Below are 458,628 nucleotides of genomic sequence, written 5' to 3'. Positions count from 1 at the left end.
CCAGACGCGCGCGCACGGAACCGATAACCACCGGGCTGACGATCTCGAGGTGCGACGGGTTAAACGCCAGCGCCAGGTGAACCAGACCGCCTTCGGTTTCGATATCTGACGAGAAGCCCATGTGGTACTTCACGTCACCGGTACCGAGGTGTTCTTTATGTTTGCCTGCGAATTCGTCGAACAGGTCCTGCGGTTTTTTACCCAGCACGTTGACCAGTACGTTCAGACGACCACGGTGCGCCATGCCCAGCACCACTTCACGGGTGCCGCTCTTGCCTGCGTGACGAATCAGCTCTTTCAGCATCGGCACCAGGGCGTCACCGCCTTCCAGCGAGAAGCGTTTTGCGCCCGGGAACTTCGCGCCCAGATAGCGCTCAAGGCCTTCTGCTGCGGTCAGTTCGCTGAGGAAGCGTTTTTTCTCGTCAGCCGAGAAGGTCGCGTGGCCCGCTACGGATTCGATACGCTGCTGGATCCAGCGCTTCTCTTCGGTAGAGGTAATGTGCATGTATTCCGCGCCGATGGAGCCGCAGTAGGTTTGCTTGAGCGCGTCAATCAGATCGCCCAGCTTCATCGTGTCTTTGCCGATGGCAAAGGAACCTACGTTAAAGCTTTCCTGGAAATCGGCCTCGGTCAGATCGTGATACGCCGGATCGAGATCGGCCACACGGTCTTGTTTCCACAGTCCCAGCGGATCGAGATTCGCATGCTGGTGACCACGGAAGCGATAAGCGTTGATAAGCTGCAGGACTTTAACCTGCTTCGCATTGGTGTCAGGGTCGGAAATCGCAGAAGAGTAACGTGAGGCATCCTTCGCCAGACGACGGAAATAATCACGTGTTTTGGAATGGAATTGATCCGGTTTGACCCCTGTACCAGGCAACTGCTGGAACATGGAACGCCAGTTTGCGTCCACTGAGTCAGGATCGGTTAAGAAGTCTTCATAGAGCTGTTCTATCCAGCTCTGGTTGGCACCAGAGAGGTAAGAAGAGTCCAGCCAGGCTTTCATTGCGCCGTTCTGCATCGTGATCCCTTAAGCATTTTTATGCTTACTTTCGCCGTAGAAACTACCACGCACACCACGTGTACGTGCCGGGGTTCACCTGCGAGCTCTTTTCATTTGGCCCGCGAAGGAACCTTTAGAAACTGTCTGGACTTCAGGGTAGTACAGGGCAGTTTTTAAAGGTTTCTGCATTTTGCCCGGTGGCGCTACGCTTACCGGGCCTACAGTTTTGTAGGCCGGATAAGCGCAGCACCATCCGGCAACGTTACTTACGCGCTGCGCTGCAGCAGCATCGACTTAATATGGCCGATGGCGCGCGTCGGGTTCAGCCCCTTCGGACACACACTGACGCAGTTCATGATGCTATGGCAGCGGAATACGCTGAAAGCGTCACTCAGTCCTTCCAGACGGCTGTCGGTTTCGGTGTCGCGGCTATCGATCAGGAAGCGATAGGCAGCCAGCAGACCGGCCGGGCCGATAAACTTGTCCGGGTTCCACCAGAACGACGGGCAGGACGTAGAACAGCATGCGCAGAGAATACACTCGTACAGACCATCGAGTTTTTCACGCTGCTCAGGAGACTGTAAGTGCTCACGAGCCGGTGGATTTTGCCCATTATTCAATAAGTAAGGCTTAATCTTCTCATATTGTGCATAGAATTGCCCCATGTCTACCACCAAATCACGCACGACCGGCAGGCCTGGAAGAGGACGGATAACAATTTTCTGACCAGGACGCTGCAACGCTGAAATTGGCGTGATGCAGGCCAGGCCATTTTTGCCGTTCATGTTCACACCGTCAGAACCACACACCCCTTCACGGCAGGAGCGACGGAACGACAGGGTTGGATCTTTTTCTTTCAGCTGGATTAAGGCATCCAGCAGCATCATGTCGCGACCTTCTTCCGCTTCCAGGGTGTAGTCCTGCATGCGCGGAGCGTCATCAACATCCGGGTTATAACGATAAACTGAGAATTCGAGTTTCATTATCCTGTCTCCGCATTAGTAAGTACGAATCTTCGGCGGGAACGCCGGACGCAGTTTCGGTTCCATGTTGACGCTACGACGCGTCATGGTTTCCGACTCTGGCAGATACAGGGAATGGCACAGCCAGTTTTCGTCATCACGCTCCGGGAAGTCGAAGCGGCTATGGGCGCCACGGCTTTCGGTACGGAAGTTTGCCGACATCGCGGTCGCGAACGCGGTTTCCATCAGGTTATCCAGCTCAAGGCACTCAACGCGCTGGGTGTTGAACTCGCTGGAGGTGTCGTCCAGACGGGCATTTTTCAGACGCTCGCGGATCGCTTTCAGCTGCTCAAGACCTTTGGCCATCGCGTCGCCTTCGCGGAATACCGAGAAGTTGTGCTGCATGCACTCCTGCAACGCTTTACGGATTTCCACCGGATCTTCGCCGTTACGGTTGCCGTTCCAGCGGTTGAGGCGCTCAAGAGAGGCATCAATTTCGTCGTCGGTCGCGTCACGCAGCGCGCCCTGCTCGGCAATGGATTCCTGCAGATGCAGACCCACCGCACGACCAAACACCACCAGGTCCAGCAGCGAGTTGCCGCCCAGACGGTTTGCGCCGTGTACGGATACGCAGGCAATTTCGCCCACCGCGAACAGGCCAGGAATAACCACGTCTTCGCCCTGCTCGTTCACGGTCAGCGCCTGACCGGTCACTTTGGTCGGAATACCGCCCATCATGTAGTGGCAGGTTGGGATAACCGGAATCGGCTCTTTCACCGGATCGACGTGCGCGAAGGTGCGGGACAGTTCCAGGATGCCCGGCAGACGGGACTCCAGCACTTCTTTACCCAGGTGGTCGAGCTTCAGCTTGGCGTGTGGACCCCAAGGGCCGTCACAGCCGCGGCCTTCACGGATTTCGATCATGATGGAACGCGCCACCACGTCACGACCCGCCAGGTCTTTCGCATTCGGGGCATAACGCTCCATGAAGCGCTCGCCGTGTTTATTCAGCAGGTAGCCACCTTCACCACGGCAGCCTTCCGTCACCAGAACGCCCGCACCGGCGATACCGGTTGGGTGGAACTGCCACATCTCCATATCCTGCACCGGCACGCCCGCGCGGATAGCCATACCGACACCGTCACCGGTGTTGATGTGGGCGTTGGTGGTGGACTGGTAAATACGGCCTGCACCGCCAGTCGCCAGCACGGTTGCACGGGCTTTGAAGTAGACCACTTCACCGGTTTCGATGCACAGTGCGGTACAACCAACGATGGCGCCATCGGCGTTTTTCACCAGATCCAGCGCATACCATTCGGAGAAGATGGTGGTGTGGTTTTTCAGGTTCTGCTGATACAGGGTGTGCAGCAGCGCGTGACCGGTACGGTCAGCCGCCGCCGCGGTGCGTGCCGCCTGCTCGCCGCCGAAGTTTTTCGACTGGCCGCCAAACGGACGCTGATAGATGGTGCCATTTTCCAGACGGGAGAACGGCAGACCCATGTGGTCCAGCTCCAGAATCGCTTCCGGGCCTGTTTTACACATATATTCGATGGCATCCTGGTCGCCGATGTAATCGGAACCTTTTACCGTGTCATACATGTGCCATTCCCAGTTATCTTCATGGGAGTTACCCAGCGCAACGGTAATACCGCCCTGCGCAGACACAGTATGGGAACGGGTTGGGAAGACTTTAGAGAGCAGCGCACAGCTCTGGCCACTCTGGGAAATTTGCAGTGCGGCACGCATACCTGCGCCACCGGCACCAATCACAACAGCATCAAATTCTCTGACTGGCAGTTTCATTACACACCCCACACCACAACGAATCCATAAATAACGTAAACCACCAGTGCAACCACAATGGCCAGCTGCAGTGGAAGGCGAATCGCCAGCGGTTTAACGTAATCGGTCAACACCTGCCACATGCCAATCCAGGCATGAATAAGGATGGAGAAAAGGGCCAGCAGGGTGAACACTTTGGTGAAGGCGGATCCAAAGAACCCACTCCAGATTTCCCACGTCAGCGTGCCGCTGGTCGCGAAGAAACCGATCATATAGATGATGTAGAGGGTGAGAACGATGGCGGTAGCACGGACCAGAATGAAGTCATGTACGCCGTTGCGTCCTAATGCGGAGGCGTTGCTTACCATACGAGAACTCCTGCGAGAAGTGAAAGCACGACTGTAATCACAAATGAAATGTTAGCGGAGCGTTTCCCGGCTTCGAAGGTCTCTTCCAGGTAGCCAAAGTCCATCAGCATATGGCGAACACCCACCACAACGTGGTACGCCAGTGCGGTCAGAATGCCCCACATGATGAATTTCACGAAGAAGCTGTTCATGATGGCAGAGGCCTGGAGGAATCCTTCAGGGGAAGAGAGGCTGGTGCCCAGTAACCACAGCAGAATACCGACCGCCACAAACGTAATCACACCAGAAACACGGTGCAGAATGGACGCTATTGCTGTTACGGGGAACCGGATCGTTTTGAGATCCAGATTGACAGGTCTTTGTTTTTTCACATTTCTTATCATGAATAACGCCCACATGCTGTTCTTATTGTTTCCTTCCTCCGGACTGCGATGCGGGTCAGACAGCGTTCCTTTTCTATAACTGCGCGTCATGCAAAACAGTGCTTCCAGATGCTTAAACGACACATTACAACGCTGGGTGGCTCGGGATTGCAGGGTGTTCCGGAGACCTGGCGGCAGTATAGGCCGTTCACAAAATCATTACAATTAACCTACATACAGTTTGTCGGGTTTTCTCTGGAACAGTGATCAGGGTCACGATAACAACATCTTTTTAATTTTTAATCATCTGATTTGACAAATGTTAAACAATATTGTTACAAACGTCATCAGAAAAGGCATATAATGCGCAAAAGTTATGAGGTCTCTCTTTCACCTGACAAATAGTTATGTAACAGTGTGATGGTATTGACCGAAGTTATCAGGACAGTTATTAGTGATATACAGGTTTGAATAATTCGGACTGCAAAAACGCTGATTTGCTGTTGTTTCACTGATATTTCATTCGTTTACCTGCAAGGCGCCATAGCTCTGTACCCTGGTTTGTCCTCGTGAGCTGAGCGGTAAGCCAAATAACAATCTGGTAACGGTGATTAACAGCTGAAAGCAAATCCGGTAAAGCGCAGTCTTAAGCATAAGGCGCTAAGGAGACCGTAAATGGCTGATACAAAGGCAACGCTCACCCTAAATGGTGACACTGCTATTGAACTGGATGTGCTAAAAGGCACGCTCGGTCAGGATGTTATTGATATCCGTACGCTGGGTTCCAAAGGGGTATTCACCTTTGACCCTGGATTTACCTCTACCGCATCTTGCGAATCCAAAATCACCTTTATCGACGGTGACGAAGGTATCCTGCTCCATCGCGGCTTCCCTATCGATCAGTTAGCCACCGAATCCAACTATCTGGAAGTGTGCTACATCCTGCTGAACGGCGAAAAACCGACGCAGGCCCAGTTCGATGAATTTAAAACCACCGTGACCCGTCACACCATGATCCATGAGCAGATTACCCGTCTGTTCCATGCGTTCCGTCGTGACTCTCACCCAATGGCGGTGATGTGCGGTATTACCGGTGCGCTGGCAGCGTTCTACCACGACTCCCTTGACGTGAATAACCCACGTCACCGTGAAATCGCCGCTTACCGTCTGCTGTCCAAAATGCCTACCATGGCGGCGATGTGTTACAAATACTCCATCGGCCAGCCGTTTGTGTATCCGCGTAACGACCTCTCCTACGCGGGCAACTTCCTGCGCATGATGTTCTCCACGCCGTGCGAAGAGTACGAAGTGAACCCGGTTCTGGAACGCGCGATGGACCGTATTCTGATCCTGCATGCTGACCACGAACAGAACGCCTCGACCTCAACCGTTCGTACCGCAGGCTCTTCAGGCGCGAACCCGTTCGCCTGTATCGCTGCGGGCATTGCCTCCCTGTGGGGACCGGCGCACGGCGGCGCGAACGAAGCGGCGCTGAAGATGCTGGAAGAGATCAGCACCGTTGAGCACATTCCTGAGTTCGTGCGTCGCGCGAAAGACAAGAATGACTCCTTCCGCCTGATGGGCTTCGGTCACCGTGTTTACAAAAACTATGACCCGCGCGCCACCGTGATGCGTGAAACCTGCCACGAAGTGCTGAAAGAGCTGGGTACCAAAGATGACCTGCTGGAAGTGGCGATGGAGCTGGAACACATCGCGCTGAACGACCCGTACTTCATCGAGAAGAAACTCTACCCGAACGTCGATTTCTACTCTGGCATTATTCTGAAAGCGATGGGCATTCCGTCTTCCATGTTCACCGTGATCTTCGCCATGGCGCGTACCGTAGGCTGGATTGCGCACTGGAACGAAATGCACAGCGAAGGCATGAAGATCGCCCGTCCTCGTCAGCTGTATACCGGCTACGAGCAGCGTGATTTTAAGTCTGACCTGAAGCGCTAAAAGTTAAGCCCGGTGGCGCTACCGCTTACAGGGCCTACAAATGCGAAACATAGGCCGGGTAAGGCGTAGCCGCCACCCGGCTTTTTTATTTTTGACAATGTGGACACCAGTAAAAGGGTCTCGAAGAGAGCATAATCCTGTCGATAATCCCGCCGCACCGCTCGCACTTCTTCCCCGCCCGATGAAACACCTTGAACCGGAACAGCGCCCCGTGGTGCTTGTTTTCATCTACGATGCCACGCGTGTTGTACGACAGCCGCGGGATGTCCAGCAGCGCGTGGGACAGCGCCTCCAGCTGTTCATCGCTCAGCTGAGAAGCTTTGTGCTGCGGTGCCAGCCCGACTTCCCAGAGGATCTCCACCCGCAGGTAGTTGCCAAGCCCGGCGAGAAAGGCCTGGTCAAGGAACAGGCCGGAAAACTGCCGGTTGCGGAATGTGGGCGATAGCAGCCGGGCCTTCACATCGCTCGCCGTCAGGCGCATATCCAGCACGTCCGGCCCGACCCGCTGTAAGAACGGGTGCGTGAGCAACTGCTCAGGCGTTAACATTTCGATATCAGAGGCGCTATAGAGCAGGATCGCCTTATCCGCCGTTTGCAGCCTGACGCGCAGCACGCGGGTCGTTTGCGGCTGTTCACCCGCCTCCACCACGCGCCACACGCCGTAAAGCTGGTTATGGCTATATAACGTCAGGTTATGGGAAAAGTGCGTGAGCAACGCTTTGCCGCGCGTTTCAATATGCGTTACCGACTGCCCCACCAGCTGTGATTCAAACGGTTTCAGTTGAGGAAAAGCAAACCAGACCTCCGTCAGCGGTTTGCCCTTTATCGCCGCCTCGAGGCTATCCGCCGCGCGGCGGATCTCCGGGCCTTCTGGCATTTTTCTGTCCTTTTATCATTAATCTGCGCTGACAAGAATGCCCTCTTCAGCGAACGCGGCCCGCAGGCGGCGCGCGAACTGGAGCGCATGCTCGCCATCGCCGTGTAAACATACCGTATCCGCCTGAACGTGCGCCGTTGTGCCATCCACGGCGGTCACTCGCCCGTAGCGCACCATCTCCAGCGTCTGCGCCAGCGCTTTCGCTTCATCGGTAATCAGCGCACCGGCTTGCGTGCGCGGAACCAGACTGCCGTCCGGCATGTATCCCCGATCGGCAAACACCTCCTGCCGCGTGGTCAGCCCCAGCCGTTCTCCGGCACGAATAAGCTCACTGCCCGCCAGGCCGACCAGAATCAGCTGCGGATTACAGTCCCGCACCGCACGGGCAATCGCCGCCGCCAGCACCGGGTCTTTTGCCGCCTGGTTATAGAGCATACCGTGCGGCTTCACGTGACGCAGTACGCCCTTCCCGGCGCGAACCATCGCCTCCAGCGCGCCAGTCTGGTAGAGCACCTGCGCGTAGACCGTCTCAGGCGGCAGGTCCATCGCGGTGCGGCCAAAGTTCTCCCGGTCAGGGAAGCTCGGGTGAGCGCCAATCGCCACGCCATTTTTGATGGCATGACGCACGCTCTCCAGCATGGTTTGCGCATCGCCCGCGTGAAAGCCGCAGGCAATATTGACCGAAGAGACCAGCGTCATTAGCGCCGCGTCGGCGCTGCCGCCCTCGCCCAGATCGGCGTTTAAATCAATCTTTACCATCGAGCCTCCACGCCAGCTGTTCGAGATAGCGCTGCTGATCCTGCCGCGCCTTTAGCGCTTCCTCCAGCGAACACTGCACGAAGTGAATCGGCTGACCGAGGGGAATTTGCGCCAGATGGTAGCGATCGGCTTCAATAATGCAGGCAATTCGCGGATAGCCCCCCGTCGTCTGCGCGTCGTTCATTAAGACGATCGGTTGCCCGTTGCCTGGAACCTGAATCACGCCGGGCAACAAACCGTGGGAGAGCAGTTCCCGGTCGGTGGTCCGGATCAGCGGCTGCCCCTGCAGACGATAGCCCATTCGGTTACTCTGCGGACTAAGCTTCCACGGCGCGCGCCAGAAAGACTCTTTTGAGGCCTCGTCGAACTCATGATATTCCGGCCCCGGTAAGGCGCGGATCTGGTTTCCCCAGAGAAGTTGTTTCACCCCCTGAGCCGTCGAGAAGTGACGCGAAGAGGGCTTAATCGCCAGGCGATCGCCGTCGCGCAACAGACGTCCTTCGTGACCGCCTATCCCGGCTTTCTGATCGGTACTGGATGAGCCCAGCACCTCAGGCACATCAATGCCGCCAGCCACCGCGAGATAGCTACGCACGCCGTGCAGAGGACGTTTTAAGGTCAGACGCTGCCCGGCTTTCGCCCGCAGACGCCAGCCGGTCCACACCGCTTTGCCGTCCAGCGTGGCATCACAGCCGGCGCCGGTGAGCGCGAACCAGGTCTCCTGACCAAACTCAATGACACACTGGCCGAGCGTAATTTCGAGCGCCGCCGTGCTGCCGGGGTTGCCCACCAGCAAGTTAGCGATTTCCAGCGCAGGACGGTCCAGCGCGCCACAATAGCTCACGCCGGACTGGCGCATGCCAAAGCGCCCGGCATCCTGTACGGAGGTGTACAGCCCGGCGCGAATAAGCGTTAACATACCCCCTCCTTCTGCGGGATAAAGCGAAGGGTGTCGCCCGGGCGCAGGAGTATTGGCGACGCCAGCGCGGGGTCAAATAACGGGGTGGCGGTATGCCCAATAAGCTGCCAACCACCGGGCGAAGCCAGCGGATATACGCCGGTCTGCTCGCCACCAATCGCGACCGTCCCCGCCGGTACGCTCAGGCGCGGTTCAGCGCGGCGCGGCGTATGCAGCCGGGGAGATAATCCCCCCAGATACGGGAATCCGGGCTGGAATCCCAGGAACCAGACGACGTAATCCACCGAACTGTGCAGCTCAACCACCTGCTTTTCGGTGAGCCCGCAATGGTCTGCGACCACACCAAGATCCGGTCCTCCCGTACCGCCATAAACGACCGGGATCTCAATGGCACGCGATTCCGGCTCCAGCGCCTCGCTCTCTTCCCACCAGCGCTGTAAACGCTCGATGGCATCCAGCGCCAGCGTATGCGGACTACGCAGCACCACCGTGATGTTATTCATCCCCGGAATGGCTTCAACCACGTCCGGCAGATCGACCAGACGCTGGGTTAGCCGCCAGATACGCTTTTGCGTGGCAAGGGTCACCGGCGGCTCGAGCTCCAGAACCACTGCCGTTTCTCCCAGAAGATAACAACGCGCTCGCTGCACTCAGGCACCTCTCATCAGGCCGGATTAGGGATATCAATAAAGGTTACATCCAGATCGGTATTTTCCGTCAGCCACTCGCTGAGGGCCCGAATGCCGCCGCGCTCGGTGGCATGATGACCGGCCGCGTAGAAATGCAGCCCCTGTTCACGCGCCGAGTGAATGGTCTGCTCGGAAACCTCGCCGGTGATAAAGGCATCAACACCGAAGCGCGCGGCGCTGTCGATAAAGCCCTGCCCGCCCCCGGTGCACCAGGCAACGCGTTTTACCAGGTCCGCGCCCGTATCGCCGCACCACAGCGGGCGACGCCCCAGGCGCGCTTCAATCCACGAGGCCAGCTCCAGTCCGGGAACCGGCATCGCCAGCTCGCCCCACGGCACCAGCGGCTCGATTTCGCCCATTACGGTAATCCCCAACAGCTGCGCAAGCTGAACGTTGTTGCCCAGTTCCGGGTGTGCGTCCAGCGGCAGGTGGTAACCGTACAGGTTGATGTCATTTGCCAGCAACGTTTTCAGGCGGTTGCGCTTCATGCCGCGAATAATCGGTGATTCGTTTTTCCAGAAGTAGCCGTGATGGACAATCACCGCATCGGCTTCCTGACGGACAGCCTCGTCCAGCAGCGCCTGGCTTGCCGTGACGCCGGTGATAATTTTCTGCACCGTTTCGCGCCCTTCTACCTGCAGGCCATTTGGGCCGTAGTCGCTAAAGGAGGCGGTATTGAGTTTTTCGTTAATCAGGCGTTCCAGTTCACTGTTTTTCATCTTTATGCTCTCAAACTTTTCGGGCGGCTTCGTACGCCGCCAGCGTGGCGGTGCGCGCCTGTTTATGGTCAACAATCGGGCGGGGATAATCGAGCTTTACGCCCTGTTTATCCGCCCATGTCCACGGGTCGTGGATCGCTTTCGCAGGAACGTTCCTGAGCGCGGGCAACCAGCGGCGGATAAAGTCGCCGTTGGCATCAAATTTTTGCCCCTGGGTAGTCGGATTAAAAATCCTGAAATAGGGAGCCGCATCGGTGCCGGTAGAGGCCGCCCACTGCCAGCCGCCGTTATTCGCAGCGAGATCGCCGTCGATCAGCTGAGAGATAAAATAGCGCTCTCCGATACGCCAGTCGATAAGCAGATCCTTCACCAGAAAGCTGGCGGTAATCATTCGCAGGCGGTTGTGCATCCACCCGGTTTCATTTAGCTGGCGCATGGCGGCATCAACAATCGGAAAGCCTGTCTCCCCTTTTTTCCAGGCCTGTAAAAGTGCCTCATCATGCTGCCATTTTACGTTGTCGGTCCAGGGAATGAACGGACGATGCTTACAGAGATCGGGATGATACGTCATCAGATGGCGATAGAATTCACGCCAGATGAGTTCGTTCAGCCACACCGAACCCGCCCCACCGTCCATCGCCTGCGGCTGCTCGGCCAGAAGACGATGTAAACACTGGCGAGGAGAGAGTACGCCCAGCGCCAGGCTTGCCGATAAGCGGCTTGTCCCTTCAATCGCCGGGAAATCCCTGCGCGCGTCGTACTCTCCCGCGCCCTGTTTGCAAAACTGGCGCAGCTTCGCAATTGCTGCCTTCTCGTTTGCGGGGAACAGAAGCTCATCGAATGCCTGTTGGGGATAGTTAAACGTTAATTCTGGCAGCGTGGTTATAGCTTCCCCTCTGGCTGCGGGTGCGGGTACGCACTCCGGCAGCGCCTCTTTCAGACGCTTAACAAAAGCATTTTTAAACGGTGTGAACACTTTATACATTTCATGGCCGCCGGTCATGACGCTGCCCGGTGCCAGCATTACGCTGTCATCAAATCCTTCACAAACCACCTCGCCCAGAATGTTCTCCAGTTGGCGATCCCGCAGCCGTTCGTTCAGCTCGTACTGGTAGTTGTAAAAAAGATGCGTGACGCCGTTCTGCTGACATACCTCCCGCAACATCTTAAGCTGCGCGGCAAAGTCACTGACCTCTTTGTAGATCAGGGGGATACCTTTTTCAGCCAGTGAGTGTTGCAGATCGTTCAGATGCGATTTGAGGTAAGCCGCCTGCCGCGGGGCCATATCATGCTGCTGCCACTGTTCGGGCGTAGCGATAAACAGCGCCAGCACGCTGGCGTCATCGGAACGGCAGGCTGCCGCGAGTGCGAAGTTGTCATGTACGCGCAGGTCCGCGCGAAACCAAACCAGATGGGTGGGCATAAAACTCCAGGCAAATATCCATTATGTCCGTAAGGGCATGCCGTAAAAGGAAAAAGCATGCATTGAACTACTTTGCCATGAAGTGTAGACGGGATGAAATAAAAAAGGCCGCCCAAGGCGGCCTTACAGACTGATGACAAGGTGCATGCTGTGCATTTCGCCCGGCGGCGCTACGCTTGCAAGGGCCTACAATGAAACATGCAATGCATTGATCTCTTTGCCCTGTGTAGGCCGGGTAAGCGCAGCGTCACCCGGCAAGAAAGACGGCTATTATGTGCCTGTAAACCCTGACGAGGGGCTATCGCTCCCTCGGCGTTTTTTTCTGGGTGTCGTCTTAGTATCAGTAAAAATCGCAGGTCGCTTTCTCGGCCTGATCCATCCACACCGGCTTCTCGCTGGTTTTCGCCCAGACGCGGTGCAGATAGCTATAAAAACGTGCACGATCTTTCCAGAACAGCATCACCGGCAGAGCCAGTACGCCAGCCACTACGGCGAAAGCGCGGCGCATGAACACGATATGAGCCGGAAACTCTTTATAAAGATCCATATTTTTCTCCCCTATAGTTGGCCGGAAACGTCATCCGGAAAATTCAAAATCTGTGACCTGGCTAAAATAATATCGCTTTGTTTGTAATTTTACTACTCATCCGACCACTTATTTTCGTCCGTTTAGCCAAAATTTACATTCACGCCGTAATTAAGTTACAAAAAAGTTAACGATTTACTTATCAATAGTTAAATTGTGGGCTTTGCCATTTTTATACTTTTTTTACACCCGCCCTTCTCATTTTTGCGAAATCTTTGCGCCATAAATCCTACCGTTAGCACAACAACAAAAGTCACCCGGAGGTGGATTGTGAGTGCAGGTCTTATTGCCGGCATCGTGCTGGTGTTCCTGTTATTGGGTTATCTGGTTTATGCCCTGATTAATGCGGAGGCATTCTGATGGCTGCTCAGGCGTTTTTGCTTATTGCCAGTTTCTTAGTGGTGTTGTTCGTCCTGGCAAGGCCACTGGGCTCGGGGCTGGCACGGCTGATCAATAACGTTCCCCTGCCCGGCACGGGAAGCGTTGAAAAAGGGATCTGGCGCGTACTGGGTGTGGACGATCGGGAGATGAACTGGCGTGACTATCTGATCGCTATTCTGCTGCTGAATATCGTTGGCCTCATCGCGCTTTTTGCCATGCTGATGTTGCAGGGTGTCCTGCCTTTGAATCCGCAGCAGTTACCGGGCCTGTCCTGGCATCTGGCGCTAAACACGGCGGTCAGTTTTGTCACCAACACCAACTGGCAGTCCTATGCCGGTGAAACCACGCTCAGCTACTTCAGCCAGATGGTCGGGTTAACCGTGCAGAACTTCCTCTCTGCCGCCAGCGGTATTGCGGTGATCTTCGCGCTAACGCGGGCGTTTGCGCGCCAGAAAGTGAGCACGCTGGGTAACGCGTGGGTGGATCTGACGCGCATTACGCTGTGGATCCTGCTGCCGATTGCGCTGCTGATCGCGCTGTTCTTCATTCAGCAGGGCACCCTGCAAAACCTGCTGCCTTACGCACCTTATACCTCGCTGGAAGGCGCAAAACAGCTCCTGCCGATGGGGCCAGTGGCGTCGCAGGAAGCCATCAAAATGCTCGGAACGAACGGTGGCGGCTTCTTCAATGCCAACTCCTCGCACCCGTTCGAAAACCCGACCGCCCTGACCAATTTTGTGCAGATGCTGGCGATTTTCCTGATCCCCGCCGCGCTCTGCTTTGCCTTTGGCGACGTGGTCAACGATCGCCGTCAGGGGCGTACCCTGCTCTGGACCATGTCGCTTATTTTCGTGGTCTGTGTTGCGCTGGTGATGTGGGCCGAATGGCAGGGTAATCCGCACTTCCTCTCACTGGGTGCAGATAGCGCAATCAACATGGAAGGTAAAGAGAGCCGCTTTGGCATTCTCGCCAGCAGCCTCTATGCAGACGTCACCACGGCAGCGTCGTGCGGGGCCGTCAATGCCATGCATGATTCCTTTACGGCGCTGGGCGGCATGATCCCAATGTGGCTGATGCAGATTGGTGAGGTGGTGTTTGGCGGCGTGGGCTCCGGTCTTTACGGCATGCTGCTGTTCGTGCTGCTGGCGGTGTTTATTGCCGGTCTGATGATTGGCCGCACCCCGGAGTATCTGGGTAAAAAGATCGACGTTCGCGAGATGAAATTAACCGCGCTGGCAATTCTGGTCACCCCGGCCCTCGTGCTGCTCGGCACCGCGCTGGCGCTGATGACCGAGGCTGGACGCAGCGGCATCTTTAACCCTGGCATTCACGGTTTTAGCGAAGTGCTGTATGCCGTCTCCTCTGCCGCCAACAACAACGGCAGCGCCTTTGCAGGCCTAAGCGCCAACTCTCCATTCTGGAACTGTCTGCTGGCGTTCTGCATGTTTGTGGGTCGCTTCGGGATCATTGTGCCGGTTATGGCGATAGCCGGATCGCTGGTGAACAAAAAAATCCAACCGACCACTACCGGGACATTACCGACCCACGGCGCGCTGTTTATTGGCCTGCTGACGGGCACCGTGTTGCTGGTCGGCGCCCTGACCTTTATCCCCGCCCTCGCGTTAGGCCCGGTCGCGGAATACCTCTCTTTACGCTGATTTTGCGGAGAAATTGTCATGAGTCGTAAACAACTGGCCCTGTTCGAACCGTCATTAGTTCGCCAGGCGCTCATGGATGCGGTGAAAAAGCTGAGCCCGCGCGTGCAGTGGCACAACCCGGTGATGTTTATAGTCTGGGCGGGAAGCGTCCTGACCACCGCCCTGGCGATTGCCATGGGAACAGGCCATATGCCGGGAAATGCGATGTTTACCGGCGCCATCAGCCTGTGGCTGTGGTTTACCGTGCTGTTCGCCAACTTTGCGGAAGCGCTGGCGGAAGGCCGGAGTAAAGCCCAGGCCAACAGCCTGAAAGGGGTGAAAAAGACCGCCTTCGCACGCAAGCTACGTGAACCGAAGTACGGTGCCCAGATGGACCACGTTCCGGCAGATGAACTGCGTAAAGGCGATGTGGTGCTGGTGGAAGCCGGTGACATCATCCCTTGCGACGGCGAAGTTATTGAAGGGGGCGCATCGGTGGATGAGAGCGCTATTACCGGCGAATCCGCGCCGGTGATCCGTGAGTCCGGCGGCGATTTCGCCTCCGTGACGGGCGGGACGCGCATTCTCTCCGACTGGCTGGTGATACAGTGCAGCGTTAACCCGGGTGAAACCTTCCTCGACCGGATGATCGCCATGGTGGAAGGCGCACAGCGTCGTAAAACGCCAAACGAGATTGCCCTGACCATCCTGCTGGTGGCCCTGACCATCGTCTTCCTGCTGGCAACCGCGACGCTGTGGCCGTTCTCTGCCTATGGCGGTACCGCGGTCACCGTCACGGTGCTGGTGGCGCTGCTGGTTTGTCTGATCCCCACCACCATCGGCGGCCTGCTGTCGGCCATCGGCGTGGCCGGCATGAGCCGTATGCTCGGTGCCAACGTCATCGCCACCAGCGGGCGTGCGGTGGAAGCCGCCGGTGACGTGGATGTCTTGCTGCTGGATAAAACCGGGACCATTACCCTCGGCAACCGTCAGGCGTCGGATTTCTTACCCGCCCCGGGCGTGGATGAAAAAACGCTGGCGGATGCCGCGCAGCTCTCATCCCTTGCCGATGAAACCCCGGAAGGCCGCAGTATCGTGATCCTCGCCAAGCAGCGCTTTAACCTGCGCCAGCGCGACGTTCAGAGCCTGCACGCCACCTTCGTGCCCTTCACGGCGCAAACCCGCATGAGCGGCATTAACATTCAGGATCGCATGATCCGTAAAGGCTCGGTTGACGCGATTCGCCGCCACATTGAGGCCAACAACGGTCATTTCCCGCCGGAAGTGGACAGCCTGGTCGAAAGCGTGGCCCGTCAGGGGGCGACGCCGCTGGTGGTGGCCGAAGGCGCGCGCGTGCTCGGGGTCATTGCCCTGAAGGACATCGTCAAAGGCGGCATCAAAGAGCGCTTTGCCCAGCTGCGTAAAATGGGGATCAAAACGGTGATGATCACCGGGGATAACCGTCTTACCGCCGCGGCGATTGCTGCCGAAGCGGGCGTGGATGATTTCCTTTCCGAAGCCACACCGGAAGCCAAGCTGGCACTGATTCGTCAGTATCAGGCGGAAGGCCGTCTGGTGGCGATGACCGGCGACGGGACCAACGATGCTCCTGCCCTCGCGCAGGCCGACGTGGCGGTGGCGATGAACTCCGGTACCCAGGCCGCAAAAGAGGCAGGCAACATGGTCGACCTCGACTCTAACCCGACCAAGCTGATTGAAGTGGTGCACATCGGCAAGCAGATGCTGATGACGCGCGGTTCGCTGACCACGTTCAGTATCGCCAACGACGTGGCGAAGTATTTCGCCATCATTCCGGCCGCGTTTGCTGCGACCTATCCGCAATTAAACGCCCTGAACGTGATGCACCTGCACTCTCCGGCCTCGGCGATTCTGAGCGCAGTCATCTTTAACGCCCTGATTATTGTCTTCCTGATCCCGCTGGCGCTGAAGGGCGTGAGCTATAAGCCGCTCACGGCGGCCGCCATGCTGCGCCGTAACCTGTGGATTTACGGCCTGGGCGGGCTGGTGGTGCCCTTCGTCGGTATCAAGGTTATCGACCTGCTGTTGACCCTGTTCGGCCAGGTTTAAAAGGTGAATCAAATGACCATGTTACGCCCCGCTATACTTCTGTTCATACTGCTGTCTCTCATTACCGGCGGGCTGTACCCGCTGGTGACCACCGCGCTGGGCCAGTGGTGGTTTAAGGATCAGGCCAACGGCTCGCTGATACTGCAAAACGGTGAAAACCGCGGCTCTCGCCTGATTGGTCAGAACTTTACGGATGCTCGCTACTTCCAGGGACGCCCTTCCGCCACTGCCGAAAGCCCGTATAATCCGATGGCATCCGGCGGCAGCAACCTGGCGGGCAGCAACCCCGAGCTGGACAAAGCCGTCGCTGAGCGCGTGGCAGCCCTGCGCGCCGCGAATCCGCAGGCCAGCCGTGACGTTCCCGTGGAGCTGGTAACCGCCTCGGCCAGCGGACTAGACTACAGCCTGACGCCAGCAGCCGTGGCATGGCAGATCCCGCGCGTCGCCGCTGCCCGTCAGCTGACCGTCGAACAGGTGAGCAGGCTTGTGGCAGAGCACACGCAAAAGCCGCTGGTCAGCTTCATCGGCATGCCCGTGGTAAATATTGTTGAGCTGAATCTGGCGCTGGACGCGCTAAGGAAAAACTAAATGACCGACGAGCCCATGCGCCCGGATCCGGACAGGCTGCTCGAACAAACAGCTGAGGCCCATCGCGGCAAACTGAAAATTTTCTTCGGCGCCTGCGCGGGCGTCGGGAAAACCTTCGCCATGCTGACGGAAGCCCAGCGGCTTCGGGCGCAGGGGCTCGATATTCTGATCGGCGTGGTTGAAACCCACGGACGTAAAGAGACGGCATCGCTGCTGAAGGGGCTGGCTACCCAGCCGCCCCGCCGCATCAGCCACCGCGGTCGGTTAGTCACCGAATTCGATCTCGATGCCGCCCTCGCCCGCCGCCCCGCGCTTATCCTGATGGACGAGCTGGCGCACAGCAATGCGCCAGGCTCGCGCCACCCCAAACGCTGGCAGGACGTTGAAGAATTACTTGAAGCCGGTATCGATGTGTTCACCACGGTTAACGTTCAGCATCTGGAAAGCCTGAACGACGTGGTCAGCGGCGTGACCGGCATTCAGGTACGCGAGACGGTGCCCGATCCCTTCTTCGATTCCGCCGATGAGGTGGTGCTGGTCGACCTGCCGCCCGATGATTTACGCCAGCGCCTGCATGAAGGCAAGGTTTATATTGCCGGCCAGGCAGAGCGCGCCATCGAACATTTCTTCCGTAAAGGCAACCTGATTGCCCTGCGCGAGCTGGCCCTGCGCCGAACCGCCGACCGGGTGGACGATCAGATGCGCGCCTGGCGCGATTTACAGGGACAGGAACGCGTCTGGCACACGCGGGACGCCATCCTGCTGTGCGTGGGCCACGGCAGCGGCAATGAAAAGCTTGTCCGCACCGCCGCGCGCCTGGCGGCCAAATTTGGCAGCGTCTGGCATGCGGTGTATGTCGAAACGCCGCAGCTGCACGCGCTGCCCGAAAACCAGCGCCGCGCGATCCTGAGTTCGCTGCGCCTGGCGCAGGAGCTGGGCGCGGAAACCGCCACCCTTTCCGATCCGCAGGAAGATAAAGCCATTCTGCGCTACGCGCGCGAGCATAACCTGGGGAAAATCGTCATTGGCCGTCGTCAGCATCGGCGCTGGTTTAGCCGAGAATCCTTTGCCGACAAGCTGGCCCGTCGCGCGCCGGATCTGGATCTGGTGATCGTGGCGCTGGACGACAAACCTACCCCCTTACCCAATCGCGCGCCGGACAGCCGTACCTTCAGCGATAAATGGCGCATTCAGCTTCGCGGCTGTCTTGTCGCCGTCGTGCTCTGCGCCCTGATTACCGTGATTGCCAGCCAGTGGCTGATCGCGTTTGATGCCGCCAACCTGGTGATGATCTACCTTTTAGGCGTGGTGGTGGTGGCGCTCTTCTACGGGCGCTGGCCGTCGGTCCTGGCGACGGTGATCAACGTCATCAGCTTCGATCTGTTCTTTATTGCCCCCCGCGGGACGCTGGCCGTCTCGGACGTACAGTACATCCTCACCTTTGCCGTCATGCTCACCGTCGGGCTGGTGATCGGCAATCTGACGGCGGGCGTGCGCTATCAGGCGCGCATCGCCCGCTATCGCGAACAGCGCACGCGCCATCTCTATGAGATGTCGAAATCGCTGGCGGTGGGCCGCACGCCGCTGGATATCGTGCAGACCAGCGAGCAGTTTATCCGCTCGACGTTTCATGCCAGCAACCTGATTTTACTCCCGGACGAACACGGCAAGCTGCGCCCGCTGACCTCCGCCACAGGCATGACGCCCTGGGACGAAGCCATCGCGCGCTGGAGCTTTGACAAAGGCTTACCGGCGGGCGCAGGGACCGACACCCTCCCCGGCGTGCCCTACCAAATTCTGCCCCTGCGCAGCGCCGATAAAAATCAGGGGCTGGTCATCGTGGAGCCTTCCAACCTGCGCCAGCTGATGATCCCCGAACAGCAGCGTTTACTGGAGACGTTTACGCTGCTGGTTGCCAGCGCGCTGGAACGACTGGCCCTCACCGCCAGCGAGGAACAGGCTCGGCTGGCAAGCGAGCGTGAAAGCATTCGTAACTCGCTGCTGGCGGCGCTGTCTCACGATCTGCGTACCCCGCTCACCGTCCTGTTCGGTCAGTCAGAAATTCTGACGCTGGACCTGGCGGCGGAAGGCTCGAAGCATGCACTTCAGGCCAGCGAGATCCGCCAGCACGTGCTGAATACCACACGCCTGGTGAATAACCTGCTCGACATGGCGCGTATCCAGTCGGGCGGATTTAACCTCAAAAAAGAGTGGCTCACGCTGGAAGAGGTGGTGGGCAGCGCGCTGAAAATGCTCGAACCCGGCCTGGGCGGGCGACATATTGCGCTGAACATGCCCGAGCCCCTGACCTTAATTCATGTTGATGGTCCGCTGTTTGAACGGGTGCTGATCAACCTGTTGGAAAATGCCGCCAAATATGCGGGCGCCAGCGCGCAGATTGGGGTGGATGCGACGGTGGACGACGGCGCGCTTCGCCTTAACGTCTGGGATACCGGCCCGGGCATTCCTGCCGGGCAGGAGTTGGCTATTTTCGAGAAATTCGCGCGCGGCAATAAGGAGTCGGCCATTCCGGGCGTGGGGCTGGGGCTGGCCATTTGCCAGGCGATCATTGACGTGCATGGCGGCTCCATTTCCGCGGAGAATCGTCCGGAAGGCGGTGCGCGTTTTTGTGTTACACTTCCTCTGGAAACCCCGCCAGAACTTAATGAATTACCAGAGGATTTGTGATCAACGTTCTGATTGTTGAAGATGAGATCGCCATTAGCCGTTTTCTGCGCGCTGCGCTGGAAGGAGACGGTCTGCGCGTCCATGATGCAGGTACGCTTCAGCGGGGGTTAATTGAAGCCGCCACCCGCAAGCCGGACCTGGTGATCCTCGATCTGGGTCTCCCGGACGGTGACGGCATCGATTTTATTCGTGAAGTCCGTCAGTGGAGCCAGATGCCGATCCTCGTGCTCTCCGCCCGTACTGAAGAGACGGATAAAATCGCCGCGCTGGATGCCGGGGCGGATGACTACCTGATTAAACCGTTTGGCATCGGCGAGCTACAGGCTCGCCTGCGCGTGGCGCTGCGTCGCCACAGCGCCACCACGCCTGCCGATCCAACCTACACGTTTGGGGATATCCGGGTTGACCTGGCCGCGCGGCGCATTGTGCGCGGCGAAGAGGAAATTCACCTCACGCCCATCGAATTTCGCCTGCTCGCCGTGCTGCTCAACAATCACGGCAAGGTTCTCACCCAGCGCCAGCTGTTAAGTCAGGTGTGGGGGCCCAACGCCGTGGAACATAGTCACTATTTACGCATATATATGGGGCACCTTCGTCAGAAACTCGAAGTCGACCCCGCTCGCCCTCGCCATTTATTAACTGAAACCGGTATCGGTTATCGGTTTATGCTCTGAATAACTATTCAGTTTATTTTTAAATAGAATCAAAACCCCTCAGAAAATATTTCATAAATAATCCACTCGATATTTTTTTGGTTATTTATGTCCATTTAAAACATTTGCAATACACCCTGTTAACCCGATATCAACAAATCAGAATTTTGATCTGCGATATTCATCAAAAACGACTATTTATTTCTAAAATGATCGGTTAACGGTGATCTCCTTCACAGTTAATCGCGTTTTCCTGGATAAAATGACCATGCTTTCAATTACTGAAAGGAAAATAAATAATGGAAAACAACAATCGTTTAATGCCCCATATAAGGCGGACAACACATATCATGATGTTTGCCCACCGAAACTGCTTTGACTTTCATCTCTTTAATGCCCGGTAGTCCTTCGACTTCTGGCGCATTCGCTTACAGGTTACCCTGAAACCTCTTATTTTACAGGCCATTGCCTGTGAACGCTTGCGCTCATTCATTTTGATTCAGACCCATCCGCACCGGGCGGACTGAATTTCAATCATCAAAAAAGCAATGTACTGATTTTAATCAGCGGCCACCCTTTGCTTTTTTTCCGGAAAATTATCGATTTCTTTTTTGCAAGAAATCGAGGGACGCTTATTACCTAAAATAAAGAGAGAAAGATGAAAAGTTTAAAAATCGCAGCCAGCCGCGCCTGTCCTGATTGCTTTACCACCCAGCGTGAACTGGTGGATGTCCGGGCCTCGGATTATATCGACGTTGCCGCTATTGTGCTGGCGGTCAGTGATATTACCGATGGCATACTGGAAGAAATAGAAGCCACCGGATTTGACATTCCTGTTTTTGTCGCGACGCATAAAGAAGAATTCATTCCGGCAGATTATTTATCGCGCATTCATGGCGTATTTGAGTATTCAGACACCAGCTACGACTTTTATGGACGACAGCTGGAAGCGGCTGCCCTGAAGTATGAAACCCAGCTGCGCCCGCCGTTTTTCCGCGCCCTGGTCGACTACGTGAATCAAGGCAACAGCGCGTTTGACTGCCCGGGGCATCAGGGCGGCCAGTTCTTCCGCCGCCATCCTGCCGGCAATCAGTTCGTTGATTTCTTTGGCGAGACGCTTTTCCGCGCCGATCTGTGCAACGCCGACGTGGCAATGGGCGATCTGCTGATCCACGAAGGCGCGCCGTGCATCGCACAGCAGCATGCGGCGAAGGTCTTTAATGCCGATAAGACCTACTTCGTGCTCAACGGCACCTCGTCATCCAACAAAGTGGTGCTAAACGCCCTGCTCACCCCGGGCGACCTGGTGCTGTTCGACCGTAATAACCACAAATCCAACCATCACGGTGCCCTCCTTCAGGCAGGCGCAACGCCGGTCTATCTGGAAACCGCGCGCAACCCGTACGGCTTTATCGGCGGCATTGACGCCCACTGTTTTGAGGAAAGCTATCTTCGCGAGCTGGTGGCTGAAGTCGCACCCGGCCGTGCACGCGATGCGCGTCCGTTCCGTCTGGCGGTGATCCAGCTGGGCACCTACGATGGCACCATCTACAACGCTCGCCAGGTGGTGGATAAGATTGGGCACCTGTGTGATTACATCCTGTTTGACTCGGCCTGGGTGGGTTACGAACAGTTCATTCCGATGATGGCCGACTGCTCGCCGCTGCTGCTGGAGCTGAACGAAAACGACCCAGGGATTTTGGTTACCCAGTCCGTGCATAAACAGCAGGCCGGCTTCTCCCAGACCTCGCAAATTCACAAGAAAGACAGCCACATCAAAGGTCAGCAGCGCTATGTCCCGCATAAGCGGCTGAATAATGCCTTTATGATGCACGCCTCCACCAGCCCGTTCTATCCGCTGTTTGCCGCGCTGGACATCAACGCCCGTATGCATGAAGGCCAGAGTGGCCGCAACATGTGGATGGACTGCGTGGTGAACGGTATTGAGGCGCGAAAACTAATCCTGGAGAACTGCCAGTATCTGCGACCGTTCGTGCCGGAGACGGTGGATGGCCGTCCGTGGGAAAGCTGGGACACGGCGGAGATTGCGACCGATCTGCGCTTCTTCCACTTCGTACCGGGTGAAAACTGGCACGCTTTTGAAGGCTACGCCGAGCATCAGTATTTTATCGACCCGTGCAAGCTCCTGCTGACCACGCCGGGCATTAACGCCCGCACCGGGGAGTATGACGACTTCGGCGTGCCTGCCACCATCCTCGCCAACTTCCTGCGTGAAAACGGCATCGTGCCGGAGAAATGCGATCTCAACTCGATCCTGTTCCTGCTCACGCCTGCGGAAGATATGGGCAAGCTGCAGCAGCTGGTGGCGCAGCTGGTGCGTTTCGAAAAACTGCTCGAGAGCGATGCTCCATTAAAAGAGGTGCTGCCTTCCATCTGCAGACAACATCCGGAACGTTACGCGGATTACACCCTGCGCCAGATCTGCCAGGAGATGCATGACCTGTACGCCCGTCACAATGTCAAACAGCTGCAGAAAGAGATGTTCCGCAAGTCTCACTTCCCGCGCGTGATGATGAACCCGCAGGACGCGAACTACGCCTATCTGCGCGGAGAAGTGGAACTGGTCTCCCTGCGCGACGCGGAAGGCCGCATCGCCGCGGAAGGCGCCCTCCCTTATCCACCGGGGGTATTGTGCGTGGTTCCAGGGGAGGTCTGGGGCGGCTCCGTGCTGCGCTACTTCGCCGCGCTGGAAGAAGGCATCAACCTGCTGCCGGGCTTCGCGCCGGAGCTGCAGGGTGTGTACGTCGAAGAGTGCGAGGGCCGCAAACAGGTTCGCTGTAACATCATCAAACAACCCGCCGCTCAGCCCGCGCTGCTGAAAGGAGAGAAATTATGAGTAAGTCCAATAAGATGGGCGTGGTGCAGCTGACCATCCTCACCATGGTGAACATGATGGGTTCAGGGATCATTATGCTGCCCACCAAGCTTGCCGAAGTAGGAACCATTTCAATTATCTCCTGGCTGGTGACCGCCGTCGGCTCGATGGCGCTGGCGTGGGCGTTTGCCAAGTGCGGGATGTTCAGCCGCAAGTCAGGCGGCATGGGGGGCTACGCCGAGTATGCCTTTGGCAAGTCGGGCAACTTTATGGCCAACTATACCTACGGGGTGTCACTGCTGATCGCCAACGTGGCGATTGCCATCTCCGCCGTGGGCTACGGTACAGAGCTGTTTGGCGCGACGCTTAGCCCGGTACAGATTGGCCTGGCCACCATCGGCGTGCTGTGGATCTGCACCGTAGCTAACTTTGGCGGGGCGCGTATCACCGGACAGCTCTCCAGCATCACCGTCTGGGGCGTGATTATTCCGGTTGTCGGCCTGTGCATCATCGGCTGGTTCTGGTTCAGCCCGACCCTGTACGCCAACTCCTGGAACCCGCACCATGTGCCGTTCTTCAGCGCAGTCGGCTCTTCTATCGCCATGACGCTCTGGGCCTTCCTGGGCCTGGAATCCGCCTGCGCGAACGCAGAAGTGGTTGATAACCCTGAAAAGAACGTGCCGATTGCGGTCCTCGGCGGTACGCTGGGCGCGGCGGTGATCTATATCGTCTCAACGAACGTCATTGCGGGCATCGTTCCGAACATGGATCTGGCCAACTCCACGGCGCCGTTCGGACTGGCCTTCGCGCAGATGTTCACGCCGGAAGTCGGGAAAGTGATTATGGGTCTGATGGTCATGTCATGCTGCGGTTCACTGCTTGGCTGGCAGTTCACCATCGCGCAGGTGTTTAAATCCTCGGCTGATGAAGGTTACTTCCCAAAAATCTTCTCCCGCGTCACCAAAGCCGATGCACCGGTGCAGGGCATGCTGGCGATTGTTATCTTCCAGAGCGGATTGTCGCTGATGACCATTAGCCCGTCGCTGAACAGCCAGTTCAACGTGCTGGTCAACCTGGCGGTGGTGACGAACATCATTCCGTATATTCTGTCGATGGCGGCGCTGGTGATTATTCAGAAGGTTGCGAAGGTGGATCCGCGCAAGGCGCGTGCGGCCAATATCGTGGCGCTGATTGGCGCAATCTACAGCTTCTATGCGCTCTATTCCTCCGGCCAGGAAGCGATGCTGTATGGTGCGATGGTGACCTTTATGGGCTGGACGCTGTACGGTCTGGTGTCGCCACGGTTTGAATTGAAGAATAAGCACAGTTGAAAAAAGCCCGGTGGCGCTAGCGCTTACCGGGCCTACGATCGTTGTTGTAGGCCGGGCAAACGCAGTGCCGCCCGGCACACAAACCGCACTTACGCGTTTTTCAGCACTTCGCTGACAATCTCTACCGCTTCTTTCTCAATCTGCTGACGATGCTCAGCGCCGAGGAAGCTTTCGCAATAGATTTTATACGCATCTTCCGTACCAGATGGACGCGCAGCGAACCAGCCGTTTTCGGTCATTACTTTCAGACCACCAATAGACGCACCGTTACCCGGTGCCGCCGTCAGACGCGCGGTGATCGGATCGCCCGCCAGGGTGCTTGCACTGACCATCTCCGGAGAGAGTTTGGACAGGGCCGCTTTCTGGGCAGACGTTGCGCTGGCCTGAATACGGTTATAGCTTGGCGCACCAAAGCGTGCTGCCAGGTCGTTGTAATGTTCCTGCGGGTTTTTACCGGTGACCGCGGTGATTTCCGCCGCCAGCAGGCACATGATGATGCCGTCTTTATCGGTTGACCACGGCGTGCCGTCGAAGCGCAGGAAAGAGGCCCCCGCGCTCTCTTCACCACCGAAGCCAAAGCTGCCGTCGTGCAGACCGTCAACAAACCATTTGAAGCCCACAGGTACTTCCACCAGCTTGCGGCCCAGCGCCTCGACCACGCGGTCGATCATCGCGGAGGAAACCAGCGTCTTACCGACAGCCACCTCTTTGCCCCACTGCGGACGGTGCTGGAACAGGTAGTTGATCGCAACGGCCAGATAGTGGTTCGGGTTCATCAGCCCGGCAGGAGTGACGATACCGTGACGGTCGTAATCCGGGTCGTTCGCAAACGCCAGATCGAATTTATCACGCAGCGCCAGCAGGCCCGCCATCGCGCACTCGGAGGAGCAGTCCATGCGGATCGCGCCGTCTTTGTCCAGGTGCATAAAGCGGAAGGTCTGATCGACGTGATCGTTTACGATGGTCAGATCCAGCTTGTAGTGCTCGGCGATACGTTTCCAGTATTCAATACCGGAGCCGCCCAGCGGATCCACGCCCAGCTTCAGGCCGGCTTTCTGGATGGCCGCCATATCGACGATCTCCGCCAGCCCTTCCACGAACGGCTGAACCAGATCCTGCTCTTTCACGTGGCCGGACGCCATGGCCGCATCCAGAGAGATGCGCTTCACGCCTTTCAGGCCGTCAGCCAGCAGGGCGTTCGCACGATCTTCCACCACTTTGGTGACGTTAGTGTCTGCCGGGCCACCGTTAGGTGGGTTGTATTTGATGCCGCCGTCTTCCGGCGGGTTGTGGGATGGCGTGATCACGATACCGTCAGCCAGCGCGCCACCTTTTTTGTTGTGCACCAGGATGGCGTTAGAGACCGCAGGCGTTGGGGTGAAGCCGTTGTTCTCCTGAACAATCACATCGACGCCGTTCGCAGTCAGAACTTCCAGCACGGAGATAAAGGCCGGTTCAGACAGCGCATGGGTATCTTTCCCCACGTAGCAAGGACCGGTAACGCCATTTTTAGCGCGCTCTTCCGCAATGGCCTGAGCAATGGCCAGAATGTGCGGTTCGTTAAAGCTGTGGCGAGCCGCGCTGCCGCGGTGACCAGATGTACCAAACTTCACTGCGTGTTCTGCGTTGCCCACGACCGGCTTCAGCACGTAATACTGCGCGGTCAGCTGAGCGACGTTAATCAAATCGCTTTGTTGTGCAGGTTGGCCTGCACGGCTGTGATTTGCCATTACCGGGTCCTTCTGATGCAAGGGTTAAATTGTACCGCAAACCTTCTCAATCAATTCCGCCGGGAACTGCATGGACTGCATGATATGTTCAATCATGCTGCACTTGCGGCCCGTATTGGTATTGGTGATCACCCAGTACGGGGTGCCAGGAACATGTTTGGGTTTGGTTTGATTGCCATTTTGCAGCAGCGTCTGCTCGTCGCCCGCGAAGTAGACGCGAGTACGACCGTGCAGCGACTCGGTCGCTTCAGCAAACGCTTTGTTATCCAGTGAATAAAGTGTAGACAGCACCAGCATAAAGCGGTTAACCGCCTTTTTTTGCTCCGCATATTCATCGGAGAGCAGCAGCTCGCGCATCGCGCGCACTTTATCTTTTGCCGGTGTCACGGCAGGTTTTGCTTGTGCAACAACGCTTGGCTGAGACACGACATCTTTGGTGACTGGGGTAGCAGGCTGTGAAGCGGCGGAAATTTTAAGCATGCGCCGTAAAATGTCGGACGCGCTCTCCCCGATATGCCGCGTCTGGCTGGCAATATACTGATAGAGTTCGTCATCAACTTCGATTGTTTTCATCTTAATCCAGTGCGATATCTTATCTGAATACAAGTCATTGGGATTATAAGGTCAAATCCCAACAGCGGATAGCGTCAAACCAGGTTGGCGGCAAAAGTCAGATTAAACTGGAACCTTGCAGCCGGGCGGCAGAATGGTCAACATGATACCCTAACCTGACATACGTAAAAAAAGAACTTTGCCATGAAATTGAATACCCGAGCGCAAACTGCACAATCGCCGAACAATAATTCTCCCATCGTACTGGTTCACGGGCTTTTTGGCAGCCTGGATAACCTGGGCGTGCTGGCGCGCGAGCTGGTTACCGACCACGATATTCTTCAGGTCGATATGCGCAATCATGGTCTTTCCGGCCGTTCCGACGAGATGACCTACGCCGCGATGGCGCAGGATCTGCTGGATACGCTGGATGCCAACGACTTGCAAAAGGTGACCCTCATCGGGCATTCAATGGGCGGTAAAGCGGTGATGGCCCTGACGGCGCTGGCCCCGGAGCGTATTAACGGCCTGGTGGTGATTGATGTTGCGCCCGTGGATTACGACGTCCGCCGTCACGACGAAATTTTTGCCGCCATCAATGCGGTCACCGAAGCGGGTGCCGCGACGCGTCAGCAGGCGGCTGCCGTCATGCGTGAGCATCTTGATGAAGAAGGCGTCGTCCAGTTCCTGCTGAAGTCATTTGTTGACGGCCAGTGGCGTTTTAACGTGCCGGTGCTCTGGAACCAGTACAACAATATTGTGGGCTGGGAAACCGTGCCCGCCTGGCCACACCCTACCCTCTTTATTCGCGGCGGTAACTCCCCTTATGTTACCGACGCGTACCGCGACGCCATACTGGCGCAATTCCCGCAGGCTCGCGCCCACGTCATTGCCGGAGCCGGGCACTGGGTGCATGCGGAAAAACCTGACGCCGTGCTGCGCGCCATTCGCCGCTATCTTGCTGATACTGCAAATTGATTAAAAAGAGAGCGACTGGAAGGCTGCGGGCTTCCAGTCGTTGGCGCGCCGTTTTTGGTGATGTATGATGGCGCGCTTATCGCCCGGGCATTAGCAGGGCGGCGTGTTTCCCCCGAAGTCTCAGAATCATGGCCAAAGAACAAACGGACCGTACGACACTAGATCTGTTCGCGAATGAGCGTCGCCCGGGACGACCGAAGACGAATCCGCTTTCGCGCGATGAACAGCTGCGTATCAATAAACGCAATCAGCTTAAACGCGATAAAAATCGTGGGCTTAAGCGTGTCGAACTGAAGCTCAACGCCGACGCGGTCGATGCGCTTAACGAGCTGGCCGACGCGCGAAATATCAGCCGCAGCGAGCTCATTGAAGAGATGTTGATCGCCCAGCTTGAGATGCTGCGCAGCCAGGCATAAGTCTGAAAATTCCCTTAATTACCCTTTTCATGTAGCACAGAGTGCAGTCCTGCGCGATAGCTGTTTCCGCAGGGTTGCCAGTTCTGCTATTATTGCCCTTATCCGTGGCCGAATTGCGCCACCATACTATTAAGTTTCAAGAGGTTATTTTACTCATGGCAATCATCGGCATTTTCTTTGGCAGTGATACCGGCAATACCGAAAATATCGCGAAAAACATTCAAAAACAGCTCGGTAAAGACGTTGCTGATGTGCATGACATCGCCAAGAGCAGCAAAGAAGATCTCGAAGGCTATGACATTCTGCTGCTGGGTATTCCGACCTGGTACTACGGCGAAGCCCAGTGCGACTGGGATGATTTCTTCCCGACGCTGGAAGAAGTGGACTTCAACGGTAAGCTGGTTGCTCTGTTTGGCTGCGGCGACCAGGAAGACTACGCCGAGTACTTCTGTGACGCGCTGGGTACCATCCGCGACATCATTGAGCCGAATGGCGCTGTGATCGTCGGCCACTGGCCAACCGCCGGTTACCACTTCGAAGCGTCCAAAGGCCTGACCGATGACGATCATTTCGTGGGTCTGGCCATCGACGAAGACCGTCAGCCAGAACTGACTGCAGAGCGCGTCGAGAAATGGGTTAAGCAGATCCGTGAAGAACTGCACCTGGACGATATTCTCAACGCCTGATTTTTATCGCGGCGCAACGGCGGTTGCGCCCGCGCACCAGGTCAAACCGATTAAATTAATTGCTACAATCTTTTAACTTTTTCGCCCAGACCTGTACAATGTCTCCCTGATAAAATGTGGTTTTCCACCGAGCAAGTTTGTTGGTGATACCCCATTTTTATAAGCCTATTTTGCCTGAGACTTGCAGTTTTCATTTAGCCATGGCAGTTCTATAATGAGACGCATTATCCCGGGTGCATTTTCTGTCACTTCCTACAGAAGTGAATCGTTTAGCAACAGGACAGATTCCGCATGACTGACAACAATACCGCATTAAAGAAGGCTGGCCTGAAAGTTACGCTTCCTCGGTTAAAAATCCTCGAAGTGCTTCAGGGTCCAGACAATCACCATGTCAGTGCGGAAGACCTTTATAAACGTCTTATCGACATGGGTGAAGAGATTGGGCTGGCTACCGTCTATCGCGTGCTGAACCAGTTTGATGACGCGGGCATTGTCACCCGTCATAATTTCGAAGGTGGTAAATCTGTCTTCGAACTGACCCAGCAGCAGCACCACGATCACCTGATCTGCCTCGACTGTGGCAAGGTCATTGAATTTAGCGATGACTCTATCGAAGCGCGCCAGCGTGAAATCGCCGCGCGTCACGGTATCCGCCTCACTAACCACAGCCTGTACCTTTATGGTCACTGCGCTGAAGGCGATTGCCGCGAAAATGAACATGCGCATGACGCAAAATAAGTGAGTGTTCATACTCTGAGCCAGCCGTAAGGTTGGCTTTTTTTTGCCAGAAAAAAGCCCGGTGGCACTGTGCCACCGGGCGTAAAGCAACTTATTTATTGTTATTGCGTATCTCGTTCCAGATCTTATCGCAACGCTTCGCCACTTCCTGATCGTTACCGGTTTTACGTGCCTGGATACAGGCCTGGTAATCCATCACGCGGACATTCTCCTGCGTCGCGAACTGCTCGTGCGCTTTCTCTTTCTTCAGCACGTTCAGCACGCTCTGGCAGGCTTCAATTTTCTCCGGCGAACCTTCCGCTGTATTAATACAGGCGCTGTAGGCCTCCTTGAGGCGGGAGTCCTCTTTCGGTGCCTGAGTCTGGGCACACGCCACCAGCCCCGATGCCAACAGCGCGACGATTACGATTTTTTTCATCATTTGCAGTCTCCGGTCCGGCGGGATCTAACCCGCCGGACGATTCATCAGAAGATGGTGAACGGTGCGATAACCATGAATTTCACGTCACGTTCATCCTGGAAGATGTTGCCGTAACCGCCCGCGTAGCTCGGGATATCGGAGTGGTTGTCGTACTGGGTGAAGTGCAGTTTGAACATCGTGCCTTTCGCGCGGCCATCCTGCAGGGTATAGATAGCATCCAGGCTGTAGGAAGACTCTTTCAGGCGATAGTTTGGATCGTAGTAAGCATCCGGTGTTGCCATGTCGGCAGGTTTTGCATCCCAGGCGTAAGCGTAAGAAGCGCCCACGGCCCAGCCCGGCAGATTCCAGTTTTTCAGGTCATACATCGCGCCGAAGAAGACTGCTTTCTCACCGTCGGCGTTGAAGTCGGAGCGGTTATCCCACCAGATATCAAGACGACCGTTGGAGGAAGCATAGGTCGGGGTCATACGCTGCAGGAAGTAGCCCTGCTGCCCTTCTGCTTTCACCCATGTGCCTTCCAGACGCAAATCAACCTGACCGACCTTGTAGCCGAAGGTTAACGCCTGCAGCCACGCGGTGCCGTCGTAGATATCATTGACGCCACCGTTACTGACTTTGTCGCGCGTACCGTAGAACTGGTAGCTGGTACTCAGCGGGCTACCCGCAATATCAAACTTATAGCTGGCCTTGGCAAAGTATTGATCGATATACCCTTGCGCCTGGCCGAATGCCGCTTCGAGAACCAGATCGTTTTTGAAGTCGTATTTCGCACCCAGCGAGTGAAGGTAATCGACTTTGGTTTTCTTATCGTTCTGGTAGAACTTGTCCATTTCAATGTGCCACGGTGCTTTGTACTCGTTGGTCCACATATAGGAGAAGCTCAGCGCACCTGCGTCACCGTAGTCAAAGTTAGCCCCGGCTTCTGCACCCTGATAGGTACCCGGCATAAAGCTCCAGTGTGGGGCTAACAGCGTCTGGCCGGTTGGCTGAATATAGCCCCCACGCGCCCAGACCGGGCCGTATTTGAATTTCGCTGCGGCTTTGTAAAGGCTGATACCGCTCTTATCCCCGGACCAGTCTTCATCATAGGCTTTGTTGCTGGAGGAGAAGGCGATTTCGTTCGGGTGGCCGCTGTCGCCGTTTTCCGCCATTTCGATCGCGGTGAACGCGGCGATATCCAGACCGAACATATCCGCGGCATAGCCTGACTGGAAGTCCAGGTTGGCGTTCCAGGTGGAGTGCGAGAGGTTGGTTTTGTATTTATCTTCAGTGACGTCTTTACGGTCACGCTCACGCTGCCAGTAATAAATACCGCCCGTGAGGGTAGAATCTTCGATGAAACCCGCTGCTTTTGCCTCTGGCGCAATCACCAGGCCCGACATTGCTGTCACACCGGCAATAGCCAGCGCCAGCGCACTACGTTTGCCACTGAACGTACGCATAGATTATTCCTCTTTGACGAATTAAAACGCCTGAAACGGCGTAAATAAAAAGACCAAATGGTCAGGGGTAGTTTTAAATACCCTCGAATTAACTACCGTCTTTAGGTTATTTTTCGCGACGCGAATTATCAATGCTTTTCAGCGGGCAAAGGTCAGGATTATGACGAAGTGCACATAATTGGTAGTGCTTTGTAACATTTACAGGAAGGCGAGGAATGACGGGAAATTCTCAGCTATTTCAGTGTCCATGCGTGGGATCGGTTTCCTTTTTTATAACCCTTTTGAATTTCCTAATGGCACAAACTTTTTTTTAAAAAATAAGTAGCACCTCATTGACCTGGTATTTTCATGACGCCACTTTAACCCCTGACTTAATACTCTGATCGTTAAATAAAAAAACGCCGCATAATGCGGCGTTTGTTTCTCATTGACCAGAGCAGCAATATTATTCGCCGATCTTCGTCCAGGTATCACGCAGACCCACGGTACGGTTAAATACCGGTTTTTCCGCCGTGCTGTGACGGCTGTCCAGGCAGAAGTAACCTTCACGTTCGAACTGGAACGCTTTGCCTGCTTCAGCCGCTTTCAGAGAAGGCTCCGCATAACCCTGCTTGATCACCAAAGATTCCGGGTTAATGGTCGCCAGGAAGTCTTCCGCCGCACCTGGGTTAGGCACGCTGAACAGGCGATCGTACAGACGAATCTCCACCGGCAGCGCGTGGGATGCGCTCACCCAGTGGATAACGCCTTTCACCTTGCGGCCATCCGCCGGATCTTTACTCAGCGTTTCAGCGTCATAAGTACAGAAGATGGTGGTGATATTTCCTTCCGCATCTTTTTCTACGCGCTCGGCTTTGATGACGTAAGCATTACGCAGACGCACTTCTTTACCCAGCACCAGACGCTTGTACTGCTTGTTAGCTTCTTCGCGGAAGTCAGCGCGGTCAATCCAGATCTCGCCGCTGAACGGCACGTCGCGGCTTCCCATTTCCGGTTTGTTCGGATGGTTAGGCATGGAGACCAGCTCGCTCTCGCCCTGCGGATAGTTTTCGATAACCAGCTTCACCGGGTCGATAACGGCCATCGCGCGCGGGGCATTTTCATTGAGGTCTTCACGAATGCAGGATTCCAGAGACGCCATCTCAATGGTGTTGTCCTGCTTGGTCACGCCGATACGCTTGCAGAACTCACGGATTGACGCCGCGGTGTAGCCACGGCGGCGCAGCCCAGAGATGGTTGGCATACGCGGGTCGTCCCAGCCCTCAACGTGCTTGTCGGTGACCAGCAGGTTCAGCTTACGCTTGGACATCACGGTGTATTCCAGATTCAGACGAGAGAACTCGTACTGACGCGGATGCACAGGAATGGTGATGTTATCCAGCACCCAGTCGTACAGACGACGGTTGTCCTGGAACTCCAGCGTACACAGCGAGTGGGTGATGCCTTCCAGCGCATCGCTGATGCAGTGGGTGAAGTCGTACATCGGATAGATGCACCACTTGTTGCCGGTCTGGTGGTGTTCTGCGAACTTGATGCGGTACAGCACCGGATCGCGCATCACGATGAACGGAGACGCCATATCGATTTTGGCACGCAGGCACGCTTTGCCCTCTTCGAAGCCACCGGCACGCATTTTTTCAAACAGCGCCAGGTTCTCTTCCACGCTGCGATCGCGGAACGGGCTGTTTTTACCCGGTGCGGTCAGCGTACCGCGGTACTCACGGATCTCATCTGCAGACAGTTCGTCTACATACGCCAGACCTTTGTTGATGAGCTCTACCGCGTAGGCATACAGCTGATCAAAATAGTCAGAGGAGTAGCAGATATCGCCAGACCAGTTGAAGCCCAACCATTGCACGTCATTTTTGATGGACTCAACGTATTCGATGTCTTCTTTTACTGGGTTGGTGTCATCGAAACGCAGGTTGCACTGTCCCTGGTAGTCTTGCGCAATGCCAAAGTTCAGGCAGATGGACTTCGCATGCCCGATATGCAGGTAGCCATTCGGCTCCGGCGGGAAACGGGTATGAATTGTGGTGTGCTTACCACTGGCCAGATCTTCATCGATGATCTGACGAATAAAGTTACTCGGGCGGGCTTCTGCCTCACTCATCGTGGATTCCTCAAAGCGTAAACAACGTATAACGGCATATGATCTTATAAGCCGGACGTAGTGACAACCCTTAGTTACGGAAAATACGTATCAGATGAAAATAATGGGGGCATTTGCTGCAAAAAAAAGCGGCGGAGGATATCCCCCGCCGCTTAAGGCATGACTCTACTCAGGAGCGATTACTTGCCTTTAATCTCATACAGCGGGGTTTGACCCGCAACAACCTGACCTTTCGCCTGGATGACCAGACCGCTGAAGTCGTCAATGTTGCTGCAAACCACCGGGCTTATCATGGAACGCGCGTTGGCATTCAGGAAGTCCAGATCCATTTCCAGAATCGGCTGCCCGGCCACCACTTCAGCGCCCTCTTCCACCAGGCGAGTAAAGCCCTGACCATTCAGCGCAACGGTATCGATACCCATGTGGACAACGATCTCCGCACCCTTTTCGGTTTCGAGGCAGAACGCGTGGTTGGTGTTGAAGATTTTCACGATGGTACCGGCAGCAGGAGACACCACGGTTTTATCCGTTGGTTTCACCGCCACACCGTCACCGACCGCTTTGCTGGCGAACGCTTCATCAGGTACCTGCTCAAGGTCAACCACGTCACCCGTTACCGGAGAGACCAGCGCGGCCACCGTCACGGCATTAGGCACGGCCTGCGGCTTCGCTACCGGGGCAGCCGTCGACGCAGGTGCGCTGTCGGCTGATGCTGCCGCAACCGGACCGCGGGCAACCACTTTCTTCATTTCGTCACCGATGGATTCCGCTTTGGCACCCACGATAACCTGGATAGTTTGTTTGTTCAGTTTAACCACGCCCGATGCACCAAGGCGTTTACACATTGCGTCGCTGACGCGCGCAGAGTCACCTACCGTCAGACGCAGACGGGTGATACAGGCATCAATGGCTTTCAGGTTGTCAGTCCCCCCGACGGCAGCGATATAGCTGGTCGCCAGCTGGGTCAGACCCTCTTCGGTGTTGCTGTTGGCTTCGCTGGTGACCACTTCGTCTTTGGTGTCTTCGCGGCCCGGCGTTTTGAGGTTAAACATACGAATAACCGCAGTGAACAGCACGAAGTAGATGACGAAGAAGACCAGACCCATTACCACCAGCATCCAGACGTTCTTGCTTGCCGCCGGCAGGTTGTACATCAACACGTAGTCGATCGCGCCTGCAGAGAAGGAGAAGCCAGCATGGATACCCAGCAGGGTCGCCACAAACAGGCTGATACCGGTCAGGACCGCATGCATGAGGTACAGCACCGGCGCCAGGAACATGAACAGGAATTCCAGCGGCTCGGTTACACCGGTCAGGAACGCGGTAATCGCAACGGACAGCAGCATGCCGCCAACCATTGGGCGACGCGCTTTTGGCGCAGCCAGGTACATTGCCAGCGCAGCGCCCGGCAGACCAAACATCATGATTGGGAAGAAGCCAGACATGAACATGCCTGCGGTGCCGTCACCCGCGTAGAAGCGGTTGATGTCGCCGTGGAATACGGTGCCCGCAGCATTGGTGAACTCACCAATCTGGAACCATGCGATAGTGTTCAGCACCTGATGCAGACCGGTTGGGATCAGCAGACGGTTGATAAAACCAAAGATACCTGAGCCAAGTGCACCCGCTGAAACAATCCACTCACCACCCGCATGGATCGCATGCTGTACCGGTGGCCAGACGTAGCCAAAGATAGCGGCCAGAACCAGACAGAAGAAACCTGTCGCGATCGGCACGAAACGTTTGCCGCCAAAGAAACTCAGGAAGTCTGGCAGCTTAATGTTTGCCCAGCGGTTGTACACAGCACCACCGACCAGACCGGTAATGATACCTGCCAGCACGCCCATGTTGATTTCTGGGTTAATGGTTACCATCGCTTTCGTCAGGATGAAATAACCGACTGCCCCTGCCAGCGCTGCGGCACCCGCGCTGTCTTTTGACCAGCTAGAGGCAACACCGATGGCGAAAATCAGCGCCAGGTTGTCAAAAATGGCACCGCCAGCCTGAGCAATAAACGGTACGTTAAGAAGATCGGGTTGCCCGAATCGCAGCAGCAGCGCTGCAACCGGTAGCACGGCGATAGGGAGCTGCAAAGCCCTACCGAGGCGCTGGAAAAAACCTAAAATATTCATCCTATTCCCCCTACGAGACCCTTTTTCAGGCTCGCGCATAAACTATGTTTTTATTGTGTCACGAACGATAGATACCGTTGATAATTCACTGGCAGTCTGAGTGTGTGAAAAATTAATTCGTATCGCAAATTAAACACCTATTTTTTGTGATTTTTGTCACCAAATATCGTATTCAGCCCTCCCTTACACTGGCTAACAGTGAAAACTTATTTTATCATTCAAAAAATCAAGACGGATTGATCCGGCCTGAAAGTTTCCAGGTTACGCTTTAGTATCAGGTTCCGAAGCCATCCGCCCACTCTTCTACTTAAACTTTGAGGTGAACAATGAGACTGATTCCCCTGGCAACTGCAGAACAAGTTGGTAAATGGGCCGCTCGCCATATCGTAAACCGCATTAACGCGTTCAAACCGACCGCCGATCGTCCTTTCGTTCTGGGCCTTCCGACCGGCGGCACACCGCTGACCGCTTACAAGGCGCTGGTTGAGATGCATAAAGCAGGCCAGGTTAGCTTCAAACATGTTGTGACCTTCAATATGGATGAATATGTTGGCTTACCGAAAGACCACCCGGAAAGCTACCATAGCTTTATGCACCGCAATTTCTTTGATCACGTTGATATCCCAGCTGAAAATATTAACCTGCTGAATGGAAACGCGCCGGATATTGACGCAGAATGCCGTCAGTATGAAGAAAAAATCCGTTCCTACGGTAAAATCCACCTGTTCATGGGTGGTGTAGGTAATGATGGTCATATCGCGTTTAACGAACCGGCGTCCTCTCTGGCTTCCCGTACCCGTATTAAAACGCTGACCCATGACACGCGCGTGGCAAACTCCCGCTTCTTTGACGGTGACGTGAACCAGGTTCCAAAATACGCCCTGACCGTAGGCGTAGGCACCCTGCTGGATGCTGAAGAAGTGATGATTCTGGTGCTGGGCGGCGTGAAAGCGCAGGCGCTCCAGGCTGCTGTTGAAGGCAACGTTAACCATATGTGGACCATCAGCTGTCTGCAGCTGCATCCTAAATCAGTCATCGTCTGCGACGAACCGTCCACGATGGAGCTGAAGGTTAAAACGCTGAAATACTTCAACGAGTTAGAAGCCGAGAACATCAAAGGTCTGTAATTGAATAACCGCCTCTTTATCAAGAGGCGGCCGCTTTTTTTAACCGGGGGTCGTTATGTACGCTTTAACCCACGGTCGGATTTATACCGGCCATGAAATTCTGGATGACCACGCGATTGTTATCGCGAATGGCCTGATTGAACGTGTTTGTCCGCTGGCAGAACTGCCGCCGGAGATTGAACAGCGCTCACTCAATGGAGCAGTAATCTCCCCCGGTTTCATCGACGTACAGCTCAACGGCTGCGGCGGTGTGCAATTCAATGATACCGCCGATGCGGTAACGGTCGAAACGCTGGAGATCATGCAGAAAGCCAACGAGAAATCGGGCTGCACCAGCTATCTGCCAACGCTCATCACCAGCAGTGATGACCTGATGAAGCAGGGTATCCGCGTGATGCGCGAATACCTGGCCAAACATCCGAATCAGGCGCTCGGTCTGCACCTGGAAGGGCCATGGCTGAACATGGTCAAGAAAGGAACGCATAACCCGGACTACGTGCGTAAACCTGATGCGGAGCTGGTTGACTACATGTGTGCCAACGCCGATGTGATCACCAAGGTGACGCTGGCACCGGAAATGACCGGCACGGACGTCATCAGCAAGCTGGCCGCCGCCGGAATTGTGGTTTCAGCGGGCCACTCAAATGCCACGCTGAAAGAAGCGAAAGCCGGTTTCCGCGCGGGCATTACCTTTGCGACGCACCTGTATAACGCCATGCCATACATCACAGGTCGTGAACCGGGTCTTGTCGGCGCGATTCTGGATGAGCCAGACGTTTACTGCGGTATTATCGCGGACGGCCTACACGTTGATTACACCAACATTCGCAACGCCAAGCGGCTGAAAGGTGACAAGCTCTGCCTGGTAACGGACGCTACCGCACCGGCAGGTGCAAATATTGAGCAGTTCATTTTTGCCGGTAAAACAATATACTACCGCAATGGACTGTGTGTGGATGAAAACGGTACGCTGAGCGGTTCCTCTTTGACCATGATTGAAGGGGTGCGTAACCTGGTTGAGCATTGCGGGATTGCGCTTGATGAAGTCCTGCGCATGGCCACCCTTTATCCTGCGCGCGCTATCGGCGTGGATAAACAGCTTGGCGGAATTGCACCAGGTATGGTTGCAAACCTGACGGCATTCACACACGATTATAAAATTATTAAGACCATCGTTAATGGTAACGAGGTCGTCACTGAGTAAGTAAAAGTATGACACCTGGCGGACAAGCTCAAATCGGTAATGTCGATCTCGTTAAACAGCTTAACAGCGCGGCGGTATATCGCCTGATTGACCAACACGGGCCAATCTCACGTATTCAGATAGCCGAACAAAGCCAGCTTGCTCCCGCCAGCGTGACAAAAATTACCCGCCAGCTCATTGAGCGCGGTTTGATCAAAGAAGTCGATCAGCAGGCCTCCACCGGGGGCCGCCGCGCTATCTCCATTATTACCGAAACCCGCAATTTTCAGGCAATTGGCGTCCGTCTGGGCCGTCATGACACCACGCTCACGCTGTACGATCTGAGCAGTAAAGCCATTGCGGAAGAGCACTATCCCCTTCCGGAACGCACCCAGGAGACGCTGGAGCATGCGCTGCTGAATACCATCGCGCAGTTTATTGAAAGCTGTCAGCGCAAGATCCGCGAACTCATCGCCATCTCGGTGATTCTGCCCGGTCTGGTCGACCCGGAAAGCGGCGTGATCCGCTATATGCCGCACATTCAGGTTGAAAACTGGGGGCTGGTCGACGCGCTGGAAAAGCGCTTTAAAGTGACCTGCTTTGTGGGCCATGACATTCGCTCTCTGGCGCTGGCAGAGCACTACTTTGGTGCGAGCCAGGACTGTGAAGACTCTATTCTGGTGCGCGTTCACCGCGGTACGGGCGCAGGCATTATCTCTAACGGCCGAATTTTTATCGGTCGCAACGGTAACGTCGGTGAGATCGGCCACATTCAGGTTGAACCGCTCGGGGAGCGCTGCCACTGCGGCAACTTTGGCTGCCTTGAAACCATTGCCGCCAACACCGCCATCGAGCAGCGCGTTCGCCATCTGCTTGAACAGGGTTACCAAAGCCGCGTGACGCTGGATGACTGCAAGATAGGCACCATCTGCAAAGCTGCTAATAAAGGCGACGCGCTGGCCTGTGAAGTGATCGAGCAGGTGGGGCGCCATCTGGGGAAAACCATCGCCATCGCCATTAACCTGTTTAACCCACAAAAAGTGGTGATCGCCGGTGAAATTGTGGAAGCGGAAAAGGTGCTGCTCCCCGCGATTGAAGGCTGTATTAACACCCAGGCGCTGAAAGCATTCCGCCAGAATCTTCCGGTGGTTCGTTCAAAGCTTGACCATCGTTCGGCGATTGGGGCGTTCGCGCTGGTTAAACGCGCCATGCTCAACGGAATTCTGCTGCAGCATTTGCTGGAAAGTTGATCGGACCTTATAGTAACGCCTTCTTTTTTTGATGTCGGACTGTCCATGACCATTAAGAATGTAATTTGTGATATCGACGGCGTGCTGATGCACGACAACGTTGCCGTGCCGGGTGCTGCGGAGTTTCTTCACCGCATCATCGACAAGGGAATGCCTCTGGTTCTTCTCACGAACTACCCTTCTCAGACCGGTCAGGATCTGGCAAACCGCTTTGCCACGGCGGGGGTCGACGTCCCGGACAGCGTGTTTTATACCTCGGCGATGGCCACGGCGGATTTTCTGAAGCGTCAGGAAGGAAAAAAAGCCTATGTGGTCGGTGAAGGCGCGCTGATCCATGAGCTGTATAAAGCGGGCTTTACCATCACCGACGTCAACCCGGACTTTGTGATTGTAGGTGAAACGCGTTCCTACAACTGGGAGATGATGCATAAGGCATCCTTCTTTGTGGCTAACGGCGCGCGCTTTATTGCGACCAACCCGGATACCCACGGTCGCGGTTTTTATCCGGCCTGCGGCGCGCTGTGTGCCGGTATCGAGAAGATCTCCGGGCGCAAGCCGTTCTATGTCGGCAAGCCCAGCCCGTGGATCATTCGCGCCGCGCTCAACAAGATGCAGGCCCACTCTGAAGAGACCGTGATTGTCGGCGACAACCTGCGCACCGATATTCTGGCCGGTTTCCAGGCCGGTCTGGAGACGATTCTGGTGCTCTCTGGGGTCTCTCAGCTTGATGACATTGACTCAATGCCGTTCCGCCCAAGCTGGATTTACCCCTCCGTCGATGAAATTGACATCATCTGATACCGAACCACGCCTCAGGGCGTGGTTTTTTATTTTCTCACCTGCAAAACACGACTACATCTAACGAAAAAGCACTTTCATTGCATAATCCTCAATAAAAGCGCTCATGACATACGCGTTTTTCACTGATCTGCAACCACCATTGCACTATTTCCGTTTTCGCCCGTAAAACGCTTGCGCGCCCTGCCCCTTTGCGGCATTTTCATAAGCAAGCAACATTACAAAGCAACAGGGTTAACGGAGAAGGTTATGTGTTCAATTTTTGGCGTACTGGATATTAAAACTGACGCGGGCGAACTGCGTAAAAAGGCTCTCGAACTGTCCCGCCTGATGCGCCATCGCGGCCCGGACTGGTCCGGCGTTTACGCCAGTGACAAAGCAATTCTGGCTCACGAACGTCTGTCTATTGTTGACGTCAACGCCGGTGCACAGCCGCTGTATAACGAGAAAAAAACGCACGCGCTGGCTGTCAACGGTGAGATCTATAACCACCAGGCGCTGCGCGCCGAGTACGGCGACCGCTACGCGTTCCAGACCGGGTCCGACTGTGAAGTGATCCTGGCGCTGTATCAGGAGAAAGGTCCCGAGTTTCTGGACGACCTGCAGGGTATGTTTGCCTTCGCCCTGTACGACAGCGAAAAAGACGCTTACCTGATTGGCCGTGACCACATCGGTATTATCCCGCTGTACATGGGCCACGATGAACACGGCAACTTCTACGTTGCGTCTGAAATGAAAGCCCTGGTGCCGGTCTGCCGCACCATCAAAGAGTTCCCGGCAGGCAGTTACCTGTGGAGTAAAGACGGCGAGATCCGTCCGTACTACCAGCGCGACTGGTTCGACTACGACGCGGTAAAAGACAACGTGACGGACAAAGCCGAGCTGCGTCAGGCGCTGGAAGATTCCGTGAAAAGCCACCTGATGTCAGACGTACCTTACGGCGTGCTGCTCTCCGGCGGTCTGGACTCCTCCGTGATCTCCGCGATCACCAAGAAATTTGCGGCTCGTCGCGTGGAAGATCAGGAGCGCTCAGAAGCCTGGTGGCCACAGCTGCACTCCTTTGCCGTGGGCCTGGAAGGCGCGCCGGATCTGAAAGCCGCGCAGGAAGTGGCAAACCACCTCGGCACCGTGCACCATGAAATTCACTTCACCGTGCAGGAAGGCCTGGATGCGATCCGCGATGTGATCTATCACATTGAAACCTATGACGTAACGACAATTCGCGCCTCCACGCCGATGTACCTGATGTCGCGTAAGATCAAGGCGATGGGCATCAAAATGGTGCTCTCCGGTGAAGGTTCTGACGAAGTGTTTGGCGGCTACCTGTACTTCCACAAAGCGCCAAATGCCAAAGAGCTGCACGAAGAGACCGTGCGTAAACTCCAGGCGCTGCATATGTTTGACTGCGCGCGTGCCAACAAAGCGATGTCGGCATGGGGTGTCGAAGCGCGTGTACCGTTCCTGGATAAGAAATTCCTCGACGTGGCGATGCGCATCAACCCGCAGGATAAAATGTGCGGCAACGGTAAAATGGAAAAACATATCCTGCGTGAGTGTTTTGAATCCTACCTGCCGGCGAGCGTGGCATGGCGTCAGAAAGAGCAGTTCTCCGATGGCGTAGGCTACAGCTGGATCGACACCCTGAAAGAGGTGGCGGCGAAACAGGTTTCTGACCAACAGCTGGAAACCGCAAGCTTCCGCTTCCCGTACAATACGCCGGGCTCGAAAGAAGCGTACCTCTACCGTGAAATTTTTGAAGAACTGTTCCCGGTACCGAGCGCTGCAGAATGTGTGCCGGGTGGTCCATCCGTCGCCTGCTCGTCTGCCAAAGCGATTGAATGGGATGAATCGTTCAAATCCATGAACGATCCGTCAGGACGTGCGGTAGGCGTTCACCAGTCAGCCTACAAATAATCACGCATTTCATCTCAGGCCCTGCGGGGCCTGATTTTTTTTGCCCCGCTTTTGCACAGCTAAAACCGATTAATAACCAATAATTGCCGAATATTCGGTCACGCTGTTCGCAACCTAACCAAACAGTCACATTCCGGCTATTTTCGTTGAAAAAGGTGTTGACGCTGCAAGGGTCTATACGCATAATGCGCCCCGCAACGCCGATAAGGTAACGCGAAAAAAAGATGGCTACGTAGCTCAGTTGGTTAGAGCACATCACTCATAATGATGGGGTCACAGGTTCGAATCCCGTCGTAGCCACCATCTTTTTTTGCGGGAGTGGCGAAATTGGTAGACGCACCAGATTTAGGTTCTGGCGCCGCAAGGTGTGCGAGTTCAAGTCTCGCCTCCCGCACCATTCCCGGGTAAGCGTTGCACGGATGGGGTATCGCCAAGCGGTAAGGCACCGGTTTTTGATACCGGCATTCCCTGGTTCGAATCCAGGTACCCCAGCCATATTTCTTCGATTTTGCGGTTCTCCGCGGTATTGGGGTATCGCCAAGCGGTAAGGCACCGGTTTTTGATACCGGCATTCCCTGGTTCGAATCCAGGTACCCCAGCCATCGAAGACTGTAGTACTGGCTACGTAGCTCAGTTGGTTAGAGCACATCACTCATAATGATGGGGTCACAGGTTCGAATCCCGTCGTAGCCACCAAATTGAGATTATCGATCGATTTCGGTAATGAGAAAAAATTGTTGGGGTATCGCCAAGCGGTAAGGCACCGGATTCTGATTCCGGCATTCCGAGGTTCGAATCCTCGTACCCCAGCCAATTTACAAAGTCGTTAAGCAGCTTGTTTAACGCAATTGGGGTGTCGCCAAGCGGTAAGGCTCTGGTTTCTGATACCAGCATTCCGGGGTTCGAATCCCTGCACCCCAGCCACTTAAAACAAAAAAGCCCGCTCTGCGGGCTTTTTTGTTTTTGTACAGAATTGTGCGGCCTGATGCCCTAACCCTGGCCCTCTCCCACGGGGAGAGGGAAAAAAGTTTAGAGGCCGAGAGCGTACTTAAGGGCCTGACGCTTCAGGCCACCGGCGCGTTCCGCTGCCATCAGACCTATGTTACGCAGAATACGCACCGGGGCTACGTCATTGCTAAACCCGGCATAGAACAGATCCATTCCCGACTGCATGAGGAAGTTATCCGCCATACGCCGCGTCTGATAACGCTTCAGCACCTGATGGCTGGCCCAGTTTTCCGCGTGTCCGCGGGCGCTGCCCAGCACATCCAGTAAGGCATCGACATCGCGATACCCCAGGTTCACGCCCTGCCCGGCCAGCGGATGAATGGTGTGTGCCGCATCCCCCACCAGCGCTAAGCCTTCGCGGGCATACTGCAACGCATGACGGCGCGTGAGCGGGAACGCCCCGGCGGCGACCGGCGTGACGTGCCCCAGACGGCTCGGGAAGTGCAGCAGGATCTCGCGCTGCAGCTGTTCCATGTTCATCCCCTGCAGCTGACGAATGCGCGCCGGTTTGTCGTACCACACCAGCGACGCCCAATTATCAAACAGCGGTAAAAAGGCATGCGGGCCGTTCGGCGTAAAGTGCTGCCAGGTGCTTTCGCCCGGCGCATTCTCGCACTCGGCGGTAATCAGCATACAGGACTGTTCATACTGCCAGGCATGAACCCCGATCCCCGCCATCTGTCTGACCTGGGAGTTAGCGCCGTCCGCCCCGATGACCAGCTTCACGGCCAGCTCATTGCCGTTGTCGAGCGTCAGTAGATAGCCACCCTCGTGAGGATGCAGCGCCTTAAGCGACGCAGGCACGCGCAGCGTCACCTTCGGATGCGCCTCCAGCGCCTGCCAGAGCGCCCGCTGGAGCACGTTGTTTTCCACCATATACCCCAGGCGCGGCAGCTTTAGCTCAGCGGCATCAAACGCGACGTGGGCATTTTCCCACTCCCAGGTTTCGAGGCGGCTGTAAGGGTGCGCGCGCATCGCCTGCACTGCCTCCCAGACGCCCAGCCCGCGCAGCAGATCGACGGATGCCGCGCTGATCGCAGAAATGCGCACGTCCGGTTTGCTGGCGGGATCGTAGGCTGGCGGAGCCGCCTGTTCGATTACCGTTACCTCAAATCCCTGCTGTGCCAGCCCCAGCGCCAGCGCGCCGCCGACCATACCGCCGCCGACAACGGCAACTTCGGTGTGTTGGAGTGTCATGGTCAATTTTCCTTATTGGAGAATCCCTTAAGTTTACCGGATTTTTGCGGTCCTGAGACACATAACCTTCATACTGGTCACAACCCCACCAAAGCATTACAATACGCGGCTTGCAATCCTGAGCTGAGCAAGTCGATGACTAAAAAACTCCATATAAAAACCTGGGGCTGTCAGATGAACGAATACGATTCATCCAAGATGGCCGATCTGCTGGATACCACCCACGGATACCAGCTGACTGAAAATGCGAAAGAAGCCGATGTGCTGCTGCTGAACACCTGTTCAATTCGTGAAAAAGCGCAGGAAAAAGTCTTTCATGTGTTAGGCCGCTGGAAACTTCTCAAACGAAAAAATCCGGACCTGATCATCGGCGTGGGCGGCTGCGTCGCGTCGCAGGAAGGCAAGCTGATCCGCCAGAGAGCTCCGTATGTGGACATCGTCTTTGGCCCTCAGACCCTGCACCGTCTGCCTGAGATGATCAATCAGGTTCGTGGCAACCGTAGCCCGGTCGTTGACGTCAGCTTCCCGGAAATCGAAAAATTTGACCGTCTGCCGGAGCCGCGTGCCGATGGCCCGACCGCCTTCGTCTCCATCATGGAAGGCTGCAACAAATACTGCACGTACTGCGTGGTGCCGTACACCCGTGGTGAAGAGGTCAGCCGCCCGGCAGATGACATTCTGTTTGAAATCGCGCAGCTTGCCGCGCAGGGTGTGCGCGAAGTGAACCTGCTGGGCCAGAATGTTAACGCCTGGCGCGGTGAGAACTACGACGGCACGACCGGCAGCTTTGCTGAGCTGCTGCGTCTGGTGGCCGCGATTGACGGCATCGACCGCATTCGCTTTACCACCAGCCATCCGATGGAATTTACCGATGACATCATTGACGTTTATCGCGATACGCCAGAGCTGGTGAGCTTCCTGCACCTGCCGATTCAGTGTGGCTCTGACCGCGTGCTGAACCTGATGGGCCGCCCCCATACGGTGCTGGAGTACAAATCCACCATCCGCAAGCTGCGTGAAGCACGTCCAGATATCCAGATTAGCTCCGACTTTATCGTCGGCTTCCCTGGCGAAACCGCAGAAGACTTCGAGCGCACCATGAAGCTCATCGGCGAAGTGAACTTTGACGTCAGCTACAGCTTCATCTTCTCTGCGCGTCCAGGAACACCGGCGGCCGATATGGTTGACGATGTACCGGAAGAAGAGAAAAAGCAGCGCCTGTATATTCTGCAGGAGCGCATCAACCAGCAGGCTAACGCCTGGAGCCGCCGCATGCTCGGTACCGTACAGCGCATTCTGGTGGAAGGCACTTCCCGCAAGAGCATTATGGAACTCTCTGGTCGTACGGAAAATAACCGCGTGGTGAACTTTGAAGGCACCCCGGATATGATCGGTAAGTTTGTGGACGTCGAGATTGTCGAGGTGCTGACCAACTCGCTGCGCGCGAAAGTGGTCCGCACCGAAGACGAAATGGGCCTGCGTATCGCAGAGTCACCGGAATCCGTGATCTCGCGTACCCGCAAAGAAAACGATTCTGGCGTTGGGATTTACCAGCCATAATCCTTCAGGCCTGCCGCTTTGGCAGGCCTTGTATTTCCTCTCATCGCCCCCAATATCTTCCGCAACGCTTGCGCCTTTATTCTGTGGCGTGAATAATTTCGGTAATGACCGTTTTATTGCGCCGTGTGGCAGCGGGTCAGTTAATCAATCAAAGAGGAACAGTTTGAACATAGATACGCGTGAAATTAGCCTTGAGCCAGCAGACAACGCTCGCCTGCTGAGCCTGTGCGGGCCGTTTGATGACAACATCAAACAACTGGAGCGACGTCTGGGTATCGAAATCAATCGTCGCGATAATCATTTCAAACTCACCGGACGCCCTATCTGCGTCAACGCCGCTGCGGACATTCTGCGTAGCCTGTATGTCGACACCTCCCCCATGCGCGGCGAAATTCAGGATATCGAACCGGAGCAGATTCACCTCGCCATTAAAGAGGCGCGCGTGCTTGAGCAGAGCGCGGAGAGCGTGCCGGACTATGGCAAGGCAATCAACATTAAGACCAAGCGTGGCGTCATTAAGCCGCGTACGCCAAACCAGGCGCAGTATATCGCCAATATTCTCGACCACGACATCACCTTCGGCGTGGGGCCGGCGGGTACGGGTAAAACCTATCTGGCCGTTGCCGCGGCGGTCGATGCGCTGGAGCGTCAGGAAATCCGGCGTATCCTGCTGACCCGCCCTGCCGTTGAAGCCGGTGAAAAACTGGGCTTCCTGCCTGGCGATCTGAGCCAGAAGGTCGACCCGTATCTCCGTCCTTTATACGATGCGCTGTTCGAAATGCTGGGCTTTGAGAAGGTCGAGAAGCTCATTGAGCGTAACGTGATCGAAGTGGCCCCGCTCGCCTACATGCGCGGCCGTACGCTGAACGATGCGTTCATCATTCTTGATGAGAGCCAGAACACCACCATCGAACAGATGAAAATGTTCCTGACGCGTATTGGCTTTAACTCGAAAGCGGTGATTACCGGCGACGTCACGCAGATCGATCTGCCGCGCAGCACCAAATCGGGCCTGCGCCACGCCATCGAAGTGCTAGCCGAGGTCGATGAAATCAGCTTTAACTTCTTCCACAGTGAAGACGTGGTACGCCACCCGGTGGTCGCGCGTATCGTTAACGCTTATGAAGCCTGGGAAGAGGCAGATCAGAAGCGTAAGGCCGAACTGGCCGCAGAACGTAAGCGCGAAGCGCAGGAGCAAGAACAGAAATGAGTCAGGTGATCCTCGATTTACAGTTGGCCTGTGAAGACAATTCCGGCATGCCAGATGAGGCACAGTTTCAGAAATGGCTGGATGCCGTTATCCCGCAGTTTCAGGAAGAATCAGAAGTCACGATTCGCCTGGTGGATGAAGCAGAAAGCCATGAGCTTAACCTGACCTATCGCGGGAAAGATAAGCCGACCAACGTGCTCTCTTTCCCGTTCGAAGCCCCGCCGGGCATCGAGATGCCGCTGTTGGGCGATCTGATCATCTGCCGTCAGGTGGTTGAACAGGAAGCCAAAGAGCAGCAGAAACCCCTTGAAGCCCACTGGGCGCACATGGTGGTACACGGCAGCCTGCATCTGCTCGGCTACGATCATATTGAAGACGACGAAGCGGAAGAGATGGAGTCCCTCGAGACAGAGATAATGCTTGCTCTGGGCTATGAGGATCCGTACATTGCCGAGAAAGAATAGTCAGTCACCGGACTGACTCCCCTGCCGCCACGAAAGGACATCGCGTGGCGGTAAACATTGAACTAACAAGAGAACCCTTAACAAACGCCATGAGCGACGACAATTCACACAGTAGCGACACGACAACCAGTAAAAAGGGATTTTTCTCCCTCATTCTGAACCAGCTTTTCCACGGCGAACCGAAAAACCGTGATGAACTGCTGGAGCTGATTCGTGATTCCGGGCAAAACGACCTTATCGACGAAGATACGCGCGAAATGCTCGAAGGGGTTATGGACATCGCCGACCAGCGCGTTCGCGATATCATGATCCCCCGCTCGCAGATGATCACCCTGAAACGTAACCAGACGCTGGACGAGTGTCTCGATGTCATCATCGAATCCGCCCACTCGCGTTTCCCGGTCATCAGCGAAGACAAAGATCACATCGAAGGGATTTTGATGGCGAAAGATCTGCTGCCGTTTATGCGCAGCGATGCCGAAGCCTTCAGCATGGAAAAAGTGTTACGCCAGGCCGTGGTTGTGCCGGAAAGTAAACGTGTGGATCGGATGCTGAAAGAGTTTCGCTCTCAGCGTTACCACATGGCGATTGTTATTGATGAATTTGGTGGCGTCTCCGGTCTGGTCACGATCGAGGATATCCTTGAGCTGATCGTGGGCGAAATCGAAGACGAGTATGACGAAGAAGAGGATATCGACTTCCGTCAGCTCAGCCGCCACACCTGGACCGTGCGGGCGCTGGCCTCCATTGAGGACTTCAACGACGCCTTCGGGACCCACTTCAGCGATGAAGAGGTCGATACCATTGGCGGGCTGGTGATGCAGGCCTTTGGCCACCTCCCGGCGCGCGGAGAGACCGTTGACATCGACGGTTACCAGTTCAAAGTAGCCATGGCCGACAGCCGACGTATTATACAGGTTCACGTCAGAACGCCGGACGACTCACCGGTGCCAAAACTGGAAGATTAATGTAAATGGCATTTGCCCCATTGCTTGAACGCCAGCGCGTCCGTTTGCTGCTGGCGCTGTTACTCGGAGCCAGCGGTACGCTGGCTTTTTCTCCTTACGACATCTGGCCTGCGGCCATTCTCTCCCTGATGGGGCTTCAGGGTTTGACCCTGAACCGTCGTCCGGTACAGGCTGCCGCTATTGGCTACTTCTGGGGACTGGGGCTGTTTGGCTCAGGGATTAACTGGGTCTACGTCAGCATCGCCCAGTTTGGCGGTATGCCGGGCCCGGTAAACGTCTTCCTGGTGGTACTGCTCGCCGCGTATCTCTCGCTCTATACCGGTCTGTTCGCCGGCATCCTTTCTCGCCTGTGGCCCAAAGCCACCTGGCTGCGCGTTGCCATTGCCGCGCCGGTGGTCTGGCAGATCACGGAATTCCTGCGCGGCTGGGTGCTGACCGGCTTCCCGTGGCTGCAGTTCGGCTACAGTCAGATTGACGGCCCGCTGAAAGGCCTGGCGCCGGTCATGGGCGTTGAGGCCATTAACTTCCTGCTGATGGTCGTTAGCGGCCTGCTGGTATTAGCGCTGGTTTCACGATGCTGGAAACCGCTGGCTGTGGCGCTGGTGCTGTTCGCCCTGCCCTTCCCGCTGCGCTATATCCAGTGGTTCACGCCGGAGCCCGCGCGCGCCATGCAGGTCTCCATGGTGCAGGGGAATATCCCGCAGTCGATGAAGTGGGACGAGAAAGAGCTGCTGAATACGCTGAAGATCTACGCCAACGCCACCGAAGAGGTGATGGGTAAATCGCAGCTGATTATCTGGCCGGAGTCTGCTATTCCCGATCTTGAGATCAACCAGCAGCCGTTCCTCAACATGATGAACGACCTGCTGCTCTCGCGTGGCAGTACGCTGATCACCGGGATTGTCGATGCGCGTCTGAATCAGCAGAACCGCTACGACACCTACAACACCATCATTACGCTCGGCAAAGACAGCGAATACAGCTACCACTCCACCGATCGGTACAACAAGAACCACCTGGTGCCGTTTGGTGAATTTGTGCCGCTGGAGTCAATTCTTCGCCCGCTGGCCCCGTTCTTCGATCTCCCGATGTCCTCCTTCAGCCGCGGACCGTACGTTCAGCCTCAGCTGCACGCGCACGGCGCAGCCCTGACGGCGGCCATCTGCTACGAAATTATCTTAGGCGAGCAGGTGCGCGATAACTTCCGCCCGGATACGGACTATTTGCTGACCATCTCTAACGATGCCTGGTTTGGTAAATCAATCGGCCCGTGGCAGCACTTCCAGATGGCACGCATGCGCTCCCTAGAGCTGGCCCGTCCCCTGCTGCGCAGCACCAACAACGGCATCACCGCCGTGATTGGTCCGCAGGGTGAAATCCAGGCCATGATCCCACAGTTCACCCGAGAAGTGCTGACCACCAACGTCACTCCTACCACCGGGCTGACGCCGTACGCCCGCACCGGCAACTGGCCGCTGTGGATCCTGACCGCGCTGTTCGGCTTTGGCGCGGTGCTGATGAGCCTGCGCCAGCGTCGTCGATAATCCCTCCTCTTCCTGCCGGGTGGCGCTAACGCTTACCCGGCCTACTGTTTCGCTTTTGTAGGTCGGGTAAGCGTTAGCGCCACCCGGCAATTCTCTCCAGACTTCAATTCTGGCACGCCTATTGCTTTGTTTATTCAGGTGAACGCAGTTTGGCTTACTGTGCAACTTTGTCGCACCAGCGTAGATCATCGGTAGCACCGAAACGGTGCAACGGGAGATATTTGCCTCTGAATGGTGCGGCGTGCTTCGCAAAAATAAACAATAACGCAGCAAAATCTTTACATTAAGCCAGACTAAATGTTAACAAGCTTGCATAACACTGCACTCGCATTGCGCGAGATATAACAACATCACAATGGGTATCAATGCGTCGCTGGCGCTGATAAAAAAGGAGTTGGGTATGCAATTACGTAAACTGGCCACAGCAATGCTGGTTATGGGGATGTCCGCAGGCGTGGTTCACGCTGAAGACGCTCCGGCAGCAGGCAGCACTCTCGACAAGATTGCCAAAAACGGCGTTATCGTGGTCGGCCACCGTGAATCTTCTGTCCCGTTCTCTTACTACGACAACACGCAAAAAGTCGTGGGCTATTCACAGGATTACTCCAACGCCATCGTTGAAGCTGTGAAGAAAAAGCTGAACAAACCTGACCTGCAGGTGAAGCTGATCCCCATCACTTCACAGAACCGTATTCCGCTGCTGCAAAACGGCACCTTTGACTTCGAGTGTGGCTCCACCACCAACAACCTCGAGCGTCAGAAGCAGGCTGCCTTCTCTGACACCATCTTTGTTGTGGGCACCCGCCTGCTGACGAAGAAAGGTGGTGAGATCAAAGACTTCGCTGACCTGAAAGGGAAAGCGGTCGTTGTCACCTCCGGGACCACGTCTGAAGTGCTGCTGCACAAGCTGAACGACGAGAAGAAAATGGATATGCGCATCATCAGCGCGAAAGACCATGGCGACTCCTTCCGTACCCTGGAAAGCGGTCGTGCCGTCGCGTTTATGATGGACGACGCCCTGCTGGCAGGCGAGCGTGCGAAAGCGAAGAAACCAGACAACTGGGATATCGTCGGTACCGCGCAGTCCAAAGAAGCCTACGGCTGTATGCTGCGTAAAGACGATCCGCAGTTCAAAAAGCTGATCGATGACACCATCGCCCAGGTGCAGACCTCAGGCGAAGCGGAAAAATGGTTCGACAAATGGTTCAAGAACCCGATTCCACCAAAAAACCTGAACATGAATTTTGAACTGTCAGACGACATGAAAGCGCTGTTCAAATCTCCAAATGACAAGGCTCTTAACTAATTAGAACAACAGGGGCGGGATCTCCTGCCCTCTCGATTGTCGGGAAGCATGGACAGACTATACGTTGAGTGGTCGTTCCCCACTCAGCGCGAAAAATGAGCTTCTCACCAATCTTCGAGGGTAGCGCTGCTACCCTTTTTTTTCTGGAGTTTATTATGTCAATCGACTGGAACTGGGGCATATTCCTGCAACAAGCCCCGTTCGGCAACACCACCTATCTTGGCTGGCTGTGGAGCGGCTTTCAGGTCACCGTGGCATTATCGATAACGGCGTGGATCATCGCGTTTCTTGTCGGTTCTCTGTTCGGTATTCTGCGCACCGTCCCTAACCGTTTTCTTTCAACACTCGGCACCCTGTACGTGGAACTGTTCCGTAACGTTCCGCTGATCGTGCAATTCTTTACCTGGTATCTGGTTATCCCGGAACTGCTGCCGGAAAATATTGGCATGTGGTTCAAGTCGGAACTGGATCCGAATGTGCAGTTCTTTGTCTCCTCCATGATGTGTCTGGGGCTGTTTACCGCTGCGCGCGTTTGCGAGCAGGTGCGTGCCGCCATTCAGTCATTACCCCGTGGACAAAAAAATGCGGGTCTGGCGATGGGGTTAACCCTGCCACAGACCTACCGCTACGTGCTGCTGCCTAACGCCTACCGCGTCATCGTTCCGCCGATGACCTCCGAGATGATGAACCTGGTGAAAAACTCGGCCATCGCCTCGACCATCGGTCTGGTCGATATGGCCGCGCAGGCGGGCAAGCTGCTGGATTACTCCGCTCACGCGTGGGAATCCTTCACCGCGATCACGCTCGCCTACGTTCTGATTAACGCTTTCATCATGCTAGTGATGAACCTGGTTGAACGCAAAATTCGCCTGCCGGGCAACATGGGGGGCAAATAATGTACGAATTTGACTGGAGTTCTATCGTTCCATCCATGCCTTACCTGCTTGATGGATTGATGATTACCTTAAAAATCACCGTCATTGCCATCATCGTCGGTATTGTCTGGGGCACCCTGCTGGCCGTCATGCGCCTGTCGAGCTTTAAGCCGCTCGCCTGGTTTGCGACCGCCTACGTTAACGTGTTCCGCTCCATCCCGCTGGTAATGGTGCTGCTGTGGTTTTACCTGATCGTGCCCGGCTTTCTGCAAAACGTGCTGGGTCTGTCGCCGAAAACCGACATCCGTCTGATCTCGGCGATGGTGGCGTTCTCGATGTTTGAGGCCGCTTACTACTCGGAGATTATCCGTGCGGGCATTCAGAGTATCTCCCGCGGGCAATCCAGCGCCGCGCTGGCGCTGGGGATGACGCACTGGCAGTCCATGCAGCTCATTATTCTGCCGCAGGCGTTTCGCGCCATGGTTCCGCTCCTGCTGACCCAGGGAATTGTGCTGTTCCAGGATACGTCCCTGGTCTACGTGCTGAGCCTGGCAGACTTCTTCCGTACCGCGTCCACCATCGGTGAGCGTGACGGTACGCAGGTTGAGATGGTGCTCTTTGCGGGAGCGGTCTATTTTGTGATTAGTTTAAGCGCGTCGCTGTTGGTCAGCTGGCTGAAGAAAAGGACGGTACAATGATTTCCCTGAAAAATGTTTCTAAATGGTATGGGCACTTTCAGGTGCTGACCGACTGCTCCACCGAAGTAAAAAAAGGCGACGTGGTAGTGGTGTGCGGGCCGTCCGGTTCCGGTAAATCGACGCTGATCAAAACCGTTAACGGACTGGAGCCGGTCCAGCAGGGTGAGATCGTCGTCAACGGCACCAAAGTCAACGACAAGAAAACCAATCTTGCTCAGCTTCGCTCTCACGTTGGCATGGTGTTCCAGCATTTTGAGCTGTTCCCTCACCTCTCCATTATTGAGAACCTGACCCTGGCCCAGGTGAAAGTGCTCAAGCGTGATAAAAAAGCGTCGCGCGAGAAAGGCCTGAAACTGCTGGAACGCGTTGGCCTCTCTGCGCATGCCGATAAGTTCCCGGCACAGCTTTCCGGCGGCCAGCAGCAGCGTGTGGCGATCGCCCGTGCGCTGTGCATGGATCCCGTGGCGATGCTGTTTGACGAGCCCACGTCGGCGCTCGATCCGGAGATGATCAACGAAGTGCTGGACGTAATGGTCGAACTGGCGCATGAAGGGATGACCATGATGGTGGTGACCCACGAAATGGGCTTCGCCCGCAAGGTGGCCAACCGCGTGATCTTCATGGACGAAGGGAAAATTGTTGAAGATTCCCCGAAAGAGGAGTTCTTCGCCAACCCGAAATCGGAACGTGCGAAAGATTTCCTCGCGAAAATCCTGCACTAACCTTCTCAGTGCGCAATCTGCGGATTGCGCACTGCCTCACGCTTTCGCTCACTTCTTCTCGTCGGTGCCCCATTGCAGCGTTAACCTTGTCACAAAATAACGCTATGAATGGAGAACGCTATGGCACAACCTATAATTTTCGATTGCGACCCGGGTCATGATGACGCGATCGCGCTGGTCCTTGCACTTGCCTCCCCCGAGCTCGACGTCAAAGCCGTCACCTCTTCTGCCGGAAACCAGACGCCGGATAAAACCCTGCGTAACGTTTTGCGCATGCTGACGCTGCTCAAGCGCACGGATATTCCTGTCGCCGGCGGCGCCCTCAAGCCCCTGATGCGTGAATTAATTATTGCGGATAACGTGCATGGCGAAAGCGGGCTGGACGGTCCGGCGCTGCCGGAACCTGGCTTCACGCCGCAAAGCTGCACCGCCGTGGAGCTGATGGCAAAGGTGCTGCGCGAGAGCGCGGAACCCGTCACCCTGGTGGCAACGGGACCGCAAACCAACGTCGCGCTGCTGCTGAGCAGCCATCCTGAACTGCACAGCAAAATCGCTCGTATCGTCATCATGGGCGGGGCTATGGGCCTGGGAAACTGGACGCCTTCCGCAGAGTTCAACATTTTTGTCGACCCGGAAGCAGCGGAAATCGTCTTCCAGTCGGGCCTGCCAGTTGTGATGGCAGGGCTGGACGTGACGCATCGCGCGCAGATTATGGCAGACGACATCGAGCGCTTCCGCTCCGTTGGCAATCCGGTCGCGACAACCGTGGCTGAGCTGCTCGACTTCTTTATGGAGTATCACAAAGCCGAGAAATGGGGATTCCACGGCGCGCCGCTGCACGATCCGTGCACCATTGCCTGGCTGTTAAAACCGGAGATTTTTACCACAGTCCACAGGTGGGTTGGCGTCGAAACGCAGGGGAAATACACCCAGGGGATGACGGTGGTGGACTACTACTCGCTGACAGAGAATAAACCGAATACCACGGTGATGGTGGATATTGACCGTGAGGCGTTTGTGGATTTGCTGGCGGAGAGACTGGCTTACTATAGTGCGTAGTGCGGCCTGATGCCCTCACCCCGGCCCTCTCCCACGGGGAGAGGGCGCAAACCTGCGCTTTTACCTAGGGTTCAAACGGCCGACGCTGGAACTGATCGTGGCCGCATTTCGGACACAGCGACAGGACCTCCGGCGTATACACTGCAATATGATGGTGGCAATTCTCGCACACCAGATTTCCCAGCCCGACCACTTCACCGCTGTGGTACACACCGTGGTGGTTTAAATCCTGAAAGACTTCACGCCACTCCAGCTGCGTTTTATCGGTGATATCGGCCAGCTCCTGCCACAGGCTCTCTTTAATCACCCGCATGAAAACGCTGTCCGTGACCTCCTCCTGACTCTCCTGGTAGCTGCGCGCGAACTCTTCCAGATCGCGACGCACGGCGCGGGTCACCTCTTCCACTTCGGTTCGCGTTAACTCACCCGTTTGCGACACGCGGGCACGCGCCTGCTCCACCAGCGTGTCGATATCACGCTCGCCGTTACGCAGCCGTTCCGTCAGTGTCGCCACCAGTTCGCGGTAAAATTGAGCAACCTTGTTCATCATTTTGCCTCCCGGGTAAGTAACTATTTCTAATAATAGACCTTATTTCAGCGCCGCTTTGTCAGGTGAAGCACAGACCCGGTAAATTCCTGCAAAGCGCATTTGTGCGAAAGGCTGTTTTGACGCGGGCGTTTGGGCTATGCTATGCGGATCTGAATTACCACATCCATTGGCTACATTTGTAGCTGTATTGAACACAGGACCACTGGCTGCCATGCAAGAGCAATACCGCCCGGAAGAGATAGAATCAAAAGTCCAGCAACACTGGGACGAGAAGCGCACCTTTGAAGTAACCGAAGACGAGAGCAAAGAGAAGTATTACTGCCTGTCGATGCTTCCCTATCCTTCTGGTCGACTACACATGGGCCACGTGCGTAACTACACCATCGGTGATGTGATTGCGCGCTACCAGCGCATGCTGGGCAAAAACGTTCTGCAACCCATCGGTTGGGATGCGTTCGGTCTGCCTGCGGAAGGCGCGGCGGTCAAAAACAATACGGCGCCGGCACCGTGGACGTACGACAACATCGCGTACATGAAAAACCAGCTCAAAATGCTGGGCTTTGGCTATGACTGGAGCCGCGAGCTGGCAACCTGTACCCCGGAATACTACCGCTGGGAACAGAAATTCTTCACCGAGCTGTACAAAAAAGGCCTGGTGTACAAGAAGACCTCTGCCGTTAACTGGTGCCCGAATGACCAGACCGTTCTCGCGAACGAACAGGTTATCGATGGCTGCTGCTGGCGCTGTGATACTAAAGTAGAGCGTAAAGAGATCCCGCAGTGGTTTATTAAAATCACCGCTTACGCTGATGAGCTGCTGAACGATCTGGATAATCTGGACCACTGGCCAGATACCGTTAAGACCATGCAGCGCAACTGGATCGGCCGTTCTGAAGGCGTGGAAATTACCTTCAACGTTGAGAACTACGACCAGACCCTGACCGTCTACACCACCCGTCCGGACACCTTCATGGGCGCGACCTACCTGGCCGTGGCCGCAGGTCACCCGCTGGCGCAGAAAGCGGCAGAAAACAATCCGGAACTGGCTACCTTCATCGACGAGTGCCGCAACACGAAAGTGGCAGAAGCCGATATGGCAACGATGGAGAAAAAAGGGGTTGATACCGGCTTTAGGGCCATTCACCCGCTGACGGGCGAAGCGATCCCTGTCTGGGCCGCCAACTTCGTACTGATGGAATACGGCACAGGCGCCGTGATGGCTGTTCCAGGTCACGACCAGCGCGACTATGAATTTGCCACTAAATATGGCCTGACCATCAAGCCTGTTATTCTGACGGCTGACGGTTCTGAACCAGACCTGTCCGAACACGCGCTGACCGAAAAAGGGACCTTGTTCAACTCCGGCGAGTTTAACGGTCTGAGCTTCGAAGAGGGCTTCAACGCTATCGCCGACAAGCTGGCCTCCCTTGGCGTGGGCGAGCGTAAAGTTAACTTCCGTTTGCGCGACTGGGGCGTTTCCCGTCAGCGTTACTGGGGTGCGCCAATTCCAATGGTGACGCTGGAAGATGGCACCGTGATGCCAACGCCGGAAGATCAGCTGCCGGTGATCCTGCCGGAAGACGTGGTCATGGACGGTATCACCAGCCCGATCAAAGCCGATCCTGAGTGGGCAAAAACCACCGTCAACGGTCAGCCCGCGCTGCGCGAAACCGACACCTTTGACACCTTTATGGAGTCATCCTGGTACTATGCTCGCTACACCTGTCCGCAGTATCAGGACGGCATGCTGGATTCCAAAGCAGCGAACTACTGGCTGCCGGTAGATATCTACATCGGTGGTATCGAACACGCCATCATGCACCTGCTCTACTTCCGCTTCTTCCACAAGCTGATGCGCGATGCGGGCATGGTGAACTCTGACGAACCGGCAAAACAGCTGCTGTGCCAGGGCATGGTGCTGGCGGATGCCTTCTATTACGTCGGGGCGAACGGCGAGCGTAACTGGGTATCTCCGGTTGACGCGATCGTTGAGCGCGACGAGAAGGGCCGTATCGTGAAGGCGAAAGACGCTGAAGGTCACGAGCTGGTCTACACCGGCATGAGCAAAATGTCCAAGTCGAAAAACAACGGTATCGACCCGCAGGTGATGGTTGAGCGTTATGGTGCGGATACCGTGCGTCTGTTCATGATGTTTGCCTCTCCGGCAGACATGACGCTGGAATGGCAGGAGTCTGGCGTGGAAGGCGCAAACCGCTTCCTGAAACGCGTCTGGAAGCTGGTTTACGAGCACACCTCATTGGGCGATGCCCCGGCGCTGAACGCTGCTGCCCTGACTGAAGATCAGCAGGCGCTGCGTCGTGACGTTCATAAAACCATTGCGAAAGTGACCGATGATATTGGTCGTCGTCAGACCTTCAATACCGCAATTGCGGCTATTATGGAACTGATGAACAAGCTGGCGAAAGCCCCGCAGGACGGCGAGCAGGATCGTGCCTTAATGCGTGAAGCGCTGCTGGCCGTCGTTCGCATGCTGAACCCGTTCACGCCGCACGTTAGCTTTACCCTGTGGCAGGAGCTGAAAGGCGAAGGCGATATCGACAACGCGCCGTGGCCGCAGGCTGACGAAGCCGCGATGGTGGAAAACACCACGCTGGTCGTGGTCCAGGTGAACGGTAAAGTCCGCGGTAAAATTACCGTGGCGGTCGATGCAACCGAAGAACAGGTTCGCGAGCGCGCGGGCCAGGAACCACTGGTCGCTAAATATCTTGAGGGCGTTACCGTACGTAAAGTGATCTACGTACCTGGTAAACTGCTGAATCTGGTCGTTGGCTAAGCGCGGGAGGAAACGTGCGACAACTGGCAACAATACTCTTATCTCTGGCGGTGCTTGTCACCGCTGGCTGCGGCTGGCACCTGCGCAATACCACGGCGGTGCCTGCTCAGATGAAAACCATGATCTTTGATTCCGGAGATCCGAACGGTCCACTCAGCCGGGCAATTCGCAATCAGCTGCGTCTGAACGGCGTTGAGCTTGTTGAGAAACAGACGCTGCGTCAGGATGTACCGTCTCTGCGTGTGACAGGAAGTGGTCTGTCGAGAGACACTGCGTCTATCTTCCAGGATGGCCGTACCGCAGAGTATCAAATGGTGTTGACGGTCAACGCGGCAGTCCTGATCCCGGGTAAAGATATCTATCCGATCAGCACGAAAGTGTACCGTTCGTTCTTCGATAACCCGCAGACGGCGCTGGCAAAAGATGCCGAACAGCAGATTATCATCAACGAAATGTATGACAAGGCGGCGGAACAGCTGATCCGTAAACTGCCAAGTATTGCAGCGTCAACCAAACAAGGATCTGACATTGTTGATAAACCGGTTGATGGCACGCTTCCTGCTGCTAACTCTCTGGGTAAATGATGATCAGGCTGTATCCTGAACAACTCCGCGCGCAGCTCAATGAAGGGCTGCGCGCGGCGTATCTGCTTCTTGGAAACGATCCGTTATTACTTCAGGAAAGCCTGGATGCCGTGCGGCATGCCGCCGCCGCGCAGGGCTTTGATGAACACCACACCGTCCAGCTGGATAACAATACCGACTGGAACGCCCTCTTCTCGCTCTGTCAGGCAATGAGCCTGTTCGCATCGCGCCAGACGATTCAGATCCTGCTGCCGGAAAACGGGCCTAACGCGGCGATGAACGAGCAGCTCGCTACGCTGGTCAGCCTCTTACACAGCGATCTGATCCTGATTGTGCGTGGCAACAAGCTGACCAAAGCGCAGGAAAACGCGGCATGGTTTACCCAACTCGCGCCCCACGCGGTGTTGGTCACCTGTCAGACGCCTGAGCAGGCGCATCTGCCTAAATGGGTCGCCGCGAGAGCGAAGCAGCACAACCTTCAGCTGGATGATGCGGCGAACCAGCTGCTCTGCTACTGCTATGAAGGTAACCTGCTGGCCCTGGCGCAGGCGCTGGACAGACTCTCCCTGCTCTGGCCGGACGGCAAGCTGACCTTGCCGCGCGTCGAGCAGGCCGTTAACGACGCGGCGCACTTCACGCCGTTCCACTGGGTGGACGCGCTGCTGTCGGCAAAAAGTAAACGCGCCCTGCATATTCTGCAGCAGCTGCGCCTCGAAGGCAGCGAACCGGTCATTCTGCTGCGAACCCTGCAGCGCGAACTGCTGCTGCTGATTACGCTCAAGCGTCAGTCTGCCCATACGCCTTTGCGTTCGCTGTTTGATAAACACCGGGTGTGGCAAAATCGCCGGGCTTTGACTTCCGAGGCCGTCAACCGCCTGAGTCATGAACAGCTTCGCCAGGCGGTACAGCTTCTGATGCGCGCCGAACTCACGTTAAAACAAGATTACGGCCAGTCGGTCTGGGCTGAGCTGGAAAGCCTTTCCCTGCTGCTCTGCCACAAGGCGCTGGCAGACGTTTTTATTGATGGATAGTATGCACTCTTTACAGGCCCTGTATGGCGGCACCTTCGACCCGGTACACTACGGGCATCTGAAGCCGGTTGAAATTCTGGCGAATCTGATCGGCCTTCAGCGCGTCACCATCATGCCGAATAATGTCCCTCCCCACCGTCCACAGCCTGAGGCGACCAGCGAGCAGCGAAAAGAGATGCTTGCCCTGGCCATCGCAGATAAGCCGCTCTTCCGGCTTGACGAGCGTGAGCTGCGTCGCGACACACCCTCCTGGACCTCGCAGACGCTTCAGGAGTGGCGCGCAGAACAGGGGCCAGACCAGCCGCTGGCTTTTATCATCGGACAGGACTCCCTGCTGAACTTCCCCACATGGCATAAATATGAAACCATCCTGGAGAACAGCCACCTGCTCGTCTGCCGCCGTCCTGGCTATCCGCTGACCATGCGCGAAGCGCAGTACCAGCAGTGGCTGGAAGATCATCTCACCGCCAATGTTGAAGATCTTCACACTCAGCCTGCCGGGAAGATTTATCTGGCCGAAACGCCGTGGTTCGATATCTCTGCAACCCTCATTCGCGAGCGCTTACAGCAGGGTTTAGCGTGTGACGATCTGCTCCCCGCACCGGTGCTGGCCTATATCCATACGCATGGTTTGTATCAGAAAAGCGCAGATGAATAGCCGGAGGGCATAAAAAGCGGCTTATTGTTTATCCTGCCTTGACAGGGTAAGCCATACTGTTATTCTCCGCTGCCAGACTTTCCCGCCGATGATTGCTTTACAGAAATTGTTTTACAAAAATGGCGATGCAATCTCAGGCAGAGGGTGGGATGATACCCGCCTTCAAAAGCCCGGCCGGAGACTTTTGTCCCGATACAGGCATGAGTTCAGGTATACTGTCTGGCTACGAATTCAACGTTTTACAATCTCATTCACCCCAGGGGGAAAACTTGCAGGGTAAAGCACTCCAGGATTTTGTTATTGACAAAATTGATGACCTGAAAGGTCAGGACATCATCGCTATCGACGTTAAGGGTAAATCCAGTATTACCGACTGCATGATCATCTGCACCGGTACGTCCACACGTCATGTTGTTTCAATTGCCGATCACGTGGTACAGGAATCACGTGCTGCAGGGCTGTTGCCGCTCGGCGTTGAAGGTGAAGCGACGGCTGACTGGGTGGTTGTCGATCTCGGCGATGTGATTGTCCACGTCATGCAGGAAGAGAGCCGTCGCCTGTATGAGCTGGAAAAACTCTGGGGTTAATGCGTGAAGTTGCAGCTGGTCGCCGTCGGCACCAAAATGCCGGACTGGGTACAAACCGGTTTTACTGAATATCTGCGTCGTTTTCCAAAAGACATGCCGTTCGAACTGGTGGAAATCCCCGCCGGTAAGCGCGGCAAGAACGCCGATATCAAACGTATTCTCGATAAAGAGGGCGAACTGATGCTGGCTGCCGCTGGCAAAAACCGCATCGTCACCCTCGATATTCCAGGAAAACCCTGGGATACGCCGCAGCTGGCGCACGAACTGGAGCGCTGGAAGCAGGATGGCCGAGACGTCAGTCTGTTGATTGGCGGACCCGAAGGGTTATCCCCTGCCTGCAAAGCGGCAGCAGAACAAAGTTGGTCCCTCTCCGCGCTGACGCTTCCCCACCCGCTCGTTCGGGTACTGGTGGCAGAAAGCCTGTATCGCGCGTGGAGCATTACTACCAACCACCCCTATCACCGCGAGTAATGACTGACCAGGGTAGATTAAGCAGCGGATGAAACTACAGAATTCTTTTCGCGACTATACGGCTGAGTCCGCGCTGTTTGTGCGCCGGGCGCTGGTCGCCTTCACCGGGATTTTGCTGCTTACCGGCGTGCTGATCGCCAACCTTTATAATCTGCAAATTGTCCGTTTTACCGACTACCAGACGCGTTCCAACGAAAACCGTATCAAGCTGGTGCCTATCGCGCCCAGCCGCGGCATTATTTACGATCGCAACGGCACCCCGCTGGCGTTAAACCGCACCATCTATCAAATCGAGATGATGCCGGAAAAAGTCGATAATGTTCAGGATACGCTGGAAGCGCTGAAAAGCGTTGTCGACCTTAACGACGACGATATCGCCGCCTTCAAAAAAGAGCGCGCCCGCTCACACCGATTCACCTCCATCCCGGTTAAAACCAACCTGACGGAAGTCCAGGTGGCCCGCTTTGCGGTAAACCAGTACCGTTTCCCCGGCGTGGAAGTAAAGGGGTACAAGCGTCGCTACTACCCTTACGGATCCGCGCTGACGCATGTGATTGGCTACGTCTCCAAGATTAACGACAAAGACGTCGACCGCCTTGATAAAGACGGCAAGCTGGCGAACTACGCCGCAACGCACGACATCGGTAAGCTCGGTATTGAACGCTACTACGAAGATGTCCTGCACGGGCAAACCGGCTATGAAGAGGTGGAGGTTAACAACCGTGGCCGCGTGATTCGCCAGCTTAAAGAAGTGCCGCCTCAGGCGGGGCATGACGTCTATCTGACCCTCGACCTTAAGCTACAGCAGTATATTGAAACCCTGCTGGCGGGCAGCCGCGCAGCCGTTGTGGTCACCGATCCCCGCACCGGCGGCATCCTGGCGATGGTGTCTATGCCAAGCTATGACCCGAACCTGTTTGTTGACGGCATTTCCAGTAAAGACTACTCCGGTCTGCTGAATGACCCCAACACGCCGCTGGTGAACCGCGCGACGCAAGGGGTTTACCCGCCGGCATCCACGGTTAAACCGTACGTGGCGGTCTCTGCACTGAGTGCTGGCGTCATCAACCGCAATACCAGCCTGTTTGACCCGGGCTGGTGGCAGCTGCCCGGTTCAGAAAAGCGCTATCGCGACTGGAAAAAATGGGGCCACGGTCATCTGAACGTCACCAAATCGCTGGAGGAGTCTGCGGATACCTTCTTCTATCAGGTGGCGTATGACATGGGGATCGACCGCCTGTCTGAGTGGATGAGCAAATTCGGCTACGGACACTACACCGGCGTTGACCTTGCGGAAGAACGCTCCGGCAACATGCCGACGCGCGAATGGAAGCTGAAGCGCTTTAAAAAACCGTGGTATCAGGGCGACACCATTCCGGTGGGTATCGGTCAGGGTTACTGGACGGCAACGCCGCTTCAGATGAACAAAGCCATGATGATCCTCATCAATGACGGCGTGGTGAAAGTGCCTCACCTGCTGCAGAGTACGGTTGAAGACGGCAAAAAAGTGCCGTGGAACCAGCCGCACGAAGCGCCGGTGGGTGACATTCATTCCGGCTTCTGGGAAATTGCGAAAGACGGTATGTACGGCGTGGCAAACCGCCCGAACGGTACCGCACACAAGTATTTCGCCGGTACGCCGTACAAAGTGGCGGCGAAGTCCGGTACTGCGCAGGTCTTTGGCCTGAAAGCCAACGAAACCTATAACGCGCACCGCATTGCCGAACGTCTGCGTGACCACAAGCTGATGACGGCGTTTGCCCCATATGACAACCCGCAGGTCGCGGTGGCGATGATTCTGGAGAACGGCGGTGCCGGGCCTGCAGTAGGGACCATCATGCGCCAGATCCTTGACCACATTATGCTGGGTGATAACAACACCGAACTGCCGGCTGAAAACCCGGCCGCCGCTGCGGCGGAGGACCAATAATCATGACGGATAATCCAAATAAAAAATCGCTGTGGGACAAAATCCACATCGACCCAGCCATGCTGCTGATCCTGCTGGCTCTGCTGGTTTACAGCGCGCTGGTTATCTGGAGCGCCAGCGGCCAGGACATCGGGATGATGGAGCGCAAAATCGGCCAGATCGCCATGGGCCTTATCATTATGGTGGTGATGGCGCAGATCCCGCCGCGCGTCTACGAAGGCTGGGCGCCCTACCTCTACATCTTCTGTATTATTTTGCTGGTTGCGGTCGATGCGTTTGGCGCCATTTCAAAAGGGGCGCAACGCTGGCTGGATTTGGGCATTGTCCGCTTTCAGCCCTCGGAAATTGCCAAAATCGCCGTGCCCTTAATGGTGGCACGCTTCATCAACCGCGACGTCTGTCCGCCGTCGCTGAAGAATACCGCTATCGCGCTGGTGCTGATTTTCCTGCCAACGCTGCTGGTTGCGGCACAGCCTGACCTGGGTACCTCTATCCTCATCGCCCTCTCCGGCCTGTTTGTCCTGTTCCTGTCGGGCCTGAGCTGGCGCCTGATTGGTATCGCGGTAGTGCTGATTGCGGCGTTCATCCCTATTCTCTGGTTCTTCCTGATGCACGATTACCAGCGCCAGCGCGTCATGATGCTGCTCGATCCGGAAACCGATCCGCTGGGCGCGGGCTATCATATTATTCAGTCCAAGATTGCGATTGGCTCCGGCGGCCTGCGCGGTAAAGGCTGGCTGCACGGCACGCAGTCGCAGCTGGAATTTTTACCGGAACGCCACACCGACTTTATCTTTGCCGTCCTGGCGGAAGAGCTGGGGCTGGTGGGCATCTTAATACTCCTGGCCCTATACGTTCTGCTGATCATGCGGGGATTGTGGATTGCAGCACGCGCGCAAACGACCTTTGGTCGCGTCATGGCTGGCGGGTTGATGCTGATTTTATTCGTTTATGTCTTCGTAAATATTGGTATGGTGAGTGGTATTCTGCCGGTGGTAGGCGTACCGCTGCCGCTGGTGAGTTACGGAGGCTCGGCACTGATCGTGTTGATGGCCGGGTTTGGTATCGTGATGTCGATCCATACCCACAGAAAAATGTTGTCAAAAAGCGTATAAAAATAAGGGGATCGGAATGCGTAAGCAGTGGCTGGGGATCTGCATTGCGGCAAGTTTACTTGCGGCCTGTACTAGTGATGATGGTCAGCAACAGGCAACCGTCGCGCCGCCGCAGCCTGCGGTGTGTAATGGCCCGATCGTAGAAATCAGCGGTGCCGATCCCGTTTATGAACCGCTGAATGCCAGTGCCAATCAGGATTACGAGCGCGACGGCAAAAGCTATAAAATTGTTCAGGATCCTTCCCGTTTCAGCCAGGCGGGCTTTGCCGCCATTTATGATGCCGAGCCTGGCAGTAACCTGACGGCCTCCGGAGAGACGTTCGACCCCATGCAGCTGACGGCGGCACATCCGACGCTGCCGATCCCGAGCTATGCTCGTATCACCAACCTGGCAAACGGCCGCATGATCGTCGTGCGTATCAACGACCGCGGCCCGTACGGTAATGACCGGGTGATCTCCCTGTCGCGCGCGTCTGCCGATCGCCTGAATACCTCGAACAACACCAAAGTCCGTATTGACCCAATTATCGTGGCGCAGGATGGCTCCCTCTCCGGGCCGGGTACCGCGTGTACGACGGTGGCGAAACAGACCTATGCCCTTCCCGACCGCCCCAATCTTGACGGGGGAATGGGCAGCGTCTCTTCTCCGGCCGAGCCTGCTCAGCCGGGGGGAGAAATACGCCCAATCAGCAACGACACGCTGCAAAGCGACGATTCAACGGGCGCACCGGTAAAGAGCAGCGGTTTTCTTGGCGCACCGACGACCTTAGCCTCGGGCGTGCTGGAAGGCAGTGAACCTACCCCAGCCCCCGCTCCCGTTGCTGCACCAGCGACCCAGTCGGCTCCCGTAACGGCGCCCGCGGCCACGCAAAGTGCCGCGGTGGCGGCTCCAACAGCGGCCAGCGGCAGCTATGTGGTTCAGGTCGGTGCTGTGAGCGATCAGGCCCGGGCTAAACAGTATCAGCAGCGTCTGAGCCAGCAGTTTGGCGTACCGGGACGCGTTGAGCAGAACGGTGCGGTCTGGCGCATTCAGATGGGGCCGTTTGCCAGCAAATCGCAGGCAGCCTCCCTGCAGCAGCGTCTGCAGAATGAAGCTCAGCTTCAGTCATTTATCGCTGTTGCGAAATAATTAACCGGCGGTATCCGAATTGTCAGTTTGTGTAAAACACATTCACAAACTCATGCTTAAAGTCGGATGCCTGCCTGAATAGCATTTGCTATAGTAAGGCACTTTTTTTAATTCCATCACGGATGTCGTAGTTCTGACCATGAAGACCACTTTTTCTGCTCGTTTTGTGCAGCGCATGGCGCTGACCACGGCCCTTTGCGCGGCTGCGCTCTCTGCAGCTCACGCCGATGACCTGAATATCAAGACCATGATCCCTGGCGTTCCGCAAATCGACGCGGAATCCTACATCCTGATCGATTACAACTCTGGCAAAGTGCTGGCAGAACAGAATGCCGATGCCCGCCGTGACCCGGCCAGCCTGACCAAAATGATGACCAGCTACGTTATCGGCCAGGCGATGAAGGCAGGTAAATTCAAAGAAACGGATCTGGTCACCATCGGTAACGATGCGTGGGCAACCGGGAACCCGGTCTTTAAGGGCTCCTCTCTGATGTTCCTGAAACCGGGTATGCAGGTTCCTGTTTCCCAGCTGATTCGCGGTATCAACCTGCAGTCGGGTAACGATGCCTGCGTGGCGATGGCCGATTTCGCCGCCGGTAGTCAGGATGCCTTCGTAGGCCTGATGAACAGCTACGTGAACGCGCTGGGTCTGAAAAACAGCCATTTCCAGACCGTACACGGCCTGGACGCAGACGGTCAGTACAGCTCGGCACGTGACATGGCGTTGATTGGTCAGGCGCTGATCCGCGATGTCCCTAATGAGTACTCTATCTATAAAGAGAAAGAGTTCACCTTCAACGGTATTCGTCAGACCAACCGTAACGGCCTGCTGTGGGATAACAGCCTGAACGTTGACGGCATCAAAACCGGTCACACCGACAAAGCGGGCTACAACCTGGTCGCCTCCGCCACTGAAGGCCAGATGCGTCTGATCTCTGCCGTGATGGGTGGCCGCACCTTTAAAGGCCGTGAAACAGAAAGCAAGAAGCTGCTGACCTGGGGCTTCCGTTTCTTCGAAACCGTGAATCCACTGAAAGCAGGCAAAGAGTTTGCGTCTGAACCCGTCTGGTTCGGCGACAACGACCGTGCTTCTCTCGGCGTTGATAAAGACCTCTACCTGACCATTCCGCGCGGTCGTATGAAGGATCTGAAAGCCAGCTACGTCCTGAACAGCACCGAGCTGCACGCCCCGCTGCAGAAAAATCAGGTTGTGGGCACGATCAACTTCCAGCTGGATGGCAAAACGATCGATCAGCGCCCGCTGGTGGTCCTGCAAGAAATTCCTGAAGGCAATTTCTTCGGCAAAATCATTGATTATATTAAATTGATGTTCCACCACTGGTTTGGTTAAAAATCGAACACTTGAAAGTGTGATTTTGATCCCCATATACTAAGTATCCTGATAACTCCCACCTGACGTGGGAGTTATTATTTTTTGACGTTACGCCGGAGCTGACATGAAAACCAAACTTAACGAACTGCTTGAATTCCCTACCCCATTTACCTACAAAGTAATGGGTCTGGCGAAACCTGAGCTGGTTGATCAGGTGGTTGAAGTGGTACAGCGCCATGCGCCGGGTGACTACTCTCCGTCAGTAAAACCAAGCAGCAAGGGCAACTACCACTCGGTTTCTATTACCATCACTGCGACACACATTGAGCAGGTTGAGACGCTGTACGAAGAGCTCGGCAATATCGAAATCGTTCGTATGGTGCTGTAGTCCCTTTGCGGTTACCCGGTTTGCCGGGTAACCCCTCTCCCCGCTGTGATATACTCCCGCATACCTTTTGTCCCTCGTCTTCGGAGACGCAGTTTTGTATCAGGATAAAATTCTGGTCCGTCACCTCGGGCTGCAACCTTACGAGCCTGTCTCCCAGGCTATGCATGACTTCACCGATTCACGCGATGACACTACCCCCGATGAGATCTGGCTGGTCGAACACCTGCCAGTCTTTACGCAGGGTCAGGCGGGAAAAGCAGAACATTTATTAATGACGGGCGATATTCCGGTTATCCAGAGCGATCGCGGCGGTCAGGTCACGTACCATGGTCCCGGGCAGCAGGTGATGTACGTCCTGCTCAATCTGAAGCGCAGAAAGCTCGGCGTGCGTGAACTGGTTACCTTACTGGAACAGACAGTCGTCAATACGCTGGCGGAATACGGGATTGACGCGCATCCGCGGGCCGATGCGCCTGGGGTCTACGTTGGGGAAATGAAGATCTGTTCTCTGGGGTTGCGTATTCGTAAAGGCTGCTCATTCCATGGCCTGGCCTTGAATATTAATATGGATCTCGCGCCTTTCCAGCGCATAAACCCCTGCGGCTACGCCGGCATGGAAATGACGCAAATGCGCCAGTGGGTAGAAACCGCTACGCCAGACACGATTCGTCCCGTGCTTTTGAAGAACGTGTTAGCACTACTTAACAATCCCCCGCACGAATATATCCCTGCTTAATATATCGTACAACAGGGCTCGCTAATTTGACGGGCCACTGTCTATTTACCGTTTTTGCACTTTACAATAATCCATAGATTCTATATTTTCGAAGCGCCCGAATATTACCGCTACATATTATTTAGCCTCCAGCATGCACGGCAAACACGGCATAAGCAACGTGAGCAATTATCACACAAGTGTTTGCTTTTGATAAACAAATGAAACAAAACCAACACTTTACGAATCTCTACAAGCATAATAAATAAATTCAACTATCATTCATATTGTGAATGTATACGGAGTGAAAGCGTGGAGTATAATAATTTACCAGCCAAACGACTGAATGAACCTGGTGGCGAAGACAAGCCGCAAATTTTTCGGACTTTACGTAATATTGATCTCAATTTACTGACTATTTTTGAGGCAGTATATGTCCATAAGGGTATCGTTAACGCTGCGAAAATTCTTAATCTCACGCCATCTGCAATAAGCCAGTCCATCCAAAAGCTACGCGCTATATTTCCTGACCCGTTATTTATTCGTAAGGGCCAGGGGGTAACGCCGACGGCCTACGCCACACATCTTCATGAGTACATCAGCCAGGGGCTGGAGTCGATTCTGGGCGCGCTGGATTTAACCGGGAGCTACGATAAGCAGAGAACTATCACCATCGGCTGTTCTCCTTCTGTGGGTGTGCTGGTGATGCCAGCGATCTTCCAGGCCGTAAAAGAGCATGCTCCGCAGCTCCTGCTTCGCAATGTGCCTCTCCATGAGCCTGACGTTCAGCTTGCCCAGTTCCAGACGGACCTGATTATTGAAAGCGGCAGCTTCAGTGCCAGAGCGCTGGGGCAAAATGTGCTCTATGCGGATAACCTGGTACTGGTTTGCCGTCAGCAGCATCCTGCCCTCAGCGAGCCGCTGACCATCGAAAACCTGCGCAACTACGACCACTCGTCTTTCATGACCGAAGGGCAGTCCAACCATGGCCTTCGTCAGCGTATTGATGAAATTTTCCCGGAACGTCAGATCAGCTTCAGCAGTTACAATATGTTCACCACCGCATCCCTGATAGGCAGCAGCGATATGCTGTGCATCATGCCATCGCGCCTGTACAGCCTGCTCCGGAAATGCTGGCCGCTGGACAGTATCCCCCTCAGCCAGCTTAATGGGGAATCTGTTGAAATTTCACTGCATTACAACAAGCTGAGCTTGCGCGATCCGGTTCTGGAAAACGTAATCCGCATTATCCGTCAGGCCTTCTGACAGGTTGAGCCAGCATAAGCCCCTGCGGCAGGCAGGGCAAAAGGCACAAAACAACAACTATTTTACAAATTGGCGATCTGGCAGGCTGCTTTAACGACCGTTTCAATGATATACTGCCTGTCGTTCGTTCAAAAATAGTTGATAAATACAACATTCCCTTGAATTGAAACGCTTTCCTTCGATATTCGCAACTGGAACACGCACGCTATGAGTAAACCCATTGTGATGGAACGCGGTGTTAAATACCGCGATGCCGATAAAATGGCCCTTATCCCGGTTAAAAACGTGGCTACAGAGCGCGAGGCGCTGTTAAGAAAACCGGAATGGATGAAAATCAAACTTCCGGCCGACTCTTCGCGTATCCAGGGGATCAAAGCGGCGATGCGCAAGAATGGCCTTCACTCCGTTTGTGAAGAAGCCTCTTGTCCGAACCTTGCTGAATGTTTCAATCACGGTACCGCGACGTTTATGATTCTGGGTGCTATCTGTACCCGCCGCTGCCCGTTCTGCGATGTTGCTCATGGCCGTCCGGTTGCACCTGATGCTAACGAACCCCAGAAGCTGGCGCAGACCATCGCCGACATGGCGCTGCGTTACGTGGTTATCACGTCCGTTGACCGTGACGATCTGCGCGACGGCGGAGCGCAGCACTTCGCTGACTGTATTACGGCCATTCGCGAGAAAAGCCCAAACATCAAAATCGAGACGCTGGTGCCAGACTTCCGCGGCCGTATGGACCGCGCGCTGGATATCCTGACCGCGACGCCGCCAGATGTATTTAACCACAACCTGGAAAACGTACCGCGTCTCTATCGTCAGGTGCGCCCGGGCGCTGACTATAACTGGTCTCTGAAACTGCTGGAACGCTTCAAAGAAGCGCATCCACATATTCCGACCAAGTCAGGTCTGATGGTAGGTCTGGGTGAAACTAACGATGAAATCATCGAGGTGATGCGCGATCTTCGCCGCCACGGTGTAACCATGCTGACTCTGGGCCAGTATCTGCAGCCAAGCCGTCACCACCTGCCGGTACAGCGCTACGTGAGCCCGGACGAGTTTGATGAAATGAAGGCCGAAGCGCTGGCGATGGGCTTTACTCACGCCGCATGCGGCCCGTTTGTTCGCTCCTCCTACCATGCAGATATGCAGGCAAAAGGCGAAGAAGTTAAATAATGCTGTAATATTCATTTACAGTAATACAAAAAAACCGGCCTCATGAGCCGGTTTTTTTTTCGCATGCCCTCAGGCGTTGCTGTCACTCTTTGTGAGAAAGCTTGTCTGCCGGGACGTCATCCTCAGCGCTTTTCTTCGCGGCTGTATCATCGTCGTTCATCGCTTTCTTAAAGCCTTTGATGGCAGCCCCCAGGTCACCACCCAGCGTGCGTAACTTCTTGGTACCAAACAGCAGGACGACCAGTGCGGCAACCACCAGCAGTTTGGTAATACTAATCTCACCCATAGATACCTTCTTTACTTAAAACAGGCTGCATTCAGCGCCAAAACCTGACTGTATTAACGGTCATTTAGCGCGTGCACACAATAGCAATCTGTAACAAGGTGAATCAAGCATTGTTGAAAAAAACATCACAATAATTGCGGTGGCGCAAACCGACGATTGCGAAGAACAGGTAATTGCTGACGTGCAAGCGCAATTCTGTCTATGTTTATCTCCGCCACCAGCAAATCCGGGGCTTCCGCAGCGGCGGCGATCGTCACACCCAGCGGATCGACTACCCTGCTTTGCCCGATGTTCTTCGTTCCGCATTCTCCTGCAGCAACGATATAGCAGGTGGTATCCAGCGCGCGTGCCGCCAGCAGCGTTGCCCAGTGATGTTCTTTTAACGGCCCTTTAACCCACGCGGCAGGCAGAACCAGCACGTCCGCCCCCTGTAGCGCCAGATGGAGTGCCAGCTCCGGAAAACGCAGGTCATAGCAGGTCATCAGCCCAACCTTTAATCCGTCAATCTCCAGCAGCGGCGGAACACGGTCTCCTGGGTCGACGCGCCGTGATTCCTGAATGCTGAAGGCATCATAAAGATGGAGCTTGGCGTAACGTGCGACTATGGCTCCGCCGCGAATCGCCACCAGCGTATTCACCGCCCGACCCGGCGTAGAGGGAACATGGATTGTTAAGATCGTCGTCATCGTATTGCCCACGCTCTGGGCGAGCAATTGCTGTAAAAATTCACCGTCCAGCGGCTGCGCGGACTTCACGGATAAATCCGGGTCATTATCATCCCTGGCCAGCAGCGCCTCAGGAAGCACCAGCAGCGACGCGCCTTTCTGTTGGGCCTGCATCATCAGATTGACGCATTTTATCGCGTTAGCCTGCCAGTCAGGCGTGACCGCAAATTGCCCTACCGCAACATACATATTTGTCCCCTCATCATAAACGGCGTTAAACTCGCTTCTCTTACACATCAAATAGCAGGTATTTAGCGTGTTACAACTACTTTTAGCCGTTTTTATTGGTGGGGGAACGGGTAGCGTTGCGCGATGGTTTCTCAGTATGCGGTTTAACCCCCTGCATCAGGCGATTCCCATGGGGACGCTGGCTGCAAACCTGATAGGTGCCTTTATCATTGGCATGGGGCTGGCCTGGTTTAACCGAATGACACACATTGACCCAATGTGGAAAGTCCTTATTACCACCGGATTCTGCGGCGGGTTAACCACCTTCTCAACCTTTTCTGCGGAAACGGTTTTTCTCTTTCAGGAAGGCCGTATCGGCTGGGCGCTGATGAATATGGCGATCAATATGCTCGGCTCCTTTGCGATGACGGGGATCGCATTTTGGCTATTTTCTTCTGCAAGCGCGCATTAACAGCCGAACCGTTAATGTTGGCTTAATTTTTCTCTGTCACTCTGGATGCAGTACTGAACGAGGGTGACAGAATGAAACAGAGTCTGATGAGCGCAGGCATGGTGTTGTTAAGCGTGCTGATCGTGGCCAGCTTCCTGAAAATGTATCTGCTTGGCTGATTCAAAACGAAAAAAACCCGCTCAGTGAGCGGGTTTTGAAATTCTTGCTGACGCGTCTGGATTACAGAGCGATTACGTTAGCAGCAGAAGGGCCTTTGGCACCGTTAGTGATTTCGAACTCTACACGCTGACCTTCAGCCAGAGTTTTGAAACCATTAGACTGGATTGCAGAGAAGTGTACGAACACGTCTTTGCTGCCATCTTCAGGAGTAATGAAACCGAATCCTTTGGACTCATTAAACCACTTAACGTTACCTTTAATCTTAGACATCAAAATTACCTTTACATTAAAAAACGACACAAATGCTGTGTCGGTTACCAGTACATCAATTGTGAGACCTTTTGTCCAGCGGATCTTTGATAAAAAGTGACTAAAGTCGCGTTAATTTTCACTGGCAGATTTTTATCGTTTATGAATCAACGGCTGCGCGTTTTATCACCAACAGGTAAAGTTTTTTCAGTTAAAACTGAAAACGCATCCAAGCGAAGTAAACGTTACCGTTGTTGTACGTGCCCGGGATGTAGGTCATCTGGAACGTTGCGGGGCCGTAACCGATAGAGGCCAACGGCAGCAGCACCGGGATCGGAATGTAGTTCCAGTTGTCACGCGCGGTGACCCCCGCGGTATAGCCCAACCCGACATGGAAGTTCTCGTCAGCTAGCGGGCGCCAGGTTTTCTCCCAGCCGTAGCCCCCAATCGGCTCCCATTTATTAAAGGAGTCTTTAAAGGCCATCAGATAGATACCATGCCAGTTTCCCTTATCATCCCAGCGCGACTGACCGAAACCAGCGCCCCACGGACGCTCGTTATATTTATCGGTTTTCTCTTTGTCGTAAGCAAAACGCGCATGCCACGTTATTGCCGGAACATAGAGATCATAATGTTCGGGCGCCGTCCAGGTCTGAGAGACATTATCCGTAAAGGTTGAGAACCACCCTTTATCCGTCGCGTTGTCCTCTGCCTGTGCAACAGAAGAAAACGTTAACTGCCCAAAAATAAACAATAAAATTGAGAAAAATGTATTACGTACGATCACAATGCAATTACCATTCTTAGTATTCGAGGCAAAGTTTACCATAAAGTAGTTGAATCAAGGCTTAACGACATCAGCGTTATTCCTAATTATTCGGCCTTTTTCCGGGAATATTCTCAATAAACTGGACCGCAAGTTTGAATAAGCACATTCAGAGTGAGCCTTTAACCTGTTTAGCCTTGTATATCAGCAACATGCTGAATTACACAAAATATTAACAATCTGTTATCATTGTAAGGACATATTGCGCTATTTCTTACGGTCAAGACTCTCATGGCGTAAATGTAAGAGCCATGGCAAAAACACGGTTGTTCTGCTCTCTAGTCGTCTGTTTATTGATTTTAATCAGCAAGAACAGGCCATTTATTCGGCACATTTTCATCCTTCTTATTTTTATTGATTTTTTGTGCTCCATTGCAGCAGAGATACAGGGGAAATCATGCTTACGTTATTCGAACTCCTTATTGGGGTCGTCGTCATTGTCGGTGTCGCACGCTACATCATTAAAGGCTATTCGGCCACGGGCGTATTATTTGTTGGCGGTTTAACGCTGCTGATTATCAGCGCCATAATGGGACATCAGGTATTACCTGCCAGTGCAACCAGTACGGGTTACACCGCCACTGATATTGTTGAATACATTAAGATATTACTCATGAGCCGCGGCGGCGACCTGGGTATGATGATCATGATGCTGTGCGGTTTTGCCGCCTACATGACCCATATCGGTGCCAACGACATGGTCGTTAAGCTTGCCTCAAAACCGCTGCAATACATCAACTCACCCTATCTGCTGATGGTCGCCGCCTATTTCCTCGCCTGCCTGATGTCGCTGGCCGTGTCGTCGGCAACCGGACTTGGCGTACTGCTCATGGCCACGCTGTTCCCGGTCATGGTGAACGTCGGTATCAGCCGCGGCGCGGCAGCAGCCATTTGCGCGTCTCCGGCAGCCATTATTCTTTCCCCGACCTCCGGCGACGTTGTGCTGGCGGCAAAGGCTGCGGAGATGTCGCTCATCGACTTCGCCTTTAAAACCACGCTGCCAATCTCTATTGTCGCCATTGTGGGAATGGGAATCGCGCATTTCTTCTGGCAGCGCTATCTGGATAAGAAAGAAAACATCAGCCACGAGATGATGGATGTGAGTGAGATCACCACCACCGCCCCCGCGTTTTATGCCATTCTGCCCTTCACGCCGATTATCGGAGTGCTGATTTTTGACGGCAAATGGGGCCCGCAGCTGCACATCATCACCATTCTGGTGATCTGCATGCTGCTGGCTGCCGTGCTGGAGTTTGTGCGCGGTTTCAACACGCAAAAGGTGTTCTCGGGTCTGGAAGTCGCCTATCGCGGTATGGCGGATGCCTTCGCTGGCGTGGTGATGCTGCTGGTGGCAGCGGGCGTTTTTGCTCAGGGTCTGAGCACCATCGGCTTTATCCAGAGCCTGATCTCTATCGCCACCTCGTTCGGCTCGGCCAGTATTATCCTGATGCTGGTCCTGGTGGTACTCACCATGCTGGCGGCCATGACCACCGGTTCCGGCAATGCGCCTTTCTACGCTTTCGTGGAGATGATCCCGAAACTGGCCCACTCCTCCGGTATTAACCCGGCCTATCTCTCCATTCCCATGCTGCAGGCGTCAAACCTGGGCCGTACCATTTCCCCGGTATCGGGCGTGGTCGTCGCCGTTGCCGGGATGGCAAAAATCTCGCCATTTGAAGTGGTAAAACGCACCTCAGTGCCCGTTATGGTTGGGCTGATTATCGTGATTATCGCCACGGAAGTGCTGGTGCCCGGCGCAGCCTAAGCTAAATTCCTGATATCCAGAAAGCGCCTGCGGGCGCTTTTTGTGCTTTAATAACCCCCAGAAATCAATCACGCTCATTCGATCAGGAAATCATATGTTCAGGAAGGATATCGTTATCCCGTCTGGGGCAATCGCGCTTGCCCTCTGTGTTTTCTCCACGCAGGCAGAACCGCTCAAGGCAACCCAGTATGGCGATTTCGATCGCTATGTGCTGGCCCTGTCCTGGCAAACCGGGTTTTGCCAGAGCATGGTCGAGCGCAACCGCAATGAACCTGACGAATGTCGCCTGCAAAAAGAGCGCGAAAATAAAGCTGATTTTCTGACCGTTCACGGGCTATGGCCCGGCCTGCCGAAATCCATTGCCGCACGCGGGGTGGATGAACGTCGCTGGATGCGTTTTGGCTGCGCCACGCGCCCCATTCCGAACATGCCGGAAGTGAAGGCCAGCCGCAAATGCGATGCCGCCGAAACCGGACTGTCGCTTTCCGCTGCCGCAAAGCTCAACGACGTGATGCCGGGTGCGGGGGGTAATTCCTGCCTGGAACGCTACGAATACGCCAAACATGGCGTCTGCTTTGGTTTCGATCCGGATGCCTATTTCGGCACGATGGTGCGGATGAATCAGGAAGTTAAAAACAGTGCGGTCGGTAAATTCCTTGCCAATAACTACGGAAAACCCGTCAATCGCAGCGACTTTGACAGTGCCGTAGCCAAAAGCTGGGGCAAGGAGAACGTTAAAGCGTTCAAGCTGACCTGCAACGGCAATCCGGCTTATCTGACCGAGATGCAGATTTCGCTGAAGGCTGACGCCATTAACAACCCGCTTTCTGCGGCCTCATTTGCCCCGCAGCCACATCCGGGTAACTGCGGAAAACAATTCGTGATTGATAAAGCCGGTTACTGATCCGCGCCCGGGCGCACCATATCAAACCGGTTTTCATCGCTGATGCCATAGTACGCTGTCGGCCCACCCGCACGCAGGATGGGCTGCGCTTTCGCCGTCTGGTATATCCCCTCTTCCAGCAGCGTTTCGGCAATATGGATACCGACCACTTCCCCCAGCACCAGCCACGTGTCCACCGGCGTACCGTCGGCCCCCGTCAATTGAATGCACTGGGACAGTCGACACTCAAAATTCACCGGGCTTTCTGCAACGCGGGGGGCGTTAACCAGCTGGCTGGCCGCTGGCGTGAGCCCGGCAAAGCTAAATTCATCCCGATCGTGGGGAAGCATCGCGGAGGTTTGATTCATCGCCTGCGCGAGATCGCGCGTTGCCAGGTTCCAGACAAATTCCCCGGTTTCCGTAATATTACGCACGCTGTCCTTCCAGCCGTTGCTGGAAAAGCCGATGATCGGCGGGCGGTAGTTAAAGCAGTTGAAGAAACTGTACGGTGCAAGGTTCAGCTGACCGGCCTTGTCGCAAGAGGAGATCCAGCCTATCGGACGTGGACCAATAATGGCGTTCAGCGGGTCATGCGGCAGGCCGTGCCCCTGAGACGGTTGATAGAAGTACATAATTCTCTCTCGTTGATGGGCAACGCCCGGGTTCAGGACACTCAGCGTAACGTATTCCGCCAGGAATGAAGACTGAATAAATTTCAGCGAAAATTCATATGGCCCATGAATGTGACTTTCATCACTTCAAACTTGCGCGCTCAGCCAGTATCATCGGGAGAGTTAAACCCTCGCTGCCAGACGGCGAGGGTTTTCTTTTGGATCAGTTTCTGCGTTAGACGCAGCATTAACGACATGGAGTAAAAAATGTCCAGACCTACCATTATCATCAATGAGCTCGACGCAGAACGTATCGACAGGCTGCTGGAAAAAGCGGAATTTGCCTCGCTCCCCGTGGCCGACGCCCTGAATGAGGAGCTCGACCGGGCACAGATGTGCACGCCTGAGACAATGCCGCATGACGTGGTCACCATGAACAGCCAGGTGAAATTCCGCAACCTGACCACCGGTGAAGAGTTGACCCGTACGCTGGTATACCCGGCTCAGATGACCGACAGCAGCACACAGCTTTCTGTTCTGGCCCCTGTGGGTGCCGCACTGCTGGGACTGCGTACGGGGGATACGATCCACTGGGAATTACCGGGTGGGGCGTCAACCCATCTGGAAGTGCTGGAGCTGCTCTACCAGCCAGAAGCCGCGGGCGATTACCTGCGTTAATCTCTTCTGAATAAGCGCCTACCCGCTTTGCACAGAGGATGCAGCCGCATCCTCTTTCCGCAAATTCACCCAATTTTCCTATACCGCGCAAAATGGCCTTAATCCACGCTTAACCTGTTTTGGTGCCGCGGGGACGGTCATGAGTGAGATAGGCGTTATCACACTTATCTTTCTGATTTTTGTGGCGATTATCGTCACGGCCGTGCTCTATCTTGAACGCCACTGGTAAGCGAATATTCTCAGGCAACCCCGCCCGGGAAGGCATTCACCAGCCCTTTAACGGTCTGCTCTGCGGCTTCGGGGGTCTCTGCGCCCGGGACCAGAATCACCTTCCGGCACTCCTCCTCCCGTTTTTCGAAAATCTTATAGGCGCGTTCCGCATCCGCAAGGGGGAGATAATGGGTCACGATCTCTTCCGGCGTAAGCAGCCCTTTTTCGATCAGCGGTAACAGTTCACCCAGCCAGGCATGGACGTGCGTCTGGCCCATCTTAAACGTCAGCCCCTTATCAAAGGCATCGCCAAACAGGAAGCCATGGATAAACCCTGCGTATACGCCGGGTACGCTGACCACCCCGCCGCGACGCACGGCAGCAATGCACTGACGCAACGCTTTGCCGCTGCTGCCTTCGATTTTAAGATTGCTGAGGATCGTTTCCGTGGTGCTGCCTTTCGCTTCAAACCCGACCGCATCAATCACGGCGTCAACGCCGCGCTGGCCCGCGGTCTGCTCGATGATTTTTTCCGCCGCGTCGTTGTCATCATCAAAGTTGATGGGGATAGCGCCATAGCGCGCCTCGGCAAATCGCAACCGGTAGGGATGGTGATCGATAACAAAAATCTGCTCAGCCCCCAGCAGCCGCGCACAGGCAATGGTCAGTAGCCCCACCGGCCCGGCGCCGAAAACGGCTACGCTTGAGCCTTTTTCAATCTGCGCATTTTTTGCCGCCTGCCAGGCCGTGGGCAAAATGTCGGACAGGAACAGCGCTTTATCATCAGAAAGAAGCTGCGGGACTTTAAACGGCCCGACGTTACCCTTCGGCACGCGAACGTATTCCGCCTGCCCGCCCGGCACGCCGCCGTAGAGGTGGCTGTAGCCAAACAGCGCCGCAGGCGCGGGAATTTGCTTTTTGTTCAGTGCGGCACCCTGCCCGGCGTTGGTATTCTCACAGGCCGCATACTGCTGGAGGCGACAGAAGAAACAGTCCCCGCAGGCGATAACAAAGGGGATCACCACGCGATCGCCCTTTTGCAAATTCTTCACCTCTGCGCCGCACTCGACGATTTCCCCCATAAACTCATGGCCAAAAATATCGCCGTGCTGCACCTTTGGGATCTTTCCGCGGTAGAGATGCAAATCGGAGCCGCAGATAGCCGTGGCCGTGACGCGCAGAATAATATCGTCGGGCTGTTCGATGATGGGGTCGGGGACATTCTCGACGCGAACATGGTGTGGACCGTGATACGTAAGTGCTTTCATGCGACCTCCGAAAGGTTCCGGGTAAGTGTATAAGGGTAGCTACCCCTGAAGGTCTGCCTGTGAATACGGGTCTTTTGAGATTTATCCTGGCAAGATAAGAAAACTGACGGAGCGCTTACAGAAACCATGACTATTTTGTGGTTGAATGAGTACAGCGTTTATAAACAAGGAGAAACGGGTATGTATCAGAGAATCATTATGCCGGTTGATGTTTTTGAAATGGAGCTGAGCGACAAGGCCGTACGCCACGCGGAGTTTCTGGCGCAGCAGGACGGTGTCATCCATCTGCTACACGTGCTGCCAGGCTCCGCCAGCCTGAGCCTGCACCGCTTTGCCGCCGATGTGCGTCGCTTCGAGGAACATTTGCAGCACGAGGCGGAAAATCGCCTGCAAACCATGGTCAGCCACTTCAGCATCGACCCTTCACGGATCAAAACACACGTCAGATTCGGCAGCGTACGCGATGCGGTCAATGAGCTGGCGACCGAACTGAAGGCAGACGTGGTGGTTATCGGTTCGCGTAACCCGTCCATTACCACGCATCTGCTGGGCTCTAACGCCTCCAGCGTCATCCGCCACACCCATATACCGGTGATGGTCGTTAGATAAAAAAAAGAGGCCACCTTTCGGTGGCCTCTCGCTATTGCAGGTGTAGCCTTACTTTCTTTTCTTATGCGGTTTTGGTGCGGATCAGGTAGTCAAACGCGCTCAGAGACGCCTTCGCCCCTTCACCCGTGGCGATAATGATCTGTTTGTACGGCACGGTGGTGCAGTCGCCCGCCGCAAACACGCCCTTCACGCTGGTTTCACACTTCGCATCAATGATGATTTCGCCCATGCGGTTGCGCTCAATCGCCCCTTCCAGCCAGGTGGTATTTGGCAGCAGACCAATCTGCACGAAGATCCCTGAAAGCTGCACGCTGTGCACGTCGCCGCTCACGCGGTCGCGGTATTCCAGACCGGTGACCTTGCTGCCGTCGCCCTTCACTTCCGTGGTCTGCGCGTTCAGTATGATGTCGACGTTTTTCAGGCTGCGCACTTTATCCTGCAGAACCTGGTCGGCCTTCATGTCTGGCGCGAACTCCAGCAGGGTTACGTGTTCAACAATCCCCGCCAGGTCGATCGCCGCTTCCACGCCGGAGTTTCCGCCGCCGATCACCGCCACGCGCTTACCTTTAAACAGCGGGCCGTCGCAGTGCGGGCAGTAGGTCACGCCTTTGGTGCGATACTGATCTTCGCCCGGCACGTTCATGTTGCGCCATTTCGCGCCGGTGGCAATGATGATGCTGCGCGCTTTCAGCACCGCGCCGGAGGCAGTTTCAATCTGGTGTAAACCACCCTCAACCGCAGCAGGTACCAGCCTGCTGGCGCTCTGGCTGTCGATCACGTCCACGTCGTAATCGCTGACGTGCGCCTTCAGCGCGCCGGCCAGCTTCTGGCCTTCGGTTTTCGGCACGGAGATATAGTTTTCAATGTCCACGGTATCCAGTACCTGGCCACCGAAGCGTTCGCCCATCAGGCCGGTACGGATCCCTTTACGCGCGGAGTACACTGCCGCCGCCGCACCCGCAGGGCCGGAACCGACAATCAGCACGTCGTAAGCCTCGCGTTTGTTCAGCGCTTCTGCGGCACGTTTTTCGGCACCGGTATCCACTTTGGCGACGATTTCCGTCAGCGTCATACGGCCCTGGCCGAATTCCTGACCGTTCAGATACACCGCCGGAACGCCCATCACGTTGCGATCGGTGATTTCATTCTGGAAGGTACCGCCATCAATTGCCGTGTGTTTGATGCGCGGGTTGAGGACCGACATCAGGTTCAGCGCCTGCACCACGTCAGGACAGTTGTGGCAGGAGAGCGAGTAGTAGGTTTCAAACTCAAAATCACCGTCGATATCGCGGATCTGCTCCAGCAGCGCCTGCGCCTCTTTCGACGGATGACCGCCGGTCCACAGCAGCGCCAGCACCAGCGAGGTAAATTCATGCCCCAGCGGCGAGCCGGCAAAACGCGGCCCCAGCTCAGAGCCTGGGTTAGTGATCAGGAAAGACGGCTTACGGACGTTAAGCGAGTTATCCTCTTTGAAGGTCACTTTTGGTGACAGTTCAGCGATCTCTGCCAGCAGTTCCTTGATCTCTGCCGATTTCGCGCTGTCGTCCAGCGTGGCAATCAGCTCAACGGGTTTGGTCAGTTTCTCAAGGTAGGCCTTGAGCTGGGTTTTCATCGTGGTGTCGAGCATGGTTCTTCCCTCTCTTAAAACGTCATCATGCAAGCTGCCTTATACGGGCGGCCTGAATGCAACTTGCATCATGGTGCTGGAATGAAATGGGCGCGGGTGCGCCCATTGATTGCCGGGTGGCTCGTCGTTTACCCGGCCTACGATACTGTAGGCCTGTGCAAGCGCAGCGCCGCCAGGCTTTACAGACTTAGATCTTGCCGACCAGGTCTAAAGATGGCGCCAGCGTTGCTTCGCCTTCTTTCCATTTAGCCGGGCACACTTCGCCTGGGTGAGAAGCGACATACTGCGCTGCTTTTACTTTACGCAGCAGGTCAGACGCATCACGGCCGATACCTTCAGCGGTAACTTCGATAGCCTGGATAATGCCCTGCGGGTCAACAACGAAGGTCGCACGGTCAGCCAGGCCTTCATCTTCACGCATGTTGTCGAAGTTACGGGTCAGGGCGCCAGTCGGGTCACCGATCATCGCGTATTTGATTTTGGCGATGGTTTCAGAGCTGCTGTGCCATGCTTTGTGGGTGAAGTGGGTATCGGTAGACACAGAGTAAACGTCTACCCCCAGCTTCTGCAGTTCGTCGTAATGGTCAGCCACGTCGCCCAGTTCGGTCGGGCAAACGAAGGTGAAGTCAGCCGGATAGAAGAAGAAGACGCTCCAGCGACCTTCGGTATCTTTCTCGGTTACTTCGATGAACTCACCGTTTTTGAACGCCTGGTTTTTGAAAGGTTTAATTTTAGTGTTAATCAAAGACATCTGTACTTCCTCCGTGTTTTCGTTGAGATGTAAGGTAACCAACTTTATCCATCGGGGCTAATGCGTATGCTTTATCAAATCAATCAGCCAAACCTTACAACGCCAACAAGACAACCTTGTGAACGGAACTAACGGAAAGCCTGAACGTAAAAAGGCCGCCCTGGTGGGCGGCCCTGATACCTGAACTTTCCACAGGAACTTTCAGTGCCAGCCTGGGCTGGCGTTGCGTTGCGCTCTACATACCTTATTTCAGGCCGTAACAGCGGTTTGATTACAGCACCGGTTTTCAGTTTGGGCAATCCGTCACGCCGGCATTCCGCCCTATGGCTGTGATAGGTTTTACCGAATAGCCTCCGCGTCTGCCTGACTCAACGAGAGGCTTAATAATGAGAATGAGTTGCAATAAGTGGTCTGCCTGGTGGCCAGAACGAAAGTGACAATAATGAGTCACAGCGAATGTATAACCAATAATGGTTATTTGAGAACAAAGCCGCAAGTTTTAAAGATAAAAATATCTTAATAACGGCTGAAGTTCTATTTCAATAATCCAGCCTCGTGATATATTAAGCTCGTATTCAAAACAAATTAAGTAGGTTAATCACAAGGATTGTAAATGATTAACTTCGAACTATAGTTATCAGTAATGTGATGACAACAACACACTCAGGATGATTTATGGCAAATCTTTACGACCTTAAAAAATTCGATCTTAATCTGTTAGTCATTTTTGAGTGCATTTATCAGCACCTTAGCATTAGCAAGGCAGCGGAAACACTCTATATCACGCCCTCAGCAGTGAGCCAGTCCCTGCAACGCCTGCGCGCGCAACTGAATGACCCGCTTTTTATTCGTTCGGGTAAAGGCATTACCCCGACGACGGTGGGGATCAATTTGCATCACCATCTGGAAGAAAACCTTAATAGCATTGAGCAAACCATTAATATCCTGAATAACGCGCAGATCAAAAAGAGCTTTGTCATCTACTGCCCGCAGATTGTGGCCCATGGGCGCTTCGGCAGCCTGCTAAGCTCTCTGCTTGCAGACGAAAATTACGACATAGAACATAATGATGTGCTCTTATCTCCTGAGTCAGCCGAGGATTTGCTCGCCTACCGCAAGGCCGACCTGGTGTTTAGCTTTGCTCCGGTTAACAGTCGCTCTATCATCTGTACCCGCTTTATGAAGTTAGCAATGCTGTTGGCGTGCAGTAAAGATCACCCCCGCCTCGGCGATAGCGCAACGATTGAGGAACTCAGCCAGGAAAAATTCACGCTGATGCGCAGTCAGGAGAATGGCATAAAAGAGTTCCAGCTGCAGTCAAACATTCTCCTTCCGGAACGCAACGTCTGTTTCCGCAGTGACTCACTGCTTTCGATTATGAATATTATTGGCGTGAGTGATTTAATAGGCTTTGTACCAACAATATTGTTTGAACGATATAAAGACCATCTCAACCTGAAGAGCATTTCCTTGCCTTTTGCGATTCCTCAAGTAGATGTTTATATGCTTTACAATCGCTCGGCGTTAAACAGCAGCGTGTTTACGCAATTCATTGAAAAAATCGAAGTGGAATAACTTGCGATATCGCCTGAATACTTTTTAATTACATTCGGGCAACAAATCCTTTAATGGAAGATCTTATTATTCCGGTTTCTCCTTAATATCTTTACTATTCATGGTTTATCAGCGTAAATAAAAGCCCCCGACTGTCATACTCAGGAAGAGATTGAACATGTCACTGTATAAATATCCCCTGCAGCTTAACGTGCTGGAGGCCGCGCAGGAGCGCATCGGCTGGACGTTCGCCACCTTTTCCCGCATCTGCGTCTCCTTCTCCGGCGGCAAAGACTCCACCGTCATGCTGCATCTCACCGCGCAAATGGCCCGGGCGCAAAAACGAAAAATCAGCGTGCTTTTTATTGACTGGGAAGCACAGTTCTCCTGCACCATTGAGCACGTTAATGCGCTGCGCGAAGGCTACCGGGACGTCATCGAGCACTTTTACTGGGTGGCGCTTCCGCTGACCACGCAAAATTCCCTCTCACAGTATCAGCCTGAATGGCAATGCTGGGCGCCGGACGTGCGCTGGGTGCGCCAGCCGCCGGAAGGCGCCATCACCGCTGCGGATTATTTTGATTTTTACCAGACGGGAATGACCTTTGAAGCCTTTGTCCGCTCGTTTTCCGACTGGTTTGCCCTGCACCGTCCGGCAGCCATGCTGGTGGGCATTCGCGCCGATGAATCCTACAACCGATTTTTGACCATCGCCAACAACCGCAAGCATCGCTTCGCGGACGATAAGCCCTGGACAACCACCGCGCCCGGCGGGCACGCGTGGTACGTCTATCCTCTTTACGACTGGAAAACCGCAGACATCTGGACATGGTTTGCAAAATCCGGAAGCAGCTATAACCCGCTCTACAACCTCATGTTTCAGGCGGGCGTCCCGCCGCGCTATATGCGCATCTGCGAGCCCTTCGGCCCGGAACAGCGCCAGGGACTCTGGCTCTATCACGTTCTCGAGCCCGAGCGCTGGGCCGCCATGTGCGAGCGCGTCAGCGGCGTGCGCAGCGGCGGCTTCTACGCCGGGCAGGACAACCACTTTTATGGCCACCGGAAAATCCTCAAACCCGATCACCTCGGCTGGCGCGACTACGCCATGCTCCTGCTGAACAGCATGCCGCAAAACACGGCTGAGCATTACCGCAATAAAATCGCGATCTATCTGCACTGGTATCAGAAGAGAGGCATGCCGGATATCCCCGAGACGCAGGACGGCGATATCGGCGCCAAAGACATCCCCTCATGGCGCCGTATTTGTAAGGTATTACTTAATAATGACTACTGGTGCAGGGCGCTGTCGTTCAGCCCGAATAAACCTAAACATTATCAGCGCTACAGCGAACGAGTGAAGGCGAAGCGCAAGGAGTGGGGCATTTTATGCGACAAAGAATAATTACCGAGATCGAAACGTACCTTCAGTCACTTTGCGAGGAGGATCGGATTACTGCCATCAATGCCTTTCGCGAAGCGATCCATAAAAACAGCCCTTTTCACGAGCAACCGATAGACTGCGTTCTCTGGATCAAACAGGACGCGATTATCGCTAACGACTACAACCCCAATAACGTTGCCCCTCCGGAAAAACGGCTGCTCAGCAAGTCGCTCGAACTCGATGGATTCACCCAACCTATTGTTGTGACGGAAAGTGAAGCCCATCACTACGAAATTGTGGATGGCTTTCATCGCCACGAAATCGGCAAAAATCGGGCGGCGTTGAAGCGTCAGCTCAGAGGATATCTCCCCGTCACCTGCCTGCGCCAGCACCGGCAGGATAAACATGACCGTATGGCCGCCACGATTCGCCACAATCGGGCGCGGGGTCGGCATCAAATCAACGCCATGTCAGATATCGTGCGCGAACTGGCACAGCTCGGCTGGAATGATGAGCGAATAGGCAAAGAGCTGGGCATGGACAGCGATGAGGTGCTGCGCCTCAAGCAAATCAACGGTCTGCTGGAGCTGTTTGCAGACCGCCGTTACTCAGAAGCGTGGACGGTGAAATAATCAGAGCGTGTTCAAACGCTCCGCCGCCGCCAGCAGCGTCGATTCCTGCTTCGCAAAGCACAGGCGGATCAGCTTGTGCGGGAAGGGATCGGCGCAGAACACCGACAATGGAATGGCGGCCACGCCGACCTCTTTCGTCAGCCACTGGCAAAAGCTAACGTCGTCCAGTTCGGAAATCGCGCTGTAGTCGGCGAGCAGGAAATAGGTTCCTTCAGACGGCAAAATTTCCAGGCGGCTTTGGCTCAGCGCCGCCACAAACAGATCCCGACGTTCACGATAGAAGTGCGGCAGCTCGCGGTAATGCGCGGGTTCCGCGCGCAGCATATCCGCCAGCGCCAGCTGAGCCGGCGTGTTCACGGCAAACGTCAGGTACTGATGCACTTTGCGCAGCTCAGCGCTGATGGCCGCCGGGGCCACGCAGTACCCTACCTTCCAGCCGGTCATATGGTAGGTCTTACCAAACGAAGAGACGGCGATAGCACGTTCACGAAGCTGCGGATGGGCCAGCACGCTGGCATGCCCTTCCTCAGCAAAGCAGATGTGCTCGTAGACTTCATCGCTCAGGACGTAAATTTCCCGTTCGGCGATAGCCTGCCACAGCGCGGCAAAATCGGCTTTTTGCCACACCGTCGCCGACGGGTTATGCGGCGTATTCAGGATCACCAGACGAGTTTTGTCACTCAGCAGCGCAGCAAATGCCTGCCAGTCAGGGCGGAAATGCGGCGGCTGGAGCGCCACACGTTTCACCACGCCGCCGGAGAGTTCAACCGCAGGCGCATAGCTGTCGTAGCTCGGATCAAAGCAGATGACTTCATCCCCCGCGCGCACCAGTGCGGTGATGGCCGCATACAGCGCTTCGGTTGCCCCTGCCGTCACCGTGATGTCGGTGTTCGCATCGGGCTTATGGCCATACAGCTCAGCCGTTTTGTCGGCAATCGCTTCCCGCAGCGCCTGCACGCCCGTCATCGGCGCATACTGATTCGCCCCCTGCGCCACGTGATACGCCAGACGCGCCTGCAGATAAGCCGGGCCGTCGAAATCCGGGAACCCCTGAGAAAGGTTAATGGCGTTGTGCTGCTGCGCCAGGGCGCTCATCTGCGTAAAGATGGTAGTACCGAGGTTGGGAAGTTTACTTTGCGGAATCAAGGCGTTAATGCTCATTGTGTTGTGCCTGCTTGTAATACTTATGTTGCTGCCACTATAACACGATGTTAGTCTTTGGCAATCAAGACGCTTAGACGTCTAAACAATATGAATATTCCTGGCCGAGAGGGTAAAAGGAAAATGACAGACAACCTGCAACTCACGCATCTGGTCGACGCCTGCCGCTGGATCGGTGCCAAAGGCTGGGCGCCCGCTACCGGCGGTAACATGTCGGTGCGTCAGGATGAACATCTCTGCTGGCTTAGCGAATCCGGCAAAGACAAAGGTAGCCTCACAACCGATGACTTTCTGCAGGTGGAGATCGCCACCAACCGCGCGCCGTCCGGTCGCAAACCGTCGGCGGAGACCGGTCTGCACACGCTGATTTATCGCCTGTTCCCGGAAGCCAACGCCGTGCTGCACGTTCACACGGTTAACGCCACGGTGCTGTCGCGTCTGGTCAAAGAGGCCGAGCTCAACATCAGCGGCTTTGAGATGCAAAAATCCCTCACCGGACAAACCACGCATCTGGATACGGTGGCTATCCCGGTCTTTGATAACGACCAGGATATCGACGCCCTCGCCTCACGCATCGCTCATTACGCCCAGGAACGGCCGCTTAATTATGGTTTTCTTCTGCGCGGTCATGGCTTAACCTGCTGGGGACGCGACGTGGCCGAAGCCCGGCGTCATCTGGAAGGATTAGAGTTCTTATTTGAATGCGAAATGCGTTTACGACAACTGGAGAGAGTATGATTCGCGCGATTGTGACGGATATTGAAGGGACCACCAGCGATATTCGTTTTGTCCATGATGTTTTGTTCCCCTACGCGCGTGAGCGACTGGCGGCCTTCGTGACCGCGCAGCAGTACGCCGAGCCGGTCAAATCCATTCTGGACAACCTGCGTGATGAAATCGCTAACCCACACGCCAGCGTCAGCGAACTTATCGACGCCCTGTTTGCCTTTATGGATGAAGACCGTAAATCTACGGCACTTAAAGCGCTGCAGGGGATCATCTGGCACGACGGCTACGTTAACGGCGACTTTACCGGCCATCTCTACCCGGACGTGCTCCCGGCGCTGGAAAAATGGAAAGCGCAAGGGATTGATCTCTATGTTTATTCCTCTGGCTCCGTCGCCGCGCAGAAACTGTTATTTGGCTACAGCGACGAAGGTGATATTACTCATCTGTTCAGCGGCTATTTCGACACCCACATCGGCGCCAAGCGCGAGGTGCAGTCTTATCAGAACATTGCGGCGCAAACGGGCATCGCCCCGTCGCAGATCCTCTTCCTCTCCGATATTCATCAGGAGCTGGACGCGGCTGAACAGGCAGGTTTTCGTACCCTGCAGCTGATTCGCGGCGATGATGACGGCGCAAGCCACCACCATCAGGTCCACCAGTTTGACGAGATTAACCCGGAGCAGATCCCTTCATGAGCGCATTGACCATTTATTCCGACAAAGACGCCAGTCAACACCAGTGGCACAGCACCGACGCCGCCGAGATTGCCCAACAGCTCAACGCGAAAAGCGTGCGGTTTGAACGCTGGGCGGCGGATCGCGATTTAGGACACGATCCCGCGCCTGAAGCCGTGATCGCGGCGTATCAACATGCGATCGACAAACTGGTGGCAGAGAAGGGTTACCAGAGCTGGGACGTGATCAGCCTGCGCGCCGACAATCCGCAGAAAGACGCGCTGCGCGCGAAGTTCCTGAACGAACACACCCACGGCGAAGACGAAGTACGCTTTTTCGTGGAAGGCGCGGGCTTGTTCTGCCTGCACATCGGCGATGAGGTATATCAGGTCTTGTGCGAGAAAAACGACCTGATCTCCGTGCCCGCGGGCACGCCGCACTGGTTTGATATGGGCTCAGAGCCGAACTTTACGGCGATTCGTATTTTCGATAACCCGGAAGGCTGGGTTGCCCAGTTTACCGGTGACGCAATTGCGGATGCGTATCCACGCCTGGCCTGATCTTTTCTCCCTCTCCCTGTGGGAGAGGGTCGGGGTGAGGGCACCAGCGCGCACTACGCGTTAAGCCCTTTCACATACTCCACCAGCTGATCCAGCACAATCCCCCACCCTTCGTGAAATCCCATCTGTTCATGCTGCTCGCGGATCTCCTTCGTTGGGTGGCGCGCAATCGCCGTATAGCGGGTTTTGCCCTCGCCCACCTCTTCCAGCAGCAGGATCGCCGTCATAAACGGCTTCTCGGCCGGTTTCCAGCCTTCGGTATAGCCGTCGGTAAAGACCAGCTTTTTCCCCGGGTCGATTTCAAGGAACACGCCCCGGTTATCCATCCGCTGGCCGTCCACCTCAAACACGGTGTTGAACCGCCCGCCCACGCGCAGATCGAGATCGCAGTCGAGCACCTTATGCGGTGCAGGGATGAAGAAGTGTTTGATGTGTTCGGGCGTAGTCCAGCAGAGCCACAGGAGGTCGCGTGGTGCGTCCACCACGCGCTCCAGTTTTAAGTCTGTTTCAGGGTCGAGCGTCACGATGTTGTCCTCTTAAGGGAGCCCCTTAAAGGATAGCCGGACTCAGGCAAATTTCCCTTCTGCAACCTCTTCCGGCGTGACCACGCCCGTATCCAGCACCCAGCCGCTAATCAGCGAGGCTGGGGTCACGTCAAACGCCGGGTTGTAGACCTTCGCGTTTTCAGGTGCCCACTGCACCGCGCCAATGCTTCCGGCGACGCCCGTCACCTCGCTGGCGGCGCGCTGCTCAATCGGGATCGCGTCGCCGTTCGGGCAGTCCGGGTCGAGGGTCGTTTGCGGGGCGGCGACGTAGAACGGAATGCCGTGGAATTTTGCCAGCACCGCCAGAGAGTAGGTGCCGATTTTGTTCGCCACGTCGCCGTTAGCCGCAATGCGGTCTGCGCCCACCCACACGGCGTCCACCTGCCCTTTCGCCATCAGGCTGGCGGCCATGGAGTCGGTAATCAGCTGATACGGCACGCCCAGCTCGCCCAGCTCCCAGGCGGTCAATCTACCGCCCTGCAGCAGGGGGCGGGTTTCATCCACCCAGACGTTGCTGACGTTGCCTTCCTGGTGCGCGCGAGCAATCACCCCCAGCGCGGTGCCGACGCCCGCCGTTGCCAGCCCGCCGGTGTTGCAGTGGGTCAGCAGACGGCTGCCGGGCTTCACCAGCGCGCTGCCCGCGCTGGCAATCGCATCGCAAAGTCGTTTGTCTTCGTCAATCAGGCGCAGCGCTTCGGCCACCAGCGCCGGAACATACTCTTCCTGCCAGAGCGCCCGCTTCATGCGGTCGAGGTTGTTCATCAGGTTCACCGCCGTCGGCCGGGACGCGCGCAGGGTTTCCAGCGCAACCGCCAGCTCGTCACGGCTTTTGCCGTTTTCCGCCAGCAGCGCCAGCAGCAGGCTTGCAGAGAGACCAATGAGCGGCGCGCCGCGCACCCGCAGGGCGTGAATATGCCCCACCAGCGCCTCTACCGTTGAGGCATCCAGCCAGCGTTTCTCCTGCGGAAGGGCCTGCTGGTCGAGAATAAAGAGCTGATTATCCGCTACCCGCAGGCTGGTCGTCTGTAATGTCTGCATGTCGTTAATTCCCTGTTGCGTTGTTGTAGCACATTGTGTCAGGATGAAATCCAGATGTATAGACGTCTACATGTCTTTATTAGCAAACCCGTGAGGAGCAGGCCATGTCGCAATACCGTACCTTTACCGCTCAGGACGCCGTGGAATATGCCAGGCAGTTTGGCGGCCTTGACGATCCTTCATCGCTGGTGGAGGCGCAGGAGGTAGGCGACGGCAACCTCAATCTGGTGTTCAAAATCTTCGACAGCGCGGGCGTGAGCCGCATCATCGTCAAGCAGGCGCTGCCCTACGTGCGCTGCGTCGGCGAGTCCTGGCCGCTGACGCTGGATCGCGCCCGTCTGGAGGCGCAAACGCTGGTCGAGCACCACCGGCACAGCCCGCAGCACACCGTGAAAATCCACCACTTTGACCCGGAACTGGCGGTAATGGTGATGGAAGATCTCTCCAGCCATCGCATCTGGCGCGGCGAGCTGATCAAAAATAATTATTACCCGCAGGCGGCGCGTCAGCTGGGTGAATACCTCGCGCACGCGCTGTTCCACACCAGCGATTTCTTCCTGCATCCGCACGAGAAGAAAGCGCAGGTGGCGAAATTCATCAACCCGGAGATGTGTGAGATCACCGAAGATCTGTTCTTCAACGATCCGTACCAGATCCACGAACGCAACAGCTACCCGGCCGAGCTGGAAAATGACGTCGCCGCGCTACGCGACGACGCCCAGCTGAAAATTGCCGTGGCCTCCCTCAAGCACCGCTTCTTTTCTCAGGCTGAAGCCCTGCTGCACGGGGATATCCACAGCGGCTCGATTTTTGTCGCCGACGGCAGCCTGAAGGCCATCGATGCCGAGTTCGGCTATTTCGGGCCGATGGGCTTTGACATCGGCACCGCCATCGGCAACCTGCTGCTCAACTTCTGCGGCCTGCCGGGGCACCTGGGCATTCGCGATGCCGCCGCCGCGCGCGAGCAGCGCCTGACCGATATTCAGGAGCTGTGGAACACCTTCGCGGAACGCTTCCAGGCGCTGGCGCACGAGAAAACGCGCGACGCGGCGCTCAGCGCGCCGGGCTATGCCTCCGCGTTCCTGAAAAAGGTCTGGCATGACGCCATCGGCTTCTGCGGCACCGAACTCATTCGCCGCAGCGTCGGGCTTTCCCACGTCGCGGATATCGACACCATTCAGGACGAGGCGATGCGCCACGAGTGCCTGCGCCACGCGATAATGCTCGGCAAGGCGCTGATTGTGATTGCCGAGCGTATCGAGAGCGCGGAAGATCTGGTGGCGCGGGTGCGGCAGTACAGTTGAGAACGTTTGCCCGGTGGCGCTGCGCTTACCGGGCCTACGAGAGCAAAATGTAGGCCGGGTAAGGCAAAGGCGCCACCCGGCAAAAACTCACCCCAGATACTCAATTACCGACAGCCCGCCGTTATAGTCCGTGCTGAAGATAATTCCCTGCGCATCCACAAACACGTCACACGACTGGATCACCTGCGGGCGATTCGGGCGGGTATCCATCATTTTCGCCGGCGCGGCGGGCACCAGCGCCCCCGTTTCAACCGGCCGATACGGATTAGAGATGTCATACGCGCGCACGCCCGCATTCTGCCAGGTGGCAAAAATCAGCGTTGAGCTGACAAAGCTCCCCGGCCGGTTCTCGTGCAGGTTGTGCGGGCCGAAATGCGCCCCTTTCGCCACGTAGTCGATTTCATCCGGCTGCGGGAAGGTAGAGATGCTGACCGGGTTCGACGGCTCGCGAATATCAAACAGCCAGATCAGCTTCTCGCCGTCTTCCTGGTTATCGAGTACCGCTTCGTCCAGCACCACCAGCAGATCGCGGTCCGGCAGCGGCAGCGCGGTGTGCGTGCCGCCGCCAAACGGCGGACTCCAGTTGCGGTGGCTAATGAGCTTAGGCTGGGTACGATCCTTCACGTCCAGCAGCGTCAGGCCGCCGTCGCGCCAGCTGCCGTACGCGGTATCGCCGGCAATAATCGCATGGTGGAGCGCGTAGCGTTTCCCTTCCGGCCAGTTAGGCTTCTCCCCTTCTGCCTGATTCATCCCCGGCAGCCACCAGCGCCCTGCCACCTCAGGCTTACGCGGGTCGGCCAGGTCAATCGTCAGAAAGATGTAGTCGGTAAAGCCGTCAATAAGCGCCGACACGTACGCCCAGCGGCCACCGACGTACCAGATGCGGTGAATGCCAATGCCGCTCAGCGGCAGAAAGCCGATTTCGCGCGGCGCGTCCGGCGTGGAGATATCAAAAACGCGAAGGCCAGCGCTCCAGCCTTTGTCCTGCACGTCGCTGACGGTCTCGCCCACCTGCCGGGTGTAGTAGACCTTCTCGTCGGCAAAACGCGCATCGGCAAACAGATCCCGGGCGTTGATGACCAGCAGCAGGTCATCATGCGCCTGCAGATGCACGTTCCAGGTGCCGGGCGGCGCGGGAACATAGCCCGCGGGTTTCGGGTTTTTCGGGTCGCGCACGTCCACTATCGAAAAGCCCTGCGACACCATATGGCCGATCCAGGCGAAACCGCGGTGCACCATCAGCTGCACGCCGTCCGGGCGACCGCCCTGATCGCTATGGCCAATCAGCCGCATATTGCGGCTGTATTCGGGAGGGGGTAAATGAGTCACCTTGAGCTCCTTTCGCCGGGTGGCGGCTGCGCCTTACCCGGCCTACAACACCGTAGGCCCGGTAAGCGAAGCGCCACCGGGCATTATTTTGACCTGGCTTCCAGCGTCGCAAACCACGGCGCAATGAAATCTTCCGTCTGGCCCCAGCCCGGAATGATTTTCCCCAGCGACGCCACGTTCACCGCGCCCGGCTGGGCGGTCAGCAGCGCCTGCGGAATCGCGGCCGCTTTGAAATCGTAGGTCGCAGGCGTTGCTTCCCCGGCAATCTTGTTCGCGACCAGACGCACGTTGGTCGCGCCAATCAGCTTCGGATCCACCGCCACGCTCACCTTCCACGGGCTGCCCGGCTCGCGCATCAGCTGCAGATCCTGGTTGGAGATGTCGATGCTGTAGAGTTTAATCTCGGTACGGCCGTTCTCCTTCAGCGCCTTATACGCGCCCTGGCTGAAGGCGTCCCAGGTTCCCCAGATGGCGTCGATTTTGCCTTTCGGGTATTTCGCCAGGATCGCCCCAACCTTGTTGGCGGTGTCGCCCTGCACGTCAGAGGAGACCGCGCCGATAGACTCCAGCTCTTTGATGTCCGGGTACTGTTTTTGCAACTCTTTATACGCCGCCTGACGACGCTCCATCGGCGGGAAGCCCGCTACCCACAGCTTGACGATATTGGCCTTGCCGTTGAAATCTTTCGCCAGCTGGCCGAAGGAGAGATTCGTCAGAGAGGCATCGTCCTGTTGGGTAACGGTCACGCCCGGGATCTCGCCGTTGACGGCGGTATCAAACACGGCAACCTTAATTCCGGCGTCCACCGCCTTCTTCACCAGCGCGGTGGAGTACGGATCGCGGCCCTGAGACAGGATAATCCCGTCGTACTTCTGGCTGATGGCCTGGTTCACGAAGTCCTGGAATTTGGCGTCGTCCCCGTTGCTTAAAAAGGTGCTGACCTTAAAGCCAAGCTTCTTCCCTTCCTGAATGGCCCCGGCAATAAACTGAGTGGTGTTGTCGTCTGAGCCGAGGTTACGGATCACCGCGATGCGAATGGGGCCGTCGTGGTTGGCAATGGCCGCCGGGAGCGGTGCGGGCGTGGCCGCGAAGCCAGGCAGAGCGGTGAATAACCCTAATGCCACCAAAGAGAGTGCAATCTTTTTCATTTTTTATCCCGTTGTGTTGTCAGCGTTTTTGTATGTAGGTAATCGCCAGCGCTACCGCGAGCACCAGCCCTTTTATAATGTCCATGGCGTAATACGGCACGGAGAGCATCACCAGCCCGTTCGACAGCACGCCGAGAATCACCGCCCCGACCAGGGTCCCCAGCGCATTCGGCTTGCCGGACCCGGCCAGCGAGAAGCCGATCCACGCCGCCGCCACCGCATCCATCAGATAACCGCCGCCCGCGTTCACCTGCGACGAGCCAATGCGCGAGGCCAGCAAAATCCCGCCCAGGCCCGCCAGCAGGGAGGCAATCACGTAGGCCGCCACCTTGTAGCGGGTGGTGCGAATCCCCGAGAGGCGCGCCGCTTCCGGGTTACCGCCAATGGCGTACATCCGACGACCGTGAGTGGTGAGCGACAGCCCCAGCTGCGCCAGAACCGTCACCACCAGCATGACGATCACGATAGTCGGCACCTGTCCCAGCAGGCTGAACGTCGCAGGGATGGTGCCTTCCGCCATGTCGCCGCTGGGCAGCACCATGTTCTCGGTAATCGACCCGCCGTAGCTGTAGGTCATCGCCACGCCCTGGATCACAAACAGGCTGGCCAGCGTCGCGAGCATGTCCGGAATGCGCAGGATGACGATCAGAAAGGCGTTAAACAGCCCCACCAGCGTGCAGAGCGCGAGGGTAATCAGAATCGACTCGGTGGTGCCGAAGCCGTGCCAGACGAAAAGCGAAATCACCAGCGCGTTCGCCAGCGACGCGGTAGACCCCACGGAGAGATCGAACCCGCCGATGGTCAGCGAGATCGACACGCCGATGGCAATCACCGTCACGATGGCAATCGAGCGCAGAATATTGATGATGTTGTTCGGATCGAGGAAGCTGTCCGACGCCAGGCCAAAGACGGCCACCAGCGCGACGACGGTTAACAGCATGCCCCACTTGTAGAGAAAATCGAAAATCTGCTGACGGCCAGACGCCGTCGCGTTTACTGAAAGGGCCTTGCTCACGACGCCGTTCCTCCGGTTGAATAATAAAGTAGTGTCTCTTCACGGGCCTCGGCCCCGGCGATTTCCGCCACGATGCGCCCGTCCCACAGCACGCAGATGCGGTCGCACAGCCCGACCAGTTCGGCAAATTCGCCCGAGGCGTAAATCACCCCTTTGCCCTCGCGCGCCAGGCCGTCAATCAGCTGGAACAGATCGGTTTTAGCCTTCACGTCCACGCCTTTAGTCGGCTCGTCGAAGATCAGCACGCTCGCGTCATTGCGCAGCCATTTGCCGATGGCGATCTTCTGCTGATTGCCGCCGGAGAGACGTCGCAAAACCTGCCCGGGACCGCGGGCGCGCACGCCGACGCGGGCGATCACCTCCTCCGCCCAGCGCCACGCCTGACGATGGCCGAAAAGGCTCCAGCGCGAAAAGCTGTTATCGGCGCACACGGCAAGATTCATGCTCACCGACTCGTCGATAAAAATGCCCTCTTTGCGCCGCTCTTCCGGCACCAGCGCCAGCCCGCGCAGCACCGAGTCCGCCGGGTCGCGCGGCTGCCAGGGCTGTTGATTCAGCTCACCGCGCGCCACGCGGCTTTTGCTGGCGCCAAACAGCGCCTTACAGAGTTCGGTTTTGCCCGCGCCCGCCAGCCCCGCAATGCCGAGAATTTCGCCCTTGCGCAGGTGCAGAGAGATATCTTTCAGCAGCGCGTCGTCGTGCAGCCCTTCTACCCGCAGCAGCGTTTCGTCGCCGTGCGGCGGCCGCGCGGGCGGGTAGATATCGCTCAGCACGTGGCCGAGCATCTTCTCGACGATCGCTTCGCCGCTCAGATCGGCCATCGGGCCGGACTCAATCAGCTTGCCGTCGCGGAGCACCGTCAGGGTGTCGCAGATGGCCTTCAGCTCGTGAATGCGGTGTGAGATAAACACCACGCCGATGCCCTGCTGCTTTAACCGTCTCACCACCGCAAACAGGCGCTCGCTCTCGTGCGCGTCCAGCGGCGCGGTGGGCTCATCAAGAATGAGAAAACGGCAGTGGTGTGACAGCGCACGCGCCAGCAAAATCTGCTGCTTTTCGGCAAGCGTGCAGCTGTCGATAGAGCGGCGAACGTCCAGAGAAACATCCAGCTGCGCCAGCGCCTGTCTCGCCTGCTGGCGGACGGCGCGCCAGCTGAAGCGATGCCCCGGCTGCGCCAGCTGGTCGAGCATGATGTTCTCGGCGATGCTTAATCCCGGGATCAGCGCCACGTCCACCTCCTGCTGCACGAGGTGGATGCCCAGCCGTTTGGCGTCCAGCGGCTCGCGGATGCTTACCGGCTGGTTATTGATGGAGATTTCGCCTTCATAGTGGTCGTGCGTCCCGCACAGCACCGCCATCAGCGTCGATTTCCCCGCGCCGTTGGCGCCGGTCAGCGCATGTACCGATCCGCCGGTTAAGGTGAAATTCACGCGCGACAGCGCCTGAAAGCCGGAAAAGGCCAGGCTGATACCGCGCATTTCAAGGCGACTGGAAACCATCCGCGTAAATCCTTCATTACTCTTCTGATTTATCGAATTTTTCACAGCTCCGGTTGACTGACAACGACGGAAAAGGCATAAGTTAAAGCGAAATATTATTAGCCATCCGGATGTCCAGACATAACATCGGGTTAGCGCTTGCTAAAAAAGGACAACACCATGAGCAACACCGATATCCGCGTCGTGCCTGGCCCGGCGAACTACTTCTCCCATCCCGGAAGCCTTGCGCGTCTGAATGACTTCTTTACCCCGGAGCAGCTTTCCCGCGCGGTGTGGATTTACGGCGAGCGCGCTATCGACGGCGCGCGCCCGTTCCTGCCGGAGAGCTTTCACGCGCCGGGAGCGAAACACCTGCTTTTTAAAGGCCACTGCAGCGAGCGCGACGTCACCCATCTGGTGGACGAATCCGGCAGTGACGCCAGCGTGGTGATTGGCGTCGGCGGCGGTGCGGTACAGGATGCCGTCAAGGCCGTAGCGCGTCGTCTGGGGGTGCCGTTCGTGGGCATCCCCACCATTGCCGCCACCTGCGCGGCGTGGACGCCACTCTCCGTCTGGTACAACGATGCCGGTCAGGCGCTGCAGTTTGAGATCTTCGATGACGCCAACTTCCTGGTGCTGGTGGAGCCGCAGATCATTCTCAACGCCCCGGCCGAATACCTGCTGGCGGGTATCGGCGATACGCTGGCGAAGTGGTACGAAGCGGTGGTGTTGGCACCTGAGCCGGAGAACCTGCCGCTGACCGTGCGGCTTGGCCTTAACGGCGCGCTGGCGATCCGCGACGTGCTGCTGGAACACAGTGAGGAAGCGCTGGCCGACCAGCAGCGCGGCGAACAGACGCAGGCGTTCCGGGACGTGGTGGACGCGATTATCGCCGGCGGCGGGATGGTCGGCGGTCTGGGCGAGCGCTATACCCGCGTGGCGGCGGCGCATGCGGTGCACAACGGCTTAACCGTGCTGCCGCAGACGGAAAAATACCTGCACGGCACCAAGGTGGCCTACGGCATTCTGGTCCAGAGCGCCCTGCTCGGCCAGGACGACGTGCTGGCGCAGCTGGTGGCGGCGTACCGGCGCTTTAACCTCCCGACCACGCTTCGCGCGCTGGACGTCGATATTCACAACCGCGACGAGCTGGATAAGGTGATAGCTCACACCCTGCGTCCGGTGGAGTCAATTCACTCTCTGCCGGTGACGTTAACGCCCGACGTTCTGCGCGCCGCGTTTGAGAAGGTGGAATCCTTCAGCCGTTAATCGCGCCGACAGGCTATACCTAATGATGATTCTCACCACTCTCGTCACGAGGTCATCATGCAGATCGATTTAACAGGTAAAAAGGCGCTGGTTACCGGCGCCAGCCGTGGATTGGGTCGGGCTATCGCGCTGTCGCTGGCACGCGCCGGTGCCGATGTGGTTATTACGTATGAAAAATCCGCCGATAAAGCCCAGGCGGTCGCCGATGAAATCAAGGCGCTTGGGCGGCACGGCGAAGCGATTCAGGCCGACAGCGCCAGCGCGCAGGCGATTCAGGATGCCGTCACCCATGCGGCGCGTTCCCTTGGCGGGCTGGACATTCTGGTCAACAACGCGGGTATCGCGCGCGGCGGCCCGCTGGAGTCCATGACCCTGGCGGACATCGACGCGCTGATCAACGTCAACATTCGCGGCGTGGTGATCGCCATTCAGGAAGCGCTGGTGCACATGTCCGACGGCGGGCGCATCATCAACATCGGCAGCTGTCTGGCGAACCGCGTGGCGATGCCGGGCATTGCCGTTTACTCGATGACCAAGTCTGCCCTTAACTCCCTCACCCGCGGCCTGGCGCGCGATCTGGGCCCGCGCGGCATAACCGTTAACCTGGTGCATCCCGGACCGACCAACAGCGATATGAACCCGGAAGACGGCGAACAGGCGGAAGCCCAGCGCCAGATGATCGCGCTCGGCCACTACGGCCAGCCGGAAGACATCGCGGCGGCGGTCACCTTCCTCGCCAGCCCGGTCGCCGGGCAGATCTCCGGCACAGGGCTGGATGTCGACGGCGGGTTGAACGCCTGATCGCACCTTTTCTGCAAGCCTCTGTCGCCCGGCAGAGGCCTTGTCGAGCCGCCTCGATGTTTCGCTTTTTACCGCTTACTTCCGTTTTATGTCCGCTCTACAGTACCTCATAAGAAATTCGGAATTTATCTAATAGTCTTATTATTTCCTTATAATTTGTGTGGGCGTACAGTGGAGGTACGGATGAAGATTGTCTGGTCTAATGGTGCAAAAAAGGCTTTTTCCAGAATTGACGAGCGGTATCAACTCCGCATTGAGCTAAAGCTTGCCGAACTGGATGACCGCTCGACACCCCGGCCCGATATCAAAAAAATATCGGCGACAGAAAATCATTTCCGGCTACGCGTTGGCGATTACCGCATCATCTATACGCTTCGGGACGATCCCGATAACCATTGTTATGTTTTAGCCGTCAAGCGCAGAACTTCAACGACTTACCTGCATGAGGAGAAAGCCCCCTATGGCTGTTCAGCTAATTAAGGACGATAACGGTAAAACGCAGTATGTGGTTATTCCTTATCACGAATACTTCCGCATGTGCTCACAGATGGCAGAGATCGACGACGAAACCGATGACGATCTGGAGGATATTGAGGTCGAACACGATAGTCTGGATGACGTGGAGTTGCCCGGAGACGTGTGCAGCATCATGACCTGGCAGAACGTCAGCCTGCAGGCCGCGTGGCGTATCCTGCGCGGGCTATCCCAGCAGGAGGTGGCGGAGAAACTCGGCATCAGCCAGTCCGCCGTGTCACAGCTGGAAGCGCTGGACTCCCGTCCGCAAAAGCGCACCCGCGAAAAGCTGGCGGCGATCTACGGCTGTAAGCAGGAGCAGATCAGCCTCTATCTCCCGAAAGAGGGTTAACAGCACTTCGCCCCGCCCTTGCCGCCGTAGCGGGCGTCCTGGCGGTCGCGGAAAAATTCTTCGTAGGTCATGGGCGTCTGGTCCGGATGGTTGACGCGCATATGCTCGACGTAGTTGTCGTAGTCCGGCACGCCAATCATCATTTTGGCGGCCTGGCCCAGGTACTTACCGGCTTTGGAAAGGGTGTCGAACATAGTTCTGATCTCACAGCGAATGTAGGCCGGGTAAGGCGAAGCCGCCACCCGGCACACGGGTTAATGCGCCCCTTTGGCCTGGGTAACAATCTCTTCCAGGTTTTCAGGCATTGGCTCATACGGCGTCTCTTTCGCCGTTGGCGCGTCGACTTTCAACGCCGCCAGCGCGGTCCTGAGAGAATACAACGCCAGCACCACGACCACCACCATAAAGAAGATGGTCAGCCCGGCGTCCAGACGGTTGTTAAACACCAGCTGCGACAGCTGCGATTCGGTGTACTGTGCCGGGATCTTGCCGCTGTCGATCATCGCCTGGAACTTGTTGGCAATCGCCAGGAAGCCCACCTTGTTATCCGGGCTGAAGGCCTTCTGCCAGCCCGCCGTCAGGGTACAAATCAGCAGCCACGCGGTCGGCACCAGCGCCACCCACGCGTAACGCTGGCGCTTCATCTTGAACAGCACCACCGCGCAGAGCATCAGCGCCATGCCCGCCAGCATCTGGTTGGCGATACCGAACAGCGGCCACAGGGTGTTAATCCCGCCCAGCGGATCGACCACGCCCTGATGCAGGAAATAGCCCCACGCCAGCACGCACAGCGCCGTCGCCAGCAGGTTAGCCGGGAGCGAATCGGTCCGCTTCAGGTTCGGGGAGATGACGCCCAGCAGATCCTGCAGCATAAAGCGCGCCGCACGGGTTCCCGCATCCACCGCCGTCAGGATAAACAGCGCTTCAAACAGAATGGCGAAGTGATACCAGAACGAGACGTCCATCAGCCCGCCCAGCGCGCCGTGAAGAATATACGCCATGCCAACCGCCAGCGTCGGCGCCCCGCCCGCGCGGGAGATAATCGACTGCTCGCCCACTTCGCTGGCGATGCTCGTCAACGTTTCAGGCGTAATCGCAAAGCCCCAGCCGCTCACCACCTGCGCGGCGGAAGCCACCACGTCAACGGTGCCCGCCGGAGCCAGGACCGCCATCGGGCTGTTCATCGCGAAATACACGCCCGGGTCGATAATACAGGCGGATACCAGCGCCATGATGGCGACGAAAGACTCCATCAGCATGCCGCCGTAGCCAATCAGGCAGGCCTGATTTTCATTCGCGAGCATCTTCGGCGTCGTCCCGGAGGCGATCAGCGCGTGGAAGCCCGACACCGCACCGCAGGCGATGGTAATAAACAGGAACGGGAACAGATTGCCGGTCCAGACCGGGCCGGTACCGTCGATAAATTTGGTTAACGCCGGCATGGTCAGCGTTGGGCGCATAATCAGAATACCGATTGCCAGCCCGACAATGGTGCCGATTTTCAGGAACGTTGAGAGATAGTCACGCGGAGCCAGCAGCAGCCACACCGGCAGCACCGCCGCCACAAAGCCGTAGCCCACCAGCATCCAGGTCAGTTGTACGCCGGTAAAGTCGAAGAACGGCGCCCAGGTCGGGCTTTCCGCCACCCAGCCGCCGGAGATAATGGCGAACACGAGGAATACCAGGCCAATCACCGACACTTCACCAATGCGGCCCGGACGCAGGTAGCGGATGTAGATCCCCATGAACAGCGCCAGCGGAATGGTAAAGGCAACGGTATAGGTTCCCCATGGGCTGTGGGTCAGCGCTTTCACCACGATCATCGCCAGCACCGCGAGGATGATCACCATGATCATAAAGGTCGCCACCAGCGCAATCACCCCGGCAGTGGCCCCCATCTCCTCTTTCACCAGCTCACCCAGCGAACGTCCGTCGCGGCGGGTAGAGACGAACAGCACCATAAAGTCCTGCACCGCCCCCGCCAGCACCACCCCGGCGAGGATCCAGATCATACCCGGCAGGTAACCCATCTGCGCCGCCAGCACCGGCCCCACCAGCGGGCCTGCCCCGGCAATCGCCGCAAAATGGTGACCGAACAGCACTTTCTTGTCGGTCGGCACATAGTCCAGACCGTCGTTATGGCGGACGGCAGGCGTCATGCGCGTTGCATCAACGCCCAGGACGTTCCTGGCGATATAGCGGCCATAAAAACGATAGGCGATCAGGTAAACGCAGACCGAGGCAACGACGATCCAGAGCGCGTTGATCTGCTCTCCCCGGTTGAGGGCGATATAGCCCAGGGCAAAAGCTCCCACAACGGAGAGCCCTGCCCATGTAAGGTATTTCCCTGAGTTGTTCATAGTTGTTGTCCGTTGTCGTGAAACAGTGAGATGTTACATTTTGTTTCTAGAACAACCGGAAAAATTTAACAACTTTGAAACGCAATAATGCGTGGTCAAACCAGAGATTTACACCACAGTGTTAAGCCGATCACTTTGATCTGCCTGAGTTAGCCCAGCACCATCGTGCTTAACCGGCAGGTGCAGCACCGCCGCCCCTGCTCGTCGAAGACCCCAATCTCCCAGCTCTGGCTCGAACGCCCAAGATGCAGCGGCTGACACACGCCGCGAACCTTGCCGTGGGAAACGGCCCGATGATGCGTGGCGTTCAGCTCCGTGCCCACCACGCTCTGCCCGTCGCGGGTCATCAGAAATCCGGCCATTGAGCCGAGCGTTTCCGCCAGCGCCGCCGAGGCCCCGCCGTGCAGCAGGCCAAACGGCTGATGGGTACGCGCATCCACCGGCATCTCCGCTTCCAGCGCGTCGTCCCCGAGGCGGGTATAGACGATGCCCAGGTTCGCCACCAGGGTATTCACGCTGGTGGCGTTCAGCTCCTCAAGCGATAAATGACGTTTCCAGATCATTTACGCCCCCAGCGTGGAGCCGCCGTCCACCACGATATCCTGCAGGGTGATGTGGCTGGCGGCATCGGAGGCAAGGAACAGCACGGTCGCAGCTATCTCCTGCGGGCGGGCGATTTTGCCCAGCGGAATGCCGAGCTTGAACTGCTCGCCAAAGCCGCGAATACGCTGCTGTTCCGCGTCGTCGCTGGTCCACAGGGTGCGCTGCATGTCGGTGTCCGTTGAGCCCGGCGACACCAGGTTACAGCGCACGCCGCAGCTCGCCAGCTCCAGCCCGACGGTCAGGGCCAGGCTTTTCAGCGCCGCTTTCGACGCACCGTAGGCGCTCATGCCAATGCGCGGCGCGTGCGCCGCGTCGGACGCCACGGTAACAATCGCCCCGCCCTGCTGACGGCGGAACTGGCCCATCGTCAGCTGGAACAGGTTGAACGCGCCGCCGACGTTGACCGCAAAGGTATCCTGCCAGTCTTCCTGCGAGAGTTGGTCCGTCGCCCCCATGCGCAGGATGCCTGCCGCGTTGACCAGCACGTCCAGGCGGTCGAGCGAAGTCAGCACGCGCCCGCACACCTCATGCACCTGCCCGGCATCCGCCACGTCCAGCGTTTCGGTGGCAAACGGATAATCATCCTGCGGGAAGGCCAGATCGAACCCGGTCACCTGCGCGCCGGCTTCGGCAAACGCCAGTGCGGTCGCGTAGCCAATCCCCTTCCCCGCGCCCGTCACCCAGACGGTTTTGCCGGTGAAATCAAACACCATCACTTCACCTCGCGGGAGAGCAGCGCCCACCAGGCGTCGAGGGTCGGATTTTTGGCCAGCATCACGAAGTCGATATCGCCGTGCACTTTGCGCCAGCGGGCGGCGAGCGCCATCATCCGTACTGAATCCAGGCCGTAGTCGATCAGGTTTTCGTCATCCATCGGCTCGTCGGACTCGTCCAGCAGCGGCAGGATCAGCGCGCGCAGCGCGGCTTTCGTTGCCGGAACGGACGGCAGCAGCTCGTCGGTCATCACCACGCGGCCCGAACGTCCGGCCACGTATTTCAGCGACATCAGGTGCTCGTCGCGGGTGAAGTCCGCCAGCGCATCGGCAATAAAGAACGGCTTGATGTCGCGCATAAAGGCGTCGGTGGCGGTGGTCATGCAGCCGATGTGGGCGTAAACGCCGGTAATCAGCAGCTGGTTGCGGCCGGTCTCTTTCAGCATCTGCTCCAGCGGCGAGCGGTGAAACGCGCTGTAGCGCCACTTCACCAGCACCGTGTCCGCTTCGTCCGGCGCCAGCTCGGCGACGATGCGCTGCTGCTCCGGCGAGCGGGTGAGGCCCGGCCCCCACATGTCGTTCAGCAGGGCGCGGTCTTCATCGCTCTGCTCTTTCGGCTGCGCGGTGTAGTACACCGGGATATTGTGTTCTTTGCAGTACGCGCGCAGTTTAGCGATGTTCGCGACTACCTGCTGCATCATCGCGCTATTTTCGCCCCAGAAGTTCAGGAAGTACTCCTGCATATCGTGGATCAGCATCGCGGCGCGCTCCGGCTCAAACGCCCAGTTCACCTTGCTGGTCGGCAGCTCTGCGGCGGTCGGCAGCGCGTAAGCGGTTAATTTTGGAATGGCCATACTCTGTTCCTCAGCCCCGGGCGCGTTCAGCAAGCCACAGGCGCAACTGTTTCTTATCGACTTTGCCGACCGGCGTCAGCGGAAGCGCATCCACGCTCTCCACGCGGTCCGGCAGCTTAAATTCGGCAACGCCCTGCTCGCGCAGGAAGCGGCGCACCTCCACCGCGCGCAGGGGCTGTTTCACCACCAGATACGCGCAGCTCTTCTCGCCCAGCAGGCTGTCCTCCATGCTCACCAGCGCGGCGTGGATCACCGACCCATGGCGCAGCAGCAGGTTCTCGATCTCCTCGGCGGCGATCTTCTCGCCGCCGCGGTTGATCTGATCTTTCTCGCGCCCCTGCACGGTGATGTAGCCCTGCTCGTCAATGGCGATCAGATCCCCGGAGCAGTAAAAGCCGTCGGCGTCGAAGGCGCTGGCGTTGTGTTCCGGGCTGTTGAAATAGCCGCGGAAGGTGTACGGGCCGCGCGTCATCAGGCGTCCGACCTCCCCACGCGGCAGCGGGTTGCCGTGCTCGTCCGCCACCCACACTTCGTCGTCCGGGCACATCGGGCGGCCCTGGGTGTTGATGATGCGTTCCGAGGCGTCGTCGAGCGCGGTGTAGTTCACCAGCCCTTCCGCCATGCCGAACACCTGCTGCAGCTGGCAGCCAATTTCCGCCGGAATACGCGCCGCGAGCGTGGCGGAAAGGCGCGCGCCGCCCACCTGCAGCAGCTTCAGTGATTTTAGCTGCGCGCTGTCCGCCCCGTCGGCAATCGCCTGCAGCCAGAGGCTGACGGCAGGCGGCACCAGCGAGGTGACGTTAATCTGATGCTGTTCAATCAGCGGGAAGCAGAGCGTGGCGCTCGGATCGTTCGCCAGCACCACGCAGCCGCCCGCGGTAAAGACGCCTAACGACCCCGGCGAGCTCATGGCGTAGTTGTGCGCCGCAGGGAGCGCGTTCAGGTAACGCGTTTCGGCGGTAATGCCGCAGATCTCGTTGCTGCGACGAATGCTGTAGTCATAGTCGTTGTGCGTGCGCGGGATCAGCTTCGGCGTGCCGGTGCTGCCGCCGGAGAGCTGGAAAAACGCCACCTCGTCGGCGGGCGTCGGGTTGGCAATAAAATTGTCCGCCGGGCGGGTAATCGCCGCCTCCAGCGCATGCTCGCCCCCGTCACCGCGAAGCAGGACGACGCGTACCGAACGGTGTTCACCCACGAAAGCGTTGAGGAAGTCATCGCCCGCAAACAGCGCGTGGTCGCGATCGGCGATCAGCACGGCGGGGTTGATCTGCGCCGCGTAGGCGTTGAGTTCGCTACGCTGATGGCTAAAGAGCGCGTTCACCGGCGCGACGCCGATTTGCAGCAGCGCGAAGAAGGTCATGTAGAACTCGGCCACGTTGCCAAGCTGCACCAGCGCCGTCTCGCCGCGCTGCAATCCTCGCGCCTGAAGGGCTGAGGCCAGGTTGCTTACGGCCTGATTCAGCGCGCGGTAGGTAATGTGGCGATCGCCATCGATAATCGCCACCGCATCGCTGTCCGCCCGATCCGTCAGGATGTGGGTCAACGGCAGATCCTGCCAGTAGCCTTTTTCACGGTAGCGGCGGGCAAAATCCTCAGGCCAGCGGGTAAAGGGAATGGTCATGAGTCTTCCTTAGTGCAAACCAAACACGTTGAGCATGGTGGAGAGCTTCACGCCCGTCTCGCGCCACTCGCCCACCGGGGAGGAGGCAGGCACAATGCCCGCACCGGCAAACAGGCGAACGGTATTTTCGCGAAGACGCGCGCAGCGGATGGTCACCACCCACTCGCCGTTGCCTTCGCTGTCGCACCAGCCAACGATGCCGCCGAACAGCTCGCGGTCGAACGGCTCCAGCTCGGCAATCAGCTCTTTCGCCACCTGATGCGGGAAGCCGCTCAGCGCCGGGGTCGGGTGCAGCAGGCAGGCCAGCGTCAGGGCGTTCTCGTTTTCACGCGCCTCGCCTTCTACCGGCGTTGCCAGATGCCACAGCGTCGGCGTGGTAATCAGTTGAGGAGAATCAGGCATGCTGAGATGGTGGCTGCGCGGTGCCAGAATGGCCTTCATCGCCTGGGTGACCAGGTCGTGCTCGTGGCGGTCCTTTTCGGAGGCCAGCAGCTTGTTGCCCGCCTCGCGATCCAGCACGTCGTCAGGCTGACGGCGCGCGGAGCCCGCCAGCGGCAGCGAGCTAAAGTGCGCTCCCTCTTTGCGCAGCAGCAGCTCCGGGCTGGCGCCCAGCAGCACCCCGCCGTCTTCCAGCGGCACGTGGAAGTTGAAGCTCGCCGGGTTCTGGGCGATCAGGCGCTCCATCAGAGCGCCGCTGTCCAGGCGTTTGTCGGTCGCGATATCAATCAGGCGCGACAGGACCACCTTGTTCACCTGCGGCGTGGCGGTCAGCGACGCGGCGCGAGCGACCATCTCTTCGAAGACGGGCTGCGGCGGGATCTCGGTGCGTTGTGCCACCTTCAGGGCCTGCGCGCCGGAAAAATAACGTGCGGACTGCTGACGTGCGGGACGGGAAAAGGTCTCCCAGCGTTGCGGAATAAACAGCGACGAGGGCTTGCGGGTGTCGAACGGGATCGCCCCCACCATCACCGGGTGAGCAATACCGCTGGCTTTTGCCGTGCGGAAGGCCTGGGCTAATTTTTGCTGGAAGCGACCCGCCGGATCGTCACCGCCGACGGCGGGTTCACTGAAGCGGGAAAAGCAGCCGGACGTGGTAAAGCTGCGGTAAGGCGACATAAAGAAAAAACGGTCTGATTCCAGCGTGGTTGCGGCGTGCTGAACTTCCTCAGCCAGGGACGTATCCATATCATCCTCCTCAAAATGATAAAAGAAGCAATAATGATTATCATTTATATTTTCGTCGGCTAACCTAATCCCACATCGCTTCGCTGTCAACCGTCGGGCAAATAACTTGTGCGACAAAAGCTTGCATCCCGTTGCGGCAAATATGAAAATGAGAAGCATTATCTCCAACAAAAACAGGATCCCGCGCTGTGAAATTCCCTGCCGTTTTCCGTAATCCCCTGCTTTTATTATCACTTTTTGTTTTAGGACTTACCTCAGCTGCTGCCGCCGACTGGCCCCGTCAGGTGACCGACAGCCGCGGCGTTCACACGCTTGAGAGCAAACCGACGCGCATTGTCTCCACCAGCGTGACCTTAACCGGCTCCCTGCTGGCCATTGACGCACCGGTCGTCGCCAGCGGCGCGACCACGCCGAACAACCGCGTGGCGGATGGACAGGGTTTCCTGCGCCAGTGGGGCGATATGGCGAAGCAGCGCAAGGTTGCCCGGCTGTATATCGGCGAGCCGAGCGCTGAAGCGGTGGCCGCGCAAATGCCGGACCTGATTTTGATCAGCGCCACCGGCGGGGATTCCGCGCTGGCGCTGTACGATCAGCTTTCCGCCATTGCGCCGACGCTTATCATTAACTACGACGACAAGAGCTGGCAGGCGCTGCTGACCCAGCTGGGCGAGATAACCGGACACGAAAAGCAGGCCGCAGAGCGCATTGCCGCGTTTGATAAACAGCTCGCGCAGGTGAAACAGCAGATGACGCTGCCGCCGCAGCCGGTGAACGCCATCGTCTACACCGCCGCCGCGCATTCCGCCAACCTGTGGACCGCCGAATCGGCGCAGGGCAAGCTGCTGCACCAGCTGGGCTTTACGCTGGCGGACCTGCCTGCCGGGTTGCAGACCTCAACAAGCCAGGGCAAGCGCCACGACATTATCCAGCTGGGCGGTGAAAACCTGGCGACGGGGCTGAACGGCGAAGGGCTGTTTGTGTTTGCCGGTGACGAGAAAGACGTGGCGGCGATTTACGCTAACCCGCTGCTGGCGCACCTGCCGTCGGTAAAAAACAAGCGCGTATGGGCGTTGGGAACCGAGACGTTCCGCCTGGATTATTACAGCGCGATGTTGGTGTTGCAGCGTTTAGAGGCAATTTTCGGGTAATGCCTGCGCCCGGTGGCGCTTTGCTTACCGGGCCTACGGGTGCAAAATGTAGGCCGGGTAAGGCGCAGCCGCCACCCGGCAAATCACACAGGGGCACTCTCCTGCCTGAAACGGCGCAATTCCACCAGCGCCACCAATAAGATCACACCAACCATTGCTAACACAAACCCGCTGCTGCTCGCCGACGCCGCCGGGGTCATTATTGCCCCCAGCCCGCCGAGGATCGCCGCGCCAATGGCATCGCCCGTGACGTTCTGCGCGGTCCACAGGCCGTTAATGCGCCCGAGCATTCCTTCCGGCGTCTGGGTCTGGATCAGGGTGTACTGCAGCAGCGAGCTGATGGCGCTCAGCCAGCCGAAGATCACCAGACACATCACCCCCAGCGCCCAGACCGGCATCAGGCTGAAGAAGCCAATGGCGATAAACGAGGCCAGCGTGGCAAGCAGCATAATCAACCCCGGCCGCGCGCTCTGTGCCAGGTTGCCGCTGGTCAGCGCCCCGCACGCCGCGCCGAGCGGAATGGCGGCGTAGAGAATGCCTATTTCCGAGGCGCTCATCTGCCACTCGCCCGCCAGCGCCGGGTACAGCACGCGCACGGCGCTCGCCATCGTCAGCAGGCCGCCGAGAAGCGCAATCCCGCCAATCAGCGGGTTGCTGAACAGGAAACGAATAGCGGCCATCAGCGATTTCAGCGGATGCTCGCGCGGCTGCGGCGGAGGAGGCAGCAGCGGCAGGCGCAGCAGCGTCAGCGTGGTGATAAAGGTCCCCGCCGCGGCCAGGCCGTAGTTCCACGCCACGTTGCCGGTTGCCAGCAGCAGGCCGCCGACCATCGGCGAAATCACCGAGCCGAGGCGCACGGTGAGCATGGTGATCGCCCCCGCCTGCATCAGATTTTCTCGCCCGACCAGCGCGGGCGTCGCCGCCAGCAGCGCCGTCACGCCTAAGGAGGCAAAAAAGCCGTCCCACAGCCCGAGGGCATATATGGCCATCAGCGACGGCTCCGGCAGCATGGCGTTCAGACACAGCCCGATAAAGCCCACGCCGCAGGTGCCGCGTGCCAGCAGGATCAGCTTTTTACGCTCGTAGCGGTCCGCCAGCACGCCGCCGACCATCAGGCCGATAAACATCGCCCCGCCGGTTAACGTCACCGATAACCCCACCAGCCAGCTGGAGTGGGTCATCGTCTGGATCTGGACCGGTACGGCCACGCCGAGCAGGCCGAGGGATAAAATGGAGATAAAGCGGGCGATAAACACGGCGCGATACGCCGGGTGCGTTTTAAGCAGGCTGAGGTTGAGCAGCCAGGATTTTTGATTCATGACAAAGCCTTGAGTGTAATTCTACCCATTCCATGGGCGCACATGCTAACATAGCCAAATAAGATAGATAACGATAATCACTATCATTATCAAATCATGGATGTTGCTATGTCGTTTTCCTCTTCTTCGGTGCGCGCCGTTGCCGTGCCCGTTTTATTGCTGCTATTGAGCCTGGCGATTGCACTCAGCCTGCTGGTCGGCGCCAGGCCGCTGCCTGCGTCCGTTATTGTCGATGCGTTCTCCGGCACCTGTCAGAGCGCCGACTGCACTATCGTGCTCGACGCCCGCCTGCCCCGCACCCTTGCTGGACTGCTGGCCGGCGGCGCGCTCGGCCTTGCCGGTGCCCTGATGCAAACCCTCACCCGCAACCCGCTGGCGGACCCCGGCATTCTCGGCGTGAACGCCGGCGCCAGCTTTGCCATCGTACTCGGCGCGGCGCTGTTCGGCTTCACCTCTCCGTCTGAGCAGCTGGTAATGGCCTTCTGCGGCGCGCTGGCCGCCTCGCTGGTGGTCGCGTTTACCGGCAGCCAGGGCGGCGGACAGCTGAGCCCGGTACGCCTGACGCTGGCGGGCGTGGCGCTCGCCGCGGTGCTGGAAGGCTTATCTAACGGCATCGCCCTGCTCAACCCGGACGTTTACGACCAGCTGCGCTTCTGGCAGGCCGGCTCGCTGGATATCCGCACCCTTGAAACCCTGAAAGTGGTGGCGTTCCCGGTTATTATCGCCGCCGCCGTGGCGCTGTGTTTAAGCCGGGCACTGAACAGCCTGAGCCTCGGCAGCGACACCGCCACCGCGCTCGGCAACCGCGTCGCGCGCACGCAGCTGATTGGCCTGCTTACCATCACCGTCCTGTGCGGCAGCGCGACCGCCGTGGTCGGGCCAATCGCCTTTATCGGCCTGATGATGCCGCACATGGCGCGCTGGCTGGTAGGGGCGGATCACCGCTGGTCTCTGCCGGTCACGCTGCTGGCGACGCCTGCCCTGCTGCTGTTTGCCGACGTGCTGGGCCGCCTGCTGGTGCCGGGTGAACTGCGCGTCTCGGTGGTCAGCGCCTTTATCGGCGCACCGGTGCTGATTTTCCTGGTGCGCCGTAAACGCGGAGGTGGCGCATGAGGGCCCCGTCCCGTCGTTTAGTCACCAGCGTCTCCCTGCTGGTCGTCGCCAGTCTGCTGCTGGCGGTCTGGAGCCTGCAAAGCGGTGCCGTAACGCTTGATTTCGCGCAGGTATTTCACGCTCTCACCGGCAGCGCGCCGCGTAACATCACCATGGTGGTCACTGAATGGCGACTGCCGCGCGTGGCGATGGCAATCCTGGTCGGCGCGGCGCTCGGCGTCAGCGGTGCGATATTCCAGTCGCTGATGCGCAACCCGCTCGGCAGCCCTGACGTGATGGGCCTCAATACCGGGGCCTGGAGCGGCGTGCTGGTGGCGATGGTGCTGTTCGGCCAGCACCTGACGGCCATTACCTTCACGGCGATGGCGGGCGGCATTCTGACGTCGCTGGTTATCTGGCTGCTGGCCTGGCGCAACGGTATCGACACCTTCCGGCTGATCATTATCGGTATCGGCATCCGTGCGATGCTGATGGCCTTTAACACCTGGCTGCTGCTGCAGGCCTCGCTGGAAACGGCGCTTTCCGCCGGGCTGTGGTACGCAGGTTCTCTCAACGGCCTGACGTGGGGCAAAACCTGGCCCGCCGCGCCGCTGATTGTGCTGATGTTTATCGGCGCGCTGCTGCTGGTGCGACGCATGCGGCTGCTGGAGATGGGCGACGACAGCGCCTGCGCGCTGGGCGTGAGCGTCGAACGCTCGCGCCTGATGCTGATGCTGGTGGCGGTACTGCTGACCGCCGCCTCCACCGCCATCGCCGGGCCGATCTCGTTTATCGCCCTTGTCGCGCCGCATATCGCACGACGTCTAAGCGGGACGGCGCGCTGGGGATTAACTCAGGCGGCGCTGTGCGGCGCGCTGTTACTGCTGGCCGCCGATCTCTGCGCCCAGCGGCTGTTTATGCCTTATCAACTGCCGGTGGGCGTAGTGACCGTCAGCCTCGGCGGGATTTACCTTATCGTCTTGCTCGTTCAGGAGTCACGCAAGAAATGACAGACACAACCACCCGCTTGCGCGGCGAACATCTCACCCTCGGCTACGGCAAAAAAATCGTTGCCCGCGATTTATCCGTCGTCATTCCGGACGGCCACTTCACGGCGATTATCGGCCCGAACGGCTGCGGAAAATCGACCCTGCTGCGCACGCTGAGCCGCCTGATGACGCCGGTGGAGGGCAGTGTCTTCCTGGACGGGGAGCAGATCCAGCGCTTCGCCAGCAAAGAGGTGGCCAGGCGCATCGGGCTGCTGGCGCAAAACGCCACCACGCCGGGGGACATCACGGTGCAGGAGCTGGTCTCGCGCGGGCGCTACCCGCACCAGCCGCTGTTTGCCCGCTGGCGTAAAGAGGACGACGAGGCGGTGAACCGCGCGATGCAGGCAACGGGCATCACCGATCTCGCCCAGCAGAGCGTGGACACCCTTTCCGGCGGCCAGCGTCAGCGGGCGTGGATTGCGATGGTGCTGGCACAGGAAACGTCGATCATGCTGCTGGACGAGCCGACAACCTGGCTCGACATCAGCCATCAGATTGACCTGCTGGAGCTGCTGAGCGAGCTGAACCGCACGCAGGGCTACACCCTGGCGGCGGTGCTGCACGATTTAAACCAGGCGTGCCGCTACGCCACGCACCTGATTGCCTTGCGCGACGGGGAGATTGTGGCGCAGGGTACGCCGAAAGAGATTGTCACGCCGGAGCTGATCGCGCGGATCTACGGTATGCGCTGCATGATTATTGACGATCCGGTGGCGGGAACGCCGCTGGTGGTGCCGTTAGGTCGGCGGTAATTGCCGGGTGGCGGCTACGCCTTACCCGGCCTACACTCGGCTCCCGTAGGCCGGGTAAGGCGTAGCCGCCACCCGGCGCTTTTGACGTTACCCCAAAATCTCCCTCAACACTGGCCCAATTTTCTCAAACGCCTGCGGTGAAATGATATCCACGTGGGCGCAATCCTGGCTGTACACCTCCAGTTCCCCCACCCACGGTGCCCAGGCGGCCTGCGGATCCATCATGCGCGTGCGTTCGGCAACAAACAGCGTTGCTTTACCGTCAAAGCGTGAACTGTGCGCCGTGGTGAGCAGCCGCACCGCATCGGCGTAGTTGCCTTCGATAGCGTTAAACAGCTCGCTGGAGCCCTGCCCCTGCTGGGCGGCGATAAACGCCTGCCGCTCGCGCTCGATCTCCGCCAGCACCGCCGGGTCGAGGCCGTTGGCCTCTTTTTCCGCCCAGTTCTGGGTTTCCGGCGGCCAGGTATCCAGCAGGCCGAGGAACGCCACCGCTTCACCCTGCTCGCGCAGGCGGGCCGCAATGCCCTGCGCCAGCGTGCCGCCGAGGGAATAGCCGAACAGGTAATACGGCCCCTGCGGCTGCTGCTTACGCAACGTGTTCAGGTGATGGTCGATGACCCCATCGAGATCCGCGCACTGCTGCATCGGGCCGTCCGGACGCGGCGACTGAATGCCGACGATTGACCAGCGCGGGCTGAGGTAGCGCGCCAGGACGCTAAACTGCCAGGCAAAGCCGGACGCCGGATGGAAGCAGAACAGCGTCGGGCCGTCGCCCTCACGCAGCGGCAGAAGGGTTTCATATCCCAGACGCTGCGCCTGCTCGTCGCTCATTTGCGAGTCCAGCAGCGCGCTAAGCTTACTCACCGTCGAGGCGACCATAATTTGCCCCGGCGTGACCTTGCGGTTGAACGCGCGGCTGAGTTGCGCCGCCAGACGCATCGCCAGCAGCGAGTGGCCGCCGAGGGCAAAGAAATCCGCCTCAATGTCGCTGATCTCACAGCCCAGCAGCGCGGCAAACGCCTGCGCCACGGCGATTTCAGTTTCGCTTTCCGGCGCGCGACCGGAGGTTTTACCGTTCAGTTCCGGCAGCGGCAGCGCCTTGCGATCCAGCTTGCCGTTCGCGCTGAGCGGCAGCGCGCTGATTTGCAGCAGCACCACCGGCACCATATGCGGTGGCAGCTGGGTTTTGAGCGATTCCAGCAGCGCGTCGCGGTCCAGCGGTAAGCCGGATTCAGAAACCACGTACCCCACCAGCTGGCGCGCATCGCCGCCCGTCGCCGCCGCCTGGTTGAACACGCAGGCGTGCGCCACGGCCTGGGCCACGTCCGGCAGCGACAGCATCGCCCGGTCGATTTCACCCAGCTCGATGCGCTGGCCGCGGATTTTGAGCTGGTCATCGCTGCGGCCCAGATATTCCACCGCGCCGTTGTCCAGCCAGCGGGCAACGTCCCCGGTGCGGTACATGCGCTCGCCCGGCGCGAACGGGTCGGCAATAAAGCGGCTGGCGGTGAGATCGGGGCGTCCCAGATACCCCTGCGCCAGCTGAATGCCAGTGAGGTAGAGATCCCCCGCCACGCCGAACGGTACCGGGCGCATCATCGCATCCAGAATGCGCAGCCCCGTGTTCCACACCGGGAAGCCGATCGGCACGCTGTTGCCTTCCACCGCCGCCAGCTCGGGCCCAAACGCCGGATACCAGCTGACGTCCACCGCCGCTTCGGTTGGACCATAGAGGTTATGCAGCGGCACATGGGTCAACGCTTCCCACTCACGGCACAGCGCCGTCGGCAGCGCTTCGCCGCTGCAGAACACCTGCTTAAGCGTTCTGCAGCAGTCGACGTTTTCCGGCGTCAGCGAGGCGACAAACGCCGCCAGCATCGATGGCACGAAGTGGGTTGTCGTCACGCCGTAGTGCGCGAAGAAGCTCTGCATCGCCTGCGGATCGCGGTGCGCGTCCGGCTCCGCCATCACCAGCTTCGCCCCGGCGATAAACGGCCACCAGAACTCCCACACCGACACGTCAAAGCTGCACGGCGTTTTCTGCGCCACCACGTCAAACGCCGTCAGCGGATAATGGTCCTGCATCCACTTCAGGCGGTTAACGATGGCAGTATGGCCGACCATGACCCCTTTTGGACGCCCTGTCGAGCCGGAGGTAAAGATGATGTACGCCGTCTGCTCCGGCTTTGCCAGACGCAGCGGTTCAGCATCGGTGGCCGGTAAAAGTGTGTTGTAACTAAACGTCTCGACGGACAGATCGCTAAAGCGCGGAAGCTGTTCGTCGGTGGTAATGAGCAGGGACGGCTTCGCGTCCTCGAGCATCATCCGCAGGCGATCGTCCGGGTAGCCGGTGTCGAGCGGCAGCCACGCGGCGCCCGCCTCCACAATGCCGTGCAGCGCTAACGTCAGGAATACCGAGCGCGGCAGGGCCACCGCCACGCTGTCGCCCGGCTTCACGCCGCGCGCGCGCAGCAGGTTTGCCAGCGCGACGACTTGCTCGCGCATCTGACGATAGCTGAGTTCAACGTGCGCATCCACCAGCGCCGTGGCATCCGGCGTTTTGCTCGCCTGTTCCGCCACCAGATCCGCGAGCGTGGTGGACGGCAGCGCCAGCCCGGTATCGTTGATGCGCGCGAGCTTTGCGTATTCCTGCTCTGAAACGGTTTCCACCTCGCCGCAGCGCAGGTCCGGGTTGGCCGCAAACTGCACCAGCATCGCGTTCAGGCGCGCAACATGTCGCGTCAGCGTCGCCTCGTCGTAACGCTGCTTATTGGCGAGGATCTCCATGCTCAGCCCGCCCTGCTCGTCCGGGAACAGCGCCAGCTCCAGATCGTTCACCGGGCCGGTCGCCAGCGTGTGGGTGATGGCCTCCACGCCGTCGATATCCAGCTGGTAGTCGAACACTTTAACGTTCAGCACCGGGCCAAACAGCGCTTCATCGCCCGCCGCTTTCCCGCTGTCGCGCACGATCTGCTCGGCGTCGTAGCGCTGATGGCGGCGCATTTTTTTCAGCTGGTTCGCCAGGCGCAGCGCCAGCGAGGGCAGGCTCTCCTGGGGATCGATATTGACCGCCAGCGGCAGGACGTTAAGCACCGGCCCGGTCGCGGTGAGCGCCGCGGATCCCATCCGGCGCATAAAGATAAACCCGGCGGCGTAGTCCAGCCGTCCGGTGAGGCGCCCCAGCCACAGCGCCACCAGCGCAAGCGCCAGGTCGGTGCGCTGTACCTGCCCTGCCGCCTGTGCAAGCTGGCTGAAGGCGCGGCCGTCGGCGGTAATTTTCAGACGCAGAATGTCGGTCGTGGCGGCGCGGCCCGGCAGCGGCGCGGAGGAGAGCGAGACCGGAGAAGGCAGCTCTTTGCGCTGCCCGGCCCAGAAGGCGCCGTCGCGCCGGTACGCCTCGCTGTCGCGATAGCGCTGATACTCGTCCACCACCTCTGCGAATGGCGTAAACGGGGATTCCGGCGTGGGTTCGCCCTTTTTCCACGCGGCATAAATCGCGGCGATCTGGCGGGTTATGGCCGGGAAGCTGAAGCCATCCACCACCAGATGGTGATAGCGCTGATACCAGTACCAGTGGCTTTCCCCCACCTGAATCAGCTGGTGAAACGCCAGCAGCTGACCGCTGTCGACGCGCAGGTTCTGGTTAAGATCGGCGTCCATCAGCGCCACGGCGGCGGCGTGGGAATCAACGCGAACGATGGACGGTTCCGGCAGAATGAAGGTGTCATCCACCCACTGCCACACCTCACCGTTGTCTTCCACAAAGCGCATGCGCAGGGTATCGGCCTGCATCATGCCCGCGGCAACGGCTTTTGCCAGCAGCGGCGCATCGATATCGCCTTTCAGCTCGGTGTAGTGCGCCACGCTCCAGGCGTTTGGCAGCGTGGACAGCTGTTCCGCCATCCAGATACCCGGCTGGGCGGCGACGAGAGGAAGACGGTTCATGCGTTCTCCCCCGCGAAATAAGACGGCTCAAGCGTCTGCCAGCGTTCCGCCAGCCACTGCTGGCACGCCTCCTGAGACTGTGCTTCGCACACCACGCCCCACCCTGCCGGCAGTTCGCACTGCTGTGGCCACAGGCTGTACTGCCCCTGGTCGTTTTGCAAAATGGCGAACTGTCCCTGCGGATTATCGAAAGGATTGCTGAATTCCATACAGACTCCGTTAGTGAATAAGCGGCTGCCAGAGGGTGATAAGCCCCTGCGTCAGCCCACCGCGCCAGCAAAGTGCATCGTGTCCGCCGTCAACCTGACGCCAGATAACCGGTTGGTGTGTGTGCAGTTCGGCATAAATCGCCTGATTCGCGCGGAAGATGAGCGGCTCGTTGCGCCCGGCCTCAAGAAGGATGCGTAGCCCGCGAGGGGATATTTCGCCGGTTTTAAGTTGCTCGATTAACAGCCCGTCCTGCTGGCCGCTGCGGTGTGGCCACCAGTAGGAGCCGGACTGGCTAAGCACGCAGCCAAAACGCTGCGGCCAGTGCAGTGCGGCATAAAGGGAAGAGAGACCGCCAAAGCTTTGCCCTGCGACCACCGTACGGTCGGCGCGGTCGCTAAACGGCGCATGTTTTTGGACAAGGGGGAGAAGTTCTTCCTGCACCGCCAGCCAGAAGTCGGGATTGCACGGCAGCTCGCGGTTGCGATGCGTCATATCGATAACATCGATTAAGACGTAGACCGCTGGCGGCAGGTTGCGCCCGGCAGTGAGCGACGCCAGCGCAGGCCAGACCGGCATGCTTTCGGCCCAGAACTGCCCGTCGAGCAGCACCGCCAGCGGGCGTTCCGGGCTATGATCCCCGGTGGTGAAAATCCAGATGCGGCGGCGATTTTTCAGGCGCGCGCTTTCCCACTCAATGCAGACTGGCGGCTGATACGGCGTATCGGGATGATTCCACCCCGGCTGAACCGGTGCTTGCGGCATTTCCAGCGCGGAAACGGCATGGCCGCGCCCGCCGCGCCAGCTTTGCGGGTTCAGCGGGTCTGAAACCGCGTGCGGCAGCAGCTTGCGCCAGCCTTCACGCAGCGCCATGCGTTCCGGCTGCTCGCCTTCAAACACAACGCTGGCAAAATCGTTTTCATTCACGGAAGGGATAAAACAGTAGCTTCCGCGCCACTCGGGGCTGAAATCGCCCTGCCACTGCCAGACGTCGGTATCGGGAATGCGTTCGAGGGACTGCGGGCGGGCATTTTGATGGTGATCGGTCACGCCGGTGACGTAGAGCCAGACGCGTTTGATCGGTGACGTTCTTTGCGTTCCTGTCGGGTCACGCCACCAGAACGTGACGCGATAGTTTCCCTTTTCCGGCGTCCATTCAGGCCCGTTTTTCGACTGCCACCACGCTTCACTTCCCGTTGTTAACGCCGTCACCCTTATAACCTCATGTTTAACAGTCTTTTTTGTTTCAGAGCAAATTTTATTGATAATATTATTGATAACTATTTGCATTTGCAATAGCGTAGTGCCCGCGCTGTGGGAAGCGCTCATAAAACAACCACAAAAGCAGGACGTACAATGAATAAGAAGATTCACTCTCTGGCCTTGCTGGTCAATTTAGGGATTTATGGCGTCGCGCTGCCTGCTCTGGCAGACGACAACACCGCCTCTGCGCAGCACGAAGATACGATGGTGATCACCGCCGCCGAGCAGAATCTGCAGGCGCCGGGGGTATCGACCATCACCGCCGATGAGATCCGCAAAAACCCGCCCGCGCGCGACGTGGCGGAAATCATTCGTACCATGCCGGGCGTTAACCTGACCGGTAACTCCACCAGCGGCCAGCGCGGGAATAACCGTCAGATTGATATCCGCGGCATGGGGCCAGAAAACACCCTGATCCTGATCGACGGCAAGCCGGTGACCAGCCGTAACTCCATCCGTCTGGGCTGGCGCGGCGAGCGTGACACCCGCGGCGATACCGGCTGGGTGCCGCCGGAGATGATCGAGCGCATCGAAGTGATTCGCGGTCCTGCCGCCGCGCGCTACGGCAACGGCGCGGCAGGCGGCGTGGTGAACATCATCACCAAAAAATTCGACGACCAGTGGCACGGCTCCTGGAACACCTACCTGAATGCGCCTGAGCACAAGGATGAAGGTTCCACCAAACGCACCAACTTCAGCCTGAGCGGCCCGCTGGGCGGCGACTTCAGCTTCCGCATGTTCGGCAATCTGGACAAAACCCAGGCCGACGCGTGGGACATCAACCAGGGTCACCAGTCTGACCGTACCGGTGCCTACGCCGACACGCTGCCTGCTGGCCGCGAGGGTGTAGAAAATAAAGACATCAACGGCGTGGTGCGCTGGGACTTTGCGCCGATGCAGTCTCTGGAATTTGAGGCGGGCTACAGCCGTCAGAACAACCTCTACGCCGGTGATACCCAGAACACCAACAACGACAACAGCTCCAGCGGCCTGGTGAAAAAGAACTACGGCAAAGAAACCAACCGTATCTATCGCCAGAACTTCGCGGTGACCTGGAACGGCGGCTGGGATAACGGCATTACCACCAGCAACTGGGCGCAGTACGAGCACACCCGCAACTCCCGTCTGGGTGAAGGGCTGGCGGGCGGTACGGAAGGCTTGTTCAACAGCAATAAATTCACCGACACCGATCTGGCCGACGTGATGCTGCACAGCGAAATCAACCTGCCGATTGATTTCCTCGTTAACCAGAACCTGACGCTGGGTACCGAGTGGAACCAGCAGCGCATGAAAGATTCCACCTCCTTCACGCAAACCCTGCAGGGCGGCACCATTCCGGGCATGAGTAACGATCGCAGCCCGTACACCTCAGCGGAAATCTTCTCCCTGTTCGCTGAGAACAACATGGAGCTGACCGACAGCACCATGCTGACCCCTGCCCTGCGCTTCGACCACCACACCATCGTCGGCAACAACTGGAGCCCGTCCCTGAACCTGTCGCAGGGTCTGGGGGATGACTTCACGCTGAAGATGGGCATCGCCCGCGCCTATAAGGCGCCAAGCCTGTATCAGACCAACCCGAACTACCTGCTCTACAGCAAAGGTCAGGGCTGCTACGCCAGCTCCGACGGCGTAGGCTGCTACATGATGGGTAACGACGATCTTAAGGCCGAAACCAGCATCAACAAAGAGATTGGTCTGGAGTGGAAGCGCGACGGCTGGCTGGCGGGCGTGACCTGGTTCCGCAACGACTACCGCAACAAGATCGAAGCGGGCTACGCGCCGATCGGCCACACCTCGTCCGGTAAAGTGCAGACGGATATCTACCAGTGGGAAAACGTACCGAAAGCGGTGGTTGAAGGGCTGGAAGGCTCCCTGAACGTGCCGGTCAGCGACACCATTAACTGGACCAACAACATCACCTACATGCTGCAGAGCAAGAACAAGGAGACCGGCGACCGTCTGTCGATCATTCCGGAGTACACGCTGAACTCGACCCTGAGCTGGCAGGTTCATCAGGACGTGTCGCTCCAGTCGACCTTTACCTGGTACGGCAAGCAGCAGCCGAAGAAGTACAACTACAAAGGTCAGCCAGTGACCGGGTCTGAGAAAGATGAAGTCAGCCCGTACAGCATCGTTGGTCTGAGCGCGACCTGGGACATGACCAAAAACGTCAGCCTGACCGGCGGCGTGGATAACGTCTTCGACAAGCGTCAGTGGCGTGCGGGTAATGCCCAGACGACCGGGAACGCCACCACCGGCGCGTATATGTACGGCGCGGGGGCTTATACCTATAATGAGCCAGGCCGCACGTGGTATATGAGCGTGAATACGCGATTCTGATAAAGGCAACAACGCCGCCCTCTCCCTGTGGGAGAGGGCTGGGTGAGGGCATCAGGCCGCACTATTTATTGATAGAGGGGAAACCATGCACACCACCCACCGCACGTTCATTCTCGCCGGCCATACCGTACACCACGTCACCTTCGACCCAACCACCTTCACCGACGCCGATCTCCTCTGGCTCCCCCACCACGCTGAGCTTGCAAACGCCGGGCGCAAACGCAAAGCCGAGCATCTGGCAGGCCGCATCGCCGCCGCACATGCCTTACCTGACCACACCGTGCCCGGCATCGGCCCCAGCGGTGAACCGCTCTGGCCGGAAGGCGTTTCAGGGAGCATCACCCACAGCGGCACGCAGGCGATGGCGGTTGCCGTCCGTTATCCAGACGCGCTTGTGGGTATTGATTGCGAAGCCATTCTTCCTGACCGTGAAGCCCGAGAAATCCAGGACGGCATCATTAATGCACAGGAAGCGATGTGCCTGACGCGCTCGGGCTACCCCTTTGCGCTGGCGTTGACGCTTGCATTCAGCGCCAAAGAGAGTCTGTTTAAGGCACTCTACCCGCGGGTGAAGATTTACATGGGTTTTGACTGTGCCCGCATAACAAGACTCAATGAGAAAACACTCACGCTAGCGCTGACCTACCCACAGGCTGAGTTTAAAGTAGGAACTCTATTTACACTTCACTGGCTGCTTCATGGCGACCACGCGATCACTTTGCTGTAACGCTCATCAGGTTTCGAAAATCTTCTTTCATTCCCTATTTGATTTATTTCTCACAACGCAAAAATCGTTTTTTAGGAATATATCAATCTTCTTTTCCATTTCGACAGGAGTAGGATAAAAACCCAATAACCACATTATTACAATGGATTTATAATGCCGGTAAATGAACGCATTATTCCCACCTCAGGAACCCCGATTAACCCAGGCGGTATCCGACAACTCACCATCGGTGAGATAGCCCTCGCGAAGACGCTTTACGGTTACAGTATCCATTATCATCTGGTGTGGGTGCACAGGGAAAGTTATCTTCCTTTTAATCTCCAGCCTGTCGATATAGCGATGAGTCCCAATGGTGAAATGTGGTTTAGAGAAGAAACTTATTCACCTGATTTCTCATTAGAGGACGACTTAGTTAAGAAGCATAGATTTATGCATGAGATGATGCACGTCTGGCAAACACAAAAAGGGATGTTTGTCAGGACCAGAGGATTATTTTCCGGTATTGCTGACTATACTTATAGTTTAGATAAAGTATCTCTATTGCATTATGGGTTAGAACAACAAGCATCAATTGTAAGCGATTACTGGTTATTGAAATACTTTGGTCTGGATAAAAATCAAAGTTTATTACAATATCGCGATCTGCATCTTAAAGAAACACTCTATTATCTCCTGAATAAATATAAAACAGTTTTAAAAGGATTTCCCGGATGAAAAAACTGCTGGTTATTATTGCTATATGTATTTCAATTACCGGCTGTCCCGGTGGTAAACGAGCCCCCAAAACACGACTAACTTTTATTAACGGCAATCATATTTGTTTCAGCATAAATAAAAATGACATTTTGAAATATTATACAATTTATTCAAGCAAAGCCCATCAGATAAGCATAGTGACGGGATCCGGATACGGTGATTTAAACGCTTCCTATCCTGATACTTGTATGAATATTAAATGGGAGAATGAACATACTTACGTAATTCACTACGGCTTAAATGGCAAAGAATATGTACATCAGTTCGATATCGATAAAAATGGCAAGCTAATAAATTTAGGAGAACGATAATGTCACTACCCGCTTACCTATTTCTCTACGACGAGAACGGAATGCTCGTACAGGGCGAATGTATGATGCCAGGTCGAGAAGGTGCTATCGAAATCATGAACAGCAGCTATGGTGTAAAACAAGCCGTCGATAGTCATACCGGAAATATGACCGGAACACGACAGCATGGCCCGGTTACGCTGCATAAGCAATTAGATAAGGTAAGTCCTTACCTTGCCGTTGTCGCTTGCGAAGGAAGACGCCTGCAAAAAGCCATTATTAAATATTATGAAATTATTGAAGCGGGAGCAGAAAGAGAGATCTACACCATCACGCTTGATAGCGTGGTAATATCATCTTTAGATTTTACGCATGTATACTATCCAGGCAGTTCTGCCCCTAACATGCATGAAGTAGTAGGCCTGCGATTTCGTGGCATTCAATGGAACTATGTTAAAGGCAATATTATTTATGATGATGCATGGATGAAATCTGCGCAGAAAGAAAAACAGAATGGTGAATATAAATAAAGGAAATATTGCCTTTCAGTCCCAAAGCACATTTAACGCCTGATGGCGCTTCGCTTATCAGGCCTATGGTAAACCGGTTTTGTAGGCCGGGTAAGGCATCGCCGCCACCCGGCATGAAGGCAGCGGCGATGCCTTTTTACGTTCTTCACTTCAAGGTTCAAACATCTGGGAACATCACGCTATTCCCCGGCGCTTCCCTGTGCAGATGGATAAAGTTCAGGTGCCGTTCATACTGGTCCAGAATGTCCGTAATCACCTGCTCCTTGCTGTAGTCCATCAAATCATTCCCCTGGCTTCCTTCAAGCAGGAAGGTCTCCAGCCGGTAGTAGGTCGATTTCCCGCTGCGCGCCCGGTAGGTAAAGCCGGGGACCGAGTACTGCTGCGGCCAGATCTGGTAGACAAAGTTCTGCTCGTCGCCCATGTGCACCAGCAGATCCAGGTGCCCCAGGGTTTCACCCTCCTCTGGCGGCAGGTTTTTCAGCTCCACGTACGCACCGCGCAGCTTCAGTTCCTGCGCCACCTCTTCCATTGCCGGGAAGCAGACCGTCTCCATCATCTGTTTGGTGTAGCGCGTGCCCGGGTAGTTCATCAGGCGCGACAGGCGTTTCTTCCAGCTCAGTCTGTCCTGCGCCCCCATCGGACGCGGTGCGGTATCGCGGCTGGCGCTGACGCGGCGGTAATCTTCCACCTTGAGCGATTTATACAGCCCGGCCATCACAAAGAAGATGACGAAGCTGAACGGCAGCCCCATGATCACCGTGGTGTTCTGTAGCGCCGAAATGCCGTTGGTCATCAGCATGCCGAGCGTCAGCAGGCCGATGGCGACCGACCAGAAGATGCGCAGCCAGTTCGGGGCATCGCTGTTGATGTCCTTCAGCTTCGAGGTGAAGTTACCCAGCACCAGCGCGCCGGAATCCGCCGAGGTGACGTAGAACAGCAGGCCGGTAATGGTCGCCACGGAGGCGCTAAAGGTGAACGCCGGGTACTGCGCCAGCAGGCTGTAGAAGCCGCGCTCCGGGTGCGCCATCGCTTCATGGGCAAAGGTTGCGTTGCCGTGGATGATCTCGTGCAGCGCGCTGTTGCCGAAAATCGACAGCCACAGCAGGGTAAAGGTGAACGGGATAATCAGCGTGCCCATCACAAACTGGCGGATGGTGCGCCCGCGCGAAATACGCGCCAGGAACAGGCCGACAAACGGCGACCACGCCACCCACCACGCCCAGAAGAACAGCGTCCAGTTGTTCATCCACTCCACCGGACGGTCAAAGGCGAAGCTGTTCAGCGTCATGCCCATAAAGCGGTTCACGTAGTCGCCCACGTTCAGCACTAAGGCATTGAGCAGGAACGAGGTGTCGCCCATAAACAGCACGAACAGGATGAGGCCCAGCGCCAGCGCCACGTTCAGTTCGGAGAGCACGCGGATGCCTTTATCGACGCCCGACGTCACCGAAATGGTGGCAATAATGACGGAGAGCGCAATCAGCGCCGCTTTCGCCGCCATCGAATCCGAAATATCAAACAGCACGCTCAGCCCGTAGTTGAGCTGCACCACGCCAATCCCGAGCGTGGTCGCAATACCGAAGATGGTGCCGATCACCGCCGCGATATCGACGCTGTGGCCAATCGGGCCGTTAATCTTTTTACCGAAAATCGGGTACAGCGCGGAGCGAATGGTGAGGGGCAAATTATAACGATAGCTAAAGTATCCCAGCGCCATGCCCATCAGGGCGTACATTGACCAGCCGGTCAGGCCGTAGTGGAACAGCGTCCAGACCATCGCCTGGCGCGCGGCCTCCATCGTCTGCCCTGCCCCTTCCGGCGGCTGCATATACTGCGTGACCGGTTCCGCCACGGAGAAGAACATCAGATCAATGCCGATGCCCGCGGCAAACAGCATCGCGGCCCAGCTCAGCAGGCTGAATTCTGGCTTGGACTGCTCTGGCCCGAGCTTCACGGAGCCGAAGCGCGAGCAGGCAATGCAGACCACAAAGACGATATAGAGCGTCGCCGCCAGCAGGTAGTACCAGCCGAAGGTCTTTGACACCCAGTTCAGGGTGCGCCCAATCCACTCGGCAGAAAAATCGCGAAAGAAGATCGTTGTCAGGGAAAACAACAAAATCAGCCCGGCGGACGTATAAAAAACGACCGGGTTGATTTTGTCTTTTTCTCTGTCCTGTGAAAGGTCTGTCATCCAGTATCCTCACTGTTTTTGTAACTATTAAAATCCAAATCCGCAACAATTAAGACACATTTTATATTGAACGTCCAATCAAAAACCGCTTTAATGGTTAACCAACGCTGATGAATGGAGTGGCAAAAATGCCCAAAGTGGGGATGCAGCCGATCCGGCGCAGGCAGCTTATCGACGCCACGCTGGAAGCAATAAATGAAGTGGGAATGCACGACGCGACGATCGCGCAGATCGCCCGTCGGGCAGGCGTTTCCACGGGGATCATCAGTCACTATTTCAAAGACAAAAACGGCCTGCTGGAAGCGACCATGCGCGACATCACCGGCCAGCTGCGCGATGCGGTATTAAGCCGCCTGCACGCCCTGCCGAACGGCAGCGCGGAGCAGCGTCTGCAGGCGATTGTCGGCGGTAACTTTGATGAAACCCAGGTGAGCAGCGCGGCGATGAAGGCCTGGCTGGCCTTCTGGGCAAGCAGCATGCATCAGCCCATGCTCTACCGCCTGCAGCAGGTGAGCAGCCGCCGCCTGCTGTCGAACCTGGTGTACGAGTTCCGCCGCGAGCTTCCGCGCGAGCAGGCCCAGGAGGCGGGCTACGGGCTGGCGGCGCTGATCGACGGGCTGTGGCTGCGCGCCGCGCTGAGCGGCAAGCCGCTGGATAAGACCCTGGCGCAGTCGCTCACCAGCCACTTTATCAGCCAGCATTTACCGACCGACTAACCGAGGAGAATTTATGTCCCGAATGGCAGAACAGCAGCTTTATATCAATGGTGGTTATACATCGGCCACCAGCGGTCGCACCTTCGAGACCATCAACCCGGCCAACGGTGACGTTCTGGCGACCGTACAGGCTGCCGGGCGTGAAGACGTCGACCGCGCCGTGGAAAGCGCAAAACGCGGGCAAAAAATCTGGGCGGCGATGACCGCCATGGAGCGCTCCCGCGTTCTACGTCGCGCCGTCGACATCCTGCGCGAGCGCAACGACGAGCTGGCAAAGCTGGAAACCCTCGACACCGGTAAAGCGTATTCCGAAACTTCCACCGTCGACATCGTCACCGGCGCGGACGTGCTGGAGTACTACGCGGGGCTGATCCCGGCGCTGGAAGGCAGCCAGATCCCGCTGCGTGAGACCTCATTCGTCTACACCCGCCGCGAGCCGCTGGGCGTGGTGGCGGGCATCGGCGCGTGGAACTACCCGATCCAGATCGCCCTGTGGAAATCGGCCCCGGCGCTGGCGGCAGGTAACGCGATGATCTTCAAGCCGAGCGAAGTGACGCCGCTTACCGCCCTGAAGCTTGCCGAGATCTACACCGAAGCGGGCCTGCCGGACGGCGTGTTTAACGTCCTGCCGGGCGTGGGCGCAGAGACCGGCCAGTACCTGACCGAGCATCCGGGCATCGCCAAAGTCTCCTTTACCGGCGGCGTCGCCAGCGGCAAAAAAGTGATGGCGAACGCCGCGGCCTCGTCCCTGAAAGAGGTGACGATGGAACTGGGCGGTAAATCGCCGCTGATTATTTTCGACGATGCGGATCTGGATCTCGCGGCGGACATCGCCATGATGGCCAACTTCTTCAGCTCCGGCCAGGTCTGCACCAACGGCACCCGCGTGTTTGTTCCGGCTAAGTTCAAAGCCGCGTTTGAGCAGAAAATCACTGAACGCGTGGGCCGCATCCGCGCGGGCGATCTGTTCGATGAAGCGACCAACTTTGGCCCGATGGTCAGCTTCCCGCACCGCGACAGCGTGATGCGCTACATCGCCAAAGGCAAAGAGGAAGGCGCGCGCGTGCTGTGCGGCGGCGACGTGCTGAAGGGCGAAGGCTTCGATAACGGCGCGTGGGTGGCCCCAACCGTGTTCACCGACTGCACCGACGAGATGACCATCGTGCGCGAAGAGATCTTCGGCCCGGTGATGTCCATCCTCACCTATGAGTCCATTGAGGAAGCGATTCGCCGCGCCAACGACACCGACTACGGGCTGGCGGCAGGCATCGTCACGGCCGACCTGAACCGCGCCCACGGCGCCATTCATCAGCTCGAAGCGGGCATCTGCTGGATCAACACCTGGGGTGAATCCGCCGCAGAGATGCCGGTCGGCGGCTACAAGCACTCCGGCATTGGCCGCGAGAACGGCGTGATGACGCTGCAGAGCTACACCCAGGTGAAGTCCATCCAGGTTGAGATGGGTAAATTCCAGTCCATATTTTAACCGGGAGGTTTATTTGCAATTTGACTACATCATTATCGGGGCCGGCTCTGCCGGCAACGTGCTGGCTACACGACTGACTGAAGATCCGAACACCACCGTCCTGCTGCTTGAAGCAGGCGGACCGGATTACCGCTTTGACTTCCGCACCCAGATGCCCGCCGCGCTGGCGTTCCCGCTGCAGGGCAAGCGCTACAACTGGGCGTACGAAACCGAGCCAGAACCCTTCATGAACAACCGCCGCATGGAGTGCGGACGCGGCAAAGGGCTGGGCGGCTCGTCATTGATCAACGGCATGTGCTACATCCGCGGTAACGCGATGGACCTCGACCACTGGGCGAAAGAGCCGGGCCTGGAGCACTGGAGCTACCTCAACTGCCTGCCCTACTACCGCAAGGCAGAGACCCGCGACGTGGGGCCGAACGACTATCACGGCGGCGACGGTCCGGTGAGCGTTACCACCTCGAAACCGGGCGTGAACCCGCTGTTCGAGGCGATGGTGGAGGCGGGCGTACAGGCGGGCTATCCGCGCACAGACGATCTCAACGGCTATCAGCAGGAGGGCTTCGGCCCGATGGATCGCACGGTCACCCCGCAGGGCCGACGCGCCAGCACCGCCCGCGGCTATCTGGATCAGGCGAAACCGCGTCCGAACCTGACCATCCGCACCCACGCCATGACCGATCGCATCCTCTTTGAGGGCAAACGCGCGGTGGGCGTCGAGTGGCTGGAGGGTGAAAGCACCATCCCCTCCAAAGCGACGGCAAAAAAAGAAGTGCTGCTGAGCGCCGGGGCGATTGCCTCCCCGCAGATCCTCCAGCGCTCCGGCGTGGGCAACGCTGACCTGCTGAAGCAGTTCGATATTCCGCTGGTGCACGATCTGCCCGGCGTGGGAGAAAACCTGCAGGATCACCTGGAGATGTACCTCCAGTACGAATGTAAAGAGCCGGTCTCGCTCTACCCTGCCCTGCAGTGGTGGAACCAGCCGAAGATTGGCGCGGAGTGGCTGTTTGGCGGCACCGGTATAGGTGCGAGCAACCACTTCGAAGCGGGCGGGTTTATCCGCAGCCGCGAGGAGTTTGAGTGGCCAAACATTCAGTACCACTTCCTGCCGGTGGCGATTAACTACAACGGCTCGAACGCGGTGAAAGAACATGGCTTCCAGTGCCACGTCGGCTCCATGCGCTCCCCGAGCCGTGGACACGTGCGCATCCAGTCGCGCGATCCGCATCAGCATCCGGCGATTCTGTTCAACTATATGTCCCACGAGCAGGACTGGCAGGAGTTCCGCGACGCGATCCGCATCACCCGCGAGATCATGCACCAGCCCGCGCTGGACAAGTACCGCGGCCGCGAAATCAGTCCGGGTATTGACTGCCAGACCGACGAGCAGCTGGACGAGTTCGTGCGCAACCACGCGGAAACCGCCTTCCACCCGTGCGGCACCTGCAAGATGGGTTACGACGAGATGGCGGTGGTCGACGGCGAAGGCCGCGTTCACGGGCTGGAAGGGCTGCGCGTGGTGGATGCGTCGATTATGCCGCAGATCATCACCGGCAACCTGAACGCCACCACCATTATGATTGGTGAGAAGATTGCCGACGCCATTCGCGGTCGCGAGCCGCTGGCGAAGAGCACGGCGGCGTATTATGTGGCGAACGGGGCACCGGTGAGACGCTAAGTCATTTGCCCTCTCCCCACCGGGGAGAGGGAATTCACTTCCCCGCCACAAATTTATTTTCATTTCCCTGCATCCAGTTTCCCCCCGCCCCTCGTATATGAGTATGTGAGCAACGCCTTTGCTCCTTAATCCGAGGATAAATGATGAAAAAGCTACTCAGTGTTGCATTCGTATCCAGCGCGATACTCTTCTGTGCAGGCGCATCAGCAGCCATGACGTCAGACACCGTGATGGTGGGCGGAGCGGCGATGTTCCCGAGCAAAAATATTGTTGAAAACGCCGTGAACTCGAAAGATCACACTACGCTGGTGGCCGCCGTCAAAGCGGCCGGGCTGGTGGATACGCTCCAGAGCAAAGGGCCCTTCACCGTGTTTGCCCCAACCAATGCGGCGTTTGCGAAATTGCCTGCCGGCACGGTCGAGAACCTGGTCAAACCCGAAAACAAAGCCACGCTCACCAGCATCCTGACCTATCACGTGGTCGCCGGTAATTACGATATGAAAGCGCTGGAGCAGAAAATTAAACAGGGCGGCGGCCACGCGGAGCTGAAGACCGTTAACGGTCAGCCGCTGTGGATCATGAGCAACGGCCCGCACAATATTCAGCTCAAGGATGGTAAAGGTAACGTGGCGAACATCAGCACCTACGACGTCCATCAGAAAAATGGCGTGATCGATGTGATTGATACCGTCCTGATGCCTAAGTAGTTGTCTATACTTCGGAAGTGTGACGTTGCCTTCCGGAAAAAACATGGATAACGCGCTGGCTGAACAGCAGTTGAAATTAATGCAGGCGATCGCTAACGGCGATCGCCGCGCATTTGAACAACTTTACCGACTCACATCGCCTCACCTGTTTGCCGTTGCGCTGCGCATGCTGCGCGACCGCGCCTGGGCAGAAGAGATCCTGCACGACTGTTTTGTCACCGTCTGGAGTAAAGCCGAAACCTACAACGCTGCACTGAGCTCCCCGATGACCTGGCTTACGCATATTGTTCGCAACCGCTGTATTGACTGGCTGCGCAGCGGGCAAACCCGGGCTGGAGCCCGTGAAGAGTCGTATTCGGAAGATATTCTGCTGAGCGAAAGCGATGAGCAGAATAACTGGCACGACGATGCGCAGGCTGAGCGGCTCAGGCATTGTCTCGAACATTTGAGCAGCGAGCAGCGCCAGAGCATTACGCTCGCCTACTATCAGGGAATGTCTCACAGCGACATTGCCGACTGGCTCCAGCAGCCTGTAGGCTCGGTGAAAAGCTGGATACGTCGGGCAATGGATCATCTTCGGGAGTGCGTGGGGCTATGAATGACGCAGAAAAACGCGACGACATGCTGGCAGCAGAGTATGCCCTCGGCACGCTGCGGGGAGGAGCGCGGCTTCAGTTCCAGAAAAGGGTCCTCCGTGAACCGGCTCTGGCCGCCCGCGTAGCGTACTGGCAGGACATGTTCAGCACGCTGGATAGTCATCTTGTGCCCGTCCCTCCACCCGAGACGGTGTGGAAAAGAATCGCCCTCGACCTGCCGCCCAAAAAGCCTTTACGCAAAAGTCGGCCTTATGTCGGCTGGATGGCTGCGGCCTCCCTCGCCGCCCTGTCGGTCGTTGCCTGGTATGCCATCCGTACCCCGGAACTCGTTCCGCTGATGGTCCTCAACGATGCCCAACAGCACGGGGAATGGGTCGTTAGCGCGGATGCCAGCCGCCAGCACTTAAGCATTGCCCCTCTTCGGCCGACGGCCGTCGCGGCGCAACACAGCCTCCAGCTTTGGCTGATCCCAGGCGGGCAGGCGCCGGTCTCCATGGGGCTGCTTCATAACGACATACCGACACGCGTCACCCTCAGGAACACAACGCTCCCTCCTGACGCCACGATAGCCATAAGCCTTGAACCAGAGGGCGGATCGCCCACTGGGCTCCCCACAGGCCCGGTGCTTTACAGTGGCAAATTGTAATTCTCAGGCCCTGTTCGCAGGGCCGCTATCGTGCCCCCATTTCATTTATATACTTTTCTCGGTTACCTATAAGAATTAAATATTAAGCCTGTAATTAATGTAATTATTAAAAAACGACATTGACAGACTCTTGCGTACTCCATTAAGTTTTAAACGAACATTATTTTATTTCCGATACACAATATATCAAAAACCGCATTAATGAATTTGTCATTATTCATTAATGCTTCTCTGCCTTTTATTTTTTGCATCACTCAATAGCGAGATAAGATCATGAATAATAGTGCAAACAAGGTTGTTGTCATTACCGGTGCCAGCAGCGGTATTGGTGAGGCGATTGCCCTCCATTTAGCGAATAACGCGTTTTCGCTGGTGCTGGTGGCGCGCCGTCTGGACAGAATTAATGCCCTGGTGGATCAGATTATTCAGCAAGGCGGCAAGGCGATAGCCGTGAAGGCCGATGTCACCCGTCAGGAGGAGGTTCAGCGCGCCATTGACGCTGCCGTTGCCGCCTACCAGCGCGTGGATGTGCTAATCAACAACGCGGGCTTTATGGCTATCGCCCCGCTTAGCGAGCTGAAAACCGACGAATGGGACAAGATGATTGACACCAATCTGAAAGGGGTGCTGTACGGCATCGCGGCCGCGTTGCCGGTGTTCCAGCGTCAGGGCAGCGGACATTTTATTAACGTTGCCTCCGTCGCGGGCATCAAGGTGCTGGCACCTGGCGGCGTGGTGTACAGCGCCACAAAATTCGCCGTCCGCGCGCTGAGTGAAGGCTTACGTCAGGAGGCGGGTAAAACTATCCGCACGACGCTTATTTCGCCCGGCGCCGTCGAAAGCGAGCTGCAATTCGGCAGCTCTGACGAAGAGAGTAAAAAATTTCTCCATGAGTTTTATAAGCAGGCTATTCCGGCTGACGCAATAGCCCGCGCGGTTTTATTTGCCATAGAACAGCCTGGCGACGTTGATATTAATGAAATTGTTGTGCGTCCAACGCAGGAAGAATTTTAGCCTGCGTTAAATAATGCTGAATGAGGTGTCAGTATGATTAAATCATTAACGTCCTTATCAGATCTCAATATGCGAACGGGTGCCGATATTCTTCTTGAAGTGCTGGAGAGTGAAGGCGTGGAATATATTTTTGGCAACCCCGGCACCACCGAGCTTCCTCTGATTGATGCCCTGCTTCGCCATGAAAATATTCACTATATTCTGGCGCTTCAGGAGAGCACCGTGGTGGCGATTGCCGACGGCTATGCGAAAGCCTCCGGCAAAACGGGCTTTATCAATTTGCATACCGCGAGCGGCCTGGGGCACGGCATGGGGAATCTCATTAATTCGCGGATCATGAAAACCCCGCTGGTGGTGACCGTTGGACAGCAGGATACGCGGCACTACGTCCGCGACCCGCTGCTGTATGACGATATTGTTTCCATTGGCTCCCCGGTCATGAAATGGGCGCAGGAGGTCACCAGCGCCGACCAGCTCCCGGTGCTGGTGCGCCGCGCGTTTCACGCTGCCAGCTATCCTCCGGCCGGTCCGGTGCTGCTCTCCCTGCCGATGAACGTGATGGAAGAGCTGAGCGATGCCGGGATACAGACGCCGTCGAGAGTGAACTACCACACCGTGGCGGGCTCGCTGGACGAGCTGGCGGAGGCGCTCAGCGAGATCGCGCCGGGCAGGATCATGATTGTGGCGGGCGATGAGGTGCACTCCAGCGGCTCGACGCAGGAGATTGTCGAGCTGGCGGAAGCGCTCAGCGCCCACGTCTACGGCTCCTCCTGGCCGCTGAATTTGCCTTTTCCCACTCAGCACGCGCTCTGGCGGGGCAATATGCCCACCACCGCCAGCGAAATCGCCAGCATCATCAATGCCTACGATGCCGTATTTATCATCGGCGGCAGAAGCCTGATCACCATTTTGTACAGCGAGGGCGAGGCTATTCCGGCGACCTGCGCGGTGTACCAGCTCTCGGCGGATATGCACGAGCTTGGCCGCACCTATGCCACTCGCCTTTCGGTGATGGGGGATATCAAACTGTCCCTGCACGAACTGCTGCCAAAGCTTAAGCAGCGCCTGATCGCCAGCACGCTGGCCCACCAGCGGCTGCTGGTGGCGGCCCGCGACGAACGAGAGAAGGAGTGGCAGCAACAGGAAGAACGTCTCGCCGCCGAGCGGCTACGCCCGGCCCTTTCGCCGATGGTCGCAGCCTGGGAAGTCATCCGATCCATTCCGGCGGGTACCACCATCGTGGATGAGGCGATAGCGACCGCCAGGCATGTCCGCCGGTTCATCTCTGACCAGCAGCACCAGCGCTACTACTTTATGCGCGGCGGCGGACTGGGCTGGGGGATGCCCGCAGCAGTAGGTCACTCGCTTGGGCTGGGCCGCGAGCCGGTAGTGTGTTTAGTTGGAGACGGAGCCTCCCTCTACTCGCCGCAGGCGCTCTGGACGGCGGCACACGAAAATCTGCCGGTCACCTTTATCGTCATGAATAACAGGGAGTACAACATCCTGAAAAACTTTATGAAGAGCCAGGCTGACTACAGCTCAACGCGGCTGGGGCGTTTTATCGGGATGGACCTGGTGAACCCGCATATCGATTTTCAGTCGCTGGCCACCGCCATGGGCGTCCACTGCTGCCGGGTGACCGAGGCTGCGGATATCGCCGAAGCGGTAACGCGCGGCCTGCAGTCAGGAAAAACCAACCTGATTGAAATCGCGATTTCCGCGGATTAACCGCGCGTTTACGCTGTACCCTACATAAAAAACTTATAACCGAAACGCCTCAAGCCGCTTTATCTGCCGCCCTTCATCGTCAAAATTCTCTGCCGCCAGCCAGGCGCGCAGCTCCGCGTCTCTTTGCGGCCATTCGCCGTCAATAATAGAAAGCATATCGCTGTCGCGGTTGCGCCCTTTGCGCACCAGCTTCTGGCGCAGGCGTCCTTCCCAGACAAACCCCAGCCGCTCCGCCGCCCTGCGCGACGCCACGTTCATGGAATCGCACTTCCACTCGAGGCGCCGGTAGCCGTGCTCAAACGCATTTTTCAGCAGCAGCCACACCGTTTCGGTGCCGATGCGGGAACCTTTCATTTTGCGCGACCAGGTGACGTGACCAATTTCCACCGAGCCCAACAGCCGCTCGTTGGCCATATAGCTCACCAGCCCCACCGCCCGTTCGGTGCGTAAGTCAATGACGGCAAACGGCACCAGCTCATCGTCCATGACCTTCGCCATGATCCAGTGCGCCGTGGCTTCCACGCTCGTGGGCTGCGTGCTGGCAAGCCACGTCCAGTCGCTGTCGTCGCCCAGCGCGTAGGCCTCAAAGAGATCGGCCGCGTGGCGATCGGCGTCCAGCGGCTCCAGGCGACAATACTGGCCGAACAGCGGCGTGCGGGTTAACGCGCGCGCGCCTTTCCAGTCGGGAACGATATCGTTAACGGTTTGACCATGTTGATTGATTTCGGGCACGGCGGTGACTCCCTGAAAGGTAAGGCATTTGTTATAGCAGGTTAAAAAGCAGGCGAAAAGCAGCGTGTTTTAATAGCCCGAGCGCATGCGATATTCCCGGAAGGCATAAGTAAAGCTGAATTTCGACTTTGTGGAATGTCACCGTCGCCCTAACGTAGCGGAGTATAAAACAATCACAATATATTCTTCTCAGGGATCGCTATGACAAAAAAACTGTTGCCGTTACTGGTGCTGGCTGCGCTCTCAGGCGCCGCCCACGCCGCTACGCCGCCCAACACGCTGGTGGTTGCCCAGGGGCTTGATGACATCGTGAGCCTCGACCCGGCCGAAGCCAACGAGCTCTCCAGCATCCAGACCGTGCCGAGCCTGTACCAGCGTCTGGTGCAGCCGGACCGCGATAATCCGGAAAAAATCACGCCGGTTCTGGCAGAAAGCTGGGACGCGGACGCGGCAGCAAAAACCCTGACCATCAAGCTTAAACCCGATGCGACATTCGCCTCCGGCAACCCGCTGCGCCCGGAAGACGTGATCTTCTCTTATACCCGCGCCGTGACGCTGAACAAATCCCCGGCCTTTATCCTCAACGTGCTGGGCTGGGACGCGAGCAACATCGCCAGCCAGCTGAAGAAAGTGGACGATCATACCCTCCAGCTTCACTGGACGGCGGACGTCAGCCCATCGGTGGCGCTGAATATTCTCTCCACGCCGATTGCCTCTATCGTTGATGAAAAAGAGGTCGCCGCGAATGTGAAGGATAATGACTTCGGTAACGCGTGGCTGAAAATGCACTCGGCGGGCAGCGGCGCGTTCAAAATGCGCGTCTATCAGCCGCATCAGGCCATCGTGCTGGAAGCTAACGACTCCGCGCCCGGCGGCGCGCCGAAGCTGAAAAGCATCATCATTAAAAACGTCCCCGATCCGGCTTCACGCCGCCTGCTTGTCCAGCAGGGGGATGCGGACGTGGCGCGCGATCTGGGTGCAGATCAGATAAGCGCCCTGGACGGCAAGCCGGGCGTGAAGGTGCTGAGCATCCCTTCTGCGGAGCAGAATTACCTGGTGTTTAACACCGGCAACAGCGCCAATCCGCTGCTGAACAACCCGGCGTTCTGGGAAGCGTCGCGCTGGCTGGTCGACTATGACGGCATCACGAAGAACCTGCTGAAAGGCCAGTATTTTGTTCACCAGAGCTTCCTGCCGGTCGGCCTGCCGGGCGCGCTGGAAGACAATCCGTTTAAATTTGACCCGGCAAAAGCGAAGGCAATCCTCGCCAAAGCGGGGATTAAGGACGCGCACTTCACGCTGGACGTGGAGAACAAGCCGCCGTTTATCACTATTGCCCAGTCGATGCAGGCGAGCTTTGCGCAGGGTGGCGTGAAGGTGGATCTGCTGCCTGCCGCCGGGAGCCAGGTCTATGCCCGCGTGCGCGCGAAGCAGCATCAGGCGGCGATTCGTCTGTGGATCCCGGACTACTTCGATGCGCACTCCAACGCCAGCGCCTTCGTGTGGAACGACGGGAAGTCCAGCACCGTGGCCGGTCTGAACGGCTGGAAAATCCCGGAGCTAAACAAGGCCACGCTGGCGGCGGTAGCCGAACCGGATCCGGCGAAACGTCTGGATCTGTACAAGAAAATGCAGGAACAGCTGCAGCAAAGCTCGCCGTACGTGTTCGTCGATCAGGGCAAAACCCAGATCGTGGTGCGCGATAACGTGAAGGGGTATCAGCAGGGGCTGAACGCGGATATGGTCTGGTACGATCGCGTCACGAAGTAGCCCTTGTTGCCGGGTGGCGCTGCGCTTACCCGGCCTGTGTTCTCGGTTTTTGTAGGCCGGGTAAGGCGAAGCCGCCACCCGGCATGAAGAGATTTTCCATGCCACATCTTTCCACCCGCGTGCTTCAGGGTCTGCTGACCCTGCTGCTGACGCTTTTCGGGCTGCTGCTCGTCACGTTTGCGCTCTCGGCGTTTTCACCGGTCGATCGCGTGCTGCAGATCGTCGGCGATCACGCCAGCCAGTCAACGTACGATCAGGTTCGCCACCAGCTTGGGCTGGATCGTCCCCTGCCCGTGCAGTTCTGGCACTACCTGCAAAACCTTGCCCACGGAGATTTAGGCATCGCCAGCGCCACCGGGCAGCCGGTGCTGCAGGATCTGCTGCACGCCTTCCCCGCCACGCTGGAGCTGGCGACCCTGGCGTTAATCATCGGGTCCGTGCTCGGCGTGACGGCCGGGGTGCTGTGCGCCCGCTACGCCGGTTCGCCGCTCGATTTAGCGATCAGAACGCTCACCCTGCTCGGCAACTCGGTGCCGATTTTCTGGCTTGGCCTGCTGATGCTGGCCCTGTTCTACGCGAAGCTGCAGTGGAGCGCGGGCCCCGGCAGGCTGGACGACATCTGGCAGTTCGCCGTCGAGCCGCGCACCGGCTTTGCGCTGATAGATACCTGGCTTTCCGGCGATCGCGAGGCGTTTCGCAACGCCATCAGCCACCTGGTGCTGCCGGTGGTGCTGCTGGCGTACTACTCGCTGGCGAGCATTACCCGCCTGACCCGCTCCGCCTGCCTCGGCGAAATGAACAAGGAGTACATCCTGCTTGCCCGCGCCAAGGGTGCCGGGGAGATGACCATTCTGCTGCGCCACGTGCTGCCGAACATTCGCAGCACCCTGCTGACGGTGATCGCCCTGGCCTATACCAGCATGCTGGAAGGTGCGGTATTAACCGAAACCGTCTTCTCGTGGCCGGGCATCGGACGCTATCTCACCACCGCCCTGTTTGCCGGAGACACCACCGCGGTCATGGGCGGCACGCTGCTGATCGGCGTCTGCTTTGTGCTGATCAATAACCTTACCGACCTGCTTGTGCGGGCGACCGATCCCAGGGTGCGCTGATGCCGTTTTATCTCTTCTTACGCCGCCTGCGCCGCTCCCCTGCCGCCGTTTGCGGGCTGATTGCCCTGGCGCTGCTGGTGTTTATTGCCCTGTTCGCGCCCTGGCTGGCACCGGTTGATCCGAACTGGCAGGACGCCGCCGCGCGCCTGCAGGCACCGAACGACCAGCACTGGCTGGGCACCGACAGCTACGGGCGCGATCTGCTCTCGCGCCTGATTTACGGCACCCGTCCGGCGCTCGGGCTGGTGGCATTAGTCACCGTTATCACCCTGCCCGCCGGGCTGCTGGTGGGGATTCTGTCCGGCTACTACGGCGGCTGGCTGGAGCGAGTCCTGATGCGCTTTACCGACGTGGTGATGTCGATGCCGCGCCTAATCCTCGCCTTCGCGTTTGTGGTGATGCTCGGCCCGGGGCTGGTCAACGGCGCGCTGGCGCTGGCCTTAACCACCTGGCCCGCCTACGCGCGTCAGGCGCGGAGCGAGATTCAGCGTCTGCGCCACAGCGATTATCTGGCCGCCGCGGAGATGATGGGGATCCGCGGCTCGCGCCTGCTGGTCGGCCATATTCTGCCCCTGTGCCTGCCGTCCGCGATTGTGCGGCTGGCGCTGGATCTGGCGGGGATTATTCTGGCCGCCGCCGGTCTCGGCTTCCTCGGCCTTGGCGCACGTCCGCCCATGGCCGAATGGGGGGCGATGATTGCCGACGGCATGCAGGTGATTTTCGACCAGTGGTGGATTGCCGCTATTCCGGGCGGAGCGATTCTGTTTGCCAGCCTGGCGTTTAACCTGTTAGGCGATGGCCTGCGCGACGTACTGGAGCCACAGCATGACTGAACACCGCGTCATCGTCGATGCGCTGAATATCGACTACCCCGCCGCACGCGTGGTCAACAACCTGAGCTTTACGCTTGGCAACGAGCGGCTGGCGCTGGTGGGGGAATCCGGCTCCGGCAAGTCCATGTCCGCCCGCGCCCTGATGGGTCTGGTGCGTAAACCCGGTATCGTGAGCGCCAACCGGCTTAACGTGCTGGGCAACGATCTGCTGACCCTGAACGCCCGCCGCTGGCAGGCGCTGCGCGGCAACGGGATTGCGATGGTCCTGCAGGATCCGCGCTACGCCCTTAACCCCGTGAAAAGCGTCGCCGACCAGCTTGATGAGGCGCTGACCCTGCATCAGCGCCTGCCGCGTCCGGAGCGTACGGCGCGTATTCACGACATCCTCCGCGCCGTCGGGCTGGGCGAGAACGTGCTGTCACGCTATCCCGGCGAACTTTCCGGAGGCATGGGCCAGCGGGTGATGATTGCGATGGCGCTGATCAACAACCCGCAGGTGCTGATTGCCGACGAACCGACCTCCGCGCTGGACGCCCGCCTGCGCAACCAGATCCTCGAGCTGCTCGTGCAGCAGTGCGAAGAACGCCAGATGGCGATGCTGCTCATCAGCCACGATCTGCCGCTGGTGGCGGAGCACTGCGACCGCGTGCTGGTGATGTATCAGGGCGAAAAGGTCGATGAGATGGCGGCAAGCCGGCTCCCGCAGGCGACGCATCCGTACACGCGCACCCTGTGGACCTGTCGTCCAGACGCCCATACCTATGGGCAGATGCTGCCGACGCTCGACCGTTCGCAGCCGTGGAAGGAGGCCAGCGATGGCGATCGTTGAGGTTAACCAGGTGCAGGTCGCCTTCGGGGAAAAAACGGCGGTTTCGGCCGCCAGCTTTAGCATTGAGAAAGGCGAGACGTTCAGCCTGATCGGTGAATCCGGCTGCGGGAAATCGACTATTCTGCGCGTGCTGGCGGGGCTGCAGCGCGAGTGGCGCGGCAGTATTGCGATGCTGGGAGAAGCGTTAACGCCAGGGCGACGCTTTGAAGGCGAGCTTCGCCGCAACGTGCAGATGGTGTTTCAGGATCCGTGGGCGTCGCTGCATCCCAACCACACGATTTCTCGCACGCTGTCGGAGCCGTTGAACATTCGCGGCGAGACGCAGGTCGCGGAGAAGGTGGCCAATGCGCTGCACGAGGTGGGGCTCTCCGCCGACGCGGGCAGGCGCTACCCGCACCAGCTTTCCGGCGGCCAGCGTCAGCGCGTTGCGATTGCCCGCGCGCTGCTGCTGCGCCCGCAGCTACTGCTGCTGGATGAACCGACCTCGGCGCTGGATATGTCGGTGCAGGCGGAAATCCTGAACCTGCTTAATCGCCTGAAGGCCGAGCATGAGATGACCTATCTGCTGGTGAGCCACGACGCGGACGTGATTGCCCATATGTCCGACCGGGCGGCATTGATGGCGCACGGGAAGATCCAGAAGGTGTTTAACCGTGAGGCGATGTTACGGGGCGAGCACAGGATGGGTTAAGTGCGTGCGGCGGTGCCCGGTGGCGCTGCGCTTACCGGGCCTACGTTTCGTGCCGCGTTGATGGTTTTTCGTAGGCCGGGTAAGGCGTGCCGCCACCCGGCAAACAATTACTTCAGCAGCTTCACCGTGGCATCGATGTCGATCTCATCTTCGGTGAAGATCAGCGTCGTATTCTGGAAGGTGGTGATCGCCAGCTTCTTCACCGTGCGCATTTCGCCCGGCTTTTTATCGGATTTTGGCTTGATGCTGTTCATCAGCAGGCCCACCGACAGCACCGCGTTCTCTTTGTCGATTTTGGTATCAACGGGCTCTTCTTCGCTGAACACCACGAAGGATTTGATCGAGGTGAGCTTTACGCGCTCGCCTGCGATATAGAGATGTTTGCTTTCGGGGATCACCTTCACCGCGTAGGCGGAAAGGCCTTTGTTGTTGGTGGTAGGCTCGAAGGTCACCGCGGCATCTTTCTTAATCAGATCGGGGTTCGCGACCTTAATCACATGAAAATAGCGGTTGTCGCCGTTTTCATCTTTGATAAATCCAAAGCCTTTATCTTTAAACCACGTTGTGATTGTACCGTTCATCGCTGTTACCGCCTGTCAGATCGTAATGACTAAAGTTTTGCAGCGCGCAGTGTAATGCACAATGACGGAGGAGACAAAAAAAAGCCCCTGCACGGGGGCAGGGGAAAACTCATGTCAGAGCTTATTAGAATTTAGTTGAACACCATCCCACCATCGATGAGCAGAGACTGGCCTGTCATGTAGTCAGAGTCCGGTCCTGCCAGGTATGAGACGCAGGCGGCGACATCTTCCGGCTCGGACAGGCGGCCAAGCGTAATGCGTTTGGCAAAAGTCTCGGTTCCGTAGCCGAGCGGTTTACCCGCCGCCTCAGAGACCTGACGGTCGATCTCCGCCCACATCGGCGTTTTCACGATGCCCGGGCAGTAGGCGTTAACGGTGATCCCCAGCGGAGCAAGATCCCGCGCGGCGGTCTGAGTTAGGCCGCGCACCGCGAATTTACTGGAACTGTAGACGGCCAGCTCCGGGTTACCGGTGTGGCCCGCCTGGGAGCAGGCGTTAATGATCTTGCCGCCGTGCCCCTCTTTGCGAAACGCGTCAATCGCGGCCTGGATCCCCCAGATCACCCCTTTTACGTTGATGTTGTAGACCTTATCGACAATCTCCGGCGTGATGGATTCGATTGGCGTGGATGGCGCAACCCCGGCGTTATTGACGATCACGTGGAAACCGCCCAGCGCGGTGCGGGCTTTCTCTACCGCCGCAAATACCTGCTCGCGGTCAGAGACGTCCACCTTCACGGCGACGGCGTTACCGCCGTTGCGGATAATTTCATCGGCCACGGCTCTGGCCGTCTCCGCGTTATAGTCGGCGATGGCGACGGCAAAGCCATCCTTCACCAGGCGAAGCGCAATCGCTTTACCAATCCCCTGGCCTGAGCCTGTTACGAGAGCAACTTTTTGCATTTCTCTGTCCTTATGTTGAGTCACAAAATCTGGCTGAGATGGAGCTGGCCCATCAGCAGCGGGTTATCGCTGTAGTCGACGGGAATGGCCACCACGGCCGGGCCATCCACATCCATTGCCGCGCGCAGCGTGGGTTCGAGCGCGTCGGCGCTCTCCACGGCAAAGCCTTTCGCGCCAAAGGCGTCGGCATAGACTTTGAAATCGACCGGGCCGAACTCGACGCCGGAAAGACGCTGGTATTTTTTCTCTTCCTGAATGGCAACCATGTTGTAGCCGTTATCCACCCAGATGATGTGCAGCACGTTAGCGTTGAGGCGCACCGCGGTTTCCAGCTCCATGCTTGACTGCAGGAAGCCGCCGTCACCGGAGACCGACACCACCTTGCGGCCCGGGTTGACCAGCCACGCGCCAATGGCCCACGGCAGCGCGACGCCCATGGTCTGCTGGCCGTTGGAGATCATCACCTGGCGCGCCCGGAAGCTGTAGAGGTAGCGGGCGATCCAGATGTGGAAGCTGCCCATATCCACGGTGAGCGTCACATCGTTATTCACGATGTCCTGCATGGCTCGCACGATGCGCAGCGGATGCAGGGCGAACTGGTTGAGCGAGGCGCCGCGGCGATCGAGCAGATCGCGCTGATGCTGGCGGTCGACCAGAATTTCGGAGGCCCGCTGGCTCAGATCCAGCTTGTGATCGATACGGTTCGCGAGCTGATTCAGCGTTTCGGCGATGTCCCCCACCAGCTCCAGATCCGGCACGTAGTTACGTTCTTCATAGGCAGGCAGCACGTCGATGTGCACCAGCGTGGCGTCGCCGCTGTTCCACATGGACGGCTCGTACTCCACCGGGCTGTAGCCGATGCAGATAATCAGGTCCGCCAGATGGAGCAGCCTGTCGCCCGCCTGGTTATTGAACAGACCGACGCGTCCGGCGAAGCGGGTGAAGTGCTCCTGATTCACCGCGCCGGCGGCCTGATAGGTGCTGGTGACCGGAATACGGCTTTTCTCCAGCAGCGTGCGCAGCGCCGCGCTGTTGGCGGGCTGGCTCGCCATCAGCCCCAGCAGGATGACCGGGTTTTTGGCCTTTTCGATAAGCTTCGCCACGTCATTGATAGCGGATTCCGGTGCCGGGCCCATCAGCGCGGGACCGCTGGCGGGTAAAATCGCCCCCGTCGCGGGCTGGTCGACAATATCCTGCGGCAGGCTGACGAACGCGCCCCCCGGCCTGCCGTGCTCGGCGGCGCGAAACGCATTCGATACCACTTCAGCAATCGCGTCCGGCGCACTCACCTCCACGGCGTATTTGGTGACCGGGCTGAACATGGCGACGGTGTCCATGCTCTGGTGCACCAGCTTGGCTTTATCCGCCCGCTTCACCGCCCCGCCCAGCGCCACCACCGGGTCGCCTTCGCTGTTGGCGGTAGCGATGCCGGTGATCAGGTTCGAGCAGCCCGGTCCGGAAGTGACCAGCGCCACCCCGGCCTTGCCGGTCAACCGCCCTACCGCCGCCGCCATAAACGCCGCGTTCGCCTCGTGACGCACCGGGATGATCTCAATGGAGGAGTCCAGCAGAGAGTCAAAGACCTTGTCGATTTTCGCCCCCGGGATCCCGAACACCTGCTTCACGCCCTGCGCTTCCAGCTGGCCGACAACCAAATCGGCGCCGTGCGCCCACTGACGTGACTGTTTCTCACTGTTCACGGTAGTTCTCCTGTTAGTTTTCGACGGCACGGATCGCCGCATCCAGATTGCTGGGGTGAAGGTTGGCCTGTAAAAAGGCGCTGTCGGCGGGCAGGTCAATCATCAGCTTGTGAATTTCACCGAAGGTGAGCACGCCGCTCTCCAGCTGGTAGTCAAGCAGATGGCCCCCGCCCTGACGGTCGTCGGTGATGAAGTGTTCGTGGTAGCCCGCCACGTTGATCCCCTGCATATGCTGCGGCGTGCGGAACCCGACCAGCACCCCTTCGCGCTGGTTAAAGCGGAACACCGGCTGGTCGTCCAGCACGTCGGTCATCGCGCGGTACGGCGGCGTCTGGCGCGGTACGGTGCGGGTGTGGGCATGGCGGAAGTTGCCGTCAATGCGCAGCGCGCAGAACAGATTGTCGGAGGGGATCTGCTGGTCGATGACGTCGTGGATCTGCTGACGGCTGACCGGCGCGTCGAAGGTTTTGCGGTACTGCGGCTGGAACCAGGTCATCACCGCAAACGGCGTTTTTTGCTCCGGCTTCGCGGCCCGGGCGCTGCCGTCGGCGCGCAGCTGGTACACCTGGCTGCTGAAGGCAATCATTTCGCCGTCCAGCTCGTTGAAGGTGCCCAGACCAAAATCACCGTGTGCCAGCAGATCGGCGATGGTGGTCTCTCCTTCATACACGCCGCTTAGCAGGGCGCTCATTAGCGATGTCTGATAGATCACGCTGTCAGGATGCTGGGCAGAGAACCCGCGCAGGGTCTCGCACAGGCTGGCTTCACAGTCGCAGGCAGATGAATGCACCATCATGCTCGTCCTCTTCAACTTTATTTAGAAAGGTTAAATAAATGTTGACCCGATTCAGCAGAGAGTTCCAATATAGAAACCATGCTGGTTTGAGACGTTTTAGATATGGAACTTCGTTATCTGCGGTATTTTGTCGCGGTTGCACGCGAGCGACACTTCACCAGGGCGGCCGAAGCGCTGGGTATTTCACAGCCTCCTCTGAGTCAGCAGATCAAACGGCTCGAAGAGGAAGTGGGCACGCCGCTGTTCAGACGCCTGACGCGGGGCGTGGAGCTGACCGAAGCGGGAGAAGCCTTCTACGAGGACGCCTGCAAGATCCTGGCGCTGAGCGACGCCGCGCTGGAGAAAGCCCGCGGCATCGCGCGCGGGCTGAACGGTAACCTGTCGATTGGCATCACCAGCTCCGATGCTTTTCATCCCAAAATTTTCGCGCTGATTCGCCAGTTTCAGGTGCAGAACATGGCGGTGCAGGTTCACCAGGTGGAAGCCAATATGTCGTCGCTGACGACGATGCTGGCGGAGGGTGAACTGGATATCGCCTTCGTGCGCCTGCCGTGCGAGAGCAGCAAGGCGTTCGAGTTAACCATCCTCGATCGGGAGCCGATGGTGGTGGCGCTGCATCGCGACCATCCGCTGGCGGCGTGCGATTCGCTGGCGTTAGAGCAGCTTCGGGATACGCCGGTGGTGTTGTTCCCGCAGGAGGTCGCGCCCGGCCTGTACGACCGGGTTCACGGCTGCTGCGAGCGGGCCGGGATCGACGTGCAGCACGCGCTGCAGTCGTCACAGCTTTCATCCTCCCTGAGCATGGTTTCCGCCGGCGGCGGGTTTGCGCTGGTGCCGAAATCCATGGCGGCCATTTCTCCGCCGAATGTCACCTACCACGCGCTGAGCTCGCCGGAGCTTTATACCGATATCGCGCTCTGCTGGCGGCGCTTTGAACGCTCGCGGACGGTGAAGCGGTTTCTGGCGATGATGAGCGAGGGGTAGCGGCCGGTTTGGTTGGTGGTTTTTGTAGGCCGGGTAAGGCGTAGCCGCCACCCGGCAATGCCCTTCTGGAAGCCGCCTCGCAAACCTGCAAGCAACCTGATGTAATTAAGGGTTATCCCCTTTCCTTCCTTTTTTCACCGCCGTAAAGTGCCTGCGTTGCGGCCCATCCGTAACCGGGCGTAGGAACCCGTTAGCATAACGTGACATTTTTACCTAAAGAGGATGCTAAATGGCTACTGTCCCTGAGTTTTCTTATGCGCTCTCTGAAGAAAGCGCCGTTCACCACCTCATCGACCTTCAACTTTGCGATTCCGCAGATCTCTTCGAACTGGCTGACACCTGCGCCGCCTGCGTGAGCGTGCTGGTTGAAACTGACGATCCTGTGACATTTTCTATACTTTGCGAGCGCTTGCTGGCACTGCTTAAACGCCTGCGTGAATGTTGCGATACAGAACTTCCCCCGCATCTGGTTGAAAGGCTTATCGCAGGAGAAAAGATCGTTTCCTGCGTGCCAGACTGCTGGCAGGAGACGACGTTGCAGGTGGATTATGCCGTGGCGTTAACGCTGGCGGTGATGGGCGGGACACTGCCTGCGCGCGTGGCGAAAGAACTCACCGGGTTGCTGCACGATATGGTCTGGCTGCTGGCGGAGTTTGTGAAGGAGCCGTATATTACGGCGCACTGAGACGGGTGATGGGCCGGAATTCTGCTGCTGCGGATGGGGGAGCATTTCGGCCAGATACCCCTCTCTTTTCCTGGTAATTGCTTGCGGAACGCCATCTGATACTCTGGCTGCACTCAAGGGATGACAAGGAAGAGAAATGCTGAATCCTGGATTCGTAACCCGCAAAGCGCTTGCTCAGTGGAAGGATGTCCCCGCTTTTTTACCTCAGTTCCAGTTTCATGAAAAACACCGAACGGTCATTCATACTGCGCATCCCGAACATATTCTGCCGTTGATTGCAAACTTTGACGTTCGGCAAGATGTCGTCATTCGGCGGCTGATGTTTTTACGGCAATTACCCCAGAAATTTCTGCGTAATCAGCAGGCTAACTCCATCGGCAACTTTGGCCTGCACAGTTTTACCCTTTTGAAAAACTCAGCATCTGAGCTCTGCTATGGCTTGCGAGGACAGTTCTGGCGTTCAGATTTTGGTCTGGAAAAAGTACCGGATGTCAGCGCTTTTCAGACGTCAGTGACGCCGGGCAGCGCGACATTGTTGCTGCGCTATCAGGTAACGGAATTGGCGCCAGGCCAGCATGAACTCAGTACAGAAACGTTCGTCGATTGCCCGGACAGAAGCACCCGGCTCAGGATGGCGGCTTACTGGCTGATAATCCGGGCGGGCAGCGGCTGGATCCGCAGGAGAACGCTGAAAGCGGTTAGGTTGAATATCGAGAAGCTGGACTGAAGTGCAACAGATAACCTTATGGCGTTCAGCGTTAGCACTTCGCTTTAAATATCCGTTTCCGGACGAGAACTGCCGGGAAGAAATGTTTGAGGAGCGGTTATTAGCAAAAAGCGGTACCGATCAACCGCCTTTAAAATGAATACCTGCGCGGCGGATATTCACCCTTAACACAAATTTACGCGGAAAATTACCTGTACAGTACACTTATTTATCGGTCAGTTGTGTTTGTAATAGACTTCGTTTAATCTATTGTTAATTATAAAATTTACCAAAGGTTCATATATGGAATGGGGATGCATAAAGTGTGGGGTCGAAATACCTCAGGACAGAGAGTTTTGCGACAGTTGCGAAGATAAAAACTTCAGGAAAATTGGAGGCTTTCTTTTTCTCCCTCTTATAGGATTAATGGTCACTGCTGCTTCCTATCTTTTTGCAATGACAGATGCATTTAAATTTACGATAGAAAACTATTCGCATTTGAATGCAAATGCAAAAATCTTCTTCATGCTTTCCCTGGTTATTTATATAGGCGAATTTCTTTTTACAGTCACCGTTCTTTCATTTTTCCTAAAAAAGAAGAAATCGCTACCAAAGCTTTATATTTTGTTTTTAATATCAATCGTGACGACAATGTCATTTAATACCTACTTGCTTTACATATTAATTCCTGGCGCTGAAATTGGCTATAATGAACTTGTGCCAATTTTTAGAAACGTGATAACAGCTTTGATTTGGATTCCCTATTTCATAACATCTGTTCGCGTAAAAAGAACGTTTATCAGATAAAAGCACGTGTGGCTTCATCATTTGATGCCTGTGCATGCAGAGCTCTATTGTTCAACGTCCCGGCATCAAAACTGAGCGGAGGCTATCACCCTCCGCTCATGATAGGGAAAGGGTAGAAAAGCGGGCAAGGTCCGCTTTAAGCAAAGAAAGGACATACCTCAATAACTGAAACTATATCCATCCAGGCAAAAAGCATGGGGAGGCTTATCACTCTGGTAAGTAAATATCAGTGTTTTTAATGCTTTCATACCACTCCATAGCTTTTGCATAATCTTGCGGCACTCCTTTCCCATAGTAATAAAGATTTCCAATATTTTTTTTAGCATTGGCATTACCGTTACTGGCCGCTTTAAGATACCACGTCATAGCCTGAGCATAATCTTGCGGTATACCCTCTGCTTTTTCATACATGACGCCAATGTTATTTTGAGCTTCAGCATGGTTTTGTTGTGCGGCTTTTAAATACCACTCCATCGCTTTTGAATAATCTTTTTTAACCCCTTGCCCAGAAACATAACAAAATGCCACATTATTTTGGGCTTGAGCATAATTTCGAAGAGCTGATTTCATGTAAAATTCAAAAGCTTTATGGTAATCCACCTCAACACCTAGCCCTTTCGCATACATAACTCCCATTTTATTTTGCAGTTCAGGACTTATATCACTTTGGTTGTTTTTCTTGACAGCGCAAGAAGTTAACATCAGAGTAATAAAAAGCATGCACGTTATTTTTTCCATTTCTCGTTCCGTTTCGGTTTAAATCAACTTACTCATTCAATAAAAATCATTTATATAAAAATTAGCTTATTCTCTAAACATTTATCACGTTGGTTAATCAAGGAGGAAGCAAATCGTCGCTCTGCATGTTGGTTAATTGATGTTGTAAATCCAGGCAAAGTGCCCAGTGCTTTTCAACAGGTATCGTAACTCGCGAACGCTTTTCTACAGACAACTGCTGTTCGGTCCAGAGAAAAGGATAGAAAGAATAAACGAGATTACAATTCATTAAAGCCATCTCTTCGCGCCAACCCGTCCAGCGTACATTTTTATAGAATAAATCCAAATCTCCGCAAAGTGCCCAATGTAGAAAACCTGAATAGTGGGTATCGAGGCTCTCCCATTCAAGAGTATCCGGAGCAAAGTAATATATCCCACCGAGATCTTTACCTAATTCTCCCCCGTTAAGTGCAAAAAAACCTCCAGATGCATCATCAGCAATTAATAATGCCTGAAATGTCTGACCAGCAGTTATCAATTGCGTCCATGAAGCCAGACTTCTTGACAGTCTGGTGTGACCTGAGCCTAAAATTCGCAACCAACCATTATCAATGAGTATTCCTCCCGTTTCATATGAAATTGCCCCAAGCGGAGAGAAAGTAGTTATCTGAAGCTGATGTAAATCAGCGCGTGCTTGCGCAAGGTTACAAGGTAAGACTTCATAGCTATTGCTTGCTTCTTGCAGCCATTGTTTCACTGAATGCCAGCCAGATCTCTTTTTATCAATTAATTCAGCTAGTTCCCTCATCCTTTTCCCTCATTCAAACTACGCTAGTTTACATTATTTATCGGACGCTAAACCGATAACATGAGCATGAAATCAGAGAATTTGGTCGGCAACGGCCGTTATGTTTGAAGAGCGGACACGATCACCAACTTCAGCTATTATGGTTTACGAAGTTTTATTTGAGGCGCTCTTTCCCCTTCAGGTAGAAGCTCGCAAGAAACATCAGTTTTTTTCTTATCGCATCATGCCTGATTGGACAGCAATTTCGATTAAAGGAGGAATCAATGTCACATTCATCATCAAAAAGAAAAGTCTTAGACATAGAAGCTCCTCTTGCGCATAGAGCATCACACGCACGGAGTTGCGCAAACCACGTAGCGAATAGATTGGGAATCACCCGCAGCGAGCTACTGATGAAGGTTGAGAGTGATACAGGCGCAAGTCTGATATCGCCACTCACAGAAGATGAGTTAATGAATGCGTTTTATTATATGGAAAACCTTTAAGAGAGACAGCTATGAGCGAAAAACGGTCCTTTAATCCATTCTGTATCAGATGCAGGACTAACACTAGCATGTGATAATCAACCGGGGATAGGTCATCGCATCCGGTCAGGTAGTGGCGATGTGATTCTACGTTGTGAGAAATGAAAAAAGATATTTGGTGTAAAAAATGACGAAAATGGACGATGACTTTTTAGAATATGATCTGGACTGGTTTTTATCCAGCCAGGAAGGGTACTTAGCGCATTTTGCAACAGCAGGTCAGGGGCCGATTCCTGAAAGGATCAAGTCATCTGTCGAGGACTTTAATTTTATTCTTGATTATATTTACTCACTGGAACCCTTGTCAGAGGTGTATGTCATAGAAGGCAATTTGCCTGCATTTTCAAATGACAATCAACGTTCTTCCTATCTGCGCTCATTTGTTGAGATGTCAAGTAAAGGATTGTTCAGCTACGACTATGAACAAGGTGGATATAAATTAATTTCGAAACCAAAAACACCATTGAAATATGAAATATTGCCAAATGAAGTGAAAGGCGTGATTTATGTTGCAGATATAGAAATTGACTTATAGATATGATGTGCTGATGCGACCTGTGCTCAATTTTTTGACAAATAATAGCCATAGAAAGTCCGATCTTGTCACAGCGCGGATCGGCTCGAAGATCGATGTCCGCTGTGAGCGTAGAGCGGAAATTGTCTTTATGAATGACTTTTACATTGCCAAATAAATTATTATTTTCCGCTTTTTCTGGTTAATCACGAACACCATCATAATCGTTAAGTATTTGCATTAACATTATTCTTGGTATGTCTTTTGTGGATATTCTGAAACTGGTACTCAGGCGCGAGGCAATCATAGCGGAAGTAATTTTATTATCATCGTAGGCGATGGTCATATGCTTTCCGATATTCTGTCGGGTCATGTCCGACAACCTTTTGCCACATTCATCGGAAAATCTAAAGACTAAATTCTCTGCACCTATCTCATCCTTCTCTACATAATCAATTGTCTTTACACATCCAGAATCAAACAAAGTTTTCTCATTACCGACCGAAAAAATAAAACTCCCTTTTGCTGCAGTCGATGTCAATGGCACAAGCACCACGAGTAACAACACCCCAAATTTGATTTGCATCTTCTTCTCCTTTTATTTGTTGACCTGCTCCCCATAAATTAACATATCTCAACATTATCCACGTCTGCTTTTGGCACAAAGCAGACATTCATATTCACATCTATCATCTTCCCCCTCTTTCGCCCCACAGCCACGCTTGCCCATTATTTTGCCGAACGGAAAAACAGTAACCGTTAACCCGGCCCCTCGCTCCCCGCCGCCAGCAGCGGCACCACCACGTCGCTGATGGGCACCGCAATGCCGTGTTTGCGGCCGTAGCGCTGGATCACGCCGTTGCGGATGTCCCACTCCATCGGGCGATCCGCCTGACGGTCAGCGAGAATCGACGTGCCGAGGTCCTCAGGCGTGCGCTGGAAGTTCGCCAGAATCTCCTGCGCAACGTCATCGGCCAGCTTCGCCCCCTCAGCGCGGGCGACAGTAAGCCCTTCCCGCAGATAGGCCAGCGAAAGTTCGCTGATATCCTCGCGCCTGAACATCCCTGCACGGCGGTTAGCGAGCACCATCAGCCCGGCGACCGCGTTTTGCAGCAGCTTGCGCCAGGCGACGGTGGGGAAATCAGCCGAGAGTTCAACTTCACAGTGCGTACCGCGAAGCGCCTCCACCACCCGCTGCGCCTGCGGCACGTCCGGCAGCGTCAGGCGCGGCTTCGCCCGTAGCCAGACGGAGGCATCCGGCTCGCGCTGCGCCGGGAACCAGACCACCGACGGCAGCACCGTTGCGCCACTGACTAAAGGCTCAAGCTGCGCCTTCTGCTCTACGCCATTTTGCAGCGCGCAGACCACGGTATTTTCATCGCAAAGGGCGCGCAGCCACCCGGCGCTGTCGGCATTTTGCGTCGTTTTTACCGCGATAAACACGAGGTCAACGGGGCGCGTGATGGCCGCTGGATCGGTTAATACCGGACCGGGCACCACCGTTTCACCCTCATCGTGACGCAGGCGTAATTCCGGATGCGCGGTGCGTCCGCAGAGCAGCGGCGTGCGGCCCGCGTCATGCAACACCGCGGCAATGGTGGTGCCAATCGCACCGGGACCAATCAGCGCAATGGTTGGATAGTCAGACATGAGTCACTCCCCTTTTGCTAAGCCTGCTATCAGTTATACCACCCTGAGACGAGCGCGCCACACCCGTTGTCTATACTCAACATTCACAGACAACGGAGTGCGCCATGCCTTTACCCGATTTTAAATCCTCTGAACCGTTCACCCTTGGCATCGAGCTCGAACTGCAGGTGGTTAACCCGCCGGGATACGACCTCAGCCAGGACTCCTCCGCGCTCATCGCCGCCGTCAAAGACGACATCAAAGGCGGAGAGGTCAAACACGACATTACCGAAAGCATGCTCGAAATCGCCACTGGCGTGTGTCAGACCATCGACCAGGCGGCGGCACAGTTCTCGGTGATGCAGCAGAGCATCCTGCGCGCGGCGGCGGAGCAGCACATTCAGATCTGCGGCGGCGGGACGCATCCGTTCCAGAAATGGCAGCGTCAGGAGGTGTGCGACGATGAGCGCTATAACGTCACGCTGGAGCGCTTTGGCTATCTGATTTTGCAGGCGACGGTGTTCGGCCAGCACGTGCACGTCGGCTGCCGGACCGGGGATGACGCGATTTACCTGCTGCACGGCCTGTCGCGCTTCGTGCCGCATTTTATCGCCCTGGCGGCCGCCTCGCCGTACATGCAGGGCACCGACACAAAATTCTCCTCGTCGCGGCTCAACATCTTCTCCGGCTTCCCGGATAACGGACAGATGCCGTGGGTCAACAGCTGGCAGGAGTTCGAAGGGCTGTTCCGCCGCCTGAGCGCCACCAGCATGATCGACAGCATCAAAGATCTGCACTGGGATATTCGCCCCAGCCCGCATTTTGGCACCGTGGAGGTGCGGGTGATGGATACGCCGCTGACGCTCGGCCACGCGATTAACATCGCCGGGCTGATTCAGGCCACGTCGCATTGGCTGCTGACCACGCGGCCGTATAAGCATCAGGAACGGGATTTTCTGCTCTACCGTTTTAACCGTTTTCAGGCGTGTCGCTACGGGCTGGAGGGGATCCTGACGGATGTGCACACCGGCGAGCACAAAACCGTGGCGGAAGATATCGCCTGGCTGCTGGAGCAGGTGGCGCCGTCGGCCGAGAAGCTCGGCGCGACAAGCGCAATCAATGAAATTGCCCTGCTGTTAAAGCAGGGCAAGAGCGAGGCGCAGCGCATGCGGGACTTTATCGCCGACGGCGGCTCGCTGATTTCTCTGGTGCAGAAGCACTGCGAGCTGTGGGCGACGAGTCCTTAAGGCCGTGGCCCCACTCCCGCAGGCGCTGGAACAGCACGAACAGCGCGGGGATGAACAGAATCCCCACCACGGTCGCCACCAGCATGCCGCTGAAGACCGTGGTGCCGATGATGCGGCGGCTCTGCGCGCCCGCCCCGGTCGCCAGCATCACCGGCAATACGCCGATAATGAACGACACGGCGGTCATCATCACCGCACGGAAGCGGCGCGAGGCCCCTTCCCGCGCGGCATCGACAATCGCCATTCCGTCCATGCGCCGCGCGCGGGCGAACTCGACGATAAGAATCGCGTTCTTGGCCGCTAACGCGATCAGCAATACCAGACCAATCTGCACGTACACGTCGTTGGCGTAGCCCGCCAGCCACAGCCAGACCAGCGCCCCGCCGAGGGCGAACAGCACCGAGAGCATCACGCTTGCCGGGAGCGTCCAGCTCTCGTACTGGGCGACGAGGAACAGCCACGCCATCACCACCGCCGCCAGCACGATCCAGATCGCCTGATTGCCGGTCTGCTGTTCCTGGTACGACATGCCGCTCCAGGCGTAGTCGTAGCCGGCCGGCAGGCTCTGCGCCAGAATCTCGCCCATCGCCGCCATGGCGGTGCTGCTGCTCACCCCAGCGGCTGCCGAGCCGCTCACCGACACGGACGGGAACTGGTTGTACTGCTGCAGGAACGGCGCGCCGACGGTCGGCGTGATGGTGACGAGGTTGCTCAGGCGCACCCGCTCGCCGCTGTTGCTGCGCACGAACAGCTCGCCGATCTGCTCGGCGCGCTCGCGCCACTGCATCTCGTTCTGCATTACCACGTGGTAGACGCGGTTGTTGATGCTGAAATCCCCGGCGCGGGTGCCGCCAAAGGCGGTTTGCAGGCTGCTGAAGATGCGCGATACCGGCACGTCGAGGCGGGCGGCGCGCTCGCGGTCAACGGTCAGCGTCAGCTGCGGCTCGTTGCTGCTCCAGGTGGTGAACACGCGGCTCAGCTGCGGGTGCTGGTTGGCTTTCATCAGCACCTCGCGGGTGACGCGCTCCAGCTCCGCCGGGCTCTGCCCCGCCTGGGCCTGGATGCGCAGGTCGAAGCCCGAGGCGTTGCCCAGCCCCGGCAGCGTCGGCGGCGCGAAGGTCATGATGGTCGCCTCCGGCAGGGCCAGCAGCTGGCGCTGAAGGGTACCCATCACCTCATCCAGCGGCGGACGCTCGCTCCAGTCTTTGAGCATGATGGAGATAAACCCGCCGTTGGAGGCGCTGGTGCCGTTGAGGATGTTAAACCCGGAGACCTGAATCACGTCTTCCACCGCCGCATTTTGGGCGATCAGCTCCCGCGCGGTGGTCATCACCGCTTCGGTGCGCTCCAGCGAAGCCGCTTCCGGCAGCTGAACGCTGGCGAAGAAGTAGCCCTGATCCTCCTGCGGCAGGAAGCCTTTTGGCATCGACATAAAGCTGAACAGCACGACGGCCGCCGCGCCTGCGGTGGCCAGCAGCGCGAGCCACGGGCGCAGGTTTAAGACCTGCACGATACGGGTGTAAAAACCGCGCGTGGCGTCCAGCCCGCGGTTGAAGACGCGATAAACGGCCGCCGTTTTCTCCGGGCGCGGACGCAGCAGTATCGCGCACAGCGCGGGCGTCAGGGTCAGCGCCACCAGGCTTGAGAGCGTCACGGCCGTCGAGAGCGTCACCGCGAACTGGCGGTACAGCTCGCCGACAATCCCCGGCAGCAGCGCCACCGGCACAAACACCGCCAGCAGCACCAGCGTCGTCGCGATGACCGGCCCGGCAATCTGGCGCAGCGCCAGCGCGGTCGCCGCCGTGCGGCTCTGCCCTTCCGCCATCAGCGTTTCGACGCTCTCCACCACCACGATGGCGTCATCCACCACCATGGTCAGCGCCAGAATGATGGCGAACAGGCTGAGCGTGTTGGCGGAGTAGCCGAGCGTATAGAGCACGGCGAAGGTGCCCACCAGCGACACCGGAATAGCGAGCGCGACAATCAGCGTTGCGCGCCAGCTTTGCAGGAACAGGGAAACGACGATAACCACCGCCAGCATAGTGAGCGCCAGCGAGACGCCGATCTCCTTAATGGTGGCGGCCACAAAGGAGGTGGTGTCGAACTTCACCTCGTAGACCAGGTCGTCCGGGAAGCGCGTTGAGAGGCGTTCCAGCTCCGCGCGTACTGCATCGGCCACGCGCAGGGCGTTGGCGGACGGCGTCGGATAGATACCCAAATAGGCGGAGTCGTGCCCGTTCAGCTGCGCGCCGGAGCTGTAGCTGCGCGAGCCGAGCTCGATGGTGGCGACGTCCTTCAGGCGCACCAGCTGGCCCATCTCCCCGGCGCGAATAATGATGTCGGCAAACTCGTCGGCCTGGCTTAAGCGCCCCAGCCCGTTGATGGTCAGGGTCTGCTGCTGGCCGTTAAACACCGGCGGGGTGCCCACCTGGCCGGCCGCGCCCTGTACGTTCTGCTCGCGCAGCGCCTGCGCCACGTCATCGGTGGTGACGTTCAGGGCGTTCATGCGGTCCGGGCGCAGCCAGATGCGCATGCTGTAGTCGCGCGCGCCGAACATCTGCACCTGCCCCACGCCGGGCAGACGCGACAGCGCCTCGCGCACCTGGGTGCTGGCGTAGTTGCTGACGAACAGCGGCGTGTGGGTGTTATTCGGTGAGTAAAGACTTACCCCCATCATCAGGTTGGTGGCCCGCTTGCGCACCTGCACGCCGTTTTGCTGCGCCTCGGTCGGCAGCTGCGCCACGGCCTGCACCACGCGGTTCTGCACGTCGATGGCGGCAAGATCCGGATCGGTCCCCGCCGCAAAGGTGATGTTCAGGCTGTACGAGCCTTCGTCCGAGCTGGTGGACTCCATGTAAAGCATATGGTCCACGCCGTTCAGCTGCGTCTCCAGCGGCGTGGCGATGGCCTCCGCCACGTCAGCGGAGCTGGCCCCCGGCCAGCTGGCAGAGACGTTCACCACCGGCGGCGCGATCTGCGGGTACTGCTCCACCGGGATAATCCTCAGCGCGATGGCCCCCAGCAGGGTGATGACCAGCGCAATCACCATCGCGAAGCGCGGGCGTTTGATGAAAAACGTCAGCATGATGGCTCCTTAATTCAGTATCTGGACGGCAGCGCCGGGCTGCACACGCTGCGCGCCGTCAGTAATCGCTCGCTCACCGGGCTTCACGCCAGAGGCAATCTGGAACTGCTGGCTAATCTGACCAGCCACGTTCAGCGGGCGCATTTCGGCGTTGCCGTCGGCATTAACCACCCAGGCAAAGTAGCCGTCGCCGTTCTGCTGGACTGCGGCGGCGGGGAGGGTCAGCACCGGCTGCTCGCTTGCCGGGCGCAAATAGACATTCACGTTGCCGCCGGGTAGCAGCTGATGGCGCGGATTGGCAAACTCGGCGCGCAGCATCACGCTGGCGGTGCGCGGGTCAACGCGGTTATCCACTGACGTCAGCTCGCCGCTGACGCGCTGGCCGTTGCTGTCGATCAGCGCCTGCCAGGCACGCTTCATGGCGTTGATATCCGCATGCTGTCCGGCTTTGGCGGCAAACGCCCCCTCTTCCAGCGCAAAGGCGATGCGGATCGGGTCAAGCTGCACCACCTCCACCAAAACGCCGCTCGCCGGGTTGACCAGGCTACCCACGTGGAAGCTGCTGTGCCCCACGCGGCCGTCAATCGGCGAGGTGATGCGGGTGTAGCCCAGGGTGACGCGGCGGGCGTCGAGCCGGGCCTTCGCCTGCTCGAGAGCGGCGCTGGCGACGTCGCGCTGCATGCGGGCGTTGTCCACGTCGTGGCGGCTGATGGCGTTGCTGCTGCCGAGACTTTCAAAGCGGGAGAGCTGCTGCTGAGCCTGGCGCAGCGTGGCTTCGGCGCTTTTCACTTCGGCCTGCGCCAGGCGCAGGGCGGCGCGCGGCTCGGCGTCGTCCAGCTCAAACAGCACGTCGCCTTTTTTCACGTACTGCCCGTCGCGGAAGTGGATTTTGGCGATCGCGCCCTCCGTGCGTGCGCGTAGCTCAACGGTGTGAATGGCTTCGATGCGGCCCGGGATTTGGCGCTCGGCGGCGTGGGCGGTTTGCTCCACGGTGGCGACGCGAACGGGAATGGCGGCGAATGCGGGTTGCAGGGTACTGACAAGAAGTGCTAACAGGACCGGGAATTTCATGGGAGTACCTCAGCGTTGTTTCTCCCCCCACCCCGGCCCTCTCCCCTGTGGGGAGAGGGTTAGGGTGAGGGGTAAGGTTTTCGTTATGCAGCCTTACGGAACCTGCGGGTCAGTCGCTTCTCGATTTCGACGACGAAGAACATCACGCCTGCAACGGCCAGGGTCACAAACCAGTAGCGCAGCGGCAGCGCTTCGGTACCGAACAGCATCTGCATAAACGGCAGGTAGATAATCGCCGCCTGGAGCAGGAACAGCACGCCCGTCACCAGCCAGATCCCTTTGTTCGCCAGCAGGCCACGGTTGAGGGAGAACCCTTCGGTGTTGCGGCAGTTAATCATGTACACCCACTGGGCGCAGACCAGCATCTGCAGCAGCACGGTGCGGATGAACTCCGCGCTGTGGCCGCGCGGAGCCAGCCAGGCTTCCAGCGCAAAGGCGGCGATGGCAATCATGGTGCCGACGAAGGCCACGCGCCAGACGGCGTAGGCGTCCATCACGTGCTGGCCGGTCTGACGCGGCGGACGGCGCATGATGTTGCGCTCGGCGGCTTCAAAGGCCAGGCCGAAGGAGAGCGTGGCGGAGGTCGCCATGTTCATCCACAGGATCAGCACCGGCGTCAGCGGAATGATGTTCCCCGCCAGCAGCGCAATCACAATCAGCAGCCCCTGCGCCAGGTTGGTCGGCATGATGAACAGGATGGTCTTCTTCAGGTTGTCGTAAACGCGACGCCCCTCTTTCACCGCGCTGGCGATGGTGGCGAAGTTATCGTCCGTCAGGACCATGTCCGCCGCCTCTTTGGTCACTTCCGTGCCCTTAATGCCCATCGCAATGCCCACGTCCGCCTGACGCAGCGCCGGGGCGTCGTTCACGCCGTCACCGGTCATGCCGACAATTTCACCTTTGTCCTGCAGCGCTTTCACCAGGCGCAGCTTATGCTCCGGGCTGGTACGGGCGAAGATGTCATACTTCACCGCGGCTTCCGCCAGCGCGGCGTCGTCCATCTTCTCCAGCTCATAGCCGGTGACCGCCTGCTCGCTGTTGCTGATCCCCAGCATCTGCCCGATGCTCATTGCCGTCTGCGGGTGATCGCCGGTGATCATCTTCACGCGTATCCCTGCCTGCTGGCAGGCGTTAATCGCGTCAATCGCTTCCGGGCGCGGCGGATCCATCATCCCGGCGATGCCGAGGAAGATCAGACCGTGGCTCAGATCGTCGTGCGTCAGTTCCTGCTCGCCGTTCGCCGGCTTGAACGCCGCGGCGACCATGCGCAGCCCCTGACGCGCATAGCGCTCCATCTCACTTTCCCAGTACGCGCGGTTGAAGGCTTCCGCACCGTGACGGGTCTGCTGCTGCGCGCAGAGGGCGAAAATGACGTCCGGCGCCCCGGTGATCAGGATCTGCTCCTCACCGCCAATCTGGTAGTGGGTGCTCATGTACTTGTACTGCGAGTCGAACGGGATTTTGTTAACCAGCGTGGTCGTGACCGGCTCAAGGTTGGCCTTCGCCGCCAGCACCTTCAGCGCGCCCTCGGTCGGCCCACCGGTAATGCCCCACAGCCCGCGCTCGTCCTGAATCAGTTGGCTGTCGTTACACAGGTCGATGGTGCGCAGGTACTGCTCCAGCACGGTGCCCGGCTGGATGTGGACCGGCTCGTCGCTGCCTTCCAGGTAGAGGTTACCCACCGGCTCGTAGCTGTTGCCGTCCACGCGGTAGCAGGCGTCGGCGGTGATGATGGCTTTGACCGTCATCTCGTTCATGGTCAGGGTGCCGGTTTTATCCGAGCAGACCACGGTCATCGCACCGAGCGTTTCCACCGTCGGCAGCTTGCGGATGATGGCCCGCTTGCGCGCCATTGCCTGCACGCCCAGGGAGAGGATGATGGAGATAATCGCCGGAAGACCTTCCGGTACGGAGGCGACCGCCAGGCTGATCAGGGAGAGCAGCAGCTCGCCCATCGGGATCTCGCGGAACGCCAGGCTGAAGACAAACAGCGCGGCCATCATCGCCAGAATAATCGCGAAGATCGCCTTACCCAGCTTGTCCATCTGCACCAGCAGCGGCGTACGGTGCTTCTCGATACCCGCCATCATCTGGTTGATGTGGCCGAGTTCCGTATCCTGACCGGTGGCGGTGACCACGCCGACGCCGCCGCCCGCGCTGACGGTCGTTCCGGAGAAGACCATGTTGGTGCGATCGCCCAGCGGTAATTCGCCGCTCAGCGGATTAACGTGTTTATCCACCACGGTGGATTCACCGGTCAGAATCGCCTCTTCCACGCGTAAATTATGCGCTTCAATTAAACGCATATCCGCCGGAATACGATCTCCCGCGCGTAATACAATAATATCGCCCGGGACTATTTCAGTTGTGGGAATTGTTTCATGGTTGCCGTTACGAATAACGCGCGCCTCGCTGGCGAGCATATTACGAATACTCTTCAGGGATTTTTCCGCGTTGCTTTCCTGAATATGACCAATTAAGGCATTGATTACCGCCACGCCCATAATAACCAGCGTATCAACCCAGTGGCCCATTACTGCCGTTAATACGGCGGCGGCCAGCAGGACATAAATCAGCACATCATTAAAATGGGCCAGGAAACGCAGCCAGGCGGGTTTCCCTTTTTTTTCCGGCAGCGCGTTCGGCCCTGTTTTTTGCAGACGCGCCTGCGCCTCTTCACGGTCCAGACCGCTGGCCTGGCTCTGCGCGTGTGCAAGCACCTGCTCTACGGTCTGCTGGTATGCCAGCCCGCCGGAAGGCGGCACGTTCGGAATCACTTTTTTTTCAGTCATCGTATTTTTCCTTCAATTTCCGGTGAACAGGAGCCTGAATTCCTTTCGGGCTTAACTAAATTCATTTTAAAGTCTTGCGGGTAAAATTGATCTACCGCAATATAATGACTTCTCGGTTATTCAAAACTGATTAAAACTATTTCGATGATCTGATTTTTACAAAATATTTCTAAACCAAAACTAAACGAGGGGGAACCATGTGGGGTATTTATCGCGGACGCAGACTGGTGTTATACGTTATCGCGGCCATTGTTATTGCCACGTTAATTGGTTATAGCACCTATACATTTGTAAAATTATTTTCCTGATGCGGACGTTTATTTACACTACGCGATAATTATTTAATCGCGTCTGGGATATTTATCTTTTTCTGTTAATTATTCACAGAATAGCGCATTCGTTTTATCCGTAAACGTGCGCCGGGTTTATATTGCTTTACGTTCCGGGATGCCGGACAATGACATTTTTAACTGACGATTAACATTACGATGAAACACCCGCTAGAGTCGCTGCTCACCGCAGGCGGCATTTTATTGCTGGCACTGCTTTCATGCCTGCTGCTCCCTGCGCCTTCGCTTGGGCTGGTACTGGCGCAGAAGCTGGTTCAGACCTTTCACATGGTCGATCTTAACCAGCTCTATACCATTCTGTTCTGCGTGTGGTTTTTACTGCTCGGGGCGATTGAATTCTTTGTGCTGCGTTTCGTCTGGCGACGCTGGTTTTCACTGGCGTCGTGAGCCCATAAAAAGGCCGGGTGGCGGCTACGCCTTACCCGGCCTACACGCGACAGGTTAATGTGTCTGGCTATGGTTCTCTTTACGGTACGCGCCAGGCGGCTGGTTGAACGTGCGGGTAAAGATGCGGGTAAACGTCTGCTGCGAGTCAAACCCGTAACGCAGGCAGATGTCGTACACCCGGGCGTCGGATTCACGCAGATCGCGCGCCGCCAGCAGCAGCTTGCGTTCACGGATATAGCGCCCCAGACTCTCCCCTTTGTACTGCATAAACAGCCGCTGCAGGTGCCACTTCGAGTAACCCGCGTGGCGGGCAATCTCTTCTATTCGTAATGGCTGGTGCAGATTGTCGTCGATCCATTCGACGATAGTGTCGATGACTTGAGCGGAAATGGTCATACTGCTGTCCCCCTCTGCTTCTCGCTTAAACATTATTCCCACCACGCACGAAAGGTTTGCGCGGTGTCGCTTACCCGGACGGGCTCGCCCAGTTCCGGCGTCAGCAACCGATAATTTTTATCCTGGCTGGCTTTTGCCAGCTGGATCAGCGGATCGTTCCAGGCGTGTTTCGCCAGCACGAAGCGTCCGTTATGCCCGGGCACCACGGCTTTCGCGTTCAGATCCGCCGAGGCCTGCGCCGTTTCCTCCGGCAGCATATGGATGTACTTCCAGTCCTGGTCGTACTGGCCGTTTTCCATGATGGCGACGTCCACTTCGCCAAACTGTTCACCGATGGCCCTGAAGTGCGGGCCGTAACCGGAATCCCCGCTGTAGTAAATCTTCTGCTCTGGCGTGACGAACATGAAGCTGCCCCACAAGGTGCGATCGCGTTTGATGCCGCGGCCGGAGAAGTGACGCGCCGGCAGAACGTGCACCGTCAACGCATCGCTGATGCGCACCGACTGGTTCCAGTCGCGTTCGTCAATAATCTCGGGCTTCATCCCCCAGTAACGCAGGTGGGAGCCGACGCCCAGCGGCGTCACCACCCGCTTCACCTTCGGCAGTAGCGCCCTGATGGTGGCGTAATCCAGATGATCGTAGTGATCGTGCGAGATAATCAGCAGGTCGATCGCCGGCATGATTTCAGCACGCCACGGATACTCCCCGGCAAAGGCCTTATTGAGGAACGAGAACGGCGCGGCATAGTTGCCAAGAACCGGGTCAATCAGGATGCGTTTGCCCGCGAGCTGCAGATACCACGAGGAGTGACCGAGCCACACCAGGGTGTCCTGCTCCAGCGGCAGGCTCGCAAGATCGGTTTTCACCAGCGGCAGCGGCTGGGCCGGGCGAGCGTTTTCGGTTTTTTTGGTCAGAAACTCCCACATCGCGACCAGCATATTTTTGTCACCGTTATAACCCGGCGTCGGCAGCGTATTGTGGAATTTCCCCTCTCGATACTGTGGAGAGGCCTCCACTTCAGTAAGCCGTTCACCCTGCGGCGGCTGGCCGAATCCGGCATTCAGAACAAACGGTAAACTCGCGGCTGAAGCAATAATCATGATTAACACCACGCAGATGAAGAGAGGTTTTTTCATATCCTGACCCGAAAACGCGCCCCATCCGATAGCGTGCGCAGGGTAAACTTGATTATGAGTGAGTAAGCACTCATTATAGATATGATGATAAAGTCGTCAAGACGTTTTCGATCTTTGACATTCCGCGTTGCAGCGTGTCAAAGCACGTGTTTCAATCAGGGTTTTTATAATTGACAGGAGGAAAAATTTAGTGGCACGTCCGAAGAGTGAAGATAAAAAACAGGCCTTACTGGACGCCGCAACCACGGCGTTTGCACAGTCAGGTATTGCCGCCTCAACGGCGCTCATTGCCCGTAAGGCGGGCGTCGCCGAAGGCACCCTGTTCCGCTACTTTGCTACGAAAGACGATCTGCTGAATGCCCTCTATCTGCACCTGAAGCAGGATCTCTGCCAGACCATGCTGGCGAACCTCGATCGCACCATCACGCTGCCCAAAGAACATACCCGCAATATCTGGAACAGCTATGTGGACTGGGGTATTCGTAACCCCGTTGCCCATGCGGCGATCCGCCAGATTGGCGTCAGTGAAAAGCTGAGCGCCGAAACGGAACAGGCGGTGAAAGAGATGTTCCCGGAGCTGCATGAGCTCTGCCGCCGCTCGGTGCGTCAGGTGTTTATGTCTGATGAATTTAAAACGTTTGGCGATGCGCTTTTCTTATCGCTGGCCGAAAGCACGATGGAATTTGTCACCCGCGATCCGTCCCGCGCCGTTGAGTTTAAAGCGCTCGGCTTTGAGGTAATGTGGCGCGGGCTTGCCCAGGAAGAGAGCGATGGACAGTAAAACGTTGCAGGAGCACGCAAAACGCGTGGCGCTGGAACTGCCGTTCACCGAACACTGCTGGCCGTTTGGGCCGGAGTTTGACGTGTTTAAAGTGGGCGGGAAAATTTTCATGATTGTGGCCGTCGCGCACGGGCGGCCGCACGTTAGCCTGAAGTCAGACCCGGAAAAATCGCTGTTAAATCAGCAGATTTATCGCGGCGTTGAACCGGGCTATCACCTCAACAAAAAGCACTGGATTTCCCTTTACGGTACGGACGACGTGACGCCGGAACTGGTTACCGATCTCATCAATGATTCCTGGCATCTGGTGGTGGATAAACTGCCGAAAAAAGACCAGAAGTGGATCCGGCCGGTCTGATTGTTCGTCTGAGACGAACAGATTAAGCGCTCGAATTGCCCTTATCTTTTTCCGCGTCCCGCTGTAATCTGCTCACCTTTCGCGCCCGCACGCGGGCGAATTTCATCATCAGGAGTTGTTATGGATATCATTTCTGTTGCGCTGAAACGCCACTCCACCAAGGCGTTCGACGCAAGCAAAAAACTGACCGCTGAAGAAGCGGAAAAAATCAAAACCCTGCTGCAGTACAGCCCGTCCAGCACCAACTCCCAGCCGTGGCACTTTATTGTCGCCAGCACCGAGGAAGGAAAAGCGCGCGTGGCGAAATCCGCGGCGGGCACCTATGTGTTCAACGAACGCAAAATGCTGGATGCTTCTCACGTGGTGGTGTTCTGCGCGAAAACCGCGATGGACGACGCCTGGCTGGAGCGCGTTGTCGATCAGGAAGAGGCCGATGGTCGCTTTAATACCCCGGAAGCGAAAGCGGCAAACCATAAGGGCCGTACCTACTTTGCCGACATGCACCGCGTGGATCTGAAAGATGACGACCAGTGGATGGCGAAGCAGGTTTACCTGAACGTTGGTAACTTCCTGCTGGGCGTGGCTGCGCTGGGCCTGGACGCGGTACCGATTGAAGGTTTCGACGCCGCGATCCTCGACGAAGAGTTTGGCCTGAAAGAGAAAGGCTTCACCAGCCTGGTGGTGGTGCCGGTTGGGCATCACAGCGTGGAAGATTTCAACGCCACGCTGCCGAAATCTCGCCTGCCGCTGAGCACGATTGTGACTGAGTGCTAAACAAAACGGGCCGCTCTGTGCGGCCCGTTACGCTTTACTGATGACTAACCTGCGATGTGGGCGCACATCACGATCGTGTCCCCAGGCAAACGCAATCCAGCGCTCTTCCAGCTCGGCATATGAGCTCACCGGCGTTAAGTGCCACTCTTCTCCTACCGTACCGTCAGCCACGCTTATCCGATAATTCATGCTGAACGCCCAGTCTATCATGCGTAACCAAAACCGCTGTCCGTCGCCGGTTTGTTCGCTGTCAGACACAACAATGTCGTATTCGCTTAGCACCCATTGAAAGAAGGATTGTGGTAAACCACTTATAACCCGCTGATGGACAGCGCGTGGCGTACGCCACACCATGACCTGTGTCGCAGCACCGTGGGGGAACGTAATTTCTTTATGAAACGTCAGCTTGACCGCATACGCCGTATAGGGTTTTCCGTCCTCGGTGGTCACGAGACGGTATTCATCGCCGTAGCGCGATTTTAACAAGCGATATCCCACAGGCAGCATAAATCCGGGCAGATGAAAATCCACCGTACCCCGCGCAAGAAACGCTTCGGTATGTTCGACGTTTCGGGAGATAAGGCCTAATTTTTGGCTGAAATCTGCGGAATCAATCATCAGTGGCGACATGGTGGTTTCTCATGGCGTGAGTATAGACGACTTAACACCCCGTCGAAATGATGTCGATTCAGTGATGGGTTTAAGTTAACCCCCACATTACGCCAGTCTTCTCCACTTAGCAGAGACGGCTCTTATTCCCTGAAAGCCCCTCGCAACAATTATTTCCCCTGCGCCGCCAGCCACGCCATCGCCCGCTCTCCCGCCTCATCCACCGGCAGATACACCAGCAGCCGCGATCCGTTTCGCGGCGCGGAATACCAGTACATCTGCTGCAGCGTAAAATCCCCCAGCTCGGGATGGGTAAACAGCTTGAGCTGGTTCTCCACGCCGCGCACGTCGTTGCGCTGGTGCCACAGGGTTTTAAACTCTTCGGACACTGCAAAGAAGCGCGCCAGCTTGGCCTCCCACAGCGGATCGCCCCGGTGTTCGGCCATCGCCGCGCGAAAATAGGAGACAAAGATGGGCAGCACGTCGTCGCGTCTGCCGAGGCGCGCGCGCCACGCCGGATGCGTGAGGAACAGATAAATACAGTTGCGATCTTCGGGAGGGATGTCATTGAAATCGACGCCCATCAGATGCCCGAAGCTGTCGTTCCACGCCACGATATCGAAGTTCGGTTTCTGAATGCTGGCGGGTTTCGGCATCAGCGTATCCAGCAGGCGGCGCGTGCCTTCGCTAATGCCCTCGCAGCAGACCGCCTGCGGCGCTTCACCCGGCGGTAAACCTGCTAAAACAAACAGGTGCCGGGCCTCGGTCGGGGTACATTGCAGCGCTTTTGCCACGGCCGCCATCACCGCGCTGGACGGATTGACGTCCCTGCCCTGCTCAAGCCAGGTGTACCAGGTGACGCCTACATCAGCGAGCATCGCCACCTCTTCCCGGCGCAGGCCCGGCGTGCGGCGGCGACCGCTGCGCGGCAAACCTAAGCGCTGCGGATCGAGACTTTCCCGCCGGGCGCGTAAAAATGCCCCGAGCTGTTTTCGGGTGTCATCCTGACGTGAAACGACCGGTTCAGACATCAGCGCCATAAATCCCCCTGCATGGTAGTGCCAGTACCAGTATAAGCAAGAACTGGTACCCGTTTATCTGATGGTAGATGCTACGACCATCTGTTGAATGACGCAATGGAGTTACCATGAATACGTCAGTTGTTTCACCGGGTCGCGCTGGCCTGATATTGCTGTTAACCGGCCAGATGCTGCCGATGATTGATACCTCAATCACTAACGTGGCGCTGGACGCCATCACCCATTCACTGCACGCTACCGCTACCGAACTGGAGCTCATCGTCGCCCTCTACGGTGTGGCCTTTGCCGTCTGCCTCGCGCTCGGCAGCAAGCTGGGGGATAACTTTGGCCGTCGTCGTCTGTTCATGTGGGGGGTGGCGAGCTTTGGCCTGGCCTCGCTGCTGTGCGGAATGGCGGGGAACATTGAACAGCTGCTCGCCGCGCGCATCGTTCAGGGCGCGGGGGCCGCACTGATCGTGCCGCAAATTCTTGCCACGCTGCACGTCACGCTGAAAGGCACCGCCCACGCCAAAGCCATCAGCCTGTTCGGCGGCATCGGCGGGATTGCGTTTATCGTGGGACAAATGGGCGGCGGCTGGCTGGTATCGGCGGATATCGCCGGGCTGGGCTGGCGTAACGCCTTCTTTATCAACGTGCCGATTTGTCTGGTGGTGCTGGCGCTGAGCCGCCGCTTCGTACCGGAAACCCGTCGCGAGACGCCGTCACGCATCGACTGGCCGGGTACCGCGCTGCTGGCGGTCATGCTTTGCTGCCTGCTGTTCCCGATGGCGCTCGGCCCCCAGTGGCACTGGTCCTGGCCACTGAAGGCGATGCTGCTCGCCCTTGTCCCGCTGGCCTGGCTGATGGCGCTGAACGCGCGCAAAAAAGAGCGTGAGAATGCCCACCCGCTGATCCCGCCGCGCCTGCTTGCGCTTCGCAGCGTGCGCTTTGGCGTCCTGATTGCGATGCTCTTTTTCAGCGCCTGGTCCGGGTTTATGTTCTGTATGGCGCTGACCATGCAAACCGGTCTGGGGATGGCGCCGTGGCAGTCCGGGAACAGTTTTATCGCCCTGGGCGTGACCTACTTTGTTTCGGCGTGGTTCGCGCCGCGGCTGATTGCCCGCTACAGCACCAGCACTATTCTGCTGACGGGTCTGGCGATCCAGATTACCGGCCTGCTGGCGCTGATCGCCACGTTCCGCGTTTGGGGCATGGAGAATACCACCCTGACGCTGGCACCCGCGACCGGACTGGTTGGCTACGGGCAGGCGCTGATCGTGAACAGTTTCTATCGCATCGGGATGCGCGACATTCAGCCTGACGACGCGGGAGCCGCGAGCGCCATTTTGAGCACCCTGCAGCAGGCCGCGCTGGGCCTTGGCCCGGCCATTTTTGGCGCCATTTTGCTGCACGCGCTTCAAAACCATCACGGGGATTACACCCAGGCGGTGAACGTCTTCCTGATGGTGGAAACAGCTATGATGGTGGTACTTGCTCTGGCGACGCTGCGTATCCGCCATAGCCTGTGCCTGCCGGTGGCGAAGATCTGTCAGGCCGCCAAATAAGTTCGTGAATTTGCATAATAGATCCGCAGCCGCCATTATGGGGCTGCAAAAATACAGGAGACGTTATGCAGGAATTGATTGCTCAGGTTGAAGAGTTAGGCATTGAAATTAATCACACCACCTCTTTAGTGATTATCTTTGGTATTATTTTTCTTACCGCCATCATCGTTCATTTTATTCTGCACAAAGGGGTACTTCGCGCATTCGAAAAGCGCGCGCAGGCCAGCAGCCATTTATGGCTGCAGATCATCACCCAGAATAAATTATTTCACCGTCTGGCCTTTACCCTGCAGGGGATAATCGTCAACGTCCAGGCGGTACTGTGGCTGCAAAAGGGCAGCGAAGCGGCGGAAATACTCACCACCTGCGCGAAGCTGTGGGTGATGGTCTATGCCCTGCTCTCCTTCTTCTCGCTGCTGGACGTGATTTTCAATCTGTCGCAGAAAATGGCCACCGCGTCGCAGCTGCCGCTGAAGGGGATTTTCCAGGGCATCAAGCTGGTGAGCGCCATTCTGGTGGGGATATTGATTATCTCCCTGCTGATTGGCCAGTCTCCGGCGATTCTGATCAGCGGTCTGGGCGCCATGGCCGCCGTGCTGATGCTGGTGTTTAAAGATCCGATACTTGGACTTGTAGCGGGTATCCAGCTTTCCGCCAACGATATGCTCAAGCTCGGCGACTGGCTGGAGATGCCGAAATACGGTGCCAACGGCACGGTGACGGATATCGGCCTGACCACCGTGAAAGTGCGCAATTTCGATAATACGATTACGACCATTCCGACGTGGGCGCTGGTCTCCGACGCCTTTATCAACTGGAGCGGCATGTCGGCCTCCGGCGGACGACGCATTAAGCGCAGCCTGAACATTGATACCACCAGCATTCATTTTCTCGACGAGCAGGAGCAGCAGAAACTCATTCAGGCGAAGCTGCTGAAGCCTTATCTGGCCGCGCGCCATGAGGAAATTAGCCTGTGGAATCAGAAAAACGGTGAAGGGGAATCGGTATTAAACCTGCGCAAGATGACCAATATCGGCACCTTCCGCGCCTACCTGAACGAATATCTGCGCAACCACCCGCGCATTCGTAAAGATATGACGCTGATGGTGCGTCAGCTCGCGCCTGATGCGAATGGCTTGCCGATTGAAATATACGCCTTCACCAACACGGTGGTCTGGGCGGAATATGAGGAGATTCAGGCCGACATCTTCGACCATATTTTCGCGGTGGTGGATGAATTTGGTCTGCGTATTCACCAGTCGCCAACCGGGAACGATATTCGCTCCCTGGCTGGCGTCATCGCGCAATAATCAGGTGCTGGCGCGGGAAATAAAGCGCCAGTCCATCATCACTCTTTCCGTGGGCGCATCCGGGTTGTCGATTTTGTTTAAGAGAAGATCGACCGCCTTGCGCCCGATATCCCGCGACGGCTGTTCGATGGTGGTGAGCGAAATCATGTCCGCCAGCTCCGTACCGTCAAAGCCGACCACGGCAATATCCTCCGGCACCCGAAGACCTGCCTGCTGAATGGCGCGCAGCGCGCCCGCCGCCAGCGTATCGGAAACGGCAAATACCGCATCCGGCGGATTATCTTTTAACAGGTTTTGCATCGCCGCCATGCCCGCCCCGGAGCTGAGATCGCTGGCATACTCCACCGCCTGATAGTCCAGATCCCGCATGTGGATCACGCTCTTGTAGCCGCGTTCGCGCAGGCGGGCATATTTGTAGCTGAGATCGTGGTTGATCATCGCGATACGCTTGCGGCCGCCGTCGGCCAGCTGGCTGACGGCATGCTGTGAAGCGTCCACATCGTTGATGCCGACGCAGGAGACCGCACCCGCATCGGCATATTCGGCGCACTGCACCCACGGTGCAGAACCAATCAGCGCGGCAAGTTCCGGCAGCTTCGAGAAGGCGTCCATGGTGATAATGCCGTCGACGATTTTGCCGGAGAGCAGGCTTAAGCCCGAGCGGGAGCGCTCGATGTCCGAGCCGGAGTTGCACAGCAGAATGCGGTAGCCGTTTTTCTCCGCCTCGGCTTCGATGCCCTTCACCACTTCGGCGCAGAACGGGTTGGCAATGTTGGACACCATCACCAGGATCATATAGCTGCGAGCGGTGCGCAGCTGACGGGCGAGCAGGTTTGGCTGGTAGTTGCTCTCCTGAATCGCCCGCAGAACGCGCTCGCGGTTTTTCGCCTTCACGGTGTCGCTGTTATTCAGCACGCGGGAGACCGTCGCCACGGAGACCCCGGCCAGCTGAGCGATTTTCTGAATTGACATAGCGACGACACATCCTGCGGTTAGCGTTTTGTGCAGGCTACCATAAATTTATTGCCCGGCGAACCGGGCAACGCGTTATTGTTCCACGCGCACCCAGCGCTGCTGCTGATGGCTTTTCACAATAGCATCAACGATATACATCACGTTTGCGCCATCGTGAAACGTCGCAAACTGCGGCGTATCCGGCATCGCGCCCGCCTGCACGGCGCGGTAGAACTGCGCCATCATATTTTTGAAGGCGTCCGGCCAGCCTTCGATATGTCCGCCGGGGAAGTGGGCGCTGTCGGCCACGTCAGGGTTCATCAGCCCCGGATCGTCGGTGAGCGTCTGGTTGGCCTGCGCGCGATGGCCGATCCACAGCTGCTGCGGCACCTCCTGGTCCCACGCCAGCGAGCGCTCGCTGCCGTTGATCTCAAACGTCAGGCGGTTTTTACGCCCGGCGCTCACCTGCGAGATGCTAAAGCAGCCCTTGCTGCCGTCGTCAAAGCGGAACAGCACCGAGCCGAAGTCTTCGGTCGTGACCGGTTTGTCTACATACTCCGCCTGCTCGTCGTGGGAGAAGGTTTGATTCCCGACCTTGCTGGCCCTGCGCGTCGGCCAGACGATGGATAAATCAGCCATCACCTCGGTAATGCGCCGCCCGGTAACGAACTGCACCGTATCGCACCAGTGGGAACCGATATCCGCCACCGCCCGCGACGCGCCGCCGAGCGCGGCATCCACCCGCCAGTTGTAGTCGGTTTCCAGCAGCATCCAGTCCTGCAAATAGCTGCCGTGCGAGGCGAACAGCCGCCCGAGGGTGCCCGCGCGCATCATGCTCGCCGCCTGGCGCACCATCGCAAACTGGCGATAGACAAAGCTCACGCCGTGCACCACGCCCGCCTGCTCCGCCAGCGCCACCAGCTCGCGCGCCTCGTCCGGGGTCATGCACAGCGGCTTTTCGGAAAACACGTGCTTGCCCGCCCGCAGGATCTGGCGGTTAATCTCCGCGTGCAGGTGGTTCGGCGTGCAGTTGTGCACCACCTGCAGATCGGGGTGCGCGAGCAGTTCCTCAACGCTGCCGTACGCGTGCGTCACGTTAAGCTGACGCGCTTTTTCCTGCGCTTTGGCAAGCGTGCCGTCGCAGAGGGCCACAACCTGCACGTATCCGAGACGCCGCAGCGCCTCGATATGCGCCGGGCCGATAAACCCGCTGCCGATAATTCCGACGTTAATCATGCTTGCCTCCAGCGGCGAAATCATCAAACGCGCGTCCGGAGACCGGAATGATGTGGCGGCGGATAAACTCGCTGCCTTCACTCGCCCCGGTATCGCCATCCTTCAGGCAGCACTCCCACTCCAGCACCGCCCAGCCGTCGTAGTCGTACTGGGTCAGCTTGCTGAAAATGCCCTTAAAGTCGATCTGCCCGTCACCGGGCGAGCGGAAGCGTCCGGCGCGGTTGATCCACGGCTGGTAACCACCGTAGACGCCGCTGCGCCCGCTGGGGCGAAACTCGGCATCCTTCACGTGGAACGCTTTAATACGCGCATGGAAGATGTCGATAAAGGTCAGATAGTCCATCTGCTGGAGCAGCATATGGCTTGGATCATAGAGAATGTTGCAGCGCGGATGGTTATCCACCAGCGCCAGAAAACGCTCGAAGGTCACGCCGTCGTGCAGATCTTCCCCCGGATGCAGCTCAAAGCAGACGTCCACCCCCTGCTCGTCGAAGGTATCCAGAATCGGCCGCCAGCGGTTTGCCAGCTCCCCGAACGCTTCCTGAAAACGCTGTTCGTTATACGGCGGCCACGGGTAGAAAAACGGCCAGGCCAGCGAGCCGGAGAAGGTGGCGTGCGCTTTCAGGCCTAATCTGGCCGAGGCGACCGCCGCCTGCTTCAGCTTCTCCGTGGCCCACGCCCGGCGCGCCGCATCGTTACCGCGCACGGAAGCGGGCGCAAAGTGGTCAAACGCGTCGCTGTAAATCGGGTTTACCGCGACAAGCTGCCCTTCCAGATGGGTCGACAGTTCGCTGATAACCAGCCCGTGCGCGGCCAGCTTAGCGGTGATGTCATCGCAGTAGGCCTGGCTCTCAGCCGCTTTCTCGACGTCAAAAATATGCGGGTGGTTGCAGGGGATCTGCACCGCCTTATAACCTTTACCTGCCGCCCATTCAGCCAGCCCGTCGAGCGAATTAAACGGCGCTTCTGCGCCAATAAACTGCGACAGAAAAATGCCGGGTCCTTTTATCGTCCTCATACCACCTCCTGAACGTTACGCCTTGTCATCGTCATACTTAAACGTGAGAAGGAAAATCAGCGCGATCGCCGCGGCCGCTACCGCCGGGATCCACCAGAATGTCACCCACGCCTGCGGCACGGTCTGCCCTGCCACCAGGCGGTTATAGAGCGCGCCGGAAATCTGCGAGCCGAGCAGCATGCCGATGCCGTAGGTGAACATCACGATCATGCTCTGGGCCTGGCCTTTCACCTTTTCGCCCGCCACGCGGTCGGTGTAGATAAAGCCGACGACAAAGAAGAAATCGTAGCAGACGCCGTGCAGCAGGATGCCGAGATACAGCAGAATGCGCCCCTCCTCGCTGACGCCCAGCGCGAACATGGCGTAACGCACAAACCACGCCAGCATGCCGATCAGCAGCATGACCTTCACGCCCAGACGGCGGAACAGCAGCGGAATAACCAGCATGAAGACGATCTCGGACATCTGCCCGAAGGACATGGCGGTGCTGACGTCGGCAATTCCCGCATCCGCCAGATACGAGGCGGTGTAGGCGTAATAGGTGCCGAGCGGGACGGAGATCAGCATCGCGCAGACGGAGAAAACGAAAAAGTGGCGGGTTTTGAGCAGCGCAAAGGCATCCGCGCAGAAAAGATCGCGCACCTTCACCGGCAGGCCTTTCGCCGGAGCAGGCGTGTGCGGCAGCGTCAGGCTGTAAAGCGCCAGCAGCACGGAGCTGGCCGCCGCCACCTGAAAGATGGTAACGCTTGCCGCCACGCCGGTGACGCCGATAAAAATGCCCGCCACGATCCAGCCGATGGTGCCGAACACGCGCACCACTGGGAAGGTTTTATCCACGTTTGCCAGGCTGTGAAACGCGATATTGTTGGTCAGCGCCAGCGTCGGCATGTAGCAGAGCGTGTAGCCAAACAGCAGGCCAATCAGCAGCGCGCCGTTCTCGGCAATCAGCGCCCCCGGCACGAACCAGAGGATCGCCGCGCCCGCCAGGTGCATCACCGCCATCACCTTCTGCGAGGCGAAGAAGCGGTCCACCAGCATGCCAAGCACGAACGGCGAGAGAATGGAGGCGATAGGCCCGGCGGAGAACGCATCGCCAATCAGCAGAGACATGTTGTGCTGGGTCATCACCAGCCCTAGCGTAACCGACCAGCTACCCCAGATAAAAAACTGCAGAAACATCATCAGCGACAGCCGCGGCACCAGCAGCCGATGCTGCGCTATCGTCTTTTCACTACTTTCAGTTGACACCATAATAAGCCTCACCCGGAAAAAGTAATCGATTACAAAATGATTCAAATGAAAAGTAATCGATTACAAAATAAAGATCCTGTGGATCGAAACAGATTTGGGAGGGGGGTCACGATAAAGATGAAGCAGTGTTTTGTAGGCCCGGTAAGCGCAGCGCCACCGGGCGTGAAGGCAGTTGCGGTCTGGTTTGGTGCGGTCTGTTGCCCTCACCCCGGCCCTCTCCCACAGGGAGAGGGAGAAAAACGGGCTACTTTTTGCGTGAGAGCTTAAACGCGATAAACAGGAACACCACCCATACCGGCAGCAGCATTGCTGAAAGTCGCATCTCATCCATGGTGCACATCAGCACCAGAATCAACGCCAGGAACGCGATACAGAGGTAGTTCCCCGCCGGGTAAAGCAGCGCTTTGAACTGCGTTTCGCGCCCCTTGCGGCGCATCGCGGCGCGGAATCGCAGGTGCGCGAGGCAGATCATGATCCAGTTCAGCAGCAGCGTAGCGACAACCAGCGCCATCAGCAGGCCGAAGGCCTCTTTCGGCAGCAGATAGTTGATCAGCACCACCAGCGAGGTAATCGCCCCGGAAAGGAACAGCGAGTTCACCGGCACGCCGCGACGGCTGACGCGGGTGAGGAATTTCGGCGCGTTACCCTGCACGGAGAGACCAAACAGCATGCGGCTGTTGGAGTAAACGCCGCTGTTATAGACCGACAGCGACGCCACCAGAATGACGAAGTTCAGCGCAGAAGCCACCACGTTGCTGTTGAGATCGTGGAAAATCATCACGAACGGGCTGCTGTCTGACTTCACTTCCACCCACGGGTAGAGCGCCAGCAGCACCACCAGCGAGCCGATATAGAACAGCAGGATACGGTACACCACCTGGTTAACCGCTTTCGGAATGCTTTTATGCGGGTCGCGCGCTTCCGCGGCGGTGATGCCAATCAGCTCCAGCCCGCCGAAGGAGAACATGATCACTGCCAGCGAGAGGATCAGCCCTTTCCAGCCGGTCGCCAGGAAGCCGCCGTGCTGCCACAGGTTGTCGATAGTGGCCCGCTCGCCGCCGTGGCCGGAGAACAGCAGCCACAGGCCAAAGCCGATCATGCCGATAATTGCCAGCACCTTGATCAGCGCAAACCAGAACTCGGTTTCACCATACAGGCGCACGTTGACGAGGTTAACGGCGTTGATAATGATGAAGAAGGCCGCCGCCCAGATCCACGTGGGCACGTCCGGCAGCCAGTACTGCATATAGATGCCTGCGGCGGTCAGCTCCGCCATCCCGACCAGCACGAACATCACCCAGTAGTTCCAGCCGGAGAGGAAGCCTGCGAACGGGCCCCAGTATTTATAGGCAAAATGCGCGAAGGAGCCTGACACCGGCTCTTCAACGACCATCTCGCCAAGCTGGCGCATGATCAGGAAGGCGATAATCCCGGCGATACCGTAACCCAGCAGCACCGCCGGACCGGCCATCTGAATAGCGGGGCCGATGCCGAGAAAGAGCCCGGTACCGATTGCGCCGCCAAGGGCAATTAACTGAATATGTCGATTTTGCAAACCACGTTGCAGCGTTGGATTCTGATCCGACGAGGCTTCAGCGCTACCATGGCCTGAAGCGGATGACGCGTCTTTCACGTCCTACCCCTGTCTCTTTTTTAGAAGGGGCACGTTTTAACACTTCATGCTGGCGGTAGCAAGTTTAACGCCGGGAGCACGGCATGCCCCCGGCGATGCAAGGTTATGAGCCGATGATCCCGCCGTCCGCTTTGACGATGACCACCGTTGAGGAACGCGGGCGTCCGTTCGGGTTCGCGTCTGGCCAGTTGGAAACAGCGCGAGGGTTAGCAGGGTCGGTGATATCATCCCCGCCCTCCCCCGGATGCTGAATGTTGATGAACAGCGTCCGGTTATCCGGCGTAAACGCAATCCCGGTAATTTCACACCCGCGCGGTCCGGTCAGGAAACGACGGTACTCGTTGGTGCCCGGAATGGTGGCCACCATCTGGTTATTGCCCATCCCCTCGTAGGCTTTCTTATTGATGGTGCTGGAAGAGACGTCGGTCTGGATCCACAGCACGCCCTGATGATCGAACGACAGGCCATCGGGGCTGCCGAAGGCCGCCCCCTGCATGGAACCTTTAGCCTTCGGATCGTCGCTGTCGGTCCGCCCGCCCATCACCAGAATATCCCACTTAAAGCGAGCGGCAGCAGGATCGGCCCCCTCTTCGTGCCAGTGCATAATATGACCAAACACGTTATTAGCGCGCGGGTTGGCGGCATCAACCGGTGCCTTACCCTCCTTCCCGCGATCGCTGTTGTTGGTGAGCGTACAGTAGACGCTGCCGCTGGCGTGCGGGTCGACCGCTATCCACTCGGGGCGATCCATCTTCGTTGCCCCCACCGCGTCTGCCGCCAGGCGGGTTTTAATCAGCAGATCGCCCTGGTTTTCAAACCCGTTGCTCTTATCCAGACCCTTTTGCCCGAAGATCAGCGGCAGCCAGTCGCCGCTCCCGTCTTCGTTGAAGCGGGCAACGTACAGCGTGCCTGACGTCAGCAGTTGCATATTGGCTTCACGGTTCGCGGGATCGTATTTTTTGTCCGAGACAAACTTATAGACGTACTCGAACTTCTGGTCGTCCCCCATATAGACCACCACGCGGCTATCGGCGGCAAGCGTGACGGCCGCCCCCTCATGCTTGAAGCGGCCCAGGGCGGTGTGCTTGCGCGGCGTGGAGGTCGGGTTGTAGGGATCGATCTCCACGACCCAGCCGAAGCGGTTAGGTTCGTTAGGGGTTTTATCAACGCTAAATCGCTCGTCCACCTCGTTCCAGCGGTAGGATTCATCGCTGTCGCTGATGCCGTAGCGTTTTTCCAGCGGGTTGAGATCGGTTTTTTTGACAAAAATATCCGACCAGTTCTCCTCGCAGGTGAGATAGGTGCCCCATGGTGTATGGCCGTTGGCGCAGTTCTGCATGGTGCCCAGCACGCGCTCCCCCTGCGGGTCGGCGGTGGTTTTCATTAAGTCCTGATGCCGCGCCGGGCCGGTAAGCTGCATCGGCGTATTGACGGTGATGCGGCGGGCATATGAAGACGGGCGTACCACCTGCCAGTCGCTGCCCGATTTTTTCACTTCCACCACCGACACGCCCATCGCGTTCTGCCCCTTGCGGGCCTTGTCGAGGCTCCAGTTCGCCGTACCGTCGGTAAACAGCATCCCGTTGTCGATGTACTCATGGTTCATTGCCAGCAGGCCATGCTCCGGGTTTTGCTCCCCCTGCGGCAGGCTAAACCACGCCATGCCGTCATGATGCATGCCCGCCTGCGCAGCCTGTTCGTCCGCGGTGTTGCTGGCATCCGGCTTAAAGGCCGGCATGTTGTTTTTGAGCCCCGTCGGATCCCCCCAGCGATAAAACGGGCGGGCAATATAGCCTTCCGGCACCCTTACCGTATCTTCCGTGGAGACGTCGATGCTGGTAAAGCCCAGGGAAACCGCTTTTGCCAGTGCAGAAGGCTTTGATACCGCGGCAATCGCATTTTCGGGTTTGATCAGAAAGGGGAATGAAACGGCAGCGCCCGCCACGGCGCCCATCTGGAGAAAACGACGGCGGGAGAGGAACACCTCTGCCACCTCGGAGAATACCGGGTTCGCGCTGCGGTTAGCGATGTCGTCGCGATGTTCTTTTTTAAAAACGGATTTGAGGGGTCTGCCCATAGCGGCTTCCTGTCATTGGCCAAGAGGTAAGGAGTCGGCGACCAGTCTAAGAAGCTTTTATTACAATTTTATAACACAACGGCGGAGGTGTGGGGCGTCCCTGCCCCGGATAACGAGGTGGAACGCTTAGAACTCGTAGCCAACCGAGACCTTAAAGGTACGCGGCTCGCCCTGCGTGATGTAGGTGCCGGCATCGTCCACGCTGGCCCAGTAGTTTTCATTGGTCACGTTGTCGATGCCCGCGCGCACCGTCATCTGGTTTGCATTGTGGTTCACCGCGAAGCGATAGCGCATCCCCAGATCCAGCGTGGTGTAGCTGTCGATCTTTTTGGTGTTGGCAAGATCGGCGTACTGCGCGCCAGAGTGGTTGACGCGGGCGGTCGCCGTCAGGCCATCAATCGGCTTGATGTCATACTCTGCCCCCAGCACGGCGTAGACGTTCGGGACACCAATGGCATCGTTGCCCTGATTTACGCCGTTTTTGGTTTTGGTCAGCTCCGCCTGCAGCCAGGTGGCGCTGGCGTTGAGGCGCATCCCGAGCATCGGCTCGCCGAAGACGTTTAGCTCCACGCCGCGGTTACGCTGCTCGGCATCCAGGCCATAGTGATTGTTAGCATCGAGGATCGCCGACGGCATCTTGATCTCAAACAGCGCAAGCGATCCGCCCACGCGGCCAAAGTCCGCCTTCACGCCCACTTCGTTCTGCTTAGAGTGAACAATGCCGGTGCTCTGGCCGTAGTTGGTGGCGGTGTTGGGCGCGGTTTTGCCCGGCTGCAGCGCTTCGGTGTGGTTGGCGTAGAGGGAAATTTCCTCCCACGGTTTGTAGACCACGCCGTAGGTTGGCATCCAGCGGCTGCCGTCGAAACCGTCTGCCGCGTTTTCCGCACCGGTAACTTTGTTATACCCGCGAATGACCACCTTCTGATGGCGCGCGCCAGCGGTGAACAGCAGTTTGTCATCCAGCACGCCCAGGGTATCGCTCAGCAGCCAGCCCTGGGTGCGGGTGCGCCCGCTGGTCAGCGGATCGCTGTACTTCCCGCCTGAGCCGTTGAGGTTGGTGCTGTCCGGCATATCGACGCCGGTGTTGTGGTAGATGTTGGTGGTCGGGTTATCCTTCGTCGCCGACATTTTCCACGCGATCTTTTCATTTTTGGTCATCGCAGAATAGCCAACGTTGACCTTGTGCGAGACGAAGCCGGTATTGAAATTACCGCGAATGCCCGCCATGCCGCTGACGGAATCGCTGATGCGGTTGGTATCAAGGCGGCTGACCGTTGCGTTACCGCTTTTATCCAGCAGCTTCGGCGCGCTGTAGATCCCTTCCTCGTGCGCGTGCTGCGCGCCCAGGCCGGTATAGGCGGTCCAGCCGTCGGTGATGTCGTACTCGCTGCGCCACATCCCAAATTCGTTTTCGATGTTGCTGTAGGCCCACTTCTGCGAGAAGTTACGATCGTTTTTCGGCGGCTCGGGCACGAAATCCACCGCCGAAATATTGACGCTGGTCGGGCTGCCGTTGAAGGTTTTCTTCTGATAACCCAGATCCAGCGAGGTGCGGAAACGGTCGCCTTTGTAATCCAGACCGGTGGAGAGCAGCGTGGTGCGGCGGCGGTCGTTCGGTATGCCGGTTTCCCCTTCGCGGTGGACCAGGTTCACCCGCGCGCCAAACTGGTCGCTGTCGCCGTAGCGACGGCCCGCATCCAGCGTGGTGCCAATCTGAGAATCGGAGGTGTAGTCCAGGCCCACTTTCGCCTGCGGGAGTTCGCCCGCGTGTTTTGGCTCAAGGTTGATCATCCCGCCCACGCCCGAGCTCGCCGCGCCGTTCATCAGGGCGTTTGCCCCTTTGAAGATCTCAATGCGCTCAACCATCTGCGTATCCACCACCTGACGCGGCAGCACGCCGGACAGACCGCCAAAGGTCATGTCGTCACCGTCGAACTTCAGGCCACGGATGCGGTAGGTCTCCGCGCTGTTGCCGTACCCCTGAACGAACTGTACGCCCGCGTCGTTGGCGATCACATCAGCAATGGTTTTCGCCTGCTGATCTTCCACCAGCTTCGAGGTGTAGCTGATGATGTTGAACGGCACGTCCATGGCGTTCTGCTGACCGAGCATCCCCATACGCCCACCGTTCGCCACCCGTCCGTCAAGGAAGGCCGGTACCAGCTGGTCGCCACCGGGTTTGAAATCGTTGACCGGTGCAGAGTGCACAACGAGGGTATCTTCTTTTTGATCGTCCGCCGCGAAGGCGGAATGCGTTACCGCGCCAACGGCGAGCGCCAGCAGCGTTTTGTGTATTCTGGTGTTGTTCATCGTTAACTCATTTGAAAGTGCGCGCAAAAATAGCCCGTTGTCAGGCCTTAGAATGTATTGATAGCAATGCAAATGAGAACTATACGCATTATCCGTGCGTTAGCAAGCGTAACCGCGAACAACAGGAAGAGGTGGGGAGACAGGATGAGGAACAACCACCCCAAAATGGGGTGGCTGCAGTAACGTTATTTTTTCTTGTAGATATTAGCCGTACCGTGAATTTTATTGTTGGTGTTACCTGAGGTGAGCACCAGAACATCCGCGCCTTGCTTATCGGCTTTCTCAATCAGTTCTTTTTTTGCATCATCAACCGATACTTCATTTGAGGTGCTTACCGTACCGATTTTTTGATACTGAGACTCGACTTTCTTGAACTCATTTTTAGTCAGCAGTTGGGCAGCAAAAGCATTGGTCGTAAACAGTAACGCCGTTCCCAACAAAATAGCAGTCGTCTTTTTCATAACCTTTTTCCTTGAGATTAAGCAGCAACTACGAAAAACCTCACGCATGATGGTGAGGTTTTATGAGCATGGTAGAGAATCTCAGGAAATGCCATATATTCTGGAAAATTCTTTTATAACAACCCATTGCATGAAATTATTAATGAATATTAAGAATAGTCGAATACACGCGCGGTGCCAGCAATATCAATGCGAACCGCCGTGCCCGGGTTCCATCCAGGCTGGCTGACGGTCTTGAGGGTGACGGGCTGCGGCTGTCCGGTAAGCCCAAGGGTGAGCGTCGACAGGTGACCGGTAAAATCCACATCAAGAATGGAGATCGGGCTTTCATGTGAGGCGCATGCCGTCACGCTCAGCTGCTCCGGGCGCAGCATCACTCTGCCCTGCCCTGTCGCCAGCGGGTTGTCTGTGGGCACCTTACCCAGCGCGCAGAGGGCGTAGCCCGCGGTGAGCTGCGCAGGCAGGATCAGCGCATCACCAAGAAACAGCGCCGTCTCTTCGTCAACGGGACGGGTGTAAACCTCATAAGGCGTCCCGACCTGCGTGAAGCGTCCGGAACGCATGACGGCAACCTGCGTGGCAAAGGAGAGCGCTTCGTTCTGATCGTGGGTAACCAGAATCGAGGCCACGCCCGCTTCGGCCAGCAGATCGGCCGTGGCCTTTCGCGTCATGGCGCGCAGGCCAGTATCCAGAGCCGAGAACGGTTCATCCAGCAGCATCAGTGAAGGACGCTGGGCCAGCGCACGGGCAAGGGCCACGCGCTGCTGCTGTCCGCCGGAAATCTCGTGAGGCCAGTGCGTGGCGAGCTGCCTGTCCAGCGAAACCATCTCCATCAGCGCCTCAACGCGCTGGCGTTTTTCGTGGCGGGTCCCGTCCAGCCCCCAGGCAATGTTGTCTGCCACGTTGAGGTGGGGGAACAGCGCGCCCTCCTGCGGCACAAAACCGATCCCGCGCTGGTGGGCAGGGACAAAACGGTTTTCATCAAACAGGGTTCTCCCCTGCATAACAATACGACCGGTGTCGGGCGTCTCAAACCCGGCAAGAATACGCAGCAGCGTGGTTTTACCTGACCCCGACGGCCCGACAATGGCCGTTCTGCTCCCCGGCGCAACGCTCAGGTTTAAGCTGTCGAGCACCTGCACATCAGCAAACGATTTAGAAATGGCGGTTAATTCAAGCATGTCATAGCCCTGCAATTTTCTTCGACTGCATATAGAGAATGGCGGTCAGCGGGAGGGAAATCAGGATCATCAGCATCGCGTAAGGCGCGGCGGCGACATAGTCAATTTCGCTGGTCAGCGCCCAGAATCCGGTAGAGAGCGTGCGCGTGCCCAGGGGAGAGAGTAACAGCGTGGCGGTCAACTCGTTGCTGACGCCGAGGAACACCAGCGCGGCCCCGCCGCCGCACCCGGCGCGGCCAGCCGCATCGTGACGCTCCAGAGCGCCTTCGCGGGCGTGCTGCCAAGGCTGCGCGCCACGTTTTCCAGCTCAACCGGCGCCTGCGCAATCCCCGCCCGCAGGTTGATGAGCGCACGGGGCATAAACATCAGCAGGTAGGCAAGGAACAGGGTAATTTCCGTCTGGTAAATGGGACGGGCGTAATGAATGGTGACGGTGACCAGCGCCAGCGCCGTGACAATGCCCGGCAGCGAACTGGTGATATAGATGCACCCTTCCAGCATCCGGAAGATACGGTGCGGGTAGCGGATACCGAGCCACGCAATGGGGATCACGCACGTCGTCGTCAGCAGCGCGCCGCCCACGCCGAGCATCAGCGTCTGGCGCAGCGAGTGCCAGAGATCGGCGCTCATCCAGTTTTCCACCCCACCGAGCCAAATCCAGCGACACAGAACAGCTAACGGCACGCCCAGCGCCAGGACGATCAGCACCATGAAAAACAGCTGCCCCAGCGCGGCAGCCGCAGGCTTCAGCGGCCAGCGTTTCTGCTCGCGCGCAGCCCCGGCGCCAATGCGCGCGTAGCGTGCTTTTCCACGCGTCACGCCTTCCAGCACCAGGATAGCGAGGCAGCACAAAGCCAGCACGCCCGCCAGCATGTTTGCTGCCGGGCCGCTGAAGGTAGACTGAAACTGGTCATAAATGGCCGTGGTGAAGGTATCAAAGCGGATCATCACGTACAGACCATATTCCGCCAGCAGGTGCAGCGCCACCAGCAGCGCGCCGCCGCAGATAGCCAGCTTGAGCTGGGGTAGCACCACGCGGAAAAAGACCTTCCACGGCGGGGTGCCGAGCGACGCGGCGACATCTTCGAGCGTCGGGTCAAGGCGGCGCAGCACCGCCGCAACCGGCATGTAGATAAACGGATAGTAGGCCAGAACGGAGAGAAACACGCCCGCGGAGAGCCCGTGCATCGACGGAACCACGCTCACCCAGGCATAGCTTTGCACAAACGCGGGAATGGCCAGCGGGGCGACCGCCAGCGCGGACCAGATGCCCCGTCCGGCAAGCTGGGTGCGCTCTGTGAGCCAGGCAATCGCCACGCCCGTCACGATACACAGCGGAACCGCCAGGGCCGTCAGCCACAGCGTATTACTGAGCAGCTCAGCCACACGCGGGCGAAACACCAGCGCCTTAATGGTTTCCCAGCCTGTCTCAATGCCAATGGCAATGATAAAACCCAAAGGCAGAAGCGCCAGTAATGAAAACAAGACAGCTAACGCAACCATCGGCAGTGCAGGACGCCTGCGGGCAGGCTCCTGCACTCTGTTTTTTCCGATGTCGAGACTTAGACCAGACATAAAACCTTCACTTCACTCTCAGGATCACAGCAGGCCGGCTTGCGTCATCAGCTCGATAACTTTTTTACTGTTGAGCGTTGAAGGTTCAACTTTCGGTGCATCAAGATCTTTCAGCGGGACCAGTTTCGGGTTTGAGGCCGCGTTCACGCCCACGGCGTATTCAAAGGCGTTGTTGGTACGCAGGCTTTCCTGACCTTCTTTGCCGGTAATGTATTTGATGAAGGCCTGCGCCTGCGCTTTGTGCTTGCTGGACGCCAGCACGCCACCGCCGGAGAGGCTCACAAACGCGCCCGGGTCCTGGTGCTTGAAGTAGTAGAGCTGAGTGTTTTTGCTGTTTTCACCGGTTTTGGACTGATCGACAAAGCGGTAGTAATGGTAAATCACCCCGCCATCAATCTGACCCGCATTAACCGCTTTCATCACGGTGCTGTTGCCTTTATAGGCCACGAAGTTGGCTTTCATCGCCTTGAGCCATTCCAGGGTGGCCTGCTCGCCCTTCAGGGCCAGCATCGCGCTCACGATAGCCTGGAAATCCGCGCCTGAAGGTGATGCCGCCCAGCGGCCTTTCCACTCGGGTTTCGCCAGATCCATCAGCGACTTAGGCAGCTGCTGTTCGCTCAGCTTCGCCGGGTTATAGACGAACACCGTGCTGCGGGCAGCAATGCCGATCCAGCGGCCATGCGCCGGACGATACTCTGCCGGTACCTGCTTCAGGGTGTCGGCATCCAGCGGTGCGAACAGGTTGGCGTTATCCACCAGCACCATGGACGGCGAGTTTTCCGTCAGGAACACGTCTGCCGGCGATGCGCTGCCTTCCTGCACCAGCTGGTTACCCAGCTCGCTGTCATCACCATTACGCAAAGTGACTTTAATCCCGGTTTCTTTGGTAAAACCGTCAACCCACGACTTCACCAGGTTTTCATGCTGCGCGTTATAAATAACGATACCGTCGTTGTTATCGGCGGCAACCGACTGTGTGGAAAGGAAAAGGGATGATGACAACAAGGCAAGCGAGAAGCAGGACAGCAGGCGAGAATTCATGAACATATCCTTAATAGACCAACGGGAGTAACCACTCATAGCTTTGTGGGACAGGATTAAAGCATACAACAACGCTAATGATAATTAGTATCAATCCAGTTTACGCGTAAAAGTGTAAAATTTCTTTTTAGCCGATTTTGTAATGATAAAAATCCAAATTTTAATGCGAGATAATTTCTAGATTAAGAAAACCTTAAGCCTGCCAACAACGAAATTCATTAGCCTTCTATTCATTATAGCGCGAAGGTAAAACTGTTATTCGCGCCCGGCAGATATAAAAAAGCCCCGATATTGCGGGGGCTTTTCATGCTTATCCGGAGGTAGCTAAATTTATTAGGCTACTCATTTAAAAAGCATCACATAGCCGCATGAGGGGCATACACAGGATAGGTGAAGAACAATAAATGCACGCAGTTCAGCCCAAAATGGAATAACGTTGCAACCCAGAGCCTGCCGCTCCACATCCACGCCAGGCCGTAAATAATGCCGGAGAGGCTGGCAAAAATAATCAGCAGTAAACCGCCGCTATAATGCATCAGCCCAAAGAGGACTGAGGCCATCAACAACGCGACAACAGGATGAACGATCCGGGACAAGCGCTGCTGCAGGTAGCCTCTGAACAGGGCTTCCTCGGCCAAAGAGACGAAGAAAATATTCGCAAGGGCAAATTGCGCGAACCATTCTGGCGCATGTGGCTCAATTCTCAGCCCGCCCAACGCCACAGCCAGAAGTAACAGCGCGGGTACCGCAAGTACCAATATTACCCAGCCGAGCTTGCCAATTTTATAGAGGGGTTTTGCTACGAATAGCGTTGGCATGCACGTAATTAAAAAGAACGGCACCACCGCCTTGTCCATATTAAAGTACATACTGAACGGTATGCTTTGCGGACCAACAACGACAGCATCCAGCACTTTGGGATTATGGAAGCCCGGGAGTACATGCATAACCAGGGTAACGGCGATGATCACACACAGGCCTTCAATCAGATAAGTATATTTATCATCCTTATTACGTAGCCATTCAACAACAGACCAGCCAATAACGATTGACGCAATAACCAGCAGCGCCGGAGCGTCAAGAATGCTCTGTTTCCAGCCGAGAAATGCCGTTAATCCCAGCAGCAGGTAAGCCAGGCTTTTATTAAGGGAAAGTGCGGCAAGCGAAATTGCGAGTAGATACCACATAAATGTCCTTCATGACCGATAAATTTTAGGGTCGATGTCCCAAATATGTCCCACAACGGAAATCAGGAGGATGTGAGTGAGGCGTAACTCTATGAAATGAAATGGCACGCCCTGTAGGATTCGAACCTACGACCTACGGCTTAGAAGGCCGTTGCTCTATCCAACTGAGCTAAGGGCGCACTGAGAAGCGTGTACTTCGCGGTGGTGAAACGCGAAGAATTATACGGTCAATGGCAGGTGAGTCAATGCCTTTTCCGTTTTCAGGGCCAATTACCGCTAGCCGATTGTAAATACGGCTATTTTCTCAACATTCCTCCCTGTTTTACCGTAAAATTTAGCGCTGCGAAAAGGCTTAGTTGCATTTAAGTAACGCCTGCTGTTTTCCTGAACGTCAGCTCGTCACACTAGAGCCAGGTATCCCGGCCGCCTGGAGGCTGACAGACAACAGGACAATGGAGTGACAGCGCAAAACCTGATCGATATGCCCCCTCGGTTACAGTACCTCTCTCAGGACATCGTCGGCATTAAGCTTGAGCCTATCGTCGCCCTCGCCTCTTTGCGTCAGGTTGGCGTCGAGGTCCTTAGCGTCCTGGCCGATACGCGGCACAGTGAGGATTTTTTTTGCCATCGGTCCGCTGGCTGGTCGCTAACGCTGCTTGAGGCGCAGCTTGCTGCGTTAAAAAATACGCCGCACGGACATAACCTTTTTATTAATCTGCCGATAACCGTCCTGACAGAGCCTGCGTCCTTCCAGCGGCTCATCAGACTCCCCTGCGTGCCGCTCAATATTGAGTTTGTCGACCTTGCGGCTTTTTTGGCGCTGTCCGTCGCGCAGAAGCAGCGCGTGGTTCAGAATCTCCAGCAGCTGAGCAGACAGGGGCACGCTATCTGGCTGGATGACATTGATGATGTCTTAGTGCAGTCGTTTTTATCCTGTCGACTTCCGTTAAGCGGCATCAAAATAGATAAGGAAGCATTCTGGCGTTTACGCGACACCCCTGCGCTGAGGCAACTGGTTTCCCTTTGCTTTCAGCTTGCCGGGAAAGTGCTTATCGAAGGTATTGAGACTGAACGCGATCGTACCTGGGCACTGCAGGCAGGCGCAGACCTCGGCCAGGGATATTACTGGCCGTCCTGGACATGGCCGGAGGATTAAAACGCCATTTCCAGGAGGGAGACCATGCGAATGACAGTGCGCCGTTACCGGCGGCGGCGTACAGGAAGTGATGCACTGGGATTTACGCGCTCACCTTTTGCTCTCCCCTTTTTCGATCGGCTCGAATTTTTGAGCCAGTCCATCAGCCAGCCCCGCAAAACAGACGCCCCGTTTATTCTCCTGGTGACGGAGGATCATTTCCTGCGCACCGGTTTTCTCAACGGGCAGTTTCCCCTGAGCAGCTGCTGCGATTACGCCACGCTGGACGACGCCCTTGTCGCACAGACCCAATGGCCCTCCGCCCGTCTGGTCGTGGATATTGAAAGCCGGTCAACGGGGCTTCTGGAGAAACTGGATCAGTTGAGAAGGCATAGCCTGTTTCCTCCGTTCCTGACGCCCTGGCTGTTAGTCCGGGCCGATAATTACGACACCCGCCTTTTCTGCAAAGCGGCAGGTCCCTTTCATGTGCTCGAGCGCCAGCTGAACGCCGCGGCACTCCAGCACAGCCTGCTGGATGCCCGCCCGCCACAGGGCTCCGACAAAGACTGGTTCAACCGCAATGAATGGCCGATCCTGCAGGAACTTTCCCGGGGCAAGACGTTACGTCAGATTGCCCTTATGCAGAATCGTCCCTATAGCCGCATTATCTATCGTCTTAGCTGCATCCTGGTGAAGCTGGGGCTGAGTCATCGACAGGAATTGTTGCATCTTCTTAATAACCTCTCAGACTGCACGTTTTCACTCACGTCCTAACCCCTTATTTCCTAAAGCGCTTTAAGAATTTACTTACCATTCGTGTTTCAAAAATGTTAATTTTTAACAATAAAGTCGAAATTATAACTATTCCTAATTTATGGGCGAGAACCTTGTGAAATGCCACAAATTGAACGAACGGCAGCACTTTCCTCCATCCGTTAAGTGAATGCAGACAGCGTTAACAAGATGATAATGATGTAAAAACAAGCAGCTTAGCGACTGCGCCCTGGAGGGAAAAGCGAAGCAGATAGCATGTTCTCCTGTGCAGGAGTTGCGGAGCTGAAGGTCAACCTTCACGCTTTCAGATGAAGGTCTGACGGCCTGCGAGGGCAATTGTTCACCTCATCAGACCGGGCGAGTCCCCCAAAATGATGCGTATTTTTGTTAACAATTGATCAACATACAGAGATATCTGTTATTTTTTGTTATTACATAAAGATGAAAATATGCGGTAAATGGGATAACAGGATATTTCCGCTAAATTTAAAAAAATAGCGATTCAGATCCAGAAGATAATACAAACCAATATCCTGTGACTAATTTACAGGGTTTTCGGAAAAAACTTACCCTGTATAATAAGAAGCGTACCAAATCTGAATAAGAAAAACCTTTTTGCCAACACCAGCCAAATGAGATGACCGCGCTGAGGCATAGTTCTTTTCATTACGTAAACAAGGATGCTTTCGCTCTTTCCAGGGAAATACTACGGTATAGGGATCTGCACATTATATCCTTCCGGCATTTCGAGAGTTTTACCAAACTCTGCATAACGCTTTTAACAATCTGAGGCATTAAAAATGAAACCGGCATCCGTTATCATTATGGACGAACATCCTATCGTCAGAATGTCGATAGAAGTCCTGCTACAGAAAAATAAGAATATCACAGTCAAGCTCAAGTCTGGCGATAGCCATGAAGTTCTTGACTGTATCCGTAATCACCCTATCGATCTGGTGATCCTTGACATTGAACTCACGGGCACGGATGCTTTCGCTTTACTTAAGAGAATCAGAAACTTAAACAAAGACATTAAGGTTCTGTTCCTCTCATCTAAATCAGAGTTATTTTACGCGGGTCGCGCCATTCGCGCCGGGGCAAATGGCTTCGTCAGTAAACGAAAAGATTTGGGTGAGATCTACAACGCCGTAGAAATGATCCTGATGGGCTATTCCTTTTTCCCATCGGAAACGCTGAACTTTATAAACCATTTGGGTTCAGGGAAAGGGATGGCAGTCGATATGCCATTATCAAATCGCGAGGTCACGGTATTACGCTATCTGGCGAATGGATTATCCAATAAGGAAATTGCTGAACAGCTACTATTAAGCAACAAAACCATTAGCGCGCATAAATCCAATATTTATTCCAAGCTGGGCGTGCAAAGCATCGTGGAATTAATTGATTACGCCAAAGCGCACGAGCTGCTTTAACCTGAATTCACTCCCTGCAGCTTATCTGAGCTGCAGGGAGTGCGGTCAGTGCTAATTATAGTTAATCATAAAGGTGGCATCCGCATCGGCTCGTCCGGGCTGAGGGTTATCTGCAGTGGCAATATAATTGGCATAAAACGACAATGTTGCATTCCCCTGCGCATCAACCGAGACCGGCTGGCTGGCCTGCTGGAGAGCCAGACGCGTTTTATCCGCATCCCTGATCTCTACCGCGACACGGCTCGCTGTACTGGCGTCGTTCAGCGCCAGCAAACCGTTATTGCTCCCGTCGGCTTTACCCGAAAACGTAATCGACGCGGCACCCGGCGGACAGCCGGTCAGCTTCAGCGTAAACGGCATGGGCTGCGTGCGGCTCCCGGTGGTGCTGAGCTGTTTCGTGGGCCAGGTGCCCAGCGTGACGGTCTTGTCGCTGTCGCTGCCTTCCGCAACGCAGGTAAAATCGACAATATTGCCGTAGAGCCGAATGTTAATTTCACCCAACGCGGTGTCCGCCTGAGCCTGTGTGCAAAGCGCAAAGAGCGCCACGGTGAGAAAACGGATCCCGTTTCGCATATCGGCTCCTTAGTCGTAATCCACGCGCAAATACCCGCGCGAGGTGAAACGCCCTTCCGCTGGCTTGTTGCCTGTCACGCTCACCGGCCAGACGCGGATCCCCACCTTTGCCTGCGCGCTGTCGTCGAGGCGGAACGGAATTTTGCTTGTCAGGTTGTTAGGCGTTAGCGGCGCACCGCTCTCGTTGGCAATGATGAACCCGACGTCCGGGTTATCCGACACCAGCACATTATCAGAGACTTTCTCCGCCTCTACGCGCATCGTCAGCATGGCGTTCGCCTCGACGTTGGTGCATTTGATCGCAATGGTTTTGCTTTGCGATGAGACGCCCTCCGGTTTGTTACCTACGCCCGCCTTGCTGAACAAGGAGGCGCCAATGTCGCCGAAATCAAACTCCACCACGTTCCCGGCGTTGATAGCGCAGCTTTGCGGCACCTGAATGGTACCGCTGTAGCTGATGGTATAGACCGGCGTGGTGAGCGGATCCGAGGAGGTGGTGGTGACGTAAACGCGGAACATGGTGGCGCGCGGGATCACGACCATATTAATAAAACGTCGGGTTACCTTAAGGCGGAAGACAAGGCTGGAGTCCTGAACGCCAAACGGTCTGTTTTTGGAGACGTTAGGATGGCTCCCCATCTGGATATAGTTTTTTGGCGGATAAAACACGCCAGCATAGCTGTCCGTGATTTTCATGGCCCCGTCCAGATAGTCGTTCAGCTTCAGATACTGATAGCCATCGCTCGTTCCCGTTACCTGATAATCGGTCACATAGCTACGCTTGGTGGTATTCCCGACCGTGCCCTTCGGGCAGACGGCATTGACCCCTACCCACTGCGACTTCTCGCTGAGCGTCACGACCTGTCCAATCTGGTTATTCGAGCTATTGAATTTGTCCGTCAGGTCGTAATGCACTTCCGTCGGCACGCCTTTTTCATTGACGCACACGGTGGCGAATGCATTTGCCGCAGGCAGTAGCGCCAGAAGCGACAAGCCTAAAATGTAGGTTTTATTCACAGCGAATCCCCTTCATTGTGATTGCCTGTTGCAGGCTCTTTTCAGGCAAGCTGTAAGGCGCGCGACACTGAGACTGCGCCCCGTCGCCCCACTGGATCAGCAGCTCGCCTTCCAGCGGCAGCCCGCTCAGGTAAATTTGCCCGTCGTCCCCCACCATGCTGGTGACACCGCTCCGGGTCTCACGGACCACCGCGCCGAACGGCACGGGCTGGTTGCCGCGCGTTACCGTCAGCAGGGCGCGCACGCCAATGCGGGTATCAAAGCTGGCGCGCACCAGCGCGCCTTTGGTCGGCACCACGCTGCTGACGTTGTTTTCGATGTCGGTGTTGTTGCTCATGGTGTTGGTATCCAGCGCCACGCGGTTGTAGCGGTAGACGGTGGCATACGGCATCACCGCATAGCCTCGCCAGTCGGTTCTCACGCCGGTCTGGTTTTCCACGCTGACGCCGGATGCCCCCGGCGCTTTGATCAGCACGTTGGTGTCGCCCAGCGGCTGGCTGAAGGTCACGCCGTCGGCATGACCGACGACCCCGCCGGAGAGCTGCCAGTTGAGATCGTGCTGATCGTCGCCGTAGTTGTAACCCACGCCCAATGTGCCGTAGGTCGCCTGCCAGTTGGCGCTGGCGCTTCCGCTTGACCCGTTGGTGCTGGTGTGTCCCTGAGTCACGCTGTAGTTCAGGTTGCGGTCCTCCAGCAGCGTGCCGCTGACGCCGGTTTGCCAGCTCGTGTCGCCATCGCTGTTCCGACTGGCGGATGCCGTGGCGTAGGCCCTGTCGATGGAGCTGTCCCGGCGATAGCCCTGACGGGTAAAGATACTGAACGGCACGGAGACGTTAAACGACGCGATCCGGTCGGTGCCGTCGATCCCGACGGATTTGTTCCACGACCACGAAACGGAGTAGTTGATCCCCTTCATGCCACCCGCATACCCCAGCTGGTACCAGAGGTTCGACTCGTCGGTACCCCAGTAGGTCTGCTCGCTGCCGGAGATATAGACCGAGCCGTAATCCCCCAGCGACTGAGAAACGTTAAGCTGGAAGCGGCCTTTTTTATTCCACGTCAGGTTGTGATAGCTCTGCACGTCCGGCACATCGTTATCGTCCTGGCTGTCGGCATACTGATAGCCTTCCATTGAGCGCCATGCCACATCGTCCAGGGTGTAAAACCCTTTTGTGGAGTAGCGGTAGCCCAGCAGCTGGAAGTTGGTGCCAAAGCCGTTAAGGGATTTCGCATAGAGGAAGCGCAGGGACTGTCCTTCATGCTTGCTGTCGTCCGCGAGCTGGCTGCGGGCGTGGGTGATATCGAGCGAAACCGCGCCCCAGTCGCCCAGGTTTTTTCCGGCCCCGACGGCGACCGCGGTATAGCGTGACGCCAGCTGCGTCCCGCCGTAGAGCGTAAAGCCGTTGGCAAGCCCGGTAATCAGGGTGCCCTGGGTGAAGAACGGCGTATCCTGATCGCTGTTACCGCTGCGGTAATCCCCCGCGACGAGGTCATACTTCCAGCGCCCTTCACGCTGCAGAAGCGGCACGGTGGAGTACGGCACGGTATAGCGCTGCTGGGTACCGTCTTTCTCTTCTACCGTCACTTCCAGGTCACCGCTTGAGGAGGTGGGGTTGAGATCGGTAATCGCAAATGCGCCCGGCTGCACATAGCTTTGATAGATCACGTAGCCATTCTGACGCACCACCACTTTGGCGGGCGTCCGGGCGATCCCGCGCACCGTGGGCGCGTAGCCCTGCAGGCTGTCCGGGTACATGCTGTCAGACGAGAAGACCCGTCCGCCGCGGAACCCCATGCTGTCGAAGACGTCATTACCGGTATTGCTGTCGCCCAGGACCAGTTCGCTTTTCAGCGGGATCACGGTGCGCTGCGCCCAGGTGCCAATATTCTGCCACTCGCTGTGCCGCTGCCCGTTGGTCTGCGTGTATCGCCATGCCCCGTTGTTGCGCAGGCGCCAGGCGCCATAGTTCAGCCCGCTCTGCAGGTTGAGGTAATAGCTGTCGTCTTCGCTGCCCCGGTTGCCCGTAAAGCTGTAGTTCAGCAGCGCGGCGGGGATGCCTTCATCCCACTGTTCCGGCGGAATGTAACCCCGGGCGCTGTTCTGCAATGCCACCTGCGGCAGGCTGACGTTCAGGCGCTGTGAGGCAAAGTTGAATACCGTTTCGCTGCCGGGAATGGCCGTGGTCAACGGGACGCAGGCCTCACCCTGAACCTGAGCCAGCTCGGGAAACGCCGCAACGTTGACGCCAAAGCGGTCGAGCATCGCCCGCGTAATACACGGCGATAGCCCGCCCGCCACCGGCGGCGTGTTCTCCGCCTGCTCAAAACGCACGTCCTGAGTCCCGATAAATTCATCGTTACGCCAGATATCCACGCGATAAACGCCGGGTGCCTGCTGGTGTCCTTGTTCAAAACGCGACAAATCCGCCACGCTGGCGGTGTCGTCGGACAGGAAGGCCGGGTTGAAATAGCTTTCGCTCCAGCCAGCCTGCGGCCAGAGCGCAGCCATCAGCGCCAGCGCAACCGGGCAGTAACGTCCCTGATGGTTTTTCATCGCCCTGACTCTGCTCACAGGTTGACGCTACGCGCCGGCGTGATGGCACCGTAGTCATTCACGCTCTGCCAGGAGAGCGTGCCGCCGGCACCGGCTGGCAGCACCTGCTGTGCCGCGCTTTTCGGCGCCACCATCAGGTTATCCAGCGTCTTCCCGCCCAGCTTCAGATTGACGAGGGTGATGTAATACGGAGACGCGTTGCTGACTTTGAGATAGTTACCCGCGCGCTCAAACCGCAGCTGGGAAAGCGCCTCTTCCGGCTGCATTGCCAGGTTGTTCGGGCGCACAAACAGCTTGATGCGCGAGAGGATAGCCAGCTGCAGCACGTTATTGTTTTCCGTTTTGGCTTTGTTCACTGACGGGATCGCTTTCACGTTCATGTAAAACAGCGATTCACGGTCGGCAGGCAGCGCAGGCCCAGCGTAAATAATGCGCAGCGTGTTTTCACTGTCCGGCTCGCTAACAAACAGGGGCGGCGTGACGGCAAACGTTTTTTCTTTTTGCCCGTTCGCATTTTCGACCCACGCGTTAATTAAATAGCGTTCCTGTTTATTGCTGTTGGTGATCGCCAGCGACGTTTGCTTCGCGTCCGCCGGGTAAATAACGCGGGTGGCTCCCAGCGCAATACCGCCGGATGCATTCGCGCAGGCAGAAACCATCATTAAAATAAACGATAAAAAAAGTCCTGGTTTAATTAGGGTATTCATCACAACCGTACCTTTAATAATGTGTTCGCAGGTGTTATGGATAAATCAACGTAAACCAGACATCCGACTGAATTTTGCCTGGCTCGAGGTGTTCGGAAATAGCCCGATAGCGGGCGCTAAAATGGAACGCCAGCTCGCGGGTATCGATCGGCAGCCAGCTGACGGCCGTGGCATTTGGGATAATCTGACGCTGCTGCTCGTCAAAGAGCGCCAGCCCAACGCCGCTGCTGACGGGCGTTTCACCTGGTCGCGATGTCGCCAGAAAGACCTGCGGATCCTCTGCGGGTGTGACACCCTGAAACTGGATCCCCACGGTGCGCGAAACATCAACGCTGCAGTCCAGCAGCCGCACGGTGAACGGCACATTCACCGTGGAAAAACTGCCCACGCCGGAAAATGAGTTGGTTCGGTACTGCCCCATATCGATGCGCATGTTCTGACTGTCGGGCGCCACGGCGCAGCCGCCGTTCACCAGTTCACCCCGGAGATGAACCTTGCCGCCTTCGATCACCACGGTATGCGCCGATGCCGGGCAAGCCATCGCAAGGGTTAACAGCAGTAGTGTTCCTGTCCTTGTCATCCTTCGTTCCTGGCAATAGCGTATGACGGGCCTCGTCCCTGAGGCCTGAACATCCCTGTGCGGAGGAATTATTCGTATTTCATTACGAAGGTGGCGTCAGCGTTCGCCTGGCCTGGCTCGGTAGTCGCAGCCGTTGATTTATAACGCGCGGTGAACTTCAGGGTGTTTGTCCCTTCGATCAGCGTCTGCGCAGCAGAGAAGGTCGCACCGTCTGGGGTCAGAACGCTGGATTTGCTGTCGAGGATCTCGATACCCACGCCTTTCGCGGTGTTGTCGTTGCTGCCAGAGGTGACGGCCAGCAGGGTTTTATCGGTTGGGTCGATCTGACCGGTGAACGCAACGGCTGCGGTTTTGGCGACCAGCGGATCGCAATCGTTCAGTTCAATGTTGAACGGAATATTAGAGGTGGTGTCGCCCACTTTGGTGAATTTCGCGGTACGATACTGACCCAGATTAACGGTCTGCTCGGAAGAATCAGTATTGACTGAACAAGCCGCATTAACCAGCTCACCTTTAAAATGTACGGTACCGCCATTTACGGAAACCGGGGCAGCAGGATCTGCTGCATTTGCGGCACCCGCAACCAGGGCCAAAGTTGCAATAACAGTAGAAGCAATGTTGCTGAGTTTCATGTCTATTCCTTTAAAATGTAAATAACCCTTCCCGCGAATAATCGGGAATAAGAAATACGTTCAATTGATGAATTGAAAGCTTATTTCGGAGGAGACAAAGTAGCTCAGGAGGCGATTTTTAAATATGTCAAAACGCTGCCATTTCGCCAGGTCACATCCTAATCCCGCCTAAGAAATTGACCATCCCTTAAGAAGGGTTTTTGCGGCTTGCTGATAAAAACGCGCAAAGGGTGACTGACAGCGAGGCTCGCTTCTGACAAAATACACGCATCCCCCCTTTTCGAACGTTACAGACGGAATCTTCTCTCTGATGGCAGCAAAGATTATTGACGGTAAAACGATTGCGCAGCAGGTGCGCTCTGAGGTCGCGGAAAAAGTGAAGGCGCGTAAAGCCGCCGGAAAACGCGCCCCCGGGCTGGCCGTTGTGCTGGTTGGCAGTAACCCGGCATCGCAGATTTATGTCGGCAGCAAGCGCAAAGCGTGTGAAGAGGTCGGCTTCGTCTCCCGCTCTTACGATTTGCCGGAAACCACCAGCGAAGCAGAACTGCTGGAACTTATTGACACTCTGAATGCCGATAAAGAGATCGACGGTATTCTGGTTCAGCTGCCGCTGCCCGCCGGTATCGACAACGTGAAGGTGCTGGAGCGTATCGCACCAGATAAAGACGTGGACGGTTTCCATCCGTACAACGTGGGCCGCCTGTGCCAGCGTGCGCCGCGTCTGCGTCCGTGCACGCCGCGCGGTATTGTGACGCTGCTGGAGCGTTATAACATCGATACTTACGGCCTGAACGCCGTGGTCATCGGCGCGTCCAACATCGTGGGCCGCCCGATGAGCATGGAGCTGCTGCTGGCAGGCTGCACCACCACCGTTACCCACCGCTTCACCAAAAACCTGCGCCACCACGTTGAGAACGCCGATCTGCTGATCGTCGCGGTCGGTAAGCCGGGCTTTATTCCGGGCGAGTGGATTAAAGAGGGCGCAATTGTCGTGGACGTCGGGATTAACCGTCTGGAAAACGGCAAAGTGGTCGGCGACGTGGTGTATGAAGATGCCGCCGCGCGCGCCTCTTACATTACCCCCGTACCGGGCGGCGTAGGCCCGATGACCGTCGCAACGCTGATTCAGAATACCCTGCAGGCATGCGAAGAATATCACGACGTAGAGGACGCGTAAGATGGCCACATTTTCATTAGGCAAACACCCGCACGTTGAGCTGTGCGATCTGCTCAAGCTGGAAGGCTGGAGCGAAAGCGGCGCGCAGGCGAAAATTGCCATTGCCGACGGGCTTGTCAAAGTGGACGGTGCGGTGGAAACCCGCAAGCGCTGCAAGATTGTCGCGGGCCAGACCGTGAGCTTTGAAGGGCAGAGCGTGACCGTGACGGCGTAAGCCGTTTGATGCCCGGTGGCGCTGCGCTTACCGGGCCTAGGTACTGTCTCCGTTTGTAGGCCGGGTAAGGCGAAGCCGCCACCCGGCAATTTCTATCTCTATCCCCTCACACCCATCACGGTTATTTATCGATCCACTTCAAATAATCAGTATTTCGTCTGTTGAAAAGTGAAAATTCAGTTGCGCGTTTTTCACGCTTTGCCCACGATAAGTAGAACGTTCTACTAAAACGTTCTACTTACAATAACAGCGCCAAAAAAAGCGCTACTCGGGGGAAATCAGCATGAGTCTGATATCAGGGTTTGTTAAATCACTGTCTAAGTTATCGATGATTGGTCGCGCCTTAATGCTGCCAATTTCACTGCTTCCCGCTGCGGGCCTGCTTCTGGCCTTCGGCGATAAGTTCCATCTGCCGCTGATGATGAACGCGGGCGGGGTTATCTTTGATAACCTGCCGATGCTGTTTGCCATTGGCTCTGCCGTGGGCCTGGCGTCAGAATCCGGCATTGCGGCGCTGTCCGCGGCGGTGTCGGTGTTTGTCACCAATATCACCATCAGCACCGTGCTGAGCATCACGCCGGAAATGGCCTCTCAGGGCGGGAAATACGCCATGGTGGTGGGCATTCCGACGCTGCAGATGGGCGTCTTCGGCGGCCTGATCTGCGGTATTCTCGCGGCCTGGTGCTATAACCGCTTCCACACCATGCAGCTTCCGGAATTCCTTGGCTTCTTCTCCGGCAAGCGCTTCGTGGCGATCGCAACGGCGTTCCTCTCGTTCCTGATGGGGCTGCTGCTGCCGTACGTGTGGCAGCATATCCAGGCCGGTATCGACGCCCTCTCCGTGATCGTTAACGGCGATAATCAGGCGGCCTCGACCTTTATCTTCGGTCTGGTGGAGCGCGCGCTGATCCCGCTCGGTCTGCACCATATCTGGTATCCGTCGTTCTGGTATTCGTTTGGGGATTACACCACCCAGGCAGGCCAGGTGATCCACGGCGACCAGACCATCTGGTTCAAGATGCTGGAAGAAGGGGTGAAATCCTTCAGCAGCGACACCTACCAGAACGCCGGTAAGTTCATGCAGGGTGAATTCCCGCTGATGCTGTTCGCGCTGCCTGCGGCGTGCCTGGCGATGTATCACGAAGCCCATACGAAGAATAAGAAAATCGCGGCCGGTATTCTGTTCTCCGCGGCGCTGACCTGCTTCCTGACGGGGATCACCGAACCGGTCGAATTTACCTTTATCTTCGTGGCGCCGATTCTGTACGTCTTTAACGCCATCATGGCGGGTCTGGCCTACATGACCATGTACCTGCTGCATGCGCATATCGCCAAGTCGTTCTCTGCGGGCTTTATCGACTATCTGTCATTCGGGATCCTGCCGTCGTTTAACGGCTACCAGACCCACTTCCTGAGCGCCATTATCATCGGCATTCCAATGGGCCTGATTTATTACTTCACGTTCCGCTTTGTGATCCGTCGTTTCGACGTGAAAACGCCGGGCCGCACCGAAGTAACCGCCAACGCGGATGAAAAATCGGATTCTGAACTCGCGACCGAGATCATCACCCTGCTGGGCGGCGCGCATAACATTGACTCCGTCGGCGCCTGTATCACCCGCCTGCGTCTGGAAGTGGCAAAAAGCGACGCGGTGGATAAAGACGGCCTGAACGGACTCGGCGCGCGCGGCGTGGTGTTTGTCGGCGACAACGGCATTCAGGTGATTTTCGGTGCCAGAGCACAGTTTATCGCCCAGACCATGTCCACCATGATCGGCAAATAATAAGATGCCTGAACGACACGTCTCCTGTACGCTGGGAGGCGTGTTTTATCTGGCTGATAATCGGTAAATTTCAGGGAGCGGTTTTGAAGAAAGTCAGCATTATTGATGTTGCAAAGCACGCGGGCGTGTCGGTTTCCACCGTCTCGCTGGTGCTGCGCCAGAAAGGGAAAATCTCAGAGGCAACGATCGAGAAGGTCAACGCTGCCATCAATACCCTGGGCTATGTTCATAACGTTGCCGCTGCCAACCTTCGCGCCAATACCTCCAACCTGATTGGCCTGATCCTCCGCGACTTTAGCGACAGCTTCTCCATCAAGGTGATGGCGAGCATCGTTCAGGATCTTGAAAAACAGGGGTATATGGTTTTTCTCGGTCAGCCCCAGAACGACCATGACCAGCTTGAGCGCTGCCTGCTGTCGTTTAAGCAGCAGGGCGTCGCCGGGGTGATCTATCTGGCCTCGGATACCCGCACCTCTACCCTGCCGGAAAAGATTCGCCACTGCCCTCTGCCGCTGGTGGTGGTCTCTCAGTCGCTGCTGGATGAAAAATGCAATCTGGTGATGCGCGATAACCGACAGGCGGCCAGTCTGGCGGTGCGTTATCTTATCGAGCGCGGTCATCGTAATATCGCCTACATAGGCGGACGGGAAGGCTGCCTTATCCGCGAGCAGCGCCTGCTCGGCTTTCGCAGCGCGATGGCGCAAAACGGACTGGTCTGGCGCGATGAATACTCGCCGGCCTGCAGCGATGACACGCTGGCAGCGGGTTTCGCGACCCGCCAACTGCTGGAAAAAAACAATACCATCACCGCCCTGCTCTGCCACTCGCCGGATGCCATGATCGGCTCCATCTCCGGTATTCATCAGGTCGGGCGTACGGTGGGTAAAGATGTGTTTCTGACGCAGCAGGTCGCCCTGGTCGGTTTCGAAGATATGCTCCACGTTAACCTCACCTCACCCTCGTTTACCTACGTCTCGTCCGCCAGCGAAGAGACGGGGCGTCAGGCGGCCGGGCTGATTATTCGCACGCTGAAGGAGCCGACGCTGCAAACCCAGCGTATTACGCTCTCCGGGCAGCTTATCACACGCGAGTCGGCGTAAAATCAGAATTTAGCACAGGTTTTTTAGCGCGGAATGACTGCTATATTTCCATGATTTGCCATGGATAATCACAATGCCTACCGTCATTACGCACGCTGCTGTTCCGCTTTGCCTGGGCTTAGGCCTGGGGACAAAAGTTATCCCACCCCGTCTGCTGTTTGCCGGCATTGTTCTCGCCATGCTGCCGGACGCCGACGTGCTGGCGTTCAAGTTCGGCGTCGCGTACGGCAACGTTTTCGGCCATCGCGGCTTTACCCACTCCCTGCTGTTTGCCTTCGTGGTGCCGATACTTTGCGTACTGACTGGACGACGATGGTTCCGGGCCAGCCTGACGCGGTGCTGGCTGTTTTTAACCGTGTCACTGCTGTCGCACAGCCTGCTGGATTCGATTACCACAGGCGGGAAAGGCGTCGGCTGGCTGTGGCCGTGGTCGGATGAACGCTTCTTTGCGCCGTGGCAGGTGATTAAGGTCGCGCCGTTTGCGCTCTCACGCTATACCACGCCGTACGGGCATCAGGTGATCCTTTCAGAACTGCTGTGGGTGTGGCTGCCGGGTGTGGTGCTGATGGGGTTGCTGTGGTGGAAAAGAAGGTAAAAAAAAGCCGGGTGGCGGCTGCGCCTTACCCGGCCTACTTTTGCCTGTTGGCCCGGCAAGCGTAAGCGCCACCGGACGTTACAGACTTACTTACGGCGCCAGGTCGTTCCCTGCGGGCCGTCTTCCAGGATGATGCCCATCTCGGTCAGACGGTTACGCGCCGCATCGGCCGCCGCCCAGTCCTTCGCCTGACGCGCTTCCAGACGCGCCTTGATCAACGCTTCAATCTCCGCCACTTCACCGTCGTCCGCCTGCGCACCGCTCTGCAGGAACGCGTCCGGCTCCTGCTCCAGCAGGCCGAGCACGGCAGAGAGCTTACGCAGATGTGACGCCAGCGCATTCGCGGCCGCCATATCCTCGGACTTCAGGCGGTTCACTTCGCGCGCCATGTCGAACAGCACGGAGTAGGCTTCCGGGGTGTTGAAGTCGTCGTTCATCACCTCAACGAAGCGCGCTTCGAACGCTTCGCCGCCTGCCGCCGGAACAGACTTGTCGGTTCCGCGCAGCGCGGTGTACAGACGCTCCAGCGCCGAGCGCGCCTGCTTCAGGTTCTCTTCGCTGTAGTTCAGCTGGCTGCGATAGTGGCCAGACATCAGGAAGTAGCGCACGGTTTCCGCGTCGTAATACTTCAGCACGTCGCGCACGGTAAAGAAGTTACCCAGCGATTTCGACATCTTCTCGCGGTCAACCATCACCATCCCGGAGTGCATCCAGTAGTTCACGTACTCGCCGCCGTGGGCGCAAGTGGACTGCGCGATTTCGTTTTCGTGGTGCGGGAACATCAGGTCTGAACCGCCGCCGTGAATGTCGAAGTGCTTGCCCAGCTGTTTGCAGTTCATCGCGGAACATTCAATGTGCCAGCCCGGACGCCCGTCGCCCCACGGGGATGGCCAGCTTGGTTCACCCTCTTTGGACATCTTCCACAGCACGAAGTCCATCGGGTTACGCTTCACGTCAACCACGTCAACGCGGGCACCGGCCTGGAGCTGGTCCAGATCCTGACGGGAAAGCGCACCGTAGGTTGGGTCCGTCGGCACGGAGAACATCACGTCGCCGTTGTCGGCAACATACGCATGACCGCGGGCGATCAGCTTTTCGGTGATCTCGATGATTTCGTGAATATGGTGGGTCGCGCGCGGCTCGCTGTCCGGACGCAGAATATTCAGGGCGTCGAAGTCTTTGTGCATCTCAGCGATCATGCGATCCACCAGCGCGACAAAGCTTTCGCCGTTTTCATTGGCGCGCTTGATGATCTTATCGTCGATGTCGGTGATGTTGCGCACGTATTTCAGCTTGTACCCGAGAAAACGCAGGTAGCGTGACACCACGTCGAAGGCGACAAAGGTACGGCCATGGCCAATGTGACAGAGATCGTAAACCGTAATACCACACACGTACATGCCGACTTCCCCGGCATGGATAGGTTTAAATTCCTCTTTTTGGCGCGTCATTGTATTAAAGATTTTTAACATCGAAGATTCCATGTAAACACGTGTGTGGTTGAAAACCGGCTATTCTACCCGTAATTCAAACCCGAAGCAGCACACAATGCAAGGTGATCGCATCCTGTGGTTATGCTATAACAAGCCCCTATAGATGACCCGAAGGCGGGTCGACGTACCACAATAACGGAACAGGATGCAAAAATGGTTACTTTCCACACTAATCATGGCGATATCGTAATCAAAACCTTTGATGACAAAGCGCCTGAAACAGTTAAAAACTTCCTGGACTACTGCCGCGAAGGTTTCTACAACAACACCATTTTCCACCGCGTGATCAACGGTTTCATGATCCAGGGCGGCGGTTTCGAACCTGGCATGAACCAGAAAGCCACTAAAGAGCCGATCAAGAACGAAGCGAACAACGGCCTGAAAAACACCCGCGGCACGCTGGCGATGGCGCGTACTCAGGCACCTCACTCTGCTACTGCACAGTTCTTCATTAACGTGGCGGACAACGACTTCCTGAACTTCTCCGGCGAAAGCCTGCAGGGTTGGGGCTACTGCGTATTCGCAGAAGTGGTTGAAGGTATGGACGTGGTTGACAAGATCAAAGCCGTCTCTACTGGCCGCAGCGGTATGCACCAGGACGTTCCAAAAGAAGACGTTGTGATTACCAGCGTGACCGTCAGCGAGTAATTGGTGGCGACACTCTTTATTGCGGATCTTCATCTGCAAACAGAAGAACCGGCGATAACCGCCGGTTTTCTGCGTTTTTTACGCGGTGAAGCGAAAAGCGCCGATGCGCTGTACATCCTGGGCGACCTCTTTGAAGCCTGGATTGGCGACGACGACCCTAATCCGCTGCACCGTGAAATGGCCGCCGCCATTCACGCGCTGGTCGATTCCGGCGTCCCCTGCTACTTCATTCACGGCAACCGTGATTTCCTGATCGGCAAGCGCTACGCCCGTGAAAGCGGCATGACGCTGCTGCCGGAAGAACAGGCGCTCGACCTCTACGGCCGCAAGGTCCTGATCATGCACGGCGACACGCTCTGCACCGACGATACCGGCTACCTGGCGTTTCGCGCCAAAGTCCACACCCCGTGGATCCAGAAGGTGTTCCTTGCCCTGCCGCTCTTTATCCGCAACCGCATCGCCGCCAGAATGCGCGCAGGCAGTAAAGCCGCCAACAGCAGCAAATCCATGACCATCATGGACGTCAATCCGCAGGCGGTCGTGAGGGTAATGGAAAAGCATGAGGTTCAGTGGCTGATCCACGGTCATACCCATCGTCCTGACGTGCATTCCCTCATCGCCAACGGCCAGCCCGCACACCGCGTGGTATTGGGTGCCTGGCACACTGAAGGTTCTATGGTCAAAGTCACGCCTGAGGGCGTGGAGCTGATCGCGTTTCCGTTTTAACCCCCACCACATCATTCTATTTTTTTGAACAATATCGGCAAATTGTTTCGATTTTAATCCGCCCGTGGTCGGCCTATTATTTATCACATCAGGGCAACACGCCCTATCCCAGACAAAACACTTAAGGAATACGACCATGAAATCCATCAAAACTTTCGTTGCAGTTGCGGCTCTCTCCCTGGTTTCTTTCAGTTCTTTCGCGCAGAGCGTGAGCGCAACCGCCTCAACCCTTGACCGCGCAGAAGCGAAAATCGCTGCACAGGCTGCTGAACAGGGTGCGTCTTATAAAATCACCAGCGCGAAGGTCGATAATCGCGTGTATATGACCGCAGAACTGACGAAATAATGATTGCCCCTCGACGAAAACAGACCGCCAGAATGCGGTCTGTTTTGTTATGAATTGATGGCAACAACGGCTCAAGATTTAACCGCGCAACCGTTTTCCTTGCCCGTATAACATGCTATTCTCTGTGCCCTCGAAAGCAGTGTGTTTCGCACCACAGGAGTTTTAAGACGCATGTCTTCCCGCAATAATCCGGCGCGTGTCGCCATCGTGATGGGGTCCAAAAGCGACTGGGCTACCATGCAGTTCGCCGCCGAAATCTTTGACATCCTGAATGTTCCGCACCACGTTGAAGTGGTCTCTGCACACCGTACGCCGGACAAACTGTTCAGCTTCGCCGAAAGCGCCGAAGAGAACGGTTATGAGGTGATCATTGCCGGTGCGGGCGGCGCAGCACATCTGCCGGGCATGATTGCCGCCAAAACCCTGGTGCCGGTTCTGGGCGTACCGGTTCAGAGCGCCGCGTTAAGCGGTGTGGACAGCCTCTACTCCATCGTTCAGATGCCGCGCGGTATTCCTGTCGGCACGCTGGCGATTGGCAAAGCGGGTGCCGCAAACGCCGCCCTGCTGGCCGCGCAGATCCTGGCGACGCACGATAAAGACTTACATCAGCGTCTGGCGGCGTGGCGTAAAGCCCAGACCGACGAAGTGCTGGACAACCCGGACCCGCGGGGTGCGGCATGAAGCAGGTTTGCGTCCTTGGTAACGGCCAGTTAGGCCGCATGCTGCGTCAGGCCGGTGAGCCGCTGGGTATTGCCGTCTGGCCCGTCGGGCTGGACGCCGAGCCAGAAGCCGTCCCATTCCACCAGAGCGTGATCACCGCCGAGATTGAACGCTGGCCGGAGACCGCTCTGACCCGCGAGCTGGCGCGCCATAACGCCTTCGTTAACCGCGACGTGTTCCCGATCGTTGCCGACCGCCTGACGCAAAAGCAGCTGTTCGACAAGCTCGGCCTCGCGACCGCACCGTGGCAGCTCCTGTCCGATAAAAGCGAGTGGAACGACGTCTTCGCCATGCTGGGCGAACTGGCGATCGTGAAGCGCCGCGTGGGTGGCTACGACGGCCGCGGCCAGTGGCGCCTGCGCGCAGGCGACACCGCCGAGCTGCCGGATGACTGCTACGGCGAGTGCATCGTTGAGCAGGGCATTAACTTCAGCGGTGAAGTCTCGCTGGTTGGCGCGCGCGGGCATGACGGCCGCACGGTGTTTTATCCGCTGACGCATAACCTGCATCAGGACGGCATTCTGCGCACCAGCGTCGCCTTCCCGCACGCCAATGCCGACCAGCAGGCGCAGGCGGAAGAGATGCTCTCTGCCATCATGCACGAACTCGGTTATGTCGGCGTCATGGCGATGGAGTGCTTTATCACCCCGTCCGGTCTGCTGATCAACGAGCTGGCACCGCGCGTGCACAACAGCGGCCACTGGACGCAAAACGGCGCCTCCATCAGCCAGTTCGAGCTGCACCTGCGCGCCATTATCGACCTGCCGCTGCCGCAGCCGGTGGTGAACAGCCCGTCGGTGATGATCAACCTGATCGGAACCGATCTGAACTACGACTGGCTGAAGCTGCCGCTGGTGCATCTGCACTGGTATGACAAAGAGGTCCGCGAGGGTCGTAAAGTCGGCCACCTGAACCTGAACGACAGCGACACGGGCCGTCTGAGCGCCACGCTCGAAGCCATGATCCCGCTCCTGCCGCCGGAATACGCGAGCGGTATTGTCTGGGCACAATCTAAGCTTAAATAGTTCTCCCTCCGCCGGGGAGTTGACCTCCTCTTTCCCCGGCGTACAATTCCCGCCCATTGCTGCTTAGCTTTCTTCTGGAATAACCATGAACGATGGAACGGACTATCGCGCGATCCTCGCGTCCGATACCCCTTTAATCGACGTTCGCGCGCCGATCGAACTTGCCCAGGGCGCGATGCCAGCGGCAGTCAACCTGCCTTTAATGAACGATGACGAGCGCGCCGCCGTCGGTACCTGTTATAAACGTCAGGGACCGGACGCCGCGCTGGCGCTCGGCCATCGCCTGGTGAGCGGCGACACGCGTGACGCCCGCATCAACGCCTGGCGCGAAGCCAGCCTTGCCCATCCTGAGGGCTTTCTCTGCTGCGCGCGCGGCGGCCAGCGCTCGCATATCTCGCAGGCCTGGCTGAAAGAGGCGGGTGTCGACTACCCGCTGATCCGCGGTGGCTATAAGGCCCTGCGCCAGACGGCGATTCAGGTGACCATTGAGCAGTCGCAAAAGCCGATGGTGCTTATCGGCGGCTGTACCGGGAACGGTAAAACCCTGCTGGTGAAGCAGCATGCACAGGGTATCGATCTGGAAGGGCTCGCGCACCATCGCGGCTCGTCATTTGGCCGCACGCTCACGCCGCAGCTTTCCCAGGCCAGCTTTGAAAATCACCTTGCGGTTGAGCTATTGAAAAAAGACGCCGCGCGCTGGGTACTGGAAGATGAAGGCCGGATGATTGGCTCCAACCACCTGCCGGCCTGCCTGCGCGACCGCATGGTTGAAGCCCCTATCGTGGTGGTCGAGGATCCGTTTGAGATCCGTCTTGAACGCCTGCGCGAAGAGTATTTCGACCATATGTGGGCGGATTTTTCTGCCGCCTACGGCGAGGAAGCGGGCTGGAAAGAATACAGCGAGTATCTGCATCACGGCCTGTTCGCCATACGCCGCCGTCTTGGGCTGCAGCGCTTTGCGGAATTCACCGCCTTACTGGACGCCGCGCTTGTCGAACAACAACGTACTGGCCGCACTGACGCGCACTTCAGCTGGCTTGTACCGCTCCTGAACGACTATTACGACCCGATGTATGGCTATCAGCTGGAGAAAAAGGCGGAAAAGATTGTGTATCGCGGGACATACGAAGAAATTGCTGAGTGGCTTGATCGCTGAAAAAAGCCGGGTGGCGGCTACGCCTTACCCGGCCTACGCGTACTGTTGTAGCCCCGGTAAGCGCAGCGCCACCGGGGAACAGACGGCTTAGAAGTCGTAACGCAGACGCACCAGGTTCATGTCGCCCAGGTTGTCGGTGCTGGAGGTGAACACGTGTTCGTAATCCACGCGGAAACCATAATCCAGCTGGAAGCTGATCCCCACGCCGTTGTCGATGCGCTGGTAGTTACGGCCGTTCACGTACTCAATGCGGTCACCCATGAAGTAAGGCTGGATGGATTTCACCGCGTACTGACCGACTGGGAACTTGTACCCTGCGAAGTATTCAATACCCCACGCGTCGCCTGCAAAGTAGTCGTTAACAGACACTTTTTTGGTGGTCAGGAAGTTCTGATACCAGCCGCCGCCTGCGGAGAAGGTCCAGTTGTCCGGGGTCCAGCTCAGCGCGGTACCGAGGATATTCTGGTCGTAGGTTTTGCTGTCGCCGTTGTCCGGGTTACGCATGTCGGCGCGGGTGTAGTTCCACGCGGCGCCCCAGGTCAGGTCGGTAGTCAGGTGGTAATCCAGACCCAGCGAGCCGCCGCCTTTGCGCTTGTAGCGCAGGCCGTTGCCCGGCAGGTATTCGCTGTCTTCAAACAGGTAGGATGCGTAAATGTCAGCATCGCCCACGGTTTTCTTATATTTCAGCATCTGGCGTGAACGGTAAGAGCCGTCGTAATCGCCGTTGATCCCGTTACCCGGTGCCTGAGCGATCATGTCGTAGTCCCAGATATCGGTTTTCGCGCCAACCACATCATAGTAAACGCTGTTCTGTTGACCGAAGGTCAGCGTACCCCAGGTGTCGCTCTTCAGGCCGGTGTAGAGCATACGACGCGTGGTGTCGTGCGCGCCTTCGGCGTAGTGGTGATCCCAGTTAAACTGCGCAGGAATATTCACACCCAGCTCGTAGTAGCTGATCCAGCTGATGTCATCAAACAGGTAGTAATCTGCTGCGAAACGGAAGCGGGTGCCGCCGTCAAAGCCGTTACGCTTGTAGCTGTTTTTCCCGTCGTCGCCGGTCATGTTCTGGAACTGAGGACGAATGCTGCCGCCAACGGTGAAGTTCAGGCGGCTCAGCGGGTTACCCGCCTGAGGATCCTGCTTAAGAACGGTGATTTCCGCCTGAGAAGCGAAGGTCGTTAATGCCACTGCCGCGCCAATCGTTGCCGCCAGCGCTGATTTTTTTATAGTCATTATTTTTCCTTAATAGACACGCTGCTAAATATTTAGCGGGTGAATATTAACTGGAAATAATCGGGCTGTGTGGACGGGTTTTTAATGTTTTGTGCTACTAAATGAGTGGGTATTATCACTTTGTGCTATTTAAACACTACGCACCGGCATAAAAATCCGGTGCGTAATTATCACCACACTAAATCAACTCGCAAACTGACGGAACAGGGCTTTGCCCTTTAGCAGCCGCGTGCCGAGCCAGCCTCCGCAGAGGGAAAGCAGCGCAGCGCCGCACAGAGGCAGAGTCAACCAAAGACGCCAGTCAGGCTCCCACGGGAAGTCGAACACCTTTGTCTGCAGCACCGCCAGCGCCGTCTCTGCGCCAATGGCGGCCACCAGACCGGCCACGAGCCCCAGCAGCGCAAACTCGCTCCAGAGCGTCATTCGCAGCAGCCGCTTACCGGCCCCCAGCGTGCGGTAAACCACCAGTTCCTGATGGCGCTGGCGCATGCCCACCTGCACCTGGGCCAGCAGCAACAGCACGCCGCAGATCGTCACCAGCACCACCATGACCTCCAGCGCGCGGCTCACCTGCTCCAGCACCTGCCCCACCTGTTTGAGGATCGCGCCGATATCCAGCAGGCTGACCGTCGGAAACTCCCGGTTGAGCTGGGTCAGCATGCCGTTGCCGTTTTCCCAGCGGAAGCTGGTCAGCCAGCTCTGTGGCTGCCCGTCCAGCGCCCCCGGCGGGAAGATAAAGAAGAAGTTGGGCCGCAGGCTTTCCCAGTCCACTTTACGCAGGCTGGTGACTTTCGCGGTGAAATCCTGGGTATCGCCGGTGAAGGTCACGCTGTCTCCCAGCTTCACGTTCAGCCGCGTCGCCAGCCCCTCCTCCATCGACACCTCTCCCGCTTTTGGCGGCCAGGTGCCGGCGGTTATCGGGTTGTGATCAGGGCGTTTATCCTGCCATGTCAGATTCAGCTCGCGGTTCAGCGACTCGTCCTTGTTCCCCTCCGTTGGCTGGCCGTTGATCTGCGTCAGACGCGCGCGAACGATGGGATAGAACGATTCGGGGATGATGTGATGCTCCGACAGGAAGCCCTTCAGCGGCGTAACCTGCTCAGGGGCGATATTGATCAGGAAATAGTTCGGGCTTTCCGGTGGAAGCTGCTGCTGCCAGCGGTCGAGCAGATCGCCGCGCAGCACCAGCAGCAGCGCCAGCAGCATAAACGACAGCGAGAACGCCGACAGCTGGCTGAGCGTAGACCAGGGCTGGTGCAGCAGACGGTTGACCGCCAGGCGCACGGGCAGGGATTTTACCGTCACCCTTTTCAGTAGGTTGAGCAGTATCCAGCCCAGCACGCCGCACAGCAGCGCCAGCACAACCGCCCCGGCCAGCACCGCCCACAGCAGCGTGCTGCCGCCCATCAGCCACGCCAGCAGCCCCACCGCCACCGCAATAATCACCGGAAGGTAGAACTTCAGCGGCCAGACGTTCGCCACCACATCGTTGCGAAGCACGCGCAGCGGCTGCGTGGCGAGCAGCAGGCGGTAGGGCCGAAGCCCCACCAGCACCGAGATCACCGTCATCGCGCCCATCGCCCACAGCCACGGCCAGAGGCTGGCCGGCGGCAAGGCGGCCGGGAGCACCGGTTTCAGCATCACCATCAGCAGTTTTTCAAACAGCAGCCCCATTATTCCGCCGGTCAGCGCCGACAGGACCAGCAGCATCAGCCACTGGCCGACAATCAGCTTGCGCAGCTGCGCCCGGCCCGCCCGAGGGTTTTGAGGATCGCCACCAGGTCGTAGCGGCTGCGGCAGTAGTGCCCCATCGCCACGGCCACCGCCGCCACCGCCAGCAGCAGGGTCAACAGGGCCGACAGCAGCAGGAACTGCTGAGAGCGCTCCAGAGATTTACCGAGCGCCCCCTCGTCCTGCTCCAGCCCGTACCAGCGGTGTTCCGGTTTGAGCTGCGGCAGAAGCCATTTTTCATACGCGGCAAGCTGGGCGGGCGTGCCGCCAAACTTATAGCGCCAGGTGACGCGGCTGCCCGGCTGTACCGCATGGGTGGCCGCGACATCCGCGGTGTTCATCAGCAGACGCGGCGCAAGCTGGAACGGGTTAAATCCGCCGTCGGGCTCCTGCACCACTTCCCCGGCGATTTTCAGCGTGGCGTCGCCGACGTCGATACTGTCGCCGGGTTTGAGGTTCAGCAGCGCCATCAGACGCGATGCCAGCAGCACCGTACCGGGCGTCGGCTTTAACCCCGGCGGACTGGTCTGTAAGTCACCGTACATCGGGTAGATATCATCGACGGCCTTGACGCTCGCCAACTGCGGCATGTCGCCCGCGAAGGTCATGGTCTGGAAGGTGAGCTGCTCTCCCACCTTCAGCCCTTCTTTGCGCGCTGCTTCAATCCAGCCCGGCGGCACGGGGCGGGAGCTTTCCAGCGCCCTGTCCCCCGCCATAAACTCCCGGCTCTGCTGGCTAAGCCCTTTTTCCATGCGGTCGCTGACGCTGCCGAGCGCCAGCACGCAGGCCACCGCCAGGCTGAGCGCCAGCCAGACAATCAGCAGCGAGGGCGACCGCCACTCGCGCCAGAACCAGCGGGTAATCATGCTTCCTCCTGCAGAACACCGTTCACCAGCCGCAGGCGACGGTCGCAGCGCGCCGCGAGCTGCGGATCGTGGGTGACGAGGATCAACGTGGTGCCGTGCTCGCGGTTGAGCGAAAACAGCAGGTCGGCAATCCTGTCGCCGGTTTTACGGTCAAGGTTGCCGGTAGGCTCATCGGCAAACAGCACCTCAGGGCGGCCGTTAAACGCGCGGGCCAGCGCCACGCGCTGCTGCTCACCGCCGGAAAGCTGGGCGGGAAGATGGTCGAGACGTTTCCCCAGACCGAGCTGTTCCAGCAGCGCTTTCGCATGCGCGCGGCTTTCACGGCTGTTTTCACCGCGCAACAGCGCCGGAAGCTCGACGTTTTCCAGGGCGTTCAGGGTTGGGATCAGCATAAAGGACTGAAAGACAAAACCAACGTGACGCGCGCGCAGCGCGGCCCGCGCCTCTTCATCAAGCTGATGCAGCGGCTGCCCGACAAGGTGGACCTCGCCGCTGCTGCCGTCGTCCAGACCGGCTAAAATCGCCAGCAGCGTGGACTTACCGGAACCGGATTCGCCAATCAGCGCGATGGTTTCAGCGCGTTTGACAACGAGTTCAACTCCGGTAAGGATGGAAAGCTCGTGTTCCCCCTGACCGACGGACTTCTTAAGATGATGAACTTCAACACTGTTTTCCGCTGGCATTTGCCCTTCCTGTTTTTGATTTTGATGACCTTCCGCGCGGCGGCAGCGGACACGTTACTGGTTCTCGGCGACAGCCTGAGCGCAGGCTATCGCATGGCGGCTGGCGCGGCCTGGCCCGCTCTGCTCAATGACAAATGGCAGAGCAAAACGCCTGTAATCAACGCCAGCATCAGCGGCGACACCTCACAGCAAGGTTTAACGCGCCTGCCTGCGCTGCTCAAACAGCATCAGCCGCGCTGGGTGCTGGTTGAGCTCGGCGGTAATGATGGCCTGCGCGGTTTCCAGCCACAGCAAACGGAGGATACGCTGCGCACCATTTTGCAGGAGATCAAGGCGGCAAACGCCCAGCCGCTGCTGATGCAAATTCGCCTGCCCGCCAACTACGGTCGTCGGTATAATGAGGCCTTTAGCGCGATCTACCCCAAGCTTGCCAAAGAGTTTGATATTCCGCTGCTGCCATTTTTCATGGAAGAGGTCTATCTCAAACCCCAGTGGATGCAAGACGACGGGATCCACCCCAATCGCGATGCGCAGCCGTTTATTGCCGACTGGATGGCAACGCGGCTGGCTCCTTTAGTTAAACATGACTCCTGATTAAGCGGAGATCCTGACAGGTAAAGTTATGCAAAAATCGGTCTTAATTACAGGATGTTCCAGTGGAATCGGTCTGGAAAGCGCGCTCGAATTGAAGCGCCAGGGGTTTCGGGTTCTGGCGGCCTGTCGCAAACCCGACGATGTCGAACGCATGAACGGGCTGGGCTTTACCGGCGTGCTGCTGGATATGGACTCGCCGGAGAGCGTTGACCGCGCCGCCGATGAGGTGATCGCCCTGACCGGTAATCGTCTTTACGGCCTGTTTAATAATGCCGGTTACGGCGTGTATGGCCCGCTGGATACCCTCTCCCGCGAAACGCTGGAGAAGCAGTTTTCGACCAACTTTTTCGGCGTACATCAGCTCACCATGCGTCTGCTCCCCGCGATGCTGCCGCACGGTGAAGGGCGCATCGTGATGACGTCGTCGGTGATGGGGCTGATTTCCACCCCGGGCCGCGGTGCCTACGCCGCCAGTAAATATGCGCTGGAGGCCTGGTCCGACGCCCTGCGCATGGAGCTACGCCACAGCGGCATTAAGGTCAGCCTGATTGAACCTGGCCCGATCCGCACCCGCTTTACCGAAAACGTTAACCAGACGCAGGCGGATAAACCGGTTGAGAACCCCGGCATCGCCGCACGTTTTACCCTCGGGCCCGAGGCGGTGGTGGCCAAAGTGCGCCATGCTTTTGAGAGTGAACATCCCAAAATGCGCTATCCGGTGACGCTGGTCACCCATGCCGTCGGCTGGTTAAAACGCCTGCTGCCGGGCCGGATAATGGACAAAATTTTACACGGTTGAGTTGAAGCGACGACGCGCATCCCCATGTAAAGAACAAACCGACAAAAGAGAAAGCCGCATGTCCGTACAGAATATCGTCAATATCACAGAAGCTAACCTGCAACAGACTCTTGAACAGTCGATGACCAAACCGGTCCTGTTCTACTTCTGGTCTGAACGTAGCCAACACTGTCTGCAGCTGACGCCGGTGCTGGAAAGCCTTGCCGCCCAGTACAACGGTCAGTTCATTCTCGCAAAACTGGATTGTGACGCCGAGCCGATGGTCGCGTCTCAGTTTGGTCTGCGCGCCATTCCTACCGTCTATCTGTTCCAGAACGGCCAGCCTGTTGATGGCTTCCAGGGGCCGCAGCCGGAAGAGGCCATCCGCGCCCTGCTGGATAAGGTGCTGCCGCGCGAAGAAGAGCTGAAAGCGCAGGAAGGCATGGCGCTGATGCAGGAAGGTAAATACGACGAGGCGCTGCCGCTGCTGAAAGAGGCGTGGCAGCTGTCAAAACAGAACAGCCAGATTGGCCTGCTGCTGGCGGAGACGCAGATTGCCCTGCACCGCTCAGAAGACGCGGAGGCCGTACTCAAGACGGTTCCGCTGCAGGATCAGGACACCCGCTATCAGGGGCTGGTTGCACAGATTGAGCTGCTGAAGCAGGCGGCGGATACCCCGGAAATTCAGCAGCTGCAGCAGCAGGTTGCCGACAACCCGGCGGACGCCGCGCTGGCAAGCCAGCTTGCGCTGCAGCTGCATCAGGTGGGGCGTAACGAAGAGGCGCTTGAGCTGCTCTTCAGCCATCTGCAAAAAGATTTAGCCGCCGCAGACGGTCAGGCGCGCAAGATGTTCCAGGAGATCCTGGCCGCGCTGGGCACCGGCGACGCGCTGGCGTCGAAGTATCGTCGTCAGCTTTACGCGCTGTTGTATTGATAAAAAAGCCCGGTGGCGGCTTCGCCTTACCGGGCCTACAAAGACGATGTTACCCCGTCTTTTTCAACTGCGTCACCACCAGCTGGTGGCGCGCGTTGTAGAACTTCCGATAGGTCAGGTAGCAGGCAATGATGGTCGACAGGCTTGCCGTGGAAAGCAGCATAAACGTCACCATGATCTGATACTTAATCGCTTTTACCGGATCGATACCGGCAAAAATCAGCCCCGACATCATGCCCGGCAGGCTCACCAGCCCCACCGTTTTGGCGGAATCTACCGTTGGAATCAGCGATGAACGAATGCTCTCGCGAATCAGCCGCGCCGAGGCCACTTTTGGCGTTGCCCCCAGGCTTAGTTTCTCCTGCAGCTGCTGCTGTTCGCTGCTGAAACGCTGGCCGAGGTTGTTATAACAGAGCCCAACGGCCACCATCGCGTTCCCCGCAATCATCCCGGAAATAGGGATGACCTGCATCGGCGTAAACTCAATCGAGCCGGAAAGTACCAGCACCGCCAGCGTGAGCGCCGTTCCGGTGGTAATCGCAATAAACGATGAGATAAACGCCTTATCAATGTATTTACTGCGCTTTTGCGCATTCCACGCCGCGTTAAAGCAGATAAACAGCACCATCAGCAGCGTCAGCACCGCGTGGTTAACGTTGAAGATATACTTCAGCACATAGCCGACGATGATGAGCTGAATCACCGCGCGGCAGATACTCCACACGATATCTTTTTCCAGCCCCAGCTTTTCCCGGTAGCTGACCACAATCGCAATCAGCACCAGCACCATCGAAAAGGCCAGCGATTCGTTCGTAATGTTATGCTCACCCACGGTTTGCCTCCTGCATTTTCCCGCCGTGCGGCTGGAGCGTGATTACGTCATCCGCATGGGTTATTTCGTTAGCGTCGTGCGTCACCCACAGCACGGCAATGTTCTGCTCCCGGGCGTAACGATGAATAATCTCGTTAACGTTGCGCTTGTTGACGTCATCGAGCGCGCTGGTGATTTCGTCCAGCAACAACACCTTCGGTAAAAACTGCAGGTTGCGGATCAGCGAGACCCGCTGCTTTTCGCCGCCCGACAGCGCGTTGATGGATTTGCTCAGCGTCTCCTGCGCCAGCCCAAAGCGGGCCAGATCGTGGATAAACTTTTCCGGCTCCGGCGTTTTATTGCGGATTTGCCACGGAAAAATCAGGTTGTCATAGACCGTATCGCCAAAAAGCACGGGCGTTTGCACGCAGTACGAGACCTGCTGGCGATAGCTTTCCGGGGAAAGCGAGGCGATATCCTCGCCTTCAAACAGAATGGCTCCTTCCGTCGGGCTGAGGAGTGACGCCACAATCTTCAGCAGCGTGCTTTTCCCACAGCCTGAGGGACCCGTGATTAATTTAAACTCGCCCGGCGACAGGCTAAACCCGACGTGCTGCAGGATCGTGTTTTCCCCGACTCGAAATCCGACATCCCTGAGCAGTAATACGTTTTTTTTATCGTTCATTGCGCTTCCGTTGACCGCTTTTTGTCATAACCGTCTGTAGCATAATCCTTTCGCCCGCGCAGCGCGAATAGCCTCACACTGAAGCAAGTGTTAAGCTTTTTGTTTGCAATTGTCACCACCATCACTACAGGAAGTATGCAGCATGGCACATATTTTTTATGAGTTTCCCTCCCTGAAGCCTGGTGTTCCTGATGTCGAAACATTAATGGACGTCATCAAATCGTCGGAACGCACGCGTTTTGTGATGGGTGAAGAGGTGGTGGACTTTGTTAAGAAGGCGCTCATCGTGAACACCACGATCGGCAGCTTCAAAAATTGCTATTTTGCCTTCGACAACGGGACACACTTCCTTGAATTTGACGGTGAAGGCAAATCAAAACGCTTCAATGAGGTGCCGGACTGGTTCGTCTCTCCGGCGGAATTTTCGCGCACCCAGTGGCTTATCAACCACAATCTTGCGGATGTGAAAGCCACACAGTTCATTGACGTCCTGATGTCCTACCCGCTGAAAGCGCGCCGCGCGCACTGCAATTTGCTTTTCGGACTGGAGCTGGAAAAGGTGAACGCGGTTCCGGCAGCGGCGTCAGCGGCAGGTAAAATCGGCAATAAAAACGGTAAAACCACCAAGCCCCGCGTCACCGATCTGGGCTCGTTCGAGCTGTTCAGCCAGTTCTTTGCGCGCATGAAAACCGCTGTGCAGGCCGATGAGTTCCCTACTCTGCAGATCCTGACGGGCATGGATAACCTGGCAAAAGCGCCGCATAATTTAAAGCAGGGCATCAGAACCTGGTTTAAAGCCATCGCGGGCGACCTTCCACCGAATAACAAACGCGTTGAGGCGGGAAATGCCGTTCTGTTCTGCGCCCCCCTTCGCGAACAGATCCAGCGTATCGAAGCGCGTGGGCTGGAGCATTACTACCAGGGATTATCCAAAGCCATTGCCGAAGCGGGTGATGGCTTCATCTCTGACTTTACCTATACTTACGAGCAATAAATACACACTTTCACTCATCACGGCATGCAAAACAGGAGGTTTTTATGCTTATCGTTGTTCCCGTCCTTATTTTCGTTGCGCTGGTTATCGTGGGCGCTGGCGTCAAAATTGTCCCTCAGGGTTATCAGTGGACCGTCGAGCGTTTCGGCCGTTACACCAACACGCTCCAACCCGGCTTAAGCCTGATTGTCCCGTTCATGGACAGGATAGGCCGCAAGATCAACATGATGGAGCAGGTTCTGGACATTCCGTCCCAGGAAGTGATCTCCAAGGATAACGCCAACGTCACCATCGACGCCGTGTGCTTTATTCAGGTGATTGATGCGCCAAAAGCGGCCTATGAGGTCAGCAACCTGGAGCTGGCGATCGTCAACCTGACGATGACCAACATCCGTACCGTACTCGGCTCGATGGAGCTGGACGAGATGCTTTCCCAGCGCGACAGCATTAACACCCGCCTGCTGCACATTGTCGATGAGGCCACCAACCCGTGGGGGATCAAAGTTACCCGCATCGAGATCCGCGACGTGCGCCCGCCGGCGGAGCTGATTGCCTCCATGAACGCCCAGATGAAAGCCGAGCGAACCAAGCGCGCCTACATTCTGGAAGCCGAAGGGGTACGCCAGGCGGAGATCCTCAAAGCGGAAGGGGAAAAACAGTCGCAGATCCTGAAAGCGGAAGGCGACCGTCAGTCCGCGTTCTTACAGGCGGAAGCGCGTGAACGTTCCGCCGAAGCGGAAGCCCGCGCGACCCAGATGGTGTCCGAGGCAATTGCCGCCGGTGATATTCAGGCCGTGAACTACTTCGTTGCGCAAAAATATACCGACGCGCTGAAAGAGATCGGCTCGGCGAACAACAGCAAAGTGGTGATGATGCCGCTGGATGCCAGCAGCCTGATGGGCTCTATCGCGGGGATCGCCGAACTGATTAAGGACAGCGGAAACGAGCGTAAAAAATGATTGAGCTCATCGTTGCACATCCTCATGCCTTCTGGCTAAGTCTCGGTGGCTTATTGCTGGCAGCGGAGATGCTGGGCGGCAACGGCTACCTGCTCTGGAGCGGTGTGGCCGCCGTCATTACCGGTCTTCTGGTCTGGATCCTTCCCCTGGACTGGGCGTGGCAGGGGGCGCTGTTTGCCGCGCTGACGCTGGTGGCCGCCTGGCTGTGGTGGCGCTGGCTTAACCGGCGGGTTAACGAGCAGAAACCGGTGGACGCCCACCTTAACCAGCGCGGACAGCAGATTGTCGGCAAGCGTTTTACCCTCGACACCGCGCTGGTGAACGGACGCGGGCACATGCGCGTAGGCGACAGCTCGTGGCCGGTGGTGGCCGACGATGACCTCAGCGCCGGCACGCGGGTTGAAGTCATTGCGGTGGAAGGTATTACCCTGCGGGTAAAAGCCTGTTAAGCGTGGGTTTTGCGGTGGCAGCAGCCGGCAAGATTATCAATAATCGGGCAGTCGGCGCTGTCATCCCCCGGACAGGAGTCCGCGAGCTGCAGCAGCTGTTCACGCATCGCCTGCAGTTCGACGATGTGGCGTTCAATTTCGGCCACCTTTTCCAGGGTGCGTTTTTTCACGTCGGCGCTGTGACGCTTAGGATCGTTGAACAGGTTAACCAGCTCGCCGCACTCTTCCAGATTAAACCCGACCTGTCTTGCCTGGCGCAGCAGCGTCAGCTCATCCAGATGCAGCTGCGTGTAGCTGCGGTAGCCGTTTTCACTGCGCAGCGGCGGCGTTACCAGCCCCTTCTCTTCATAAAAGCGGATCGCCTTGCTGGTTAAGCCGGTTTTTTTTGCCACGTCACTGATATTCACATTTCCCCCTTGACCTTCCCCTTGATGGAAGGTTTAACCTTCATAACAGTTAGCGAAAAGCGTTACTCCGGTCAACAACTGACCAATATATTATACGGGAGTTTTGTTATGTCTCACACTATCGACCTGACGCTGGACGGCCTCTCCTGCGGCCACTGCGTCAAACGCGTTAAAGAAAGCCTGGAACAGCGTCCTGACGTTGAAAGCGCTGAAGTGACTATCGACCATGCCGCCGTGACCGGCAGCGCCAGCGCGGACGCGCTGATTGATACCATTAAACAGGCCGGTTACGGGGCGGAGTTAAGCCACCCAAAGGCTAAACCGCTGGCAGAGTCATCATCCCCGTCGGAAGCACTGACAGCGGCCACTCCTGAGCTTCCGGCAGCGGATGATATTGATGACAGCCAACAGCTGCTGATCAACGGCATGAGCTGCGCCAGCTGCGTCTCCCGGGTACAAAACGCCCTGCAGGCGGTACCGGGCGTCGCGCAGGCACGGGTGAATCTTGCGGAGCGTACTGCGCTGGTGATGGGCAGCGCCTCCGCCGCAGAGTTAGTGCAGGCCGTTGAAAAAGCGGGCTACGGCGCGGAGGCCATCGAAGATGATGCCGAGCGCCGCGAGCGCCAGCAGGAAACGGCTATCGCCACCATGAAGCGCTTCCGCTGGCAGGCGATTGTCGCCCTGCTGGTGGGTATTCCGGTGATGGTGTGGGGCATGCTCGGCGACAACATGATGGTCACCGACGACAACCGCACCCTGTGGCTGGTGATTGGTCTGATTACCCTTGCGGTGATGGTGTTTGCAGGCGGGCATTTCTATACCAGCGCCTGGAAGAGCCTGAAAAACCGCACCGCGACGATGGATACGCTGGTCGCCCTCGGGACCGGCGCGGCGTGGCTCTATTCCATGAGCGTGAACGTCTGGCCCCAGTGGTTCCCGATGGAAGCGCGGCATCTCTATTATGAAGCGAGCGCGATGATTATCGGCCTGATCAACTTAGGCCATATGCTGGAAGCCCGCGCCCGTCAGCGTTCCTCGAAAGCGCTGGAACGATTGCTCGATTTAACCCCGCCGACGGCCCGCGTGGTCACGGACGAGGGGGAAAAGAGCGTCCCGCTGGCCGAGGTTCAGCCCGGCATGACGCTGCGTCTGACCACCGGCGACCGCGTTCCCGTTGACGGTAAGATAAGCCAGGGCGAAGCCTGGCTGGATGAAGCGATGCTGACCGGGGAGCCTATTCCCCAGCAGAAATCCGATGGCGACGCCGTGCATGCCGGTACGGTGGTGCAGGACGGCAGCGTGCTGTTCACCGCCAGTGCCGTCGGCAGCCACACCACGCTGTCGCGTATTATCCGCATGGTGCGCCAGGCGCAGAGCAGCAAGCCGGAGATTGGCCAGCTTGCTGACAAAATCTCGGCCATTTTTGTGCCGGTGGTGGTCGGCATTGCCCTGCTAAGCGCGGCGATCTGGTACTTCTTCGGCCCCGCGCCGCAGATTGTGTATACCCTGGTGATCGCTACCACGGTGCTGATCATCGCCTGTCCTTGCGCCCTTGGCCTGGCGACGCCGATGTCGATTATCTCCGGCGTAGGGCGCGCGGCCGAATTTGGCGTACTGGTACGGGACGCGGACGCGCTGCAGCGGGCCAGCACGCTCGACACGCTGGTGTTTGATAAAACCGGCACGCTGACGGAAGGTAAACCGCAGGTGGTCGCCGTCACGACCGCAGGCATTGCCGAAGAGGAGGCGCTACGTCTCGCCGCCGCGCTGGAGCAAGGCTCAAGCCATCCGCTGGCGCGCGCTATTCTCGATAAAGCCAATGCGTCTGCCCTGCCGCAGGTGAGCAACTTCCGCACCCTGCGCGGGCTCGGCGTGAGCGGTGAGGCAGAAGGCCATGCGCTGCTGCTGGGCAACCAGGCGCTGCTCAATGAAAACGGTATTGATACCGCTGCGCTGGAAAACGAGCTGAAGGCGCAGGCGTCTCAGGGCGCTACCCCGGTTCTGCTGGCGGTGGACGGCAAAGCCGCCGCGCTGCTGGCCGTGCGCGATCCGCTTCGCCAGGACAGCGTGGACGCCTTACAGCGCCTGCACCGTGCGGGCTATCGTCTGGTGATGTTAACCGGGGATAACCCGACCACCGCCAACGCCATCGCGAAAGAAGCCGGTATTGATGAGGTGATTGCGGGCGTACTGCCGGACGGCAAAGCGGACGCCATTAAAAAACTGCAACGTCAGGGCCGTCAGGTGGCAATGGTCGGCGACGGCATCAACGATGCCCCGGCGCTGGCCCAGGCGGATGTGGGGATCGCGATGGGCGGCGGCAGCGACGTGGCCATCGAAACCGCGGCCATCACGCTGATGCGCCACAGCCTGATGGGCGTGGCCGATGCGCTGGCCATTTCGAAAGCCACGCTGCGCAACATGAAGCAGAACCTGCTGGGGGCGTTTATCTACAACTCGCTCGGTATCCCGATTGCTGCCGGCATTTTGTGGCCGCTGACCGGCACGCTGCTTAATCCGGTGGTCGCGGGCGCGGCGATGGCGCTCTCCTCCATCACCGTGGTCAGCAACGCCAACCGGCTGTTGCGGTTTAAACCGAAGGATTGAACCTTGTACCCGTACGCGCTAGCATGAACCTTTCCGTTTATGGAGCGCGTATGGGTCTGTTTCATCGTATAAAAACATCGTTTCGCGCCCTTTTCCCTCGCCGTTACGCCTGGCCCGGTCTGGATATCTCGCTTCCCGGCGGGCAACACCTGCACCTGGTCGGCAGCATCCATATGGGCACGCAGGGTATGTCTCCTCTGCCGCCCGGTCTGATAAAGCGCCTGAAGCGCGCCGACGCGCTGGTCGTCGAGGCGGACATCTCGGGCCATGAGTCACCGTTTGCCGGGCTTGAAAGCGATCTCCCGCTGGCGGAACGTCTGAATGAGGCCCAGCTCGCGGAACTGACGCGCGTCGCCGAGGAAACCGGCGTATCGCTCTCCATGATTGACACCCTGCCGCTGTGGCAAATCGCAATGGTATTACAGGCCACGCAGGCCCAGCGTCTGGGGCTGCGGGGTGATTACGGCATTGATTACCAGCTGCTGAACGTGGCGCGGGCGCGCCGTATGCCGATCATCGAACTGGAAGGTACGGACAGCCAGATTGCGCTCCTGCGAGAGCTTCCCGACGACGGTCTGATGCTGCTGGATGATACCCTCACCCACTGGCACACCAACGCACGCCTGCTGCAGACCATGATTGGCTGGTGGCTGGATGCACCGCCCGCGGACGGCAGGCTGGCGCTACCGTCGACGTTCAGTGAATCGCTGTATGATGTGCTGATGAATGCGCGTAACAAAGCCTGGCGAGAGACGCTGCATGCTCTGCCAGCGGGGGAATACGTGGTGGCGGTTGGGGCGTTACATTTATACGGCGAAGGGAATTTGCCGTCGTTGCTGAAATAAAAAAATGGCCAATATCTCTATTGGCCCGTCAAAGAGGAATTTCATCGTTTTTATTATACCGAAGTGACCTTCGGCTGAGCCGATTGTCGCTCAAAGTGACCATCACTGCCAACACTATTGCGCAAGATGGTGCTATTTTTTAGACAAACGTCAGGCGTATGCTGGCTGCATGAATTGTCTGTCGTAAGAAGGATAGCTATGACTCCCGCCGTTAAATTACTCGAAAAAAACAACATTTCTTTCCGGATCCACACCTACGATCACGATCCGAATGAAACCAACTTTGGTGATGAAGTGGTGCGTAAGCTGGGGCTGAACGCGGACCAGGTCTATAAAACGCTGCTGGTGGCGGTGAATGGCGATATGAAGCATCTCGCCGTGGCGGTGACTCCCGTGGCGGGACAGCTGGATCTGAAGAAGGTCGCCAAAGCGCTGGGGGCGAAGAAGGTGGATATGGCGGATCCGATGGTGGCGCAGCGCACCACAGGCTACCTGGTGGGCGGCATCAGCCCGCTCGGGCAGAAAAAACGCCTGCCGACGCTGATCGATGCCCCTTCACAGGAATTTGAGACCATCTATATTTCCGGCGGCAAGCGCGGGCTGGATATTGAGCTGGCCGCGGGCGACCTGGCGAAAATGCTGGACGCGAAGTTTGCGGATATTGCGCGCAGGGAGTAAAAAAAGCCGGGTGGCGGCTACGCCTTACCCGGCCTACATTTTGCACCCGTAGGCCCGGTAAGCGCAGCGCCACCGGGCAACACAACCGCACTACTGCCAGCTCACCTCGCCTTTCGGCTCATACGCATTCACGTCAATCGGCGAATTCTGCTCGATATACTGCTTCAGCACTTCTGCATCGATAAAGCCGGTGTTCACGTAGCCCGGTTTATTATCAATATGCGGATAGCCGTCGCCGCCGGTAGCGTTAAAGCTTAACGTCGCCAGACGGTAGGTTTTCGCCGGGTCAACCGGTTCGCCTTTGATCTTCAGGTCGTTAAGCTTGCCGTCTTTCGCTACGAAGCTCACGTTGGCAAACTGCGGATAGGCCCCGGAATCCGGCTTCATCTGCGCCACGGCGGTCAGGTACTCAACAACCTCTTTCCCGCTCATGTCGGCATAAATCACCACGTTACCGAACGGCTGCACCTTCAGGACGTCTTTATAGGTGATGTTTCCGCCTTCGATGGAATCACGAATGCCGCCGCCGCTCATCACGCCAAAATCAGCCCCGGTGCGCGCCATTTGCGCCGCCAGCACCAGGTGGCCCATGTTGGTCTGCACGAAGCGAACTTTGCTGCGGTCCCCCTCCAGACGTCCGTTCAGCGTGCCGATTTTCACGTCCAGCTGCGCCTTGCCTTTGTTCTGGAACGGCGTCAGCAGGGAGAGCATCTGCTGGTTTTCTGGAATCTCTGGGGTGTAAAGTACGCGCTCGCTTTTCCCGTCCGGGTAGGTGACTTTCTTCTTCAGGTTGACCGGAATGAGCTGATAGTGCACCAGCTTCATCTCGCCGTTACGGAACTCGAAGTCCGCCCGGCCTACGTATTTCCCCCACTCGTGCGCCTGCACAATCCAGATACCGTTCTGACGATCTGGCGCACACGGCGTGCCCGGCACGTAGTCCACCTGCTTTTTATTCTCGGACGCCATGCAGACCGGATCCTGTGAGTGACCACCCACAATCATCGCCAGCGAGCCCGCCGGCAGGCTGCGCGCCATCTCCACGTCGCCCGGCGCATTGGAGCCGTGCTCACCGTTGTCGTAGTGCCCCATGTGGGTGGTGGCGATAATCACGTCCGGCTTTTCGTTTTGCTGCAGCTCCTGAATCACCAGCTTCGCTTCGTCTGCCGGTTTGCGGAATTCGATATCGGTGAAGAACTCTGGGTTGCCAATTTTCGCCGTGTCGTCGGTGGTTAGGCCGATGACCGCGATCTTCAGATCCTGACGCTTAAACAGCGCCCACGGCTTGAACAGGCGCTCGCCGGTGCTTTTCTGGTAAATGTTGGCGGAGAGGAACGGGAATTTGGCCCACTTCTCCTGCTGACGCAGGACGCTCAGCGGATTATCAAACTCATGGTTACCGACGGCCATCGCGTCGTAGCCAATCAGGTTCATGCCGCGAAAGTCGGGCTCGGCGTCCTGTAAATCGGATTCCGGCACGCCGGTATTGATATCGCCTCCCGACAGCAGCAGCACGCTGCCGCCCTGGGCCGCCACCTCTTTACGTATTCCATCCACCAGCGTTTTTTGTGCCGACAGGCCATATTCGCCGTATTCACTGCGCCAGAAATGACCGTGGTGATCGTTGGTATGCAGAATGGTGATTTTATAGGTTTTGTCTTTTTCATACGCCTGCACGGGCAGGCTTACCAGCCCCCACGCCGCGATGAGCGCCAGCGCGACGCCCCGCTTCATTAACTTCATCTTCTCTCTCCCTGACCAATAGACAAAGGCAGAAATTACAGTGACTAATAAGAATAGACAAATAAGTTTTCAGAATTGCGACTTTCTTCAAATGTCCCAGGCGGGTATGTTAGTCGGATAATAATTACACCCTGCATCGCTAATAACTCAAGACGTGGTAACTCTCTCTATGGCAATCAGTGACTCAACCCAGCCTGTTCCGGGTGCGCCGACGTCGCGCACCTCCTTTAAAGTCTTAGGCGCAATCAGTCTCTCGCACCTGCTCAACGACATGATCCAGTCGTTGATTCTGGCTATTTATCCGCTGCTGCAGTCCGAGTTCTCACTCACCTTCGTGCAGATTGGGATGATCACCCTGACCTTCCAGCTGGCTTCCTCGCTGCTGCAGCCGGTGGTGGGCTACTGGACGGATAAATATCCTATGCCGTGGTCGCTACCCATCGGCATGTGCTTCACCCTAAGCGGGCTGGTGCTGCTGGCCATGGCGGGCAGCTTTGAGGCGGTACTGGTTGCCGCGGCGCTGGTGGGAACCGGTTCATCGGTGTTCCATCCGGAATCGTCCCGCGTGGCGCGCATGGCGTCCGGTGGTCGTCATGGCCTGGCGCAGTCACTTTTCCAGGTGGGCGGTAACTTTGGTAGCTCTCTCGGCCCGCTGCTGGCGGCAGTGATTATCGCCCCGTACGGCAAAGGCAACGTGGCCTGGTTTGTGCTGGCCGCGCTGCTGGCGATTATCGTGCTGGCGCAGATTAGCCGCTGGTATGCCGCACAGCATCGGGTGAATAAAGGAAAACCTAAAGCGAAGGTAATCAATCCCCTGCCGCGCAATAAGGTTATCCTCGCGGTTGCCGTCCTGCTGGTGCTGATTTTCTCGAAATACTTCTATATGGCGAGCATCAGCAGCTATTACACCTTTTATCTGATGCAAAAATTCGGATTATCGGTACAAAACGCGCAGATCCACCTGTTTGCTTTCCTGTTCGCGGTGGCCGCAGGGACGGTAATTGGCGGGCCGGTGGGCGATAAGATTGGCCGTAAATATGTCATTTGGGGCTCTATCCTCGGCGTAGCGCCTTTTACCCTCATTTTGCCGTACGCCAGCCTTGAATGGACGGGGATTTTGACCGTGATTATTGGTTTTATTCTCGCCTCCGCGTTTTCCGCCATTCTGGTTTATGCCCAGGAGCTGCTGCCCGGACGTATCGGTATGGTTTCCGGACTGTTTTTCGGTTTCGCCTTCGGCATGGGCGGGCTGGGTGCAGCGGTGTTAGGGATGGTTGCGGATCACACCAGCATCTTCCTGGTTTATAAAATCTGCGCTTTCCTGCCACTTCTTGGCATGTTGACCATATTCCTGCCTGATAACCGCCATAAAGCGTGAATTACGGGTAGCTAAAGTTATGCTTTAGCTACCTGATACCCTTATACCATAAGGGTTTCCTCTTCATCCCCGCGCTGAATTTATCAAAATGCGCTTTTTTACGTGCATATTGCTGTTTTATTCAAACTTCAACAATTATTCATAAACATAAGGGTAAAAATTGTCATAAACTATTACCTGGTTTTTTGGTATTCACGCCAAAAATGGAACACTCACCACGAAAGGAGACGGAATGCACCACGCCACACCGCTTATCACCACCATTGTTGGTGGACTTGTGCTCGCTTTTATTCTCGGCATGATTGCCAATAAGCTGCGTATTTCTCCTCTTGTCGGCTATCTGCTGGCAGGTGTGCTGGCGGGACCGTTTACGCCAGGTTTTGTTGCGGATACCAAACTGGCCCCTGAGCTGGCGGAATTGGGCGTGATTCTGCTGATGTTCGGCGTCGGCCTGCACTTCTCCCTGAAGGATTTGATGGCGGTAAAGTCGATTGCCATACCGGGAGCGATCGCCCAGATAGGGGTGGCGACGCTGCTTGGGATGGCGCTTTCGGCCGTGCTGGGCTGGTCGCTGATGACCGGTATCGTATTTGGGCTGTGTCTCTCAACCGCCAGTACCGTGGTGCTGCTGCGCGCGCTTGAGGAGAGACAGCTGATAGACAGCCAGCGCGGACAGATCGCGATAGGCTGGCTGATTGTGGAAGATCTGGTGATGGTCCTGACGCTGGTGCTGCTGCCCGCCGTCGCCGGCATGATGGAAAAAGACAATATCGGCTTCGCCTCGCTGGCGCTGGATATGAGCATCACCATCGGGAAGGTGGTGGCGTTTATCGCCATCATGATGCTGGTGGGTCGCCGTCTGGTGCCGTGGATCATGTCCCGCAGCGCGGCTACCGGATCCCGCGAGCTGTTTACCCTCTCCGTGCTGGCGCTGGCGCTCGGTATCGCCTTTGGCGCCGTTGAGCTGTTTGACGTCTCCTTCGCGCTGGGCGCGTTCTTTGCCGGGATGGTGCTGAACGAATCCGAGCTGAGCCACCGCGCCGCACACGACACCCTGCCGCTGCGCGACGCCTTTGCCGTGCTGTTCTTCGTCTCCGTCGGGATGCTGTTTGACCCGCTTATTCTGATCCAGCAGCCGCTGGCCGTACTGGGCACGCTGGCGATCATTATCTTTGGTAAGTCGCTCGCCGCCTTCTTCCTGGTGCGAATGTTCGGCCACTCTCCGCGGACGGCGCTGACCATTGCCGCCAGCCTTGCGCAGATTGGCGAGTTCGCCTTTATTCTGGCCGGTCTGGGCATGGCCCTGAACCTGCTGCCGCAGGCCGGACAAAACCTGGTGCTGGCGGGGGCGATCCTGTCAATTATGCTGAACCCGGTGCTGTTTGCCCTGCTGGAAAAATACCTCGATAAAACCGAAACGCTGGAAGAGCAGACGCTGGAAGAGGCCATCGAAGAAGAGAAGCAGATCCCGGTCGATATTTGCAATCACGCCCTGCTGGTCGGCTTTGGCCGCGTCGGCAGCCTGCTTGGCGAGAAGCTGATGGCGCAGGGCATTCCGCTGGTGGTAATTGAAACGTCACGCACCCGCGTTGACGAGCTGCGCGAGCGCGGTATTCGCGCGGTGCTGGGCAATGCGGCGAACGAAGAGATCATGGAGTTGGCGCATCTGGACTGCGCCCGCTGGCTGCTGCTGACCATTCCCAACGGCTATGAGGCGGGTGAGATTGTCGCCTCCGCGCGCGCGAAGTGTCCAAACATTGAGATTATCGCCCGGGCGCACTACGACGACGAGGTAGATTACATTACCGAGCGCGGTGCGGATAAGGTGGTGATGGGCGAGCGCGAGATTGCGAATACGATGCTGACGCTGCTGGAAAAACCGCCGGTTGAAGAGGCGGTGACGGGTTAAGTTTTGTGCGGCCTGATGCCCTCACCCTGGCCCTCTCCCACAGGGAGAGGGAACAAACACTAAAAACGGCAACCACAGGTTGCCGTTTTGCTTTTACCTGTCCCAGTACGCCTCTTCGAGGCTGTCTTCCCGTTCCGGCAGGCCACGCGTTAAGCGCGGTGAGTGCTGGTTCAGCACCTGATAGCTTACGCGGTTGGCGTACTTGCATACCTGCGCCAGCGACGAATAGGTCAGCCAGCTGAACTTGTGCTTGCTGGAATTTGGCACGTTGGTTTTGTGGTAGGCGTTAGCGGTGATGTCGTGCAGCAGCGCGGCCAGCGCGCCGTCGCCCGCGCCGTTGGTATTCATGATCTTCTCCGGCCCGCCCATATACGGGGCGATGTGCGAGTAGATACGCAGCGGATTAACACAGTCTTTAAAACGCATGCCGCGGCTGAACTCGTACTGGTTGAACTCGGCAATCGCGCCGGGCAGCAGCGGGTGCTGGGTTTTGCGTTTGCTCTCTTCTTCGGTGAAGCCAGCCATATACAGCCCAACCGGACCCGCGGTGCTGAGCACCAGATCCACCCAGTCCAGCGCTTTGTCAGACGCCAGCAGCGGATCGCTTTCACCGGTCAGCGCTTCGGCCTCCTCTTCGTTCATCGCCAGAATCGAGACGTGCTCTTTCAGGAACGCCTGCCACCATTCCGGGTTATCGGCAATCACGAATTTGGTGCCCAGCGTTAACACCACCGGCACATCGTACTTCTTCGCGTACTCAATCGCCTTCATGGTCGCTTCCGGCATCGGCTCGCCCGGCTTGCAGCGCACCAGGTAGGAGGTCAGCACCAGCGCCGAGGCGCCCGCGATCACCTCTTCGGGAATGCTGTCCGCGCGCAGCTTGTTCATGTGGCCCGGGCTGATGGCAAAGGTACGCTCGCCGGATTCACCGATCAGCGTAAAGCAGCGGCCAATCGGGCCGTCGACGCCCTGGAGATAGTTCAGATCGGTACGGCTGGAGGTGTTGCACAGGTAGCGATAGGCGTAGCCACCGATTTCAATGTTGCTGCACATTACGCCGAGCAGGACAGAGCGGTCGTCCGCCAGCACGGAGTAGTTGTGCATGGTGTTGCCGATGGTGCCGCCGGCGAACTGATGGGTAATCAGGTTTTCGCGCACCAGCTCCTGGTACAGCGCTTCGGCAACGTCATCTTCAATCACCAGCGAGTGACCGGCGCTCAGACCGTAACGGGCGACAAACGCATCATCCACTTTCGCTTCAATGTCCACCAGCGTCTGGTCGATACCGACGACCCACGCCGCGCTGGTTTCATTTTCTGGCTGGATTTGCTGCAGGAGCGGATCGCGGGCATCCACGGGGAAGTAGTGTTTGGATTTGCGTTTACCGGGAAATTTCATGGTCTGAACTGTACGAAGAATATGGGCCGGGAATGGTAGCACAAACCCGGCCCGGAGTGCGATCAGCGACCGTTCGTTACCAGCGAGACCATCATGTCGATATGCTCAGGGGAGTCGTTAAGCGCCGGAATGTACTCGTACTTTTCGCCGCCAGCCTCCAGGAAAAATTCCCGGTTTTGCACCGCGATCTCCTCCAGCGTCTCCAGACAGTCTGCCGAGAAGCCCGGCGACATCACCTGAATGTGCTTCACGCCCTTCTCACCCAGCATTTTGAGGGTTTCATCGGTGTATGGCGTCAGCCACGGCTCGCGGCCGAAGCGCGACTGGAAGGTCATCATCACCTTCTCCGGCGGCAGGCCGAGGGCGGAAACCAGCTCGCGGGTGGTATCGCGGCAGCGCTGCGGGTAATCATCCCCTTCATTGGCGAAACGCTGCGGGATGCCGTGATAGGAGAGCAGCAGCAGATCCGGCTCGCCGTGTTTTTCAAACGACGCGCGCGCGCTGTTGTCGAGCGCCTTGATGTACAGCTCGTTATCCGCGTAGTCGCGAATAAAGGTCACGCCCGGAATGCGGCGGCGGGTCGCCAGAATGCGCGCCAGCTCGTCCCAGACGGCGGCCACCGTCGAGCAGGAGTACTGCGGGTAGAGCGCCAGCACCACGATATGGTCCACGCCCTGCGCCAGCAGCGAGTCCACCGCGCTTTCCAGTGACGGTTTGCCGTAGCTCATGCCGAGCGCGACGGGCATCTCCGGCAGGCGGGCGGCCAGCGCCTTCTCCTGACGACGGCTGTAGACCATCAGCGGCGAGCCCTCTTCCATCCACACGGACTGATAGAGTTTGGCGACGCGCGGAGAACGGATCGGCAGAATGACGCCACGCAGCAGCGGCCACCACAGCAGTCGCGGAAAATCCACGACGCGCGTGTCGCTTAAAAATTGTCGCAGGTAGCGTTTTACCGCGTCTGATGTAGGTGCTTCTGGAGTGCCCAGATTGGCAAGCAGGATGCCGGTTTTCGCCTGACTCATTCACGCCTCTTAACCATTTGAATGGTTGTCAATTGTAGCGGAAATGCGTTTAAACGAAACCCATTGCTGTAATAGGTAAGATGAGAATTTTTCTCACCCGGTGGCCCGGGTGAGAGAGATGCGATTAGCCGAGGATTTTTTCCAGCTCAGCACGCACGTCAGCCACGGCTTTGGTGCCGTCAACTTTGGCGTATTTGGTGTTACCCGCCTGCGCTTCTTTGGTGTAGTAGCCGATCAGCGGCGCAGTCATCTGATGGTATTCCACCAGACGCTTACGCACGGTCTCTTCCTGATCGTCTTTACGGGTGGTCAGCTCTTCGCCGGTCACGTCGTCTTTGCCTTCAACCTTAGGTGGGTTGAATTTGATGTGGTAAACGCGGCCAGAGGCAGCGTGTACGCGACGGCCAACGATACGGTCAACGATCAGCTCGTCCGGTACGTCGAACTCCAGAACGTAGTCCACGTTGATGCCCGCTTCCTTCATGGCGTCAGCCTGAGGAATGGTACGTGGGAAGCCGTCCAGCAGGAAACCGTTACGGCAGTCTTCCTGAGCAATGCGCTCTTTGACCAGAGCAATTACCAGCTCGTCGGTCACCAGCTTGCCTGCGTCCATGATGTCTTTCGCCTGTTTACCCAGCTCGGAGCCAGATTTAACAGCGGCGCGCAGCATATCACCGGTGGAGATTTGCGGAATACCGTATTTCTCCATGATGAACTGAGCCTGAGTTCCTTTACCCGCGCCCGGAGCGCCAAGCAGAATAATACGCATTGCGAAAATCCCCTCAAAAGTCGTTTCAATTTTTCAAAAGCGCTAAACAATACCACCAGAACGGGCATCGCTCAAGGAAGGCAGGAAGGCTGAAACGGTTAATGGGGGGAGATAATTTGGGATAGTGCGGTCTGGTGCCCTCACACTGGCCCTCTCCCTCGGGGAGAGGGAGAAGACCAGGGGAGGCGTGGTCAGTTACGCCAGCAGCAGCGCATTCACACGTTTAATGAAGAGGTTAGGATCTTCCAGCGTGCCGCGTTCGGCCAGCAGGGACTGATCCAGCAGGAGTTCAACCCACTCGGCAAAGCGGGCGTCGTCCTGGGTATCCGCCGCGCGTTTCACCAGCGGGTGATCCGGATTAAGCTCAAAGATATATTTCACTTCCGGTACCGCCTGGCCCGCCGCGGCGAACAGCTTCGCCATCTGGGTGCTCATTTCGTCGGCATCGGTGGTGACAATGGCCGGAGTGTCGGTCAGACGATGCGTGAAGCGCACCTCTTTCACGCGGTCGCCCAGCAGGGTTTTCACGCGCTCAATGAACGGCTCCAGCGCCTTCTCGGCTTCTTTCGCATTTTCATCCACTTCATCTGCCAGCTTGTCGATGGACTCATCGGCTTTGGCAACGGACTGGAACGCCTTACCGTCGAACTCGGTCAGGTAGTTCATCATCCACTCGTCGATGCGGTCGGAAAGCAGCAGCACTTCGATGCCTTTCTTACGCAGCAGCTCCAGGTGCGGGCTGCTCTTCGCCGCGGCGTAGCTGTCGGCGGTGATGTAGTAGATCTTCTCCTGCCCTTCTTTCATGCGGGAGATGTACTCTTCCAGCGACACGGTCTGCGCGGAGGAGTCGGTGTGCGTAGAAGCAAAGCGCAGCAGTTTGGCGATGGTTTCAACGTTCGCCATGTCTTCAGCCGGGCCTTCTTTCAGCACCAGACCGAACTGTTTCCAGAAGGTCTGGTATTTTTCCGCATCATCTTTCGCCAGTTTTTCCAGCATCTGCAGCGCACGTTTGGTCAGGGCGTTGCGCAGGTTACGGGTGACGGTGCTGTCCTGCAGAATTTCGCGGGAGACGTTCAGCGGCAGATCGTTGGAATCGATCAGGCCGCGCACAAAGCGCAGATAGTTCGGCATGAACTGCTCGGCGTCGTCCATGATGAACACGCGCTGCACGTACAGCTTCAGGCCATGCTTGTGATCGCGGTTCCACATGTCCCACGGCGCCTGTGCCGGGATGTACAGCAGGCTGGTGTACTCCTGCTTACCTTCCACGCGGTTGTGGCTCCAGGTCAGCGGGTCGGTAAAGTCGTGGGCGATGTGCTTGTAGAATTCGTTGTACTCGTCGTCTTTAATCTCAGACTTGTTGCGCGTCCACAGCGCCTGCGCCTTGTTGATTTTCTCCCAGGAAACCACGGTTTCACCGTCTTTCTCTTCCTGTTTTTCAATCTCTACCGGCAGCGCGATGTGATCGGAGTACTTGCTGATGATGGAGCGCACGCGCCAGTCGTTCAGGAAATCATCTTCCCCTTCACGCAGGTGCAGGGTGATTTCGGTGCCGCGATCCGCTTTGGTGATGTCATCAACGGTGTATTCGCCTTCCCCTTTGGATTCCCACAGCACGCCGTTCTCGGCGCTGTCGCCCGCCGCGCGGGTGCGCACGGTGACTTTGTCCGCCACGATGAACGCCGAGTAGAAACCGACGCCGAACTGGCCGATCAGCTGGCTGTCTTTCGCCTGGTCAGAGCCCATGGACTCCAGGAACGCTTTGGTGCCTGATTTCGCGATGGTCCCGAGGTGGTCGATCACCTCGTCGCGGTTCATCCCGATGCCGTTATCGGCAATCGTCAGGGTGCGGTTCTCTTTATTAAACGAGACGCGCACGCGCAGCTCGCCGTCGCCTTCGTACAGATCCGGGTTAGACAGCGCGCGGAAGCGCAGCTTGTCCGCCGCATCCGAGGCGTTGGAAATCAGCTCACGCAGGAAAATTTCTTTGTTGGAATACAGGGAATGGATCATCAGGTGCAGAAGCTGTTTTACTTCTGACTGGAAACCACGGGTTTCTTGTCCTTTCATCTATGTCGACCTCAACAATGCCATTTAATGGGGTTTTAAAACGTTGAGGGAGAGATGGGGATACGGGGGGAAATTTTCAAGCGGAGGCGGCGCGCGCAGCCTCCGTTTGGTCAGAAAATAATCTTGTGACGTCCGGCCAGAGAGTGCGACAGCGTGGTGCCGTCGACCATCTCCAGCTCGCCGCCGACCGGCACGCCGTGGGCGATGCGGCTGGCGTCAACGCCATACTGCGAGCACAGTTCGGCGATGTAGTTGGCGGTTGCCTCCCCTTCCACCGTGGGGTTGGTGGCGAGGATCACCTCTTTGATGGTTTCGGACTCGAGACGCTGTTCAAGGCGGTCAAGACCGATATCGTCCGGGCCGATGCCGTCCAGCGGGGACAAATGCCCCATCAGCACGAAGTAGCGCCCGGAAAACTGCCCGGTTTGTTCGATGGCGTAGATGTCCGCCGGACTCTCCACCACGCAAATCTGGCCGTTTTCCTGACGACGCGGGTTCGTACAGATGTTACACACGTCCTGCTCGGTAAAGGTGCGGCAATCCGCACAGTGACCAATTTCTGACATGGCGCGGGTCAGAGCCTGCGCCAGGCGCATCCCGCCGCTGCGGTCGCGCTGCAATAGCGTAAACGCCATGCGCTGCGCCGACTTCGGGCCAACGCCCGGCAGACAGCGCAGTGCTTCCATTAACTGCGTGAGCAGCGGACTGGTTTGCATCAGAATGGCATCTTGAAGCCAGGCGGCAGCTGCATGCCGCTGGAAACGGAGGCCATTTTCTCTTTCTGGGTTTCGTCGATACGGCGAGCGGCATCGTTAAACGCGGCTGCAACCAGATCTTCCAGCATCTCTTTGTCGTCTTCGAGCAGGCTCGGGTCGATTTCCACGCGACGGCAGTTGTGCGCACCGTTGATGGTCACCTTGACCAGACCGGCACCGGACTCACCCGTGACTTCCAGCTGAGCGATCTCTTCCTGCATCTTCTGCATTTTTTCCTGCATCTGCTGAGCCTGCTTCATCAGGCCACCCAGACCGCCTTTTCCACCAAACATAGGCTTCTCTCTTCTTTCACGTTTAAGGATTACAACCGTAAGTCAGACTCACGATCAAATGGGGCGAATACTCTCTTCATCCAGATCGGCGTCGAAGAACCGGCGCAGGGTCTGAATGTTGTTATCCGCAATTATCGCCTCGCGCGCCTGCGCGAGCTTCTCTTCATAAATGGCCTGGCGCCACTCCAGCGGCGTTTTCACTGCCGGATTATCATCTTCAATGATAGTCAATTCAACCGGTGCACCCTGTAATGTGGCGAGCGCCTCGGCCAGCGCCTTTTGCGCGCCAGGGGAATTGAGGTGCCGCTGGCCCGGACGCAGGTGCAGACGCACCTGATTGCCGTCCTGCTCTTTCCAGGCGTTCAGCGCGACCTGCTCCACCAGCTTCGGCAGCTGGAGTTTGCTGACCTCTGCGGCCCAGGCGTCGCGCGCAATGGACTCTTCGGCAAGCTTCGCGGCCAGCTCCGGCGTTTTTTCATGCTCCAGCGCCTTTTTCAGCGCTTTCGGCGTGGCAACCTCTTCCTTCACCGTTTCGGTAATGGTGGTTGCCTTCCAGCGGTAAGCCTCTTCTTTCACCGGGGCTTTCTGCTCGAGCGCGGACGGTGCCGGACGCGACTGTACGCGCTCCGTTACCGAGGCCAGTCGTTCAAGCGCGGCGTTGTTCACCGGCCGCGCTCTTCCTGGCGCTGCCGGTTCACTCTTTTTTGGTTTGGTTACTCCCTGCGCACGCTGCAGCTGGCTGCGCGCGGCAAGCACCGAACTGGTGGCATCCGACAGCGGTACGTTCTGCTGCGGTGGCGGCGTCGGCTGCGGCGGCACCTGCTGCGGTGACATCACCGCCGTCGGCGCAACCGGGGCGAAAGACTGTCGGGGCACGTCCGGCTCCGGCAGCGGCATGCGCGGGTGGAACGCCAGCGCGCGCAGCAGCGTCATTTCAACGCCCATCCGCGGATCCGGCGCAAACGGTAGCTCTTTGCGACCAATCAACAGCGTCTGGTAATAAAGCTGCACGTCGGCAGGCGGCACGGTGCGGGCAAGCTCACGCATCCGCTGTTCAATGGCGGCCATATCCGCACCAATGGCGGAGGGAGAAAGCTGCAGCATTGCCACCCGGTGCAGCAGGCTGAGCATCTCAACCAGCAGCCCTTCCCACTCAATACCGCGGGCAGCGGCCGCGTTCACCAGCGACATCACGCGTTCGCCGTTAGCGGCAATCATCGCTTCGATAAGCGACAGCGCCTGATCGTCATCCAGCGTGCCGAGCATGGTGCTGACCGCCTCGGTGGAGAGTTTGCCGTCACCGCTGGCAATCGCCTGATCGGTCAGACTGAGCGCATCGCGCAGGCTGCCGTCCGCCGCGCGGGCCAGCAGCTGCAGGGCGCGCGGTTCGTGGACAATGTTCTCTTCATCGAGAATGTGCTCGAGCTGCGTACGGATCTGCTCGACGTCCAACGCCTTCAGGTGGAACTGCAGGCAGCGCGATAAAATCGTGACCGGCAGCTTTTGCGGATCGGTGGTCGCCAGCAGGAACTTCACGTGCGCGGGCGGCTCTTCCAACGTCTTCAGCAGGGCGTTGAAGCTGTGGCGCGAGAGCATGTGCACTTCATCGATCAGGTAGACCTTGAAGCGGCCGCGCGCCGGGGCGTACTGGACGTTGTCCAGCAGGTCGCGGGTATCTTCAACTTTGGTGCGCGAAGCGGCGTCGATCTCGATCAGATCGACAAAACGCCCCTGCTCGATCTCCCGGCAGTTATCACACACGCCGCACGGCGTGGCGGTGATCCCGGTTTCGCAGTTGAGACCTTTTGCCAGCAAACGGGCAATAGAGGTCTTACCGACGCCGCGGGTGCCGGAAAAAAGATAGGCGTGATGGATGCGACCTAGCGACAAGCCGTTCGCCAGGGCCGTCAGCACATGTTCCTGACCGACAACGTCAGCAAAGGTTTGTGGTCGCCATTTACGGGCTAACACCTGATAACTCATGGGCAGGCTCTGCAACGCTGGAAGGTGAATTTATGGAGGGGAATGCTATCACAACCTCACCCATTGAGCGAGGTTGTGAAAACCGGGATTAGTGACCCGGGAAAGGCACCAGGCTGTAGCTGGTAATGCCCTGTTTTTCCAGGCGCTGTTCACCGCCGAGATCGAACAGGTTGATGATGAAGGCCGCGTCGGTCACTTCCCCACCCAGACGGCGGATTAGCTTCACGGTCGCTTCAATGGTGCCGCCGGTTGCCAGCAGATCGTCGACCACCAGCACTTTGTCGCCAGGCTTGATCGCGTCAACGTGGATCTCCAGCTGATCGGTGCCGTACTCCAGCTCGTAGCTTTCTGCGATGGTTTCACGCGGCAGTTTGCGCGGCTTACGCACCGGCACAAAACCCACGCCCATTGCCAGCGCAACCGGTGCGCCAAACAGGAAGCCACGGGCTTCGGTACCTACTACTTTGGTGATCCCGGCGTTTTTGTAACGCTCGACCAGCAGTTCAATGCTGAGTGCGTACGCTTTCGGGTCTTCCAGCAAGCTGGTGACATCACGGAAAAGAATGCCAGGCTTTGGGTAGTCCTGGATGCTTTTGATGCTGTTTTTCAGATATTCAAGCTGCTGTGCAGTTGCGGTCATCGGTTTGTGCCTAAATGAAACAGTGTTACTCACAGCGCGCAACGAGTCGGCCAAGGCAACAATTGTTTAACCTTTGACCAGGCGCACCTGTGCTCGAAAACGGTCGAATTTACTGGCTGCGCGTGATAATTGCAACAGCCATGATGAGGCTTCAGTGCTTTTGTTGCTTTTCATCAACCACGGGGATCCGCCACATAAAGATAAGCAGGCAGGAGAGAATGATCAGCAGCAGGATCCGCACCCACATCATTTTCACCAGCCATAATGAAATGGCGAAGGTGATGAGGATCACCGCGATCGCGCGCGGCTTGGCGCCTGGCGGCATGGCACGGTGTTTTTGCCAGTGGCGTAAGTACCCGCCAAACCATGAGCGGTAGAGCAGCCAGTGGTGAAAACGCGGCGACGAGCGGGCGAAACACCAGGCCGCCAGCAGGATAAACGGCGTGGTCGGCAGCAGGGGTAATACTACACCCAGCGTGCCCAGCACTACCGCAAGCCAGCCAATGATGATTAAAATAGTACGCTGCATAATGCGAATCGTTATCAAACTGAACGGCTACTTTACCACTGGAGAGCGCCTTGAAAACAGCACTGCTTCTTGAGAGGCTGCAAAATCAGCTGATCGCTCTGCGGGCGCAGGCCACGCCGCTGATGGGGCACGCCACGCTGAAGCCGCGCTTTGACCGGCAGCTTTTTCGTACCCGCAGCACCGTCATTCAGGATTACCTGTCTGAAGCGCAGACGAACCTCGACGAGCTTCGCCATGCGGTTGAGAATGAACAACAGGAACAGGTGGCGTGGCTTGCAGAGCATCTCACCGAGCAGATCACCGCACTGCATCGCGAAATCGCCGCCTGGCCGCTGCGCGCCTGGGACAGCGCCTCGCCGGGGCTCGGCAAATGGCAGCGCAAGCGGCTCGAGAACCAGGAGTTTGAGCGCCGGCTGTTTGAGATGAAGCGTGAACGCGAGGTGCGTCTGAACAACAGCGAAACGCTGGAAGAGCAGCAGCTATTGATGCGCGAGATTAGCGCGCTGGAAGGACGCATCGTCCGCTGCCGTCAGGCGCTGGATGACATTGAACGCGTCATAGAACGTTTGACCCGTTAACAGGAGCCACACCCATGTCACTGGAAAATGCACCCGATGAGGTCAAGCTGGCCGTCGATTTGATTATGCTGCTGGAGAATCATGAGATCCCCGCCGAGACGGTGCTTAAGGCGCTGGAGATTGTGCGGCGGGATTTTGAGGGGAAACTTCCCCCTCACCCTGCCCTCTCCCCAGAGGGGAGAGGGAAAATAGATTAAGCCGGAGTCGGGTCATCACCCTTAATGTCGCGCTTCACTTCCGTATGCTCATCACCTTTCTCGTTACGCAGGTGAACCTCAAGCTGGTTAAAGGCGATATTAATATCGTTTTCACGGCACAGACGATCGATAGAGCGGTTAAGCTCATCCACCGTATAGCTGCGGTCACGCAGTTCACGCACGTATAAACGCAGCTCGTGATCCAGCGTACTCGGCCCAAAGGTGGTGAAGAAGACCGCCGGGGCCGGATCGTGCATCACTTTCGGATGTTCAGACGCCGCCTTCAGCAGCACCTCTTTCACCTTATCCAGATCCGATCCATAGGCCACGCCCAGGCGGATCACCACGCGCGTCACCGTATCGGAAAGCGACCAGTTGATCAGACGCTCGGTCACGAACGCTTTGTTCGGGATGATCACCTCTTTGCGATCGAAGTCGGTGATGGTGGTGGCACGAATGCGGATCTTGCTGACCGTTCCCGAGAACGTGCCGATGGTGACGGTATCGCCGATACGTACCGGACGTTCGAACAGGATGATCAGGCCGGACACAAAGTTACCGAAGATCTCCTGCAGGCCAAAACCAAGACCGACCGAGAGGGCCGCCGCCAGCCACTGCAGTTTATCCCACGAGACGCCAAGCGAGCCAAAGACCGTCATCGCTCCGACAATGATGATGACGTAGTTGAGGATCGTGGTAATGGCGTAGGACGCCCCCTGGCGAAGATTCAAACGTGACAGGAGCAGCACTTCGAGCAGGCCTGGCAGGTTGCGGATCAGCGCCCAGGCCACCACCGACGACACCAGCGCAAACAGCAGGCTGCCCATGGTCACGCTTTTCATGACCGCCGCGCCGGCTTCGGTTCCGTTGTATTGCCAGAGGGTAATACTGTCGAGATAGGCGAAAACGGTAATAAGATCGGACCAGATTGCCCAGAACATCACGGCAAACAGGGCGATCATCACCAGCATGGTGATGCGCAGCGTCTGCTGGTTAACCTGCTCCAGCGCGATGGTCGGCTCTTCCTGAGGCTCCGCGCCTTCGGCCCCCTCTTTCACCTGATGCTGACGACGCGCGATGGCACGGCGATAGGCGATGCGGCGGGCCGCCACGCTCAGGCCGCGCAGCACGGTCTGATAGAGCAGGTTCCAGACGATCACCAGATAGACCGTTTCAATCCAGCGCCCGGACAGGCGCAGCGTGGTATAGAAGTAGCCCGTCGCCGTCAGCACCATCAGCGCCAGCGGAATGATCGCCAGCACCGTCACGGTGGCCAGACGAATATTGTGGGACTCTTTATCACGCCAGCTGTCGCGACACATCGGCCACATCAGGATCGCAATCAGCAGCAGGTTCAGCAGGATGACCAGTTGGCCCAGCACGTCATCCATCAGATGCAGCGGGGAAAGCTCAGAGACAACCGACCAGAAGTGCAGCGGCAGGAGCGCCAGGCTGATGCGCACGATCTGACGACGCCAGTGGCTGGTCAGCTGCGCTGGCATGTTGAAATGACGCACCGCCACGCCGTCTTTTTCCAGTACCTTCCAGCACAGGCCAAACACCAGCCAGAACAGCGCCAGTTTTTTACTGAACGCCCACAGCAGATCGCTGACGTTGAGCTGCATAGTGAGCAGAATCAGACCCACGGCCAGAATAATCAGGCACACCGGCAGGGCGCGAATAAGGTCAATCAGAATCGCTTTTGGCGTATGGAGCTGGCTATCGTTGCGCAGCTGCCCTACTTCGGAGGCCAGCTTCGCCTGGTATTTTTTCAGCCAGCCCAGACGCCAGCGGATGAGACCGGCAATCAGCAGCAGCGGCAAACCGGCCAGAAAAGCAATCATTACCGCAGGCCAGGCTTTCTCCCAGTTTACGGTGATCTTCATGCTCTTAATCTGCGTTTTCAGCGTCTCAGGGAAGGATTTAACCCAGTCCCAGTCCATCGGCTTGTTGCTGTTTACCCAGAAAATCTGCTGGGTCAGGATCTCCTGCAGACTTTTCGAGACGCTCACCAGCTGCTGCTGGTTGATTTGCAGGTTAATGGCCATCATCAGCTGGTTACCCAGCTGTTTATTGAGCTGGTCCAGCAGCTCGCGACGCATATCCACGACCTGGAGCAGCGCGTCGTGCACTTCCGGGTTCACGTCGCTGGAATGTCCCTCTTCAATTTTGGCGACAAAGGTATCGCTCTGGAAAAGGGCATCGCGCTGTTGGTTGACGTCAAACTGCTCCAGACGTAAATCCGCAATGCGGTTGGTCATGTCCTCCAGCTCGTCGGCGGACGGAAGCGTCTGCTGCTGCTGGTAGAGAATACGCGACAGCAGGAGGCTGCCCTTCAGGACCGCGATCTGCTCTTTGATGTTGCGTTCCGCCTGCAGGGCGCGATCCAGCCAGTTTTTGACCTTGATATTTTGCTGAACCAGCGAGTTGCCGTTTTCCGTCGCCAGTATCAGGCGCTGGCTGAGCTGATGGTTAGCCTCAAGCTCCTGTTTTACCAGCGGGTTGGCCTGAATACGGGCGGTTTCGTCAGGGGATACGGCCTCCTGGGCGGTTTTTTCCGTCAGGGTCAGGCGTTTGCTGTTAACCGCCTCCTGCAAAAGCTGAAGCTGATGCTCCAGACGATTAATGTTCGCGGTGACGTAATCACGCTGTTTCTGCAGAGTGTCCTGCAGCACCGTATTCCCTTCCAGGCTTTTACGCTGCTGTTCGATCTGCGCATTGAGCAACGACTGCTGAACCAGCAGCAAGGTTTGCTGCGTCGGGCGCAGCGTGCCTTCGCCCACCGTCGTGCCGTTCAGGCGGTTGCGGATCTGCTGCAGCTGCTGAGACGCGGTATACATCGCATTTTGCACGCGCTCGGGCTGGGTTTGCAGGGAGACAAGCTGGCTGTTGTAGGTCGCGAGATCGGACTGCGCGGTTTGCAGATCGTCGAGCAACTGGGCGACGCGCGATTCCAGCTGGCGTAAGGAGAGCGTGGCGAGCGTTTTGCGCGTTTCGTTGTCGTTATCAACGTCACTCAGGGCATTCAGCGACTCCGTCGCTTTGCGCATGTTTTCAGGGGCCTGCGCCACCTTCTGACGAAGCTGGGCGGTTTCAGCCTTAACGCGTTCAATTTTATCCAGCGTTTCCAGCGTTTCCGTCAGGTCCTGCTGCGTCAGTTTTTCCTGAGGAGAGAGTTCTTTTTGTTTGTTCAGCGTGTCGAGCTGCGACTGAACATCAGCACGGGTGGGAATATCGTTGCTGTTATCGGCGCGGGCCCAGGTCAGCGGCGCCGTGGCGAAGAAAAACAGCATCGCAAAGAGCAATGCAAAAACAGGATGTTGCGAGCGATTGATGGGCAGCATAGTTGTGAATGATGTCAGAAGATGACCGAAAATAGTCCGGCGTGAAGAATATCACGCTCGTCAGATGCAGAATAGCGCGAACGTAAGCCTCTGAGATAAATCCTGGAAAGGGGTCAGGCCGTTAGCGAAGGCGCGTCGCTGCGCAGCGTCGGGCTAAGCTGTAGCATTTCCAGTAAAATCGCCACGTAGCTGCGAGCTTCCGCTTTAAGATCAAACGATTGCGGTGCAAAAAGCCAGTTTTCCATCAGACCAGAAATGTAGCTGCGCATCAGAATCGCCGCCCGACGGGTCAACAGATTGGCAGGTAGCAGTTTTGCCTCCATACAGAGGTTCAGGTTGTGCTCAATACGGTCATAGCTTTCCAGACTGAGGCTTCGTTGCGCCTGCTGCACGACCGCCATCTCGCCCACGAACTCGCATTTATGAAAAATAATCTCCATCATTAATCTGCGACGTTCTTCAACTACCGTTGCTTCAAGGATATATACTAATATTTCTCTCAATACTGAGAGTGGATCGTCTGGGAATTTTGCCCGATACTCACTCTCGAGATCGCTAATGCTGGACTCTGAAAGCTCCCAGATTTCACTGAACAGATCTGACTTGTTTTTAAAATGCCAGTAAATCGCTCCTCGCGTCACACCGGCGGCCTGAGCAATTTGCGCCAGCGAGGTTGCTGAAACACCTTGCTGCGAGAACAAACGTATCGCCACATCCAGAATATGTTGTCGGGTTTCCAGCGCTTGTTGTTTAGTTTTTCGTGCCATAGGTGAGTGAATTTACAGGAGTCAGATTTACATACATTTGTGAATGTATGTACCATAGCATGACGATAATATAAACGCAGCAATGGGTTTTAGACTCAGGACCCTTGATCAATTTGAAATCGGACACTCGAGGTTTACATATGAACAAAAACAGAGGGTTAACGCCTCTGGCGGTCGTTCTGATGCTTTCAGGCAGCTTAGCGCTAACAGGATGTGACGACAAACCGGCTCAACAAGGAGCTCAGCAGGCGCCAGAAGTAGGCGTTGTGACGCTCAAATCTGAACCTCTACAAATCACCACCGAATTACCCGGCCGTACAAATGCTTACCGCATTGCGGAAGTGCGTCCTCAGGTTAGCGGCATTATCCTGAAACGCAACTTCACCGAAGGCGGTGATGTGCAGGCCGGTGAGTCTCTGTATCAGATTGATCCCGCAACCTATCAGGCGTCTTATGAAAGCGCGAAAGGCGATCTGGCTAAAGCACAGGCCGCGGCTAAAATTGCCCAGCTGACGCTGAACCGCTATCAAAAACTGCTCGGTACCAAGTACATCAGTCAGCAGGATTACGATACCGCCCTGGCGGATGCCCAGCAGGCTAACGCCGCCGTGGTGGCAGCCAAAGCGGCCGTCGAAACCGCGCGCATTAACCTGGCCTATACCAAAGTGACCTCGCCTATCAGCGGTCGTATTGGTAAATCTTCCGTCACGGAAGGGGCTCTGGTGCAGAACGGTCAGACCACTGCGCTGGCGACCGTGCAGCAGCTCGATCCGATCTACGTTGACGTCACGCAGTCCAGCAATGATTTCCTGCGCCTGAAACAGGAGTTGGCTAACGGCACCCTGAAACAGGAAAACGGCAAAGCCAAAGTGGAGCTGATTACCAACGACGGTATCAAGTTCCCGCAGGAAGGGACGCTGGAATTCTCTGACGTGACGGTCGACCAGACCACCGGTTCCATCACCTTACGTGCGATTTTCCCGAACCCTGACAAAAATCTGCTGCCAGGTATGTTCGTTCGCGCACGTCTGGAAGAAGGAACGAATCCAACCGCCCTTCTGGTTCCACAGCAGGGCGTGACCCGTACGCCACGCGGCGATGCGAGCGCACTGGTTGTTGGGGCTGATAACAAAGTCGAAATGCGCAACATCACCGCCACCCAGGCGATTGGGGATAAATGGCTGGTGACGGAAGGTCTGAAAGATGGCGATCGCGTGATTGTTACTGGTTTGCAAAAAGTTCGTCCTGGCGCGCAGGTTAAAGCACAGGAAGTGAAATCTGACGATAAACAACAAGCTTCGGCCGCTGGCCAGTCAGAACAAACCAAGTCTTAACTTAAACAGGAGCCGTTAAGACATGCCTAATTTCTTTATCGATCGCCCCATATTTGCGTGGGTGATCGCCATTATCATCATGCTGGCCGGGGGACTTGCGATCCTGAAGCTGCCTGTCGCGCAATATCCAACGATTGCGCCACCGGCGGTGACGATTTCCGCGACCTACCCAGGGGCTGATGCAAAAACGGTGCAGGACACCGTCACTCAGGTTATCGAACAGAACATGAACGGTATCGATAACCTGATGTACATGTCCTCAAACAGTGACTCTACCGGTACAGTTCAGATCACCCTGACCTTCGAGTCAGGTACGGATGCTGACATTGCGCAGGTTCAGGTGCAGAACAAACTGCAGCTGGCGATGCCGCTGCTGCCGCAGGAAGTACAACAGCAGGGCGTGAGCGTCGAGAAATCGTCCAGTAGCTTCCTGATGGTTGTCGGCGTTATCAACACCAACGGCACCATGACGCAGGAGGATATTTCCGACTACGTGGGCGCCAACATGAAGGACGCCATCAGCCGTACGTCCGGTGTGGGTGACGTGCAGCTGTTCGGTTCTCAGTACGCAATGCGTATCTGGATGGATCCGAACAAGCTGAACAACTTCCAGCTGACGCCGGTTGACGTGATTAACGCCATTAAAGCGCAGAACGCCCAGGTGGCAGCCGGTCAGCTAGGCGGTACGCCGCCGGTGAAGGGCCAGCAGCTTAACGCCTCGATCATCGCGCAAACCCGTCTGACCTCCGCGGATGAGTTCAGCAAAATTCTGCTGAAAGTGAATCAGGACGGCTCGCAGGTTCGCCTGCGCGACGTGGCGAAAGTCGAGCTGGGCGGTGAGAACTACGACATCATCGCGAAGTTCAACGGTAAACCGGCTTCTGGTCTGGGTATCAAACTGGCGACAGGCGCGAACGCCCTGGATACCGCCACGGCGATTCGTGCAGAACTGAAGAAAATGGAACCGTACTTCCCGTCAGGCCTGAAGATCGTTTATCCGTACGACACCACGCCATTCGTTAAAATTTCGATTCACGAAGTGGTTAAAACGCTGGCAGAAGCGATCATCCTGGTGTTCCTGGTCATGTATCTGTTCCTGCAAAACTTCCGCGCGACGCTGATCCCAACCATCGCCGTTCCGGTCGTTCTGCTAGGGACCTTTGCTATCCTCGCGGCCTTTGGCTTCTCGATAAACACCCTGACGATGTTCGGGATGGTGCTTGCCATCGGCCTGCTGGTGGATGACGCCATCGTCGTGGTAGAGAACGTCGAGCGCGTGATGGCGGAAGAAGGTCTGCCGCCGAAGGAAGCGACCCGTAAATCAATGGGCCAGATCCAGGGCGCGCTGGTTGGTATCGCGATGGTACTGTCTGCGGTATTTATCCCGATGGCCTTCTTCGGCGGCTCTACCGGTGCGATTTACCGTCAGTTCTCGATCACCATCGTTTCCGCGATGGCGCTGTCGGTACTGGTCGCATTGATCCTGACGCCTGCGCTGTGTGCCACCATGCTGAAGCCGATTCAGAAAGGCGGTCATGGCGAGCATAAAGGGTTCTTCGGCTGGTTTAACCGCATGTTTGATAAGAGCACGCATCACTACACCGACAGCGTGGGCAACATCCTGCGCAGCACCGGTCGTTACCTGCTGCTCTATATCATCATCGTGGCGGGGATGGCGATTCTGTTCGTTCGTCTGCCAAGCTCGTTCCTGCCGGATGAAGACCAGGGCGTGTTCCTGACGATGGCACAGCTTCCTGCGGGTGCGTCGCAAGAGCGTACCCAGAAAGTGCTGGACGAAGTGACGGACTACTACCTCACCAAAGAGAAAGACAACGTTGAATCCGTGTTTGCGGTTAACGGCTTTGGCTTTGCGGGTCGTGGTCAGAACACCGGTATCGCCTTCGTTTCTCTGAAAGACTGGTCTGAACGTCCGGGCAAAGAGAACAAGGTTGAAGCCATTACCGGCCGTGCGATGGGCACCTTCTCGCAGATTAAAGATGCGATGGTGTTCGCCTTCAACCTGCCGGCGATTGTTGAACTGGGTACCGCGACCGGCTTCGACTTCCAGCTGATTGACCAGGGCGGTCTGGGTCACGAAAAACTGACGCAGGCGCGTAACCAGCTGTTTGGCGAAGTGGCTAAGCACCCTGACCTGCTGGTCGGCGTGCGTCCAAACGGCCTGGAAGATACGCCGCAGTACAAAATCGACATCGACCAGGAGAAAGCTCAGGCGCTGGGCGTGTCCATCAGTGACATCAATACCACGCTGGGCGCCGCCTGGGGCGGTAGCTACGTTAACGACTTCATCGACCGCGGTCGCGTGAAGAAAGTGTACGTGATGTCCGAGGCGCAGTACCGTATGTTGCCAAACGATATCAACAGCTGGTTCGTGCGCGGCAGCAATGGTCAGATGGTACCGTTCTCGGCATTCTCAACGTCACGCTGGGAATACGGTTCGCCGCGTCTGGAACGCTATAACGGTCTGCCATCAATGGAGATCCTGGGTCAGGCTGCGCCGGGCCGAAGCACCGGTGAAGCCATGAACCTGATGGAAGAGCTGGCGAGCAAACTGCCTTCGGGTGTTGGCTACGACTGGACCGGGATGTCCTATCAGGAACGTCTGTCCGGTAACCAGGCCCCTGCCCTGTACGCGATTTCACTGATCGTCGTCTTCCTGTGTCTGGCAGCGCTGTACGAGAGCTGGTCAATTCCGTTCTCCGTTATGCTGGTGGTACCGCTCGGGGTTATCGGTGCGCTGCTTGCGGCAACGTTCCGCGGACTGACCAACGACGTGTACTTCCAGGTAGGCCTGCTGACAACCATTGGCTTGTCGGCGAAGAACGCGATACTTATCGTTGAATTCGCCAAAGATCTGATGGAGAAAGAAGGCAAAGGTCTTATTGAGGCGACGCTTGAGGCTGTTCGTATGCGTCTGCGCCCAATCCTGATGACGTCACTGGCGTTTATCCTCGGCGTACTGCCGCTGGTTATCAGCTCCGGTGCGGGCTCCGGTGCGCAGAACGCGGTCGGTACGGGCGTTATGGGGGGTATGATCACCGCAACCGTACTCGCTATCTTCTTCGTACCGGTGTTCTTCGTGGTGGTTCGCCGCCGCTTCAGCCGTAAGAATGAAGATGTTGAACACGCGCATTCGGTAGAACCTCACTGATACCGGTTTCACATGATAAAAAGGCCGCATTAGCGGCCTTTTTCATTTTCAGAAAAAATCATAAATTACGCTTATTGTGATTCAATTTATTTTCTGCCATCTTAATTAGACATATCATAATTAACTGATAACTTAATCGGTGAATTCAGGATTTTTTTAATTTCATTTCCTCGCTTAAGCTATTAGGAATATTCCTAATAAGAAGTTCTGACAACGTGAAGTTCGAATCTGAACTTTTCTCGCCATTTTTGCTAAGCCAATGAAACGTAAGGAAGCGATAAAACAGCGCGTTAATTTGGATAAAAAAGGGGTGTCCAGGGTGGAACATTGCGTACATGCTCGCAGTCTACGGTTTTATTTGTAATTTTTCGTAATAGCGCGATGAAATCCAGGAAGGAGTGGCTTATAGTTAGGTTATCAGGAACACAGCACTCATGTAGCTAAGTCAGTTGTATCCATCCCGACAATGATGTTCGGTGAGTAAGAAATCACTCAGAAGGGGATGCGCTATGGACGAGTACTCGCCAAAAAGGCATGATATCGCGCAGTTGAAATTTCTCTGCGAATCCTTGTACCATGACTGCCTTGCCAACCTTGATGAAAGCAACCATGGCTGGGTAAACGACCCAACGTCTGCCATCAATTTACAGTTGAATGAGCTGATAGAGCATATCGCAACCTTCGCACTTAATTATAAAATTAAGTACAATGAAGATAATAAGCTCATTGAGCAAATTGATGAATACCTGGACGACACCTTTATGTTGTTCAGTAGTTACGGCATTAACGCCCAGGATTTGCAAAAATGGCGTAAATCGGGAAACCGGCTATTCCGCTGTTTCGTCAACGTGAGCAGAGCTAACCCGGTTAGCCTTTCCTGTTAAAATTATTACAATTACTAAGGTGAATTTATGTCTGATAAACCACTCACTAAAATCGATTATTTGATGCGCTTACGACGTTGTCAGTCAATTGACACCCTCGAACGCGTGATTGAAAAGAATAAATACGAGCTTTCTGATAATGAACTGGCCGTATTTTATTCAGCCGCTGACCATCGTCTTGCTGAGCTGACCATGAATAAGTTGTATGACAAAATCCCTACTTCTGTATGGAAATTTGTCCGTTAATCTTTGAAGGGTGTCTGTAGAGTTCTACGCCACGTTCTGAGTTTTTTACCTATCCCGTTATGTTCCCTGTGCCCAGGCCAGGTCTCCGTGTAAAACGTGTTCATCAGCAACAATGTTGTGACGACAGTCACATCGGCTTTTCGGGAACGTTCCCCTCTCAACCTGTTCCGATTACCCTGCGGTAATCATTTCCAGAGAGGTTTCCTATGAGCGTAGAAAAACAGAAGATGATTGCCGGTGAACATTATCGCCCCGGCGATGAGACGTTACGGGCCGACCGACTGCGGGCCCGCCATCTGGTTTACCGCTATAACCACACCGCGCCCGATGAAAAGACAGAACGCCAGAATATCCTGGCGGAACTTCTGGGGCAAAGCGAAGGCGCTTATATAGAACCGAGCTTCCGCTGCGACTACGGATACAATATTTATCTTGGCAAAAACTTTTACGCGAACTTCGACTGCGTGATGCTGGATGTCTGCCCTGTTCGCATCGGCGATAACTGTATGCTCGCGCCGGGTGTGCACATTTATACGGCCACCCACCCGCTGGATGCAGAGGAACGGAACAGCGGCGTGGAGTTTGGGAAACCGGTCAACATTGGGAATAATGTCTGGATTGGTGGCCGGGCGGTCATTAACCCTGGCGTCACGATCGGTGATAATGTGGTGGTGGCCTCCGGCGCCGTGGTGACAAAAGACGTCCCGGCTAACGTCGTCGTGGGCGGCAATCCGGCAAAAATCATCAAAACTTTATAAGGGCGCGGGGAGCCAACTGTTATGGTCTTTTAGCGCCTGACTGTTACTTTTTTCAACCCGATGGCTCCCCTAAAATTGGCAGACACCCTGTATTGTCAACTCTTATGAAGGCAAAAAATGACCGAGATACAGCGCCTGCTTACCGCCACCATCGACGATCTTAACCTCCGCGAAAAGCGCGACAATCGCCCGCGCTTTAGCATTAGCTTTATTCGCAAACATCCTGGACTGTTTGTCGCCATGTATGCCGCCTGGCTGGCGACGCTGATTGTGATGCTGAAGTCCGAAACGCTGGTGGACTCCGTCTGGCTGCTGGTTGTGCTGTTTGTGGTCTTTAACGCCTTTTTCTTTTTCGACGTGAATCCGCGCTACCGTTACGAAGATATCGACGTTCTCGATTTCCGGGTCTGCTACAACGGTGAATGGTATAACACACGTTTCGTGCCCACGGAGCTGATCGACAGCATCATGCACTCTCCGGCCGTTGAAACAGCGCAAAAAGAGAAGCTGCAGAAAATGGTCTCCACCAAAGGCCAGCTCTCTTTCTATGATGTCTTTACCCTTTCGCGCCCTGCTGCTGCGTAATTAACGCCTGCAGACGCCGGATCCCCGGCGCAAACTGCGAAGCAGAGGTGTTGCCGTAACCTAAAACCAGACCGGTTTGCCCCTGCTTCGCCTCCAGGTAATACCCGCTCAGTGCAGCGGGTGCCAGCTGAAACGCCCTCGCCTGCGCCACCAGCGTCTGGTCGTCAATATCGTCTATCGCCAGCGTCAGATGCATCCCGCCTTCACCGGCCAGTATACGGTGCGGCGTGTGAAGCTCTGCCCCCAGCACCTCCCGCAGCTGGCGGTATCGCTTACGATAGAGCCGACGCATGGCGGCAAGATGACGGGCATAGTGGCCTTCTTCAATGAACAGCGCCAGCGTACGCTGTTCGGCACGATGCCCGCCCCGCAACAGCGAGCCGATGGCCGGGCGAGCCGCTTTCGCCAGCGCTGGCGGCAAGACCATGAACCCCATTCTGAGCGACGGAAACAGCGTTTTACTGAACGTTCCCAGATAAACCACGGGCGCGTTGTTGACCATCCCCAGCATCGCCGGAACAGGCTCACCGGCATAACGGAATTCGCTGTCGTAATCGTCTTCAATGATCCACGCGTTCTGCTGCCGGGCCAGTTCCAGCAGCGCCAGACGTCGCCGGGCACTGAGCACGCTTCCGTAGGGGAACTGGTGCGAAGGCGAGGTAAAAATCAGCGAGGGAGCAGGCGCATCCCGTCCTTCCCAGCACATTCCCTCGTCATCAACAGGGATTCCCGTCATGGTCAGGCCTGTTTTAACAAACGCGCTCTTTGCCCCGCTATAGCCGGGGTTTTCCACCCACGCGACATCGCCAGGCTCACTTAACAGCATGGTGCACAGGTTAACCCCCTCAAGCGCCCCTTCCGTTATCACTATCTGGCTGGCGTCGCAGTCGATACCGCGGGACAGGGCGAGGTGTCGGGCAATCGCTGCCCGCAGCGACGGTTCACCGGCCGGGTCGCCATACCCTAGCAGGGCACTTCCCTCCTCGCGCATCACGCGATCGTACAATCGCCGCCACAGCGGTAGCGGAAAATAGTTGATAGCCGGGGTTCCCGGGGTAAACGCCAGCACCGGCGTGTCCCGGGGCACGGGCGCTGGCAGCAGGCCGACCCGCCGGGCGAGCCTGATGGCAGGGTCCGGCAATGTCCGGGCGACAGAGCGGTGAGCGAGCTGTGCCACCCGCGTTCCCTGGCGGTTACGCTGCAAATACCCTTCCAGCGTGAGCTGGTCCAGCGCCGCATTGATGGTATTGCGGGAAAGGGAGAGCTGCTGAGCCAGCGTTCGCGAACCGGGAAGCTGGCTGCCGGACAGTAGCCTTCCGCACAGTATGGCCTCCCGTAACGCAAGATAAAGCGCGCGTTGGCGCGTCTCTTTCCCACGTTTTTGCAGGGCAGCATTGAGCAAGGTATAAAATTCATCACCCGGTATATTCATCTCGCCTCCTCGTGGCACCATCAAAACATAGCGCAGTGGTTCTTTTTAAGGAACCAGCAATTCACTAGTCTGGAACTCTTTTCAACGTCACGGAAATTAAGATGAAGACATTCAATCAGTTCGGACAGCCCGTAGGCGAAGCGCTTAGCGACTGGCAGCCTCGTCAGCACCCGTCCCGGGTCGTGCTTCAGGGACGCTATTGTCGGCTTGAACCGCTGCGCGTGGAGCATGCCAACGCGCTGTTTTCCGCCTATTCCCTGGCCGAAGATACCCGCAGCTGGACGTGGCTACTGCGTGAACCCGATACCACCGCAGAGGAGTTTGCCGAATGGGTGGCGAGCGTAAGTGAGTTATCCGATCCCATCCACTTTACCGTGATGGATAACCGGACTCAGTCCCCCGTTGGAACGCTGTCCCTGATGCGGATCGATCCTAAAAACGGGGTCGTGGAGGTGGGGCACGTTCACTTCTCGCCTCTTTTAAGCCGCACGCCCATGTCAACAGAGGCGCAATATCTGCTGATGCGATATGTGTTCGATACCCTGGGCTACCGGCGTTATGAGTGGAAGTGCAATAGTTTGAACGAGCCTTCCCGCAAAGCGGCACTGCGTCTGGGTTTTCAGTTTGAGGGGCGTTTTCGTCAGGCGCTGGTCATAAAAGGTCATAACCGGGATACCGACTGGTTTTCGATTCTCGACAAAGAGTGGCCGGCGCTGGCAAATGCCTTTGAAAGCTGGCTTGCCACCGACAATTTTACTGCCGATGGCAAACAGAAAAGATCCCTGGAAAGCTGGCGAGAAACGCGCGTTTAGCGTCTTTTTTTACGGCCCTGCACCGCCTTAAAGCGCGGATTGGATTTGCAAATCACGTACAGGCGTCCCTTGCGTTTGACTATCTGGCAATCCGGGTGACGCTGTTTTGCACTGCGCAATGAGTTAAGTACCTGCATGGTTAGCCCCGCTTCGCATTGAGAAAACCGCCAAAACGCTTGCGGAAGCGCGCTGCGCTGCCGTCCGTGGAGAACGTTTTCTGCTTACCGGTATAAAACGGGTGCGATTTTGAAGAAACCTCGATGGTGATGTATGGATACGTTTCACCGTCGAGTTCAATTTCGCGGTCGGTCTTAATGGTTGAACCCACTTTGAAGTATTCATTCGCGCTGGTGTCGTGGAATACCACGGTGCGATACGCTGGATGGATGTTTGGTTTCATCGTAAATCCTTTGTGTTTTGTTATAACATAACAAAATAATATCCAGGCCAAGTTAAAAAAACAACCCCTTCCTTCTGACGATATTTTCTGGTTTACCTGAGATAAAATGAAAACCACGCCACCCACGTGCTATAACTATATCATTTCGCGGTAAAATCTTTCTCTTCAGGCAGGGAACTCAGTGCTCAGGAACGGGTATACGAGGAAGGAAACGACAGCATGAAAACCCGACATCTGGTCATTCTGGTGACTGGCATACTTATCTTTTCCGTGCTGGTCCCCATTTGCCTGAGCATCTGGCTGGCTCATCGTCAGGCGGAAGATAAATTTGTCGATGCGCTGGATAACTATGCCTCACGCGTGCTGATACGTACCGACAAGGTCGTGGATCAGGCGAAGGAAGCGCTCAATCATCTGCAGGCCTTTGAGGGCGTGCCGTGCAGCCCCCTGCAGTTAAGGGAGATGCGACGGGTCGCTTTCTCGTGGCGATATGTGCAGGAAGTGATTTATATCGACAACCTCAGGCCACTCTGCTCCTCTCTTGAACAAACCAGCCATGCCGCCCCTTTCCCCCCGCCGATGCGCGTTACCGAAGATGGTTACAGCGCATGGCTGACCACGCAAAACGATCTGGGGTTTCATCGCTACATGGCCGTACTGGGGCAAGGTCATTACCTTGTCCTGGTCGATCCGGCCTCGCTTGTGGATGTGATCCCCTTCGGCGAGATAGCGATTGATGCTGCCCTGGTAGGAAATACCACACGCCGCATCTTTGCCAGCAGCAATACGCTCGATCCGCATATCCGTGACACGATCATGGGTCAGGAGATGACCAGCATACAGTACGACGGTTCAATGTACGTTATGAAGCCCGTTCCTGAACTGGGGTTTACCGTCGTTGCATGGGCTACGCTCAAACCGCTGGCTGAAACCTGGCACCGGCAGCTGCTTTTGTGGCTGCCCTTCGGCATCCTGATAAGCCTGCTTGCCGCGCTCTTTGTCCTGCGAATACTGCGTCGCATCCAGTCGCCGCGCAACCGCCTGCTCGACGCCATTAACAGCCGCGATTTTGTGGTTCACTATCAGCCCATCGTGGCGCTCTGTAGCGGAAAAATTGTCGGCGCAGAGGCGCTGACGCGCTGGCCGCAGCCGGACGGAAGCAGCCTCTCACCTGATATTTTTATCCCTCTTGCTGAGCAAACCGGGCTTATCTCCCAGCTGACGCAGCTCGTTATCGAAAAGGTGTTCGAGGATATGGGCAGCTGGCTGCATCTTCACCCCGATCAGCATATCTCCATCAACCTCGCGCCCGCCGATTTGACCTCCGGCACGCTGCCGCCGCTGCTGAGTCACTTGCTGAACAAATGGAAGGTCCACCCAGGCCAAATCGCCCTTGAGGTCACCGAGCGCGGCTTTGCCGATCCCAAAATCAGCGCGCCGGCTATCTCCGCATTCCGCCGTTCGGGGCACCCTGTCTATATTGATGATTTTGGTACCGGCTATTCCAGCCTGAGCTATCTGCAGGATCTGGATGTCGACACGCTAAAAATTGATAAATCGTTCGTGGATGCGCTGGAGTATAAAAACGTGACGCCGCACATTATTGAAATGGCGAAGTCGCTGAAGCTGGCGATGGTGGCGGAGGGCGTCGAGACCGCCGGGCAGCTCGCCTGGCTGCACCAGCACGGCGTGCAGTACGGACAGGGCTGGTACTACAGCAAAGCGCTACCAAAGACGGAATTTATTCTTTGGGCAGAGAATAACCTCGGCACGCACGCTACTTAAGGTAGGATTTCATCACCTGCAGCACCACGCCAAGATCGGCTTCACGCTGCGCCTCTTCGGGCTCTTTCACCACGTGATCGGTAAGGTGCCCTTCAATCACCTGCATCATCATGCCGTTGACCGCTCCACGGATCGCCGCCAGCTGCTGTAACACCTCGGCGCATTCGTGTTCGCTGTTGAGCATTTTTTCGAGCGCGGTGCTCTGCCCCTGAATTTTCTTCAGGCGAGTCAGTAACATCTTCTTGTCGCGAACGGTATGTGACATCTCTGTCTCCCTCAGTTTTGGCTTTTAGAGCATATCACGCTCTACTCCCCCTGAGTATTTTTCTACTGGGGGGTAGTATTAAGCTACTGGGGGGGAGTACTATTTGCGCACGCTTCCATTCCGGAAATTTCAATGAACGATTTCGCCTCACTCCTGCAGCAGGGTAATGCCTGGCTGTTTGTTCCCAGCGCTATCCTGCTCGGTGCACTACATGGCCTGGAGCCGGGTCACTCAAAAACCATGATGGCCGCCTTTATCGTGGCTATCCGCGGCACGCTGAAACAGGCGGTCCTGCTCGGCCTGGCCGCTACGCTTTCGCATACGGCAGTAGTCTGGATTATCGCCATGGCGGGTTTATGGTTTGGTCGGGGATGGGATGCGCATACGTCTGAACCCTGGTTCCAGCTGATCTCAGGGGTATTGATCGTTGCGATCGCCCTGTGGATGGCGTGGCGAACCTGGAAAGAGAGCCAGCCACACGATCATCATCACGACCATGATCATCACCATCACCATGACCATGACCATGACCATCATCATGAACATCACCACCACGAACACCCGCTGGTTGAAGAAGAGTGGCAGGACGCCCACCAGCGCGCGCATGCGCAGGATATTAACCGGCGCTTCAGCGGCCAAAACGTCACCACCGGACAGATCGTGATGTTTGGCCTGACCGGCGGGCTTATCCCCTGCCCGGCGTCCATTACCGTTCTGCTGATCTGCCTGCAGCTGAAGCATTTCGCCCTCGGCGCAACGCTGGTGTTCAGCTTTAGCATTGGTCTGGCGTTAACGCTTGTCGCTTCCGGCGCGATTGCCGCCTTGAGCCTCAAGCACGCGACCAAACGCTGGCCCGGGTTTAGCGAATTCTCCCGTAAAGCACCGTGGATCTCCGCTGCGCTGATTACCGTGGTAGGGATTTATATGAGCCTGCATGGCCTGAGCGGCATTCTGGCGTAAGCCTGCGGCCACACTCTGTGGCCGCATCTCCAGGGTCAGTTAAGGGTTCTGCTGCCAGCTGAAGGTATAGCGAAGCTGGCGTGTCTGCAGGAGGAATTCCGGCGAGACGCTGGGGCTCCAGGAGTCGTCGCCGCCCACGCCCATATGGAACGCATCGAGATTGAGCCAGCATCCCGGCTCTTCGCGCAGCAGATGGTGATGGGTTGTCTCCCGCAGCTGCTGCTGGCCGTAGCGGCTCACCGAGAAATGGAACCGGCCGTTCAGCTGATGCGTTCCCAGCGCCAGCTCCCGCGTATCACAGCGCAAACCATTTTCCGTCGGGAAGATATACGGCGTATGCATCTCCGCCAGGGGTAATGTCCAGCACCCCTGCTGTGCCGCCAGCGTTCTGTCCGGATAGTTTTCATGCGGCCCCAGCCCCAGCCAGGACACGTTTTCCGGCGTTTCGGCGAGATGAACGCTCAGGCCAACGCGCGCGGGTTCCGGGAGATCAGACGCAATATCCACCTGAATATCGCCGTGCAGAACTCCCCGATCGTCCACCCGCCAGGTTTTACGGCTCAGAAACAGCGCGTTGCCGCGATACTCAAGCACGTGCTGGGTTGTGACCACCACCTCGTCTGCGTGCTGCTCGGCCTCACAGTGCAGCACGCGCGGGGTAAGATCGTACATGCCCGCCGCTTTCCAGCGCTCAACCCAGGCATTCGAATCGATCTTCGTCGCTTCACTCACCCCAATATCATTGTCCAGCGGCGCACGGCTGACGTTATCCGTCAGAGGCGACATCAGCGTTTCCACGCCATTTCGCCACCATTGAGCCAGGTTTCCGGTTGCGCGATCGAATTGCCAGCGCTGTTGACCATGCGCGATCGCCAGGATGCGGTCGTTTTGCGTTAAAACCGGCGGCTCGCCCGCAGAGGCTGGCGGTGCGACAAACAGCGGAGACGGAAGTAGCCACTGTTCCCACGCGCAGCGATGGTCAGCCGGTGACCACGGCGTTGCCCGCGGCTGGCGCACTTCAACATTCAGCCAGACTTCCCCCGGCTCGGCTTTCAATTCCGGCAGAGCGATCTCCAGACGCTGAACGCCTTCAGGGGCTACCGCCAGCGTCACCTCGCCCGAAGCCAGTACCTTCCCATCCCGGGCAACCGTCCAGCTCAGCACTTCGTTATCGGTATGGCGGAACAGGTACCCGCTTTGCACCTCAATCACCAGCGGAGAGGTGCTGACCCGCGTAAAGGTGAAGAACTGCTGCGCGCGCTGCGCCTCGAACAGCGCCGGGTGCGGCGTGCGATCGGGGAAGACCAGGCCGTTGAGGCAGAACTGTCGATCGTTTGGCTTATCGCCAAAGTCCCCGCCGTACGCCCAGAACGCGTTGCCATTTTCGTCTTTCTTCGTTAATGCCTGATCGACCCAGTCCCAGACAAATCCCCCCTGCAGGCGAGGATGGCTGCGAAACGCCTGCCAGTATTTCGCGAATCCGCCGAAGCTGTTACCCATCGCGTGGGCGTATTCGCAGAGGATCAGCGGACGCGTTTCATCCGGCATGCCGATCCATTTCTTGATTGACCATTTAGGCACCGCCGGGAAGGGTTGATCCTGATCGACCCGGGCATACATCGGACAGACAATATCGGTCGCCGCCGTGTTCGCGCCGCCGCCTTCATACTGCACCGGACGCGTCGGATCCGTGGATTTCACCCAGCGGTAGAGTGCGTCGTGGTTTGCGCCGTGGCCGGACTCATTGCCCAGCGACCAGATGATAATTGAGGGATGATGACGATCGCGCTGCACCATGCGGGTCACGCGCTCGCTCATGGCGGGCAGCCAGCGCGGATCGTCAGCAAGGCGGCTCATCGGCACCATGCCGTGGGTTTCGATATTGGCCTCGTCAACGACGTACAGTCCGTAGCGATCGCAAAGCCGGTACCACAGCGGATGGTTCGGGTAGTGCGAGCAGCGAACGGCGTTGAAGTTGTGCTGCTTCATGATCTCGATATCGCGGCGCATCGTCGCTTCGTCCATCACCTGGCCGTTTTCCGGGTGATGCTCGTGCCGGTTAACCCCACGGATCAGCAGCGGTTTACCGTTGAGCTTCAGCAGGCCGTTGCTGATTTCAATCCGGCGGAAGCCGACATCGCAGGCCTCCGTCTCCAGCACGTTGCCCTGCGCATCCAAAAGCGCGATCGTCAGACGATAGAGTTCCGGGGTTTCTGCGCTCCATAACGCGGGGGCTGTAACCGGGATCGCCGCCGTTAACCGCTCGGCCCAGTTGCCGCGCTCGTCCACAATGGCAGATCCGGGCCGTTGGGTGGTACTGCCACACCGCTCGCCGTTGCGCCACAGCGTGATCGCCACCTCGCATTCCGTGTAGTCTGCGCCTGCCAGCGCGACCTCAACGTTCAACACCGCGCGGTCCAGCTCCGCATTCAGATCGGTGACCACGTGATAATCCGCAATGTGCGTCTCCGGCTTATGCAGCAGGGAGACATCGCGGAAAATGCCGCTCATGCGCCACATGTCCTGATCTTCCAGATAGCTGCCGTCGCACCAGCGCAAGACCATGACCGCCAGGCGGTTCTGCCCGGGGCGTAATGCCGCCGAGAGGTCAAACTCGGCGGGCAATCGACTGTCCTGGGAATAGCCTATCCACTGCCCGTTGCACCACAGATGGAATGCCGAGTTCACGCCGTCAAAAATAATTCGGGTTTGCCCGCGCTGAAGCCAGGCGTCATCCACGTCAAATGTGAGCGAGTAACAACCTGTCGGGTTTTCCTGCGGCACAAAAGGTGGGTTAACGGGGATGGGATAGGTGACATTAGTGTAGATAGGCGTGTCGAACCCCTGCATCTGCCAGTTCGACGGCACGGGCATCGCGACGGCATCCGCGCAATCTTCGCTGACCCATGCCTCAGGAACCTGCTCGGGTGAAGAAAAATAGCTAAATCGCCACATCCCGTTAAGAGAGCGCCTGCTGATAGATCCAGCGTCATCTCTGGCGGAAGATTCATTACGCCAGCTGTGCAACGGCGCGTGTGCGGGCAGGCGGTTCCACTGGGTAACGCCGGGGTTTTCCCAGTCCCGACGGGCCAGGATGTCGCTGAGGGTCAGCGAGGATGTGTTGGACATAGTAACCTCTTTGCGAAGCGCTCACAATTTTGGTTAACATGCCCTGGCATTCTGCGACGGTAAAGCATTCAATCGCAGGCTAGCGAGTCCGATCACAAAAGTCTTATTTGCGGACAAGCTGCTCGGCCAGGAGAGCCAGGCTTCTGAGCTGCTGCGCCAGATCCTCGCGTTCGGCCTGCTGCGGCGCGCGGCGCGCGCTGGAATGGCGGGTAACCAGCGTCACCGGCAGCTGAACCTGCCAGCACGTCTCGCCTTCGGTGGGCGCCAGCAGCCACTCCACGCTGCGCTCGCCCGCCTCGCGAAACGCCTGGCGAATGGTCGTCAGCGGCGGGGAAAACCAGGCGCTGTCAGCCGTATCGTCGAACCCGACCACCGACATCTGACCTGGAATCGCGATCCCCTTTTCCGCGCAGGCGCGCATTACCCCCAGCGCCATTTGATCGTTCGCCACCAGAATGGCATCCGGCAATGCGGTACCCGACAGCAGCACATGTCCTTTCTCATAACCGCTGGCCGCGCTCCAGTCTCCGTAGGCCACCGCAGTGGCTTCATGCCCCGCGCGGGCCAGAGCCGCTTTCCATCCCGCCAGACGCGCCCGAGCAGAGACTGAGCTTTCCGGCCCGCTCAGCAGAGCAATATGCTGATGCCCCAGCGAAAGCAGATGCTCAACGCCCAGATGCGCGCCCTGCCCGGCGTTAAACACAAGACTGTTTACCTGTGCTGAAGGCGAGACATCAAGAAAAAGCACCGGAACGGGCGACGCCAGCGCCCTCAGCTGTTCGGCGTGTTCATCATCAAGCGGAACATTCACCAGCAGCGCGTCCACCCGCTGTGCCAGCAGCGCCTGAAGCGCGGCCTGACACTGCTGCGGTTGCTCCACCATGGAGATAAGGACGCTCGCCCCCTGTTCCGCCGCGCGGGATTTTACCGCCGACACAATTTGCGAGGGCGCATGCAGGGCCAGATCGGTGGTGATGAGTCCCAGCGTGCGGGTGCGTTTACCCGCCAGCTGCTGTGCCCGCAGGTTAGGCACGTAGTGCAACTCCGCCATCGCCTGCTGAACCTTTTCCCGGGTACGGGCAGACACATGCTCCGCGTCGTTAATGACGCGAGAGACGGTCTGATAAGAAACCCCCGCAAGGAGGGCGACATCATAGAGAGTGATAGCTTTCATGCATTGTGGCATCGCGTGAGTCGGGGCCCATTATTGTGGCACAGCGACGCCGTTAAAACATGTGAGCGCTTCGCAAAATTAAACAACCCGCTCCGGCTGCGCGATTTCAGCAACCCGCGGCTTCTGGCGGAACCAGGGCAGACAGAGCTGGATAAGTGGACCAATGGTCAGAGCGTACACTACCGTTCCCACCCCAAACGTGCCGCCAAGCACGCACCCAATCAGCAGGACGGACACCTCAATGGAGGTACGCACGCTGCGAATGGACCATCCCAGCCGGGCATGAATGCCGGTCATCAGGCCGTCGCGCGGGCCAGGTCCAAAACCGGCGCCGATGTACATGCTGGTCGCAATCGCGTTCATCACGATGCCCGACACCAGGAAAGCGATGCGCACAGGTAACGAGTCCAGTTCCGGGATAAGCGCCATGCTGGCGTCCGCCGCCAGACCGATACAAATCACGTTACTGATCGTGCCAAGCCCCGGCATCTGGCGCAGCGGGATCCACAGCAGCAGCACCGCGGCACCGGTCACAATAATCACCGTTCCGATAGTCATTCCCAGCTGTAACCCCACCCCAAGGTGAAATACATCCCAGGGGTCGACGCCCAAATCGGAACGAATAAACATCGCGGTGGACAGGCCATACAGTCCTAAACCGACATAGAGTTGTAGCAGACGACGTACCATTTTTATCTTCTCCTGTGAACCAGGCTTTCATCCTGGCCTAAAATGGCACTATGATTAATGTCCAGTTTTCAAATAGTGGACTGCATATGTCGTCACGTCGCTTCGGAAGCCAGTCGCTGGTACGCCTTTTAGGCCACTGGCAGCAAACCTCATCCCGCACGCCGCTCTGGCGGCAGCTGGCCAATGCGCTGCGCCTGTTAATCCTTGACGGACGTCTGGCACTGAATACGCGGCTACCGGGGGAGCGCGAGCTGGCCACGGCGCTGGACGTGAGCCGGACCACCATCAGCAGCGCCCTCGCCCATCTGCGCGAGGAGGGATATCTTGAAAGCCGCCACGGCAGCGGGTCACGCGTGATCCTCCCGGATACGCGCGCCGTTCCCACGCTTTCCGCGGCGAGTGCCGCACTGGACCTCTCCACTGCCGCCCTCAATGCCGGGCCGGAAATCCACCAGGCGTATACCCACGCGCTCACGGCCATTACGCAGCACCTCGCGCTGACGGGTTACGATCAGCTAGGGCTCCCGACGCTGCGGGAGGCCATCGCTGCGCGCTACACCGCGCGGGTCTTCCCACCCGCGCGGACGAAGTAATGGTGGTCAATGGCGCCGTCAGCGGCTTCGCGCTGGTCCTGCGGATGATGACCGGGCCGGGAGATCGCGTCGTGGTCGATCATCCCACCTATCCGCTGGCGATTGCCGCCATTCAGGGCGCGCAGTGTCGGCCCGTGGGGGTGTCGCTGCCGGAAACGGGCTGGGATACGGACGGCTTCGCCGCCACGCTTGCCCAAACCGCGCCGCGCCTGGCGTACCTGATGCCTGATTTTCATAACCCCACCGGGCGCTGCATGGATGTCGCGACCCGTCAGGCCATTACCGATATTGCTGCGCAAACCCGTACGACGCTGGTGGTGGATGAAACGATGGTGGATCTCTGGTTTGACGCCCCTCCTCCGCCCCCGCTGGCCTCCTTTAACCCGCAGGCCACCGTCATCACCTTAGGTTCTGCCGGAAAAAGCTTCTGGGGCGGGCTGCGTCTCGGCTGGATCCGCGCGTCCTCGCGCACGATCGCCACGCTTGCCCAGACGCGCGATACGCTGGATTTAGGCTCGCCGCTGCTGGAACAGCTGGCGGCGCTGTGGCTCATCAACAACAGCGAGACGTTTCTACCCGCACGCCGCAAAATGCTGGCGGAACGACGCGATCGATGCGGTGAACTGCTGCGTGAACATTTCCCGGAGTGGACATTCCATGAAGCAGAGGGCGGGCTCTCATACTGGATTGAGCTTCCCGGCATGCTGGCGACGCAGCTTGCCGCGCGGGCTGAGATTCTGGGGATAAATCTGGGGACCGGTACGCGGTTTGGTTTATCGGGTGCGTTTGACCGCTATTTGCGGATGCCCTTCTCGCTCGAGCCGACAGAGCTTGAACAGGCGCTGCTGAGGATTAAACCGTTATGGCTCGCCCTGAATAAAAACGTGCCAGCCGTTAAACGCAGCGTGATTTAATAGCAAAAAGTTTGAAGCCGATCATAAAAAATAAAAACAGCTGACTGTCATGGATACAGTCAGCTGTTTTCACCAGTCCGGAATTAATGCTGAGCAGGAATAGGAAACCCTTTCAGTGAAATAACGAAGTTTTCACCGTCTTTCTTTATTTTTGCGCCAGTATCACACCAGTCAGACGCAATACGAAAGAACTCATCACTTCCGACATTCCAGCCAAGACGTACATGCTTCACGTAGCCTGAACGCAACAAATCGCAGGCCTCTTTGTAGTCACTGGCAGTTGACAGTTGTTGTTTCATTTTCTCTTCTTCAGAAGTTTACGTAGAGCCTTGATTTCTTTAGGAGTAAATGGAGAAACATTCTCTTCTTCCGTATGCTGATTATCAATATCCTCTTCCGATACTCCCGCCTCTTCTACTGCCTCGAACGCCAGCAGCAACAGTTTCTCTGTCGTCACGCTTAAATTCTCGTTATTCACTTCCGCATAGTGGCGAAGTCTTTCTTTTAGCGCGTCATCAATCTTAACGTTTAATACCGCTGTAGCCATGTTTGTCACTTCCCTTCGGAATAAGTACTTTATTTAATACACGAAGTTAACAATGTTATCCAGATATATATTTTTTTGAGTTATGCCAGAAAATAGACGGCCAACGATAAAATGCCCGACTATTATTACAAGTTTATGACAATAATATTTCAGCACGATGAAATATATATTACATGCTATAGGCATAATCTTATTAGGGAATAACGTCCAGGGAAGAGGCAAAAATCAGGGAAGAACGCAGAGGCTCAGAAATGGGTGGGGGCCCTGCCAGCTACATCCCGGCACACACGTCGTCTGCCCTGGCTGCTTCCTTCCGGACCTGACCTGGTGAACAGAGTAGCGTTGCGGGAGAACCAACAGAGCCCCCATTGAGAGCGTTGATAACCAACGCGCTGGCGCATTATCCCTGTGCGAAGGCCCAATTGCAAGCCGCCAGGAACCGGATGCTGGTTTCTTGCGCAAACAGGCGCAGCAATCAGGGCGATCTTCGTTTACCATGGCTCTCCAGAAACTCCCCGCAGGTGAAGGTATGGACGAGCAGGACTCTTTTCCACAGCGCGTATGGCAAATCGTGGCTTCAATCCCGGAAGGCTATGTCACCACCTATGGTGATGTCGCGCGCCTGGCCGGTTCCCCGCGCGCGGCGCGACAGGTTGGAGGCGTCCTGAAACGGCTGCCGGAAGGCAGCACGCTGCCCTGGCATCGGGTGGTGAACCGTCATGGCGCCATCTCACTCACCGGGCCGGATCTCCAGCGTCAGCGTCAGGCGTTACTTTCAGAAGGGGTGCAGGTGTCAGGGTCGGGTCAGATCGATTTGCAGAAGTTTCGCTGGATATATTGACCCCTCTCCCGGAGGAGAGGGGAAATGCAGGAATTACATCTGCGTCGGTGGGGTTGGCAGAGACGGCTGATTGGTCTGCGGTGCGACCGGTACTTCGGTCTGCTGCACCGGCACCAGGTTCAGGTCGATTTTTGTCCCACCGTTGTTGATTGCTTCCTGAACCGTATCGGTGATAAAGACCAGCTTACCGTTGATGGTTACCGCTGCACTCAGCAGAATACGGGCGTTAGGCTGCACGTCCGACGGGTTATACGGCAACACGAAGCTAAATGGCGCCTGCTTACCTTCTGTACGGACCGCACGCTGGGCCACGACTTTCGACGGTGCGTCGGCCAGGGAAGCATCAGACAGCGTCACCGTTAATACCGCATCCGGCGGCAACGCAACTTTCTGTTTAATCCAGATGGTACCGGAAACGTTAGGCTGCTGAATGGACTGCTGCGAAAGGGTATTAATCCCGTTCGGGTCAGCTGCTGGCACTGGCACCTGGGCGCTCTTACCGGCACAGGCGGACAACGCCACCGCAATCGCTACACCACTTAGCATAGGCACGAGTTTCATTGAAGTCTCCTTATCATCAATGCACCAGCGGGATCGATCCCATCCGATGTCGTTTCAATCACATAACGTTTTTAAGTGTGGCACAACTCACTGATTAATGCCTGAAATCATCCCGATATTCAGATTATTCTACCCATCGGACCACTTTCATTTCTGCGTTATACTCTGCCTATCTTTCGCTACGGCGTTTATTGAGGACAACTATGAGTCAGGCACTGAACAATCTGCTGACATTACTGAATCTGGAAAAAATTGAGGAAGGACTCTTTCGCGGACAGAGCGAAGATTTAGGCTTACGCCAGGTCTTCGGGGGGCAAGTCGTTGGACAAGCGCTGTACGCTGCAAAGGAGACTGTCCCGGCAGACCGTCTGGTGCATTCATTCCACAGCTACTTTTTACGCCCTGGCGATAGCGCGAAACCCATCGTGTATGACGTTGAAGTTCTGCGAGACGGCAACAGCTTCAGCGCGCGCCGCGTCGCGGCCATTCAGAACGGTAAGCCGATCTTTTACATGACCGCCTCTTTCCAGGCGCCAGAGCCGGGCTACGAGCATCAGAAGGTCATGCCCCCTGCCCCCTCGCCGGACGATCTTAAATCGGAAACGGATATCGCTCGCGCATTGGCGCATCTGCTGCCGCCGCAGGTTAAAGAGAAGTTTCTCTGCGATAAGCCGCTTGAGATCCGCCCCGTCGAGTTCCACAACCCGATGAAAGGCCACACCGCCGAGCCAAAGCGCCAGGTGTGGATCCGCGCCAACGGCACCGTGCCGGAAGATTTCCGCGTCCATCAGTATCTGCTGGGCTATGCGTCTGACTTCAACTTCCTGCCGGTGGCGCTGCAGCCGCACGGCGTCGGCTTCCTCGAAAAAGGGATGCAGGTCGCGACGATCGATCACTCGATGTGGTTCCACCGTCCCTTCAACATGAACGAGTGGCTGCTCTACAGCGTGGAGAGTACGTCGGCATCCAGCGCCCGCGGGTTTGTGCGTGGGGAGTTTTATACTCAGGACGGCGTGCTGGTCGCTTCAACGGTGCAGGAAGGGGTGATGCGTAACAGAGGTTGATGTAAAAAGCCCGGTGGCGCGACGCTTACCGGGCCTACGTTTTGTGCTGTTGTAGGCCGGGTAAGGCGAAGCCGCCACCCGGCAAGACACTCAGATCATGCGTTATACGCATTCTCGCCGTGGCTGTTCACATCCAGACCTTCGCGCTCCTGCTCTTCCGGTACGCGCAGACCGACCGTCATGTCCGCCAGCTTGTAGCCGATGAAAGCGACGACCGCAGACCACACCACGGTGATAGCGATACTTTCCAGCTGCACCAGCACCTGATGAACCATAGTGACGCCTTCTGCGTAGCCCACGCCACCGAGCGATTTCGCCGCGAAGATACCGGTCATGATACAGCCGACAATCCCGCACACGCCGTGCACTCCGAACACATCGCAAGGGTCATCCACGCGCAGCACGCGTTTCAGTGCGGTCACGCCCCACAGACCCGCCAGACCGGACACCAGGCCGACCAGCAGCGCACCGCCGACACCGACATAACCACACGCAGGGGTGATACCAACCAGACCGGCAATCGCACCTGAACAGGCACCCAGCAGAGAAGGTTTCCCGCGTACCGCCCACTCGCCAAACACCCAGGAGAGGATTGCACCCGCCGTGGCTACAACGGTGTTCACGAAGGCCAGCGCGGCGATTTCGTTCGCGGCACTTGCTGAGCCGGCGTTGAAGCCAAACCAGCCAAAGTAGAGGATCGCAGTACCGGTAAAGACCATCGGCAGGTTGTGCGGTTTGAACGCCTCTTTACCGAAGCCCACGCGTTTGCCAATCAGATAAGCGCCCACCAGACCCGCGACCGCGGCGTTAATGTGGACAACGGTACCGCCCGCGAAGTCCAGCGCGCCGTGCGTGGCCAGCAGACCACCGCCCCAGACCATGTGCGCAATCGGCACATAGGAGAGCGTCAGCCAGACCACCACGAAGATCAGGACCGCAGAGAAACGAATGCGCTCGGCGAGCGCGCCCACAATCAGCCCGACGGTAATGCAGGCGAACGAGCCCTGGAACGCCACGTGAATATACTGATAGAAGCTGCCCATCAGCGCGGTCAGTTCAATGTTTTTCAGCATCACCCAGTCGAAGTTACCAAAGAACGCGTTACCCGTGCCGAACGCCAGAGAGTAACCGTAAACCACCCAAAGCACGCAGACCAGTGCAAACGTCACGGCAACCTGCGTCAGCATGGAGAGAACGTTTTTGCCACGGATCAGACCGCCGTAGAACAGCGCAATGCCCGGAATGGACATAAACAGCACCAGCGCGGTGCTGATCATCATAAAGGCGTTATCGGCTTTGTCGGCCACCGCAGGGGCAGCAGCCAGCGCCAGGCCCGGCAGCAGCGCCAGCGAACCCAGACCCGTTTTAAGTGTTGCTATCTTCATTTTCTCGATCCCTATCACTGTGTGCCAGGCGTTAATTACAGTGCCGCTTCGTCAGATTCGCCGGTACGGATGCGAATGACGCGCTGCAGTTCGGCAACGAAAATTTTGCCGTCGCCAATTTTGCCGGTGTAGGCCGCTTTGCTAATGACATCAATGACTTCATCAAGCTGATCGTCAGCAATCGCGACATCAATTTTTACTTTTGGCAGAAAGTTAACGCTGTATTCCGCCCCGCGATAAAGCTCGGCATGACCCTTCTGACGACCAAAGCCTTTCACTTCGGTGACAGTCAGTCCCTGAATACCCATTGAAGACAATGCTTCACGCACGTCTTCGAGTTTGAATGGTTTGATTACAACCGTAACCAGCTTCATAGATCCCCTCCAGTCAGAATTCGGTAATGGCCGCAGCTTACGCGGAAGGTATTGCAAGGGATGTGCCAGAAATGAAAACGTGAGGGAATCGCGGTGCGATGTGCGTTACACGGTTCTGATAAATGAACCGGTGAAAAAAAACGCACCATGCCGGTGCAGGGTGCGTTTCAGTTTTGCACCAACAGGAATGACTGTTAGCGCGACGCCTCATTTTAGTGCATCAGGCGCTAAGGGACTCTTCATCACGCACGCTGGCGGCCAGCTCTTCGCCCGCCAGCTGCAGCTGGTACATCTGCCAGTAGCGCCCTTGTGCTTCCAGCAGCTCGCGGTGCGTACCGCGCTCCACGGCCTGTCCGCGATGCAGCACCAGAATCGTGTCCGCGTCGACGATGGTGGAGAGCCGGTGAGCAATCACCACCAGCGTCGTATGGTCGCGTACGGCGGCCAGCGCCTGCTGAATCGCCTGCTCGGTTCCAGAATCTATGCTGGCCGTGGCTTCGTCCAGAATCAGCACCTGCGGCGTTTCAATCAGGACGCGCGCCAGCGCCAGGAGCTGTTTTTGCCCCACGGAGAGATTGTTGCCCTGCTCGCCCAGTTTCGTGTTGATCCCGTCGCTGAACCCGCGCGCCAGCTCTGCCAGCTGCACCGTTTCCAGTACCGCCCAAACCTGCGCTTCTGAATAGTCCCGTCCCAGGGTTACGTTGGCGTAGAAGGTATCGGCCAGCACGACCGGATCCTGCTGCACCATCGCAACGCCTTTGCGTAACACCGTGTGGCTGAGCGACGCGAGCGGACGTCCGTCGAGGCGGATTTCGCCTTGCGTGACCGGATAGTAGCCCATCAGCAGGCTGGCGAGCGTGCTTTTACCGCTGCCGGTATGGCCCACCAGCGCGACGAAACCGCGTGACGGCACATCGAGCGTAATCTCCTGCAACACCAGACGGTCTTCGCGATAGGCAAATGAGACGTTATCAAAGGTGATAGCCCCGCTTTGCAGAGGTCGCTCGTCATTGCCGTAGGCCTGGCGCGGCCTGTCCATCAGCTCAAAGACGCGCTCACCGGCGACAACCGCCTGTTGCAGCATCGATTGCTGCGTAGTGAGTTCGATCAGCGGCTCGTTAAGGCGTCCCAGATAGCTAATGAAAGCGTACAGCACGCCCACTTCAATCGTACCGTTTGCGCTCAGGCCAAAGAGCATCAGCAGCCCGCAAAGCACCAGCGCCGAGAACAGGCTCAGCAGCGGTCGCAGCAGGAAACCGTCCAGGCGCAGCGTCTGCATACGCGCCATATAGTGCGAACGGCTGGCTTCGCCCATGCGCTCGCCAAAGCGCGCCTGCTGGCGGAACTGCTGGATGACGCTCATGCCGTTGATCACTTCGTTGAAGCCATCGTTGATATCGGCCAGATAGGCGCGCACCCGGCGCACAATTGGCGTGCTATAACGCTGGTAAATCACCATGACGATCAGCACCGCCGGGAAGATCGTTATCGCCACCAGCGCCATGCGCCAGTCGAGGCTGAACATCGCCACCAGCATCGCGCCAATCAGCGCCGCGCTGCGCAGCACAGTTGCCACCACGGTAACGTACAGATCGCGGATCACCTCGGTATCGTTGGTCACGCGCGAAATCACCTGCCCGACCGGCTGGATATCAAACTCGCTGAGCGGCTGGCGAAGCGCCGCGTCCATCACATCGGTACGCAACTGCTGAACCACGCCCACGGCGGCACGGTTAAACAGCAGCGACTGCGCATAGTGCAGCCCTGCCGCCGCCAGCTGCAACCCAACGTAGGCCACGCCTAACCCCGCCACCAGCCCGAGCGGCAGGTAGCTTTTGGCGACCATATTGTCGATGAAATAGCTGATGAGCAGCGGTCCGCTCACTTCGGCAATCGCCGCAATCCAGAGTAAAAGCACGGCAACGGAGAGCGGTTTACGCCACGGCGAGCCGTAGGCTAGCAGACGTTTGAGCGTCGGCCACATCGTTCCGAGCTTACGCATTGGCGGCCTCCTCATCCTGCTCCGGCGCATCGTCCAGCGCCGCCTCAAGCTGCTGATAACGGTACATATCGCGATACCAACCCGGCTGCTCGCTAAGCGTTTCATGCTGCCCGCGCTGGGCAATATGGCCGTGCTGCAAAACCAGAATTTCGCTGGCTTCGGTAAGCGCTGACAAACGGTGGGCACTGATAATTATCGTGCGTCCGTCGCCCCACTGGCGCAGGTTATGCAGGATCTGATGCTCGGTACGGCCGTCCACGGCGGAGAGCGCATCGTCCAGAATCAGGATTTCCGCATTGAGCAGCAGGGCGCGGGCAATGGAGATACGCTGTTTTTGCCCGCCGGACAGCATGACGCCGCGTTCCCCGACTTCCGTTTCGTAGCCCTGCGGCAGGCGCAAAATGTCATCATGCACGCTGGCCAAACGTGCCACATGCTCGATCTCTTCCTGCGTTGCCGCAGGGCACCCAAGCGCGATGTTGTTCGCCACGGTGTCAGAAAAAAGAAACGGCGTCTGGCTGACGACCGCCAGGCGACCACGCCACTCATCCAGCAGCAGCCTGGTCAGCGGAATATCATGGAAACGAATATCGCCCTCGGTGACGTCAAAGTGACGCTGGAGCAGCGACAGCACGGTGCTTTTACCGGATCCCGTCGGGCCGCAGATGCCGAGCATCTGGCCCGGCTGAAGGGTAAAACTGACGTTCTCCAGTACCGGATGTTCCGTTTGCGGATAGATAAACTTGCGGACGTCGACTTTCATGACGCCGCGTCCTTCCGGCAACGCTTCGCTGCCGTCATTGACCACCGGCGCTTCGGCCAGCATGGCGCGAATACGGCTGTAGGCGGCGCTGCCGCGCTCCACGATGTTAAACATCCAGGCCAGCGCCAGCATCGGCCAGATCATCAGCCCCAGATACATGGCAAAGCTGGTCAACTGGCCCAGGGTGAGCGTGCCCTGCACCACCATCCAGCTACCGCCGCCAATCGCCAGCATATTTGCCATGCCGATTGCGATATAAATCGTTGGATCAAATCGCGCGTCAATACGCGCGACGCGCATGTTTTTCGCCCCCGTGTCGGCCGCATCGGCGGCAAACAGCGCGGACTGCCGGTCTTCCAGACCAAACGCTTTGATCATGCGGATGCTGGTCATGCTCTCCTGGGTGCGATCGTTCAGCGACGAAAACGCCGCCTGCGCCAGCTTAAAGCGCTCGTGCAGTTGTTCGCCATAGCGATTGATCGCCAGCGCCATGAGCGGCATCGGCAGCAGCGCCAGCAGGGTCAGCTGCCAGCTGATCTGCGTTGACATGACGATCAGCACCGCGCAGCCCATTACCAGCGAGTCCACCAGCGTCAGCACCCCTTCCCCGGCGGCAAAGACCACGCGATCGACGTCGTTAGTCGCGCGCGCGATAAGATCCCCGGTGCGATGGCGCAGATAAAATTCGGGATGCTGTCGACTCAGCTGGCGATAAAAATCTTCACGCAGCTCAACGGCCAGCTGATAGGACGCACCAAACAGCAGCACGCGCCAGACGTAGCGCAGCAGATAAACAATGACCGCCGTCAGCACCAGCGTGCCAACCCACATCAACACCCGTGCGGTGGTGTAATGCTGTTCGGTGACGCCATCCACGACGTAGCCCACCACTTTCGGCGGGATCAGCTGCAGGATAGCAATGATAATAAGCAGGGCGACTGCACCGAGGTAGCGTTGCCACTCCCGACGAAAGTACCAGCTTAATTGGGCAAATAATCGCACGCGGTTTGTTCCTGAAGGTATTTTACGAAGTTATTCAATGGGTAATGCTGTGGTGTATTTAATCTGTTCCATAGCGAAGCTTGAGGTGACGTCCGATAACCCCGGCACGCTGTTCACCAGCCGCTTGTAGAAGTCATCATAACGCTTCATGTCGGCCACCTGGACGCGCATCAGGTAATCGTACTCGCCGGCCATACGCCAGAAACCGAGCACTTCGGGCATCTCAGACACCTGGGTAACGAAGCGGCAATACCACTCGCTGCTGTGATGCTGGGTTTTTATCAGCACAAATGCCGTCAACCCAAGCCCCAGTTTTTCAGGATCTAACAGCGCGACGCGCCCCAGAAGAATACCGTCATCTTCCAGCTTCTTAAGCCGCTTCCAGCACGGGGTGGTGGTCAGATTAACGGCATCTGCCAGCGCCTGCAAAGAGAGGGTACAGTCACTTTGCAGCAATGAAAGGAGCTTGCGGTCAATTTTATCTAGCATACCCACCTCACAGAGAAAATTTTTCTCCCTTAATTCTATTTTAAAGGCCAGATAGCAACAATTTTTTCTGTGCTTTTCGCTATGCTAGGCACAAAATGACAAACGGATAACGACGATGAATAGCACCTGGGTTAAACATGCGATCAGCGAAATCAATGCCGACTATCAGCGCTCGGCGGATACGCACCTGATTCGCCTTTCCCTGCCGGGATTTGACGGCATTCAGCTCTATCTGAAAGATGAAAGCACCCATCCTACCGGCAGCCTGAAGCATCGCCTGGCGCGCTCGCTGTTTTTATACGGTTTATGTAACGGCTGGATTAAAGAAGGCACCACCATCATTGAATCCTCTTCCGGTTCAACGGCGGTGTCCGAAGCCTATTTCGCCCGCCTGCTGGGCCTGCCGTTTATTGCGGTGATGCCCTCCTGCACCGCAAAACGCAAAATCGAACAGATCGAATTTTACGGCGGTCGCTGCCACTTTGTGGAAAGCGCCTGCGAAATCTACGCCGCCTCTGAAATGCTGGCTCGTGAGCTGAACGGCCACTATATGGACCAGTTCACCTTCGCCGAGCGCGCGACGGACTGGCGCGGGAATAACAACATTGCCGACAGTATCTTCCGCCAGATGACCCACGAACCGCATCCGGTTCCGTCCTATATTGTGATGAGTGCCGGTACCGGCGGCACGTCAGCCACGATCGGACGCTATATCCGCTGTCAGGGTTACGATACCCAGCTGATGGTAGTTGACCCGCAGAACTCCGTGTTCCTCGACTATTGGCAAAACCGCGATGCCGGTCTGCGCAGCCCGGTGGGGAGTAAGATTGAAGGGATTGGCCGTCCGCGCGTTGAGCCCTCTTTCATCCCCGACGTTGTGGACGAGATGATGCGCGTGCCGGATGCCGCCAGCGTGGCAACGGCGCACTGGCTGGAAACGCAGCTGGGCCGCAAAGTGGGCGCCTCGACGGGCACCAATATGTGGGGCGCGCTGCAGCTTGCCGCACGTATGCGCGAAGCGGGACGCACCGGTTCCATCGTCACGCTGCTGTGCGACAGCGGCGAGCGTTATCTCGAGACCTACTACAATGCGGAGTGGGTGCAGGCCAACATCGGTGATATCGCCCCCTGGAAGGCGCAGATTGCTCAACTGCTGAAATAAAAAAAGCCAGACCGAAGCCTGGCTTGCTGGAAGGGTCTCACTATTCGGGGGAATATGGGAGGTTGTTATTGTCCAGCCAATGCGTCAAAAAATGGGACACTGCTTCATTACGGCAGTGACCGATAACCGGCAGATGGGGAAGTTCTGCTTTCAGCTGCGCCATCGCATTCCCCATGATCAGGCCGCGACCTACGCTACCCAGCATTTCGCGGTCGTTCATGGCGTCACCGAACGCCATGCACTCCTGCAGCGTTAATCCCAGGTGGTCGCTCAGCACCGCCAGAGCGGAACCTTTGTTGCAGCCCACCGGCAGCACTTCCAGGCAATCCACCGCCGAGAAGGTCAGGTGCGCCCGGTCGCCCAGCGCCTCATTCAGTTGGATCCGTAAGCGACAGAGATCGTCGTGATCGCCGCAGAAGCAGATCTTGGTCACCGCATGGGCGGGGATCCGACGCAGATCGATAAGCTGGTATTTAAAACCGCTATACACATGCGCGTGCAATAATTCCGGGATGTCGCTTCCGGTAAACCAGCCCCGATCGTTAAAGACGTGGATGCTGGCCTGCGTGTCCCAGGCACTGTGCAGCACAATATCCGCCACTTCCGGATTGAGATCCTGTCGGTACAGCACATCGCCTTCTACAGAGTGAATTCGCGTCCCGTTGCCGGTGATCAGAAAGGCATCGAGGGCAAACGCGCCCAGCAAATGGCGCATTTCCAGAACATGACGCCCGGTGGCAAACGTCAGGGTGACATTACGCTCGTGCAGGCGCTTCAGCGTGTTCAGGGTTTTCTCCCCTAAACGGTGATCCGGCATTAACAGCGTACCGTCCATATCAAATGCAGCGAGCCGAGCCATGATTACTCCCGAAATGTGATGCGGTTAACTTGTGCATCAGTATCGTGTGAGATATACGGAAGTAATAGTGAATAGATGAAAATTATTGTTCCGGGTTTCTTATGCGCCAGCTTAACCGTCTTAACCAGTATCAACGCCTGTGGCAACCTTCCGCTGGCGCGCCGCAGCAGGTAACCGTAAATGAACTTGCCAGCCGCTGCTTTTGTAGCGAGCGACATGTCCGTACTCTGCTGCGTCAGGCCCAGGAGGCGGGCTGGCTGACCTGGCGCGCGCAGTCCGGGCGTGGAAGGCGCGGTGCGCTGACGTTTCACGTCACTCCGGAATCACTGCGCAATACGATGATGGAAGAAGCGCTAAAAAGCGGGCAGCAGCATAACGCCCTCGAGCTGGCGCAGCTTGCTCCCGAAGATTTGCGTGCGCTGCTGCACCCGTTTTTGGGTGGGCAGTGGCAAAACGACACGCCGACGCTGCGCATCCCCTACTACCGCTCACTGGAGCCGCTTCAGCTGGGCTTTTTACCGGGTCGGGCAGAGCAGCATCTGGCAGGGCAAGTCTTCTCAGGTTTGACGCGATTTCACGGCAACAGCAGTGAACCGACGGGCGATCTGGCGCATCACTGGGATGTGTCGGATGATGGGCTGCGCTGGCATTTCTACATTCGCTCCACGCTGCACTGGCATAACGGCGATAAAATTGAAACGGCGCATCTCCAGCGGAGCCTGACCGCGCTGTTGACGCTTCCCGCCCTGCGCACCCTGTTTCAGAGCGTCCTCTGTATCGAAACAACGCATCCGCAGTGCCTGACGTTTACGCTGCATCATCCGGACTACTGGCTGCCGCACAGGCTGGCAACCTACTGTAGCCGTCTGGCGCATCCCGACCATTCGACGATTGGCAGCGGCCCCTTTCGGCTGGTCGCCTTTGAACCCGACCTGGTTCGTCTGGAAAGCCATGAGCAGTACCACCTGAGCCATCCGCTGCTCAAAGCCATCGAATACTGGATCACACCCCAGCTTTTTGATCACAGGTTGGGTACCAGCTGCCGTCACCCGGTGCAAATCGCGATTGGTGAGGCCGACGAGCTGGAAAGTCTGCGGCTGGTAAGCAGCAGCACCAGCCTGGGGTTCTGTTACCTCACGCTAAAACAGAGCGCACGCCTGAGTGAGAACCAGGCAAAGCGGCTGATTAATATCATTCATCACTCCAGGCTTCTCCACACGCTTCCGCTAAACGAAGAGCTCATCACCCCCACCGGGGAACTGCTTCCCGGCTGGACAATCCCCGACTGGACTGATTTAACCGATGTTGCCCTGCCTGAAGCACTGACGCTGGTTTACCATCTTCCCGTTGAGCTTCACACCATGGCCAGCCAGTTGAAGACGTACCTGGCGCTACAGGGTTGTGAGCTGACCGTCATCTTTCATGACGCCAAGACGTGGGACGGATGCCAGCAGCTTGCCGAAGCAGACATCATGATGGGCGACAGGCTGATTGGCGAAGCGCCAGCGTATACGCTTGAGCAGTGGCTGCGCTGCGATACGCTTTGGCCACACGTGTTAAGCGCACCGGCGTACGCCCATTTGCAAGCCACGCTGGATGCGGTACAGACTCAGGCCGAAGCTCGGGATCGGCACGCGGGCCTGAAGGCCATTTTTAGCCGATTAATGGAAAATGCAGTGCTGACGCCGCTCTTTAATTATCAGTATCAGATCAGCGCGCCGCCGGGCGTGAATGGGATTCGCCTCAACACCCGCGGCTGGTTTGATTTTACCGAAGCCTGGCTGCCCGCCCCCAAATCGTGAAGAAGCTGGTCGCCGCCACAGGCAGACGGTAACATATCGTTTTTACCGTAACAGTCGAGATGATTTATGAAACGTGCCGTCGTCGTGTTCAGCGGAGGACAAGACTCTACTACCTGCCTGGTCCAGGCTCTTCATCAGTACGATGAGGTTCACTGTGTCACTTTCGATTATGGTCAGCGACATCGCGCTGAGATCGACGTTGCCCGTGAACTGGCCCTGAAACTGGGGGCACGCGCGCATAAGGTGCTGGACGTTACGCTGTTAAATGAACTGGCCGTGAGTAGCCTCACCCGGGACAGTATTCCCGTCCCGGACTACGAACCCGATGCCAGCGGCATTCCGAATACCTTCGTGCCGGGCCGCAATATTCTGTTCCTCACCCTGACGGCAATTTATGCCTACCAGGTAAAAGCCGAAGCGGTGATCACGGGCGTGTGTGAAACAGACTTCTCCGGCTACCCGGACTGTCGTGATGAGTTCGTGAAGGCGTTAAATCACGCCGTCAATCTGGGGATGGCGAAAGAGACGCGCTTTGAAACCCCGCTGATGTGGCTGGATAAAGCCGAAACCTGGGCGCTGGCCGACTACTGGGGCAAGCTGGACCTGGTTCGCAGCGAAACCCTCACCTGCTACAACGGCATTAAAGGCGACGGTTGCGGCCAGTGCGCCGCCTGTAATCTGCGCGCTAACGGGCTGAACCACTATCTTGTCGATAAAGCCGGCGTGATGGCCGCAATGCAGAAAAAAACCGGGCTTAAATAGGGTGACCTGACCGTGCTGTCGCATAACAGGTGTCGACAGCACGGGTAAGCCTGAACCTGGGTTACACGATCATCAGTTCCAGCTTTTCGCGCAATTCCCCTTCCAGCGGCAGCGCTTTCTGCGTTTTCAGATCGATACAGACAAAGGTGATCAACGCATCAGCCACCACCTGCCCTTCCGGATCGAGCGTAACCACCTGGCTTAACACGCCGCTTTTGCCATTGATCTGCTGCACCTGGCTGGTCACCGTGAGCACATCGCCCAACACGGCAGGGCGACGGTAGTTGATATTAATATTGACGACCACGAACGCGATGTTGTGCGCGGTCATCCACTGAAAGCTTTCGCTGTTTTCCAGCCCGTCCCAGCGCGCTTCCTCAAGAAACTCCAGGTAGCGGGCATTGTTCACATGCTGGTAAACGTCGAGGTGAAAACCGCGTACTTTTATTTTTGTCTGCATAGCGCAATAGCCTTTACTGTTATTGTAGGATGAGAGGTCATAACTGGTATGACCTCTTTATCCTGGCAAAATTTTGCCGCTGTGCAAGTAATTGTGAGATTACAACGTCAGGTGTGCGAGGTTGCGCTCAACCAGCGCGCTCCCCATGCCCGGAACCTGCTTGAGGTCGTCGACCGTTTTGAAAGGACCATACTCTTCACGATAGCTTACGATGGCCTGCGCTTTTTTCAGCCCGACGCCATTCATCACGCGGGCCAGCTCTTCCGCAGAGGCCGAATTGATGCTGACTCGCGTACCGTCATCATCCACGTTTTTACCAACGTCAGCCGCTTTGGTTTGCCCCTGCCCCGGCGCTGCGGCGTCGGTCTTACTCTGTACCGCCTGTGGTTTAGCGGCAGGTGTCGCCGCCAGTGCGCCCGCGCTCAGCCCGGTGGTGGCAATAGCCAGCGTAATAAACAGTGCTTTGATTCCACATTTCATGCTGTTATCTCCTTGTTTGTAGACAGCCACGTCACGATAGCCGCCCGATAAAAGAGGCACAAACAGCAGAGTGCAGAAATGGAAAAGGCCGCGAAAGCGGCCTTTAATTATTGCAGAGCGTTGCGAAAATCTGCGAGCAGATACGTAATTATTGCTGCTGAGTAATGATATCGCCCAGCTTAATTTTGGCCTCTTTACGCAGGTTGCTCATCATGGCTTCGAAGGCAATCTGGGCATTGTTCTGGGTAATCCCCTGGACCATCGCCTTCTTCTGCGCGTCTGGCAGAGTGCCGGCTTTCACTTCATCCAGCGCCAGCAGAACGACGTTACCCTGCATATCGGTAGCGGTGCCGAAGCTTGGCTTGTCTTTCGCCGGCAGAGTCAGGCCAAACGCGGCCTGGCTGATAGGGTCCTGACCAGTACGGCTCAGCGTTTTCGCTTCACCGAAGCTCAGGCCAGTCGCTTTCAGCGCGTCCTGTTTACCCGCTTTCAGATCGGCCAGAATCTTCTCAGCATCCAGTTTCGCCTGCTGTTCCGCTTTGTTGTGCTTAACCTGAGCGACGACCTGATCCTTCACGTCCGCCAGCGGTTTGACCGCTTCTGGCTTGTGCTCGCTGACGCGCAGCACAAACGCACGATCGCCATCGACGGTAATGATGTCTGAGTTACTGCCCGGCGTGCCGTTCTCACCAACCAGACCACCGTTGAAGATGGCATCAGAAACCGGTTTGAAGTTCAGCTCTTCCGGCAGGTTGTCACGACCAAACCAACCCGTCTCAACCGCTTTCACCCCAGCCGCCTGCTCGGCACCCGCCAGAGATTCGTTGTCGTTGCTGGCAGCATCACTCACTTTCTGCTGCAGCGCATAGTAGGCATCCAGCGCTTTTTCCTGCTTCACTTTTGCCGCGATATCGTCACGAACCTCAGCCAGCGGCTTGGTTTTCGCCGCGGTGATGTCGTCCAGACGCACGACCAGGAAACCTACGGAGGATTTAATGACGCCAGACAGTTGGCCTTTCTCTTTCAGACCGGCATTTTTCAGCTCGTCCGGCGTGGTCGCGTCTTCCAGCCAGCCCATATCGCCGCCGTTTTTCGCAGAGATAATGTCGGTGGATTTCGCTTTCGCGACGGTCGCAAAATCAGCGCCTTTGTTCAGCTCATCCAGTACCGCTTTGGCATCAGCCTCGGTTTTGGTCTGAATCACGCTGTAGCGGTTACGCTGCGGCTGTGTGAACTGATCCTGATGCTGGTCGTAGTAAGACTGGATTTCCGCGTCAGACGCGCTTTCCTGCAGCGCAGCCGCATCCAGCTTGATGTAGCTCACGCGGAACTGTTCAGGAGAAACAAAGGTATTCTTGTTCTGCTCGTACCAGGCGTTAATGTCAGCGTCGCTCACCTGCTGTTTCGCCGCCAGGGCGTTAACATCAATGGTCGCTTCACGTACAACGCGCTGCTGCGCCACCAGCGCAGCCAGTTCATCCGTTTCGCCTTTGAGCATGAAATCGGTGCCAACAACGGCATTGATGAGCTGCTGGGTGGTCAGTTGGTTACGCAGCGCCTGCGCGTACTGATCGGCCGTCATCCCCATCTGGTTGACGATGCTGTTGTAACGCGCGTTGTCGAATTTACCGTTAGACTGGAAGGCTTGCGTGGAGAAGATGGCTTTTTTCACCTGCTCATCGCTAATGCCAAGGCCGAGTTTTTTGGCATACTGATCCAGCAGCGCTTCGTCGATAAGACGGTTCAGCGTCTGCTGACGCAGGGTCTTCATATACCCTTCGTTTGCTGCCAGTTCAGAGAATTGGTCGCCCAGCTGTTGCTGCATACGGTTACGTTCACCGGCAAAAGCATTCTCGAACTGGCCGCGGCTGATCTCCTGGCCATTCACTTTTGCGGCATAGTTCGCGCCACCGCCAATAAGGTAACTGCTCACGCCGGTCAATATGAACGACACGATAATGATACCGAAAATAATCTTGAGCACGAGACTGTTAGCAGCCGTGCGTAAGCTGTCCATCATGGTGTAACAACACTCCGCTGTAGGTGACTGGTTACCTGACGCTGACGGAAAATCCTGCCCGTCGCGCGTAAAGTCGTATTGTGACAAGAAAACGGGGCGATTGTCAGCCCACAACTCGCATAAACTCGCACAAATCAGGTCTGGACAAACAAAAAAGGCACATCAAAAGATGCGCCCTTGTACTATCCGGCTTCCCTGAAACGGGAAAGCAATCAGTTTACTGCGTCTTTCAGCGCTTTACCTGCACGGAAACCCGGCACTTTAGCGGCAGCAATGGTGATCTCTTTACCGGTCTGAGGGTTGCGGCCAGTACGGGCAGCACGCTCTTTAACAGCAAAAGTACCGAAGCCTACCAGTGCAACGTCGTCCCCAGCCTGCAGAGATTCAGTAACAGAAGCAATTAATGCATCTAACGCACGTCCAGCTGCAGCTTTAGAAATATCAGCACCAGCAGCAATTTTGTCAATCAGTTGAGATTTATTCACTGTTCTCTTCCTCTCTTTATAATTTATATCGCGCCTGAATCCTTCACAACGCGACCGCGCAGCAGTTATATCAGGCCTGCCATGACCTTACAACACCCGTTGTTGATGGCTGACCTAATCAGCAATCTAAATTAGCTATACAAAAAAAGGCTGGCAAGTGCGAAATGACTTACCAGCCTTGTTTTTATTGACGCTCTTTGCGCGAGGTCACTATTTTGCGGTTACAACCTGCATTCCTGACGGTTCATTCTGCAATGCGAGACTAAGTACTTCCTCAATTCGCTTAACAGGATGGATCTGCAGGTCGGCAATCACGTTGTCCGGAATCTCTTCCAGATCGCGTTTGTTTTCGTAAGGGATCAATACGGTTTTGATCCCACCACGATGCGCCGCCAGCAGTTTTTCTTTTAAGCCACCGATTGGCAGAACCTGACCGCGCAGGGTGATTTCACCGGTCATTGCCACATCAGCACGCACCGGGTTACCTGTCAGGCAAGAAACCAGAGCGGTACACATGGCAATACCCGCGCTTGGACCATCTTTCGGCGTCGCCCCTTCAGGTACGTGTACGTGGATGTCGCGTTTTTCGTAGAAATCCGGGTTGATACCCAGTTTCTCCGCGCGCGCGCGCACCACGGTCAGCGCCGCCTGAATGGACTCCTGCATCACTTCACCCAGCGAGCCGGTATAGGTCAGCTTGCCTTTACCCGGTACACAGGCGGTTTCGATGGTCAGCAGATCGCCGCCCACTTCCGTCCATGCCAGACCGGTGACCTGGCCAACGCGGTTTTCGTTATCCGCGCGACCATAGTCGAAGCGCTGAACGCCGAGATAGGCATGCAGGTTATCACCATTAATCGTGATGTGTTTCAGGCTCTTATCCAGCAACAGCTGTTTCACCGCCTTACGGCACAGTTTAGAGATTTCACGCTCAAGGCTACGCACGCCCGCTTCACGGGTATAGTAGCGGATGATGCCAATAATCGCGCTGTCCTCGACGGTCAGCTCGTTGGCTTTCAGCGCGTTACGCTCAATCTGTTTCGGCAGCAGGTGCTGTTTCGCGATGTTCAGCTTCTCGTCTTCGGTATAGCCGGAGAGACGGATCACTTCCATACGGTCCAGCAGCGGCGCCGGAATGTTCATGGAGTTCGACGTCGCCACGAACATCACGTCGCTCAGGTCGTAATCCACTTCCAGGTAGTGATCGCTGAACGCCACGTTCTGTTCTGGATCAAGCACTTCCAGCAGCGCAGACGCAGGGTCACCACGCATGTCCGACGACATTTTGTCGATCTCATCGAGCAGGAACAGCGGGTTTTTAACGCCCACTTTCGCCATCTTCTGGATCAGTTTACCCGGCATAGAACCGATGTAGGTACGGCGGTGACCGCGGATTTCCGCTTCATCGCGTACGCCGCCCAGCGCCATACGGATATACTTACGTCCGGTCGCTTTAGCGATGGACTGGCCAAGAGAGGTTTTACCCACCCCCGGCGGTCCTACCAGGCACAGAATCGGGCCTTTAATTTTGTTTACACGGCTCTGTACCGCGAGGTACTCAAGAATGCGGTCTTTCACGCGTTCCAGGCCGTAGTGGTCGGTATCCAGGATCTCCTGCGCCTGACGCAGGTCTTTTTTGACCTTGCTGCGGGCGTTCCACGGAACCTGCACCATCCACTCAATGTAGCCGCGTACGACGGTCGCTTCAGCCGACATCGGAGACATCATTTTCAGCTTCTGCAGTTCTGCTTCCGCTTTCTCTTTCGCCTCTTTCGGCATCTTCGCCGCGTCGATCTTGCGCTTCAGCGCTTCGTTTTCGTCCGGCGCGTCGTCCATCTCGCCCAGCTCTTTCTGAATGGCCTTCATTTGCTCATTCAGATAGTACTCACGCTGAGATTTCTCCATCTGCTTTTTGACGCGGTTGCGAATGCGCTTCTCAACCTGCAGCAGATCGATTTCAGACTCCATCATCGCCATCAGGTATTCCAGACGTTCGTTAACGTCGGACATTTCCAGCACGGACTGTTTGTCAGCCAGCTTCAGCGGCATGTGTGCAGCGATGGTGTCCGCCAGACGTGCAGGATCGTCGATGCTGTTCAGCGACGTCAGCACTTCTGGTGGGATTTTCTTGTTCAGCTTGATATAGCCTTCAAACTGGCTAATCGCGGTGCGAACCAGCACTTCCTGTTCGCGCTCATCAAGTTCAGGCGAATCAAGGTACTCTGCCTTCGCAGAGAAGTGTTCGCCGTCGTCTGACAGAGTGGTAATACGCGCACGCTGCAGGCCTTCTACCAGCACCTTCACGGTGCCGTCAGGCAGCTTCAGCATCTGCAAAATAGAGGCCACGGTCCCGACGGTGAAAAGATCGTTTACACCCGGCTCATCCGTCGATGCTTCTTTCTGCGCCACCAGCATGATTTTTTTATCATGATCCATAGCGGCTTCGAGGCAACGGATAGATTTTTCCCGCCCTACAAATAAGGGTATGACCATGTGCGGATAAACCACCACATCGCGCAACGGCAATACGGGGATTTCAATGCGTTCAGAACGCTCAGGATTCATAGAGCTCTCTCTTAGTTAGTGTCCGCCAGGTAAGCTGGTCATGTCACTGTGCTTCACATAACCATTAACATGTATCCAGTATATGGGGATGTTTCCCACACATTCAACGCTATGAATACGGAAAAAGTAAAGGGGAGATAAAATCCCCCCTTTTTGATTAACTGCTTGTATGATTTGGTGAATTATTCGCCAGATGCCTGCTGGGCTTCCGGTTTGCCGTAAATCAGCAGCGGTTTGGTTTGACCGCTGATGACCGACTCGTCAATCACCACTTTCTCAACGTCTTCCATCGACGGCAGATCGTACATGGTGTCGAGCAGTGCCGCTTCAACGATAGAACGCAGGCCACGCGCGCCGGTTTTGCGGCTCATTGCTTTTTTGGCAATCGCATCCAGCGCTTCGTCGCGGAATTCCAGATCAACCCCTTCCAGATTGAACAGCGCCTGATACTGCTTGGTCAGCGCATTTTTCGGCTCTTTCAGGATCTGGATCAGCGCCTCTTCACTCAGCTCATTCAGCGTAGCCACAACCGGCAGACGACCGATGAATTCAGGGATCAGACCGAATTTGATCAGATCTTCTGGTTCAACCTGTGCCAGAAGCTCGCCTTCGTTCGGTTTTTCGGATGTGGATTTCACCGTTGCGCCAAAACCAATGCCGGAGCCGGTTTCGACACGGTGAGAGATAACTTTATCCAGACCAGCAAAGGCACCGCCACAGATGAACAGGATCTTGGAGGTATCAACCTGCAGGAACTCCTGCTGCGGATGTTTACGACCACCCTGTGGCGGAACGGCGGCAACCGTACCTTCGATCAGCTTCAGCAGTGCCTGCTGTACGCCTTCACCCGATACGTCACGAGTGATGGACGGGTTGTCGGATTTACGGGAGATCTTGTCGATCTCATCAATGTAAACAATCCCGCGCTGGGCTTTCTGTACGTCGTAATCGCACTTCTGCAGCAGTTTCTGGATGATGTTTTCGACGTCCTCACCCACGTAACCGGCTTCGGTCAGGGTGGTGGCATCCGCCATGGTGAACGGAACATCAAGCAGACGCGCCAGGGTTTCAGCCAGCAGCGTTTTACCGGAACCGGTTGGGCCGATCAGCAGAATGTTACTTTTACCCAGTTCCACGCCATTGCTGGTATCGCCGTTACGCAGGCGTTTGTAGTGGTTATAGACCGCTACCGCCAGCACTTTCTTGGCCTGCTCCTGGCCGATGACGTAGTCGTCAAGGTGATGACGAATTTCATGCGGCGTTGGCAGCGCGCTGCGCTCACGGTGCGGTGCGACTTCTTTAATCTCTTCGCGAATGATGTCGTTACATAAATCGACGCATTCGTCGCAGATATACACGGACGGCCCGGCAATCAGTTTACGCACTTCATGCTGGCTTTTGCCGCAAAAAGAGCAGTACAGCAGTTTGCCCGAACCATCTTTGCGTTTATCTGTCATGAGTCCAAACCTCTTTTTAAGTTCTTTGTGCCGCACATGACGACGCAAATGCCATTCTAAGACGCAAGCTGCATCAAGCAGCGTGCCGCCCTACCTTAGTATAGCGGCACACTCGCGTCGCGGGCATCAATTACGATGGGTCAACACGGAGTCGACTAAGCCGTACTCAACTGCCTCTGAAGCAGAGAGGAAGCGATCGCGCTCGGTATCGCGCTCGATCTGCTCGAGAGGTTGACCCGTATGCTGCGCCATAAGTTCATTCATGCGCGCTTTTACTTTCAGGATTTCGCGGGCGTGGATTTCGATATCCGTCGCCTGCCCCTGGTAACCGCCCAGCGGCTGGTGAATCATCACGCGGGAATTCGGCAAGCAGAAACGCTTACCCTTCGCCCCTGCGGTTAACAGGAACGCACCCATAGATGCGGCCTGACCCATACAGATCGTGCTGACATCCGGTTTGATGAATTGCATGGTGTCATAAATGGACATCCCTGCGGTAATCACGCCACCCGGGGAGTTAATGTACAGGTAAATGTCTTTTTCCGGGTTTTCCGCTTCCAGAAACAGCATCTGCGCCACGATCAGGTTAGCCATGTGGTCTTCCACCTGGCCGGTCAGAAAGATAACGCGTTCCTTGAGCAGACGGGAATAGATATCAAAAGAACGCTCACCACGTGAGGTCTGTTCAATAACCATTGGCACCAGAGCCATATGGGGTGCAAAGTTATCTCGTTCGCCACTGTATGACATTTCCGTCTCCTGGATCAAAATTGAAAACACCTGCTGTACTGATTGTAACCTTACGGACGGATTATCAGCCAGTCTCATTCATCATGATTACGTACTTATGGGGTTCACAGTGCCCTATTTCAAGCATAACAACCTTTTGTTGTTACGCTAACACCGAAAGGGCGTTTTAGCACTCTTCCTGGGCTCTGGCTGCGATAAAAAAAACCCGCTGCCGCAAGGCAACGGGTTTTCTGTTCAAACTTTAAACCGTTGGGGCGAAATTACGCCTGCTGGTTCATCAGTTCGTTGAAAGAGGTCGCTTTTTCGGTCACTTTCGCTTTCGCCAGTACCGCTTCAACCGCCTGCTCTTCCAGGGCAACGTTGCGCATGTTGTCCATCAGCTCTTTGTTCTTACCGTAGAACTCGATCACTTCTGATGGATCTTCGTATGCAGAAGCCATCTCTTCGATCAGGCCTTTCACACGCTCTTCGTCAGCTTTCAGCTCGTGGGTACGAATCACTTCGCCCAGCAGCAGGCCAACCACAACGCGGCGTTTTGCCTGCTCTTCGAACAGCTCGCGCGGCAGTTCCATCGCTTGCTGCTGGTTGCCACCGAAACGCTGTGCAGCCTGACGGCGCAGAACGTCGATTTCGCTGTCGATCAGTGCAGCAGGAACGTCGATTTCGTTGGCTTTCACCAGACCTTCGATCGCCTGAGACTTCACGCGGTTACGCACAGCACCGTTCAGCTCGCGCTCCATGTTTTTACGTACTTCGGTACGCAGGCCAGCAACAGAACCGTCTTCCACGCCGAAACGTTTGATGAACTCTTCAGTCAGTTCTGGCAGTTCGCGCTCTTCCACTTTCTTCAGGTTGATGACGAACTTCGCTGCTTTACCTTTCAGGTTTTCAGCGTGGTACTCTTCCGGGAAGGTCACGTCGATGGTGAACTCTTCGCCAGCCTTGTGGCCTTTGATACCGTCTTCGAAGCCTGGGATCATTCGACCCTGGCCCATTGCCAGTACGAAGTCAGACGCTTTGCCGCCTTCGAACTCTTCGCCGTCTACAGAACCGGTGAAGTCGATGGTTACGCGGTCTTCCGCGTCAACAGCGCCTTCTTTCTCTTTCCAGTTCGCCTGCTGCTTACGCAGGGTGTCCAGCATGCCGTCAACGTCTTCGTCAGTCACGGAGACAATCGGTTTTTCAACTTCGATAGATTCCAGACCTTTCAGCTCAACTTCCGGATACACTTCAAACTCTACGGAGTAGGTGAAGTCTTCGCCCAGTTTGTATTCGCCTGGAACGTAGTTTGGCGCACCGGCCGGATTGATTTTTTCTTTGATGATCGCATCGATAAAGTTGCGGCTCATCAGTTCACCCAGCACATCCTGACGCACGGAAGCGCCATAACGCTGAGCAACAACATTCATTGGTACTTTGCCCTTACGGAAGCCGTCAATACGTACTTTTTTTGCTACGTTGACCAGCTCGCTTTTCACAGCAGTTTCGATGCTGTCAGCAGCGATAGTAATCGTTACACGGCGGCCAAGGCCTTGAGTGGTTTCAACTGAAACTTGCATCTTGTTACCTCAAAAAAATCACAGTGCTCGGTCAACTCTGAATCTGTCTGTTATACCGGGATGCTCTCTTAGTGCAGATTCACATTCCCTGTCGCCAGAATCATCCCGAAGACATTCAATAAGACGCGGCATTATAGCGGCATCACTTAGGTGAGTCGAGAACGGTTGGGGCATGTTGCTGCGGCTTTTTTCACACTTTAAGGCTATTTTTAGCCTTAAAATCGCACCATCCGCTCAAAACTCAGACAAAACAAAACGGCCCTAAGGCCGTTTTGAGGAAATCTGTAAGCAACATACTGGAAAAGCTCCAGCCGTTGCAAATCCGATTTATCAGGCGATAGTGCCTGCACCGCGACAGGGCGGCGATGCGAAAACCGTATCCTGCAAGCCTTCCCATTCCTTAATGGTATAGGTATGCAGTGCCAGCGCATGCACGGTCGTGGAGAGCTCTTCCGTCAAGGTGCTGTAGATCAAGCGATGTCGGTTCAGGAAACGTTCTCCCGTGAAGCGATCGCTAACCAGAACCACTTTAAAGTGGCTTTCAGAACCTGCCGGTACGTTATGACGATAGCTTTCGTCGACGACTTCGAGGAACACAGGGTTGAACGCTGCCCTTAATTTATCTTCTATATGCTCACGTATCATCATGAAATTACTCCTCCGACAACGCCAGGATGTCACCCATCCCTTTAAATATTAGCCGCTTTTACCGTTTCCATTACACATTGACAACAAATATTTAGCTTTCGTCCGATTTTCTCATTCAAACGAATGAAGTTAACTGTGAGGCTCATACCTTTTATCATCCGTGAAAGGAGAAAATGAGTGAGCTGGTCAGTTTTCAGACAAGACGATGAATTTACATGCGTTGACCACTTCCCCTGACCGTTGGCGATGTTATGATGGCGGCAATTTTTCTCTCTATTATGCTTACGATTCGTGAGAACTTAAAAATGTTAAAAAAACTCTTCTTTCCATTGGTAGCCCTTTTTATGCTGGCAGGCTGTGCTACCCCGCCTACCACCATTGATGTCTCACCAAAAATCACCCTGCCTCAGCAGGACCCAAGCCTGATGGGCGTCACCGTGAGCATTAACGGTGCCGATCAGCGTCAGGATCAGGCGCTGGCAAAAGTGACCCGCGATAACCAGCAGGTGACGCTCACCGCGTCCCGTGACCTGCGCTTCCTGCTGCAGGAAGTGCTGGAGAAACAAATGACCGCTCGCGGCTATATGATCGGCCCAAGCGGTGCAGTTGATCTGCAGATCATCGTTAACAACCTGTACGCTGACGTGTCACAGGGCAACGTGCGCTACAATATCGCCACCAAAGCGGATATCGCCATCATTGCCACCGCGAAGAATGGCAACAAGATGACCAAAAACTACCGCGCGAGCTACTCTGTTGAAGGTGCGTTCCAGGCATCCAACCAGAACATTGCTAACGCCGTTAACAGCGTGCTGACCGATACCATCGCCGATATGGCGCAGGACACCAGCATCCACGACTTTATCAAGCAGAACGCACGTTAATCCTGCTCACTGACCCGGTGTAACACCGGGTCAGTCTTATAAGAACATGTCCAGCCATTACTTACGCATTTTCCAGCAACCGAAATCAGCGATTCTGCTGATCCTCGGCTTTGCCTCGGGTTTACCCCTCGCGCTCACCTCCGGCACGCTTCAGGCGTGGATGACGGTCGAGAACATCGATCTCAAAACCATTGGTTTCTTCTCGCTTGTCGGTCAGGCCTATGTCTTCAAGTTCCTGTGGTCGCCGGTAATGGATCGCTATACGCCGCCGTTCCTCGGGCGTCGCCGCGGCTGGCTGGTGATGACGCAGGTCCTGCTGCTGCTGGCCATCGCGGCGATGGGGTTTCTTGAGCCCACCACGCAGCTGCGCTGGATGGCCGCGCTTGCGGTGGTGATTGCCTTCTGTTCCGCCTCTCAGGATATCGTGTTCGACGCCTGGAAGACGGACGTGTTACCAGCGGAAGAACGCGGTGCCGGTGCGGCCATCAGCGTGCTGGGCTATCGCCTCGGGATGCTGGTCTCCGGCGGGCTGGCGCTGTGGCTGGCCGACCGTTACCTCGGCTGGCAGGGCATGTACTGGCTAATGGCCGCCCTGCTTATCCCCTGCATTATCGCCACGCTCTTTGCCCCCGAACCGAGCGACGTTATTTCGGTTCCCCGCTCGCTGGAGCAGGCCGTGGCGGAACCGCTGCGCGACTTCTTTGGCCGCAACAACGCCTGGCTGATCCTGCTGCTGATCGTCCTTTATAAGCTTGGCGACGCCTTTGCCATGAGCCTGACCACCACCTTCCTGATCCGCGGTGTCGGTTTTGATGCCGGTGAAGTGGGGGTAGTGAATAAAACGCTGGGGCTGTTTGCGACCATTGTCGGGGCACTTTACGGTGGCGTGCTGATGCAGCGCCTGACGCTGTTCCGCGCACTGCTGATCTTCGGTATTCTTCAGGGCGCCTCTAACGCGGGCTACTGGCTGCTGTCGATTACCGACAAACATATGATCAGCATGGCCGCTGCGGTGTTCTTCGAAAATCTCTGCGGCGGTATGGGGACAGCAGCCTTTGTCGCCCTGCTGATGACCCTGTGCAACAAGTCATTTTCCGCCACGCAGTTCGCGCTGCTCTCGGCGCTCTCTGCCGTTGGCCGCGTTTACGTAGGTCCGATTGCCGGCTGGTTTGTGGAAGCCCACGGTTGGCCAACGTTTTATCTTTTCTCCGTGGTGGCTGCCGTGCCGGGGATTTTATTGTTGCTGGTCTGTCGCCAGACGCTGGAATATACCCAGCGGACCGAACACTTTATGCCACGAACGGAATATCACCGCGCCTACCGTTTTGCGTTACGTCTGTTAATGATGGGCTGCGTTGCGCTGGCACTCTGGCTTATCGTGCTCATTATTAATGCCAGCACACCACTGGCGCTCCCCTTTGAGACCCTTCTGCTGGACGCCGGAGCCCTGCTGGCCATCGTTGGGATCCTGACGGGCGGTCTGCTCGATTTCATGGCGTTGCGGAAAACGCGGCTGACCTGAAGAAAAATGCGAAAGGTTATTTCCCGTTGTAATCACCAACCGAAATTATAACGGTGAAATAGCCACCATCGACTAAAAAAAATATTTGTTGTTTTGTGCGGGATAGGATTTGGAAATTATTGGCTCTGGTTCCAAAACGCTATTTTTCATTAAACGATTCAGCATGCGATAGTTTGATTTTTCGTTTTTTAGATGTCTTTTTATTGATAATTAATTGTTAATTTTTTGTTTATTTTTAACAATGGTTATACCAATTGTCCCTTTTAGGGTATGCTTGGGGGTCCTTTCGTTATAAAGCCCATCTCATGCGGCTTCGGTCATAAAAACCGACATAATTTGCAACACTTGTGACACGTGCGGCAGAACCCGGTAACACCTTCCTGACACAGGCCTAATGATGTTTACAGTAATGTAACCTTCCCGTAAAATGCCCGCACACTTTAAACGCCACCAGACTCCCGTGGAATTGAGGTCGTTAAATGAGACTCAGGAAATACAATAAAAGTTTGGGATGGTTGTCATTATTCGCAGGCACTGTATTACTCAGTGGCTGTGATTCTGCACTACTAGACCCCAAAGGACAGATTGGACTGGAACAACGTTCACTGATATTGACGGCTTTTGGCCTGATGTTGATTGTGGTTATTCCAGCCATTTTGATGGCTGTTGGTTTCGCCTGGAAGTATCGTGCGAGCAATAAAGATGCGAAGTATAGCCCGAACTGGTCACACTCCAACAAAGTGGAAGCTGTGGTCTGGACGGTACCTATCCTGATCATCCTGTTCCTTGCCGTACTGACCTGGAAAACCACTCACGCACTTGAGCCAAGCAAGCCGCTGGTTCACGATGAAAAACCGATTACCATTGAAGTGGTCTCCATGGACTGGAAATGGTTCTTCATCTATCCAGAGCAGGGCATTGCTACCGTGAATGAAATCGCCTTCCCGGCGAACACTCCGGTTCAGTTCAAAGTGACCTCCAACTCCGTAATGAACTCCTTCTTCATCCCGCGTCTGGGTAGCCAGATTTACGCGATGGCCGGTATGCAGACTAACCTGCATCTGATCGCGAATGAAGCAGGCACCTACGATGGTATCTCCGCCAGCTATAGCGGCCCGGGCTTCTCAGGTATGAAGTTCAAAGCTATTGCAACGCCAGACCGTGCCGCTTTCGACCAGTGGGTTGAAAAAGCGAAACAGTCTCCAAACACCATGTCTGACATGGCGGCGTTCGAAAAAGTGGCTGCACCTAGCGAATACAACAAGGTGGAGTACTTCTTTAACGTGAAGCCTGATTTGTTCAAAGACGTTATTGGCAAATTTATGGATCACGGCAAGAGCATGGACATGACCCAGCCAGAAGGCGAGCACAGCGCGCACGAAGGTATGGAAGGCATGGACATGAGCCACGCGGAAACCGCTCACTAAGGGGCCGAGGAAGAAAATGTTCGGAAAATTGACACTGGATGCAGTGCCCTACCATGAACCGATTATCATGGTTACGGTGGCTGCAATTATCATCGGTGGCGCGGCCTTAGTTGGCCTGATCACTTACTTCGGTAAGTGGAGCTACCTGTGGAATGAGTGGCTGACTTCGGTTGACCACAAAAAACTCGGTATCATGTACTGCATCGTCGGTATCGTCATGTTAATTCGTGGCTTTGCGGATGCGATCATGATGCGTAGCCAGCAGGCGCTCGCGTCTGCGGGTGAAGCCGGCTTCCTGCCACCGCACCACTACGACCAGATCTTTACCGCCCACGGCGTTATCATGATCTTCTTCGTGGCGATGCCGCTGGTTATCGGTCTGATGAACGTGGTCGTTCCGCTGCAAATCGGCGCGCGCGACGTTGCGTTCCCGTTCCTGAACAACCTGAGCTTCTGGTTCACCGTTGTCGGCGTTATTCTGGTTAACCTGTCACTGGGTGTGGGCGAATTCGCGCAGACCGGCTGGCTGGCTTACCCACCGCTGTCAGGAATTGAGTACAGCCCGGGCGTTGGCGTCGACTACTGGATTTGGGCGCTTCAGCTCTCCGGTGTCGGTACGACCCTGACCGGTATCAACTTCTTCGTGACCATTATCAAGATGCGTGCCCCTGGCATGACCATGTTCAAGATGCCGGTATTTACCTGGGCATCTCTGTGCGCCAACATCCTGATTATTGCGTCCTTCCCAATTCTGACTGTTACCATCGCGCTGCTGACCCTGGACCGCTACCTGGGCACCCATTTCTTCACGAACGATATGGGTGGCAACATGATGATGTACATCAACCTGATTTGGGCATGGGGTCACCCGGAAGTTTACATCCTGGTTCTGCCTGTATTCGGTGTGTTCTCCGAAATCGCGGCAACCTTCTCGCGTAAACGTCTGTTTGGTTACACCTCTCTGGTGTGGGCAACCGTGTGTATTACCGTTCTGTCGTTCATCGTTTGGCTGCACCACTTCTTCACCATGGGTGCGGGCGCGAACGTAAACGCCTTCTTCGGTATTACCACCATGATTATCGCCATCCCGACCGGGGTGAAGATCTTCAACTGGCTGTTCACCATGTATCAGGGCCGTATCGTGTTCCACTCAGCAATGCTGTGGACCATCGGCTTCATCGTGACCTTCTCCGTCGGTGGGATGACCGGCGTACTGCTGGCGGTACCGGGTGCTGACTTCGTTCTGCACAACAGTCTGTTCCTGATTGCGCACTTCCATAACGTTATCATCGGTGGCGTGGTCTTCGGCTGCTTCGCTGGCGTAACCTACTGGTGGCCAAAAGCGTTCGGCTTCACGCTGAATGAAAAATGGGGTAAACGCGCGTTCTGGTTCTGGATCATCGGCTTCTTCGTCGCCTTTATGCCGCTGTACGTGCTGGGCTTCATGGGTATGACCCGTCGTCTGAGCCAGCAGATCGATCCGCAGTTCCACCCAATGCTGATGGTTGCAGCGGGCGGTGCCGTGCTGATTGCCTGTGGTATCGCGTCTCAGCTGATTCAGTTCTACGTGTCTATTCGCGACCGCGACCAGAACCGTGACCTGACCGGTGACCCATGGGGTGGCCGTACGCTGGAGTGGGCGACCTCTTCTCCACCGCCTTTCTATAACTTTGCCATCGTGCCTCAGGTTCATGAACGCGACGCATTCTGGGAAATGAAAGAAAAAGGTGAAGCGTACAAGCAACCTGCTCATTACGAAGAGATCCATATGCCGAAAAACAGCGGTGCGGGCATCGTGATTGCCGCCTTCGCAACGGTATTTGGTTTCGCAATGATCTGGCACATCTGGTGGATGGCGATTGTTGGCTTTGCTGGCATCGTAATCAGCTGGATTGTGAAGAGCTTTGACGAGGACGTGGACTACTACGTACCAGTCCGTGAAGTTGAAAAGCTGGAAAATCAGCATTTCGACGAGATTTCTAAAGCGGGGCTGAAAAATGGCAACTGATACTCTGGCGCACTCAACTGCCCACGCGCATGAACATGCGCACCACGATACAGGACCGACCAAAGTCTTCGGTTTCTGGATCTACCTGATGAGCGACTGCATTCTGTTCTGCTGTCTGTTCGCGACCTATGCCGTTCTGGTGAACGGCACAGCGGGCGGCCCGACCGGCAAGGACATCTTTGAACTGCCGTTCGTTCTGGTTGAAACCGCACTGCTGTTATTCAGCTCCATCACCTACGGCATGGCGGCTATTGCCATGTACAAAAACAACAAGAGCCAGGTTGTCTCCTGGCTGGCGTTGACCTGGCTGTTTGGTGCTGGATTTATCGGGATGGAAATCTATGAATTCCATCACCTGATCATGGAAGGCTTCGGCCCGGATCGCAGTGGCTTCCTGTCTGCGTTCTTCGCGCTGGTCGGCACCCACGGTCTGCACGTGACCTCCGGTCTGATCTGGATGGCAGTACTGATGTTCCAGATCTCCCGTCGCGGCCTGACCAGTACTAACCGTACCCGTATCCTGTGCCTGAGCCTGTTCTGGCACTTCCTGGACGTGGTGTGGATCTGTGTGTTCTCTGTTGTCTATCTGATGGGGGCGATGTAATGAGTCATTCTAACGATCATGGCGCTTCCCACGGCAGCGTAAAAACCTACATGACAGGTTTCATCCTGTCGATCATTCTGACGGTGATCCCGTTCTGGATGGTGATGAACGGTTCTGCATCTAAGCCGGTTATCCTGGGCGCAATCCTGGTGACCGCGGTGATTCAGATTCTGGTGCATCTGGTTTGCTTCCTGCACATGAACACCAAGTCCGATGAAGGCTGGAACATGACGGCCTTTATCTTTACCGTGATTATCATCGCTATCCTGGTAGTCGGTTCCATCTGGATTATGTGGAACCTTAACTACAACATGATGGTTCACTAAGAGCGGCGAGTATGTTTAAGCAATACCTGCAAGTCACGAAACCAGGCATCATCTTTGGCAACCTGATCTCCGTAATCGGAGGGTTCCTGCTGGCCTCTAAAGGCAGCATTGATTACACCCTCTTTATTTACACGCTGGTCGGTGTGTCACTGGTGGTTGCGTCCGGTTGTGTATTTAACAACTACATCGACATGGATATCGACAAGAAGATGGAAAGGACCAAAAATCGGGTGCTGGTTAAAGGCCTGATTGCCCCTTCCGTCTCGCTGGTGTACGCCACCTTGCTGGGTATTGCTGGCTTTATGCTGCTGTGGTTTGGTGCTAACCCGCTGGCCTGCTGGCTGGGGGTGATGGGGTTCGTGGTGTATGTGGGCATCTATAGCCTGTATATGAAACGTCACTCCGTCTACGGCACGCTGATTGGTTCTCTCTCCGGCGCTGCGCCGCCGGTGATTGGCTACTGCGCGGTTACGAACGAGTTCGATAGCGGTGCGCTGATCCTGCTGGCTATCTTTAGCCTGTGGCAGATGCCGCACTCCTATGCCATCGCGATTTTCCGCTTTAAGGATTATCAGGCAGCGAACATCCCGGTTCTGCCGGTCGTGAAGGGCATCTCCGTTGCCAAGAACCACATCACGCTGTACATCATCGCCTTTGCCGTGGCAACGCTGATGCTCTCTCTGGGTGGTTACGCCGGATACAAATATCTGGCGGTAGCGGCTGCGGTGAGCGTCTGGTGGCTCGGCATGGCGCTGCGCGGTTACAAAGTGGAAGATGACAAAGTCTGGGCGCGCAAGCTGTTTGTGTTCTCGATTGTGGCCATCACCTCGCTGTCCGTGATGATGTCCGTGGATTTCATGGTGCCAGATTCACATAACCTGCTGACTTACGTCTGGTAAGCCACAACAGGTAAATAAAGGGGTGCTTCGGCACCCTTTTTTATTCATAAAATCCATTAATAACGCATGTAATATTTGTTAAATAACCCTTTATTTACCCCGCCCCTTCCCCGCACTACACTATGGCCTGCTTTTGAACTGAGGTGGTAATGAACGATTATAAAATGACGCCAGGCGAGCTACGCGCGACCTGGGGCTTAGGGACTGTCTTCTCGCTACGGATGCTTGGCATGTTTATGGTCCTGCCTGTTCTGACCACATACGGTATGGCGCTGCAGGGGGCCAGCGAGGCGCTGATTGGCCTCGCCATTGGCATTTATGGTCTGGCGCAGGCGGTGTTCCAGATCCCGTTTGGCCTGCTCTCTGACCGGGTGGGCCGCAAACCGCTGATTGTCGGCGGGCTGCTGGTCTTTGTGCTCGGAAGCGTCATTGCCGCCCTCTCCCACTCCATCTGGGGGATTATTCTTGGCCGCGCCCTGCAGGGCTCCGGCGCGATTGCCGCCGCGGTGATGGCGCTGCTGTCAGACTTAACCCGCGAGCAGAACCGCACCAAAGCCATGGCCTTTATCGGCGTCAGCTTTGGCGTGACGTTTGCGATTGCGATGGTGCTGGGCCCGATAATCACCCATGCGCTCGGCCTGCACGCCCTGTTCTGGATGATTGCCGTGCTGGCAACCCTCGGCATTGCCTTAACCCTGTGGGTGGTGCCGGACAGCAAAAACCACGTTCTGAACCGTGAATCCGGCATGGTAAAAGGCTGCTTCAGCAAAGTGATTGTCGAGCCGCGCCTGCTTAAGCTGAATTTTGGCATTATGTGCCTGCACATTCTGCTGATGTCGACCTTTGTCGCCCTTCCCGGCCAGCTTGCCGCAGCGGGTTTCCCGGCGGCTGAGCACTGGAAAATCTATCTGGTCACGATGTTGATTTCGTTTGTCTCCGTCGTGCCGTTCATCATCTACGCCGAAGTGAAGCGCAAAATGAAGCGCGTCTTCGTGGGCTGCGTGGCGCTCCTGCTGATTGCCGAGATCGTGCTCTGGGGCGCCGGCCCGCACTTCTGGGAGCTGATTGCCGGGGTACAGCTGTTCTTCCTGGCGTTTAACCTGATGGAAGCCCTGCTGCCGTCGCTGATCAGCAAAGAGTCCCCCGCCGGTTACAAAGGCACGGCGATGGGTATTTACTCCACCAGCCAGTTCCTCGGCGTGGCGATCGGCGGCTCGCTTGGCGGCTGGGTCGACGGCCTGTTTGATTCACAAACCGTGTTTCTCGCGGGCGCGCTGCTGGCGACAGTCTGGCTGCTGGTTGCCGGCACCATGAAAGAGCCGCGCTACGTGAGCAGCCTGCGCGTAGAAATCCCGGATGATGTGGAGATTAGCGACGCGCTGAAACAGCGTCTGGAAGCAAAAGAAGGGGTCACGGAGGTGCTGATTGTTCCCGAAGAGCGCAGCGCTTACGTCAAAATTGACAGCAAGGTGACCAACCGCTTTGAGGTCGAGCAGGCGCTGAAAGCGTGAAAAAAAGCCCAGGTAAACCGGGCTTTTTATATTAGTCGCGGAAGTTTTTAAACTGGAACGGTTGTCCCAGATCGCCGCCGCGCACCAGCGCCATCACGGACTGCAGATCGTCGCGGGACTTACCGGTCACGCGAATTTCCTCGCCCTGGATCTGCGCCTGCACCTTCAGCTTGCTGTCTTTGATGAGCTTCACGATCTTCTTCTGCACCGCGCTCTCGATGCCCTGCTTCAGCTTCGCTTCAACAAACCACGTTTTGCCGCTGTGGACGAACTCTTCCGGCACGTCCAGGGAGGTCCCTTCGATGCCGCGCTTCAACAGCTTGGCGCGCAGAATGTCGAGCAGCTGATTCACCTGGAAATCAGACTCGCTCAGCACCTTAATGGTCTTATTTGCGTCGTTCAGCTCAAACGACGCCTCAACGCCACGAAAATCGAAACGTGACTCAACTTCGCGGGTTGCGTTCTCAACGCCGTTGCGAACTTCCTGGATATCAACTTCGGAAACAATATCGAAAGATGGCATCTTTTCTTCTCCCTTCACTTTTGTTGCGTTGCATAATACCCGCTACGAGGCATAACTCAACAGAAGCTTAGCTGTATAATTAAGCTGTAACACCTGGCGCAGTTGCAGGTGAGGAGGAACAATGAAAATTACGGTGCTCGGATGCGGAGCGCTTGGTCAGCTGTGGCTGACCGCACTGTGCAAGCACGGACATGAGGTTCAGGGCTGGCTGCGCGTGCCCCAGCCTTATTGCAGTGTAAACCTGATTGGTGAAGACGGAAGCATCTTTAACGAATCCCTCACCGCGAACGATCCTGATTTCCTGGCGCAAAGCGACCTTTTACTGGTGACGCTTAAAGCGTGGCAGGTCTCAGACGCGGTAAAAACGCTGGCCGCGCAGCTCCCCCCCACTTCGCCCATACTGCTGCTGCATAACGGCATGGGAACCCTGGATGAGCTGAAAAGCGTTCCGCAGCCCCTGCTGATGGCAACGACCACCCACGCTGCGCGCCGCGACGGCAACATCATCGTGCATGTCGCCAGCGGCGTGACGCACATCGGGCCTGCCAGAACGCAGGATGGGGACTACAGCTATCTTGCCGATGTGCTGCAGAAGGTGCTCCCGGACGTGGCCTGGCATAACCACATTCGCCCTCAACTCTGGCGCAAGCTGGCCGTTAACTGTGTGATCAACCCGCTGACGGCGCTGTGGAACTGCCCGAACGGTGAACTGAAAAACCATCCGCAGGAGGTGGCGTCCCTCTGTGCAGAAGTCGCGGCGGTCGTTGAGCGGGAAGGCTTGCATACCTCAGCAGACGATTTGCGCTGTTATGTCGAGCAGGTTATTGAGAGTACAGCTGAGAACATCTCCTCGATGCTGCAGGATGTTCGGGCATTACGCCACACGGAGATCGACTACATTACGGGATATCTGCTAAAACGCGCCCGCGCGCACGGCATCGCGGTGCCGGAAAACGCCCGTCTGTATGACCTGGTTAAACGTAAGGAGAGTGAATATGAGCGCGTCGGCACTGATCTGCCTCGCCCCTGGTAGCGAAGAGATGGAAGCGGTCACCACCATCGATCTGATGGTGCGCGGCGGCATTAAGGTCACCACCGCCAGCGTCGCCAGCGACGGTAATCTGGCAATCACCTGTTCACGCGGGGTGAAAATCCTTGCAGATGCACCGTTGGTACAGGTGGCTGACGGAGATTACGACATCATCGTGCTGCCCGGTGGGCTGAAAGGCGCGGAATGTTTTCGTGACAGCCCGCTGCTGGTTGAGACCGTGCGTCAGTTCCATTTATCCGGCCGCATCGTCGCCGCCATTTGTGCCGCCGCCGGAACGGTTTTGGTTCCACACGATATCTTCCCCATCGGCAACATGACCGGCTTCCCGGGGCTGAAAGACACCATTCCGGAAGATCAATGGGTGGACAAGCGCGTCGTCTGGGATCCCCGCGTCAACCTGCTGACCAGCCAGGGCCCGGGCACCGCGATTGATTTTGGCTTAAAGATTATCGACCTGCTGGTCGGGCGCGAGAAGGCGTACGAAGTCGCGTCATCGCTGGTGATGCCAGCGGGGATTTATAATTACTATGAAGAGTAGTGCATAAAAAAAGCCGGGTGGCGGCTACGCCTTACCCGGCCTACAAATGCACGGTACCGTAGGCCCGGTAAGCGAAGCGCCACCGGGCGAGAAACTACGGACGATACACCTTCACATTGGCAAAGCCCTGCTCGCGCAGATACAGCGCCTGCAGGCGACTCATCACCCCGCGCTCACACCACAGCAGGTACGTTTTGCTCTGGTCGAGGTCGCCAAACTTCGTGCTCAGCTTGTAGAACGGCAGAGAAACCACTTCGACGCCGTCAACCTGCAGCGGCTTGTCATCCTGCTCGTCAATAGAGCGGATATCCAGAATCGCGTCGTTCGCGCCGAAACCGCTCACGGTCTCCACTTCTACCACTTCCTGCTCGGTCTGCTGGGCGATCTCGCGGATATCAATGTTGGACGCTTCTTCCACCACTTTATCCAGAATGCTGAAATCGAAGTTCTCTTCTTCCGCTTCGATCTTCGCCTTCACCGCTTTGACGGTCGGGCTTTTTGAGATCACGCCGCAGTATTCCGGCATGGTGCGGGCAAAATCTTCGGTACCGATTTCGCGCGCCAGATCGATGATGTGCTCTTTGTCATGGGAGATCAGCGGACGCAGGATCAGGGTATCAGACACGTTGTCGATCAGGCGCAGGTTGGTCAGCGTCTGGCTGGAGACCTGCCCCAGCGCTTCACCGGTGACCAGCGCCTGCACGCCGTAGCGTTCAGCCACTTTGGATGCCGCACGCACCATCATACGCTTGAGGACAACGCCCATCTGACCGTCGTCCACTTTCTCAAGGATTTCGCCGACCACCGGTTCGAAATTGATTGCCACGAAACGCACGCGGTGAGAGCTGCCGAAGCGGTTCCACAGGTAATGCGCCACCTGACGAACGCCGATTTCGTGCGCCGCGCCGCCCAGGTTGAAGAAGCAGTAGTGTACGCGGCAGCCGCGGCGCATCAGCATATAGCTGGAGACGCCGGAGTCGAAGCCGCCGGAGATCAGGGACAGAACATCTTCCTGAGTCCCGATCGGGAAGCCGCCGATACCTTCATAGCGGCCTTTCACCAACACCAGGCGATCGTTTTCGATCTCCAGATTAACGGTCACGTCCGGGTTGGTCAGACGCACGCGCGCCGTCTCAACGTGCTGGTTCAAACCGCCGCCAACGTAACGTTCCACTTCAATGGAGCTGAAGTCGTGCTTACCGCGACGCTTCACGCGCACGCAAAAGGTTTTGCCTTCGATCCGATCGCGGTACTGAACCAGCGCTTTTTCGAAGATGTCGTGCATATCGCTGAACGGGACATCTTCCACTTCCAGAATATGGTGGATCCCCGGAATACGGGTCAGCGCGTCGCGAATATCCTGACGTTTGTTTTCGTCTTTCGCACGAACCTCAACGTGGTCCCAGTGGCGCACCACGGCGAGGGTTTCGTCGTAGTGCTTTAAAACGTTACGAATGTTCCCGGTGAGAATTTTAATAAAGCGCAAACGCACAGATTGGCTTTTGATGGTGATTTCAGGGAACAATTTAATGATAAACTTCATGGCGGCAATGTTTCTTAGGCAAGCGTATTAAGGCTTGTAATGGAAAAGAGTACAGCAGCCCACACCCGTGGCTGCATCCAGGCGCGCAAGTATACCACCATCGCGCCGCTCCTGTGCACATTGCGCGTTATTTGATAATTGCCCTGAGTCCGTTACCATGTCGGGGCTGAGAATATAAGAGTCAATTCACTATGCCGAAGAAGAACGACGCACCGGCCAGTTTCGAAACTGCGCTGAGTGAACTGGAGCAAATCGTTACCCGTCTTGAGAGCGGCGATCTCCCGCTGGAAGAGGCGCTCAACGAATTCGAGCGCGGCGTGCAGCTGGCGCGCCAGGGGCAGGTCAAACTGCAGCAGGCCGAGCAGCGCGTGCAGATCCTGCTTTCCGACAGCGAAGACGCGAAAACCACGCCTTTCACACCGGACGCCGAGTAAATGGATTTTGCCAACGAGCTTCAGGCGCGCGTCGTGCGTGCCAACGACGCCCTGCGCCGATTTATTGCGCCACAGCCTTTTCAGAACACTCCTCTGGTTGAAGCCATGCACTATGGCGCACTCTTGGGTGGAAAGCGCCTGCGCCCGTTCCTGGTGTACGCCACCGGCAACATGTTTGGCATCAGCGATAACACGCTGGACGCCCCGGCAGCCGCCGTTGAGTGCATCCATGCCTACTCGCTGATCCACGACGATCTCCCGGCGATGGACGACGACGATTTGCGTCGGGGTCAACCCACCTGCCACATCAAGTTTGGCGAGGCGAATGCTATTCTGGCGGGTGATGCCCTGCAGACGCTGGCGTTCTCGATTCTGAGCGACGCACCAATGGCCGAAGTGGCTGACCGTGACCGTCTGGCAATGATTTCCGAACTGGCCATGGCCAGCGGCGTGGCCGGCATGTGCGGCGGTCAGGCGCTGGATCTTGAAGCGGAAGGACGTCAGGTTAATCTGGAACAGCTGGAGCGTATTCATCGCCATAAAACCGGGGCATTGATTCGTTCCGCCGTTCGCCTGGGCGCGCTGAGCGCGGGTGAGCAAGGGCGCAAAGCCCTGCCGATTCTGGACAGATACGCAGAAAGTATCGGTCTGGCATTCCAGGTTCAGGATGACATTCTGGATGTGGTGGGCGATACTGCAACATTGGGTAAACGTCAGGGTGCGGACCAGCAGCTTGGCAAAAGTACCTACCCCGCCCTGCTGGGTCTTGAGCAAGCCCAACGTAAAGCCCGGGATCTGATTGACGATGCCCGCCAGTCGCTGAATGAACTGGCTGCGCAATCGCTGGATACCTCGGCACTGGAAGCGCTAGCGGACTATATAATCCAGCGTGATAAATAAACTATATATCTCGATGAGCCTTTGATGAGTTTTGATATTGCCAAATACCCGACACTGGCGTTAGTTGACTCCACCCAGGAGTTACGTCTGTTGCCGAAAGAGAGCCTGCCGAAGCTGTGCGACGAGCTGCGTCGCTACCTGCTCGACAGCGTAAGCCGCTCCAGCGGCCATTTCGCCTCCGGGCTTGGCACGGTAGAGCTGACCGTGGCGCTGCACTACGTCTATAACACGCCGTTCGATCAGCTGATCTGGGACGTGGGTCACCAGGCCTATCCGCACAAAATTCTGACCGGACGTCGCGATAAAATTGGCACCATTCGTCAGAAAGGCGGTCTGCACCCGTTCCCGTGGCGCGGTGAGAGCGAGTATGACGTGCTGAGCGTCGGCCATTCCTCCACCTCCATTTCTGCGGGCATCGGTATTGCCGTCGCCGCCGAGAAAGAGAACAAGCAGCGCCGCACCGTCTGCGTGATTGGCGACGGTGCCATCACCGCGGGTATGGCCTTCGAAGCCATGAACCATGCGGGCGACATCAAGCCGGACATGCTGGTTATCCTCAACGATAACGAAATGTCGATCTCCGAGAACGTTGGCGCGCTGAACAACCATCTGGCACAGCTGCTCTCCGGCAAGCTTTACTCCTCGCTGCGTGAAGGCGGTAAAAAAGTCTTCTCCGGCGTACCGCCGATCAAAGAGCTGCTTAAGCGTACCGAAGAGCACATCAAAGGCATGGTCGTGCCGGGTACCCTGTTTGAGGAGCTGGGCTTTAACTATATTGGCCCGGTTGACGGCCACGACGTACTGGGGCTGGTCACCACGCTCAAGAACATGCGCGACCTGAAAGGCCCGCAGTTCCTGCACATCATGACCAAAAAAGGGCGTGGCTACGAGCCGGCGGAAAAAGATCCGATTACCTTCCACGCGGTACCGAAATTTGACCCGTCCAGCGGCTGTCTGCCGAAAAGCAGCGGCGGCATGCCGAGCTATTCAAAAATCTTCGGCGACTGGCTGTGCGAAACCGCCGCAAAAGACAACAAGCTGATGGCGATCACCCCGGCCATGCGCGAAGGCTCCGGCATGGTAGAGTTCTCTAAAAAATACCCTGACCAGTATTTCGACGTGGCCATTGCCGAGCAGCACGCGGTGACATTTGCAGCAGGCCTGGCGATCGGCGGCTACAAACCGGTTGTCGCTATCTATTCCACCTTCCTGCAGCGCGCCTACGATCAGGTGATCCACGACGTGGCGATCCAGAAGCTGCCGGTGCTGTTTGCCATTGACCGTGCGGGCATCGTCGGTGCCGACGGCCAGACGCACCAGGGCGCGTTTGACCTGTCGTTCCTGCGCTGCATTCCGGATATGGTGATCATGACGCCAAGCGACGAGAACGAATGTCGTCAGATGCTGTTTACCGGCTACCACTATCAGGATGGCCCAAGCGCTGTTCGCTATCCGCGCGGCAATGCGGTGGGCGTTGAGCTGCAGCCGCTGGAGAAGCTGGCGATCGGTAAAGGTCTGGTTAAACGTCGCGGTGAGAAAGTGGCGATCCTGAACTTCGGCACGCTGATGCCAGAGGCGGCGAAAGTAGCTGAAACGCTGAATGCCACCCTCGTGGATATGCGCTTTGTGAAGCCGCTCGACGAATCCCTGATCCTGAGTATGGCGGAGGCGCACGACGTGCTGGTCACGCTGGAAGAGAACGCGATTATGGGCGGTGCGGGCAGCGGCGTGAACGAGGTGCTGATGGCAAACCGTAAAGCCGTTCCGGTGCTGAACCTCGGCCTGCCGGACTATTTCATCCCGCAAGGTACCCAGGACGAAGCCCGCGCGGCGATTGGCCTGGACGCTGCCGGTATCGAAGCTAAAATCCGCGCCTGGCTGGACTGATCCCTCCCCCCTTTCCGCTCCTGCTATGCTTAAACGTATTGTTTAAACAGCAGGAGCGGAACCGTGCAATACACAACATTAGGAAAAACGGACCTTAAGGTTTCCCGACTTTGTCTGGGATGCATGACCTTTGGCGAGCCCGATCGGGGGAACCACGCCTGGACGCTGCCGGAAGAGAGCAGCCGTCCGATCATCAAACGCGCCATCGAGGGCGGCATTAACTTCTTTGACACCGCCAACAGCTACTCCGACGGCAGCAGCGAGGAGATTGTCGGCCGCGCCCTGCGCGATTTTGCCCGTCGGGATGACATCGTCGTTGCCACCAAGGTGTACTACCCGGTGGGCGACCTGCCGCAGGGCCTTTCTCGCGCGCAGATCCTGCGTTCCATTGACGACAGCCTCAGGCGCCTGAACATGGATTACGTCGACCTGCTGCAAATTCACCGCTGGGATTACAACACGCCGATCGAGGAGACGCTTGAGGCGCTCAACGACGTCGTCAAAGCCGGTAAAGCACGCTACATCGGCGCATCGTCGATGCACGCGTCGCAGTTCGCTCAGGCGCTGGATCTGCAGGCGCAGCACGGCTGGGCGCGCTTTGTCACCATGCAGGATCACTACAATCTGATCTATCGTGAAGAAGAGCGTGAGATGTTGCCGCTGTGCCATCAGGAGGGCGTGGCGGTCATCCCGTGGAGCCCGCTCGCGCGCGGTCGCCTGACCCGTCCGTGGGGCGAAACTACGGCCCGTCTGGTCTCGGATGAAGTGGGAAAAAATCTTTATGAAGGAACAGAGGCCAGCGATGCGCTGATTGCCGAACGCCTGGCCGGCATTGCCGACGATACCGGCGCAACCCGCGCCCAGGTAGCGCTGGCATGGCTGCTGGGTAAACGCGGCGTCGCGGCTCCCATTATCGGCACGTCCCGGGAAGAGCAGTTGGACGAACTGTTAAACGCGGTGGATATCACGCTGACGCCCGAACAGGTTGCCGAGCTGGAGACGCCGTATCAGCAGCATCCGGTGGTGGGGTTTAAATAAGCCCCTCTTTTGTAGGCCGGGTAAGGCGGAGCCGCCACCCGGCAATACAGAGCGTACAACATCACGCGAAGTGATCGTACCCTTTCCAGTCCAGCGTAACCGGCGCACCGTCTTTCACAAACTTCAGCCCTTCACTCTCCGGCATGATCTGCCCGATACAGGTGAATTTCGCGCCAAGATGCGCTAACGCCACGTCGAGCGTTCCACGGTTCAGCTCCGGAACGGTAAAGCACAGTTCATAATCTTCACCACCGGACAGCGCCCAGCGCAGCGCCTGCTCAGGTTCGACATGACGAAGCAGTTCCTCTGACAGCGGGAACAGATCCAGGTCAACGCGCGCGCCGACACCGCTCGCCTTCAGAATATGGCCAAGATCTGAGATCAGCCCGTCAGAGAGATCGATAGCCGAGCTTGCGCGCTCGCGCAGCGCCTGACCGTGCAGAATACGCGGCGTCGGGCGCAGATGGCGTTTCATCAGATACGCCGCATCGTCAGCGTTCTTCACGGTTAAGCGATCCTGAAGAATCGCCAGGCCCGCGGCGCTGTCGCCCGGTGTACCGGTCACGTAGATCCAGTCGCCGGGTTTTGCACCCGAACGCTTCAGCGCGCGACCAAGCGGTACATAGCCATGGATCGCCAGCGTCATCGACAGCGGCCCGGCAGTGGTATCACCGCCAATCAGCTGCATATCGTAGTAGTTAAGCTGCTCAAACAGCGCATCGCTGAATGCTTCAAGCCAGGCTTCGTCTACCTCAGGCAGCGTAAGCGCCAGGGTTAACCACGCGGGATCGGCCCCCATTGCCGCCAGATCGCTGACGTTAACCGCCAGTGCCTTATACGCCAGATCGGCAGGATCGATATCCGGTAAAAAATGACGTCCGCACACTAAGGTGTCGGTGCTGATTGCCAGCGTCTGTTTTTCGGGAATATTGAGAAGTGCACAGTCATCGCCGATGCCGGTTTCAACATCAAGACGAGAGGTTCTGACACGGTCGAAATAACGGGCAATCAGGGAGAATTCGCCGCATGCCATACGTTATGCCTCAGCAAATAAAAGAAAAAACCGGAGCCGCACTGCCCGTCAGGCAATGCAGAACTCCGGTTTGCGGATCACTTTTTGTGGGGACGGATCGCAGGTGCTGCTTTATCAAGTACGCCGTTTACAAACTTGTGGCTGTCTTCAGCGCCGAAGGTTTTCGCCAGTTCGATCGCTTCGTTGATAGCCACTTTGTACGGCACATCATCACGTTTAGACAGCTCAAACAGCGCAATGCGCAACACTGCTTTTTCTACCTGACCCAGCTCTTCGAGCAGACGGGACAGGTAAGGTTTCATCAGACCATCGAGATACGCGCTATTAGTCGCCACTCCCGACAGCAGTTCACGGAAGTACAGAACGTCAACGTCTTTCACGTCCTGTTCTGACAGGAACTGGTATTCAACATCAGCGATGTCGTTCTGGGACAACTGCCAGGAGTAAAGTGCCTGGACGGCACATTCACGGGCGCGGCGACGAGCAGCAGGTTTCACGGAATTCCCCTTACAAAAAAATCAGGCCTTGATGGCTTTCAATACATTGATCATTTCAAGCGCGGTCAGTGCAGCTTCTGCACCTTTGTTACCGGCTTTGGTGCCAGCACGTTCGATGGCTTGTTCAATACTTTCGGTGGTCAGCACGCCGAACGCGACAGGAATTTCAGCATCCTGCGCAACGTGTGCCAGACCGTTGCTTGCACCGCCCGCAACGTATTCGAAGTGCGCAGTGCCGCCACGAATAACGGTACCCAGCGCAATCACCGCGTCATATTTACCGGTTTTCGCCAGCGCGCCCGCCGCCAGTGGCAGTTCGTAAGCGCCTGGAACCCAAACAACGGTAATGTTGTCATCTTTAACCTGGCCGATACGTTTCAGGGCGTCAACCGCACCTTCCAGCAGGCTATCGTTGATGAAGTTGTTGAAACGCGCAATGGTGATGGCGACGCGAGCGTCCGGGGTAGCTACAGCAGCTTCAATAATGTTCATACTCTTCCTTTACGGGTTCATTTGGCCCCGCAGGGGGGCGGATTTTATCATAATACTTTGCGCACTGCTTCCCTATTTCGGGAGCAATTACGCTGTCGTTAAGTGGAGGCAGACATCCGGACCTACCGGACGAATCTCGCTAAATTTGAGTTGTGGTGCATCGGCCAGTTTTTCAAGGCCGGGCAGCACAAACAGGCCGCGCGCGTCACTGCCCAACAGTTTAGGCGCAACGTAAACAAGCAGTTCATCCACCAGCCCGGCCTGTAAGAGCGCGCCGGCGAGCGTTGGACCCGCTTCGACCCAGATGCTGTTCACCTGCTGCTTGCCGAGCAGCATCATCAGCACCACCAGATCCAGATGCCCGTTATGTTCCGGCACCGTAATGCTCCGTACGCCTTCCGGCCATGCGCGCGTATCTTCTTTGGTGCGCGCAATCCAGGTTTCCCCTGGCTGCTGGACGATGCGGTGCTCCGGCGTCACGCGGTTCTGGCTATCAATGACAATACGCAGCGGCTGACGCAGGTTCTCCTGCGGATACAGAGCCTGGGTATCGGCATTCAGCTCGTCCCAGCGCACGGTCATGGCCGGATCGTCAGCCAGAACGGTTTCACTGCTGGTGAGAATAGCATGGCTTTGCGCACGCAGACGTTGCACATCGCGCCTTGCCTGCGGAGATGTTATCCACTGGCTCTCGCCGTTTGCCATTGCCGTACGACCGTCCAGCGAGGCACCCAGCTTAAGCTGGATATACGGGAACCCGGTACGCATGCGCTTCAGGAAACCTTTGTTGAGCGCTTCCGCGTCCTGCATCATCAGGCCATGGCTGACGTCAATGCCTTCCTGCTGCAGACGATACAGACCACGTCCGGCCACCTGCGGATTCGGGTCCTGCATCGATGCAACCACGCGCGACACCCCCGCGGCAATCAGCGCGTCGCAGCACGGTGGCGTACGCCCGTGATGGCTGCAGGGCTCCAGCGTAACGTAGGCCGTCGCACCGCGCGCCTTCTCGCCGGCCATGCGCAGCGCATGAACCTCAGCATGCGGTTCGCCTGCGCGATAGTGAAAGCCCTCCCCCACGATCTCGCCATCTTTAACGATAACGCACCCGACGTTCGGGTTGGGATGGGTCGTAAAACGACCGCGCTGCGCCAGCTTCATGGCTCGCGCCATGTACATCTCATCGTGCATGAGCTTAATCCTGTAAGCGGGCGATCTCTTCGCCAAACTCTTTGATGTCTTCGAAACTGCGGTAGACCGAGGCAAAGCGGATATAGGCGACCTTATCGAGCTTTTTCAGCTGCTCCATTACCAGGTTGCCGATCATCTTGCTGGGCACTTCACGCTCACCCAAACCACGAAGGTAAGATTTTATGTGGTTTAACGCCATCTCCACGTCGTCCGCGCTGACGGGACGCTTTTCAAGGGCCTTCAGCATTCCGCTGCGCAGTTTCTCTTCGTTAAACGGCTCACGCACGTCGTTACTTTTAACCACGCGCGGCATGACCAGCTCTGCCACCTCAAAGGTCGTGAAACGCTCGTTACACACCAGACACTGCCGACGACGGCGCACTGAAGACCCTTCGCCCACAAGGCGAGAGTCGATGACTTTGGTATCCACAGCGGAGCAGAATGGGCAATGCATACGGTATCCCTGTTATCTGGTTAACTGATTTTCATTTTACCCTGAACTGGCCTGACAACAAAGGAAGAGCTTTTTGAGAAAAAGGATCTATGTCTGACACAATGATGCTGGCTACCATTAGGACGATCCGTTATTTCAAGGAAATAAACGCAATGACAAGACGTTACCTGAAAATATTGCTGGTGGGGAGCCTCTTCACCCTTAGCGCCTGTGCACAGCAAACCGAAGTCCGTCAGATGAAACAGAGCGTCAATACGCTCAATACGGCGATGGACAAGCTAAACAAAGAAACGGTGAAGATCACCCAGCAAAACGCGCTGAACGCGAAATCTACCAGCGGGGTATACCTGCTGCCGGGGGCGAATACGCCTGCCCTGCTGAACAGCCAGATTGGCACGCTAAAAATGTCTCTGGTGAATGTGGCGGCGAATGCCGATGGTACTCGCGCAACATTACGCATCAAGGGAGAGTCCAACGATCCGCTTCCGGCCTTCAGCGGCACCGTCGAGTGGGGCCAGATCCAGGGCACCACGGAGAACTACCAGGAGGTGAACGTGAAGAATCAGCTCTTCACCGCCCCGGCCAGTGTTTTAGCACCCAGTGATGTGGATATTCCGCTTCAGTTAAGCGGCCTTACGCCGGAACAGTTAGGCTTTATCCGCATTCACGACATTCAACCCGCCGCGCAGTAATCCTCTTTTTTTAGCGGAGTGAAATGTCACTCCGCTAACATTTACATTTCGTATGGATTGGCAACATAAATGATTGCCGCTACAATCCCGGCCGTTTAAAGTACGCAAACGTGAACGCAATCGATTACGCGTATGAGAGATATGTGAAACAACACATATTTTTGTGAGCAGGGATTCCTATAATAGGCACCGCAGAAACACGAAATATTTAGAAACGCAATTCGCGCATTTTTCACTCCCGGAAGGGAATTTCAATCAGTGGCATGATTATGAAAAAAACATTACTCGCAGCTGGCGCCGTGCTGGCACTGTCCTCTTCTTTCACTGTTAACGCAGCGGAAAACGACAAACCACAATACCTCTCCGACTGGTGGCACCAGAGCGTTAACGTGGTCGGCAGCTACCACACGCGCTTTTCTCCGAAGCTGAACAACGACGTTTATCTGGAATACGAAGCGTTTGCTAAAAAAGACTGGTTTGATTTCTACGGCTACATCGATATTCCTAAGACCTTTGACTGGGGTAACGGTAACGACAAAGGTATTTGGTCCGACGGTTCCCCGATGTTCATGGAAATTGAACCGCGTTTCTCTATTGATAAACTGACGGGTACCGACCTGAGCTTTGGTCCGTTCAAAGAATGGTATTTCGCCAACAACTACATCTACGATATGGGTGATAACAAAGGCAGCCGTCAGAGCACCTGGTACATGGGTCTGGGTACAGACATCGACACAGGTCTGCCAATGGGGCTGTCTCTGAACGTGTATGCTAAATACCAGTGGCAGAACTATGGCGCTTCAAACGAAAATGAGTGGGATGGCTACCGTTTCAAAGTAAAATACTTTGTGCCAATCACTCAGGTTTGGGGTGGCCAGCTGACCTATATCGGCTTCACCAACTTCGACTGGGGCTCAGATCTGGGTGATGACAAGAACCGTACCAGCAACTCTATAGCGTCCAGCCACGTTCTGGCCCTGAACTATGATCACTGGCACTACTCTGTCGTCGCGCGTTATTTCCATAACGGCGGCCAGTGGAAAGGTGGGGATACCGTGAACTGGGGTGATGGTGACTTCACGTCTAAATCAACCGGTTGGGGTGGTTACCTGGTTGTAGGTTACAACTTCTAATCAGTGCGGGTTTCGCCCGGTGGCGCTACGCTCACCGGGCCTACGAGCCAAATGTAGGCCGGGTAAGGCGTAGCCGCCACCCGGCTTTTTACTGCCTCACCTTGCGCAAAAAATCCGCCAAAGACCTGTCCGCACTTTCGCTAAACCGCCTTTCCGTAACCACAATATTGAGGCATCTGTCGAGCCGGAAACAGCGATAGTCATCGCGCCGTTCACACCACGCGGCCAGCAGCCAGCGCTCTCCCCAGAAGAACAGCCCCAGCGGCTGAACCTCACGTTTAGACAGCTGTCCTGCTTCATCACGGTAATGCAGCGCCAGCACCTGCTGGGCGGAAATTGCCTGATGAATCCTGTCAAAATCGCTGCGGGAGTGGCTTTGCATGCAAAAATCCGGGGCGTAGATCCGCGTCTGCTCCGCCTTTCGACGACTCTCCTCGGGCAGAATCGCCAGCACCTTTTCCTGAGCCGACTCCAGCTCGCGCGACAGCGATTCCCCGCCCCAGGTTTTGAGCAGGCGAATCGCGACGATCAGCGCCTCGGACTCCTTATTTGTCAGCATCAGCGGCGGCAGGTCAAAGCCCGACATCAGCCGATATCCGCTCCCCGCCTCGCCTTCCACCGGCACGCCGGAAAGCGACAGGTCGCGGATATCGCGGTAGACCGTACGCTCGGACACGCCAAGCCGGTCCGCCAGATGCGCTGCCGTTGTCAGACGCCTGCCCCGCAGGATCTGCACAATCTGAAACAAACGGTCAGCGCGTCGCGTCATTTCTTAGTTCGCTCTCAGGCAGGTTGATGGAGGCCGACGCGGTTACCCTCGCTGTCGGTAAACAAGGCGATAGTGCCAATGCCATGCGGCAGTTCCAGCGGGCCAAACACGCACTCGCCGCCCGCAGAGGCGATGCGATCGAGCGTTGCCGCCAGATTGTCAGTATGCAGGTAAATAATAGCGCCCTGCAAAGACGGTGTAACGCCGTCAAATTTTGCCAGGGCGCCTCCGGTGGCGGGATCCTCATGCGGAAAAACGGCCAGCTCCGCACAGTCCATTTTCTCGCGACGCAGCGCAAGCTGCATCACCGGCTCATAAAATTTGATGGCGCGATCCATATCCGAGACCGGAATTTCAAACCAGTTAATGACGCTTTTCATACATCCTCCTGCCTGTTGTTTGGGTTCAGAAGGAGTCTACGACAGGGCTCCTGACAGCATACTGTCAGGAGTGTTTGTCAGGAGCAGATAAAAAAAATCCCGGTCAACCGACCGGGATTTTGATACGCAGTAAACGTCGCCTTACGGCAGAATGGACGGCTGATCCGCGCCTTCTTTTTCGACTTTCTGCTGGAGCAGGTGCTCACGCTTCATGCCGAGTTTCAGCGCCAGGGCGGACGCAACGTAGATAGACGACGCCGTACCGATGGTGACACCAATCAACATGGTCAAGGAGAAGCCTTCCAGAACCGGGCCACCGAACAGGAACAGCATCAGGATCACCATCAGGGTGGTACCGGATGTGATCAAGGTACGGTGCAGCGTCTGGGTCAACGACACGTTAAAGATTTCGTACGGCGTACCGCGACGGATCTTACGGAAGTTTTCACGGATACGGTCAGATACCACGATACTGTCGTTCAGTGAGTAACCGATGACGGACATCAGGGATGCCACAATCGTCAGGTCAATCTCAATGTGGAACAGCGACAGTATGCCCATGGTGATCACCACGTCGTGCGCCAGAGCGATAACCACACCGGCCGCCAGTCGCCACTCAAAGCGGAAACCGACGTACACCAGGATGGAGATCAGCGCCACCAGCAGCGCCATCGCGCCGGTCTGCGCCAGGTCAGCACCTACGCTTGGGCCGACGAACTCAATACGCTTAACCGCCGCGTTCTGGCTGGTTGTTTCGTTAATCACGCTAACAACCTTACTGCCCAGCTCCTGGCTGCCGTTGGCATCGTGCACCGGCGGCATACGCACCATGATGTCGCGGCTGCTGCCAAAGTTCTGCAGCAGCGGCTCTTCAAAGCCCGCTTTCTGCAGCGATTCGCGCATCTGGTCCATATCGACCGGTTTTTCCAGGGAGATTTCAATTACCGTACCACCGGTAAAATCGAGACCCCAGTTAAAGCCTTTCACGCCCATAATGACGATGGACAGAATCAGCAGGAAACCTGAAATGCCGAAGGCCCAGTAGTCCCAGCGCATAAAGTCCCAGACTTTACGGCCGTGGTTCAATTGTTCAACAGTATATTCCTGTGCCACAACGCACTCCTCAGATAGACAGCTTTTTGACGCGCTTGCCGCCGTACAGCAGGTTCACGATGGCACGGGTGCCGACAATAGCGGTAAACATTGACGTTGCGACACCGATACCGGTTGTAATCGCAAAGCCTTTGATCGCGCCAGTACCCACTGCATACAGGATAAGAACCTTAATCAGTGTTGTTACGTTCGCATCGAAGATAGAGCTGAACGCGCCTTTATAACCTTCATCAATCGCCTGCTGAACAGAGCGACCGTTGCTCAACTCTTCTTTGATACGTTCGTTAATCAGTACGTTGGCGTCGACCGCCACCGCAAGGGTCAGAACGATACCCGCAATCCCCGGCATGGTCAGCGTCGCTCCCGGCAGCAGGGACATGATGCCGATAATCAGCACCAGGTTCGCGATCAGCGCGGAGGTCGCAATCAGACCAAACTTCTTATAGAAGAAGATCATGAACAGGATAGAGACCACCAGACCGGCCAGACACGCTTCCAGGCCCTGCTGGATGTTTTGCATACCCAGAGTTGGACCAATGGTACGTTCTTCAACAATCTGAATTGGCGCTATCAGCGCACCGGCACGCAGCAGCAGGGAGAGCTGACGCGCTTCGTTCGGGTTGTTAATACCGGTAATACGGAAGCTGTTACCCAGACGAGACTGGATATTGGCGATGTTAATCACCTCTTCCTCTTTCACCAGCACAGCACGGCCGTTTGCATCTTTCTTACCGCTGTCTTTGTACTCCACGAACAGGGTCGCCATCGGTTTACCGATGTTGTCCTTGGTGAAGTTAGACATGATGTTACCACCCGCGCTATCCAGCGAGATGTTAACCTGCGGCTGGTTGTATTCATCCTGGCTCGACGTGGAGTCGGTGATGTGGTCACCGGTCAGAATCACGCGTTTGTACAGCACAACCGGCTGACCTTCGCGGGTCTGTTTCACTTCGGAGTCACCCGGAATACGGCCAGAAGCGGCAGCAGACTGGTCAACGTTGGTATTCACCAGACGGAATTCCAGCGTTGCGGTCGCACCGAGAATCTCTTTCGCACGCGCGGTGTCCTGGATACCCGGCAGTTCAACCACGATACGGTCAGCACCCTGACGCTGTACCAGCGGCTCGGCCACGCCCAGTTGGTTTACACGGTTACGCAGAATGTTGATGTTCTGCTGAACGGCATATTCACGCGCTTCTTTCAGGCGCGCATCGGTCATCACCGCGCGCAGCTGGTTGCTGCCCTGCGAGGAGATCACCAGGTCACGATGACGTTGGGTCAGGTAATCTACAGCCTGATCGCGCGCCGCGCTGTCGCGGAACGTGATGCTCATGCCGTAGTTATCTTCTTTACGCACGGTGGTGTAAGCGATGCCTTTATCACGCAGATCGCTGCGCAGGCTGTCGATATTCTGTTCCTGCAGCTTGCCGAGCGCGGTGTCCATATCCACTTCCATCAGGAAGTGAACGCCGCCACGCAGGTCAAGACCGAGTTTCATTGGCTCTGCATTCATCGCAGCCAGCCAACGCGGGGTTGCAGGGGCAAGGTTAAGCGCCACGATGTATTTATCACCCAGCACGCCCATCAGCGCTTCACGTGCGCGGAGCTGCGTGTCGGTGGTGTCGAAGCGAGCAAGAATTGCGCCCTCTTCCAGTGCCACAGACTTAGCGGTAATTTTTTCTTCTTGTAACGTTTTCTGGACCTGGATCAGCGTTTGCTCACTGGCGGCGACACCGCGCGCGCCAGTGATTTGAACAGCCGGATCCTCACCATACAGGTTGGGAAGCGCGTACAGCAGGCCGACGAGAATCACGACGACCAGCATGATGTACTTCCACAAAGGATAACGGTTTAACACGGCAGTTCCCTTTGGGAAAAGTTGGGATTACAGCGCCTTCATGGTGCCTTTCGGCAGAACGGCAGCTACGAAGTCACGTTTGATGACCACTTCAGTGGTGTCGTTCAGGGCGATTGCAATGTAGCCACTTTCAGCCACTTTGGTTACGCGACCGACCAGACCACCGTTGGTCAGCACTTCATCGCCTTTCGCGATGGAGTCCATCAGCTTTTTGTGCTCTTTGGTGCGCTTCTGCTGTGGGCGCAGGATCATGAAATAGAAGATCAGACCGAACACAACCAGCATCAGAATCAGAGACATTGGGCTGCCCTGCGCTGGAGCGCCTGTTGCTGCTACCGCATCAGAAATAAAAAAGCTCATTCAAATTCCCTCATTATTAAAATTAATCAACGTTCAACGGTGGAACATCCCGCCCCTGACGTTGGTAGAAATCGGTCACGAAGCTCTCTAATTTACCCTCTTCGATAGCCTTACGTAAACCAGCCATTAAGCGCTGATAATAACGAAGATTATGAATGGTATTGAGACGCGCGCCCAAAATCTCGTTGCAACGATCGAGATGATGCAGGTACGCACGAGAATAATTGCGACAGGTATAGCAATCGCACTCGGAATCGAGCGGGCTGGTGTCACTCTTATGCTTCGCGTTACGGATTTTCACCACGCCATCGGTAACGAACAGATGGCCGTTACGCGCGTTGCGGGTTGGCATGACGCAGTCGAACATATCAATGCCGCGGCGTACGCCTTCAACCAGATCTTCCGGTTTGCCCACGCCCATCAGGTATCGTGGTTTATCCGCCGGGATTTGCGGGCAGACATGCTCCAGAATGCGGTGCATGTCTTCCTTCGGCTCACCCACAGCCAAACCGCCGACAGCGTAGCCATCAAAACCTATCTCTACCAGACCTTTAACAGAGATATCGCGTAAATCTTCGTAAACGCTGCCCTGGATAATGCCGAACAGCGCATTTTTGTTCTGCAGGGAGTCAAAACGGTCACGGCTACGCTTCGCCCAGCGCAGAGACATCTCCATAGAACGCTTGGCGTAGTCCCAGTCGGCCGGATACGGCGTGCATTCGTCGAAGATCATCACGATGTCAGAGCCAAGATCGTACTGAATCTCCATTGATTTTTCGGGATCGAGGAAAATCGGATCGCCGTTGATCGGGTTACGGAAGTGAACGCCCTGCTCGGTGATCTTGCGGATATCGCCCAGGCTGAAGACCTGGAAACCGCCGGAGTCGGTCAGGATAGGGCCTTTCCACTGCATGAAGTCGTGCAGGTCGCCGTGGAGCTTCATGATCTCCTGACCCGGACGCAGCCACAGGTGGAAGGTATTGCCGAGGATAATCTGCGCGCCAGTGGCTTCAACTTCTTCCGGCGTCATCCCTTTTACGGTGCCGTACGTGCCCACAGGCATAAACGCGGGGGTTTCCACCACGCCGCGATCAAACACCAGGCGACCGCGGCGCGCGCGACCGTCGGTGGTATCGAGTTCAAATTTCATTTTTTCTCCGACGTCAGAAAAACAGTCCAACGTTGTAAAACGGTGCCGCGGACTTATTCCCCGACACGCTCATTCAAAGCCTGCGGATTGTACGTGATAAACATCGCGTCCCCGTAGCTAAAAAAGCGATATTTTTGTTCTACCGCAGACTTGTAGGCATTCATCGTATGCTGATACCCCGCGAACGCGGAGACCAGCATAATCAGCGTCGATTCAGGCAGATGGAAGTTGGTCACCAGCGCGTCAATCACTTTGTACTGGTAACCCGGGTAGATAAAGATCTGCGTATCGCCAAAGAACGGCTCAATCAACTCGCTTTTCGCGGCCTGCGCGGCGCTCTCCAGCGAGCGCACAGACGTCGTACCGACCGCCACGACGCGGCTACCGCGCGCTTTCGCCGCCAGCACCGCGTCCACGACATCCTGCGGCACTTCAGCATACTCAGAGTGCATGATGTGGTCTTCAATGCTGTCCACGCGCACCGGCTGGAAGGTTCCCGCCCCGACGTGCAGCGTTACAAACGCCATCTCAATGCCTTTCGCGCGCAGTTTTTCCAGCAGCGGTTCATCAAAGTGCAGGCCTGCCGTCGGGGCCGCGACCGCGCCAGGCTTCTGGCTGTAGACGGTCTGGTACAGCTCGCGGTCAGCCTCTTCGTCAGGACGCTCAATGTACGGCGGCAGCGGCATGTGGCCGATGGCGTTCAGAATATCGAGCACCGTGCGCTCGTCGTTGAACTCCACCTCGAACAGCGCGTCGTGGCGCGCGGTCATGGTCGCCTTGATGCTCTCGTCATCGCCCAGCAGCAGCTCCGCGCCCGGCTTTGGCGCTTTGGATGCGCGAATATGTGCCAGAATACGTTTATCATCGAGCATACGTTCGACCAGCACTTCAATCTTGCCGCCGCTGGCCTTACGGCCGAACAGGCGCGCCGGGATCACGCGGGTATTGTTAAAGACCAGCAGATCGCCAGGGTTGAGCTTGTCGAGCAAATCGGTGAAAGTACCGTGCGTCAGCTCGCCCGTTGGCCCATCCAGTGACAGTAAACGACAGCTGCTGCGCTCAGGCATGGGATAGTGAGCAATCAGGGATTCAGGTAGTTCAAAGGAGAAATCGGCGACGCGCATGACGTATACTCGTGACTTAAAAACAGGCGGCATAGTCTAGTGCTCACACCCTTTTGCTGCAACAACTAGCCGCCCCCGGACAAATAAAACGCATGAATTTTCTCGCTCACCTGCATCTCGCTCACCTCGCTGACAGCTCCCTGTCCGGCAATTTGCTGGCCGATTTCGTACGCGGCAACCCCGCGGAAGCGTACGCCCCTGAGGTTGTCGACGGGATTTTTATGCACCGCCGCATCGACGTGCTGACGGATAAGCTGCCGGAAGTGACGGAAGCCAAAGCGTGGTTTCGGCCGGAAACGCGACGCGTCGCACCGATCACGCTTGATGTGATGTGGGACCATTTCCTGTCGCGCCACTGGGCACAGCTCTCGCCGGAGCTTCCCCTGCCGGAATTTGTGCGTTATGCCCATCAGCAGGTGTCGATCATTCTGCCCGACTCGCCGCCGCGCTTTGTGAATCTGAATAACTACCTGTGGTCAGAGCGCTGGCTGGAGCGCTATCGCGAGATGGACTTCATTCAGAGCGTGTTGAATGGGATGGCGAGCCGTCGCCCGCGCCTGGATGCGCTGCGGGATTCCTGGTATGACCTGGATGAACATTACGATGCGCTGGAGACCCGCTTCTGGCAGTTTTACCCGCGCATGATGGCGCAGGCGAAAAACAAACAGCTCTGACAGAATTCGTATTGATAGGTAAAAGCTGGCGGAACGATTGTCACCACCTCTTTGTCTTATCCATGAACACTCTCTATACTGGCTCGCGTTGCGTTCCAAATAACCTTAGTATCTACAGGAGAATCATATGGTTCTGGTAACTCGTCCGGCTCCGGATTTTACAGCTGCAGCAGTTCTGGGCAACGGTGAAATCGTTGAAAACTTCAACTTCAAACAGCACACCAACGGTAAAGCGACCGTTCTGTTCTTCTGGCCAATGGACTTCACTTTCGTTTGCCCGTCTGAGCTGATCGCGTTCGACAAACGTTATGAAGAATTCCAGAAGCGTGGCGTGGAAGTGGTTGGCGTCTCCTTCGACTCTGAGTTTGTACACAACGCATGGCGTAACACCCCTGTCGACAAAGGCGGCATCGGTGCGGTGAAATACGCAATGGTTGCGGACATCAAACGCGAAATCCAGCAGGCTTACGGTATCGAACATCCGGACGCTGGCGTTGCGCTGCGCGGTTCCTTCCTGATCGACGCAAACGGCATCGTTCGTCACCAGGTCGTGAACGATCTGCCGCTGGGTCGTAACATCGACGAAATGCTGCGCATGGTTGACGCGCTGCAGTTCCACGAAGAGCACGGCGAAGTGTGCCCGGCTCAGTGGGAAAAAGGTAAAGAAGGTATGGCTGCTTCCCCAGACGGCGTAGCTAAATACCTGTCTGAGAACGTATCCAGCCTGTAATCGGCACGGTTTACGAGAAAGGCCCGCTTATGCGGGCCTTTTTTTATGCCTTGCGCTGCGTTTCCCGCCAGATGCGCCAGGCCATGCCCGCCAGCAGGATTACGCCCGCGATCAGCACGCCCCACACCAGCAGGGCGTTCATCCAGCTCGCCCGCTCGCCTGCAGAGGTGGCGTTTAGCCGCCCCTCACCGCCCAACGCGACATCATCCAGAATATCGGCCTGCGGCAGGTTCGCCATATCATAGGTCTTGCGCAGCTCGGCTGGGATCAGCATGTCAGGTTCCACCTGTGCAGGCTTTGCGGCGCCGTTGCCCCAGGCGAGCACGTACGGCGCTTTACCCTGCGCGTTGAACACCAGGTCATAGCGGTCGCGATGCCCCGTGACGCTCGGCAGGTATTCTGGCAGACGCGCATTCAGCGTCGTGATTTTCACTGCCTGCACCAGGTCCCCGTTAAGCGAAACCGGTCCGGATGTTTTCCCCTCCAGGCGGTAAATCACCTCTTTTTTCAGGGGATGCCATGTGTCTTTTTCCGTACGCCGCCACGCGATCTCCACGGGAAGGACGCCATCGCCGTTCAGCGAGATGCTGACAGCGCTCAGCGGCTGCGGACGCGTCCAGCGCCACTGCGCTTCGGTTGTCGATAACTGCTCCCCTTTCCCCTCAAGATTGATCTCTTCCGGGGCCGCCTGCGCAGGTGCGCTGATTGCGTTTACGCCGGTCAACGTTACCCCCTGGCTCTGCGTATTCAGCACCACCATGAGATAGCGATTCGCCTCGGGAGATAAAACCGTGTCGGTATCGATCCGATCGAGCTTAAGGCGATCCTGGCCGCTGGCGACGTCCAGCAGCGGCATATCTTCGCGCAGGGTATACCAGCGCTTAAGATCCTCGCTGTAATAGACCGACGCCGTTCCCTGCCACGGCGTCTGCGGGGTATTCCAGAGCAGCTGCAGCTGGGATATGGCCAGCTCACCCGTCGTCTGCTCCGGCAAGCTCAGCAGGTAATGTTGCCCGGCTGCGGCGGCTTTTTGCCCCTCCAGCACAATCTCAACGCCGTTTCGGGAACGGAGCCGGATCTTATCGCTGTCACCGCCGTCTGAGGCAGCCGCGAGCGGCGAGGCGTCCAGCGGAAAGAGGCGCAGCGCCGTGGATTGCGCTGTGGCCTGCGGGCGCGTCGCGGCGATCAGGCTAAAGGGAACCGGCTCACCCGACTGGTTAAAGACGCGAACATCATGCAGATCCGCGGATGTGCTCTGCTCATAGACGGCAAGCGGCAGCATCACTCGATACCACCGGGAAGGAACGGACGTGTCGAGTGAACGACCAAAGGCGTAGTCCCGTGGCGATTCCGCCGGTACCTCGTTGCAGAACGCCGGGCCGGAAAGCGCCAGCACCGCGGTACACGCTACCGCTTTCATCCATTTCATTTTTCATCTCCTGTTTTTGGCGGTAGCGGCGAGAAATAGCCCACGATCAGTACCAGTATCGCCACGCCGATAAACGCCACCGCGCGCGACAGACCGCCTCCGCCCGCGCTGTCCACCAGCATCAGCTTAACCATCACCACACCCAGCAGCGCGGCCCCGCAGAGCCACTCCTGCCGGGAAGCCCGACGGGTGGCATGGATCATGACCACCAGCGCACTCAGCATCCAGAACAGGGCAAAGCTGGTCTGGATAAGCCGCGAATCCCACAGCGATGCCATATTCCAGGCCACGTCGCCGTACCAGGCCAGGGCGCGCATCAGCGCACCGTTCAGCCACCAGAAGCCAAACGCCATGAGCGCGACGGCAGGCCACGGACGCGCTTGCGCAAGCAATGCCGGGTAGTAGCGATCCACCGCCCGATAAAAGACCACCAGCCCCAGCAACGCGAACGCTGCGCCTTCCTCAAGCGGGTTTACCAGCGGGAACCAGGTCTGACGATAGACCACGCCGTCCTGGAAATTGGTCACCACCAGCAGTACCAGCAGCGCCACGACGGCAGGGATCGGTGCCAGACACGCATAGAGCGCAGGCCATTCCCGGAACGGCCACGCGCGACGCCGTACCGCAGCAGAGAGCGCCATAATCACCCCGCCGCCTGCGGCCATCGCTAATCCGCTGCCCCAGGCCGCCATGCCCCACGGCAGAGACCGGGCAAACCAGTAAAGCTCGGCGGCCAGCGCCAGTAAAATCATCCAGCACAGCGACAGGTGTAGCCCCATCGCGATACGCGGCAGAACCCTTTAACCATCGCGCCGCAACAGCATCAGAGCGGCAGGAAGCGCAACGCACCAGGCCAGGTTTGACCAGCCGGCGGCAACGATCTGCTGATGCCAGATCTGATACCCCACCATCAGCAGCATAACCGGCCACAGCAGCCATTTGCTGGCGTCCAGCTCTCGCCACGCCAGTTGAGCGGCCACCTGCCGCCAGCCCCAGGCCGACGCCGCCGTCAGCGCCAGCACGCCCGCCAGAACCGGTAATTCTTTCGTGAGTACAAGCTGCGACGCACCCAGCTGCGCTACCAGCCAGAACAGCAGCCCGCCTGCCAGCAGCGCCCAGCTGACCGGCAGAAAAAGAGTCCGCCACAGCCAGGCCGCAGCCAGCCAGCAAAGGCTGAGGATGGCGAAGATAAGGAGCAGGGTCAGCGACGTAACGCCGTCCGTTTGCGCCCACAGCGCGCTGCCGAGGGCCAGCACCAGCAGCGCCGTCCCGCTATAGCTCATGCGCCGCTGGTGCTGCTGCACGCCCAGCCAGAGAATACCCAGCCCCTCCAGCGCCCAGGCCATTGCCGTCCAGCGCGCCGACAGCGCCAGCGGAATGGCGAGCGTGGCAAACCCGCCGCCGATCGCCAGCGCTGCCATGACCAGCGGCCGTCCGAGGGAGGGATAGCGCCGCAGCGCGAGGTACGCGAGGGTGAGATAAAATGCGCCGTATCCCAGCGCGCTCAGCGCCGGGCCATATTCCCAGTGCTGCGTCATACCATACTGCATCCCGAAGCCGATCAGCGGCGGGGCAAACAGCAGCACGCCGTCAACGATCTGCTTCCCTTTCTCCTGCGCCCGCAGCGACAGCGCCACGCTCAGCACGCCGAAAATCAGCGTATTGGCAATCAGGAACAGCTGGCAGATCCAATAGTCTTCAGGCTGGTAGTCATTCAGCCCCCACAGGCCGCCCACGCCGAACGTGAACAGCAGCCCGAGCAGGTTCAGCTCGCGCCAGTGCTGCCAGATGCTGATGGCAAGAATGCCGATGGACAGCAGGAGATAGAAAGAGAACAGCGCGACAAAGCTGCCGCCCCCGGTAGACAACAGCAGCGGCGCAAGGTAGCCGCCGAGGCTCGCCAGCATGGCAAGGCTCAGGGCCTTCTGCAGCACCGCCAGCCCGACGCTCGCCGCGCAGATCACCACCAGCAGCGCAAAGGCCAGCGTCATCGGCAGCATTTGCCAGAGACGGAAGGCGCCAAACACCGTCAGGTAGAGCACGCCGGTCGCCCCGCCCTGGAGGATCAACGCATAGACGCGCTGCCTGTGCCGCAGCCGCCACCCAATCGCCAGCAGAACAACGGCAAACAGCGCCGCTGCCACGAGGCGCAGCTCAAGCGGGAACAGGGAATGTTCGACGGTATAGCGCAGCAGGAAAGAGAGGCCGAGGAAGAGCAGCAGAATGCCCAGCTTCGCCAGCGGATTGCCCTGCATGAACCAGCGCGCCAGCGACGTCAGGATGCCGCCAAAGGCTGAAGGCTGTTTTGCCGCAGGGGTCGGGGCCTGGGAAGAAGCGGGTTCTGCCACCGCTGCGGGAATATCGGGTCGCCAGGGGTCGACAGGCGCGGGAGCGTCCTCCACCACTGGCGCGGTAATTGCCTCCGGCGCGGCGGTCTGCACCGGTTCCGACGCGTTCTCAGGCACGCCGCGCTGCTCAAGCGTCTCTATGCGCTGGCGCAGCCGAGCGATCTCCTGCTGCGCCGCCGTACTGCGATTAAACCCGATAACCGCAAGCACGGGCGCAACCAGCAGCGCAAAAACCAGGAATAAACAGCCAAGGATGTAAAGCTCGTCCATGTTTCCACCTTCACCGTAAACGATCTGTTAAGATTGACACAAATCGTTGCATTTGCGCCATCTTAAAAGGTGGAAACAATAGCGTATTAGCTGCCGAACCAGATCGTCGCGGATATTGCAGGCAGCGCCAGCACGCCGTCCTGTATTGTCGCCTTGCCCTCTTTACTCTTCCACGCAGCGACATTCAGCAGCGGTGAATCATCCAGCACCACTTCGCAGGCCTCGCCCCGGTTGATCGCCACCAGCACGCGCTGCTGGTTATAAACGCGGGCAAAGACCACGACGTTATCATGAGCGTATACCACCTGGCAGCCGCCGTAGCGCAGGGCAAGACTCTGCTTACGCAGCTTCGCCAGCCGCTGATACAGGCTGAACAGCACTTTGTCCTGTTTCTCTGGTGCCCACGGGAAGGTTTTGCGGCAGAACGGATCGTTGTTGCCGTCCAGCCCCACCTCGTCTCCGTAGTAGATGCACGGCACGCCCGGCCAGGTGAAGAGCCAGGTCACCGCCAGCGGCAGACGCGCGACATCCTTGCCCAGCAGGGATTTAAAACGCGCGGTATCGTGGCTATCGAGCTGGTTAAACATCCGCAGCTGCTGCTGATGCGACAGCCCGGCGCGGTAGTTCTCCATCCACGCCATGCAGGTTTCCGCGTCGATATGATTTGGATCGTAGGAGATATCGGTGTTGGCGAGGAATCCCCACAGCGGGAAGGTAAAGCCGCGATAGTTCATCGCCGCATCTTCCGCATCATTCTGCAGCCACTGGCGCGCGTCACCAAAGTGCTCGCCAAAAACGAACGCTTCCGGCTGTGCGGCTTTTGCCGAGCGCGTTATGCCGGCGACGTGCTGAAGATTGTTCCGCGCCCCGCCCGCTTCGCCGAGCATATGCACCACGTCCAGACGCCAGCCGTCCATATTCCACGGCGCCTTCAGCCAGTGTCGGACGATGCTGTCTTCGCCGCCGTAGATTTCATTAACGAGCGTTGGCGACTGGAAATCCAGCTTCGGCAGGCTCGGGTAGCCCAGCCAGTCCAGCGCGCGGCCCTCCTCGTTAAAGCTGTACCAGTCGCGCTGAGGCGAATCCGGGTTATGACATGCCCCGCCCATCGACTGGTTATGCCGATCAAACCACGCATGCGAATCGCCGCTGTGGTTGAACACGCCGTCCAGGATCAGGCGCATCCCCTCTTCTTGCGTATTCTTACGCAAGCGCAGCAGCGCCTCATCGCCGCCAAACTGCGCGTCAACGTGGCGATAATCTTCGGTATCGTATTTGTGTACGCTCGGGGCTTTAAACACCGGGTTGAGGTACAGCGCCGTCACGCCCAGTTTTTTCAGGTACGGCAGCTTTTCGCTGATACCGTCGAGATCGCCGCCGTAGAAGGTCGAGCCGCCCGCCTGCGCGGTTAACGGCTCATCCCACGCTTTCAGGATAATGTCGTGGCCCGCGGCATGGTGGTAATAGATCTTATCCTGGTCGGCAGTGCGCTTTTCGCTGCGCGCAAAACGGTCCGGGAAAATCTGGTAAAAGACCTGATCGTTAACCCACTGCGGGCCGTTATTCGGATAATCGACCGCAAACTGCTCCAGCCGTGCAGGCGGGAAACGGCTAAACCCCTGCGGGGTAAACCACAGCTGACGGTTGTTCCACAAAAGCTTAAAGCTGTAGCGGCGGCGCGGCTGTCCGCTGTTCAGATCGATATTCGCCCGCCAGGCGGTGATACCCGGCTGCGGCTGGCTGCGCAGCTTGTGCATTTTCAACCCGGTCTCTTCGTTATCGATTTCGGCGCGGAGCGTCACGCGATCGGGCTGGTTTTCCCCCGCCAGCCAGAGCGTAATCACAAGGTTGTCTTTGTTTTGCTTAACAAATGGGGCAACCGGAAGGTGCCAGGCGTTTAACATCGCGAATCCCCTCTGATGAAATTGACGTCACCTTGCCACAGGGTGGTTAAGGATAGCTCACCATGACGAGATTTATTGGGGGAGGAGGACGGGGGAGGAGTTTTTTCGGGGGCAAAAGGGAGTGTAGGCCGGGTAAGCGCAGCGCCACCCGGCATTTTTACCTTACTGCGCTTCCGCCAGCTGACGGTCGCGGCGGCATTTGAACACCCAGCCCACCAGCAGCAGCACGATCCACGCGCAGCCCACGTAGAGCGAAATGCGGGTGTCCGGATGGTAGCCAATCAGGCCAATGATAAACACCAGGAAGATCAGCCCGACGACGGTCGTCGCAACGCCGCCCGGTACTTTGAACTTCAGCGCTTTCGCCTCATCCGGCGACAGGCGACGGCGGAAGGCAATCTGCGACAGCAGGATCATGATCCACACCCACACCGTCGCGAAGGTCGCCAGGGATGCAATCACCAGGAAGACGTTCTCCGGCATGATGTAGTTCAGATAAACCGAGAACAGCAGCGCCACGGTCATCACCACAACGGTCACCCACGGCGTGCCGCGGCGCGAGGTTTTGGCGAACACCTTCGGCGCGCTGCCCTGCTCTGCCATGCCGTGCAACATACGCCCCACGCCAAAGACGTCACTGTTGATCGCTGAAAGCGACGCGGTCAGCACCACAAAGTTGAGAATGCTGGCGGCAAACGCAATGCCCATATGCTGGAAGGTCAGGACAAACGGGCTACCGTTGGTACCCACCTGATTCCACGGGTAGATGGACATGATCACGAACAGCGTACCCACATAAAACACCAGAATACGCATCGGCACCGAGTTGATCGCACGCGGAATGGATTTCTCCGGGTCTTTCGCTTCACCAGCGGTAATACCGATAATCTCGATACCGCCGTAGGCGAACATCACCATCTGCAGCGACATCACCATGCCGAGCCAGCCGTTACTGAAGAAGCCACCGTTGCTCCAGAGGTTATGGATCCCGGTCGGCTGCCCGCCATTGCCAATCCCCCAGATAATGATCCCGAAACCGGCCACAATCATGATGATAATGGTGGCGACCTTGAAGAAGGAGAACCAGAACTCCAGCTCGCCGAACACCTTCACGCTCATCAGGTTGACGGCGCAAATGATCAGCACCACGCTCAGCACCCAAATCCAGTGCGGCACCGCCGGGAACCAGACGCCCATATAGATGCCAAACGCCGTCACATCGGCTATTGCCACGATCAGGATTTCGAAGCAGTAGGTCCAGCCGGTGATAAACCCGGCCAGCGGGCCGAGGTTTTCTTGCGCGTAGCGGGAGAAGGAGCTGGCGGAGGGGTTATGAACCGACATTTCGCCGAGGGCGCGCATGATGATATACGCCGCCACGCCGCCGATGATGTACGCCAGCAGCACGCTTGGACCGGCCATTTTGATGGCATCTGCCGAGCCATAAAAAAGACCGGTGCCAATAGCAGAGCCCAGCGCCATAAAGCGGATGTGGCGCGTGCTCAATCCACGTTTAAGTTTGTTAGTGCTTTCCATTTAAATCTTGCCATTCAACACGAAAAAAACAAAAAACCACGGGGCCTTAAGCCCCGTGGTTAAACAGTTTGTTGCCGTTGATTAATGGGCGTTCGATGCGACCTGACGCCCTGCAGCACGGTCCCAGATAACCGCCAGAACCAGTGCAACAACGGTAGGCATCAGCCAGGCCAGACCCTGCTCGGACAGCGGCAGACGCTGTGTCCAGGCTGGCAGAATTTCAGCGAACGCTGATGCTTTAATCCCGTCAAGGATACCAAAAATCAGGCTGATAAACATGGCTGGCGCAATAATTCGTGAGGAGTTGTTCCACCACGGGCGGGTGAAGCTCAGCACCACCAGCACGATGCACGGCGGATAGATCGCCGTCAGTACCGGAATAGAGACCTGAATCAGGTGGCTCAGACCGAGGTTGGATACCGCCATGGAGAAGATACCGAGGATAAACACCAGGGTACGGTAAGAGAGCGGCAGGTACTGCGCAAAGAACTCAGCACAGGCGCAGGTCAGGCCAACCGCGGTAACCAGGCAGGCCAGGAAGATGAGCGCCGCCAGCAGCATACTGCCCGCACCACCGAAGGTGTGCTGGACGTAGGCGTGCAGGATAGCCGCACCATTCGCGTTCTGATCGACCAGCATCGCGCTATCGGAGCCCAGGCGGAACAGCGCCAGATACAGCAGCGTCAGGCCTACACCGGCCATCAGGCCAGCCCAGATGGTGTAGCGGGTCAGCAGACGCGCTTCGGTCACACCGCGGGAACGCGCGGCGTTAACGATAACGATACCAAACACCATCGCGCCCAGCGTATCCATCGTCAGGTAGCCGTTCACAAAGCCGTTAGAGAACGCGGCGTTTTTATAGGCGTCCATCGCGTCGCTAATCGGGCCTGCAGGCCAGACGATAGCCGCCACCGCCAGAACAATCAGCGCCACAATTTTCAGCGGAGCCAGGAAGTTACCCACGGTATCCAGCAGCTTGCCCGGATAGAGGGAAACCAGAATCACGATCGCGAAGTAGATCAGGCTGTAGATGAACAGCGGCATCGCGCCGTCACCGGTCAGCGGAGCAATACCCACTTCAAAGGAAACGGTCGCGGTACGCGGGGTGGCAAACAGCGGACCCACGGCCAGATAGCATACGGTTGCCAGCAGAACGCCCGCCACTTTGCCAATCGGGGTGCTGAGGCTATCCACACCGCCGCCGACTTTCGCCAGCGCGATGACGGTCAGCACCGGCAGACCCACGGCAGTAATCAGGAAACCAAACGCGGCGGTCCAGACGTGTTCACCCGCCTGTAAGCCAACCATTGGAGGGAAAATGATGTTGCCTGCGCCAACGAACAGCGCAAATGTCATAAAGCCCAGCGCGATGATGTCACGCGATTTTAAGTGATGGGTCATAAAACCTTACTGCCTGTGGATGTGGTGTTGAAAACATTGAGATTTTCGCTGCCCCTGACGGGACGATACAGCCGAAAATTTGCTCAATTTTAGCGGGATATGCTCCCGTCCTGGCGTGGAGAAGAATAGTTTTTCGATTTACCACGCAAATACAGTCGGTCTGACAGTATCTGGGGGGCAATTTAAACGCTTATAACGTTTAAAGGCAAGGTGGGATCGTAAAACCAGAACAATATGCCAGCATGAAAATACACTCCAGCACAATACGCTAATTATAAGAAAAACCCATGGCTAATCATGCGAACAAAAAACAGCCAGCCGTATAAAATTCACACGCGTTTCGCTTGACTGCAAAGCAAACGGGCCAGCGATGGCTGACCCGTGGAAAGGTAAAATGACACACCTGCCGTCAGGCGATCTTTTTGGCAATTAATCGTTCCGGGATCACGAAGCTGAAGCGGGTTCCTTTTCCCAGGGTACTCTGAATATCGAGACGGCTTTCATGGTGATTCACCGCGTGTTTCACAATCGCCAGCCCCAGGCCGCTTCCGCCCGTCTGCCGCGATCGCGCTTTATCCACGCGATAGAAGCGCTCGGTCAGACGCGGAATATGCTCCGGCGCGATCCCCGGCCCGTTGTCCTCCACGCTAAACTCGGCCCCCGTTGGGGTATGCTGCCAGCGCACCACGATCTCCGTCCCTTCCGGCGTATGGTTTACCGCGTTATACACCAGGTTGGAGATAGCGCTGCGCAGCTCATCTTCACTGCCCAGCACCTTTAGCGTGTTGTCGACCTCAAAGGTCAGGTGATGCTTTTTGTGGCTTAACGTCTGCGCTTCACGCTCCACGACCCGTAGCATCATCGGCACATCAATAGTGTCATTCAGCGCGAGCGTCGGTGCCGCTTCAATCTTCGAGAGCGTCAGCAGCTGCTTCACCAGGCCTTCCATCCGGTGCGTTTGCTCGCGCATGGTGTGCAGCGCTTTTTCACGCGGCGCACCTTCCAGCGTTTGCTCCTGCATCATCTCCAGGTAGCCCTGAAGCACGGTCAGCGGGGTACGCAATTCGTGACTGACGTTGGCGAAGAAGTTGCGGCGCGCCCCTTCCAGCTGGTGCATCTGGGTGACGTCGCGCGCCACCATCAGCCACTGCTTATCGCTGTAGGGCATCACGCGGATCTCCAGATGGCGACCGTTATTGAGCTTGAGATTGTGCGGACGGGTAAAATCACGCTTTTTCAGGTACAGCGTGAACTCGGGATAACGCAGAAGGTTGAGGATATTCTGGCCATTATCGTCCGGCCAGCGCAGGCCCAGCAGCTGCTGCGCCAGGCCGTTACACCAGAAGATCGTCCCTTCTTCGGTGGTCAGAATGACCGCATCCGGTAGCGACTCCGCACCGCTGCGAAAACGCTTAATCAGGCTTCCCAGCTCGCGGCGGCGCTTTTTATTTCGCATCTGCATCTGGTGCAGACCGTACAGCAGCGGCTCCCAGCTGCCGCTTCCGGGCGGCGGCGTCATGCTTCGGTCAACCCACAGCCACCAGGAGAGGCGCAGCAGGTTCCAGAAATGCCAGATCAGCAGCCCGGTGACCGACGCCAGCAGAAACCACGGCAGATGTCCAAGAAAGGCCCCCAGAATGAAGGCCGGAATACAGCATAAGATCAGTTCAAAGACGAGCCTTTTCCATGACAGACGTTCCAGCACGCGTCACACTCCTGTCATTATTCAGAAACGGGTAGAAAAACGATAACCCGTGCCGCGGACCGTCTGCACCATGCGATCGTGGCCGCTCAGTTCCAGCGCTTTTCGCAGGCGGCGGATATGTACGTCAACCGTCCGGTCTTCGACATACACGTTAGTTCCCCAGACGTTATTCAGCAACTGCTCGCGGCTGTACACGCGTTCCGGGTGGGTCATAAAAAAGTGCAGAAGTTTAAATTCGGTAGGCCCCATGTCGAGGGGATTTTCACCGGTCATCACGCGGTGAGAAGTCGGATCAAGGCTCAGCCCCTGCATCTCAATCACCTCTTCCACCGCCATCGGCGAAATACGGCGCATCACGGCTTTAATGCGGGCCACCAGCTCTTTGGGGGAGAACGGTTTGGTAATGTAATCGTCCGCTCCGGTCTCCAGACCGCGCACACGATCCTCTTCTTCTCCGCGCGCCGTAAGCATCACAACCGGGATGTCACGGGTCAGCGCTTCACGCTTCAGGTGTTTGATAAACTGCAGTCCGGAGCCGCCGGGCAGCATCCAGTCCAGCAGAATCAGATCGGGCCAGGGTTCATTCAGCTGGTTCACTGCGCTGTCATAATCTTCCGCTTCAACCGGCTGGAAGCCGTTTTGCTCGAGCACGAAGCACACCATTTCACGAATTGGAGCTTCATCTTCTACGACCAGAATACGTCTCGCCATACTTTGCCCTGTCTTATCTTATTTACGTTACAAGTTTGTAATTCGGCGCCATTATGCGTCAGATTTATGACAGATTTATGAAAAACAGTACCACTATAAATGGCAAACTGTTGTTTTATTACAGCGGTTATTTTCCCTTCTCTGAACGTTTATAATCCTGCTTTCTCTTTTTTGCCACGGATCAGCTATGCGCATACTTCACACCTCGGACTGGCATCTGGGTCAAAATTTTTACAGCAAAAGCCGTGCGGCTGAACATGAAGCGTTCCTGAACTGGCTGCTGGAAACGGCCCGGACGCATGAGGTGGACGCGATTATCGTGGCGGGAGATATTTTTGATACCGGCTCGCCGCCAAGCTATGCCCGTGAGCTGTACAACCGCTTCGTGGTGAATCTGCAGCAAACCGGCTGTCATCTGGTGATTGTCGCCGGCAACCATGATTCCGTCGCGACGCTTAACGAATCCCGCGACATCCTGGCGTTTCTCAATACCACCGTCGTCGCCAGCGCCGGGCACGCCCCGCAGATCCTGAAAAAGCGCGACGGGTCGCCCGGGGCGGTACTGTGTCCGATTCCCTTTTTGCGTCCGCGCGACATCGTGCAAAGCCAGGCGGGGCTGTCGGGCGCGGAAAAGCAGCAGCATTTGTTACAGGCGATCGCCGACTATTACCGCCAGCAGCACGCCGAAGCCTGTGCCCTGCGCGGTGACCAGCCGATTCCGGTGATTGCGACCGGGCACCTGACCACCGTCGGGGCCAGTAAAAGTGACGCCGTGCGTGACATCTATATTGGCACGCTGGACGCCTTTCCGGCGCAGCACTTCCCGCCAGCCGACTACATTGCGCTCGGACACATCCACCGGGCGCAGATCGTCGGCGGCTGCGAGCACATCCGCTACTGCGGCTCGCCCCTTTCGCTCAGCTTTGACGAAACGGGCAAAGCCAAATCCGTACATCTGGTGACCTTCTCCGACGGAAAACTCAGCGCCGTCGACACGCTGGAGGTGCCCGTAACTCAACCGCTGGCGGTGCTGAAAGGCGATCTCGATGCCATCACCGCCCAGCTGGAGCAGTGGCGCGGCGTCGAGCAAGATCCCCCCATCTGGCTGGACATCGAAATCACCACCGACGACTACCTGCACGATATGCAGCGGAAAATCCAGGCGCACCAGCAAGACCTGCCGGTAGAGGTCTTGCTGGTGCGCCGCAGCCGCGAGCAGCGCGAGAAAATTCTGCTAAGCGCTCAACGCGAAACGCTCAGTGAACTGGGGGTCGAAGAGGTATTTGAACGCAGGCTCTCACAGGAGGAGATTGACGATGCGAAGCGCGCAAGACTCAGCGAACTTTTCAGCCATACCCTGCATGCGCTCAATGATGAGGAAGAAAACGCATGAAAATTCTGAGCCTGCGCCTGAAAAATCTCAACTCCCTCAAGGGCGAGTGGAAAATTGACTTTACCGCTGAGCCGTTTGCCAGCAACGGGCTGTTTGCCATCACCGGCGCAACCGGGGCAGGTAAAACCACCCTGCTCGATGCCATCTGTCTGGCGCTTTATCACGAAACGCCGCGCCTGAATAAAGTCTCCCAGGCGCAAAATGACCTGATGACCCGCGACACCGCCGAGTGTCTGGCGGAAGTGGAGTTCGAGGTAAAAGGCACCGCCTATCGCGCCTTCTGGAGCCAGAACCGGGCGCGCAACCAGCCGGACGGTAACCTGCAGGCGCCGCGCGTGGAGCTGGCGCGCTGCGAAGATGGCAAAATCCTGGCCGACAAAGTGACGGATAAGCTGGAGCAAACCGCCGCGCTCACCGGGCTCGACTACGGACGCTTTACCCGCTCCATGCTGCTTTCACAGGGGCAGTTTGCCGCCTTCCTTAATGCCAAGCCGAGCGACCGCGCCGAGCTGCTGGAAGAGCTGACCGGCACCGAAATCTACGGTCAGATTTCCGCCATGGTGTTTGAGAAACACAAAGCGGCCCGCAGCGTGCTTGAAAAGTGCGAGGCGCAGGCGGCGGGCGTCGTGCTGTTGAGCGAAGAACAACAGCAGCAGTTACAGCAAAGTTTGCAGGCACTTACTGACGCAGAGAAAACCCTGCTGGAACAGCAGCAAAACCAACAGAAACATTTTCAGTGGCTTACGCGCCATGATGAGCTCGTGCGCGAGCAACAGCGCGTCACCGCGATGCAGCAGCAGGCGCAACAGGCGCTGACGGACGCTGCGCCTGAGCTGGCAAAGCTCCAGCTCGCTCTGCCCGCCGCCCAGCTTCGCCCGCTCTGGGAGCATCAGCAGGAGCAAACAGCGCGTCTGGCGCAAACGCAGCAGCGAATTATCGAAGTAAATACTCGCTTACAAGCCAGAACCGCGCTGCGTTCACGTATTCGCAATACCGCCCTGCGTAACCACGAGCAGCTACAGGCCGAACTGACGGCGCTGGCGCAGTGGCTGACGGAGCACGAGCGCTATCGTCTGTTAGGCCAGGAGATTGCAGGCTGGCGCGCCCAATTCTCTCAGCTTAACCGCGATAAAACGCAGTTAGCCTCGCTTGCTGCGCGGATAGGTGAATTACGCAACAGGCTGGCTGCGATGCCGGAAAACGCGCTGACGCTGACGGCGGATGAGGTCAGTGCGGCCATGGAGCAGCAGTCCAGGTCCCGCACGCTGCGCCAGCAGCTGACGTCGCTGCATGCCCGCTATCAGCCGCTGCAAAAGCGCCTGCGCCAGAGCGGTGAAAGCGTGCAGAAGGCGCAGGCCGAACAAAATAAACTCAATGAAACGCTGACGCTGCGCCGCCAGCAGTACAAAGAAAAAAACCAGCACTATCTCGACCTGAAAGCCCTGTGCGAAACCGAAGCAACAATCAAGAAGCTGGAGCATTACCGTTCGCAGCTTGAGGCGGGTAAACCCTGCCCGCTGTGCGGTTCCTGCGAACATCCCGCCGTTGAGCAATATCAGTCGCTTGAGCTGACGGATAACCAGCGCCGCCGTGATGCCCTGGAAAAAGAGGTCGTCGCCCTTAAAGAGGAAGGCCTGCTGGTGCTGGGACAGGTAAATGCCCTGACTCAGCAGATCCAGCGCGAGACAGACGACGCGAAGACGCTTTCTCAGGAAGAGCAAGCGCTCACTAAAGAGTGGGTGGCAGCCTGCACGTCCCTGAACATTACCTTGAATATTCAGGACGATATCACGCCATGGTTGAACGAACAGGAACATTACGAGCGCCAGCTTTATCAGCTCAGTCAGCGTCTCACCCTGCAGAACCAGCTCAACGAACAGGACGCGCAGGAGCGGCAGTATCAGCAGCAGCTGGCGGCCACGCGGCAGGCGCTGGAACATGCCCTGCTCGCGCTCTCACTTAACGCACCTGAAGAGGGTCAGGAAGCCGCCTGGCTTCAGGCCCGCGAAGCGGAATTCGCGCAGTGGCAGGAGAAGCAAACGCAGCACGGCGTGCTTCAGGAACGCATAAACGCCCTGAAACCGCTGCTCGACGCGCTTCCGGCAGCGAACAGCGAAGACGCCGAACCGGTTATTCCTGATAACTGGCGCGCCATCCACGACGAGTGCGTGTCGCTGCAAAGCCAGCTGACCGCGCAACAGCAGCAGGAAGGGCTGGAGCGAGAGCGCCTGCAGCAGTCGCAGACGCAGTTCACCGCGGCGCGCTCGGCGAGCTGCTTTGCCGACCAGGACGCGTTTCTTGCCGCCCTGCTGGATGACGACGCTATTCGCCACCTTGAACAGCTGAAACAGTCGCTGGAAAACCAGATCCAGCAGGCCGCGGCGCTGTGCGGGCAAGCGAACCAGCAGCTGCAGTCTCATCTGGCACTGCGGCCGGAAGGGCTCGATGCCGATGCCGCCACGCTGCAAAGCCAGCTGCAGCAGCTGGCGCAACAGCTGCGCGAGAACACCACGCATCAGGGCGAGATCCGCCAGCAGCTTAAGCAGGACAGCGATAACCGGCAGCACCAGCTGGCGTTGATGCGGCAAATTGAAGAGGCCGCGCGCCAGGCGGATGACTGGGGTTACCTGAACGCGCTGATCGGCTCCAGCACCGGCGACAAGTTCCGTAAGTTCGCCCAGGGGCTGACGCTGGACAATCTCGTCTGGCTGGCTAACCAGCAGCTTAACCGCCTGCACGGGCGTTATTTATTGCAGCGTAAGGCCAGTGACGCGCTGGAGCTGGAAGTGGTGGATACGTGGCAGGCGGATGCGGTCCGCGATACCCGTACCCTCTCCGGTGGCGAGAGCTTCCTGGTCAGCCTGGCGCTGGCGCTGGCGCTTTCCGATCTGGTGAGTCATAAAACGCGGATCGATTCCCTGTTCCTGGATGAAGGGTTCGGCACGCTCGACAGTGAGACGCTGGATACCGCGCTGGATGCGCTCGACGCGCTGAACGCCACCGGGAAAACCATCGGCGTGATCAGCCACGTCGAGGCGATGAAAGAGCGTATTCCGGTGCAGATCAAAGTGAAGAAGATTAACGGGCTGGGGTACAGCAAGCTGGATAAAGAATTTGCCGTGCAGTAAAGGTCCACTCCACATGTAGGCCGGGTAAGGCGTAGCCGCCACCCGGCTTTTTTATTGTGGCTGCCTGAATTCGCCCGATGGCGCTTCGCTTACCGGGCTTACAGAGCCGTTTATTCTGGCCACAGCCACGCCGCGCCGCGCACGCCGCTGGAGTCCCCGTGGACGGCTTTGCGGATCGGCGTTTCACACTCGCCGCCGAAGACCCACTGCTTCACCAGGTTCGGCACCGTGGCGTACAGCCGGTCGACGTTGCTCATGCCGCCGCCCAGCACAATTACGTCCGGATCGAGAATATTCACCACGTGCGCCAGGGATTTCGCCAGCCGCATTTCATAGCGGCTCAGGGCCAGCTCCGCCACCGGATCCTGCGCTTCGACCAGACGCATGATCTCATTTCCCTTGAGCGGCTGGCCGCTCAGGCGGTGGTAATCGGTCGCAAAGCCGGTACCGGAGATAAAGGTCTCAATACAGCCCTGTTTTCCGCAGTAGCACGGCACTTCGGTGCGGTATTTGAGTTCGTCTTCATCCATCCACGGCAGCGGGTTGTGCCCCCACTCGCCCGCGGTGCCGTTACCGCCGATATGGGCGCGCCCGCCGAACGCTACGCCCGCACCGCAGCCGGTGCCGATGATCACGGCAAACACGGTCTGGGCGCCGGCCGCCGCGCCGTCGATGGCCTCAGAGACCGCCAGGCAGTTGGCGTCGTTGGCCAGACGCACTTCCCGCTTCAGGCGCGCGCTTAAATCTTTATCAAACGGCTGACCGTTGAGCCAGGTGGAGTTGGCATTTTTAACCACGCCGGTATACGGCGAGATCGACCCCGGTATCCCCATCCCGACGCTGCCGGTTTGCCCTGTCGCCTGCTCGGCCATCTCGACCAGCCTGGCAATCGTCTCGATAGTCTGGTGATAATCATCGCGCGGCGTTGGCAGACGATGGCGGAACAACTGCTCCCCCTGCTCGCTCAGTGCGATGACTTCTGTTTTGGTGCCGCCCAAATCGATCCCAATACGCACAAGACTCTCCTCATTATTTTGATTATCAACAGAGTAGAAGCACGCTTCCCGATTAGCAATGCAAGCGATGCGACAATTCGTTATCATGCCCGCTGATTTAACGACAAGGCCGTGGAAATTATCATGCTGTGGTTCAAAAATTTGATGGTTTACCGTCTCAGCCGCGACGTTTCGCTGCGTGCAGAAGAGATGGAAAAACAGTTAGCCGCTTATACCTTTTCCCCTTGCGGTAGCCAGGATATGGCGAAAACCGGTTGGGTTCCGCCAATGGGTTCACAAAGCGATGCACTGACCCACGCCAGCAGCACGGGTCAAATCATCGTCTGCGCCCGTAAAGAAGAGAAAATACTGCCGACGCCGGTGGTTAAGCAGGCACTCGAAGCGAAAATTCTCAAGCTGGAAGCCGAACAGGGCCGCAAGCTGAAAAAGACCGAAAAAGATTCGCTGAAAGATGAAGTACTGCACTCCCTGCTGCCGCGCGCCTTCAGCCGCTTCAGCCAGACCATGATGTGGATCGACACCGTTAACGGGCTGATCATGGTGGACTGCGCCAGCGCCAAGAAAGCAGAAGATACGCTGGCCTTGCTGCGTAAGAGCATCGGCTCGTTACCGGTCGTTCCGCTGGCGCTGGAAACGCCGATCGAGCTGACGCTGACCGAATGGGTACGCAGCGGTGCTGCGGCTCAGGGTTTCCAGATCCTTGATGAAGCCGAGCTGAAAGCCCTGCTGGAAGATGGCGGCGTGATCCGCGCGAAGAAGCAGGATCTGGTGAGCGACGAAATCGCCGTCCACATCGAAGCGGGTAAAGTGGTCACTAAACTGGCGCTCGACTGGCAGCAGCGTATTCAGTTCGTGATGTGCGACGACGGCTCCGTGAAGCGTCTGAAGTTCTGCGACGAGCTGCGCGATCAGAACGAAGATATCGACAGGGAAGATTACGCCCAGCGTTTTGACGCGGACTTCATCCTGATGACCGGCGAGCTGGCGGCGTTGATTCAGAATCTGGTGGAAGGTCTCGGCGGCGAAGCGCAGAGATAACGGGCAAACCGTAGGCCGGGTAAGCGTTAGCGCCACCCGGCTAATTTTTTATTTCAGGTAGCGGCACAGATAAGAGGTAGGTTCAGCCACCTGCAGATGGAACTCACTGTGGCCAGGGACGTTGAAAACCTGTCCGGCTGCGTAAACTTTCCATTCCGTTTCACCCGGTAGTAAGACGTTCAGCGCCCCGCTGACGACCGTCATCTCTTCCGCTTCCGCCGTGCCGAAGGTGTATTCCCCTTCCGCCATGACGCCAACGCTGGCGCGGCCAGTGCTGCTGCTGGTAAAACCAATGGATTTCACTTTACCGGAAAAGTATTCGTTACTCTGAAGCATGAACTGGCCCTTATATTTTTAGATAAAAATTCACTATAGGGGCCATGCTCATCACCTGTCACGCAAAATCATTACATGAGCAGTTCCGAGGCCAGGCGAGCCATCAGAACGTTGGATAACAGCACCGGCACATCCAGCGCTTTTTGCAGTAAATCACGATGATGCTGGTGGAACCCCAGGCAGTCCAGAATCAGGACATCGGCCCCTCTTTCCAGCAGTTCCTTCCCGGCCGCAATGAGTTTGGCCTCGCTGTCCCAGAACGGATTGGCCAGTGCGTACAAGGGCACTTTTTCCAGCACGTGCCATTTTGCCTCCTGGTTATCCATGAGTTCCTCGATGGGGACAATCACCCCCACCTGATGACCATCCACGATGGAGGCCACCAGCGGCGGAATGATGCGCATCGGTTCCAGCAAAATCGCATTGCGCGCCGTAAGTCCCTTTATGGGGGCGGTGCTCATCAGCAAAATAACGTCATATCCCTGATTATCGAGCACTTCTATTACGCCCTGCAGCGAGCGCTCGATCTTCTGGCGGGAAACATGCGCCAGTTTACCGTCACTTAATAACGTCGCCAGGGGATCCTCCCCCGCCTCGACAGCGTAGTCTTCCATGACCTCTTCCCGACTCATCTTGCCCAGCAGGCTGAGATGCGTAATCTGTTGTTCAGATACATGCTCGGTTAAGAGCGGTAACACTTCGCTTACAGGGACCACACCAATGGTGAGGATCGCCAACGTTGCCTTCATCTTTATCGCCTTCCATTACTCCAACATCGTGCACACAGGTACAGGCTCACTACGCTGCACAGTTCGTTTTTTCAACAAAACAGCACCAAGCGTAGCAGGTGATCCCGACACCGAAATGTAAAGATCGCCTGCCGATACCAGAGTTACTTGTATTAACTAAATATTAACTCCTGCTTAACTTTTACGATGAGTAAAAAGTGTGATTCAGGCACGATCCTGGAGCGTTTAGGAAACCGCTCAGGTTATGTCGGGATCTTCATAGCGCCGCTTCGCATCCAGCGCTTCCTGTTCCGTCTCGTGTTCACTGATCAGCGAGTCGGGTTTGGGGTGATCGGCACGCAGTTGATACCAGGTCACAGTGTGACCTGTCTGGCCTTTTTCAACGGTTACAATGCGCGCTTCACGCGGATAGGGAGGTCTTGTTGGCATAGCTCATCCTTTTTTTATGTCTGAGCTATAAGTATAGACGCCGCTTAGCTGGCACACGCCAAACGCAGGGCGGTAATAATCTGAATCACAACGTCTTCGGGAGAGGCGGACGCATCCACCACGTGGTGAGCCGCTTCGCGGTATAACGCATCGCGTTCGGCCAGCACTTCACTCACCTCTTCGTTCAGCGGCCTGGAGGTCAGCGCAGGGCGTTGCCCCTCTTCCGGAAAGGCTTCCAGACGCCCAACCAGGGCCGACACCGGCGCGCTGAGGTAAATCACAATCCCCTTTTCGCGCATAAAGTGACGATTACACTCCGCCAGAACAATGCCACCGCCGGTGGCGATCACCGCGGACGGGGTCGTGACCGCTTTCAGCGCGGCCGTTTCGCGTGCGCGAAAGCTCTCCCAGCCTTCCTGCTCAACAATGTCGGCGATAGTTTTTCCGGCCTCGGTTTGCAGCCAGTGGTCGGTATCCACAAACTGGCGATGACACACGCGTGCCAGCTCCAGGCCAACGGTGGTTTTCCCACAGCCGCGGGGGCCAACTAAAAAGATGGGTTGGGTCATAGCCAGGTGTTCCCCTTGATGCCGGAAGGCTGAAGAGTGTAAAGAAATAATTGCAGAAGATGTTGCGATTACTTTACTGCAAAGCGGTACGGGATGACAACCCTGTGGAGGCCACACTGTACCACACATTGACAATAATTATCATTTCGCTGTACGGCGCTTTACTTCCAGCAGCCATTTATCCAACTCGGCAGCAAACTGCTGGCGATCGCGCTGTGACAGGCTGTCCGGCCCACCGGTCTGCACGCCGCTGGCCCGCATGGTATCCATAAAATCGCGCATCGTAAGCTTCTCGCGGATGGTCGACGGCGAGTATCGCTCACCGCGCGGATTGAGCGCTGCCGCCCCTTTCTCCAGCACGTCGGCCGCCAGCGGAATGTCCGCCGTGATCACCAGATCTTCCGCGCTGCACAGGCGGACAATTTCGTTGTCTGCCACGTCGAATCCGGCAGGCACGCGCAAAGAACGAATGAAGCGCGAAGGCGGCACGCGAATGTTCTGGTTCGCCACCAGCGTCAGCGGCATCTGAACGCGCTCGGCGGCGCGAAATAAAATCTCTTTAATCACGTTCGGACACGCGTCCGCATCAACCCAAATCGCCATATTGTCTCCCCATAATGACTCTGCCGACTATTGTCGCCTGCATTTCGTTGTTAAGCTATCAATCAGAGAAAACAACGCATAATGACGGAGGATCGTGATGGACAAGAAAATCGGGTTTATCGGCTGCGGTAACATGGGCAAAGCCATTCTGGGCGGCCTGATCGCCAGCGGGCAGGTGCTGCGGGGTCAGATTTGGGTCTATACCCCGTCACCGGATAAGGTCGCCGCGCTGCGCGATCAATACGGGATTAACGCCGCCGAAAGCGCGCAGGAAGTGGCCCAGGTCGCCGATATCGTCTTTGGCGCCGTCAAGCCGAACATCATGATCAAAGTGCTGAGCGACATCACCTCCAGCCTGAATAAAGAGACGCTGGTGGTGTCGATTGCCGCGGGCGTGACGCTTGACCAGCTGGCGCGCGCGCTGGGCCATGACCGCAAAATTGTTCGCGCAATGCCCAATACCCCCTCGCTGGTGAACGCCGGCATGACCTCCGTCACGCCTAACGCGCTGGTGACCCCGGAAGACGTAGCCGATGTGCTGAACATTTTCCGCTGCTTCGGCGAAGCGGAAGTGATTGCCGAATCGATGATCCATCCGGTGGTGGGCGTGAGTGGTTCTGCGCCTGCGTATGTCTTCATGTTCCTGGAAGCGATGGCCGATGCCGCCGTGCTTGGCGGAATGCCGCGCGCCCAGGCGTATAAGTTCGCCGCGCAGGCCGTCATGGGCTCCGCCAAAATGGTGCTGGAAACCGGCAAACACCCGGGTGAACTGAAAGATATGGTTTGCTCCCCGGGCGGTACCACCATCGAAGCGGTGCGGGTGCTGGAGGAGCGTGGATTCCGCTCGGCCGTCATTGAAGCAATGGCAAAATGCATGGAAAAATCAGAGAAGCTGAGTAAATCCTGATCGCTTCAGTCGGGCGTCAGGCGGCCACTTCGGTGCGGCTGCGCCCGGCATTTTTCGCCCTGTACAGCGCCACGTCAGCCGCCTTTAGCCATTCCCGATAATGTGCAAACTGCGGCCCCCAGGGGGCAACGCCCACGCTGATGCGCAGCGCCTCTTTTGGCGCGCACGGTAGCGACAGCTTTTCCAGCCGCTCATGCACCCGGGACATGACGGCGATGGCGCTTTCCGCTGCGGTCTGCGACATAATCACCGCAAACTCATCCCCGCCAAACCGGCCGATGGCATCACCTGACCGCACCGACATCTGAAGCTGGCGCGTGATGGCAATGATCGCCTCATCCCCCACGGCGTGCCCCCAGGTATCGTTGATATTTTTAAAGTGGTCGATATCAATCAGTAAAATCGTGGCGGTGCAGCGATCGCGGCGGCAATGCTCAAATTCATTTCGCAGCAGCATTTCCCAGTGTCGGCGATTATAGACCCCGGTCATGCCGTCGCGGGTGCTCATCATTTCCAGCCGCTGCTTGTGCTCAGCAAGCCTGACGGCGGTGCGGTGGCTGAGCCAGGCAAACAGCATGGGATAAAGCACCAGTACGGGAAGCGTTAAGCTCCACTCCACGAGGTCGGGGTTGAAGACGGCCACGCGCCCAACAATCGGCAGCGTCACCAGCGCGGAGAGCAGAGTCAGCAGGATCCCCGGGATAAACAGACGACAGCCCCCGGAGCCCATCATATTCATTCCGACCATCATCACCAGCGCTGCCGAGGGTAACGCGCTCATCCCCATCACGCCGATCCAGAGCCCGGCAATGATGGCATCGATCTTAAGATTGAACTCTTCCTGCTGATGAGGTGACGCGGCCCGGCAGGATAACTGCCAGGCGAAATGGGGCCAGACGAACGCCCAACCGACCAGTAAAAGCCACCAGCCGCCGGGTAAAAAATGGGTGACCAGCATTCCTGCAACCGGGAAAAACATCGCTGCCAGCCCCACGGCGCGCGCCAGCCGAACCCGCCGGGCAAACTGAATGCCGGCGCGGTGAGGGTCATCCTGAGAAAGGGTTAAATTCCACTCTTCCCGAATGCGCTTTGTGTTGTAATACGTTTCATCATTCATCATTTTTGGGAATATTCTGAAACATTTTCCCAAATTATAGAGAGGGGGTCTGCGGGGAAAGTATGAAATTTCGGGTGAGCCGCCGGAGCCGCTCACCCGTTCGAACTACACTTTTTTCTTCAGGCAGGCACTCATGAACTTGCTGCGCTCATCCCCTTTCAGGGACTGCTCGGTTGCCTTGGCATTACACTCGCGCATCTTTTGCTGCTGAGGCGTCAGGCTTTTTTCAGCTGGCTTTGAAGCGCCGTTTTTGAGGCAGTCGCTCATGTAGGTCTTGCGGGCATCGCCCTTCAGACTCTGAGACGTCGCCTGTTGATTACAGGTGGTCATACGCTGCTGCTGCGGCGTTAACGTTTTCTCTTCCGCGTTCGCCGAGGCGACCAGGAACAGGCCGGAGAGCAGAGTAACCAGTAATGTTGTTTTCATTGCACCATCCTTTTGTGAACATTCCCTGTAAGTCTGGTTCGTGACAGGAAAAAAACCACCCGACAGATGTGATTTCCGCCGGGAATTTATCATTTCAGACCCAGCGCCGCCTTTATGGTATAGAACAGATCCGTTTGATCGGTCAGGCCTACCACGTTGGCCGCGTGCGGGCCGTAGGCGGCAATGCGCAGCTGGGTGCCGGTGTGCTCCATGGACTCTTCTTCAGAGTTGCCGTAGCTCATCACCATGACGGCGCCATCTTTGGTGTTGAGCGCCTGCGTCAGGCCAGGGGCTTTGGTATCTGGCGGAACGATCTGGCTGGCGTGCGCGTGATCCGCGGTGACGATCACCAGGGTGTTACCGTCTTTTTTCGCGAACGCGAGCGCGTTCTGCACCGCTTCGTCCAGATCGACGGTTTCGCCAATCTGACCGCACGGATTTGCCGCATGATCCTGCTTATCGATTGACGCCCCCTCAACCTGCAGGAAGAACCCTTTTTCGCTCTTGCTCAGCAGATCGATCGCTTTATCGGTCATCGTCGCCAGCGTCGGTACGCTGTCCGTGCGTTTAGGGTTAGGCGTACAGGTCACCGCAGGCTTATCGATATTGCCGTGATATGAGGCTTTTGGACCTTCCCAGCGCACGGGCATGTTGCCGTCAGAGAACAGCCCCAGCAGCGGTTTGTCCTGGTTCGCCTCGGTTATCGCCGCCAGCGAATTTGCGTCACTCACCAGCTGATAGCCGCGCGCCTGCGCCTGCTCGCGCAGCGTTTTGCCCTGCCACTCGCCCGCCGTCGCGGTTTCCGCGAAGGTTTTCGCGCCGCCGCCCAGCGTCACGTCAGGACGCGCATTCAGCAGCTGTTCCGTAATCGAGCCTTTGCCACCTTTTTCCAGCGCGTTCGTTGGGCATTTTTCGCTGGTCACTGACGGGCCGTAGCATTTACGCGAGGTCACGTGCGCCACCAGCGCCGCAGGCGTCGCATCCTGAAGTTCAGCAGTGGAGACGTTACCGGTCGCCAGGCCCGCCGCTTTTGCCATCTCCAGAAGGGTTTGACGATCTTTTTCGTGAATATCCACGCCCAGCGCGCCATTATAGGTTTTCACGCCGGTGGACCACGCCGTGGCCGAGGCCGCAGAGTCCGTTACGTAATCCGGTTTACCGGTTTTTTTATCCAGCGCGTAGTGGGTATATTGTCCGGTGAGCGGTAATGCGTCGATACCTTTAAAAAAGCCGCCCGCCCCCTCGGCATAATTTCGCGCCGCCGTGATTTCGGAATCACCCATTCCATCGCCAATCAGCAGAATAATATTTTTCGCCGGTTTTTCATTAAGCGAAGCGCGAATGGCGGCGGTTTGATCTTCCGACAATCGGCGCGCGCCGCCGGGCTGGGTGATATCCCCTTTTGCCGCACGATTATCCAGGACGCTGGTTTGCGTCGTGTCAGCATAAATGGCAGGGGTAATTAACAGAGGAAGTAATGCGATGAAAAGTGCGCTCTGTTTCAATTTATTTTCTCCATGTAAAAATACATAAAAATAAAAACAGAGCGACTATAGGCATCCTGCATGACAATTCTATGACACGTCGTTACGTCCTGTGACGGTTTAGCTGCGCGGATGCCTTAACAGCTTCTTTACGTACTGGTGGAGCATCTCAGCATCTTCAACCGGTACCTGCGATTCAGGCCTGACGCTCTCCAGCGCGCCTTCCACGCTCTCAATCAACGCCTGCTGATCGGTTTTCGCCATTTGTCGCAGCAGCGCGGTGACCACAATTTCAAGCGCTTCGACCTGGGCCACCAGCTCTTTTGACTCTTCTTCCTTTTGTGCCAGCTTGACCAGCAATTCAGCAATGAGGTTTTTCATCGTGCCAGTTCCTTTTCAGTTTTATCTGACGTTATCACTCTGAATCCATAATGCAAAGAGAAGAAATTAATTATGGTATGCAAAAGTGATACAGAAACGGAAATAAAGAGACCTCGCCATGAGCGAAACGTTTTTCTATAAAAAGACGCCGCATTTTGTTATATAAAAATGCGGCTACCATAAGAATATATAATACATCTGCGAAAGCGTTATCTCGCCGATTTCGCCTCCGCCATTTGTCTGCGGCGTCGCAGCGCAATAGCCAGCTGGATAATATTGATTAAAACGACAATCGCCGTCGCCGCAAATACCCAACGAAAACCGGCCATCGCGGAAACGGAGGCGCCAATAAGCGGACCGGCAACATTCCCCAGATACATAAATGACTGGTTATATCCAAAAATACGCCCCGTCACCTGGTCGCTGGAATATTTGACCAGCAGGGTCTGTACCGCAGGCAACATGGCGCCATCGGCAAAGCCGAGCAGAAATCGCAGTACGCCAAGCTGAAGCGGAGAGGTGACGAACGACATCGCAAAGAAGAGCACCACCGCAAAGATCAGCGTCGCCATCAGGATGCGCGCCGTACCGATCCTGTCACCCAGTTTTCCGAGACGCGGCGCGGAAATCAGGGCGGATACGCCCGGCACGGCGGCAATCATGCCGCTTAAAAAAGCGATGTTCGTGCTCTCCGGCTCCATTGACTTGATAAACAGCGCCAGTATCGGCCCCACCGAACCGTTACAGAGCTGGATCACCATGGTGGTGACAAACAGGCTGATCATCAGCCCCGGATAAGGCAGCGAGGCGAAAACGGCCTTGCCGCTCAGGCGTTCAGATTTACTGATAACCGGGCGACCCCCTTCTTTAATCAGAAAGAGCGTGACCAGAAAACTGACCACCAGCAGGATCGCGGTGATGATAAATACCGCGCGCAGCCCGACGTGGTCCGCCAGAAAGCCCCCCAGCAGCGGCCCGCCGATGACGCCGCTTATCTGCGCCGTGGAGAGCGTGCTCAGCGCCCAGCCGCTACGCTCGCGCGGCACCTGAGAGGCGACCAGCGCCATGGCGTTTGGAATATACCCGGACGTCAGCCCCATCACCACCCGCAGGAAGAACAGCTGCCAGACGTTGGTGGCGAAGGCCTGCAGCAGAATGGCTATCGCCATCCCGAGCGAGGCGCGCAGCAGCATCAGTTTTCTGCCTTTTCGATCGGCCAGGCTGCCCCACATGGGTGACACAATCGCGGAAACCAGAAAGGTGACGCTGAACGTCAGGCCGGACCACATAGAGAGCGCTTCGTGCGAGGTGACCCCCAGCTGCGAGACGTACAGCGGCAGGAACGGCAAAATCTGGCTGATGGCCAGCCCGGTGAAGAAGCAACCGAACCAGACCGAGATGAGATTAACTTTCCAGGATTCCATACAGAATAGTCTTCATTTTTAGGCGAATTCGCCGTCAGATTAGCAAGTTACGCGTGTTAACGTCGCACCAGAGATGCGCCCTGACCGACTTTGGTGTTTTATCTTCCCAGTCATCATATTTGTGAAATAAGTCACAATTCATCCATTTTCTGGCGGAATATTATGCTTCACCGGCACAGGCCAAAACCGCGCATTCCGAGATGAAAATGGTTGGCATGCGCCGCGTTGTACTCTGGCCCCAGACCGTTCCCGTAGTACCCGCAGCTTGCCGCCAGCATGGCCTTCAGCCAGGGCTGCGTCGTGGCCGCCTTCCAGCCGTTCAGCACCGTGACGCGTTCGCCGTTCGCCAGACGAAAAGCGGCAATATCCAGCGCCTCCGCCGTGGCATGCTCGCTGCGGCGCGCGTCAGGGCGGTGGTAAATATTGCGGCAGGCAAAGCTGCCGAGGTGATCGATACGCGCGAGGTCGCTGCCCGTATAGCGTTTTGTCAGCGGCCGGGCCTGCTGGCTGATAAAGAGGGCTGAACTGAGCGCCAGCGGACAGCTGGCAAGAAAGCTGCCGTTCAGGCCGACCGGGCCGAAGTCTCGCACGCGCACGACGTTGCTCAGCGGGCATTCCCCGGCGCTGTCAGCGACCGGCTGGGTGCGGATGAGATCGCGTTGATTAGCCTGCGCAAGCAGGTTTGCACAGGCCTCGGGCGTTAAGCGCCGAAGCTTATACTGGGTGATTCGGCCTGGCGGATCGTCAAGCGTCAGCGGTATGAAAGGGTTGTAGTAAGGCGGCAACCAGCGGTAACCCACCGTTGCGACGGCGATAAGAATCAAAACGGTCAGCAGCGTTTTTCCTTTCACTCGCCCCCCTGAACATTCCCCCAAACATTATGGCAGAAGGTCGCGAAACCCGCCGGGCATCGTGGTATGTTATTGGCTTTTCGTCAGACTGGAAGAGAGTGAGATGGCTAAGCAGCGCGTAGGTATTGTCTTTGGGGGAAAATCAGCGGAACACGAAGTGTCATTGCAATCGGCTAAAAATATCGTTGATGCGATCGATAAAAGCCGTTTCGACGTGGTGCTGCTGGGCATTGATAAACAGGGCCAGTGGCACGTTAACGATGCCAGCCAGTATCTGCTGAATGCTCACGATCCGGCCCATATCGCCCTGAATCCTTCAGAAATTAGCGTCGCCACCGTACCCGGCGTCGCGAAGGGGCAGCTTATCGATGCAGGCAATGCACAGGCTCTCGCCCAGATCGACGTGGTCTTCCCTATCGTTCACGGTACCCTGGGGGAAGATGGTTCCCTGCAGGGGATGCTGCGCATGGCCAACCTGCCGTTCGTCGGCTCGGACGTACTCGGCTCCGCCGCGTGCATGGACAAAGACGTCACCAAACGCCTGCTGCGCGACGCCGGGCTGAATATCGCGCCGTTTGTGACGCTCACCCGCGCCAACCGCGACAAGCACAGCTTCGCGCAGATTAGCGCTGAATTGGGTCTGCCGCTGTTTGTGAAGCCAGCAAACCAGGGCTCCTCCGTAGGCGTCAGCAAAGTGACAAGCGAAGCTGAGTTCACACAGGCCGTCCGCCTGGCGTTTGAGTTCGACCATAAAGTGGTGGTTGAGCAGGGCATCAAAGGCCGTGAAATTGAGTGCGCCGTGCTGGGCAACGATTTTCCACAGGCGAGCACCTGCGGCGAAGTGGTCTTAAACAGCGACTTCTACTCGTACGACACCAAATACATTGATGATAAAGGCGCGCAGGTTGTCGTGCCTGCGGATCTCGATCCGGCGGTTAACGATAAGATCCGGGCGATTGCCATTCGCGCTTATCAGACGCTCGGCTGCTGCGGCATGGCGCGCGTGGATGTGTTCCTGACGCCGGAAAACGAGGTGGTGATCAATGAAATCAACACGCTGCCGGGGTTCACTAACATCAGCATGTATCCGAAGCTGTGGCAGGCGAGCGGCCTCAGCTACCCGGAATTGATCACCCGCCTGATCGAACTGGCGCTGGAGCGTCATGCCGCCGACAGCGCGCTTAAAAGTTCCGTAAACGGTTAATCGGCGCGCTTCGCCGACGCTGCCTCATCCGCTGTCGTCTCTTCAGGACGGCGGCGGATAATCAACCCCGCCAGCCAGAAACTGATAACCCAGGTCACCAGCCCAACGGCATAGGTTTGCCAGCCTTTTGCCTCAAACCCCAGCAGGCCCACGACACCGTTAAGAATAAAGATCAGCCCGATAGCGAAGGCGTAGTAGTGCCAGTCACGGCGTAGTTTGGACGTGAGCTTCATAACAACTCCGGCAGGAAAAAAAGACATCCTCTCACAGTTTTACGGCCAGGTCTGTGGCAGATACGGAAATTCTGAAACGCGACGCAATTTCACTTAAGTTAATAAATTGTGACGTGCTGCAGAAATCAACAATCCAGGAGGATTCCGGCGCGTAAATTACCACGATTCTGATATTGACAAATGCGATGACCTGTCAAACTCACCCTGTACGAAGCGTATTAACAGAGCGATTTATCCGGAGGTCATCATGGCTGACTTTACATTGTCGAAACCGATTTTTGGCGGAAAACCAAAAACCTCCACGGCGGGTAATATCGCGTATGCCCTGTTTGTTCTGTTCTGCTTCTGGGCTGGCTCGCAGCTGCTCAATATGCTGGTCCATGCGCCTGGCGTTTATGAACATCTCATGCAGGTACAGGATAACGGACGCCCGCGAGTTGAGATTGGCTTTGGCGTCAGCACCCTGTTCGGCCTGATCCCCTTCCTCGCGGGATGTATGATTCTGGGCGTTGTGGCATTAGTGCTGCGCTTTCGCCGCCGCCGTTAAAGCCCCATACAGCGAGCCCGGCGATCGTCCACGCGTTTCGCGAACCACGCGGTGGTCAGGTTACGCGTGATCTTCGGGCTTTCCAGCTGGATCCCCGGCAGGATAGCCCTCGGTAACGTTTTCCCGCTTTTCTGCTCTGCGAGCGCAAACACCTTCTTGTACAGATCCGTTTTCTCAAAGGCCAGGCTGTCGCCTTTCTCAAGCTGACGGCGAATGTCGCTGTTGCTCATATCAAGCGTTGTCGATAATTTCCGGATCGCCCGCTCGGTGCTTCCCGCCTCGCTGCTGCCGTAGGCGATAAGATCGCCGTCCAGCGCCAGCTTAACGCCGCTTGCGCGGCTGACCGCACTCTGGAATGCCGCATTACGGCTGGCATACCAGCCTGCGTTAAAGTCGGCAAAGCGGTACAGCGGCTCATCGTAGTTGGCCGGGTAGTTCAGCAGGTGATACGTGCCGAACCACAGTCCGCCGCGCAGGGAGAAGACCTCCTGGCGCACCGTACCGTCGATTTTCCACGGATAGCCGTCGGTGTGTTTCTCCGCGAACGCGATGCTTACCTGCATTGGGCCACCGGTGTGGACCGGGTTCAGTGAGCCAAACAGCTTCTGACCCATCGGCACCATGTTGATGAAATCATCGAAAATAGCGCTAAGCTGTTTTTCGGTTTTCACCGTATCCAGCCGTTCGCTGTAGCTTTTGCCGTTCGGCGAGGTGATTTTAAGCGCGGTATGCACGAGGAACACCGGGATATGCATGGACTCCGCGCGGCGGTCGATCTCTTTCCAGGCGATTTTATTCAGCCCCGGCACAGCCGGGTCTGACTGATACATCGACTCCTGCTGTGCCACCGCCAGCACCGAACAGATGTTTTCCTCGGTCGGCGCAATCTTTTGGCTCTCAAAGGTTTTTGCCAGCGCGTCTGCCCACGCATTGCGATCTTTCACGCTGGCGGGCATTTTCTGCCGCACAACGCTCGCCACATCAACGGGCTTCTCGCCCTTTTTGAGCGGAGCGGCCCCCTTTTCGGCACAGCCTGCCAGCACAAAAGCGGCCAGTATGGTCAACGGTAACGCGCGCGGTACGGCAAAAGACATAGCAACGTCCTGTATTAGCTAAATGTGTTGGTGACTTCCTGCAGGTCACGATCGTCCAGCTCGCGTTCAAAGCTGCGCAGACGTTTGTAGATGGACATCAGTTCCACCAGCGTGGTCCAGGAGCTGATCAGGTACTGGAATGAACTTCTGACCTGATCGAAAACGTTAGTAATTTGGGTCATCAGTCCCAGGGTAATCGTCCCTGCAACAATTGACGGGAACAACAGGACTATTCCAAAAACAGTATCGGCCTGAAGATATAAAATACGAGCTATGTTGAAATACATGTAGTGGAAGTAGAGCTTAAAGTAGTTAAAACGGACGTTCTGAAATAACTCTTTTACCGTTGGTGGCGCAGCTCGTGATGGGTCATCCTCACCGTAAACGAGTTCTTTACGGTAAGCCGCTTCCACGCGCTGATTTTTAAATTGTAACCCCGGCAATTTGATCCCCACCACAGCAAGAAGCCCCGTTCCCATAAGAGACCAGACCAGTGCGGCAATAACCAAACCATAGGGTAAATGACCAACAATTGGAAGTTCAGGCACATGGGGTGAAAGTGCAATCAGAATCGGTAAAAAAGCGATAAGTTTCATCACAGCATTAAGCAAGCTGACCCCCATGTCCTCCAGCGTTGAGGCAAAACGCATGGTGTCTTCCTGTACACGCTGTGCAGCACCTTCGATGTGCCGCAGTCGTTGCCAATTTGCCATGTAATATTCGTTCATAGCTGTACGCCAACGGAAAACGTAATGGCTAACGAAGAAATTGTTCAGCACTGCCACTGTTACTGCAATCATGGCAATGCCGGTAAAACTAACGAGACTGGCATAGAGTTCACCAATCGGAACCTTATTCGGGGCGCTTAGCGCTTTTTGGATCAAATCGTAGAAGGGTGCATACCATGCATTAATTGCAACACTCACTTCCACCATGAACCAGGTAACGAAAATGATCAGCGCAGATCCCAAAATCGACCAAACCTGCCAACGATGCGGAGAATACTTGAACCAGAAGAGTGCAAACAGCCCCACACATACCGTGTAGTAGGCATAAAATACGATAAAGCTGAGCGACCAGAAGCGCGCCGCGCTAATCGGCACCTCACCTGTCGCCCCCGTGATGCGCGTCAGCCATGCGCCGCCGCCCGCCTGCCAGAAAATGACAGCGATCAGTGCCCAAATAAATGCCGACAGGAAAAAAGGCCCCGGCTTTGGGAAAAAAGACTTAAACATAATGCTTCCTTCTTGTTGTTATGGCTGTTGCTGTGTACAACACGTCACCACACGAAAACCTGCCCGAGCCAGCCTCCCGGCTCCGGCAAAAAGGTCAGACCCGAGCGTTAATTATTAGTTCGCTTTCCAGTTTTCAAGAATTGTTTCGGTGCGTTTCACCGCGAGAGGATTCGCTGGCGCAATGAAGTTACGCCAGACGTCGTTGTGATGGTTAATCAGGATCTGTGCGTCAGCAGCCGGACGGTTGGCGGTGGTATGGGCATCTTCGGCAACGGTGATGTGATAGCCCCGGCTAACGCCGTTCTTGATCGTCGCATCGACGCAGTAATCGGTGGCGCAGCCGCAGATGACAAACTCACGAATGCCCTGCTCCCGCAGCAGCGCCTCAAGCCCGGTGTTGTAGAAGGCATCGCAGGCGGTTTTGGTCACGTAAAGCGCACCAGCAGGCTGATGGAGTTCAGGCAGTAGCGCAAACTCTTCGCTTCCCTCTTCCAACCCCCCGGCCTCGGTATGCTGTATAAAAATCACCGTGTCGGCTGCCTGCGTAAGCTGGTTGATCAGAGAGACACACTTTTCGCGCTGATGACGAGGGGTTTCAAACACCCCGTTTTGCATATCGACAACCATAACCACACGCTTCTCAGACATACCGTTCTCCGTAAGATTGAGTGACACTGGTGCCTATCATAAGCCCGATGTCACAAAATGGGAGATGGCTCGCAAGTAAATTGTTCATATTTACCCATGGTTACGTTTTTCTCGCTATCGTTATGCAATTCGGGGCATTGCACGGTACCGATTAGTAGTATAAATACCCATTACTTTCCTCATTCACTTCATGGATGCTTTTCGTTGAAACGTTGTCTGCTCTCTTTTGCCGCGCTGTGTGCGGTGAGCTTTTCTACCGCCCAGGCAGCCCAACCGCTGACGGCTCCCGTTTTAGCTTCAGATATTGCCGATCGCTACGCGAACCTTATCTATTACGGCAGCGGCGCGACCGGTATGGCGATGGTCGTTATCGACGGAAACCAGCGTGTATTTCGCAGCTTTGGCGAAACGCGCCCGGGCAATAACGTTCACCCGCAGCTGGATTCCGTTATCCGCATCGCATCCTTAACCAAGCTGATGACCAGCGAAATGCTGGTGAAACTGCTCGATCAGGGCGTGGTGAAGCTCGACGATCCGCTCAGCAAATACGCGCCGCCAGGCGCCCGGGTCCCCACGTATCAGGGTACGCCGATCCGGCTTGTGAACCTTGCTACCCACACCAGCGCCCTGCCGCGTGAACAGCCAGGCGGCGCGGCGCATCGTGACGTCTTTGTCTGGCCAACGCGCGACCAGCGCTGGAGCTACCTGAGTACCGCCACGCTGAAGGCGGCACCGGGTTCGCAGGCCTCATATTCAAACCTGGCGTTTGACCTGCTGGCGGATGCCCTCTCAACGGCGGCTGGCAAACCCTACACCCAGCTGTTTGAAGAGCAGATCACCCGTCCGCTGGGCATGAAAGACACCACCTTTACCCCGTCCCCGGACCAGTGCCGTCGCCTGATGGTGGCGGAGAAAGGCGCCAGCCCCTGTAATAACACGCTGGCGGCCGTGGGCAGCGGCGGGGTTTACTCCACGCCTGGCGACATGATGCGCTGGATGCAGCAGTTCCTTTCTTCGGATTTCTACTCTCGCAGCAGCCAGGCCGACCGTATGCAGACCCTGATTTATCAGCGTACTCAGCTGCATCGGGTCATCGGGATGGACGTGCCGGGTAAAGCCGATGCGCTCGGCATGGGCTGGGTCTATATGGCACCGAAAAATGGCCGGCCGGGGATTATTCAGAAAACCGGCGGCGGCGGCGGATTCATCACCTATATGGCTATGATTCCGCAGTCGAACGTGGGCGCGTTTGTGGTGGTCACTCGCTCCCCGCATACGCGTTTCGTCAATATGAGTGACGGTGTTAATAACCTGGTGGCGGAATTGAGTGCCAATAAAGCCCAGGTGCTTACCGCATCCAACTGAGATTAATATTCCGTGGGCAAGCGGTTGATGCTGACCAGCTTGCCCCGGCTCATATTGATATAATTTCCCTGCCGCAGGGCGGCCAGAACTTCGGCAACAACAGAACGTGAAATGCGTGTGCTTTGCTGAATATGATTCATCACACCGATTTTTGAACGCAGCGTTTCATCCCACTCGGCCATATTAAGCAGCATCGCGCGGATCTGGTGATAGGAGTTATTGCCAACCAGCTGCTTATCGCGCTTCTCAAGAATGTAATTTATCCAGGATAACCAGCTGAAGGCCTCTTTCCACAGTGAAAATTGCTGGATTTGTTGTCGGGTAGTTTCTGTGGATAAATAAAAACCGGTACAGGCCGTTTTAGCAATCACTCTGTATTCCTGTGAATGGTTAATCATCACCGTAGCCAGACCAAAAATAAAGGGGGCAGTCGCAATCCCCACCAGAAGTTCATCAGAAGGGCGATAGATCTCAATAACGCCGGTTTGTAATATGATCGTGCGAGGCTCATTCGATTCGCCCGACGTAATTAATTATAGACGCCGTCTTCGGTGGTATCGGTTGCCGGATCGCCGTTCGGGTAGAAGTTGTTGTCGAAGGTGCTGGAGAACAGGATGTCGCCCGTAACGGTGGAGTGATCGAACGTGGCAGCGGTCTGCATCGCGTTATCAGACGCGCTGGCGGTAACAATCAGCGCGGCATCATCTGCCCCTGTCGCGTCGGTTTCACTATAGTCGCTCGGCTTCGCGGTCTGACCGTAGAATCCGCTGGTACCTAAATCGCGGTACGCACCGGAAGTCAGTACCGAATCTTTTACCAGTAGCGTGTCGGTAAAGACCTTGCTGCTGTTGGCTACGCCTTCAACGCCGTCGTACGGGGTATTATCCCGTTCCTGATACCCCTGCGTCAGGGTAATCCCCGCGACGTGAGAATTATTCTGGATAACAATATCGGATTCCACATCCAGGGTAATCGCATTACCCATATCATAGGTATCCAGATAGTGTCTTTCCGTATTTTCCCCATTCACAACATCATACGCATAATGTTCATACGTATCGTTAATGGTGGAATTATCAACGGTCAGGCTAAAACGATCGTATTGAGCATGTTGGGTGCCGTCGGCATCCAGACCATCAGCACAGGTGGCGGTCATACACTGAGAGGTAATCATGCCATTAATGGTGCTGTTGGAAATACTCAACGCATTCGCCCGACCATTGATGCCATCATCGAGATAGTACGTTGAAATAACACCATTCACGGTGGTTTTATTAATCACCGGGTAAATATCACCATCGTGGATGGCATCTGAGAAATCCCAGTCGGCATAGCCATAATACCAGGGAGTGGTCGCTGTATTATCGTATCCGAAGGTATTATATGTCGTACCGGAAATATCCTTCGCATTGGCCTGAGAAGCGATAGCCAGGGTGCAGGCTAATGCAAGTTGAGATACAACGAGTTTCTTTTTCCATGTTTGCATTGGGTCATCCCTCCTCAGGGACGTAAGCAAGTTTGTCCATCAATGAATTTGCAATATTTAATTGCGGAGGGAATTATGCAGTTTCATTTCGAAAAGGTTCAATGAATGTTTCCATTAAGTACGCATTCAGACAAAAAACAGATTCAGACCACAACGCACAGGGCGTCATAAAATAAATATTATAAAAACAAAATGTTAATGCACGGGCAAAGCAATCAGGGAAATATCATAAAAAATAATAAATCATTTTTAATGATACATTCATTTCCATATAGAAATAACACAAATATCTCATTCTTCTCTCAGCGTTATACTGTCCTGCATTATATATTATTGGTAACAGGCAAACTCTTCTGCTGCATTTCGCAAAAGCAAAATGCCCACTTTAGTAAAACACCCGTCGCCACTTTGAGGTACACTAGCCCTCTTTGTTCCACAAACATCAGGCATACCATGACCGATTTAATTGCACGTCCCCGCCGTCTGCGTAAGTCACCTGCACTGCGCGCTATGTTTGAAGAGACAACCCTGACCTTAAACGATCTGGTGTTGCCGATTTTTGTTGAAGAAGAGATCGATGACTACAAAGCCATCGAGGCCATGCCGGGCGTCATGCGCATTCCGGAGAAATATCTGGCGCGTGAGATCGAACGTATCGCCAACGCGGGGATCCGCTCGGTGATGACCTTCGGCATCTCCCATCATACCGACGCCACCGGCAGCGACGCGTGGAAGGAAGATGGCCTCGTCGCCCGCATGTCCCGCATCTGCAAAGAGACGGTGCCGGAAATGGTGGTGATGTCCGACACCTGTTTCTGTGAATATACCTCTCACGGCCACTGCGGCGTGCTGTGCGATCACGGCGTGGATAACGATGCCACCCTGCTGAACCTCGGCAAGCAGGCGGTCGTCGCGGCCGCTGCGGGTGCGGACTTCATCGCACCGTCTGCGGCGATGGACGGACAGGTTCAGGCGATTCGTCAGGCGCTGGACGCGGCCGGTTTCACCGACACCGCCATCATGTCCTACTCCACCAAATTTGCCTCCTCCTTCTACGGCCCGTTCCGTGAAGCAGCCGGCACGGCGCTGAAGGGCGATCGTAAAACCTATCAGATGAACCCGCTGAACCGCCGCGAAGCGATTCGTGAATCCCTGCTCGATGAAGCCCAGGGCGCAGACTGCCTGATGGTAAAACCGGCTGGCGCATATCTTGATATCTTGCGCGACATCCGCGAACGCACCGAGATGCCGCTGGGCGCTTACCAGGTGAGCGGCGAGTACGCAATGATCAAGTTCGCCGCGCTGGCAGGGGCGATCGACGAAGAGAAAGTGATCCTTGAAAGCCTGGGCGCGATCAAACGCGCCGGCGCGGATCTGATCTTCAGCTACTTCGCCCTGGATCTGGCCGAGAAGAAAATTCTGCGTTAATCCGCTTTAGCGCCGGGTGGCGGCTTCGCCTTACCCGGCCTGCTCTCTGCTCAAATCTTCACCCAACTGCAATACAACCGACATCTGCGCCTTCTACTGTCTTCGCAAGACGGCAGGAGGAGTGACCATGTTTAGCCTCGATAGCGTTCTCGACGATCTTTGGCCTCAGGCGAGGCCCGCACCCTGGCAAAAAAGTCTGTTAAAAAGACTGTTCTACGAAGACGAGTTTCAGCAGTTTGCCGCCGCCCACCGCCATCTGAAAGGACTGGATATGGTGGAGCAGGTTCTGGAACACCTGGATATTCTCTGCACCGTTTCCGCCCGCGATCTCGAACAAATCCCCGAACATGGCCCGCTGGTCATCATTGCCAACCACCCGACGGGTACGCTGGACGGTCTGGCGTTGCTGTACGCCGTCTCCCGCGTGCGGCGCGACGTTAAAGTCGTGACCAACCGGATGCTGACCCACCTTGAGCCCCTCAGCTCGCTGTTTATTCCGGTGGACAATATGGGTGGCAGGACGGCGAAGTCGTCGCTGGTGCAGATGGAACAGCACCTGCAAAACGCGGGCGTACTGATCTTCTTCCCGGCAGGCGAAGTGTCCCGCCCCACGCGCAAAGGCATTCGCGATAAGAAATGGCACTCTGGCTTTATCAAACTCGCCGGCAAGCTGCGCGTCCCGCTGCTGCCAGTGCATATTCAGGCGCACAACAGCCTGCTCTTTTACGCCAGCACGCTGGTCTCCCCGACGCTGTCGATGCTGCTGCTGATGCAGCAGATGTTCCGCCGCCGCCACAGCCAGCTGCCGATTAAAATCGGCCAGCAGATTGCGTGGCATCACTGGCACAGCGCCACCCTTTCGTCGCGTGAGATGGCCGAGCAGTGCCGTCAGCACGTGATGCGTCTTGGCAAGGGAGTGCCCGGCGTCTTTAAAACCCAGTGCGCGATTGCCCGTCCGGAAGACCGGGCCACTTTGAAGCGCGCGCTGGCGCAGGCCGAATCTCTGGGCAAAACCAGCGACGGGAAAACCATCTATCTTTGGCAGCGCAACGGTCAGGAAGACGCCCCGCTGCTGCGGGAGCTGGGCCGCCTGCGCGAGATTGCCTTTCGCGCGGTGGAGGAAGGGAGCGGCAAACGCCGGGACACCGACAGCTACGACGATGATTATCTGCACCTGATCCTGTGGGATGAGGAGGATCTGGAGATCGTCGGCGCGTATCGCTTTATGCCGACGGCCATGCAGATCGAAAAGCGCGGCGTTGAGGGGTTGTACAGCTATAGCCTGTTCCACTACGACGACAAAATGCAGGACGTGCTGGCACACGGCATTGAGCTGGGGCGCAGCTTTATTCAGCCGCGCTACTGGGGGCGCCGCGGCCTGGACTATTTATGGTCCGGCATTGGGGCGTATCTGGCGCGTTATCCGCACTACCGCTACCTGTTTGGCCCGGTCTCGATTTCCGGTGGCTTACCGCCTGCCGCGCGGGATCTGCTGGTGGCATTTTACCGCCTGTGGTTCCCGGCGACGCATCCGCTCGCCGCCTCGCGCAAGCCCTATCCCGCGTCCCTGCCGGACGTGCTGGCGCAGTTTGGCGGCGTGGATTACGTGGACGATCTGACGAAGCTGAAATCCCTGCTCGGCAATCTTGGCTGCGGCATTCCGCCGCTCTACAAGCAATATTCCGAGCTGTGCGAGCCCGGCGGCGTGCAGTTTATTGATTTTGGCAGCGACCCGGCGTTCAACAACTGCGTTGACGGCCTGGTGCTGGTGGATTTGTGTTACCTGAAGGCGAACCGCTATCAGCGGTATATTGAGGCGCACCTTTAAATGTGCGGTATTTTGTAGGCCGGGTAAGGCGTAGCCGCCACCCGGCAATTGTGCCCCGTTTTCGCCGGGTGGCGCTGCGCTTACCCGGCCTACAGGTACTACAGGATCAGGGGCGGTAAAACGGCTTATCGCCCAAAATTGTCGCCCGCTGCATAATCCGGCGCTGCGGCAGATAGTCCGCATTGGCATAATGCTGCGTCACGCGGTTATCCCAGATCGCCAGATCGTTCTCCTGCCAGCGCCAGCGCACCTGGAACTCCGGCTTGGTGATATGCGCGAACAGGAAACTGAGCAGCGCCTCACTCTCTTTTTCCGTCACGTCCACGATGCGCGTGGTGAACCCTTCGTTGACGAACAGCGCCTGCTTGCCCGTCACCGGATGGGTCCGCACCACCGGGTGCAGCAGCGGAGGATGTTTCGCCACCGCCTCCTGCCAGCGCTGATGCTCTTCTTCCGTTTTACGGTACTTGTACTCCTGGAACGATTTTTTGAAGTCGTGCTCCGCCCGCAGCCCGCTCAGCAGCGTCCGGAACGGCTCGGAGAGCGCCTCATACGCCGCAATGCCGCTGGTCCACAGGGTATCGCCGCCGGTTTCTGGCAGCAGCTTCGCCGCCAGAATCGCCCCGGCGGGCGGCGTCTCGATAAAGGTCACATCGGTGTGCCAGTTATCGTTATCCGGCGGGTTATCGTTGTGGGTGTCGAGGACGATAATCTCCTCCACCCCTTCCGCATGCGGATAGACCGGGTGGATATGCAGATCGCCAAACCGCAGGGCCAGCGCGCGCTGCTGCTGCGGGGTGATCGCCTGTTCGCGCAGGAACACCACCTGATGACGCAGCACCGCGTGGTACAGCTGCTCGAACTGGTTATCGCTCAGCGGACGGGTCACATCCAGGCCCGATACCTGTGCGCCAATGTACGGCCCCAGCGGGGTAATGGTCAGACGTTCACTCATTGTATTTCTCCATGCCAGGGCGTCAGACGGCGCTGTAACGCGCGCAGCCCCAGTTCTAATCCGAAGGCGATCGCGGCGATCACCGCGATCCCTGCCAGCACCACGTCAGTCGCCAGGAACTCTCCCGCCGACTGCACCATAAACCCAAGGCCGCGCGTGGCCGCAATCAGCTCCGCCGCCACCAGCGTGGACCAGCCCACGCCGAGGCCGATGCGCAGCCCGGTTAAAATCTCCGGCAGTGCGCCCGGTAAAATCACGAACAGCAGCACCTGCGTACGGCTGGCCCCCAGCGACTGCGCCGCGCGGATCCGCACCTGCTGGGCGCTCTTCACGCCCGCCAGCGCCGACATGGCCACCGGGGCGAAAATCGCCAGATAGATCAGCAGGATTTTTGAGGTTTCACCGATGCCGAACCAGATCACCATCAGCGGCAGATAGGCCAGCGGCGGGACCGGGCGGTAAAGCTCAATCAGCGGGTCGAGGATGCCGCGCACCGTCGGGCTCAGCCCCATCGCAATCCCCACGGGAATGCCGATAATCACCGCCGCCAGCAGCGCCACCAGAATGCGCGCCAGGCTGGCACCTAAGTGCTGCCAGAGCGTGGCATCCATAAAGCCCTGCGGCCCGGCGATGGTAATGAGTTTGGCCAGCACCTGTCCCGGCGGCGGCAGAAACAGCGGGCTGACCCACTGCAGGGCAGCAACCGCCCACCATAACGCCAGCAGCACCAGAAGCGTACCGACGCTCAGCGTAATTTGACGTGAGAAAGGCCAGCGCAGCGCCAGACGCGTGCGGCGCGTTTTTTCACTGAAGACGATGCTCATGAGAAGGCCTCCCGCTGTTCAAACACGCGGCTTAAGACGTACTCACGCTGTTCGATAAACAGCGGATCGGATTTGATGCTGCGCACGGGTTCCCCCGCGACGTAGCGGCGGGCGAATTCCAACGGCAAGCGCTCCAGCACGCGGCCCGGCCCCGGGGACAGCAGCACCAGCTCGGTGGCCATAAACACCGCCTCTTCGATATCGTGGGTAATCAGCAGCACCTGCTTGCCCGTCTCATGCCAGAGGCGCAGCAGCAGGGTTTGCATCTGCTCGCGGGTGAAGGCATCCAGCGCCCCGAACGGCTCGTCCAGCAGCAACAGCTGCGGATTCGCGGCCAGCGCGCGGGCAATCCCGACGCGCTGCCGTTGGCCGCCGGAAAGCTGCCAGATATAGCGTTTTTCCGCGCCTTCCAGCCCCACTTTTTTCAGCATCGCCCGCGCCGTTTCCAGCCGCTGTTCGCGATGGATGCCCGCAAGCTGCAGCCCAAACGCCACGTTTTCCTGCACGTTGCGCCAGGGAAGCAGGCCTTCATTCTGGAAGACCACGCCGCGCTCGGCGCCGGGGCCCTCCACCTTTTTGCCTTCCAGTTGAATGGTGCCATGCTGATAAGGGACAAACCCGGCGATGAGATTCAGCAGCGTGGTTTTTCCGCACCCGGACGGGCCCAGCACCACCAGCAGCTCACCGCTGTCCAGCGTCAGGTTGATGTCCTGTAAGGCGGGTTTACCACCGTAATCGGCAGACAGATTTGTAATATTCAGCATGGCGAACTTCTTATTTCACAAAACGATCGGTCACGTACAGGCTGTAATCCGCCGCTACTGCGGGCACTTTGCCCTGCTCCTTCAGGAAGGTGGCGGTATCCACAATCGCTTTGTTAACCGGCCCGGTCAGCTGCTGCACCTGCTGCGCGGGGGTCAGATAGGTATTGCCCTTCACCAGCCCCGGCACGTCCGCTTCCGGCACGCCGCTCAGGCGGGAGAGTTTTTCCAGGTTGGCGGGCTGCTTCAGCCATTCATCCGGGTTACTGATGTACGGCTGCTGGGCGTCAATCGCGCTTTTCGCGAAGGCTTTGACTACCTCAGGATGTTTCTCGGCGAAGTCTTTACGCACGACCCACACGTCGAGGGTTGGCGCACCCCACTGGCCCACTTTTTCGGAGTCGGTCAGCACGGTGCCGTCTTTTTCCAGCTCGTTCACTGCCGGAGCCCACACATAGGCCCCGTCAATGTCGCCACGCTGCCAGGCCGCGATAATCGCCGGCGGCTGGAGGTTGATGATTTGAACCTGACCCGGCTTGATGCCCCAGTGTTTCAGCGCCGCCAGCAGGCTGTAGTGGGTGGTGGAGATAAACGGCACGGCGATGCGTTTGCCGATCAGGTCTTCCGGTTTGGTGATGTTTTTCTTCACCACCAGCGCTTCAGAGTTACCGAGCTGCGAGGCGAGCAGGAACACCTCAATCGGCACCTGCTGGCTGGCCGCAACCGCTAGCGGGCTGGAACCGATATTGCCGATCTGCACGTCGCCGGAGGCTAACGCACGCACCACGGACGCGCCGCTGTCGAACTTGCGCCAGTCGACCTTCGCGCCGCTCTCTTTGGCAAAGGTGTTATCCGCCTGCGCGACTTTCGCCGGTTCCGCAGAAGTTTGATACGCGACGGTGACGTCCACCGCCTGCGCCTGAAATGCCCACAGCGCCAGTGCGCCGAGTAGTGTGATTCGCGATGAAATTGCCATAGTGCCTGCTCCCCTTGTTGTTATGAGGGCAGTATTTCCAACGCGGGAATTTTGATAAAGGAATAAAAATGAATCGCTCATAACGATTCGTTTTTAGATAAAAAATGGGAAAGGATAGTTGGTTTTATGCGGTTGTTTTATGCCGGGTGGCGCTGCGCTTACCCGGCCTACACATTGTGCAATCCGTAGGCCGGGTAAGGCGCAGCCGCCACCCGGCAAAAAACTCAGCGCTTCGCGTTAAGCTCAGCAATATCCTTCGGCGTGGTGCGACAGCAGCCACCAATCAGCTTCGCTCCGGCGTCCAGCCACTGGGGCAGATACCCCGCCAGCGTCTCACACGCTTCGCCGTGGTGGTGCCAGGTTTTGGTCACCGCATCATAATGCTCGCCCGAGTTCGGGTAAACCACCAGCGGCAGCGACGTCAGGCTCTGCAGGTGCTTCAGCGCCGCCGTGGTATTTTCCAGCGCGATACAGTTAATGCCCAGCGCGACGATATGCGGAGAGTCGGCCAGCACGCTGACCACGTCACGCAGCGGCGTGCCGTCGCTCAGGTGCTCGCTGTCCCGCAGGGTAAAGGAGAACCACGCCCGGGCGCGGGGATACCCGGCCAGAAGGGCCGCCAGCGCCTTAATCTCAATAAAAGACGGCAGCGTTTCGCAGGCCAGCAGGTCAGCGCCCGCGTCCAGCAGCGCTTCCACGCGCGGGCGGTGGAAGGCAGTAAACTCCTCAGCGCTGCGCACGTAATCACCCCGATACTCTGAGCCATCCGCCAGATAGGCACCATACGGCCCAACGGAGCCCGCCACCAGCAGCGTGCCCGCATGCGGGTTTTCGGCCAGATACGCTTCACGCGCCTTTCGCGCCAGCTCCACGCTTCTGCCAATTAGCGTTCGGGACTGCGCCTCGTCCAGGCCGCGGGCCGCAAAGCCCGCAGGCGTGGCCTGGTAGCTGGCGGTGATCGCCACCTGTGCCCCCGCGCGGTAGTAATCAAGGTGCACTTCCCGGATAAGCTCCGGGTTTTCCATCAGCACTTTGGCAGACCAGAGGCTGTCTGCCAGGTTACAGCCGCGCGCTTCCAGCTCCGTCGCCATCGCGCCATCCAGCACCACAAACGGCTGCTTTTCAAGGAGGGCGGTAAGCGGATTATTCTGCGACATGTTCAGGCTCCTGCGATGTCATATTTCGGGTCAGGTAGTAGGCACCATAACACAGGGCGACAAACGGAATCCCGCAATAAAGGGCAATGCGCTGGCTTGGGTCAAACCACAGGCCGACGCAGGCCACCACGCAGAGGATAAAACCGAGCACCGGCACCAGCGGATACCACGGCGCACGGTACTGCAGCGCAGAGAGCGGCTGGCCGGACTGCAGATGGCGACGACGGAAGACGAAGTGCGACGCACAGATGCTGATCCAGACGGCTACCACCGCAAAGCCAGAAATCGCCGAGAGCGCGACAAATACCGTGTCCGGCGCCACGACGCTTGAGAACAGCGCCAGCACGCCGCCGAGCATAGAAACCGAGAGCGCCGTCAGCGGCACGCCGTTTTTGTTCACGCGGGCAAAGCAGCGCGGGAGCGTTTTCTCATTAGAGAGCGACCATAGCATGCGCCCGGAGGCATACAGCCCGGAGTTCGCCGCCGAAAGGATCGCCGTCAGGATCACGAAGTTAAAAATATCCGCCGCGTAAGGAATACCGACCTTTTCAAACACCAGCACGAACGGGCTCTTTTCCACACCCGCCTGCTGCATCGGGATCAGCGCCGCCAGCACAAACACGGTACCGATAAAGAAGATAATGAGGCGCGCAATGGTGGTGCGGATCGCGACCGGAATCACCTTGTGCGGATTTTCCGTTTCCCCTGCTGCGATACCGATGAGTTCGGTCCCGGAGAAGGCAAAGTTCACCGCCACCATGGTCATCAGGATCGGCAGGCCGCCGTGCGGGAACCAGCCCTCGGCGGTGATGTTGCTTAAGCCCGGCGCGGGTGAACCGTCCTGCATCGGGATAAAGCCAAAGACCGCCGCGCCGCCAAGAATAATGAAGGCGATGATGGTGATGACTTTCACCAGCGAGAACCAGAACTCGCCTTCCGCAAAGAAGCGCGTGGAAATGACGTTCAGGCCAAAAATCACCACGCAGAAGACCACGCACCACGCCCAGACGGGCACCTGCGGGAACCAGTACTGCATGCAGAAGCCCGCGGCGGTAAAGCTCGAACCGAGCGCCACCGTCCAGGTGAGCCAGTAGAGCCACGCCACGGTGTAGCCCGTCGCCGGGCCAAGATAACGCGCGGCATAGACGTGGAACGCGCCGGTTTCCGGCATCGCCACGGAGAGTTCGCCCAGACACTGCATCACCAGCCAGACCACCAGCGCGCCTATCAGGTACGCCAGCAGCGTGCCCGCCGCCCCGGTCGTGGAAATGATGTAGCCGGTATTGAAGAATAACCCTGTCCCAATCACGCCACCCAGCGAGAGCATGATCAGGTGGCGTGTTTTCATGGTGCGCTTAAGCTGCCCATTTTCTTGTTGTGTTTGCATATTACCTTCTATACGTATGGACATCTAAACATCCAAAGAAGGTGTGTTATACCGCGATTGTTAATAAAAAGCTAGATGACCAGACGCAAACGGGCGCGCCGCGCGCTGAGTCTGGGGTGGGTTGTGAGGATCACATACAGGATAGGACGCCAGGCCATAAGCACCTCCGCAAGCAGATACTTACAGCATGGTGCGGGAAAAGTCGATCTTCGGTCAGTCGAAAGTGGTATCCGTAAAGCGCGAAGTCATACCGTAACACTCCCCGTAGGACGGGTAAGGCGCAGCCGCCACCCGGCGCAAGGTTGGTAATTCTCACAATCAGTTCTATAGTCGTCACAGTTTCTTAGTAACCAGGACTGACTGATGCGCTTTAACGGACTGACTAAAGGTTTCTTTATTTTCATTCTCGCCCTTGTGACCTGGGCCTTCTTCGACGTGCTGTCGCCCTACTTCTCCGCGATACTGTGGGCCGCCATTCTGACCGTAATCTTCAATCCGGTAAAAAACAAGCTGCGCGCCGCGCTGGGGGATCGCAACGGGCTGGCCTCGCTGTTGACCATCGGTATTATCTGCCTGATCGTCTTTATTCCGCTGATGGTGATCCTCTCCTCGCTCGCCATTGAGCTGAACGTGGTTTACACCAAACTGCAGGAGAACAATACCCAGTTCCCGGAAGTGGTGGCGAGCATCTTCAACCACCTGCCTGACTGGGCCAGCGGCTTCCTCGCGGATCACAACCTGACCAACGCGGCGCAGATCCAGAAAAAACTCTCCGACGTCGCGCTGCAGGGCGGACAGTATCTGGCGGGCAGCGCGTTCCTGATCGGCAAAGGCACCTTTGGCTTTGCGATTAGCTTCGGCATCATGCTGTATCTGCTGTTCTTCCTGCTGAAAGACGGCCCGTATCTGGTACGCCAGATCCTCGACTCCCTGCCCCTGTCCGATTTTGCCAAGCAGCATCTGTTCGCCAAATTCGTCGGCGTGTCGCGCGCCACGGTAAAAGGGACGGCGGCGGTGGCCGTGGTTCAGGGCATCCTCGGCGGGATTGCCTTTGCCATTGCCGGTATCGACGGCAGCGTGCTCTGGGGCGCACTGATGGCGTTCCTTTCCCTCGTGCCCGCCATCGGCTCGGCGATTGTCTGGGTGCCTGCCGCTATCTTCCTGTTCGCCACGCACCAGATCTGGCAGGGGCTGTTTATTGTCGGCTTCTTCGTGATCGTCGTCGGGCTGGTGGATAACATCCTGCGCCCGCTGCTGGTGGGGAAAGACACCAAAATGCCGGACTATCTGATTCTGATCTCTACCCTCGGCGGCATGGAGCTGTACGGCATTAACGGCTTTGTGATTGGGCCGCTCATCGCCGCGCTGTTTATCGCCTGCTGGAACCTCTTCTCCGGTCGCGATCACGAAGGCAACGCCGAAGAGCTGGACGCGGATTTCATCGAAGAAGGAAAAAATCCTCCAGATTTGTAAGGACGTGACGATAAAGACCACACCAGGCGGCGCTGTGCCGCCTTTTTTTTCGCCTTAAATCAGACGTTTTCTATAATTTGAAGAACGCCATCCTACTCATGTCGTAAAAGGATCATCTGGTGCGAATCGCGACGATAACAAACTGGGCCTATGGGGCCACGGTCTGCCTGACCATCGCCTCCGGCATCATCATGCTGATGGCGTCCAGTGCGGATACCCTCGAACGTCAGGCCGTTGAACAACGGCAGAAATTTGATCAGCTGACGGAAGATATCGAAACCGATATCTGGGCGCAGTCTGATCTAGCGCGGCTGTACGCCATTAAAAAAGATCCTCAAGTACTCAAGGAATATAACCGGGCAGAAAACAGCCTGAAGCGCATCGAGCTTCGGCTGGAAAAGCTGCAGGATAACGGCGCATCGGATGAAGAACTGGCCCTGCTGCATGAAGGAATAAAGATCGTCGATGAGCTGCAGGACGAGCAGCAAACCGCCCTCGAAAGCCTGGAACGCGGTGAAGACGCCCAGGCCGTAGCCTTGCTCTATGGTCAGCCCTATGAGCAGGAGCTTGAGCGCGCGCAGAATCAGCTCGATCACTTCCGCCAGATACTCGACAAGCGCGTCATCGCCGCCGTTCAGGAGGCGACCAAAAAATCGAAAGCGCTGCGTACCGCCTCTGAGCTGACGGTCGGCCTGACCGCCCTGCTGTTCCTGTTTGTGCTCGGCTTTATATTAAAACGCCGCGTGCTGCGCCCCGTGGTCCGCCTGAGCGACGTGGTGCACCGCCTGGCATCCCAGGATTACGCGGTTGAAACGCCCAATTTCAACCAGATTGATGAGATAGGCGATATGGCTCAGGCCATCAGCATCTTCCGTGAAAACGGCCTGGCGCGGCAGCGTCTGGAAAAAGAGCGTGATGCCGACTGGGCCATCCGCGAGCTGCTGGCGCGCATGACCCAGCGGCTGCAGGGGTGTGAGAACTTTAACGATGTGATTAACGTGGCGGAGCTGTTTGCCCCCAATATCGCGCCGGGGATCGCGGGCCGGCTCTACGTCCTTGACCGCGAGCCGTGGCAGATGCGCTGCGTCGCGCAATGGCTTTCGCCGGTGGGTGAAGAGACGACGTTCCACCCGGACGAGTGCTGGGCCGTGCGTCGCGGGCAGAGTCACCCGCCGGTGAACGGCGAGCCGGATATTGCCTGCTACCATCTTCCGGCATCCCAGGCGGAAAGCGCGCTTTGCGTGCCGCTTATCGCTCAGGGTGAGGCCATTGGCCTGCTCTCCTTCCAGAATATTACAGCGGACAATGCACCTTCCCGCGCGTATCTGGAGCTGATGGCCGAGGCGCTCGGGCTGGCGCTGGCCAACCAGCGTCTGCGCGACGCGTTGCTGGAAAAAGCGTTGTTTGACCCGCTCACCGGCCTGCGTAACCGTCATCATCTGGAAGATACCCTGCAAACCCAAACGGCACAGGCGATACGCACCGGCGTGCCGTTAAGCTGCATGATGATTGATATCGACCACTTCAAGAGCATTAATGACCGTTTCGGCCATGAAGCGGGCGATCTGGTGATCAAAAGCGTGGCGTCAATTGTTCAGCGCGCCGCACATGACAACGGGCTGGCATTCCGCTACGGCGGCGAGGAGTTTCTGGTGCTGCTTTCCGGTGCCGATGAAGCAGAAGCGTACGCCTGCGCGCAGAAGATTTACACCGGCGTGCATGAGCTTTCGATTCGCTACGGGCTGACCGAGATTGGGCCGGTGGACGTGTCGATTGGCATTGCCAGCTACCCACAACATGCCCAGACCGACAACCTGCTGCGCGCCGCGGATGTGGCCTTGTACCGAGCAAAAGAGCTGGGACGCGCGCGGATTGTGAGTTTTGGGATGCTGGAGGCGGGCTGACGCTGATTCTCGCGCCCTGACTTTCCCCCGGTTCAGGCGCGCGTGATAGCCCAGAGCACGACAATCCCCAGGGCATTGCTCCGCTTTTCCACATACAGGGTGGTATCGGAATAAACGTTACCCTGCGGGTTACAGATGCGGATCTCTTTCTTTAATTCCGGCTCGTAGACTTCCGCACCCGAGCAGGTGTGGCGGGTACTGGACTCATACCGGTAAGGTTTGCTCCAGGCCGAATAGTCCCCCTCCAGCAGCCAGGCCGTTGTAAAGACCACGAACATGGCAACCGGCAGGCTGCAAATAAAGAAGCCGAGGTAGATTTTGACCGCGTCAGCAAGGCGCTTACCTTTCAGTCTCCCCTTTCTGATGAAATAGACCATCGGCACCAGCGCCAGCAGCAACGCCCCACAGGCAAGATACTGCTCCCCGCGGATCGAAAGGTATGTCACGCGGTAAATGTTGACTGACCAGACCACAAAAGCCGATATCAGTGCTATCCCGCCCGCGATGAGAGGGATCCAAAAGGAAAAACGCGCTTTTTTCATGGTGGACTCGTCCTTGTCATTCTTGTCGGGTCAGAAGGTCAATCATTGCCCGGGTGGCTGCTGACTGGCGTCGGTGCGGGGCAAACAGCACGGAGAAAGGTCGCGATCGTCCCCGAAGGTGCGGCAGCACCTCAACTAACTGACCGCGCTCTATTCTGTCGCGGACGATAAATTCATAGCTCTGACAGATCCCCATCCCCTGCTCCGCCAGCGAAACCACGCCGAGTACATCGTCTGATATTTCGATAGTCGAACCCGGCAACCAGTCAATATCGCGCCCTTCGTCATGAAATACCCAGGGGGCGATACGCCCGGTGCGCGGCATGATAAACGGCAGGCACTGATGGCGCTGCAGCTCTTCCAGCGTCTGAGGCTTTCCTCTCCGATGCAGGTAGTCCGGAGAGGCGACCAGAAGCAATGCCGCGTCTTCCAGCTTACGCGCCACAAGTCCACTGTCAGGCAACTGTCCCAGACGGATCGCCAGATCGAACCCCTCAGCGATCAGGTCAACGTTGCGATTGGTAATGTTCAGCTCCACCTGTACGCGTGGGTAGCGTTGATTATAGTGCGCCAGCAGCGGCGGCAGGCGGTAGTGGGCATAGGTGGTCGGGACACTCATTCTCACGCGACCGGTCAGATCCCCCTCCTGACCCCGGCCAACGCGTTCGGCGTCATCGAGCAGAGAGAACGCAGAACGCGCCTGCTCAAGATAGACGCGTCCGGCTTCAGTCAGCCCCACCCGGCGGGTCGTGCGCTGTAATAGCTGCCGTCCAAGACGCGCTTCCAGACGGGTGACCGCGCGGCTCAGTACCGAAGGGGTGGTTGAAAGGGCAACCGCTGCGCCCGTAAATGAGCCGTGCTCAACCACAGCAATGAAGACTTCAACGTCGCCGAGGTAATCGAATTTCCGGCTCATTTTGCTCTCTCAGGAACAAATGTTTTTCAATTTGGCTAATTTATCTCCCGTTGAGCGATGAGTAAAGTGGCCAGCATTCATCACCTGAACGTTCCACTGGAGCCTGTCAATGTTCAACCGTCCCCATATTCTGGCCGCCATCGCAATGGCGGCGTTGTTCGCTTTCCCAAGTGTTGTCAACGCGGCGAACCACCCGCCTCTGGAGCGCTGGCGAAGCTACGCCGGTGTGAGCTGGGATACCGCTCAAGACGGAAAGATTCCTGCGACGTTTTCCGGTTCGGTCAATGCCCCTATTGCGGGTATCCACTTTGATGCAATGGACCGGGCCTTTGTCAGCACCCCCCGGCTGGTTTCCGCCGCAGCACCCGCCACGTTAAGCATTCTGGATACGACGGCGCAGTCTGGCCCTGCCCGCCTGACGGCGTTTCCCTCCCGCGAGGGGAATGCGGTGAACACCGATCCCGCTCAGAGCCTGCGCAACGTGCTCGGTTTTTATATTGACCGTAAAAACGGCTGGCTATGGGCGCTGGACATGGGGTTTGTTGCAGGCGAAACAGAGTCCCCCGCGGGGGCGCAGAAACTGGTCGTACTGGATCTCCACTCTGGCCGCACCATCAAACGTATCGCCATGGACGGCGTAGCGGACCGCAAGGCCAGCTTTCTGAATGATGTGGTGGTCGATGAAAACCGCCGTGTCGCCTATATCTCCGACAGCGGCTCGCGGAGTGCGCCTGAAAACCAGGTGGGACTAATTATCGTCGATTTCGCTACCGGTACGGCCCGGCGCGTGCTCGATCGTCATCCTGCGCTGCAGATTGAGCCAGGCGTTAACGTCGTCTCGCACGGGACTGAAGTCTGGCCTGGTAAACCATTACTGATTGGTATCAATGGCATTGCGCTTTCACCCGATGCGGGCACGCTGTACTGGACAGTGACAACCGGCACGCACGCCTATACGGTACCGACCGCGATACTGAGGCAGCCTGCGTCAACCAATGCGCAAATTGCCGGGCAGGTCCGCGATCTGGGTCGCGTGGGGGGCAACACCGACGGAATGGTGACAGATGTAAAAGGTAACCTCTACATTACCGATGTCACACGCAATGGTATCGTCAGATACGATCCTGAAACCCATTCCATGTCGCTGATTGCGGCAAGCGAAGAGGTGCGCTGGCCAGACACGCCGGCAATCCGCCCGAACGGAGACCTGGTATTTACCTCGAGTCGCCTCAATGACCACTTCGCGGGAACCGTTAAACCGGGAGAAGAACGCTATGATTTGTGGCGCTTGCGTCTCGATGCTTTACAAAAATAAGGGCAAGTAAACCAGGAGACCTGCATATATGGGCTCATAATTTCACACGTTCTTATTTCCTTAAAGGCTGAACGTGATGTCTTCCTCCTGCTCAGAAAGAAGTGGTTAACATTGCGCTCCTGGAAATTCCGTGAGGCGCGTTTTACTTCGCGCTTCACCGAAGTAACGCACGTTTGTACAACGTAGACTGGGCCTTCGTTAATCAGAGGATGATAAAATGAAAACCCAGCAGGTCGATTTTGCTTCTTTATATTTTGGTACACCGGTCGCCATTATCTCCAGCCAAAATCCTGTCGGTTCAACCAACCTGAGCCCGATCTCCTCGTGGTGGATCCTTGACCGGAATATCGTGTTCGGGCTTGGCACCTCTGGAAAATGTTATGAAAATATCACAGGTAACCCCGATATTGTTCTGAACATCCCGGACAGCAGGCTCTGGCCGAATATTGAAGCTATCGCAAATAAAACGGGAAAAGCATCGCCACCGGAATGGAAGAAAAAAATGGGATATGTTTTTGAACAGGACAAGTTTAGCTGCGGAAATTTCCATAAGGAAAAGGCGGTGACGATTAACTCGTGGAGAATTAAAGAGTGTCCTGTACAAATAGAGGCTAAGGTTTGCGGGATATCGCCCCTGACCGGTTCGCAGGGGAACCTGGTGTCCGTTGATGCCACGATAACCTGCGTCCACATATCTGAGGCTTTATTAATTCGTACTCAGAGAGGGGTAAAATTTAATGTGGAGAAATGGAAACCCCTCTATTATCTATTTCGCCACTATTTCTCGCTGGGTCACCGACTCGGTCACAACTTCCGACACGATGAGTAACCCGGACTTTTTGACAGCGGAAAGGTTTAAACTTTTCGTGATATTCTTTCTTTACGCCCCTTAGTTCCTATACTCGAGCCATATTCGCCACTGTATTAACGCCTGTCACGCGCAACACGTTGCGCATGACAGGTGAAGATATTTTGTTCTGGAAAAACGTCTATGTCGAAACTGGATTTGAGGTCCAAAAAAACCTGGGGCGCGCTGGCAGCGATCGCCGTTGTCGCCGGTACGCTGGCATCTGCTTTTGCATGGACGGCGGGCTGGCTTGGGTCACGCACGGTCAACCAGGCCCTGGTGGGTGAAACACCGAAACCCTTCCCGCCGGGTTTTCGTCGCGCGCATGGAAAAGGCATCTGCTTTGCCGGCACCTTTACGCCAAACGGCTCGACGGATTCCCTTTCAACCTCCCGCCTCTTCTCGCAGCAGGAAGTGCCCGTAGTGGGCCGATTCTCTATTGGTACTGGCGATCCCCATGCCCCGGATAGTACGACCAAAACCCTGAGCATGGCGCTGCTGCTGAAGACAGATGACAAGCAACAATGGCGGATGGCGATGAACAACGAGCCTTTCTTCGCCACGCACAGCCCGGAAGGTTTTCTGGCCTTGCGAAAAGCCACGGCCGTTGATGCAGCCACCGGAAAACCGGATCCGCAGCGTCTCAAAGACTTTTTAAAAGCGTACCCGGAGGCGGAGAAATACCTTAAATGGGCGGCACAAAAACCCGCTCCCTGCAGCTTCGCGGGCGCGACGTTTTACAGCATTAACGCCTTTTACCTTGTAAACGCGCAGGGGGAACGTCAGGCCGTTCGCTGGATGATGCGTCCGCACGAACCTTTCCTGTCGATAAGCGATGAGCAACGGCAGAAAGCCGATGACAACTTCCTGTTCGAAAACCTGCGCCAGCGCCTGGCGCAGAAGCCACTCTACTGGGATTACGTTTTGCAGCTCGCACAGCCGGGCGATCCGGTGGATGACCCTTCCCAGCCATGGCCGGACGATCGCAAAAAGAGGGTGGCCGGTACGCTGGAAGTGACGCGCGTCGAAGCGCAATCCACAGGCGCGTGCCGCGACGTTAACTTTGACCCTTCTGTCGTTCCTGCAGGCGTTGCGGTGTCTGACGATCCCATCTTAAACGCCCGCTCCGCTGCCTACTCCCACTCTTTCAGCCGCCGTGAGCGGGAAATCGGCTACGGCAAGGCCACCGAAGCCGTGCAAAAGCAGGAGGTAAAATGAGCCCAAATAAAGATAGGCGAGAGCACGCGCCGCAGCATTTCAATACCCTGGCGCGGAGCCTGCACTGGCTGATGGCGGTGATGATCCTGGCCATGCTGTTCATCGGTGCCGCGATGATGACGTCGTTACATCACCGGATTTGGTTAATCGATCTGCACCGGCCGCTGGGTATCGCCATTTTACTGCTGGCACTGGTTCGTCTGGTCAACCGACTTCTGAGCCGGACGCCCCCACTTCCTGCCGATTTGCCCGTCTGGCAGGTGCTTGCCGCAAAGGCATCACACTGGATGCTGTATGGGTTAATGCTGGCAATGCCGCTGCTGGGCTGGGCGCAGCTGTCGGCAGCGGGCCTGCCGATTGTGATGTTTGATGGCATCAACCTGCCGGCGATTGTCCCGACCAGTCCAGCACTGTATGCATGGTGTCACGACACCCATAGCCTTCTGGCAAAATTGCTTTTTGCCGTGGTGCTGGTCCATCTCTCTGCCGCACTGGTTCACGCGTGGATCTACCGGGACGCAGTGTTTGCCAGCATAGCGAAAGGGGCAAGTCGGCGTAAGCCATCCGGGAGGACCTGAAGTAAGGCAAGCGGTAGGGGACACGCACAGTCGAAATGTACGTGTCCTCGCTTGTCATCATCCTGAAACAACGGACACAACCGGAGCACGTATTTGGTCTCAAGATTCGCGCGTCAATACGCCACGAACACCCCACAAGTGTCTTAGAAGATAATATCCCTCAATTAAAGCGATTATTTTTTAATCAACAGAGCATTTATGCCCGCAATTTTAGCTTTTATCAAAAAGTTAAGTGTCGCTTGAGTATCAAACACTCTGTCACCTACACCATCTAACTCATTGATTTAATTGATATCACATCAATAAAAACGATAAAACCCCTGACTTCCCAACAAAATATATCAACTCGTGTGATATCTAAATTATAATTCTTATACTTCTGTTAAAAGGTGGAGGTCAAAATGCGATTAACCCTACTGCTGTTATGCTGTCTGGTACAGAGTGTAACCTGGGCTGGCGACCTGCCAAAACCAGTTGGTAAACCCATTTTAACGATTTCCGGTAATATAGAAAATACCAATGAAAATGGAAAAGCAGTGTTTGATCTCGCCAGCCTTGAAAAACTTGGTGTCGTGAGTTTCGAGACAACCTCCCCCTGGTATAACGGTCGTACGAAGTTTGAGGGTGTCCCAATGAGCAAGCTCATGGATTATGTGGGTGCAAAAGGTACGAACGTGAATGTTATTGCGCTCAATGATTACTCAACCATCATCCCTCTCAGCGACTTTAAAAAATACAACGCCATCCTTGCCTTAAAGGTCAATGGCGAATATATGCGCATCCGCGATAAAGGCCCATCGTTCATTGTATACCCCTATGACAGTCTTCCTGAGTTGAATAATCAGATTTATTACTCACGATCAGCATGGCAGGTAAGCAAAATGAAGATTGAGTAGTCGTTCAGGAGAACATAATGAACAGGATACTGGTTGGTATCATTTTTTCTCTTTTTATCACGACAGGATATATTGCATACCTTGTTTATGATCGTCAGCAAGAATTGCAAAAACTGACTCAATACACTGAGTCCTGGTCCGTGGCACAACTGGTATCAGAGTATTACCGTTTTGAATCATGGCTTGGTCTATACGCAACCGATACCGATGACGTTACGATAGACCAGGTCCGCATGCGTCTCGAAATTATGTTCAGTCAGGGCGATTTAATGAAGGGGGGCGATTTAGGTCGCTACATTGACAGCGATAAAACGCATCAGGAACTCGCTTTACGCTTAGAAAACATACTGGCCTATCTGGATAGCCATCTTGAAAATATGAGCCACCCGGCGTTGAAAGCATACCTGACAAATATGCATGAACTCGATGCACCGCTAAGCCAGCTTTCTGCCACGGCATTAACAAAAGATATTAACACAGTTAACGAATCCAATAAGAAAATACAGATACTGTATTATATCTACTCGGCACTTTCATTGCTCCTGGTGATTTTAAGCTTTATTCTCGGCTTCTTAATGATCTACCAGAATAAAAATATTCTGAAAGCACACATGCAGGTTAAGAGCCTGGCTGACGAGCTTCAAATATCAAAAGAAAAGCTGCAAATTCAGAACTCGAAGCTGGAGTATGATGTTTATCATGACTCCCTCACCGGCATGAAAAACCGCCTTTTCTTCTGGGACGATCTCAACAAAATTAATCTTCAGGCAGATAAAAACCACGTCCCCGTCACGGTGATGTTATTTGATTTAGACCGTTTCAAAGAGGTCAACGATACCTATGGCCATGATACGGGAGATTTGCTGCTGAATCAGGTATCCCGACGGCTGACCTCGATGAGCAGCGCAACGGATACGTTTTACCGTTTGGGCGGCGATGAATTCGCCCTTCTTTCCAGCGGACTCACGGAAACCGCCGCCGTTTCGCGCGCCAAAGAAATCAGCGATCATATCAGCCAGCCTTATACGATTAATAACCAGCTGATAAAAATTGCCACCTGCGTAGGTATCGTTTTATCAGATAATGAACGACGCTCTGATTATCTATACAAATTTGCCGATCTGGCCCTTTACGAAGCGAAAAAAGAAGGTTCGCAGCAGATCAAAGTCTTCCGTCAGTGGATGCTGCAAAGACTGCAGGAAAGCAGAACCCTTGAACATGATATGGCTCTGGCGATCGATCACAATGAATTCGTTGTGTATTACCAGCCTATTGTCGATTCATTCAGCAATGAAATTTACGGCTATGAAGCGCTTATTCGCTGGATACACCCGGTGAAAGGGATACTCGCGCCAGATTATTTTATTTCCGTCGCTGAAAAAACGGGGATGATCAATGAGATCGGCAAGTCGGTGCTTGAGATGGCCTGCCGGGAAGCGGTGTCCTGGGCGGTGCCGGCCAGGATCTCGGTGAACGTCTCCCCCGTTCAGCTAGGCACGAAATCGTTTACCACGATGGTGCAGTCCATCCTGAAAGAGACAGGGCTACCGGCTAGCCGACTTGAGCTAGAGGTAACAGAGTCTTCGCTCTTCAGTGACAGCAACATGCCGATCACTATTCTCAAAAAGCTCCGGGCACTGGGTGTCAAAATTTCTATCGATGATTTCGGAACGGGATATTCCTCGCTCTCGCGACTGAGTGAACTTAATTTTGATAAAATTAAGATAGATAAATCCTTTGTGAATCCGATATCTACGCAGGATGATGCCCTTAATATCGTTAAGTTAATTACCGGCATGGCGAAAAGCCTCAACATGCGGGTCATTGCAGAGGGTGTTGAAACCGAAGCGCAGCTTGAACGGCTTCAGGCGCTTGGCTGCGATCTCGTGCAGGGATACCTGTTCGGAAAGCCACAGGCTGAGATTGACAGGAAGATTAGATACGGTTGAAATGGTTGTCCGGTTGTTTCTGGCCCAAAATCACGTAGACGGTTGATAATCAAAGGTTAAACAATGAAAAAAACAGCCCCGGAGTATACGCCTGTTGATTTATCTCGTTGGCCAAGAAAGGAGCATTTTGAAGTCTTCCAGTCATTTGCTGAATGCACAATTAACCAAACCGTTCTCATCGACATTACCGCGCTGCGAAAACATATCAAAGCGGTGGGCTGGAAGTTTTACCCGACGATCATTTTTCTCCTGTCTAACATCATGAACCGGCATCCTGAGTTCCGTATGGCCATGAAGGACAATGAGCTTGTCATATGGAATGAAGTTCATCCCAGCTACACCATTTTCCACCCCGAAACGGAGACGTTTTCGTCATTGTGGAGCCACTATGACGGCAATATTCATCACTTCCAGAACACGTATGCAGAAGATACGGCCCGCTATGGAAATAGCCTTTCATACTGGCCTAAGGAAGAGTCCCGGGAAAATGTCTTTTTCGTCTCGTCTATTCCGTGGGTAACGTTTACCAACTTTAATATGAACATTGCGCACATGAAGAACTTCTTTTCGCCTATGTTCACGTTTGGGAAATACTACGAGCAGGATGGAAAAGTGCTGCTGCCGCTCGCGGTGCAGGTCCATCATTCGGTGTGCGATGGCTTCCATGTGGCAAGGATGTTTAATGAGTTGCAGGAGATGTGTGATGGTTTGTCGGAGCTGTCAGAGGAACCTGGCGCATGATGCGTAAGAAGTGCTGATGGATTCCATCTGCAGGAGTGGGTGTGAGAAGCCTACCGGGCTTTCATTATTTTGAATCGCCACGGGTTTAACAGACACCTCAGAGTCATTTAAGATGACTTAAAGAGAGGTGCCCATGAGCGGTAAGCGTTATCCTGAAGAGTTTAAAATTGAAGCAGTCAAACAGGTTGTTGATCGTGGTCATTCTGTTTCCAGTGTTGCAACACGTCTCGATATCACCACTCACAGTCTTTACGCCTGGATAAAGAAGTACGGCCCGGATTCTTCCACTCATAATGAACAGTCAGATGCTCAGGCCGAGATCCGCCGTCTTCAGAAAGAGTTGAAGCGGGTTACGGACGAACGGGACATATTAAAAAAAGCCGCGGCGTACTTCGCAAAGCTGTCCGACTGAGGTACGCCTTTATCCGCGACAACAGCCGTTGCTGGCCTGTTCGTTTGCTCTGTCGGGTTCTGGATGTCCATCCGAGTGGATTTTATTTCTGGCTTCAGCAGCCACATTCGCAGCGTCACCAGACAGATCAGATGCTGACCGGGCAAATCAAACAGTTCTGGCTTGAGTCTGGCTGCGTCTATGGTTATCGCAAGATCCATCTCGATCTGCGTGATACCGGACAGCAGTGCGGAGTGAACCGGGTCTGGCGGCTGATGAAGCGTGCCGGAATAAAAGCTCAGGTTGGGTACCGTAGCCCACGAGCACGTAAAGGCGAAGCCAGTATCGTGACACCCAACAGGCTCCAGCGGCAGTTCAATCCGGACTCACCGGATGAGCGTTGGGTGACGGACATAACCTACATCCGAACCCACGAAGGCTGGCTGTATCTGGCCGTGGTGGTTGACCTGTTCTCCCGAAAAGTTATCGGCTGGTCAATGCAACCCCGCATGACAAAAGAGATTGTCCTGAACGCATTACTTATGGCGGTGTGGAGGCGTAATCCTCAAAAGCAGGTACTGGTTCACTCTGATCAGGGTAGTCAGTACACGAACCATGAGTGGCAGTCGTTCCTGAAATCACACGGTCTGGAAGGCAGCATGAGTCGTCGCGGTAACTGCCACGACAACGCGGTTGCGGAAAGCTTTTTCCAGCTACTGAAACGCGAACGGATTAAGAAAAGGATCTACGGAACGAGAGACGAAGCCAGAAGCGATATTTTTGATTATATCGAAATGTTTTATAACAGTAAGCGTCGGCATGGTTCGAGCGAGCAGATGCCACCGGCTGAATATGAAAACCTATATTATCAACGGCTCAGAAGTGTCTAGATTATCCGTGGCGATTCATATCTCTTAATCCTGAACTCTTCCTCATCAGTGCAAACCAGCAATGAACCATCACATGGACTCAATGATGCGTCGACAACCAGTAGCGCCCCGCTAAGTATGCCTTCGCGATAGTGAGTCGCACCGGCACGCATGAAGTACGTAGCCGCTGGCCTGGTAATGATGCGCCGATCGAGTGATATGCGCTCTTCAATATAGTCTGCTGCAGGACTCGGGAATCCCATGATGCACCTCCGATAGATACTGCATATAAATACAGTATTATTGATCGATGCTATCGACCAATACGCAACCAGAAAATTTATCCATGGATTTTGGCTGAGCAGGCTATGCGCTCGTTGATGATTGGGAAATGTGCATGATTCTATGCTAAAGTTCGTCAACTTAACGCCTGATGGATGGCGGACAACCTTTGTGGAAGGTCTTTATGGGTCCAACTAGAGAAGAAGAGCTCAGGATTATGGGTGGCTACCTCATAAATGAGAAACATTTTGAGGGAACATCTTTAGCGCTTAGGCAGTATGCCGATGGTTTAAAAACTGGTGAAGTAGTAGAAGGTGGAACAATGAACCAGACAACACCACAGTATAAGATCAACCGGCTCTATGACGATATCTGTGAGCTTGCAGAGAATGCCGAGGGTGATTATCCAGGCAGGAAAGATATCGCACTGGTGCTTTGCAAGCACTGACCTGCCCCCACGATTAGATACAACACTCAGTTAGTAACGTCGGAATCTTCATTCTCAGAATGACCCTTTCTCCAGCCCGCTGCAAATTCAGACGGTGTCTGATAATTCAGCGTGGAGTGCGGGCGGCATTCGTTATAATCCTGCCGCCAGTCATTAATAATTTTCCTGGCATGAACGATATCGCTGAACCAGTGCTCATTCAAACATTCATCGCGAAATCGTCCGTTAAAGCTCTCAATAAATCCGTTCTGCGTTGGCTTGCCCGGCTGGATTAAGCGCAACTCAACACCATGCTCAAAGGCCCATTGATCCAGTGCACGGCAAGTGAACTCCGGCCCCTGGTCAGTTCTTATCGTCGCCGGATAGCCTCGAAACAGTGCAATGCTGTCCAGAATACGCGTGACCTGAACGCCTGAAATCCCAAAGGCAACAGTGACCGTCAGGCATTCCTTTGTGAAATCATCGACGCAGGTAAGACACTTGATCCTGCGACCGGTGGAAAGTGCGTCCATGACGAAATCCATCGACCAGGTCAGATTGGGCGCCGCCGGACGGAGCAGCGGCAGACGTTCTGTTGCCAGCCCTTTACGACGTCTTCTGCGTTTTACGCCCAGGCCACTGAGGTGATAAAGCCGGTACACGCGCTTATGATTAACATGAAGCCCTTCACGGCGCAGCAACTGCCAAATACGACGGTAGCCAAAACGCCTGCGCTCCAGTGCCAGCTCAGTGATGCGCCCTGATAAATGCGCATCAGCAGCCGGACGGTGAGCCTCATAGCGGCAGGTCGACAGGGATAAACCTGTAAGCCTGCAGGCACGACGTTGCGACAGACCGGTCGCATCACACATCAACATCACGGCTTCCCGCTTCTGGTCTGTCGTCAGTACTTTCGCCCAAGAGCCACCTGAAGCGCCTCTTTATCCAGCATGGCTTCGGCAAGCAGCTTCTTGAGTCTGGTGTTCTCTTCCTCAAGCGACTTCAGGCGCTTAACTTCAGGCACCTCCATACCGCCATACTTCTTACGCCAGGTGTAAAACGTGGCATCGGAAATGGCATGCTTGCGGCAGAGTTCACGGGCGGGTACCCCAGCTTCGGCTTCGCGGAGAATACTGATGATCTGTTCGTCGGAAAAACGCTTCTTCATGGGGATGTCCTCATGTGGCTTATGAAGACATTACTAACATCGGGGTGTACTAATCAACGGGGAGCAGGTCAATCAGCGCCTGGCCCATTAGCTTCACAAACTGGTTTCTACCGTCCATACTAACCAGCAACGTATCCCCTCTTTCTGGCTTCAGACTGACGTTAATCACAGCCCAACCACATGACGTTTCTATCACCCGGCAGTTTCCATCAATCCCGCATACCAGATCGATAGTTATCCTTTGCTCCTGATAATCCGTGGCTGGCGATGGAAATCCCATTAGAAAACCCTCCCCATGTTACGAAGGATCCAATATCGGTTCTCGCTTCCGTTTGTTGTCTTATCAGCAAAGTCAGGCTGGTATCGCTCGATCCATGAATTTGCATCCGCCTGGCTGAAATGCCAGTGCCTCTCCTGCAGTTCAGCTATGAATTTGTCTGTATGCAGGCAGAGATAACCCTTCGGGTTTTGCTGTATAGCCGCAATAAAAGCAGCACGAATATCCGGTTGACGAGGCATAAACGCACCTTTGATCGTTGATTGGCTGTATGTATATGGGTCTTCCCTTGTTGTGGTGGCTGAAGGCATGATAATGGTGTATTTAATCGCCAGAGGTCACCGCCATGGACGAAAAGTCCCTCTACGCTCATATTCTCAACCTGTCCGATCCGTGGCAGGTAAAGTCCCTTTCTCTCGATGAAAATGCCGGTTCTGTTACTGTCACTATTGAGATCGCTGAAAACACCCGGCTAGCCTGTCCGACCTGCGGTAAATCCTGTTCTGTTCACGATCACCGTCATCGTAAATGGCGCCATCTTGATACCTGCCAGTTCACCACTATTGTTGAAGCCGATGTTCCACGAATTATGTGTCCGGAGCATGGCTGCCTGACGTTGCCTGTTCCGTGGGCTGGCCCCGGAAGTCGGTATACGTTGCTATTCGAATCGTTCGTTCTCTCATGGCTGAAAATCAGCACCGTTGATGCTGTCAGGAAGCAACTTAAGCTCAGTTGGAATGCGGTTGACGGCATTATGACCCGGGCAGTTAAGCGAGGTCTTGCCCGGATAAAAAAGCCATTATCCGCCCGTCATATGAATGTGGATGAGGTCGCCTTTAAAAAAGGACATCGTTACATAACGGTGATCTCCGATCGCGATGGTCGGGCGCTGGCCTTAACGGATGATCGCGGCACAGAGAGTCTTGCCGGCTATCTTCGCACGCTCACTGATGGGCAGTTGCTGGCTATCAAAACGCTCTCAATGGACATGAACGCGGGCTATATAAGAGCAGCGCGTATCCACTTACCCAGTGCGGTTGAGAAAATCGCCTTTGACCGCTTCCATGTGGCGAAGCAACTGGGCGAGGTAGTTGATAAAACCCGTCAGAATGAACATCCGCACCTCCCTGTTGAAAGCCGACACCAGGCAAAAGGAACCCGCTTCCTGTGGCAGTACAGCGATAAGTGGATGACCGAATCCCGGCAGGAAAAGCTGATGTGGCTGCGTGCACAGATGAAGCTGACGAGCCAGTGCTGGGCGCTGAAAGAGCTGGCAAAGGATATCTGGAACAGGCCATGGAGCGAGGAAAGACGGAGTGACTGGCAGAGATGGTTGGCGCTGGCGGCTAACAGTGACGTTCCCATGATGAAAAATGCCGCGAAAACGATAGGAAAAAGGCTGTACGGGATCCTGAATGCGATGCGACACAGTGTCTCAAACGGAAATGCGGAGGCACTTAACAGCAAGATCAGGCTGCTGAGGATAAAAGCCAGGGGATACCGAAACCGGGAGCGCTTTAAACTGGGGGTGATGTTCCACTACGGAAAGCTGAATATGGCGTTCTGAGCCTTCCCACCATGATCGGGGAAGACCCATGTATATACAGTAGTATTTTTACAGAATCAGATCAAGCGCAGGCATGTTTCACTTTTAAGAGGATCGGTATGTTCGTTGAGCTGGTTTATGACAAACGCAATGTAGAGGGACTTCAAGGGGCCAGAGAGATTATCCTGGCAGAGCTGACGAAGCGAGTGCACCAGATTTTCCCTGATGCCGAAGTGAGGGTGAAACCGATGCAGGCGAACGGCTTGAATAGTGATGCCAGCAAAAACGATCGGGAAAAACTGAACCGCATTGTGGAGGATATGTTTGAAGAGTCCGATATGTGGCTGGTATCTGAGTTCCCGACAGTTCGTCAGGTTGGGCTGTAAATTGTGCAGGTTGCCAGCACTAACTTCCACTGGTAGCCTGCTTTAAGTCTACCAGTAGGCTTAAATCGTATGTTTCGGTGATCAAAAAATACTTCATTGCAAAAGAGCATGTTATGATTATGTTCATTTAGTTGACACTGTAAATTTTACTATGCAAAAAAACAACGAGATAGAAATTCTTAGGGCTATTGGAATTATCTTTGTGATAATGGCTCATTTAAATGGCTTTATAACATGGAACCCTGAATGGCTTTCTTACTTGTATGCTCATACTTATTTCTGGGGTGGGGTAGATCTTTTCTTCTGCGTCTCGGGCTTTGTAATTACAAAGAGCATACTGAGTTTTTTCCATGAAAAAAACAGCAACACATACTGGAATCTTGTGTTTGCTTTTTGGGTTCGTAGATTTTACAGATTAGTACCGGCAGCTCTTTTCTTTATTACAGTTAAGATAGTTATTTCATATTTTATTATCAACACAAAATATTTCGGCAATTTTGCGCCAAACATTTTGGACTTGATTTCCCAGATATTTCACATTTCAAATATTAGATACTATTATTGCGTTAATGGTTTTTCTGAGTGCGGTGCTAATCCAATATACTGGTCTCTTTCGCTCGAAGAGCAATTCTATATACTACTGCCAATTGTCATTTTCTTTCTTAGAGAGAAAGTGGTTTATTTGCTTTTAGCCATGATAATAATTCAATTCCCAATTGAAAGACCAATGTTTTCTATTGGGTGGGTTTTCCGTAGCGATGCAATTGCCTGGGGATGTTTGATTGCGATTGCATCCCAGAGCAAGTTATACCAGATAATAAAACCGGAACTTCTAAAAAATTGGTGGTTCCGTTTGTGTGTGACTTTTGCAATGTTAGCTGGTCTCTCTGTTTTTGCGAGAGGAGAAATAGTGCCATTCTATATAGGTATGATGGCTCTACCTTGCGCCATAATGGTGTGGCTATCTTCTTACAATGAAGGCCTTCTATTCAAGCATATCAGAAACAGCAAAACACTTTTATGGGTTGGGTCCAGATCTTATTCCATTTACTTAACACACACTCTCGGTTTCTACATAGCTCACCATGCAACACTTATTCTAAACGTGACCTTAAGCGGAAAAGACACATTTAGAATATTATTCTTCGGGGCACTCATTACCATTGCTCTTTCTGAATTTAGCTTTAGATTCATAGAAACCCCAATAAGAAACAAAGGAAGATTGATTTCTAAAAAGATAGTTTTACGCGGTGAATAATATATGCCATAGAGAGTGATATCTCTATGGCATCATACATATTGTCATTCAGGCGCCACCGGCCAGTCTATGTTAGGTGCGTGTGAGGTATCTACGCGCATCAACATCACTCGGTATTTTTTCCATTCAGTTAATAATGTTTTTTCGGCGTCTGTCGCAATTTCAATATCAACCGCGTCCTGCAGCCATGCGATTTTAGAATCAGCGGTGTCCCGAAATTGCTGTTTTTCATTATCAGCCAGTACCACCTGTTCATCATGCGTGAGCGGTGGCACTTCAACCCAGGCTGGCATGCCGTTTAACTCTCCAAGAATTTTTCCTACGGGTTGTTTGGTCGGGTGAAATTCATTTGCGACATTATCATCTATTTTTACACAATCATCAGGAAATGACCCTGCATCTTGATACGCTGATTTGAGTTCCTCGGGATAAATAGCCAAAGCAGAGGGTGAGAAATATGCACACATAATTAATATCCTATCGCAATATAACCAGCACTAATACCTGAAACACCAGACCCAGATGTATTCACAACATTGAAATTTGCCTGTGTTTTAGAAGATTTATTTGCCAGAACGGAATATGCGGCACCCAGCGTGCTGTATACGACAGGTGTCAGAACAAGGCATTGATTTGGGAAAGGGACGGGGTAATTTTTTGTGAACCCTCCCGATGCTGTGAAGCCCTCATCCCATTGCACAATAGTCCCGGTTGGCAGCTTAAACGCCCCGGTTACTCCGAGTGAAAATCCGCCTGCTGCTGTTACGTCTCCGCTCCCTCCCCAAACCCCCCGCTTTGCTGCTTCTCCCAGTCCAAGGTAAGTGAGAACGTCAGCAACAGCACTTTTACCAATAATATTGCGACCGACACTGGTTAATGTTGTCAGGGATGCTGTATCAGTTCCAGTGAAGTAGGGAAGTTTATCGGTGTCGGTGGACAGGCCGGCAATTGCCGTTAGTGTGGCGTCAAGCGCCTGGAAGTCCTTACCGAACGCGGTGATCATTTTGGTAATGAACCCGTTCAGGTCACCATCATCAAGTACATCCAGCCCGCTTTTGTTGGCGGAGTACTGCGCCAGCGCTGCAGCGATAAAAGCAGCCTGACGAATGGCTTTGTTGACTTGTGCGCTGGATGCTTTGCCTGCTGTGAACCCAGAAAATAGCGCAGGCAGAGCTTCCCAGTCAGCCTGGGACATTACGTTTGCGCCAGCGCCGGTAGCAAACGGTTTGAAGTCATTTTTAGCCATTACAGTAATTTCCCCCATGCGCCATCATCAAATCCGGCGATATATTCGTTTTCCATGTCAAAGCCAAAGAATTTTGAGCCTTCTGACGGTGTTTCTACCGAAGGCGTTTCAACGTCACCGGCCCATACGCCAGCTGCTTTAACGGTGAGATAGCCCTGTTTAATAGCGGCGATCAGTTCGAGAGACACATCTGAAATGTCAGTCTCGGGAAAAACCCAGACCGAGATCGTCATGTCCTGGTTGTCGACGATTTGCATCTTCAGGCCAGAGCCTGCGGTTGCAGCGTCAAGGATGGGAGGCAACGAATCATTCCGACCGTCCCAGTTGTTGATAGCGATTTTCGCCTTAAGGACGATGCGATAAGTTTCGTCGCTCAGCGTGGTGTAGCCTGAATCAGGGTCATACGGGCCTTGCCATACGCCCTGGTCATATCCGAGGCCATCAGTGTCCCAACTGAAATAAACGCCGCTTATCGGCTGGCTGACGATGCGACTGCGACCAATCCAGAGGCCGAGCGTATCGAGCTGGACGCCGACAGCAGTATCAATATCGAAAGCGCTTACCAGCCCCCGGGTGGCGGTAGTGATATCAATCAGTGGTCGCGTGCTCAGATCGACGTGATCAAAAAATTTCGGCTTCGTGGCGTGATAGTTGGTGATTAAGTCCGTGTACTTGCTCATGACGTCACCGTTAGAACAATGTTTTCGGGCTTACACGACGCGGATTCGTTGTAGGCGATGATGATGTTTGCCGCCGCGACGCTACCGGCTGATTTGCCAATCAGCAGCTCCTGTATGTCGTAGTAGCGCGCATTGCCACCACTCACTACGCCGAGGTTAGCCGGAGAGTAAATCCTGCTCAGCAGCACATCGTCGCCGATCGTCAGCCCGTTGATGTAATCCGCGACGGCCTGCTGAATCTGTACGCCAATTTGCGACGTGTAGCCCGTGAAAACTTTGAGCGTGATCTGCCCATAAATCGGGACGTCAGTAGACCTTGAAAAACCAACATCATGAGGATTCCCATATTTATCCGGCACCACGACAATAGTTGTCCCATACGGTGTAGTGCCCTGCCCCTTATTCCCCCTTATAGCCTGAGCTATTTCGGTAATATCGCCGCCGTCTACGATGGCAGCAATGGAGTGTCCCGGTAACCCGTTGCTGTCTGTTGTCCCTTTGTCGTTTTCGTACAGTTTGTGACGTGTCACGCCAGCCACGTTCGCAATGGCTCCGTCTACAGCATCAAAGGGCGAAATCGATGGTAGTGCCACACTCTGGCTCTGCCGGACTCGCAGCTGATCATCGCGCTCAGCAGGTACACCTACAGTGGCCGCCGCCGGGTTGGTTACAGAAGCCCAGCCACGGGTAGGCGTGTTGATAGTGGTAATCGCCCCGGCCAGCGCAGCAACCGCTCCGCTGTTTGAACTGGTTGCAGTTACCGTCACGGTACCGCCGACACCGATCGTCACCGAGGCAGGAAGCCGCCAGATCACGTTATTGGTGTCTTTCACGGTACCGTTTGTGATAGATGTCCCGGCGGTACCGGTCAGAACCAGATCCACGGTAGAGTTTGTCGCCCCTTTGCGTGCAATACCGTTAATTTTTACGTTACTGCTCAGGGCTGCTTTTAAGGCTGTGGCTGGCGAAAAGGAGTTATAAACGGCAATGGCCGTGTTGTTGGCATCGTGAACAGCCAGCGCCACCAGCGCCACCATCTGGCCGTCTTTGCTGTCTGGCTCCAGATAAGCGTCGCTGCCATAAATCTGCTGAAAATAGCTCGTCAGGGTATCGAGTATCGTCTGGTAATCAGGCGCACTGATCCCCTCAGCGGTTACCGTTGCCGATAAGCCGAGTGTGTCCAAATTGAGGGCCATTTATGCCTCGCTGGTTACTGTCGTTGTTCCGTAGATGGTGTCGATTTCAGCGAAGAACTGGACGCGGCGCGTCGTCGTGTTCACTGTCGTATTGAAAGAGAGGATGGATTTAACGCCCCTCGTTTCGAGGATGCGCTTACGGATCGCCAAGTTGTAGGTTTCCGGCTTCTGCTTACCGAGTACGGACTGAATCCACGGAGTCCCCTCGGTGGTGTCGAGGAACCATTGCCCGTACCATAATTCGAACCGCGTTTTCACCGCCTGCGCCACGGCCTCAGGTGAGTTAATCAGCCAGGTATCATCGCCGCTGCCAAAGGTGTAATCACCGTCGGCGTCTTCACGTCTGTATCGCATCAGTTAGGCGCTCCTGTGTTCCCGCCGCCGGTCTGTACTCCGCCGTGCGTATGCGTCATCAGGCTCTTACCACCCGCTTTTACATCGTTAGTTACCGTGACAGGGCCGAGCATCGTCGCAGTACCGCCACCTTCGCCCATGCCCTGAGAGAGGTTCCCGTTTATTGTCACATTGCCGTTTAGCGTGATGGTGGGTGATGTGATCGTGGTTCCTCCTTCTGCTGTCGCCGTCAGCGCGCCGGGAGTTTTAACCGTGATGTTATGGCCTGCGGCCACTTCCACAAACGCAGCGCCATCATCAGTACGCAGCTGCGCGGCGCTGGTGCTGATGCCGCTGATTTTCTGCGCCTGCGATTGCGGCCCGACGATACAGAACGCATCCGATAAATCATGCACCCGGTCGTCGACAGGCTCCTGTACCCCGCCGTTCTGCCACCAGAAATCGATGCAGCGATCGGCGAAAATCACCAGGCATTCATCACCGGCTTTCACCGGGAACGTTAGCGTACATCCCCCGCCGCGCGGAAATACCACCGGAACATCCACCAGCAGCGGATAATTTTTGGTAATGCGGTTCCCGTCGTTATCCGTTTCAACCGAACGGATAGCAGGCTGCACAACCGCCGTCACCGCGCCCGGATCGAATGACTGAACGATGCCAGGCAAAGCGACACGGATCTGGTTCTTTGTTGTGTCCCGCTCAGATTTGAATGTTTCGGCAAGATCGCCGCTGCGGGTCTGGTCAGATACTGCCATTTTGTAGGCTCCAGAAAGCAAAAAACCCGCCGGGTGGCGGGTTATGAGGTCGAAGGTATGACGGCTATTTTACGCTGACATTGACACCAAGTTCATTGGACATTTCCCTAGCCATAGCCTTTCGTTTTTCCATAGGTGTCGTATCAATTATATTAACGATACATTTCGCATCAGTGGCTGCGCACAATTTATAATCATCAGTTAATCTTGTAATCATTTTAGTAAATAAAATAAAAGTGTTAGCGTCTGATTTAGGGTCTTTAATATCCTTTAGCATCGCCATTGAATCTTTATACATAACGTCAGATGCTGTATTTACATATTCATCTGTTGACAGACACCCACGAAGAACAGGGTCACCTAATACTGAGCCATCACCTATACAGGCGTAACTGACTTTATCGCCCTTATTCAAATCAATCGCAAGTTTCTCGTTTTCTTTAGTGAAGTATAAAGAAACGCCCTTAATCCCCACATTAGTTTTTAGCTCTACTGCAGGAACATCGCCCATGGTGGATCTAATTTTTTCGACAGTTCCAGAAACGACAATGGGTTTACCCTTATAGTCTCTGTCACCCCTCGCTTCATTTGCATCATAATCCTCTGCAATTTTTTCAGCGGAAACTATCACCGTTTCATAAGAAAACATATGGGCTTCAGAGTGGATGAATTGTTGTAGGTCATACTTAAAAAGATGCTTAAGCATGACTTTTTCGCTATCACTAAACGTTATGTTTTTAACAGCTGAAATAGCGACAAAAGGAACAGAACATAAAAATAGAGCAGCAATAACCTTTTTCATCGTTGGTCACTCACCCTTAATTTGTGAACATGGGTAGGAACCAATCACTTTGGGAGCATTCATGCTATTTTGAAGCAATTGGACATTGAGGAACGATTTCCCTCCACGCTTCACAAATTCGAAACCGTAATTATTACCGTCACGTGCAGGCATCAGCCCCATATCCGTTTTAACGTTATCCCAATCGTCCTTCTTACCGAGAAACTTGATTTTTTGAGATGTAACTTGCTCGCCGTTGATTTTCGTCCAGCCGTTATCAGCTGCATGAAGTCGGTATCCGCCGCATTGTAAATCAGCGAAAGCCGAAGAGCAGGAGAACAGTAACGAAATTGTCAGAAATAACTTCATACGCTTCATGAATATATCCTTTGCTGCGCTGAGGACGAGAGTAAATCCGCCGCGCCACGCGCTTCGCACATCATATCCATGTACCACGCCTGGCCCCTTGTGTCGCCAGTGTACATAATCCCGCGCACAATATAAACGCCATCAGTTGCTATGCTCGCAGGCTGTGCCGTGGTGCCGCTGAGCGTGATGTTTCCGTCCGTATTCTGGTCGGTGATCTGCCCACCAGCCATCGCGATATCGTTGTTCGACAGCGCGGTGCGATATACGGAAGCCTGATCCAGCTGAATAAGCCCGTTAACCCGGATGTTCGGGTTAATCAGCGCGCGGACGTTTACGCCGTTGCCGATGGTCTGCTGCGGCATGCCGATAAGCCCGGTGGCGCTGTTGAGCACAATCGCGTCGTGAACATACTCGTTATTCGCCACCATCTGGCGCTGACCGTCCACAAATTGCCATGTTGCGCCACATTGTCCGGCCACGTTATCCATAAGATGCCGTGTCATGCCGAACAGCACCCGGCCCCGTGGGAACACAGTAGCAGGCATTTCAGGCGTCAGGCCTTCGGTCGCGCCTTTGGCCTCGAAGTCTTTCATCAGCGCACGGTTCACGTCTGCGACCGTGTAACCGGCTGCCAGCGTCTGCGATGTTATGCTGGTGGCAAACGCCAGATCCGTATCGGCTGCCTGAATCAGGACGTAGGAATCAATAGGGGTGTCTTTGCCGGTGACCGAGTAGCGAATTTCGCCGCTGAAAATCAGACCGTAGTTCCGGCCATCACTCTGGCCCACGTCCGCCGCGTCGACTTCGCGCACGGTCCCGACGTCGCTTGCCGATACCTCCGGCGCGATACCGTCATAACCGGCAATCAGCCGCACTTTAGAAAATTCCTGCCCGGTGATGCGGTTTACCGTATCAGCTGACAGGTTGTAGATTTTGAACGTACCCACCCGCGACGCGCTGCTGATGTTGAACCAGTCGATCGTAAAGGTCACTTTAAAATCGCTGAGCTCAATACCCTGCCCGTTCTCGTCCACGAGCTGCAGCTCGAAATGTCTCATCCAGTTCTGTGACATGTCTACTCCGTTGATACCAGTAAATGACTGCGGCCGCCCAGGTCGGTTTTCGTCGGATAATCCTGTGTGCTGTCGTCACAGACCACCACCAGCTTAAAGCCGAGGCCCATATAGGCGTACTGCGCCAGCAGGTCAGCGCCGGTGACGAGAGGAATACCGGAGATTACCGGCTCCCCTCTGTCGTTCTGCAGGTCCATAATCCAGTACAGATCTCGCCAGGTGATACTAATCCGCCAGGTAGTCCCCGCCAGGATGATGCTGAATTGCTGGTTATCCGCTGTCAGCGGGATTTCCTGAATTGCCATTAGCCGAGCCCCAGTAATGACGCCGCGTTACCCGTGATGCTTTTCAGCAGCGAGGTATTTGGCGGCTTTGTGGTTTTGTTGCCGGTATTAAGTACCGCCGACGTGCTGGCCCCGTCCTTCATGTTGGTTTTATCCGCGACGGTGATCTGCTGCGTCTGCGAGATAAGAACCTCCCTCAGGGTGAGGACAGCAGACAGGACGTTTTCGGTTGTCTTGTCTGTCGTCACTTCCAGCGCGCGGATCAGCATGTTGCTGTACAGCCGTTTGCCGGTCACCACATCGAAAGGAATACGGCTCGCCTGCAGGTCGAGTATCTCCTGATACGTCTGCTGGGGACTAAGGCCTAGCAGGCTGGTAGCCGTCAGGTTACTGGCAAAATCCAGCAACGATCCGCCACCAGCGAAACCGACCTCCATCACCACTTCAGACGGTTTTTTGTAGGCATGGTCGGCGATGGCGGCCCCGACCTCGACAGGGTGCTCTGTTATCTCCAGGGTGTCGGTATGCTTCTCAGAAACAACCACACTGGGGACAATCATCCCTATTTTCCGGCTCTGCTGCTGAAAGAGCGTAGAGAGAATATCCATTAGCCCACCTTCGTTTGATTACCGCGCATGACCTGGGCGTTTGCCGACTGCTGCCGACGCTCGACCTCGGTACCGACAGAACGCGGATCACCACCACCGTAAATGTGGTAGGTGTTTTGCTGGTTCACGTTCGCCCCGCCGATTCCCGCGACGGCAGCCTTCCCGATTAACTCCTTTGAATAGATGTTTCGCCCATTCTCATGGTGAATAATGCTACTCATTAATGCCGACATAGTTTGTGGGTCGTTAATATTTAAAGCGGCCTGCGGGTTTACTCCCAGACGTTGGGAAACCGCCTGTATATAGGCTGCTGTGTTGTTATTGTCGGAAGCGGGCGCCCAGGTGGAGATAATTTTCTCCACGCTGTTTATCCCTCTCCCGGCATACAGCACGAGCTGGCGCGAAAGAGCGCGCAAACCATCAAAGGCGGTTTCAAATCGGGCAAACCTGCCACCGGGGCGCTCAAGTTCAGCCCCGCCTGACCAGCAAAATTAAGGTTTCCGGGGTTATTATTGCGCTCGCCTCGCTTTGCAGCCTGTCCAATCTGATCTGGCTCATCATCACCAAACCAGCCGCGCACCGTTCGGCCCACGCTGCGAGGATCGAATCCCCAGTGCTCTTTAATCCAATCGGCGGTGCCGTTGGCGCTGTCTGTTACCATTGGCATCGCTGACGGATTATCGCTGCCCTGATTAAGCATCTTTTTGCCGATGCTGGCGGCATCAGCCCAGCGGCCATCTTTAATGGCGTTGAGCAGGTCGGCGATCATATTCAGCATTTTGCTGAACTCGCCCATCTGGTCGATAAAGTTGCTGAAATCCCACTTCAGGGACCATGATTTGGGGTCAATATTGAGCAACTTCGCCAGCGCTTTCGCCAGTTCGTTAACGGTCGTTTTAAGGTCACGAACCATCTTCAGCGCGGCGTCGACTTCCGGCTTCCACTTGCCCCAGTCAATCAGGCTGTCCCCGCCTTCCTTCCAGGTCTGATAGTCCTCCCACAGAAGGGCAATCCCCGCCGCCAGCGCGGTAATGAGGCCAATCGGCGACATCCAGAACGTACTGTTCAGAATGCGCAGCGCAATCGTCAGCGCGCCGAACAACGAGATCAGCTCCCGCGTTTGCTTATCCAGCGATTGCCACCAGTTGATAAGGCTGGATGTCCCCTCAATAAGCCGGAAGAATAGCCGTCCGATAATGTCCCCGAGCGCCAGAATGCCTTTTATGGCTTTCGTCAGGGTCTGCTCGATGCGCGGGAAGTTATCCAGAATGTGGCGGCGCAGCGTGTCCAGCGAACCCGCCAGACCACCAGCAAGATTAGAGCCGATTTTGTCACGGGCCATGCCTGCCATCGCGCCGAACTCACGCAGGGAGGTCATGAACTTATTGGAGCTTCTGGCCGCCTCGTCGGCATTGAAGCCGATAGCTTTCGCCATTGCGCTGTACTGCCCGGAGAAACCGCCCACACCCCGGCGCATCGCCATGAGGGTATTTTCGTCAATACCCAGCATCTGCGCATACTGGTTTGCCCGGTAATACGGCATGCTGCTGAGCTTCTGGCCGACACCCGTAAAGATAGCGGCCATGTCACGCATGTTGCCGCTTGCGTCACGAGTCTGTACGCCCAGGCGATTCAGGAAGCCTTCCGCGCCGGGATTGTTACGAACAAACCGGGAGAGGCTTTCCAGAGAGGTTCGCGCCGCGTCAACGCTGCCGCCCACCTGCGAAACCGCATAGCCAATAGACTGAATCCCCTGAACCGTCGCGCCGGTACGCTGTGACGCCCAGTAGAGATTATCCAGCCCCGAGGCGATCTTAGCCGTGAAGGCCACCACGGTAAGCGCGGCACCTTCGACGGCCAGCCCCATTTTGATAGCGTTTGCGGTCGTACCGGCGAGAACTGAGTCGAACTTTGACGCGCCCGCTTCGTCGATATCGAAGCCGAGCGAGACGAGGAAGTCTTTAATAGTCTCAGCGTTCATTATCCTCTCTCCATTTCTCAATACGGCGCTGGTTGTCTGCCTTAACGGCCAGGTGGTCATTCATCAGCGCGATATCGCACAGATCGACTGATCCATCCTTCAGCGCGTAATAAGGGATTAACCCGGCGTCAACCGGGTCAAGGAGATAAGACAGCCCGTCAGGCAGGCTGTTGAGGGTTAACCCTGAGGCTGGCCCGGCGTCGCGCTGGTAGGGCTCACGGGCAAAAAATTTCCCAGTGAGTCGGCGACCACCCGCGCCACCAGCTGCAGCATGGTCAGCAGGTCGATATCATCGAACATCAGCTGACCGCTGTTGAATACCGGCGTCCATCCATCCATGTGCTTGCGTGATACCACGGCCAGGCACGGATGAATAATCGCGTTGGTGTCTTCTTCGGTCAGGGAAGACAGTTCCTCAGCGATACGCGGGAGCAGGGTTTCAAACACCGGTTTCAGCTGATCGAATTTCACGGTGTCGATTTTGCCATCAGCAGGCAGCAGGGAGCGAATGTTCCCGAAATCTGACATCATGCCCGCCAGCACCGGCAGCAGTTTGCGGGTCACTTTCAGCTGGTCAAAAACGCTGAGTTTTGCCACGCGGTAATCGTGGCCTTTGATTGAGCATTCCATCTGTTAAAACTCTCCGAGAACCTGGTCGATTTTGCCGCAGTCAAACACCCAGGGCATCGTATTACCGGCTTTAGCGTTGGCGTTATCCGGCTGTTTCTGGAAAGCCACGCTGCGCGCCGTGATAATGTCTCCGCTCACCTTGTTTCGGATCACAATGACGTTGTTTCCCCAGGTGCCTGAGGACTGACTCTGCGCGTTGTACGCCAGCGACAGCTTTTTGTTTGTCGGCGAGGTCTTCAGCAGGTTGACGGTTACCGTGCCGCTTTTATCAGCGTGCAGGCTGTGCATCACTTCGCCGTCAGCGCCGATGGTCATGGTATTTTTGGGGCCGCCCATTGCAACAGTGATCCCCTCCTCTGAACTGGCGGAACCGTAGCCCAGATCAATCTCGCCGGTCGGGCCGGAGAGGGACGCCGTGACGTCCATAAAAGAATAAGTAGCCATTCATGTTCTCCTTAGCGAACGACGTTGATCTGCACATCAGCGAAATGAACCGCACCCGCCAGCTTACAGGCCACCTGAATAACCGGTGCCTTACGTGCTTCACGGTCTGCCTGCGCCTGCTCGGAAATCGGCTGCGCGTAGACGTAATAGCCTTTTGTCAGCGTGTCGCCGGAATCCAACTGCCCAATCGGGCCACCGTTCCATACGCCAGCAGCCACCAGCCCGTTCGTGACGGACTGATCCATTGATTTCTCAACGTTAGAAAGGAGGCGCGTAACACCCGCATCAGTCTGTGGGACTTTGGTTGTGCTGGTGTAGAGCAGGTTATACAGGTTGGTTTGAACGTAGTTCTGCAGCCAGTCGAGCCCGTGGCGCTCATCGAAGAAATCGCCGCTGGACATGACGCCCTGCTGCAGGATGGCCGTATCGTTTTCGTAGTACACGTAGACGTTACAGTTTTTGGTATCCAGCGCCTTAGCCTGGCTGAGATCCAGTGTCTCGTAGGTGATAACCGGCTCCTGCTTAAATTTCAGGGTAATGGTCGTGTTACTGCCGTTGAAATTCACCGTAAACGCCCGGCCAAACGCAGAAAGCGCGGCGTACTTGCTGCTGGCGGAATACTGCACAAACGTGCGACCGTATTTTGCCGCCTTCAGCTTATAGGCGAGATCGGTTGTGGATGTCGTGTTAATCGCTTCCGGGTCTTGAGTGGTAATTGCCAGAATTCGACTGAGGCTGGAAGCTTCAATCGCGGCGGCCACACTCAGCCAGTCGGCATCGTCGATCTCTTCATCATCGGCTACGCCCAAACCGTACCAGCTCGTGTAATTCAGAACGGCGTTCACCGCCTGCAGTAACGTTTCCGTCGAACCGCTTTCAGCCGATACCAGCGTTTTAGCCCAGCGACCGACATACACCTGCTGAGGTTTCGGTGACTGTGAGAAATACACCGTAGCGGCTTCATATTCCGGGCTATCCACGCCGAAATCTGTGCCGATATCTTCCGGGGATGAGTAGAGGCGAATGCGCTCAGAAACCGGGATAACCGTTGAGCTCCCGAGAATGAGCAGCGAACCAAAGTTTCGACCAGTAGCCGCACGCGGCCCAATGATCACGTCGACATTAACGACGTTAGATACAGGTAATCCCTGCGGCATAATTTACTCTCCGAAGAATGAAACGGGCGCATCTTGCAGCGCCAGGATGTTGTACTCTCGAACCACTTTCCGGCGCAGCCGCACTTTCATGTCGTAACGGCGCACCCACTGTTGGTTAATAAGCTCGGGGAAAGGGACAATATCGCCATAGTCAACGAGCGAGAGATCCGACTGGTTCAGCTCGGCGTTGTTTTGCTCAACCGATATTCCGTCACGGAATCGCGAAGCAATTTGCATCCCCCCCGGGCCGTAGAACGACGCCATAGCGACAAAATCCTCATGCCGCCAGAGCTGTGTTCCGGTATCGGTCTGTTGAGTGAATGCGGGGCTGTTATCAATGGGCCATTCGATGATGCCAAACGCGCACCAGTTCGTTTCAACAGGCAGCAGTGGCGGCTGATCTTTCTGCCAGCGCGGGCGAACCATCCCAGCAGGCAAGCCGGAAACGTTGCGCATCCACTGGCTTAACAGCCTATCTAGCGCTTCGTCATAATCCGGATCGCCGCTGGTAGGTGTCAGCCAGCCGCGCTCTGTGCTGGTGTTATTGCTCAACGGGAGTACCCCCATCAAACGGCAGTAATTCGCAATGTGCCTGGACGAAGCCAGCACCGTAAGCGGTATACGGGTCGACGAACGTCACACGATAATCCCGGTTCTGATACGTCACGATGTCGGCATCACGGCCAGTCTGCCCCTGCGTGAGTCGCTCAGTCGTCACGATTAAAATCGCCCCGCTGATAACCTGCCCGGCCTGCATGCGGCGGTTTTCAAGAGAGCGGTCAACGGTAACAACCCCTGCAAACTGCGTTTTAACTTCGCTGTCGCTGCCGATCCCGTCCTCGTCCACCTTTTGTGCGCGACGCGTTACCCACAGGTTGAAGTCGCAAAAATCGGGGTCAAAAAGCACATCTGTTACATCAAGAGTCGGCATCTTTATCCCTCACAACGTGGGTAATGGCTCTGCGGTACTGCCCGGTGTCGATTAGCGGTTTCACCAGATCGGTTCCGGGGGGCTCGCCAGCAGCGCGGCGGCCAAGCTCCGCTTTCGCCCCTTTACGCCCGCGACGCGCGCGTGCTTCAACGGTGCTATCAGCAAGCGGCGTAAAACCGGTAATGGTCATGTAACGCCTGACACCGTTAGCAGCCAGCGTACCCGCCTGGTTGAGAGCTCTTTCAGCGCCATCCGCATTACCATCAAGCGCAGTCTGCGCCGCTGCTTTGAGCTGCGGCACCGTCTGTTCTTCTACCGATTTAACACCGGGGACCAGGTGCGGTCGTGGGGGGATGTTTTGCGCCGGTGAGCCGTATTCGTTGACGTAACCGATCCCGGCATTGCCAAACGGAACATCATCACGCTCACTGTCTTCCGAAGGGATACCGACCAGCACATCCTTTTTGGTTAGCGACTTGAGCGCATCCAGAATAGCCTGAGCGTTATCGGCACGAATCGTTACGCCGCTTTTCATAGCTGGCGACCGCCTGCGCCAAACATGGTGATTAGCTGATACAGTTCTGCACCATAACGGCTGTTATTCCAGAACCCAGCATCAGGGTTAAGCGTCGCGCCAGTGTCATAACTAACACTAACCTTATCCACTGACTTAGAGGACTGGACCCCATTAGTTGAACCTCCCGGGCCGCCAGCGAGCATTGCCCGGCTATCAGCAGCCCAGAGCACCATGTAATGCGCGACATACAGCTCAGCAAAATACGGAAAGAGCTGCTTTCCAGTCGTACCTTCACCAATCAGCTGTATATCAGCTAGATTCAGACGGAACTGGATTTGTGGTTCAGGGTATTTAACGGGGTCAGCAAACTGGGGAAAGTCACGCCGAAAATCACTTACGGTTGGCAGAGATTGGTTTTTCGGCATTTTTGCCCCCTTCACCGCCGATCAGCGATGCCGCCAGTTGCGCGTTAAGGTCTTCAATCTGCAAATTCAGGGCGTCGATTGTGTCCTGGTTCGCCTTAAGTTGCTCATCGCGTTGGGCCAGTGCTTCCTTAAGCTTCTGCAGATCTTCGCCATCGTCAGCGTTAACCCGGTCCGTCAACTCCGCATGAGCCTGGGTAAACCAATGTCCGGCATGCTCTTCCGGTACGTCGTGGAGACCTTTGGTATATTCGGTCGCCGTGCCATCCGCCAGCGTCAACTTGAAAGGGGTATGGACAAGGATCGAAACCAGTTTTTCTTTTGCCATTTGGAAAGTCCTTCAGGCCCCATAAAAGGGGCCATTCTGGTTATCAGATACCGTCCACGTAGGACAGCGTTTCTTTATACACAGGTTCGATAGCACCCAGCTTGCCGTAGTAGGTGACAATCTGATACAGACCGCGGTACTGCACGGGCACACTCTGCAGCGGTACCAGCGGATAGCGGACGTATTTCTTATCGTTGGTGTAGGCAACCATGCGATCCTTGCCGCCAACACCACGACCTTTCAGCCACTTAACCGCGCGGATGTTCAGCGGAACGCCATTCTGGTGATAGCTAATGGTGTTGGTCTGGAGGTAAGTAAGCAGGGACTGGTTACCTGCTGAAGACACGATGATGCTGGACAGCAGAGCAAACTGCTCCGGCGGAATTAGCAGATCGCGGGGTACCATTGAATAGCCTGAGGCAGCCCAGGCATCCGACAGCACCTGGTTAATGCTGGCACGGATTTCATCCGGAGTAGACAGCGCCCACGTTTTGGCCGCGTTATTTACTGGGATGCCGTTTAACGTTGCCAGCCCTTTCAAGTTCAGCGAGGAATCACCGACATAAACTTGCTCGTCGTTGTCCATCTGCCACTTGAGCTGCATACCTTCATATTTCTGGGTATCGATTGGGCGACCAACCTGTTCAGCGGCTTTCAGTTCGATAACAGTCCAGCCTAATTCCATACCCCACAGGTTCAGCGGATTGCCGTCTTTGCCGATATCGACGTTCACCCCAGCAATGGCGGTGGAGTCTTTGCCAACCCAGTTTTTACCGTTCGGATTCGCACCAGTACCGGCAGCGCCAAAGCTGGTGTTAGTCCAGCTGGAAATGTCATCTGCGATAGAGACGTCTTCACGCAGCTGGATATCGCGGGTCCAGGTGTATCCCACCAGCGGCAGGTTTAATCCCTGGTCAAGACGCTCCAGTTCGCCGACAAGAAAGGCACCAGAGCCGTCTACCGTCGCCTGGTCAAAAGTAATCATTGGCATGTTATTTATTCCTTAAATCTTCCAGGAGATTTCAGCGTTGCCGTCGGCATCGCCAGCACCGGTGAACTCAGCATTCGGAAGAGCTACTGTCTTTCCGGCGATGTTCGCTGCTGAGAAACCGCCAAGCGGCACATCAATGGTGGAGTCGAGAGAAATCACGACGTACACCGGAGCGCCTTTTTTAATGGTGGTCGCATCATTACCCAGGTTGATGGTCATATAGCCGCGCTTCAGCGCATCACCCGGGAAGTTTTTGTCAGTGCCAACCTGACGGACCATATCCGGTGTAGAGGTCGTTGGATACGGACGCACATAAATGCCCTTCACTTTGTCAGCAGTATCGCCGTCATCAAGCGGGACAAAATAACCATCCGCATCGTATTTGCCTGCCAGACCATAGGCTGGGAAGGCGTCAGCGGATTTTAGGATGACCGGCTCGGTGGTCAGATCCTGAGGGCGTGAAATCGCCCCGGCGATGCCTACGGGCATCCGGTACAGATATGCAGTCATCGTGAATTATCCTTTTTTAGCCCAGAAATCAGCGTTAGCTTTATTCAGGTCGGAAATGTTAGGAGTGGTGATCGTAGTGCGGGAGGAATCGCCCGTTGCGGTGCGCGTATTGCGGCCTTTTGCCAGCTCGGAAACCGCATTGAAAGCCATTTCTACCGACTGTTTCGGCAGCTTGCGAATATCGGCATCGCCGACAACCTGACGAACCAACTTCTTGTCGGCGGTGGACAAAACTTCGCGTTTGAACGCTGTAGGCTTCATCTTACGACTCAGATCGACGCCTGGCAGAATAACTTCGGCGCGATACGCTGAGTCGCCAGTAATCACGGCTTCCTCTTCGTCGTCTTCACCGTCGACGGTAGGACCTTTTTTATCATCCGGATTATCATTGTCGCCCGTAGGAGCTGCGCTCAGTTTAGCCAGCAGCGCTTTCAGCAGCGTAACGACATCATCGTCGCCATCTCCTGTTTTCGTGCCCCCCATTTCAGGATCTTTATCCGGTAGAGGGTGTTGTGGCGACAGGTTGATATTGAGATTTACGCCCTGCGGCAAATCCCCTTCATCACCTGTAACCGATGCTGGAGCCGACTCCACCAATTCGTTCATGGTGTCGGCATCCCCGGTTTTGATGGCAGCGCGCATGCGTGTCCACCAGTTTTTCTTTTGATTTGCCATTGTGTCTCTGTCTCCAATTGCACAACGATTTCCGGCTCTGCCCTTGGGGACAAGAGCCACATGGTTACCTGTAATTTCTACCTGCTCGGCTTTACCTGGCTCGGTCTGTTCGTACTCCGCGTCGTAACCACACGACACCTGTCGGAGGCCGTCTTCGACCATCTGAATGGCGTATTCGTCTTTGATAATGATGTCGGCAATCATCAGATCGGACTGTTCACCTGTCCCACGACGAACATTCTGCAGGTGGCCCACCGCGAGCTCTTTCCAGTTCGCAGGGTTGACCAGCTGCACATTGCCGTTTTTGTCCTCCGGGTGGAGAACGGTGATACTCATACCCTCGAAAGACGCCAGGGTTGCCGGGTCAAAGACATGCTCTGGCGAGCGACTGACAACAATTTCGCCAAAGGAATCAGGAATAAGGTTGGGTAGGTCGGCTGCGCCGTAGAGTTGCTTTCCGGTTCGTGCTACGGGCACGTCTTTGCAAAGCAATGAGCCATCCGCCAGGCGGTATCGGGTTTCCCCGAGCCTGGTCTCAAAAAAGTATTTCATGGGTTATGCTGCCCTTTTCATTGCGAATGGAACGCGAGCAAACACGATCTCTTTATAGCAGCGGCAGTTTGGCAGCTCGCCCGCATGGCCGGTCATGCCGTCCAGCGTTGGAGGCTTGCCCCACTCAACAAATTTGCCTTCCATCTCCGCATGCGAATGTCTGACATCGCCATCATCTGCCGTTCGCCAGATATACCCGATAGAACCAATAGCCATCGCTCGGGTCATATCCAGCGCACCCGTTGCTCTTCCCAGTTCCGTTCGGGCAATCAGATCGGCCCTGGACTTTGCAACATCGCCAGTGGATGCAATTTCTTTAGCGAACTGCTCCGCCCGGCCGCCAGTGACCACGGCCTCTATCGCTTTGTTCTGGATGTCGTACACTCTGTCTGCGGCCTCGAGAGGCAGAGATTTGATGTATTTCACCTGCTCCGCGATGATGGACTGCATCACCTGGCCAACCGGGGCGCTTTCCACCAGATTGCGGAGCTCGCGACTGATGTTCTTGCTGTGCTGCCGCCACACTTTGTCGTTCTGCCGGGTGAGGTCCGCGGTGAATGACTCCGCCACTTTAGTCGCCCAGGGCGTTATGATTTCGCTATAACGTTCCAGCGCATCCATAATTTCGGTGATGCTATCGTTTGAACCATCGTAGCGACCATTTACGATGTCGCCGACCGTCCGCGCTATCTTGCGTAGGCTGGTTCGATATCGGATCTCCGCTTGTCGGTTCTGGCTTCGGGTTTTCAAGTTCGCCGATGCCTGGAGGCGCTTCGTCTTCGGCATTCTCGATATCCTCGTCGGTTATGGATGCACCGATACCTGTTACATCAGAGTTCTCACGCAGGTCAGTCATCGCGGCTTTCGTCGTCATAAGGCCAGCGTCCCGCGCGTTGACTAATGCCGCGGTGGTATTGACGGCCACAGTTGAACGGTCCACATCAGACATCTGCCAGAGAGGGTTAAACTCGAACGTGAAATCATCCGGTAGGGCTTGCTCAAGCTCTGAACGGTAGATGATGTCGATAATCCGTCGTAACGGCTGCCGCAACCGGCGCTCCTGCAACGAGCTCACCCGGTCGTAATAGTTCGCCAGGTCTGCATCGCCAGTGGAAAAGCCCTTCGGAGACTGACCAAACAGGCGTACCAGCGGGATACCTACCGCTCCGCTGATCTGCTCGGCGAACTGAGCAAGAATATCGTCCAGGCCTGCGAAGCTGTACTGATGGGTTTCGAAGGTGTCGCTGTTATCTTTGAGAGTCATCCCCTCGTTACTCTGGAACTGCCGGATCAGGTCGATTTGCTTCAGCAGCGCATCGTAGGCCGGGCCGCCAAAGGCGATCAACTCACGGAGTTTCTCCACGCCATAGGTACGCAGGTGTGCTTTGTAGACAAGCTGGCCAGCCCCCATAGTGGCGCTATCAAAGACGGTGAGCCGGTCCCAGATACGCTCGACAACCGACATCCCCCATTCGTTCTCGGTCATCTTCTGTTGGAAGGGAAGCGTGACACCATCGAAGCGAACAAGGCGGCTATGGTGTATACGCCAGGCGGGAATGCCCGTTGCAGTGGTCACCACATCATAAAATTCAGGTTTACCCAGGTCCGGCCCCATCTCTTTGATGCGACGGGTCAGTACCGGGTTGATCATCCAGCGGTCCAGCGGCAGGATGCCCTTAAATTTGCCTTTGCCGATGGTCTCCAGTCGGAGCGGTGTCATCGGTGCCTGACCTTCGATCATGATGAAGCCAACCGCACCGCCGTAGAGCCGCGACCATTTCAGGACATCGTTGAGCGCGTCCCACAGCTGCAGGTCATCAAACTGAGACTCAATAACGCCCCTATCTTTCGCATCGATTTCAGAGGTGATGCGAATACCCTTGCGGGTCATGTCGTCGGGGATGGCATCAACAGCCTCACCGACGATCCACGACGAGCGGTATGCCCATTCCACCAGCAGCCGGTTGCGGCTGGTAAAATTTGCCCGATACGTAGACGCTGCATGCTGGTTAGGCGTCTGCATCCCTACCCGGGCGGCAAAGTTTTCATAGCTGTCAGCGGTAGCAACTGCTTTACGCTGGCCAGCCTGCTTTGATTTTGCCATTAAGCCTGTCTCCCGAGCCTTTCCCAGATATTCAGTGCCGCATTCATCGGCGCATAATTGATCATCACTGAGTCAGCGTTGTTCGGCGATTTGGTACCGTCGGGCTGTTTATCAATAACCATCTTGCCGACGCCATTGATGGAGAACGTCGGTTGCGATAGTTCTGTGATGAGTTTGTCCAGGCAGGCAATGCTGCTGGATAACGAGATAATTTCGTCGGGGTTGTAGGGTTTGCCCTCTACCACCGCGCGGTAGGAGTTACGGAACAGCTTGCGTAAATGCCACCAGCTCTGCGCTTTGGCATTTGCAAAGAAATCCTTATTCAGCCGAGCAGCCCGGGCGTTATCCCCCGGTACCGCTTCTCCATCTGGATCAAACACCGAGCCGCTACCGCGGAACGGCGTTGCGAGAATAGCTGGGCGGCGATTTGCTCTGCGCTGTTCGTTAATAACGCGGGCATCACCGCGCGCGCCAGCCCCGAGGCCATCTTCATCGAAACGTAGTTCTTCGACGGCAGCCGCATCGCAAAGCCCGAAAGCGCGCTCGACGGTAGAGAAGATATCGCTACCCTTGCCAGACCATTCCTGGACATCTTCCAGCAGGAAACCATACCGGGCTGAATAAGAGTTTTTGTCCCGCCCCTCGTCAGCAATGTCCAGAGCCCCCTGGCGTCTGCCTGTCGGTTTGATACCCAGTTTGATATGGGCATCAATAGCCGCCTGCACCCATTCAGCGGGGATGAGGACACCTTCCGCCGATGCGGCATAATTCAGGTCCAGTTCTTGCGCCACGACCACCGGATTATCGATTTTATCGCATTCGTTGCGGTACCACTCATCGTCCTTGCGAGGGTCGCTGCGCCAATGGAATGTAAACACGGGGATTTTGCCGCCGTGGCGTTTCTGAGCGAAAGGGTTACCCATCCCGTTAACGGAGGAGAGGTCAATACGGCAGCGGGTCGTTTGCGACAGCGCTGCGTCAATCAGTTGCGGGCGCAAAAGGAAAGCAGACTCATCCACCAGATAAAGTGTGGTACGGTCACCACGGCCAATGTTATCGCCAGCCTCACCTTTGATAATGGCCCCGGTTTCCGGGAACTCTACCTGCATAAACCGCGAGTCTTTCTTCTCATTCCAGCCACCACGAAACTCAACGGGCAGCGTTTCGATAAACTTTCTCGCTTTCCAGAGCAACGCTTTAGGATCGCCAGTACTGTCGACATATTCCTCTTTACGGGAGCCGAAACCGATCACCATCTCTTTGTTGAAGAGACAGAGTGAGCAGGCCATCCCTATCGCCGTCCAGCTGAGCCCCATTTCACGGGATTTTTCCGTTATCCCGTTCTCCCGATTGCCCCAGCGTTCCATAATCCAGTGGATCCACTCTTCCTGTTTTGGGAAGAGCAAAAAAGGAATGGTCACCGGCAGGCCGTAGTCGAGGTTACGCGGGTCGGTCGTCATCCCCCAGTCAATGATGAACTGGGCTGGATTGGTACGATAAAACTGCTTCAGGGTTGCCAGCATGGCGGGGTCTTTGCGGATCCTCTCCAGTCGCTCCATTCGCCATTCGAAAACCTGCACGTAGTCAGGTTTTTTGAAATCAAAAGGAAACGGTAAAGGCATATCTAACCCATCATTTTTTTATACGCCTCTGCGGCTTGCTCTGGCGTTAAGTTGGTTGTTTCAGTTCTGACTGGACCACCATCAGCGCCGGTTATCTCGCTCTTAACATTGTCTTTAAACGCCTGAATAGAGACGTGGCGACCAAGCAGCTCAAGGTTTTTGACCTTGTCGGGCCACTTAATCTTTTTGAGAATGCCAACCATCTCTCGATCATCCCCACGGCCCTCAAACATTTCCGCGAGATTGAACCCGCTGAGGTACCGACGCCAGGACTCCGGCCACTCAGAGAGCGGCTTAACGCTTAAATCGTCTTCGAGGATGTCGGCCACATCGAGCTTGTCGATCTCCACTAGCCGCATCAGCACATAATTCGCGTCGATGCCCAACTGGTCGATACGTTCCTGCTTTAGCTCGTTGATGCGGGCGCGTATTTCTGGTCTACCGTAAAGCTCAGCACCTGTAACATGCGCTCGCTTAGCGGAGTACCCCGCACGAATGACGGCTTGGGTGGCATTCAGATCGACAAGAAACTCGCGGCAAAACACCTCGTGCTTCGCTTTCAGCTTCTTAGTCATTTGTTTTTCCATGTGTCAGGTCATTATCGAAGCCCCTCAGTGAAGAGCTTCTGTAATGCTATTGCCTGTCCTGCTCGATTTGACGGATGCCCGCCAGCTGGTTATTCGCTTTTTCGATGGCGGCCAGCAGCGGCTTGATCCAGAGAACAGCCTGGCAATACGTCAGCGCGCTGGTGGTAGTGGCGCTATCACTGGCTGCGTCAGCGTCCCCGGGATCGGCGTGCATTGCGCTGGCACGTAAACTGTTCGCGTAGCTGAGCAGCCCACCAGCGACATCAGCAGGAACAGGCAGATCACAGGTTTTTTCACGGCGGAGGATCTCCCGATACTCGATAACGGTTTTATCGGAGCTGGCATCAATCAGTGAGTTTAATCGGCTGGCGTTTTCGGCAACCTGGTTAAACCGGTTGAAGTTGAAAGCCTGTGCAGCGATAACCGTCTCCTGTAGGGTGTTATCACTGCGCAGAACATCATTATCACTCTTCAGCGTAGCAACGTCAGAGCGGCTGTTTGACAGCAGGACACACAGCACGGCGACTACAGCAATAACGGCCACCAGCAGTATCAGACGCCATGAGGCTTTGATATCGGCTATGGTGATCATTTCAGTCCATCCAGACAGAGTGCTTCTTCTTTGCCGGCACGAGTAACCAGCCCAGGAAGAATCTTGCCGCCACCCCATACCCAGCGAGGGAACTGGTTGCATGCCGCCGTGATGTCTCCACTTCTTAGAAGAGAGAACATCGTGGAGGTGCGCATATTCCCGCAGCCAGCACGAAACGTTACTGATACAGCTGCCGAGAAAGTATTGTCGGACAGCTTACGTCCATTCCCGTAGCGGTTAACGCAGGATTCGGCATCAAGGATGTTGCGTTCCCACTCGGCTGCGATCTGCTGATCTGACTTAACGGTGCCGGGCTTCACGCCATGCGTATTACCCATGCCATCAGTCAGCACACCTGCCGGGCAGACATACGGGTCACGTCGGCAAGATTCTGCATTCCCGATTAGCTCCAGACCACGTTCATTGGTTCGAACGTGCCCCGCATTGACCACTATTGCGATAATCGTAGCGACTGAGCAAACAATCCCGGTCGCTCCGCTTTTCTTACTCAGTTTCAATTGTGCCACTGGAAATTCTCCGCATAGCCTCCGTTACAACCTCGGCTGCAGCCGGACGATCGGAGTGGGGTTTTTTACCTACATCAGATAGATAGTTCGCCAGCAGCTGAGTTCTTTTTCTTTCCTCTGCCATACGCTCACGCTCTTCTTTGCGTTTTGCGTAATAGGTTTTTATCGTGAAAAACGCCGATACGAGGGCACCGATAATAAATACGTAATCCTGCAGGCTAAGCAAAGAGAACAACCCTAAAGCAGCTGACCACCAGTACGGCAGGTCATGTCCATTTGTTGGGTTCATACGTTGCATTCCACACCTCCGGGGTCGGGGTGCTGTGATGTAAAAAAGCGCCCGCCGAAGCGGGCAAAATGAGGGTCAACTCAGAAACGCCTGAAAGCGTAAGTACCAACCCCTTTGCGCCCGAGCTCGCACTCGATCTCGTTGTGCTCCACACATTCGAAGCCCTGCTCCGCAAACCAGCGCCGCAAGCCCTCATCGGTGAAGTACCAGATATGCTCATCTTTCTTGTAGTGGTGTGATGCCAGAATGTCTTCGGCATCTTTGAAAATCGGGATAGAGACAAACACGAACTGTCCGGCCTGCTGAACTGCGCAAACCGGGTCGTCGATGTGCTCCAGGCTATCCCAGAACGTCAGCGCTGGAGCGCCTTCAGCGTAGAGATCAACGAAACATCCGTTATCCTTCAGCCAGGAAACCCCAGCAGGGTTGACGTCGTAGCCCACCGTTTCCGCTCGCGTGGACACGAACTGTCCGGCCCCGATTCCCACATCGAGTACCAGACCGCGGTAATGGCGAGCTACAAGATCGATACGCGCCTGCGTCAGCGCATGCCCGGTCTCCGTATCGGCATAAGCCTGATACTTTGCAAAATATTGCGAGTTATACGGCCTTGCTGGCGGTACCGGAAATCGACCGATCCCCAGCTCAGGCAGAAACACCAGCCCGCGTTCCAGTTCCTGATAAAACGACTTCATGGAGCCAGGCCTCTAATTTGTTAGTGAAATGGGAGATCCGCTTGTCGCAGTGGTGGTCCCACTCTTCACAGCGGCAGTAGTTGTCAGGGATGGCCCAGCCAACCCGCGACAGGTCCATCGCCGGATCGGTAACGATTTCCGGGGCGTTGTGGCCGCCACGCCCGCCCGCTACAACGTAGACAGGTGTTTTGTAGGCAATCGCTGCGGGCAGCGCCCAGCCAACAGGCGTTACCACCACAGCAGCATGCTCAACAAGGCGCATCAGCGATTTGAAACCAAGCTCACCACCATGAAGCCGCAGATCAGCTTCTGGCAGCTCGCCGACGGCCCATTCCTCGCCGTCCTGCAAATCGGCCACGCTGATCACGCAGAAATGCTTACGCAGGATGCGGGAAGCCTTCAGCAGGTAATCAGGGTCCGGATTGCGCGAATCGCTGCGCCATTCTGATCGGACGGTAGCCGGGCGGATGACCGCAATCGGCTTTTCGTGCGTAAACTCCGCAGGGCCGAAGGAAGGGAGATCCAGCTCTGCTGGCTCCGTGCCGAACTGCTGGCGCATTGCGTCGAATATCGACCCGCGCCGCAGATGGTCTGGCCCGTAGAAAATGCGCTTTGTCTGGCGCATATCTGGCAGCGGGTGGAATACCGATTGCGTGCGGTGCTCGTTCTTCCGCTGAGTTCTCAGCGTCGTGTTGCTGCGCACCGGGCGAACGGGTAAATCCTCGTACAGCTCCGGCCAGGGCGTTTTGATAAACGAGCCAGCTGGCAGCTGGCGGACGAAAGCACGCTGGTAGATGTTGTCGCCCATCCCCAGCATGCCCTCTATGAAAAGGGGTACATTTTGCATGTGACCTCGCGTAGCGCCTCGTCGAGTGACTGACGCCGAAAGCAGTTAAGCGCCGTCTGACGGCTGCTGTTGGTGATATTGACCTTCCCGATAAGCAGCTGCGCGACGCGAGCAAACTCACCGTGCCAGCGCTTCACGTTCGCTGCTGTCGGGTTATCCAGACAGGTGTGGTCCCCGTGCCAGTGGCTGCCATTTGAGATCGAGCAGTCGAAGCCCAGCAGGATGATGCGCTTTGCACCCAGCCAGTGGGCGAACAGGATGGCCCTCTGCCCTGAATTGAAGGTGCCAGTGGTATCAGTCGGGAACAGGTTCAGACCATGCCTGGTGTGCGCCCTGCGGTTGCATGTCCAGCGCTCAGGCCCATCAGGTAGTGCGGGGATGTTCATATCCCACCAGCGCAGGTCGCCCGCGTAGATGTGAGTACAACCCGGTGCCGCGCGCCATGATGAGTTAACCGCGATGACCGGGAGGCCAGAACGGCATGCCGCAGCGCAGTCAGCGATAGTGAGAGAGGGGCCTGAAGCGCAGATGATTGCCGCATCCATCCCAACCCCCATAATTTGTTAAAAAACGGCCTGATTTAACATAATGACCGTTACCCGCACCGGCCAAACAGCACTCGCCCCATATTCGCGGCGAACGGCTTATTTACGCGGATTAAGCGGACTGAAACCGACAAAAACAAGTGAATAAATCGTGCATAAAACAGGGTGCAAATTGCATAGCGTTTTTTCGCAGCGAAAGCCCTGTTTTATTAACTTTTCCCCTGAACTGGGTAAGAAAAAAGGCCCCCTCGCGGGAGCCTCTTCGTTGAGGTCAGAAATTCAACTCATACCAGCGTAGCGCAGTTTTTGCGTAGCGCACTAATACTTTTTTCATCCCTTTGAATTTCGACCTCAGGATCCATCTGAAGGCTCACGCCAAGCATGCAGAGACACCCCTCTATGAATCCCTCTGCTACCTGCAACTGCTGGCGGATAAATCCCTCAGAACAGCGACGCCGCCGCCCTATCTCGCGCTTGGTCAACCCGTAGACGTAGTACAGCATGATGACGTCCAGTTCCTCAGGCTTGCGGACCTGCTGCAGGCGACAGACGCAGGCATCGATAACCAGCCCGTCGTCATCGCAGCAACTCAGCCTGCTGGACGAACTGCTGACCACCAGCCCTTTAAATCCCGCCGCTATTGGAGCCCAGCTCACCGCGGTATTGCTATCGGCAGCCCAGCCACCCCAGCGCTCTAAAACCTGTTGAATATTACGCATAGCTCTGACCTCTACGTTTTGCTACGAAAAAATTTCCAGGGAACCGCGTCCGTCTCTCCGTGGACGTGGGTAACGCAGTCCCAATTCGCTTATTGCACGCAGTTATGTGCAAAAAATTACTTGTTCGGCCTGTACCAGCCTGTACCCACCTGTACCAGCTCTTTTCAAACCTTTTCCCCAAACGATATATATATATATATATGGGGTTCTTAGTAATTAGGTTGGTACAGTTGGTACAGTTGGTACTGACCTTTAAATTCAATTAGTTAAAATGTACCAACCTCTATTTCGAGGCTGGTACAGGTTGGGACACCGCCTCAAAAATTCGAGTCATTTTTCCGTCAACACGACGCTGAACACGCTTATACCCGCAATTTTGCAAAACATTGCTAATTCGCATTTCTTCGCGTTTACCGATGTGGCTGGGATTTAAGCCAATCGCATCGCGCAGAACGTCGCTAGCGCGTAAAAATTCGCAGTTTCGCGGAATGTCGTTAGTCATCAGGTCAGGCGTGTCGAGCCATTTCTCGACAGTTTCGAGCCACGCGTCCTTAATGGTGTACTGCTCGTGGACACTCGCACCGAGGCGCTCAGCATCGCGGAACTGGATGCCGCCAAGGCGCTTAAACGTCTCGCGGGCCTCAGCCCACAGCAAAAGGAGGTCTGTTTTTATCGCTTTCACGTCGACTTTCGACACCTCAACGGGCAGCCACCGGCGGTTACCGGTCTTGTCAGCGAGGAATTCGTCCTCGTTTGTGGTACCAACGAACACCAGGCGACGCGGGAACTGGGTAGCGAACTCGCGGTATTTAGGGATCCAGTTCTCATGCGTGCGCGTCACGAATGCCTTGATGGATTCCAGCTCTTTGGTGTTGAGGCCGCGCAGCTCGCCAATCTCTGCCACCAGACGCCCGCGCATCTTGCGTGCGAGGTCATCGTCTTTCTCAGCGAAAGAGATCTCGGTGAAGAACGCCGGGTCGGGGCTAAGCGCTTCCACGCCGGAGGACTTACCGCAGCCCTGAGGACCGACGAGGATCGGCACCATATCGGCTTTGACGCCGGGTTCCAGCACCCTGCCCGCCAGCGCCGTCCACATGTACATGGACACCGCGCGGGTGTATGGCGTGTCGGCGGTACCGAAGTGCGTATGGTAGAAAGTTTCGATACGCGGCACGCCGTCCCACTCCAGCCCGTTCAGCCAGGTGGTCGCCGAGTCGAAAGGCTGTTCGTCAGCGGCCAGAAGCACCACGTCGCGTATCAGCTCACGCCCGACAGGCTTAAAACCTCGTTTTTCCATCGTGATGCGCAGGCGCGCATAGTCCGCATCGGTGAACGCCTGCCACTGGCCGGAGCCCGCCTGGGCGAACATGATTTCGTCACGGAACTGGTCAAAGCGGATATCGATATCCACGAAGTCAGGACGTACTACCGCTTTGGCCGCATTGCTGATGGTGGCCTCGATGCGGCCCCACTTATCGCGCTCGAACGCCGGCAGCGGTAATGGCTCGGCCACTTCGGTGCTGGTCAGGTCTTCGAAATCGTCGTTGCGGATCCCAATGGCATTGAGGAAATCGCCGTCATCGCGGTGCGCGCAGCTGGCGTGCAGACATTTGAAATGTTCCTGCTCAAAGCCCGCGGTACCGCCCGGGAAGTAAACCGTACTGGTCGGGTCGCCGCCCGTGCTGTGGCCGTCCTCAAACGGGCAGCGGATGTATCGCTCGCCGTTCGCGCCGTCCAGCAGCGTCCAGCCATTGGCATCGAGGTATTCGGCCGTATTATCTGTGGCACCGGGCGTGAAGGTTGAGCGGTCTCGCATCTTCGTGCTGCCCGCTTCGGTGGTGACCGACACAGGCAGCTGTTCAGCAAGGCGCTGCCACAGCGTTTCGAGCTGTTCGGCAGTAACGGCCGACGGCTCATCCGGCAGATCGCCATCCCACTCTATCCGGGCACCGCTGCTGTGGGTGCCACAGGCAACGAACTGTTGCCCGTTGGCCAGCAGCTCGATAATCCCCATATCGCCCGCCAGACGGTGGATGCGCTTACGGAAATCACCCTCTACGGCCAGCAGATACAGGCATTTGTTGCTGTTAGCGCGCCAGCGACGCGGCGGCAGCTCGCCCAACAGCTGCACCAGCGTTTTGCGAATATTGGCCTGGATGTCTTCGTCTTCGCTGTCACAGTCCAGCGCCAGCCAGCCATGACCGGTACGCACGCAGATACCGTAATCCGGTTCGTTCGACCAGCGGGCAAAGTCATGCTCGGTTACGACGTGCTCTGTCCACTGAGCAATGCCGGTTACCAGACGGTCACGGTTATAGCGGCTCGGCGTCTTGCCCAGTGCTTTCAGTTTACTGTCGGGGGAAATGGCCGCGCCCGGGTTGCACACGACCGGCAGCAGCTGGTCAGTACGCCCCAGCACCAGATCGAAGTGGAACCATTCGTCAGGCGTTGCCCCCCAGATCTTTTTCTCTGGCATGGGTTACACCTTTTTCTCGTTTTGTGAGCCGTGCAGCAGCCAGTTGGGGTCGCAATCAAGCGCAACGGATAATTCAAGAAGATATCGAGGGCGGGAAATTACACCGCTTTCAATCCTATTAATGGCCTGCTGACTAACCCCTGTTAGCTCAGCCAGCGTGACCTGCGTCATTTTGAGCTCTTTACGTCGCTCTTTTAATCGGGTAGCCAGAGTCATAGTCATTACCTCATACAATTTTAGTGGTATTTAGCAACAACAAACGAGGTTTGTCAAATACAACAAAAATTGTATCTAATAGGGAGACACTCAATAACTCAACCCCAGAAGGACCACAACATGTCTCTCGCAGCCCGTTTTAAAGCACGCCGTTTGGAATTAGGAATGACCCAAGTGGAGGTCGCGAACTCTGCGGGAGTTAGCCAGCAGTCCATTGAATCCATTGAAAGCGGACGCACCCGAAAGCCTCGTAATCTTCTCGACCTGGCTAAGGCTTTGAAGTGCAGCCCGGACTGGCTTTTGAATGGCAAAAACATTATGCCCCTGGCAGAGATAAGCACCCGCCGCATACCGATACTAAGCTATGTCCAGGCTGGCGAACTCACAGAAGCAAGAGACGTAACAGACCTTACTGGTGATTTCGAATACGTTCTGGCAGATTCAGATGTACCGGAAACATGCTTTGCATTGCGCATAGATGGCGACAGCATGCAGCCTGAATTTAAGGAAGGGGATATCGTTATCATCGACCCGGATCTATGCCCTACTCCAGGGGAATTTGTGGTCGCCAAAAATGGCGGTCATGAAGCTACTTTCAAGAAATATCGTCCGTTAGGGGTTGGCATTAACGATTTTGAGCTGGTTCCGCTCAACCCCGACTATCCGGTTTTGCGCAGTGCTGACATGAAGTTGCAAATCATCGGGGTGATGATTGAACACCGTATTTACCGCCGTAAACGCTAACAATCCTGCCTTATCTGGAGGGCCCAACGGCTCTCCCCTACCTTACTTGTAAAATCTTACCAACTAAATTCACTTAAATATCAATAACGTGGTATTTCCACACCACAAAATACCACATTTGTGGTTTACACAATACAACTCAAATTGTAGATTTAACCACAAGTCGAACGGCGCGACTCTAAACCATGCGTCGGGACCGTGGCGGGACAGGATGTCGGCAATACGGGTCAGTAAGTCCCCTTTGGGGTGCGGTGAATTGCAGTCCACCGAGACAAGCCGAAGATCAGCACCGGCCACCGCACCGCCAAAGTGAACTGACCAACGCAGGAAAACACCATGATCACTGTTAAACGAGCAGAGTATCTGTCAGCGCTAACATGCGCTGGCGTGAAGGATGTCAGATATTATCTGAACGGCATCTTCTTCGACCCTGAAGGTTTCATCGTTGCTACCGATGGGCATCGCCTGTTCTGCGGGAAAGCAATAACTGAAGGTGAAAGCGTCATCATAAGCGTGAAAGCAAAGCCACCTACAAAATTCGACCACGTTGTCATTAGTACCGAAAATCGCAGCGCTACGTTCATTGATGATAAAGCGCAGGAGGTATTGATCTCCCCGATTGAAATTATCGATGGCCGCTTCCCAGACTGGCGTCGGGTATCGCATTTCAAACCTGGTAAAGTCGAAGCTGTCGGTATTCATATGCCCTACCTCGCAGATGCGGCAAGGTGCTCAAAGTATTTCGATAAAAAAGCGAATGGCGTTCTCGAAATGCAGGACTCGGCAAGTGCAACGCGTTTCAGATTAGGCCAGGACGCTTACATGTTAATTATGCCCGTCCGAATGTAGTACCCCATCCCCTGAATCATCCATTGCTGTGTGTAGTCTTTGCCCGCCTCCCATGACGGGCTTTTTTATGCCTGAAAGCGCATTCAGTGCAGTGCGCTCCCCGACATGAAAGGAGCACCACCGATGAAACCTGAACACTTCCACCGGCTGATGGGGCGCGACGTGCTCCATTATCGCCGCAAACATTTCGACATGATCACCGGTCTGGCCCTCGCTACTGCGTTCGGCCTGGCTATTACCTTCATTCTCCTTGTAGCGAGGACCGCAGTATGAGCTTAGAAACCAGTCTCGAACTTAACAACCAACTGCTGACGCAGCATAACGCACTGCTTGAACGCCTTATCACTGCCCTGGCCTCTGGCGTGCCCCTCCGCGCGGACACTGTGGCGCAGGTGCAGGAATACCGCGAAACGGTACCGGAAACCAAAGCGGAAAAAACCGTTATTCACAAAGTTACGCTGGAAGATCTGGAGTTCAGCGACATTATCGCCCTGGCTGCATTCTACCCGGAGGCGCAGGAGCTCAGCGAAACGATGGTCCAGCGCGTTATTGATTACCGCGACGCCGAAGGCGATAAGCGCGTTGTGCAGATCGATGCTCTGGACAGCGCCCTGCAGGGTGTTAAACGCGCCGGCCATCTGAACAAGCCAGCATTACTCGACCTGTCACGTAGCATCCTGCGCTTCTGGGATGATTTACCGACCATCGCGGCACGCCGTGAGTTTGCCGAGCGTTTACTTGACGCACCAGCTGACGGGCGCCATGAAGTGAAGCCAAAAACCAGCGGTAAGGATGAAGAACGCACAGGGCCGTTCTACTGCAAGAGCGTTGATGGCTCCGCCGCCAGTGAACTCCACACCTTACGCAAGCTGAATGAACTGCTTAAAAAGGGCCATATCGAGATCACCCGCGTTGAGTATCTCCAGCTGCAGGAGGATTTTGCGCGTAAAAACGCGGCAAAAGGTGGTACCGAAACAAGTGATGATGCCGGGGATAATGCTGGCACGCAGACCGATTTTGCTGCGCTGCGTAAGCAGGCAGAAGGCATGATCCTCCAGCTGGCGAAAGGTGGTTACCGTGCCGAAGCGGTGGCGATTCTGGAAAAACAGGGTGCCAAAAAACTCGGCGAAGTTGCTGACGAGAACCTCGCAGACGTGATCGCTCAGGCTGAAAAAGCGCTGGAGGGTTAATCATGCCAGACGTTCATGCACGACTTTCCCCGTCTTCAGCGCATCGGTGGATGCGCTGCCCCGGTAGTCTGGCGCTGGAGGCCACTCAGCCAGACAAAGAAACGACCTTCGCTTTAGAAGGTACTGCAGCACATGCACTTGCCGAAAAGGTGCTGCGCAACCGCCAGAGTCACCCGGAGCACTATGCAGGTTGCAACGTCGCGATGTTTCTCGGCTCCTATCCTCTTGCTGAGCACCCGGATGATACTTCCGGCCCGCAGGTAGATGAGGAGATGGTCGAAGCCGTTGGCCGTTACGTCGACACCGTCTGGGCGCTGTCGCAGGGCAATGAGCTGCTGGTCGAGCAGCGTGTCGACTTCTCCCACATCGTGGGCGTAGAAGAGTCCTTTGGTACCGCCGACGGCGTAATCATCGCGGGCAACGAGCTGCAGATCCACGACCTGAAATACGGTAAGGGTGTGCGCGTTGATGCTGAGCAGAACGAGCAGCTGCAGCTGTATGCCCTGGGCGCGCTGGAGCAGTTCAGCATGCTGTACGACTTCGAGACGGTGCGCCTGTTCATCCACCAGCCGCGGCTTAACCACGTATCAGAGTGGGCCCTGACGGTGGAACAGCTCCAGGCCTTCGGCGAACGGGCGCAGCAAACGGCAGCCAGTGTGATCGTGATGTTCAACATCGCCGATTGCGAAGGCGTCGAAACCCTGCCGCTGGAAAACTTCACACCCGGCGAAAAACAGTGCCGGTTCTGCAAAGCCAGCGCCATCTGTACCGCCCGGCAGCAGTTGCACTTCAACACTATCGCTGGCGATTTCGTCGACCTGACACAACCTACGGGCGAGCAGCTGGCGGAAGCAGTTAAGCGTGTGCCACTGCTCACCGCCGAACAACTGGCGGAGGTATACAGCCAGGCCGATTTTATCGAATCGTGGCTAAAGGCTGTGCGCGACCGGGTGAACAGTGAGCTGAACGCCGGGCATCCGGTACCGGGCTTTAAGCTTGTTACCGGCAAACAGGGTAATCGAGCCTGGAGCGATGAAGAAGCCGCCCGCGCGCTGCTGAAAGACCAGTTCCGCTATAAAACTGAGGAGGTTTTCGACCTTAAGCTGATTAGCCCGACCAAAGCCGAGAAGCTCATCAAAAAGGCCAGCCCTCGCCGCTGGACGAAAGTCGAAGCGCTGATCACCCGCGCTGACGGTAAGCCCACCGTCGCCCCCGAATCCGACCCGCGCCCGGCGCTCAATATCAACCCTGTTAACGATTTCGACGACGTGTCCGACGACGCGCTCGCCGCTGACCTCATCTGATTAAGGAAATACCCATGAAAATTAAACTGAACAACGTCCGCCTGGCCTTCCCTGCTCTGTTCGAAGCAAAAACCGTGAACGGCGAAGGCGACCCGCGCTTCTCCGCTGTTTTCCTGATGGATCCGAAACATCCGCAGCTGGACGAAGTCCGCAAAGCGCTGAAGCAGGTAGCGAAGGAAAAATGGGGTGAGAAGTGGGAAACCATTTACGGCCAGCTGGAGAAAAAACTCAACCTCTGCCTGCACGACGGTGACGAAAAAGCCGAATACGAAGGCTTCCCGGGCAACTTCTTCCTGAACGCGGCCAACAAAGCACGCCCGGCAGTTATCGATCGCGACCGTTCACCACTAATCCAGGCCGACGGGCGTCCTTATGCGGGTTGCTACGTTAACGCGGTAATCGACATCTGGGCGCAGGACAACAACTTCGGCAAACGCGTTAACGCGTCGCTGGGTGGCGTCCAGTTCCTGCGAGACGGTGACGCGTTCGCTGGCGGCGGTGTGGCCGCGCCGGATGACTTCGACGATATCAGCGAAGGTGCAAATGCCGAGACACTGATTTAACCCTACCCGCCCGGCCTCGCGCCGGGCGAATTAATCTACAAATATTATGTTTTATCAGCAGTTGTAACAGGCTCGGACGTTTTCCCGTCGCCCTCTTTGAGTTTAATCATATTTATCGCATTGTCGTAATACGCTTGCGCACGCTTGGCTATATAACCTTCGTACTCATCCAATTTAAAATATTTAAACATCTTCATAGCGATATTATTTTTAAACTGGATCTTGCTCCAGATAGCATTCATTCTATTTAGGTGAAAATCCCTTCCACTTTCATACTGCTGAAGTTCCTGATGAGTAACGACTTCATTATCTAATTTACATACTGCTTCCCCACCATTCGCTGAAAACTCAACAGCCATACTTTTAGCGTAATAGTGATTCATATGCGCACGGTCTGTTTCTCTCACCCTGACATCAAGCCAGAACTTTTCATTAAGAATAAATTTCTCAATGAATTTAATTAATAAAAAGTCTCTGAATATTAATGCAAAAGGCATTAATACATAAACACCAAGAAAACCGAGGCATGCAGTAATAATCGTGCTTAAGGAAACTGTGAACTCCATTCCATAACTCCTAGGATTAAATATGAGCAATATACTATGGGGCGACCTGGAAACCTATTGCGAAATACCAATCACAAATGGCACACACGCTTATGCGGAAGGTGTCGAAGTGATGCTGTTCGCCTGGGCCATCGGCGAAGAGCCGGTTAGCGTCTGGGATCTGACTGCTGGCGAACCTATCCCCGGCAGGCTTCAGAAGGCTATCGCCGACCCCGACACCCTGCTTTATTTCCACAATTCGCACTTCGATCGCACGGTGCTGCGCCATGCAATACCGCGGCTGGCCCCTGATGTAACACGCTGGCGCGACACAATGGTGCAGGCGCTGGCGCACGGCCTCCCCGGTGCGCTGGGGGCGCTCAGTGATGTGCTCGGCGTCCCGCAGGACAAGGCGAAGGACAAAGAAGGTAAAGCGCTTATCCAGCTGTTCTGTAAGCCACGTCCGAAGAACAGCAAACTGCGCCGGGCCACCAGCAAAACCCACCCGGAAGAATGGCGCCGCTTTGTTGCTTACGCTGGCCTTGATATCGAGGCTATGCGCGAAGTACATAAGCGCCTGCCGAAGTGGAATTATAAGGGTGCGGAGCTGGCGCTCTGGCATCGCGACCAGCAGATCAACGACCGCGGCGTCTGCATGGATGTGCAGCTGGCGCAGGCGGCGATCGAGGCGGTAGACCTCGAGCAAAAACGCCTGGCGAAACGCACGCAGGTAATGACCGACGGCGAAGTACAGGCGGCCACGCAGCGCGATGCGCTGATTAAGCACATTGTTGAATCGTACGGTGTGGAGTTGCCGGACATGCAGCGCAGCACGCTGGAGCGCCGTATGGCGGATCCTGATTTGCCGTCTGCGGTGAAAGAGTTGCTGGCTATCCGCCTACAGGCCAGCACCACCAGCACCAGTAAGTACAAATCGCTGATTAAGGGCGTGAGCAGTGACGGTCGTCTGCGCGGCACGCTGCAGTTCTGTGGCGCATCGCGAACCGGGCGCTGGGCCGGGCGATTGTTCCAGCCCCAGAACCTGCCCCGCCCTTCACTTGAGCAGGACCAGATAGACGAGGGTATCGAGGCGCTGAAAGCCGGATGCGCCGATCTGCTGTTCGATAACATCATGGAGCTGACCAGCTCGGCGCTACGCGGCTGCATCATGGCCCCCGCAGGCAAAAAGCTAGTGGTTAGCGACCTGTCGAACATCGAGGGGCGAACACTGGCCTGGCTTGCCGGCGAGCAGTGGAAGCTGGACGCGTTCCGCGAATACGACGAGGGGACCGGGCCGGACCTGTATAAACTGGCCTACGCCCGCGCCTTCAACATCTCACCGGACGATGTCGATAAATACCAGCGTCAGATCGGTAAGGTAATGGAGCTGGGCCTCGGCTTTGGTGGTGGCGTTGCGGCGTTTCTTACCTTCGCCCTGGTCTACGGCCTCGATCTTGACGAGCTGGCGAACGCCGCTCTGCCGAACATCCCCCGCGATGTTATCCGCGAGGCGAAAAGCTGGTACGACGAATCGGTTAAACGTAAGTCGACCTTTGGCCTGTCCGAGCGTGTATTCATCGCCTGTGACTCGCTCAAGCGCCTGTGGCGCAGAGCCCACCCGGCGACCTGCGATTTCTGGTATGAGCTGGAGCGCACCGTCCGCGCCGCAATAGCCACACCGCAAAAAACGCTCTACTGCGGTTATCTGAAAGTCCGCCGTGATGGTGCATGGCTGCGCATACAGCTGCCATCCGGGCGCGCGCTGTGCTACCCGTCCCCGTCCATCGAGAAGGGGAATATCACCTATCAGGGCGTTAACTCCTACTCGCGCAAATGGCAGCGGCTCAAAACCTACGGCGGAAAGCTGGTGGAAAACGTCACTCAGGCGGCCGCTCGCGACGTTCTGGCCGGAAACATGCCGCTGATCGAGGATGCCGGTTACAGCATTGTGCTGACGGTACACGATGAGGTGATCACCGAAGCGCCGGACACAGACGATTTCAACGATAAAGCGCTCTCCGCGCTGCTCTCCACTAACCCCGAATGGGCGCCCGATATCCCGCTGAACGCTGGCGGCTTCGAGGCGTACCACTACCGTAAGGATTAATCGCTATGGCTGTAATAAAAACGCATACCGGAACGGTTATTACCCGCACCGGTGAAAAGCAGGTGCAACTGCATCAAAACCCAACAACGTGGGTGGCTGGCCCAAAAGAGTATTACTACAAAGACACTGGCCGCCGCGGTGGCGCCGTCGGTGTCCGTACTCGTCTGGTGCTGAGCAGCATTCGCCCGATCACTAATACTGAGGACTGATTGCGATGGTTATTTGCGACTACTGCGGGAATAAAGCTGCACTGGTTACTGGGCGTAAGATTTACCCCCATCGACCCGACCTTTTTCCTCTGCGGTTCTGGCACTGCGAACCATGCAAAGCATGGGTGGGCTGCCATAAAAACAGTGATGCTCAACCACTCGGCAGGCTTGCGAATGCAGAATTGCGATTAGCAAAAAGTGCAGCCCACAGAGCTTTTGACCCGCTCTGGAAATCGGGCGAAACGACGCGAAAACAAGCTTATCAGTGGCTTAGTATCCAATTAGGCATCCCCTCTGAAAGTTGCCATATCGGGATGTTTGATGTCGCAACATGCCAGCGTGTCCAGACCATTTGCGCTTCAATGAATTGTTTCTGAGGTAACCCCTATGTCATTTAAATATCGTGACAGTCCGCTTTATTACCGGACTGCACGGGAAGCTTTGCGCCTTGAGCAGTCCGGCGAGTATGACCGGGCGGCGAAAGTCTGGGCCAAAGCAAACCGCGAATCACGTAACGAACTGAATCAGGACTGGAGCGAACGCCGGTCTGATTTTTGCCTGATGCAGAACATGCGCGAAAAGCGTAAGGCGGTGGATGATGCCTAGCAGCGACAAACATACTCTCGCAGATGATGAAAGCGTGAAAACCTATTACATCCATCCGATGGCATTTGGTGGCACGCAAAACCCAGGCCACAGGCATGTTCCTGTTGTGCATGCTGATGACTTCGAGAAGCTGCGCGCCAGGCTGGAAGCCTCAGAGAACCAGGCAAAACAGCAAGGAAATATCGCGGTAGCGCTGTTTGATGAGGTAACAGCATTGCGTCGAAACGCCGATGACAAAGCGCCGGAACTGCGCGCTCAACTTGAAGAAGCCGAGAGCCGGATTACTGAGCTTGAGGAGTGGGAAGTTAAATTGCCTGAGCGTTACGAGGTAGACATGTGTCCTACGCCTCACCCAGAAGGAGAGTGGTATTCACGCGAGGACGTATTAGCAGCCTTGGTAGCTGCTGGCGTAAAAGTCGCTGCTGAAGCCGGTAAAGGAGAGTGATATGGCCTATGAACGTGAAAGCCTTATCGAAAAGCACCTCGTCGCCGAAGTGAAAAAGGCTGGCGGGGTCGCCTTTAAGTTCGTGTCGCCTAGTCGCCGCTCGGTACCGGATCGCATTGTCCTGCTTCCCGGCGGCCGCCTCGTCTTTGTTGAATGCAAAGCGCCAGGCAAACCACCACGCGCCGACCAGCTGCGGGAGCACGAACGGCTGCGCGCGCTGGGCTTTACCGTGGTGGTGCTGGATAGCAAAAATCTGGAGGGGATTATTTAATATTAAATTGGCTAAGTTCTAGAGCTCGTTTTTTTATACTTGCAGCTAAATCAACTGCATCCCAAAGTGTGTCGTCATCACCTATAGCTTTTTCAGCAGCTGTTAACTTTCTGACCTTATTCCCAGCGGACACAAAGTCTTCAAATAATTTTTTCAGCACTTCATCCTGAAATGCACGTACGTTAATCTCAGTGTTTATTAAATTTCTATGATGGTCAGGAACAGGAATATTACTCCCGTCTTTTGGGGAAAGGTAAACACTTTGAAGACTTGCAACCTCATCATTAAGAAACTCAATAATATCGCTTAAAAGATAAGAGGAGATCACATTAATTTTATGCTTTTCAGTTTCCAACTTAATTGTATTTTTAGAGTTCTGCCTTTGAATAACATACGCAATCCCGCCTGAAATAAGAGCACCAATAACTACCCCCGCCAGACCGTACATTCCGGGGGAGACCGATGCTCCGGTAGTCATTTTCTCACAGTAAACAGTAAGCATTATTAAATCCCTTTTGTTAAAAATTTCTGTATGGATAAGAGGTTAGCATAGACGAGGATAAAAGTTGCTCATGCCGAAATATAAAGTTTTCACACCCCGCCCTTATCAAGACCTCATTATCAATCACGAAATCGACACCCTGCGCTGCAACATCTGGGCGGGAATGGGTATGGGTAAAACAGTGGCGACGCTCACCACGCTGGAAGATCTCTTCATGGCGGGAGCGGAGACTCAGCCCGCGCTGGTTCTCGCGCCGCTGCGCGTGGCAGCCAGCACCTGGCCGGATGAAGCTGTGAAATGGGGCCATCTGCGCAATATCGAGGTGCAGCCGATTGTCGGTAATGCCAAAGCGCGCGCTGCGGCGCTGGCGAACAGCAACGCCAGCGTGTTTACCATCAACTACGACAATCTGGTATGGCTGGTGGAAGAGCTGGGCGGCCGCTGGCCGTTCGGTACCGTCATTCCCGATGAAAGCACCCGGCTGAAATCTTTCCGGCTACGTGGTGGCGGTAAGCGTGCGGCTGCGCTGGGCAAAGTGGCACATAAGCACGTCCGGCGTTGGATGAATCTCACCGGTACGCCAGCGCCGAACGGCCTGGTGGATTTGTGGGGACAAGCGTGGTTTGTGGATCAGGGGCAGCGCCTCGGGCGAACTTACGGCGCGTTTACCTCCCGCTGGTTCAACTCAATACAGTTTCCGGGGCAGAGCTGGACTAAGCTGGAGCCGTTCGCACACTCACAGGACGAAATACAGCGCGCACTGGCCGACGTGACTATCTCACTGGACGCCGCCGACTGGTTCGATATCAAAGAACCCATCCATAACGTGATCCGCGTGGACATGCTGCCGAAGGCCCGCCAGCAGTATCGCGAAATGGAAAAGGAAATGTTCCTCGAGCTGAACGGCGAAGGCATCGAAGCGCCGAACGCCGCGGCAAAAACAGTGAAGTGTCTGCAAATTGCCAGCGGTGCGGTCTACACCGACGACGCCGGAAGCTGGTCAGAACTGCACGACGCGAAGCTGCAGGCGCTGGACAGCATACTGACCGAGGCAGCTGGTGCACCGGTGCTGGTGGCCTATCATTGGAAGCACGACCTTGAGCGCCTGCTTAAAGCGTTTCCTCGCGGTCGCCACCTCGACCAGGATCCGCAGACGCTGCGCGACTGGAACGCCGGAAAGATACCGGTCCTGTTCGCGCACCCGGCAAGCGCAGGCCACGGCCTGAACATGCAGGACGGCGGCAACATACTGGTGTTTTTCTCCCACTGGTGGGATCTGGAGCAGTACCAGCAAATTATCGAACGCATCGGGCCCACCCGGCAGATTCAGGCCGGACACAACCGCCCGGTGTTCATTCACCACATTATCGCCGCCGACACTATGGACGAAATGGTGATGGAGCGGCGCAACTCAAAACGAACTGTGCAGGACATCCTGCTCGATGCCATGAAGAAAAGGGGTATAGCATGACACCGATTATTTCTGACACTGATCTGATTAACATCAAAGAGGTTGAGCGCTCTGTTGGCCTAAAAAAATCCAGCATTTATGAGCGCATCAGTAACAACGAGTTTCCGAAGCCCAAGAAGCTCGGGAGCAGAACCTCCCGCTGGGTGCGCGGCGAGGTCGAAGAGTGGAAGAAACAGTTTTTATAAATTCTTTTCTAATAGTGACTCCATCTTCTTATCGAACATTTTGATATTCTCGGAAATTAATTCGTGTTGGGTCATTACGCTAGGACGGATTGCAAGTAATTTTTGATGGAAAGTGATTATTTCGCCCTCAGACAGGGTTTCAATACTCGCGATCTTAGGGGTATTAGAATTTTTAAATGAATCTGCGAGCTTTTTCGCCTCCCTCCATGTTTCATCCAATTCTTTCATATAGATAGAATCTACCACTCCTTTCCATCTATTCTTACTTATGAGAGCCGTCAATTCGATATTAGCTATGCAACTTTCAATTTCGTAATAATCTTTAAGCAGTTCCATTTTTAATGTGCTAACAGTATTTTTGTTTGTTTTCCTTCTCGCCAAGTAGGCGTTTATCAAACTCAGAATAGATATAACAACTGCAATAAAAGAAAGAATCACGCTCACTTTATTCATTTAAATTAATCTCATTTTATCGATATAATCCGCATACCATTGCATCATTTCCCGACGGCCTTCCATATACAGGGCATGATTATAAACCCCGCGTATATTGTTCTTATCCACGTGAGCGATCTGGAGTTCAACCCAGTCAGAGTTGAATCCTTTATCGTTCAGGATGGTGCTGAATGTATGCCGGAAGCCATGCCCTACTACTCTCCCCTTATACCCCAGCGTGTGGATCATCCTGTTTATTGTGTTCTCGCTCATGACCTTTGAGGGGTCATTCCTGCCGGGGAACATATTCACGTATCGACCTGTCAGACCGTGCAACTCTTTCAGCAAGACAACAAGCTGGTCGGAAAGCGGTACCAGGTGCGGACGGTCCATCTTCATAAATTCGGCGGGTATCTGCCATAGCCGATTATCGAAATCTATCCATTCCCATTTTGAATGTCGCAATTCGTAAGTACGCAGGCCCGCCAGCATCATGATCTGCAACCCCAGTCGGGGGAGCGGGCTCCCCTTGTAACTCTCAAGCGCCGCCAGAAAATCGGGCAGTTCTTCAGCCGTCAGGAACGGAAAGGACTCTCCTTTATGCCCGGCCATTGCGCTGTTCAGTTCGCTGACGGGGTTATACTTCGCGCGCCCTGTCGCAACTGCATAACTGAATACTTCACCGCACCACCGGCGCGTTTTGGCTGCTTTCTCGGTTGCGCCGCGATTCTCAATTTTGCGCAGTGCCGCCAGCATCTGAACCGGTTCGATTTCAGCAACCGGCAGCTTACCCACAGCCGGGAAAATATCTTTGTTGAACGCTTCGAGAATGTCAGAGGCATAGCCAGGCGACCAGCGCGGCTTCTTGAATTCGTGCCATTCTGCAGCAATCTCTTTAAACGTGATCGTCTTTGCTGCAGCAGCCGCAACGTGGCTTTTGACCTTCACCGGATCAATACCCGCAGCAACGTTCCGCCGGGCCTCGTCTCGCTTATCGCGAGCGGCCGCCAGCGAAACCGCCGGATACACACCAAGCGCGAGCATCTTTTCTTTACCGGCGAAGGTATAGCGATAGCGCCAGTATTTCGCCCCGCTGGTTTTCACCAGCAGGATAAGCCCGTTGCCGTCTGGCAGCTTATAGTCTTTCTCGGCAGGCTTTGCCGTCTCGACCTGTCGCGCGTTTAGTTTCATAGGTACCCGCCTCAAACTCAGATACCCGATTATGTACCCGTTTTAAAATTGGATTGCAACGGCAAAAGGTGGATAACGGTGGACAAACAAAACAGTCAATGCCGCGAAAAACAAGGAAAAATGGACACTTGGGGATGGTACTGGATGAAAAGATGGTGCCGATAATAGGAGTCGAACCTACGACCTTCGCATTACGAATGCGCTGCTCTACCAACTGAGCTATATCGGCCCTGAGAGGCCGGTTACGAATGTAACCACGGGGCAAAAGGTTAGATCTATCCGGGTGATGCGTCAATGCCCTTTTGAATCAAACGGCTATTTTTGCATCACCCGTGATTATTTACGCACGAATCGTATCGTCGCCGAAGCCGATCCACTTGTACGTGGTCAGCGCTTCCAGCCCCATCGGACCGCGGGCGTGCAGTTTCTGCGTGCTGACCGCCACCTCAGCGCCGAGGCCGAACTGGCCGCCGTCGGTGAAGCGGGTGGAGGCATTCACATACACCGCAGAGGAATCCACTTCGTTCACGAAGCGATCGGCATTGCGCAGCGTACGCGTCAGGATGGCGTCAGAATGCTGCGTGCCATGCTCACGGATGTGCGCAATCGCGTCGTCAAGATCGCTCACGATTTTCACGTTCAGATCCAGTGACAGGAACTCGTCGTCATACTGCTCCGCGTTGACGGGAACGACGTTAGCCGGGCCATCCTGCAGCAGCGCGAGCGCACTGGCGTCAGCATGCAGCGTCACGCCGCTCTCTGCCATCTGTTTGCTCAGGGCCGGCAGGAAGGTGTTCGCTATGTCCTGATGCACCAGCAGCGTTTCAACGGTGTTACAGGTGCTAGGACGCTGGGTCTTCGCGTTAACGATAATCTTCAGCGCAGGAGCAATCTCAGCGCTGTCGTCTACCACGATATGACACACGCCAATACCGCCGGTGATAACCGGAATCGTCGACTGCTCGCGGCACAGCTTGTGCAGCCCCGCGCCGCCGCGTGGGATCAGCATGTCGATGTATTTGTCCATGCGCAGCATTTCGTTGACCAGCGCGCGGTCCGGGCTCTCAATTGCCTGCACGGCACCCGCCGGTAAGCCACACTCTTCCAGCGCCTGCTGAATGACTTTCACCGTCGCAGCGTTGGTGCGCCATGTCTCTTTCCCACCGCGCAGAATGGCGGCGTTGCCGGTTTTCAGGCACAGGGAGGCGACATCCACCGTCACGTTTGGACGAGCTTCATAAATAACGCCGATAACGCCGAGCGGCACGCGACGGCGCTCCAGGCGTAAACCGCTGTCGAGCAGCCCACCGTCAATCACCTGCCCTACCGGGTCGGCCAGATTGCAGACCTGACGAACATCGTCGGCGATGCCTTTCAGGCGAGCCGGGGTCAAAGCCAGGCGGTCGAGCATGGCTTCGCTCAGACCATTGCGGCGCGCTTCCAGTAAATCCTGCTCGTTGGCGAGCAAAATCTCCTGGGACTGAGATTCCAGATAATCAGCGATTTTTTCCAGCACGCGGTTTTTCTCGCGGCTGGAAAGGAGCGCCAGTTTGTAAGAGGCGGCCTTCGCGGCGGCGCCCATTTGTTCCAGCATGTTCTGGCTCCTTAACGAATAATCATGTCATCGCGATGCACGGCAACCGGGCCATATTCATAGCCCAGAATGGCGTCGATCTGCTGCGAATGGTGACCCGCGATGCGGCGCAGGGCATCGCTGTTATAGCGGCTTACGCCGTGGGCGATGTCGCGGCCTTCGAGGTTACGGATACGGATCACTTCACCACGGGAGAAGTTGCCTGTCACGCTTTTAATTCCTTTAGGAAGTAATGAACTTCCTCGTTCCAGAATCGCGGCGGTCGCCCCTTCATCAACGACGAGTTCGCCCGCAGGTGGCGCGCCAAATATCCAGCGTTTACGGTTTTCCAGCGGGGATTCCTGAGCGTGGAAGCGGGTGCCGACGGAGATGCCTTCCATCACGTCGCCAATCACGCCAGGGCGGCTGCCCGCGGCAATGATGGTGTCGATACCGGCGCGGCACGCCACGTCGGCGGCCTGCAGCTTGGTCCCCATGCCGCCCGTTCCGAGGCCGGACACGCTGTCACCGGCGATGGCGCGCAGCGCATCGTCGATACCGTGAACGTCGGTAATCAGCTCGGCTTCCGGGTTGGAGCGCGGATCGGCAGTGAACAACCCCTGCTGATCGGTCAGAAGCAGTAATTTATCGGCGCCAGCCAGAATGGCGGCCAGCGCAGAGAGGTTGTCGTTATCACCCACTTTGATTTCAGCGGTAGCAACGGCATCGTTCTCATTAATGACCGGAACGATATTGTTGTCCAGCAGCGCGCGCAGGGTATCGCGGGCGTTCAGGAAGCGCTCTCTGTCTTCCATATCCGCACGCGTCAGCAGCATCTGTCCGACGTGGATGCCATAGATAGAGAACAGCTGTTCCCAGAGTTGAATGAGTCGGCTTTGTCCCACGGCGGCCAGCAGCTGTTTAGAGGCGATCGTCGCGGGGAGTTCGGGGTAACCCAGGTGTTCACGCCCGGCGGCAATCGCCCCGGAGGTCACAATTACAATACGATGCCCTGCGGCATGTAACTGAGCGCACTGACGTACAAGCTCAACAATGTGGGCGCGATTTAGGCGGCGCGATCCGCCTGTTAACACACTGGTACCGAGTTTTACCACCAGCGTCTGGCTGTCACTCATGATTCTCTGCCGTTCAACGATAAGGGAAAGTAATGTCGAACGAACGTTTTAGCAGGAGTCAGCCCCGTTGCCAACTGCCTTAGCACATCGCGAAACACTTTGTTGCGCGGGATCAGGAAGCGTAGCGGGAGAATTTGACACTTTTATTACCGAAATAATAAATCACAGTTTTTTAAAATTATTCTTAGTTTGTCATAAAAGTTTCATTCCAGAACGATAAAACCCTTCCTGTTTTTTCACGGGACTTAAGCATGAGCTTATCGTCCAGCGAATTTTTTAGCGCGTTTATAAGACAGGATCGAAAATGAAAAAGAGCACTCTGGCATTAATGGTTATGGGCGTAGTGGCTTCTGCATCCGTTCACGCAGCTGAAGTTTATAATAAAGATGGTAATAAGCTGGACGTGTACGGCAAAGTGAAAGCCATGCACTACATCAGCGATGATGCCACCAAAGATGGCGATCAGACTTACGTTCGTTTCGGTTTTAAAGGCGAAACCCAGATTAACGATCAGCTGACGGGCTATGGTCGTTGGGAATCTGAATTTGCGGGTAACAAAGCCGAGAGCGACTCCTCTCAGAAAACCCGTCTGGCGTTCGCGGGCCTGAAGCTGAAAAACTTTGGCTCTCTGGATTACGGTCGTAACCTGGGTGCGCTGTATGACGTCGAAGCATGGACCGACATGTTCCCTGAGTTCGGCGGCGACTCTTCCGCTCAGACCGATAACTTCATGACCAAGCGTGCGACCGGTCTTGCCACCTACCGCAACACCGACTTCTTCGGCGCGGTTGACGGCCTGGACATGACCCTGCAGTACCAGGGTAAAAACGAAAACCGTGACGCCAAGAAGCAGAACGGTGACGGTTTTGGTACCTCTCTGAGCTATGACTTCGGCGGCAGCGATTTTGCCGTCAGCGGTGCTTACACTAACTCTGACCGCACCAACGCGCAGAACCTGCTGGCGCGTGGTCAGGGGCAGAAAGCCGAAGCCTGGGCTACCGGTCTGAAATATGACGCGAACGATATTTATCTGGCAGCGATGTATTCAGAAACCCGCAACATGACGCCAATTTCTGGCGGATTTGCCAATAAAGCGCAGAACTTTGAAGTCGTCGCACAATATCAGTTCGATTTCGGTCTGCGTCCGTCCCTGGGTTATGTCCAGTCTAAAGGCAAAGATATCGAAGGTATTGGTGACGAAGATCTGGTGAAATATATTGACGTTGGCGCGACCTATTACTTCAACAAAAATATGTCCGCGTTTGTTGATTATAAAATTAACCAGATTGACGACGATAATAAACTGGGCGTGAGCAGCGATGATATCGTTGCCCTGGGTATGACCTACCAGTTCTAAGATTACCCGAATAAGAAAATCCCGGCAGATAAGCCGGGATTTTTTTTGCCCGGTAGCGCTGCGCTTACCGGGCCTACGGGATAGTGCATTTTGTAGGCCGGGTAAGGCGAAGCCGCCACCCGGCGCTGTGACGCTATCAGGCGGTCAGCTTCACCGCTTCGCTGGAAAAATCATCCGCTGGCTCGAACTTAAGGTCCAGGGTGGCCAGCAGTGCGCTCGCTTTGTCGTGAAACTCTTTCAGGGTATATTCCAGGCGATCGATCACTTCCTGATCTTTAATGGTGGTGGCCTGCCAGTTACCGTCTTTATTAAACAGGCCAAACTGGTAGCTATACGTAAAGCGTTTTTCCTCTGCTTCCATTTCCATCCACCAGCCCCAGAATTCACGTTTTTCGGGTGCAGGCTTCACGTTGACGCATACAGCCAGGCAGTCGAAAAAAAAGCGATTCTCTTCACACTGCTCTTCTCGAATATACGGGCCAAGAGCCATGAACTTCTTAATCAATCTACTTTTCGGGTGTCCACTCGGTAACGTCATTGCGATCTCCTTTTGTGAAGCCACTGTTTTACCAAACCAGCGAAATTTAGCAATCTATTAACACAATCTCTGAGCGATCCAGCGCGTAATCTCTTTCAGAGCTTTATCGAAATTCTGATAGACCGGGCTGAACGGCACCTCAAGCAGTTTGCCATCCGCAGATGACGACGTGATTAAGCGCGACTCTTCTTCCGGACTGAACGGATCGTTTTTCCAGAACCCCGACAGCATCGGCGTCGGGCAGCGACGTCCCAGCAACCCTTGCGTTTTTAACGAGTAGCGATTGAGCTCAACGCGCAGCGCTTCGTCTGATGCATCATGCATGCCAAGACGGCTGGCCAGCACATCAAGGTACATTTCAGGCACGCTCCCCTGGCGTGCGGGATCGCTGAGCAGGGCATGAACGACCGGTCCAAGGCAGGCGACTGCTTTCAGGCGGGAGGATTCAAGGTAAGCCAGACGCACCGCGACGTTTGCGCCAAAGCGGAAGCCAAATGCCGCCACGCGGGTGTGGTCAACCCACGGAATGTTTTCCAGCGCTTTTAGCGCATGCTGGTGCAGCAGGCTGGAATCCTGAGTCAGTTTCCATTTGGAGGAGAAGCCAATTGAGGGCATATCCAGCGTCAGCATCGCGATCCCTTTTGGTGCGAAGTAGCGCTCATACAGGCTGTAATAGTCAGTTTGCAGAGAGTCCAGCCCGCCGCACATCAGCACGGTCGGGAACGGGCCTTCACCTTCGGGCATATGCAGGAACCCGGTAACGGGCGCCCCGCCCGGAACAGCGAACTCAAGCTCGCGCATCTGGCCCGGCAGGCGTTGAGCCGCCTCTTCGTAGGCGCGATTCGCCAGCGCCTGCGCCTGTTCAGCCAGCTCATCGCCTTTCAGATGTGGATACGCGGCAATGGCATAGAGGTTGGCCGCATGCAGCCAGTGTTTGCCGCTGCGCGTGGCATCCTCTTCCTGGCTGGCTTTTTGCTGCCAGAGCATCGCCTGTTTAGACCACTCGTAGATCCAGTTTCCGCCACGGTAGCCCACCACCGTATCATAGAGTTCGCTGTCGGTACGCTCGGCTTCACTCATCACGATACGTGCCTGCACATCAAGGATTTCACGGGGGTCGATACCGCGCCAGATCCACATCAGGCGGTTAATCATGCGATACCAGTGAGGCACGTTTTTACCGTCTAACGCAGACTGGACGGCAGGCTGAGTACCCGGATTGAAGCGACGCACCAGCGTCGACGTTTCAGGGTGTTTGAAACGGGGTTTGAAGAGAGTCTCGGTGAGATTCGCCTGCGTCATTGCATTGCCTCCATGAATACGTCGTATAGAGACTATTGTAACGCGCGCCAGACTAAAAAAAACAACGCCCGGCATCACCGGGCGTTAAATTAATTGCGGAACGTGATTAACGACCCGAGATTGGCGGTACGAAGACCACGCCCATATCCCATGGCTGTTCAATCCATGTATCCTGCGGAATATCAATCACGTAATCGTCAACCAGCGGGCGGCCAGCAGGCTTTGCGAAGATAGTGACGAAATGTGCTTTCGGATACATTTCACGGATAGCCACCGCGGTACCGCCGGTATCCACCAGGTCATCAATAACGATGAAGCCTTCACCATCGCCTTCCGCGCGTTTCAGCACTTTCAGCTCGCGCTGGTTGTCATGGTCATAGCTGGAGATGCAAACGGTATCGACATGACGAATACCCAGCTCACGTGCCAGCAGCGCCCCCGGTACCAGACCGCCACGGCTGACGGCAATAATGCCTTTCCACTGTTCGGAAGGCATCAGACGCGCAGCCAGTTTGCGTGCGTGAATCTGCAACATGTCCCAGGTGACGACGTATTTTTCGCTCATGTGAAGTGTCCCAGCCTGTTTTTATACGGCTTAAAAAGTGTTCGAGGGGGAAATAGGTTGCGCGAGATTATAGAGATCTGACGCACTAAAAACCAGTGTTTAGCGCCCTCTGCCTGAGTTTTTACATGCTTTATGCTACCAGCCAGCAGAGAAAGTGGTATTCTCAGTTTCATCTCGCAAGCCTGACTTGTGGTAACTATTAACCTGCTAACCCTGTGACCTGCAACCCTGTTTGCAGCGCCTCGACAAGGAGACTTATCGTGTCTGAACTGTCTCAACTATCTCCGCAGCCGCTGTGGGATATTTTTGCCAAAATCTGCTCCATTCCACACCCTTCCTACCATGAAGAACAGCTTGCCGAACATATTATGGGCTGGGCGAAGGAAAAAGGTCTGCATGCGGAACGTGACCAGGTTGGCAACATTCTGATCCGCAAACCCGCCACCGCAGGCATGGAAAACCGTAAACCGGTTGTGCTGCAGGCGCACCTGGACATGGTGCCACAGAAGAACAACGACACCGTTCACGACTTCACCAAAGACCCGATTCAGCCGTACATCGACGGCGACTGGGTGAAAGCGCGCGGCACCACCCTGGGTGCGGATAACGGCATCGGTATGGCCTCTGCGCTGGCCGTGCTGGCTGACGACAGCGTTGAGCACGGTCCACTGGAAGTGCTGCTGACCATGACCGAAGAAGCGGGCATGGACGGGGCGTTCGGTCTGCAGGCGAACTGGCTGCAGGCGGATATCCTGATCAACACCGACTCCGAAGAAGAAGGCGAGATCTACATGGGCTGCGCGGGCGGGATTGATTTCATCTCTACCCTGCCGCTGTCACGCGAAGCGATTCCTGCCGGTTTCCAGACCTTCAAGCTGACGCTGAAAGGGCTGAAAGGCGGCCACTCCGGCGGTGATATTCACCTGGGTCTGGGTAACGCCAACAAGCTGCTGGCACGCTTCCTGGCAGGCCATGCGGCCGAGCTGGATCTGCGTCTGGTAGACTTCAACGGCGGTACCCTGCGCAACGCGATCCCGCGCGAAGCCTTCGCCACCGTAGCGGTTCCAGCGGCTAAAGCCGACGAGCTGAAAAAACTCTCCACCGTGTACCTGGATATCCTGAAAAACGAACTGTCGGCGAAAGAGAAGAACCTGACCGTGGTGCTGGAATCCGTCTCCACGGATAAAGCCGCGCTGACCGTGCAGTCTCGTGACACCTTCGTTCAGCTGCTGAACGCGACGCCAAACGGCGTAATCCGCAACTCTGACGTGGCGAAAGGCGTAGTGGAAACCTCACTGAACGTGGGCGTGGTGACCATGAGCGACGACAGCGCGGAGATCATCTGCCTGATCCGCTCCCTTATCGACAGCGGTAAAGAGTATGTGGTGAGCATGCTGGAATCTCTGGGTACGCTGGCGGGCGCAAAAACCTCCGCCAAAGGCAGCTACCCGGGCTGGCAGCCGGATGCAAGCTCTCCGGTGATGGCACTGGTGCGTGAAACCTACCAGCGTCTGTTCAACAGCACGCCGAATATTCAGGTGATCCACGCGGGTCTGGAATGTGGTCTGTTCAAGAAACCGTATCCGAATATGGACATGGTATCTATCGGGCCAACCATTACCGGTCCGCACTCGCCGGATGAGCAGGTTCATATCGAAAGCGTTGGTCATTACTGGACGCTGCTGACTGAACTGCTGAAGGCGATCCCAGTTAAGTAATACCCTCATCCCAGCCCTCTCCCACAGGGATAGGGTGAAAAACCCAGGCCCGGTAAGCGTAGCGCACCGGGCTTTTTTACAATCCTAATACCAGCTGTCGCTCTAACTGCGGATCCAGCAGCGTGACGTGCAATCCCACCAGCCTCACCCCTCGCCCTCCTCGTCGCTCTTCCCATGCCTTTTTTGCCGTCGCGATAAGATCGTCTTTATTCAGACGCGGCCAGACATGTTCCTGCGTGGTCTGCTGAAAATCGTTGAATTTGAGCTTGATGCCCTGACGGGCAATCAGCAGGTCCGGTTTTAGCTTGCTTAAGCGTCGTTCCAGCTCAGGATAAAGCTGTTCCGTGATAATGGTTTCGCATTCGGACCAGTCATGAATATCTTCAATGAGGGTTCGCTCGACGCCGACGGATTTCCGCAGCCGTTCGCTGTTCACATCGCGATCGTCAATCCCCTGGCTGCGCTCCCACAGCACGCGGCCAAACTTCCCGAAGCGCTTGAGCAGCATGGCGAGGTCGCTTCGCTGCACGTCTTCGCAGGTGCGTAACCCCATGCTTTCCAGCTTTGCGGCGGAGACTTTCCCGACGCCGGGGATTTTGCCAAGCGGCAGCGTTTTTAAAAATGCAGGCACCTCTTCCGGCGTAATGACGTACTGGCCGTTGGGCTTATTTAAATCCGAAGCGATTTTGGCAAGGAATTTAACGGGCGCAACCCCCGCAGATGCCGTCAGATTCAGCTCGTTGAAAATCGTCTGGCGGATCTCCTGCGCCATCAGCGTGGCGGAGCCGTGGCAATGCACACTGTCGGTCACATCGAGATAGGCTTCGTCCAGCGACAGCGGTTCTATCAAAGAGGTATAGCGGGAGAAGATTTCCCGAATATGAAGGGAAGCCTCTTTATAGGCGTCGAACCGCCCGGGCAGAAGCGTGAGATGAGGGCAAAGCTTTAAGGCCATCGCCGTCGGCATGGCGCTACGCACGCCAAATTTGCGCGCAGGGTAGTTGGCGGTGCTGATAACGCCACGCTGAACGCGGCTGCCGCCAATGGCGATGGGAATATCCCGCAGCGCCGGGTTGTCTCGCATCTCCACTGCGGCAAAAAAGCAGTCCATATCAACATGGATTATTTTGCGCATAGTAAGCCCTCACTCATCACTGGATAAGTATACAGTAAACAAATGAGGATTGAGAAGCAGATGTAAGAATGCCGGGTGGCGGCGTTGCCTTACCCGGCCTACAAAAACTTAAATAATGCGCTGCTGCTCGCGCGCCATGCGTTTTTTACGGGCGTCGCACGGTTCCGGGCAGTCGCAGACCTTCTCCATGCCAATGGAGGAAATACCGCCGCAGCTGCCCTGAATGCTTTTCCGCTTAACGATCCAGCCTAACGACATGCCGAAGATGACAAGCACAAAAACCACAAAGGTTGCCAGAAACGTCAGCATCATCAGCCTCCAAAGTCATCGAGCATGATGTTCTCATCTTCGACGCCGAGATCTTTCAGCATCTTAATCACGGCGGCGTTCATCATCGGCGGACCACACATATAGAACTCGCAGTCCTCGGGAGCCGGGTGCTGTTTAAGGTAGTTTTCATACAGCACGTTGTGGATGAACCCCGTATAGCCCGTCCAGTTATCTTCCGGCTGCGGATCGGAGAGCGCCACGTGGAAGGTAAAGTTCGGGTTTTCACGCGCCAGCTGTTCAAACTCATCATCGTAGAACATCTCACGCAGCGAACGCGCCCCGTACCAGAAGCTGATTTTACGCTTGCTGCCGAGCCGCTTGAGCTGGTCAAAGATGTGCGAGCGCATCGGGGCCATGCCGGCACCGCCGCCGATAAAGACCATTTCCGCGTCGGTATCTTTCGCGAAGAACTCCCCGAACGGGCCGGAGATGGTCACCTTATCGCCCGGCTTTAGGGACCAGATGTATGATGACATCACGCCCGGCGGCGCATCCGGCACATTCGGTGGCGGCGTGGCGATACGCACGTTGAGCATGATAATGCCCTTCTCTTCCGGGTAGTTGGCCATCGAGTAGGCGCGCAGCGTCGGCTCTTTCACCTCAGATACAAAGCGGAAGAGATTGAATTTGTCCCAGTCGGCGCGGTACGCCTGCGGAACGTCAAAGTCCGCATACGCCACGGTATGCTCAGGGCACTCAATCTGAATGTATCCTCCGGCACGGAACGGGACATCTTCCCCTTTCGGCACCCGCAGCTTCAGCTCTTTGATAAAGGTAGCTTTGTTATCATTAGAGATAACTTCACATTCCCATTTTTTGACGCCGAAAATCTCTTCCGGCAGTTCAATCTTCATGTTCTGACGCACTGCGACCTGGCAGGCCAGACGGCAGCCCTCTTTTGCCTCACGCTTTGTGATATGCGACAGCTCGGTGGGCAGAATATCGCCGCCACCCTCTTTTACCGTCACGCGGCACTGCCCGCAGGAGCCGCCGCCGCCGCAGGCCGAGGAGACAAAAATACCGTTACCGGACAGCGTGTTGAGCAGCTTATCTCCCGCAGGGGTGCGGATCTGATTCTGCGGATCGTCGTTAATATCAATCACCACGTCGCCGGAATTCACCAGCTTCGCGCGCGCCGCCAGAATGAGCCCTGACAGCACCAGTACAATCAGCGTGAACATCACCACGCCAAGAATAATTTCCATCTGTTAGCCCTTATAGCTGCACACCGGAGAAGGACATGAAGCCCAGCGCCATCAGCCCGGTGGTGATAAAGGTGATCCCTAAGCCACGCAGGCCTGCAGGCACGTTGGCATATTTCATTTTTTCGCGGATCCCCGCCATGGTGACAATCGCCAGCATCCATCCGATGCCGGAGCCGAAACCGTACACCACAGATTCACTGAAGTTGTAATCACGCTGAACCATAAACGAGACGCCGCCGAAGATGGCGCAGTTCACCGCGATCAGCGGCAGGAAGATCCCCAGCGCGTTGTACAGCGACGGGAAGTACTTATCGAGGATCATCTCCAGGATTTGCACCAGCGCGGCAATCACGCCAATAAAGGTGATGAAGTTCAGGAAGCTGAGGTCAACCCCTTCCACCAGCGCGCCGTCCCGCAGCACAAAGTTGTAGACCAGATTGTTAATCGGTACAGATAAGCCAAGCACCACGGTGACCGCGATACCCAGCCCAAATGCCGTCGACACTTTTTTGGACACCGCAAGGAACGTACACATGCCGAGGAAAAACGCGAGCGCCATGTTTTCAACAAACACCGCGCGCACAAACAAACTCAGGTAATGAGCCATCGTCGGTTACTCCTTTTCCTGCTGTTCTGGTCTCAACGTACGAATCAGCCAGATCAACAAACCGATAATGAAAAATGCGCTGGGAGCCAGCAGGAACAGGCCGTTTGGCAGATACCATCCACCGTTTTGCACCGTGTCCAGCACCGTGATGCCAAACAGCTTACCGCTGCCAATCAGCTCACGCAGGAAGCCAACGGTCAGCAGGATCACACCGTAGCCGAGGCCGTTACCGATACCGTCCATAAAACTCGCCAGCGGCGGCATTTTCATGGCGTAGGCTTCCGCACGCCCCATCACAATACAGTTGGTGATGATCAGCCCGACAAACACCGAGAGCTGTTTGGAGATTTCATAGGCGAAGGCGCGCAGCAGCTGATCGACCACGATCACCAGCGAGGCGATGATCGCCATCTGCACGATGATCCTCACGCTGTTGGGAATGTGGTGGCGGATCATCGAGATAAACATGCTCGAAAATGCCGTGACCAGCGTGACCGCCAGCGTCATCACCACCGCCGTTTCCAGCTTGGTCGTCACCGCCAGGGCTGAACAGACGCCCAGCACCTGCAGCGTGATCGGGTTATTGGCCAGCAGTGGGCCAATGAGCACCTTTTTGACTTCTTTCAGTTCACCGGTATCAGCCATTGTTTAGCGCTCCTTCACGTACGTTTTTCAGGAAAGGACCAAAACCCAGCTCGCCCATCCAGAAATCAAAACTGTGCTGCACGCCTTTGGAGGTGAGCGTGGCGCCGGACAGCCCGTCGACGGCGTAGTCGTCACCGGGACGTGCCGCCCCTTTCATCACCTTCAGCGCAGGCAGACCGTTATCGTCGAGCACTTTCTTACCGATAAACTGTGCCCGCCAGTTCGGGTTTTCTACTTCGCCACCCAGCCCCGGCGTTTCGCCCTGGTCGTAATACGTAATGCCTTTTACGGTACGGCCATCCGTATCAAGCGCCACAAAGGCATACATCATTGACCACAGGCCGTTGCCGTAGACAGGAAGCACCACTTCCTGAATGCGTTTTTGGGGGTCACGCACCAGATAAATTTCGGCGAGATTGCTGCGGCGCTTAATCCCGGCGGGATCTTGCGATGCCTCGAGCGTCAGGCTCATCTGCGGATCTTTCAGCGCCAGCGCCTGGTTATACTTCGCCGGATCTTTATCCAGCAGCTGGCCGGTTTTCAAATCCACCAGACGCGGTGAAATACGCTCCGCAAATACCGCCGAGACGTCGTCTGCACTCATCCCTTCCTGCATCAACCCGGCCACGGCCAGTATGTTGCGCTGTTTATCCAGCGCACGTTGCGCCTGCTGCAGGGGTTTTAACCCCACGGCAGAGCCGGCCACGACAATCGAACAGACCAGACAGAGCACCAGCACCACCAGCAGCGTTTTGCTGATACTGTCGTTATTTTTAACTTCAGCCACGCGCCTTCCTCCGCTTAATGTTGGCCCGCACCACCAGGCAATCGAAGAGTGGCGCAAACAGGTTGGCAAAAAGAATGGCCAGCATCATTCCTTCCGGGTACGCCGGGTTGACCACGCGGATCAGGACACACATCGCGCCAATGAGCACGCCATAGCTCCATTTACCTTTGTCCGTAAACGAGGCTGAGACGGGGTCGGTTGCCATGAACATCATGCCAAACGCGAAGCCACCCAGTACCAGATGCCAGTACCAGGGCATGGAGAACATTGGGTTGGTGGTCGAACCGATAACGTTGAACATCGTGGCGGTCAGCACCATGCCGATCATCACGCCCGCCACAATTCGCCAGGAGGCCACGCGCCCAAACAGGATGAGCGCCCCACCAATCAAAATCATCAGCGTTGAAACTTCACCAATGGAACCCGGAATGTTGCCAATAAAGGCATCAAACCAGGTCACAGGCTGACCCGTCGCGTTGTTCACCAGCGTTTCGCCGCCGTGTGCCGCCCACTGTGAAAGCGGCGTCGCGCCGGAAAAACCGTCAGCCGCCGTCCAGACCAGGTCGCCGGAGATTTGCGCCGGATAGGCAAAGAAGAGGAACGCACGCCCCGCCAGCGCCGGGTTAAGGAAGTTCCGCCCGGTGCCGCCGAAGATCTCTTTAGCAATGACCACGCCAAAGCTGATGCCCAGCGCTGCCTGCCAGAGCGGTAGCGTCGGGGGAACAATCAGGGCAAACAGAATAGAGGTCACGAAGAAGCCTTCGTTGATCTCATGTTTACGGATGATGGCAAACAGCACTTCCCAGAAGCCGCCCACGATAAAGACCGTGATGTAAATCGGCAGGAAGAACACCGCCCCCAGCGTCATCATGCTCACCCAGCCCGCGTCTGGCGCAAAGCTCACCCCTAACGACTGGGCCAGACGGTAGTGCCAGTCAGACTGAAGCACCTGCGCCAGCTGCTGCGCATCGTACATGTGGTGCAGCGCCGGAATGGTCTGCAGACCGACGTTGTACATCCCCCAGAACATCGCCGGGAAGACCGCAAACCACACCAGGATCATCATCCGCTTAAGGTCGATGGCGTCACGGACGTGCGCCGCTCCTTTCGTCACCAGCCCCGGCGTGTAGAAAATGGTCGCCGTGGCTTCATACAGCGGGTAGTACTTTTTGAGCTTCCCTTCGGTAAAGTGCGGCTCAATTTTTTCAAAGAGGTGTTTTAAGCCCATCGGTTATCCTTCCTGCTCAATGCGGGTTAACACCTCGCGCAATACCGGTCCATATTCGTATTTTCCCGGACAGACATAGGTACAGAGCGCCAGATCTTCTTCGTCCAGTTCCAGACAGCCCAGCGCCTGCGCGCTGTCGGTATCGCCGGCGAGCAGATCGCGCAACAGCATGGTCGGCAGAATATCCAGCGGCATGACGCGCTCGTAGTTGCCAATCGGGACCATAGCGCGCTCGCCGCCGTGCGTACTGGTCGAGAAGCTAAACAGCTTATTACGCAGGAAGTGCCCCAGCGTGGTACGGGTGACGGAGTATTTTTCCGCACCGGGCAGCACCCAGCCGAACAGCTCTTTCTCGCGGCCTTCCTGCACAATGCTGACCTGCAAATGGAAACGTCCCAGATAGGCGTGCGCCTGCACGGCATGGCGGCCACTGAGGACCGAACCGGAAATCAGCCGGTTTTCGCCTGCTTTGGTTTCTTCGTTCAGCAGTTCATTGATATCCGCGCCAATCAGCGTCTTCACCAGACGCGGGTTTGCAGCCTGCGGCCCACCGATGGCGATGGTGCGTTCCGCGCACAGCTCTCCGGAGGTGAAGAGCGTACCGATGGCGATGACGTCCTGATAATTAAGATGCCAGACCTGTTTCGTCAGGCTCACCGGCTCAAGGAAATGGATGTGCGTCCCGACCAGACCCGCCGGATGCGGGCCAGCAAACTCATTAAACGTGACCTGCCCCTGAGGATGACCGCCAAGCTTGCCGCCACCGGCCTGGCAAACGTGGACTTTTCCCGACGTCAGACGGGTTAAAACGGTAAGCCCGGCATCAAAGGCTTTGCGCTGTGCCAGGATAACCGGCTGCGGATCCACGCTGAGCGGGTTGGTATCCATTGCTGTGACGAAAATCGCGGCCGGTTCCGTGCCGGGAACCGGGGATTTACTGAAGGGACGCGTGCGAAGCGCGGTCCATAAGCCGGACGCCAGAAGCTGAGCCTGAACAGCCTCACGGCTCAGCGACGCGAGGTCTGCGGCATCGTAACGGGCGAATTCACGCTGTTCATCGCCTTCAATGCGGATCACCACCGACTGCAGAACGCGCCGTTCGCCACGGTTGATCGCCACAACGGTGCCGCTCGCGGGGGCTGTAAACATCACGCCGGGATTTTTTTTGTCCTCAAAGAGCGCCTGGCCTTTGATCACGCGATCGCCTTCCTGTACCAACATCGAAGGTCGCATTCCCAGGTAGTCGTCGCCCATAATGGCGACATGACGGACACTTGCGCCTGTCGAAACGCGCTGCGCGGGCACGCCTGCAATCGGCAGATCAAGTCCTTTTTTGATTTTAAACATGTGGTTAGCAGGTTTCCATGAACAACAATCCAGTGGCCGCGAAGTGTAACATTTTCCCCTTCTCGCGGGCAGCGAATCCGCCGTCGCGCGCGCCAAATTGCGAGCTAATGCGCAAAGTTCCTGGAGCCATCGCGATTTTGATGGTTTATAAAGTAAAACTAATTTGTAAACTCACCGCCCGGCTCTTGCGAAAATCTATAGCGGTGCTAATGTGAGCGCTCCTAACAGAATAATCTGATTTCGGGTCTCTTTTGCCGTCCTGGCAAGTTGGTCATGGTTTTATCAAGGAACTAGTAGTATGCGTAAAATCGCATTGTTCATTGCGATGCTTCTGATTCCGTGCATGTCGTTTGCCGGACTGCTCAGCAGTAATAGCTCAACGACGCCGATCAGCAAAGAATATAAACAGCAGTTAATGGGATCGCCGGTTTATATTCAGATCTTCAAGGAAGAACGCACTCTCGATCTGTTTGTAAAAATGGGTGAGACGTATCAGCTGCTTGATAGCTACAAAATCTGTAACTACTCCGGTGGATTAGGGCCAAAACAGCGTCAGGGCGATTTCAAAAGTCCGGAAGGGTTCTACAACGTTCAGCGTAGCCAGCTCAAACCAGACAGCCGTTTCTATAAAGCCATCAATATCGGTTTCCCGAATGCCTATGACCGTGCACACGGTTATGAAGGTAAATACCTGATGATCCACGGTGCCTGCGTGTCTATCGGCTGCTACGCGATGACCGATTCCGGCATTGATGAGATTTTCCAGTTTGTCACCGGCGCGTTGGTCTTTGGTCAGCCAAACGTTCAGGTCAGCATCTATCCGTTCCGCATGACGGATGCCAACATGGCGCGTCACAAGTACTCGTACTACGCGGATTTCTGGAAACAGCTGAAACCCGGCTATGACTACTTCGAGCAGACTCACAAGCCGCCTGTTGTCTCGGTTGTGGATGGCCGTTACGTGGTCAGCAAGCCGCTGAGCCACGAAGTTGTCCATCCACAGCTGGCGTCAAATTACACGGTCCCCGAGACAAAATAGCACCCACTCGCCTGGCATAATCTTTTGCCAGGTTTCGTTGCCCGTCAGCGGCTGCGTTGCAATAACAGTGACCACATCGTTCGGTGTGGTCTCCTTCTGAAAGTCTATCTCCACATCCTGATCGAGCAGCGTTGCCACGCCAAACGGCGCACGGCGGGTGATCCAGAACAAATTCGTCGAGCAGAACGCCATCACATAGCGGCCGTCAGAAAGCAGCATGTTGAACACGCCTTTTTCACGTAGTTCGGTGGCCAGCGTTGCGATGTATTTAAACACGGCAGCCATATTGCCTGGCGTACGGGGATAGCGCTCCGTCAGCTTGTGCAGCAGCCAGCAGAAGGCTTTTTCACTGTCGGTTTCGCCTACCGGGCGGAAATTGCCCGTCTCCAGCGACTTATAGCCCGTGAGTTGCCCGTTGTGCGCGTAGGTCCAGTTACGCCCCCACAGCTCACGGGTAAACGGATGGGTATTTTCCAGCGCCACTTCGCCACGGTTAGCCTGGCGAATATGGGCGATCACCGAGCGGGACTTGATAGGATAGTCCTGCACCAGTTTGGCAATCGGTGAGTTAAAGCTGGGCTGTGGATCTTTGAACGTGCGACACCCTTTGCCTTCGTAGAAGGTGATGCCCCAGCCGTCTTTATGCGGCCCGGTTCCTCCACCGCGCTGCACCAGCCCGGTGAAACTAAAGCAGATATCGGTTGGCACATTGGCGCTCATCCCGAGCAGTTCGCACATACATCACCTCCACAACAGCGGGGGGCACCAGCGCCCCCCAGCGAAGTCTTACTTAGCCATCTCTTTTTCGATCAGCTGGATCAGGATGTGGATCACTTTGATGTGAATTTCCTGAATGCGGTCAGCATAACCGAAGTGCGGAACGCGAATTTCAACATCCGCCGTACCGTCCATCTTACCGCCATCTTTGCCCGTCAGGGTGATGACTTTCATCCCTTTTTCACGTGCAGCAGTAATCGCTTTGATCACGTTGCCGGAGTTGCCGGAGGTAGAGATCCCCAGCAGCACGTCGCCTTCACGGCCTACCGCTTCAACGTAGCGAGAGAAGATGTGGTCGTAACCGAAGTCGTTGCCTACGCAGGAGATGTGGCTCACGTCGGAAATCGCAATCGCCGGGTAGCCAGGACGGTTTTCGCGATAGCGTCCGGTCAGCTCTTCTGCGAAGTGCATCGCGTCACAGTGAGAGCCGCCGTTACCGCAGGAGAGCACTTTGCCACCCGCTTTGAAGCTGTCGGCCAGCAGGACCGCCGCGCGCTGAATAGCGTGAATATTGGCATCATCTTTCAGAAAGTTCGCCAGCGTTTCCGCCGCTTCGTTCAGTTCGTTACGAATAAGATCCTGGTACATGAGGATAATCCTTCAGTATTGATGAAATAACACAGTGGAGTGTACCGGATAGCGGGAAAAGCGAGAAGCTAAAGCCATGCGAAACGTCCGGCGTTTTGCTTTTTCGTGCCGGGTAAAACGCGAACAATGTGAACCAGGTTGTAATTATTTTGTAAACACATTGCTAAAGGAAATAACATCAACTACAACCATATCATCACAAGTGGTCAGACCTCCTACAAGCAAGGGAGCTTTTCTTTATGATGATTTTGAGCATTCTCGCAACCGTTGTTCTGCTCGGTGTGCTGTTCTATCACCGCGTAAGTTTATTCCTGAGTAGCCTGATTCTTCTGGCCTGGACGGCTGCGCTTGGCGTCGCAGGTCTCTGGAATCTCTGGCTTTTAGTCCCTCTTGCCATCATCCTGCTGCCGTTTAACCTGGCCCCGATGCGTAAATCAATGATCTCTGCGCCGGTGTTCAAAGGCTTCCGCAAAGTGATGCCGCCCATGTCGCGTACCGAGAAAGAAGCGATTGATGCAGGCACCACCTGGTGGGAAGGCGACCTGTTCCAGGGCAATCCGGACTGGAAAAAGCTGCATAACTACCCGCAGCCGCGTCTGACCGCGGAAGAGCAGGCCTTTATTGACGGCCCGGTAGAAGAAGCCTGCCGTATGGCGAACGACTTTGCCATCACCCATGAAATGGCCGACCTGCCGCCAGAGCTGTGGGCGTACCTGAAAGAGCATCGCTTCTTCGCGATGATCATTAAGAAAGAGTACGGCGGTCTGGAGTTCTCTGCCTACGCTCAGGCTCGCGTCCTGCAAAAGCTGGCAGGCGTTTCCGGCATCCTGGCGATTACCGTTGGCGTGCCTAACTCCTTAGGCCCGGGCGAACTGCTGCAGCATTACGGTACCGAAGAGCAAAAAGATCACTACCTGCCGCGTCTGGCACGCGGTCAGGAAATCCCTTGCTTCGCGCTGACCAGCCCGGAAGCAGGCTCCGATGCGGGCGCGATTCCGGATACCGGCGTGGTCTGCATGGGCGAGTGGCAGGGCGAGCAGGTGCTGGGCATGCGCCTGACCTGGAACAAGCGTTATATCACGCTGGCCCCTATCGCCACCGTGCTGGGTCTGGCCTTTAAGCTCTCTGACCCGGAAAGACTGCTGGGCGGCGAAGAAGATCTGGGCATTACCTGTGCGCTGATCCCAACCTCCACCCCAGGCGTCGAGATTGGTCGTCGTCACTTCCCGCTGAACGTGCCGTTCCAGAACGGTCCAACCCGCGGCCAGGATATCTTTGTGCCGATTGATTACATCATCGGTGGCCCGAAAATGGCCGGTCAGGGCTGGCGTATGCTGGTGGAATGTCTGTCGGTGGGCCGCGGCATTACCCTGCCGTCGAACTCAACCGGCGGTCTGAAGTCGGTGGCGATGGGGATTGGTGCCTACGCCCACATCCGTCGTCAGTTCAAAATCTCCATCGGCAAGATGGAAGGTATCGAAGAGCCGCTGGCGCGTATCGCGGGCAACGCCTACGTGATGGACGCTGCCGCCACGCTGATTACCTACGGCATTATGCTGGGCGAAAAACCAGCCGTACTGTCGGCCATTGTGAAGTACCACTGTACCCACCGCGCGCAGCAGTCAATTATTGACGCGATGGATATCGCGGGCGGTAAAGGCATTATGCTCGGCGAAGGCAACTTCCTGGCGCGCGGCTATCAGGGCGCACCGATTGCCATCACCGTGGAAGGGGCAAACATCCTGACCCGCAGCATGATGATCTTCGGTCAGGGCGCAATTCGCTGCCATCCATACGTGCTGGAAGAGATGGCCGCTGCGCAGAACAACGACGTGGATGCCTTCGATAAGCTGCTGTTCAAGCATATCGGTCACGTGGGCAGCAACAAGGTGCGCAGCTTCTGGCTGGGCCTGACGCGCGGCCTTACCAGCGCCACGCCGACCGGCGATGCAACCAAACGTTATTATCAGCATCTGAACCGTCTGAGCGCCAACCTGGCCCTGCTGTCTGACGTTTCCATGGCGGTGCTGGGCGGCAGCCTGAAGCGTCGCGAACGTATCTCTGCCCGTCTGGGCGATGTGCTGAGCCAGATCTTCCTGGCCTCTGCGGTCCTGAAACGTTACGACGACGAAGGCCGTCAGGAAGCGGATCTGCCCCTGGTGCACTGGGGCGTACAGGATGCGTTGTATCAGGCTGAACAGGCGATTGACGATCTGCTGGCGAACTTCCCGAACCGCTTCGTGGCTGGTGCCCTGCGCGTGGTGATCTTCCCGACCGGTCGTCACCATCTGGCACCGTCCGACAAGCTGGACCACAAAGTGGCGAAGATCCTGCAGGTTCCGAGCGCAACCCGTTCCCGCATCGGCCGCGGTCAGTACCTGGCACCGACGCCGCATAACCCGGTGGGTCTGCTGGAAGAGGCGCTGCTTGACGTGATGGCCGCCGATCCGATTCACCAGAAGATCTGTAAACAGCTGGGCAAAAACCTGCCGTTTACCCGTCTGGACGAACTGGCAAAACAGGCGCTGGCCGGTGGCATTATCAATAAAGATGAGGCCGCTCTGCTGGTGAAAGCCGAAGAGAGCCGTCTGCGCAGCATTAACGTGGATGATTTCGAACCGGACGAGCTGGCGACGCAGCCGGTAAAGCTGCCGGAGAAGCACCGTAAACCAGAAGCGGCATAACGCGTTTCGCTTACCTAAACCCCGCCTCGCGCGGGGTTTTTTATTGCCACATTTTCTCGTTATGTCGTGCTACAGTGTCAAAAAGTGGTCGTTTGAGGAGTCTGTATCGTGCCTGGTCTGAAGATTTCTATTTTGCAGCAACCTTTAGTGTGGATGGATGGCCCCGCCAACCTGCGCCACTTCGATCGTCAACTCGAAGACATTACCGGGCGCGATGTGATTGTCCTGCCGGAAATGTTCACCACGGGCTTCGCCATGGAAGCGGCAAAACAGTCAATGCCGCAGGAGGAGGTGGTCGCCTGGATGCATGCCAAAGCGCAGCAGACCAACGCGCTGATTGCCGGTAGCGCCGCGCTGCAAACGGAGCGCGGCCCGGTGAACCGCTTCCTGCTGGTCGAGCCGGAAGGAAAGGTGCACTTCTACGACAAGCGTCACCTGTTCCGTATGGCGGATGAGCACCATCACTATGAAGCCGGTAACGAACGCGTGGTGTTCGAGTGGCGCGGCTGGCGCATTCTGCCGCTGGTCTGCTACGACCTGCGTTTCCCGGTGTGGTCGCGTAACCGCAACGATTACGACCTGGCGCTATATGTGGCCAACTGGCCTGCACCGCGCTCCCTGCACTGGCAGTCGCTGCTCGTGGCGCGCGCGATTGAGAACCAGGCGTACGTGGTGGGCTGCAACCGCGTGGGGACGGACGGCAATGGGCATCACTATCGCGGCGACAGCCGGGTGGTGAATCCGCAGGGCGAGATCATCGCCACCGCCGAGCCGCATCAGGCGACGCGTATTGATGCGGAGCTGTCCTTGACGGCGCTGAAGGAGTACCGGGAGAAGTTTCCGGCGTGGCAGGATGCGGATCCTTTTAGCATTGAGTGAAAAAAAAGCCGGGTGGCGGCTACGCCTTACCCGGCCTACCAATGTTGCTCGCTTCTTTTAACTCACCAACGCCTGCCCGTCTTTGCGGCTTTCCGTCGCGGCCACGTAGTGTCCTTCCGGCAGGCGGTAAATCACCTGCGCACCACCGAAGTTGTAATCCTGAAGCGGATCTTCCACCACGATCTGATGCCCGCGCTCGCGCAGCGCGGCAATCGTGTTGCGATCGAACGTCGATTCAACGATCACCTCCCTGCCCTGCACCACGCGCCAGCGCGGCGCATCGATTGCCGCCTGCGGGTTTTGCCCGTGCAGCATGATGCGCAGCGCCATCTGCATGTGCCCCTGCGCCTGCATCGGGCCGCCCATCACGCCGAAGGACATCAGCGGCTGGCCGTTGCCGTCCATCGCAAAGCCCGGAATGATGGTGTGGAACGGACGCTTGCTGCCCGCCAGCGCATTCGGGTGATTTGGATCCAGCACAAAGCCACAGCCCCGGTTTTGCAGGCTGATCCCGGTATCCGGCACCACAATGCCTGAACCGAAGCCCATATAGTTGGACTGAATAAACGAGACCATCATCCCGCTGGCGTCCGCGGTGCTGATGTAGACCGTGCCGCTCTGCGTCGGGGAACCGTAGACAAAATCAGATGCGCTGTCGTGGTTGATCAGCGCCGCGCGCGACTTCAGGTAATGGTCGCTCAGCAGCTCTTTCGCCGCAAACGCCATGTGTGCTTCGTCTGCCACGTAGCGGTCGAGATCCGCCAGCGCCAGCTTCATTGCCTCGATAGAGAGATGCAGAGACTGCACGGAATCCGGATGATGCTTCTCAATGCCGCACTGCTCAAGAATGCCGAGCGCAATCAGCGTGGCGATCCCCTGCCCGTTTGGCGGCAGCTCCTGCACCGAGCCGCCCGCAAAGTCGCGTGACAGCAGTTCTACCCAGTCCACGCGGTGGTTGGCCAGATCCTCGGCCGTCAGGTGCGCGCCATGCTCTCTGGCGAAGGCGGCAATTTTCTGCGCCAGCTCACCGCGGTAAAAGGCTTCGCCGTTGGTGCGGGCAATCAGCTCAAGCGAGTTCGCCTGCGCCGGGTTACGGAAGATCTCCCCCACGCGCGGGGCGCGGCCTTCCGGGGCGAAACAGGCGCTGAAGCCCGGCTGATCTTTCAGCTTGTTATAGCCGCGCTGCCAGAGATGCCCAATCAGCGGGGAGACCGGGAAGCCGTTGCGCGCGTAGTCAATGGCGGGCTGCGCCAGGGTGGTCAACGGCAGCGTGCCGAAGCGTTCCGCCAGGGCGACCCAGCCGGATACCGCCCCCGGCACGGTCACCGCGTCCCAGCCGATTTCGGGCACCGCGGTTTTTCCGGCAAACAGATCCGCATGCCAGCTCGCAGGCGAACGACCGGAAGCGTTCAGGCCGTGCAGCTTTTCACCGTCCCAGACGATAGCAAAGGCGTCGCTGCCGATCCCGTTGCCGGTCGGCTCGACCACCGTCAGCGCCATCGCGGCGGCAATGGCGGCATCCACGGCATTCCCGCCCAGCTGCAGCATCTTCATTCCCGCCTGCGCCGCCAGCGGCTGAGACGTCGCAACGGCGTTATGGCCCAGCATCGGCGGGCGGCGTGAAGCGTAACCGGACGTAAAATCTAGCGCTTTGGTCATCATGACTCCTTAGTCGTGGCGCGGATCGAGCGCATCGCGCAGCCCGTCGCCGAGTAAATTAAAGCCCTGCACGGCAAGGAAAATCGCCACGCCGGGGAAAATGGACATCCACGGAGCCTGTTCAAGAAAACCTTTGGCGGTGTTGAGCATGGAGCCCCAGGACGGATTGGGCGGCTGCTGTCCCAGCCCCAAAAACGACAGGCTGGCTTCAGCGATTATCGCCGAGGCAATCGCCAGCGTGGCCTGCACCAGAATCGGCGACATCACGTTGGGCAGAACGTATTTGATGATGATCCAGCGATCCGGCAGGCCAATTGCCCGCGCGCCGTCGATGTACTCTTCGTTGCGAATGGCGATCACCTGGCCGCGCGTCAGGCGGGCGAAGATCGGCATCGCGGAAAGGCCGATGGCGATCATCGCGTTCGTCAGGCTCGGGCCCAAAAACGCCCCCAGCGCGATCGCCATGATCAGGAACGGGCAGGCCAGCAGCGCCTCGATCACGCGCGAGATGACGCCGTCCCACATCTTCTGGAAGTAACCCGCCACCAGCCCCAGCGGTACGCCGATAACCACGGCAATCACCACAGACATACAGCCCGCCATCAGCGAGGTGCGCGCCCCCCAGATAATACGGGATAGGATGTCTCGCCCCAGCTCGTCGGTGCCGAACCAGTACATCTCCGACGGCGCTTTGCGCACCGCCAGGAAGTTGGCTTTGACCGGGTCGAACGGGGCGATCCACGGCGCCAGCAGCGCCACCAGCACAAAGAACCCCACCACTGCCGCGCCAATGACCGCGCTTTTATTGGCGAGGAATTTTTTCAATACCCGGTTTTGCGCCCGCGGCAGTGCGGGCGCAACGGTTTGTGTCGTCAGTTCCGCCATCGTTAGCCTCGCATTTTCGGGTTGATAAGGACGTAAAGCACGTCGGCCAGCAGGTTGAGCATCAGGAAGCCGATGGCGACGATCAGCACCACGCCTTGCACCACCGCGTAATCACGGTTAAATACCGAATCGACGATCATCTTGCCGAAGCCCGGAATGGTGAACACCTGCTCGGTCAGCACCGCGCCGCCCAGCAGTTCGCCAAACAGCAGCGTGGTGAGGGTAATCACCGGCACCAGCGCGTTGCGAAAGGCGTGCTTTAAGATCACCGCCTTCGGCAGCAGCCCTTTCGCCCGCGCGGTGCGGATGTAGTCCGCCTTCAGTACCGCAATCATCGAGGCGCGGGTGTGGCGCATCAGCGTTGCCGCCAGGCCCGTTCCGAGCACGGACGCGGGCAGCAGCAGCGTGCGCAGGTTCTGGAGCGGGTCTTCACTGAACGGCACGTAGCCGGACGCGGGGAGCCACTGCAGGTTTACCGAAAAGACCAGAATCAACAGGATCCCCAGCCAGAAGTGCGGGATCGAGATCCCCGAGATCGCCACGAAGTTCGCCCCGTGATCGACCCAGCTGTTTTTGTTCACCGCCGCGAGGATCCCCATGCTGATGCCAAACACCAGCGCGATAATCATCGCCAGCAGCGACAGCTCAAGCGTCACCGGCAGCTTGCTGGCAATCAGCTGCGTCACCGGCTCGTGCGTGCGTAAGGAGACGCCCAGATCGCCCTGCAGCGCCCGCGTCAGCCAGTGGAAATACTGCACCGGGATCGGGGCATCGAGGTTCAGCTCCGCACGCAGCTGAGCGATGACCGCCGGATCGCGCTCCTCGCCTGCCATGGCGATCAGCGGGTCGCCGGGCAGCAGCTTTTGCAGCCCAAACACCATCATGCTCACCAGCAACAGCGTCGGGACGGCCAGCAGCAAACGTTTGCAAATCAGTTCCAGCATGGGCTCTCCTCAGGACACTTATTTCGCAAGCGTCAAACCGGCCAGACGCACGATGCCATCCGGGTACGGCTTAAAGCCCTGCACGCTTTTATTCAGGCCAAAAATACGCGGCTCGAAGTAGAGGTAGGCAATCGGCATGTCGGTTTGCAGCTGCTTCACCACCTTGTCGTACAGCGGCTGGCGCGCGGCCTGGTCGGTACTCTGGCGCGCCTGGGTCAGCCACTCATCGACCTGCGCGTTGCTGTAGCGGCCATCGTTCAGGGTGCCTTTGCTGTTGATAAAGCCGTAGATGCTGCCGTCCGGATCCGGGCGCCCCGACCAGCCGGAGAAGCTCAGCTGATAGTCCCCGCTCTGCTGGCGGTCCAGCAGCGTGGCGAATTCGGTCATCTGCAGGTTCAGGTTAAAGCCCGCCTCGGCGACCATCGCCTGCAGCACCTGCCCCACCTGCTGCGAGGTTGGGTTGTTCGGCACCAGCAGGTTGACGGTCAGCGGCGCGGTGACGCCTGCCGCTTTGAGCAGGGCTTTGGCTTTATCGACGTCACGCGGCGGGACCGGCAGGTTGACGTGATACGGACTCACCGTGGAAAACGCCTGGTTGGCTGGCGTATACAACCCTTCAAAGACCACCTGGTTTAGCGCATCGCGGTCAATGGCCTGAGAAAACGCCTCGCGCACTCGAGCGTCCTTGAACGGATCGTTGGCGGGCACCTTGCCGTTATTGATGTTGAAAGTGATGCCCTGATAGCCCAGACCGGTCACCTTCGCCAGCGCCAGCTTGCTGTCGGCTTCGACGGTTTTAACATCGCTGGCGGCGATGCCTTCGGTCAGATCAAGATCGCCCGCGCGCAGGTTCGCGAGGCGCACGGAGGCATCCGGGATCGGCAGATAGATAATTTTGTCGAAGTGGTAGGCGTCTTTGTTCCAGTAGTTGTCGAAGCGGGTCAGAACAATGCGGTCCTGGGACACGCGGCTGTCGAATTTATACGGGCCGGAACAGACCGGATGGGCGGCAAAGTCAGGCTTTTTTGCCGCTTCAGGGGCCATCATGGCGCCCGCGCGGTCGGTGAGCTGCATCAGCAGTGCCGCATCCGGCGACTTCAGGTGCAGGGCAATCTGCATCGGACCGGTGACCTCTACCGATTCAACGGAGGAGATCTCGCTTTTACGCAGGGAGCCTTTTAAGGTCAGGGCGCGGTCGAGGTTGTATTTTGCCGCGGCGGCATCGAATTTCTCACCGTCGTGGAAGGTCACGCCTTCGCGCAGGTTGAGCGTCAGGGTTTTACCGTCGTCACTCCACGCCCAGCCTTTGGCCAGACCGGGGACGACCTTCAGGTTTTCATCCACATCCACCAGCCTGTCGCACAGGGAGGCAAAGACGAAGCGGCCATAGTAGGTGCGCGCCAGATGCGGGTCGAGCATGTCCGGGTCAGCCCCCAGGCCAATACGCAGCACGCTTTCAGAATGGGCGGGCAGCGCCGCGCCAAGCAACATAACACTTCCCAGTACGGTCAAAAGAGAATTACGCATTGTCATTATCATGAGTTCCTTGAAGGAAGGGACGAGTGGGTGGCCGCGTGTTCAAACAGCGCGCGGCGGCGCAGAAAAGCAGCGGATGGCGGTGCGATCTGGATAACGCTGCGATCGCGGTTGATCTCCTGCCAGCGATGACAGGCAACCTGACGCCCGCCGTCGAGCACCTGATTAATCGGCTCGACCTGACGGCATTCGTCAGTGACGTACGGGCAGCGGGTGTGGAAACGGCAGCCGGACGGCGGACTGGCCGGGTTCGGTAAATCCCCCTGCAGCAGCGGCGCGTCGCGTTCAGCGCCCGGCTGCATCTGCGGCGCCGAGGCGATCAGCGCCTGGGTATAGGGGTGCAGCGGTGCGTCAAAGATCTCATCGACGCTGGCAAGCTCAACGATTTGCCCGAGGTACATGACCGCCACGCGATCGCTCATGTGGCGGATCACCGCCAGACCGTGGGCGACAATCACCATCGTCAGCCCCAGCTGGTGCTTCAGGCTTTCCAGTAAATTGACCACCTGCGCCTGCACCGATACATCCAGCGCGGATACCGGCTCATCGCCCAGCAGCAGCTTTGGTCCTGAGGCCAGCGCGCGCGCAATGCCGATACGCTGGCGCTGCCCGCCGGAAAACTCGTGCGGGTAGCGCCCGGCCCAGGCGGCGGGCAGGCCCACGGTCTTAAGCAGTTCGGCAACGCGGTACTGCCGGTCCCCTTTCTTCATGTTCTGGTGCAGCCACAGCGGCTCACCGACGATCTGCTCCACCGTCATGCGCGGGTTCAGGGAGGCGAAGGGATCCTGAAAGATGATCTGCAGCTCGCGGCGGAGCTGATTGAGGCGCGCGCCCGAGGCGTGGGTGATCTCTTCCCCCTGATAAAACACGCGCCCTTCGCTGGCGGCCAGCAGGCGCAGCAGCAGGCGGCCAAGCGTGGATTTTCCGGAACCGGACTCGCCGACAATCGCCAGCGTTTCGCCCAGCATGACGGCAAGCGACACGCGATCGACCGCCGTCACAAACCGGGCGGGGGTAAAGAGTTTTTTCGGGCCGGCGAAAAGCTTGCTGAGGTCCCGAGCTTCCAGAATGGGCGTGGTCATGCGGTCTCTCCCAGGGCGATGTGGTGTTCGAGCGGCACGCGGAAGCAGGCAACCCGATGGCCCGCGCCGAGCGTGGTGAGCGGCGGTTTTTCGTCATGGCAGCGCGACTGCGCAAACGGGCAGCGCGTTGCGAAACGGCAGCCTTGCGGCATGGATTCCGGCAGCGGGACCGATCCGGGAATAGTGGAAAGCGGGCCCTTGCGTGCGCTAAGGGAGGGGATCGAGCCCATCAGGCCGATGGTGTACGGGTGCTGCGGGTCGGCAAATATCGCCTCGACGCTTCCCTGCTCTACCACCTGTCCGGCATACATCACCGCCACCTGCTGCGCCACTTCGGCCACCACGCCTAAATCATGGGTGATCATCAGCACCGCCGTGCCGGTTTCCTCTTTCAAGGTGTTGAGCAAGGCGAGGATTTGCGCCTGGATGGTGACGTCGAGCGCGGTGGTCGGCTCGTCGGCAATCAATAATTTAGGATGATTGATCAGCGCCATGGCTATCATCACGCGCTGGCGCATGCCGCCGGAAAGCTGGTGGGGATAGGCTTTCAATCGCATCTCTGCTGCCGGAATCTGCACTTTCTCGAGGATCTGCAGCGCGATCTTCATCGCCTCTGCGCGCGAGACGTCCTGATGACGCATAACCGCCTCGCTCAGCTGATCGCCCAGCGTAAACGCCGGATTGAGCGAGGTCATCGGCTCCTGGAAAATCATCGCCAGCTCGCTACCGCGCAGATCGGCATATTCCCGCGGCGAGAGCTTGCGCAGATCGTGGCGACGAAACTGTATCTCCCCGCTGACGATCCGTGCGCTGGCGGGCAGTAACCCCATCAGCGCCAGGGAGGTGATACTTTTCCCACAGCCGGATTCTCCCACCAGCGCCAGCGTTTCGCCCGCCCTGACGGTCAACGAGATACCGTCAAGCACGCTTACCGGCGAGCCCGCGAACGTAACGTTGAGGTTTTTTACTTGCAATACGGGCGTGGCGTCCTTAAAGGGGATTGTCGTCATGGCGTGAAGTCGTCCTCGAGGTGGATCGCCTGAATCAGGGCGGTTTGCAGGCTGAGCAGGTGTTCGCGCATCGCGGTCGCGGCCTCGTTAGGCTGGCGATGGATAATGGCAGCCATGATCTTGTGGTGGTGGTCGTTATAGCTATCGACACGCTCGGGGGTGCGTGCCAGTTCGCGCAGATGCTGCCAGCCCGGTTCACGCCGCACGGCATCAATGGCATCAAACAGGCCGAGCATCAGGCGGTTGCCCGCCGCTTCCGCAATGGCGCGGTGAAAAGCGCTATCCCACAGTTCGTTGAGATCGCGGTCATCCGGGCTGACCTTGTCGATGCGTTCCAGCATGCGCTGCATGAGCGCAAGGTTTTCCCTGGTGGCACGCAGTGCCGCAAGCCGGGCTAAGCCGGGTTCGAGCTGCAGACGAGCTTCCATCACTTCCAGAAGGTTGGTTTGCTGAACCAATCCCTGAAGGGCCAGCGGTTCAACGGGTGCAGCCGGGCCGATAAAGGTCCCTTTGCCCTGCTTACGCCAGATGCGCCCCTCTTCTTCCAGCACGTCCAGCGCGCGACGCACTTCACGTCGTCCTACGCCGAGTGTGTCCGACAGCTCACGTTCCGTGGGCAGCGGAGTGCCTGGTGTTGACTCGTGCTGGTTGATTAGCCCGCGCAGCTGTTCAAGCGCGGTGCTGGAATTGGCCAGAAACCGTGACGGTTTTTCCATATTGGTTCGCTCGCTTTCATCATTGCTTTATTTTTATTAACGATAAGTTATTGATATGGAATGACGCTTATCGTGCTAATGATTAAGCAATAACCAAACCAATCTGCAATTGGTTCAGTAATTTTTTGCATAGCGGGTTATAAGCAGATGATTCTGTATGAATTCTTTTTTACAGAGAGACACAATCTGACTCGAGCCTGAATAGCTGACGGTGGAAAAATGCACAACAACAGTGCAAAGAATGCACTAATGATGTGCAATTGTTAATTAATTGCACTATTGATATTAACTTTTTGTTAACTACAAGTCAGAAGAGAGGGAATGGAATCACAGCTGGCTGAAACGACGAAGGCCTGAATCATTTCTGATTCAGGCCTTCTGAATAGTGGCGGAACGGACGGGACTCGAACCCGCGACCCCCTGCGTGACAGGCAGGTATTCTAACCGACTGAACTACCGCTCCACTGTTCCCGTTTGGGGAACGAGGCGCATATTACGGTGCGCCTCCGATCTCGTCAACGCTTTTTCTCGCGTTTTGAATCGTTTGCTGCAAAAATCGCCCAAACGATGATTTTACAGGCGTTCCGGCGTTTTTTCAGGCACGCCAGAGACAGCTGCCGCCCTTCTTTTGCACCAGATCAAGACGGGATTCGTGATTAAGCAGCTCTTCATCACTGGCTAAAACAACCCGCAGCCGGCTTGCCTGACGGACGACACGCTGAATACCCGCTTCGCCCTGCGTTTGCTGCGACTCATTTTCCATACTGAACTTCATTGACGTCTGCCCACCGGTCATCGCCAGATAGACATCGGCGAGGATCTGGGCATCGAGCAACGCCCCGTGGAGCGTTCGTTTGGTATTGTCTATCTCGTAGCGCGAACACAGTGCATCCAGGCTGTTACGCTTGCCGGGGAACATTTTCCTCGCCAGCGCCAGACTGTCTGTCACCTTACAGAAGGTGTTCGTCTTCGGGATATCACGATTAAGCTTGCTGAATTCATAATCCATAAAGCCGATATCGAACGAGGCGTTATGGATAACAAGCTCAGCGCCCCTGATGTATTCCAGAAACTCGTCAGCCACGTCCGCAAACGTCGGCTTGTCCAGCAAGAACTCATCGGCAATACCGTGAACGCCGAACGCTTCGGGATCCACCAGCCGATCGGGCTTGAGATAGACGTGGAAGTTGTTCCCCGTAAGACGACGGTTCACCACTTCAACGGCACCGATCTCAATGATCTTATGCCCTTCGTAGTGCGCGCCGATCTGGTTCATACCGGTGGTTTCGGTATCGAGGACGATCTGGCGAGTAATTGCAGTGCTCATAGCGGTCATTTATGTCAGACTTATCGTTTAACTGAACGTTTCAAATACAGGAAGTCTACCAGAGATGCGTAAACAGGTAGAAATTTTCACCGATGGATCTTGTCTCGGCAACCCGGGTCCCGGCGGCTACGGCGCGATTATGCGTTATCGCCAGCATGAAAAAACTTTTAGCGAAGGCTATTTTCTGACCACCAACAACCGGATGGAGCTCATGGCGGCCATTGTGGCGCTGGAGGCGTTAAAAGAACATTGTGACGTGGTGTTAAGTACCGACAGCCAGTACGTTCGTCAGGGAATTACCCAGTGGATCCATAACTGGAAAAAACGCGGCTGGAAGACTGCCGATAAGAAACCGGTCAAGAACGTCGATCTCTGGAAACGGCTTGATGCCGCCCTGGGCCAGCACCAGATCAAGTGGGAGTGGGTTAAAGGGCACGCCGGTCATCCGGAAAACGAACGCTGTGACGAACTGGCGCGTGCGGCAGCCGCTAACCCTGCGCATGAGGACGCGGGCTATCAGCCTGAATCCTGATCAGGGCTTTCTGTACTGCCGCGTGGCGCCAACGGTCTGGCGGATCGGCGTTTTCGATTTGCTCTGCTTCATGGGATTAAGCGTAAGGGGAATGGTTCGCTTACGCGCGACGATAAACTGCATGCAGCCTAAGGCAGGCAAATGCGTGCTCAACAAGACGCCCCCCTGCCGTGCCCAGGGCAGCACCTGAAAGCCGCCGTAGCAGAGCACTTCGAAGTTAAGCAGTGACAGCCAGTCGAGCTGGCGCATCATGGTGAACATCCGGCTGTTGTAAGGCGGCGTCCGGCGCAGCACCGGTACCAGCTTTCGCAGGCCCATCAGGCTCAGCGGGTTGAATCCGCTCAGCACCAGCCAGCCGTCATCAATCAGCACGCGATCGGCTTCGCGAAGCAGACGGTGCGGATCGCTGCACCAGGGTAACGTATGTGCGAGCAAACACGCATCAACGGATTTTTCCGCAAACGGCAGATGTAACGGGTCTGCTTTCACCTGAACCGGCGATCCGCCGAGAGAGACGTTCACCTGATGCGAGATAGCGCAGCTTTCGGTATTGATTTCCGCGCTGAGATTGCCAATCTTAAGCAGGTGAAAGCCATACATTTTCGCGAGCCAGGGCTTCAGCTGTTGCTCTAACGCCTCGCGATAGTATTCACCCCAGGGCAGTTCCGCCCAACGTTCCGGTGCTGCGACAGTCTGAGGTATCCTTGCCGGTTTCATCAACACACCCGCCACGCTATAAGAGGTAATGTATGAATCTTATCAGTATTTCTGCTTTTGAGGACAATTACATCTGGGTTTTAGTTGACGATGAACGTCGATGCGTCATTGTCGATCCCGGAGAATCCGCCCCCGTACTGCGCGCAATAGAAGAGAACGGCTGGCAGCCGGAAGCCATTCTGTTGACGCATCACCATAACGATCATACGGGCGGTGTACCTGAACTGCGTACCCACTTTCCGCATGTTGTGGTTTACGGACCGGCAGAGGCACAAGATAAGGGACTCACGCAAGTAGTCGAAGAAGGCGAAAAAATCCTCATACGTGAGTGGGAGTTTTCCGTATTTGCTACACCGGGTCACACTTTGGGACATCTGTGTTTCTACAGTAAGCCTTATCTTTTTTGCGGCGACACGCTGTTCTCCGGAGGCTGCGGAAGACTGTTTGAAGGCACGCCAGCACAAATGTATCAGTCTTTACAGAAGATTAACGCATTACCCGATGACACCGTTATTTGTTGCGCACATGAGTATACATTAGGAAATATGAAGTTTGCCGTCAGCCTGTTGCCTGAGGATCGGGCGATTCAGGATTATTATCACAAAGTGAAGGAGTTACGTGCAAAAAACCAAAACACACTCCCCGTAATTCTGAAAAACGAGCGCCAAATTAATTTATTTTTGCGAACAGATGATATTGATTTAATTAGCAAAATTAACCAAGAAACAAATTTGCAACAACCAGAACAGCGATTTGCATGGTTAAGGTCAAAGAAAGATAACTTCAGATAATTGCTGGTTGCCTTTTCAAAAATTCGCCGTTATCATCGCTCGTCTTTTAAGCAACTATTGACACACACATGAAGGCAAAAGCGATATTACTCGCCTCTGTCCTGCTTGTAGGTTGCCAGTCGCAGAACGGCAGCAACGTACAACAGCACGCACAGAGCCTTTCTGCAGCTGGTCAAGGGGAAGCAGGGAAGTTTACAAGTTCGGCGCGCTGGATGGACGATGGGACATCTTTCGCGCAGGAGCAAGACTTGTGGACCTCTATTGGCGACGAGCTAAAGATGGGAATTCCGGAAAACAGCCGGATTCGCGAACAGAAACAGAAGTATTTAAGTAATAAGAGCTATCTCCACGATGTAACGTTACGGGCAGAGCCGTATATGTACTGGATAGCCGGGCAAGTTAAGAAACGTAACATGCCTATGGAGCTGGTACTCCTACCCATAGTGGAGAGCGCTTTTGACCCACACGCGACGTCTGGCGCCAATGCCGCAGGCATTTGGCAGATCATTCCGAGCACCGGGCGAAACTATGGTCTGAAACAGACCCGCAACTATGATGCGCGTCGCGATGTTGTCGCTTCAACGACAGCCGCTCTCGACATGATGCAACGTCTGAACAAGATGTTTGACGGCGACTGGCTGTTAACGGTCGCAGCGTACAATAGCGGCGAAGGTCGTGTACTGAAGGCAATGAAAGCGAATAAAGCACGGGGTAAATCCACCGATTTTTGGTCGCTCTCACTGCCACAGGAAACAAAGATTTACGTACCGAAAATGCTGGCGTTGAGCGATATTCTCAAGAACAGCAAGCGTTACGGTGTACAACTGCCAACACCAGACGAAAGTCGTGCACTGGCGCGTGTTCGCCTCAGCAATCCGGTTGATATTCAACAGGTTGCTGATATGACGGGTATGTCGGTAAGTAAATTGAAAACCTTTAATGCTGGCGTTAAAGGCTCAACGCTGGGGGCGAGTGGCCCGCAGTATGTAATGGTTCCGCAGAAACATGCTGAGCAGTTACGTGAGTCTTTAGCTTCGGGTGAAATCGCCGCCGTTCAGTCAACGCTGATCGCGGATGCATCATCAGTTAACAGCCGCAGCTATAAGGTTCGTTCAGGTGATACGCTTTCGGGCATTGCGTCACGTCTTGGCGTGAATGCGAAAGATCTGCAGCAGTGGAATAACCTGCGCAGTTCAGGCCTGAAAGTGGGTCAAACTCTGACGGTGGGTGCAGGTAGCAGCGCACAGCGTCTCGCCAGCAACAGCGATAGCATTACCTATCGCGTGCGTAAGGGTGATTCGCTGTCCAGTATCGCAAAACGTCACGGCGTGAACATCAAAGATGTGATGCGCTGGAACAACGATACTGACAATCTGAAACCGGGCGACCAGCTAACGCTGTTTGTGAAGAACAGCGCAACGCCAGACTCCTGATAACACGACCGAAAGATAAAAAGGCACCGATTCCCCTCGGTGCCTTTTTTGTTTATCCCGCTTTTTGCGCTTCCGCCATGATGGTATCGCTGGTAAATGAACCATCGTCCTGCAGTTCAAAGTACGCCTTCACCTCTGCCGACGCGCTCTCCTGATACAGCCTGATAGCCTGGCTTAATGCTTCCGGGGTGCGCATACGCGCAATCCACGACCTAAACTCCAGCGGTAAACGGTCTGTGATTAACGAACGCGCGATCAGCCCCGCTTCCGTGATCAGCGATAACCACTCTCCGCTGGCGTAGTTTTGCACATGGGAGGTGTCGCGCAGCGCTTCCACCGTCTGCAGCCAGATATTACGTACCGGATGCCCAGGCGACATGACATCCATAATAATGAAGATGCCACCCGGCTTCAGAACGCGTTTGACTTCGCGTAATGCCTGGCCAACATCATGCCAGTGGTGCGCGGAATAACGGCTGATCACCACCTCAAACGAGGCATCATCAAAAGGTAAGGATTCGGCATAGCCCTGGCGCGTATCAATGTTGTCCAGCCCCTTCGCTTTCGCCGCTTCAGCAACCACCTCCAGCATCTGGCTGGATAAGTCATATGCGGTTACGTGCGCCACCTGCTGCGCAGCCGTGAAGCTGGCATGCCCTGCCCCGCAGCCTAAATCCAGCACGTGCGCCTGCGGGAATGCCGACAGACGTTCACCGAGACGCACCAGATCGCGACCTGAAGCGTGCACGGCGCTGCTCAGATAGGCATTTGCCTGAGAACCAAACTGTTTTTCTACGTTGTCATGATGGGAGTGTGTTGTTGTCATCGTACTGTCCTTTGTGGGTTAAAAATAGAAGGGCAGCACCCGCGCAGGTCTGCCCCACGGCAGACCTGACACACCATTATTTATCAGGTTTGCCGGGACTGAATTCGACTAGTAGAGGGTTATGATCGGAGGCGCGCGTCACCAGCACAGAGGCGTCGTGTACGCTTAAACCACGGTAGAAGACAAAATCGAGAGGACGACCAAAGGCTTTTTTGCGCTGGTCATCGCTAAAACGGACTTCACGCAGCGACATTTCGCGCGCAAAGCGGTACAGCGCATTCATGCGCGGGCGGCTCCAGGCATTGAAATCACCGGCCATAATGATCGGCCCACTGTGATGCGCAATCTGATCGCCGATCGGAAGTAACTGCTTACTATATACATCCACGCCCAGGCTGAAGTTTACCGCGTGGATATTCACGACCATCAGCATACGGGTATCCGGCAGTGGATAGACCGTCACCAGTGCCGATTTCGCCAGACGCAGGATAGGCTCGCGTTCGCGCAATGGACAACAATAGACCGGATGTGCTGCTGAAAGCGTCATCACCCCCGAGGGGTGCTGAGGCAGAACAAAGGCCGGTACCTGGTCGGCGGCAAGATAGTGAGTGGTGGCAAACCGGACCAGCTCAGGGGTGGTTTGCGCTTCCTGGAGCAGAACCAGATGGGCATCTTTGCCAAAATTCTTGAGTACCGATAACCACTCCGCACGCTGCTGCTTAAAGATATTCCACACCAGTACGCGGATTTTTTCATCGCTGCTTAACGGTGTGCCGGCGGGTAATGCCTGACTGATGCTCGCAAACGACCCCGGAGGCAAGATCCTCTCCGCGGGCATTCCGGCAACATAACGCATGGCATAGGTATTTTTTCGCACTTTTGGAAACAGCCTCTGTAACATGAACCAGTCCGGAAAACGGACTGGTTCTAATGTTATAGGGACTTTAGGTCACACTTTCAACGCAATTTCTGAGAAACCGCTTTCCAGTTTTGTAAGCCAGCGCTTACTGATGTTACCCCAGCGCAATGCGGGCTGGCTTATCCAGACGTCCGCTCAGGCCAATCAGCAGGAAGGCGATCAGGACAATCACCGCGCCAATCCACGGGGTCTGGGTCAATCCGAAGTGCTCGACGGTTTGTCCGCCAATAATTGAACCCAACGCAATACCAATATTAAATGCGGCAATGTTCAGCCCCGATGCCACGTCCACCGCATTTGGCGTATAAAGCTCAGCTTTCTGTACAACGTAAACCTGAAGCCCTGGCACATTACCAAAAGCGAAGATCCCCATGACCAGTACCGTGACCAGCGCGGCGTACTGTATCGAGGCGGTGAACTGGAAAATCATCAGCAGAACAACCAGCGCGGCGAAGATGAATTTCAGCGCCGGTACCGCACCATGCTTATCCGCAAGCTTGCCGCCCCAGATATTGCCAATCGCAACGGAAATACCGTACCCCAGCAAGATCCAGCTCACGGCGTTGGGAGAGAAGCCCGCCAGGTCCTGCATCATCGGTGCCAGGAAGGTAAAAGCAGTGAATACGCCACCATAGCCCAGCGCCGTAACCGCGTAGATGATCAGCAAACGCGGATGCGTAAGTACCTTCAGCTGATCGCTCAGGCTAGCGCTGGCCCGGCCTGGAATATTCGACGGCACCAGCAGCAGGCTGGTCACCAGGGCAATGACGCCCAGTAGGGAGACGGCCAGGAACGTTTCACGCCAGCCGAAGTGTTGTCCGATAAACGTGCCCAACGGTACGCCCGTAACGAGTGCAACGGTCAACCCACCGAACATGATCGCAATGGCGGATGCCGCTTTCTCTTTGGGTACCAGGCTGGTTGCAATAGTAGAACCAATCGAGAAGAACACCCCGTGAGCAAGGCCGGTCAACAGCCGAGCGATGACCAGCGTGGTGTAGTCCGGCGCCTGCCAGGCCAGCACGTTGCCGGCGGTGAACAGCACCATCAGTGCAACTAACAGCTGCTTACGCGGGAAACGTCCTGTCAGGGCCGTCAGGACTGGCGCACCGACGGCAACGCCCAGGGCATAGATGGACACCAGCAATCCGGCGGAGGGCAGCGAGATCGCAAGCTGGTTAGCAATGGTGGGGACCAGCCCCACGATAACAAATTCGGTCGTGCCAATTGCGAAGGCACTGATCGTCAGGGCAAGTAGCGCCAGTGGCATAAAATACTCCGTATCATCAGGATTAAGATGACAGGCAGTATGCGCCAGTGCTTAAATAACAAAAATGGTCAAAATCTCAATAGAATTTTGCGGGTGGTGCAACAATGAAAGCAACGTCAGAAGAGCTGACAATCTTTGTCGCCGTGGTTGAAAGCGGCAGCTTTAGCCGCGCTGCCGAACAGCTGGGACAGGCTAACTCAGCCATCAGCCGCTCGGTAAAAAAGCTGGAGATGAAGCTTGGGGTGAGTCTGCTCAACCGAACGACGCGGCAGCTGAGCCTGACGGAGGAAGGTGAGCGTTATTTTCGCCGCGTGCAGTCGGTACTGCAGGAGATGGCCGCAGCAGAGACCGAGATTATGGAGACCCGCAGCACGCCGCGTGGGTTACTGCGCATTGATGCAGCCACGCCGGTTGTGCTGCACTTTCTGATGCCGCTAATCAAACCTTTCCGTGAACGCTATCCGGAGATGACGCTCTCTCTGGTCTCGTCCGAGACGTTTATTAACCTCATCGAGCGAAAGGTAGATGTGGCGATCCGGGCGGGAACCCTGACCGATTCAAGCCTGCGGGCCCGCCCGCTGTTTGCCAGCTACCGTAAAATTATCGCGTCGCCACAGTATATTGCTGAACATGGCAAACCGGAGACGGTTGAGGAGTTGAAACAGCATTTGTGCCTGGGCTTCACGGAACCCGTTTCGCTAAATACCTGGCCCGTCGCCTGCCCTGACGGTCAGTTGCATGAGATCACCTGCGGGTTGTCGTCCAACAGCGGGGAGACGCTGAAGCAATTGTGTCTTGAAGGCAACGGTATCGCCTGTTTGTCTGACTATATGATTGATAAGGAGATTGCGCGGGGTGAACTGGTGGAATTGATGGCCGATAAACGCCTGCCAGTGGAAATGCCTTTTAGCGCGGTGTATTACAGCGACAGAGCGGTGAGTACGCGCATTCGTGCCTTTATCGATTTTCTGAGTGAACATATAAAAACAGCTCCCGGAGGAGCTGTGTGAGGGTTCAGGTTACAGAGGGTGGGTCAAACTTAATCCCAGTTTGGTGCTAAGCCTTCCGGGCTGACCAGCCGATCGTTGCACTCCAGGGCTGCGATCGCTTTTTTATCGTCAGCATCCAGATGAAGATCCGTTGCTAACAGGTTGCTCGCCAGGTTTTCACGTTTAGTTGATGATGGGATCACGGCATACCCTTCACCCATTGCCCATGCCAGAATGACCTGCGCAGCCGTCGCATTATGCTTCTCGGCGATACGGATAATCACCTCATCTTTCAGTGCCTTACCGTAGGCCAGCGTCATGTATGAGGTGATGTGGATCCCATGGTGTTTTGCCCAGTCCACCACTTTGCGGTTTTGCAGATATGGAGAGAGCTCAATCTGGTTGGTCGCAATATTTTCTGCGCCAACAGCAGCAATGGCCTTTTCCATCAGCGGGATCGTGAAGTTGGAGATCCCAATTTCACGCGTTAAGCCCTGTTTTTTCGCTTCCAGCAGCGCCTGCATGAATTCTTCCACGGAGACGGCATCGTTCGGTGATGGCCAGTGGACCAGCGTCAGATCCACGTAGTCAGTACGCAGTTTTTTCAGGCTCTCTTTCAGGCTTGGGATCAGCTTGTCTTTGCTGAGATTCTCAATCCAGATTTTCGTGGTAATAAACAGCTCATTACGCGGTACACCGCTCTCTTCGAGAGCTTGTCCAACGGCAGCTTCGTTTTCATAGATCTGCGCCGTATCAACAGCACGATAGCCCAGTTCGAGTGCGGTTTTAACTGATGCGATAACAACGTCGTCTTTCAGGCGGAAAGTGCCCAGACCAAATGCAGGGAGAGTCATACTATTCCTCAATCATTATGTTCGTAAACTGAGGACGATTATCGCTGGCGGTGTTATAGAGAAAAAGATCGCAAAATGCAGAGGATTTTTGCTGATTTCGCAATAATTAAACGTCAGATAAGAAAAAAGCCCTGAGCGTTAGCTCAGGGCTTTTAATAAGTGGCGGAACGGACGGGACTCGAACCCGCGACCCCCTGCGTGACAGGCAGGTATTCTAACCGACTGAACTACCGCTCCACCGAAGACTGCTTGTAACCACCGGATTAATGCACCGGCTTACTACTAAATTTGATGCCTGGCAGTTCCCTACTCTCACATGGGGAGACCCCACACTACCATCGGCGCTACGGCGTTTCACTTCTGAGTTCGGCATGGGGTCAGGTGGGACCACCGCGCTAAAGCCGCCAGGCAAATTCTGTTAATCTGTATCAAAGCTGAAATTTGATTATCTGTCTCTTCGCCAAAACATCTTCGGCGTTGTAAGGTTAAGCCTCACGGTTCATTAGTATCGGTTAGCTCAACGCATCGCTGCGCTTACACACCCGACCTATCAACGTCGTCGTCTTCAACGTTCCTTCAGGAGACTTAAAGTCTCAGGGAGAACTCATCTCGGGGCAAGTTTCGTGCTTAGATGCTTTCAGCACTTATCTTTTCCGCATTTAGCTACCGGGCAGTGCCATTGGCATGACAACCCGAACACCAGTGATGCGTCCACTCCGGTCCTCTCGTACTAGGAGCAGCCCCCCTCAATTCTCCAGCGCCCACGGCAGATAGGGACCGAACTGTCTCACGACGTTCTAAACCCAGCTCGCGTACCACTTTAAATGGCGAACAGCCATACCCTTGGGACCTACTTCAGCCCCAGGATGTGATGAGCCGACATCGAGGTGCCAAACACCGCCGTCGATATGAACTCTTGGGCGGTATCAGCCTGTTATCCCCGGAGTACCTTTTATCCGTTGAGCGATGGCCCTTCCATTCAGAACCACCGGATCACTATGACCTGCTTTCGCACCTGCTCGAGCCGTCACTCTCGCAGTCAAGCTAGCTTATGCCATTGCACTAACCTCCTGATGTCCGACCAGGATTAGCTAACCTTCGTGCTCCTCCGTTACTCTTTGGGAGGAGACCGCCCCAGTCAAACTACCCACCAGACACTGTCCGCAACCCGGATCACGGGTCTACGTTAGAACACCAGCCATTAAAGGGTGGTATTTCAAGGACGGCTCCATGCAGACTGGCGTCCACACTTCAAAGCCTCCCACCTATCCTACACATCAAGGACCAGTGTTCAGTGTCAAGCTATAGTAAAGGTTCACGGGGTCTTTCCGTCTTGCCGCGGGTACACTGCATCTTCACAGCGAGTTCAATTTCACTGAGTCTCGGGTGGAGACAGCCTGGCCATCATTACGCCATTCGTGCAGGTCGGAACTTACCCGACAAGGAATTTCGCTACCTTAGGACCGTTATAGTTACGGCCGCCGTTTACCGGGGCTTCGATCAAGAGCTTCGCGTTGCCGCTAACCCCATCAATTAACCTTCCGGCACCGGGCAGGCGTCACACCGTATACGTCCACTTTCGTGTTTGCACAGTGCTGTGTTTTTAATAAACAGTTGCAGCCAGCTGGTATCTTCGACTGATTTCAGCTCCACCCGCAGGGGCTTCACCTACATATCAGCGTGCCTTCTCCCGAAGTTACGGCACCATTTTGCCTAGTTCCTTCACCCGAGTTCTCTCAAGCGCCTTGGTATTCTCTACCTGACCACCTGTGTCGGTTTGGGGTACGATTTGATGTTACCTGATGCTTAGAGGCTTTTCCTGGAAGCAGGGCATTTGTTACTTCAGCACCGTAGTGCCTCGTCATCACACCTCAGCGTTAAAAGGTACCGGATTTACCTGGAACCTCCGCCTACATGCTTAAACCGGGACAACCGTCGCCCGGCTAACATAGCCTTCTCCGTCCCCCCTTCGCAGTAACACCAAGTACAGGAATATTAACCTGTTTCCCATCGACTACGCCTTTCGGCCTCGCCTTAGGGGTCGACTCACCCTGCCCCGATTAACGTTGGACAGGAACCCTTGGTCTTCCGGCGAGCGGGCTTTTCACCCGCTTTATCGTTACTTATGTCAGCATTCGCACTTCTGATACCTCCAGCAACCCTCACAGGCCACCTTCAACGGCTTACAGAACGCTCCCCTACCCAACAACACATAGTGTCGCTGCCGCAGCTTCGGTGCATGGTTTAGCCCCGTTACATCTTCCGCGCAGGCCGACTCGACCAGTGAGCTATTACGCTTTCTTTAAATGATGGCTGCTTCTAAGCCAACATCCTGGCTGTCTGTGCCTTCCCACATCGTTTCCCACTTAACCATGACTTTGGGACCTTAGCTGGCGGTCTGGGTTGTTTCCCTCTTCACGACGGACGTTAGCACCCGCCGTGTGTCTCCCGTGATAACATTCTTCGGTATTCGTAGTTTGCATCGGGTTGGTAAGCCGGGATGGCCCCCTAGCCGAAACAGTGCTCTACCCCCGAAGATGAGTTCACGAGGCGCTACCTAAATAGCTTTCGGGGAGAACCAGCTATCTCCCGGTTTGATTGGCCTTTCACCCCCAGCCACAAGTCATCCGCTAATTTTTCAACATTAGTCGGTTCGGTCCTCCAGTTAGTGTTACCCAACCTTCAACCTGCCCATGGCTAGATCACCGGGTTTCGGGTCTATACCCTGCAACTTAACGCCCAGTTAAGACTCGGTTTCCCTTCGGCTCCCCTATACGGTTAACCTTGCTACAGAATATAAGTCGCTGACCCATTATACAAAAGGTACGCAGTCACACCACGAAGGTGCTCCCACTGCTTGTACGTACACGGTTTCAGGTTCTATTTCACTCCCCTCGCCGGGGTTCTTTTCGCCTTTCCCTCACGGTACTGGTTCACTATCGGTCAGTCAGGAGTATTTAGCCTTGGAGGATGGTCCCCCCATATTCAGACAGGATACCACGTGTCCCGCCCTACTCTTCGAGTTCACAACCTGTGTGCTTTCGTGTACGGGACTGTCACCCTGTACCGTGCGACTTTCCAGACGCTTCCACTAACACACAAGCTGATTCAGACTCTGGGCTGCTCCCCGTTCGCTCGCCGCTACTGGGGGAATCTCGGTTGATTTCTTTTCCTCGGGGTACTTAGATGTTTCAGTTCCCCCAGTTCGCCTCGTTAACCTATGTATTCAGTTAACGATAGTGTGACGAATCACACTGGGTTTCCCCATTCGGACATCGCCGGGTCAAAGGTTCATATCACCTCGCCGGCGCTTTTCGCAGATTAGCACGTCCTTCATCGCCTCTGACTGCCAGGGCATCCACCGTGTACGCTTAGTCGCTTAACCTCACAACCCGAAGATGTTTCACTTCTGATTGCGAAAATTTGAGAGACTCGAACACACCATTTAAGATGTGTCGTTTCAATTTTCAGCTTGATCCAGATTTTTAAAGAGCAAAACTTCGCAGTGCACCTTTTCAGGTTCACTCTGAAGTTTTCTTGGGTTCGCAGTAAAAGATGGTGGAGCTATGCGGGATCGAACCGCAGACCTCCTGCGTGCAAAGCAGGCGCTCTCCCAGCTGAGCTATAGCCCCATCGTTTTGCAATCTCTGTACCGCTCATCCTTTAAAAGGAGTTTGGTAGGCCTGAGTGGACTTGAACCACCGACCTCACCCTTATCAGGGGTGCGCTCTAACCACCTGAGCTACAAGCCTGCAGAGATTTTTACTGCTGTTTTTCATCAGACAATCTGTGTGAGCACTACAAAGGCAGGTTCTTTAAGGTAAGGAGGTGATCCAACCGCAGGTTCCCCTACGGTTACCTTGTTACGACTTCACCCCAGTCATGAATACAAGTGGTAAGCGCCCTCCCGAAGGTTAAGCTACCTACTTCTTTGCAACCCACTCCCATGGTGTGACGGGCGGTGTGTACAAGGCCCGGGAACGTATTCACCGTAGCATTCTGATCTACGATTACTAGCGATTCCGACTTCATGGAGTCGAGTTGCAGACTCCAATCCGGACTACGACGCACTTTATGAGGTCCGCTTGCTCTCGCGAGGTCGCTTCTCTTTGTATGCGCCATTGTAGCACGTGTGTAGCCCTACTCGTAAGGGCCATGATGACTTGACGTCATCCCCCCTTCCTCCCCAGTTTATCACTGGCAGTCCCTTTGAGTTCCCGGCCGGACCGCTGGCAACAAAGGATAAGGGTTGCGCTCGTTGCGGACTAACCCAACATTTCACAACACGAGCTGACGACAGCCATGCAGCACCTGTCTCAGAGTTCCCGAAGGCACCAATCCA

General features: G+C 56.4%; 436 protein-coding genes, 13 tRNA genes, 3 rRNA genes, 1 other RNA gene, 9 pseudogenes and 1 other annotated feature (1 of these 463 only partly in view). Of the genes and pseudogenes, 207 read left to right on the top strand and 255 right to left on the bottom strand.

What is annotated here, in order from left to right; genetic code table 11:
* The 5 genes from sucA to sdhC all read right to left on the bottom strand — a co-directional run.
* Positions 1-1,021, bottom strand: the 5' end (the start) of a protein-coding gene (gene sucA / locus PI91_RS09035) for a 2-oxoglutarate dehydrogenase E1 component (protein ID WP_008501092.1). Its footprint begins 1,787 nt before the window's first position; only the first 1,021 of its 2,808 coding nucleotides appear in the window; its start codon is at positions 1,019-1,021; its stop codon lies off the left edge, out of view.
* Positions 1,022-1,269: 248 nt separating this feature from the next.
* Positions 1,270-1,986 (bottom strand): succinate dehydrogenase iron-sulfur subunit SdhB, encoded by a 717-nt coding sequence (gene sdhB, locus PI91_RS09030; protein WP_008501090.1) that lies wholly within the window; start codon positions 1,984-1,986, stop codon positions 1,270-1,272.
* A 15-nt stretch (positions 1,987-2,001) separates the two neighbouring features.
* Positions 2,002-3,768, bottom strand: a complete 1,767-nt coding sequence (sdhA, locus tag PI91_RS09025; protein WP_008501089.1) for a succinate dehydrogenase flavoprotein subunit — start codon at positions 3,766-3,768, stop codon at positions 2,002-2,004.
* Entirely contained in the window at positions 3,768-4,115 is a 348-nt protein-coding gene (gene sdhD / locus PI91_RS09020) for a succinate dehydrogenase membrane anchor subunit (protein WP_008501088.1), read from the bottom strand. Before sdhD ends, sdhA begins: the two co-directional genes overlap by 1 nt.
* Positions 4,109-4,513 carry a succinate dehydrogenase cytochrome b556 subunit gene (gene sdhC, locus PI91_RS09015; RefSeq protein WP_020684965.1) on the bottom strand — a complete coding sequence of 135 codons (405 nt, stop codon included), beginning with the start codon at positions 4,511-4,513 and terminating at the stop codon, positions 4,109-4,111. Before sdhC ends, sdhD begins: the two co-directional genes overlap by 7 nt.
* Before the next feature lie 639 nt (positions 4,514-5,152).
* On the opposite strand from sdhC, the gene PI91_RS09010 reads away from it, so the two are divergent.
* Entirely contained in the window at positions 5,153-6,436 is a 1,284-nt protein-coding gene (locus PI91_RS09010) for a citrate synthase (RefSeq protein ID WP_008501086.1), read from the top strand.
* Positions 6,437-6,521: 85 nt separating this feature from the next.
* Here the strand turns inward: PI91_RS09010 and nei are convergent, their stop codons facing one another.
* The 7 genes from nei to PI91_RS08975 all read right to left on the bottom strand — a co-directional run bounded on the left by nei (position 6,522) and on the right by PI91_RS08975 (position 12,369).
* Entirely contained in the window at positions 6,522-7,313 is a 792-nt protein-coding gene (gene nei, locus PI91_RS09005) for an endonuclease VIII (RefSeq protein ID WP_021241018.1), read from the bottom strand.
* Between the two features lie 18 nt (positions 7,314-7,331).
* Positions 7,332-8,072 carry a 5-oxoprolinase subunit PxpA gene (gene pxpA / locus PI91_RS09000; RefSeq protein ID WP_008501084.1) on the bottom strand — a complete coding sequence of 247 codons (741 nt, stop codon included), beginning with the start codon at positions 8,070-8,072 and terminating at the stop codon, positions 7,332-7,334.
* Positions 8,059-8,991, bottom strand: a complete 933-nt coding sequence (pxpC, locus tag PI91_RS08995) for a 5-oxoprolinase subunit PxpC (protein WP_039265972.1) — start codon at positions 8,989-8,991, stop codon at positions 8,059-8,061. Before pxpC ends, pxpA begins: the two co-directional genes overlap by 14 nt.
* Complete coding sequence (gene pxpB, locus PI91_RS08990; RefSeq protein WP_021241020.1) at positions 8,985-9,641, bottom strand: 5-oxoprolinase subunit PxpB; 657 nt, start codon at positions 9,639-9,641, stop codon at positions 8,985-8,987. Before pxpB ends, pxpC begins: the two co-directional genes overlap by 7 nt.
* A 14-nt stretch (positions 9,642-9,655) precedes the next feature.
* Positions 9,656-10,399, bottom strand: a complete 744-nt coding sequence (locus PI91_RS08985) for a type 2 GTP cyclohydrolase I (protein WP_021241021.1) — start codon at positions 10,397-10,399, stop codon at positions 9,656-9,658.
* A gap of 10 nt (positions 10,400-10,409) precedes the next feature.
* Positions 10,410-11,822: a deoxyribodipyrimidine photo-lyase gene (phrB, locus tag PI91_RS08980; RefSeq protein ID WP_039265970.1), complete on the bottom strand. Its 1,413-nt coding sequence runs from the start codon at positions 11,820-11,822 to the stop codon at positions 10,410-10,412.
* Between the two features lie 340 nt (positions 11,823-12,162).
* The gene (locus tag PI91_RS08975; RefSeq protein WP_008501079.1) at positions 12,163-12,369 is read right to left on the bottom strand and encodes a YbfA family protein; all 207 of its coding nucleotides are present in this window, start codon (positions 12,367-12,369) and stop codon (positions 12,163-12,165) included.
* 309 nt (positions 12,370-12,678) lie between these two features.
* Between PI91_RS08975 and kdpF the strand changes: the two genes are divergently transcribed.
* From kdpF to potE, 9 genes are all read left to right on the top strand, one after another.
* Positions 12,679-12,768 carry a K(+)-transporting ATPase subunit F gene (kdpF, locus tag PI91_RS24635; protein ID WP_014069365.1) on the top strand — a complete coding sequence of 30 codons (90 nt, stop codon included), beginning with the start codon at positions 12,679-12,681 and terminating at the stop codon, positions 12,766-12,768.
* Positions 12,768-14,447 carry a potassium-transporting ATPase subunit KdpA gene (gene kdpA, locus PI91_RS08965; protein ID WP_039265969.1) on the top strand — a complete coding sequence of 560 codons (1,680 nt, stop codon included), beginning with the start codon at positions 12,768-12,770 and terminating at the stop codon, positions 14,445-14,447. The genes kdpF and kdpA overlap by 1 nt, the downstream gene beginning before the upstream one ends.
* An 18-nt stretch (positions 14,448-14,465) precedes the next feature.
* The gene (kdpB, locus tag PI91_RS08960; protein WP_039265967.1) at positions 14,466-16,514 is read left to right on the top strand and encodes a potassium-transporting ATPase subunit KdpB; all 2,049 of its coding nucleotides are present in this window, start codon (positions 14,466-14,468) and stop codon (positions 16,512-16,514) included.
* A gap of 12 nt (positions 16,515-16,526) precedes the next feature.
* Positions 16,527-17,102 (top strand): potassium-transporting ATPase subunit KdpC, encoded by a 576-nt coding sequence (gene kdpC, locus PI91_RS08955; protein WP_023343593.1) that lies wholly within the window; start codon positions 16,527-16,529, stop codon positions 17,100-17,102.
* Positions 17,103-19,790, top strand: coding sequence for a two-component system sensor histidine kinase KdpD (kdpD, locus tag PI91_RS08950; RefSeq protein WP_008501075.1), 2,688 nt, complete (start codon positions 17,103-17,105; stop codon positions 19,788-19,790). It begins immediately after the preceding gene.
* Positions 19,787-20,464: a two-component system response regulator KdpE gene (gene kdpE, locus PI91_RS08945; RefSeq protein ID WP_008501074.1), complete on the top strand. Its 678-nt coding sequence runs from the start codon at positions 19,787-19,789 to the stop codon at positions 20,462-20,464. The genes kdpD and kdpE overlap by 4 nt, the downstream gene beginning before the upstream one ends.
* Positions 20,465-20,742: 278 nt before the next feature.
* Positions 20,743-20,847: a leader peptide SpeFL gene (gene speFL / locus PI91_RS25290; protein ID WP_003858645.1), complete on the top strand. Its 105-nt coding sequence runs from the start codon at positions 20,743-20,745 to the stop codon at positions 20,845-20,847.
* Between the two features lie 254 nt (positions 20,848-21,101).
* Positions 21,102-23,300: an ornithine decarboxylase SpeF gene (gene speF / locus PI91_RS08940; protein ID WP_039265966.1), complete on the top strand. Its 2,199-nt coding sequence runs from the start codon at positions 21,102-21,104 to the stop codon at positions 23,298-23,300.
* Complete coding sequence (potE, locus tag PI91_RS08935; protein ID WP_008501072.1) at positions 23,297-24,610, top strand: putrescine-ornithine antiporter; 1,314 nt, start codon at positions 23,297-23,299, stop codon at positions 24,608-24,610. Before speF ends, potE begins: the two co-directional genes overlap by 4 nt.
* 89 nt (positions 24,611-24,699) lie before the next feature.
* Here the strand turns inward: potE and pgm are convergent, their stop codons facing one another.
* Positions 24,700-26,340, bottom strand: a complete 1,641-nt coding sequence (gene pgm / locus PI91_RS08930) for a phosphoglucomutase (alpha-D-glucose-1,6-bisphosphate-dependent) (protein WP_023343591.1) — start codon at positions 26,338-26,340, stop codon at positions 24,700-24,702.
* A gap of 24 nt (positions 26,341-26,364) precedes the next feature.
* The gene (seqA, locus tag PI91_RS08925) at positions 26,365-26,913 is read right to left on the bottom strand and encodes a replication initiation negative regulator SeqA (RefSeq protein ID WP_008501070.1); all 549 of its coding nucleotides are present in this window, start codon (positions 26,911-26,913) and stop codon (positions 26,365-26,367) included.
* A gap of 183 nt (positions 26,914-27,096) precedes the next feature.
* On the opposite strand from seqA, the gene ybfF reads away from it, so the two are divergent.
* From ybfF to fur, 4 genes are all read left to right on the top strand, one after another.
* The gene (ybfF, locus tag PI91_RS08920) at positions 27,097-27,870 is read left to right on the top strand and encodes an esterase (RefSeq protein WP_039265965.1); all 774 of its coding nucleotides are present in this window, start codon (positions 27,097-27,099) and stop codon (positions 27,868-27,870) included.
* Positions 27,871-27,998: 128 nt separating this feature from the next.
* Positions 27,999-28,286, top strand: a complete 288-nt coding sequence (gene ybfE / locus PI91_RS08915) for a LexA regulated protein (RefSeq protein ID WP_008501068.1) — start codon at positions 27,999-28,001, stop codon at positions 28,284-28,286.
* 155 nt (positions 28,287-28,441) lie between these two features.
* On the top strand, positions 28,442-28,972 hold the full coding sequence (gene fldA, locus PI91_RS08910) for a flavodoxin FldA (protein ID WP_039265963.1): 531 nt from the start codon (positions 28,442-28,444) through the stop codon (positions 28,970-28,972).
* 291 nt (positions 28,973-29,263) lie between these two features.
* On the top strand, positions 29,264-29,710 hold the full coding sequence (gene fur, locus PI91_RS08905; protein ID WP_008501066.1) for a ferric iron uptake transcriptional regulator: 447 nt from the start codon (positions 29,264-29,266) through the stop codon (positions 29,708-29,710).
* Between the two features lie 91 nt (positions 29,711-29,801).
* Here the strand turns inward: fur and chiQ are convergent, their stop codons facing one another.
* From chiQ to nagE, 4 genes are all read right to left on the bottom strand, one after another.
* Complete coding sequence (gene chiQ, locus PI91_RS08900; protein ID WP_025912725.1) at positions 29,802-30,128, bottom strand: ChiQ/YbfN family lipoprotein; 327 nt, start codon at positions 30,126-30,128, stop codon at positions 29,802-29,804.
* A gap of 47 nt (positions 30,129-30,175) precedes the next feature.
* Positions 30,176-31,573 carry a chitoporin gene (chiP, locus tag PI91_RS08895; protein ID WP_023293022.1) on the bottom strand — a complete coding sequence of 466 codons (1,398 nt, stop codon included), beginning with the start codon at positions 31,571-31,573 and terminating at the stop codon, positions 30,176-30,178.
* Between the two features lie 445 nt (positions 31,574-32,018).
* The gene (gene glnS / locus PI91_RS08890) at positions 32,019-33,686 is read right to left on the bottom strand and encodes a glutamine--tRNA ligase (RefSeq protein WP_008501063.1); all 1,668 of its coding nucleotides are present in this window, start codon (positions 33,684-33,686) and stop codon (positions 32,019-32,021) included.
* 179 nt (positions 33,687-33,865) lie between these two features.
* Positions 33,866-35,818, bottom strand: coding sequence for a PTS N-acetyl glucosamine transporter subunit IIABC (nagE, locus tag PI91_RS08885; protein ID WP_021242996.1), 1,953 nt, complete (start codon positions 35,816-35,818; stop codon positions 33,866-33,868).
* 326 nt (positions 35,819-36,144) lie between these two features.
* On the opposite strand from nagE, the gene nagB reads away from it, so the two are divergent.
* From nagB to PI91_RS08825, 12 genes are all read left to right on the top strand, one after another.
* Entirely contained in the window at positions 36,145-36,945 is an 801-nt protein-coding gene (gene nagB, locus PI91_RS08880) for a glucosamine-6-phosphate deaminase (RefSeq protein ID WP_008501061.1), read from the top strand.
* Positions 36,946-37,000: 55 nt separating this feature from the next.
* Entirely contained in the window at positions 37,001-38,149 is a 1,149-nt protein-coding gene (nagA, locus tag PI91_RS08875; protein ID WP_008501059.1) for an N-acetylglucosamine-6-phosphate deacetylase, read from the top strand.
* A gap of 8 nt (positions 38,150-38,157) precedes the next feature.
* Complete coding sequence (locus PI91_RS08870; protein WP_021242995.1) at positions 38,158-39,378, top strand: N-acetylglucosamine repressor; 1,221 nt, start codon at positions 38,158-38,160, stop codon at positions 39,376-39,378.
* 45 nt (positions 39,379-39,423) lie between these two features.
* Positions 39,424-40,176: a ribonucleotide monophosphatase NagD gene (gene nagD, locus PI91_RS08865; RefSeq protein ID WP_008501057.1), complete on the top strand. Its 753-nt coding sequence runs from the start codon at positions 39,424-39,426 to the stop codon at positions 40,174-40,176.
* Between the two features lie 249 nt (positions 40,177-40,425).
* Positions 40,426-42,090, top strand: a complete 1,665-nt coding sequence (gene asnB, locus PI91_RS08860; protein WP_021242994.1) for an asparagine synthase B — start codon at positions 40,426-40,428, stop codon at positions 42,088-42,090.
* 226 nt (positions 42,091-42,316) lie between these two features.
* Positions 42,317-42,393, top strand: a tRNA-Met gene (locus PI91_RS08855).
* 9 nt (positions 42,394-42,402) lie between these two features.
* A tRNA-Leu gene (locus PI91_RS08850) sits at positions 42,403-42,487 on the top strand.
* Positions 42,488-42,510: 23 nt separating this feature from the next.
* Positions 42,511-42,585, top strand: a tRNA-Gln gene (locus PI91_RS08845).
* Between the two features lie 32 nt (positions 42,586-42,617).
* Positions 42,618-42,692 (top strand) — tRNA-Gln (locus PI91_RS08840).
* A 17-nt stretch (positions 42,693-42,709) separates the two neighbouring features.
* Positions 42,710-42,786 (top strand) — tRNA-Met (locus PI91_RS08835).
* Positions 42,787-42,828: 42 nt separating this feature from the next.
* A tRNA-Gln gene (locus PI91_RS08830) sits at positions 42,829-42,903 on the top strand.
* Positions 42,904-42,939: 36 nt separating this feature from the next.
* Positions 42,940-43,014, top strand: a tRNA-Gln gene (locus tag PI91_RS08825).
* A 105-nt stretch (positions 43,015-43,119) separates the two neighbouring features.
* Here the strand turns inward: PI91_RS08825 and ubiF are convergent.
* On the bottom strand, positions 43,120-44,295 hold the full coding sequence (ubiF, locus tag PI91_RS08820; protein ID WP_039265960.1) for a 3-demethoxyubiquinol 3-hydroxylase: 1,176 nt from the start codon (positions 44,293-44,295) through the stop codon (positions 43,120-43,122).
* 135 nt (positions 44,296-44,430) lie between these two features.
* Here ubiF and miaB point away from each other — a divergent pair, with 135 nt between their 5' ends.
* The 10 genes from miaB (at position 44,431) to rihA (ending at position 54,701) form a co-directional block, all read left to right on the top strand.
* The gene (gene miaB, locus PI91_RS08815) at positions 44,431-45,855 is read left to right on the top strand and encodes a tRNA (N6-isopentenyl adenosine(37)-C2)-methylthiotransferase MiaB (protein WP_021242573.1); all 1,425 of its coding nucleotides are present in this window, start codon (positions 44,431-44,433) and stop codon (positions 45,853-45,855) included.
* 163 nt (positions 45,856-46,018) lie between these two features.
* Complete coding sequence (locus PI91_RS08810; RefSeq protein ID WP_008501053.1) at positions 46,019-47,065, top strand: PhoH family protein; 1,047 nt, start codon at positions 46,019-46,021, stop codon at positions 47,063-47,065.
* Positions 47,062-47,529, top strand: coding sequence for an rRNA maturation RNase YbeY (ybeY, locus tag PI91_RS08805; protein WP_008501052.1), 468 nt, complete (start codon positions 47,062-47,064; stop codon positions 47,527-47,529). The genes PI91_RS08810 and ybeY overlap by 4 nt, the downstream gene beginning before the upstream one ends.
* Before the next feature lie 89 nt (positions 47,530-47,618).
* The gene (gene corC, locus PI91_RS08800; protein WP_021242574.1) at positions 47,619-48,497 is read left to right on the top strand and encodes a CNNM family magnesium/cobalt transport protein CorC; all 879 of its coding nucleotides are present in this window, start codon (positions 47,619-47,621) and stop codon (positions 48,495-48,497) included.
* 5 nt (positions 48,498-48,502) lie between these two features.
* Complete coding sequence (gene lnt / locus PI91_RS08795; protein ID WP_039265959.1) at positions 48,503-50,041, top strand: apolipoprotein N-acyltransferase; 1,539 nt, start codon at positions 48,503-48,505, stop codon at positions 50,039-50,041.
* Positions 50,042-50,441: 400 nt separating this feature from the next.
* A complete protein-coding gene (locus tag PI91_RS08790) occupies positions 50,442-51,347 on the top strand; it encodes an amino acid ABC transporter substrate-binding protein (RefSeq protein ID WP_008501049.1) in 906 nt (301 codons plus the stop codon).
* 155 nt (positions 51,348-51,502) lie between these two features.
* Positions 51,503-52,243 carry a glutamate/aspartate ABC transporter permease GltJ gene (gltJ, locus tag PI91_RS08785; RefSeq protein WP_008501048.1) on the top strand — a complete coding sequence of 247 codons (741 nt, stop codon included), beginning with the start codon at positions 51,503-51,505 and terminating at the stop codon, positions 52,241-52,243.
* On the top strand, positions 52,243-52,920 hold the full coding sequence (gene gltK, locus PI91_RS08780; protein WP_008501047.1) for a glutamate/aspartate ABC transporter permease GltK: 678 nt from the start codon (positions 52,243-52,245) through the stop codon (positions 52,918-52,920). The genes gltJ and gltK overlap by 1 nt, the downstream gene beginning before the upstream one ends.
* Positions 52,917-53,642 (top strand): amino acid ABC transporter ATP-binding protein, encoded by a 726-nt coding sequence (locus PI91_RS08775; protein ID WP_014883001.1) that lies wholly within the window; start codon positions 52,917-52,919, stop codon positions 53,640-53,642. The genes gltK and PI91_RS08775 overlap by 4 nt, the downstream gene beginning before the upstream one ends.
* A 120-nt stretch (positions 53,643-53,762) precedes the next feature.
* Entirely contained in the window at positions 53,763-54,701 is a 939-nt protein-coding gene (gene rihA / locus PI91_RS08770; protein ID WP_039265958.1) for a pyrimidine-specific ribonucleoside hydrolase RihA, read from the top strand.
* Positions 54,702-54,765: 64 nt separating this feature from the next.
* Here the strand turns inward: rihA and PI91_RS08765 are convergent, their stop codons facing one another.
* Positions 54,766-55,248 (bottom strand): zinc ribbon-containing protein, encoded by a 483-nt coding sequence (locus PI91_RS08765; RefSeq protein WP_039266889.1) that lies wholly within the window; start codon positions 55,246-55,248, stop codon positions 54,766-54,768.
* A 214-nt stretch (positions 55,249-55,462) separates the two neighbouring features.
* Between PI91_RS08765 and leuS the strand changes: the two genes are divergently transcribed.
* From leuS to lipA, 14 genes are all read left to right on the top strand, one after another.
* Positions 55,463-58,045 (top strand): leucine--tRNA ligase, encoded by a 2,583-nt coding sequence (gene leuS / locus PI91_RS08760; RefSeq protein ID WP_039265957.1) that lies wholly within the window; start codon positions 55,463-55,465, stop codon positions 58,043-58,045.
* Positions 58,046-58,059: 14 nt separating this feature from the next.
* Complete coding sequence (gene lptE, locus PI91_RS08755) at positions 58,060-58,629, top strand: LPS assembly lipoprotein LptE (protein ID WP_008501042.1); 570 nt, start codon at positions 58,060-58,062, stop codon at positions 58,627-58,629.
* Positions 58,629-59,660 (top strand): DNA polymerase III subunit delta, encoded by a 1,032-nt coding sequence (gene holA / locus PI91_RS08750; RefSeq protein ID WP_023617131.1) that lies wholly within the window; start codon positions 58,629-58,631, stop codon positions 59,658-59,660. Before lptE ends, holA begins: the two co-directional genes overlap by 1 nt.
* Positions 59,653-60,318, top strand: coding sequence for a nicotinate-nucleotide adenylyltransferase (nadD, locus tag PI91_RS08745; RefSeq protein WP_032637604.1), 666 nt, complete (start codon positions 59,653-59,655; stop codon positions 60,316-60,318). The genes holA and nadD overlap by 8 nt, the downstream gene beginning before the upstream one ends.
* A 269-nt stretch (positions 60,319-60,587) precedes the next feature.
* Positions 60,588-60,905 carry a ribosome silencing factor gene (rsfS, locus tag PI91_RS08740; RefSeq protein WP_003858696.1) on the top strand — a complete coding sequence of 106 codons (318 nt, stop codon included), beginning with the start codon at positions 60,588-60,590 and terminating at the stop codon, positions 60,903-60,905.
* Between the two features lie 3 nt (positions 60,906-60,908).
* Positions 60,909-61,376: a 23S rRNA (pseudouridine(1915)-N(3))-methyltransferase RlmH gene (gene rlmH, locus PI91_RS08735; RefSeq protein WP_003858701.1), complete on the top strand. Its 468-nt coding sequence runs from the start codon at positions 60,909-60,911 to the stop codon at positions 61,374-61,376.
* A gap of 28 nt (positions 61,377-61,404) precedes the next feature.
* Positions 61,405-63,306 (top strand): peptidoglycan DD-transpeptidase MrdA, encoded by a 1,902-nt coding sequence (mrdA, locus tag PI91_RS08730; protein ID WP_023293034.1) that lies wholly within the window; start codon positions 61,405-61,407, stop codon positions 63,304-63,306.
* 2 nt (positions 63,307-63,308) lie between these two features.
* Positions 63,309-64,421, top strand: a complete 1,113-nt coding sequence (gene mrdB, locus PI91_RS08725) for a peptidoglycan glycosyltransferase MrdB (protein ID WP_008501037.1) — start codon at positions 63,309-63,311, stop codon at positions 64,419-64,421.
* A gap of 16 nt (positions 64,422-64,437) precedes the next feature.
* The gene (rlpA, locus tag PI91_RS08720; protein WP_039265956.1) at positions 64,438-65,550 is read left to right on the top strand and encodes an endolytic peptidoglycan transglycosylase RlpA; all 1,113 of its coding nucleotides are present in this window, start codon (positions 64,438-64,440) and stop codon (positions 65,548-65,550) included.
* A 139-nt stretch (positions 65,551-65,689) separates the two neighbouring features.
* The gene (gene dacA, locus PI91_RS08715; RefSeq protein ID WP_008501035.1) at positions 65,690-66,901 is read left to right on the top strand and encodes a D-alanyl-D-alanine carboxypeptidase DacA; all 1,212 of its coding nucleotides are present in this window, start codon (positions 65,690-65,692) and stop codon (positions 66,899-66,901) included.
* Between the two features lie 106 nt (positions 66,902-67,007).
* Positions 67,008-67,271: a DUF493 family protein YbeD gene (gene ybeD, locus PI91_RS08710; protein ID WP_003858718.1), complete on the top strand. Its 264-nt coding sequence runs from the start codon at positions 67,008-67,010 to the stop codon at positions 67,269-67,271.
* Between the two features lie 94 nt (positions 67,272-67,365).
* A complete protein-coding gene (gene lipB, locus PI91_RS08705) occupies positions 67,366-68,007 on the top strand; it encodes a lipoyl(octanoyl) transferase LipB (protein ID WP_008501034.1) in 642 nt (213 codons plus the stop codon).
* 291 nt (positions 68,008-68,298) lie between these two features.
* Complete coding sequence (locus tag PI91_RS08700; RefSeq protein WP_039265955.1) at positions 68,299-69,252, top strand: YbeF family transcriptional regulator; 954 nt, start codon at positions 68,299-68,301, stop codon at positions 69,250-69,252.
* Between the two features lie 207 nt (positions 69,253-69,459).
* Positions 69,460-70,425 (top strand): lipoyl synthase, encoded by a 966-nt coding sequence (gene lipA / locus PI91_RS08695; RefSeq protein WP_008501032.1) that lies wholly within the window; start codon positions 69,460-69,462, stop codon positions 70,423-70,425.
* Between the two features lie 82 nt (positions 70,426-70,507).
* Here lipA and tatE read toward each other — a convergent pair whose 3' ends face one another.
* Positions 70,508-70,711, bottom strand: coding sequence for a twin-arginine translocase subunit TatE (tatE, locus tag PI91_RS08690; protein ID WP_008501031.1), 204 nt, complete (start codon positions 70,709-70,711; stop codon positions 70,508-70,510).
* A gap of 125 nt (positions 70,712-70,836) precedes the next feature.
* Positions 70,837-71,625 carry a deaminated glutathione amidase gene (locus PI91_RS08685; protein ID WP_039265954.1) on the bottom strand — a complete coding sequence of 263 codons (789 nt, stop codon included), beginning with the start codon at positions 71,623-71,625 and terminating at the stop codon, positions 70,837-70,839.
* A gap of 67 nt (positions 71,626-71,692) precedes the next feature.
* Between PI91_RS08685 and crcB the strand changes: the two genes are divergently transcribed.
* Positions 71,693-72,076 carry a fluoride efflux transporter CrcB gene (gene crcB / locus PI91_RS08680; RefSeq protein WP_008501029.1) on the top strand — a complete coding sequence of 128 codons (384 nt, stop codon included), beginning with the start codon at positions 71,693-71,695 and terminating at the stop codon, positions 72,074-72,076.
* Between the two features lie 219 nt (positions 72,077-72,295).
* Here crcB and cspE read toward each other — a convergent pair whose 3' ends face one another.
* On the bottom strand, positions 72,296-72,505 hold the full coding sequence (gene cspE / locus PI91_RS08675) for a transcription antiterminator/RNA stability regulator CspE (RefSeq protein ID WP_002439184.1): 210 nt from the start codon (positions 72,503-72,505) through the stop codon (positions 72,296-72,298).
* Between the two features lie 190 nt (positions 72,506-72,695).
* Positions 72,696-73,313 (bottom strand): lipid IV(A) palmitoyltransferase PagP, encoded by a 618-nt coding sequence (gene pagP / locus PI91_RS08670; RefSeq protein WP_008501026.1) that lies wholly within the window; start codon positions 73,311-73,313, stop codon positions 72,696-72,698.
* A gap of 394 nt (positions 73,314-73,707) precedes the next feature.
* Between pagP and dcuC the strand changes: the two genes are divergently transcribed.
* Positions 73,708-75,075 carry an anaerobic C4-dicarboxylate transporter DcuC gene (dcuC, locus tag PI91_RS08665; protein ID WP_021242585.1) on the top strand — a complete coding sequence of 456 codons (1,368 nt, stop codon included), beginning with the start codon at positions 73,708-73,710 and terminating at the stop codon, positions 75,073-75,075.
* A gap of 94 nt (positions 75,076-75,169) precedes the next feature.
* A complete protein-coding gene (gene rna, locus PI91_RS08660) occupies positions 75,170-75,979 on the top strand; it encodes a ribonuclease I (protein WP_023293038.1) in 810 nt (269 codons plus the stop codon).
* On the opposite strand, the gene PI91_RS08655 is transcribed toward rna, so the two are convergent.
* The gene (locus PI91_RS08655; RefSeq protein WP_008501022.1) at positions 75,973-76,590 is read right to left on the bottom strand and encodes a flavin reductase family protein; all 618 of its coding nucleotides are present in this window, start codon (positions 76,588-76,590) and stop codon (positions 75,973-75,975) included. The two genes, rna and PI91_RS08655, sit on opposite strands and share 7 nt — an antisense overlap.
* 246 nt (positions 76,591-76,836) lie before the next feature.
* On the opposite strand from PI91_RS08655, the gene rnk reads away from it, so the two are divergent.
* Positions 76,837-77,247 carry a nucleoside diphosphate kinase regulator gene (gene rnk / locus PI91_RS08650; protein WP_008501021.1) on the top strand — a complete coding sequence of 137 codons (411 nt, stop codon included), beginning with the start codon at positions 76,837-76,839 and terminating at the stop codon, positions 77,245-77,247.
* A gap of 139 nt (positions 77,248-77,386) precedes the next feature.
* The gene (yldA, locus tag PI91_RS26575; RefSeq protein ID WP_008501020.1) at positions 77,387-77,476 is read left to right on the top strand and encodes a small membrane protein YldA; all 90 of its coding nucleotides are present in this window, start codon (positions 77,387-77,389) and stop codon (positions 77,474-77,476) included.
* A gap of 10 nt (positions 77,477-77,486) precedes the next feature.
* On the opposite strand, the gene PI91_RS08645 is transcribed toward yldA, so the two are convergent.
* Positions 77,487-78,725: a zinc-dependent alcohol dehydrogenase gene (locus PI91_RS08645; protein WP_008501018.1), complete on the bottom strand. Its 1,239-nt coding sequence runs from the start codon at positions 78,723-78,725 to the stop codon at positions 77,487-77,489.
* 180 nt (positions 78,726-78,905) lie between these two features.
* Between PI91_RS08645 and uspG the strand changes: the two genes are divergently transcribed.
* The gene (gene uspG, locus PI91_RS08640) at positions 78,906-79,334 is read left to right on the top strand and encodes a universal stress protein UspG (protein WP_008501017.1); all 429 of its coding nucleotides are present in this window, start codon (positions 78,906-78,908) and stop codon (positions 79,332-79,334) included.
* Positions 79,335-79,395: 61 nt separating this feature from the next.
* Here uspG and ahpF read toward each other — a convergent pair whose 3' ends face one another.
* Positions 79,396-80,961: an alkyl hydroperoxide reductase subunit F gene (gene ahpF / locus PI91_RS08635; RefSeq protein ID WP_023343579.1), complete on the bottom strand. Its 1,566-nt coding sequence runs from the start codon at positions 80,959-80,961 to the stop codon at positions 79,396-79,398.
* 187 nt (positions 80,962-81,148) lie between these two features.
* A complete protein-coding gene (gene ahpC / locus PI91_RS08630) occupies positions 81,149-81,712 on the bottom strand; it encodes an alkyl hydroperoxide reductase subunit C (protein ID WP_008501015.1) in 564 nt (187 codons plus the stop codon).
* Positions 81,713-82,387: 675 nt separating this feature from the next.
* Here ahpC and PI91_RS08625 point away from each other — a divergent pair.
* The 3 genes from PI91_RS08625 (at position 82,388) to PI91_RS08615 (ending at position 85,279) form a co-directional block, all read left to right on the top strand.
* On the top strand, positions 82,388-83,287 hold the full coding sequence (locus PI91_RS08625) for a LysR family transcriptional regulator (RefSeq protein WP_039265952.1): 900 nt from the start codon (positions 82,388-82,390) through the stop codon (positions 83,285-83,287).
* Between the two features lie 157 nt (positions 83,288-83,444).
* Positions 83,445-84,668 (top strand): phosphoadenosine phosphosulfate reductase, encoded by a 1,224-nt coding sequence (locus PI91_RS08620; protein WP_021242593.1) that lies wholly within the window; start codon positions 83,445-83,447, stop codon positions 84,666-84,668.
* Positions 84,653-85,279 (top strand): ParB/RepB/Spo0J family partition protein, encoded by a 627-nt coding sequence (locus PI91_RS08615; RefSeq protein WP_039265950.1) that lies wholly within the window; start codon positions 84,653-84,655, stop codon positions 85,277-85,279. Before PI91_RS08620 ends, PI91_RS08615 begins: the two co-directional genes overlap by 16 nt.
* Here the strand turns inward: PI91_RS08615 and PI91_RS08610 are convergent, their stop codons facing one another.
* Positions 85,280-86,440, bottom strand: coding sequence for a pyridoxal phosphate-dependent aminotransferase (locus PI91_RS08610; RefSeq protein WP_025912709.1), 1,161 nt, complete (start codon positions 86,438-86,440; stop codon positions 85,280-85,282).
* A gap of 123 nt (positions 86,441-86,563) precedes the next feature.
* Between PI91_RS08610 and PI91_RS08605 the strand changes: the two genes are divergently transcribed.
* From PI91_RS08605 to PI91_RS08595, 3 genes are read left to right on the top strand one after another with little or no spacing between them, the layout of a single operon-like run.
* Positions 86,564-87,178 (top strand): methylthioribulose 1-phosphate dehydratase, encoded by a 615-nt coding sequence (locus tag PI91_RS08605; RefSeq protein WP_023618408.1) that lies wholly within the window; start codon positions 86,564-86,566, stop codon positions 87,176-87,178.
* Positions 87,175-87,864: an acireductone synthase gene (mtnC, locus tag PI91_RS08600; RefSeq protein ID WP_008501009.1), complete on the top strand. Its 690-nt coding sequence runs from the start codon at positions 87,175-87,177 to the stop codon at positions 87,862-87,864. Before PI91_RS08605 ends, mtnC begins: the two co-directional genes overlap by 4 nt.
* Complete coding sequence (locus PI91_RS08595; RefSeq protein WP_039265948.1) at positions 87,861-88,403, top strand: acireductone dioxygenase; 543 nt, start codon at positions 87,861-87,863, stop codon at positions 88,401-88,403. The genes mtnC and PI91_RS08595 overlap by 4 nt, the downstream gene beginning before the upstream one ends.
* Positions 88,404-88,456: 53 nt before the next feature.
* Here the strand turns inward: PI91_RS08595 and PI91_RS08590 are convergent, their stop codons facing one another.
* Together PI91_RS08590 and mtnA are read right to left on the bottom strand one after the other, a co-directional pair.
* Positions 88,457-88,927, bottom strand: a complete 471-nt coding sequence (locus PI91_RS08590) for an SRPBCC family protein (RefSeq protein ID WP_039265947.1) — start codon at positions 88,925-88,927, stop codon at positions 88,457-88,459.
* A gap of 42 nt (positions 88,928-88,969) precedes the next feature.
* Positions 88,970-89,986: an S-methyl-5-thioribose-1-phosphate isomerase gene (gene mtnA, locus PI91_RS08585; protein ID WP_039265945.1), complete on the bottom strand. Its 1,017-nt coding sequence runs from the start codon at positions 89,984-89,986 to the stop codon at positions 88,970-88,972.
* A gap of 104 nt (positions 89,987-90,090) precedes the next feature.
* Between mtnA and mtnK the strand changes: the two genes are divergently transcribed.
* Positions 90,091-91,290 carry an S-methyl-5-thioribose kinase gene (gene mtnK, locus PI91_RS08580; RefSeq protein WP_039265944.1) on the top strand — a complete coding sequence of 400 codons (1,200 nt, stop codon included), beginning with the start codon at positions 90,091-90,093 and terminating at the stop codon, positions 91,288-91,290.
* Between the two features lie 87 nt (positions 91,291-91,377).
* Here the strand turns inward: mtnK and PI91_RS08575 are convergent, their stop codons facing one another.
* The 4 genes from PI91_RS08575 to PI91_RS08560 all read right to left on the bottom strand — a co-directional run bounded on the left by PI91_RS08575 (position 91,378) and on the right by PI91_RS08560 (position 96,281).
* Positions 91,378-92,619 (bottom strand): LVIVD repeat-containing protein, encoded by a 1,242-nt coding sequence (locus PI91_RS08575; RefSeq protein WP_039265943.1) that lies wholly within the window; start codon positions 92,617-92,619, stop codon positions 91,378-91,380.
* An 83-nt stretch (positions 92,620-92,702) separates the two neighbouring features.
* The gene (locus PI91_RS08570; RefSeq protein ID WP_039265942.1) at positions 92,703-93,767 is read right to left on the bottom strand and encodes a sugar ABC transporter substrate-binding protein; all 1,065 of its coding nucleotides are present in this window, start codon (positions 93,765-93,767) and stop codon (positions 92,703-92,705) included.
* Between the two features lie 19 nt (positions 93,768-93,786).
* Positions 93,787-94,782, bottom strand: coding sequence for an ABC transporter permease (locus PI91_RS08565; protein ID WP_021242603.1), 996 nt, complete (start codon positions 94,780-94,782; stop codon positions 93,787-93,789).
* The gene (locus tag PI91_RS08560; protein ID WP_039265941.1) at positions 94,779-96,281 is read right to left on the bottom strand and encodes a sugar ABC transporter ATP-binding protein; all 1,503 of its coding nucleotides are present in this window, start codon (positions 96,279-96,281) and stop codon (positions 94,779-94,781) included. Before PI91_RS08560 ends, PI91_RS08565 begins: the two co-directional genes overlap by 4 nt.
* A gap of 159 nt (positions 96,282-96,440) precedes the next feature.
* Between PI91_RS08560 and PI91_RS08555 the strand changes: the two genes are divergently transcribed.
* From PI91_RS08555 to PI91_RS08540, 4 genes are all read left to right on the top strand, one after another.
* Positions 96,441-97,529 carry an oxidoreductase gene (locus tag PI91_RS08555; RefSeq protein ID WP_039265940.1) on the top strand — a complete coding sequence of 363 codons (1,089 nt, stop codon included), beginning with the start codon at positions 96,441-96,443 and terminating at the stop codon, positions 97,527-97,529.
* 57 nt (positions 97,530-97,586) lie between these two features.
* Positions 97,587-98,330: an SDR family NAD(P)-dependent oxidoreductase gene (locus PI91_RS08550; protein ID WP_039265938.1), complete on the top strand. Its 744-nt coding sequence runs from the start codon at positions 97,587-97,589 to the stop codon at positions 98,328-98,330.
* 183 nt (positions 98,331-98,513) lie between these two features.
* Entirely contained in the window at positions 98,514-98,810 is a 297-nt protein-coding gene (locus PI91_RS08545) for a type II toxin-antitoxin system RelE/ParE family toxin (RefSeq protein ID WP_039265937.1), read from the top strand.
* Positions 98,791-99,195, top strand: a complete 405-nt coding sequence (locus PI91_RS08540) for a helix-turn-helix domain-containing protein (RefSeq protein WP_008500997.1) — start codon at positions 98,791-98,793, stop codon at positions 99,193-99,195. The genes PI91_RS08545 and PI91_RS08540 overlap by 20 nt, the downstream gene beginning before the upstream one ends.
* On the opposite strand, the gene PI91_RS08535 is transcribed toward PI91_RS08540, so the two are convergent.
* From PI91_RS08535 to entC, 7 genes are all read right to left on the bottom strand, one after another.
* Entirely contained in the window at positions 99,192-99,389 is a 198-nt protein-coding gene (locus tag PI91_RS08535; protein ID WP_006809671.1) for a YbdD/YjiX family protein, read from the bottom strand. The two genes, PI91_RS08540 and PI91_RS08535, sit on opposite strands and share 4 nt — an antisense overlap.
* 60 nt (positions 99,390-99,449) lie before the next feature.
* Positions 99,450-101,555: a pyruvate/proton symporter CstA gene (cstA, locus tag PI91_RS08530; RefSeq protein ID WP_039265936.1), complete on the bottom strand. Its 2,106-nt coding sequence runs from the start codon at positions 101,553-101,555 to the stop codon at positions 99,450-99,452.
* Positions 101,556-101,704: 149 nt separating this feature from the next.
* Complete coding sequence (gene entH / locus PI91_RS08525) at positions 101,705-102,118, bottom strand: proofreading thioesterase EntH (protein WP_008500995.1); 414 nt, start codon at positions 102,116-102,118, stop codon at positions 101,705-101,707.
* Positions 102,119-102,871, bottom strand: a complete 753-nt coding sequence (gene entA / locus PI91_RS08520) for a 2,3-dihydro-2,3-dihydroxybenzoate dehydrogenase EntA (protein WP_039265935.1) — start codon at positions 102,869-102,871, stop codon at positions 102,119-102,121. It lies immediately after the preceding gene.
* A complete protein-coding gene (locus tag PI91_RS08515) occupies positions 102,871-103,725 on the bottom strand; it encodes an isochorismatase (RefSeq protein ID WP_039265934.1) in 855 nt (284 codons plus the stop codon). Before PI91_RS08515 ends, entA begins: the two co-directional genes overlap by 1 nt.
* 10 nt (positions 103,726-103,735) lie before the next feature.
* Entirely contained in the window at positions 103,736-105,346 is a 1,611-nt protein-coding gene (entE, locus tag PI91_RS08510) for a (2,3-dihydroxybenzoyl)adenylate synthase EntE (RefSeq protein ID WP_039265932.1), read from the bottom strand.
* Between the two features lie 9 nt (positions 105,347-105,355).
* Positions 105,356-106,531, bottom strand: coding sequence for an isochorismate synthase EntC (gene entC, locus PI91_RS08505; protein WP_039265931.1), 1,176 nt, complete (start codon positions 106,529-106,531; stop codon positions 105,356-105,358).
* A gap of 188 nt (positions 106,532-106,719) precedes the next feature.
* On the opposite strand from entC, the gene fepB reads away from it, so the two are divergent.
* The gene (fepB, locus tag PI91_RS08500) at positions 106,720-107,679 is read left to right on the top strand and encodes a Fe2+-enterobactin ABC transporter substrate-binding protein (protein ID WP_039265930.1); all 960 of its coding nucleotides are present in this window, start codon (positions 106,720-106,722) and stop codon (positions 107,677-107,679) included.
* A gap of 83 nt (positions 107,680-107,762) precedes the next feature.
* Here the strand turns inward: fepB and entS are convergent, their stop codons facing one another.
* Positions 107,763-108,998: an enterobactin transporter EntS gene (gene entS, locus PI91_RS08495; RefSeq protein ID WP_039265929.1), complete on the bottom strand. Its 1,236-nt coding sequence runs from the start codon at positions 108,996-108,998 to the stop codon at positions 107,763-107,765.
* Positions 108,999-109,106: 108 nt separating this feature from the next.
* Between entS and fepD the strand changes: the two genes are divergently transcribed.
* Genes fepD through fepC form a run of 3 tightly spaced genes read left to right on the top strand, consistent with a single transcriptional unit; the run spans position 109,107 to position 111,891 of the window.
* Positions 109,107-110,111 (top strand): Fe(3+)-siderophore ABC transporter permease, encoded by a 1,005-nt coding sequence (gene fepD, locus PI91_RS08490; RefSeq protein ID WP_039265927.1) that lies wholly within the window; start codon positions 109,107-109,109, stop codon positions 110,109-110,111.
* On the top strand, positions 110,108-111,100 hold the full coding sequence (gene fepG, locus PI91_RS08485) for an iron-enterobactin ABC transporter permease (protein ID WP_032656144.1): 993 nt from the start codon (positions 110,108-110,110) through the stop codon (positions 111,098-111,100). Before fepD ends, fepG begins: the two co-directional genes overlap by 4 nt.
* Entirely contained in the window at positions 111,097-111,891 is a 795-nt protein-coding gene (gene fepC / locus PI91_RS08480; protein ID WP_039265925.1) for an iron-enterobactin ABC transporter ATP-binding protein, read from the top strand. The genes fepG and fepC overlap by 4 nt, the downstream gene beginning before the upstream one ends.
* A gap of 87 nt (positions 111,892-111,978) precedes the next feature.
* Here the strand turns inward: fepC and entF are convergent, their stop codons facing one another.
* From entF to fes, 3 genes are read right to left on the bottom strand one after another with little or no spacing between them, the layout of a single operon-like run.
* On the bottom strand, positions 111,979-115,836 hold the full coding sequence (gene entF, locus PI91_RS08475) for an enterobactin non-ribosomal peptide synthetase EntF (protein WP_039265923.1): 3,858 nt from the start codon (positions 115,834-115,836) through the stop codon (positions 111,979-111,981).
* The gene (locus PI91_RS08470) at positions 115,833-116,045 is read right to left on the bottom strand and encodes an MbtH family NRPS accessory protein (protein WP_021242619.1); all 213 of its coding nucleotides are present in this window, start codon (positions 116,043-116,045) and stop codon (positions 115,833-115,835) included. Before PI91_RS08470 ends, entF begins: the two co-directional genes overlap by 4 nt.
* Positions 116,046-116,055: 10 nt before the next feature.
* On the bottom strand, positions 116,056-117,255 hold the full coding sequence (gene fes / locus PI91_RS08465) for an enterochelin esterase (RefSeq protein ID WP_039265922.1): 1,200 nt from the start codon (positions 117,253-117,255) through the stop codon (positions 116,056-116,058).
* 144 nt (positions 117,256-117,399) lie between these two features.
* Between fes and PI91_RS08460 the strand changes: the two genes are divergently transcribed.
* The 5 genes from PI91_RS08460 to PI91_RS08440 all read left to right on the top strand — a co-directional run bounded on the left by PI91_RS08460 (position 117,400) and on the right by PI91_RS08440 (position 121,952).
* On the top strand, positions 117,400-119,649 hold the full coding sequence (locus PI91_RS08460) for a TonB-dependent siderophore receptor (protein ID WP_008500981.1): 2,250 nt from the start codon (positions 117,400-117,402) through the stop codon (positions 119,647-119,649).
* An 85-nt stretch (positions 119,650-119,734) separates the two neighbouring features.
* Entirely contained in the window at positions 119,735-120,376 is a 642-nt protein-coding gene (gene entD / locus PI91_RS08455; protein ID WP_039265921.1) for an enterobactin synthase subunit EntD, read from the top strand.
* Between the two features lie 153 nt (positions 120,377-120,529).
* On the top strand, positions 120,530-121,090 hold the full coding sequence (locus tag PI91_RS08450) for a hypothetical protein (RefSeq protein WP_052232719.1): 561 nt from the start codon (positions 120,530-120,532) through the stop codon (positions 121,088-121,090).
* Positions 121,087-121,443, top strand: coding sequence for a putative T6SS immunity periplasmic lipoprotein (locus PI91_RS08445; protein ID WP_023334840.1), 357 nt, complete (start codon positions 121,087-121,089; stop codon positions 121,441-121,443). The genes PI91_RS08450 and PI91_RS08445 overlap by 4 nt, the downstream gene beginning before the upstream one ends.
* Entirely contained in the window at positions 121,443-121,952 is a 510-nt protein-coding gene (locus tag PI91_RS08440; protein WP_032656127.1) for a type VI secretion system tube protein Hcp, read from the top strand. Before PI91_RS08445 ends, PI91_RS08440 begins: the two co-directional genes overlap by 1 nt.
* Before the next feature lie 157 nt (positions 121,953-122,109).
* On the opposite strand, the gene betT is transcribed toward PI91_RS08440, so the two are convergent.
* Complete coding sequence (betT, locus tag PI91_RS08435) at positions 122,110-124,143, bottom strand: choline BCCT transporter BetT (protein ID WP_039265919.1); 2,034 nt, start codon at positions 124,141-124,143, stop codon at positions 122,110-122,112.
* Positions 124,144-124,271: 128 nt separating this feature from the next.
* On the opposite strand from betT, the gene betI reads away from it, so the two are divergent.
* From betI to PI91_RS08395, 8 genes are all read left to right on the top strand, one after another.
* Positions 124,272-124,859 carry a transcriptional regulator BetI gene (gene betI / locus PI91_RS08430; protein ID WP_008500977.1) on the top strand — a complete coding sequence of 196 codons (588 nt, stop codon included), beginning with the start codon at positions 124,272-124,274 and terminating at the stop codon, positions 124,857-124,859.
* 13 nt (positions 124,860-124,872) lie between these two features.
* The gene (gene betB, locus PI91_RS08425) at positions 124,873-126,345 is read left to right on the top strand and encodes a betaine-aldehyde dehydrogenase (RefSeq protein WP_039265918.1); all 1,473 of its coding nucleotides are present in this window, start codon (positions 124,873-124,875) and stop codon (positions 126,343-126,345) included.
* A 13-nt stretch (positions 126,346-126,358) separates the two neighbouring features.
* Positions 126,359-128,023 carry a choline dehydrogenase gene (betA, locus tag PI91_RS08420; RefSeq protein WP_023293075.1) on the top strand — a complete coding sequence of 555 codons (1,665 nt, stop codon included), beginning with the start codon at positions 126,359-126,361 and terminating at the stop codon, positions 128,021-128,023.
* 143 nt (positions 128,024-128,166) lie between these two features.
* Positions 128,167-128,730 (top strand): fasciclin domain-containing protein, encoded by a 564-nt coding sequence (locus PI91_RS08415; RefSeq protein WP_023326865.1) that lies wholly within the window; start codon positions 128,167-128,169, stop codon positions 128,728-128,730.
* A 43-nt stretch (positions 128,731-128,773) separates the two neighbouring features.
* Positions 128,774-129,328: an RNA polymerase sigma factor gene (locus tag PI91_RS08410; protein ID WP_039265917.1), complete on the top strand. Its 555-nt coding sequence runs from the start codon at positions 128,774-128,776 to the stop codon at positions 129,326-129,328.
* Complete coding sequence (locus PI91_RS08405; protein ID WP_039265915.1) at positions 129,325-129,972, top strand: anti-sigma factor domain-containing protein; 648 nt, start codon at positions 129,325-129,327, stop codon at positions 129,970-129,972. The genes PI91_RS08410 and PI91_RS08405 overlap by 4 nt, the downstream gene beginning before the upstream one ends.
* Before the next feature lie 273 nt (positions 129,973-130,245).
* Positions 130,246-130,986, top strand: a complete 741-nt coding sequence (locus PI91_RS08400) for an SDR family oxidoreductase (protein WP_039265914.1) — start codon at positions 130,246-130,248, stop codon at positions 130,984-130,986.
* Positions 130,987-131,019: 33 nt separating this feature from the next.
* Positions 131,020-132,714: a thiamine pyrophosphate-binding protein gene (locus tag PI91_RS08395; RefSeq protein ID WP_039265913.1), complete on the top strand. Its 1,695-nt coding sequence runs from the start codon at positions 131,020-131,022 to the stop codon at positions 132,712-132,714.
* A 33-nt stretch (positions 132,715-132,747) separates the two neighbouring features.
* Here PI91_RS08395 and PI91_RS08390 read toward each other — a convergent pair whose 3' ends face one another.
* Positions 132,748-133,446 (bottom strand): GNAT family N-acetyltransferase, encoded by a 699-nt coding sequence (locus tag PI91_RS08390; RefSeq protein ID WP_032656114.1) that lies wholly within the window; start codon positions 133,444-133,446, stop codon positions 132,748-132,750.
* A gap of 201 nt (positions 133,447-133,647) precedes the next feature.
* On the opposite strand from PI91_RS08390, the gene PI91_RS08385 reads away from it, so the two are divergent.
* From PI91_RS08385 to PI91_RS08365, 5 genes are all read left to right on the top strand, one after another.
* Positions 133,648-135,216, top strand: a complete 1,569-nt coding sequence (locus PI91_RS08385; protein WP_039265912.1) for an ABC transporter substrate-binding protein — start codon at positions 133,648-133,650, stop codon at positions 135,214-135,216.
* Between the two features lie 98 nt (positions 135,217-135,314).
* Positions 135,315-136,328, top strand: coding sequence for an ABC transporter permease (locus PI91_RS08380; RefSeq protein WP_039265911.1), 1,014 nt, complete (start codon positions 135,315-135,317; stop codon positions 136,326-136,328).
* Positions 136,328-137,161, top strand: a complete 834-nt coding sequence (locus PI91_RS08375; protein WP_039265910.1) for an ABC transporter permease — start codon at positions 136,328-136,330, stop codon at positions 137,159-137,161. The genes PI91_RS08380 and PI91_RS08375 overlap by 1 nt, the downstream gene beginning before the upstream one ends.
* Positions 137,154-137,990 (top strand): ABC transporter ATP-binding protein, encoded by an 837-nt coding sequence (locus PI91_RS08370; protein ID WP_039265908.1) that lies wholly within the window; start codon positions 137,154-137,156, stop codon positions 137,988-137,990. Before PI91_RS08375 ends, PI91_RS08370 begins: the two co-directional genes overlap by 8 nt.
* The gene (locus PI91_RS08365) at positions 137,977-138,681 is read left to right on the top strand and encodes an ABC transporter ATP-binding protein (protein ID WP_032674317.1); all 705 of its coding nucleotides are present in this window, start codon (positions 137,977-137,979) and stop codon (positions 138,679-138,681) included. The genes PI91_RS08370 and PI91_RS08365 overlap by 14 nt, the downstream gene beginning before the upstream one ends.
* 107 nt (positions 138,682-138,788) lie before the next feature.
* Here the strand turns inward: PI91_RS08365 and PI91_RS08360 are convergent, their stop codons facing one another.
* The 4 genes from PI91_RS08360 to budA form a co-directional block, all read right to left on the bottom strand.
* The gene (locus PI91_RS08360; protein ID WP_008499407.1) at positions 138,789-139,262 is read right to left on the bottom strand and encodes a cold-shock protein; all 474 of its coding nucleotides are present in this window, start codon (positions 139,260-139,262) and stop codon (positions 138,789-138,791) included.
* Between the two features lie 131 nt (positions 139,263-139,393).
* On the bottom strand, positions 139,394-140,164 hold the full coding sequence (locus PI91_RS08355) for a (S)-acetoin forming diacetyl reductase (RefSeq protein ID WP_008499406.1): 771 nt from the start codon (positions 140,162-140,164) through the stop codon (positions 139,394-139,396).
* 20 nt (positions 140,165-140,184) lie between these two features.
* Positions 140,185-141,906 (bottom strand): acetolactate synthase AlsS, encoded by a 1,722-nt coding sequence (gene alsS / locus PI91_RS08350; RefSeq protein WP_369804003.1) that lies wholly within the window; start codon positions 141,904-141,906, stop codon positions 140,185-140,187.
* Positions 141,878-142,657, bottom strand: coding sequence for an acetolactate decarboxylase (gene budA, locus PI91_RS08345; protein ID WP_031275271.1), 780 nt, complete (start codon positions 142,655-142,657; stop codon positions 141,878-141,880). Before budA ends, alsS begins: the two co-directional genes overlap by 29 nt.
* Positions 142,658-142,762: 105 nt before the next feature.
* Here budA and PI91_RS08340 point away from each other — a divergent pair, with 105 nt between their 5' ends.
* The 4 genes from PI91_RS08340 (at position 142,763) to PI91_RS08325 (ending at position 145,842) form a co-directional block, all read left to right on the top strand.
* Positions 142,763-143,644 (top strand): LysR family transcriptional regulator, encoded by an 882-nt coding sequence (locus PI91_RS08340; RefSeq protein ID WP_021242639.1) that lies wholly within the window; start codon positions 142,763-142,765, stop codon positions 143,642-143,644.
* Between the two features lie 229 nt (positions 143,645-143,873).
* Positions 143,874-144,329: a hypothetical protein gene (locus tag PI91_RS08335; protein ID WP_039265906.1), complete on the top strand. Its 456-nt coding sequence runs from the start codon at positions 143,874-143,876 to the stop codon at positions 144,327-144,329.
* Positions 144,330-144,465: 136 nt separating this feature from the next.
* Positions 144,466-145,056, top strand: coding sequence for a hypothetical protein (locus PI91_RS08330; RefSeq protein WP_008499400.1), 591 nt, complete (start codon positions 144,466-144,468; stop codon positions 145,054-145,056).
* A gap of 282 nt (positions 145,057-145,338) precedes the next feature.
* Positions 145,339-145,842: a DUF2569 family protein gene (locus PI91_RS08325; protein ID WP_039265905.1), complete on the top strand. Its 504-nt coding sequence runs from the start codon at positions 145,339-145,341 to the stop codon at positions 145,840-145,842.
* Positions 145,843-146,049: 207 nt separating this feature from the next.
* On the opposite strand, the gene PI91_RS08320 is transcribed toward PI91_RS08325, so the two are convergent.
* Entirely contained in the window at positions 146,050-146,580 is a 531-nt protein-coding gene (locus tag PI91_RS08320) for a tetratricopeptide repeat protein (protein ID WP_052232718.1), read from the bottom strand.
* A 97-nt stretch (positions 146,581-146,677) separates the two neighbouring features.
* Positions 146,678-147,367: a DUF2625 domain-containing protein gene (locus tag PI91_RS24625; protein ID WP_071580343.1), complete on the bottom strand. Its 690-nt coding sequence runs from the start codon at positions 147,365-147,367 to the stop codon at positions 146,678-146,680.
* Positions 147,368-148,018: 651 nt separating this feature from the next.
* On the opposite strand from PI91_RS24625, the gene PI91_RS08315 reads away from it, so the two are divergent.
* On the top strand, positions 148,019-148,426 hold the full coding sequence (locus PI91_RS08315; protein WP_232764395.1) for a hypothetical protein: 408 nt from the start codon (positions 148,019-148,021) through the stop codon (positions 148,424-148,426).
* Between the two features lie 181 nt (positions 148,427-148,607).
* Here the strand turns inward: PI91_RS08315 and PI91_RS08310 are convergent, their stop codons facing one another.
* Both PI91_RS08310 and PI91_RS08305 read right to left on the bottom strand, forming a co-directional pair.
* Complete coding sequence (locus PI91_RS08310; protein WP_023326846.1) at positions 148,608-148,991, bottom strand: hypothetical protein; 384 nt, start codon at positions 148,989-148,991, stop codon at positions 148,608-148,610.
* A gap of 173 nt (positions 148,992-149,164) precedes the next feature.
* Positions 149,165-150,055, bottom strand: coding sequence for an oxidoreductase (locus tag PI91_RS08305; RefSeq protein WP_039265904.1), 891 nt, complete (start codon positions 150,053-150,055; stop codon positions 149,165-149,167).
* A 104-nt stretch (positions 150,056-150,159) separates the two neighbouring features.
* On the opposite strand from PI91_RS08305, the gene PI91_RS08300 reads away from it, so the two are divergent.
* Positions 150,160-151,281: a YbdK family carboxylate-amine ligase gene (locus PI91_RS08300; RefSeq protein ID WP_021242649.1), complete on the top strand. Its 1,122-nt coding sequence runs from the start codon at positions 150,160-150,162 to the stop codon at positions 151,279-151,281.
* On the opposite strand, the gene PI91_RS08295 is transcribed toward PI91_RS08300, so the two are convergent.
* From PI91_RS08295 to PI91_RS08285, 3 genes are all read right to left on the bottom strand, one after another.
* Positions 151,211-154,366, bottom strand: coding sequence for an efflux RND transporter permease subunit (locus tag PI91_RS08295; RefSeq protein ID WP_039265903.1), 3,156 nt, complete (start codon positions 154,364-154,366; stop codon positions 151,211-151,213). The two genes, PI91_RS08300 and PI91_RS08295, sit on opposite strands and share 71 nt — an antisense overlap.
* Positions 154,367-154,375: 9 nt before the next feature.
* Positions 154,376-155,437, bottom strand: a complete 1,062-nt coding sequence (locus PI91_RS08290; RefSeq protein ID WP_039265901.1) for an efflux RND transporter periplasmic adaptor subunit — start codon at positions 155,435-155,437, stop codon at positions 154,376-154,378.
* A gap of 83 nt (positions 155,438-155,520) precedes the next feature.
* Positions 155,521-158,229 (bottom strand): cation-transporting P-type ATPase, encoded by a 2,709-nt coding sequence (locus tag PI91_RS08285; protein ID WP_039265899.1) that lies wholly within the window; start codon positions 158,227-158,229, stop codon positions 155,521-155,523.
* 488 nt (positions 158,230-158,717) lie between these two features.
* On the opposite strand from PI91_RS08285, the gene PI91_RS08280 reads away from it, so the two are divergent.
* Positions 158,718-158,966, top strand: a complete 249-nt coding sequence (locus tag PI91_RS08280; protein WP_013097677.1) for a DUF1158 domain-containing protein — start codon at positions 158,718-158,720, stop codon at positions 158,964-158,966.
* Between the two features lie 54 nt (positions 158,967-159,020).
* On the opposite strand, the gene PI91_RS08275 is transcribed toward PI91_RS08280, so the two are convergent.
* On the bottom strand, positions 159,021-159,362 hold the full coding sequence (locus tag PI91_RS08275) for a RamA family antibiotic efflux transcriptional regulator (protein ID WP_010428317.1): 342 nt from the start codon (positions 159,360-159,362) through the stop codon (positions 159,021-159,023).
* 32 nt (positions 159,363-159,394) lie between these two features.
* Complete coding sequence (locus PI91_RS08270) at positions 159,395-160,498, bottom strand: MBL fold metallo-hydrolase (protein ID WP_039265898.1); 1,104 nt, start codon at positions 160,496-160,498, stop codon at positions 159,395-159,397.
* 190 nt (positions 160,499-160,688) lie between these two features.
* Between PI91_RS08270 and PI91_RS08265 the strand changes: the two genes are divergently transcribed.
* The 3 genes from PI91_RS08265 (at position 160,689) to nfsB (ending at position 162,411) form a co-directional block, all read left to right on the top strand.
* Positions 160,689-161,279, top strand: coding sequence for a TetR/AcrR family transcriptional regulator (locus PI91_RS08265; RefSeq protein ID WP_039265897.1), 591 nt, complete (start codon positions 160,689-160,691; stop codon positions 161,277-161,279).
* Positions 161,269-161,637, top strand: a complete 369-nt coding sequence (locus PI91_RS08260; protein WP_023293103.1) for an MmcQ/YjbR family DNA-binding protein — start codon at positions 161,269-161,271, stop codon at positions 161,635-161,637. Before PI91_RS08265 ends, PI91_RS08260 begins: the two co-directional genes overlap by 11 nt.
* A 120-nt stretch (positions 161,638-161,757) precedes the next feature.
* Complete coding sequence (gene nfsB / locus PI91_RS08255; RefSeq protein ID WP_021241586.1) at positions 161,758-162,411, top strand: oxygen-insensitive NAD(P)H nitroreductase; 654 nt, start codon at positions 161,758-161,760, stop codon at positions 162,409-162,411.
* Positions 162,412-162,438: 27 nt separating this feature from the next.
* Here the strand turns inward: nfsB and PI91_RS08250 are convergent, their stop codons facing one another.
* Positions 162,439-163,041, bottom strand: coding sequence for a hypothetical protein (locus PI91_RS08250; RefSeq protein ID WP_039265896.1), 603 nt, complete (start codon positions 163,039-163,041; stop codon positions 162,439-162,441).
* Between the two features lie 149 nt (positions 163,042-163,190).
* Entirely contained in the window at positions 163,191-164,060 is an 870-nt protein-coding gene (locus PI91_RS08245; RefSeq protein WP_008499383.1) for a helix-turn-helix transcriptional regulator, read from the bottom strand.
* Positions 164,061-164,167: 107 nt separating this feature from the next.
* Between PI91_RS08245 and PI91_RS08240 the strand changes: the two genes are divergently transcribed.
* Entirely contained in the window at positions 164,168-165,604 is a 1,437-nt protein-coding gene (locus PI91_RS08240; RefSeq protein WP_039265894.1) for an MFS transporter, read from the top strand.
* Positions 165,605-165,669: 65 nt separating this feature from the next.
* Positions 165,670-166,914, top strand: coding sequence for a mechanosensitive ion channel family protein (locus PI91_RS08235; RefSeq protein WP_021241588.1), 1,245 nt, complete (start codon positions 165,670-165,672; stop codon positions 166,912-166,914).
* On the opposite strand, the gene PI91_RS08230 is transcribed toward PI91_RS08235, so the two are convergent.
* The 13 genes and pseudogenes from PI91_RS08230 to PI91_RS08170 form a co-directional block, all read right to left on the bottom strand.
* Entirely contained in the window at positions 166,915-167,886 is a 972-nt protein-coding gene (locus tag PI91_RS08230) for a LacI family DNA-binding transcriptional regulator (RefSeq protein WP_039265893.1), read from the bottom strand.
* Between the two features lie 75 nt (positions 167,887-167,961).
* Positions 167,962-169,104: a Gfo/Idh/MocA family protein gene (locus PI91_RS08225; RefSeq protein ID WP_039265891.1), complete on the bottom strand. Its 1,143-nt coding sequence runs from the start codon at positions 169,102-169,104 to the stop codon at positions 167,962-167,964.
* Positions 169,097-170,122 (bottom strand): sugar phosphate isomerase/epimerase, encoded by a 1,026-nt coding sequence (locus tag PI91_RS08220; protein WP_039265890.1) that lies wholly within the window; start codon positions 170,120-170,122, stop codon positions 169,097-169,099. The genes PI91_RS08225 and PI91_RS08220 overlap by 8 nt, the downstream gene beginning before the upstream one ends.
* A gap of 15 nt (positions 170,123-170,137) precedes the next feature.
* On the bottom strand, positions 170,138-171,373 hold the full coding sequence (locus tag PI91_RS08215; RefSeq protein WP_032663994.1) for an MFS transporter: 1,236 nt from the start codon (positions 171,371-171,373) through the stop codon (positions 170,138-170,140).
* A 244-nt stretch (positions 171,374-171,617) separates the two neighbouring features.
* Positions 171,618-173,006, bottom strand: a complete 1,389-nt coding sequence (gene pheP / locus PI91_RS08210; RefSeq protein WP_023343530.1) for a phenylalanine transporter — start codon at positions 173,004-173,006, stop codon at positions 171,618-171,620.
* 103 nt (positions 173,007-173,109) lie between these two features.
* The gene (locus tag PI91_RS08205; protein WP_039265888.1) at positions 173,110-175,083 is read right to left on the bottom strand and encodes a PhoX family phosphatase; all 1,974 of its coding nucleotides are present in this window, start codon (positions 175,081-175,083) and stop codon (positions 173,110-173,112) included.
* Positions 175,084-175,209: 126 nt separating this feature from the next.
* Positions 175,210-177,393, bottom strand: coding sequence for a TonB-dependent siderophore receptor (locus PI91_RS08200; RefSeq protein WP_039265887.1), 2,184 nt, complete (start codon positions 177,391-177,393; stop codon positions 175,210-175,212).
* Positions 177,394-177,578: 185 nt separating this feature from the next.
* Positions 177,579-177,854 (bottom strand): DUF1471 family periplasmic protein YahO, encoded by a 276-nt coding sequence (yahO, locus tag PI91_RS08195; RefSeq protein ID WP_021241596.1) that lies wholly within the window; start codon positions 177,852-177,854, stop codon positions 177,579-177,581.
* A gap of 149 nt (positions 177,855-178,003) precedes the next feature.
* Positions 178,004-179,035: an ABC transporter ATP-binding protein gene (locus PI91_RS08190; RefSeq protein ID WP_023343527.1), complete on the bottom strand. Its 1,032-nt coding sequence runs from the start codon at positions 179,033-179,035 to the stop codon at positions 178,004-178,006.
* A gap of 1 nt (position 179,036) precedes the next feature.
* Positions 179,037-180,610, bottom strand: a pseudogene (locus PI91_RS08185) (ABC transporter permease).
* 24 nt (positions 180,611-180,634) lie between these two features.
* On the bottom strand, positions 180,635-181,651 hold the full coding sequence (locus PI91_RS08180; RefSeq protein WP_039265885.1) for an iron ABC transporter substrate-binding protein: 1,017 nt from the start codon (positions 181,649-181,651) through the stop codon (positions 180,635-180,637).
* Between the two features lie 356 nt (positions 181,652-182,007).
* Positions 182,008-182,838 carry a CPBP family intramembrane glutamic endopeptidase gene (locus PI91_RS08175; RefSeq protein ID WP_039265884.1) on the bottom strand — a complete coding sequence of 277 codons (831 nt, stop codon included), beginning with the start codon at positions 182,836-182,838 and terminating at the stop codon, positions 182,008-182,010.
* Between the two features lie 102 nt (positions 182,839-182,940).
* Positions 182,941-183,017 (bottom strand) — tRNA-Arg (locus tag PI91_RS08170).
* A gap of 278 nt (positions 183,018-183,295) precedes the next feature.
* Between PI91_RS08170 and PI91_RS08165 the strand changes: the two genes are divergently transcribed.
* From PI91_RS08165 to fimZ, 3 genes are all read left to right on the top strand, one after another.
* Positions 183,296-183,994: an EAL domain-containing protein gene (locus PI91_RS08165; protein WP_039265883.1), complete on the top strand. Its 699-nt coding sequence runs from the start codon at positions 183,296-183,298 to the stop codon at positions 183,992-183,994.
* Between the two features lie 24 nt (positions 183,995-184,018).
* Complete coding sequence (locus tag PI91_RS08160; RefSeq protein ID WP_039265882.1) at positions 184,019-184,747, top strand: response regulator transcription factor; 729 nt, start codon at positions 184,019-184,021, stop codon at positions 184,745-184,747.
* 800 nt (positions 184,748-185,547) lie between these two features.
* On the top strand, positions 185,548-186,180 hold the full coding sequence (gene fimZ, locus PI91_RS08155; RefSeq protein ID WP_008499339.1) for a fimbria biosynthesis transcriptional regulator FimZ: 633 nt from the start codon (positions 185,548-185,550) through the stop codon (positions 186,178-186,180).
* A 51-nt stretch (positions 186,181-186,231) separates the two neighbouring features.
* Here fimZ and sfmF read toward each other — a convergent pair whose 3' ends face one another.
* The 6 genes from sfmF to fimA all read right to left on the bottom strand — a co-directional run bounded on the left by sfmF (position 186,232) and on the right by fimA (position 192,243).
* Positions 186,232-186,753, bottom strand: a complete 522-nt coding sequence (gene sfmF, locus PI91_RS08150) for a fimbria assembly protein (RefSeq protein ID WP_008499338.1) — start codon at positions 186,751-186,753, stop codon at positions 186,232-186,234.
* Between the two features lie 9 nt (positions 186,754-186,762).
* Complete coding sequence (gene fimH / locus PI91_RS08145; protein ID WP_039265881.1) at positions 186,763-187,770, bottom strand: type 1 fimbria D-mannose specific adhesin FimH; 1,008 nt, start codon at positions 187,768-187,770, stop codon at positions 186,763-186,765.
* Positions 187,763-190,324 carry a fimbrial biogenesis usher protein gene (locus PI91_RS08140; protein ID WP_039265880.1) on the bottom strand — a complete coding sequence of 854 codons (2,562 nt, stop codon included), beginning with the start codon at positions 190,322-190,324 and terminating at the stop codon, positions 187,763-187,765. The genes fimH and PI91_RS08140 overlap by 8 nt, the downstream gene beginning before the upstream one ends.
* Before the next feature lie 14 nt (positions 190,325-190,338).
* On the bottom strand, positions 190,339-191,031 hold the full coding sequence (fimC, locus tag PI91_RS08135; protein ID WP_039265879.1) for a type 1 fimbria chaperone FimC: 693 nt from the start codon (positions 191,029-191,031) through the stop codon (positions 190,339-190,341).
* Between the two features lie 34 nt (positions 191,032-191,065).
* Positions 191,066-191,611: a type 1 fimbrial protein subunit FimI gene (gene fimI, locus PI91_RS08130; RefSeq protein ID WP_023310642.1), complete on the bottom strand. Its 546-nt coding sequence runs from the start codon at positions 191,609-191,611 to the stop codon at positions 191,066-191,068.
* Between the two features lie 68 nt (positions 191,612-191,679).
* Complete coding sequence (fimA, locus tag PI91_RS08125) at positions 191,680-192,243, bottom strand: type 1 fimbrial major subunit FimA (RefSeq protein WP_008499333.1); 564 nt, start codon at positions 192,241-192,243, stop codon at positions 191,680-191,682.
* Between the two features lie 310 nt (positions 192,244-192,553).
* Between fimA and folD the strand changes: the two genes are divergently transcribed.
* The 5 genes from folD to PI91_RS08100 all read left to right on the top strand — a co-directional run bounded on the left by folD (position 192,554) and on the right by PI91_RS08100 (position 197,112).
* The gene (folD, locus tag PI91_RS08120) at positions 192,554-193,420 is read left to right on the top strand and encodes a bifunctional methylenetetrahydrofolate dehydrogenase/methenyltetrahydrofolate cyclohydrolase FolD (protein ID WP_008499332.1); all 867 of its coding nucleotides are present in this window, start codon (positions 192,554-192,556) and stop codon (positions 193,418-193,420) included.
* A gap of 1 nt (position 193,421) precedes the next feature.
* Complete coding sequence (ybcJ, locus tag PI91_RS08115; RefSeq protein WP_004143016.1) at positions 193,422-193,634, top strand: ribosome-associated protein YbcJ; 213 nt, start codon at positions 193,422-193,424, stop codon at positions 193,632-193,634.
* 283 nt (positions 193,635-193,917) lie between these two features.
* Positions 193,918-195,417: a PTS transporter subunit EIIC gene (locus PI91_RS08110; RefSeq protein WP_023343521.1), complete on the top strand. Its 1,500-nt coding sequence runs from the start codon at positions 193,918-193,920 to the stop codon at positions 195,415-195,417.
* A gap of 83 nt (positions 195,418-195,500) precedes the next feature.
* Positions 195,501-196,517, top strand: coding sequence for a Mal regulon transcriptional regulator MalI (gene malI / locus PI91_RS08105; protein WP_032656603.1), 1,017 nt, complete (start codon positions 195,501-195,503; stop codon positions 196,515-196,517).
* Positions 196,518-196,590: 73 nt separating this feature from the next.
* Positions 196,591-197,112, top strand: coding sequence for a metal-dependent hydrolase (locus tag PI91_RS08100; RefSeq protein WP_032674292.1), 522 nt, complete (start codon positions 196,591-196,593; stop codon positions 197,110-197,112).
* Positions 197,113-197,198: 86 nt separating this feature from the next.
* Here the strand turns inward: PI91_RS08100 and cysS are convergent, their stop codons facing one another.
* Positions 197,199-198,584, bottom strand: a complete 1,386-nt coding sequence (cysS, locus tag PI91_RS08095; protein ID WP_032674291.1) for a cysteine--tRNA ligase — start codon at positions 198,582-198,584, stop codon at positions 197,199-197,201.
* 174 nt (positions 198,585-198,758) lie between these two features.
* On the opposite strand from cysS, the gene ppiB reads away from it, so the two are divergent.
* From ppiB to mnmH, 6 genes are all read left to right on the top strand, one after another.
* Positions 198,759-199,253, top strand: a complete 495-nt coding sequence (gene ppiB, locus PI91_RS08090; protein ID WP_008499327.1) for a peptidylprolyl isomerase B — start codon at positions 198,759-198,761, stop codon at positions 199,251-199,253.
* Between the two features lie 3 nt (positions 199,254-199,256).
* Entirely contained in the window at positions 199,257-199,979 is a 723-nt protein-coding gene (gene lpxH / locus PI91_RS08085; protein ID WP_039266886.1) for a UDP-2,3-diacylglucosamine diphosphatase, read from the top strand.
* Positions 199,980-200,115: 136 nt separating this feature from the next.
* Complete coding sequence (locus tag PI91_RS08080) at positions 200,116-200,325, top strand: YdgH/BhsA/McbA-like domain containing protein (protein WP_039265875.1); 210 nt, start codon at positions 200,116-200,118, stop codon at positions 200,323-200,325.
* 171 nt (positions 200,326-200,496) lie between these two features.
* Positions 200,497-201,006 carry a 5-(carboxyamino)imidazole ribonucleotide mutase gene (gene purE, locus PI91_RS08075; protein WP_023616863.1) on the top strand — a complete coding sequence of 170 codons (510 nt, stop codon included), beginning with the start codon at positions 200,497-200,499 and terminating at the stop codon, positions 201,004-201,006.
* Complete coding sequence (gene purK / locus PI91_RS08070; protein WP_039265874.1) at positions 201,003-202,070, top strand: 5-(carboxyamino)imidazole ribonucleotide synthase; 1,068 nt, start codon at positions 201,003-201,005, stop codon at positions 202,068-202,070. The genes purE and purK overlap by 4 nt, the downstream gene beginning before the upstream one ends.
* A gap of 85 nt (positions 202,071-202,155) precedes the next feature.
* A complete protein-coding gene (gene mnmH / locus PI91_RS08065) occupies positions 202,156-203,226 on the top strand; it encodes a tRNA 2-selenouridine(34) synthase MnmH (RefSeq protein WP_039265872.1) in 1,071 nt (356 codons plus the stop codon).
* Between the two features lie 87 nt (positions 203,227-203,313).
* On the opposite strand, the gene PI91_RS08060 is transcribed toward mnmH, so the two are convergent.
* From PI91_RS08060 to ybbA, 3 genes and pseudogenes are all read right to left on the bottom strand, one after another.
* Complete coding sequence (locus tag PI91_RS08060; protein ID WP_008499321.1) at positions 203,314-204,459, bottom strand: porin; 1,146 nt, start codon at positions 204,457-204,459, stop codon at positions 203,314-203,316.
* A gap of 183 nt (positions 204,460-204,642) precedes the next feature.
* Positions 204,643-207,056: pseudogene (gene ybbP, locus PI91_RS08055) on the bottom strand (putative ABC transporter permease subunit YbbP).
* Positions 207,053-207,739: a putative ABC transporter ATP-binding protein YbbA gene (ybbA, locus tag PI91_RS08050; RefSeq protein ID WP_008499319.1), complete on the bottom strand. Its 687-nt coding sequence runs from the start codon at positions 207,737-207,739 to the stop codon at positions 207,053-207,055. Before ybbA ends, ybbP begins: the two are co-directional and overlap by 4 nt.
* On the opposite strand from ybbA, the gene tesA reads away from it, so the two are divergent.
* From tesA to PI91_RS08035, 3 genes are read left to right on the top strand one after another with little or no spacing between them, the layout of a single operon-like run.
* Positions 207,707-208,333, top strand: a complete 627-nt coding sequence (gene tesA, locus PI91_RS08045; protein WP_157841584.1) for a multifunctional acyl-CoA thioesterase I/protease I/lysophospholipase L1 — start codon at positions 207,707-207,709, stop codon at positions 208,331-208,333. The two genes, ybbA and tesA, sit on opposite strands and share 33 nt — an antisense overlap.
* A gap of 28 nt (positions 208,334-208,361) precedes the next feature.
* Positions 208,362-209,132, top strand: coding sequence for an SDR family oxidoreductase (locus tag PI91_RS08040; RefSeq protein ID WP_008499317.1), 771 nt, complete (start codon positions 208,362-208,364; stop codon positions 209,130-209,132).
* Between the two features lie 58 nt (positions 209,133-209,190).
* Positions 209,191-210,045: a co-chaperone YbbN gene (locus tag PI91_RS08035; protein WP_023293125.1), complete on the top strand. Its 855-nt coding sequence runs from the start codon at positions 209,191-209,193 to the stop codon at positions 210,043-210,045.
* 49 nt (positions 210,046-210,094) lie between these two features.
* Here the strand turns inward: PI91_RS08035 and fetB are convergent, their stop codons facing one another.
* A complete protein-coding gene (fetB, locus tag PI91_RS08030) occupies positions 210,095-210,877 on the bottom strand; it encodes an iron export ABC transporter permease subunit FetB (RefSeq protein WP_039265869.1) in 783 nt (260 codons plus the stop codon).
* The gene (fetA, locus tag PI91_RS08025; protein ID WP_008499314.1) at positions 210,870-211,541 is read right to left on the bottom strand and encodes an iron ABC transporter ATP-binding protein FetA; all 672 of its coding nucleotides are present in this window, start codon (positions 211,539-211,541) and stop codon (positions 210,870-210,872) included. Before fetA ends, fetB begins: the two co-directional genes overlap by 8 nt.
* Before the next feature lie 142 nt (positions 211,542-211,683).
* Here fetA and PI91_RS08020 point away from each other — a divergent pair, with 142 nt between their 5' ends.
* Genes PI91_RS08020 through PI91_RS08010 form a run of 3 tightly spaced genes read left to right on the top strand, consistent with a single transcriptional unit; the run spans position 211,684 to position 213,943 of the window.
* On the top strand, positions 211,684-212,535 hold the full coding sequence (locus tag PI91_RS08020; RefSeq protein ID WP_039265867.1) for a hypothetical protein: 852 nt from the start codon (positions 211,684-211,686) through the stop codon (positions 212,533-212,535).
* 44 nt (positions 212,536-212,579) lie between these two features.
* Positions 212,580-213,494 (top strand): SPFH domain-containing protein, encoded by a 915-nt coding sequence (locus tag PI91_RS08015; RefSeq protein ID WP_008499312.1) that lies wholly within the window; start codon positions 212,580-212,582, stop codon positions 213,492-213,494.
* Positions 213,491-213,943 carry an NfeD family protein gene (locus PI91_RS08010; RefSeq protein WP_008499311.1) on the top strand — a complete coding sequence of 151 codons (453 nt, stop codon included), beginning with the start codon at positions 213,491-213,493 and terminating at the stop codon, positions 213,941-213,943. Before PI91_RS08015 ends, PI91_RS08010 begins: the two co-directional genes overlap by 4 nt.
* Here PI91_RS08010 and cueR read toward each other — a convergent pair.
* Complete coding sequence (gene cueR / locus PI91_RS08005; RefSeq protein WP_021241620.1) at positions 213,940-214,350, bottom strand: Cu(I)-responsive transcriptional regulator; 411 nt, start codon at positions 214,348-214,350, stop codon at positions 213,940-213,942. The two genes, PI91_RS08010 and cueR, sit on opposite strands and share 4 nt — an antisense overlap.
* A gap of 108 nt (positions 214,351-214,458) precedes the next feature.
* Between cueR and copA the strand changes: the two genes are divergently transcribed.
* From copA to ybaK, 3 genes are all read left to right on the top strand, one after another.
* On the top strand, positions 214,459-216,957 hold the full coding sequence (copA, locus tag PI91_RS08000) for a copper-exporting P-type ATPase CopA (RefSeq protein ID WP_039265865.1): 2,499 nt from the start codon (positions 214,459-214,461) through the stop codon (positions 216,955-216,957).
* A 50-nt stretch (positions 216,958-217,007) separates the two neighbouring features.
* Complete coding sequence (locus PI91_RS07995; RefSeq protein ID WP_023293131.1) at positions 217,008-217,802, top strand: TraB/GumN family protein; 795 nt, start codon at positions 217,008-217,010, stop codon at positions 217,800-217,802.
* 198 nt (positions 217,803-218,000) lie between these two features.
* A complete protein-coding gene (gene ybaK / locus PI91_RS07990) occupies positions 218,001-218,480 on the top strand; it encodes a Cys-tRNA(Pro)/Cys-tRNA(Cys) deacylase YbaK (protein WP_008499307.1) in 480 nt (159 codons plus the stop codon).
* 90 nt (positions 218,481-218,570) lie between these two features.
* Here ybaK and ushA read toward each other — a convergent pair whose 3' ends face one another.
* Positions 218,571-220,223 carry a bifunctional UDP-sugar hydrolase/5'-nucleotidase UshA gene (ushA, locus tag PI91_RS07985; RefSeq protein WP_039265864.1) on the bottom strand — a complete coding sequence of 551 codons (1,653 nt, stop codon included), beginning with the start codon at positions 220,221-220,223 and terminating at the stop codon, positions 218,571-218,573.
* Between the two features lie 169 nt (positions 220,224-220,392).
* On the opposite strand from ushA, the gene PI91_RS07980 reads away from it, so the two are divergent.
* Both PI91_RS07980 and ybaL read left to right on the top strand, forming a co-directional pair.
* On the top strand, positions 220,393-221,601 hold the full coding sequence (locus PI91_RS07980; protein WP_039265863.1) for an MFS transporter: 1,209 nt from the start codon (positions 220,393-220,395) through the stop codon (positions 221,599-221,601).
* Between the two features lie 232 nt (positions 221,602-221,833).
* Positions 221,834-223,510, top strand: a complete 1,677-nt coding sequence (ybaL, locus tag PI91_RS07975; protein ID WP_008499303.1) for a YbaL family putative K(+) efflux transporter — start codon at positions 221,834-221,836, stop codon at positions 223,508-223,510.
* Positions 223,511-223,603: 93 nt separating this feature from the next.
* Here ybaL and PI91_RS07970 read toward each other — a convergent pair whose 3' ends face one another.
* The 9 genes from PI91_RS07970 to PI91_RS07930 all read right to left on the bottom strand — a co-directional run bounded on the left by PI91_RS07970 (position 223,604) and on the right by PI91_RS07930 (position 232,972).
* Positions 223,604-224,908: an inosine/guanosine kinase gene (locus tag PI91_RS07970; RefSeq protein WP_039265862.1), complete on the bottom strand. Its 1,305-nt coding sequence runs from the start codon at positions 224,906-224,908 to the stop codon at positions 223,604-223,606.
* Between the two features lie 62 nt (positions 224,909-224,970).
* A complete protein-coding gene (gene hemH / locus PI91_RS07965) occupies positions 224,971-225,933 on the bottom strand; it encodes a ferrochelatase (protein ID WP_039265860.1) in 963 nt (320 codons plus the stop codon).
* A gap of 124 nt (positions 225,934-226,057) precedes the next feature.
* A complete protein-coding gene (gene adk, locus PI91_RS07960) occupies positions 226,058-226,702 on the bottom strand; it encodes an adenylate kinase (protein WP_006809841.1) in 645 nt (214 codons plus the stop codon).
* A gap of 195 nt (positions 226,703-226,897) precedes the next feature.
* A complete protein-coding gene (htpG, locus tag PI91_RS07955) occupies positions 226,898-228,772 on the bottom strand; it encodes a molecular chaperone HtpG (RefSeq protein ID WP_021241627.1) in 1,875 nt (624 codons plus the stop codon).
* A gap of 110 nt (positions 228,773-228,882) precedes the next feature.
* Complete coding sequence (gene recR / locus PI91_RS07950; protein WP_008499298.1) at positions 228,883-229,488, bottom strand: recombination mediator RecR; 606 nt, start codon at positions 229,486-229,488, stop codon at positions 228,883-228,885.
* Positions 229,488-229,820 (bottom strand): YbaB/EbfC family nucleoid-associated protein, encoded by a 333-nt coding sequence (locus PI91_RS07945; protein WP_003858972.1) that lies wholly within the window; start codon positions 229,818-229,820, stop codon positions 229,488-229,490. The genes recR and PI91_RS07945 overlap by 1 nt, the downstream gene beginning before the upstream one ends.
* Positions 229,821-229,874: 54 nt before the next feature.
* Positions 229,875-231,803, bottom strand: a complete 1,929-nt coding sequence (gene dnaX / locus PI91_RS07940; protein WP_039265858.1) for a DNA polymerase III subunit gamma/tau — start codon at positions 231,801-231,803, stop codon at positions 229,875-229,877.
* Positions 230,481-230,545: a sequence feature (DnaX frameshifting element), on the bottom strand. It overlaps the preceding gene by 65 nt.
* Before the next feature lie 88 nt (positions 231,804-231,891).
* The gene (gene apt, locus PI91_RS07935; RefSeq protein WP_000127359.1) at positions 231,892-232,443 is read right to left on the bottom strand and encodes an adenine phosphoribosyltransferase; all 552 of its coding nucleotides are present in this window, start codon (positions 232,441-232,443) and stop codon (positions 231,892-231,894) included.
* 151 nt (positions 232,444-232,594) lie between these two features.
* Complete coding sequence (locus PI91_RS07930) at positions 232,595-232,972, bottom strand: DUF454 family protein (protein WP_008499296.1); 378 nt, start codon at positions 232,970-232,972, stop codon at positions 232,595-232,597.
* A gap of 50 nt (positions 232,973-233,022) precedes the next feature.
* On the opposite strand from PI91_RS07930, the gene priC reads away from it, so the two are divergent.
* Both priC and rsmS read left to right on the top strand, forming a co-directional pair.
* Positions 233,023-233,550 (top strand): primosomal replication protein N'', encoded by a 528-nt coding sequence (gene priC / locus PI91_RS07925; protein WP_021241631.1) that lies wholly within the window; start codon positions 233,023-233,025, stop codon positions 233,548-233,550.
* 14 nt (positions 233,551-233,564) lie between these two features.
* Entirely contained in the window at positions 233,565-233,747 is a 183-nt protein-coding gene (gene rsmS / locus PI91_RS07920) for a pleiotropic regulatory protein RsmS (protein WP_008499294.1), read from the top strand.
* Here the strand turns inward: rsmS and mscK are convergent.
* Together mscK and acrR are read right to left on the bottom strand one after the other, a co-directional pair.
* Positions 233,744-237,091 (bottom strand): mechanosensitive channel MscK, encoded by a 3,348-nt coding sequence (gene mscK, locus PI91_RS07915; protein ID WP_023293140.1) that lies wholly within the window; start codon positions 237,089-237,091, stop codon positions 233,744-233,746. The genes rsmS and mscK overlap by 4 nt on opposite strands.
* Positions 237,092-237,204: 113 nt before the next feature.
* Positions 237,205-237,858 (bottom strand): multidrug efflux transporter transcriptional repressor AcrR, encoded by a 654-nt coding sequence (acrR, locus tag PI91_RS07910; RefSeq protein ID WP_008499291.1) that lies wholly within the window; start codon positions 237,856-237,858, stop codon positions 237,205-237,207.
* 140 nt (positions 237,859-237,998) lie between these two features.
* Here acrR and acrA point away from each other — a divergent pair, with 140 nt between their 5' ends.
* The 6 genes from acrA to PI91_RS07880 all read left to right on the top strand — a co-directional run bounded on the left by acrA (position 237,999) and on the right by PI91_RS07880 (position 244,834).
* Positions 237,999-239,192, top strand: coding sequence for a multidrug efflux RND transporter periplasmic adaptor subunit AcrA (gene acrA / locus PI91_RS07905; protein ID WP_021241633.1), 1,194 nt, complete (start codon positions 237,999-238,001; stop codon positions 239,190-239,192).
* Between the two features lie 22 nt (positions 239,193-239,214).
* Positions 239,215-242,361, top strand: coding sequence for a multidrug efflux RND transporter permease subunit AcrB (gene acrB / locus PI91_RS07900; RefSeq protein WP_008499289.1), 3,147 nt, complete (start codon positions 239,215-239,217; stop codon positions 242,359-242,361).
* A gap of 509 nt (positions 242,362-242,870) precedes the next feature.
* The gene (gene tomB / locus PI91_RS07895) at positions 242,871-243,245 is read left to right on the top strand and encodes an Hha toxicity modulator TomB (RefSeq protein WP_008499288.1); all 375 of its coding nucleotides are present in this window, start codon (positions 242,871-242,873) and stop codon (positions 243,243-243,245) included.
* Between the two features lie 27 nt (positions 243,246-243,272).
* The gene (locus PI91_RS07890; RefSeq protein ID WP_008499287.1) at positions 243,273-243,491 is read left to right on the top strand and encodes an HHA domain-containing protein; all 219 of its coding nucleotides are present in this window, start codon (positions 243,273-243,275) and stop codon (positions 243,489-243,491) included.
* 206 nt (positions 243,492-243,697) lie between these two features.
* Positions 243,698-244,249 (top strand): maltose O-acetyltransferase, encoded by a 552-nt coding sequence (maa, locus tag PI91_RS07885; protein ID WP_008499286.1) that lies wholly within the window; start codon positions 243,698-243,700, stop codon positions 244,247-244,249.
* A gap of 117 nt (positions 244,250-244,366) precedes the next feature.
* On the top strand, positions 244,367-244,834 hold the full coding sequence (locus PI91_RS07880) for a YlaC family protein (protein ID WP_008499285.1): 468 nt from the start codon (positions 244,367-244,369) through the stop codon (positions 244,832-244,834).
* On the opposite strand, the gene PI91_RS07875 is transcribed toward PI91_RS07880, so the two are convergent.
* The gene (locus PI91_RS07875; RefSeq protein ID WP_039265854.1) at positions 244,806-246,266 is read right to left on the bottom strand and encodes a PLP-dependent aminotransferase family protein; all 1,461 of its coding nucleotides are present in this window, start codon (positions 246,264-246,266) and stop codon (positions 244,806-244,808) included. The two genes, PI91_RS07880 and PI91_RS07875, sit on opposite strands and share 29 nt — an antisense overlap.
* 101 nt (positions 246,267-246,367) lie before the next feature.
* Between PI91_RS07875 and PI91_RS07870 the strand changes: the two genes are divergently transcribed.
* Complete coding sequence (locus tag PI91_RS07870; RefSeq protein WP_039265853.1) at positions 246,368-247,078, top strand: GNAT family N-acetyltransferase; 711 nt, start codon at positions 246,368-246,370, stop codon at positions 247,076-247,078.
* On the opposite strand, the gene ykgO is transcribed toward PI91_RS07870, so the two are convergent.
* A complete protein-coding gene (ykgO, locus tag PI91_RS07865; protein WP_003859006.1) occupies positions 247,075-247,215 on the bottom strand; it encodes a type B 50S ribosomal protein L36 in 141 nt (46 codons plus the stop codon). The genes PI91_RS07870 and ykgO overlap by 4 nt on opposite strands.
* A 2-nt stretch (positions 247,216-247,217) precedes the next feature.
* Positions 247,218-247,478: a type B 50S ribosomal protein L31 gene (locus tag PI91_RS07860; RefSeq protein ID WP_006176933.1), complete on the bottom strand. Its 261-nt coding sequence runs from the start codon at positions 247,476-247,478 to the stop codon at positions 247,218-247,220.
* A 219-nt stretch (positions 247,479-247,697) separates the two neighbouring features.
* Here PI91_RS07860 and PI91_RS07855 point away from each other — a divergent pair, with 219 nt between their 5' ends.
* On the top strand, positions 247,698-249,263 hold the full coding sequence (locus PI91_RS07855; RefSeq protein WP_039265851.1) for an EAL domain-containing protein: 1,566 nt from the start codon (positions 247,698-247,700) through the stop codon (positions 249,261-249,263).
* Here the strand turns inward: PI91_RS07855 and PI91_RS07850 are convergent.
* A complete protein-coding gene (locus tag PI91_RS07850) occupies positions 249,256-249,528 on the bottom strand; it encodes a metal-sensing transcriptional repressor (RefSeq protein WP_008499280.1) in 273 nt (90 codons plus the stop codon). The genes PI91_RS07855 and PI91_RS07850 overlap by 8 nt on opposite strands.
* A gap of 132 nt (positions 249,529-249,660) precedes the next feature.
* On the opposite strand from PI91_RS07850, the gene PI91_RS07845 reads away from it, so the two are divergent.
* A complete protein-coding gene (locus PI91_RS07845; protein ID WP_039265850.1) occupies positions 249,661-250,488 on the top strand; it encodes a nickel/cobalt efflux protein RcnA in 828 nt (275 codons plus the stop codon).
* A gap of 39 nt (positions 250,489-250,527) precedes the next feature.
* Here PI91_RS07845 and PI91_RS07840 read toward each other — a convergent pair whose 3' ends face one another.
* From PI91_RS07840 to PI91_RS07830, 3 genes are all read right to left on the bottom strand, one after another.
* Positions 250,528-253,617, bottom strand: coding sequence for a beta-galactosidase (locus PI91_RS07840; RefSeq protein ID WP_039265849.1), 3,090 nt, complete (start codon positions 253,615-253,617; stop codon positions 250,528-250,530).
* A 103-nt stretch (positions 253,618-253,720) separates the two neighbouring features.
* Entirely contained in the window at positions 253,721-254,791 is a 1,071-nt protein-coding gene (locus tag PI91_RS07835; RefSeq protein WP_039265847.1) for a LacI family DNA-binding transcriptional regulator, read from the bottom strand.
* 78 nt (positions 254,792-254,869) lie between these two features.
* The gene (locus PI91_RS07830; RefSeq protein ID WP_039265846.1) at positions 254,870-255,481 is read right to left on the bottom strand and encodes a YitT family protein; all 612 of its coding nucleotides are present in this window, start codon (positions 255,479-255,481) and stop codon (positions 254,870-254,872) included.
* Between the two features lie 86 nt (positions 255,482-255,567).
* Between PI91_RS07830 and PI91_RS07825 the strand changes: the two are divergent.
* A pseudogene (locus PI91_RS07825) lies at positions 255,568-256,988 on the top strand (PLP-dependent aminotransferase family protein).
* An 83-nt stretch (positions 256,989-257,071) separates the two neighbouring features.
* Here the strand turns inward: PI91_RS07825 and PI91_RS07820 are convergent.
* The 3 genes from PI91_RS07820 to ffs form a co-directional block, all read right to left on the bottom strand.
* A complete protein-coding gene (locus PI91_RS07820; RefSeq protein ID WP_008503298.1) occupies positions 257,072-257,287 on the bottom strand; it encodes a hypothetical protein in 216 nt (71 codons plus the stop codon).
* Positions 257,284-257,535: a hypothetical protein gene (locus PI91_RS07815; RefSeq protein WP_021241644.1), complete on the bottom strand. Its 252-nt coding sequence runs from the start codon at positions 257,533-257,535 to the stop codon at positions 257,284-257,286. The genes PI91_RS07820 and PI91_RS07815 overlap by 4 nt, the downstream gene beginning before the upstream one ends.
* Positions 257,536-257,797: 262 nt before the next feature.
* Positions 257,798-257,894, bottom strand: an RNA gene (gene ffs, locus PI91_RS24610) — signal recognition particle sRNA small type.
* An 84-nt stretch (positions 257,895-257,978) separates the two neighbouring features.
* Between ffs and PI91_RS07810 the strand changes: the two are divergent.
* Positions 257,979-258,376 (top strand): annotated as a pseudogene (locus PI91_RS07810) (MGMT family protein).
* A 33-nt stretch (positions 258,377-258,409) separates the two neighbouring features.
* On the opposite strand, the gene PI91_RS07805 reads toward PI91_RS07810, so the two are convergent.
* Entirely contained in the window at positions 258,410-258,937 is a 528-nt protein-coding gene (locus PI91_RS07805; RefSeq protein WP_008503301.1) for a YbaY family lipoprotein, read from the bottom strand.
* 203 nt (positions 258,938-259,140) lie between these two features.
* On the opposite strand from PI91_RS07805, the gene tesB reads away from it, so the two are divergent.
* Positions 259,141-260,001: an acyl-CoA thioesterase II gene (gene tesB, locus PI91_RS07800; protein WP_023293157.1), complete on the top strand. Its 861-nt coding sequence runs from the start codon at positions 259,141-259,143 to the stop codon at positions 259,999-260,001.
* A 95-nt stretch (positions 260,002-260,096) separates the two neighbouring features.
* On the opposite strand, the gene amtB is transcribed toward tesB, so the two are convergent.
* From amtB to PI91_RS07775, 5 genes are all read right to left on the bottom strand, one after another.
* Complete coding sequence (gene amtB, locus PI91_RS07795; RefSeq protein ID WP_008503303.1) at positions 260,097-261,386, bottom strand: ammonium transporter AmtB; 1,290 nt, start codon at positions 261,384-261,386, stop codon at positions 260,097-260,099.
* 35 nt (positions 261,387-261,421) lie between these two features.
* Positions 261,422-261,760, bottom strand: a complete 339-nt coding sequence (gene glnK / locus PI91_RS07790; RefSeq protein ID WP_008503304.1) for a P-II family nitrogen regulator — start codon at positions 261,758-261,760, stop codon at positions 261,422-261,424.
* 220 nt (positions 261,761-261,980) lie between these two features.
* Positions 261,981-263,762, bottom strand: a complete 1,782-nt coding sequence (locus PI91_RS07785; RefSeq protein ID WP_021241646.1) for a SmdB family multidrug efflux ABC transporter permease/ATP-binding protein — start codon at positions 263,760-263,762, stop codon at positions 261,981-261,983.
* The gene (locus PI91_RS07780; RefSeq protein WP_021241647.1) at positions 263,755-265,527 is read right to left on the bottom strand and encodes a SmdA family multidrug ABC transporter permease/ATP-binding protein; all 1,773 of its coding nucleotides are present in this window, start codon (positions 265,525-265,527) and stop codon (positions 263,755-263,757) included. Before PI91_RS07780 ends, PI91_RS07785 begins: the two co-directional genes overlap by 8 nt.
* Positions 265,528-265,557: 30 nt before the next feature.
* Positions 265,558-266,016, bottom strand: a complete 459-nt coding sequence (locus PI91_RS07775) for an Lrp/AsnC family transcriptional regulator (RefSeq protein ID WP_008503307.1) — start codon at positions 266,014-266,016, stop codon at positions 265,558-265,560.
* A 115-nt stretch (positions 266,017-266,131) separates the two neighbouring features.
* Here PI91_RS07775 and PI91_RS07770 point away from each other — a divergent pair, with 115 nt between their 5' ends.
* Complete coding sequence (locus tag PI91_RS07770) at positions 266,132-267,178, top strand: PLP-dependent cysteine synthase family protein (protein ID WP_008503308.1); 1,047 nt, start codon at positions 266,132-266,134, stop codon at positions 267,176-267,178.
* A gap of 40 nt (positions 267,179-267,218) precedes the next feature.
* Here the strand turns inward: PI91_RS07770 and cof are convergent, their stop codons facing one another.
* Positions 267,219-268,037: an HMP-PP phosphatase gene (gene cof / locus PI91_RS07765; protein ID WP_039265842.1), complete on the bottom strand. Its 819-nt coding sequence runs from the start codon at positions 268,035-268,037 to the stop codon at positions 267,219-267,221.
* 101 nt (positions 268,038-268,138) lie between these two features.
* Between cof and PI91_RS07760 the strand changes: the two genes are divergently transcribed.
* Together PI91_RS07760 and queC are read left to right on the top strand one after the other, a co-directional pair.
* On the top strand, positions 268,139-269,839 hold the full coding sequence (locus tag PI91_RS07760) for an SgrR family transcriptional regulator (protein WP_039265841.1): 1,701 nt from the start codon (positions 268,139-268,141) through the stop codon (positions 269,837-269,839).
* Between the two features lie 66 nt (positions 269,840-269,905).
* On the top strand, positions 269,906-270,601 hold the full coding sequence (gene queC, locus PI91_RS07755; RefSeq protein WP_039265840.1) for a 7-cyano-7-deazaguanine synthase QueC: 696 nt from the start codon (positions 269,906-269,908) through the stop codon (positions 270,599-270,601).
* A 61-nt stretch (positions 270,602-270,662) separates the two neighbouring features.
* On the opposite strand, the gene PI91_RS07750 is transcribed toward queC, so the two are convergent.
* The 9 genes from PI91_RS07750 to bolA all read right to left on the bottom strand — a co-directional run bounded on the left by PI91_RS07750 (position 270,663) and on the right by bolA (position 281,025).
* Positions 270,663-271,061: a YbgC/FadM family acyl-CoA thioesterase gene (locus PI91_RS07750; RefSeq protein WP_021241651.1), complete on the bottom strand. Its 399-nt coding sequence runs from the start codon at positions 271,059-271,061 to the stop codon at positions 270,663-270,665.
* A 99-nt stretch (positions 271,062-271,160) separates the two neighbouring features.
* Positions 271,161-271,541: a helix-hairpin-helix domain-containing protein gene (locus PI91_RS07745; RefSeq protein WP_025912626.1), complete on the bottom strand. Its 381-nt coding sequence runs from the start codon at positions 271,539-271,541 to the stop codon at positions 271,161-271,163.
* A gap of 148 nt (positions 271,542-271,689) precedes the next feature.
* A complete protein-coding gene (gene ppiD, locus PI91_RS07740) occupies positions 271,690-273,561 on the bottom strand; it encodes a peptidylprolyl isomerase (protein WP_039265838.1) in 1,872 nt (623 codons plus the stop codon).
* A 212-nt stretch (positions 273,562-273,773) separates the two neighbouring features.
* Positions 273,774-274,046 (bottom strand): nucleoid-associated protein HU-beta, encoded by a 273-nt coding sequence (gene hupB / locus PI91_RS07735; RefSeq protein ID WP_002444653.1) that lies wholly within the window; start codon positions 274,044-274,046, stop codon positions 273,774-273,776.
* A 210-nt stretch (positions 274,047-274,256) separates the two neighbouring features.
* Positions 274,257-276,611 carry an endopeptidase La gene (lon, locus tag PI91_RS07730; protein ID WP_008503315.1) on the bottom strand — a complete coding sequence of 785 codons (2,355 nt, stop codon included), beginning with the start codon at positions 276,609-276,611 and terminating at the stop codon, positions 274,257-274,259.
* Positions 276,612-276,793: 182 nt separating this feature from the next.
* Positions 276,794-278,068 carry an ATP-dependent protease ATP-binding subunit ClpX gene (gene clpX / locus PI91_RS07725; RefSeq protein ID WP_008503316.1) on the bottom strand — a complete coding sequence of 425 codons (1,275 nt, stop codon included), beginning with the start codon at positions 278,066-278,068 and terminating at the stop codon, positions 276,794-276,796.
* Between the two features lie 126 nt (positions 278,069-278,194).
* Complete coding sequence (clpP, locus tag PI91_RS07720; protein WP_008503317.1) at positions 278,195-278,818, bottom strand: ATP-dependent Clp endopeptidase proteolytic subunit ClpP; 624 nt, start codon at positions 278,816-278,818, stop codon at positions 278,195-278,197.
* A 260-nt stretch (positions 278,819-279,078) separates the two neighbouring features.
* A complete protein-coding gene (gene tig, locus PI91_RS07715) occupies positions 279,079-280,377 on the bottom strand; it encodes a trigger factor (RefSeq protein WP_008503318.1) in 1,299 nt (432 codons plus the stop codon).
* 330 nt (positions 280,378-280,707) lie between these two features.
* Positions 280,708-281,025 carry a transcriptional regulator BolA gene (gene bolA / locus PI91_RS07710; RefSeq protein WP_021241655.1) on the bottom strand — a complete coding sequence of 106 codons (318 nt, stop codon included), beginning with the start codon at positions 281,023-281,025 and terminating at the stop codon, positions 280,708-280,710.
* A 305-nt stretch (positions 281,026-281,330) separates the two neighbouring features.
* Here bolA and PI91_RS07705 point away from each other — a divergent pair, with 305 nt between their 5' ends.
* From PI91_RS07705 to PI91_RS07670, 8 genes are all read left to right on the top strand, one after another.
* A complete protein-coding gene (locus tag PI91_RS07705; protein WP_023310568.1) occupies positions 281,331-281,909 on the top strand; it encodes a lipoprotein in 579 nt (192 codons plus the stop codon).
* Positions 281,910-281,955: 46 nt separating this feature from the next.
* Entirely contained in the window at positions 281,956-283,431 is a 1,476-nt protein-coding gene (gene ampG / locus PI91_RS07700; protein WP_039265837.1) for a muropeptide MFS transporter AmpG, read from the top strand.
* A gap of 479 nt (positions 283,432-283,910) precedes the next feature.
* Complete coding sequence (cyoA, locus tag PI91_RS07695) at positions 283,911-284,858, top strand: cytochrome o ubiquinol oxidase subunit II (protein WP_039265835.1); 948 nt, start codon at positions 283,911-283,913, stop codon at positions 284,856-284,858.
* A 16-nt stretch (positions 284,859-284,874) separates the two neighbouring features.
* Positions 284,875-286,866 carry a cytochrome o ubiquinol oxidase subunit I gene (cyoB, locus tag PI91_RS07690; RefSeq protein ID WP_008503323.1) on the top strand — a complete coding sequence of 664 codons (1,992 nt, stop codon included), beginning with the start codon at positions 284,875-284,877 and terminating at the stop codon, positions 286,864-286,866.
* Positions 286,856-287,470 (top strand): cytochrome o ubiquinol oxidase subunit III, encoded by a 615-nt coding sequence (locus PI91_RS07685; RefSeq protein WP_008503324.1) that lies wholly within the window; start codon positions 286,856-286,858, stop codon positions 287,468-287,470. The genes cyoB and PI91_RS07685 overlap by 11 nt, the downstream gene beginning before the upstream one ends.
* Entirely contained in the window at positions 287,470-287,796 is a 327-nt protein-coding gene (locus tag PI91_RS07680) for a cytochrome o ubiquinol oxidase subunit IV (protein WP_006809888.1), read from the top strand. Before PI91_RS07685 ends, PI91_RS07680 begins: the two co-directional genes overlap by 1 nt.
* 11 nt (positions 287,797-287,807) lie before the next feature.
* Entirely contained in the window at positions 287,808-288,695 is an 888-nt protein-coding gene (gene cyoE / locus PI91_RS07675) for a heme o synthase (RefSeq protein ID WP_039265834.1), read from the top strand.
* Positions 288,696-288,844: 149 nt separating this feature from the next.
* Positions 288,845-290,206: an MFS transporter gene (locus PI91_RS07670; RefSeq protein WP_008503326.1), complete on the top strand. Its 1,362-nt coding sequence runs from the start codon at positions 288,845-288,847 to the stop codon at positions 290,204-290,206.
* A gap of 31 nt (positions 290,207-290,237) precedes the next feature.
* Here PI91_RS07670 and PI91_RS07665 read toward each other — a convergent pair whose 3' ends face one another.
* Positions 290,238-290,729, bottom strand: coding sequence for a YajQ family cyclic di-GMP-binding protein (locus tag PI91_RS07665; protein WP_008503327.1), 492 nt, complete (start codon positions 290,727-290,729; stop codon positions 290,238-290,240).
* A 121-nt stretch (positions 290,730-290,850) separates the two neighbouring features.
* On the opposite strand from PI91_RS07665, the gene panE reads away from it, so the two are divergent.
* Positions 290,851-291,762, top strand: coding sequence for a 2-dehydropantoate 2-reductase (gene panE / locus PI91_RS07660; protein ID WP_008503328.1), 912 nt, complete (start codon positions 290,851-290,853; stop codon positions 291,760-291,762).
* The gene (yajL, locus tag PI91_RS07655) at positions 291,725-292,318 is read left to right on the top strand and encodes a protein deglycase YajL (protein ID WP_008503329.1); all 594 of its coding nucleotides are present in this window, start codon (positions 291,725-291,727) and stop codon (positions 292,316-292,318) included. The genes panE and yajL overlap by 38 nt, the downstream gene beginning before the upstream one ends.
* 94 nt (positions 292,319-292,412) lie before the next feature.
* Here yajL and thiI read toward each other — a convergent pair whose 3' ends face one another.
* Positions 292,413-293,861, bottom strand: coding sequence for a tRNA uracil 4-sulfurtransferase ThiI (gene thiI / locus PI91_RS07650; RefSeq protein ID WP_039265832.1), 1,449 nt, complete (start codon positions 293,859-293,861; stop codon positions 292,413-292,415).
* A gap of 191 nt (positions 293,862-294,052) precedes the next feature.
* Between thiI and xseB the strand changes: the two genes are divergently transcribed.
* From xseB to PI91_RS07630, 4 genes are all read left to right on the top strand, one after another.
* Positions 294,053-294,295 carry an exodeoxyribonuclease VII small subunit gene (gene xseB / locus PI91_RS07645; RefSeq protein ID WP_008503331.1) on the top strand — a complete coding sequence of 81 codons (243 nt, stop codon included), beginning with the start codon at positions 294,053-294,055 and terminating at the stop codon, positions 294,293-294,295.
* Positions 294,296-295,195: a (2E,6E)-farnesyl diphosphate synthase gene (gene ispA / locus PI91_RS07640; protein ID WP_008503332.1), complete on the top strand. Its 900-nt coding sequence runs from the start codon at positions 294,296-294,298 to the stop codon at positions 295,193-295,195. It abuts the gene before it with no gap.
* Between the two features lie 24 nt (positions 295,196-295,219).
* A complete protein-coding gene (gene dxs / locus PI91_RS07635; protein ID WP_008503333.1) occupies positions 295,220-297,082 on the top strand; it encodes a 1-deoxy-D-xylulose-5-phosphate synthase in 1,863 nt (620 codons plus the stop codon).
* A gap of 63 nt (positions 297,083-297,145) precedes the next feature.
* Positions 297,146-298,120 (top strand): aldo/keto reductase, encoded by a 975-nt coding sequence (locus PI91_RS07630; RefSeq protein ID WP_023343484.1) that lies wholly within the window; start codon positions 297,146-297,148, stop codon positions 298,118-298,120.
* 61 nt (positions 298,121-298,181) lie between these two features.
* On the opposite strand, the gene thiL is transcribed toward PI91_RS07630, so the two are convergent.
* The 5 genes from thiL to nrdR form a co-directional block, all read right to left on the bottom strand.
* Positions 298,182-299,153, bottom strand: coding sequence for a thiamine-phosphate kinase (thiL, locus tag PI91_RS07625; RefSeq protein WP_039265831.1), 972 nt, complete (start codon positions 299,151-299,153; stop codon positions 298,182-298,184).
* 77 nt (positions 299,154-299,230) lie between these two features.
* On the bottom strand, positions 299,231-299,650 hold the full coding sequence (gene nusB, locus PI91_RS07620; protein WP_006809908.1) for a transcription antitermination factor NusB: 420 nt from the start codon (positions 299,648-299,650) through the stop codon (positions 299,231-299,233).
* A 21-nt stretch (positions 299,651-299,671) separates the two neighbouring features.
* Positions 299,672-300,142: a 6,7-dimethyl-8-ribityllumazine synthase gene (gene ribE, locus PI91_RS07615; protein WP_003859098.1), complete on the bottom strand. Its 471-nt coding sequence runs from the start codon at positions 300,140-300,142 to the stop codon at positions 299,672-299,674.
* 87 nt (positions 300,143-300,229) lie between these two features.
* Positions 300,230-301,333 (bottom strand): bifunctional diaminohydroxyphosphoribosylaminopyrimidine deaminase/5-amino-6-(5-phosphoribosylamino)uracil reductase RibD, encoded by a 1,104-nt coding sequence (gene ribD, locus PI91_RS07610; RefSeq protein WP_008503336.1) that lies wholly within the window; start codon positions 301,331-301,333, stop codon positions 300,230-300,232.
* Positions 301,334-301,337: 4 nt separating this feature from the next.
* Positions 301,338-301,787 (bottom strand): transcriptional regulator NrdR, encoded by a 450-nt coding sequence (gene nrdR / locus PI91_RS07605; protein ID WP_008503337.1) that lies wholly within the window; start codon positions 301,785-301,787, stop codon positions 301,338-301,340.
* Between the two features lie 152 nt (positions 301,788-301,939).
* On the opposite strand from nrdR, the gene PI91_RS07600 reads away from it, so the two are divergent.
* Both PI91_RS07600 and PI91_RS07595 read left to right on the top strand, forming a co-directional pair.
* Positions 301,940-302,479 carry a DUF3251 domain-containing protein gene (locus PI91_RS07600; RefSeq protein ID WP_008503338.1) on the top strand — a complete coding sequence of 180 codons (540 nt, stop codon included), beginning with the start codon at positions 301,940-301,942 and terminating at the stop codon, positions 302,477-302,479.
* 269 nt (positions 302,480-302,748) lie between these two features.
* The gene (locus tag PI91_RS07595; RefSeq protein ID WP_028015691.1) at positions 302,749-303,612 is read left to right on the top strand and encodes a nucleoside-specific channel-forming protein Tsx; all 864 of its coding nucleotides are present in this window, start codon (positions 302,749-302,751) and stop codon (positions 303,610-303,612) included.
* An 88-nt stretch (positions 303,613-303,700) separates the two neighbouring features.
* On the opposite strand, the gene PI91_RS07590 is transcribed toward PI91_RS07595, so the two are convergent.
* The 7 genes from PI91_RS07590 to queA all read right to left on the bottom strand — a co-directional run bounded on the left by PI91_RS07590 (position 303,701) and on the right by queA (position 310,366).
* Positions 303,701-304,381, bottom strand: a complete 681-nt coding sequence (locus tag PI91_RS07590) for a YafY family protein (protein ID WP_032656540.1) — start codon at positions 304,379-304,381, stop codon at positions 303,701-303,703.
* A 14-nt stretch (positions 304,382-304,395) separates the two neighbouring features.
* The gene (locus PI91_RS07585; RefSeq protein WP_008503341.1) at positions 304,396-304,761 is read right to left on the bottom strand and encodes a VOC family protein; all 366 of its coding nucleotides are present in this window, start codon (positions 304,759-304,761) and stop codon (positions 304,396-304,398) included.
* 141 nt (positions 304,762-304,902) lie between these two features.
* Positions 304,903-305,874, bottom strand: coding sequence for a protein translocase subunit SecF (gene secF, locus PI91_RS07580; RefSeq protein WP_008503342.1), 972 nt, complete (start codon positions 305,872-305,874; stop codon positions 304,903-304,905).
* Positions 305,875-305,884: 10 nt separating this feature from the next.
* Complete coding sequence (gene secD / locus PI91_RS07575; protein ID WP_071580340.1) at positions 305,885-307,732, bottom strand: protein translocase subunit SecD; 1,848 nt, start codon at positions 307,730-307,732, stop codon at positions 305,885-305,887.
* Positions 307,733-307,759: 27 nt separating this feature from the next.
* Positions 307,760-308,092, bottom strand: coding sequence for a preprotein translocase subunit YajC (gene yajC, locus PI91_RS07570; RefSeq protein WP_000007630.1), 333 nt, complete (start codon positions 308,090-308,092; stop codon positions 307,760-307,762).
* A 22-nt stretch (positions 308,093-308,114) separates the two neighbouring features.
* Positions 308,115-309,242, bottom strand: coding sequence for a tRNA guanosine(34) transglycosylase Tgt (gene tgt / locus PI91_RS07565; RefSeq protein ID WP_003859110.1), 1,128 nt, complete (start codon positions 309,240-309,242; stop codon positions 308,115-308,117).
* 53 nt (positions 309,243-309,295) lie between these two features.
* Positions 309,296-310,366, bottom strand: a complete 1,071-nt coding sequence (gene queA, locus PI91_RS07560; protein ID WP_008503345.1) for a tRNA preQ1(34) S-adenosylmethionine ribosyltransferase-isomerase QueA — start codon at positions 310,364-310,366, stop codon at positions 309,296-309,298.
* Positions 310,367-310,458: 92 nt separating this feature from the next.
* On the opposite strand from queA, the gene acpH reads away from it, so the two are divergent.
* Together acpH and PI91_RS07550 are read left to right on the top strand one after the other, a co-directional pair.
* Positions 310,459-311,040 (top strand): ACP phosphodiesterase, encoded by a 582-nt coding sequence (acpH, locus tag PI91_RS07555; protein WP_039265828.1) that lies wholly within the window; start codon positions 310,459-310,461, stop codon positions 311,038-311,040.
* Between the two features lie 127 nt (positions 311,041-311,167).
* Complete coding sequence (locus PI91_RS07550) at positions 311,168-311,770, top strand: peroxiredoxin (protein ID WP_008503347.1); 603 nt, start codon at positions 311,168-311,170, stop codon at positions 311,768-311,770.
* A 43-nt stretch (positions 311,771-311,813) separates the two neighbouring features.
* Here the strand turns inward: PI91_RS07550 and PI91_RS07545 are convergent, their stop codons facing one another.
* The 7 genes and pseudogenes from PI91_RS07545 to phoB all read right to left on the bottom strand — a co-directional run bounded on the left by PI91_RS07545 (position 311,814) and on the right by phoB (position 323,074).
* Positions 311,814-313,199 carry a DUF3999 domain-containing protein gene (locus tag PI91_RS07545; RefSeq protein WP_039265827.1) on the bottom strand — a complete coding sequence of 462 codons (1,386 nt, stop codon included), beginning with the start codon at positions 313,197-313,199 and terminating at the stop codon, positions 311,814-311,816.
* Positions 313,196-315,817, bottom strand: a pseudogene (locus tag PI91_RS07540) (DUF2339 domain-containing protein). The gene PI91_RS07545 and the pseudogene PI91_RS07540 overlap by 4 nt, the downstream one beginning before the upstream one ends.
* A gap of 86 nt (positions 315,818-315,903) precedes the next feature.
* Positions 315,904-317,721 carry a maltodextrin glucosidase gene (gene malZ / locus PI91_RS07535; RefSeq protein WP_039265826.1) on the bottom strand — a complete coding sequence of 606 codons (1,818 nt, stop codon included), beginning with the start codon at positions 317,719-317,721 and terminating at the stop codon, positions 315,904-315,906.
* Between the two features lie 162 nt (positions 317,722-317,883).
* Positions 317,884-319,257 (bottom strand): proline-specific permease ProY, encoded by a 1,374-nt coding sequence (gene proY, locus PI91_RS07530; protein ID WP_008503261.1) that lies wholly within the window; start codon positions 319,255-319,257, stop codon positions 317,884-317,886.
* Between the two features lie 81 nt (positions 319,258-319,338).
* Complete coding sequence (gene brnQ, locus PI91_RS07525; protein ID WP_008503262.1) at positions 319,339-320,658, bottom strand: branched-chain amino acid transporter carrier protein BrnQ; 1,320 nt, start codon at positions 320,656-320,658, stop codon at positions 319,339-319,341.
* Between the two features lie 409 nt (positions 320,659-321,067).
* Positions 321,068-322,363: a phosphate regulon sensor histidine kinase PhoR gene (gene phoR, locus PI91_RS07520; protein ID WP_008503264.1), complete on the bottom strand. Its 1,296-nt coding sequence runs from the start codon at positions 322,361-322,363 to the stop codon at positions 321,068-321,070.
* Positions 322,364-322,384: 21 nt separating this feature from the next.
* Entirely contained in the window at positions 322,385-323,074 is a 690-nt protein-coding gene (gene phoB / locus PI91_RS07515) for a phosphate response regulator transcription factor PhoB (RefSeq protein ID WP_008503265.1), read from the bottom strand.
* A 187-nt stretch (positions 323,075-323,261) separates the two neighbouring features.
* Here phoB and sbcD point away from each other — a divergent pair, with 187 nt between their 5' ends.
* Positions 323,262-324,467: an exonuclease subunit SbcD gene (gene sbcD, locus PI91_RS07510; protein WP_039265825.1), complete on the top strand. Its 1,206-nt coding sequence runs from the start codon at positions 323,262-323,264 to the stop codon at positions 324,465-324,467.
* Positions 324,464-327,595: an exonuclease subunit SbcC gene (gene sbcC / locus PI91_RS07505; RefSeq protein WP_039265824.1), complete on the top strand. Its 3,132-nt coding sequence runs from the start codon at positions 324,464-324,466 to the stop codon at positions 327,593-327,595. Before sbcD ends, sbcC begins: the two co-directional genes overlap by 4 nt.
* A gap of 110 nt (positions 327,596-327,705) precedes the next feature.
* Here sbcC and mak read toward each other — a convergent pair whose 3' ends face one another.
* Positions 327,706-328,611: a fructokinase gene (gene mak, locus PI91_RS07500; RefSeq protein WP_021241673.1), complete on the bottom strand. Its 906-nt coding sequence runs from the start codon at positions 328,609-328,611 to the stop codon at positions 327,706-327,708.
* A 123-nt stretch (positions 328,612-328,734) separates the two neighbouring features.
* Here mak and rdgC point away from each other — a divergent pair, with 123 nt between their 5' ends.
* Positions 328,735-329,649, top strand: coding sequence for a recombination-associated protein RdgC (gene rdgC / locus PI91_RS07495; RefSeq protein ID WP_008503269.1), 915 nt, complete (start codon positions 328,735-328,737; stop codon positions 329,647-329,649).
* Positions 329,650-329,697: 48 nt separating this feature from the next.
* On the opposite strand, the gene ppnP is transcribed toward rdgC, so the two are convergent.
* The 5 genes from ppnP to PI91_RS07470 form a co-directional block, all read right to left on the bottom strand.
* Entirely contained in the window at positions 329,698-329,985 is a 288-nt protein-coding gene (gene ppnP, locus PI91_RS07490) for a pyrimidine/purine nucleoside phosphorylase (RefSeq protein WP_008503270.1), read from the bottom strand.
* Positions 329,986-330,056: 71 nt separating this feature from the next.
* Positions 330,057-330,734, bottom strand: a complete 678-nt coding sequence (locus tag PI91_RS07485; RefSeq protein WP_008503271.1) for an AroM family protein — start codon at positions 330,732-330,734, stop codon at positions 330,057-330,059.
* 237 nt (positions 330,735-330,971) lie between these two features.
* Positions 330,972-331,163 (bottom strand): protein YaiA, encoded by a 192-nt coding sequence (gene yaiA / locus PI91_RS07480; RefSeq protein WP_008503272.1) that lies wholly within the window; start codon positions 331,161-331,163, stop codon positions 330,972-330,974.
* A gap of 44 nt (positions 331,164-331,207) precedes the next feature.
* Positions 331,208-331,732 (bottom strand): shikimate kinase AroL, encoded by a 525-nt coding sequence (aroL, locus tag PI91_RS07475; RefSeq protein ID WP_008503273.1) that lies wholly within the window; start codon positions 331,730-331,732, stop codon positions 331,208-331,210.
* A gap of 141 nt (positions 331,733-331,873) precedes the next feature.
* Positions 331,874-332,335 carry a YaiI/YqxD family protein gene (locus PI91_RS07470; protein WP_021241674.1) on the bottom strand — a complete coding sequence of 154 codons (462 nt, stop codon included), beginning with the start codon at positions 332,333-332,335 and terminating at the stop codon, positions 331,874-331,876.
* A gap of 97 nt (positions 332,336-332,432) precedes the next feature.
* Between PI91_RS07470 and proC the strand changes: the two genes are divergently transcribed.
* On the top strand, positions 332,433-333,242 hold the full coding sequence (proC, locus tag PI91_RS07465; RefSeq protein ID WP_039265823.1) for a pyrroline-5-carboxylate reductase: 810 nt from the start codon (positions 332,433-332,435) through the stop codon (positions 333,240-333,242).
* A gap of 16 nt (positions 333,243-333,258) precedes the next feature.
* On the opposite strand, the gene adrA is transcribed toward proC, so the two are convergent.
* The 6 genes from adrA to PI91_RS07435 form a co-directional block, all read right to left on the bottom strand.
* On the bottom strand, positions 333,259-334,362 hold the full coding sequence (gene adrA / locus PI91_RS07460) for a diguanylate cyclase AdrA (RefSeq protein ID WP_039265822.1): 1,104 nt from the start codon (positions 334,360-334,362) through the stop codon (positions 333,259-333,261).
* A 102-nt stretch (positions 334,363-334,464) separates the two neighbouring features.
* Positions 334,465-334,785, bottom strand: coding sequence for a phosphate starvation-inducible protein PsiF (gene psiF / locus PI91_RS07455; RefSeq protein ID WP_039265821.1), 321 nt, complete (start codon positions 334,783-334,785; stop codon positions 334,465-334,467).
* Between the two features lie 89 nt (positions 334,786-334,874).
* Complete coding sequence (phoA, locus tag PI91_RS07450) at positions 334,875-336,290, bottom strand: alkaline phosphatase (RefSeq protein ID WP_039265820.1); 1,416 nt, start codon at positions 336,288-336,290, stop codon at positions 334,875-334,877.
* 99 nt (positions 336,291-336,389) lie between these two features.
* Positions 336,390-336,650, bottom strand: coding sequence for an anti-adapter protein IraP (gene iraP, locus PI91_RS07445; protein ID WP_023293178.1), 261 nt, complete (start codon positions 336,648-336,650; stop codon positions 336,390-336,392).
* A 209-nt stretch (positions 336,651-336,859) separates the two neighbouring features.
* The gene (locus tag PI91_RS07440) at positions 336,860-338,074 is read right to left on the bottom strand and encodes a multidrug efflux MFS transporter (protein WP_039265818.1); all 1,215 of its coding nucleotides are present in this window, start codon (positions 338,072-338,074) and stop codon (positions 336,860-336,862) included.
* Positions 338,075-338,241: 167 nt separating this feature from the next.
* A complete protein-coding gene (locus PI91_RS07435; protein ID WP_039265817.1) occupies positions 338,242-338,925 on the bottom strand; it encodes an extensin family protein in 684 nt (227 codons plus the stop codon).
* A gap of 103 nt (positions 338,926-339,028) precedes the next feature.
* On the opposite strand from PI91_RS07435, the gene ddlA reads away from it, so the two are divergent.
* Complete coding sequence (ddlA, locus tag PI91_RS07430; RefSeq protein WP_039265813.1) at positions 339,029-340,129, top strand: D-alanine--D-alanine ligase; 1,101 nt, start codon at positions 339,029-339,031, stop codon at positions 340,127-340,129.
* Here ddlA and PI91_RS07425 read toward each other — a convergent pair.
* Positions 340,126-340,362 carry a DUF2754 domain-containing protein gene (locus PI91_RS07425; RefSeq protein ID WP_008503286.1) on the bottom strand — a complete coding sequence of 79 codons (237 nt, stop codon included), beginning with the start codon at positions 340,360-340,362 and terminating at the stop codon, positions 340,126-340,128. The two genes, ddlA and PI91_RS07425, sit on opposite strands and share 4 nt — an antisense overlap.
* Positions 340,363-340,609: 247 nt before the next feature.
* On the opposite strand from PI91_RS07425, the gene PI91_RS07420 reads away from it, so the two are divergent.
* Positions 340,610-340,909, top strand: a complete 300-nt coding sequence (locus PI91_RS07420; RefSeq protein ID WP_008503287.1) for a DUF2755 family protein — start codon at positions 340,610-340,612, stop codon at positions 340,907-340,909.
* On the opposite strand, the gene PI91_RS07415 is transcribed toward PI91_RS07420, so the two are convergent.
* From PI91_RS07415 to PI91_RS07405, 3 genes are all read right to left on the bottom strand, one after another.
* The gene (locus PI91_RS07415; RefSeq protein WP_039265812.1) at positions 340,906-342,003 is read right to left on the bottom strand and encodes a DUF1615 domain-containing protein; all 1,098 of its coding nucleotides are present in this window, start codon (positions 342,001-342,003) and stop codon (positions 340,906-340,908) included. The two genes, PI91_RS07420 and PI91_RS07415, sit on opposite strands and share 4 nt — an antisense overlap.
* 14 nt (positions 342,004-342,017) lie before the next feature.
* Entirely contained in the window at positions 342,018-343,238 is a 1,221-nt protein-coding gene (gene sbmA / locus PI91_RS07410) for a peptide antibiotic transporter SbmA (protein WP_021241683.1), read from the bottom strand.
* Between the two features lie 114 nt (positions 343,239-343,352).
* Entirely contained in the window at positions 343,353-343,886 is a 534-nt protein-coding gene (locus PI91_RS07405; protein ID WP_039265811.1) for an isochorismatase family protein, read from the bottom strand.
* 204 nt (positions 343,887-344,090) lie between these two features.
* Here PI91_RS07405 and ampH point away from each other — a divergent pair, with 204 nt between their 5' ends.
* Positions 344,091-345,251 (top strand): D-alanyl-D-alanine-carboxypeptidase/endopeptidase AmpH, encoded by a 1,161-nt coding sequence (ampH, locus tag PI91_RS07400; RefSeq protein WP_008503291.1) that lies wholly within the window; start codon positions 344,091-344,093, stop codon positions 345,249-345,251.
* Between the two features lie 2 nt (positions 345,252-345,253).
* Here the strand turns inward: ampH and PI91_RS07395 are convergent.
* Both PI91_RS07395 and PI91_RS07390 read right to left on the bottom strand, forming a co-directional pair.
* Positions 345,254-345,784, bottom strand: a pseudogene (locus PI91_RS07395) (helix-turn-helix domain-containing protein); the annotation flags it as partial.
* Positions 345,784-346,737: pseudogene (locus tag PI91_RS07390) on the bottom strand (autotransporter outer membrane beta-barrel domain-containing protein); the annotation flags it as partial. The pseudogenes PI91_RS07390 and PI91_RS07395, both read right to left, overlap by 1 nt.
* 453 nt (positions 346,738-347,190) lie before the next feature.
* Here PI91_RS07390 and hemB point away from each other — a divergent pair.
* Complete coding sequence (gene hemB / locus PI91_RS07385; protein WP_039265809.1) at positions 347,191-348,165, top strand: porphobilinogen synthase; 975 nt, start codon at positions 347,191-347,193, stop codon at positions 348,163-348,165.
* 127 nt (positions 348,166-348,292) lie between these two features.
* Positions 348,293-349,993, top strand: coding sequence for a lysophospholipid acyltransferase family protein (locus tag PI91_RS07380; protein ID WP_025912605.1), 1,701 nt, complete (start codon positions 348,293-348,295; stop codon positions 349,991-349,993).
* A 106-nt stretch (positions 349,994-350,099) separates the two neighbouring features.
* Here PI91_RS07380 and tauD read toward each other — a convergent pair whose 3' ends face one another.
* From tauD to mmuP, 6 genes are all read right to left on the bottom strand, one after another.
* The gene (tauD, locus tag PI91_RS07375) at positions 350,100-350,948 is read right to left on the bottom strand and encodes a taurine dioxygenase (protein WP_032674235.1); all 849 of its coding nucleotides are present in this window, start codon (positions 350,946-350,948) and stop codon (positions 350,100-350,102) included.
* Positions 350,945-351,772: a taurine ABC transporter permease TauC gene (tauC, locus tag PI91_RS07370; protein ID WP_039265807.1), complete on the bottom strand. Its 828-nt coding sequence runs from the start codon at positions 351,770-351,772 to the stop codon at positions 350,945-350,947. The genes tauD and tauC overlap by 4 nt, the downstream gene beginning before the upstream one ends.
* Positions 351,769-352,536 carry a taurine ABC transporter ATP-binding subunit gene (gene tauB, locus PI91_RS07365; RefSeq protein ID WP_023293187.1) on the bottom strand — a complete coding sequence of 256 codons (768 nt, stop codon included), beginning with the start codon at positions 352,534-352,536 and terminating at the stop codon, positions 351,769-351,771. Before tauB ends, tauC begins: the two co-directional genes overlap by 4 nt.
* A 10-nt stretch (positions 352,537-352,546) precedes the next feature.
* Positions 352,547-353,509, bottom strand: a complete 963-nt coding sequence (gene tauA / locus PI91_RS07360; protein ID WP_039265806.1) for a taurine ABC transporter substrate-binding protein — start codon at positions 353,507-353,509, stop codon at positions 352,547-352,549.
* A gap of 224 nt (positions 353,510-353,733) precedes the next feature.
* Positions 353,734-354,666, bottom strand: a complete 933-nt coding sequence (gene mmuM, locus PI91_RS07355; protein WP_039265805.1) for a homocysteine S-methyltransferase — start codon at positions 354,664-354,666, stop codon at positions 353,734-353,736.
* On the bottom strand, positions 354,653-356,053 hold the full coding sequence (gene mmuP / locus PI91_RS07350; RefSeq protein WP_008503244.1) for an S-methylmethionine permease: 1,401 nt from the start codon (positions 356,051-356,053) through the stop codon (positions 354,653-354,655). Before mmuP ends, mmuM begins: the two co-directional genes overlap by 14 nt.
* 363 nt (positions 356,054-356,416) lie before the next feature.
* Here mmuP and PI91_RS07345 point away from each other — a divergent pair, with 363 nt between their 5' ends.
* Positions 356,417-357,526 carry an AI-2E family transporter gene (locus PI91_RS07345; protein ID WP_008503245.1) on the top strand — a complete coding sequence of 370 codons (1,110 nt, stop codon included), beginning with the start codon at positions 356,417-356,419 and terminating at the stop codon, positions 357,524-357,526.
* A 119-nt stretch (positions 357,527-357,645) separates the two neighbouring features.
* A complete protein-coding gene (locus PI91_RS07340) occupies positions 357,646-359,430 on the top strand; it encodes a diguanylate cyclase (protein WP_039265804.1) in 1,785 nt (594 codons plus the stop codon).
* A 32-nt stretch (positions 359,431-359,462) separates the two neighbouring features.
* On the opposite strand, the gene PI91_RS07335 is transcribed toward PI91_RS07340, so the two are convergent.
* Both PI91_RS07335 and PI91_RS07330 read right to left on the bottom strand, forming a co-directional pair.
* The gene (locus PI91_RS07335; protein ID WP_023326760.1) at positions 359,463-359,972 is read right to left on the bottom strand and encodes a hypothetical protein; all 510 of its coding nucleotides are present in this window, start codon (positions 359,970-359,972) and stop codon (positions 359,463-359,465) included.
* A 16-nt stretch (positions 359,973-359,988) separates the two neighbouring features.
* Entirely contained in the window at positions 359,989-360,888 is a 900-nt protein-coding gene (locus tag PI91_RS07330; RefSeq protein ID WP_039265803.1) for a LysR family transcriptional regulator, read from the bottom strand.
* A gap of 109 nt (positions 360,889-360,997) precedes the next feature.
* Here PI91_RS07330 and PI91_RS07325 point away from each other — a divergent pair, with 109 nt between their 5' ends.
* From PI91_RS07325 to PI91_RS07285, 8 genes are all read left to right on the top strand, one after another.
* A complete protein-coding gene (locus PI91_RS07325; RefSeq protein WP_039265802.1) occupies positions 360,998-362,203 on the top strand; it encodes an L-dopachrome tautomerase-related protein in 1,206 nt (401 codons plus the stop codon).
* Between the two features lie 217 nt (positions 362,204-362,420).
* Positions 362,421-363,032, top strand: a complete 612-nt coding sequence (locus PI91_RS07320) for a flavin reductase family protein (RefSeq protein ID WP_039265801.1) — start codon at positions 362,421-362,423, stop codon at positions 363,030-363,032.
* Between the two features lie 162 nt (positions 363,033-363,194).
* The gene (locus PI91_RS07315; protein WP_039265800.1) at positions 363,195-364,268 is read left to right on the top strand and encodes a catalase family peroxidase; all 1,074 of its coding nucleotides are present in this window, start codon (positions 363,195-363,197) and stop codon (positions 364,266-364,268) included.
* Positions 364,265-364,846 (top strand): cytochrome b, encoded by a 582-nt coding sequence (locus tag PI91_RS07310; RefSeq protein WP_052232717.1) that lies wholly within the window; start codon positions 364,265-364,267, stop codon positions 364,844-364,846. The genes PI91_RS07315 and PI91_RS07310 overlap by 4 nt, the downstream gene beginning before the upstream one ends.
* 401 nt (positions 364,847-365,247) lie before the next feature.
* Positions 365,248-365,742, top strand: a complete 495-nt coding sequence (locus PI91_RS07305; RefSeq protein WP_008503255.1) for a molybdopterin-dependent oxidoreductase — start codon at positions 365,248-365,250, stop codon at positions 365,740-365,742.
* Positions 365,743-365,759: 17 nt separating this feature from the next.
* A complete protein-coding gene (locus tag PI91_RS07300) occupies positions 365,760-367,691 on the top strand; it encodes a bifunctional diguanylate cyclase/phosphodiesterase (protein ID WP_039265799.1) in 1,932 nt (643 codons plus the stop codon).
* A gap of 63 nt (positions 367,692-367,754) precedes the next feature.
* Positions 367,755-368,432 (top strand): type A chloramphenicol O-acetyltransferase, encoded by a 678-nt coding sequence (gene catA / locus PI91_RS07295; protein WP_032664042.1) that lies wholly within the window; start codon positions 367,755-367,757, stop codon positions 368,430-368,432.
* Between the two features lie 133 nt (positions 368,433-368,565).
* Positions 368,566-369,713 (top strand): IS3 family transposase gene (locus PI91_RS07285; RefSeq protein WP_113771492.1). Its coding sequence is split into 2 segments (ribosomal slippage): positions 368,566-368,803 and positions 368,803-369,713, totalling 1,149 coding nucleotides; the frame shifts between segments, so codons are not numbered across the junction.
* A gap of 11 nt (positions 369,714-369,724) precedes the next feature.
* Here PI91_RS07285 and PI91_RS26395 read toward each other — a convergent pair.
* Positions 369,725-369,958, bottom strand: a pseudogene (locus PI91_RS26395) (S24 family peptidase); the annotation flags it as partial.
* Positions 369,959-370,158: 200 nt separating this feature from the next.
* On the opposite strand from PI91_RS26395, the gene PI91_RS07280 reads away from it, so the two are divergent.
* On the top strand, positions 370,159-370,422 hold the full coding sequence (locus tag PI91_RS07280) for a hypothetical protein (RefSeq protein ID WP_039265796.1): 264 nt from the start codon (positions 370,159-370,161) through the stop codon (positions 370,420-370,422).
* A 26-nt stretch (positions 370,423-370,448) separates the two neighbouring features.
* Here PI91_RS07280 and PI91_RS07275 read toward each other — a convergent pair.
* The 3 genes from PI91_RS07275 to PI91_RS07260 all read right to left on the bottom strand — a co-directional run bounded on the left by PI91_RS07275 (position 370,449) and on the right by PI91_RS07260 (position 372,088).
* Positions 370,449-371,569, bottom strand: a protein-coding gene (locus PI91_RS07275; protein ID WP_085950818.1) for an IS3-like element ISSen4 family transposase whose coding sequence is annotated in 2 segments (ribosomal slippage) — positions 370,449-371,311 and positions 371,311-371,569 — 1,122 coding nt in all. Because the reading frame shifts where the segments join, the coding sequence is not laid out codon by codon here.
* A gap of 49 nt (positions 371,570-371,618) precedes the next feature.
* The gene (locus tag PI91_RS07265) at positions 371,619-371,849 is read right to left on the bottom strand and encodes a hypothetical protein (RefSeq protein ID WP_232764394.1); all 231 of its coding nucleotides are present in this window, start codon (positions 371,847-371,849) and stop codon (positions 371,619-371,621) included.
* Complete coding sequence (locus tag PI91_RS07260) at positions 371,849-372,088, bottom strand: hypothetical protein (RefSeq protein ID WP_032623296.1); 240 nt, start codon at positions 372,086-372,088, stop codon at positions 371,849-371,851. Before PI91_RS07260 ends, PI91_RS07265 begins: the two co-directional genes overlap by 1 nt.
* Before the next feature lie 104 nt (positions 372,089-372,192).
* Here PI91_RS07260 and PI91_RS07255 point away from each other — a divergent pair, with 104 nt between their 5' ends.
* From PI91_RS07255 to PI91_RS07245, 3 genes are all read left to right on the top strand, one after another.
* Positions 372,193-373,413 (top strand): ISL3-like element ISKox3 family transposase, encoded by a 1,221-nt coding sequence (locus tag PI91_RS07255; RefSeq protein WP_000343760.1) that lies wholly within the window; start codon positions 372,193-372,195, stop codon positions 373,411-373,413.
* A gap of 98 nt (positions 373,414-373,511) precedes the next feature.
* Positions 373,512-373,778: a DinI family protein gene (locus tag PI91_RS07250; RefSeq protein ID WP_039266881.1), complete on the top strand. Its 267-nt coding sequence runs from the start codon at positions 373,512-373,514 to the stop codon at positions 373,776-373,778.
* Positions 373,779-373,929: 151 nt separating this feature from the next.
* A complete protein-coding gene (locus PI91_RS07245) occupies positions 373,930-375,036 on the top strand; it encodes an acyltransferase (protein ID WP_039265794.1) in 1,107 nt (368 codons plus the stop codon).
* Positions 375,037-375,080: 44 nt separating this feature from the next.
* Here the strand turns inward: PI91_RS07245 and PI91_RS07240 are convergent, their stop codons facing one another.
* The 37 genes and pseudogenes from PI91_RS07240 to PI91_RS07060 all read right to left on the bottom strand — a co-directional run bounded on the left by PI91_RS07240 (position 375,081) and on the right by PI91_RS07060 (position 402,739).
* The gene (locus PI91_RS07240) at positions 375,081-375,503 is read right to left on the bottom strand and encodes a tail fiber assembly protein (protein ID WP_039265793.1); all 423 of its coding nucleotides are present in this window, start codon (positions 375,501-375,503) and stop codon (positions 375,081-375,083) included.
* 2 nt (positions 375,504-375,505) lie between these two features.
* The gene (locus PI91_RS07235; RefSeq protein WP_039266880.1) at positions 375,506-376,282 is read right to left on the bottom strand and encodes a hypothetical protein; all 777 of its coding nucleotides are present in this window, start codon (positions 376,280-376,282) and stop codon (positions 375,506-375,508) included.
* Positions 376,282-376,962, bottom strand: a complete 681-nt coding sequence (locus PI91_RS07230; RefSeq protein ID WP_039265792.1) for a DUF2612 domain-containing protein — start codon at positions 376,960-376,962, stop codon at positions 376,282-376,284. Before PI91_RS07230 ends, PI91_RS07235 begins: the two co-directional genes overlap by 1 nt.
* Entirely contained in the window at positions 376,959-378,158 is a 1,200-nt protein-coding gene (locus PI91_RS07225) for a baseplate J/gp47 family protein (RefSeq protein WP_039265791.1), read from the bottom strand. Before PI91_RS07225 ends, PI91_RS07230 begins: the two co-directional genes overlap by 4 nt.
* Positions 378,159-378,512 carry a hypothetical protein gene (locus PI91_RS07220; RefSeq protein WP_023325694.1) on the bottom strand — a complete coding sequence of 118 codons (354 nt, stop codon included), beginning with the start codon at positions 378,510-378,512 and terminating at the stop codon, positions 378,159-378,161.
* Complete coding sequence (locus tag PI91_RS07215) at positions 378,512-379,267, bottom strand: Gp138 family membrane-puncturing spike protein (protein ID WP_039265790.1); 756 nt, start codon at positions 379,265-379,267, stop codon at positions 378,512-378,514. The genes PI91_RS07220 and PI91_RS07215 overlap by 1 nt, the downstream gene beginning before the upstream one ends.
* A gap of 64 nt (positions 379,268-379,331) precedes the next feature.
* On the bottom strand, positions 379,332-380,069 hold the full coding sequence (locus PI91_RS24150; protein WP_052232716.1) for a hypothetical protein: 738 nt from the start codon (positions 380,067-380,069) through the stop codon (positions 379,332-379,334).
* Between the two features lie 6 nt (positions 380,070-380,075).
* Positions 380,076-380,426, bottom strand: a complete 351-nt coding sequence (locus tag PI91_RS07205) for a hypothetical protein (RefSeq protein ID WP_039265789.1) — start codon at positions 380,424-380,426, stop codon at positions 380,076-380,078.
* A complete protein-coding gene (locus PI91_RS07200) occupies positions 380,423-381,490 on the bottom strand; it encodes a hypothetical protein (protein ID WP_039265788.1) in 1,068 nt (355 codons plus the stop codon). Before PI91_RS07200 ends, PI91_RS07205 begins: the two co-directional genes overlap by 4 nt.
* A gap of 2 nt (positions 381,491-381,492) precedes the next feature.
* Positions 381,493-381,795, bottom strand: a complete 303-nt coding sequence (locus tag PI91_RS07195) for a hypothetical protein (protein ID WP_032666013.1) — start codon at positions 381,793-381,795, stop codon at positions 381,493-381,495.
* A complete protein-coding gene (locus PI91_RS07190) occupies positions 381,795-382,382 on the bottom strand; it encodes a phage baseplate protein (RefSeq protein ID WP_016247449.1) in 588 nt (195 codons plus the stop codon). The genes PI91_RS07195 and PI91_RS07190 overlap by 1 nt, the downstream gene beginning before the upstream one ends.
* A pseudogene (locus tag PI91_RS07180) lies at positions 382,382-384,363 on the bottom strand (lytic transglycosylase). The gene PI91_RS07190 and the pseudogene PI91_RS07180 overlap by 1 nt, the downstream one beginning before the upstream one ends.
* On the bottom strand, positions 384,353-384,517 hold the full coding sequence (locus tag PI91_RS26390) for a hypothetical protein (RefSeq protein ID WP_023229521.1): 165 nt from the start codon (positions 384,515-384,517) through the stop codon (positions 384,353-384,355). Before PI91_RS26390 ends, PI91_RS07180 begins: the two are co-directional and overlap by 11 nt.
* 23 nt (positions 384,518-384,540) lie before the next feature.
* Complete coding sequence (locus tag PI91_RS07175) at positions 384,541-384,993, bottom strand: phage tail assembly chaperone (protein ID WP_039265785.1); 453 nt, start codon at positions 384,991-384,993, stop codon at positions 384,541-384,543.
* Positions 384,994-384,996: 3 nt separating this feature from the next.
* The gene (locus PI91_RS07170) at positions 384,997-385,437 is read right to left on the bottom strand and encodes a DUF3277 family protein (protein WP_000257260.1); all 441 of its coding nucleotides are present in this window, start codon (positions 385,435-385,437) and stop codon (positions 384,997-384,999) included.
* An 11-nt stretch (positions 385,438-385,448) separates the two neighbouring features.
* Positions 385,449-386,594, bottom strand: a complete 1,146-nt coding sequence (locus PI91_RS07165) for a DUF3383 family protein (RefSeq protein WP_039265783.1) — start codon at positions 386,592-386,594, stop codon at positions 385,449-385,451.
* Positions 386,595-386,597: 3 nt separating this feature from the next.
* Positions 386,598-387,161 (bottom strand): hypothetical protein, encoded by a 564-nt coding sequence (locus PI91_RS07160; RefSeq protein ID WP_039265782.1) that lies wholly within the window; start codon positions 387,159-387,161, stop codon positions 386,598-386,600.
* Positions 387,136-387,525, bottom strand: coding sequence for a hypothetical protein (locus PI91_RS07155; RefSeq protein WP_039265781.1), 390 nt, complete (start codon positions 387,523-387,525; stop codon positions 387,136-387,138). The genes PI91_RS07160 and PI91_RS07155 overlap by 26 nt, the downstream gene beginning before the upstream one ends.
* A complete protein-coding gene (locus PI91_RS07150; protein ID WP_039265779.1) occupies positions 387,512-388,060 on the bottom strand; it encodes a hypothetical protein in 549 nt (182 codons plus the stop codon). Before PI91_RS07150 ends, PI91_RS07155 begins: the two co-directional genes overlap by 14 nt.
* Positions 388,057-388,467: a DUF4054 domain-containing protein gene (locus PI91_RS07145; RefSeq protein ID WP_039265776.1), complete on the bottom strand. Its 411-nt coding sequence runs from the start codon at positions 388,465-388,467 to the stop codon at positions 388,057-388,059. The genes PI91_RS07150 and PI91_RS07145 overlap by 4 nt, the downstream gene beginning before the upstream one ends.
* The gene (locus tag PI91_RS07140; RefSeq protein WP_039265775.1) at positions 388,433-388,792 is read right to left on the bottom strand and encodes a hypothetical protein; all 360 of its coding nucleotides are present in this window, start codon (positions 388,790-388,792) and stop codon (positions 388,433-388,435) included. The genes PI91_RS07145 and PI91_RS07140 overlap by 35 nt, the downstream gene beginning before the upstream one ends.
* 43 nt (positions 388,793-388,835) lie before the next feature.
* Positions 388,836-389,777, bottom strand: a complete 942-nt coding sequence (locus tag PI91_RS07135) for a DUF2184 domain-containing protein (protein WP_082142177.1) — start codon at positions 389,775-389,777, stop codon at positions 388,836-388,838.
* Between the two features lie 18 nt (positions 389,778-389,795).
* Positions 389,796-390,293 carry a hypothetical protein gene (locus PI91_RS07130; RefSeq protein WP_039265773.1) on the bottom strand — a complete coding sequence of 166 codons (498 nt, stop codon included), beginning with the start codon at positions 390,291-390,293 and terminating at the stop codon, positions 389,796-389,798.
* A 6-nt stretch (positions 390,294-390,299) separates the two neighbouring features.
* Positions 390,300-391,520 carry a DUF2213 domain-containing protein gene (locus PI91_RS07125; protein ID WP_039265771.1) on the bottom strand — a complete coding sequence of 407 codons (1,221 nt, stop codon included), beginning with the start codon at positions 391,518-391,520 and terminating at the stop codon, positions 390,300-390,302.
* Between the two features lie 3 nt (positions 391,521-391,523).
* The gene (locus tag PI91_RS07120) at positions 391,524-392,141 is read right to left on the bottom strand and encodes a phage minor head protein (RefSeq protein WP_039265770.1); all 618 of its coding nucleotides are present in this window, start codon (positions 392,139-392,141) and stop codon (positions 391,524-391,526) included.
* Positions 392,142-392,154: 13 nt separating this feature from the next.
* Positions 392,155-393,624, bottom strand: a complete 1,470-nt coding sequence (locus tag PI91_RS07115; RefSeq protein WP_039265769.1) for a DUF1073 domain-containing protein — start codon at positions 393,622-393,624, stop codon at positions 392,155-392,157.
* Positions 393,624-395,246: a hypothetical protein gene (locus tag PI91_RS07110; protein WP_039265768.1), complete on the bottom strand. Its 1,623-nt coding sequence runs from the start codon at positions 395,244-395,246 to the stop codon at positions 393,624-393,626. The genes PI91_RS07115 and PI91_RS07110 overlap by 1 nt, the downstream gene beginning before the upstream one ends.
* A 2-nt stretch (positions 395,247-395,248) precedes the next feature.
* Positions 395,249-395,821, bottom strand: coding sequence for a terminase small subunit (locus PI91_RS07105; protein WP_039265766.1), 573 nt, complete (start codon positions 395,819-395,821; stop codon positions 395,249-395,251).
* Between the two features lie 58 nt (positions 395,822-395,879).
* Positions 395,880-396,425, bottom strand: a complete 546-nt coding sequence (locus tag PI91_RS07100) for a hypothetical protein (protein WP_052232715.1) — start codon at positions 396,423-396,425, stop codon at positions 395,880-395,882.
* A complete protein-coding gene (locus PI91_RS07095; protein WP_039265765.1) occupies positions 396,422-396,952 on the bottom strand; it encodes a lysozyme in 531 nt (176 codons plus the stop codon). Before PI91_RS07095 ends, PI91_RS07100 begins: the two co-directional genes overlap by 4 nt.
* Positions 396,930-397,250, bottom strand: coding sequence for a hypothetical protein (locus PI91_RS07090; protein WP_039265763.1), 321 nt, complete (start codon positions 397,248-397,250; stop codon positions 396,930-396,932). The genes PI91_RS07095 and PI91_RS07090 overlap by 23 nt, the downstream gene beginning before the upstream one ends.
* Positions 397,251-397,321: 71 nt before the next feature.
* Positions 397,322-397,936 carry a methyltransferase domain-containing protein gene (locus PI91_RS07085; protein ID WP_039265761.1) on the bottom strand — a complete coding sequence of 205 codons (615 nt, stop codon included), beginning with the start codon at positions 397,934-397,936 and terminating at the stop codon, positions 397,322-397,324.
* Entirely contained in the window at positions 397,887-398,783 is an 897-nt protein-coding gene (locus PI91_RS07080; protein WP_052232714.1) for a hypothetical protein, read from the bottom strand. Before PI91_RS07080 ends, PI91_RS07085 begins: the two co-directional genes overlap by 50 nt.
* Positions 398,759-399,328 carry a hypothetical protein gene (locus PI91_RS07075; protein WP_052232713.1) on the bottom strand — a complete coding sequence of 190 codons (570 nt, stop codon included), beginning with the start codon at positions 399,326-399,328 and terminating at the stop codon, positions 398,759-398,761. The genes PI91_RS07080 and PI91_RS07075 overlap by 25 nt, the downstream gene beginning before the upstream one ends.
* Positions 399,329-399,612: 284 nt before the next feature.
* Positions 399,613-400,047 carry an antiterminator Q family protein gene (locus tag PI91_RS07070; protein ID WP_039265760.1) on the bottom strand — a complete coding sequence of 145 codons (435 nt, stop codon included), beginning with the start codon at positions 400,045-400,047 and terminating at the stop codon, positions 399,613-399,615.
* A 283-nt stretch (positions 400,048-400,330) separates the two neighbouring features.
* Positions 400,331-402,523 carry a VapE domain-containing protein gene (locus tag PI91_RS07065; RefSeq protein ID WP_039265759.1) on the bottom strand — a complete coding sequence of 731 codons (2,193 nt, stop codon included), beginning with the start codon at positions 402,521-402,523 and terminating at the stop codon, positions 400,331-400,333.
* A gap of 3 nt (positions 402,524-402,526) precedes the next feature.
* Positions 402,527-402,739, bottom strand: a complete 213-nt coding sequence (locus PI91_RS07060; protein WP_039265758.1) for a helix-turn-helix domain-containing protein — start codon at positions 402,737-402,739, stop codon at positions 402,527-402,529.
* A gap of 120 nt (positions 402,740-402,859) precedes the next feature.
* Between PI91_RS07060 and PI91_RS07055 the strand changes: the two genes are divergently transcribed.
* The 6 genes from PI91_RS07055 (at position 402,860) to PI91_RS07035 (ending at position 407,389) form a co-directional block, all read left to right on the top strand.
* Entirely contained in the window at positions 402,860-403,483 is a 624-nt protein-coding gene (locus PI91_RS07055; RefSeq protein ID WP_039265756.1) for a LexA family transcriptional regulator, read from the top strand.
* A gap of 336 nt (positions 403,484-403,819) precedes the next feature.
* Positions 403,820-404,332 carry a hypothetical protein gene (locus tag PI91_RS07050; protein WP_039265755.1) on the top strand — a complete coding sequence of 171 codons (513 nt, stop codon included), beginning with the start codon at positions 403,820-403,822 and terminating at the stop codon, positions 404,330-404,332.
* Between the two features lie 123 nt (positions 404,333-404,455).
* Entirely contained in the window at positions 404,456-404,605 is a 150-nt protein-coding gene (locus PI91_RS26140) for a hypothetical protein (protein WP_198527858.1), read from the top strand.
* A complete protein-coding gene (locus tag PI91_RS07045) occupies positions 404,602-405,522 on the top strand; it encodes a hypothetical protein (RefSeq protein WP_039265754.1) in 921 nt (306 codons plus the stop codon). Before PI91_RS26140 ends, PI91_RS07045 begins: the two co-directional genes overlap by 4 nt.
* 2 nt (positions 405,523-405,524) lie before the next feature.
* Positions 405,525-406,826: a DUF2800 domain-containing protein gene (locus PI91_RS07040; protein ID WP_039265753.1), complete on the top strand. Its 1,302-nt coding sequence runs from the start codon at positions 405,525-405,527 to the stop codon at positions 406,824-406,826.
* A gap of 14 nt (positions 406,827-406,840) precedes the next feature.
* Complete coding sequence (locus tag PI91_RS07035) at positions 406,841-407,389, top strand: DUF2815 family protein (RefSeq protein ID WP_039265752.1); 549 nt, start codon at positions 406,841-406,843, stop codon at positions 407,387-407,389.
* A gap of 44 nt (positions 407,390-407,433) precedes the next feature.
* On the opposite strand, the gene PI91_RS07030 is transcribed toward PI91_RS07035, so the two are convergent.
* Complete coding sequence (locus PI91_RS07030; protein WP_039265750.1) at positions 407,434-407,955, bottom strand: hypothetical protein; 522 nt, start codon at positions 407,953-407,955, stop codon at positions 407,434-407,436.
* A 22-nt stretch (positions 407,956-407,977) separates the two neighbouring features.
* Here PI91_RS07030 and PI91_RS07025 point away from each other — a divergent pair, with 22 nt between their 5' ends.
* The 6 genes from PI91_RS07025 to PI91_RS07000 are packed head-to-tail and all read left to right on the top strand — an operon-like array spanning position 407,978 to position 411,572.
* Positions 407,978-410,041 (top strand): DNA polymerase, encoded by a 2,064-nt coding sequence (locus tag PI91_RS07025; protein ID WP_039265749.1) that lies wholly within the window; start codon positions 407,978-407,980, stop codon positions 410,039-410,041.
* Between the two features lie 5 nt (positions 410,042-410,046).
* Positions 410,047-410,250, top strand: coding sequence for a hypothetical protein (locus tag PI91_RS07020; RefSeq protein WP_039265747.1), 204 nt, complete (start codon positions 410,047-410,049; stop codon positions 410,248-410,250).
* 5 nt (positions 410,251-410,255) lie between these two features.
* Complete coding sequence (locus PI91_RS24585) at positions 410,256-410,627, top strand: zinc-finger-containing protein (RefSeq protein WP_039265746.1); 372 nt, start codon at positions 410,256-410,258, stop codon at positions 410,625-410,627.
* 10 nt (positions 410,628-410,637) lie between these two features.
* The gene (locus PI91_RS07010) at positions 410,638-410,856 is read left to right on the top strand and encodes an ANR family transcriptional regulator (protein WP_039265745.1); all 219 of its coding nucleotides are present in this window, start codon (positions 410,638-410,640) and stop codon (positions 410,854-410,856) included.
* Positions 410,846-411,301 carry a hypothetical protein gene (locus PI91_RS24145; protein WP_157841582.1) on the top strand — a complete coding sequence of 152 codons (456 nt, stop codon included), beginning with the start codon at positions 410,846-410,848 and terminating at the stop codon, positions 411,299-411,301. The genes PI91_RS07010 and PI91_RS24145 overlap by 11 nt, the downstream gene beginning before the upstream one ends.
* Position 411,302: 1 nt before the next feature.
* The gene (locus PI91_RS07000) at positions 411,303-411,572 is read left to right on the top strand and encodes a VRR-NUC domain-containing protein (RefSeq protein WP_039265743.1); all 270 of its coding nucleotides are present in this window, start codon (positions 411,303-411,305) and stop codon (positions 411,570-411,572) included.
* On the opposite strand, the gene PI91_RS06995 is transcribed toward PI91_RS07000, so the two are convergent.
* Positions 411,565-412,074, bottom strand: coding sequence for a hypothetical protein (locus tag PI91_RS06995; RefSeq protein ID WP_039265742.1), 510 nt, complete (start codon positions 412,072-412,074; stop codon positions 411,565-411,567). The genes PI91_RS07000 and PI91_RS06995 overlap by 8 nt on opposite strands.
* Positions 412,075-412,144: 70 nt before the next feature.
* On the opposite strand from PI91_RS06995, the gene PI91_RS06990 reads away from it, so the two are divergent.
* Positions 412,145-413,545 (top strand): DEAD/DEAH box helicase, encoded by a 1,401-nt coding sequence (locus tag PI91_RS06990; protein WP_039265741.1) that lies wholly within the window; start codon positions 412,145-412,147, stop codon positions 413,543-413,545.
* A complete protein-coding gene (locus PI91_RS06985) occupies positions 413,542-413,730 on the top strand; it encodes an AlpA family transcriptional regulator (protein WP_039265740.1) in 189 nt (62 codons plus the stop codon). The genes PI91_RS06990 and PI91_RS06985 overlap by 4 nt, the downstream gene beginning before the upstream one ends.
* Here PI91_RS06985 and PI91_RS06980 read toward each other — a convergent pair.
* From PI91_RS06980 to proB, 5 genes are all read right to left on the bottom strand, one after another.
* A complete protein-coding gene (locus PI91_RS06980) occupies positions 413,725-414,183 on the bottom strand; it encodes a hypothetical protein (RefSeq protein ID WP_039265738.1) in 459 nt (152 codons plus the stop codon). The genes PI91_RS06985 and PI91_RS06980 overlap by 6 nt on opposite strands.
* Positions 414,184-415,356, bottom strand: a complete 1,173-nt coding sequence (locus tag PI91_RS06975; RefSeq protein ID WP_039265737.1) for an integrase arm-type DNA-binding domain-containing protein — start codon at positions 415,354-415,356, stop codon at positions 414,184-414,186. It lies immediately after the preceding gene.
* 153 nt (positions 415,357-415,509) lie between these two features.
* A tRNA-Thr gene (locus tag PI91_RS06970) sits at positions 415,510-415,585 on the bottom strand.
* Positions 415,586-415,696: 111 nt separating this feature from the next.
* Positions 415,697-416,950, bottom strand: a complete 1,254-nt coding sequence (gene proA, locus PI91_RS06965) for a glutamate-5-semialdehyde dehydrogenase (protein ID WP_032646979.1) — start codon at positions 416,948-416,950, stop codon at positions 415,697-415,699.
* Between the two features lie 11 nt (positions 416,951-416,961).
* On the bottom strand, positions 416,962-418,065 hold the full coding sequence (gene proB, locus PI91_RS06960; RefSeq protein ID WP_008501877.1) for a glutamate 5-kinase: 1,104 nt from the start codon (positions 418,063-418,065) through the stop codon (positions 416,962-416,964).
* Positions 418,066-418,369: 304 nt separating this feature from the next.
* Between proB and phoE the strand changes: the two genes are divergently transcribed.
* Entirely contained in the window at positions 418,370-419,422 is a 1,053-nt protein-coding gene (phoE, locus tag PI91_RS06955; protein ID WP_008501878.1) for a phosphoporin PhoE, read from the top strand.
* A 136-nt stretch (positions 419,423-419,558) separates the two neighbouring features.
* On the opposite strand, the gene crl is transcribed toward phoE, so the two are convergent.
* The 3 genes from crl to gpt form a co-directional block, all read right to left on the bottom strand.
* Complete coding sequence (crl, locus tag PI91_RS06950) at positions 419,559-419,960, bottom strand: sigma factor-binding protein Crl (RefSeq protein WP_008500249.1); 402 nt, start codon at positions 419,958-419,960, stop codon at positions 419,559-419,561.
* Positions 419,961-420,017: 57 nt separating this feature from the next.
* Entirely contained in the window at positions 420,018-421,262 is a 1,245-nt protein-coding gene (frsA, locus tag PI91_RS06945) for an esterase FrsA (protein ID WP_039265734.1), read from the bottom strand.
* A gap of 106 nt (positions 421,263-421,368) precedes the next feature.
* Entirely contained in the window at positions 421,369-421,827 is a 459-nt protein-coding gene (gene gpt, locus PI91_RS06940) for a xanthine phosphoribosyltransferase (protein ID WP_003863205.1), read from the bottom strand.
* Positions 421,828-422,087: 260 nt separating this feature from the next.
* On the opposite strand from gpt, the gene pepD reads away from it, so the two are divergent.
* Positions 422,088-423,545, top strand: coding sequence for a cytosol nonspecific dipeptidase (pepD, locus tag PI91_RS06935; protein WP_008500251.1), 1,458 nt, complete (start codon positions 422,088-422,090; stop codon positions 423,543-423,545).
* 76 nt (positions 423,546-423,621) lie between these two features.
* On the opposite strand, the gene dinB is transcribed toward pepD, so the two are convergent.
* The 8 genes from dinB to PI91_RS06895 all read right to left on the bottom strand — a co-directional run bounded on the left by dinB (position 423,622) and on the right by PI91_RS06895 (position 430,829).
* Positions 423,622-424,680, bottom strand: a complete 1,059-nt coding sequence (gene dinB / locus PI91_RS06930) for a DNA polymerase IV (RefSeq protein ID WP_023293207.1) — start codon at positions 424,678-424,680, stop codon at positions 423,622-423,624.
* A 108-nt stretch (positions 424,681-424,788) separates the two neighbouring features.
* A complete protein-coding gene (gene nqrM / locus PI91_RS06925) occupies positions 424,789-424,992 on the bottom strand; it encodes a (Na+)-NQR maturation NqrM (RefSeq protein WP_023615899.1) in 204 nt (67 codons plus the stop codon).
* Positions 424,992-426,215, bottom strand: coding sequence for an NADH:ubiquinone reductase (Na(+)-transporting) subunit F (nqrF, locus tag PI91_RS06920; protein WP_023293209.1), 1,224 nt, complete (start codon positions 426,213-426,215; stop codon positions 424,992-424,994). Before nqrF ends, nqrM begins: the two co-directional genes overlap by 1 nt.
* Positions 426,216-426,225: 10 nt before the next feature.
* Positions 426,226-426,822, bottom strand: coding sequence for an NADH:ubiquinone reductase (Na(+)-transporting) subunit E (gene nqrE, locus PI91_RS06915; RefSeq protein ID WP_008500255.1), 597 nt, complete (start codon positions 426,820-426,822; stop codon positions 426,226-426,228).
* A gap of 6 nt (positions 426,823-426,828) precedes the next feature.
* The gene (locus tag PI91_RS06910; protein ID WP_039265733.1) at positions 426,829-427,467 is read right to left on the bottom strand and encodes an NADH:ubiquinone reductase (Na(+)-transporting) subunit D; all 639 of its coding nucleotides are present in this window, start codon (positions 427,465-427,467) and stop codon (positions 426,829-426,831) included.
* Positions 427,460-428,254: a Na(+)-translocating NADH-quinone reductase subunit C gene (locus tag PI91_RS06905; RefSeq protein WP_023293210.1), complete on the bottom strand. Its 795-nt coding sequence runs from the start codon at positions 428,252-428,254 to the stop codon at positions 427,460-427,462. The genes PI91_RS06910 and PI91_RS06905 overlap by 8 nt, the downstream gene beginning before the upstream one ends.
* The gene (locus PI91_RS06900; protein WP_039265731.1) at positions 428,247-429,482 is read right to left on the bottom strand and encodes an NADH:ubiquinone reductase (Na(+)-transporting) subunit B; all 1,236 of its coding nucleotides are present in this window, start codon (positions 429,480-429,482) and stop codon (positions 428,247-428,249) included. The genes PI91_RS06905 and PI91_RS06900 overlap by 8 nt, the downstream gene beginning before the upstream one ends.
* Positions 429,483-429,485: 3 nt before the next feature.
* A complete protein-coding gene (locus PI91_RS06895) occupies positions 429,486-430,829 on the bottom strand; it encodes a Na(+)-translocating NADH-quinone reductase subunit A (protein ID WP_008500260.1) in 1,344 nt (447 codons plus the stop codon).
* A 298-nt stretch (positions 430,830-431,127) separates the two neighbouring features.
* On the opposite strand from PI91_RS06895, the gene dpaA reads away from it, so the two are divergent.
* Positions 431,128-431,868, top strand: coding sequence for a peptidoglycan meso-diaminopimelic acid protein amidase (gene dpaA / locus PI91_RS06890; protein WP_008500261.1), 741 nt, complete (start codon positions 431,128-431,130; stop codon positions 431,866-431,868).
* Here the strand turns inward: dpaA and PI91_RS06885 are convergent.
* Both PI91_RS06885 and lpcA read right to left on the bottom strand, forming a co-directional pair.
* A complete protein-coding gene (locus PI91_RS06885; protein WP_008500262.1) occupies positions 431,839-432,606 on the bottom strand; it encodes a class II glutamine amidotransferase in 768 nt (255 codons plus the stop codon). The genes dpaA and PI91_RS06885 overlap by 30 nt on opposite strands.
* A 48-nt stretch (positions 432,607-432,654) precedes the next feature.
* Positions 432,655-433,233 (bottom strand): D-sedoheptulose 7-phosphate isomerase, encoded by a 579-nt coding sequence (gene lpcA, locus PI91_RS06880; RefSeq protein ID WP_008500263.1) that lies wholly within the window; start codon positions 433,231-433,233, stop codon positions 432,655-432,657.
* 239 nt (positions 433,234-433,472) lie between these two features.
* On the opposite strand from lpcA, the gene fadE reads away from it, so the two are divergent.
* Together fadE and PI91_RS06870 are read left to right on the top strand one after the other, a co-directional pair.
* Positions 433,473-435,917 (top strand): acyl-CoA dehydrogenase FadE, encoded by a 2,445-nt coding sequence (gene fadE / locus PI91_RS06875; RefSeq protein WP_039265729.1) that lies wholly within the window; start codon positions 433,473-433,475, stop codon positions 435,915-435,917.
* Positions 435,918-436,025: 108 nt separating this feature from the next.
* Positions 436,026-436,796: an amidohydrolase gene (locus tag PI91_RS06870; RefSeq protein WP_008500265.1), complete on the top strand. Its 771-nt coding sequence runs from the start codon at positions 436,026-436,028 to the stop codon at positions 436,794-436,796.
* Between the two features lie 57 nt (positions 436,797-436,853).
* On the opposite strand, the gene PI91_RS06865 is transcribed toward PI91_RS06870, so the two are convergent.
* The 9 genes from PI91_RS06865 to dnaQ all read right to left on the bottom strand — a co-directional run bounded on the left by PI91_RS06865 (position 436,854) and on the right by dnaQ (position 445,955).
* Positions 436,854-438,455: a gamma-glutamyltransferase family protein gene (locus tag PI91_RS06865; protein ID WP_021242874.1), complete on the bottom strand. Its 1,602-nt coding sequence runs from the start codon at positions 438,453-438,455 to the stop codon at positions 436,854-436,856.
* A 9-nt stretch (positions 438,456-438,464) separates the two neighbouring features.
* Complete coding sequence (locus PI91_RS06860) at positions 438,465-439,340, bottom strand: ABC transporter permease (RefSeq protein WP_039265728.1); 876 nt, start codon at positions 439,338-439,340, stop codon at positions 438,465-438,467.
* A gap of 2 nt (positions 439,341-439,342) precedes the next feature.
* Positions 439,343-440,284 carry an ABC transporter permease gene (locus PI91_RS06855; RefSeq protein ID WP_008500268.1) on the bottom strand — a complete coding sequence of 314 codons (942 nt, stop codon included), beginning with the start codon at positions 440,282-440,284 and terminating at the stop codon, positions 439,343-439,345.
* Between the two features lie 18 nt (positions 440,285-440,302).
* On the bottom strand, positions 440,303-441,817 hold the full coding sequence (locus PI91_RS06850; RefSeq protein ID WP_198527857.1) for an ABC transporter substrate-binding protein: 1,515 nt from the start codon (positions 441,815-441,817) through the stop codon (positions 440,303-440,305).
* Positions 441,818-441,819: 2 nt separating this feature from the next.
* Positions 441,820-442,902 (bottom strand): ABC transporter ATP-binding protein, encoded by a 1,083-nt coding sequence (locus PI91_RS06845; protein ID WP_039265725.1) that lies wholly within the window; start codon positions 442,900-442,902, stop codon positions 441,820-441,822.
* The gene (locus PI91_RS06840) at positions 442,899-443,912 is read right to left on the bottom strand and encodes an ABC transporter ATP-binding protein (protein WP_039265724.1); all 1,014 of its coding nucleotides are present in this window, start codon (positions 443,910-443,912) and stop codon (positions 442,899-442,901) included. Before PI91_RS06840 ends, PI91_RS06845 begins: the two co-directional genes overlap by 4 nt.
* A complete protein-coding gene (locus PI91_RS06835; protein ID WP_021242871.1) occupies positions 443,909-444,628 on the bottom strand; it encodes a FadR/GntR family transcriptional regulator in 720 nt (239 codons plus the stop codon). The genes PI91_RS06840 and PI91_RS06835 overlap by 4 nt, the downstream gene beginning before the upstream one ends.
* 386 nt (positions 444,629-445,014) lie before the next feature.
* A tRNA-Asp gene (locus tag PI91_RS06830) sits at positions 445,015-445,091 on the bottom strand.
* 132 nt (positions 445,092-445,223) lie between these two features.
* Entirely contained in the window at positions 445,224-445,955 is a 732-nt protein-coding gene (dnaQ, locus tag PI91_RS06825; RefSeq protein WP_198527856.1) for a DNA polymerase III subunit epsilon, read from the bottom strand.
* A 64-nt stretch (positions 445,956-446,019) separates the two neighbouring features.
* Between dnaQ and rnhA the strand changes: the two genes are divergently transcribed.
* The gene (gene rnhA / locus PI91_RS06820) at positions 446,020-446,487 is read left to right on the top strand and encodes a ribonuclease HI (RefSeq protein ID WP_008500276.1); all 468 of its coding nucleotides are present in this window, start codon (positions 446,020-446,022) and stop codon (positions 446,485-446,487) included.
* Here the strand turns inward: rnhA and PI91_RS06815 are convergent, their stop codons facing one another.
* Complete coding sequence (locus PI91_RS06815) at positions 446,488-447,204, bottom strand: class I SAM-dependent methyltransferase (RefSeq protein WP_008500277.1); 717 nt, start codon at positions 447,202-447,204, stop codon at positions 446,488-446,490.
* Positions 447,205-447,236: 32 nt separating this feature from the next.
* Here PI91_RS06815 and gloB point away from each other — a divergent pair, with 32 nt between their 5' ends.
* Positions 447,237-447,995 (top strand): hydroxyacylglutathione hydrolase, encoded by a 759-nt coding sequence (gene gloB / locus PI91_RS06810; protein ID WP_039265722.1) that lies wholly within the window; start codon positions 447,237-447,239, stop codon positions 447,993-447,995.
* Between the two features lie 68 nt (positions 447,996-448,063).
* Complete coding sequence (mltD, locus tag PI91_RS06805) at positions 448,064-449,428, top strand: murein transglycosylase D (RefSeq protein ID WP_023293221.1); 1,365 nt, start codon at positions 448,064-448,066, stop codon at positions 449,426-449,428.
* A gap of 52 nt (positions 449,429-449,480) precedes the next feature.
* Here the strand turns inward: mltD and PI91_RS06800 are convergent, their stop codons facing one another.
* From PI91_RS06800 to PI91_RS06790, 3 genes are all read right to left on the bottom strand, one after another.
* Positions 449,481-450,254 carry a class I SAM-dependent methyltransferase gene (locus PI91_RS06800; RefSeq protein WP_039265721.1) on the bottom strand — a complete coding sequence of 258 codons (774 nt, stop codon included), beginning with the start codon at positions 450,252-450,254 and terminating at the stop codon, positions 449,481-449,483.
* 76 nt (positions 450,255-450,330) lie between these two features.
* Positions 450,331-451,131, bottom strand: a complete 801-nt coding sequence (locus PI91_RS06795; protein ID WP_025912579.1) for an endonuclease/exonuclease/phosphatase family protein — start codon at positions 451,129-451,131, stop codon at positions 450,331-450,333.
* 136 nt (positions 451,132-451,267) lie between these two features.
* Entirely contained in the window at positions 451,268-452,443 is a 1,176-nt protein-coding gene (locus PI91_RS06790; RefSeq protein WP_023343406.1) for an MFS transporter, read from the bottom strand.
* Positions 452,444-452,547: 104 nt separating this feature from the next.
* Between PI91_RS06790 and yafC the strand changes: the two genes are divergently transcribed.
* Positions 452,548-453,453, top strand: a complete 906-nt coding sequence (gene yafC / locus PI91_RS06785) for a DNA-binding transcriptional regulator YafC (RefSeq protein ID WP_021242864.1) — start codon at positions 452,548-452,550, stop codon at positions 453,451-453,453.
* A 29-nt stretch (positions 453,454-453,482) separates the two neighbouring features.
* Here the strand turns inward: yafC and dkgB are convergent, their stop codons facing one another.
* The 7 genes from dkgB to PI91_RS06750 all read right to left on the bottom strand — a co-directional run.
* Complete coding sequence (dkgB, locus tag PI91_RS06780; protein WP_039265719.1) at positions 453,483-454,286, bottom strand: 2,5-didehydrogluconate reductase DkgB; 804 nt, start codon at positions 454,284-454,286, stop codon at positions 453,483-453,485.
* 160 nt (positions 454,287-454,446) lie between these two features.
* Positions 454,447-454,523 (bottom strand) — tRNA-Asp (locus PI91_RS06775).
* Positions 454,524-454,579: 56 nt separating this feature from the next.
* A 5S ribosomal RNA gene (gene rrf / locus PI91_RS06770) occupies positions 454,580-454,695 on the bottom strand.
* A 72-nt stretch (positions 454,696-454,767) separates the two neighbouring features.
* Positions 454,768-457,671 (bottom strand): 23S ribosomal RNA (locus PI91_RS06765).
* A 171-nt stretch (positions 457,672-457,842) separates the two neighbouring features.
* Positions 457,843-457,918, bottom strand: a tRNA-Ala gene (locus tag PI91_RS06760).
* Positions 457,919-457,961: 43 nt separating this feature from the next.
* A tRNA-Ile gene (locus PI91_RS06755) sits at positions 457,962-458,038 on the bottom strand.
* Between the two features lie 69 nt (positions 458,039-458,107).
* Positions 458,108-458,628, bottom strand: a 16S ribosomal RNA gene (locus tag PI91_RS06750); the annotation flags it as partial.

The organism is Enterobacter sp. FB (assembly GCF_000805795.1).
In the GTDB taxonomy this organism is placed as follows: domain Bacteria; phylum Pseudomonadota; class Gammaproteobacteria; order Enterobacterales; family Enterobacteriaceae; genus Enterobacter; species Enterobacter roggenkampii.
Note: the sequence above shows the minus strand (reverse complement) of the source record. Positions and strands in the feature narration are given on the sequence as shown.

Excerpts from the sequence above, each read along its gene's own strand:
- PI91_RS07225 (WP_039265791.1), bottom strand. The coding sequence starts at position 378,158 with ATGGCCCTCAATTTGGACACACTCGGCTTATCGGCAACGGTAACCGCT.
- PI91_RS08560 (WP_039265941.1), bottom strand. The coding sequence starts at position 96,281 with ATGGTTTCCAGTCGCCTTGAAATGCGCGGTATCAGCCTGGCCTTTTCC.
- PI91_RS07970 (WP_039265862.1), bottom strand. The coding sequence starts at position 224,908 with ATGAAATTTCCCGGTAAACGCAAATCCAAACACTACTTCCCCGTGGAT.
- ppiD (WP_039265838.1), bottom strand. The coding sequence starts at position 273,561 with ATGATGGACAGCTTACGCACGGCTGCTAACAGTCTCGTGCTCAAGATT.
- PI91_RS08610 (WP_025912709.1), bottom strand. The coding sequence starts at position 86,440 with ATGAGCATTAACGCCTTGATTCCGCAAAGTAAACTTCCCAACCTCGGT.
- PI91_RS08445 (WP_023334840.1), top strand. The coding sequence starts at position 121,087 with ATGAAAAAACTGCTGGTTATTATTGCTATATGTATTTCAATTACCGGC.
- PI91_RS08985 (WP_021241021.1), bottom strand. The coding sequence starts at position 10,399 with ATGAAAAACAGTGAACTGGAACGCCTGATTAACGAAAAACTCAATACC.
- tauA (WP_039265806.1), bottom strand. The coding sequence starts at position 353,509 with ATGGCAATTTCATCGCGAATCACACTACTCGGCGCACTGGCGCTGTGG.
- purK (WP_039265874.1), top strand. The coding sequence starts at position 201,003 with ATGAAGCAGGTTTGCGTCCTTGGTAACGGCCAGTTAGGCCGCATGCTG.
- leuS (WP_039265957.1), top strand. The coding sequence starts at position 55,463 with ATGCAAGAGCAATACCGCCCGGAAGAGATAGAATCAAAAGTCCAGCAA.
- PI91_RS08440 (WP_032656127.1), top strand. The coding sequence starts at position 121,443 with ATGTCACTACCCGCTTACCTATTTCTCTACGACGAGAACGGAATGCTC.
- pgm (WP_023343591.1), bottom strand. The coding sequence starts at position 26,340 with ATGGCAAATCACAGCCGTGCAGGCCAACCTGCACAACAAAGCGATTTG.
- PI91_RS07405 (WP_039265811.1), bottom strand. The coding sequence starts at position 343,886 with ATGTCTGAGAAGCGTGTGGTTATGGTTGTCGATATGCAAAACGGGGTG.
- mscK (WP_023293140.1), bottom strand. The coding sequence starts at position 237,091 with ATGCTGCCCATCAATCGCTCGCAACATCCTGTTTTTGCATTGCTCTTT.
- phrB (WP_039265970.1), bottom strand. The coding sequence starts at position 11,822 with ATGCCCACCCATCTGGTTTGGTTTCGCGCGGACCTGCGCGTACATGAC.
- nagB (WP_008501061.1), top strand. The coding sequence starts at position 36,145 with ATGAGACTGATTCCCCTGGCAACTGCAGAACAAGTTGGTAAATGGGCC.
- PI91_RS07220 (WP_023325694.1), bottom strand. The coding sequence starts at position 378,512 with ATGCGATACAGACGTGAAGACGCCGACGGTGATTACACCTTTGGCAGC.
- adk (WP_006809841.1), bottom strand. The coding sequence starts at position 226,702 with ATGCGTATTATTCTGCTTGGCGCTCCGGGCGCGGGTAAAGGAACTCAG.
- sdhD (WP_008501088.1), bottom strand. The coding sequence starts at position 4,115 with ATGGTAAGCAACGCCTCCGCATTAGGACGCAACGGCGTACATGACTTC.
- PI91_RS06835 (WP_021242871.1), bottom strand. The coding sequence starts at position 444,628 with ATGGAAAAACCGTCACGGTTTCTGGCCAATTCCAGCACCGCGCTTGAA.
- clpX (WP_008503316.1), bottom strand. The coding sequence starts at position 278,068 with ATGACAGATAAACGCAAAGATGGTTCGGGCAAACTGCTGTACTGCTCT.
- PI91_RS07020 (WP_039265747.1), top strand. The coding sequence starts at position 410,047 with ATGGCTGTAATAAAAACGCATACCGGAACGGTTATTACCCGCACCGGT.
- PI91_RS24585 (WP_039265746.1), top strand. The coding sequence starts at position 410,256 with ATGGTTATTTGCGACTACTGCGGGAATAAAGCTGCACTGGTTACTGGG.
- PI91_RS08625 (WP_039265952.1), top strand. The coding sequence starts at position 82,388 with ATGGCAAATCTTTACGACCTTAAAAAATTCGATCTTAATCTGTTAGTC.
- PI91_RS08330 (WP_008499400.1), top strand. The coding sequence starts at position 144,466 with ATGCTGAATCCTGGATTCGTAACCCGCAAAGCGCTTGCTCAGTGGAAG.
- PI91_RS07240 (WP_039265793.1), bottom strand. The coding sequence starts at position 375,503 with ATGTGTGCATATTTCTCACCCTCTGCTTTGGCTATTTATCCCGAGGAA.
- PI91_RS08540 (WP_008500997.1), top strand. The coding sequence starts at position 98,791 with ATGGCTGTTCAGCTAATTAAGGACGATAACGGTAAAACGCAGTATGTG.
- speFL (WP_003858645.1), top strand. The coding sequence starts at position 20,743 with ATGGAAAACAACAATCGTTTAATGCCCCATATAAGGCGGACAACACAT.
- PI91_RS07805 (WP_008503301.1), bottom strand. The coding sequence starts at position 258,937 with ATGAAACTCGTGCCTATGCTAAGTGGTGTAGCGATTGCGGTGGCGTTG.
- nfsB (WP_021241586.1), top strand. The coding sequence starts at position 161,758 with ATGGATATCATTTCTGTTGCGCTGAAACGCCACTCCACCAAGGCGTTC.
- PI91_RS08975 (WP_008501079.1), bottom strand. The coding sequence starts at position 12,369 with ATGGATCTTTATAAAGAGTTTCCGGCTCATATCGTGTTCATGCGCCGC.
- PI91_RS07595 (WP_028015691.1), top strand. The coding sequence starts at position 302,749 with ATGAAAAAAACATTACTCGCAGCTGGCGCCGTGCTGGCACTGTCCTCT.
- mltD (WP_023293221.1), top strand. The coding sequence starts at position 448,064 with ATGAAGGCAAAAGCGATATTACTCGCCTCTGTCCTGCTTGTAGGTTGC.
- cspE (WP_002439184.1), bottom strand. The coding sequence starts at position 72,505 with ATGTCTAAGATTAAAGGTAACGTTAAGTGGTTTAATGAGTCCAAAGGA.
- PI91_RS07600 (WP_008503338.1), top strand. The coding sequence starts at position 301,940 with ATGACAAGACGTTACCTGAAAATATTGCTGGTGGGGAGCCTCTTCACC.
- entH (WP_008500995.1), bottom strand. The coding sequence starts at position 102,118 with ATGATCTGGAAACGTCATTTATCGCTTGAGGAGCTGAACGCCACCAGC.
- PI91_RS06850 (WP_198527857.1), bottom strand. The coding sequence starts at position 441,817 with ATGACAATGCGTAATTCTCTTTTGACCGTACTGGGAAGTGTTATGTTG.
- yafC (WP_021242864.1), top strand. The coding sequence starts at position 452,548 with ATGAAAGCAACGTCAGAAGAGCTGACAATCTTTGTCGCCGTGGTTGAA.
- yldA (WP_008501020.1), top strand. The coding sequence starts at position 77,387 with ATGAGTGAGATAGGCGTTATCACACTTATCTTTCTGATTTTTGTGGCG.
- PI91_RS08400 (WP_039265914.1), top strand. The coding sequence starts at position 130,246 with ATGAATAATAGTGCAAACAAGGTTGTTGTCATTACCGGTGCCAGCAGC.
- PI91_RS07140 (WP_039265775.1), bottom strand. The coding sequence starts at position 388,792 with ATGGCAAAAGAAAAACTGGTTTCGATCCTTGTCCATACCCCTTTCAAG.
- fldA (WP_039265963.1), top strand. The coding sequence starts at position 28,442 with ATGGCAATCATCGGCATTTTCTTTGGCAGTGATACCGGCAATACCGAA.
- PI91_RS07855 (WP_039265851.1), top strand. The coding sequence starts at position 247,698 with ATGAAAACCCGACATCTGGTCATTCTGGTGACTGGCATACTTATCTTT.
- rnhA (WP_008500276.1), top strand. The coding sequence starts at position 446,020 with ATGCGTAAACAGGTAGAAATTTTCACCGATGGATCTTGTCTCGGCAAC.
- amtB (WP_008503303.1), bottom strand. The coding sequence starts at position 261,386 with ATGAAGATAGCAACACTTAAAACGGGTCTGGGTTCGCTGGCGCTGCTG.
- ybfE (WP_008501068.1), top strand. The coding sequence starts at position 27,999 with ATGGCCAAAGAACAAACGGACCGTACGACACTAGATCTGTTCGCGAAT.
- PI91_RS07860 (WP_006176933.1), bottom strand. The coding sequence starts at position 247,478 with ATGAAACCAAACATCCATCCAGCGTATCGCACCGTGGTATTCCACGAC.
- PI91_RS08180 (WP_039265885.1), bottom strand. The coding sequence starts at position 181,651 with ATGAATTCTCGCCTGCTGTCCTGCTTCTCGCTTGCCTTGTTGTCATCA.
- PI91_RS08010 (WP_008499311.1), top strand. The coding sequence starts at position 213,491 with ATGATTGAGCTCATCGTTGCACATCCTCATGCCTTCTGGCTAAGTCTC.
- kdpC (WP_023343593.1), top strand. The coding sequence starts at position 16,527 with ATGACCATGTTACGCCCCGCTATACTTCTGTTCATACTGCTGTCTCTC.
- cstA (WP_039265936.1), bottom strand. The coding sequence starts at position 101,555 with ATGAACAACTCAGGGAAATACCTTACATGGGCAGGGCTCTCCGTTGTG.
- xseB (WP_008503331.1), top strand. The coding sequence starts at position 294,053 with ATGCCGAAGAAGAACGACGCACCGGCCAGTTTCGAAACTGCGCTGAGT.
- PI91_RS07075 (WP_052232713.1), bottom strand. The coding sequence starts at position 399,328 with ATGGATGCGGCAATCATCTGCGCTTCAGGCCCCTCTCTCACTATCGCT.
- budA (WP_031275271.1), bottom strand. The coding sequence starts at position 142,657 with ATGGTGCATTCATCTGCCTGCGACTGTGAAGCCAGCCTGTGCGAGACC.
- PI91_RS24145 (WP_157841582.1), top strand. The coding sequence starts at position 410,846 with ATGATGCCTAGCAGCGACAAACATACTCTCGCAGATGATGAAAGCGTG.
- PI91_RS24150 (WP_052232716.1), bottom strand. The coding sequence starts at position 380,069 with ATGAAAAAGGTTATTGCTGCTCTATTTTTATGTTCTGTTCCTTTTGTC.
- mrdA (WP_023293034.1), top strand. The coding sequence starts at position 61,405 with ATGAAACTACAGAATTCTTTTCGCGACTATACGGCTGAGTCCGCGCTG.
- PI91_RS08460 (WP_008500981.1), top strand. The coding sequence starts at position 117,400 with ATGAATAAGAAGATTCACTCTCTGGCCTTGCTGGTCAATTTAGGGATT.
- lon (WP_008503315.1), bottom strand. The coding sequence starts at position 276,611 with ATGAATCCTGAGCGTTCTGAACGCATTGAAATCCCCGTATTGCCGTTG.
- PI91_RS07030 (WP_039265750.1), bottom strand. The coding sequence starts at position 407,955 with ATGGAGTTCACAGTTTCCTTAAGCACGATTATTACTGCATGCCTCGGT.
- PI91_RS07165 (WP_039265783.1), bottom strand. The coding sequence starts at position 386,594 with ATGCCGCAGGGATTACCTGTATCTAACGTCGTTAATGTCGACGTGATC.
- PI91_RS07155 (WP_039265781.1), bottom strand. The coding sequence starts at position 387,525 with ATGCCGACTCTTGATGTAACAGATGTGCTTTTTGACCCCGATTTTTGC.
- PI91_RS07585 (WP_008503341.1), bottom strand. The coding sequence starts at position 304,761 with ATGAAAAGCGTCATTAACTGGTTTGAAATTCCGGTCTCGGATATGGAT.
- PI91_RS07880 (WP_008499285.1), top strand. The coding sequence starts at position 244,367 with ATGACCGAGATACAGCGCCTGCTTACCGCCACCATCGACGATCTTAAC.
- PI91_RS07745 (WP_025912626.1), bottom strand. The coding sequence starts at position 271,541 with ATGAAATGTGGAATCAAAGCACTGTTTATTACGCTGGCTATTGCCACC.
- PI91_RS06815 (WP_008500277.1), bottom strand. The coding sequence starts at position 447,204 with ATGAAACCGGCAAGGATACCTCAGACTGTCGCAGCACCGGAACGTTGG.
- cyoB (WP_008503323.1), top strand. The coding sequence starts at position 284,875 with ATGTTCGGAAAATTGACACTGGATGCAGTGCCCTACCATGAACCGATT.
- PI91_RS07190 (WP_016247449.1), bottom strand. The coding sequence starts at position 382,382 with ATGGATATTCTCTCTACGCTCTTTCAGCAGCAGAGCCGGAAAATAGGG.
- PI91_RS07045 (WP_039265754.1), top strand. The coding sequence starts at position 404,602 with ATGAGCTTAGAAACCAGTCTCGAACTTAACAACCAACTGCTGACGCAG.
- sdhC (WP_020684965.1), bottom strand. The coding sequence starts at position 4,513 with ATGTGGGCGTTATTCATGATAAGAAATGTGAAAAAACAAAGACCTGTC.
- PI91_RS08355 (WP_008499406.1), bottom strand. The coding sequence starts at position 140,164 with ATGCAAAAAGTTGCTCTCGTAACAGGCTCAGGCCAGGGGATTGGTAAA.
- betT (WP_039265919.1), bottom strand. The coding sequence starts at position 124,143 with ATGACAGACCTTTCACAGGACAGAGAAAAAGACAAAATCAACCCGGTC.
- PI91_RS07125 (WP_039265771.1), bottom strand. The coding sequence starts at position 391,520 with ATGAAATACTTTTTTGAGACCAGGCTCGGGGAAACCCGATACCGCCTG.
- PI91_RS07470 (WP_021241674.1), bottom strand. The coding sequence starts at position 332,335 with ATGGCGATTTGGGTTGATGCGGACGCGTGTCCGAACGTGATTAAAGAG.
- nqrM (WP_023615899.1), bottom strand. The coding sequence starts at position 424,992 with ATGATGCTGACGTTTCTGGCAACCTTTGTGGTTTTTGTGCTTGTCATC.
- PI91_RS08160 (WP_039265882.1), top strand. The coding sequence starts at position 184,019 with ATGCGAATGACAGTGCGCCGTTACCGGCGGCGGCGTACAGGAAGTGAT.
- nagE (WP_021242996.1), bottom strand. The coding sequence starts at position 35,818 with ATGAATATTTTAGGTTTTTTCCAGCGCCTCGGTAGGGCTTTGCAGCTC.
- ppnP (WP_008503270.1), bottom strand. The coding sequence starts at position 329,985 with ATGCTTCAGAGTAACGAATACTTTTCCGGTAAAGTGAAATCCATTGGT.
- rihA (WP_039265958.1), top strand. The coding sequence starts at position 53,763 with ATGGCACAACCTATAATTTTCGATTGCGACCCGGGTCATGATGACGCG.
- PI91_RS08545 (WP_039265937.1), top strand. The coding sequence starts at position 98,514 with ATGAAGATTGTCTGGTCTAATGGTGCAAAAAAGGCTTTTTCCAGAATT.
- adrA (WP_039265822.1), bottom strand. The coding sequence starts at position 334,362 with ATGATGAATGATGAAACGTATTACAACACAAAGCGCATTCGGGAAGAG.
- PI91_RS07590 (WP_032656540.1), bottom strand. The coding sequence starts at position 304,381 with ATGACGCGACGCGCTGACCGTTTGTTTCAGATTGTGCAGATCCTGCGG.
- dinB (WP_023293207.1), bottom strand. The coding sequence starts at position 424,680 with ATGCGCAAAATAATCCATGTTGATATGGACTGCTTTTTTGCCGCAGTG.
- PI91_RS07070 (WP_039265760.1), bottom strand. The coding sequence starts at position 400,047 with ATGCGTAATATTCAACAGGTTTTAGAGCGCTGGGGTGGCTGGGCTGCC.
- PI91_RS08765 (WP_039266889.1), bottom strand. The coding sequence starts at position 55,248 with ATGAACAAGGTTGCTCAATTTTACCGCGAACTGGTGGCGACACTGACG.
- rsmS (WP_008499294.1), top strand. The coding sequence starts at position 233,565 with ATGTCACTGGAAAATGCACCCGATGAGGTCAAGCTGGCCGTCGATTTG.
- PI91_RS07050 (WP_039265755.1), top strand. The coding sequence starts at position 403,820 with ATGATCACTGTTAAACGAGCAGAGTATCTGTCAGCGCTAACATGCGCT.
- nrdR (WP_008503337.1), bottom strand. The coding sequence starts at position 301,787 with ATGCATTGCCCATTCTGCTCCGCTGTGGATACCAAAGTCATCGACTCT.
- PI91_RS07345 (WP_008503245.1), top strand. The coding sequence starts at position 356,417 with ATGCGCTTTAACGGACTGACTAAAGGTTTCTTTATTTTCATTCTCGCC.
- PI91_RS07060 (WP_039265758.1), bottom strand. The coding sequence starts at position 402,739 with ATGACTCTGGCTACCCGATTAAAAGAGCGACGTAAAGAGCTCAAAATG.
- rdgC (WP_008503269.1), top strand. The coding sequence starts at position 328,735 with ATGCTGTGGTTCAAAAATTTGATGGTTTACCGTCTCAGCCGCGACGTT.
- psiF (WP_039265821.1), bottom strand. The coding sequence starts at position 334,785 with ATGAAAACAACATTACTGGTTACTCTGCTCTCCGGCCTGTTCCTGGTC.
- PI91_RS07305 (WP_008503255.1), top strand. The coding sequence starts at position 365,248 with ATGCGATTAACCCTACTGCTGTTATGCTGTCTGGTACAGAGTGTAACC.
- entD (WP_039265921.1), top strand. The coding sequence starts at position 119,735 with ATGCACACCACCCACCGCACGTTCATTCTCGCCGGCCATACCGTACAC.
- PI91_RS07025 (WP_039265749.1), top strand. The coding sequence starts at position 407,978 with ATGAGCAATATACTATGGGGCGACCTGGAAACCTATTGCGAAATACCA.
- PI91_RS07110 (WP_039265768.1), bottom strand. The coding sequence starts at position 395,246 with ATGCCTTTACCGTTTCCTTTTGATTTCAAAAAACCTGACTACGTGCAG.
- nagA (WP_008501059.1), top strand. The coding sequence starts at position 37,001 with ATGTACGCTTTAACCCACGGTCGGATTTATACCGGCCATGAAATTCTG.
- PI91_RS06790 (WP_023343406.1), bottom strand. The coding sequence starts at position 452,443 with ATGCCACTGGCGCTACTTGCCCTGACGATCAGTGCCTTCGCAATTGGC.
- PI91_RS08215 (WP_032663994.1), bottom strand. The coding sequence starts at position 171,373 with ATGGTGTCAACTGAAAGTAGTGAAAAGACGATAGCGCAGCATCGGCTG.
- ubiF (WP_039265960.1), bottom strand. The coding sequence starts at position 44,295 with ATGACACTCCAACACACCGAAGTTGCCGTTGTCGGCGGCGGTATGGTC.
- sfmF (WP_008499338.1), bottom strand. The coding sequence starts at position 186,753 with ATGCGAAACGGGATCCGTTTTCTCACCGTGGCGCTCTTTGCGCTTTGC.
- PI91_RS07890 (WP_008499287.1), top strand. The coding sequence starts at position 243,273 with ATGTCTGATAAACCACTCACTAAAATCGATTATTTGATGCGCTTACGA.
- fadE (WP_039265729.1), top strand. The coding sequence starts at position 433,473 with ATGATGATTTTGAGCATTCTCGCAACCGTTGTTCTGCTCGGTGTGCTG.
- nqrE (WP_008500255.1), bottom strand. The coding sequence starts at position 426,822 with ATGGCTCATTACCTGAGTTTGTTTGTGCGCGCGGTGTTTGTTGAAAAC.
- PI91_RS08220 (WP_039265890.1), bottom strand. The coding sequence starts at position 170,122 with ATGAGGACGATAAAAGGACCCGGCATTTTTCTGTCGCAGTTTATTGGC.
- PI91_RS08020 (WP_039265867.1), top strand. The coding sequence starts at position 211,684 with ATGGCACATATTTTTTATGAGTTTCCCTCCCTGAAGCCTGGTGTTCCT.
- PI91_RS07930 (WP_008499296.1), bottom strand. The coding sequence starts at position 232,972 with ATGCAGCGTACTATTTTAATCATCATTGGCTGGCTTGCGGTAGTGCTG.
- PI91_RS07750 (WP_021241651.1), bottom strand. The coding sequence starts at position 271,061 with ATGCAGACAAAAATAAAAGTACGCGGTTTTCACCTCGACGTTTACCAG.
- PI91_RS07035 (WP_039265752.1), top strand. The coding sequence starts at position 406,841 with ATGAAAATTAAACTGAACAACGTCCGCCTGGCCTTCCCTGCTCTGTTC.
- PI91_RS07150 (WP_039265779.1), bottom strand. The coding sequence starts at position 388,060 with ATGAAAAGCGGCGTAACGATTCGTGCCGATAACGCTCAGGCTATTCTG.
- PI91_RS08110 (WP_023343521.1), top strand. The coding sequence starts at position 193,918 with ATGAGTCTGATATCAGGGTTTGTTAAATCACTGTCTAAGTTATCGATG.
- PI91_RS08035 (WP_023293125.1), top strand. The coding sequence starts at position 209,191 with ATGTCCGTACAGAATATCGTCAATATCACAGAAGCTAACCTGCAACAG.
- speF (WP_039265966.1), top strand. The coding sequence starts at position 21,102 with ATGAAAAGTTTAAAAATCGCAGCCAGCCGCGCCTGTCCTGATTGCTTT.
- PI91_RS08300 (WP_021242649.1), top strand. The coding sequence starts at position 150,160 with ATGCCTTTACCCGATTTTAAATCCTCTGAACCGTTCACCCTTGGCATC.
- PI91_RS06845 (WP_039265725.1), bottom strand. The coding sequence starts at position 442,902 with ATGACCACGCCCATTCTGGAAGCTCGGGACCTCAGCAAGCTTTTCGCC.
- PI91_RS08295 (WP_039265903.1), bottom strand. The coding sequence starts at position 154,366 with ATGCTGACGTTTTTCATCAAACGCCCGCGCTTCGCGATGGTGATTGCG.
- tesA (WP_157841584.1), top strand. The coding sequence starts at position 207,707 with ATGATGAACTTCAACACTGTTTTCCGCTGGCATTTGCCCTTCCTGTTT.
- PI91_RS08375 (WP_039265910.1), top strand. The coding sequence starts at position 136,328 with ATGCCGTTTTATCTCTTCTTACGCCGCCTGCGCCGCTCCCCTGCCGCC.
- PI91_RS07195 (WP_032666013.1), bottom strand. The coding sequence starts at position 381,795 with ATGGCAATTCAGGAAATCCCGCTGACAGCGGATAACCAGCAATTCAGC.
- nagD (WP_008501057.1), top strand. The coding sequence starts at position 39,424 with ATGACCATTAAGAATGTAATTTGTGATATCGACGGCGTGCTGATGCAC.
- PI91_RS08230 (WP_039265893.1), bottom strand. The coding sequence starts at position 167,886 with ATGTCAATTCAGAAAATCGCTCAGCTGGCCGGGGTCTCCGTGGCGACG.
- PI91_RS08310 (WP_023326846.1), bottom strand. The coding sequence starts at position 148,991 with ATGCAAATCAAATTTGGGGTGTTGTTACTCGTGGTGCTTGTGCCATTG.
- PI91_RS06995 (WP_039265742.1), bottom strand. The coding sequence starts at position 412,074 with ATGCTTACTGTTTACTGTGAGAAAATGACTACCGGAGCATCGGTCTCC.
- PI91_RS08380 (WP_039265911.1), top strand. The coding sequence starts at position 135,315 with ATGCCACATCTTTCCACCCGCGTGCTTCAGGGTCTGCTGACCCTGCTG.
- dacA (WP_008501035.1), top strand. The coding sequence starts at position 65,690 with ATGAAGACCACTTTTTCTGCTCGTTTTGTGCAGCGCATGGCGCTGACC.
- iraP (WP_023293178.1), bottom strand. The coding sequence starts at position 336,650 with ATGAAAAACCTCATTGCTGAATTGCTGGTCAAGCTGGCACAAAAGGAA.
- pxpC (WP_039265972.1), bottom strand. The coding sequence starts at position 8,991 with ATGTTAACGCTTATTCGCGCCGGGCTGTACACCTCCGTACAGGATGCC.
- PI91_RS07485 (WP_008503271.1), bottom strand. The coding sequence starts at position 330,734 with ATGAAGGCAACGTTGGCGATCCTCACCATTGGTGTGGTCCCTGTAAGC.
- PI91_RS07425 (WP_008503286.1), bottom strand. The coding sequence starts at position 340,362 with ATGAAGCTCACGTCCAAACTACGCCGTGACTGGCACTACTACGCCTTC.
- ribE (WP_003859098.1), bottom strand. The coding sequence starts at position 300,142 with ATGAACATTATTGAAGCTGCTGTAGCTACCCCGGACGCTCGCGTCGCC.
- kdpB (WP_039265967.1), top strand. The coding sequence starts at position 14,466 with ATGAGTCGTAAACAACTGGCCCTGTTCGAACCGTCATTAGTTCGCCAG.
- PI91_RS07870 (WP_039265853.1), top strand. The coding sequence starts at position 246,368 with ATGAAGACATTCAATCAGTTCGGACAGCCCGTAGGCGAAGCGCTTAGC.
- aroL (WP_008503273.1), bottom strand. The coding sequence starts at position 331,732 with ATGACCCAACCCATCTTTTTAGTTGGCCCCCGCGGCTGTGGGAAAACC.
- PI91_RS07330 (WP_039265803.1), bottom strand. The coding sequence starts at position 360,888 with ATGAGCCGGAAATTCGATTACCTCGGCGACGTTGAAGTCTTCATTGCT.
- tauC (WP_039265807.1), bottom strand. The coding sequence starts at position 351,772 with ATGAGCATCGTCTTCAGTGAAAAAACGCGCCGCACGCGTCTGGCGCTG.
- PI91_RS08240 (WP_039265894.1), top strand. The coding sequence starts at position 164,168 with ATGAATACGTCAGTTGTTTCACCGGGTCGCGCTGGCCTGATATTGCTG.
- PI91_RS08305 (WP_039265904.1), bottom strand. The coding sequence starts at position 150,055 with ATGTCTGACTATCCAACCATTGCGCTGATTGGTCCCGGTGCGATTGGC.
- rna (WP_023293038.1), top strand. The coding sequence starts at position 75,170 with ATGTTCAGGAAGGATATCGTTATCCCGTCTGGGGCAATCGCGCTTGCC.
- PI91_RS08775 (WP_014883001.1), top strand. The coding sequence starts at position 52,917 with ATGATTTCCCTGAAAAATGTTTCTAAATGGTATGGGCACTTTCAGGTG.
- PI91_RS07265 (WP_232764394.1), bottom strand. The coding sequence starts at position 371,849 with ATGGGATTTCCATCGCCAGCCACGGATTATCAGGAGCAAAGGATAACT.
- sbmA (WP_021241683.1), bottom strand. The coding sequence starts at position 343,238 with ATGTTTAAGTCTTTTTTCCCAAAGCCGGGGCCTTTTTTCCTGTCGGCA.
- PI91_RS08570 (WP_039265942.1), bottom strand. The coding sequence starts at position 93,767 with ATGAAAAAGATTGCACTCTCTTTGGTGGCATTAGGGTTATTCACCGCT.
- cof (WP_039265842.1), bottom strand. The coding sequence starts at position 268,037 with ATGGCTCGGCTCGCTGCATTTGATATGGACGGTACGCTGTTAATGCCG.
- PI91_RS08320 (WP_052232718.1), bottom strand. The coding sequence starts at position 146,580 with ATGGAAAAAATAACGTGCATGCTTTTTATTACTCTGATGTTAACTTCT.
- PI91_RS07215 (WP_039265790.1), bottom strand. The coding sequence starts at position 379,267 with ATGGCAGTATCTGACCAGACCCGCAGCGGCGATCTTGCCGAAACATTC.
- ykgO (WP_003859006.1), bottom strand. The coding sequence starts at position 247,215 with ATGCAGGTACTTAACTCATTGCGCAGTGCAAAACAGCGTCACCCGGAT.
- acrR (WP_008499291.1), bottom strand. The coding sequence starts at position 237,858 with ATGGCACGAAAAACTAAACAACAAGCGCTGGAAACCCGACAACATATT.
- ahpC (WP_008501015.1), bottom strand. The coding sequence starts at position 81,712 with ATGTCTTTGATTAACACTAAAATTAAACCTTTCAAAAACCAGGCGTTC.
- PI91_RS08515 (WP_039265934.1), bottom strand. The coding sequence starts at position 103,725 with ATGGCCATTCCAAAATTAACCGCTTACGCGCTGCCGACCGCCGCAGAG.
- PI91_RS07080 (WP_052232714.1), bottom strand. The coding sequence starts at position 398,783 with ATGCAAAATGTACCCCTTTTCATAGAGGGCATGCTGGGGATGGGCGAC.
- PI91_RS07235 (WP_039266880.1), bottom strand. The coding sequence starts at position 376,282 with ATGGCTAAAAATGACTTCAAACCGTTTGCTACCGGCGCTGGCGCAAAC.
- PI91_RS06900 (WP_039265731.1), bottom strand. The coding sequence starts at position 429,482 with ATGGGCTTAAAACACCTCTTTGAAAAAATTGAGCCGCACTTTACCGAA.
- fepG (WP_032656144.1), top strand. The coding sequence starts at position 110,108 with ATGAGGGCCCCGTCCCGTCGTTTAGTCACCAGCGTCTCCCTGCTGGTC.
- glnK (WP_008503304.1), bottom strand. The coding sequence starts at position 261,760 with ATGAAGCTGGTTACGGTTGTAATCAAACCATTCAAACTCGAAGACGTG.
- PI91_RS07665 (WP_008503327.1), bottom strand. The coding sequence starts at position 290,729 with ATGCCATCTTTCGATATTGTTTCCGAAGTTGATATCCAGGAAGTTCGC.
- PI91_RS06840 (WP_039265724.1), bottom strand. The coding sequence starts at position 443,912 with ATGACGACAATCCCCTTTAAGGACGCCACGCCCGTATTGCAAGTAAAA.
- PI91_RS08550 (WP_039265938.1), top strand. The coding sequence starts at position 97,587 with ATGCAGATCGATTTAACAGGTAAAAAGGCGCTGGTTACCGGCGCCAGC.
- yahO (WP_021241596.1), bottom strand. The coding sequence starts at position 177,854 with ATGAAAAAGACGACTGCTATTTTGTTGGGAACGGCGTTACTGTTTACG.
- seqA (WP_008501070.1), bottom strand. The coding sequence starts at position 26,913 with ATGAAAACAATCGAAGTTGATGACGAACTCTATCAGTATATTGCCAGC.
- PI91_RS07760 (WP_039265841.1), top strand. The coding sequence starts at position 268,139 with ATGCGCCAGCTTAACCGTCTTAACCAGTATCAACGCCTGTGGCAACCT.
- PI91_RS07415 (WP_039265812.1), bottom strand. The coding sequence starts at position 342,003 with ATGTCTTTTGCCGTACCGCGCGCGTTACCGTTGACCATACTGGCCGCT.
- dxs (WP_008503333.1), top strand. The coding sequence starts at position 295,220 with ATGAGTTTTGATATTGCCAAATACCCGACACTGGCGTTAGTTGACTCC.
- PI91_RS07785 (WP_021241646.1), bottom strand. The coding sequence starts at position 263,762 with ATGCGTAAGCTCGGAACGATGTGGCCGACGCTCAAACGTCTGCTAGCC.
- PI91_RS08200 (WP_039265887.1), bottom strand. The coding sequence starts at position 177,393 with ATGAACAACACCAGAATACACAAAACGCTGCTGGCGCTCGCCGTTGGC.
- ybbA (WP_008499319.1), bottom strand. The coding sequence starts at position 207,739 with ATGCCAGCGGAAAACAGTGTTGAAGTTCATCATCTTAAGAAGTCCGTC.
- recR (WP_008499298.1), bottom strand. The coding sequence starts at position 229,488 with ATGCAAACCAGTCCGCTGCTCACGCAGTTAATGGAAGCACTGCGCTGT.
- fetA (WP_008499314.1), bottom strand. The coding sequence starts at position 211,541 with ATGAACGATAAAAAAAACGTATTACTGCTCAGGGATGTCGGATTTCGA.
- PI91_RS07945 (WP_003858972.1), bottom strand. The coding sequence starts at position 229,820 with ATGTTTGGTGGAAAAGGCGGTCTGGGTGGCCTGATGAAGCAGGCTCAG.
- catA (WP_032664042.1), top strand. The coding sequence starts at position 367,755 with ATGAAAAAAACAGCCCCGGAGTATACGCCTGTTGATTTATCTCGTTGG.
- yaiA (WP_008503272.1), bottom strand. The coding sequence starts at position 331,163 with ATGCCAACAAGACCTCCCTATCCGCGTGAAGCGCGCATTGTAACCGTT.
- tgt (WP_003859110.1), bottom strand. The coding sequence starts at position 309,242 with ATGAAATTTGAACTCGATACCACCGACGGTCGCGCGCGCCGCGGTCGC.
- PI91_RS08605 (WP_023618408.1), top strand. The coding sequence starts at position 86,564 with ATGACAGACAACCTGCAACTCACGCATCTGGTCGACGCCTGCCGCTGG.
- pxpA (WP_008501084.1), bottom strand. The coding sequence starts at position 8,072 with ATGGTAAAGATTGATTTAAACGCCGATCTGGGCGAGGGCGGCAGCGCC.
- PI91_RS09010 (WP_008501086.1), top strand. The coding sequence starts at position 5,153 with ATGGCTGATACAAAGGCAACGCTCACCCTAAATGGTGACACTGCTATT.
- entE (WP_039265932.1), bottom strand. The coding sequence starts at position 105,346 with ATGACCATTCCCTTTACCCGCTGGCCTGAGGATTTTGCCCGCCGCTAC.
- entC (WP_039265931.1), bottom strand. The coding sequence starts at position 106,531 with ATGGATACGTCCCTGGCTGAGGAAGTTCAGCACGCCGCAACCACGCTG.
- ybaK (WP_008499307.1), top strand. The coding sequence starts at position 218,001 with ATGACTCCCGCCGTTAAATTACTCGAAAAAAACAACATTTCTTTCCGG.
- PI91_RS08415 (WP_023326865.1), top strand. The coding sequence starts at position 128,167 with ATGAAAAAGCTACTCAGTGTTGCATTCGTATCCAGCGCGATACTCTTC.
- holA (WP_023617131.1), top strand. The coding sequence starts at position 58,629 with ATGATCAGGCTGTATCCTGAACAACTCCGCGCGCAGCTCAATGAAGGG.
- rnk (WP_008501021.1), top strand. The coding sequence starts at position 76,837 with ATGTCCAGACCTACCATTATCATCAATGAGCTCGACGCAGAACGTATC.
- corC (WP_021242574.1), top strand. The coding sequence starts at position 47,619 with ATGAGCGACGACAATTCACACAGTAGCGACACGACAACCAGTAAAAAG.
- mtnA (WP_039265945.1), bottom strand. The coding sequence starts at position 89,986 with ATGCAGACATTACAGACGACCAGCCTGCGGGTAGCGGATAATCAGCTC.
- PI91_RS07090 (WP_039265763.1), bottom strand. The coding sequence starts at position 397,250 with ATGCAACGTATGAACCCAACAAATGGACATGACCTGCCGTACTGGTGG.
- PI91_RS07260 (WP_032623296.1), bottom strand. The coding sequence starts at position 372,088 with ATGCCTCGTCAACCGGATATTCGTGCTGCTTTTATTGCGGCTATACAG.
- PI91_RS06990 (WP_039265741.1), top strand. The coding sequence starts at position 412,145 with ATGCCGAAATATAAAGTTTTCACACCCCGCCCTTATCAAGACCTCATT.
- tatE (WP_008501031.1), bottom strand. The coding sequence starts at position 70,711 with ATGGGTGAGATTAGTATTACCAAACTGCTGGTGGTTGCCGCACTGGTC.
- PI91_RS08645 (WP_008501018.1), bottom strand. The coding sequence starts at position 78,725 with ATGAAAGCACTTACGTATCACGGTCCACACCATGTTCGCGTCGAGAAT.
- sdhA (WP_008501089.1), bottom strand. The coding sequence starts at position 3,768 with ATGAAACTGCCAGTCAGAGAATTTGATGCTGTTGTGATTGGTGCCGGT.
- tig (WP_008503318.1), bottom strand. The coding sequence starts at position 280,377 with ATGCAAGTTTCAGTTGAAACCACTCAAGGCCTTGGCCGCCGTGTAACG.
- PI91_RS08250 (WP_039265896.1), bottom strand. The coding sequence starts at position 163,041 with ATGTCGCCACTGATGATTGATTCCGCAGATTTCAGCCAAAAATTAGGC.
- fepD (WP_039265927.1), top strand. The coding sequence starts at position 109,107 with ATGTCGTTTTCCTCTTCTTCGGTGCGCGCCGTTGCCGTGCCCGTTTTA.
- cyoE (WP_039265834.1), top strand. The coding sequence starts at position 287,808 with ATGTTTAAGCAATACCTGCAAGTCACGAAACCAGGCATCATCTTTGGC.
- PI91_RS07105 (WP_039265766.1), bottom strand. The coding sequence starts at position 395,821 with ATGACTAAGAAGCTGAAAGCGAAGCACGAGGTGTTTTGCCGCGAGTTT.
- dcuC (WP_021242585.1), top strand. The coding sequence starts at position 73,708 with ATGCTTACGTTATTCGAACTCCTTATTGGGGTCGTCGTCATTGTCGGT.
- PI91_RS08080 (WP_039265875.1), top strand. The coding sequence starts at position 200,116 with ATGAAATCCATCAAAACTTTCGTTGCAGTTGCGGCTCTCTCCCTGGTT.
- PI91_RS07670 (WP_008503326.1), top strand. The coding sequence starts at position 288,845 with ATGAACGATTATAAAATGACGCCAGGCGAGCTACGCGCGACCTGGGGC.
- PI91_RS08270 (WP_039265898.1), bottom strand. The coding sequence starts at position 160,498 with ATGAAAAAACCTCTCTTCATCTGCGTGGTGTTAATCATGATTATTGCT.
- entF (WP_039265923.1), bottom strand. The coding sequence starts at position 115,836 with ATGAACCGTCTTCCTCTCGTCGCCGCCCAGCCGGGTATCTGGATGGCG.
- rlpA (WP_039265956.1), top strand. The coding sequence starts at position 64,438 with ATGCGTAAGCAGTGGCTGGGGATCTGCATTGCGGCAAGTTTACTTGCG.
- hemH (WP_039265860.1), bottom strand. The coding sequence starts at position 225,933 with ATGAGTCAGGCGAAAACCGGCATCCTGCTTGCCAATCTGGGCACTCCA.
- PI91_RS08595 (WP_039265948.1), top strand. The coding sequence starts at position 87,861 with ATGAGCGCATTGACCATTTATTCCGACAAAGACGCCAGTCAACACCAG.
- sbcD (WP_039265825.1), top strand. The coding sequence starts at position 323,262 with ATGCGCATACTTCACACCTCGGACTGGCATCTGGGTCAAAATTTTTAC.
- PI91_RS06985 (WP_039265740.1), top strand. The coding sequence starts at position 413,542 with ATGACACCGATTATTTCTGACACTGATCTGATTAACATCAAAGAGGTT.
- PI91_RS06980 (WP_039265738.1), bottom strand. The coding sequence starts at position 414,183 with ATGAATAAAGTGAGCGTGATTCTTTCTTTTATTGCAGTTGTTATATCT.
- yajL (WP_008503329.1), top strand. The coding sequence starts at position 291,725 with ATGAGCGCGTCGGCACTGATCTGCCTCGCCCCTGGTAGCGAAGAGATG.
- PI91_RS07135 (WP_082142177.1), bottom strand. The coding sequence starts at position 389,777 with ATGATTACTTTTGACCAGGCGACGGTAGACGGCTCTGGTGCCTTTCTT.
- malZ (WP_039265826.1), bottom strand. The coding sequence starts at position 317,721 with ATGTTAAACGCCTGGCACCTTCCGGTTGCCCCATTTGTTAAGCAAAAC.
- PI91_RS08260 (WP_023293103.1), top strand. The coding sequence starts at position 161,269 with ATGGACAGTAAAACGTTGCAGGAGCACGCAAAACGCGTGGCGCTGGAA.
- PI91_RS08205 (WP_039265888.1), bottom strand. The coding sequence starts at position 175,083 with ATGGGCAGACCCCTCAAATCCGTTTTTAAAAAAGAACATCGCGACGAC.
- PI91_RS07310 (WP_052232717.1), top strand. The coding sequence starts at position 364,265 with ATGAGCCCAAATAAAGATAGGCGAGAGCACGCGCCGCAGCATTTCAAT.
- gltK (WP_008501047.1), top strand. The coding sequence starts at position 52,243 with ATGTACGAATTTGACTGGAGTTCTATCGTTCCATCCATGCCTTACCTG.
- thiI (WP_039265832.1), bottom strand. The coding sequence starts at position 293,861 with ATGAAGTTTATCATTAAATTGTTCCCTGAAATCACCATCAAAAGCCAA.
- ushA (WP_039265864.1), bottom strand. The coding sequence starts at position 220,223 with ATGAAGTTAATGAAGCGGGGCGTCGCGCTGGCGCTCATCGCGGCGTGG.
- mmuP (WP_008503244.1), bottom strand. The coding sequence starts at position 356,053 with ATGCAAACACAACAAGAAAATGGGCAGCTTAAGCGCACCATGAAAACA.
- PI91_RS07170 (WP_000257260.1), bottom strand. The coding sequence starts at position 385,437 with ATGGCTACTTATTCTTTTATGGACGTCACGGCGTCCCTCTCCGGCCCG.
- PI91_RS07315 (WP_039265800.1), top strand. The coding sequence starts at position 363,195 with ATGTCGAAACTGGATTTGAGGTCCAAAAAAACCTGGGGCGCGCTGGCA.
- lnt (WP_039265959.1), top strand. The coding sequence starts at position 48,503 with ATGGCATTTGCCCCATTGCTTGAACGCCAGCGCGTCCGTTTGCTGCTG.
- PI91_RS07420 (WP_008503287.1), top strand. The coding sequence starts at position 340,610 with ATGGCTGACTTTACATTGTCGAAACCGATTTTTGGCGGAAAACCAAAA.
- PI91_RS07850 (WP_008499280.1), bottom strand. The coding sequence starts at position 249,528 with ATGTCACATACCGTTCGCGACAAGAAGATGTTACTGACTCGCCTGAAG.
- PI91_RS08335 (WP_039265906.1), top strand. The coding sequence starts at position 143,874 with ATGGCTACTGTCCCTGAGTTTTCTTATGCGCTCTCTGAAGAAAGCGCC.
- PI91_RS06860 (WP_039265728.1), bottom strand. The coding sequence starts at position 439,340 with ATGGCGGAACTGACGACACAAACCGTTGCGCCCGCACTGCCGCGGGCG.
- folD (WP_008499332.1), top strand. The coding sequence starts at position 192,554 with ATGGCAGCAAAGATTATTGACGGTAAAACGATTGCGCAGCAGGTGCGC.
- PI91_RS07250 (WP_039266881.1), top strand. The coding sequence starts at position 373,512 with ATGTTCGTTGAGCTGGTTTATGACAAACGCAATGTAGAGGGACTTCAA.
- PI91_RS08060 (WP_008499321.1), bottom strand. The coding sequence starts at position 204,459 with ATGACTATAAAAAAATCAGCGCTGGCGGCAACGATTGGCGCGGCAGTG.
- thiL (WP_039265831.1), bottom strand. The coding sequence starts at position 299,153 with ATGGCATGCGGCGAATTCTCCCTGATTGCCCGTTATTTCGACCGTGTC.
- uspG (WP_008501017.1), top strand. The coding sequence starts at position 78,906 with ATGTATCAGAGAATCATTATGCCGGTTGATGTTTTTGAAATGGAGCTG.
- PI91_RS08175 (WP_039265884.1), bottom strand. The coding sequence starts at position 182,838 with ATGTGGTATCTACTCGCAATTTCGCTTGCCGCACTTTCCCTTAATAAA.
- ispA (WP_008503332.1), top strand. The coding sequence starts at position 294,296 with ATGGATTTTGCCAACGAGCTTCAGGCGCGCGTCGTGCGTGCCAACGAC.
- ybeY (WP_008501052.1), top strand. The coding sequence starts at position 47,062 with ATGAGTCAGGTGATCCTCGATTTACAGTTGGCCTGTGAAGACAATTCC.
- ddlA (WP_039265813.1), top strand. The coding sequence starts at position 339,029 with ATGGCTAAGCAGCGCGTAGGTATTGTCTTTGGGGGAAAATCAGCGGAA.
- PI91_RS06800 (WP_039265721.1), bottom strand. The coding sequence starts at position 450,254 with ATGACAACAACACACTCCCATCATGACAACGTAGAAAAACAGTTTGGT.
- mtnK (WP_039265944.1), top strand. The coding sequence starts at position 90,091 with ATGTCGCAATACCGTACCTTTACCGCTCAGGACGCCGTGGAATATGCC.
- PI91_RS08365 (WP_032674317.1), top strand. The coding sequence starts at position 137,977 with ATGGCGATCGTTGAGGTTAACCAGGTGCAGGTCGCCTTCGGGGAAAAA.
- PI91_RS08140 (WP_039265880.1), bottom strand. The coding sequence starts at position 190,324 with ATGAAAAACCATCAGGGACGTTACTGCCCGGTTGCGCTGGCGCTGATG.
- PI91_RS07550 (WP_008503347.1), top strand. The coding sequence starts at position 311,168 with ATGGTTCTGGTAACTCGTCCGGCTCCGGATTTTACAGCTGCAGCAGTT.
- asnB (WP_021242994.1), top strand. The coding sequence starts at position 40,426 with ATGTGTTCAATTTTTGGCGTACTGGATATTAAAACTGACGCGGGCGAA.
- gloB (WP_039265722.1), top strand. The coding sequence starts at position 447,237 with ATGAATCTTATCAGTATTTCTGCTTTTGAGGACAATTACATCTGGGTT.
- PI91_RS08535 (WP_006809671.1), bottom strand. The coding sequence starts at position 99,389 with ATGTTCGACACCCTTTCCAAAGCCGGTAAGTACCTGGGCCAGGCCGCC.
- PI91_RS07335 (WP_023326760.1), bottom strand. The coding sequence starts at position 359,972 with ATGAAAAAAGCGCGTTTTTCCTTTTGGATCCCTCTCATCGCGGGCGGG.
- fimZ (WP_008499339.1), top strand. The coding sequence starts at position 185,548 with ATGAAACCGGCATCCGTTATCATTATGGACGAACATCCTATCGTCAGA.
- PI91_RS07820 (WP_008503298.1), bottom strand. The coding sequence starts at position 257,287 with ATGAAACAACAACTGTCAACTGCCAGTGACTACAAAGAGGCCTGCGAT.
- fur (WP_008501066.1), top strand. The coding sequence starts at position 29,264 with ATGACTGACAACAATACCGCATTAAAGAAGGCTGGCCTGAAAGTTACG.
- queA (WP_008503345.1), bottom strand. The coding sequence starts at position 310,366 with ATGCGCGTCGCCGATTTCTCCTTTGAACTACCTGAATCCCTGATTGCT.
- queC (WP_039265840.1), top strand. The coding sequence starts at position 269,906 with ATGAAACGTGCCGTCGTCGTGTTCAGCGGAGGACAAGACTCTACTACC.
- lpcA (WP_008500263.1), bottom strand. The coding sequence starts at position 433,233 with ATGTACCAGGATCTTATTCGTAACGAACTGAACGAAGCGGCGGAAACG.
- PI91_RS08245 (WP_008499383.1), bottom strand. The coding sequence starts at position 164,060 with ATGGCGCTGATGTCTGAACCGGTCGTTTCACGTCAGGATGACACCCGA.
- PI91_RS07835 (WP_039265847.1), bottom strand. The coding sequence starts at position 254,791 with ATGAAAGCTATCACTCTCTATGATGTCGCCCTCCTTGCGGGGGTTTCT.
- mtnC (WP_008501009.1), top strand. The coding sequence starts at position 87,175 with ATGATTCGCGCGATTGTGACGGATATTGAAGGGACCACCAGCGATATT.
- PI91_RS08620 (WP_021242593.1), top strand. The coding sequence starts at position 83,445 with ATGTCACTGTATAAATATCCCCTGCAGCTTAACGTGCTGGAGGCCGCG.
- PI91_RS08325 (WP_039265905.1), top strand. The coding sequence starts at position 145,339 with ATGGAATGGGGATGCATAAAGTGTGGGGTCGAAATACCTCAGGACAGA.
- PI91_RS06885 (WP_008500262.1), bottom strand. The coding sequence starts at position 432,606 with ATGTGCGAACTGCTCGGGATGAGCGCCAATGTGCCAACCGATATCTGC.
- dpaA (WP_008500261.1), top strand. The coding sequence starts at position 431,128 with ATGCGTAAAATCGCATTGTTCATTGCGATGCTTCTGATTCCGTGCATG.
- tomB (WP_008499288.1), top strand. The coding sequence starts at position 242,871 with ATGGACGAGTACTCGCCAAAAAGGCATGATATCGCGCAGTTGAAATTT.
- PI91_RS08280 (WP_013097677.1), top strand. The coding sequence starts at position 158,718 with ATGAAACACCCGCTAGAGTCGCTGCTCACCGCAGGCGGCATTTTATTG.
- PI91_RS08395 (WP_039265913.1), top strand. The coding sequence starts at position 131,020 with ATGATTAAATCATTAACGTCCTTATCAGATCTCAATATGCGAACGGGT.
- PI91_RS08100 (WP_032674292.1), top strand. The coding sequence starts at position 196,591 with ATGCCTACCGTCATTACGCACGCTGCTGTTCCGCTTTGCCTGGGCTTA.
- copA (WP_039265865.1), top strand. The coding sequence starts at position 214,459 with ATGTCTCACACTATCGACCTGACGCTGGACGGCCTCTCCTGCGGCCAC.
- PI91_RS07380 (WP_025912605.1), top strand. The coding sequence starts at position 348,293 with ATGTTTAGCCTCGATAGCGTTCTCGACGATCTTTGGCCTCAGGCGAGG.
- ybaL (WP_008499303.1), top strand. The coding sequence starts at position 221,834 with ATGCACCACGCCACACCGCTTATCACCACCATTGTTGGTGGACTTGTG.
- PI91_RS08190 (WP_023343527.1), bottom strand. The coding sequence starts at position 179,035 with ATGCTTGAATTAACCGCCATTTCTAAATCGTTTGCTGATGTGCAGGTG.
- entA (WP_039265935.1), bottom strand. The coding sequence starts at position 102,871 with ATGGTGTTTGATTTCACCGGCAAAACCGTCTGGGTGACGGGCGCGGGG.
- PI91_RS07325 (WP_039265802.1), top strand. The coding sequence starts at position 360,998 with ATGTTCAACCGTCCCCATATTCTGGCCGCCATCGCAATGGCGGCGTTG.
- PI91_RS07680 (WP_006809888.1), top strand. The coding sequence starts at position 287,470 with ATGAGTCATTCTAACGATCATGGCGCTTCCCACGGCAGCGTAAAAACC.
- PI91_RS07830 (WP_039265846.1), bottom strand. The coding sequence starts at position 255,481 with ATGGTACGTCGTCTGCTACAACTCTATGTCGGTTTAGGACTGTATGGC.
- hemB (WP_039265809.1), top strand. The coding sequence starts at position 347,191 with ATGACCGATTTAATTGCACGTCCCCGCCGTCTGCGTAAGTCACCTGCA.
- PI91_RS08470 (WP_021242619.1), bottom strand. The coding sequence starts at position 116,045 with ATGGAATTCAGCAATCCTTTCGATAATCCGCAGGGACAGTTCGCCATT.
- PI91_RS08340 (WP_021242639.1), top strand. The coding sequence starts at position 142,763 with ATGGAACTTCGTTATCTGCGGTATTTTGTCGCGGTTGCACGCGAGCGA.
- fimC (WP_039265879.1), bottom strand. The coding sequence starts at position 191,031 with ATGAATACCCTAATTAAACCAGGACTTTTTTTATCGTTTATTTTAATG.
- lipA (WP_008501032.1), top strand. The coding sequence starts at position 69,460 with ATGAGTAAACCCATTGTGATGGAACGCGGTGTTAAATACCGCGATGCC.
- acrB (WP_008499289.1), top strand. The coding sequence starts at position 239,215 with ATGCCTAATTTCTTTATCGATCGCCCCATATTTGCGTGGGTGATCGCC.
- PI91_RS06895 (WP_008500260.1), bottom strand. The coding sequence starts at position 430,829 with ATGTTTAAAATCAAAAAAGGACTTGATCTGCCGATTGCAGGCGTGCCC.
- fepC (WP_039265925.1), top strand. The coding sequence starts at position 111,097 with ATGACAGACACAACCACCCGCTTGCGCGGCGAACATCTCACCCTCGGC.
- PI91_RS08275 (WP_010428317.1), bottom strand. The coding sequence starts at position 159,362 with ATGACCATTTCCGCTCAAGTCATCGACACTATCGTCGAATGGATCGAC.
- dkgB (WP_039265719.1), bottom strand. The coding sequence starts at position 454,286 with ATGACTCTCCCTGCATTTGGTCTGGGCACTTTCCGCCTGAAAGACGAC.
- PI91_RS07160 (WP_039265782.1), bottom strand. The coding sequence starts at position 387,161 with ATGGGGGTACTCCCGTTGAGCAATAACACCAGCACAGAGCGCGGCTGG.
- apt (WP_000127359.1), bottom strand. The coding sequence starts at position 232,443 with ATGACCGCAACTGCACAGCAGCTTGAATATCTGAAAAACAGCATCAAA.
- PI91_RS07995 (WP_023293131.1), top strand. The coding sequence starts at position 217,008 with ATGGGTCTGTTTCATCGTATAAAAACATCGTTTCGCGCCCTTTTCCCT.
- PI91_RS07300 (WP_039265799.1), top strand. The coding sequence starts at position 365,760 with ATGAACAGGATACTGGTTGGTATCATTTTTTCTCTTTTTATCACGACA.
- clpP (WP_008503317.1), bottom strand. The coding sequence starts at position 278,818 with ATGTCATACAGTGGCGAACGAGATAACTTTGCACCCCATATGGCTCTG.
- PI91_RS07175 (WP_039265785.1), bottom strand. The coding sequence starts at position 384,993 with ATGGAATGCTCAATCAAAGGCCACGATTACCGCGTGGCAAAACTCAGC.
- PI91_RS07120 (WP_039265770.1), bottom strand. The coding sequence starts at position 392,141 with ATGGATGCGCTGGAACGTTATAGCGAAATCATAACGCCCTGGGCGACT.
- sdhB (WP_008501090.1), bottom strand. The coding sequence starts at position 1,986 with ATGAAACTCGAATTCTCAGTTTATCGTTATAACCCGGATGTTGATGAC.
- PI91_RS07685 (WP_008503324.1), top strand. The coding sequence starts at position 286,856 with ATGGCAACTGATACTCTGGCGCACTCAACTGCCCACGCGCATGAACAT.
- phoE (WP_008501878.1), top strand. The coding sequence starts at position 418,370 with ATGAAAAAGAGCACTCTGGCATTAATGGTTATGGGCGTAGTGGCTTCT.
- PI91_RS08015 (WP_008499312.1), top strand. The coding sequence starts at position 212,580 with ATGCTTATCGTTGTTCCCGTCCTTATTTTCGTTGCGCTGGTTATCGTG.
- cysS (WP_032674291.1), bottom strand. The coding sequence starts at position 198,584 with ATGTTAAAAATCTTTAATACAATGACGCGCCAAAAAGAGGAATTTAAA.
- ribD (WP_008503336.1), bottom strand. The coding sequence starts at position 301,333 with ATGCACGATGAGATGTACATGGCGCGAGCCATGAAGCTGGCGCAGCGC.
- nadD (WP_032637604.1), top strand. The coding sequence starts at position 59,653 with ATGGATAGTATGCACTCTTTACAGGCCCTGTATGGCGGCACCTTCGAC.
- chiP (WP_023293022.1), bottom strand. The coding sequence starts at position 31,573 with ATGCGTACGTTCAGTGGCAAACGTAGTGCGCTGGCGCTGGCTATTGCC.
- PI91_RS07000 (WP_039265743.1), top strand. The coding sequence starts at position 411,303 with ATGGCCTATGAACGTGAAAGCCTTATCGAAAAGCACCTCGTCGCCGAA.
- tauB (WP_023293187.1), bottom strand. The coding sequence starts at position 352,536 with ATGCTGAATATTACAAATCTGTCTGCCGATTACGGTGGTAAACCCGCC.
- potE (WP_008501072.1), top strand. The coding sequence starts at position 23,297 with ATGAGTAAGTCCAATAAGATGGGCGTGGTGCAGCTGACCATCCTCACC.
- PI91_RS08360 (WP_008499407.1), bottom strand. The coding sequence starts at position 139,262 with ATGAACGGTACAATCACAACGTGGTTTAAAGATAAAGGCTTTGGATTT.
- acpH (WP_039265828.1), top strand. The coding sequence starts at position 310,459 with ATGAATTTTCTCGCTCACCTGCATCTCGCTCACCTCGCTGACAGCTCC.
- PI91_RS26140 (WP_198527858.1), top strand. The coding sequence starts at position 404,456 with ATGAAACCTGAACACTTCCACCGGCTGATGGGGCGCGACGTGCTCCAT.
- PI91_RS07115 (WP_039265769.1), bottom strand. The coding sequence starts at position 393,624 with ATGGCAAAATCAAAGCAGGCTGGCCAGCGTAAAGCAGTTGCTACCGCT.
- PI91_RS08225 (WP_039265891.1), bottom strand. The coding sequence starts at position 169,104 with ATGATTAACGTCGGAATTATCGGCAGCGGGTTTATCGGCCCGGCGCAT.
- htpG (WP_021241627.1), bottom strand. The coding sequence starts at position 228,772 with ATGAAAGGACAAGAAACCCGTGGTTTCCAGTCAGAAGTAAAACAGCTT.
- nei (WP_021241018.1), bottom strand. The coding sequence starts at position 7,313 with ATGCCAGAAGGCCCGGAGATCCGCCGCGCGGCGGATAGCCTCGAGGCG.
- PI91_RS08410 (WP_039265917.1), top strand. The coding sequence starts at position 128,774 with ATGGATAACGCGCTGGCTGAACAGCAGTTGAAATTAATGCAGGCGATC.
- PI91_RS07875 (WP_039265854.1), bottom strand. The coding sequence starts at position 246,266 with ATGAATATACCGGGTGATGAATTTTATACCTTGCTCAATGCTGCCCTG.
- chiQ (WP_025912725.1), bottom strand. The coding sequence starts at position 30,128 with ATGAAAAAAATCGTAATCGTCGCGCTGTTGGCATCGGGGCTGGTGGCG.
- purE (WP_023616863.1), top strand. The coding sequence starts at position 200,497 with ATGTCTTCCCGCAATAATCCGGCGCGTGTCGCCATCGTGATGGGGTCC.
- PI91_RS08870 (WP_021242995.1), top strand. The coding sequence starts at position 38,158 with ATGACACCTGGCGGACAAGCTCAAATCGGTAATGTCGATCTCGTTAAA.
- frsA (WP_039265734.1), bottom strand. The coding sequence starts at position 421,262 with ATGACGCAGGCGAATCTCACCGAGACTCTCTTCAAACCCCGTTTCAAA.
- PI91_RS08405 (WP_039265915.1), top strand. The coding sequence starts at position 129,325 with ATGAATGACGCAGAAAAACGCGACGACATGCTGGCAGCAGAGTATGCC.
- PI91_RS08555 (WP_039265940.1), top strand. The coding sequence starts at position 96,441 with ATGAGCAACACCGATATCCGCGTCGTGCCTGGCCCGGCGAACTACTTC.
- PI91_RS07840 (WP_039265849.1), bottom strand. The coding sequence starts at position 253,617 with ATGTCCAACACATCCTCGCTGACCCTCAGCGACATCCTGGCCCGTCGG.
- PI91_RS07065 (WP_039265759.1), bottom strand. The coding sequence starts at position 402,523 with ATGCCAGAGAAAAAGATCTGGGGGGCAACGCCTGACGAATGGTTCCAC.
- gltJ (WP_008501048.1), top strand. The coding sequence starts at position 51,503 with ATGTCAATCGACTGGAACTGGGGCATATTCCTGCAACAAGCCCCGTTC.
- entS (WP_039265929.1), bottom strand. The coding sequence starts at position 108,998 with ATGAATCAAAAATCCTGGCTGCTCAACCTCAGCCTGCTTAAAACGCAC.
- ybcJ (WP_004143016.1), top strand. The coding sequence starts at position 193,422 with ATGGCCACATTTTCATTAGGCAAACACCCGCACGTTGAGCTGTGCGAT.
- PI91_RS07705 (WP_023310568.1), top strand. The coding sequence starts at position 281,331 with ATGTTAAAAAAACTCTTCTTTCCATTGGTAGCCCTTTTTATGCTGGCA.
- PI91_RS08040 (WP_008499317.1), top strand. The coding sequence starts at position 208,362 with ATGCAAAAATCGGTCTTAATTACAGGATGTTCCAGTGGAATCGGTCTG.
- PI91_RS07980 (WP_039265863.1), top strand. The coding sequence starts at position 220,393 with ATGGCAATCAGTGACTCAACCCAGCCTGTTCCGGGTGCGCCGACGTCG.
- phoB (WP_008503265.1), bottom strand. The coding sequence starts at position 323,074 with ATGGCGAGACGTATTCTGGTCGTAGAAGATGAAGCTCCAATTCGTGAA.
- proA (WP_032646979.1), bottom strand. The coding sequence starts at position 416,950 with ATGCTGGAACAAATGGGCGCCGCCGCGAAGGCCGCCTCTTACAAACTG.
- PI91_RS07130 (WP_039265773.1), bottom strand. The coding sequence starts at position 390,293 with ATGACTGCATATCTGTACCGGATGCCCGTAGGCATCGCCGGGGCGATT.
- PI91_RS07200 (WP_039265788.1), bottom strand. The coding sequence starts at position 381,490 with ATGTCACAGAACTGGATGAGACATTTCGAGCTGCAGCTCGTGGACGAG.
- mrdB (WP_008501037.1), top strand. The coding sequence starts at position 63,309 with ATGACGGATAATCCAAATAAAAAATCGCTGTGGGACAAAATCCACATC.
- PI91_RS07040 (WP_039265753.1), top strand. The coding sequence starts at position 405,525 with ATGCCAGACGTTCATGCACGACTTTCCCCGTCTTCAGCGCATCGGTGG.
- maa (WP_008499286.1), top strand. The coding sequence starts at position 243,698 with ATGAGCGTAGAAAAACAGAAGATGATTGCCGGTGAACATTATCGCCCC.
- glnS (WP_008501063.1), bottom strand. The coding sequence starts at position 33,686 with ATGAGTGAGGCAGAAGCCCGCCCGAGTAACTTTATTCGTCAGATCATC.
- yajC (WP_000007630.1), bottom strand. The coding sequence starts at position 308,092 with ATGAGCTTTTTTATTTCTGATGCGGTAGCAGCAACAGGCGCTCCAGCG.
- PI91_RS06975 (WP_039265737.1), bottom strand. The coding sequence starts at position 415,356 with ATGAAACTAAACGCGCGACAGGTCGAGACGGCAAAGCCTGCCGAGAAA.
- mnmH (WP_039265872.1), top strand. The coding sequence starts at position 202,156 with ATGAACGATGGAACGGACTATCGCGCGATCCTCGCGTCCGATACCCCT.
- PI91_RS07280 (WP_039265796.1), top strand. The coding sequence starts at position 370,159 with ATGGGTCCAACTAGAGAAGAAGAGCTCAGGATTATGGGTGGCTACCTC.
- fimA (WP_008499333.1), bottom strand. The coding sequence starts at position 192,243 with ATGAAACTCAGCAACATTGCTTCTACTGTTATTGCAACTTTGGCCCTG.
- brnQ (WP_008503262.1), bottom strand. The coding sequence starts at position 320,658 with ATGACCCATCACTTAAAATCGCGTGACATCATCGCGCTGGGCTTTATG.
- PI91_RS07245 (WP_039265794.1), top strand. The coding sequence starts at position 373,930 with ATGCAAAAAAACAACGAGATAGAAATTCTTAGGGCTATTGGAATTATC.
- PI91_RS08655 (WP_008501022.1), bottom strand. The coding sequence starts at position 76,590 with ATGTACTTCTATCAACCGTCTCAGGGGCACGGCCTGCCGCATGACCCG.
- PI91_RS07255 (WP_000343760.1), top strand. The coding sequence starts at position 372,193 with ATGGACGAAAAGTCCCTCTACGCTCATATTCTCAACCTGTCCGATCCG.
- PI91_RS08370 (WP_039265908.1), top strand. The coding sequence starts at position 137,154 with ATGACTGAACACCGCGTCATCGTCGATGCGCTGAATATCGACTACCCC.
- alsS (WP_369804003.1), bottom strand. The coding sequence starts at position 141,906 with ATGCGGCGATCCGTGCCGTCGAAAACTAACAGGAGAACTACCGTGAAC.
- PI91_RS06910 (WP_039265733.1), bottom strand. The coding sequence starts at position 427,467 with ATGGCTGATACCGGTGAACTGAAAGAAGTCAAAAAGGTGCTCATTGGC.
- PI91_RS07815 (WP_021241644.1), bottom strand. The coding sequence starts at position 257,535 with ATGGCTACAGCGGTATTAAACGTTAAGATTGATGACGCGCTAAAAGAA.
- proY (WP_008503261.1), bottom strand. The coding sequence starts at position 319,257 with ATGGAAAGCACTAACAAACTTAAACGTGGATTGAGCACGCGCCACATC.
- PI91_RS07055 (WP_039265756.1), top strand. The coding sequence starts at position 402,860 with ATGTCTCTCGCAGCCCGTTTTAAAGCACGCCGTTTGGAATTAGGAATG.
- ybeD (WP_003858718.1), top strand. The coding sequence starts at position 67,008 with ATGAAAACCAAACTTAACGAACTGCTTGAATTCCCTACCCCATTTACC.
- proC (WP_039265823.1), top strand. The coding sequence starts at position 332,433 with ATGGACAAGAAAATCGGGTTTATCGGCTGCGGTAACATGGGCAAAGCC.
- acrA (WP_021241633.1), top strand. The coding sequence starts at position 237,999 with ATGAACAAAAACAGAGGGTTAACGCCTCTGGCGGTCGTTCTGATGCTT.
- panE (WP_008503328.1), top strand. The coding sequence starts at position 290,851 with ATGAAAATTACGGTGCTCGGATGCGGAGCGCTTGGTCAGCTGTGGCTG.
- PI91_RS07775 (WP_008503307.1), bottom strand. The coding sequence starts at position 266,016 with ATGCTAGATAAAATTGACCGCAAGCTCCTTTCATTGCTGCAAAGTGAC.
- betB (WP_039265918.1), top strand. The coding sequence starts at position 124,873 with ATGTCCCGAATGGCAGAACAGCAGCTTTATATCAATGGTGGTTATACA.
- PI91_RS07770 (WP_008503308.1), top strand. The coding sequence starts at position 266,132 with ATGAATAGCACCTGGGTTAAACATGCGATCAGCGAAATCAATGCCGAC.
- kdpA (WP_039265969.1), top strand. The coding sequence starts at position 12,768 with ATGGCTGCTCAGGCGTTTTTGCTTATTGCCAGTTTCTTAGTGGTGTTG.
- proB (WP_008501877.1), bottom strand. The coding sequence starts at position 418,065 with ATGAGTGACAGCCAGACGCTGGTGGTAAAACTCGGTACCAGTGTGTTA.
- PI91_RS07205 (WP_039265789.1), bottom strand. The coding sequence starts at position 380,426 with ATGAAGCGTATGAAGTTATTTCTGACAATTTCGTTACTGTTCTCCTGC.
- PI91_RS08790 (WP_008501049.1), top strand. The coding sequence starts at position 50,442 with ATGCAATTACGTAAACTGGCCACAGCAATGCTGGTTATGGGGATGTCC.
- ybfF (WP_039265965.1), top strand. The coding sequence starts at position 27,097 with ATGAAATTGAATACCCGAGCGCAAACTGCACAATCGCCGAACAATAAT.
- PI91_RS08615 (WP_039265950.1), top strand. The coding sequence starts at position 84,653 with ATGCGACAAAGAATAATTACCGAGATCGAAACGTACCTTCAGTCACTT.
- PI91_RS06865 (WP_021242874.1), bottom strand. The coding sequence starts at position 438,455 with ATGACCAAAGCGCTAGATTTTACGTCCGGTTACGCTTCACGCCGCCCG.
- cyoA (WP_039265835.1), top strand. The coding sequence starts at position 283,911 with ATGAGACTCAGGAAATACAATAAAAGTTTGGGATGGTTGTCATTATTC.
- ahpF (WP_023343579.1), bottom strand. The coding sequence starts at position 80,961 with ATGCTCGACACCACGATGAAAACCCAGCTCAAGGCCTACCTTGAGAAA.
- bolA (WP_021241655.1), bottom strand. The coding sequence starts at position 281,025 with ATGATGATACGTGAGCATATAGAAGATAAATTAAGGGCAGCGTTCAAC.
- PI91_RS08315 (WP_232764395.1), top strand. The coding sequence starts at position 148,019 with ATGACGAAAATGGACGATGACTTTTTAGAATATGATCTGGACTGGTTT.
- PI91_RS07845 (WP_039265850.1), top strand. The coding sequence starts at position 249,661 with ATGAACGATTTCGCCTCACTCCTGCAGCAGGGTAATGCCTGGCTGTTT.
- fimI (WP_023310642.1), bottom strand. The coding sequence starts at position 191,611 with ATGACAAGGACAGGAACACTACTGCTGTTAACCCTTGCGATGGCTTGC.
- PI91_RS08290 (WP_039265901.1), bottom strand. The coding sequence starts at position 155,437 with ATGAAATTCCCGGTCCTGTTAGCACTTCTTGTCAGTACCCTGCAACCC.
- PI91_RS07010 (WP_039265745.1), top strand. The coding sequence starts at position 410,638 with ATGTCATTTAAATATCGTGACAGTCCGCTTTATTACCGGACTGCACGG.
- dnaQ (WP_198527856.1), bottom strand. The coding sequence starts at position 445,955 with ATGAGCACTGCAATTACTCGCCAGATCGTCCTCGATACCGAAACCACC.
- PI91_RS07320 (WP_039265801.1), top strand. The coding sequence starts at position 362,421 with ATGAAAACCCAGCAGGTCGATTTTGCTTCTTTATATTTTGGTACACCG.
- PI91_RS08285 (WP_039265899.1), bottom strand. The coding sequence starts at position 158,229 with ATGACTGAAAAAAAAGTGATTCCGAACGTGCCGCCTTCCGGCGGGCTG.
- PI91_RS08235 (WP_021241588.1), top strand. The coding sequence starts at position 165,670 with ATGCAGGAATTGATTGCTCAGGTTGAAGAGTTAGGCATTGAAATTAAT.
- nqrF (WP_023293209.1), bottom strand. The coding sequence starts at position 426,215 with ATGGAAATTATTCTTGGCGTGGTGATGTTCACGCTGATTGTACTGGTG.
- sbcC (WP_039265824.1), top strand. The coding sequence starts at position 324,464 with ATGAAAATTCTGAGCCTGCGCCTGAAAAATCTCAACTCCCTCAAGGGC.
- kdpD (WP_008501075.1), top strand. The coding sequence starts at position 17,103 with ATGACCGACGAGCCCATGCGCCCGGATCCGGACAGGCTGCTCGAACAA.
- PI91_RS07545 (WP_039265827.1), bottom strand. The coding sequence starts at position 313,199 with ATGAAATGGATGAAAGCGGTAGCGTGTACCGCGGTGCTGGCGCTTTCC.
- PI91_RS06855 (WP_008500268.1), bottom strand. The coding sequence starts at position 440,284 with ATGCTGGAACTGATTTGCAAACGTTTGCTGCTGGCCGTCCCGACGCTG.
- pagP (WP_008501026.1), bottom strand. The coding sequence starts at position 73,313 with ATGGTAAACTTTGCCTCGAATACTAAGAATGGTAATTGCATTGTGATC.
- PI91_RS07440 (WP_039265818.1), bottom strand. The coding sequence starts at position 338,074 with ATGGAATCCTGGAAAGTTAATCTCATCTCGGTCTGGTTCGGTTGCTTC.
- PI91_RS07085 (WP_039265761.1), bottom strand. The coding sequence starts at position 397,936 with ATGAAGTCGTTTTATCAGGAACTGGAACGCGGGCTGGTGTTTCTGCCT.
- PI91_RS07145 (WP_039265776.1), bottom strand. The coding sequence starts at position 388,467 with ATGCCGAAAAACCAATCTCTGCCAACCGTAAGTGATTTTCGGCGTGAC.
- PI91_RS24625 (WP_071580343.1), bottom strand. The coding sequence starts at position 147,367 with ATGAGGGAACTAGCTGAATTAATTGATAAAAAGAGATCTGGCTGGCAT.
- tauD (WP_032674235.1), bottom strand. The coding sequence starts at position 350,948 with ATGAGTGAACGTCTGACCATTACCCCGCTGGGGCCGTACATTGGCGCA.
- ampG (WP_039265837.1), top strand. The coding sequence starts at position 281,956 with ATGTCCAGCCATTACTTACGCATTTTCCAGCAACCGAAATCAGCGATT.
- PI91_RS07100 (WP_052232715.1), bottom strand. The coding sequence starts at position 396,425 with ATGATCACCATAGCCGATATCAAAGCCTCATGGCGTCTGATACTGCTG.
- ppiB (WP_008499327.1), top strand. The coding sequence starts at position 198,759 with ATGGTTACTTTCCACACTAATCATGGCGATATCGTAATCAAAACCTTT.
- PI91_RS08450 (WP_052232719.1), top strand. The coding sequence starts at position 120,530 with ATGCCGGTAAATGAACGCATTATTCCCACCTCAGGAACCCCGATTAAC.
- PI91_RS08385 (WP_039265912.1), top strand. The coding sequence starts at position 133,648 with ATGACAAAAAAACTGTTGCCGTTACTGGTGCTGGCTGCGCTCTCAGGC.
- crl (WP_008500249.1), bottom strand. The coding sequence starts at position 419,960 with ATGACGTTACCGAGTGGACACCCGAAAAGTAGATTGATTAAGAAGTTC.
- mmuM (WP_039265805.1), bottom strand. The coding sequence starts at position 354,666 with ATGTCGCAGAATAATCCGCTTACCGCCCTCCTTGAAAAGCAGCCGTTT.
- PI91_RS07230 (WP_039265792.1), bottom strand. The coding sequence starts at position 376,962 with ATGAGCAAGTACACGGACTTAATCACCAACTATCACGCCACGAAGCCG.
- PI91_RS08685 (WP_039265954.1), bottom strand. The coding sequence starts at position 71,625 with ATGTATGTTGCGGTAGGGCAATTTGCGGTCACGCCTGACTGGCAGGCT.
- gpt (WP_003863205.1), bottom strand. The coding sequence starts at position 421,827 with ATGAGCGAAAAATACGTCGTCACCTGGGACATGTTGCAGATTCACGCA.
- dnaX (WP_039265858.1), bottom strand. The coding sequence starts at position 231,803 with ATGAGTTATCAGGTGTTAGCCCGTAAATGGCGACCACAAACCTTTGCT.
- betI (WP_008500977.1), top strand. The coding sequence starts at position 124,272 with ATGCCCAAAGTGGGGATGCAGCCGATCCGGCGCAGGCAGCTTATCGAC.
- miaB (WP_021242573.1), top strand. The coding sequence starts at position 44,431 with ATGACTAAAAAACTCCATATAAAAACCTGGGGCTGTCAGATGAACGAA.
- tesB (WP_023293157.1), top strand. The coding sequence starts at position 259,141 with ATGAGTCAGGCACTGAACAATCTGCTGACATTACTGAATCTGGAAAAA.